Below are 461373 nucleotides of genomic sequence, written 5' to 3'. Positions count from 1 at the left end.
AACTATCTATTATTTCTATATGACGATGCGCAATCAATTTATCAGAAAAAAAGCTCACTTGATTTTACGCTTTCCAGCGTTGGTATCAAAGCTCAAGGGCGTACAACTATTCTTGACATCAATTATCGAAATACACAGCAGATTCTCCACTTTGCTACCAGCATTGCATTTGATTATTTAAATGATCATATTGAGGATAACTTTAAATATCATAAACCAGATGCTGGTGGACTTCAAGGCCAGGATCCAAACATGCTTATTTTTGATAACCACCAACAAGAAATCATCCATATAATTAAATGGCTAAAGCAACAACATCATACTGGTGTTAGCTGGAATGACATGGCTATATTATGTCCCTCGACCGCACATCTTTCTGCAATATTAGTAAAAGAGTTAAGGGATTCAAAAATCCCGCACTATTTTATAGCAAGCTCGGAAGATAAAAAACGCTACTCACCACAAAGCGATTTTTTGTCTATTATACCTTTGCCTAGTAGCAAAGGTCTCGAGTTTCATTCAGTCGCAGTGATAGATAGTTCAAACATAATGGGTAATAGCGATGATCTCAGCGACGAGATCAAGCGACTATATGTTGGTTTCACTCGGGCAACCAATAATTTGCTTGTGACTTTACATCAAAAAAATGTGCTCAGCAGACATTTAACCTCAACTTATAATCAAATCTATAACAATGCATAGTAGCCCCCTGTCACTCATCAAAAAACACCATCCCCTTATACGGCTGTTCGCGGCAGGCGGCCAGGCGCTGGGCGAGACTGCCGACGTGCAGCTCCAGCTTGTGGCCATCGGGATCGAGGAAGTAGTGCGAAGCGCCTTCGCTACGGTTCAGCTTCCAGACCGCCACGCCGGCAACCTCAAGGCGAGCGGCGAAGCGGGCGAAATCCGCTTCGCTGATGGTAAACGCATAATGGGTGTAGTCGCTCTCCTCCGGCGGAGTGACACGCCGCTGCGGATCCAGCGACAGGCACAGCCACAGATCGCCGCAGGAGAGATAGGCGCCGCTGTCCCAGCGGGCGTGCAGCGTCATGCCCAACAGCTGCTGATAAAACGCCACGCTCGGCGCCAGCTGGCTGACCGCCAGGGTCAGGTGATTCAGTCCGCTCAGCATGTCTGTTCCTCCAGTGAATTCACAATGAACTGGCGCAGCCATTGATGCGCCGGGTCGCGGTGCCAGCGCTCGTGCCACAGCATCAGCATCTCAAAGCCGGCGACCGCCAGCGGCGGCTCGATGACCACCAGCCCGCTCTGCCCGCGCACCAGCCGCTCCGGCAGGACCGCCACCAGATCGCTATTGCGCAGGGTCTCCAGCATAAACAGGAAATGTGGCACGGAAAGGACAACCCGCCGCGTCAGGCCAAGGTTCGCCAGCGCGGTATCGGTCGCCGCGCTGAAGCCGCCTCCGTCCGGGGAGACGATCGCTTGCTCCAGCTGACAGAACGTTTCCAGGCTCAACCCTTGCCGCAGCACCGGATGCCCGGCCCGGCCCGCCAGCACGTAGCGCTCGCGAAACAGCAGGCGCTGATGCAGCCCCGGCGGCGCGCCCTCGCGGGTATGGAAAAAGAGATCCACTTCATCGCTGGCCGCCTGCTGCTCCAGCCGCGCCGGCTGGAGTTCGAATACCGCCAGCCGACTGCCGGGAGAGGCCAGGCGTAGCCTGCCCAGCATCGGCATGAGGGTCGCCGAAGCCATATAGTCCGTCGCCGCCACCCGCCAGGTCTCCGCCGCCGCGGCCGGATTAAAAGGCGCTACCGGCGCCACCGCCTGCTCCAGCGCGGCTAACGCAGCGCGCAGCGGCTGGCGAAGCTCATCGGCGCGGGCGGTGGGCTGCATGCCGCGCGGGCCCGGCATCAGCAGCGGGTCGGCAAACATCTCCCGCAGCCTGGCGAGTTGAATACTCACCGACGGCTGCGACAGATTCAGCCGCTGCGCCGCCCGGGTAACGTTATTTTCACTGAGCAGCACGTCGAGCGTGCGCAGCAGATTGAGATCCAGACGATGTAAATTAATCACAGCTATACCTGGGATTTAAGTAATTAATTTCTACTATAGCGCCAGCTTTCCTACTCTGCAGCTCTTCCCACTTCAGAGGTGATGTTATGAAAGTACTGCTGATTTACGCCCATCCGGAACCGCGCTCCCTCAATGGCGGTTTAAAAAATTTCGCCATCCGTCATCTGCTGCAGGCCGGTCATGAAGTCCAAGTCTCCGATCTCTACGCCATGCGCTGGAAGGCCGGGTATGACGCCGACGACAGCGGCGCGCCGCCGGTCGGCGAGTTCTGGCGTCCTACCCTGGACTCCAGACAGGCCTTTGCCCAAGGTACTCAAAGCGCGGATATCGCCGCCGAGCAGGAAAAGCTGCTGTGGGCCGATACGGTGATTTTTCAGTTTCCGCTGTGGTGGTTCTCGATGCCCGCGATCATGAAAGGCTGGATCGACCGGGTGTACGCCTGGGGCTTTGCCTATGGTGTCGGCGAGCACAGCGACCGCCACTGGGGCGATCGCTATGGGGAAGGCACCTTCGTCGGCAAGCGGGCGATGCTGATCGTCACCGCCGGCGGCTGGGCGGAACACTATTCACCGCGCGGGATCAATGGCCCCATCGACGACATTCTGTTCCCCATTCAGCACGGTATGCTGTTCTATCCCGGTTTCGAGGTGCTTCCGCCGCTGGTGTTTTACCGCACGGACAAAACCGATGCCGCGCAGTTCGCCGACCAGTGCGCCACCCTGGCCGAGCGGCTGGACACGCTGTGGCAAACCGAGCCCATTCCATTCCGCCGGCAGAATCATGGCGACTATCTGATCCCGTCGCTAACGCTGCGCCCGGAGCTGGCGCCGGGGCAAAGCGGCCTGGCGGTGCACCTGGCAACGAAATAAACCTCAACGCGATAGCCCTTCCGGGTTATCGCTTTCATTAATATGACAATTTGTGAGCCTCCACGCATTAACGGCATCGCATCGCGCGAAGCCGCCTCTCATATTGATAGCGATCAAAAATAATCATACCGTCTGGTCGGTATGATTCCGGCCATGAACATGGAAGCCCAGCATCGTAAAAAAGATCCCGTCCGTCTCCACCGTCAGCTGCTTGAATCGGCGGCGATGATTGCCGGCCGGGACGGTATCGCCGCCCTGTCGCTGAACGCTGTCGCCCGCGAGGCTGGGGTCAGCAAAGGCGGCCTCCTGCACCATTTTCCCAATAAGCAGGCGCTGATTTTCGCTCTGTTCGCCAGGCTGCTGGCGATTATGGAAAAGGCGATTAGCGAACTGATGGCCGCCGATAACATCGCTTACGGACGCTTTACCCGGGCCTATTTGCACTATCTGTCCAATCCGCAGTTGACGGACACGCACGAAAGCCGTCAGCTGATGGTGCTGTCGCTGGCGATGCCGGACGAACCGGTGCTGCGAAAATGCTGGCGCGACTGGATGCTGGATCATCTGGCGCAAGGCGATGCGCTGGATAACGGCCCAACCGGTACCCTGGTACGCTACGCCGCCGACGGTATCTGGTTATCTGAGCTGACCGAGGGGCGCACCATGAGCAGCGAACATCGCCAGTCGCTGGTGAACGATCTGACCAAAATGACGCTTCCCGCATGAAGCGAATAGAGTGAGGCCGCGATGCGCTACAACATCAATGCCCGTCTCATTTATGATGCAACAGACGGCACGCTAACCCTGCCCGGCAGCGATGAACCAGATAGCCAGCTATCCATCACCGCCAGCGCGCTGCTCTATTTTTTTCTCCGCCATACCGGCGTGGTCAGTCGCGATGAAGTGTTGAAAAAAGTCTGGGACGATAACGGCTTAACTTCTTCCAATAGCAACCTCAACCAGTATCTGAGCATGCTGCGCAAAACTTTCCGCCACTACGATATCGATAACATTATCGTCACCGTGTCGCGCGGCATGCTGCAGCTGAATCAGGATCTCAGCATCGAACTGCTCGACGCCGGGCCGGCGCTGGCCGATGTCGCCAGCCCGGCCGCGCCGCCTGGCGAACCCGCCGGGGCAGGAAGGGAAACCATACCGCCTGCCGCTTCACCACACGCGCGCGGAATGTGCTGGTATCTGGCCGGCGGCTGCCTGCTGGTCATCGCCCTGCTTCTGGTGGCATTCACGTTTGCCGGAACCCACGTCGCCCGGCCAATTAATCTGACGCTGATGAACCACAGCCAGTGCGAACTGCTCGCCAGCGATGAAATGCTGCGTTCGGTCTCGGCGACGGCCTACGGTAAGAACTTTGATGAGGTGCGTCAGCGGCTGAAGCTCAGCTGCAAGCCGGGGGAGCGTTTTGTTTTCTTCTATGGCGACCGGCTGGAGACCAACGGCCTGGGCCGGGTATTTCTCGCCCACTGCGCGATGCACGAAGACAACCCGTTTAGCTATTGCGATAACTACTTTTACTACTCCTGGAAGCCGCAATGAGACTCGCGCCCCGCACCTTTTTCGCCCTCTCTGCCCTCGCGTTTATCGCCGCCGCCGGGTTTAGCGCCTGGCGCCTGCTGCCGGATGCCAACGACGGCGTGATGAGCTGCTCCACCAAAGCGATCATGCGTTTTGAAAACATGGAAAAAGAGAATGTGAACGGCAATATCCATTTTAATTTTGCCGCCAATGGCAACGGGTCGATGGTAGTGGAAGGCTATACCGATTCTGCCGCCGGCTGGCTCTACCTGCAGCGCTACGTCAAATTCAGCTACACCAGCCAGCGCATCTCAGCGACCGAGCGCCACTACCGCATCAAGAAATGGGAATCCAGCGCCTCGTCCATCGATGAATCGCCGGATGTCATCTTCGACTATTTCATGCGCGAGATGTCCGACAGCCACGACGGCCTGTTCCTCAATGCGCAAAAGCTTAACGACAAAGCTATCCTGCTGAGCTCTATCAACTCACCGCTCTACATCTGCACGCTGAAGTCCGGCAGCACGCTTAATTAACCCGTCCCCCCTGTACCACTGCGAGGAAAATGCGCCCTCGCTCACGCTCCATTAATGCCCCTTTTCCCTGGATGCTAAAAGCGCACGTTTTGCATTTAGCTTCGACGCCAAAACATGAGCATACCCACAATTATCACGCGGCTATATTACCAACCGCAGGCAAGTAATTAGCATCTTATTAACATTCATCTCCCGCCGATAAATAGCTTAAAAAAACGCCATATCATCATAAAAATCAACACGCACAAAACAGAATTAAAATATAAAAAGAAGCCTAAATAAGGCTAAATAGCAGAGTAAAAACCTAAAATATTCATCTACACGGATTTAAATTTCACTTCTCTCCCCATTCCCTATAGTGAACCCCGAACGCCGCTTCCGCGTGTTGATGCCGTTACGCGGACGGTTTTCCCGAATCACAAAACCTGTTCTGGAGGAGATCACGATGGGTGATGCATTGGGGCTTATCGAAACCAAAGGTCTGGTGGCCTGTATTGAAGCAGCGGACTCGATGTGTAAAGCCGCCAACGTCGAACTGATCGGCTATGAAAACGTCGGCTCCGGCCTGGTCACCGTGATGGTGAAGGGCGACGTCGGCGCGGTAAAAGCGGCGGTGGATTCCGGTGTGGAATCGGCGCAGCGCATCGGCGAAGTGGTGACCTCGCTGGTCATCGCGCGTCCGCATAACGACATCAACAAAATCGTCATTAAACACAAGGCCTGAAGGCCAGGAGAACGCAAATGGGTGATGCATTAGGTCTGATTGAAACCAAAGGTCTGGTGGCCTGCATTGAAGCAGCGGATGCGATGTGTAAAGCCGCCAACGTCGAACTGATCGGCTATGAAAACGTCGGTTCCGGCCTCGTCACCGCGATGGTGAAAGGCGATGTCGGCGCGGTGAAAGCGGCGGTGGATTCCGGCGTCGAATCGGCCCAGCGCATTGGCGAAGTGGTGACCTCGCTGGTCATCGCCCGTCCGCATAACGACATCAACAAAATCGTCTCGCATTACAAAATTGCGGACTAACGGAGAAACCTGATGAAAGAAGCGCTTGGTCTTATCGAAACCAAAGGTCTGGTGGCCTGTATTGAAGCCGCGGACGCGATGTGCAAAGCCGCCAACGTCGAACTGATCGGCTATGAAAACGTCGGCTCCGGCCTCGTCACCGCGATGGTGAAAGGCGACGTCGGCGCGGTCAACGCGGCGGTCGACTCCGGCGTGGAAGCGGCGAAACGCATTGGCGAAGTCGTCAGCTCTCGCGTCATCGCGCGTCCCCATAACGACATCGAAAAAATCGCGGCGCAGCACAAAGCATGACCTGACAGGGCACGCCCCGTCCCCACTCTTTTCGTCTGATGAAGGATAGACTCATGATTGAACTGGATAACGATTTGCAGTCCCGGCAGAACGCCCGGGAACTGGTGCGCAACGCCAAAAAAGCGCAGGCAATGCTGGCCACCTTTTCGCAGCAGCAAATCGACGCCATCGTGAAAAACGTGGCCCAGGAAGCAGCGCACCACGCCGAAGCGCTGGCGAAAATGGCCGCGGAAGAGACCGGTTTTGGCAACTGGCAGGACAAAGTGCTGAAAAACCGCTTCGCCTCGCTGCGCGTCTACGACGCCATCAAAGATATGAAGACCGTTGGCATCATTCATGACGACCCGGTAAAAAAAGTGATGGACGTGGGCGTGCCGCTGGGCGTGATTTGCGCGCTGGTCCCCTCAACTAACCCAACCTCTACGGTTATCTATAAAGCGCTGATCGCCCTCAAGGCGGGCAACGCCATTATCTTCTCCCCGCATCCGGGCGCACGTCAGTGCAGCTGGAAGGCGATTGAGATCGTCAAACGCGCGGCAGAAGCGGCCGGCGCGCCGGAGGGCAGCGTCGACGGCATCACCCAGCTGACCCTCGAAGCCACCTCAGAGCTGATGCACAGCAAAGACGTTTCGCTGATCCTCGCCACCGGCGGCGAAGGCATGGTGCGCGCGGCCTACGCGTCCGGCACCCCGACCATCAGCGGCGGTCCGGGCAACGGCCCGGCATTTATCGAACGCAGCGCCGATATCCACCACGCGGTGAAAGATATCATCACCAGCAAAACCTTCGATAATGGCGTGATCTGCGCCTCCGAGCAGTCGATCATCGTCGAAGGCTGCATTTACGATGAGGTTCACCGCGAGCTGGAAGCGCAGGGCGCTTACTTCATGAATGAAGATGAAGCGGCGAAAATGGCGGCGCTGCTGCTGCGCCCGAACGGCACCATCAACCCGAAGGTGGTTGGCAAAACCGCACTGTACCTCAGCCAGATGGCCGGCTTCTGCGTCCCGGCCAGCACCAAAGTGCTGATCGCCGAACAGACCATCGTCTCACCGAAAAACCCCTACTCGCGCGAAAAACTGTGCCCGGTACTCGGTCTGTACGTGGCTGAGGACTGGAAAGCCGCCTGCCACCGCGTGGTAGAGCTGCTGACTAATGAAGGGCTCGGCCATACGCTGGTGATCCACACCCGCAACCAGGACGTCATCCGCCAGTTCAGCCTCGAAAAACCGGTCAACCGCATCCTGATCAACACCCCGGCGGCGCTCGGCGGCATCGGCGCCACCACCAATATCTCTCCGGCGCTGACCCTCGGCTGCGGCGCGGTCGGCGGCGGCTCCAGCTCCGACAACGTCGGCCCGATGAACCTGCTCAATATCCGCAAAGTCGGCTATGGCGTGCGGTCGATTGACGAGCTTCGCGCGCCGGGCAGCCGCCCTGAGCCACAGCCGACCATCGTCACGCCGGCGAGCGATCCGCAGCGCAGCATTCTTGATGACGTGCGTTTCAACGCTCCGGCCAGCGCTGCGCCAGCACACGCGGCAGGCAGCGATGACCGCTTCGCCAGCCCAGGCGCCGCAGCGAACGCGGAAGGCGCAATCAACGAACAAAACGTGGAACGCGTTATCCGCCAGGTGCTGGAGCGCCTTGCTAAGTAACGCACTGATATAAGGCGATATAACGATGATTCTCGCAAAGGTGACCGGCCATGTTGTCGCCACGCAAAAATGCGATGAGCTGCGCGGCAGCAACCTGCTGTTGATCACCCGCTTAGATGACAAACAGCAGCCGATGAAGGACCAGACCTGGGTCGCCGTCGATAACGTCGGCGCCGGTATGCACGACATCGTGCTGGCGGAAGAGTACTTCGCGCTCAATAAAGACCGCTACAAAGCGATGTCGGTGGTCGCCATTGTTGAGAAGGTGTTTCGGGACGCCGAACAGGAGTGAATAGCCCAATGAGTGAATTTTTACTGAAACCACGGATTTGCTTCGGTCAGGACGCCCTCTCGGTGCTGAACGAAATTTCCGCCCGCAGCGTGCTGCTGGTGACCGATCAAGCGATGGTGAAATTTGGCCTCGCCGAGCGCGTCACCGCCCTGCTGCGCCAGCGCGGGATCGCCTGGCAGGTGTGGGACGACGTGGTGGCGGATCCGGATATCGCCACCGTGGTGCGCGGTATGAAGCTGATGGATAACCACTACCCGGATCTGGTTATCGCGCTCGGCGGCGGTTCGGTAATCGATGCCGCCAAAGCGGTTATTTTCTCCCTGGCGCAAACCCGTCCGCTGGCCGACCGTCCCCGACCGTGCTTCGTCGCCATCCCGACCACCAGCGGTACCGGTTCGGAAGTCACCGCCTTTTCGGTGGTGAAAGCCAACGCGGAAAAGCTGGTGCTGGTGGATGCGTCATTGCTGCCGGATATCGCCATTCTGGACCCGGCGCTGGTGGCTTCGGTGCCGCCGGCAATTACCGCCGACACCGGCATGGACGTGCTGTGTCACGCCCTTGAGGCCTACGTCTCCCGCGCCGCCAGCGACTTTTCCGACGCCCTGGCGGAGAAAGTGGTGCAGCAGGTATTTCGCTATCTGCCGACCTGCTGGCGCAGCGGCGACAACCTGCAGGCGCGCGAAAAGATGCACAACGCCTCCTGCATGGCGGGGATGGCCTTCACCAACGCGTCGCTGGGGATAACCCACAGCCTGGCCCACGCCCTCGGCGGCGTCTTCCGCGTGCCCCATGGCCGCGCCAACGCCCTGCTGATGGCGCACGTCGTCGCCTGGAACGCTGATTATCACGGGCTGTGCGATACCGATGCCGCCCGCAAATATGCCCGACTAGCCCATCTGCTGGATCTACCTGCGGCCACTACCCGCCAGGGCGTCACCAGCCTGCTGGTCGCCATTCAGGCGCTTAAAGACGAAATGAGCATGCCGGCCGGCATCCGCGATACCGGCGTCCTTGCAGACGAGTTTGACCAACGGCTGGCGGAGATGATCGGCCAGGCGTTACGCGACAGCTGTACTCCGACGAACCCACGCGCGCCGGATGCTCACGCACTGACCGAACTCTATCGCCGGGCATGGACCGGCAACGCCGTTCAGGGCCACTGATAACAAGATTTGGAGAACCTTACCCATGGCACACTACAGCTTAACGCCGCGCGTCAAAGTGCTGGCAGACCGTTTACTCGCCCAGAAAAGCACGCTGTGCACCGAACATGCCACCACGCTGAACGCCCTGGATGGCGATATCGCGGGCGTTCCCGCCGCCGTTAAACCGGCGCGCCGTTTCTATGAACTGATGCGCCAGCTGCCGCTGACCATCAGCCCCGATGAACTCATTGTCGGCAACCAGAGCCGTAAACCGCACGGGGCGATTTTCCATGACGAAAACGCGACCCGTCGCCCATCGGCTTTCCAGTTCCTCAACCTCAATAGCGATCTGGATTCGCCGGACTACAGGCTGGTGGTCGAAAAAGGGGTGCTGGCGATTAAGCACCAGCTGGAAGAGAAAACCCGCGCACTCGGCAGCGCGGTCAGCCGCAGCGGTATGGATGAAGTCAACGGCTGCCGCGCCGCCATCTACGCCTGCGACGCCCTGCTGGCGCTGGCGCAAAATCTGGCCAACAGCGCCGAGCAGCTGGCGGCGGCGGAGACCAATGCTTATCGCAAAGCCGAGCTGCTCGATAGCGCAGCCATTCTCCACCACGTGCCGGCCCATCCAGCGCGTAATTTCAAAGAAGCCTGCCAGGCGTTCTATCTGTTCCAGCTGGCGCTCCAGCTGGATAACGGCAGCTATGCAGTCAACCCGGAAGGGGCGGACAAGGCGCTGCTGCCTTACTTCCAGCGCGATATCAACAGCGGCGCGCTGAATACCCAGCAGGCGTATGAGCTCGTGGAGTGCCTGTGGTTCAAGCTGGCGGAACTGAGCGAAGTCCGCGCCGCCTGCGCCATTGACGGCTATCCGATGCTCGACGCCATGTTGCATGGCGCCGCTTTTGACCATGCCGAGGTGAACGAACTCTCGGCGATGTTCATCAGCGCCCAGCGCAATCTCAGCGCGTTGAATCTGCCGGTGCGTCTGTTTAGCGGCGCACAACAGGTCAGCCATGCGCCGTTCGCCGCCTGCGCCGACACGCCGGTGATGGAAGGGTTAACCCCGCGTATGCAGCGTCTGCGTAACCACTATCTGACGGTACGCCCGAGCGTCTCTATCTATCGCGCGCTGGCCTTTACCGAAGTGGTGAAAGCTAACCCAGGCATGCCGACCATTCTGCTGCGAGCGAAAGCCTTCCGCCACGCCTGCGAAACCGCGCCGATTCTGATTCAGGACGATGAGCTGATCGTCGGCCATCCGTGCGGCAAGCCGCGCGCGGGCGCCTTCTCGCCGGATATCGCCTGGCGCTGGGTGCGCGACGAGCTCGACACCATGAGCACCCGCCCGCAGGATCCGTTTGAGATCAGCGAAGCGGATAAAAAAACCATTCGCGAAGAGATCGTCCCATTCTGGGAAGGCCGTTCGCTGGATGAGATTTGCGAAGCGCAATACCGTGAGGCTGGCGTCTGGGCCTTCAGCGGCGAGACCTTCGTCAGCGACCTCTCCTATCACCAGATTAACGGCGGCGGCGATACCTGCCCGGGCTACGACGTGCTGCTGTTCACCAAAGGGATGAACGGCATTAAAGCCGATGCCGAGGCGCATCTGGCCAGCCTGAGCATGGAAAATCCGGAAGATATCGACCGCATTTACTACTACAAAGCGGCGATTGAAACCTGCGAAGGGGTGGTCAACTACGCCCGCCGCATCGCCGCCCATGCCCGCGAACTGGCGGCTAAAGAGCAAAACGCCCAGCGCCGCGCCGAGCTGCTGACCATCGCCGACGTCAACGAAAACGTGCCGGCCAATCCGCCGAAGACCTTGCAGGAAGCGCTGCAGAGTATCTGGACCGTCGAATCACTGTTTGAAATCGAAGAGAACCAGACCGGGCTGTCGCTGGGGCGCGTCGACCAGTACTGCTATCCGATGTTCGAAGCCGATATCCGCGAAGGCCGCTTGACCCACGACACCGCACTGGAGCTGCTGCAGGCGTTTATCATCAAATGTGCCGAACTGATGTGGATGTCGAGCGAACTGGGAGCGAAATATTTCGCGGGTTATCAGCCGTTTATCAACCTCACCGTTGGCGGCCAGAAACGTAGCGGCGGCGATGCCTGTAACGATCTGACCTATCTGATTATGGACGCCGTGCGCTTCGTGAAGGTTTACCAGCCGTCGCTGGCCTGCCGTATCCACAACCAGTCGCCGCAGAAATACATGGAAAAAATCGTCGACGTGGTGAAAGCGGGAATGGGCTTCCCGGCCTGCCACTTCGATGACTCCCACATCAAGATGATGCTGCGCAAAGGCTTCGATTTTGAAGACGCCCGCGATTACTGCCTGATGGGCTGCGTTGAACCGCAGAAATCCGGGCGCATCTACCAGTGGACCTCCACCGGCTACACCCAGTGGCCTATCGCTATCGAGTTCGTGCTTAACCGCGGGCGGATGGTGCTGTTCGATAGCTATCAGGGGCTGGACACCGGCGACCTGCGCGACCTGCGCACCTTCGAAGCATTCGACGCGGCGGTAAAACAGCAGATCGCCCATATCGTGCGCCTGTCGGCTATCGGCACCGTCATCAGCCAGCGCGTCCACCGCGATGTGGCGCCGAAGCCGCTGATGTCGCTGCTGGTCGAAGGCTGCATGGAGAGCGGCAAAGATGTCGCCGCCGGCGGCGCGATGGTCAACCACGGTCCGGGGCTGATTTTCTCCGGTCTGGCGACCTACGTCGACTCGATGGCGGCGATCCGCAAGCTGGTGTTCGAAGAGAAGAAATACACCCTTGAGCAGATCCGCGATGCGCTGCTGGCCAACTTTGAAGGTTACGAAGCGCTGCGCCGCGACTGCCTGAACGCGCCGAAATACGGTAACGACGATAACTATGTCGACCAGTACGCGCTGGATATTACCGAATGGACCGAGAAAGAGTGCCGTAAGTACAAGATGCTCTACTCGACCCTCAGCCACGGCACCCTGTCTATCTCCAACAACACGCCCATCGGCGAGCTAACCAACGCCACGCCGAACGGCCGCCTGGCGTGGATGCCGCTCTCCGATGGCATCAGCCCGACCCAGGGCGCGGATAAGCAAGGCCCGACGGCGATTATCAAGTCGGTCAGCAAGATGAACGTGGAAACCATGAACATCGGCATGGTGCACAACTTCAAATTCCTCAAAGGGCTGCTGGATACCCCGGAAGGTCGCCATGGTCTGATTACCTTGCTGCGTACCGCCTCGATTCTCGGCAATGGCCAGATGCAGTTCAGCTATGTCGATAACGAAGTGCTGAAGAAGGCGCAGCAGGAGCCGGAGAAATACCGTGACCTGATCGTCCGCGTCGCCGGCTACAGCGCCTACTTCGTTGAGCTGTGCAAAGAGGTCCAGGACGAGATCATCAGCCGTACGGTGATTGAGAAGTTTTAGTTCTCTTAAAGAGAATTAAATGAGCTGTATTTGAGAAATAACCGGAAGTTCTCCGTCCCGTAACGGGACGGAGCGGGAGGCAAGCGTGATCGCAAAACAAGAATTAACGGGCCGCATTTTCAATATCCAGAAATATTCGATCTATGACGGCGATGGCATTCGCACGCTGGTGTTTTTTAAGGGCTGCAACATTCGCTGCCCGTGGTGCGCCAACCCGGAAGGGCTGAGCAGCCAGTTCCAGGTGATGTTCTCGCACGACAAATGCATTAACTGCGGCGACTGCGTCAGCGTCTGTCCGGCGGGTATTCATTATCGGGCGGAAGAGAATGGCGAAATGAAGCACTTCGTCGATCGCCATAAAGACTGCATCGGCTGCCGCAAATGTGAAGAGATTTGCACCCAGAACGCGCTGGACATCATGGGCAAGGACGTCACCGTCAGCGAGCTGATGGAGATCATCATGCAGGACTACGACTTCTATATCTCCTCCGGCGGCGGCGTGACCATCGGCGGCGGCGAGATGAGCCTGCAAACTGATTTTGCCGTCGCCTTATTTCGCGAATGCAAAAAGATGATGATTAACACCGCCGTCGAAACCCAGGGCACCACACCGCTTGCCAACTACCAGAAGCTGGCGCCGGTCACCGACACCTTCTTATTCGACATTAAGCAGATTAACAGCGAACACCACAAGGCGATGCTCGGCATCGGCAACGAAGGGATCCGCCGCAATCTCGAATGGCTGGTGGATTCCGGCGCCAACGTCATTGTGCGTATGCCGCTCATTCGCGGCTACAACGACTCATTCGACGCCATTACCGGCGCCATTGATTACGTACAGAAGCTGGCGAAGCGCGGGAATATCCGCCGTATCGACATGCTGCCGTACCACCAGCTGGGACGCAAAAAGTACGAACGCCTGGATATGCCCTACCCGATTAGCCAGGACCCGTCTTATTCGCCGGATGAACTGGACCGGCTGGAAGCCTTCTTCCGGCAATTTGATTTTGATATTCGCTTAGTCCGCCATTAACAGGAGCCGACCATGAAAAGTTTAGGCGTAATTGAAACGCGAGGATGGGTCGCCGCCATTCAGGCCGTCGACGCCGCCTGTAAAGCCGCCGGAGTGACCTGTATTGGCTATCGCAAACCAGGCTCCGGGCTGGTGAGCGTCTGCTTTGAAGGGGAAATCAGCGCCATCCACACCGCTATCGAACGCGGCGTGGCGGTTGCCGGCGCCGAGCACACCGTGAAGTCGCTGGTCATTGCCCGTCCGGAGCGCTGCGTGGTTGAAGCCTTAAGCAACCTCAAAGGCAACCCTCCGCGCGAGGAAAAAACGGACGAACCGGTGGTTATCACCGCCCCGGAACCCTTCGTTCCGCCCGCTATCCCGAACGAAGCGGAAGATAAGCACCCTGCGCTGAAGAAAGGGAAGAAGTCATGATCGACACTTTGCTTCGCGAAAAAATCGTCGCCCGCCTGAGCGCAACGGCGCCGGCGATCCCGGTGGGGATCTCCAACCGCCACGTCCATCTCGCGCAACAGGACGTCGAGGCATTGTTCGGTAAAGGCTACAGCCTGACGCCGTTCAAACCGCTGCGCCAGCCGGGGCAGTTTGCCGCCCAGGAGTGCGTAACCGCCGTCGGGCCGAAGGGCTCGCTGACCAACGTTCGCGTCCTCGGCCCGACCCGCCCGCTATCGCAACTGGAAGTGTCGCGCGCCGACTGCTTCACGCTCGGCATTCAAGCGCCAGTTCGTGAGTCCGGGCAACTGGAGAATGCCGGTAGCGCGCTGCTGATTGGCCCCGCCGGTCACGTTGAGCTCCATTCTCAGGTGATCTGCGCCTGGCGGCATATTCATATGTCGCCGCAGGACGCGCGCCAGCTCAACGTCAGCAATGGCCAGAAGGTCAGCGTGCGCAGCAACGGCGAGCGCCAGCTGACTTTCGATGAAGTGGTGGTGCGGGTGCGCGATGACTTCGCGCTGGAATTTCACATCGACACCGAAGAAGCCAATGCCGCCGGGTTAAAAAACGGCGCGCAGGTGACGCTCATCGGCTAACGGAGGCTCGCCATGACCGACGAACAGATTGAAGGTGTAGTTGCGCGGATTTTGCAGCGCCTGCGGCCGCCGGTACTGGTGATGGTGACCGCCGCTGACGGCTACCGCGCAGCTATCCGCCAACGCCTGGCGGGAAGCGGCTATCCGCTGCGCCTCGCGCTGGAGGAGGGTCTCGCCGACGCCGCCGCCTGGCGAGAGATGGGCGAGATTATCCCGTCATCGACCTGGCAGGATGCCCTGCCGTCAGCGCCATGGCGGGGGGTACTGCTGCCTTTTCTCGATTATCCGCAAGCCTCGGATCTGCTGAACGGCACCCTGCGCAATCCGGTTTCCCGCTGCGCGCACGAGGCGCTGCTGGCGGGTATTCCGGTTCTGGCCCTGCGCTACCACTGCGATCCGCACAGCGAGCTCAACCAGCTGCGCGGCGCGCAGGCCGGCAGCGCCTATGCCGGGCATCTGCAGGCCACGCTGGCTCGTCTGGAAGCCTGCGGCGTCTTCCTCGGCACCATGAATGAGCTGCTGGCGAAGCTGGACGCACCCACCGCGCCGGCCGCCGCCAGCAGCGAACCGCGCCGTTATCTTACCGTCACAGACGTGGTGAATAATCCGGCGCTGGCGGCGGCCCCGCGCGCTCAGCTGACCGATGCGGCCATTGATTACTTAAAAAACAGAAAGATATGACCTTACCCAACGAAAAACCTGGAGCTTAACGATGTCTTCGAAAACAAAATGCTGGTTATGGATGCTGCTGGTTATCCTCTCCGAAACCTCGGCAACCTCGACGTTAAAAATGTTCGGTAGCAGCGAAGGCGGCAGCAAAATGCTGCTGCTCGGGCTGCTGATTGCGCTTTACTGCACCTGCTATTACTCGCTCTCAAGGGCGGTGAAAGATATCCCGGTCGGCCTGGCGTACGCCACCTGGTCCGGCACCGGCATTCTGGTGGTCTCGACGCTGGGAATGGCATTCTACGGCCAGCACCCGGATACCGCCGCCATCATCGGCATGGCGGTGATCGCCAGCGGCATCATTATCATGAACCTGTTCTCGAAAATGGGTTCCGAAGCGAGCGAAGAGGCGGCGCCCGCCGCGCCAGCCGCCGCCATGGATAAGAACATCGCTAACTAACAGGAAAGGAATACCCCCTATGTTTAATCTCGGATTTTTATGGCTGGCGCTGTCTATCGGCTCCGAAATCACCGGCACCTCGATGATCAAAAAGACCAACGGTTTCAGCAAACTGGCCCCTTCGGTGCTGGTGGTCTGCGCCTACGGCCTCTGCTACTTCGCCCTCACCCGCGCAATGAGCACCATCCCGGTGGGCGTGGCCTACTCGCTGTGGTGCGGCTTCGGTATCGTCGGCGTCACCATCTGCTCCATGATCCTCTATAAGCAGAAACCGGACCTGGCGGCCATTATCGCCATGGCGCTGATTATCTCCGGCGGCGTGATCATGAACGTCTTCTCGACCATGTAACAGCGGTCGTTTTATCCTGTTACCCGGCCTGTGCGGGCAGTCCGTAGGCCCGCGCCAGCGCAGCGCCGCCGGGCGTTTTACCAAACAGGGTTTACCCCACTATGGTTTCGTGGCAGGATAAAAAGATGAACAGAAACGCGATCGTGACCTATCCCCGCCGTTGGTGGCTGCCTGCATAACAGGCGGCACGATATACGTTTCCATTTTCAAAGCCGCCGGAAGGCGGCTTTGGTGTTTTCAGGACGTCTTTCGGCTGAACAGTCTGATAAGGAGTTCCTGATGAATCACCCGCAAACCATTCTCACCGGCGACCGCCCCACCGGCCAGCTACATCTTGGCCATTACGTCGGCTCGCTGCGCCAGCGCGTCGCGCTGCAGCACGACCACCAGCAGTTTATCCTGATCGCCGACCTGCAAGGGCTCACTGACAACGGCAGCAATCCGCAAAAAGTTAGCCACCATATCCTCGAAGTGATGGCCGATTATCTGGCCGTCGGCATTGACCCCAGGCTCACCACGATCTGCCTGCAGTCCGCCCTGCCCGCGCTGGCGGAGCTCAGCGCGCTGTATATGAATATCGTCACCGTCGCCCGCGTGGAACGTAATCCGACGGTCAAGAATGAGATTGCCCAGAAAGGATTCGCCCGTTCGCTGCCGGTGGGCTTTCTTGCCTATCCGATTAGCCAGGCCGCCGATATCACCGCCTTCAAGGCCGAGCTGGTGCCAGTGGGCGACGATCAGCTACCGATGATTGAGCAGACCAACGAGATCGTCCATAAGATGAATAGCCTCACCGGCGCGCCAGTGCTGCGCCACTGCAAGGCGCTCCTCAGCGAAGTGAGCCGCCTGCCGGGCGTCGACGGCAACGCCAAAATGTCGAAATCGCTGGGCAATACGCTGACGTTATCGGCCAGTGAAGAGGAGATTCACCGCGCGGTCAGCGCGATGTATACCGACCCGACACACCTGAGAGTCAGCGATCCGGGGCATGTCGACGGCAACGTGGTGTTCACCTATCTCGACGCTTTCCATAGCGATAAGGCACTGGTGGCTGAGATGAAAGCCCACTATCAGCGCGGCGGGCTGGGCGATCGCCAGTGTAAAAATGAACTGGAGACCTGCCTGCAGGCGCTACTGGCGCCGATCCGCGAACGGCGAGCCACCTTTATTCAGGATAAAGGGATGCTGCTGGATCTGCTGCGCCAGGGCAGCGAGCGCGCCCACCAGCTGACGCAGCAGACGCTGCATGAGGTGAAACGTGGTCTGGGGCTGCCGGTGCTGTTCTGAGGTGATGAAATGTTGCCGGTAGTGGATATTTTGTTAACACGTCGACAAGACCCTGCCTTTCGTATGGACAAGCCCGCCACGGATGTTACTATCGCGTTAACGGTAGCTCTCACTATGCGTGTTTCATTAAGGCCAGGATCGCTGATGATGACCACATAAGTAGTACAGCGTTCGGCTGCGCATCGACGCGGTAGAGCGCTGCGTCAGCGGCCCTTCCCCTCTTTATTCGTCCTTCGCAAGGAGGACGCTCCGCCCGCCGGAGGAGACACGCGTATCACTCAGCACAGGGAACCAAGCGAGTCGCGTATGGACAAAATAAAGAAACGTTGGACAGGGTATTTTGTCGGCTTACTGGTGGTACTCGCCGCCGCGGCATGGTGGCTGCTGCGCCCGCCGGGCCTCCCGGAGGGGTTTGCCAGTAGCAACGGACGAATAGAAGCCACCGAAGTGGATATTGCCAGCAAAATCGCCGGGCGTATCGACACCATTCTGGTCAAAGAGGGTCAGTTCGTGCGCCAGGGAGAGGTGCTGGCGAGAATGGATACCCGTGTACTGAACGAGCAGCGTCTTGAAGCCGCCGCGCAAATCAAGGAAGCGGAAAGCGCGGTCCTGGCCGCCAGAGCCTTGCTCGATCAGCGGCAAAGTGAAATGCGCGCCAGCGAAGCGGTTGTGAAGCAGCGTCAGGCGGAGCTCGACTCCACAGCGAAACGTCACGTCCGCTCGAATGCCCTGTCGCAGCGCGGCGCCGTCTCCGCCCAGCAGCTGGATGACGATCGCGCCGCGGCAGAGAGCGCCCGCGCGGCGCTGGAGTCGGCGAAAGCCCAGGTCTCCGCCGCCCGCGCCGCCATCGAGGCCGCCCGCACCAGCATTATTCAGGCGCAAACCCGCGTCGAAGCGGCCCAGGCGACCGAGCGGCGGATCCTTGCCGATATTGACGATAGCGAGCTGAAGGCGCCCCGCGACGGCCGTATTCAGTATCGCGTCGCCGAGCCGGGGGAAGTGCTGGCCGCCGGTGGTCGGGTGCTGAACATGGTCGATCTCGCCGACGTCTATATGACTTTCTTTCTGCCCACCGAACAGGCGGGCCTGCTGGCGCTTGGCAGCGAAGCGCGGCTGATCCTTGATGCCGCGCCGGATCTGGTGATCCCGGCCAATATCAGCTTTGTCGCCAGCGTCGCGCAGTTTACGCCGAAAACGGTGGAGACCCGCGACGAGCGTCTCAAACTGATGTTCCGCGTCAAAGCGCGCATCCCGCCGGAGCTGCTGGCGCAGCACCTGGAGTATGTCAAAACCGGCCTGCCCGGCATGGCTTACGTGCGGCTGGATAAGCAACACTCCTGGCCTGAAGACCTGACGGTGAGGTTGCCGCAATGATATTGACGCCACTGGATACCTCGCCCCCCATCGCCCGGCTGGACAACGTTGGCCAGCGCTTCGGCGCCACCGTGGCGCTGCGGGATATCAGCCTGGCGATCCCGGCGCGGCGCATGGTTGGCCTGATTGGCCCGGACGGCGTCGGCAAATCGAGCCTGCTCTCTCTCATCGCCGGGGCGCGGGCCATTGAGCAGGGTAACGTGATGGTGCTCGGCGGCGATATGCGCGACGTTCATCATCGCCGCGAGGTGTGCCCGAAGATTGCCTGGATGCCTCAGGGACTGGGGAAAAACCTCTATCACACCCTCTCGGTGTATGAAAACGTCGACTTCTTCGCCCGCCTGTTTGGCCATGATAAAGCCGAACGCGAATCACGTATCCACGAGCTGCTGCAGAGCACCGGGCTGGCGCCGTTTCGCGATCGCCCGGCGGGTAAGCTCTCCGGCGGGATGAAGCAAAAGCTGGGTTTATGTTGCGCCCTTATCCACGACCCGCAGCTGCTGATCCTCGATGAACCTACCACCGGCGTCGACCCGCTTTCCCGGGCGCAGTTCTGGGAGCTTATCGACAGCATTCGTCAGCGCCAGCCGGAGATGAGCGTGCTGGTGGCCACCGCCTATATGGAAGAGGCTGAGCGCTTTGACTGGCTGGTGGCGATGAACGCCGGCGAGGTGCTGGCGACCGGTACCGCTGCGGAGCTGAAAGTGCAGACCGGCAGCCAGACGCTGGAGCAGGCGTTTATCGCCCTGCTACCGGAAGCGCAGCGCCAGGCGCATAAGGCGGTGGTAATCCCGCCGCGCGACGACCGCGAGGAAGAGATCGCCATCGAAGCCCGTGGGCTGACCATGCGCTTTGGCGACTTCGTCGCCGTCGACCACGTTAACTTCCGCATCGCGCGCGGTGAAATCTTCGGCTTCCTCGGCTCCAACGGCTGCGGCAAATCCACCACCATGAAGATGCTCACCGGCCTGCTGCCCGCCAGCGAAGGCGAAGCCTGGCTGTTCGGCCAGCCGGTCGATCCGAAGGATATCGCCACCCGCCAGCGGGTGGGCTATATGTCGCAGGCCTTCTCGCTCTATAGCGAACTGACCGTCCGGCAAAACCTCGAACTGCACGCCCGCCTGTTTCATATTCCGGACGGCGAAATCCCCGGTCGGGTGGCGGAAATGAGCGAGCGCTTCATGCTCAGCGAGGTGGAAGACGCCCTGCCCACCGCCCTGCCGTTGGGCATCCGTCAGCGCCTGTCGCTGGCGGTGGCGGTCATCCATCGCCCGGAAATGCTGATCCTCGACGAACCCACCTCCGGGGTCGATCCAGTGGCACGGGATATGTTCTGGCAGCTGATGGTCGACCTCGCGCGTCAGGATCGGGTGACCATTTTTATCTCCACCCACTTTATGAATGAGGCGGAACGCTGCGACCGCATCTCGCTGATGCACGCCGGCAAGGTACTGGCCAGCGATACGCCGCAGGCGCTGGTCGAACAGCGCGGTGCCGCCAGCCTCGAAGAAGCATTTATCGCCTGGCTGCAGGAGGCGCAGCCAACCGCCGCAGTTCCTGAGGAACCTGCGCCTGCTGCAGCATCCCATCCAGAACGCGCGGCCCCGCGCCAGGCCTTCAGTCTGCAACGGCTGTTCAGCTACAGCCGCCGCGAAGCGCTGGAGCTGCGCCGCGATCCGGTACGTTCGACGCTGGCGCTGCTGGGAACGGTGATCCTGATGTTTATCATGGGCTATGGGATCAGCATGGACGTCGAGGATCTGCGCTTTGCGGTACTCGATCGCGATCAAACCCTCAGCAGTCAGGGCTGGTCGCAGAATATCGCCGGCTCACGCTACTTCATCGAACAGGCGCCGCTGCGCAGTTACGATGAGCTCGACCGGCGGATGCGCGACGGCGAACTGGCGGTGGCGATAGAGATCCCGCCGAACTTTGGCCGCGATATCGCCCGCGGCACGCCGGTACAAATCGGCGTCTGGGTGGATGGCGCAATGCCAAACCGCGCGGAGACGGTGCGCGGCTACCTGCAGGCCATGCATCTCGCCTGGCTGCAGGAGATGGCCGGGCAGCAAAGTAGCCCGAATCGTGAGACCTCGCTCATCTCCATCGAGACCCGCTATCGCTATAACCCGGACGTGAAGAGCCTCCCGGCCATCGTCCCGGCGGTGATCCCGCTGCTGCTGATGATGATCCCGGCGATGCTCAGCGCCCTGAGCGTGGTACGTGAGAAGGAGCTCGGGTCGATCATCAACCTGTACGTGACGCCGACCACCCGCAGCGAATTCCTGCTCGGCAAGCAGGTGCCTTACATCATGCTGGGAATGTTTAACTTTTTTCTGCTGTGTGCGCTGTCGGTCTTCGTCTTTGGCGTATCACATAAGGGCAGCTTCCTGACGCTAAGCCTGGCGGCGCTGCTGTATGTCACCATTGCCACCGGACTGGGACTACTGATCTCAACCTTTATGAAGAGTCAAATCGCCGCCATCTTCGGCACAGCCATCATTACGCTAATTCCGGCGACCCAGTTCTCCGGGATGATCGATCCGGTAGCGTCGCTGGAAGGCCCCGGGCGCTGGATTGGGCAAATCTACCCGACCAGCCACTTCCTGACTATCGCCCGCGGCACCTTCTCCAAGGCGCTGAATCTCGGCGATTTGTGGGGCTCCTTTATTCCACTACTGATTGCAGTGCCGCTGGTGCTCGGGCTGAGCGTGCTGCTGCTGAAGAAACAGGAGGGGTGATGCGCGGATTACGCAATATTTATAATCTTGGCGTCAAAGAGCTGCGTAGCCTGCTGGGTGATAAAGCGATGCTGGCGTTGATCGTGTTTGCTTTTACGGTGTCGGTGTACTCCTCAGCCACGGTGATGCCCGGCTCGCTACACCTGGCGCCGATTGCGGTTGCCGATATGGATAAGTCGCAGCTCTCTTCACGTATCATTAACGCATTCTACCGCCCCTGGTTTCTCGAACCGGAGCTGATTACCGCCGATGAGATGGACGCAGGCCTGGATGCCGGGCGCTACACTTTCGCCATCAATATTCCGCCTAACTTCCAGCGCGATGTGCTGGCCGGCCGCCAGCCGGAAGTGCAGGTCAACGTCGACGCCACGCGCATGAGCCAGGCCTTTACCGGCAACGGCTATATCCAGAATATTATTAGCGGCGAAGTAAACAGCTTCATTGCCCGCTATCGGGACAACAGCGTGCTGCCGGTAGAGCTGGCGATAAGAATGCGCTTTAACCCTAACCTGGAACAGGAGCGCTTTGGCGCGGTGATGGCGATCATCAACAACATCACCATGCTGGCCATTGTCCTCACCGGCTCGGCGCTGATCCGCGAGCGCGAGCACGGTACCATCGAGCATCTGCTGGTGATGCCGGTCACGCCGTTTGAGATCATGATGGCCAAGATCTGGTCGATGGGGCTGGTGGTGCTAGTGGTCTCCGGTTTGTCGCTGGTGCTGATGGTACAGGGGATGTTGCAGGTGCCCATTGAGGGGTCGATTCTACTGTTTATGCTGGGGGTGGCGCTCAGCCTGTTCGCCACAACCTCGATCGGCATTTTTATGGGCACCCTCGCCCGCTCGATGCCGCAGCTGGGGCTGCTGATGATCCTGGTGCTGCTGCCGCTGCAGATGCTCTCCGGCGGCTCCACGCCGCGGGAAAGTATGCCGCAGCTGGTTCAGGATATCATGTTGACCATGCCGACCACCCACTTCGTCAGTCTGGCGCAGGCGATTTTGTACCGCGGCGCCAGCTTCAGTATCGTCTGGCCGCAGTTCTTAACCTTGCTGGCTATCGGAGCGGTGTTCTTTACTATCGCCCTGCTGCGTTTTCGCAAAACGATTGGTCAAATGGCATAAGGACTTAAGAAGGGCCGTCGACTCCCGGCGGCCCGAATGGTTTATTTGTGGCGGTTCATAAAGTGGCGCAGACCCCATGTGAAGGCCATCGCCATGCTGAAGAGAATGAACAGCAACACCACCCAGCTGATGGAGATGCGCAGCAGCGTGCCGGGGGTCATAAACGGCTGCAGATAGACGGTGAAGGACTGGGCGGGTGATTTCCCCAGCAGTTCATACAGGTTATCCGTAAGCCATACGCCGACCCGGCAGAACAGCCAGATTATCGCTGGCCAGCAGAGCAGCACCAGAAAGGTAAAGCGCTCCTGAAGGTAAGTGAAGAGCCGGCGCAACGGCGACCAGTTAAGCAGGATTTTCATTTCTATTCTCATATTGCCAGCCGATAACCAAAGCAGATGACGCAAGGTACGTCGGGCAGCATCCATACAGGCAATCATCCCTCTTTGTATATCAAATTTGCTGTCATATAAACCAGATCAAGTTAACAAAGTGTTAATGATATCGCTCATTAAGCCAAAAAACCGGCAAGAAGCATACCCATTGTCGCCATAAATGGAAGTGATGTATTCAGCGGCGGGAATAATTCCGTAATTTCGCTAACGCGTTAATATATATGAAGAAGATGCAGCGCTATTATTTAGCAGAACACAATATAATAGCGCTGAAATAGAGAGAGGTATTTAATCGTAGCTGCTGATAATTATTTTTCGACTCGTATCATTGGATAAATTCACTGTACGAGTGACCACACCACGCGCGTGATTCGCTATATTTTTCGAGGCAATGAGATAGGTATTTTTTCCGCAGCGCTGCAGAGGTTGTTTATTCACAATATCAGTATTGCAGGTTTCTGACACGACCCGCCCGGAAAGCGTTAGGTTGGCGGTTTCGGCAGCAAACAGAGGTGAGCTTAATCCATAAGCGAAAATCAGAATCCCAATTAGCGGTTTTTTCATTTAATGTTTAACCAGTTAACAGGATGAAAGATAAGCGAGTTGCTTAATATTTTCTCCGTCAGGAGAGCGATGCATTGGTACATCACGCAGGGAAGATAAACCATAGTATTACTAAGGGCAATGTAAAGATAACCTATTAATGTGATAATTATTGCTGATAGTAGCGAACCGGCATAGTGGTCTGCCTGGAGACGGTGCTGCGCACCAGGTTTTGTGGCTCAGGATCCGTAGCCCCGGTAAGCGCAGCGCCACCGGGGAGGCATGCCGGCATTCTCGCCGGATGACACAAAAGCAAAAAAGCTCAGCCTTCCGACTGAGCTTTCTGCTTTATTTGATGCCTGGCAGTTCCCTACTCTCACATGGGGAGACCCCACACTACCATCGGCGCTACGGCGTTTCACTTCTGAGTTCGGCATGGGGTCAGGTGGGACCACCGCGCTAGTGCCGCCAGGCAAATTCTGTTTTATCAACACGTCCTGCGGACGCATCGACTAATCTGTATCAGCTGAAAATCTTCTCAAATCCGCCAAAACATCTTCGGCGTTGTAAGGTTAAGCCTCACGGTTCATTAGTACCGGTTAGCTCAACGCATCGCTGCGCTTACACACCCGGCCTATCAACGTCATCGTCTTTAACGTTCCTTCAGGAGACTTAAAGTCTCAGGGAGAACTCATCTCGGGGCAAGTTTCGTGCTTAGATGCTTTCAGCACTTATCTCTTCCGCATTTAGCTACCGGGCAGTGCCATTGGCATGACAACCCGAACACCAGTGATGCGTCCACTCCGGTCCTCTCGTACTAGGAGCAGCCCCCCTCAATTCTCCAGCGCCCACGGCAGATAGGGACCGAACTGTCTCACGACGTTCTAAACCCAGCTCGCGTACCACTTTAAATGGCGAACAGCCATACCCTTGGGACCTACTTCAGCCCCAGGATGTGATGAGCCGACATCGAGGTGCCAAACACCGCCGTCGATATGAACTCTTGGGCGGTATCAGCCTGTTATCCCCGGAGTACCTTTTATCCGTTGAGCGATGGCCCTTCCATTCAGAACCACCGGATCACTAAGACCTGCTTTCGCACCTGCTCGAGCCGTCACTCTCGCAGTCAAGCTAGCTTATGCCTTTGCACTAACCTCCTGATGTCCGACCAGGATTAGCTAACCTTCGTGCTCCTCCGTTACTCTTTGGGAGGAGACCGCCCCAGTCAAACTACCCACCAGACACTGTCCGCAACCCGGATTACGGGCCCACGTTAGAACACCAGCCATTAAAGGGTGGTATTTCAAGGATGGCTCCATGCAGACTGGCGTCCACACTTCAAAGCCTCCCACCTATCCTACACATCAAGGACCAGTGTTCAGTGTCAAGCTATAGTAAAGGTTCACGGGGTCTTTCCGTCTTGCCGCGGGTACACTGCATCTTCACAGCGAGTTCAATTTCACTGAGTCTCGGGTGGAGACAGCCTGGCCATCATTACGCCATTCGTGCAGGTCGGAACTTACCCGACAAGGAATTTCGCTACCTTAGGACCGTTATAGTTACGGCCGCCGTTTACCGGGGCTTCGATCAAGAGCTTCTCCTTACGGATAACCCCATCAATTAACCTTCCGGCACCGGGCAGGCGTCACACCGTATACGTCCACTTTCGTGTTTGCACAGTGCTGTGTTTTTAATAAACAGTTGCAGCCAGCTGGTATCTTCGACTGGTCTCAGCTCCATCCGCAGGGACTTCACCTACACACCAGCGTGCCTTCTCCCGAAGTTACGGCACCATTTTGCCTAGTTCCTTCACCCGAGTTCTCTCAAGCGCCTTGGTATTCTCTACCTGACCACCTGTGTCGGTTTGGGGTACGATTTGATGTTACCTGATGCTTAGAGGCTTTTCCTGGAAGCAGGGCATTTGTTACTTCAGCACCGTAGTGCCTCGTCATCACACCTCAGCCTTGATTATCCGGATTTGCCTGGATAACCAGCCTACATGCTTAAACCGGGACAACCGTCGCCCGGCTAACATAGCCTTCTCCGTCCCCCCTTCGCAGTAACACCAAGTACAGGAATATTAACCTGTTTCCCATCGACTACGCCTTTCGGCCTCGCCTTAGGGGTCGACTCACCCTGCCCCGATTAACGTTGGACAGGAACCCTTGGTCTTCCGGCGAGCGGGCTTTTCACCCGCTTTATCGTTACTTATGTCAGCATTCGCACTTCTGATACCTCCAGCAACCCTCACAGGTCACCTTCGCAGGCTTACAGAACGCTCCCCTACCCAACAACACATAGTGTCGCTGCCGCAGCTTCGGTGCATGGTTTAGCCCCGTTACATCTTCCGCGCAGGCCGACTCGACCAGTGAGCTATTACGCTTTCTTTAAATGATGGCTGCTTCTAAGCCAACATCCTGGCTGTCTGTGCCTTCCCACATCGTTTCCCACTTAACCATGACTTTGGGACCTTAGCTGGCGGTCTGGGTTGTTTCCCTCTTCACGACGGACGTTAGCACCCGCCGTGTGTCTCCCGTGATAACATTCTTCGGTATTCGTAGTTTGCATCGGGTTGGTAAGTCGGGATGACCCCCTAGCCGAAACAGTGCTCTACCCCCGAAGATGAGTTCACGAGGCGCTACCTAAATAGCTTTCGGGGAGAACCAGCTATCTCCCGGTTTGATTGGCCTTTCACCCCCAGCCACAAGTCATCCGCTAATTTTTCAACATTAGTCGGTTCGGTCCTCCAGTTAGTGTTACCCAACCTTCAACCTGCCCATGGCTAGATCACCGGGTTTCGGGTCTATACCCTGCAACTTAACGCCCAGTTAAGACTCGGTTTCCCTGCGGCTCCCCTATACGGTTAACCTTGCTACAGAATATAAGTCGCTGACCCATTATACAAAAGGTACGCAGTCACACCCGAAGGTGCTCCCACTGCTTGTACGTACACGGTTTCAGGTTCTTTTTCACTCCCCTCGCCGGGGTTCTTTTCGCCTTTCCCTCACGGTACTGGTTCACTATCGGTCAGTCAGGAGTATTTAGCCTTGGAGGATGGTCCCCCCATATTCAGACAGGATACCACGTGTCCCGCCCTACTCATCGAGCTCACAGCATGTGCATTTTTGTGTACGGGGCTGTCACCCTGTATCGCGCGCCTTTCCAGACGCTTCCACTAACACACACACTGATTCAGGCTCTGGGCTCCTCCCCGTTCGCTCGCCGCTACTGGGGGAATCTCGGTTGATTTCTTTTCCTCGGGGTACTTAGATGTTTCAGTTCCCCCGGTTCGCCTCATTAACCTATGGATTCAGTTAATGATAGTGTGTCGAAACACACTGGGTTTCCCCATTCGGAAATCGCCGGTTATAACGGTTCATATCACCTCACCGACGCTTATCGCAGATTAGCACGTCCTTCATCGCCTCTGACTGCCAGGGCATCCACCGTGTACGCTTAGTCGCTTAACCTCACAACCCGAAGATGTTTCTTGCGATCCATCATCGTGTTGCGAAAATTTGAGAGACTCACGAACAACTCTCGTTGTTCAGTGTTTCAATTTTCAGCTTGATCCAGATTTTTAAAGAGCAAATATCTCAAACATCACCCGAAGATGAGTTTTGAGATATTAAGGCAGGTGACTTTCACTCACAAACCAGCAAGTGGCGTCCCCTAGGGGATTCGAACCCCTGTTACCGCCGTGAAAGGGCGGTGTCCTGGGCCTCTAGACGAAGGGGACGTATCAGTCTGCTTCGCAAGACGCCTTGCTTTTCACTTTCTATCAGACAATCTGTGTGAGCACTTCAAAGTACGCTTCTTTAAGGTAAGGAGGTGATCCAACCGCAGGTTCCCCTACGGTTACCTTGTTACGACTTCACCCCAGTCATGAATCACAAAGTGGTAAGCGCCCTCCCGAAGGTTAAGCTACCTACTTCTTTTGCAACCCACTCCCATGGTGTGACGGGCGGTGTGTACAAGGCCCGGGAACGTATTCACCGTAGCATTCTGATCTACGATTACTAGCGATTCCGACTTCATGGAGTCGAGTTGCAGACTCCAATCCGGACTACGACATACTTTATGAGGTCCGCTTGCTCTCGCGAGGTCGCTTCTCTTTGTATATGCCATTGTAGCACGTGTGTAGCCCTGGTCGTAAGGGCCATGATGACTTGACGTCATCCCCACCTTCCTCCAGTTTATCACTGGCAGTCTCCTTTGAGTTCCCGGCCTAACCGCTGGCAACAAAGGATAAGGGTTGCGCTCGTTGCGGGACTTAACCCAACATTTCACAACACGAGCTGACGACAGCCATGCAGCACCTGTCTCACAGTTCCCGAAGGCACCAAGCCATCTCTGGCAAGTTCTGTGGATGTCAAGACCAGGTAAGGTTCTTCGCGTTGCATCGAATTAAACCACATGCTCCACCGCTTGTGCGGGCCCCCGTCAATTCATTTGAGTTTTAACCTTGCGGCCGTACTCCCCAGGCGGTCGATTTAACGCGTTAGCTCCGGAAGCCACGCCTCAAGGGCACAACCTCCAAATCGACATCGTTTACGGCGTGGACTACCAGGGTATCTAATCCTGTTTGCTCCCCACGCTTTCGCACCTGAGCGTCAGTCTTTGTCCAGGGGGCCGCCTTCGCCACCGGTATTCCTCCAGATCTCTACGCATTTCACCGCTACACCTGGAATTCTACCCCCCTCTACAAGACTCTAGCCTGCCAGTTTCGAATGCAGTTCCCAGGTTGAGCCCGGGGATTTCACATCCGACTTGACAGACCGCCTGCGTGCGCTTTACGCCCAGTAATTCCGATTAACGCTTGCACCCTCCGTATTACCGCGGCTGCTGGCACGGAGTTAGCCGGTGCTTCTTCTGCGGGTAACGTCAATCGACAAGGTTATTAACCTTATCGCCTTCCTCCCCGCTGAAAGTACTTTACAACCCGAAGGCCTTCTTCATACACGCGGCATGGCTGCATCAGGCTTGCGCCCATTGTGCAATATTCCCCACTGCTGCCTCCCGTAGGAGTCTGGACCGTGTCTCAGTTCCAGTGTGGCTGGTCATCCTCTCAGACCAGCTAGGGATCGTCGCCTAGGTGAGCCGTTACCCCACCTACTAGCTAATCCCATCTGGGCACATCTGATGGCATGAGGCCCGAAGGTCCCCCACTTTGGTCTTGCGACATTATGCGGTATTAGCTACCGTTTCCAGTAGTTATCCCCCTCCATCAGGCAGTTTCCCAGACATTACTCACCCGTCCGCCGCTCGTCACCCGAGAGCAAGCTCTCTGTGCTACCGCTCGACTTGCATGTGTTAGGCCTGCCGCCAGCGTTCAATCTGAGCCATGATCAAACTCTTCAATTTAAGTTTGATGCTCAAAGAATTAAACTTCGTAATGAATTACGTGTTCACTCTTGAGACTTGGTATTCATTTTTCGTCCGTGGACGTTAAGAATCCATGTCACTTTGAGTGCCCACACAGATTGTCTGATAAATTGTTAAAGAGCAGTTGCGACGCGCTTTAGCGCTCTGTCGCGAGGTGGCGTATATTACGCTTTCCTCTTTCAGAGTCAACCCGTTTTTCAGGATTTTTCTCTTCAACCGAACCGGCTGTTTGTGTGAAGTGATTCACATCTGCCGTGTCAGTGGGTGCGCATTATAGGGAGTTCGACGGAAGTAGCAAGGGTTAAAATAGAAAAATCTTATCGACCGCTCACTATTTGAACTTTTCGCTTATTCCTCTTTTTATCATTAAAGCCGCCATCCCAGTGTTCATGCGGCCTGCAGCGTAGTTAACGCGAAGAACGCTTTTTGGCAAAAAAGTGATTTTTCTCTCTTACCCAACGCCATTATCGCGCCGATGGTGAATTAAGCGCCACTCTTGACCCACGACAAAGCGCCCGCGCGGCCCCCCTTCCTATAATCAGGCCCGTTTCTTCTTACTGGTAATAATCGATGGCTTATCAACTCAACATTAACTGGCCCGAGTTTTTAGAGAAATACTGGCAAAAGCAGCCGGTGGTTTTAAAAAACGCGTTTCCGGACTTCGTCGACCCGATTACCCCGGACGAGCTGGCCGGATTAGCCATGGAGCCGGAAGTCGACAGCCGGCTGGTCAGTCTGACCAACGGTAAATGGCAGGCCAGCAATGGACCTTTTGAACATTTCGACGGCCTGGGCGAGACCGGCTGGTCGCTGCTGGCCCAGGCGGTAAACCACTGGCATATGCCGGCCGCCGAGCTGGTGCGACCGTTCCGCGTACTGCCGGACTGGCGTCTGGACGATCTGATGATCTCCTTCTCCGTCCCCGGCGGCGGCGTCGGGCCGCATATCGATCAATATGACGTCTTTATTATTCAGGGCATGGGCAGCCGCCGCTGGCGCGTGGGGGATAAGCTGCCGATGCGTCAGTTCTGCCCGCATCCGGCACTGCTGCACGTCGACCCGTTCCCGCCGATCATTGATGAAGATCTGCAGCCAGGCGATATCCTCTATATTCCACCGGGATTCCCGCACGATGGGATCACCCACGAAACCGCGCTGAACTACTCCGTCGGCTTCCGCGGGCCCAACGGCCGCGACCTGATCAGCAGCTTCGCCGACTATGTGCTGGAGAACGATCTTGGCGGCGAGCACTACAGCGATCCGGACCTCACCTGCCGCGAGCATCCTGGCCGGGTTGAAGAGTATGAACTCGAACGTCTACGCGGCATGATGATCGACATGATTCGCCAGCCGGAAGACTTCAAACAGTGGTTCGGCAGTTTCGTCACCACCCCGCGTCACGAGCTGGATATTGCGCCGGCGGAACCGGCATATGAAGAAGAGGAAGTGGTCGATGCGCTGCTGGGCGGCGAAAAGCTCTCCCGCCTGAGCGGCCTGCGCGTTCTGCATATCGGCGACAGCTTCTTCGTGCATAGCGAACAGCTGGACACCACCGATGCCGAAGCGCTGGATGCGCTGTGCCGCTATACCTCATTAGGTCAGGAAGAGCTCGGCAGCGGCCTGCAGAATCCGGCGTTCGTGAGCGAACTGACGCGGCTGATTAATCAGGGCTACTGGTACTTCGAAGAGTAAGAGAGTCGCGATACTGCGGGCAGCCGCCTGGCGCTGCCCGCTGGCTTTCAGCCGTTATTACACCTGTTTCGGCAACACCACAATAAACCGCGTCGAGCGCAGATCGGACTGCGCAGCCACGCTGCCGTGGTGGGCGCTGACGATGGATTTCACTATCGCCAGGCCGATGCCGCTGCCCTCCCCTTTGCGCTGGCGCGAGGGGTCGACGCGATAGAAACGGTCAAACAGCCGCGGCAGATGTTCGGCGGCAATCGGCGTACCGGGATTCTCCACCACCAGGCGGACCGTCTCCGCGCTTTCGCTCAGCGCGATCGTCACCGCCTGGCCAGCCGGGGTGTAGCGGATCGCGTTCGACAGCAGATTGCTGATCGCCCGCCGCAGCATCAGCGGGTCGCCCGTCACCCGGCAGGGGCTTCCGACAAAGCGCAGCGCCACCGCCTTCTCTTCCGCCCACGCCTCGAAAAACTCAAACACCTTATGCACTTCCTCAGCCAGATCCAGTTCCCGCTGTTCGGGGATCAGCTGGTTGTTATCGGCCTGGGCGAGGAACAGCATATCGCTGACCATCCGCGACATACGCGAGAACTCTTCGAGATTGGAGTAGAGCACCTCTTCCAGCTCCTGCTGGCTGCGGCTCTGGCTTAAGGCGATTTCGGTTTGCGTCACCAGGTTGGTGATCGGCGTGCGGATCTCATGGGCGATATCGGCGGAGAAGTTCGACTGCCGGGTAAAGACATCCTCCATCCGCTCCAGCATGTGGTTAAAGGAGAGCGCGAGCCGCTCAAGTTCGATAGGCACCGCCTGCGGGTCAAGGCGCACGTCGAGATCCCGCGAGGTAATATTCTGGATCTGCCGGCTGATCTGGCGGATCGGTTTATGTCCCTGATAGACCACAAACAGCACGATGGCGATGATCAGCAGGCTGATTATCGACGCGGCGGAAATCAGCTTCGCTTTCAGCTCATTAATATAGTGCAGGTGAAAATCGATGGATAAGGCCATCAGCAGATGGTACGCCGGTTTGCCATCCGCCTGCTTGCCCAGCGGCAGCATGATCAGCCGCCAGGCGCGGGTCTCCATTTGATGATTATCGTGCGCCATTGCCCGCGGCTGCGGGTCGGTCCATGAAATCACATTCCCGTCGCGCAGCTGCATCGCCAGGCCTGGCGTACTCAGCATATGGCTGAGATCCGGCCCGTTGGGCGACTGGAACAGAATATTGCCCTGCCCATCGTCCAGGCAGATAAAGACGTTGGCGTAACCCGCAATGATATTCTTCACGATCTCCAGCCGCCGCGCCTGCGGGTAGTCAGCGTGGTCGAGGACCGTCTCCAGGGTGGTGCTGAGCTGCCTGAGATCGTGAACATCGCGCTCTTCAAAGTGGGCCTTCACCGAATGGATCATAATCCAGGTGAAGGCAAAGAAGGCGATGATGGTGGCGAGGCTAATAAAAAAACTCAGCCGGGTGGCCAGGGAAAAGGGGCGCTTAGCGGCCATCCGGCACCTCAAGCATATAGCCGACGCCGCGCACGGTCTGGATCAGCTTCGGCTCGAAGTCGTTATCGATTTTGGCGCGCAGCCGCTTCACCGCCACGTCTATCGCGTTGGTATCGCTGTCGAAATTCATATCCCACACCTGCGAGGCAATCAGCGAACGCGGCAGCACCTCGCCCTGATGGCGCAGGAAGAACTCCAGCAGAGTGAACTCCTTGCTGGTCAGGGTGATGCGGGTGGCGCCGCGCGTCACCTTACGGCTGACCAGATCGACGCTGAGATCCGCCGCCTGAAACTGGCTTTCGACAATAACCGCCGCTCCGCGGCGCAGCAGCGTCCGCACCCGCGCCAGCAGTTCCGCAAAGGCGAACGGCTTCACAAGATAGTCGTCGGCGCCCAGCTCCAGCCCCTTCACCCGATGCTCAATGGTGCCCAACGCGGTAAGCAGCAGGATCGGCATGCCTTTCCCGGCGGCGCGCAGCATGCGCACGATATCCCAGCCGTTCACGTCCGGCAGCATGATGTCGAGGAGCAACAGATCATAGTCACCGGTCATCGCCAGGTGATAGCCGTTAAGGCCGTTATCGGCCAGGTCGACGACGAAGCCAGCCTCGGTGAGCCCTTTGGTCAGGTACTCCCCGGTTTTCTTCTCATCTTCGACAATCAAAATCTTCACCGCAGGCTCCTTCACGCGCGTTCTGTGCGGGTATTCAATTTTAGAGGAGCGCCTCCGGATAGCAATGAAATATCAGGAAAATGACAGCTTTGTCATTTTCCTGTCACGTCCTGAACAGAGGCCGCTACGTAAAGTAGCCGCCATGGATAAATCGTCGAAAACGTCTGCCGCCATGCGCCCAATAACGCGTCTTACCCTCAGCGTGATACTCGCCTTAACCGGCTGTGTCTCGCTCGCTCCGGACTACCAGCGCCCCGCCGCGCCGGTACCGCAGCAGTTCTCTCTCAGCCAGAACAAGCTGGTTCCCGCAACCGCGGGCTATCAGGAGACCGGCTGGCGAACCTTTTTCGTCGACCCGCAGGTGAAAAGCCTGATTAGCACCGCGCTGACCAACAACCGCGATCTACGGATGGCGACGCTGAAAGTGCAGGAAGCCCGTGCCCAGTATCGGGTGACCGATGCTGACCGCTACCCGCAATTGAACGGTGACGGCAGCACCACCTACGGTGGCAAGCTTAAAGGCGACACCACCACCAGCAGCGATTACGCTGCCGGCCTGAATCTCAGCTATGACCTCGACTTCTTTGGCCGGCTGAAAAACCTTAGCGAGGCCGACCGGGAGAACTTCTTCGCCAGCGAAGAGGCCCGGCGCGCAGTGCATATCCTGTTGATTGCTAACGTTTCACAAAGCTACTTCAACCAGCGGCTGGCGGCAGCGCAGCTGCAGGTGGCCAACGATACCCTGCAAAACTATCAGCAGTCTTACGCGTTCGTTGAAAAACAGCTGCTGACCGGGAGCACTACCGTGCTGGCGCTGGAGCAGGCGCGGGGGATGATCGAGAGCACCCGCGCCGATATCGCCAGACGGCGGGGCCAGCTGGCGCAGGCCAATAACGCTCTGCAGCTGTTGCTCGGCAGCTATCAACCTCTGCCGGACGATAGCGCCAGCAGCGCCGTCGATCTGCAAGGCGTTACCCTGCCGCCATCGCTCTCCTCAGCGATCCTGCTGCAGCGGCCGGATATTTTAGAGGCCGAACACAGCCTGCGGGCGGCCAACGCCAACATCGGCGCCGCGCGGGCGGCCTTCTTTCCGTCGATCACCCTGACCAGCTCGCTCTCCGGTAGCAGCAGCGAGCTCGCCAGCCTGTTTAACGCCGGCAGCGCGATGTGGAACTTCATCCCCAAAATCGACATACCGATTTTCAACGCCGGGCGCAATCAGGCCAACCTCGATCTGGCGGAGATCCGCCAGCAGCAGCAGGTGGTCAACTACGAGCAAAAAATCCAGTCCGCCTTTAAAGAGGTAGCCGACGCGCTGGCCCTGCGCCAGAGCCTGGCCGATCAAATTGCCGCACAGGAGCGCTATCTCGCGTCGCTGAATATCACCCTGCAGCGCGCCACCGCGCTCTATCGCCACGGCGCGGTCAGCTACATCGAAGTGCTGAGCGCCCAGCGCGATATTTTCACCACCCGACAAACCCTGCTGGAACTCAACTATTCCCGTCAGGCAAATGAAATCACCCTGTTCACCGCCCTCGGCGGCGGCTGGATGGAATAACCCAAGGAGTCCCGATCATGAATTCACTGTCTAAAGTCGCCCTGTTCACTCTGATTTCTGGCGCGGTGTTCGCCGTCCAGGCCGCCGACCCGCACGCCGGCATGGCGATGCACGAACAGCCCGCCGCCGCACAGACGCAAAGTATCAGCGGCAAAGGGGTCATTAAAGCCATTGATATGGATAGCAAAAAAATCACCATCGCTCACGAAGCCATCCCGGCGGTGAACTGGCCGCCGATGACCATGCGCTTCACCATCACCCCGCAGACCCAGCTCAACAATGTGAAGGACGGCGACAGCGTGGACTTCACCTTCGTTCAGCAGGGCAACCTGTCGCTGCTGCAGGATATTCGCGCCCACTAATGGCCCGGCGACGGCAAGCCTCTCAACGACGGAATGGACAACACATGGCATCCCTGACACTGAAAAACACGGCGCTGATCCTCGGCAGCATGGCGATCGGCGGCGCGCTCACCGCAGCGCTGTATACCCGGACTGCGGCGCCCCACGACGCTGCCGCAGCCGCCCCGACGGCCGAGCAGCAACGTAAAGTGCTGTTCTGGTACGATCCGATGTACCCGAACACCCGCTTTGATAAACCGGGTAAATCGCCGTTTATGGATATGGACCTGGTGCCGAAATACGCCGATGAGGAGAGTGCCGCCGCCGGGGCGCCGGGGGTGCGTATCGACCCGACGCAGACCCAGAATCTTGGGGTGAAAACCGCCGCCGTCACCCGCGGGCCGCTGCGCTACGCCCAGACCTTCCCGGCCAACATCAGCTACAACGAGTACCAGTACGTGATTATGCAGGCGCGGGCGGCGGGCTTTATTAATAAAGTCTATCCCCTGACCGTCGGCGACAAAGTGCAACAAGGTACGCCGCTGCTGGAACTGACCATCCCGGACTGGGTGGAAGCGCAGAGCGAATACCTGCTATTGCAGGAGACCGGCGGCACCGCCACCCAGGTCGAGGGGATCCTCGAGCGGCTGCGTCTCGCCGGAATGCCGGACGACGATATCCGCCGCCTGAAAGCCACGCGCAAGATCCAGACCCGTTTCACCCTCAAGGCGCCCATCGACGGGGTGATCACCGCCTTCGATCTGCGCGCCGGAATGAACATCGCCAAAGATAACGTGGTGGCGAAAATTCAGGGCATGGATCCGGTGTGGGTCAGCGTGGCGGTCCCCGAGTCCATCGCCTGGCTGATCAAAGATGCCTCGCAGTTCGCCATTCAGGTTCCCGCCTGGCCGGACAAAACCTTCCGCATCAGCAAATGGACGATCCTCCCCAGCGTCGATAGCGCCACCCGCACCCTGCAGCTGCGCCTGCAGGTCAACAACCCGGATGAAGCGCTGAAGCCGGGGATGAACGCCTATCTGCAGCTGACCAGTGAAAGCGAACCGATGCTGCTGATCCCCTCCAAAGCGCTGATCGACAGCGGCAGCGAGCAGCGGGTAATCACCGTGGATAACGAGGGCCGCTTCGTGCCGAAGCGGGTCCAGGTCTTCCATGAATCCAATGGCGTCACGGCCATTCGCAGCGGGCTGCAGGAGGGCGAGAAAGTGGTCGCCAGCGGCCTGTTCCTGATCGACTCGGAAGCCAATATCGCCGGCGCGCTGGAGCGCATGCGCGCGCAGGCCCCGGATGCCGTTGCCCCTGCCGCCCACGCGCACTGAGGAAAGGAACCATGATTGAATGGATTATCCGCCGCTCGGTGGCCAACCGCTTCCTGGTGATGATGGGCGCGCTGTTTCTCAGCCTCTGGGGGACCTGGACCATCGTCCATACGCCGGTGGACGCCCTGCCGGATCTCTCCGACGTACAGGTGATTGTCAAAACCAGCTACCCGGGACAGGCGCCGCAGATCGTCGAAAACCAGGTCACCTGGCCGCTAACCACCACCATGCTGTCGGTGCCCGGCGCCAGAACGGTGCGCGGCTTCTCGCAGTTTGGCGACTCTTATGTGTATGTGATTTTTGAAGACGGCACCGATCCTTACTGGGCGCGCTCACGGGTACTGGAGTATCTCAACCAGGTACAGGGCAAACTGCCCGCCGGGGTGAGCGCCGAAATGGGCCCGGATGCCACCGGCGTCGGCTGGGTCTTCGAGTACGCGCTGGTCGACCGCAGCGGCAAGCACGATCTCGCCGAACTGCGCTCCCTGCAGGACTGGTTCTTAAAATACGAGCTGAAAACCATTCCTAACGTCTCAGAAGTGGCGTCGGTGGGCGGCGTGGTCAAGGAGTACCAGATTATCGTCGACCCGATGAAGCTGACCCAGTACGGCATCAGCCTCGGCGAGGTGAAATCGGCGCTGGACGCCTCTAATCAGGAGGCGGGCGGCTCTTCGGTCGAACTGGCGGAAGCCGAATATATGGTGCGCGCCAGCGGCTATCTGCAGACCCTAGACGACTTCAAAAACATTGTGCTGAAAACCGGTGACAACGGCGTGCCGGTGTATCTCGGCGACGTCGCGCGGGTACAGGTCGGCCCGGAGATGCGCCGCGGTATCGCCGAACTGAACGGCGAAGGCGAAGTGGCCGGCGGGGTGGTGATCCTGCGCTCCGGCAAGAACGCCCGGGAAGCGATCTCGGCGGTCAAAGAAAAACTGGCGTCGCTGCAAAGCAGCCTGCCGGAAGGGGTTGAAGTCGTCACCACCTACGACCGCAGCCAGCTTATCGACCGCGCCATCGACAACCTCAGCCACAAACTGCTGGAAGAGTTTATCGTCGTCGCCCTGGTCTGCGCCCTGTTCCTGTGGCACGTGCGCTCGGCGCTGGTGGCGATTATCTCCCTGCCGCTCGGCCTGTGCTTCGCCTTTATCATGATGCATTTCCAGGGACTCAACGCCAACATCATGTCGCTGGGCGGGATCGCCATTGCGGTGGGGGCGATGGTCGATGCCGCCATCGTGATGATTGAGAACGCCCACAAGCGGCTGGAGGAGTGGGCGCATCAGCATCCGGGAGAGAAGCTCGGCAACGACAGGCGCTGGAAAATCATTACCGACGCCTCGGTGGAGGTTGGCCCGGCGCTGTTTATCAGCCTGCTGATCATCACCCTGTCGTTTATCCCCATTTTCACCCTCGAAGGCCAGGAGGGCAAACTGTTCGGCCCGCTGGCCTTCACCAAAACCTGGTCGATGGCCGGGGCGGCGCTGCTGGCGATCATGGTGATCCCGATCCTGATGGGCTTCTGGATCCGCGGCAGGATCCCGGCGGAGAGCAGCAACCCGCTGAACCGCTTTTTGATCCGCATTTATCACCCGCTGCTGCTGAAGGTGCTGCACTGGCCGAAGACCACCCTGCTGATCGCGCTCCTGTCGATCCTGACGGTTGTCTGGCCGCTTAACCGGGTCGGCGGGGAGTTTCTGCCGCAGATCAACGAGGGCGATCTGCTGTATATGCCGTCAACGCTGCCGGGGATCTCCGCCTCGCAGGCGGCGGATATGCTGCAGAAGACCGACAAGCTGATCATGATGGTGCCGGAGGTGGCGCGGGTGTTCGGTAAAACGGGTAAGGCAGACACCGCTACCGACTCCGCGCCGCTGGAGATGGTAGAGACCACCATTCAGCTCAAGCCGCAGGATCAGTGGCGGCCGGGGATGACCATGGAGAAGATCGTCGACGAACTGGACAAGACCGTGCGCCTGCCGGGGCTGGCGAACCTGTGGGTGCCGCCGATCCGCAACCGCATCGACATGCTCTCCACCGGCATCAAGAGCCCGATTGGCATTAAGGTTTCCGGCACTAACCTGGCCGATATCGACGCCATCGCCGGGCAAATTGAGGTGGTGGCGCGCAGCGTGCCGGGGGTCACGTCAGCGTTAGCCGAGCGGCTGGTGGGCGGGCGCTACCTCGACATTGATATCCAGCGTGAGAAGGCGGCCCGCTACGGCATGACCGTCGGCGACGTGCAGCTGTTCGTCTCGTCCGCTATCGGCGGGGCTATGGTCGGCGAAACGGTGGAGGGCGTCGAGCGCTATCCAATCAACATCCGCTACCCGCAGAGCTATCGCGACAGCCCGCAGACCCTGCGCCAGCTGCCGATTCTCACCCCGCTGAAGCAGCAGATCGTCCTCAGCGACGTCGCCGAGGTGAAGGTGGTCAGCGGGCCATCGATGCTGAAGACCGAGAACGCCCGCCCCACCAGCTGGATCTACATCGACGCCCGCGACCGTGACATGGTGTCAGTGGTGCACGATCTGCAGCAGGCCATCGGCAAAGCGGTGAAGCTGAAGCCGGGCATCAGCGTGTCGTATTCCGGGCAGTTCGAGCTGCTGGAGCGCGCCAATCAGAAGCTGAAGCTGATGGTGCCGATGACGCTGATGATTATCTTTGTGCTGCTGTACCTGGCGTTCCGCCGCGTCGGCGAGGCGCTGCTGATCATCGCCAGCGTGCCGTTCGCCCTTGTGGGCGGGATCTGGTTCCTCTACTGGATGGGGTTCCATCTGTCGGTAGCCACCGGCACCGGCTTTATCGCCCTGGCCGGGGTGGCCGCGGAGTTTGGCGTGGTGATGCTGATGTACCTGCGCCACGCCATCGAGGCCGAGCCATCGCTGGAGAACCCGCGTACTTTCAGCGTCGAGAAGCTCGACGAGGCGCTGTATCAGGGGGCGGTGCTGCGCGTGCGGCCGAAGGCGATGACCGTGGCGGTGATTATCGCCGGCCTGCTGCCGATTTTGTGGGGCACCGGCGCCGGGTCGGAGGTGATGAGCCGCATCGCCGCGCCGATGATTGGCGGAATGATCACCGCCCCGCTGCTGTCGCTGTTTATTATTCCGGCGGCGTATAAGCTGATGTGGCTGTCCCGGCATCGGGACAAGCGCGGCCGCTAGCCCACCGCGTTTACGCCGGTCCGGGAAATTGGCTATAGTGGCGCCATTCTTCTGGCCGGCGTGAACGTCCCTATGAATCTGAACCTGGTATGTTATTCCCTGCTGCTGCTCACCGCCGTGGGCAGCGCCCTGCTGCCCTACCCGCTGGCGATGTGGTTTTTACTGAGCAGCCTTCTGACATGGCTTATTTATGGCGCCGACAAGCTGGCGGCACGCAAAGCCTGGCGCCGGGTGCCAGAAACCACGCTACTGGTGCTGGGCCTGGTGGGAGGCTGGCCGGGGGCCATCCTCGGCCAGCAGTGCTTTCGTCATAAAACGCAAAAGCAGCCCTTCCGGACGTGGTTTTTCATCAGCGTGGCGCTGAACGTGGCGGCGCTGGCCGGGCTGTACGTGGTTTATACCCACCTGCTAAGCCGATAAGGGGCGAGGCTAGCGCGGCGTCTGGCGGATCCACACCAGGCGATCGACGTCAAAGCCCAGCTCGCGCGCGGTATTCAGGTAATCCTGCTTCACCGCCGCCGGGATGGTGGGGGTGCGCGACAGGATCCAGAGATAGTCGCGGTTGGGGCCGCTGACCAGCGCGTACTGGTAGTCGTCGTCCAGACGGATCACGTTATAGCCGCCGTAGAATGGCCCGAAGAACGACACCTTCAGCGCCGCGGTGGTGGGGGCGCCGGTGAAATAGGCTTTCCCGTCGCTCTCATTCCAGCGTTTTTTAACCGGGTCATAACCGCGATTGACGACGCTGATCCCCCCGTCGCTGCGGGCGCCGTAGGTGGCGGTCACCTGCTCCAGGCCTCGCTCGAAGCGATTCTCCAGGCGAGCGACCTCATACCATTTTCCGAGATAACGACTGGCGTCAAACCCGCTAATCGGCTGTACGCCCTTCGGCGGGGTGGGCGATTTGCAGGCCACGAGGGTCAACGCGATAGCGACGCCAGTGACAACAGGCCATAGCTTCATGAGAACTCCTTTCATTTACGCGGTTGGGGGAAAGTGTAGTGCAAAGCCGCTACACTTCACGCCAGCCGACGTGATTCGTAGTATATTGAGAATATTCTTTGTTAACAGGTGGCCTCCATGCCTTACTCCATCGGCGAATTTGCCCGACTTTGCGGGATAAATGCGACCACGCTTCGCGCCTGGCAGCGCCGCTACGGCCTGCTTAAGCCGCTGCGCACCGATGGTGGACACCGTCTGTACAGCGATGACGACGTCCAGCAGGCGCTGAAGATCCTCGACTGGGTGAAAAAAGGGGTGCCGGTTAGCCAGGTGAAGCCCCTGCTGTCGCGCCCCGGCGCGCGGCGCACCAACAACTGGCTGACGCTGCAGGAGACCATGCTGCAGCGGCTGAAAGAGGGAAAAATCGAGTCCCTGCGCCAGCTTATCTACGATGCCGGGCGCGAATATCCGCGTCAGGAGCTGGTGACCGAGGTGCTGCGTCCGCTGCGCAGCCAGGTCTCTGCCAACGTGCCGGCCATCATGACCCTGCGCGAAATCCTCGACGGCATCATCATCGCCTACACCTCGTTTTGCCTCGAAGGCGATAAGAAGGCGCCCGGGGATAACTTTCTGATCACCGGCTGGCACCTGACCGACGCCTGCGAAATCTGGCTTGAGGCGCTCAAGCGTACCGGCCAAGGTCATCGCATCGACGTCCTGCCGGTGCCTCCCGCCGCCCTGGCGCCGGAGATTTTTCCCCAGCGCAACTGGCTGCTGGTCACCAGCGGTAAACTCTCCGCCGCTCGTCAGAGGCAGATCGAACTCTGGCAGCAGCAGGTCGTCTCCCTCGAGGTGATCCCGCTCTAACCCCCGGTTTTCACTTACCTCCACGCTCTGTTCCGCCAGCGCCCGGTGGCGCGGCGGGCGCACGCTTGCCCTTTGCGCCACGCGTGATTTTCACCCTTTAAAACACCAATAATAAACATATGATTTTTAACACAAATAAAATATATTTTTCCACAAACTTGGACAAATAATTTTATTTGTGTAAGTTTTAAGTATGCCATTACGCCACCGTGTTTAGCCAGGATGTGATCCATGAGCACCTCGCCGTCCGTGATTCGTCGTTTCGTTGAGTACTACGCCGGGCTGGATGCGCAGCCGCCCTCGGCGCTGGCCGCGCTGTACCATCCGGACGCGACGCTGAGCGATCCTTTTGGTCAGCACCAGGGGCTGTTCGCCATCCAGCGCTACTTTACCCATCTGCTGGCCAACGTGGAGCAGTGCCGGTTCACCATCGACACGCCGCTCTGCGACGGTCAGCGGTTCGCCGTGACCTGGACCATGCACTGGTCGCATCCGCGCATTGCCGGCGGAGAAACGCTGGCCCTGCCGGGCTGCTCGGTGGTGGACATCGCCGGGGAGCAGATTCTCCATCAACGCGACTTCTACGACGCCGGGGAGATGATCTACGAGCATCTTCCCCTGCTGGGCTGGGCGGTACGCGGCGTGAAACGGAGGGTGCGCTCATGATGACGGTGCTTATCACCGGCGCCAGCTCCGGGATTGGCGCCGGCCTGGCGAAGTCCTTCGCGGCGGATGGCCACCTGGTCATCGCCTGCGGGCGCGATGCGTCGCGCCTGACGGCGCTGCAGCAGTTCAGCCCCAATATCAGCGCGCGCCTGTTCGATATGACAGACAAGGACGCCTGTCGCCAGGCGCTGACGGGCTGTTTTGCCGACCTGATCATTCTCTGCGCCGGCACCTGCGAATACCTCGACCACGGACAGGTGGATGCCGCCCTCGTGGAGCGGGTGATGGCCACCAACTTCCTTGGGCCGGTGAACTGCCTGGCGGCGCTGCAGACGCAGCTGGAGGCTGGCGATCGGGTGGTGCTGGTCAGCTCCATGGCGCACTGGCTGCCCTTCCCGCGCGCGGAAGCCTATGGCGCCTCCAAGGCGGCGCTGACCTGGTTTGCCAACAGCCTGCGTCTTGACTGGGAGCCGAAAGGAGTCGCCGTCACGGTGGTCTCTCCAGGCTTCGTCGACACCCCGCTGACGCGCAAAAACGACTTTGCCATGCCCGGCCGGGTGAGCGTGGATCGGGCGGTGGCGGCGATCCGCCACGGCCTGGCGAAGGGAAAAAACCACATCGCCTTCCCCACCGGTTTCAGCCTGGCCCTGCGGCTGCTGGCCAGCCTGCCGTCAGGTATGCAGCGCCTGCTGTTGCGCAGGATGGTGCGCTCATGAACATCGCCATCATCGGCAGCGGCATCGCCGGGCTGACCTGCGCCTGGCGGCTGGCCGGACACCATCAGGTGACGCTGTTCGAAGCGGGCGCCACGCCGGGCGGCCACACCGCCACCGTGGATGTCACCACGCCGCAGGGCACCTGGGCCATCGATACCGGATTTATCGTCTACAACGATCGCACCTATCCGCGCTTTATGGGCCTGCTCAGCGAGCTGGGGATCGACGGGCAAAAAACGCAGATGAGCTTCTCGGTCCACAACCCGGCCAGCGGCCTGGAGTACAACGGCCACAGTCTGACCTCGCTCTTCGCCCAGCGACGCAATCTGCTGAAGCCGGCCTTCTGGGGGCTGCTGAGCGAGATCGTCCGCTTCAACCGGCTGGCAAAACTGGCGCTGACCGAGGCGCTGGATCCGGGCGCGACGCTGGAGAACTTCCTCTCCCGCCACCGTTTTAGCCCCTTCTTCGCCCGCCACTATATCCTGCCGATGGGGGCGGCCATCTGGTCGTCGTCGCTGCAGGAGATGCGCCGCTTCCCGCTACCGCTGTTTTTGCGCTTCTTTGAAAACCACGGTCTGCTGGATATTCGCGATCGTCCGCAATGGTACGTGGTGCCCGGCGGTTCCCGGGAATACGTCCGCGCCCTGCTCGCCAGGCTCGGCGATCGCCTGGACCTGCGGCTCAACGCGCCGGTGCAGCAGGTGGACCGCCACCCGGCGGGAGTTATCCTGCGGCTGGCGTCCGGGGAGGCGCATTTTGACCAGGTGATCTTCGCCTGCCACTCCGGGCAGGCGCTGGCGATGCTGGCGGCGCCCACCGACGCCGAGCGTGAGGTGCTGGGGGATATCGGCTGGCAGCGCAACGAGGTGGTGCTGCACAGCGATCCGCGCTGGCTGCCGGAGCGCCAGCGCGCCTGGGCCAGCTGGAACTATCGCCTGAGCGACGGGGATTTGGCCCGGGCCTGCGTCACCTACAACATGAATATTCTCCAGGGGCTGCCTGCGGGCGCCCCCCTGTTCTGCGTCACTCTGAACCCGGACGCGCCAGTGGACGATCACTATGTCTGGCAGCGCTTCGTCTATGAGCATCCGCTGTTTAACCCGCAAAGCTGGTCGGCCCAGCTGCGGCGCGAAGAGATTAACGGCCAGCAGCGGAGCTGGTACTGCGGGGCCTACTGGTACAACGGCTTTCATGAGGACGGGGTGCGCAGTGCGCTCGACGTGGTGCAGGGCATCGCCGCGGCGGAGGACAACTGAAATGAACAGCTGCCTCTATCAGGGCGTCCTGCGCCACCGTCGCCTGCAGCCGAAGGCGCACCACTTCGTCTACCGCCTGTTTATGGCCTGGCTTGACCTTGACGAACTGGACAGGCTGCCTGAGGCGGGCATCCGTCGCAACCGCCTGGCCGCCGCCGCCTGGTACGACGCCGATTATCCGCTGGGCGCGCCGCTGAAGGCCCAGGTGCTGAACCGGCTGGAGAGCCTGACCGGCTGCCGCCCGGCAGGCCGCGTGATGCTCCTGACCCAGCTGCGCTACTTCGGCTTCCATTTTAATCCGGTCAACTTTTACTACTGCTATGACGAAGCCGACACCCTGCGCTGGGTGCTGGCCGAAGTGCGCAACACGCCATGGAATGAGCGTCATTACTACGCGGTGGACGGCCAGCAGGCGCACCCGCTGGAGAAAGCCTTTCACGTTTCGCCGTTTAACCCGATGGACATGGTCTATCACTGGCGCTTCAACGCGCCGGGCAAAACGCTGCACATGCACATTGAAAACCATCAGGCCAGCAAGGTGTTCGACGCCACGCTGGCCCTGAGCCGCGTGCCGTTAACCCGCGCCAACCTGCGCGGGCTGCTGCTGCGTCTGCCGATGATGACCCTGAAAACCGTCCTCGCCATCTACTGGCAGGCGCTGCGGCTGTGGCTGAAGCGCGTGCCGCTGTACAACCATCCTGTCAGCAGGAGTGAACGCTCATGACCGATCCCGTCTTTGCGCTTGAACCCGATGTGCCGCGCAACGTGCGGCTCGCGCGCTGGCTGCTCTTTCGTCTGTTGAGCGGCCTCCGCGAAGGCTCGCTCACCGTGCGCGAAGGGGCGCAGACTTTTCATTTTGGCGACCCCGCCGCCGCGCTGCGCGCAGAGGCGCGGGTCTGCACGCCGGAGGTGTACTGGCGTCTGCTAACCGGCGGCAGTCTCGCGGCGGCCGAGGCCTGGATGGACGGCGACTGGGAGAGCCACCAGCTGACGGCGCTGTTGCAGATCCTCGCGCGCAACGGCGAGGTGCTGGGGCGTCTGGAGCGCGGCTTTCGTCTGCTGGGTAAGCCTGTCGCCCGCCTGCGCCACTGGACTCGACGCAACACCCGCGCCCAGGCGCGGGAGAACATTGCCGCCCATTACGACCTCGGCAACGAATTTTATGCGCACTTTCTGGATGACGACCTGCTCTACTCCAGCGCGCTGTTTACCGACGACGAGCAGGATCTGACCCAGGCCCAGCGGGCCAAGATGGCGCGTCTGTGCGACCAGCTGGCGCTCAACCCCGGCGATCATCTGCTGGAGATTGGCACCGGCTGGGGGGCGCTGGCCGAGTACGCCGCCCGCCATTACGGTTGCCGGGTCACGACTACCACCCTTTCCCGGGAGCAGCACCGCTGGGCTACCGAGCGCATGGCCCGCGCCGGGCTGCAGGATCGCGTCGAGGTGCTGCTCTGCGACTACCGCGATCTGCGCGGCGAGTACGACAAACTGGTGTCGGTGGAGATGATTGAGGCGGTGGGCCAGCGCTACCTCCCGGCCTTCTTCCGCACCTGTCAGGCGCGACTGCGCCCGGGCGGTAAAATGGCCCTGCAGGCGATCACCATTCAGGATCAGCGCTATCGCGACTACAGCAAAAGCGTCGATTTTATCCAGCGCTACATCTTCCCGGGCGGCTTTTTGCCCAGCATCACGACAATGAGCGAGCTGATGACCCGCCATACCGATTTTGTGGTGCGCAACCTGTTCGACATGGGCCCGGACTATGCCCGCACCCTGGCGCACTGGCGGCAGCGTTTTACCCACGCCTGGCAGGATATTGAAAAGCTCGGTTTTGATGAGCGCTTCCGCCGGATGTGGCTCTACTACTTCGGCTATTGCGAAGCCGGATTTAACGCCCGCACCATCAGCGTGGTGCAGCTCACCGCGGAGCGGGTATGACACGCCCGGCGCAGCACTTGCTTATGGCCCTCGCGTTCGATGTTTACTGGACGCTGGTGGTGATGTTGCGCGAGCGCGGCCTGCTGATCTGGCTGACGCTGGCGCTGTTCGCCTGGCTGCGGTTGCCGGCGGCCAGTCGTCCGCCCGCCCTGCTGCTGGCCGCGGCGGGCTGCGGGCTGGACGCCTGCTGGGCGCTGGCGGGGCTGATTGATTTTCCCGGCGACAGCCTGCTGCCCCTGTGGATGGTGGCCCTGTGGCTGATGTTCGCCGTCGTCTGGACCCGACTGACCCGCACCGCGACGCTTCCCGGCTGGGTGCTGGCCACGGCGGCGACCCTCGGCGGCCCGGTGGCCTACCTGATCGGCGCTCGCCTCGGAGCCATGACCCTGCTGGTGCCGACGGCGCTTGCCGTGGCCGCCATGGCCTGCGGCTGGCTGGTGATCATGCTGCTGTTCCATCTGGGGATGGGGAGGCAAAAATGAGATTCGCCCTGTTACTACTATGGCTGACCGCCCTCGCCCCGGCGGCCCACGCCGCCGACTGGCTGGCGTGGCGCCGCGTCGGCGAGGCGACCCTCACCTGGGGGCCGTTCACCGTCTATCACTCACAGCTGCGCACGCCCAATGGTCGGTATGACGGCCCGCAGCAGGATCGGGCGCTGATCATCACCTACCAGCGCGACATCGATCGCGAGGCGCTGGTGGACGCCACCCGCGACCAGTGGCAGGCGCAGGGTATTCTGCAGCAGGAGCCGCGCAGCGAAGCCTGGCTGCGCATGCTGCAGGGGCTCTGGCCCAACGTCGCGCCGGGCAGCCAGCTGGCGTTCGTGGTCCGCGGCGGCGAGGGGCAGTTCTGGTACCGCGCCAGCGCCGCACAGACCGCCTTTACCCCGCTCGGCCCGCGCCAGTCGGCGGCGTTCAGCACCCGCTTTCTCGCCATCTGGCTCGATCCACGCACCACTTATCCCGAACTGCGTCAGCAGTTGATCGGAGGTACACCATGAAACGCATTCTGACCCTTGGCCTGGCGCTGCTGATGCTGATGCTCGCCGGCTGCAGTACCGAGGTCACCGAATACCGGCAGCAGCAGCCCGCCCTCGACATCTTTCACTATTTTCAGGGCCGAACCGAGGCGTGGGGGATGGTGCAGGATCGCAACGGCAAGCAGCTGCGCCGCTTCCATGTTGAGATCGATGGCGACGTCGTCGGCGACACCCTGACGCTCCATGAGCGCTTTGTCTATGACGATGGCGAGAAGCAGCAGCGGGTATGGCGCATTCGCCGCACCGGCGATAACCGTTATCAGGGCACCGCCGGGGATATCGAAGGCGTGGCCAGCGGCCAGGCGGCAGGCAATGCCTTTCACTGGCGCTACAGCATGAACGTCGAGGCCAGCGGCAGCAGGTGGCTACTGCAGTTTGACGACTGGATGTACCTGCAGGACGGCAGCCATTTGTTTAACAAAACCGAGATGAAGAAATTCGGCATTACGGTCGCCACCGTGACCCTTTTCTTTACCCGAACCACAGCAGAAGAGAGGACAGCGCCATGAACACGCAACCTGTCATTGGGATCAGCGGATGTTTAACCGGCTCAGCCGTGCGATTCGACGGCGGGCATAAGCGTATGGGCTTTGTGATGGATGAGCTCGCGCAGTGGGTGGCGTTTAAGCCCGTCTGCCCGGAGATGGCGATCGGCCTGCCCGTACCCCGCCCGGCGCTCCGCCTGGTGCAGACTCCGGTCGGGGAGATCCGCATGCGCTTCAGCCACGCCCCGCACGAGGATGTGACGGAGAAGATGGCCGATTTTGCCAACGCCCATCTGGCAACTCTGGGCGAGCTGTCGGGCTTTATCGTCTGCGCCAAATCGCCGAGCTGCGGGATGGAGCGCGTGCGGCTGTATGACGAAAAAGGCAATCGCGGGCGTAAGGAAGGCGTGGGGCTGTTTACCGGCGCCCTGATGGCGCGCTACCCGTGGCTGCCGGTGGAAGAGGATGGCCGGCTGCACGATCCGCTGCTGCGGGAGAATTTTGTCGAGCGCGTTTTCGCCCTGCATGAACTCAACGCCCTGCGCGCCCGCGGCCTGACCCGCCACGGCCTGCTGGCCTTTCACAGCCGCTACAAGCTGCAGCTGCTGGCTCACCACCAGGCGGGCTACCGCGAGATCGGCCCCTTCGTCGCCTCGCTGCATGAATGGGAGGATCTGGAGGCTTTCTTCGAGGTCTACCGTGAGAAGCTGATGGCGATCCTCAAGCGGCCCGCCTCGCGGAAAAACCACACCAACGTGCTGATGCATATTCAGGGTTATTTCCGCGACCAGCTGAACAGCCGCCAGCGCGGCGAGCTGCGGGAGGTGATCCTCAACTATCGCGCCGGGCTGCTGCCGATCCTCGCGCCGCTGACGCTGCTTAAGCACTATCTGGCCGAGTATCCGGATCGCTACCTGCAGGCGCAGAACTATTTTGACCCCTATCCGCAGGATCTTGCCCTGCGCCTGACGGTGAACTGAGGGGGGATGGGCCAGCTGCCCGGCGGCGCTGCGCTTGCGCGGGCCTGGGGGGGAGCCCGCAGGAAGGAACGCAGGCCGGATAAGGCATGTATGCCGCCATCCGGCATAAATGGAGCGCACCAGTTGTAGCCCGGCTAAGCGTAGCGCCAGCCGGGAACGCTCCTTCGGCAATGCTATCGCATCAGAACCACGCCTCAAACATCCCGCCGACGTTCAGCGAATCCAGCTGCTGGTCCTGGGTGCCGTTCACCTTCGCGGTATGCTCATTGTCCACCTGGCCGCCGGTCACGTAGAAGCGCAGCATCGGGCGGAACTCCGGCCCCATACCGATGGCGATGTTCTGCGACAGCGTCAGCTTCCAGCCGTGGTTATTCCCGCCCTGGTCGTAGTCCACGCGCTGGTAGCCCGCTTCCAGCCAGGTGGAGTGCACGTCGTTCCAGAAATACATCGGCCGCACGATGGCGCCGTAGTTCTTGCGGTTGTCGGTGTTGTCCCTGCCGTTGTCGTAGTCGTGGAAGGCCAGCAGATATTCCACCTGCGCCTGCTGAGTGAACTTATGGCTGCCCTCGAAGCTGGCGTAGACCGTGGTCAGGTCGTCGGTTTTGTTGTAGACGCTGTTATCCGAGTTGTCGGAGTAGCGCAGGATCACCTTGTTCACCCCGCTGTCGTTGGTGTGGCTCAGCACCAGGCCGCCCTGCCAGGCTTCGAGGCGCGCGTCGCTGTCCACCGCCTTCGAGTCAAAGCCGTAGTTGGCGTACACCTCGACGTCGATCGGCCCGGCCTTGATGTTGTGGGTTTTGGTGGTCAGCGCGTAGTGGCCGTTGTCGCCGGTGTCGGAGCTGCCGGTGCAGGTGATGCGCGACGGGTTGGTCTCGTCGGCCATCACTTCCGGGCTACAGGATTTCACCTGCGACACCGCCGCCACGTCGAACTGCACGCCGCCGATATCAAAGTTCTTCACCCCGGCGCCCTGGCCGTCATGGTTCATCCAGAAGTAGTCGTTGATCCCCTGTTGCGGACGCTGGTGGAAGTCGCGGCCGGCCCAGAGATAGGCGTTGGGGTTGGATTCCAGCACGTTGGTGACGCCGACGTAGGCCTTCTTCAGGTTAACCTCGTCGCTCCAGTGGTCGAACATCACGTTAAGATCCCAGATAGCCCCCTGCGCGCTTTTGAAGGCCTTGCTGATCTGGAATTCGCCGCCGTTGCTTTCGTTGCCCAGGCGGCCGATCGCCGAGGCGCCGTTATAGGAGCCGTCGACGCCGACATATTTCTGGTCGCCGGTCTGGAAGTGGGCGCCATAGCGGGCGTAGCCGCTGAACTTGAGGCCGAACGGAATGGCCATATCCGGCGAGGCGGCGGTGGTCTGCGGGTTGGTGATCACGTCGACCTTTTTGTCGGCCGCGGCGTCGATTTTCGCCTGGCGTTCGGCCAGCGCTTTATCAACGGCTTTGGCGACGATGGCGTCGATCTGTTCCTGAGTAAATTCTTGCGCCATTACAGAGGTAAGCGGAAAAAACGCGGCGATAACCGCCATGGTTAATGGAAGTTTTTTTATCATTGTCATGAGTTTCTCAATATAGGTTAATTTTATTCAGACAATAACCAGCCTATTCTGAGCTGACAGAATATGTCGCTATCATCAGAACAAGTTATTTTTTATTTTGTACGGTCACAGAGGCATTACACAGTTATCGCGACTCTTCCTCCTTCACTAATATTAAACAGGTGGCACAATAGCAGAACCATCCGCACGGCGGATTGTTCTGCTATAGACAGTCAAACAGATGGCCTTACGGCGCAGACAGCATAAATATAACACGAACCAATAAAGGCTATTTCCTGGCAGCGGGCAGATGGCGGAATATATGCCCCCGCAGGGGCATATCAGCCAAATTTAACCAAAGATATAGGTATTGACGAGATTTTCGAGTAATTCCTGACGCCCGCTGTGATGCTGCGGATTCAGATTATGCTGCTCAGCGTACCGGGCAATATTATCCAGCGACATGCGGCCGGCCATAATTTGTTGCCCCAGCTCGCCCTGCCAGCCGGCATAGCGTTTTGCCAGAGCCCGATCGAGCTTGCCATCCTCAATCATGCGCGCGGCCAGCTTGAGGGACAGCGCCATCACGTCCATGGCGCCAATATGGCCATAGAACATGTCGTATTTGTCGGTGCTTTGCCGGCGAACTTTGGCGTCAAAGTTCAGGCCGCCGGTGGTGAATCCCCCGGCTTTGAGGATCTCGTACATCACCAGAGTATTTTCTTCCACGCTGTTCGGGAACTGATCGGTATCCCAGCCGAGCTGCGCATCGCCGCGGTTGGCATCAACGGAGCCGAAAATGCCCAGCGCGATGGCGCTGGCGATTTCATGATGGAAAGAGTGCCCCGCCAGGGTGGCGTGGTTGGCTTCAATGTTCACCTTGATCTCATTTTCCAGACCAAACTGCTTCAGGAAGCCATACACCGTCGCGACATCGTAATCGTATTGATGCTTGGTGGGCTCCTGCGGTTTCGGCTCGATAAGCAGCGTGCCGCCAAAGCCAATCTTATGCTTGTGCTCCACCACCATCTGCAGGAAGCGGCCAATCTGCTCGCGCTCCTGGCGCAGATCGGTATTCAACAGCGACTCGTAACCTTCGCGGCCGCCCCACAGCACATAGTTTTCGCCGCCGAGCTGGTGGGTGGCGTTCATGGCGGTCACCACCTGCGTGGCCGCCCAGGCAAACACCTCCGGATCGGGGTTGGTCGCCGCCCCGGCGCCGTAGCGCGGGTGGGTAAAGCAGTTGGCGGTGCCCCAGAGCAGTTTCACGCCGGTTTGCTGCTGTTTCTCTGCCAGCACTTCGGTCATCACGGCGAAATTATGCAAATACTCTTTCAGCGACGCGCCTTCTGGCGAGACGTCGACATCGTGGAAGCAGTAATACGGCACGTTGAGCTTGTAGAAAAATTCAAACGCCACGTCCGCTTTGCGTTTGGCCATTTCCAGCGCATCGCCCGCGGCCTGCCAGGGACGCTCAAACGAGCCGGCGCCAAACATATCCGCGCCATTCCAGCAGAAGTTATGCCAATAACAGGCGGCAAAACGCAGATGATCTGCCATGCGTTTTCCCAGCACGATTTCATCCGGATTATAGTGGCGAAACGCCAGCGGATTATCGGTTTTAGGTCCGGCAAAAAGAACGCGTTCGAGCTGGTCAAAATAAGTTTGCATGATGAACTCCGAAATTGAGGAAGCCGAAAATTAACAACTGTGACACATCGTGTATTCTCATCGTCGGTTGCTCAATTACGTTATTTCACTCAGCGATTGAGAAAATGCTCAAATGTGAGCCATCTCGCAAATAAAACTATTTTAAATATCTCGCTTCGCGCGCGTATAGCGTACACTTCCTGGGGAATTCAGGTGAACATAGCGAATTAAAATGCCGGTTTTGTCACATTGCATATCTGTCAGAAAATTAGCGGCGGATAACGATTCAACGCAGGTGATACAGGCCTTTGCTTCGAGGATCACAGAAGTAAAAAAACATAATTACTTAATTTAAAAACGTAATAGATTCTTCCAGGTCAACTGTGTCAGAAAGTGTTTCACCTACACAAAACAAACCGGAGTCTGCTTAGAATGAGTAAAAACATAATGCACAGTCGGCATGATGAATATCATAAATTAACCCGCGGAGAACGAATTGGTTATGGCATGGGCGACTTTGCGCAAAACCTGGTTTTCGGCACCATTGGGGGTTTTCTGGCTTTGCATATGCTGACGGTAAATACCATCAGCACGGCAACGGCAGGCTTTATTTTTCTTTTTGTCCGCATCATTAATGTGTTTTGGGATCCGATGGTCGGCACCTACGTGGATAAACGAACCTCGAAAGCAGGAAAATATCGCCCCTGGCTGTTACGAGCCGGCGTGCCGCTGGTGATCCTGTCGGCATTACTGTTCGCGCCCATCCCCGGAGTGAAAGGTTCGGTGGCTTTCGCCTTTATTATTTATCTGGCGCTGGACCTGGTTTATTCCTTAGTCAATATTCCCTATGGCTCGCTGAATGCCTCGCTGACCCGCGACCCGGAATCGATCGATAAGCTGACCAGTACCCGTATGATGCTGGCCAACAGCGCCAACCTGCTGGTCTATACCCTGTTCCCGATGTTTGTGCAGATGGCGGCGCCGAAAGATCGCAGCCTGAAAGACACCGGCTTTTTCGGCCTTGAGCTGAATCTGGGCAACTATACCGATCCGTCGGCGAACTACGCCTGGTTTGGCGTGTACGCCATCTATATGATCATCGGCGCGGTGGCCCTGTTTATCTGTTATAAATTCACCAAAGAACGCGTTGTCGCGACCGCCGAGCAGACCGCCAACGTCAAAACCACCGACCTTTTCCACGAGCTCAGACATAACCGCCCGCTGGTTATTCTCGGCATGTTCTTTATGCTGGCCTTTACCTTCATGTTCTTTATGAACACCGTTAACAGCTTCTTCAACCAGTACGTCGTCGGCCACTCCGAATGGATGGGCGCGGTGGGTCTCGTCGCGTCTATTCCCGGCATCGCCTTCCCGGTGTTCTGGCCGAAACTGAAAAAAATCTTTGGTAAAAAAGGCTTCTTCCATCTGTTCCTCGCCATGTTCATCGTCGGCGAACTGCTGACCTACGTCTGGTCCCGCGAAGGGATGCACGACGCCCTGTGGCTGGCCTATATCGCCACCTTTATTAAACAGTGGGGCTTAACCTCCGCCACCGGCTTTATGTGGGCGCTGGTACCGGAAGTCATCGCGTATGGCGAATTAAAATCTGGCAAACGCAATGCCGCCATTATCAATGCCATTATGGGACTCTTCTTCAAGATCGGCTTCACCATCGGCGGCGCGATCCCGCTGTGGCTGCTGGCGGTGTATGGATTTAATGAAAGCGGCGCCGTGCAGAGCGCCAGCGCCATCGACGGGATCATTATGACCGCGGTGTGGATCCCGATTGCGCTGGCCGCTATTTCGATGGTGATCATGCAGGTTTATCCGATCTCCGATAAACATGTTACCGACATCAACCGTCAGCTGGATGAGATCCGCGTGTAGTTAAAAAAATTATAAATCAGACCGATTCGTCACTTTCCATTTTAAAAGGTGTAATGAAATGTCACTTATTCAAAACCCGATATTACGCGGCTTTAATGCCGACCCCAGTATTATTCGCGTCGAGGATACGTACTATATTGCCAACTCGACGTTTGAGTGGTTCCCGGGCGTGCGTTTACATGAGTCGAAAGACCTGAAAAACTGGAACCTGCTGCCTTCGCCGCTCTCCACCACCACCCTGCTGGACATGAAGGGCAACCCCTCCTCCGGCGGCATTTGGGCGCCGGCGCTCTCCTGGGCCGATGGGCAATTCTGGTTGGTGTATACCGATGTGAAGGTCACCGAAGGCGCCTTCAAAGACATGACCAACTATCTGACCACCGCGAAGGATATTCGGGGCCCGTGGAGCGACCCGATCAAGCTGAACGGCGTCGGGTTTGACGCCTCGCTGTTCCATGACGACGATGGCCGGAAATATATCGTTCAGCAAACCTGGGATCACCGGGAGTACCATCACCCCTTCGATGGCATTACCTTAACGGAGCTGGATACCAACACGCTGAAATTAATGCCGGAAACCGCGCGCACCATTTACCGCGGCACCGCCGTGGCGCTGGTCGAGGGGCCGCACCTCTATAAACTGAACGGCTACTACTATCTGTTTGCCGCCCAGGGCGGCACCGTGTTTACCCACCAGGAGGTGGTGGCGCGGTCGAAAACCCTCGAGGCCGACAGCTTTGAAACCGAGCCGGGCGACGTATTCTTAACCAACGTCGACACCCCGGACAGCTACATCCAGAAACAGGGCCATGGCGCGCTGGTCTCCACCCCGGAAGGCGAATGGTATTACGCCTCGCTCTGCGCCCGGCCGTGGAGTCGCCCGGGGGAATCCATCTACGACCCGCGCGGCTGGTCAACCCTCGGTCGGGAAACCTCGATCCAGAAAGTGTACTGGGACGACGAAGGCTGGCCACGTATTGAAGGCGGTCACGGCGGGAAAACCTTCGTCGAAGGGCCGAAAGACGCCATCTTCACCGAAAGCGCCAGCGATAATAGCCAGCAGGATGACTTTACGTCGCCAGCGCTCGACCCGAACTGGAATACCCTGCGGGTGCCGTTTACCGCCAAAATGGGCACCACCGGCAACGGCAAATTAACCTTAATCGGCCAGGGTTCGTTAGCCAATACGCATGACCTGTCGCTGATTGCCCGCCGCTGGCAGGCCTTCTATTTTGACGCCGCGGTGAAGGTGAAATTCGAGCCCTTCAGCTACCAGCAGATGGCCGGGTTAACGAATTACTATAACGACCGCCACTGGAGCTTTGTCTTCCTGACCTGGAATGAAGTTAACGGCAAGGTCATCGAAGTCGGCGAAAATAACCGCGGGAAATACACATCGTACCTGAAAGATAACGCCATCAAGGTGCCGGACGGCGTGGAATACGTCTGGTTCCGGACCAAAGTCCGCAAGCAGACCTACAGCTATGAATACAGCTTCGATGGCGTGACCTTCACCGAGATCCCGGTCCAGCTGGATGCCGCAGTGCTGTCCGATGACTATGTGTTGCAGAGCTACGGCGGGTTCTTTACCGGGGCGTTCGTCGGCCTGGCGGCGGTAGACTACGCCGGGTACGGCACCCAGGCTGAGTTTTATCAGTTCGAGTATCAGGAACTGGGCGATAGGTTAGCGGCCGATGGCAGCTACAGCTGGGAGGCTGGCGAGACGCGGGATAAGTAAGGGAGAGCGGGCCCACGCTACCGGTGAGGTAGCGTGAGGTTTGTGGTGTGTTTGATGTAATTAAAGCGAGCGCTGTCGGATGTCAGTCTGTGGGGCGCAGCCGGGCCTTCAGCTCTTCGGGGGTAAACGGCGGATCTCGCCGGTGCAGCATCGCATGGCAGTTGGGACATACCGGGATCAGATCGGTTTCAGGGTTCAGGCGGTAGTCCTGCTTTATCCCGGCCAGCGGGATGAGATGGTGGATATGGATAAAGCCCTGGCCGATATCGCCATAGCGGCTGGCCATATCCAGACCGCATACCTGACACCGGCAGCCATGCAGGCGAAGCGCCGCCTGACGAGCCTGACGGTCGCGCTCATAGCGATTGACCACCACCTGCATCGCCGCCCCTTCCACGTACTCCATGGTCGTCTGCCCCTCATCGGGGAAAAGCACAGCCTCGTCATCGCCAGCGCCCTGCGACGCGATCGTAAATCCTTGCTCCAGTAACAGACGCACGCATTTGGATTTAATCCCCCCGCTGAAATCCGCCGGGGTAAATTCCGTCCCCGTCGCAAACGTGGCCGCTAACCCGACGATGGCTTTTGAAGGATACCGACGCCCCTCAAATTCGATCTCATACAGACGCGCGCTTTTAAACTGATGCGCAACGCCTGCATCATAAGCGCGAATGGCGGCGATGATGCATTCTCTGGATAAATGGTCCGGTAGTTTTTTCATAAGACATAGCTATCTGATGGCGCGAAGCTTGAGTATAAATAGAAAGCTATGGGCTTTTCGAACAAATAACTGGCAGTGATAGTTAAATAGCGATCCACGTAGAATCGCCGCATCTGGTAGGTTGATCTGCAAGGATTTTGCGAGCATCATCGCATTTATTTAGCTGCCAATGTAACGCTATGCCCTCCAGCACGACCCTGCAACACGCGATCGAGAACATCACCATCTGGCGCAAAGGCGAACAGCGTGCACCGCATAAGCCACTGCTGCTGCTGTACGTCCTCTCACAGTACCTGCGCGGCCATGCGCGGATGTTCGATTACGCCTCGGAGATACGCGATGAGCTGCATAGCCTGCTGGAACGCTTTGGCCCGCAACGCCGCCAGTACCGGCCGGACATGCCCTTCTGGCGCCTGAAAGGCGACGGCTTCTGGCAGTTGCACAACAGCGAACAGTGCTCAACCCAGGGCAGCCGACAGCCGCCCGGCAAAGAGCTGGAGCTCTGTCACGTCGCCGGCGGCTTCGATGAGCCGCATTTTGCGCTACTCAACAGAAATAAGAAGCTGATCAATACCCTCGCCCATCAGATCCTCGAAGCGCATTTCCCGGAGAGTATTCAGGAAGAACTGGCTGAAGAGATGGGGTTTGATCTGCTGCAGATCCGTAAAGAGCGCGACTGACCCTTAGCGCAAAACAGACCTGCCTCTCACTCGCTCCGTAGCATGCCTGCAGGTCCCGGCCCCATTCGCGCAGACGTACCAGCGTCAGTTCTTTTTTGCCAGCACATCCTGCAACATAGCCTTGTCGAGGCTCAGATCGGCAACCAGCTTCTTAAATTTGAGATTCTCTTCCTCAAGCTGTCGCATGTGTTTCAGCTCCGAAGGAGAAATCCCGCCGTATTTCTTGCGCCATGTATAGAACGTGGCATCGGAAATACCCAGCTTACGGTAGACTTCCGGCACGGACATCCCCAGTTCAGCCTGCTTCAGGGCAAAAACAATCTGCTCTTCGGTGAACCGTGATTTTTTCATCGGTACCACCTCCGTTCTGGAAGTGTAGATCTTGCCGGCATGCTGTTTCTGAATGGTGCAGGATTTCGGGTCAGGATCACTCTATTGTATAATTTTTATGAGGCTAATATAACTAATCTCATAATCTTTTGACTAATATTCGTTATCAGTATTTTTTGTCATCAAATTTACTAATCATGCCTTTGTGTGTTTTTGAAAAATGAAGTATCTTTATTCTATTTGTGTTAAGTTATATGAATGCAAGAGTAAATTAAAAAAACACATTAAGCCATTAATAGGAGATGATATGTTAAGGATTAATCAAATAATTAAAATCCTTAGTAATATGAAGCCGTATGCACCTTATACATACAAAAGTAAAACAGATAAATTAATCGACAAAATACATGGCAAATTGCTTGCAATTGTAATTATTTTTATTGCCGCTCTAGTTTTATGCATTTTTTTATATGAGTCACCTAGTTTCGCTAAAACTGATGTGATTATAGATGTTATCTATCTGCTATATTTTACCATAACGTTTATTGGGCTAGTAATAATGATATTGCCACCTATCTTAGGAGTAAAGCATTTAATAGACTGGAAAAAGAATCATTTAATGATTTTATTTGTGAAATTTCGCATGATGAAGAAAATGCAAAACTACTTATAAGTTATTCAGAAATTGAACTTCTATATGCAATTCATTGGTTAGAACTTAAGATAAATAGAATAACAGTGAGGGTTAGTAGTTTCTTTGGTGAAAAAACAGCGATATTATCAGTCTTGGGCCTTTGCTATTCGGCAGTACAGGCATCAATTGGGTTTGATACATTGAGTAAAACATTTATAGGTGATCTTTCTACCACGAACTCAACTAATACTGTCATCATGTTCGGATTATCATTTTTGCTAGGTATATCTCTGGGAGCATTGATGTTAAAAAAAGTAGCAAATCACCAGTTATATCTGAAAGAAATTGTTGAGTTGGCAATAAGAATAAAAAAAGACACTCTAAATTGATAAAGATGACTTGGATGGATTGAATGGACTGGACTGACCCCATGCCTGTAGACAAATTCTGTCCTCACGACGAGGCCTGTTCGAAGGCCTCCGGGCTGACGCCACCGAGATGACTGTGACGCCGGGCCCGGTTGTAGAACACTTCAATGTCATCGAAGATATCCGCCCGGGCCAGATCCCGGGTTTTGTATATTCTCTTCCTGATGCGTTCTTTTTTCAGTGAACTGAAGAACGATTCGGCCACCGCATTATCCTGGCAGTTGCCACGCCGGCTCATACTGGGTGCCAGGTTATTGGCCCGACAGAACCGTTGCCAGTCGTCACTGCCGTACTGGCTGCCCTGGTCTGAAGGCACGATGACCTCGCCATCCGGTTTTCGCCGCCAGACGGCCATCATCAGCGCGTCGAGTGCCAGTTCGCGCGAGAGAGTGGGTTTCATCGACCAGCCGACCACATTACGGGCGAAGAGATCGATAACCACCGCCAGATACAACCATCCCTGCCAGGTGCGGATATAAGTAATATCGGTGACCCAGACCTGATTGGCCCGGGTAACAGTAAACTGCCGCTGCACGCGATTAGGGGCAACAACGGAAGGTCTGCCGGCGATACGGCGTGGTGCCTAATAGCCGCGCACGGCTTTGATCCGGTTCAGTTGCATAATACGACCCACCCGGTTTTTGCCGCAGGTTTCCCCGATTTCGTTCAGATCGCCATGAACCCGCCGATAACCATATACGCCTCCGCTCAGTGAATATGAGTCACGGATAAGTGACAGCAGACGCTGGTTATCTTTATCACGCGCCGAGACCGGGTTGTGCAGCCACGCGTAGAACCCGGCCCGGGCGACATTCAGTACCCGACACATCGTCATCACTCCCCAGACAGTGCGATGTTCATTGATAAAGCGGTACTTCAGTCGGGCTCCCTTGCAAAGTACCGCGCGCCTTTTTTAGAATATCCCGTTCTTCTTCGGTGCGTTTTAGCTGCGCCCGTAGTTTCAGGATCTCGCTTTTGGCTTCCAGTAAATCCCGGGCATGCTGTTCGCTGTTATCGGGTTTAATAGCCCGTAACCACTTATAGAGACTATGTGCGGAAACGCCCAGACGGTCAGATACTTCGGCAACGGAATAACCGCGTTCCGTTATCTGACGGACGGCTTCTTCCTTAAATTCAGTTGAAAATCGTGGTGTGCCCATACGCTTATCCTATGCTCAAACTATAGGGCAGCATCGTCTACCGGGGCGGGGGCAGTCCAAACCAATACGATGACTGTCTACGTTTGAGACATCATTTCTTGCTGTTACATTAGTATTAATGCATGATTGTCATCAATTTGATTACAACCATGGCACTTTATGGATTACCATATTCATTTTCCCATATAGTGATGATTCATGCCTAGCTCCCCTTCTAAGCGGCTTGAGGACTTGAGTGTGGCCCAGCGAGAGCGGCTGGCCTACATCGATTTTCGGCTCTATTTCTTCGGTGAGATCGGTCGCCCAGATCTGATTGAGCGCTTCGGCGTGGCTCCAGCAGGGGCGACACGCGATTTGGCTTTGTACCGGGAAATCGTGCCGCATAACATCACCTTCGATGGTAGCAACAAGATCTATCGCATCGGGCAGGCGTTTTCCCCGTTGTTCAAACACGCATCGCAGCGTGTTCTGTCGGCGCTGGCTTTCGGCTTTGGCGATGGCGTGAACGGCTCAATGCAGGCGCTGCTACCATGTGAATCCCCCGCAGCCCTGTGCATCCCCAAGATGGATGTGTTAGCAGCGATTTGCCGAGCCATCCACGCCAAGCGACCTGTCGCCATCCGCTACCACTCGATGAGCGGCGGCGAGTCCGAGCGGATAATTGTGCCCTTTGCCTTGGTTGATACCGGCCTACGCTGGCACGTCCGGGCCTTTGATCGCAAGAGTAGAGAGTTTCGGGATTTCGTCGTCACCCGCATCGAAGCACCAACATTGCTCGACGAGGAGCCACAGGCCAACGAACGACAGGATAACGACATCCAATGGACGCGCATCGTCGAGCTGGATTTCGTGCCGCACCCGAACGTTGATCGGCCCGATATTATCAAGATGGACTACGGGATGACAGATGGTTCGATCAAAATGCGCGTTCGCGCTGCGGTGGTGGGCTATATGTTGCAGCGCTGGCGGGTAGACTGCTCACCCGATCATTGCCTTCGCGGACCGGAGTACCGGTTATGGCTCAAAGATCATCTCGCAATTTACGGCGTAAAAAATGCCTTACTGGCACCAGGCTATAGCGCCACTAAGAAGGCTGACTATTAATGGAACTGATCGACAATATCAACCGTCTGCTCGGAGACGACCTAAAGCAGACGCTCAAACCTGGTGCTCGCCTGAAGATCGCCGCCTCCTGCTTTTCGATGTACGCGTTCGAAGCGCTCAAAGCAGAGCTGGAAAAAATCGACGAGCTGCAATTCATCTTTACCTCGCCGACGTTTACCGCTAACGAGGTTACCGACAAGATTCGCAAGGAACGCAGAGAATTCCACATACCGAAGGCTGACCGCGAACGGAGCTTGTACGGGAGTGAGTTCGAAATTCAGCTGCGTAACAAACTGACCCAGCGCGCAATTGCAAAAGAGTGCGCGGACTGGATGCGGCGCAAGGCAACATTCAAGTCCAATCGCAGCAAGGCACCGATGCAGCAATTTACTTGCATTCAGGCTGCTGCCGCAGATACTGCCTACATGCCACTGCACGGCTTTACCGCCGTCGATCTCGGCTACCAGCAGGGCAACGCTGTCTCCAACTTCGTCAACAAGATGGACGAGCCGACATTTACGGCGACCTACCTCAGTCTGTTTAACCAGATCTGGCAGGACCCCGAGAAGCTGGAGGATGTAACGGCGCAGATATGCGACCACATTGCATCCGTCTACCAGGAAAACTCGCCCGAGAGCATCTACTTCCTGATGCTCTACAATATCTTCAATGAGTTTCTGGACGACATCAACGAGGATGTCCTGCCGAACGACCGCACGGGCTATCAAGACACGCTCATCTGGAACAAACTCTTCAATTACCAGAAAGATGCTGCTACCGGGATCATCAACAAACTTGAAAGCTACAGCGGCTGCATCCTGGCCGACAGCGTGGGTTTGGGAAAGACTTTTACCGCGCTGGCCGTGGTAAAGTATTACGAACTACGCAACAAGTCAGTTTTGGTGTTATGCCCTAAGAAGCTGGCGGACAACTGGCTGAACTACAGCCGCAACCTCAAGACCAACATATTTGCTCGCGACCGGTTCAACTACGACGTGCTTTGTCATACCGACCTCAGCCGTACGAGCGGTGAGTCGTTCGGCACACCGCTGAATCGCATCAATTGGGGCAACTACGACCTCGTCGTCATCGACGAGTCGCACAACTTCCGCAACAATGACGCCTATAAGGACAAGGAAACCCGCTACCAGAAGCTGATGAACAAGGTTATCAAGGAGGGAGTGAAAACCAAGGTATTGATGCTTTCGGCCACCCCGGTGAACAACCGCTTCAACGACCTGCGCAACCAACTGGCGCTGGCCTACGAAGGCGACTCCGAAAACCTCAGCAAGAAGCTGCGCACCGGCAAGACGGTAGAGGACATTTTCCGTAGTGCACAGGCCAGCTTCAATGCGTGGGCAAAGCTTCCATCGGAAGAGCGCACAGCGCGGGCCATCCTGGAATCGTTGGACTTCGACTTCTTCGAGTTGCTCGACAGCGTCACCATCGCACGTTCGCGCAAGCATATTCAAACCTTCTACGATACCAAGGAAATCGGCCAATTCCCTGAGCGCCGCAAACCCTTGTCGTTCCATAGCCCGCTCACGCAGCGAACGGATGTGATGAGCTTCAACGAAATTTTCGAGCAGCTGTCTTTACTCAAGCTCGCTGTTTACGCGCCGATCAGCTACATCCTGCCCAGTCGGCTCAAGAAGTACGAGGAGATGTATGACACTCAGGTTGCAGGCAAAGGCAAGCTTAAGCAAGTCGACCGCGAAAAGAGCCTGCAGGCATTGATGACGACCAACCTGCTCAAGCGCCTGGAAAGCTCGATTGAGTCTTTCCGCTTGACGCTCCAGTCCCTGCGCGCGAACCACACGAATACGCTAGGCAAGATCAGCACTTTCAATCAGACTGGCGACCTCAGTGGCATTGACAGCAGAATAAATGACCTGACCGACCAGTTAGAAAACCTCGATGCGGACGACGACTTGCCTGATATTGGCGACAGCGAGATTGGCGGCAAGGTCAAGATCAGCCTCGCCGATATGGACTTACCTTCATGGGAGCACGAACTGAAGGTCGATCTGGAAATCATTGATGCCTTGCTGACGTCGATGAACAAGATCACGGCTGCCGATGATGCCAAACTACAGCATCTCAAGACACTGGTTCTGGAGAAGATCGCCGCACCGCTGAATCCCGGCAACAAGAAGGTGCTGATCTTCACCGCCTTCGCCGACACCGCTGACTATCTGTATGCCAATTTGGCTCAGGAATTGCTGGCTACACAGGCCTTGCACAGTGCAAAAGTCACCGGCAAAGGGGTACCGAAGAGCACGCTCAAGAAGAGCTATGACTTCCAGGAACTGCTCACTCTCTTCTCTCCGCACTCGAAGGAGAAAGCCATCGTGCTGCCAAATGAGGAGGCAGAGATAGATGTGTTGATCGGCACCGATTGTATCTCTGAAGGCCAGAACCTGCAGGACTGCGACTACCTCATCAACTACGATATCCACTGGAACCCCGTGCGCATCATCCAGCGCTTCGGCCGTGTGGATCGCATCGGCTCACCCAACAGCTGCATCCAACTGGTTAACTACTGGCCAGACATCTCTCTCGACGAATACATCAACCTGAAGGAACGGGTTGAGAGCCGAATGATGATTGCCGATGTTACAGCCACCGGTGATGACAATGTGCTGAGCGCCCAAGCCAACGATGTGTCTTATCGCAAAGAGCAATTGCGACGTTTGCAAGAGGAAGTGATTGAGCTGGAAGACCTGAAAACCGGAGTGTCGATTACTGATCTCGGGCTCAATGACTTCCGAATGGACTTGCTCAACTATGTGAAGGTCAATGGCGAATTGAGCAACGTGCCAAGCGGGATGCACGCCGTAGTGCCTGCCAAGCCGGAGATGGGCCTACGCCCGGGTGTGATCTTCACGCTACGCAACCGGAATCCAAGCGTCAACGTCAGTCAACACAACCGCCTGCACCCTTATTACCTCGTCTACATTAATCGCGAGGGGGAAGTCATTCACGATCACACCGAAGTCAAACGTTTGCTGGATCTGGTTCGCACATGCTGTAAGGGACAAGCCCAGCCTATTACAGATGCCTGTCTCTTGTTCAATAAGGAAACGGCCGATGGCCGCAAGATGCAGATGTATTCGGACCTGCTTGGCAAGGCCATCCGCTCAATGATCGAGGTGAAGGAAGAGAAGGATCTGGACAGCCTCTTCTGCAGCGGAAAGACCACCGCGTTGGTCAATACTATCGTCGGACTGGACGACTTCGAACTGATTACCTTCCTCGTGATTCAGGAGGCCGGATGAGTCAGTCTGCGCGATTTGAGTCGAATACCGCCTTCATTAACTATCCGAAGCAGGCTGTCTTTGGTCGTACCCTGCCAAAGAATAAGATCTACGAACACAGCGGCGCTAATACAAGGCTGAAGGACTTGTTCGTCGAGCAGGTGGAGCAAATCGTCTGGCAATACAAGTTGGCCCCAGAAACGATCAACCTGCCCGCCAGGCCGGGAGTACCAGAGCTTCAGATTTTCTCAATTCAGCTCAAGACATTGGAGCTGAATATGGACGTTTTGCGTTGCATCGATGGCGCGGTGCAGTTTCCCGTCATCTTCGAGCTGAGCTTTGATGAGCGAACAAAGGTGATCGCTGCATACAAACGCCCCAATGAGTCAGACGCCAGTCGTTGGGTCTTGAGTGACTACTTTGCCACAGCCTGGTTGTCGAGTGACTATGAGCGCGCCACCATGCCCTTAGCACTCGACCTGGGCAGCTTGTATGAGCAGGTGCTTCACCGTCTGATCCCCATGCCTGCGCGCCCACAAGAAACTCTCGCTGACTTGGTTTCACGCGTGGAACTGGTTGCAGCCAAGCAGCGTGAGGTTGAGAAAGCTGCGAGCAGACTTGCCAAAGAAAAACAATTCAACCGCAAAGTAGAGATCAACGCGCACTTGCGGCGGCTCAAAAATGAACTTGAAGAATTGACTGGGAGAGAGAGTGCATGACGCAAAGCCTGAATGAAGAGTCAAGGAAACACATTGAGCAATTCGCTGATGAAGCGTTGGCGCAACTCGAAAGCATCGCTGAAACCGCCAAGGGTAAACTGTACGATGGGCGGACACCTGGTTCCGATGCGCTGGCAAACATCAACACAATGACTTCCAGTTCAGCCATACAAAGGCTGGATAAGATCGGTCAGGAGAACCGTGAAAGCTATCAGGTACTAGTGGCGGAGCCTGCCATCGCTCGTGTTGTGGTGGTCGATGAAGAGGGTGAAGAGAAAACCTACTACATCTGCCGCACGACGCCGGTATCGGGCTTCCCCAATTTGGCCAGCTACCGCGCACCGGTTGGACGCTTGGCCTCGTTGGCAATAGGCACAGAGTTCACGCTTCCCAATGGAACCGTCGTTGAGGTTCTTGAGCGAGCCCAGCTTCGGCCCAATGCGCTTGCCGGTGGGTGGGATTCACGCGACACCGTAGTTGAAGCCGAGCATTTTGGGCCGTTCACTATCGAGTCGCTGCGTGCGCTGCTGACCGCGGTTGCGGGAGAAGAAGCCTCCGAAGACATTCTTAGCCAATTGCTGGCCGAGGAGTCAGTCAAGGCCAACATCATCGACGGTGTTCGCCGCAGCGTCATCACCAAGATGGGACTGCGTGATCAGCCTATCCTCGATCAATATCAAGATGAGATTTTCCGTCGCCCTATCGACAATCGTCTTTTGATCCTGGGCCCGCCAGGTACAGGCAAGACGACCACCCTGATCCGCCGCCTCGGCCAAAAACTCGACACCGCCTACCTGGATGAAGGCGAACAACGTCTGGTTGAAACAATCGCTTCAGCCCAAGGCATTGCGCACGCCAACAACTGGCTGATGTTCACGCCCACGGAATTGCTCAAGCAGTACCTCAAGGAAGCATTTGCGCGTGAAGGTGTTCCCGCCTCGGATCAGCGCATCAGAACGTGGCAAGACTATCGACGCGAGCTGGCCCGAAACGTATTCGGCGTCCTCAGAAGGGCTTCCGGTAGCGGTACCTTTGTTCTGAAAGACGGACTGACCAGCATGACCGATGCCGCACTAGAGCGCCCCATTCAATGGTTTGACGATTTCGATGAATGGCAGCGCAAGGCCTATGTGCAGGAACTGCATGAAGCAGCAACCCTGCTCCACGATGCCAAAACGCCCGACGTCCTAAGTCTCGGCGCACGTCTGCAAGACATCTTGTCGCGCGCGGCCGATGGCGCACTGGCGGCGATGTTTGGCTCACTGTCGGTGGAGATTGCCAAAGTGCAGGCACTCGTCAGCAGCCTGAAGGAAGGCTCGGACGCCAAGATCAAAGCCGCACTCAACCTGCAGCTCAAACGCAACCGAGCTTTTCTGGATGAGTTGGCCCGCATGATCGACAGCCTCCAACAAGGGCAAGCGACTGAAGAGGACGACCAGGACGACCCGGATGCCGATGAAGAAGAAGACATCACAGCATCCCGCACAGGCCGTACCGCGGCGCTCAATGCCTACATGCAAGCGGTACGCGCCCAAGCCCGGGCAGCAGCATCCAAGCGCACAGTCAGCAAAACCTCTCGCAATGGCAAAATCATCGAGTGGTTAGGGGAGCGTAGTCTGACAGAAGCGGATCGCGTTGAGGTGGGTGCAAGTCTTCTGGTGCAGGCCAGTGCACGCCGCTTCGTTAATCCGGTCAAGCGCTACCTCGAGGGCATCCCGAAGCGCTACCGTGCATTCAGGCGCGAACGCCAACCGGCAAACACCTGGTATCGCCACGAAGGCTTTGAGGCGCGCGACATCCACCCCCTGGAGTTGGACATAGTACTGCTTGCGATCTTGCGCGCCGCAGGCGACCTGCTCAGTCGGCCCAACGTTCAGCGCGACATAGATAGTCCCGCGTGGTCATCGCTCCAGCCCATTCTGGGGCATTACTGCAACCAGATCCTGGTGGATGAAGCCACTGACTTCTCGCCCATCCAGCTGGCGAGCATGGCGGCGCTGACGCATCCGCGGCTGCGCTCATTTTTCGCCTGTGGCGACTTCAATCAACGCCTGACCACCTGGGGCGCACGCTCCGCCGACGACTTGAAGTGGGTTTTCGCCGATTTCGATATCAAGGAGATCACTGTCTCCTATCGGCAGAGCAAGCAACTGAACGATTTGGCCCGCGCCATGATCCGCGCTGTCGGTGGCACCGAGCAAAACGCCAGCTTGCCAGCGCATATGGACAGCATGGGCGTTGCGCCGGCCTTGCTGGAGCACGCGACCAACGCAGAAACCATTGTCGGTTGGCTGGCTGATCGCATTCGCGAGATTGAGCGCTTTGTCGGCCAGTTGCCATCCACCGCCATTTTTGTAAATACCGAGGACGACGTAGCCCCGGTTGCCGAAGCACTCAACACTGCCTTGGCGGAGCACAACATCCAGGTCATCGCCTGCCGAGAAGGCCAGGCTGTGGGGCAGGAAAGCAACGTGCGTGTGTTCGACATCCAGCACATCAAAGGCCTTGAGTTTGAGGCGGTATTCTTTGTCAGCATTGACCAGCTCGCCACGCTGCACCCGGCACTGTTCGACAAATACCTGTACGTCGGTACCACCCGCGCTGCCACCTACCTGGGCGTGACCTGCCAGGGCAGCTTGCCATCCGCCATCGAAAGTCTGCGCCCGCACTTTTGCCAGGACTGGCAACAAGGCGACTGAACCTACTAATACGAATTTGAATTGTTAGCCGCTATGCCTTTTCCACAAAAAGCATAGCGACCAGAGGAAAAGAACATGGAAAAGCTAAAAATGCATTCACCAAATCTCACACAGGACAACATCGCCCGCATTCGCGATCTATTTCCTGGCTGCGTCACCGAAGCCAAGGGCGAGGACGGCAGCGTGAAGTTGGCAGTGGATTTCGACCAACTGCGGCAGGAACTGTCCGATTCGATTGTCGAGGGGCCACTTGAACGCTACCACCTGAACTGGCCTGGCAAGCGTGAGGCGCTGCTGACGGCCAATGCGCCGATTGCCAAGACCTTGCGCCCGGTGCGTGAGGAAAGTGTGGACTTCGAGACGACTCAGAACTTATTCATTGAGGGCGATAACCTCGATGCGTTGAAGCTGTTGCAGGAAACCTACCTCGGTAAGGTTAAAGCAATTTACATCGATCCGCCTTACAACACTGGAAACGACTTCATATATCACGATGACTTCACCCAAGACTTTGATGAGTTTCTGGTTAAATCAAACCAGAAGGACATCACTGGAAATAGATTGACTGCCAATGCCGAATCTAATGGACGATTCCACTCCGATTGGCTGTCAATGATTTATCCACGAATAAAGCTTGCGAGAAATCTGCTCCAGGAAGAAGGGCTAATATTCATATCTATTGATGATTGTGAGTCCGCATCTCTAAGGAGGTTGTGCGATGAGATTTTTGGTGAAGAGAACTTTCTAGCGCAAATCGTCTGGAAGAAAATTTATAGTGGCAAAGCGGATGCATCTCATTTTGGCAAATTTCACGAATACATTCTTTGCTACGCAAAAAATATTGCTTTGGCAGAAGTGAAATTACTACCAAGAACGGAGGAAATGAATGCCAGATATTCGAATCCTGACAATGATCCTCGTGGCCCTTGGCTTTCAAATGATCTGACCGCTGCTGGTGAACGAAGCGCAGGCCATTATGAGGTTAAGTCACCTTCAGGTAAGTCATTTGACTCTCCAGAAGGTAAGCACTGGCTATACTCGAGCGAAACAATGCAGAGGTTGCTGTCTGATAATCGCATCTTTTTTGGGAAAAATGGAGACGCCTATCCACGCCTAAAACGGTTTTTGTCAGAGGTACAGCAAGGCAGAAAACCAAATACTATTTGGTTGCATGACGAAGTTGGGCATACCGACGAAGGAACGAAAGAATTAAGGGGCTTGCTTGGAAAGAATGTTGACTTCCAAGCCCCCAAACCATCGCGACTCATCAAGCAAATTCTTAAGCTTGCAACGCACAGTGACCGTAACGAAATAGTTATGGATTTTTTTGCTGGATCAGGCACGACTGCGCAGGCTGTTTATTCTCTCAACGCCGAGGATCAAGGTAATCGTCGTTTTTTGCTTGTGCAAATACCCCAAGACTGTGACTCGAAGAGTGAGACGTTCAAAGCTGGTTACAAGACAATTTCCGAAATCACGCGCCAGCGCATCACGCTTTCTGGCGAACAATACAAGTGCGGTAAATCGCTTCTGAACGAAGATTCTGATTTTGGATTTCGGATGTTAAAAATCGACGCCTCAAATATGGCCGACGTTTACTACACGCCCGATGCGCTCGACAAAGCTAAGGTCGACTTGTTCGTCGACAACATTAAGCCCGACCGCACGCCTGAAGATCTACTGTTCCAGGTCATGCTGGATTGGGGCGTCGATCTGGCCCTGCCTATCGCCAAGCACTCCATCCAAGGTAAGGACGTGTTCTTTGTTGATGGCAATGTGCTCGCCGCCTGCTTCGACGCTAGTGGCAGCATTGACGAAGCCTTTGTGAAGGAACTGGCCAAGCATCAGCCATTGCGCGTGGTGTTCCGCGACGCGGGCTACAAGGACAGCGCGGTCAAGATCAACGTAGAGCAGCTTTTCAAGCTCATGTCGCCCGCCACCGAAGTGAAATGCATCTGAGGGGCATGTAATGAAACTTAAATTCAAACACCAGCCCTATCAGGCTGCCGCCGTGCAGGCGGTCGTTGACATTTTTCAGGGGCAGCCACCGGTCTCTGATTCAGCCATGAGATATCGCCTTGACCCTGGTAATACCAAAAACGGCATGGGTGATCTGTTTGCGGTAGATACCGGTTTTAAAAATGCTGAGCTAACCCTCAGTGAGGATACCTTGCGGGAAAACATCCAACTGGCGCAGCGCCAGCAAAACCTGCCGTTGTCGAAGGACTTGATCAAGACTAAGGTCGCAAGGCTAAATCTCGATATCGAGATGGAGACAGGCACTGGCAAGACCTACTGCTATATCAAAACGATCTTCGAGCTGAACAAGCAGTACGGCTGGAGCAAATTCGTCATAGTGGTACCGAGCATTGCCATCCGCGAGGGCGTGGCCAAGTCGTTGGAAATAACGGCCGAGCACTTTCAAGAGACCTATCACAAGAAGGCGCGCTTCTTTATTTACAACTCTAAGCAGTTGCACCATCTGGAGAGCTTCTCCTCCGATGCCGGTATCAATGTCATGGTCATCAACGTACAAGCGTTTAACGCCACCGGCAAAGATAACCGCCGCATCTATGAAGCGCTCGATGATTTTCAGTCACGTCGCCCGATCGATGTGATCAGCGCAAACCGGCCCATCTTGATCCTCGATGAACCGCAACGGATGGAGGGGGGCAAGACGCTGGATTCCCTGGCGAATTTCAAACCTCTGATGGTGTTGCGCTATTCTGCTACCCACAAGACCACACACAACAAGATCCACCGTCTGGATGCGCTCGATGCCTACAACCAGAAGCTGGTGAAGAAGATTGAGGTGCGCGGTATCTCGGTGAAGGGACTGGCGGGAACCAATGCCTATCTCTATTTACAAGCCATCGAAATCTCAAGCAAAAAACCGCCAGTCGCGGTTGTGGAGTTCGAACAGAAACTCAGCGGAGGAAACATCAAGCGCGTCACTCGCAAACTGGGCAAGGGTGACAATCTGTTTGTGCTATCGAAAGAGCTGGATCAATACCGCGATGGGTTTGTGGTATCGGATATCAATGCCAATACGGACACCTTGAGCTTTACCAATGGCGTAGAACTGACGGTGGGTGATGCGACTGGTGATATTTCCGAGATAGCGCTGCGCCGTATTCAGATCCGTGAGACGATCAAAGCGCACTTTGATAAGGAGATGGAGCTCTTTGATAAAGGGGTGAAGGTTCTCTCGCTGTTCTTTATCGACGAAGTAGCCAGGTACCGGGACTACTCCGCTGCCGATGAAAAGGGAGAGTACGCAAAAATATTTGAAGAGGAGTACGCTAAACATCTTCAAGAAGCGTTTGATAATGGGTTTATGCAGGGGGACACCCCTTATGCTAAATATCTACGTCACATTGCGGCCGATAAGACGCATAGCGGCTACTTCTCCATCGACAAGAAGAGCAAGCGCCTCACCGATCCCAAGACCGCTGCGCGCGGTGAAAATGCAGGCTTGTCGGATGACGTAGATGCTTACGATCTGATCCTCAAAGACAAGGAACGGTTGTTATCACTAGCTGAGCCGGTGCGTTTCATCTTCTCACACTCGGCCTTGCGTGAAGGCTGGGATAACCCGAACGTGTTTGTGATCTGCATGCTCAAGCATAGTGATAACAACATATCACGCCGCCAGGAGGTCGGGCGCGGCCTGCGTTTGTCCGTCAATCAAAATGGTGACCGCATGGATCACCCGTCCATTGTTCATGACATTAACGTACTGACTGTCGTGGCCAGCGAAAGTTACAAGGACTTCGTGACCGCCTTGCAGAAGGACATTAGCGACTCCTTGTCTGCTCGTCCGCGTGTGGCGGACAAGGCCTACTTCACGGGCAAGATACTGAACACTAAGGAAGGCACGATTACGGTATCGGACGACCAGGCCACGGACATTGAGTTTTATCTGATCCAGAACGGCTACGTCGATAAGAAGCGCAATATCACGGAGAAATACCACCAAGCTAAGAAAGACGGCACGTTAGAGGCATTGCCGGACGAGCTGCAGCCCTATGCAGAGCAGGTATTCCAGCTGATTAACAGCGTATTTAGCGAAAGCCAGCTCATGCTGGTAGAAGATGGACGCAAGCCCAAAAGACTGCAGACCAACGCCAACTTTGAAAAGCAGGAGTTCAAGGCGCTGTGGGGGCGAATCAATCGCAAAGCTACTTACAACGTGTTTTTTGATGATGTTGAGCTAGTGAACAATGCGATCAAGGCGCTCAATGACAAGAATGCTGGGTTGCGGGTGATGCCGTTGCAATACACCATTCACCGTGGCGAGCAGGCTGATACGGCAACTTACGATGACCTCAAAAAGGGTAATGCCTTCGAGCTGAAAGTTACCGAAACAGAATCGCACACCGCCTCAATTCAATCCGCGGTGCAGTACGACTTGATTGGCAAGTTATCAGAGGGGACTTTGCTTACAAGACGAACCGTTGCCGAAATTCTAAAAGGTCTCAATGCTGACGTCTTCGCGCAATTCAAGAGCAACCCGGAAAGTTTCATTGCCGAAGCCATTCGCTTGGTCAACGAACAAAAGGCCAATGTCATCATCGAGCATCTGGCCTATGACACGCTAGAAGACAAGTTTGATTTGGACATCTTTACCACGGGTCAGAGTAAACAGGATCTCAGTAAGGCTGGGAATAAATTGCAAAATCACATCTATGATTACGTGCTTACCGACTCCGCGATTGAGCGCAAGTTCGTCGAAGAGTTGGATACCAGCAAGGATGTGGTGGTATATGCCAAGTTGCCACGTGGTTTTCTGATCCCAACCCCTGTCGGCGATTACAACCCCGACTGGGCTATTTCCTTCAAAGAAGGCTCGGTCAAGCATGTGTATTTCGTTGCTGAGACCAAGGGCTCGATGTCGTCACTGGATTTACGGCCTATTGAAGCCACCAAGATTAAATGTGCCCGTAAGTTCTTCGATGAGATCAACAAGAAGTTTGCTCCAGAAAACGTGAAGTATGACGTAGTGGATAGCTTCGGTAAACTGATGGAAGTGGTGAAGTAAGATTAAACCCAGCCTACCATTGAAAAGGTCGGCTGGGGTGTATGCTGTATTTTACTTCATTGGGTTGTTGAGCTTTGCATAATCGAATGGTGAAACGGTTTTCTCCCGGTTTGCATTCAGAAAATCAGCCCACCACTGCAACATCAACTTGCGTTCATCCAGATGTTCCGCTTTGTGGATATACGCCGCTCGCACCGAGTTACGCTCCATATGGCTCATCTGCCGCTCCACCGCATCCTTGGACCATAGCCCTGACTCAATTAACGAACTACAGGCCATTGTGCGGAAGCCGTGGCCGCAAATTTCAACTTTAGTGTCATAACCCATAACCCGCAGAGCACTGTTGACCGTGTTCTCACTCATGGGCTTGCGCGGATCGTGATCGCCAATGAAAATCAACTCGTGTTCCCCGCAAAACTGTTTTATCTGCTTCAGGATTGCCAACGCCTGCTTTGAAAGCGGCACCAGATGAGGTGTACGCATCTTTGATCCTCGCTGAGAATGTTTCACGCCGGGAATAGGCTCTCGCTCAGGCGGGATGGTCCACATTGACGTTTCAAAATCGATCTCTGACCAGCGAGCAAAACGCAGCTCACTGGATCGAATAAAGATAAGCAAAGTGAGTTCCGTTGCCCAACGAGTTAGCGGCCTGCCGGTATAGCCGTCTATTTTCTCCAGTAACTCAGGGATGCGCTTTAATTCCAGCGCCGGGCGATGTTGTCGATTGCCAGATGCGACGGCCCCAGCCATCTCCTGCGCCGGGTTGTAATCAATTAACCCGCTTTGCACCGCATAACGCATGATGGCCGTAGTGCGCTGTTGAAGACGAGCAGCAACCTCAAGACGTCCAGACATCTCTACGGCTTTAATGGGCGCTAATAAATCGCGCGTTTTTAACTCAGTGATATTACGTTCACCAAGCGCTGCAAAGAGATTATCTTCCAGACTTTTTAGCACACGATGGGCGTGATCTTCAGACCACTTTTTATTGGTGCCATGCCACTCGATCGCTACCTCTTTAAAGGTTCGTGCTTTACTCTGTTCAACCTTATCATTTTTCTTTTTGTCACCCAGATCGACGCCATTCGCTAGCAGCTTACGCGCTTCGTCACGACGCGCTCTGGCATCCGCCAGTGTGATTTCAGGGTAAACCCCAAGTGCCAACATCTTTTGCTTGCCGTCATAACGGTACTGCAAACGCCAGTACTTAGAACCATTTGGATGGACAAGAAGGTGCATACCGCTGCCATCGGTCAGCTTATATTGCTTATCCGTTGGCTTGGCTGTTCTGACTTTGATATCTGTTAGAGCCATGCTTATCCCCTCCCTGTTGGTACAAGCATTATCGAACCGGAAATACCATCATCTATACCAACATCTGTTGGTAGATGTACGTTGATGTCGGTTGACCTTGAGAGAGTTAATATAGCGGGAAAGGTAGATAAATACTGGATTTTAGACATAAAAAAGACCTCAGTTGAGGTCCATTTACATGCTTTTGGTGCCGAAGGCCGGACTCGAACCGGCACGTATTTCTACGGTTGATTTTGAATCAACTGCGTCTACCGATTTCGCCACTTCGGCACTGAAGGGGATGCGGAAACGTTCTGGATTATACCTGTCGGCGGCGGCCATGCAAGCGACAGCGTGTCGTCATTGCGCTAAGTGTTGAAAAAAACAGCGCTATCCTGCGCGGCGTCACCTTTTGCTGCCGTTCCATAGCGCGACTGCCACCAGCCCCCTCCTCTCACCCTCCCGCAAATCCAACTCCACCTGCCAGCCGTTCCCCCTTCTCCCCTAGCACTCCCAATTCCCACTCAAATTCATCTCAAATTATTCTCACCTCACTCTCACCCGCATCCCCATCACAATCCATCTCTCCCCAAACAAATCCACTCACCAATCGCCAAATATCCCCCCACCCCCACCACCACCATTCCCATATATTCCAGAAAGTTTTAGCCAATGCTTTTTTGTTATTCATCCGCTCCGCAGTCAAATATTAATTTCATCAATATTTTTATAACTTTACATTAATGAAAAGTTTTCTTTTTGCCGTTTATTCCAGGATTTTCCTCAGGCGTGAAGGATTCCGGTAAACACTATTTTTACTAGTCGCTGTACGAGTCTTGATGGACATATTCACTCGATGAATTAACTCAGGAGAATACTTGTGACGACGTTAAAACCTTTGCTGGCCCGCAACCGCAGCTGGGCGCTGCAGAAGTGTCAGCATGACCCGGACTATTTCGAAAAATGGGTCGACGGGCAGCGGCCCCACTCGCTGTGGATCGGCTGCTCCGACAGCCGCGTTCCCGCCGAGGTGCTCACCGGCAGCCAGCCCGGCGAGCTTTTTGTCCACCGCAATATCGCCAATATGCTCGACCCCGCCGACGACAACGTCATGAGCGTCCTGCAATATGCCCTCCACTACCTTGAGGTGGAGCGGGTGGTGCTCTGCGGCCACTACGGCTGCGGCGGCGTGCAGGCGGCGCTCTCCCTGCCCACTCTGCCGCTGGCGCAGGAGTCCTCGGCGCTGGCTCGCCGCATCGGCCAGCTGCGCCACACCCTGCATCACGAAATGGCGCAGATCGCCGATGAATGTTGTGTTGCGGCCTCCCCCGCCGTCAGCGCCAGTGCCAGCACCGGCGCGGAGCGCTCTCGCCATGCGCTGGACGCCCTGGTGGAAGCCAACGTTCGCGCCCAGTTCGCCCGTCTGCTGGAGAGTGAGCCGGTGCAGACGGTGCTCGCCAGCGGGCGACCGCTCAGCCTGCACGGCTGCGTCTACGATCTGGCTTCCGGCCATTTAACCACCCTCGTCGAACACCTCTCACCGCAGGAGCACGCCCCATGAACACGCTTCGTCAGGACTCTCTCGCCGGCATCGTCGTCTTCCTTGTCGCCCTGCCGCTGTGCCTCGGCATCGCCCAGGCCAGCGGCTTACCGCCCTTCGTCGGCCTGCTGACCGGCATCATCGGCGGCCTGGTCGTCACCGCCCTCAGCCCCTCCCGCTTCGCCGTCAGCGGCCCCGCCGCCGGACTGGTCACCATCGTCGTCGCCGCCATTGAATCCCTGGGTTCCTTCTCCGTCTTCCTGATGGCGCTGGTGCTGGCCGGCGTGCTGCAGCTGCTGTTCGGCATTCTGCGGGCCGGGCGCTTTATCTCGCTGGTTCCCGCCAGCGTCATCAAAGGCATGCTGGCGGCGATCGGCATCCTGCTGATTATGCAGCAGATCCCCGTCGCGCTCGGCACGGCGGAAGAGACCGGGCTTGCCGATGTGGTTCAGGGCAATGCCGCTTTCTCCGTCACTGCGATTGCCGTCGCCGCGGGCGGCCTTCTGGTGCTTTGGCTGTGGGGCTCGCCGCTTATCCGCCGGGTGAAGAGCCTGCGCTGGATCCCCGGGCCGCTGATCGCCGTCCTGCTCGGCTGCGTGACCACCCTGCTGCTGACCCATTTTGCGCCGCAGCAGCTGGCCGCCCTGCCGCGTATTACCCTGCCGGCGTTCGGCAGCCTCGGCGAGCTGCTGGGCGAGCTGGAGTCTCCGGCGTGGAGCGCGTGGCGCAATCCGTCGGTGTGGGTGGTGGCGGTGACCCTGGCGCTGGTCGCCAGCCTCGAAACCCTGCTCAGCCAGGAGGCGCTGAAAAAGCTGCGCCCGCAAAATCCGCCGCCTTCGCCGAACCGTGAAATGGTCGCCCAGGGCGTGGGCAATCTGCTCTCCGGCGTGCTGGGGGCGATGCCAATCACCGCGGTCATCGTCCGCAGCTCGGTGAACGTTAGCAACGGCGCGCAGAGCAAACTGTCGATCTTTATCCACGGCGTGCTGCTGTTGATCTGCGGCCTGTGGTTCAGCGGTCTGCTGACCCTGATCCCGCTCGCCAGCCTCGCCGCCGTGCTGTTGTATACCGGCTATAAGCTGGCGACGCCGCGGCTGTTCATCGAGCAATTCCGCCAGGGGGCGGCGCAGTACGTCCCGTTCCTCGCCACCATCGGCGGGATTGTCGCCTTCGGCATGCTGGCGGGGATCGGGATTGGTCTTGCCACCCAGATGGCGTTCAGCCTCTGGCGCAGCCATCGCCACTCGCTGCAGCTGGCGCGCTACGATGACCACTACGTGCTACGCATCCAGCAGAATCTGACCTTTATGCACAATCCGCATCTGCTGGCCCTGCTGGCGAAAATTCCGGAAAAGAGCGTGGTGATCGTCGAGCACGACAGCGTCGGCTACCTCGACCCGGACGTGCGGGCGGTGCTGGATGATTTTGCCGAGAGCGCGCCGCAGCGCGGCATCCGCCTTAATCAGTGGCCGCTCGCCAGCCGCTGACCTTAACGGGCGGCTGGTCCGCCCGCTTCGCGACCCCTCCGATTGCCAAGCGCCATGGAATGCCATGCTCTACACTTTCTGGGTTATCACGCCAACCCCAAGGAAATAAACATGAGCATTATTAAAAGCTACGCCGCCAAAGAAGCGGGCGCCGATCTGTCGCTGTGGGAATACGATGCCGGCGAGCTGCAGCCGGAAGATGTTGAAGTTGAGGTGGAATACTGCGGGATCTGCCATTCGGACCTGTCGATGATCGACAACGAATGGGGGATGTCGAGCTACCCGCTGGTGGCCGGCCACGAGGTGATTGGCCGGGTGGCGGCGCTGGGCAGCGCGGCGCAGGATAAAGGGCTGAAGATTGGCCAGAAGGTCGGCATCGGCTGGACGGCGCGCAGCTGCGGTCATTGCGACGCCTGCATCAGCGGCAACCAGATCAACTGTCTGGAAGGCTCGGTGCCGACCATTCTCAACCGCGGCGGCTTCGCCAATAAGCTGCGCGCCGACTGGCAGTGGGTGATCCCTCTGCCGGAGAGCATCGATCTGGCGTCCGCCGGCCCGATGCTGTGCGGCGGCATCACCGTCTTTAAACCGCTGCTGACCCACCACGTCACCGCCACCAGCCGCGTCGGGGTGATCGGTATCGGCGGCCTCGGCCATATCGCCATTAAGCTGCTGCGGGCGATGGGCGCGGAAGTGACCGCCTTCAGCTCCAACCCGGCCAAAGAGCAGGAAGTGCTGGCGATGGGCGCCGATCGCGTGGTCAACAGCCGCGATCCGGAAGCCTTAAAAGCGCTGGCCGGCCAGTTTGACCTGATCATCAACACCGTGGCTGTGGATCTCGACTGGCAGCCGTACTTCGAAGCCCTGGCTTACGGCGGCAACTTCCATACCGTCGGCGCGGTGATGAAGCCGTTCCCGGTGCCGGCCTTTACCCTTATCGGCGGCGACCGCAGCATCTCCGGCTCGGCGACCGGCAACCCGTCCGAACTGCGCACGCTGATGAAGTTCGCCGGGCGCAGCAAAGTGGCCCCGACCACCGAGCTGTTCCCGATGTCACAAATTAACGAAGCGCTGAAGCACGTTCGCGAAGGCAAAGCCCGCTACCGCGCGGTGCTGAAAGCCGACTTCTGATGGTTCTCTCCCGCCGGGCGGCCCGCTCGCCCGGCGTTTTCCCCGTCGCTTCATCAAACCGTCATCTCCCCGCCATGCCTCTGTAGTCATTGCTTCCCACAATCCGGGCTTCGATAAATGGCTGAACGAGATGCGCGTCACCATGAGAAAGACCTGGCTTCCCTGGCTGATCCTGTCGCCTTCCCTGCTGTTTTTACTGCTGTTTACCTGGTTCCCGCTGGGGCGTTCGGTGTATGACAGCCTGTTTGATACCCGCATGGCCAGCGACGGCGCACAGTACGTCGGGCTGGATAACTTCGCCCGCCTGTTTGCCGATAACGTCTTCTGGCAGTCGCTGGGCAATAACCTGCTCTATATCCTGCTGACGGTGGTGCCCGGGGTGACCCTCGCCCTGCTGCTGGCGGTGGCGCTGAGCGAGAACCATCGCGTCAACCGCTGGCTGCGCACCGCCTTTTTCTTCCCGATGATTATCCCGATGGTCAGCGCCGCCGCGCTGTGGCTGTTTATCTTTATGCCCGGCCTCGGCCTGCTCGATCACTATCTGGCGAAGCTGTTCGGGCCGATGAACAACAACTGGCTGGGGCGCAGCAACAGCGCGCTGCTGGCCCTGGCGCTGATCGGTGTGTGGAAGTTCGCCGGCTATTACATGCTGTTTTTCCTCGCCGGGCTGCAGAGCATTCCGGCCTCGACGCGGGAAGCGGCGCTGATGGAAGGGGCTACCCGCACGCAGGTCTTTTTTAAGGTCACGCTACCGCTGCTGCGCCCGACGCTGAGCTTTGTGATCACCACCGCGCTGATCTACTCCATCACCCAGATCGACCACGTGGCGGTGATGACCCGCGGCGGGCCGGACAACGCCACCACCGTGCTGCTCTATTACATTCAGAATCTCGCCTGGGATACCCACGACCTTGGCAAAGCCTCCGCCGCCACCTTCCTGACCCTGGCCGGGCTGTTCGCCTTCTCGCTGATTAACCTGAAACTGCTGGAGAAAGGAGCCCACTATGAGCGCTGACATCTCGCCGCTGCTGGTCCGCACACCCGCCGCCGCCCGTCCACTGTGGTTGCGCCTGCGCCGCTCGTCGCCCTTTACGCTTACAGTATTAATGTGCTGCCTGGCGCTGCTGTGGATCAGCCCGTTTATCTGGATGCTGGCCACCTCGTTCAGCGCCACCACCTTCGGGGAAGACATGGCCTCGCTGCTGCCGCGCCTGCCGCTAACCCTCGATAACTTCCGCGACGCCTGGAACAGCGCCGACTGGCTGAGCCTGTACGCCAACACCCTTATCTTCACCTTCGGCACCTTCTTCGTGCAGCTGTTGACCATCACCACCGCCGGGTACGTCTTCGCCTGCCACGAATTTCGCGGCAAGCAGACGCTGTTTCTCCTGTTCCTGGTGCAGTTGATGATCATGCCAGTGGTGATGATGGTGCCGAACATGCTGACCCTGAAAACCTTCGGCCTGCTCAACACCCTCACCGGGGTGATGATGCCCTATTTCACCTCGGCGTTCGGCGTGTTCCTGATGCGTCAGGCGTTCCTCGCCATCCCGAAAGAGCTGGAGGAGGCGGCGCTGATGGAGGGCTGCCGCTGGTGGCAGGTGCTGTTCCGCGTGCTGCTGCCGATGTCCTGGCCGTCGGTGCTGGCCTTCGCCACCGTCAGCATTACCTACCACTGGAACGAGTACCTGTGGCCGCTGATGATGCTCAACGATCCCGACAAGCAGGTGCTGACCGTCGGGCTGGTCTCCTTCGCCATGGGCGCCGAATCCGGCGGCCAGTGGGGCACCATCGGCGCCGGGACGCTGATGGTCTGCCTGCCGCTGATGCTGGCGTTCATTCTTTTTCAGAAACAGTTCCTGCGGAGCTTCGGCTTCTCCGGGATCAAATAAGGAGTGATTCATGCTGTTAGCACACATTTCCGATACCCATTTCCGCAGCCGCGGCGAGAAGCTGTACGGCTTTATCGACGTCAACGCCGCCAACGCCGATGTGGTCTCGCAGCTTAACGCGCTGCGCGAGCGCCCGGACGCGGTGGTGGTGAGCGGGGATATCGTCAACTGCGGCCGCCCGGAGGAGTATCAGGTGGCCCGCCAGATCCTCGGCAGCCTGAACTATCCGCTGTATCTGATCCCCGGCAACCACGACGACAAAGCCCATTTTCTGGAGCATCTTCACCCGCTGTGCCCGCAGCTGGGCAACGATCCGCAAAATATGCGCTATGCGGTGGATGACTTCGCCACCCGCCTGCTGTTTATCGACTCCAGCCGCGCCGGCACCTCGAAGGGCTGGCTGACCGACGAGACCATCGGTTGGCTGGAAGCCCAGCTGTTCGAGGGCGGCGACAAACCGGCGACTATCTTTATGCACCACCCGCCTCTGCCGCTGGGCAATGCGCAGATGGACCCGATCGCCTGCGAAAACGGCCACCGTCTGCTGGCGCTGGTGGAGCGTTTCCCGTCGCTGACGCGCATCTTCTGCGGCCATAACCACAGCCTGACCATGACCCAGTATCGGCAGGCGCTGATCTCCACCATTCCCGGCACCGTCCACCAGGTGCCGTACTGCCACGAAGATACCCGGCCCTATTACGACCTCTCCCCGGCTTCGTGCCTGATGCACCGCCAGGTCGGCGAGCAGTGGGTGAGCTACCAGCACTCGCTGGCCCACTACGCCGGGCCGTGGCTGTACGACGAAAACATCAGTTGCCCAACGGAAGAGCGCTAACCGCCATGCTCAGTCTGCAAAACATCAGTAAACGTTTCGACGGCAAGCCGGCGCTCAGCGCCCTGTCGCTGGATATTCACGAAGGCGAATTCGTGGTGCTGGTCGGCCCGTCGGGCTGCGGGAAAAGCACCCTGCTGCGCCTGCTCGCCGGGCTGGAGCCGGTTAGCGAAGGCCAAATCTGGCTGCATGATGAGAACATCACCGCCGCCACGCCGCGCGAGCGCAACTTCGCGATGATCTTCCAGAACTATGCTCTGTTTCCGCATCTGTCGGTGCGCGACAACATTACCTTCGGCATGCAGGTGCGCAAGGAAGAGAAAAGCAGCTGGCAGCCGCGGGTGGACAAAGTGGCGCAGATGCTGCAGCTGGAGGCGCTGCTTGACCGCAAACCGGCGAAGCTCTCCGGCGGCCAGCGCCAGCGGGTGGCGATGGCCCGGGCGATTGTGCGCAATCCGCGGCTGTTCCTGATGGACGAGCCGCTCTCCAACCTCGACGCCCGTCTGCGCAGCGAAGTGCGCGACAGCATTATGGCCCTCCACCAGCAGCTGAAAACCAGCACCATCTATGTGACCCACGACCAGACCGAGGCGATGTCGATGGCCGACCGCATCGTGGTGATGAACGGCGGCCACGTGCAGCAGGTCGGGCGCCCGGAGTATCTCTACGCCAACCCGGCCAACCTGTTCGTCGCCGGATTTATCGGTTCGCCGGCGATGAACCTGCTGTCGCTGCCCTGCGCCAACGGTGAAGTACTGTTGGGAGAACAGCGCCATCCGCTGCCACCGCGCCACCGGGATCAGACTCGCGTCTGGCTGGGCGTTCGACCGGAACATATTACCGACCGCGTGGAGGAGGGCCATCTGCGCCTGCCGGCCACCGTTCTACAACGAGAACTAATGGGAGCCGATTATCTGCTCCACGTCAGCACCCCGATCGGCACCCTGCGCTTTAGCCGCCGCCACCGCGGCACGGTGCCGGAGAAAGGCGAGTCGCTACCGATCGGCTTTTCGCCTGCCGATGTGCATCTTTTTCATGCTGAGACCCAGCATAATTTATTGATGGAGTGTAATCATGTTTAAACCTTTTACGGTAGTCGCGGTTGGCCTCAGTCTTGCCCTGAGCGGCGCGGCGCTGGCAAAAGAGAAAATAGACTTCATGTTCCCGGCGCCGGTGGACGGCAAGCTGACCATGGAGATGACCCGCGTCATTAAGCAATTCAACGACTCGCAGCAGGATGTCGAAGTACGCGGCATCTTCACCGGCAACTACGACACCACCAAGATCAAAGCCGAATCGGCGCAAAAGGCCGGGCAGCCGCCGGCGCTGGTGATCATGTCCGCCAACTTCACCACCGATCTGGCGCTGAAGGATGAGATCCTGCCGATGGATGAGCTGTTTAAATATGGCGATCAAAAGGCCGGCGATTTTCTGCAAAAGGAATTCTGGCCCGCGATGCATAAGAACGCCCAGGTGATGGGCACCACTTATGCGATCCCGTTCCATAACTCGACGCCGATCCTCTACTACAACAAGACGATGTTCGATCGGGCCGGGATCAAACAGCCGCCGCAGACTTGGGCCGAGCTGCTGGCCGATGCCAAAAAGCTGACCGACGAGAGCACAGGCCAGTGGGGGATCATGCTGCCGTCGACCAATGACGACTACGGCGGCTGGATCTTCTCGGCACTGGTGCGCGCCAACGGCGGGAAATACTTTAACGAAGACTATCCGGGCGAGGTCTATTACAACTCGCCGACCGCCATCGGCGCCCTGCGCTTCTGGCAGGATCTGATCTACAAGGACAAGGTGATGCCGTCCGGGGTGCTGAACTCGAAGCAGATCAGCGCTGCTTTCTTCTCCGGCAAGCTCGGGATGGCGATGCTCAGCACCGGCGCGCTGGGCTTTATGCGCGAGAACAGCAAAGACTTTGAGCTTGGGGTGGCGATGCTGCCGGCCAAAGAGCAGCGCGCGGTGCCGATCGGCGGCGCCAGCCTGGTGAGCTTTAAAGGCATCAGCGATGCGCAGAAGAAAGCGGCGTATCAGTTCCTGACCTATCTGGTGAGCCCCGACGTGAACGGCGCATGGAGCCGCTTTACCGGCTACTTCTCGCCGCGCAAGGCGTCATACGATACGCCGGAGATGAAGGCCTATCTGCAGCAGGATCCGCGGGCGGCGATCGCCCTTGAGCAGCTTAAGTACGCCCATCCGTGGTACTCCACCTGGGAGACCGTAGCGGTGCGTAAGGCGATGGAGAACCAGCTGGCGGCGGTGGTTAACGATGCCAAAGTGACGCCGGAAGCGGCGGTGCAGGCGGCGCAGAAGGAAGCCGACGCGCTGATGAAACCTTATGTGGATAAGACCGCGCTGGCGGAAGTGAAGTGACGCTTTACCCGTCATCGTCACCCTCACCCTGGCCCTCTCCCTGAGGGAGAGGGGACGGTTCGGCGCTGTGGTTGAGCCCTGGGCCCGGGAGAGGGAACTGTCCGGCGCTGTGGTTAAGCCCTGAGTCCGGTTGTGAAAGGAAAAAAAGCAGGCCATACCCGGTATGGCCTGAAAATGTCACAACGATTAGATCCCTGCCGTTTCGCGGATATATTTGCGCGCTTTGACGGCGTATTCGAAAGGATTGGCCAGGGCAGGATCCTGCTCGGCTTCTACTACCATCCAGCCTTTATAGCCAAAGTCGTCCAGCAGCTTGAACACCGGACGGAAATCGATCACCCCGTCGCCCGGGACGGTGAAGGTGCCTTTTTTCACGCCGTCGAGGAACGACAGGCCGTCGCGGCGCACCTGGTCGATCACCGGCGGGCGGACGTCTTTCAGGTGAACGTGGTTGATGCGCGGCAGATACTTTTTGAGGATCGCCAGCATCGGCGCTTCGCCGCCTTCGGAATACCAGGCGTGGCCGGTGTCGAACAGCAGGAAGACGCGCTCGTCCACCAGCGACATAAACTTGTCGATTTCCGCAGTGGTCTGGATGCCGGTGCCCATGTGGTGGTGCAGACAGACCTGCATCCCCTTCTCCGCCGCCAGGCGACCGAGGGTGTTGTAGCCTTCCGCCACCCGCTGCCACTCCTCTTCGCTGAAGCACGGCTTCGCATCGCCGAGGATCGGTTTATCCAGCCCCTGGATGCTGCCGCTCTGCTCGGAGCAGCCAATCACTTTCGCGCCCATCGCATGCAGGAAGTTCATGTGATTGACGAATTCATCAATGGTTTTTTCCCGCTGGCCGTTGGCGAAAAAGGTGCTGAACCAGGCGTTGCAGATCTGAATGCCGCGGATATCCAGCATCGGCTTGAGGACCGCCGGGTCGCGCGGATATTTGCTGCCGACTTCGCTGCCGGTAAAGCCGGCCAGCGCCATTTCGCTGACGATCTGCTGGAAGGTGTTTTCGCTGCCGAGCTCCGGCATATCATCGTTAGTCCAGCCGATCGGGGCGATAGCCAGTTTGACGTTATCTTTGTTCATAGTAGGGCTCCTGCCGCTGCGCCTTAACGGCGCAGCAATTCACGTTCAATGAGTTCACGGGTTTCCACTGCCTGGTATTTCATTTTTTCCGGGTAGCCAAACAGCGAGGTGGCGACAATCGGCTCCCCGCCGACCTTGAAGGTCTGCTCGGCGAATTTCATTTCGCGCAGGGTGCGGAACAGCGCGTCGAAATCCACATCCCCTTCCCCGACGCCTACGTGCTGGTGCACCACGGCATCCACGCCCGGCGGGTTAACGATATAGCGGCAATGTTTCGTATGATTGCGGGTATCCGCAATCAGGACATGGGAGAGATCGCTCCCGGCATAGCGCAGCATGCTCGCCACGTCGCCGACGCCTTTGTCGTAGAAAAAGGTGTGCGGCACGCTGTAGACGTACTTCACGTTATCGCTGCGGAACGACTTCACAATATCGACGGTTTCATTGTTCTCTTCGCAGAAATCCCAGGGATGCGCCTGGATCTCCACGCGGATGCCTTCCCGCTCAAAAATCGGCAACAGCTCTTCCATCGAGCGATAGAACATTTCATCGCAGATCTCAGGCTGATTCGGATCGCCGGAGAACTCGGTGTTGATCACCTGAACGCCCATCTCCACCGCAATTTCCACCAGCCGTTTCCAGTTTTTCACCGCTGCCTGACGGCGCAGTTCGTCCGGGCCGGACCAGCGGTAGACGCAGATAAACGACGACAGCTCAAGGCCGGTATCGCGCAGCGCCTGCTTGTACTCCGCCATGATCTCCCGGCTGGCGCGCGGGTGCTTGTAGAACGGGTTAATCTGCGGGTGCGGCGACTGTTCAATGTACTTGTAGCCCCACTCCGCTACCTGATGGACCATGCGGGTGATCCCGAGGTCCTTAATGACATCCACATCAAAGGCAATTTTCATCGTCGTTACCTGTGCAAAGAAGTTCCGTCAGCAAAACGTGCTTAACGTTTATAGAATGCCGGGCACTCAGGCAGCGTCACTTCAACCGGCTCGCTGGTTCCCTGCGCTTTAATGCAGGCGTCCGCCGCCACCGACGCCGCGTAGCCGTCCCAGGCCGACGGGCCGTGCAGCTGGCCGGCTTTGACGTCGTTGATAAAGGCCTGCAGCTCAACGTCGTAGGCTTTGATAAAGCGGTCTTTCCAGTCGGTCAGGATGGCAGTCGACAGGCTGGCGGACTTGCGCATCTGGACGGCAGACGGCTCCGGCAGACGGGCAATCCCGGTCTCGCCGACCACTTCGCACTGGATGTCATATCCGTACTGGCAGTTCACGAACACCTCGACGTCGATCAGGGTGCCTTTTTTGGTTTCAAAGGAGACGATCTGCGGATCTTTCAGACGCGCGTGGGTATGCGAGGTGGAGCGCGGGAAGCGCACCTGCACGGAACGGTAGTCATCGTTCAGCAGCCAGCGCAGCACGTCCAGCTCGTGGATCAGGGTGTTGGTGATCGCCATATCGGTGGTGTAGTTCTCGCCGACCGACTGGTTGCGGTGGGCGCAGCGCAGCATCAGCGGCGCGCCGATATCGCCATCGTCGATCACTTTTTTCAGCGCCAGATAGCCTTCGTCGTATGGGCGCATAAAACCTACCTGCACCAGGCGACGGCCGGCCTTCATTTCGGCATCGACGATGCGGCGGCAGCCTTCCGCAGACATCGCCAGCGGTTTTTCGCAGAACACCGGCTTACCGGCGGCAATGGCGGCCAGGGTGTACTCTTCGTGGGTCGGGTCCCAGGAGGTGACCAGGATGGCGTCGACATCGCTGGCGTTAATCACGTCGTGGCCGTCGGCGTAGACTTCCGCCTGCACGCCCGGCAGCGCGACCGCCGCACGGGCGTTGTCGGCATTGATATCAGACACCGCCACAACGGTGGCGCCCTGCAGAACCTGGGTGCAGCGACGGATGTGTTCTTTACCGATAGCGCCAGCGCCGATGACACCTAATTTGAGCGACATAATGGTTTTCTCCGTAAGTCTGTAGGATTCAGAGTGGATGTTCGTTTTAGTAATCACGCGCCTGGGCGCGCTTTTCATTAATCATTTGCGCAACTTTGCGGATCCGCTCAGAGAGCGCCGTCTGGGCGACCCCAACGTTCCACCAGCTGCCGTATTTGTGCACCATGGTCTTCGGCAGCACTTTAATATCAATCAGGGTGCTGACCGTTTCGCGACGGGCGGCGTCCAGCGCGTGGCGCAGTTCGTCCAGGGTGGTGACGCGCCAGGTTTTGCAACCGTAGCCGGCGGCGATGGTGGCGAAGTCCACCGGCACCAGGCCGCCCTGCAGCTGGCCGGTTTCCGGCTGGCGGTAGCGGAACTCGGTGCCGAAGCTGTCCATCCCGTGCTCCATCTGCAGGTTGTTGATGCAGCCGTTGGCCATGTTGTCGAACAGCACGACGTTGATCTTCGCCCGCTCCTGCAGGGAGGTGACCAGCTCAGAGTGGAGCATCATGAACGAGCCATCGCCGACCAGGGAGTAGACTTCGCTCTGCGGCTGCGCCAGCTTCACGCCCAGCGCGGCGTTGACTTCGTATCCCATGCAGGAGTAGCCGTACTCCACGTGGTAGGTGTTTTCGGCGCGGTTGCGCCAGACGCGCTGCAGATCGCCGGGCAGGCTGCCCGCCGCCGCGACGATCACCGCCTCGGCCGGCAGCGTTTCATTCAGTACCCCAAGGACGCTGCTCTGGGTCAGGGTGGAGTCGGTGATCTGGCGGAACTCGCGATACACCGATTCGCGATCGAGATGATCGTCGATCTCCGGGACAAAGGATTTTTCCTGCCACACCGCCTGGTAGACGCGCTGGGTCTCTTTTAACTGACGGCTCTGCACGCTCTCGATCTGCGCGCCCCAGCCGGCCTGCCAGCCGCTGTCCGCCAGCGCCGCGTCGAGGGCGGTCATCGCTTCCCGGGCGTCCGCCAGCATGGCAATACCGTCCAGCTTCCAGGCGTCGAAGTTGCTGACGTTAATATTCAGGAAACGCACCTCCGGGTGCTGGAAAATCCATTTCGAGGCGGTGGTAAAATCGCTGAAACGGGTGCCAACGCCGATCACCAGGTCGGCCTCTTTCGCCAGCAGGTTCGCCGCCAGACAGCCCGTCTCGCCGACGCCGCCGACGTTCAGGGGGTGAGAAGAGACCACCGTCCCCTTCCCGGCCTGGGTTTCGGCAAAGGGCACCCCGTAGCGCTCGGCGAAACGGGACAGCGCTTCGCCCGCGCCGGAGTATTTCACCCCGCCGCCGCAGACGATCAGCGGTTTACGACTGGCTTTGATGGCCGCCACGGCGTCCGCCAGCTGCGCGGCGCTGGCCGGGCGGCGGTCGAGACGGTGCACCCGGCGCGCAAAGAAGGATTCCGGGTAGTCCCAGGCTTCGCCCTGCACGTCCTGCGGCAGGCACAGCGTCACCGCGCCGGTTTCCGCCGGGTCGGTCAGGACGCGCATGGCGTTGATGCAGGCGCTCATTAGCTGTTCCGGGCGGGTAATGCGGTCCCAGTATTTGCTGACCGCGCGGAAGGCGTCATTGGTGCTGATGCTGAGATCGTAGCTCTGTTCAATCTGCTGGAGCACCGGGTCCGGCTGGCGGGTGGCGAAGACATCGCCCGGCAGCAGCAGCAGCGGAATGCGGTTGGCGCTGGCGGTGCCGGCGGCGGTGATCATGTTGGCCGCCCCCGGACCGATGGAGGAGGTGCAGGCGATAATCTGCCGGCGCAAGGCCTGGCGGGCAAAACCGGTGGCCACGTGGGCCATCCCCTGCTCGTTGCGCCCCTGATAGACGCGCATGTCGCCGCTGTCCTGCTCCAGCGCCTGCCCCAGCCCCAGGACGTTGCCATGGCCGAATATCGCGAAAATGCCTTTCACGAACTTCAGCTCTACACCATCCACTTCCAGGTACTGGTTATCGAGGAACTTCACCAGCGCCTGCGCCGTTGTCAGTCTCAGTTTGCCCATGATGCACAATCCTTATTGTTCAGTATTTGTGTGTGGCGTCGCGCCGATGCCGCCGGGGCCGTCGTTCACGTCACTGGAATACCTGTGGATTATAGGCAAACATTTTTTTCATTAAATACAAATACAGAAGAAATATTTCATTTTGCGAGAAGGATCAAACTCTCTACCCATTTCATACGTTTCACTTACATTCCTGACACGTTTTCGGGCCCTTTTTTGCCGCAGCACACGACAATATCCCCTTAAAAATCATAGGTAAATGGCTGTCGTGTGGCGTTTCATTTTCTCCCGGGTCAACAGTGGGGACGATCCGCGCTCGCGCGAGGCTCAGTGCGGCAGAGTGGTAGATCCCTCACACTTTTGGTTTTTTAATTTCGAACGAGTTTGCAAATGAAATATTTATTTCTCAAACTAAGGGTAACCAATAACCCTCAGGCTGTTCACGGAGTCAACGTCGGGATCCCGACCCTTCCAGGCAGCAGACACCAAAAAGGAAATCCTAGCTATGAATGCAGCAGTAAAGCGGCTCGACGTCATCTGTATAGGTCGGGTGGCCGTCGACCTCTATGCCCAGCAGATCGGTTCGCGGCTAGAAGACGTTGCCAGTTTCGCGAAATATCTGGGCGGCTCCTCCGGCAACGTGGCCTTTGGCACCGCGATTCAGGGGCTGAAATCGGCCATGCTGGCGCGCGTTGGCGATGAACACAACGGCCGTTTCCTGCGCGAAACGCTCAACCGCGCCGGGGTGGATACTGAGTATCTGATTACCGACAAATCCCGCCTGACCGCGCTGGTGATGCTGGGGATAAAGGATCAGGAGACTTTCCCTCTGATTTTCTACCGCGATAACTGCGCCGATATGGCCTTAACGCCTGACGACATCAGCGAGGAGTATATTGCCTCCTCCCGGGCGCTGGCGGTGACCGGCACCCATCTGTCGCATGCCAACACCCGCGCCGCGGTGCTGAAGGCGCTGGAGTACGCCCGCCGTCACGGCCTGCGTACCGCGCTGGATATCGATTACCGTCCGGTGCTGTGGGGACTCACCTCGCTCGGCGATGGCGAAACCCGTTTCATTGAGTCCGGGCCGGTCACCAGCCAGCTGCAGGAAGTGCTGCATCTGTTCGATTTGGTGGTGGGAACCGAAGAAGAGTTTCATATTGCCGGGGGCAGCACCGATACCCTGACCGCGCTCAAAAATGTGCGCCATGCCACCAAAGCCACCCTCGTCTGCAAGCGCGGGCCGATGGGCTGCGTGGTGCTGGAAGGCGACATCCCGGACAGCTGGGACCAGGTGCCGCTGCAGCAGGGCGTGCGCGTGGAGGTGCTCAACGTGCTGGGCGCCGGAGATGCCTTTATGTCTGGCCTGCTGCGCGGCTGGCTTAACGACGAGGGCTGGGAGCAGGCTTGCCGTTATGCCAACGCCTGCGGGGCGCTGGTGGTCTCCCGCCACGGCTGTGCGCCAGCGATGCCGACCAAAGTCGAACTCGATGACTACCTGCAGCGCGCCGAATCGGTGCCGCGCCCGGACGTCGACGAGCGCCTCAACCACCTGCACCGGGTGACCAGCCGCCGCCAGCAGTGGCCGGAGCTGTGCATTTTCGCCTTCGACCATCGCAAACAGCTGGCCGATCTGGCGCGGGAGACCGGGCGCGATGAAGCCTGCATTCCGCAGCTCAAGCTGCTGTTGTTGGCCGCGGCCGAAGCGGCGGCGCAGGAGGCGGGCCTTGACCAGCGCAGCGGTATTCTGGCCGACGGCACCTACGGCCAGCGTGCGCTGAACGCCATTACCGGCAAGGGCTGGTGGATCGGGCGCCCTATCGAACTGCCCAGCTCGCGGCCGCTGCGTCTGGAGCATGGCAACATCGGCTCGCAGCTGATCGACTGGCCGCTGGAGCATGTCGTCAAATGTCTGGTCTTCTATCACCCGGACGACCCGGCGGCGCTGCGTGCAGAGCAGGACGCCCTGCTGCTCGAGGTGTGGCAGGCCTGTAACAAGTCAGGCCATGAATTGCTGCTGGAGGTGATCCTGCCGGAAAATGGCCCGGACAAAGACGAGCGCCATTACCACACCATGCTGGAACACTTCTATCAGCTGGGGATCAAGCCGGACTGGTGGAAGCTGCCGCCGCTCTCCAGCGCCAGCTGGCAGCAGATCACCGCCCTTATCGAGCGCGAAGATCCGTGGAGCCGCGGGATCCTGATCCTCGGTCTCGACGCGCCTTCCGACAAACTGCGCGCCGGTTTTGCCGAGGCGGCCGCACACCCGATGATCAAAGGTTTCGCCGTCGGGCGCACCATCTTTGGCCAGCCGTCGCGGCGCTGGATGCAGGGTGAGCTCAGCGATGAGGCGCTGATAGAGGAAGTGAAACGCAACTACCTGACGCTTATTGGCTACTGGCGCGAAGCCCGCCGCTGATCCCCCGACGCCCGTCTCCGTCACCTTGCGGAGCGGGCGTTTTTCTGTTTCTTCGTGAAATGAATCGCGTATTTCGTCGCAATAAATGAAAAATTCGCTTCATTTGGTACACTGGAAGCCATATTCCTTCCATTTTCTCAGAGCGCACTCTATGGCCAATAACCCAACACAGCTGACCATCCTGCAGGATGAAATCAGGCGTCGCTACGATACGTTAAGCAAACGCCTGAAACAGGTCGCCCGCTATATCCTTGATAACAGCAATAGCGTGGCTTTCGATACCGTGGCCTCCATTGCGCAACAGGCGGACGTTCCCCCTTCCACGTTGATTCGTTTTGCCAACGCCTTCGGCTTCAGCGGCTTTAACGAAATGAAACAGATGTTCAAGCAGCATTTGATGGAAGAGACCGCCAACTATACCGAGCGCGCCCGTCTGTTCCGCCAGACCACCAGCGATGAGTCCAGCCCGCCGGAAACGCCGACGGAAATTCTCAATATGTTCACGATGGTGAACAACCAGGCGCTGCAGCAGCTGGCGATGCAGACCTCCAGCGATGAGCTGGAGCGCGCGGTGGCCCTGCTGGGCGAGGCGGAAAATATCTACGTCATTGGCCTGCGCCGGTCGTTCAGCGTCGCCTCCTATCTGACCTATGCGCTGCGCCACCTCGATCGCAAAGCCTTTCTGATCGACGGCCTCGGCGGCATGTTCACCGAGCAGCTGAGTCTGGTCGGCCCGAAAGACGTGGTGGTGGCGGTGAGCTTCTCGCCGTACGCCCGGGAAGTGGTCGAGCTGGTGGAGCTGGGCGCGCAGCGCAAAGCGCGGCAGATCGCCATTACCGACAGCCAGGTCAGCCCGCTGGCGGCCTTCAGCGATGTCTGCTTTGTGGTGCGGGAAGCGCAGGTGGATGGCTTCCGCTCGCAGGTTGCTTCCCTGTGCCTGGCCCAGACGCTGGCGGTGTCGCTGGCGCTGAACAGCAGTCAGGAGTCTGAGGCCAAGCAGAAGGCGTGAAATAAGCCGCCTGGCGTTAGTTGCCCGGCGGAGTTGTATAAGCCTGCGGGAGGCGCCAGTAGGCCGGGCAAGGCATTTATGCCGCCATCCGACACAAAGACGGGTATGGCGTCGGAGGTGTCCTGCCCGGCGGCGCTGCGCTTGCCGGGCCTGGGATATGTGCGCCTGCGGGATGCCGTAGAGACTGTTATCGGTTTGCAACTTTCCCGGCCAGACAATGCGTTTATTACGTGTAACTTCAGCGAAATTTGCGCTCCCGGTTAATCGTCTGCGTTATGCCTGGCATGGCGCAGGGAGCGCACAGGGGGCGGCCAGTCGCCGCCGCCCCCTGTACCCCCGGGCTCCGGCCAGCAAAATCGCCGCTGCGCGGTCCCTTCGACTTATCCCTGCAGGCTTCGGGTCGGGCCGAGGCAGCGTCCGTGCAAAACACGGCCCTCAGCCCGCATCCATGCGGGCTGCCCCGGCCTTCCGGGAACGTCTCAGCGATTTTGAGGCCGTCAGCACCGGCAGTTTCAGTCGCGCAAGTGGGTAAATCAGGGACAGGTCGCAGGGACCCTGTAGGCCGGGCCAGGCACAGCCGCCACCCGACAACATCCCAGGTATCGAGTCTGATATCTTGTCCGGCGGCGCTGCGCTTGCCGGGCGTGGGGTATATGGGCTCAGGAGAGGATCCTGTAGGCCGGATAAGCGTAGCGCCATCCGGCACAGTCACGGGTACGGTGCCTGACGGCCCGGCAACGCTGCGCTTGCCGGGCCAGGGAGTGGGATTCCGCGGAGCCTTTCGCTAAAAAACACCCGCAGCCTCAAACAACAAGGCCGGTTAGCATCGCTAACCGGCCTTTTTTATCGGCGTCTACGCGTCACGTTAGTCGTGACGCGGATACTCCGGCGTGTTGATCCAGGCGTGGTCCTCTTCCCAGGTGAACAGCCATTTCCGATCCGGTCCGGCCATGACGTTCAGATAGTAGCTGTCGTAACCGGCAATCGCCGCCACCGGATGGTAACCGCGCGGCACCATCACCACATCGTGGTTATAGGGCGCCATACAGGCGTCCAGGCTGCGGTCGTCGGTGTAGACCCGCTGGAAGGCAAAGCCCTGCGGCGGATCGAAGCGGTGATAGTAGGTCTCTTCCAGTTGCGTTTCTTTGCCCGGCTGGGCGGTATCGTGCTTATGCGACGGCCACGAGCTGGTGGCCCCTTCGTCGGTGTAGACTTCCACCACCAGCAGGCAATCCGCCTCGGCGCTGTCCGGCAGAATATTATGCACCCGACGCTGGTTGCGCCCTTTCCCACGATGCTCGACGCCGACGTCTTCCGGCCGAATAAGGCGTGCCGGGAAGCTGCCTTTGCCCGGCGCGCTACACACCGCCAGCTCCAGATCGGAATCGGCGGTCACCTCGACCCGATCCTGCGGCGGCACGTACACCGACCACGGCGGGGTGCGTTCAAACGGCGACATCCGTTTACCGAGATTCGGGAAATCGGCCTGCTGCGTTTTCACCGACGCCAGGCCGGCAACCAGCACCAGGCACAGCTCGCGGTCGCCGCTCTCCAGCGTCACGGTCTGCCCTTTTTTCAACATCCAGACATCAAAGCCGATATAGCGCCAACCGGCGCTTTGCGGCGTAATATGCTGGATCTGTCCCTCTTTTCGCGATTTAGCCAGTAACGACATGGCGCTCTCCTTCGCCGATTAACCTAACGTCGGCATGCTGAATTCAGATACGGTCTGCTGCCCTGCCGGCCAGCGTACGGTGGCGGTCTTCATGCGTGTGTAGAAGCGCACGCCGTCCGGCCCGTGAACGTTCAGCGCCCCGAACACTGAGCGCTTCCAGCCGCCAAAGCTGTGGAACGCCATCGGCACCGGGACCGGCACGTTCACCCCAACCATCCCCGCCTGCACGTCGTGGACGAATTCACGCGCGGTGTGGCCGTTGCTGGTGAAGACGGCGCTGCCGTTGCCAAACTCGTGGCTGTTGACCAGTTCGAGGGCGCTGTCATAGTCCGCCGCGCGCACAATCCCCAGCACCGGGCCAAAGATCTCTTCGCGCCAGATGGTCATCTCCGGGGTGACGTGATCGAACAGGGTGCCGCCGACATAATAGCCCGCGTCGTAACCCGGCACGCGCAGTTTGCGGCCATCGACCACCAGTTTTGCCCCTTCGCTTTCGCCTTTATCAATATAGCCGAGGACTTTTTTCTGGTGAGTATCAGAAACCACCGGCCCCATCTCGTTCTCTTCCTGGCCGCGCATACAGCCCGGGCCCACTTTCAGCGCCTCCACCAACGGCTTCAGGCGGGCGATCAGTTTGTCGGCGGTTTCATCTCCCACCGCGACCACCACCGGCAGCGCCATGCAGCGCTCGCCTGCGGAACCGAAGGCGCCGCCCATAATGGCGTTAACGGTGGCGTCAAGATCGGCATCCGGCATCACTATCGCGTGGTTTTTGGCGGCGCCAAAGGCTTGCACGCGCTTGCCGTGGGCGCTGGCGGTCTTATAGATATACTCCGCCACGCCGGAGGAGCCAACGAAGCTCACTGCCGCAATGCGCGGGTCAGTGTACAGCTGCTCGGCATCTTCATTGCTGCAGTGCACGACGTTAAACACGCCGTCCGGCAGACCAGCCTCTTTCAGCAGCTCTGCCAGACGCACGGCGGCCGTCGGCGCCAGCGCCGGCGGTTTGAGGACGAAGCTGTTGCCGCAGGCCAGCGCCAGCGGGAACATCCACATCGGCACCATCGCCGGGAAGTTGAACGGGGTGATCCCGGCCACCACGCCCAGCGGCTGCATCAGCGAATAGCTGTCGACGCCGGTGCCGACGTCAGAAGAGTATTCACCTTTAATCAGGTGCGGGATCCCGCAGGCGAATTCGACCACTTCCATGCCGCGGGTCAGCTCGCCCAGCGCATCCGACCACACTTTGCCGTGCTCGCTGACGATGATCCCCGCCAGCTCTTCCACGTGCTGCTCCAGCAGCATTTTGAAGTTGAACAGCACGCGGGCGCGGCGCAGCGGCGTGGTACGGGACCAGCTGTCAAACGCATCGCGAGCAACCTGAATCGCCTCAGAGACTTCCTGCGCGGTCGATACCGTGACTTCGCGCACCGCTTTGCCCGTCGCCGGATCGTACACCGGCATCGTTTCGTTGCTGCTGCTGATAACGGTTTTCCCGCCAATAAAGTTTCCTGTGATCGTCATGTTCTCGCCTCATAGTGAAGAGGGCCAGCGCACGCCGGCCCGTCGCTGATTCTGCTGTGCTATAACCGTAGTAAAATGAAATTTATATTTCAACATTGTTGTGAAATGAAATTTCATTTTGGTGATAACAGTCGCATTTTGCGCTCACGCATCGCTTACACGCTTCCCCCATCGAGCCGCGCCGCCTCGTGATGCCAGGCTCCCCGTCCCGGTCGCTCCCGCCGCGGCGGCCGGGAATATTTTGCGAGGCAGCTCAAACAATCATCATTTTCATTCTTGCTTATTTTGGAATAAACGTTTTGACTGTTAGCCAATTGAACGAACCTAACCCTCTTCCGTCAGGAGTGTCCTATGGCCATCGCAATGCAACGTTTTTGTATTAACCGCAAAATCGCGCCAGCGCTCAGCATTGAAGCGTTTTTCCGTCTGGTGAACCGTCTGGGCCTGAATAAAGTCGAGCTGCGCAACGATTTACCCAGCGGGAAGGTGACCGACGATTTAAGCCATCAGCAGGTGCGCGAGCTGGCGGCGCGTTATCACATCGAGATCCTGACGATTAACGCGGTCTATCCCTTTAACCGCCGTAGCGAAGAGGTGCGGCAGCTGACCGAGTCGCTGCTGAAAGAGGCTCAGGCCATCGGCGCCAAATCGCTGGTGCTCTGCCCGCTCAACGACGGCAGCGAGGTGCCGGCCAGCGACACCCTGGGCGCCCTGCGCGATCTGGCCCCGCTGTTCGCCTTCTACGGCATCCACGGCCTGGTGGAGCCGCTGGGCTTCCCGCAAAGCTCGCTGCGATCGGCGCACCAGGCGCAGACGCTGATCCATGACGCGCGCGTGCCGTTTAAGCTGCTGATCGACACCTTCCATCACCATCTCTACCCGCAGGCGGCGGACGAGTTCAGTCAGGTGGAGGTAGCGGACATCGGGCTGGTCCACCTTTCCGGAGTGGACGATACCCGTCCGCGCGAGCAGCTCACCGATGCCGAGCGCATCATGCTGACGCCGCAGGATCGTCTCGGCACCTGCGAGCAGGTTAAGGCCCTGGAAGCCCGTGGCTATCAGGGGATATACGCTTTTGAACCCTTCGCTCCCGAGCTGGCGCAGTGGAGCGAAGCGGATATCGAGCGCGAAATTGAGCAGAGCATCGCGCTTATCCAACGCCACTGCGCCTGAGGCCTCTCGCGACAGCGTGCGCGGCGCGTGACGATTTCCCCAACGCCGGACGACGAGGTTGCCTATAATCGTCGCAGGATAAATGGAGGAATCGATCATGAGCTCACCCCTGTTGATTGCGCGCACGCTGGATAACACGCTCTATTTGCTGCCCGCCATGGCCAACCGCCATGGGCTGATCACCGGTGCAACCGGCACCGGTAAAACCGTCACCCTGCAAAAGCTGGCTGAGTCGTTTTCGGAGATTGGCGTGCCGGTATTTATGGCGGACGTCAAGGGCGACCTGACCGGCATTGCCGCCGCGGGCCAGAGCTCAGAGAAACTGCAGGCGCGGCTGGAGAAGATCGGCGTCAGCGACTGGGAGCCGCACGCCAACCCGGTGGTGCTCTGGGATATCTTTGGCGAAAAGGGCCACCCGGTGCGGGCGACGGTCTCCGATCTTGGCCCCCTGCTGCTGGCGCGCCTGCTCAATCTCAATGAGGTGCAGAGCGGCGTTCTGAACATTATTTTCCGCATCGCGGACGACCGCGGCCTGCTGCTGCTCGACTTCAAAGACCTCCGCGCCATCACCCAGTTTATCGGCGACAACGCCAAATCTTTCCAGAATCAGTACGGCAATATCAGCAGCGCCTCGGTCGGCGCCATCCAGCGCGGGCTGTTGACCCTGGAGCAACAGGGCGCCGGGCACTTCTTCGGCGAGCCGATGCTGGATATTGCCGACTGGATGCGCGTCGATGCCAGTGGCAAAGGGGTGATCAATATCCTCAGCGCTGAAAAGCTCTACCAGATGCCGAAGCTCTACGCCGCCAGCCTGCTGTGGATGCTCTCCGAGCTGTACGAGCGCCTACCGGAGGCGGGCGATCTCGACAAGCCCAAACTGGTGTTCTTCTTCGATGAGGCGCATCTGCTGTTCAACGATGCGCCGCAGGTGCTGCTGGATAAAATCGAACAGGTGATCCGTCTTATCCGCTCCAAGGGCGTCGGCGTCTATTTTGTCTCGCAGAACCCGGCGGATATTCCCGACGCTGTGCTCGGCCAGTTGGGCAACCGTGTGCAGCACGCGCTGCGCGCCTTTACGCCGAAGGATCAGAAAGCGGTGAAAACCGCCGCCCAGACCATGCGCGCCAACCCGGCCTTCAGTACCGAACAGGCGATCCAGGAGCTGGGCACCGGCGAGGCGCTGATCTCCTTCCTCGATGAGAAAGGCAGTCCGTCGGTGGTCGAGCGGGCGATGGTTATCGCTCCCTGCTCGCGGATGGGGCCAGTCAGCGATGACGAGCGCAATGGCCTGCTGAATCACTCGCCGCTGTACGGCAAGTATGAAGAGGAGGTGGACCGCGAGTCGGCCTTCGAGATGCTGCAGCAAGGGGTGCAGGTCACTACCGAGCAGCAGTCGGCTCCGCCGGCGAAGGGTCAGCAGAGCGGAGAAGACGACGGGCTGCTCGGCGGCCTGAAAGATATCCTGTTCGGCAGCACCGGCCCGCGCGGCGGCAAACGCGACGGTATCGTGCAGACCGCGGCGAAAAGCGCAGTTCGCCAGGTCACCAATCAGATCGTCCGCGGCATGCTGGGCAGCCTGCTGGGCGGACGCAAGCGCTAAAAAAAAAGCCCCCTCATCAATGAGGGGGCTTAGGTTTCAGGCTTACCCGCTAGGCCTTACGCATCATCAGCCAGAGGCTTATCAGGAAGAAGCTAGCGCTTGGCAACAGCGCGCCGATGATCGGCGGTATGCCGTACACCAGGGTCAGCGGGCCGAAAATCTGATCCAGCACGTAGAAGATAAAGCCGAAGCTAATCCCCGTCACTACCCGGACGCCCATCGGCACGCTACGCAGCGGGCCAAAGATAAACGACAGCGCCATCAGCATCATCACCGCCACCGACAGCGGCTGGAAGATTTTGCTCCACATATTGAGCTGGTAGCGTCCCGGATCCTGACCGCTGGATTTCAGGTATTTCACATAGTTGTGCAGCCCGCTGATCGACAGCGCATCCGGATCCAGGGCCACCACGCCGAGCTTGTCCGGCGTCAGGTTGGTTTTCCAGGTACCGCTCACCATCTGCGACCCGGTCACCTGCTTCGGATCGGTCAGATCGGATTCATCCACCTGCGACAGGCGCCACACTTTATTCTCGCTATCGAATTTTGCCGAGGCGGCATAGCGCACCGACTGTAAACGACGCTCCGGGTTGAAGGCATAAATGCTGACGCCCCCCAGCTCATCGTTACCTTTCACCCGTTCGATATAGACAAAGTTATGGCCATCTTTCGCCCACAGCCCCTGCTGGGTGGAAAGAAGCGAACCGCCGTACATCTGCTGGGCGCGGTAGTTGCGCGCCATCTGTTCGCCCTGCGGCGCCACCCACTCGCCGATCGCCATGGTCAGCAGCACCAGCGGGATAGCGGTTTTCATCACCGCCAGCGCCACCTGCAGCCGGGTGAAACCGGACGCCTGCATCACCACCAGCTCGCTGCGCTGGGCCAGCATCCCCAGCCCCAGCAGCGCGCCAAGCAGCGCCGCCATTGGGAAGAAGATCTGGATGTCTTTCGGCACGCTGAGGATGGTATAGAGGCCGGCGCCCAGCGCGTCGTAACTGCCCTGCCCGGACTTTTTCAGCTGATCGACAAACTTGATAATGCCGGAGAGCGACACCAGCATGAACAGCGTCATCATGATGGTGTTGAAAATCGTCTTACCGATATAACGGTCAAGTACGCCAAACGCCTGCATCAGGCCGCTCCTTTATTAAAACGGGCGCGGAAGCGGCGCATCGGCACCGTGTCCCACAGGTTTAACAGCACCGCCAGCGCAAAATAGAGCAGGTTGATCGCCCACATCCAGATAGCCGGGTCCATTTTGCCTTTGCCGCCGTTCGACTTGATTGAGGTCTGCAGCAGGAAGAACACCAGGTAGAGCAGCATCGCCGGCAGCATCGACAGCACGCGGCCCTGGCGCGGGTTCACCACGCTGAGGGGCACCACCATCAGCGCCATAATGAAGACCGTCGCCACCAGCGTGAAGCGCCAGTGCAGTTCGGCGCGCGCGCGGTCGGTGTGGGTCTGCCACAGAGTGCGCATATCCATCTGTTCGGTGTCGTCCGGATCGGAGGTCACCGCCTGGTGGCCGATAATGGCCTGATAGTTATTGAAATCGGTAATGCGGAAATCGCGCAGCATCGCGGTGCCTTCAAAGCGGGTGCCCTTGTTGAGGGTCACCACCTGCGAACCGTCTTTCTGCTGCGACAGCTCGCCGGAATCCGCCACCACCACGGAAGGTCGCGCGTTGCCTTTCGGACGCAGCTGGGCAAGGAAGACGTCATGGAAGCGGTTGCCGTTGACGCTCTCGATAAACATCACCGCGTTACCATCGCTGGCCTGCTGGAACTGGCCCTGGGCCAGAGCGGCCATGCCGGGGTTAGCCTTGGCTTCCGCCAGCACTTCATCCTGATGGCGCGACGACCACGGCCCCGCCCACATCACGTTGACCGCCGCCACCGCGCCGGTGAACAGCGCGAGGATCATCGCCGCCTTGATCAGCACGGCTTTACTCAGGCCGCAGGCGTGCATCACCGTAATTTCGCTTTCGGTGTACAGCTTGCCGAGGGTCATCAGCAGGCCAAGGAACAGACTTAACGGCAGGATAAGCTGCGCCATCTCCGGGATGCCGAGCCCCAACAGCGAGAGCACCAGATTGGTTGGGATATCGCCATCCACCGCAGCGCCGAGGATCCTGACTAATTTCTGACAAAAGAAAATCAGTAACAGGATGAATAGGATCGCCAACTGGCTTTTCAGCGTCTCACGAACCAGATATCTTATGATTATCACTATAAATACGCCCGTAAAAACCCGTTTTAGTGCAGGAAAATTGCTTGTTTCATGGCTTAAACGTCATTTATTCTCTTTGGTCGTCGAAAACGTCGCTAAGATTAAATGACTCATCGGTTCTGCATGTCAGGATCTTTTCTGACGAACCCAGGCCTTAATAACGTTAAGATTAACACGAAGTCACCGCAACAGCGGATATGAGTTACGAAAGCTTGCAATTATATACTCAATGGATTTCGAGTTGTAAGAAGGCAGCAGGGCTGTGGCCCCTGGCGCGCACAATGTGCCACGTCAGGGTAAGCAGGCGCAGCCGGCGCATCTGCAACTTGAAAGGCGACGAGTATAGCCGTAGCCACCACTGTTGTCTTTAAGATTCAGGAGCATAGTGCATGGAGTTCAGTGTAAAAAGCGGTAGCCCGGAGAAGCAGCGGAGCGCCTGTATCGTGGTCGGCGTCTTTGAACCACGTCGCCTCTCCCCCATCGCCGAACAACTCGATAAAATCAGCGACGGCTACATCAGCGCCCTGCTGCGTCGCGGCGAGCTGGAAGGCAAACCTGGCCAGACGTTATTGCTGCACCATGTGCCGAACATTCTGTCTGAGCGCATTCTGCTGATTGGCTGCGGCAAAGAGCGCGAACTGGATGAGCGTCAGTACAAGCAGGTCATCCAGAAAACCATCAATACCCTGAATGATACCGGTTCAATGGAGGCAGTCTGCTTCCTGACCGAGCTGCACGTCAAGGGTCGTAACAACTACTGGAAAGTTCGCCAGGCGGTGGAAACCGCCAAAGAGACGCTGTACAGCTTCGACCAGCTGAAGACCAACAAAAGCGAGCCGCGTCGCCCGCTGCGTAAAATGGTCTTTAACGTGCCGACCCGTCGCGAGCTGACCAGCGGCGAACGCGCCATTCAGCACGGGCTGGCGATCGCCGCCGGCATCAAAGCGGCGAAAGATCTCGGCAACATGCCGCCGAACATCTGTAACGCCGCCTATCTGGCCTCCCAGGCACGCCAGCTGGCCGATACCTATAGCAAAAACGTTATCACCCGGGTGATCGGCGAACAGCAGATGCGCGAGCTGGGAATGAACGCCTACCTCGCCGTCGGCAACGGTTCGCAGAACGAGTCGCTGATGTCGGTCATCGAGTATAAAGGCAACCCGTCGGAAGACGCGCGCCCTATCGTGCTGGTCGGTAAAGGCCTGACCTTCGACTCCGGCGGCATCTCCATCAAGCCGGCTGAAGGCATGGACGAGATGAAGTACGACATGTGCGGCGCCGCGGCGGTGTACGGGGTGATGCGGATGGTTGCTGAGCTGCAGCTGCCGCTGAACGTGATCGGCGTGCTGGCGGGCTGTGAAAACATGCCTGGCGGTCGCGCGTATCGCCCGGGCGATGTTCTGACCACCATGTCCGGCCAGACGGTGGAAGTGCTGAACACCGACGCCGAAGGCCGTCTGGTGCTGTGCGATGTGCTGACCTACGTTGAGCGCTTCGAGCCGGAAGCGGTTATCGATGTCGCAACGCTGACCGGCGCCTGCGTGATTGCCCTCGGCCATCACATCACCGGCCTGATGTCGAACCATAACCCGCTGGCCCATGAGCTGATCGGCGCCTCTGAACTGGCGGGCGACCGCGCATGGCGTCTGCCGCTGGCCGATGAGTTCCAGGACCAGCTGGAATCCAACTTTGCCGATATGGCGAATATCGGCGGCCGTCCTGGCGGCGCGATCACCGCCGGCTGCTTCCTGTCGCGCTTCACCCGCAAGTACAACTGGGCGCACCTCGACATCGCCGGCACCGCCTGGCGTTCCGGCAAAGCCAAAGGCGCCACCGGTCGTCCGGTCGCTCTGCTGTCGCAGTTCCTGCTCAATCGCGCGGGTTTTAACGGCGAAGAGTGATGTGACATGCCGGGTGGCGGCGATGCCTTACCCGGCCTACAAACGGCAGCACACTGTAGGCCCGGTAAGCGTAGCGCCACCGGGCAACATGCTTTAATTCAGCACAAGAAGCCCCATATATGAAGAATGCAACGTTCTACCTTCTGGACAACGAAGACACCGTCGACGGCCTGAGCGCCGTCGAGCAGCTGGTGTGTGACATTGCCGCAGAACGTTGGCGCAACGGCAAGCGCGTCCTGATCGCCTGTGAAGATGAGCAGCAGGCGATTCGTCTCGATGAGGCGCTGTGGTCGCGGCCGCCGGAGAGCTTTGTGCCGCACAATCTGGCGGGCGAAGGCCCGCGAGGCGGCGCGCCGGTGGAGATTGCCTGGCCGCAAAAGCGCAACAGCAGCCCGCGGGATATTCTGATCAGCCTGCGGCTTAACTTTGCAGATTTTGCCACCGCTTTCACAGAAGTGATAGACTTTGTCCCTTACGAAGAAAATCTGAAACAACTGGCGCGCGAACGCTATAAGGCGTACCGCATGGCTGGTTTCAACCTGAACACGGCAACCTGGAAATAATGGAAAAGACATACAACCCACAAGATATCGAACAGCCGCTTTACGAGCACTGGGAAAAGCAGGGCTATTTCAAACCGAATGGTGATGAAAGCCAGGAGAGCTTCTGCATCATGATCCCGCCGCCGAACGTCACCGGCAGTTTGCATATGGGTCATGCCTTCCAGCAAACCATCATGGATACCATGATTCGCTACCAGCGCATGCAGGGCAAAAACACCCTGTGGCAGGCGGGGACCGACCACGCGGGTATCGCTACCCAGATGGTGGTTGAGCGTAAGATTGCCGCTGAAGAAGGGAAAACCCGCCACGACTACGGCCGCGACGCCTTCATCGACAAAATCTGGCAGTGGAAAGCGGAATCCGGCGGCACCATTACCCGTCAGATGCGCCGTCTCGGCAACTCCGTGGATTGGGAGCGCGAGCGCTTCACCATGGACGAGGGGCTTTCCAATGCCGTGAAAGAAGTCTTTGTTCGCCTGTACAAAGAAGATCTGATCTACCGCGGTAAACGCCTGGTTAACTGGGACCCGAAACTGCGCACCGCCATTTCCGACCTCGAAGTGGAAAACCGCGAATCGAAAGGTTCGATGTGGCACATCCGCTACCCGCTGGCCGATGGCGCGAAAACCGCTGACGGTAAAGACTACCTGGTGGTCGCCACTACCCGTCCGGAAACCCTGCTGGGCGATACCGGCGTGGCCGTTAACCCGGAAGATCCGCGCTACAAAGATCTGATTGGCAAATTCGTGGTGCTGCCGCTGGTAAACCGCCGCATCCCGATCGTGGGCGACGAACACGCCGACATGGAGAAAGGCACCGGCTGCGTGAAGATCACCCCGGCGCACGACTTTAACGACTACGAAGTGGGTCGTCGTCACCAGCTGCCGATGATCAACATCCTGACCTTTGACGGCGACATCCGCGAAAGCGCGGAAGTGTACGACACCAAAGGCAATGAATCTGACGTCTACTCCAGCGAGATCCCGGCGGAGTTCCAGAAACTGGAACGCTTCGCGGCGCGTAAAGCCGTCGTTGCGGCGGTTGACGCCCTCGGCCTGCTGGAAGAGATCAAACCGCACGACCTGACCGTCCCTTACGGCGACCGCGGCGGCGTGGTTATCGAACCGATGCTGACCGACCAGTGGTACGTGCGCGCGGACGTGCTGGCCAAGCCGGCGGTGGAAGCCGTTGAAAACGGCGACATCCAGTTCGTGCCGAAGCAGTACGAAAACATGTACTTCTCCTGGATGCGCGATATTCAGGACTGGTGTATCTCCCGTCAGCTGTGGTGGGGTCACCGCATTCCGGCATGGTATGACAACGACGGCAACGTCTACGTGGGCCGTAGCGAAGACGAAGTGCGTCAGGAAAACAACCTGAGCGCCGACGTTGCGCTGCGTCAGGACGAAGACGTTCTCGATACCTGGTTCTCCTCCGCGCTGTGGACCTTCTCCACCCTCGGCTGGCCGGAAAACACCGACGCCCTGCGTCAGTTCCACCCAACCAGCGTGATGGTGTCCGGCTTCGACATCATCTTCTTCTGGATCGCCCGCATGATCATGATGACCATGCACTTCATCAAAGATGAAAACGGTAAACCGCAGGTTCCGTTTAAGACCGTCTACATGACTGGTCTGATCCGCGATGACGAAGGCCAGAAGATGTCCAAATCCAAGGGTAACGTTATTGACCCGCTGGATATGGTTGACGGCATCACCCTGCCGGAGCTGCTGGAGAAACGTACCGGCAACATGATGCAGCCGCAGCTGGCGGAGAAAATCCGTAAGCGCACCGAGAAACAGTTCCCGAACGGCATCGAGCCGCACGGCACCGACGCCCTGCGCTTCACCCTGGCGGCGCTGGCCTCTACCGGCCGCGACATCAACTGGGATATGAAGCGTCTGGAAGGTTACCGTAACTTCTGTAACAAGCTGTGGAACGCCAGCCGCTTTGTGCTGATGAACACCGAAGATCAGGATTGCGGCTTCAACGGCGGCGAGATGGTGCTCTCCCTGGCCGACCGCTGGATCCTTGCGGAATTCAACCACACCGTCAAAGCGTATCGCGAAGCGCTGGATAACTTCCGCTTCGATATCGCCGCCGGCATCCTGTATGAGTTCACCTGGAACCAGTTCTGCGACTGGTACCTGGAACTGACCAAGCCGGTCATGAACGGCGGCAGCGAAGCGGAGCTGCGCGGCACTCGCCATACGCTGGTGACTGTGCTGGAAGGTCTGCTGCGCCTGGCGCATCCGATCATTCCGTTCATCACCGAGACCATCTGGCAGCGCGTGAAGGTCATCTGCGGGATCACCGCCGACACCATCATGCTGCAGCCGTTCCCGCAGTACGATGCCTCTCAGGTGGACGACGCGGCGCTGGCCGACACCGAATGGCTGAAGCAGGCGATCGTCGCCGTGCGTAACATCCGTGCGGAAATGAACATCGCTCCGGGCAAACCGCTGGAACTGCTGCTGCGCGGCTGCAGCAAAGAGGCCGAGCGTCGCGTGAACGACAACCGCAGCTTCCTGCTGAATCTGGCGCGTCTGGAAAGCATTACCGTGCTGCCTGCCGAGGATAAAGGTCCGGTCTCGGTGACCAAGATCGTCGACGGCGCCGAACTGCTGATCCCGATGGCGGGCCTCATCAACAAAGAAGATGAGCTGGCGCGTCTGGCGAAAGAAGTGGCGAAAATCGAAGGCGAGATTGGCCGCATCGAAAGCAAGCTGGCCAACGAAGGCTTTGTGGCCCGCGCGCCGGAAGCGGTGATCGCCAAAGAGCGCGAGAAGCTGGAAGGCTACGCGGAAGCGAAAGCGAAGCTGATTGAACAGCAGGCGGTGATCGCCGCGCTGTAACCCTCCCGCCCCTTGCCACCCGGCAAGGGGCGTTTTTATGAAACATCCTCGCTTGCGCTCTCCCCTGCCGCGATGTTATTAACATCATCATTCGTCTTTTTTGGGTAATGAGTCATTGTATGAATACGAGCGTCCCCGCGGCGACGTTGCTGCGTCGCATTACGGCGGCAGACAATCCCGCCATCGCCAGGGTCATCCGTCAGGTCTCCGCTGAATACGGCCTGACCGCCGATAAAGGCTATACGGTCGCCGACCCGAATCTCGATGAGCTGTATGAGCTTTACAGCCAGCCGGGCTCCGCCTACTGGGTGGTGGAGAAAGAGGGAGAAGTGGTTGGCGGCGGCGGCGTCGCGCCGCTCGCCTGCAGCGAGCCGGATATCTGCGAGCTGCAGAAAATGTATTTTATGACCAGCGCCCGCGGCCAGGGGCTGGCGAAGAAGCTGGCGCTGCTGGCGCTGGACTACGCCCGCGAGCAGGGCTTTAAACGCTGCTATCTGGAAACCACCGCCTTCCTGACGGAGGCGATCGGCTTATATGAGCATCTTGGCTTCGAACATATTGACGGTCCGCTGGGCTGCACCGGCCACGTGGACTGCGAAGTGCGGATGTTGAAAACGCTGTAGCGCCTCGATATCGCAGGCGTCCCCGGTAGCGCTACGCTTACCGGGGCTACAGTTCGGTAGCCCGGCTAAGCGCAGCGCGAGCCGGGGTATGTCCCGGATGGCACTGCTTGCACCTTACCCGTGCTTGCGGTGCCGTTTTTTTGTCGGGTGGCGGCTAACGCCTTACCCAACCTACTGCCCGTACTATTGCGAGCTGAAGCTCTCAACGCTATCTCTCCCCATGGCTAATGAAACTGCCGGTGTTAGTGGCTACCGGGGCTACAGGGGCCGAATAGCGTGGGCTACGCCGCCGCCGGCACGCCGCTGTGAAAGCGGAACTCGGCCTCCGGACGGAGGATCAGCGCCGCTTCCGCCTCGCCGAGCTGGCGTACCCGCTCGCTGATATCTTCTCCGGCAATCTTCTGCGCCAGATCCAGGTAGTCCTGATAGTGACGCGCTTCCGAGCGCAGCAGCGACAGATAGAACTTCTGCAGATCGTCGTCCAGCCACGGCGCCAGCGCCGCAAAGCGCTCGCAGGAGCGGGCCTCGATATAGGCGCCGCAGATGAGCTTATCGATCAGCATCACCGGCTCATGTGAGCGTACCTCCCGTCGCATGCCGCGGGCATAGTTGCTGGCGGTGATTTTGACATAGGGGATATCGCGCGCCAGCATCATCTCCCGCACTTGCCAGAAGTGATGCAGCTCCTCTTTAATCAGCAAAATCATGCTGTCCAGCAGCTGACGGCCCCATGGGTCGTCGGTCTGCGGCATGGCGCTTTTGTTGATCCGCTTATGCAGAGCGACAAAATCCGGCTCCGGCCCCCGGCGGTAGGTGAAGTCTTCATACGGCTTCAGGCAGTCCAGAAGCTCATCGGCGTCGGCTTTATCCGCGACGTAGCGACGCACCAGCAGCATGGCGTTCTGCGCCGCTTTCAGTTCGCACACCATATGGTCGGTCAGCAGCAGCGGCAGGTTTTCCGGCTTGCGGGCTTCGTCAATCCACGCCTGCGGCGTCGGGCAGTGCAGGAAGTTGATAATCGGGGAGAGTATCTGCGGGTAATCCATGGAAGTTCCTTGCTATACGGCGGCTGGCGCCGCCGTATCCATCTACAACATCTGCGACTTAGTGACGAACACCATCGTCGTCTTCATCGACAAAATCTTCGTCATCATCGCCGTCTTCTTCGCCGTTGGGGTCCTCATAGTAGGTGCCCCACCCGTCATACTCGACGTCAAATTTTTCTGCCAGCGTCATCAGCTGTTCCACCTGGGCATCGATCAGTTCTGCGTTCAGGGCGCATTCGCTCAGAATATCGCAGCAGATGACCACTTCACCCTCTTCCACTTCCAGCTCTTCGGGCTCGGTTACTTCGTAGCCCAGCTTAAAGGCTTCCACCGCCACTTTCTCCAGGGTTTCGAAATCGTCTGCAGAGAGGTGATGCTCAATCGTGTACAGTGCGTCCGGATCGCTGCCATCCTCCAGCAGCTCTTCGATAATCAGACGCGTCTCTTCACGCTGTTCTTCCAGGTGTTCCGGGTTTGCCATGGCTCGTTCCTCATAATGTGCGGCAGTTATCCCTATTGTCACATACCGCCGTCATTGCCTCCACTTCTCAGTGAAAGATTTCGATCACAGACTTGCAAATGAATATTCATACATATAAATTGAATTTTAATTCAATTAGTGGCCTATGCCAGGTGAGGGAACCATGTCTGCGTTTTACCAGAAGCATTTTTTAAAGTTACTCGATTTTACGCCTGCAGAAATCACCGCTCTGCTCGAGCTGGCGGCAAAGCTGAAAGCCGATAAGAAAAACGGTATCGAAGTCCAGAAACTGGCAGGGAAAAACATCGCGCTCATCTTCGAAAAAGACTCAACCCGTACACGATGCTCTTTCGAAGTTGCCGCATACGATCAGGGCGCCCGCGTGACCTACCTGGGGCCCAGCGGCAGCCAGATTGGCCATAAAGAGTCGATCAAGGACACCGCCCGCGTGCTCGGACGGATGTACGACGGCATTCAGTACCGCGGCCACGGCCAGGAAGTGGTGGAGACCCTGGCGCAATACGCCGGCGTGCCGGTGTGGAACGGCCTCACCAACGAGTTCCACCCCACCCAGCTGCTGGCGGACCTGCTGACCATGAAAGAGCATCTGCCGGGCAAAGCCTTTAACCAGATGACGCTGGTCTACGCCGGCGACGCGCGCAACAACATGGGCAATTCGATGCTGGAAGCCGCCGCGTTGACAGGTCTGGAGCTGCGCCTGGTGGCGCCATCGGCCTGCTGGCCGGAGGCCGCGCTGGTGGAAACCTGTACCGCGCTGGCGAAACAGCAGGGCGGCAACATCACCCTGACGGAAGATATCGCCGCGGGGGTGAAAGGCGCCGATTTTATCTATACCGACGTCTGGGTCTCAATGGGCGAGGCGAAGGAAAAATGGGCCGAACGTATCGCCCTGCTGCGCGACTATCAGGTTAACAGCGCGATGCTGGCGCTGACCGGCAATCCGCAGGTCAAGTTCCTCCACTGCCTGCCGGCGTTCCATGACGACCAGACCACGCTGGGCAAACAGATGGCGGCCGATTACGGCCTGCACGGCGGTATGGAAGTGACTGACGAGGTGTTTGAGTCGGCGGCAAGCGTGGTCTTTGACCAGGCGGAAAACCGGATGCACACCATCAAAGCGGTGATGGTGGCGACGCTGAGCAAATAGTCCTTCGCTCGCCGTCAAATCCCGGATCGCGCGGCGCGTATCCGGGATACCGCCCGTCAGGGCGCTGCGTTACGCCATCAGCATCTTCACCACCGCTTTGCGCACCTTCGCCGGCGCGCCCACGGCGCACAGCGGTTTATGCACTTCCCCGGGATAAAACACCACAAAGTCCCCTTCGTTAAGGATCACCGTTTGCTCCTGCGTCCCCTCCGCCAGGAAAGCGATGTCTTTCTCCGCCAGCCAGTCGGTCTGCGGCTCTCCTGCCGGCAAGGTGCTGAAGGTCATCCCCTCGCTGCCGCGGAGCACAATCTGGATATCGAGATAGCGGGTATGATATTCCGCGCGGCGTGCGGCCTGCGGCTCGGTGGTGTCTTCGGAAATCAGATAAAACAGGTTGTCGCCGTCGATATCGTGTTTACCCAGCGGCGTCGCCTCGCTGACATGGGCGATAACGTGTTCGATAGCCTCGCGCAGCGCGGCCGGCAGCCACGGCTGCAGATGGTGGATATTGCCAATAATCATCGCTTACCTCAAATATAAAACAATATTTCATTTTTGCGTTTTATACCCCCATCGCCGCTGCCATACCAGTACAGTTTCATGGTTCTTTGCGCTGGCGCACTTTTCTGCAGGCAAACGATTACCTGATTGTGAATGAATCGCTTGATCGTCATAACGGTCTGCGTATAATGCCAGTCGTTTTGCCGGGAGGAAGCATGGCCAATTGCGTACGACATTCTGTCTTAGCGCGTCTCAATGCAGACGCTGGCCTGCCGTTTTTCTTTCCGTTGCTCATTGGATTCCCGAAGCCCCTTATTTAAGGGGCTTTTTTTTTGCCCAGGCGTCAGGAGATAAGCATGGCTAACCCGCTATATCAAAAACATATCATTTCCATAAACGATCTCAGCCGCGAAGACCTCGAACTGGTGCTGGCGACGGCGGCAAAGCTGAAAGCCAATCCACAACCCGAGCTGCTGAAGCATAAGGTTATCGCCAGCTGTTTCTTTGAAGCCTCGACCCGCACCCGCCTCTCTTTTGAAACCTCGATGCACCGCCTGGGGGCCAGCGTGGTCGGCTTTTCCGACAGCGCCAACACTTCGCTGGGCAAAAAAGGGGAAACGCTGGCGGATACCATCTCCGTCATCAGCACCTACGTTGATGCCATCGTGATGCGTCATCCGCAGGAGGGCGCGGCCCGTCTGGCGACCGAATTCTCCGGCGGCGTGCCGGTACTGAACGCCGGCGACGGCGCTAACCAGCACCCGACCCAAACCCTGCTCGACCTGTTCACCATTCAGGAGACCCAGGGCCGCCTCGAAAACCTCAACGTGGCGATGGTCGGCGATCTGAAGTATGGCCGTACCGTCCACTCCCTGACCCAGGCGCTGGCCAAGTTCAGCGGCAACCGCTTCTACTTCATCGCCCCGGACGCGCTGGCCATGCCGCAATACATCCTCGATATGCTGGATGAAAAAGGTATCGCCTGGAGCCTGCATAGCGCCATCGACGACGTAATGGCGGAAGTGGATATTCTGTACATGACCCGCGTGCAGAAAGAACGTCTGGATCCGTCGGAATATGCCAACGTCAAAGCGCAGTTCGTCCTGCGCGCCGCCGACCTTGAAGGGGCGCGCGCTAACATGAAGGTGCTGCACCCGCTGCCGCGCATTGACGAAATCACCACCGATGTCGATAAAACGCCGCACGCCTGGTACTTCCAGCAGGCCGGTAACGGCATCTTCGCCCGCCAGGCGTTACTGGCACTGGTACTGAATAGCGAGCTGGCTCTGTAAGGGGGAAATGAGAGATGAAACACGACAATAAACTGCAGGTAGAAGCGATCAAACGCGGCACCGTGATCGACCACATCCCGGCGCAGGTCGGCTTTAAGCTGCTCACCCTGTTCAAACTGACCGAAACCGACCAGCGCATCACCATCGGCCTGAACCTGCCCTCCGGCGAGATGGGCCGCAAAGACTTGATTAAAATCGAGAACACCTTCCTGACCGACGAGCAGGTTAACCAGCTGTCGTTATACGCCCCGCAGGCGACGGTAAACCGCATTGATGATTACGAAGTGGTGGGCAAATCCCGCCCGAGCCTGCCGGATCGTATCGACAGCGTGCTGGTCTGCCCGAACAGCAACTGTATCAGCCACGCCGAACCGGTTTCTTCCAGTTTTGCAGTGAAAAAGCGCGCTGATGACATCGCACTCAAATGTAAATACTGCGAAAAAGAGTTTTCTCATTATGTGGTGCTGGCCAACTAAATGCGGTTGGTATTGGTGGTAGGCCTCCCTATAATGGCTACCACCCTACGCTTCGTCCTTCAGGCGGCGTCTGCGCCGGCGATACAGCGCTTATCGCCTGGCGGCAACCTGAATGATTTTGCGTAACATTACTCAGTTCATCTGGAGATAACATGAGCAAAACTATTGCGACGGAAAATGCACCAGCAGCGATTGGCCCATACGTTCAGGGCGTTGACCTCGGCAGCATGATCATCACCTCTGGCCAAATCCCGGTCGACCCGAAAACCGGCAGCGTTCCGGAAGACGTGTCCGCACAGGCGCGCCAGTCGCTGAACAACGTGAAAGCGATCGTTGAAGCCGCTGGCCTCACCGTCGGCGATATCGTCAAGACCACCGTTTTCGTCAAAGACCTCAACGATTTCGCTACCGTTAACGCCACTTACGAAGCGTTCTTCACCGAGCACAACGCCACCTTCCCGGCGCGCTCCTGCGTTGAAGTGGCGCGTCTGCCGAAAGATGTGAAGATCGAGATCGAAGCCATCGCCGTGCGTCGCTGATCGCTAACCTCGGCATGAAAAAAGGCAGCCCGCAGGCTGCCTTTTTTACGTGGGTCATCCGTAAACCTTCCCCTCATTGCCAGCCGTAGCGGCGGCTGTAGAAGCCTTTGACGGTTTGGGTCAGCACCATATAGCCCGCCAGGATCGCCACCAGCCACGGGAAGTAGCTCAGCGGCAGAGCCTGCAGCTGCAGATAGCCCGCCAGCGGCGAGAACGGCAGCGCGATCCCCACCGCCATCACCACCAGGGTCATGGCGAACAGCGGCCAGGCGGCGCGGCTCTGGACGAACGGAATGCGCCGGGTGCGGATCATGTGCACAATCAGCGTTTGCGACAGCAGCCCCTCGATAAACCAGCCGGACTGGAACAGGGTCTGCATCTCCACGGTATTGGCGTGGAACACCCACCACATCAGGCCGAAGGTGAGGATATCGAAAATCGAGCTGATCGGGCCGAAGAAGACCATAAAGCGCCCGAGATCGGCCGGGTTCCAGCGCTGCGGTTTGCGGATCTGTTCATCATCGACGTTATCGAACGGGATCGCCACCTGGGAGACATCGTAGAGCAGGTTTTGAATCAACAGGTGCAGCGGCAGCATCGGCAGAAACGGCAGGAAGGCGCTGGCCACCAGCACGCTGAAGACGTTGCCGAAGTTGGAGCTGGCGGTCATTTTGATGTACTTAAGCATGTTGGCGAAGGTGCGGCGTCCTTCGATCACCCCCTCCTCCAGTACCATCAGGCTCTTCTCCAGCAGAATGATATCCGCCGCCTCGCGGGCAATATCCACCGCGCCGTCGACCGAGATGCCGATGTCCGCCGCGCGCAGCGCCGGGGCGTCGTTGATGCCGTCGCCCATAAAGCCCACCACGTGGCCTTCGCGTTTCAGCAGCGTCACGATACGCTCCTTATGCAGCGGCGCCAGGCGGGCGAAGAGCGTGGTGCGTTTCGCCAGCGCCGCCAGCTCGTCGTCGCTCATCGCTTCAATCTGGCTGCCAATCACCACTTCGCCAGCATCCAGCCCCACTTCATGGCACACCTTGGCCGCCACCAGCTCGCTGTCGCCGGTGAGGATCTTCACCGTGATGCCGCTGGCTTTTAATGCTTTCAGCGCCGGAGCGGTGGTCTCTTTCGGCGGATCGAGGAAGGCGATGTATCCTTCCAGGATCAGGTCCGACTCATCGGCGCGCTGGTAGTCGCCTTCGCGGGCCGGCAGATATTTGGTCGCCACCGCCACCACCCGCAGCCCCTGCCGGTTGAGGGTGTCGGTCACCCGGCGAATGCGGCGCAGCATGGTGTCGTCCAGCGGCACGATATCGCCGTTGTAGCGCACCTGGGTTGAGACGTTGAGGATCTCCTGCAGCGCCCCTTTGCAGATCAGCTGATGCGCGTCGTCCTGCTCTTTCACCACCACCGACATGCGGCGGCGTTCGAAGTCGAAGGGGATCTCATCTACCTTCTGCCAGCGCGCCGCCAGCCCGCGGGCGGCTTCCAGCTCAACGCCCTCCAGCACCGCGGTGTCGAGCAGGTTTTTCAGGCCGGTCTGGTAGTGGCTGTTGAGCCAGGCGGCATGCAGTACCCGCTCGCTGACCTTGCCGGAGACGTCGGTATGGTTCTCCAGCACGATTTTATCCTGGGTCAGGGTGCCGGTTTTATCGGTGCAGAGGATGTCCATCGCGCCAAAATTCTGAATGGCGTCGAGGTGCTTCACGATAACCTTTTGCTTCGACAGCTTCACCGCCCCGCGCGCCAGCGTCGAGGTGACGATCATCGGCAGCATCTCCGGCGTCAGGCCAACCGCCACCGACAGCGCGAACAGCGCCGCCTCCCACCAGTCGCCTTTGGTGTAGCCATTGATCAGCAGCACCACCGGGGCCATCACCAGCATAAAGCGGATCAGCAACATGCTCACCCGACTGATGCCTTTCTGGAAGGCGTTCGGCTCGCTCTCCTGCTCGCTGACGCGGCCGGCCAGTTGACCAAACCAGGTGTGGCCGCCGGTGGCGAAGACGATGGCCTGCGCCGAGCCGCTCACCACGTTGGTGCCCATAAAGCACAGGGTGTCGCACTCCAGCGGGTTCTGCTGCAGCGGATCGCGGCTGCGGGCCACTTTCTCCACCGGCAGCGATTCGCCGGTCAGCGAGGCCTGGGCGACAAACAGATCCCGCGCCTGCAGGATACGCAGGTCGGCCGGGATCATGTCTCCCGCCGACAGCCTGATGATGTCGCCCGGCACCAGCTGGTCGATAGGCAGTTCCAGCCAGCGGCTCTCCCCCTGCTCGTTGACCACCCGCAGCACGGTGGCGGTATTGCTCACCATCGCCTTCAGCGCATCCGCCGCTTTGGTCGAGCGCGCCTCCTGGATGAAGTTGAGCAGCGTCGAGATCCCCACCATCAGGGCGATAACCCCGGCGGCGAACAGATCCTCGGTGGAATAGGAGACGATGCCGAGCACCGTCAACAGCAGATTGAACGGGTTGCGGTAGCAGGTCCACAGATGCACCCACCACGGAGAGGGCTTCTGCGCCGGGATCTGGTTGTCACCGTGTTTGAGGATTTTCGCCGCCACTTCGCCTTCATTGAGCCCTTCTGGGTGGCTGTCAAAGGCGCGCCAGATCTCCTGGTCGTCCATCGCCGCCACGTCCAGACACTGTTTGCCCAGCGACTCAGGAATGGGGCCGCTCGCCAGATGACGGGCGTCCGGCAGCGGATCGCGCTGGACTAAACGGCGTGGCAGATGGCGGCTAAGCTGTGCGAACAGCTGCCGGGTATAATTTTTCAGCATAAACAGTCCCTCCGCGCTCGCCAAAGCGAACGCAGCGTTGCCGACGGGCGTAGCAAAACCTACCTGTCAGGCATGTTATTTTTATGGCAGGGACATCAAGGACGTCACTGCTTTACGCTTTCCGGTAAAGCAGTGTTAAACAGGCTTACCGGAAAGAAAGGTTGCTCCATCGAGGATGAGGAGTGGGATCGGGGTCCATAACTATCTCCGGTAAGTGAATATAAACGGCGCGGATTATAGCGCCCTCGTTAAGGATTGTGTGGCAATAATGGCGATGATAAACCCGCGCAACTAAACCGAACGTAAACCAGACTTTGCTCATTGCGGTTTGGTTGAGTAGCATTATGCTCACTTCTACCCCCTGACGAGAATTCCGCATGCAGAACCGGCTGACCATCAAAGATATCGCGCGCTTAAGCGGCGTAGGGAAATCAACGGTATCCCGCGTCCTCAACAACGAGAGCGGGGTCAGCGAACGGACCCGCGAGCGCGTCGAAGCGGTGATGCAGCAGCACGGTTTCTCGCCCTCCCGCTCCGCCCGCGCCATGCGCGGCCAGAGCGATAAAGTGGTGGCGATTATCGTCACCCGTCTCGATTCGCTGTCGGAAAACCTCGCCGTGCAGACCATGCTGCCCGCCTTTTATGAGCAGGGTTACGACCCGATTATGATGGAGAGTCAGTTCTCCCCGGGGCTGGTGGAGGAGCATCTCGGCATGCTCGCCCGGCGTAATATTGACGGCGTGGTACTGTTCGGTTTTACCGGCATCGACGAGGCGATGCTCGCCCCCTGGCGCGACACCCTGGTGCTGATGGCCCGCGACGCCCCCGGCTTCGCCTCGGTGTGCTATGACGACGAGGGGGCCATCACGCTGCTGATGCAGCGGCTCTACGAACGCGGACATCGCCACATCAGCTTCCTTGGCGTACCGCACAGCGACGTCACCACCGGCGAACGCCGCCATCTCGCCTACCTCGCCTTCTGTAAAAAGCATCGTCTGACGCCCACCGCCGCCCTGCCGGGGCTGGGCATGAAGCAGGGGTATGACACCGTCGCCAGCGTGTTGACGGCCGAGACCAGCGCCCTGGTCTGCGCCACCGATACCCTCGCCCTCGGCGCCAGTAAGTACCTCCAGCAGCAGGGCCGCGATGCGCTGCAGCTCGCCAGCGTCGGCAGCACGCCGCTGATGAAGTTTCTCCACCCGGAAATATTGACCGTCGATCCGGGCTATGCCGAGTCCGGACGCCGGGCCGCCCGGCAGTTGATCGAGCAGATCGCCGGCAGCGTCGATCCCCGCCAGATCGTCATTCCCGCCGCCCTGAATTAATCTCGTTCGGGCGATTTATGTGATCGTCGCTGGGTTTCGGGAACGTTCCCATTTTGCAAATTAAGCGGAACGGTTAGGATGCCCTCAAGGTAAAAACGGCATCTCTCCCCTCTGTTTTTGAGGCTTCATCATGAGCAAAGTAAACCAGCAGGACATCGATAAACTGATCGAACTGGTGGGCGGGCGCGGCAATATCGCCACCGTCAGCCACTGTATTACCCGTTTGCGCTTTGTGCTGAACGACCCGGCCATCGCCAGACCAAAAGAGATTGAGCAGCTGCGCATGGTGAAGGGATGCTTCACTAACGCCGGCCAGTTCCAGGTGGTCATCGGCACCGAGGTGGGCGATTACTACAAAGCCCTGCTGGCGACCACTGGCCAGACTTCCGCCGATAAAGAGCAGGTCAAACAGGCCGCGCGGCAAAATATGAAGTGGCATGAACAGCTGATTTCGCACTTCGCCGAGATCTTCTTCCCACTGCTGCCGGCGCTGATCAGCGGCGGTCTGATCCTCGGTTTCCGCAACGTCATCGGCGACTTACCCATGAGCAACGGCCAGACGCTGGCCCAGATGCACCCGTCGCTGAAAACCATCTATGACTTCCTGTGGCTGATTGGCGAGGCGATCTTCTTCTATCTGCCGGTGGGGATCTGCTGGTCAGCGGTGAAGAAGATGGGCGGCACGCCGATCCTCGGGATCGTCCTTGGCGTCACCCTGGTGTCCCCGCAGCTGATGAACGCCTATCTCCTCGGCCAGCAGGTGCCGGAGGTGTGGAACTTCGGCCTGTTTACCATTGCCAAAGTCGGCTACCAGGCGCAGGTGATCCCGGCCCTGCTGGCTGGCCTGGCCTTAGGCTTTATCGAGACGCGCCTCAAGCGCATCGTGCCTGACTACCTCTACCTGGTCATTGTCCCGGTCTGCTCGCTGATCCTCGCGGTGTTCCTCGCGCACGCCATTATCGGTCCGTTCGGCCGCCTGATCGGCGACGGCGTGGCCTTCGCGGTACGCCATCTGTTAACCGGCAGCTTCGCGCCGATCGGCGCCGCGCTGTTTGGCTTCCTCTACGCGCCGCTGGTGATCACCGGCGTCCACCAGACCACCCTCGCCATCGATATGCAGATGATCCAAAGCATGGGCGGCACCCCGGTGTGGCCGCTGATTGCGCTGTCCAACATTGCCCAGGCATCGGCGGTGGTCGGCATCATCATCGCCAGCCGCAAGCAGAATGAACGTGAAATCTCGGTGCCGGCGGCGATCTCCGCCTATCTCGGGGTCACCGAGCCGGCAATGTACGGTATCAACCTGAAGTACCGCTTCCCGATGCTGTGCGCAATGATCGGCTCCGGCCTCGCCGGCCTGCTGTGCGGCCTGAACGGCGTGCTGGCGAACGGCATCGGCGTCGGCGGCCTGCCGGGGATCCTCTCCATCCAGCCAACCTACTGGCAGGTGTACGCCATGGCGATGGCCATCGCGGTGGTGGTGCCGATTATCCTCACCACCGTGGTGTATCAGCGCAAGTACCGTCAGGGCACCTTGCAGATTGTCTAACTTCTTCTTTCGGGGCGCCTTTGGCGCCCCTCGTTGCAGCAGGAAAGTACTATGAATCAACTCCCCCACTGGTGGCAAAACGGCGTTATTTATCAAATCTATCCGAAGAGTTTTCAGGATACCACCGGCAGCGGTACCGGCGACCTGCGCGGCGTCACCTCCCGCCTCGACTATCTGCAAAAGCTTGGGGTAGACGCCATCTGGCTGACGCCGTTCTACGTCTCTCCGCAGGTGGATAACGGCTACGACGTGGCGAACTACACCGCCATCGATCCCTCCTACGGCACGATGGCCGACTTTGACGCCCTGGTGGCGGAGGCGAAGGCGCGCGGGATCCGCATCGTGCTGGATATGGTGCTGAACCATACCTCGACCGAACACGAATGGTTCCGTCAGTCGCTGAATAAGGAGAGTCCCTACCGCCAGTTCTATATCTGGCGCGACGGCGAACCGGACGCCCTGCCGAACAACTGGCGCTCTAAATTTGGCGGTAACGCCTGGCAGTGGCACGCCGACAGCGGGCAGTATTATCTGCACCTGTTCGCCATTGAGCAGGCGGATCTCAACTGGGAGAATCCGGCGGTGCGCGCCGAGCTGAAAAAGGTCTGCGAATTCTGGGCTGACCGCGGCGTCGACGGTCTGCGCCTCGACGTGGTCAACCTGATCTCAAAAGACCAGACCTTTCCCTGCGATCTGGACGGGGATGGCCGCCGCTTCTATACCGACGGCCCGCGGGTGCATGAGTTCCTGCAGGAGATGAGCCGCGATGTCTTCACCCCGCGTAACCTGATGACCGTCGGCGAGATGTCTTCCACCTCGCTGGAACACTGCCAGCAGTACGCCGCGCTGGACGGCCGCGAGCTGTCGATGACCTTTAACTTCCACCATTTAAAAGTCGATTATCCCGGAGGGGAGAAGTGGACCCTCGCCCGCCCGGACTATGTGGCGCTGAAGGCGCTGTTCCGCCACTGGCAGCAGGGGATGCACAACCGGGCATGGAACGCGCTGTTCTGGTGTAACCACGATCAGCCGCGCATCGTCTCGCGCTTTGGCGACGAAGGCGCGTACCGGGTGCCGGCGGCGAAGATGCTGGCGATGGTGCTGCACGGCATGCAGGGCACGCCCTATATTTATCAGGGCGAAGAGATCGGTATGACCAATCCGCACTTCAACAGCATCAGCGATTATCGCGACGTCGAGAGCCACAATATGTTTATCGAACGTGCGGCGCAGGGGCAAAGCCCGGACGAACTGCTGGCAATCCTTGCCAGCAAATCGCGCGACAACAGCCGCACGCCGATGCCGTGGCATAGTGGCGAGAACGGTGGCTTTAGCGACGGTGAGCCGTGGATCGGCCTTGGCGATAACTACCGGGAGATCAACGTCGAGGCGGCGCTGGCGGACCCCGATTCGGTGTTTTATGCCTATCAGCAGCTGATTACGCTGCGTAAAACCCTGCCGCTGCTGACCTGGGGCGATTATCAGGATCTCCTGCCTGACCATCCGTCGCTGTGGTGTTATCGCCGTCAGTGGCAGGGACAAACGCTGGTGGTCGCCGCCAACCTGAGCCGCGACCTGCAGACCTGGCAGCCAGAGGAGGCCCCAGGCGACTGGAAGATGATCATCAGCAACTATGCCGAGACCACGCCCCGCCCGACCGGGCTAACGCTGCGGCCGTTCGAAGCGGTATGGTGGCTGCAGGCGTAAGGTATCCCCTGCCCTCCCGAGATGAGGATGTCATGCCTGGCGCCGGTGGCGAACGCCAGGCATTTTTGCTTATTTTCCAGCCAGATAAATTTACATTTATCGCCAGCGCCCATCATCCGTACTCTCACCTTTTTACCTTGTTCTGGGTCAATAAAATCGCAAACATCTTTGATGCAAATCACTACATATAGAACTTAAAATGCGTCCCGGCCCTACATGTTGTATTAATCGTCTATTATGTCACCATATCTTATCGATGTCTGGCGGTGATGAGATGTGGATAAAACGGGCCGGATCTGAAGGCAAACAGCACGAGCCGTAGCGCGCAGCGCCTTCGGGATAACCTCCGCCTCTGTGGATAACCTGTTCTATATATGGAGTGATCATGACACCGCATGTGATGAAACGTGATGGCTGTAAAGTGCCGTTCAAGTCAGAGCGCATTCAGGAAGCAATTCTGCGTGCAGCTAAAGCAGCGGGAGTCGATGACGCAGACTATTGCGCCACCGTCGCAGAAGTCGTTAGCCAACAAATGCAGGGCCGCGCCCAGGTCGACATCAATGAGATCCAGACCGCGGTGGAAAACCAGCTGATGTCCGGCCCCTATAAGCAGCTGGCGCGCGCCTATATTGAGTATCGCCATGACCGCGATAGCCAGCGTGAGAAGCGCGGCCGCCTCAATCAGGAGATCCGCGGCCTCGTCGAGCAGACCAACTCCGCGCTGCTCAACGAAAACGCCAACAAGGACAGTAAAGTCATCCCGACCCAGCGCGACCTGCTGGCCGGTATCGTCGCCAAGCACTACGCCCGGCAGCACCTGCTGCCTCACGATGTGGTGATGGCCCACGAACGCGGCATGATCCACTATCATGACCTCGATTACTCGCCCTTCTTCCCCATGTTTAACTGCATGCTGATCGACCTGAAAGGCATGCTGACCCAGGGCTTTAAGATGGGCAACGCGGAGATCGAGCCGCCGAAGTCTATCTCTACCGCCACCGCGGTGACAGCGCAGATCATCGCCCAGGTCGCCAGCCATATTTACGGCGGCACCACCATTAACCGCATCGATGAAGTGCTGGCGCCGTTCGTCAGCGAAAGCTTTAACAAGCATCGCAAAATCGCTGAAGAGTGGCAGATCCCGGATGCCGAAGGCTATGCCCGCGCCCGTACCGAAAAAGAGTGCTACGACGCCTTCCAGTCGCTGGAGTATGAGGTTAACACGCTGCATACCGCCAACGGCCAGACGCCGTTTGTCACCTTCGGGTTCGGCCTCGGCACCAGCTGGGAATCGCGGCTGATCCAGCAGTCGATTCTGCGTAACCGCATTGCCGGCCTCGGTAAAAACCGTAAGACCGCGGTGTTCCCGAAACTGGTGTTCGCGATCCGTGACGGCCTGAACCATAAGTTCGGCGATCCGAACTACGACATCAAACAGCTGGCGCTGGAGTGCGCCAGCAAGCGCATGTACCCGGATATCCTCAACTACGACCAGGTGGTGAAGGTTACCGGGTCGTTTAAAACGCCGATGGGCTGCCGCAGCTTCCTCGGGGTGTGGGAAAACGAGAACGGCGAGCAGGTGCACGATGGGCGCAATAACCTCGGCGTTATCAGCCTCAACCTGCCGCGCATCGCCCTGGAAGCGAAAGGCGACGAAGCCGCCTTCTGGGCGCTGCTGGACGAGCGCCTGCAGCTGGCGCGCAAAGCGCTGATGACCCGTATTGCCCGCCTGGAAGGGGTAAAAGCGCGCGTGGCGCCGATCCTCTATATGGAAGGGGCCTGCGGCGTGCGACTGAAAGCCGACGACGACGTCTCCGAGATTTTCAAAAACGGCCGGGCGTCGATTTCGCTGGGCTATATCGGTATCCATGAAACCATCAACGCGCTGTACGGCAATCAGCACATGTACGACAGCGAGGCGCTGCGCGAGAAGGGGGTGGCCATCGTCCAACGCCTGCGCGACGCCGTCGATTTGTGGAAGGAAGAGACCGGCTACGGCTTTAGCCTGTACAGCACGCCGAGCGAAAACCTGTGCGATCGCTTCTGCCGTCTCGATACCGCCGAGTTTGGCGTGGTGGAAGGGGTGACCGACAAAGGTTACTACACCAACAGCTTCCACCTCGACGTGGAGAAGAAGGTCAACCCGTACGATAAGATCGATTTTGAAGCGCCGTATCCGCCGCTGGCCAACGGGGGCTTCATTTGCTACGGCGAATACCCGAACATCCAGCACAACCTGAAGGCGCTGGAGGACGTGTGGGATTACAGCTATCAGCATGTGCCGTATTACGGAACCAATACGCCGATCGATGAGTGCTACGAGTGTGGTTTCACCGGCGAGTTCGAGTGCACCAGCAAGGGCTTTACCTGCCCGAAATGCGGTAACCACGACGCCTCCCGCGTTTCCGTTACCCGCCGGGTGTGCGGCTACCTCGGTAGCCCGGACGCGCGTCCGTTCAACGCCGGCAAGCAGGAAGAAGTGAAGCGCCGCGTTAAACACCTGGGCAATGGGCAGATCGGTTAAAGAACAATGCGCTTTTCCCGGATAGCGGCGCGCAGCGCCTTATCCGGGCTACCACTGCCTGGTGAGTCGTAGCCCGGCCGAACGCAGCGACGCCGGGAAATGGCCGCACTCCTCCGTTTTCGCAAAGCAAATAACGTCAGAGCAAGGCGGCAAACGAAGGGATCCCAGACAGCCAGGTGGGTTTCCTCAAATCAGTTGGCGTTGTAGCAAGGCGGCAAACGAGTAAGTCCCGGGGAGCTTACTGGAGTAAGTGACCCGGGCGAGCGAGCGCAGCCAACGCTGCTGCAGCGGCAAATGAGAAGAGGAAACAATGAATTATCACCAGTATTACCCCGTCGACATCGTCAACGGCCCCGGCACCCGCTGCACCCTGTTTGTCTCCGGCTGCATCCATGAGTGCCCCGGCTGCTACAACAAAAGCACCTGGCGGGTGAATTCCGGTATGCCGTTTACCGCTGAGATGGCCGACCGCATCATCGCCGACCTCAACGACACCCGCATCAAGCGCCAGGGGATTTCGCTCTCCGGCGGCGATCCGCTGCATCCGCAGAACGTCGCGGAGATCTTAAAGCTGGTTCAGCGCGTGCGCGCCGAATGCCCCGGCAAAGATATCTGGGTCTGGACCGGCTATAAGCTGGATGAGCTGAATGAGGCGCAGATGCAGGTGGTGAACCTGATCAACGTGCTGGTCGACGGTAAGTTTGTGCAGGATTTAAAAGACCCGGCGCTGATCTGGCGCGGCAGCAGCAACCAGGTCGTACATCATTTGCGATAGCGTTTAGAGCCGTTTATTCGCCTGATGATAAACGGCCGCTTTCTCTCTTTTGCCAATGGCAATAACGTAAACCACCACCACACTATCTCGTACTTGATACACCAGCCGATAACCTGACGCCTTAAGCTTGATTTTGTAGCAATCCGGCAAATCGCTCAGCCTGGCCGACTCAATTCGCGGATTCTGCATAATCTGCTGGAGATTATTTTTGAACTGTTTTTTGACCGTCTCGCCAAGCTGCCATTCGCGCCAGGCTCGTGGATCAAACTCCAGTTCATAGGTCATCCAGACTCACCTTAACCCCCGGCCGTGGGTTTTCCAGCCGCTCGCGAACGGTGCGTAACAACGCCGCTTCGCCATCGCTGATGGTCATACTTTTCACCGGCATGCGGCCATTTTCCGCAATGTATTGAAACAGCAGACGTACCGCCTCCGTTGGCGTCATATCGAGTTTCTCCAGCACGGCATAAGCCTCTTTTTTGAGTTTATCATCCAGTCGAACGTTGAGCGTGGCCATTATGCCTCCAGAAAGGGATATTTTGTAATGCATTATAGCATTACATTTGAATTACACTCGAATCTGGAAAACGCCTCTCAAAACCGGCTGACGCATTCCATCGCCACCGTTTTAAACTCATCGAAGCTGCGGGTCGTGGCGAGGCGGCTCATGGCGCGCTCGCGCAGGAAAGTCACGAAAATATCGTAGATCGCCATCGCCTCTTCATACTCGCGCTTGCTGATAGCGAGCAGAAAGATGATATGGGCGGTTTCGTCACCCCAGGCGATGCCCTGCGGGGCAATAACGGTATAGACCACCGTCTTTTTCGCCAGCAGACCCAGGGAGTGCGGCAGCGCAATACCGTCGCCGAGCATGGTGCTGACAATCGCTTCACGCTCCACCACCGAAGCATGAAACTCCGCATCGACGAAGCCTTCCTCCAGCAGCTGCTGACACAATTCGGCGAACAGCGTTTGCTGATCCATCGGCGTGTCGATCACCCGGAAATGGGCGGCATCGAAGTACTTATTCAGCATCCACGGACGGGTGCGGTCCACCAGCACCAGCTTGCCGATCTGATCCAGTTGATAGTCAGTGGGGAACGGCGCGATGGTCACTACCGGCTTGTCTTTTTCGCTGATCCGCACCGTGGAGATAACAAAATCCGCCTCGATCGCGTCCCGCTGTTCGTACTCGCGCTGGGAAATAGTGGCGGCGATCTCCAGCTGCGGATATTTGCGCTGCAGGATCGCCTCAATCATCCGCACCATCGCATTGCTGGTATCACACACCAGCAGCACCTGCGGCTGACGCTGGTAACCAATGTTGTAGTGGCGCTCCAGCCCGACGCCGATATGCAGCACCAGAAAACCGATTTCGTTTTCGCTAATGGTATAAGGCGTGTATTTGCCCCAGCTGGAGACCGCGGCGAGGGTCATATCCCAGGCCATCGGGTAGTGCTGTTTGATGTTATCCAGCAGCGGATTGGGGATCATGATCTGGTAGCGTACGCGGGTGATCATGGTCTTTATGTGGGTCAGCAGATCGGCGTGCAGCTGGGCATCGTCCAGCAGATTGTAGTTATACTGGCTGTTGATGTAGCGCAGGATGTAGTTGACCAGCGCTTCGTCATCGTCGGCGCTGATGGTTTCCGGGTCCACGTCCTGTACCTGACGGGCGGCGATATGCACGCACAGCCACTCTTCTTCCGCGGGCGATAAAGGTTTACCGGCCAGCCGCTGCAGTTCGCCCGCCAGATCGCGCGCGGCATCACGGACGTTCTGCGCCACATCTTCAGCACTGAAATCCGCCAGCGGGTAGCCTTCGCTGACGCGGCGCACCACCACCGCCCCGTACAGGCAGATAAAGCGCTCGCCGACGTCGGTGAGGCGAATATGGTGTCGGGTGAGCGTCTCCTGCAGCACGGGCTCCAGCAGCGCTGGCACCTCCGCGGCAAAGGCCTCGGCGCCGATCGGCGGCGCGATACCGCCCTGCTGGGCCAGCTCCCACAGCAGGTCGGTGAGGCAGGCGCGAACCGATACCTCGCTGCCAAACAGCTTCATACCGTGGCGCGGGCGGGTTTCAAGGGTGAGCTGATAGCGCTGGAAGCGCTCGCGCACCTCGACCATATCGTTCTGCAGCGTGGCGCGGCTGACGAACCACTCATCCGCCAGGTCTTCCAGCTTGATGGAGAACGCCGACGTCAGAAAACGCACCAGCAGAAACGTGATGCGATCCTGGGCGGTACGCGGGACATGCTGCGCCTTCGGCGACGCCTCCTCCAGTGTCTGAAAGCTCGCCGGGTTATCAATTTTCAGCTGATAACCGCTGCCGCGGTTGAGGATAAACTGCGCGCCATACTGCGCCAGTAGCGCATTCAGGGCGGTAATATCGGCGCGCACGGTACGGGTGGAAACCGACAGGCGTTGCGCCAGCTCATCCTGCGGCAGCGTTTCATTCCGCAGCAGGGTGAAGAGTTGCGCTAAGCGTTGGTTGGGAAATCGCATGTCAGTTCCTTGTGGTTACGGCTCAGGGTTGGGCGGATATCACCATCTGCGATGGGCTGCCGACCGGCGTGTAGTCTGAGACAAAGGTCAATTTGCCATCCTTCGGCGCCACGCTGAAGCGGGTAATATTATCGCTACGCTGGTTCATGACGTACAGCCACTGCCCCTGAGTATCCAGGGTCAGCGTGCGGGGGTAATCTCCGCGCGTCCAGATATCCTCCTGGTGGCTCAGGCGGCCATCGGCCTGCACCGTAAAGTGGGCGATGCTGTTATGCAGACGGTTGGCGACGTACAGCTGTTTGCCGTCGTTGCTCAGCGCCAGACCGGCGGCAAAGCTGGTGCCCTTATACTCTTTCGGCAGCGCGGAGACGGTTTTGCCTTCGCGCAGCAGACCGCTTTGCTGCTCCAGATGATAGAAGGTCAGCGTCGACGCTTCTTCGTTAATCAGCCACAGGCCGTCGCCCTTTGGCGTAAAGACGAAGTGGCGCGGGCCGGCGCCCGGCGACGAAGCGGCGATAAATGGCGGATCGTTCGGCGTCAGCTTGCCGCTGGCGCTATCCAGCCGGTACTGATAGATCCGATCCAGCCCCAGATCGGTAGAGTAAACGTATTTTCCGCTGGGATCGGCGGCGATCATATGGGCGTGCGGGCCATTGTGATCGCTGATGGCGAAGCTGCCCTCGACGGCCGCCGCCGGGCGTTCGGCCCCTGCCGGGCCTTCATCCTGATGCCTGTCCACCGCCTCACCCAGGCTACCATCTTCTTTGACCGGTAGCACGGCGATGCTGCCGCTGACGTAGTTGGCCACCAGCAGCTGTTTACCGTTTGGCGTCAGGGAGAGATAAACCGGCCCGGCGCCGCCGGAGGCGACCTGATTGAGTGCGGTCAGCTCACCGTTCCTCTCAATGCGCCACGCCTGCACCACGCCTTTCTCCACCTCGCTGGCGGCATACAGCGTTTTGCCATCGCGCGAGACGGTCAGCTGCGCGACATTCGCCAGCGAGCTCACCAGCGCCTTGTCCCGCAGCGCGCCGGTTTGGCCATCAACGGTAAAGCGGTACAGACCTTCGCCATTGGGATTATAGGTGCCAATCCAGGCGTAGTGGGTTTGCGCGGCGGCGCCGGCGGCAAGCAAAGACAGTGAAGCAACAAGCAGGTGACGAGCGGTTGGCATGGTAACTCCTTGATGGTTCGGTGGGATCAGTTGCCCCTCACCCTTTGAGGGAGAGGGGCAAGGGCACTACTTCACTAACTGTTTGGTCATCTCCAGCAACTGGCGCACATCGGCCGGGCGGGTGTTGCCGCTGGCCTTATCGATAATCGAGCTGTAGATATGCGGGATGATTTTGCTCACCCCGGCATCAAGGGCGATTTTCAGGATCTCGCTGTAGTTTTCCAGATCGATACCGCCGGTCGGCTCCAGCCAGAAATCGTGCGCGGCGCAGGCTTTGGCCACCGCCTCGAACTCGTCGCGGTGCTTCAGGCCGCCCATCGGGAAGTATTTGATGGAGCTGCCGCCCATATCTTTTAACAGCGCGATGGCGGTTTCCAGCGGCACAATCCCATCCGCCGCTCCGCTGCTCAGCGGGCCGGTGGAGATCTTCACCATACCCGGGGTGCCGGTGGGCGAGACCAGGCCGTTGACCACCGTTTCGTTCTGCCCGAGCAGCGCGCGGCTGGTGGCCACGCCGGTGAAGACCTGGTTGACGTGCTGCGGCTGCACCTGGCGAGAAATCTCGCTCACCATCGCCGACTGATTCGGATCCCCCGCGCCCAGCCCGACGGAGAGGGCGTTATCAATCAGCTTCGCGTAGTCGCGCATATCGGCCACCGCGCTGGCGACGTCCGGGTAATTTTTGGAGAGCACGCCGACCAGGACATGACCTTCCGCCGCGTCGTAGATTTCGCGAGCGTTGTCTTTGCTGCCCGCCAGGACGTTCAGGCACACGCGGTCACGGTAAAAGTTTGGGGTCAGTTTCATGCTTGTTTCTCCTTGTGCAGAACTTCCGCGATGCGACGGGCGACCACCGCCAGCTGCTGTGCGTTAACGCTGCGGACATCGGCTTCGATAATGCCTTCATTCGCTTTATAGCCGCGGAAGTAGATGGCGTATTCGCCTTGCTTCAGCGCGTTAACCAGATCGCCGGTCTTCACGCCGGTCACCGCTTCGTCGAATTTGATTTCGGCGCGGGCGATATCGCGGCCGGCGCTGTCCCATACCACACGGGCAGTAACGCCGTCGAGGGTGTTGAGCTGTTCGATAAACGGCGTCATCTTCGTCACCATCTCCTCACCGCTCTCTTTGCTCGCCGTCAGGTAGTGTTCAATGGCGCAGGTCAGGCCGAGGATCCCCTCTTTACCCACTTTCATCGCCCGGCCAATGCCCATCGACTGGCGTTTAACCCACTCAACGTACTGCGTTTTGCCGATCACCAGCCCGCTGGTCGGCCCTTCAATCGCTTTCGCGCCGCTGTAGATAACCAGGTCGGCGCCCATGCGGTAGTAGCACTGCAGATCTTCCTCCGCCGCCGCGTCGACGATCAGCGGTAAATGATGCTGACGCGCTACTTCCGCGGCCTGCGCGACGTTGAGCATGCTTTTCTGCACGCAGTGGTGGGATTTGATGTAGAGGATCGCCGCGGTGCGCGGGGTGATCGCCGCCGCCAGCTGTTCGGCAGAGCATTCGTTGGCGTAGCCCGCTTCCACCAGCTTACCGCCGCCCAGCGCCACCATGGTGCCGACCGGCGCGCCGAAGTTGACGTTGTGGCCCTTCGGCAGGACGATTTCGTTATGCTCTATCGGCGTAACGTGCAGGTTCTCCAGCAGCCAGTCGCTGTCTTTCACCAGCACCGCCGCCACCGACTGGGCAATCCCTGCCGACGCGCAGGAGACCACGGTCGCCCCTTCCACGTCCAGCAGCCTGGCGATGTACTCGCCGGTCTTATTCACCAGGTCTTTCATTTCAAAGTACTGGTTCATACCGGCCATCGCGGCTTCCACCACTTCCGGGCGCGGCGTGGAGACGCCCAGCGCCGTCATCCGGCCGGAAGTGTTAATAACTTGTTTTAAATGGTATTTTTCAAAAATCGAAGGCATGTTCCGCGCTCCCTTGTTCGGTCAGATAGCCTTTGCCCGCGCGGATCGCGGCCAGCGGCACCAGAATGTTGTCTGCCTGGAGGCTCTCTTTTTCGGCATCCACCAGCAGCGTAGGCTGGCGCTCCAGGCGAAATAGCGTTAGATCGGCGTCGAAACCCGCTTCCAGCCGCCCTTTACGCGACAGGCGCAGCCCCTCGGCGGCGCTGACGGTCACACAGTCAATCACCTGGGGCAGGGTCATGCCGATAGCGAGGAATTTCGACATCACCAGCGCCAGCGAACGTACCGGGCCGTCGATGCGGTTGCGGCAGTAAATATCCGAGCTGATGGTGTGCGGCAGAATGCCCAGCGCAATCGCCCGGCGCGCCACTTCAAAGCTGAAGCTGGCGGTACCGTGGCCGACGTCAAGGCGTACGCCGCGGTGCAGGGCGCGGGTAATCGAACTGCGCAGTTCGCCGGCAGGATTCAGAATGCGGTTCGGCTTGCCGTTATAGCAGTGGGTAATGATGTCGCCGCGACTCAACAGCTCGGCAATTTCATCGAGGTTCGGCGGATTATTGCCGATGTGTACCATCAGCGGCAGATCGCCGTTTTCCTGCTGCATAGTCTTGGCGCGCGCCAGCGGCGTAATGCCGTTTTCCCCCACCACGCTGCTGCTCATCCGCGCCTTCAGGCCGACGATAAAGTCGGGATGGCGCTGCACCGCCTGCTTCACCGCCTCGGCGTCGATATTGGCCAAATTGGCCAGTTCGTTCTGGGCAATCAGCCCGACGCGGGAGATATTGAGCAGGGCATAGACTTCCGTCACCGCTTTGCGGGTTAACTGATAGAAGTCGTCCACATCGTCGGCGCCGGTGCTGCCAGCATCAATCACGGTGGTGACGCCGGTGGCGATGCCAACGCTGTCCGGCTCATCGTGATATATCGGCGAATTTGGGTAGCAGTGAACGTGGGAGTCAATCCAGCCGGCGCTGACGTAGCTGTTGCCCTGCAGATCGATGGTTTTACGGGAGGGCGCGCTAATCTCGCCCAGCGCCGCGATTTTCCCGTCCTGAATGGCGATATCAGTCAGGGTATCGTCGACGAGGCGCGCGCGGCGCAGGAGTAAATCAAACATAGCTATCTCCTGATGAAAGAGTGAATCTGTTGCCGGATGGCGGCGTACCGCCTTATCCGGCCTACACATCGCGCTGACCTGTAGGCCCGATAAGCGCAGCGCCATCGGGCGATTAGCTAATCGCCACCGGGAAGATCGAGCCAAGGATCATCGCGCCGAGGATGGCGCCGCCGGTGATCGGTTTCTGCCAGATATAGAACAGCAGTGCGCCAACCAGCGAGCCGATCCCGATAGGAATCGAGGCGGTCATTGCGCTGAGGATAATCAACGGCCCCAGGAAGCGGCCGGAGGCGTTACCTGCGCCCATCATCACGTCGGCGCCGTAGGTGGAGTCGCTTTGGTTGATGGTGAACTTACGCGCCAGAATAATGATGTAGCCCACCGCCAGGCCGAGGATCAGGCCGGTTGCCAGCGAGGCGGCGAAGTTCGCCACCGGGAAGACAAAGCCCGCGCCGAGCAGCAGCGCCGGGACGCCAAGACCGATCCCGGTCTGAATAGCGCCGCCGATATCGAGGATCCCCACCAGCGACCCTTCGATGATGCGGGCGAACAGGAAGCTGGCGCCAAACGCCGCCACCGCGCCGTAAACGCCGGTATCAATCCCCGACTTCAGCATCGCCACGAAGGCGACTTCGTTAAAGGCGCCGATGCCGTACAGGTAGTACATGTGGGTCCCGGCGAAGACGCCGGAGGAGAGCAGGCCAACGAAGATCGGGAACGACCAGTCGGCATACCAAAAACCTTTATTCTGTTCCATTATCAGGCTCCCGTTATTTGCCGCTGAGTGAGTTGTGGATCATGTCCAGCCAGTTCGGCACGGTCAGATGGAAGGATTCGATCATCTTCATGTCGAAGCCGCGGAAGAAACCGCTGAGGACGAACAGGGCGACAATGGCCACCATCATCACTTTGGTGACCCGGTTCCAGCCGCTCTCTTCAACGCCTTTGCCGATCAGAATACCCAGCACCAGCCCCGGTACGGCGTTGCCCATAATCAGCTGCGCTGCGCCGCCGAAGATGGTCGCCCAGAAGCCTGATTTTTTACCGGCGTCGATCGCCGCCAGCCAGAAGATCACCGGCATCACGGTGTTCACCAGCAGGTTTGCCGCCGGTACCAGTACCTTAACCGCGGTCACCTGCAGCGCTTCCGGTACGGACGAGGCGGTAAGGTTGAGGAAGGCGACGACAATCATGCCGATGATGCCGCAGGAGATGGCCATTTTTTTCGGATCGTGCAGCGTTTCGCCGACGTTACGATTTTTCAGCATCAGCGCCGCCGCGCCCCAGTTGGGGATAATGCGGTGGTCAACATCCTGGGTGAAGGAGCCTGCTGCAACGGAAGAGGCCCAGGCGTTAAAGAAGAAACCGAGGCCAAAGGAGAAGTGGGAAGCCGGATCGCCCTCACAGGAGTTCAGCTCGCCCAGGGTTCGAAACGCCCCCATCCCCTGGGTGGTAGGGGCATGAAACATGCGTGCCGCTCCGGCGCCCACACCGACGCCGACCAAGCCGCCGATGATAAGCGATTTTATTAAAATTATCAGGAACATAGTCAGACCCTTTGCTAACAATCAGGTTTGCGTGACGAAATCCACTTTATCGAGATCGATGGCGGTCACGTTGACGGTGACGTCCAGCTCCACGCTGTAGGTCCGTCGTTCACGGCGCAAAAAGAAAAACAGGAAGGCCTCTTTTCGTACCGCTTCGCGCGCATGAACAACCGTCACGTCCTGTGGCTCAATACGCAGCAGAATGTGCGATGAGGTTTTCATCACCGCAGCCTGCACATGGTTCAGGGCATCGGCGAAGGCCCGTGATTTGCTTTCGCCTTTGCCGGCAACCCTCACCGTGGTGGTGAATTGCTCTTTCATACTTATGCGCCGTATTTCTTTTTCCAGGCTTCTACCAGGCGCTCACCCAGCTCTTCTTTATCCATAAAGCCGAAGCCCAGCACGTTGCAGCCTTCGTTTATGGCGGTGACGCCCTCTTCAACAGAACGCATGCCGTATTTCGCTTTGTAGCCGTATTTGGTCTGGGCGGTGATAGCGCCGGCGCCGCCGCTGCCGCAGAAGGAGATGCCGAAGGTGGCGTTTTCCGCTTTCATCATGTCGCCAAGCTTCATGTCGGCAGCAACGCCAGGGACGACCACTGCGCGTGCGCCGGCTTTCTCTGCGCCTGCGGCGACCTTTTGGCCTTTACCCAGACGGTCGCCAATAACTACGGTGATTTGTTCCATGTTTTGCTCCTTACAAGTTTTCTTTTGCGACTTCGAAGTGGACGGAGAGCAGCCAGGCCTCTTCATCAGGCAGGTTGCCGAACTGCGCGACCACTTCGCGGGCCAACGTCATTGAATCTGGTGAAATCTCTTCGAACAGGCTGGCATCCACTTCCGGCAGCGGTTCGCCGCTGATTGACCGGTGGGCCATCGCCCGCACGTGGGAAGTCAGCATTTGCTCCTGAACGTCGTTAGGGACGATGCCGTGACGGCTTAACAGGGCAAAAACCTGCTGCAGCATCTTGTCAGCCAGGCGTTCGGTCTGCGCTGCCTGCTCCCCTACGTCGTGTATTACCGCTCCGTTATTCACTTCTGATACCCCGCTGATGTCTCTGGGAATCAAAGTAGCGCCGGGGGGTGGGAGTTTGTAGCGAGTTGTTTTCCACTTCGAAGTGGAAAGGGAGACGGCAGGCGTGATCGACACCACATATTCACTGGAAAAATGAAAAAACAGCAATTATGGCGTGAGACGTATCACAACAATGCGCGCGAATGAGCCGCCCGCGGCTGCGGAAAGGCCGGAAAAAGAAAAGGGAAAAATGTGATACAGGTAGGTTTTCAGGCGGGAGACATCGGCTGATGCCTCCCGAAAAGAACAGTTAGCGGTACTTCTTATGGTAGGTGTTGCGGGTGGTTTTAAACTCCTCCGCGGCGGCCTGCGCCTCTTTCACCTTGCCTTCATTCGCCAGCTTCAGCGCGCCGTCGATCTGGCCGATCAGAATATCCAGACCGTGACGGTAATCTTTCATCTCAGCGCTGTCGGCCGCTTTGCCTTCCAGCTTCGGCGGGGTCTCTTTCTGGGCATCAACCGCGGCGGTACGCATCTTATTCAGCGCCGCTTTCAGCTCGCCGGCGTCAGAGGTTTTCTGTACCACTTGCAGGTTTTCTGCCAGAGTGTCCATGTCTTCGCCCAGGTCGGCGAAGGCCGACGCTGAACCGAGCGCAAAAGCAGAGACAGCCAGCATCGCTAACAGTTTTTTACGCATTGCTCACTTCCTTTTTATTATTTAAGCAAACAGGTGTTATTGTCCGGCGATTTTCATCTCCGGCAGCAGCACTGAACCACACTGAATGTTGCTGCGCGTTTCAATATCATCGCCAATGGTCACGATATTACGCCACATTTCTTTCAGATTTCCTGCAATGGTGATCTCACTGACAGGATATTGAATTTCGCCATTTTCTACCCAGAAGCCGGATGCGCCGCGTGAGTAGTCTCCGGTGACGCCACTGACACCCTGCCCCATCAGTTCGGTAACCACAAGACCGGTGCCCATCTCTTTAAGCATCTTTGCAAAACTCAGGCCGCGGCCGTTAATGCGCCAGTTATGGATGCCCCCGGCGTGGCCGGTGCTTTTCATCCCCAGCTTGCGGGCGGAGTAGTTGGTCAGCAGCCACTGGGTCAGTACGCCATCTTTGACGATATCGCGACGCTCGGTGCGCACGCCTTCGCTGTCGAAAGGCGTGGAGGCCAGCCCTTTCAGCAGGTGCGGATGCTCTTCAATGGTCAGCCACTCCGGCAAAATTTGTTTGCCCAGCGAATCGAGCAGGAAGGTGGATTTGCGGTATACCGAACCACCGGCAATCGCTCCGACCAGGTGGCCAAACAGCCCGGTCGCCACTTCGTTGGCGAAAATCACCGGCGCCTTCATGGTCGACAGCTTACGCGGCGCCAGGCGCGACAGGGTGCGGCGGGCGCACTCTTCCCCGACCCATTCCGGGGATTGCAGATCCTCGATTGCCCGGCCAATGGTGTAGGCGTAGTCGCGTTCCATATCGCCGTCATCTTCCGCAATGACGCAGCTGGAGAGCGAATGGCGAGTCGAGCAGTAGCTTTGCAGCATGCCATGGCTGTTGCCGAACACTTTGATGCCATAGTGGCTGTTAAAGCTGCCGCCTTCGGTGTTGGTGATGCGTTTATCGGCCTTCAGCGCCGCTTGCTCCGCGCGGGCGGCCAGTTCAATGGCGTCGTCCGGGGAGACCTCCGCCGGGTGGAACAGGTCCAGATCCGGGGCGTCAAAGGCCAGCAGCTCTTTATCGGCCACGCCGGCAAACGGGTCCGGGGAGGTATAGCGCGCGATATCCAGCGCCGCCTGCACGGTACGGGCGATGGCGTCCGGGCTGAGATCGGTGGAAGAGGCGCTGCCCTTGCGGTTCTGGTGGTAAACCGTGATGCCTAACGCCCCATCGCTATTGAATTCTACATTCTCCACTTCGCCATAGCGGGTGCTGACGCCGATGCCTGTCGTTTTGCTGACGGAGACTTCTGCGCCATCGGATTTACCTGCCGCCAGTTCCAGCGCCGTGGTCACGGCCTCTTCCAGCGTCTTACGTTGCTGGGCAACTTGAGAGATCACTTTCATTGCTAATGCCATAATGTAAGAAGGAGTTAACTGAAGTCTAACAGAGAACCGTTTTTCAGTGCGCGCCTTAACTGGTAACATTAGCCTCTTTTTTTAAGGAGCCTGAGATGACAAAGCAGCCCGAAGACTGGCTCGACGACGTTCCCGGTGATGATATCGAGGATGAAGACGATGAAATTATCTGGGTCAGTAAGAGTGAAATTAAGCGCGACGCGGAAGAACTGAAGCGTCTTGGCGCTGAACTCGTTGACCTGGGGAAAAACGCGCTGGATAAAATTCCGCTGGATACTGACCTGCGCGACGCCATCGAACTCGCCCAGCGAATCAAAAAAGAGGGTCGCCGCCGCCAGCTGCAGCTTATCGGTAAGATGCTGCGCAATCGCGATGTCGATCCGATTCGTCAGGCGCTGGATAAGCTAAAAAACCGCCACAACCAGCAGGTTGCGCTGTTCCACAAGCTGGAGCAGATTCGTGACCGACTGATTGACGACGGGGATGACGCCGTAGCTGAAGTGCTGAACCTGTGGCCAGATGCTGACCGTCAGCAGCTGCGTTCCCTGATCCGCAATGCGAAGAAAGAGAAAGAAGGCAACAAACCGCCGAAATCCGCGCGCCTGATCTTCCAGTATCTGCGCGAACTGGCGGAAAACGAAGGCTAATCCCCGCCGCTTTTGCCGCACAAGTCACCCGGATGGCGGCGCGCTGCGCCTTATCCGGGCTACTCCGCTGTTTCCGGCGTTGTGCCGGATGGCGGCTACGCCTTATCCGGCCTACCTTCCCCAGCTACAACGCCAACATCGCGGCAGCAGGGGGTTCCCGCTGCATCTCCTGAGTCCCCCTAATCCGCACAACGATACTTTTGTTTATTGCCTCACCTTGGCTGAATCGTTAAAGCTAAAAGCAATGCAGATCACATATTGTGGTGATAATTAATCAAGTCTTAGCACAATAATACGACACTTATCGCATTTAACATCTTCAAAACGGCCATTTTCTCACCAGGTGAGGCGCTTCACATTTTAATCACCCCCATGCCGGTAGATTTCACACGTCAATGACACAATCGATTCAGCAAAAGGGAATAAAAATGAAAAAGACACTGGTTCTGACGGCTATCGCTCTGCTGGTTTCTGGCTCCGCCGCGGCAAAAACATGGGTGCTGACGAGTGCTGAAGAGGGCATGGATAAAGGAAACTGGCAGATCAGCAGCGATCAGCTGAAGGTGAAAGACCATACGTTCAGCATTGAGCAGAAAGTCCTGCACGGCGGCAAGCAGGAAGGCAGCAAAATCCTCACCATTCGCAGTAAAGACGGCCTGACTATCACCCTCAGCCCGACGCGGGGCATGAACTTGCTGCGAGTGGAAGGCTTCGGCAGCCGGATGGGCTGGGATTCGCCGGTCAAAGAGGTTGTTAACCCGGCGTTTATCAACCTGGAGAGCCGCAACGGACTCGGCTGGCTGGAAGGGTTCAACGAGATGATGGTCCGCTGCGGCTATGAGTGGACCGGCCATCCAGTCACCGCGGACGGGCAAATTTATACCCTGCACGGCAAGGCCGGCAACACGCCGGCCTCCCTGGTGGAGGTTGAGGTGGCCGACAGCGCGCCGTATGAAATTCGCGTCCGCGGGCTGGTGAAAGAGAGCACCTTCAAAAAAGCCGATCTGCAGACCATGACCGAGCTGCGCTATATCCCGGGCAGCAACAGCTTCAGCCTGCACGATGTCTTAACCAATCACGCCGACTATCCGCATGATTATCAGATCATCTACCACAGCAACTTCGGTACCCCGATCCTCGAAGAAGGCGCACGTTTCCTCGCCCCGATGTCCAGCATCAGCCCGTTCAATGATTACGCCAAGAGCGGGTTAAAAACCTGGCAAACCTATCAGGGACCGACCAAAGACTTTGACGAGATGGTATTTAATATTCAGCCGCTGGCCGATGAAAATCACCAGACGCTGGCCGCCGTGGTCAACAAGGCTGGCGATAAAGGCGCCTCTATTCAGTTCGACACCCGCCAGCTGCCGGTCCTGACGCTGTGGAAAAACACCGACACCGTCAAACAGGGTTACGTCACCGGTATCGAGCCGGGGACCAGCTACGCCTATCCGGTGACCATTGAACGCGAGCAAAAACGCGTGAAGCAGCTGCAGCCGGGCGCCAGCGCGCAGTTTGATCTGACCTACACCTTGCTGCACGACAGCGCCCAGGTGGCCGCCGTCGAGCAGAAGATCGCGCAGATTCAGGGCGACAATAAAGTGGTGGAGAACGACACGCCGATCGCCAAAGAGTAAAAATACCCCCAGCCGAACGCCCGGAGCGGTACGCCGCGCCGGGCTACTCCCGCCCCATCACCTCGTGCCCGAGATCCCGGGCAAACTGCTGGTACTGTCGCTCATCGATCGGCTGCGGATAGCTCAGCACCAGCAGCTCATGATCCGCGATGCCCTGATGATAGGTGGGATGACGATGCGCCCAGGGGTTAGCGTGAAATCCCATCGACTGATAAAAGCGCAGTCGTTTATGGGCGATCTCGCTGGTGAGCGGATCGATTTCCAGAATAGTCAGCGGGGCGCGCGTCAGGATCTGCGCCAGCAGCTGTTTACCATAGCCACGGGAGCGCAGCGTATCGTCGATCGCCAGATGTTCGACATAGCCGTAGCCGGCAAACTGCCAGCAGCCGCTGAGGCCGATAAATACGTCCTCATCGAACCACGCCTCCAGCGCGTAGTGCGGGTGGCTCAGCGCCTGAAGTTTGGCCTCGCTTTCGCGCTGCTCGTGCCACGGAAAGGCGCGTGCGTAGAGCGCGTCCAGCATGGCGAAATGGGGCGAGTCGGTAGTTAGTACGCTTTCGCAGGTCAGCATCACACCCTCCCTGTTGGTAAAAACAAAACTGCCCTCACGCGGAGGGCAGTGATCGGAGGCGCTCGGGCTTACTCTGCCGCGGCCGCTTTTTGCGCCAGCTTATCCAGCAGCTTTTGATGAATGCCGCCGAAGCCGCCGTTGCTCATCACCAGGATATGGTCGCCAGGATGGGCGGTTTTGACCACCATCTCCGCCAGGGTATCGACGTCGGCGCTCCAGTGGGCCGGCTGGACGCAGGCTTCCGCCACTTCCGCTACCTGCCATGGAATATGCTGCGGCTGCAGGAGGAACACTTCATCGGCGCGGCCAAGGGACGGCGCCAGATCGTCCTTGCAGACGCCCATTTTCATGGTATTAGAGCGCGGCTCCAGCACGGCGAGAATGCGCGCGGTGCCGCCCACTTTGCCGCGCAGCGCCTGCAGCGTGGCGAGGATCGCCGTCGGATGATGAGCGAAATCGTCATACACGGTGACGCCGTTGGCTTCGCCGCGCAGCTCCAGACGACGGCGGGCGTTGATAAAGCTGCCCAGCGCGTTCGCGGCATCCGCCGGCAGTACCCCGACGTGACGCGCCGCGGCAATGGCCATCAGGCCGTTATGCATATTATGTTCGCCGACCAGCGCCCACTTCACCTCGCCGACCTTTTCGCCGTCAAACAGCACTTCCCACTGCGAGGCGTCGGCGTTCAGCTTCTTCGCCTGCCAGTGGCCCTGCTCGCCCACCAGCTCCTGCTCGCTCCAGCAGCCCATCGCCATCACCTGCTTCAGGTTGATGTCGTTCTCCGGCAGGATAATTTTGCCTTTGCCCGGCACGATGCGCACCAGATGGTGGAACTGCTTCTGAATCGCCTTCAGGTCGTCAAAGATATCCGCGTGGTCGAACTCAAGGTTGTTGAGGATCAGCGTCCGCGGGCAGTAGTGAACAAATTTGGAGCGCTTGTCGAAGAAGGCGCAGTCGTATTCATCCGCTTCAATGACGAAGAACGGGCTGTCGCCCAGGCGCGCAGAGACGTCGAAATTGCCCGGAACGCCGCCAATAACGAAGCCCGGCTGGTAACCGCAGGCTTCAAGGATCCAGGTCGCCATGCCGGCGGTGGTGGTTTTGCCGTGGGTCCCGGCGACGGCCAGCACCCAGCGATCGCGCAGCACGAAGTCGTGCAGCCACTGCGGGCCGGACATATAGGGAATATTGTTTTCCAGCACCGCTTCAACGCACGGGTTGCCGCGAGTCATGGCGTTACCGATGATCACCAGGTCCGGCCGGGGCTCCAGCTGGCTGGGGTCATAGCCCTGAATTAAATCAATCCCCTGGTTTTCCAGCAGGGTGCTCATCGGCGGATAGACGTTAGCATCCGACCCCGTTACCTCATGACCGAGGGAGCGCGCCAGCATGGCCAGGCCCCCCATAAACGTGCCACAGATTCCTAAAATATGAATGCGCATTCGTCATTTCCTTCTCTTATCCGGGGCACATTTTACCCATATCCCGGGCCCTGGCGAAATGCATTTCAGGCGAATCTGTATTTTGCTGGCGCGATTCACCAGTGCGCACTTTTTTGATTCTTTGTTAAGATTGTTGCGTTCGTTTTACTCAACATAAAAATGCAGGGAACGAGTTATGAAAACGTTAGGTGAGTTTATTGTTGAAAAGCAGCACGAGTTCTCCCACGCCACCGGTGAGCTGACTGCTTTGTTGTCAGCAATAAAGCTGGGCGCCAAGATCATCCACCGCGATATCAACAAGGCCGGTCTGGTCGATATCCTGGGTGCCAGCGGTGCTGAAAACGTTCAGGGCGAGGTTCAGCAAAAACTCGATCTGTTCGCTAATGAAAAATTAAAAGCCGCACTGCGAGCACGCGATATTGTTGCCGGGATCGCCTCTGAAGAAGAAGATGAGATTGTCGTCTTCGAAGGGTGTGAACACGCCAAATACGTGGTGCTGATGGACCCTCTGGATGGCTCCTCTAACATCGACGTTAACGTCTCTGTCGGTACGATCTTCTCTATCTATCGCCGTGTGACGCCTGTTGGCACGCCGGTGACAGAAGAAGATTTCCTGCAGCCGGGAAACAAGCAGGTGGCAGCGGGCTATGTGGTCTATGGCTCTTCGACAATGCTGGTGTATACCACCGGCTGCGGCGTCCACGCCTTCACCTATGACCCGTCCCTCGGCGTCTTCTGTCTGTGCCAGGAGCGCATGCGCTTCCCGGAGAAGGGCAATACCTACTCCATTAACGAAGGCAACTACATCAAATTCCCGCAGGGCGTGAAGAAGTACATTAAGTACTGCCAGGAAGAAGACAAAGCGACTCAGCGTCCTTATACCTCACGCTATATCGGCTCTCTGGTGGCGGACTTCCACCGCAACCTGCTGAAAGGCGGCATCTACCTCTATCCAAGCACCGCCAGCCACCCGGATGGTAAGCTGCGCCTGCTGTATGAATGCAACCCGATGGCCTTCCTTGCCGAACAGGCGGGCGGTAAGGCCAGCGATGGTAAAGAGCGTATTCTGGATATTGTTCCGGAAAGCCTGCACCAGCGCCGCTCCTTCTTCGTCGGCAACAACCACATGGTGGAAGACGTCGAGAACTTTATTAAGTCGTTCCCGGACGCCTAAACGCCCTGCCCGCTCCTCCCGCGCCTGCGGGAGGAGCCTCTCGCTTAGCGACTCCCCGCCCCGCTCACCCGCGTCACCGCCGCATTCTGCCGGTTTTCCCACAGCACGGTCAGCCCACGCTGCAGCGCGATAAAGATAAACAGCAAAATGCCGATGGCGATTTTCGTCCACCATGAGCTGAGGGTGCCGTCGAAGTTGATGTAGGTCTGAATCAGCCCCTGGATCGCCACCCCGAACAGGGTTCCCAGCACGGTGCCAACGCCGCCGCTGAGCAGCGTGCCGCCGATCACCACCGAGGCAATGGCGTCCAGCTCCACGCCGACGCCCGCCAGCGCATAACCCGCCTGGGTATAAATGGAAAAGACGATCCCGGCCAGCGTCGCCAGCCCGGTGGAGAGCATATAGATACGGATTGTGGCGCTGCGGGTGGAAATCCCCATCAGATTCGCCGACGTCGCGTTGCCGCCGATGGCATACACCTGATTGCCGAAGCGGGTGCGGTGGGCGACAAAAATACCGGCCACCACCACCAGCAGCATCAGCAGCCCCATGGCGCTGAGGCGTCCGCCGCCGGGAATGGTCCATGCCAGCCCGGACAGGGTGTCATACACCGGGTGGTTAATCGGAATCGACTCCTCTGACACCAGATAGCTCACGCCGCGCAGGAAGAACATGCCGGCGAGGGTGATGATAAAGGCCGGGATCTTCAAAGCGTCAATCAGCAGCCCCATAAACGCGCCGAAGGCGCAGCCCATCACCAGCACCAGCGGAAACGCCACCAGCGGTGATATTCCCCAAAAGCCAATCGCTTTGGCGAGAAAGACGCCGGTAAAGGCGATCACCGACCCGACAGACAGATCGATCCCGCCGGAGAGGATCACGAAGGTCATGCCCACGGCGATGATCCCGAGGAAGGCGTTATCCGTCAGGATATTGCAGATCACCCGCGTCGAGGCAAAGCCGGGGAATTGCGTCAGGCAGTAGAGATAGCCCAGCACAAACACCGCGAGGGTGATCATCAACGGTAAATTACGTTTTATCATGGCCGCGTACCCCTTTCAGTAAACCGATAAAGCGCGGCGACTGGACAATCAGTACGCACAGCACCACCACCGCTTTCACCACCTGGTTGAGCTCCGGCGGGAAGCCGGAGAGCAAAATCCCGGTGTTCATGCCCTGGATAATCAGCGCCCCCACCACCGACAGCAGCAGGTTGAATCGCCCGCCCATCAGCGAAGCGCCGCCGATGACCACCGCCAGAATGGCGTCCAGCTCCAGCCATAGCCCGGCGTTATTGGCATCCGCGCCGCGAATGTCCGCCGCCACGATGATCCCGGCGATCGCCGCGCAGACGCCGCTCAGGACATAGGCCAGCATCACCACGATGCGGGTATTAACGCCGGCGTTTTTCGCCGCGCGGATATTGATCCCCACCGCTTCGATAAACATGCCCAGCGCCGTTTTACGGGTAAACAGCCAGAACAGCAGCAGCGTAGCAGCGGCGACGATCACTGGCGTCGGAAACAGCAGAAACGATCCGCTGCCAAGCCACGCCAGCGCAGGGGAATCAAAGGTGACGATCTGCCCGGCGGTGATCAACTGCGCTACCCCGCGTCCGGCCACCATCAGGATCAACGTCGCCACAAAGGGCTGGATCTTAAGGACCGCCACGAGGATGCCGTTCCACAGCCCGGCCAGCGCGCCCGCCGCCAGCGAGGCCAGCAGCACCACCGCCAGGCTGTGTCCGGCGACGGTCATCGAGGCGGCCGTCGCGCCGGCAATCGCCATCACCGCCCCCACCGACAGGTCGATGCCGCCGGTGGCGATCACCAGCGTCATGCCGATGGCCAGCAGCGCCACCGGAGCGGCGCGGTTGAGAATATCGATTGGGCTGCCAAACAGGCGGCCATCCTGGAGCACTACCTGATAAAAATGGGGCGCCACCAGGCTGTCGACCAGCAGAACCAGCAGCAGAGCAATGATCTGCGGGGTGCCCTTCGGCCAGGTGAAGCGTCGCTTCTCCGGGCCGGTTTGCGAAAGAGATCGAGGCATCATGAGTTACTCCTTATGCCGCAATAGCGTTCATGATCGCCGGTACAGAGAGCTCGGCGAGCGGGATCTCGGCCACCTGCCGGCGATCGCGCATGATAATGACCCGATCGGCGTAACCCACTAGCTCCTCCAGTTCAGAGGAGATGACCAGCAGCGCCAGACCATCGGCGCAGAGGGTTTCAATCAGGCGAATAATTTCCGCGTGGGCGCCGACGTCAATGCCGCGGGTCGGTTCATCGAGGATCAGGAACTGCGGTTTGGTCAGCAGCCAGCGGGAAAGTAATACCTTCTGCTGGTTGCCGCCGGAGAGAAACTCGATCGGCTGCTCCGCGCTGGGGGTACGGATCCCCAGCTGGCGAATAAAGCGCTCGGCGATCTCGTTCTGTTCACGCCGGGGTATCGGCCGCAGCCAGCCGCGCTGCGCCTGCAGGGCAAGGACGATATTTTCCCGCACCGAAGCGGCGGCGATAATGCCGTCGGTTTTGCGATCCTCCGGACAGAAGCCGATCCCGAGGCAGGAGGCCTGATGCGGAGAGCGCAGGGTTTGCGGTTTGCCTTTGATCCATGCCTTCCCGCTGTCCGCCGTTTTAATGCCGAAGATCACCTCGGCGGTTTCAGTGCGTCCGGAACCCAACAGGCCGGCGAGGCCGACAATTTCGCCCGGACGGACCTGCAGGTCGAACGGGGCGATGGTGCCTTTCTTGCCGTAGCCTTCGAACGCCGCCACCGGCTTATCGCTCAGCAGGGTTCGGCCCGCCCGCTGCAGGGCGTTGTGGTCCAGTTCGCGGCCCAGCATCATTTTCACCAGCTCAATCTGCGGCAGCTCGCGGGTTTCGCGGCAGCCGACGAAGCTGCCGTTGCGCAGCACGGTAATGCGGTCGCTGACCGCATAGACCTGGTCGAGAAAATGGGTGACGAAGATCAGGCTGACGCCGTTATCCCTGAGCTGGCGCATCAGGGTAAACAGCATCTCCACCTCCTGAGTATCGAGGCTGGCGGTGGGCTCGTCGAGGATCAGCACCTTGGCCGACAGGTCGATAGCCCGACAGATAGCAACGATCTGCTGCATCGCTACTGAAAAGCGGTTCAGCGGCTCGCGCACATCGAGGGAAAAGCCATAGGAGGCCATCAGCGCCGTCGCCCTGGCCTCCATCTCTTTACGCCGCAGCAGGCCAAACCGCCGCGGCTCACGGCCGATAAACAGGTTGTCCGCCACCGACATATTCGGCAGCAGGTTCACTTCCTGATAAACGGTGCCGATCCCCAGCTGCTGGGCATGGGCGGTATTTTTCGGGGAAATGGCCTGGCCTTCCAGCCAGATGGTGCCGCGATCGGCATGGTAAACGCCGGTAAGCGCTTTGATCAGCGTCGATTTTCCGGCGCCGTTTTCGCCCAACAGGGCCATGATTTCGCCGCGCCGCAGGCTAAAGTTGACGTTATCCAGCGCCTTAACGCCGGGGAAGAATTTACTGAGTCCTTCGGTGCGAAGGATCTCCTGGTGTGCCTCGGCGCTCATAATCGATATCACCTTCAAATGATGTCAGGTTGCCCCGGTTCGCGCTCTGCTTGCCGGGGTTACTGGAACGCTGCCTGTTACCCTCTCCGCTTGCGGAGAGGGCCGGGATGAGGGGCTAGCCACTCAGTAGCCCATATTTTTCTTCTTCTCTAACTCTTCTTTCGCCGTATCCGGCAGATACAGCGTCGATTTGGTAATGGTCAGCTTCTCCGGCAGGGTGCCGTCTTTTTTGTATTTCTCCAGCGCATCAAACGCCGGGCCGGCCATATTCGGCGTCAGCTCGACGCTGGCGTTGGCTTCGCCGGCGATCATCGCTTTATAGATATCCGGCACGCCGTCGATGGAGCCGGTCAGAATATCTTTGCCCGGCTTCAGACCGGCTTCTTTAATGGCCTGGATGGCGCCGATGGCCATATCGTCGTTATGAGCGAATACCATGCAGATGTTTTTGCCGTTATTCTCCGCCTTGATAAAGCTCTCCATGACCTCTTTCCCTTTGCTGCGGGTGAAGTCGCCGGACTGAGAGCGGATAATTTTGATATTCGACGCTTTGGCGATAGCGTCGGCGAAGCCTTTCTTACGGTCGATGGCCACGCTGGCCCCGACGGTGCCCTGCAGTTCAACGACGTTACACGGCTTACCGTCGACGGTTTTCACCAGCCAGTCGCCAATCAGCTGGCCTTCCAGCACGTTGTTGGCGGTCACGGTGGTCATGTAGAGATCTTTATCTTTCACATCAATGGAACGGTCGAGGAGGAAGACCGGTATCTTGGCCTCTTTCGCCTCTTTCAGCACCGGCTCCCAGCCGGTGGCCACCACCGGCGCAATGAAGATCGCGTCAACCCCCTGGGCGATAAAGGAGCGCACCGCTTTGATCTGGTTTTCCTGTTTTTGCTGACCATCAGCGATCTTCAGCGTAATACCGCGCTTGGCGGCTTCCTCTTTCGCGACGCTGGTTTCCGCCGCACGCCAGCCGGATTCAGAACCGACCTGCGAAAAACCTACGGTTAGCGGGGCAGCTATCGCCATAGACGACATAGCTGCGGAAACTGCTGTGACAAGAAGTAAGCGCTTCCACATAAGGGTATCCTCGTAGGGTTATTGTTGGTTAAAGTCTCACCTGCGGACAAACTATAGACAATCGGTGATGTAACTGAATGCGTTACATCACACTTCAAAAAAGTAAATGAGATGTTAATTACAGTCCAATAGCCCAGCGGAGAGCGGATAAGGCTTCGCGGGGAGCGCGGCAGCGGCGGTTTGTGACGTTTTTTTAAGCAGTTTGATAAATCAATCACATGCAATGAAAACGGTTACATAAATTTATTCATGATGTGGCTATGTTTATGGATTTTCATGTCATTATGGCGTGCAAAATTCAGAGCACTCCGCGGCAAGATCGGGAAAAAGAAGCGAAGACATTCGATGTGAGTTGGCTATAATACCGAGCACTTGTTTGCCATACATTTTAAAGGAAACAGACATGAGCTTACTCAACGTACCTGCGGGCAAAGATCTGCCGGAAGACATCTACGTCGTGATCGAGATCCCGGCGAACGCAGATCCTATCAAATACGAAGTCGACAAAGAGAGCGGTGCACTGTTCGTTGACCGTTTCATGTCCACAGCGATGTTCTATCCGTGCAACTACGGCTACATCAACCACACCCTCTCCCTGGACGGCGACCCGGTTGACGTGCTGGTCCCGACTCCGTACCCGCTGCAGCCGGGCTCCGTGATCCGCTGCCGTCCGGTTGGCGTTCTGAAGATGACCGACGAATCCGGTGAAGACGCGAAACTGGTTGCCGTACCGCACACCAAGCTGAGCAAAGAATACGATCACATCAATGATGTGAACGACCTGCCGGAACTGCTGAAAGCCCAGATCACTCACTTCTTTGAGCACTACAAAGATCTGGAAAAAGGCAAGTGGGTTAAAGTCGACGGTTGGGACAACGCGGAAGCGGCGAAAGCCGAAATCGTTGCCTCTTTCGAGCGCGCTAAGCAGAAGTAATTCTGTCTCAGGCAGGGTCATCCCCTGCCTGATTGCGGCACGGATTGCCGCGATAACACCATGGAGGGTGTCCCGTGAAAAGCGTTCGCTATTTCACTCTTAACTTTTCTGGCTTCACGACCGCCGTCTCTGAAAAACAGGGGTATCTGCGCCTTATCGCCGGCGAGCATGTCTTTTACACCGATAAACGCTATTTTAACGACCCCGCACTTTTTGACCGTCTGAAGATCAATCAGCCCCTGCATCTTGGCGCCCGCCGCCTGGACAACGGCAGTTACTGGATCCACTGGCTCAGCGATGGCGAAACGCTCCTTGAGCCCAGTCAACACGTAAAGCGCTGGGCCCGGCCACTGCTGTTTATCAGCCTGCTGACGCTCATCATCACCCTTATCCCGCTCATGGTGAGCGCCTCAGAATGGGGAAAGTTCGGCTGCGGCATTATCGCGATACTGGCCTTCATCGCGCTGTTAACCGGGCTCTACGAGCGACTGTTCCACCCGGCGCTAAAACGGCACCCCGCCATGCGCGATCTGCTGGCGAAGATGGCGCTGGCCCGCCGACGCGACGTCTCCTTTTGCCAGCCGCTACCCGCCACGACGCAAGCCCTCCGCCAGTCGGCAATGCCTTTTACGCAAGCCCTGCCGGAACGCTATGCCGCTCAGGCAGACATCATCATCGACGCCCACTTTAAGAAGTGGTATGCAGGCAATCCAACCCGCGAATATCACGGCCTCGGGATACAATGCGGTTCCCTGCCGCTGGCCTTCTGGTGGCAGGCAGGCTGCGCTAATTTCGCGCTGCATCCGGTGTTTTACCGTTGTCAGCCGCCGTTTCTTGCCACCGGCGATCGCATCCTCGCCGTATACGAGCGCGACAGCCGGGCGATCCATGCGCTATACAATGCCAGCGACGGCGCGGCTTATATAAAAAACCATCCGCTCTATCCTGGACGCCGACAGCTGTCGCTGCTCTATTACCTGTTTTACGGCCTCGCGCTGGTGATGTATCTGTTATTTCTCGGAGTAGAACTCGTCAGCGCCCTTCAGTCAGGCCGGCGCGTCTGGTGGCAGGTTCAGGATTCGCTGGACATGCTGTCCTTATTGTTACTCTGTTTTGGCGGGGTACTGGCGGTGCTGGAGCTGATAGGCCCAACGGCCTGGTTATTGTCACACCGGGTGGCTGACTGGCTGAAGCTGCGATCGGCGATGCGGCGTTACCTGCGGGGGGCTGCCCCTCCTACCACGCTCGAGGAGGTCATGTAATGTTTAGCACCCCAACACGACGATTATTATTCCTCGCGCTGACGACGCTGGCTTCCACAGCGTGGCTGGCGAAGGATTATCTTCCGCTCTGGTAAGAGGTAGGCGCAGAAAAAAACAACGCCACCCGAAGGTGGCGCTGTCATGGTTAATACTGGTCGCGATCCAACCAGTTGCCGTTCGCTATCAACGTACAACCCTCAACGGAACGTTGATAGACATACATCCATGCGCTGCCGTAAGGCGTCTGAATCAGGTGGCGCGCATACTCGCCCCCCTTGGTGCGGAGCGCATCCAGTTCGGCCAGCGTCGATGCATCAATACGATAAACTTCACCATGTACTGTGCCTTCGCCGGGCACCGCGCCTGGATAGTGGCCCAGGCTGTACAGCTGATAATCGTCGACACTATGAGCGCCCAGCCACTGGGCGTTGGTCATCCAGTGGCTGTTGCCTTGTTTGCGTCGTAAACTGCCGTAAACAAATATTCGCATTGCTAAAACTCAAACTGATAGAGCAAATCGAGCGCCTGGTCGATGCCAGACACCGCTTCCACATATAGCTTAGGCATCAGGCGATAACGTAAAGTCAGCGTCGCCAGGGAATCGAAGATACCGACCCCGTATTTTACCTGCAGACCCGGCAGTACATAGCCGCTGACCACCACCTGGGAAGAGTCGCCTACCCCTTCGGTGTCCAACGCCAAATTGCTTACGCCAAACGTCTCGCCGATTTTACCCACAACCTGACCACTTTGTGCAACCCCCATACCAATAAGCATTGAGGTCATCGCGGCGCTATCGCTCTGTCCGCTGCTCAAACCCTGGCCGCGCAGCAGATAAGACAGCGCTTCCTGCTGGGACATAACCGGGTCAGAGAAGATCTCCGCTTTCGGCTGATCGGCGGAGCCGGTGACGCGAACGCCGGCGATCACGTCGTCTTCGGTGGCATCCGGGTTACGAATTGCTTCGATATTCAGTAATGGCTGATCCGGCGGACCGGAGAACAGCAGTTCCCCTTTGCGCACAATCAAATCCTGGCCATAGGCGTGGAAGCGGCCGTCCGGAATATTGATCTGCCCGTTGAGTCCCAGCCCCTGCTTGTCCTGCGCCACTTTCAGATCGCCGGTCAGACGCGCTTTCAGACCGAAGGCTTCCAGACGAACGTTGTTGCCGACGTGGATCGTCAGGTTGCTGTTGATCGGGATCCCGGCGCTCTGCTGATTAATCGGCTTGAGGTTTTTGTCGAGCATCACTTCATCAGAAGACACGCCAACCGCGCTCTCCGGCACCTCATTGACCACGATCCGCGCCCAGGGCACATCCACCTTGCCATCGAGGTTGAACAGGCTTGGCGTGGCGGTAAACACCACGTCCGGCGATACATCGAGACGGACCATCGGCGGCACCGTGATCCGCACCCGGCTGCCTTTCGCCGCAATTTGCGCCCGCCAGTTATCGATCTGCGTCCAGTCGGCGTTGCCGCTGAGGGCGATTTGCCCCTGACGGGTGTTCACCGTCCCCTGCAGGGTCGAGCGCGTGCCGTTGAAGTTCATCGCCAGCTGGCTCGGCTGCATATCAAACGGCATAAAGTTGCCGTCGATATCCACCCCGCTTAACTGCATCTGGCCGAACAGCTGCGGACTTTTCACGTTGCCGCCCAGGCGCAGACGGGCGTTGAGCCTTCCCTCCGCCTTTTCACCGCGGGCGAAAATCGGGTTGATCATCGCCAGCGAGAAGTTGCTGATATTGACGTTGCCGCCGAGGTTACGCCGCCCCTGCGGGTCGGTGACCTGCACCTGCCCATCCAGCTGGCCATTGTTGGTCAGGCGGATAAGCCAGCCCAGCTCCGCGCGATTGTTGTGCAGATCGGCGCTGAGGTTCAGCGTATCGAACGCCACCGGCAGCGGGGCGTCATTGACCACCTGGGTCACTTTGACGTTGCGCCCGCTGAGGGTCACTTTACCCTGCGGCAGCCCCTCCTTGGTGGTGTCCCAGCTGACATCGGCATTACCGGTAAAGACGCCGCTGGCCTGGGTCGCCTCCGGCATAAACGGCTTGAGCATCGCCAGGTCGAAGCGGTTGAGATTCACCCGCGCCCGCCCGCTGGCGCCTGCGTCAATGGTCTCAGGCACGCAGAGCTCGGCGTTCGGGTTGGTCCAGCAGTGTGGCCCGATGCTGATTTTCTGCTCCTGGTTGCGGTAGTCCAGCGCGATACTGCGCGTCAGCGCCACCGGCCCCACCGGCGTCTGGAAGCGGGTATCGCTTAGCGCGCCTCTCCAGCGCTCGGCCTGACGATCGAAGCTGCCCGCCAGCGCCAGCTGGCCGGAAACCGGATCGCCTTGCACCCGCAGCCGCAGCTCATGCTGCTTCTCAGTGCCTTTGGCATTGAGCTGCACCAGGCTGATATTCACCCCCGGCTGGCTGATGCGGTCCACCCGTACGTCCAGGTTGCCGCCAATCTGATCGGTGGATTTCACATCCCCTTTGACGTTGACCTGGGCGATGGTCAGCTCCTGCCAGCGCAGCGCCCGGGCGGTGATGTCCGCCAGCAGCTGCGGCGCATCGACAGTGCCGCGCACTTTCACCAGCCCCTTCGCCGTCCCGCCGAGCCCCGGCAGCGCATTATCCAGGTGCGGCGCATCGATGGTGGCGTCGAGATTCAGATCCTTCACCCCCAGCTCGCCTTTGATATCGGCGCTGTTCGGGCCTAACGCCAGATGCAGCCCCGGGATTTTCCACTGCAGATAGCTGTTGCCCTGCAGCGAGCCCGAAACATCCACCTTGTTCTGTTTCACGTTGCCGGTAATTTTCAGCTCCGGCACCGACATCTGCCAGCTGCCGCCGTACAGGCTGCCCTGGGTCTTGATCCTGCCATTGAGCTTCGATGGCCAGTCCGGCACCTCTTTGGCGGTGTTGATGCCGTCGAGGGTCAGCTCGCCGCGCCAGCTGATCGCCTGCTGCCAGTCGAGGAGCGCCTTCAGCTCGGTTTTCCCTTCCAGGGCATTGACCGTCAGCTTGTCGAGATTGATCTGCCGCTCATTGCCTTTGGCGTTGAGGGCGATTTTCGCCGGCGGCAGCGACTGGCCTTTCACCGCGGTGGAGAAGGCCAGCGCGTAGTCGGTCATTTTGCCGCTGAACTTCAGCTGGACGTCGTCGGCCTGGAACTGCTTCTCGCCGCTGAACGGCCAGGCGAGCTGCTTGCTCTTCAGCTCCATATTGAGCGGCAGCCCGGCCTCCGCCAGCTGCGCGTCCGCCCGCAGCGTGGCCGCGACCGGCCCGCTTAAATCCACTCCGACCTTAAGCGTTTTACGTATCTCGCCGCCCACCTTCAGCTGCACCTTCTCCCCTTTCATCGGGTCGACGTTCAGCGTTCCGGCGAGGGTGATGTCTACCGGCCAGTTATCCTGTAGCTGGGCGCTGCCCGAAGCGCTGACCTTGCCCTGATCGGAGTCGATGTCGAGGGCGTCGAGCTTCATCTGCCCGTCGATACTGCTGACTTTCAGCAGCAGGTTGTACACGGTGATATCGGTATCGCCGGTCAGGCGCAGCTGCTCGCCGCGGAACGCCTGAATATTGAGGTTAAGCGGCAGATGGACATCGGTCATCGCCGGCAGCACCGGCTGCGAGAAGAGGTCGGTCATCGTCTCGCCGAGCGGTTTCTCCTGCGGTCGCGGGTTGTCGATTTTCGGCTCGACCACCTGCTCCTGCGCCACTTTCGCCACCTTCGGCAGAGCGATCAGCAGCCCCTGCAGCGAGGTCGGCGTCAGGGTCAGGTTTTTCTCCTGCCAGTTCAGGCCGGTGGAAAAATCGCGCACGGAGACCGCGGTATCGTCGATTTTGACGTTGACGTTATGCAGCGCGACGCGGCTGAGGGCGATCGGATAAGGGGTGGAGAGATTCAGCGGCCCGCTCTCCTCTTCCTCGACCGGCGCAGAGGGCGGCATCTTCTTCGTATCGACGGCGACGTAAATATCGCGCAGCGAGATGTCGTTTACGCACAGACTGCTGTCCCACAGACAGCGCAGCCTGACGCTGAGATGAAACTGGCCGGCGGTCACCGCCACGCCGGGCTGCTCATAGCGGACATTATCGAGGGTTAAATCACGCCAGCCGCCGGTCACTTTGCCGATTTCCAGCCCCGGTACCCAGCGATCCGCCGCTTTGAACACCAGATGCAAGCCGGTGGTGGTGCCCACCAGGAACCCGACGGTGCCCAGCAGGAGAACCAACACGATTAATACGCCGAGGCTTATCTTCTTCCATAAACTCATAATTCAGGCCCCAGACCGATGTAAAACTGTAAACCATGCTCTTCTTTGTCGCCGATTGGCCGGGCGATATCCAGCTTGATCGGCCCCACCGGCGACTGCCAGCGCACGCCTACCCCGGCGCCGGTTTTGAAATCACTCTCGCGAATATCGCTGACCGCTTCGCCGCTATCGACAAACACGGCGCCCCACCACTTGCCACTGACGTTGTACTGATATTCCAGCGAGCCGGTGGCCAGCTTCGAGGCCCCGATCAGCTTGCCGTCATCGTCCTTCGGCGAGATGGATTTGTATTTATAGCCGCGAATACTGCGATCGCCCCCGGCGAAAAAACGCAGGTCCGGCGGCACCTTGTCAAAGTTGTCCGCTTCGATCCAGCCCAGGTTGCCACGCACCACAAAGCGGTGGCGGTCATAGAGGGTACGGATCCAGACGTCCTGAGCCTGCATCACGATAAAGTTGATGTCCGAGCCCCACATGGTGTTGGAGTAGTCCACCGAGTAGCGCTGCGAATCGCCCCAGGTAGGCATCAGGCCGCCGCGGGAGCGAGTGCGGTTCACCGAGACCCCGGGGTAAATCAGCATGGTGGTGTTGGTGACGTTCGCCTGGGTAAAGTGGTCCAGGCTCCAGCGCAGGTTAATCGCCCGCTGCCAGCCGCTCGACATCTCCCAGAAACGCGACAACCCCAAGGTGGTGGAGTCGGCCTGGGTGTCATTGAGATCGGTACGCTTAAAGCCGCCCTGCATCAGATAGTACTGCTCGAGCGGGCTCTTGAGCAGCGGGACTTTATAGGTGAAGTCAAACTGCTGCTCCGGGGCGGAGAGGCTGACGCTGGAGGTCAGGCTGTGGCCATAGGAGTTCATCCACGGTTTTTTCCACGTGGCTTTCACCCGCGGACCGACGTCTGTGGAGAACCCTACCCCGGTTTCCACGGTGTTCTCTTTGCGTGGCGAGACAACGCCCTGCAGAGGCAGCACCTTGGTTTTCCGTGACTTAGCAAAATCAGGCGCCACCACCACCGAACTGAACCACCCGGTCGCCGCCAGGCGGCGGTTTAGCTCGGCCAGGTCCTGCGAGGTGTAGTAGTCGCCCTCTTTAAACGGCACGAGGTTTTGCAGATATTCATCGCGAATTTGCGATCCGGAGAAGGTGACGTGGCCAAAGCGATAGCGTTCTCCGCTGTCGTAATCGATATCCCAGAACGCCTGATGACGGTCGAGGGAGACCCCAAGCTGGCTTTTATTGAACTCGCTGTCAAAGTAGCCTTTGCGCAGGGCGACGCGGGTCAATGAGCTCTTGAAACCGTCGTAATCGCCGTGGTTGAGCACCGTCCCGATGGCCGGGCGGGTTTTCAACAGCGCCAGATAGTCGCTGTCGGTGCGGGCGCCGCCGCGCAGAATCACCTCGGTTCCGCCAATGCGCACCGGCTCACCCGGGGTCACTTTGGCGATCAGCACCTGACGGCCCCTTTTCGGCGGCGGACGCAGATCAAATTCAATCGTCGGCTCGTAATACCCCAGCGCTTTCAGACCTTCGCGAATGGCGTCATCGACGCGCGCGCGAAAGCGACGATCCGGCGTGACCTCATCACTCTGGATGGTGGAAAGCTGGGCGCGAACGTTTTTCTCCAGCTCTCCGGATAATCCCTCAACCTGCAAACGCACATTCGCTGCGCTGGCGACCCCGCTGACCAGCAAAAGGCTGGTGACACATAACTGGCGGATTTTTAGCACATTTTCTCCTGAATATCCCTGTTTCCCCCTACAGGAAACACTGGCGCCGCTCCACGGCTTAACAAAACCCTAACAACTTAGGGTTGAAAAAGTGGCAATAACCCAAATAATTCTTATGTATTAATCTAGACGTATTACGCGTATTTATTGTGTTAAAAGACACGCTTCGTTACAACCTTAACGACGATTTCTGTATTGAGAGGCCCACCGTGAGTCTATTTGATAAAACGCATCTTGTCGCCCAGGCGGATGCGCTGCCTGGACGCAATACCCCGATGCCAGTGGCGACGCTCCACGCAGTTAACGGCCACTCGATGACCAACGTCCCGGCGGGGATGGAAGTGGCACTGTTCGCCATGGGCTGCTTCTGGGGAGTTGAACGTCTGTTCTGGCAATTGCCGGGGGTTTACAGCACCGCCGCCGGCTACACTGGCGGCTATACGCCCAATCCGACCTATCGCGAAGTGTGCAGCGGCCAGACCGGTCACGCGGAAGCGGTGCGCGTGGTCTACGATCCACAGGTCATCAGCTATGAGCAGTTATTGCAGGTGTTCTGGGAAAATCACGACCCCGCGCAGGGCATGCGACAGGGTAACGACCTCGGCACCCAGTACCGTTCGGCGATCTATCCGTTGACGCCGGAACAGACGGAAGCGGCAAAGGCCAGCCTCGCGCGCTTCCAGGCGGCGATGAACGACGCGCACGATACCCGTCACATCACCACCGAGATCGCCACCGCCAAACCGTTCTACTATGCCGAGGACGATCACCAGCAGTATCTGTATAAGAACCCGCATGGCTATTGCGGCATTGGCGGCATTGGCGTCTGCCTGCCGCCTCAGGCGTAATTCTGATTTCCGCCTCAACAGCGAGGCGGTTAATGAACGCTCTGGCGGCTTTACATTCCCTTACGCTATACTACCCAGTGTGACAGCCGGTCCAGCGCCTTCGGACCGGTTTTTTATGTATTCCACATTTAAGTTATCAACTTCCCTTCCGAGGATCTGACCTCAACGGTCAGAAAAGATATGTTAAACAGTATTTTAGTAATACTCTGTCTGATAGCCGTCAGTGCGTTTTTTTCGATATCGGAAATCTCACTGGCCGCCTCACGTAAAATCAAACTGAAACTGCTGGCCGATGAAGGCAACGTCAACGCACAGCGGGTGCTGAAGATGCAGGAGAACCCGGGCACCTTCTTTACCGTCGTGCAGATTGGCCTCAACGCCGTCGCCATTCTTGGCGGTATCGTGGGCGACGCGGCTTTCTCACCGGCGTTTCATAGCCTGCTCAGCGGGTATTTGTCACCGGAGCTCTCCGAGCAACTGAGCTTCATCATCTCTTTTACCCTGGTCACCAGCTTGTTCATCCTGTTTGCTGACCTGACTCCGAAACGCATCGGTATGATTGCGCCCGAAACCGTGGCCCTGCGCATCATCAACCCGATGCGCTTCTGCCTGTTAGTCTTCCGCCCGCTGGTGTGGTTGTTTAACGGCATGGCCAACATGATCTTCCGCATCTTCAAACTGCCGATGGTGCGGAAAGACGATATCACCTCCGACGATATCTATGCCGTGGTCGAAGCCGGCGCGCTGGCCGGGGTGCTGCGCAAGCAGGAGCATGAGCTGATTGAGAACGTGTTCGAGCTGGAGTCCCGCACCGTTCCTTCCTCCATGACCCCGCGTGAAAGCGTCATTTGGTTTGATTTGCATGAAGACGAGCAGAGCCTGAAGAATAAAGTGGCCGAACACCCGCACTCGAAGTTCCTCGTCTGTAATGAAGATATCGACCACATTATCGGTTACGTCGATTCCAAAGATCTGCTGAACCGCGTGCTGGCGAACCAGAGCCTGGTGCTGACCGGCGGCGTACAGATCCGCAACACGTTGATCGTCCCGGATACCCTGACCCTGTCCGAAGCGCTGGAAAGCTTCAAAACCGCCGGGGAAGACTTTGCGGTGATCATGAATGAATATGCGCTGGTGGTCGGGATCATCACCCTTAACGACGTGATGACAACTCTGATGGGCGACCTCGTCGGCCAGGGGCTGGAAGAGCAGATCGTCGCCCGCGATGAAAACTCGTGGCTAATCGATGGCGGTACGCCGATTGATGACGTGATGCGCGTGCTGGATATCGACGAGTTTCCGCAGTCCGGGAACTACGAGACCATCGGCGGCTTTATGATGTTTATGCTGCGTAAAATCCCCAAACGCACCGACGCGGTGAAGTTCTCCGGCTATAAGTTCGAGGTCGTGGATATCGATAACTACCGTATCGACCAGTTGCTGGTGACCCGCATCGATAACAAGCCCACGGTGCTGGTGCCCAAGCAGGCGGAAGCGGCGGAAAGCCAGAACGCCTGAGCGTAATCCTTTCTCTCTCTTAAGGGCGGATGATCATCCGCCCTTTTTATTGCCCGAATGTGAAGCGGCTCACGCCCCACTGCCGATAGCAGATTATTACTGCTCGATAGCGAAACGTTTATGACTCCCCCGTGCGCAAAAAGGTAACGTTGCTCGCGTCTACACGATCATATTCCTGAATAAAGGAAGCGAGGGTTACCATGATAACGTCGAATAAAAATTACTTTATCAGCTGTCTGTTTTTCCTGTTTTTCTTTATAGGCTGGGGATGCTGCTACCCCTATTTATCACTGTGGTTAACGGAAACCATCGGTATTAACTACACGGACGTCGGTCTGGTTTATTCTTTCACCGCCATTGTGGCCGTCTGCGTTCAGCCATTATTCGGTTTTATATCGGATAAGCTGGTGTATCGTAAGAATCTGATGTGGATGCTGGCGATCATTATCACCTTATTCGCTCCATACTGGATCTATGTCTTCGCGCCTCTGTTAAAAATAAATGTGTTCCTCGGCGCGCTGGCTGGCGGTCTCTATATTGGCATGGCCTACGGCGCAGGCTGCGGGATTTGCGAAGCCTACATCGATAAGGTCAGCCGCGCCTCCGGCTTCGAATTTGGTCGGGCGCGGATGTTCGGCGGCATCGGCGCCGCGATCGGCACCTTTGCGGCAGGAAAGCTCTACGGCATCGATCAGAACATGATTTTCTGGCTGGCCAGCGCAGCAGGCGTCTGCCTGCTGGTGATTGTCTGGAAAATGCAGATCAGCACCCATCAAAAGCAGGGGCTGCTGTCCGGCAAAACGTCGCCGGTTACCCTCCGCGATGCCGTCTCGTTGTTAAAAATTAAAAAATTCTGGTTCTTCGCCCTCTATGTCATTGGCGTCGGGGCGGTCTATGAAACCTATGACCAGCAGTTCGCTATCTACTACAGCCATTTCTTTGAGAGTAAAGCCCGGGGTGCAGAAGTCTTCGGTTATTTAACCACGGGTCAGATTTTCCTTGATGCCATCGTGATGTTCTTTGCACCATGGTTTGTGAATAAAATCGGCCCGAAAAATGCGCTGTTATACTGCGGGCTGATTATGAGCTTGCGCATTATCGGTTCCGCGTGGGCTATTGGCCCGGTATCCATCAGCCTGATTAAACTACTCCATGGATTTGAAAGCTCGGTGTTACTCGTCGCGGCGCTTAAATACATTACCGCTAACTTTAACCCCCTGCTTTCCGCGACGGTTTACTTAATTGGCTTCCAGTTTTCAAAAAGCTTTAGCTCTATTTTTCTCTCCACCGGCATCGGCCATATGTACCAGAGCATGGGCTTTACCAGCAGCTATATCGTGCTCGGTAGTATCGCCCTGTGCTTCACGCTCATTTCGTTTATCACGCTGGATAAAGCACGCGTGTTCTCTTCACAACCTTTGCCCGCGAATTAATGTCAGGAGGTAGTCTGCATGTCTCAGTTATTTTATGGCGTGGCGTATTACGATGAATATATGCCGGAAGATCGGCTGGCCAGCGATATCGCCTTAATGCGCGAAACCGGCATTAACGTGGTGCGTATCGCCGAGTCCACATGGAGTACACTGGAGCCCGAAGAGGGCCAGTACAATTTCTACCATATCGACCGGGTGCTCGAGGCGATGCATGAGGCCGGCATTGCGGTCATCGTCGGGACGCCCACCTACGCGGTCCCGGCCTGGCTGGCGGCGAAACATCCCGATATTCTGGTCACCACCGTCGCGGGGCAGCAAAAATATGGTCCGCGGCAGATCATGGATATCGTCAACCCGACCTTTCGCCGCTATGCCGAAAAAATTATCCGCACGCTGATGGCCCATGTGCAACACCATCCGGCGATTATCGGCTGGCAACTGGATAACGAAACCAAGCATTACGACAATATTGGCCGCTATATGCAGGAGGGCTTCGTGCGCAGCCTGCAGGAGAAATATCCAGACCTCCGACAACTGAATCACGATTTCGGTCTGGATTACTGGAGCAACCGCATTGACCGCTGGCAGGATTTTCCGCCGGTGGAAAACACCATCAACGCCAGCCTCGCCTGCGCCTTCTCCCGCTATCAGCGCCAGCAGGTCACCGAGTATCTGGCCTGGCAGGCGGAGATTGTGCGCGAGTACGCCCAACCGCACCAGTTCGTCACCCACAACTTCGATTTTGAATGGCGCGGTTACTCTTACGGCGTGCAGCCGCGGGTCGACCATTTTGCGGCGGCGCAGGCGCTGGATATCGCCGGCGTCGATATCTATCACCCGAGCCAGGCACACCTGACCGGGCGGGAAATCGCCTTTGGCGGCGCCATCACCCGCTCGCTTAAGCCGGGCCAGAACTACTTCGTGCTGGAAACCCAGGCGCAGGGCTTCGCCCAGTGGACTCCCTACCCGGGCCAGCTGCGCCTGCAGGCGTTCAGTCATATCGCCTCCGGCGCCGCCATGGTCTCCTACTGGCACTGGCATTCGATTCATAACGCCTTCGAAACCTACTGGAAGGGGCTGCTCAGCCACGACTTCTCGCGTAACCCGACCTGGCAGGAGGCCACCACTATCGGGGCTGACTTTGCCCGCCTGTCGCCGCAGCTGGCGGAGCTGAAGGCCGAAAACGACGTTGCGCTGCTGATAAGCAATGAGGCAATGGACGCCCTCAATCACTTCCGTCCTGGCGATGCCGAGGGCAACATTTATAACGATATCTTTCGCCGCTTCCACGATGCGCTGTATGACCACAATATCAGCCTCGACATCATCCACGATGTAAACGAGGAAACCTCGCGCTACCGAGTGCTGATCGTTCCCGGCCTGTACGCTGCCGATGATGGCCTGCTGGCGCGTATCAATCACTATATCGCCGAGGGCGGCAGAGCGCTTATCGGCTTTAAATCGGGCTTTAGCGATGAAAACGTCAAGGTACGCCGCAGCGCGCAGCCTGGGATCCTGCGGCAGAGCTGCGGCGTCAGCTACAGCCAGTTCACCCTGCCGGAAGGGACGACGGTAAGCTCTTGCTGTGCAGAGATTGATTGCCGCAATGACAATCAGGCTGAGCTGTGGATGGAATTGCTGACGCCCGATGATGGGACCCGCACCTTGCTGCGCTATCAGCATCCGGCATGGGGCGAATACGCCGCCGCCACCGAAGCGGATTATGGCCGGGGACGAGCGATGTATGTTGGCTTCCTGCCGCAGAAGGGATTGATTAGCCAGCTGTTTGATGTACTAACCGCCGATATCGCATTGCGCTCGCGCACTTCCGCCTATCGCTTCCCATTAGTGGTCAAAAAAATGCGTAATCGCGCCGGGAAAACCACCCACTTCCTGTTCAATTACTCCGGCGAGACGCTGGAATTTGTCAGCGAGACCGCGGGTAGCGCGCTGCTGAGCGGGGAGACAGTATACGTCGGCCAGCCGTTGCGCCTCAGGGCCTGGGAATTTACTATCATCGAAAGCTAACGACGCGGCGGCGCTCAGGTGGGAGAGAGAATGGAACTGGATATCAATGAGCTACTCAATTTCTCGCCATTGATGAAGACCTTTACCTTCAATGCCTGGGTCGTCGCAGGCTTCACGCCGATTACCCGCGGCTCCACGCTGGACTACTACATTAACCGCCCGCAGGGGATGAAAGGTTACATCATTAATCTGACCCTGCGCGGCCAGGCGCGGGCGAAGGCGGGCGATGGCTTCCTTCTGTGCCGGGAAAACGATCTGCTGCTGTTTCCTCCCGGGGTGCCCCATCACTACGGCAGGGACGAGCACAGCGAGTATTGGGACCATCTGTGGATCTACTTTATCCCCCGCCCCTACTGGATAGACTGGCTAAAGTGGGACCAAACTACTCACGGTATCGGCAAAACAACCATTAACGATCCCGAACAGCTCCAGCAGCTGCGCGATCTGTTCTACGAAGTGATACGCCATCACTCGGCATCCGCGCCGCTGTCGGAAGCGCTGGCGATGAACGCCCTGGAAAGATTGATCCTTCACTGTTTTCAGCGACAGCCCATCAGCAACCGTCACGCCCACGACCCACGGATTAACGCCGTCTGCGACTACCTCAACGCCCATATTGCGCAGGAGGTAAAAATCGAGACCCTGGCGGCGATGGTATTTATCTCCCCTTCACGTCTGGCGCACCTTTTCAAAAATGAACTGGGGCAAACGGTTTATGCATGGCGGGAAACGCAACGCATCAACCGCGCCAGGTGGCTTATTCAGAGCACCTCGCTCCCGCTTAACAAAATTGCTTTATCGGTAGGCTACAGCGATCCGGTCTATTTCACCCGCTTGTTTCGTAAACATAACGGTATTCCACCGGGCGAATATCGCAAACGCTATGCGGAAATGAAGGGCTAAAAACATCAACGGCTCCCATCGGGAGCCGTCTTTTACCTACTACGTACTGCTACGTTTCAGGTTATGCCATCTCAGTTTGCAGACGCAACACCTGACGATTGACTTCGGACATCACTGACAGATGCAGCTTGTCCTTGACCTTCGGGATAAGGATTTTGCCCTTATCAAATTCAAATGCGCCAACGTCCTTGATGTACAACCGTCCACGAAACAGGATCTTCACGTACTTCGCCACTTGCAGCGGATTGTAGCGTTGGAAAATTTTCATTCTTCTCTCCTGCCAGGGTTACGCTCCTGTGGTGCCACAGTTAGCCCACGTATCGGGAGCGCAAATTTTAATGCCCTAAAACTATAGTCCAGAATCTCAGAGGGACCCAGTATGTATAAGTTTATTTACCCTTTGATGACAATAATTCAGAATTTTCGTTTCAGACATACGATGAAGTAAGTATAAGTCGCCGTTTTTCGACTAATTTGTGCGTCAACACGCAAACTGGCATCCTCATTGCGGGTAATCACCACCAATCGCACTTATGATTAAACGAGACCAAGTGGTCGGATCACCTGCACAAAAAATGATTAAGGAAACCGTATGACCCTACGTAGCATACTGGCCGCCTCGTTACTCCTCGTGCCGCTGCTGGCCTCAGCGCATAACTTTGTCGATGGCCAGCGCGTGGCGCCGGTCGGCGTCGCGGATCGGGGCGAATTAATTCTGGATAATGATAAGTTTAGCTATAAAAACTGGAATAGCTCGCAGCTGGCGGGAAAAGTGCGCGTCGTCCAGCACATCGCCGGACGCTCGTCAGCAAAAGAGAAAAATGCCAATCTGATCGAGGCGATTAAAGCGGCGGGCTTCCCGCACGATCGCTATCAGACCACCACCATCGTCAATACCGACGATGCCATCCCGGGCACCGGTATGTTTGTGCGCAACAGTATCGAAAGCAATAAAAAGCTCTTCCCATGGTCGCAATTTATCGTCGACAGCAATGGATTGGTGCGAAAAGCCTGGCAGCTGGACGAGAAGAGCTCGGCGATTGTGGTGCTGGATAAGAGCGGGCGCATCCAGTGGGCCAAAGACGGCGCGCTCACTCAGCAAGAGGTGCAGCAGGTGATCGACCTGCTGCATAAATTGCTTAATAAATAGAGACCCGGAAGCCGGGATTGAGGAAGGATTCACGCGGCGTGTAGTCGAGGGTTTTGCCCTGCCAGTCGTGAACATGCGCCCCGGCGGCGACCGCGACAGCATGGCCGGCGGCAGTGTCCCAGGTGCTGGTCGGCCCGAAGCGCGGATAGAGCTGGGCCTGGCCTTCCGCCACCAGGCAGAACTTCAGCGAGGAGCCGATGGAAGTGGTCTGGTGCTCGCCCAGCTGCTCAAGGTACTCCTGCAGCTCCGGATCGTTGCCATGGGAGCGGCTGATCACCACCAGCGGTGGACGGGCATCGCGGACCTGGATCTGCTTGCGCACGCCGCACTCTTCTTTCCAGGCTTTGCCTTTTTCCGCGCTGTACATCACCTTCATCACCGGCGCATAGACCACGCCCAGCGTCGGCTTGCCGTTTTCAATCAGCGCGATATTAACGGTGAACTCGCCGTTACGCTTAATAAATTCTTTGGTGCCGTCCAGCGGGTCGACCAGCCAGTAGCGCTGCCAGTGCTGACGCACTTCCCAGGCCGGCGGGTCCTCTTCCGACAAAACAGGAATGGTGGCATCCAGCGCCTGCAGGCCGCTGACAATGACTTTATGCGCCGCGATATCCGCCGCCGTGACCGGAGAATCATCTTTCTTGCTGGCGACGTTGATCGGTTGGTTTCCATCGTAAACTTCCATGATGGCATCGCCCGCGTTCCGTGCAAGCTGACATACTTGTTCTAACATTCTCCACCTCGTCTGGTTACAGTGGCGTTAACTCGTTGTTTTATTTATATCGCATCACCGCAAGTTCCGCTATCTGTGATAACGATGGCGGTTTCTCTGCCCGCTTTTCTGGCAAGATTCACATTTCTGTAAGCAACAGAATATAAATACATTTTCTTCTGTGCTATCGCTCATAAAAAAGGACGCCTCTGATGATTAAGTTTAGCGCAACGCTCCTGGCCACGCTGATCGCCGCCAGCGTCAACGCCGCAACGGTCGACCTGCGGATCATGGAAACCACCGATCTGCACAGCAATATGATGGACTTTGACTATTACAAAGATGCCGCCACGGAGAAATTCGGCCTGGTGCGTACCGCCACCCTGATTGAACAGGCGCGGGCAGAAGCGAAAAACAGCGTACTGGTGGATAACGGGGATGTCATCCAGGGGAGCCCGCTGGGCGACTACATGGCCGCCAAGGGACTGAAAGAGGGCGATGTTCATCCGGTGTATAAGGCGATGAATACCCTGAATTATGCCGTCGGCAACCTGGGCAACCATGAATTCAACTACGGCCTCGACTTCCTGCACAAGGCGCTGGCCGGGGCGAAATTCCCCTACGTGAACGCCAATATCATCGATGCCAAAACCGGCAAACCGCTGTTCACCCCGTACCTGATCAAGGATACCCCGGTTCAGGACAGCGAAGGTCAATCCCACACCCTGCGCATCGGCTATATCGGCTTTGTGCCGCCGCAGATCATGACCTGGGATAAAGCCAATCTTAGCGGCAAAGTGACGGTAAACGACATTACCGAAACCGCGCGCAAATATATCCCGGAGATGCGGGCGAAAGGGGCTGATGTGGTGGTAGTGGTCGCTCACTCCGGCCTCTCCGCCGACCCGTATCAGGCGATGGCCGAGAACTCAGTCTACTACTTAAGCCAGGTGCCCGGCGTTGACGCCATCATGTTCGGCCACGCCCACGCGGTATTCCCAGGCAAAGACTTCGCCAACATTAAAGGCGCGGATATCGCCAGAGGGACGCTGAACGGCGTACCGGCGGTGATGCCGGGAATGTGGGGCGATCATCTCGGGGTGGTCGATCTGGTGCTGAACAACGACAGCGGCAAATGGCAGGTGACTCAGAGTAAAGCGGAAGCACGGCCAATCTACGACGCGGTGGCGAAGAAATCGCTGGCGGACGAAGACGGTAAGCTGGTGGCGGTGCTGAAAGGCGATCACGACGCTACTCGCGAGTTCGTCAGTAAGCCGATCGGCAAGTCCGCCGACAACATGTACAGCTATCTGGCGCTGGTGCAGGACGACCCGACGGTGCAGGTGGTCAACATGGCGCAGAAAGCCTACGTTGAACACTACATTCAGGGCGACCCGGATCTGGCGAAACTACCGGTACTCTCCGCTGCCGCGCCGTTTAAAGTCGGCGGGCGTAAAAACGATCCGGCGAGCTTCGTGGAAGTGGAAAAAGGCCAGCTTACCTTCCGCAACGCCGCCGACCTCTATCTCTACCCGAACACCCTGGTGGTGATGAAGGTCAGCGGGAAGGAGGTCAAGGAGTGGCTGGAGTGCTCTGCCGGGCAGTTTAACCAGATTGACCCGACCAGCAGCAAGCCGCAGTCGCTGATCAACTGGGACGGCTTCCGCACCTATAATTTCGACGTGATTGACGGGGTGAACTACCAGATCGACGTCACTCAGCCGGCCCGCTACGACGGCGAATGTCAGATGATCCATCCGCAGGCAGAGCGTATTAAGCACCTGACCTTCAACGGCAAACCGGTCGATCCGCAGGCCACTTTCCTGGTCGCCACCAATAACTATCGCGCGTACGGCGGTAAATTCGCTGGCACCGGCGAAAGCCATATCGCCTTCGCCTCACCGGATGAAAACCGTTCAGTGCTGGCGGCATGGATTGGCGCGCAATCGAAGAAGGATGGCGCGATCCATCCGGCGGCGGATAACAACTGGCGTCTGGCGCCGATCCACAGTAAGACGCCGCTGGATATTCGTTTTGAGACCTCGCCTGGCGACAAAGCCGCGGCGTTTATCAAAGAGAAAGCCCAATATCCGATGCGCCAGGTGACCACCGATGATATCGGCTTCGCCATTTATCAGCTGGATTTGAGTCAGTAATCCCTGTTCCCCGGTGGCGCTGCGCTTACCGGGGCTACAAACCGGAGCTGATGGGTAGCCCGGATAAGGCGCCAGCCGCTATCCGGGAATATCTCCCCGGTGGCGCTGCGCTTACCGGGGCTACAGGGAGTGATACATTTTCACTCCTCGTGGCTAGCCAGCACCGCCGGCAGATTTACCTCGATCCAGTCCGCCAGGGCCGCCACCTTCTCGCTCACCTGCAGGCCGAGCGGCGTCAGGCTATATTCAACGTGCGGCGGCACCACCGGATAAGAGACGCGGTCGATAAAACCATCCTGCTCCAGGGCCTGCAGCGACTGCGCCAGCATCTTTTCGCTGACCCCGCCCATTTTGCGCCGCAGATCGCTGAAGCGATGGGTTCCTTCGCGCAGCGCCACCAGAATCAACACGCCCCAGCGGCTGGTGACATGTTTAAGCACATCGCGCGACGGGCACTGTTCCGCAAACAAATTGCCATTGCGCAGTTTCTCGCTCAGCGTCGGTTCGGCCATTTTCACACTTACCTTTTTGTACGTACTTACTAAAAGTTAGTTAAGGTGTTAGCTTACCACAACTGCCACTAAACACGAAGGAGAAGACTAATGATCGCTCTTACCGGTGCCACCGGCCAGCTTGGCCACTACGTTCTGCAAGACCTGCTTAAAACCGTCCCTGCCGGCCAGATTGTGGCGATTGTCCGCAACCCGGCCAAAGCCCAGACTCTCAGCCAGCAGGGCGTTGTCGTCCGCCAGGCCGACTATAGCGACGAAGCGGCGCTGACCGCCGCGCTGCAGGGCGTGGATAAACTGCTGTTAATCTCCTCCAGCGAAGTCGGCCAGCGCGCCGTACAGCACCGCAACGTCATCAACGCCGCCAAAGCCGCTGGGGTGAAGTTCATCGCCTACACCAGCCTGCTGCACGCCGACACTTCGCCGCTGGGCCTGGCCGCAGAGCATATTGCAACTGAGCAGATGCTGGCCGACTCGGGTATCGCTTACGCCCTGCTGCGTAACGGCTGGTATACTGAAAACTATCTGGCCAGCGCGCCGCCGGCGCTGGAGCACGGCGTGTTTATCGGCGCCGCCGGCGAAGGTAAAATTGCCTCCGCTACCCGCGCAGATTATGCCGCCGCGGCCGCCCGCGTTATCGCCGGTGAAGGCCATGCAGGGAAAGTTTATGAACTGGCGGGTGATAACGCCTGGACGCTGAGCGACCTGGCTGCTGAGCTGAGCAAGCAAAGCGGTAAAAACGTGGTCTACCAAAATCTCAGCGAAGCCGACTTCGCCGCCGCGCTGAAAAGCGTCGGCCTGCCGGCGGGTCTGGCCGATATGCTGGCAGACTCCGACGTCGGCGCCTCGAAAGGCGGGCTGTTTGACGACAGCCGCACCCTGAGTACGTTGATCGGCCGTCCGACCACCTCCCTTGCCGAAAGCGTGAAAGGCATTCTGTAACCGCCCCTCTCAGCTTTTGCGGTTGCGTCCCGGCGGTTCCTCTCTCATATTGAAGAGATTAATCGTCGGGAGGCAGGCATGCAGGGCGTACCACCCCAATTTAGTGATGAAAAAGATCGCGCGCGCTTTCGCCATCTCGAACAGCTGCCCGGGGTAGAGCTTTACCACGCCCATATCTCCCGCTACGCCTTTGAACCCCATACCCACGAAGCTTTCGGCATTGGCGTGATTGAGCAGGGCGCCGAGCGCTTTCGCTACCGCGGCAGTCAGCACATCGCCGCCGCCAATGCCATTGTCACCATGAATCCCGACGAGCTGCACACCGGCGAAGCGGAAACCGCCGACGGCTGGCGCTACCGGATGATTTATCTGGAGCCCGACCGTCTGGAAGCCATCACCGGCGTGCGCGACTGGTGGTTCAGCGAGGTGGTTCGCGAGGATCCCCTGCGGTCCCGGCGGATTGGCCAGCTGATTTACGGTCTGTGGCACAGCGAAGATGCGCTGGCCCAGCAGGGAATGCTGCTCGACCTCATCGACGCCTTCCGCCCTCTGGCCCACCATGCCTCGGCGCAGGGTGAGGCCGGGCATCGCTTCGACCGCGTGCGCGACTACCTGCATGATAACTATATGCGCCCCATCACCCTCGACGAGCTGGCGCAGGTGGCGGCGCTGAGCCCGTACCACTTTCAGCGCCAGTTTAAAGCCCACTACCACGTAACGCCCCATCAGATGCTGATGGCCATCCGCCTGTGGCGCGCCAAAGCATTTCTCACCCACGGCATGCCCGCCGCCGAAGTGGCGATAGCCGTCGGCCTCACCGACCAGTCTCACCTGACCCGCACCTTCACCCAGCGTTACGGCATTACGCCGGTACGCTATCAGAAGCAGGTCGCCAGGCGCTGATGCGCAATCTCATACAATATTCCCGCCCGGCCTCCTTCTACACTGCAGACAACCGTGATGACAATGGATGCAATGATGATTAGTGGTGTGTTGTACGCCCTGCTGGCGGGGCTGATGTGGGGTTTAATTTTCGTCGGGCCTTTGCTGGTGCCAGAGTATCCGGCGATGCTGCAGTCGATGGGACGCTATCTGGCGCTGGGTCTGATCGCCCTGCCGCTGGCATGGCTCGGGCGCGCGCGTTTGCGCCAGCTGAGCCGGAACGACTGGTGGACCGCGCTGGGTCTGACGATGATGGGAAATCTTATCTATTACGTCTGCCTGGCCAGCGCCATTCAGCGTACCGGGGCGCCGGTCTCCACCATGATTATCGGCACGCTGCCGGTGGTATTGCCGGTCTTCGCCAATCTGCTTTACAGCCAGCGCGACGGAAAGCTGCCATGGCGGCGCTTGTTTCCGGCGCTGGTCTGCATCGCCGTCGGCCTGATCTGCGTTAACGTCGCGGAACTGCGCCAGGGGCTGCCTGATTTTAGCCCGTGGCGCTACGGCTCCGGCATTGCGCTGGCGCTGGGGTCGGTGGTCTGCTGGGCCTGGTATGCCCTGCGCAACGCCCGCTGGCTTCGGGAGAACCCGCATCAACCGCCGATGATGTGGGCTACCGCTCAGGCGCTGGTGACGCTTCCGGTTTCGCTGGCCGGCTATCTCGCCGCCTGCGCCTGGCTGCACGGTCAGCAGGCCGGGTTCCCCCTGCCCTTCGGCCCGCGCCCGGCGGTGTTTATTACGCTGATGCTGGCCATCGCGGTGCTCTGCTCATGGGTCGGCGCGCTGTGCTGGAATATTGCCAGTCAACGATTACCGACGGTGATCCTCGGGCCGCTTATCGTTTTCGAAACCCTGGCCGGGCTTCTGTATACCTTTCTGTTGCGGCAAAGTTTACCGCCGCTGCTGACCCTGAGCGGTATCCTGCTGCTGGTGCTCGGCGTGGTCTCCGCCGTCCGCGCCAGGCCGGAAAAACCAACGTTGCAACCGCTGACGAACGAAAAAAAGTAGCCGGGCCCTATTAAGGGGTATTCCCTCGCCAAAAAGATGCATTTAAAATACATCTTATATTCCTGATGACGAGGTAACTGCTATGGCTTTCCGTGACCAACCTTTAGGCGAGCTGGCGCTGACCATCCCGCGCGCCTCCGCCCTGTTCCGTCAATACGATATGGATTACTGCTGCGGCGGCAAACAGACGCTGGCGCGCGCCGCATCGCGCAAAGCGCTGGATGTCGCGGTGATTGAGGCCGAGCTGGAGAAACTGGCCGGGGAGCCTATCACCCGCGACTGGCGCGCGGCGCCTCTGGCGGAGATCATCGACCGTATCATCGTTCGCTATCATGACCGGCACCGCGAACAGCTGCCGGAGCTGATCCTGCAAGCCACCAAGGTTGAACGGGTCCACGCCGATAAACCGAATGTGCCGAAAGGGCTGACGAAGTACCTGACCATGCTGCAGCAGGAGCTCTCCAGCCACATGATGAAAGAGGAGCAGATCCTGTTTCCGATGATCAAACAGGGGATGGGCGCCCAGGCCGGGGGCCCGATCGGCGTAATGGAAAGCGAGCATGATGAAGCGGGCGAACTGCTCGAGGTAATCAAACATATCACCCATAACGTGACGCCGCCGCCGGAAGCCTGCACCACCTGGAAGGCAATGTATAACGGTATCAACGAGATGATCGACGATCTGATGGAGCACATCAGTCTGGAAAATAACGTGCTGTTCCCGCGTGCGCTCGCCGGTAAGTAAAGAAAAAGGCGCCCGCAGGCGCCCTCGACATTGTCCGTCTTATTTGGCCACTTTGAGTGGCCTTTTTTATGACGATCCGTTGCAAGCAACGTTAAAATTTTCGTTTATTTCGCCAGACGTTTTTTGCCGGCAAACAGCCAGCCCGCACCCAGCAGAACAAACCACAGCGGGGTGACCATCAGCGCTTCACGGGTATCATCTTCGAGGGTCAACAGCACCAGTACGAAGACGAAGAAGGCCATGCACACCCAGCACATTAATTTGCCCAGCGGCATCTTATACTTGGACTTCTCGTGCAGCTGCGGACGCTTTTTACGATAGACCAGGTAAGAGCAAAGGATAATCGTCCAGACGAACATGAACAGGATCGCCGACACCGTGGTGATCATGGTGAACGCGGCGATCACGCTCGGGTTGACCATCAGCATCACCACACCGCCCAGCAGGCACATGCAGGAGAAGGTTAAGCCCTTCGCCGGCACCGCACGCTTCGACAGCTTGGCGAACATCTTCGGCGCCTGACCATCCTGCGCCAGACCGAACAACATACGGCTGGTGGAGAAGACGCCGCTGTTGGCTGAGGAGGCTGCGGAAGTCAGCACCACGAAGTTAATCAGGCTCGCCGCCGCCGGCAGACCGACCAGCACGAACAGCTCAACGAACGGGCTCTTGCTCGGCACCACGGAGCTCCACGGCGTCACCGACATAATCACAATCAATGCGAAGACGTAGAACATAATGATACGCAGCGGGATGGAGTTAATCGCCCGCGGCAGGGATTTTTCCGGGTCTTTGGTCTCAGCCGCAGTGGTACCGACCAGCTCAATCCCCACGAAGGCGAATACCGCAATCTGGAAGCCGGCGAAGAAGCCGCTCAGCCCTTTAGGGAACCAGCCGCCGTCATTCCACAGATGCGCGAAAGAGGCTTCGACGCCGGTCGGCGATTTAAAATGCATCATGACCATCACCAGGCCGACCACGATCAGCGCCACGATGGCGACGATTTTGATCATCGCGAACCAGAACTCCATTTCGCCAAACATTTTGACGGTGGCAAGGTTCAGGCCCAGCAGCAGCAGGATCACCGCCAGCGACGCGACCCAGTCGGAGAGTCCGGGAAACCAGAACTGCGCGTAGGCGGTGATCGCCACCACGTCCGCCATCCCCGTCACCACCCAGCAGAACCAATAGGTCCAGCCGGTAAAGTAGCCCGCCCAGGGGCCCAGCAGATCGGCCGCGAAGTCGCTGAAGGATTTATATTCGAGGTTCGACAGCAGTAATTCGCCCATGGCTCGCATAACGAAAAACAGCATAAAACCGATAATCATATAAACAAAAATAATGGATGGCCCGGCAAGGCTGATGGTTTTGCCAGAACCCATAAATAATCCAGTGCCGATCGCCCCGCCAATTGCAATCAGCTGAATATGTCGGTTTGTGAGATTTCGCCGTAGCGATTGTTCAGTCGGCTCCTGCTCGATAGCAGCGACTTTAACCTGATCTACCATGTGATTTCTTCCTGTTGTACCTGTCTGTGTTGTTCAGGCTCTGATGGCCTGTCGTCTGTCATTAACCCCAGCAAGGGCTAGTCGATATTAGGTAAGAATCGGAGGGATGAATACTATGATTTAGATATAATGTTAATTTTATGTTTAAAGTGAGTGTTATATCACTCATCTAACGCGAAATAGCTCACAAAAATACACCCATATGCGATGAATGCAAAACATAATTCCAATTAATTTTTAACTTAAGGATTTTACGCTATTTTTGTGGCTTCCCCCGCCGCTGGGGAAGAGGAAGCCTCTGCTGTTTAGATAATATCCAGCAGTTCAACTTCGAAGATCAGGGTGCTGAACGGAGGGATCGACGCGCCAGCGCCGCGCTCGCCGTAGGCCAGGTTGTGCGGGATGGTCAGTTCCCATTTGGAACCTACCGGCATCAGGGTCAGCGCTTCAATCCAGCCGCCGATTACGCCGGTCACCGGGAACTCTGCCGGTTCGCCGCGGGCGACGGAGCTGTCGAAGACGGTGCCGTCGATCAGTTTGCCGGTGTAGTGCACGCGTACGCGGTCGGTACGGGCCGGGATCGGGCCTTCGCCCTGGGTCAGCACGCGGAACTGCAGGCCGGACTCGGTGCTGTTCACACCCTCTTTCTCGCGGTTTTCATCAAGGTACTTCTGGCCGTCAGCGGCCATCGCCTGGAAACGCTCGCGACGCACGGCGTCGGCGCGCTCGTGGATTTCACGCAGCGCACGGTGGACGGCTTCTACCGGCACCTGCGGCTGGTTACCTTCCAGCGCATCGGCGATACCCGCCACCAACGCTTCCGGCAGCAGCCCCTGCAGGCCGGATTCGCTCAGCTGTTGTCCAACCTGCAAGCCGATACCGTAACTTGCCTGCGCTTCGATAGTGTCAAAAGTTGGGGTTGCCATCTTTGTTCCTTTTTTGGGTGATAAACATCAAGAGAAAAGCGTCCGGAAGCATAACAGCCATAGCGAAATGGGTAAAACTTTGTCGGCGGATGATGACAAATCTCAGCGAAAAAGAAACAATAGGCGGCATCAGGTTAACTTCACTTTGTTCCGGTCATCAGGACGTTAGCCATCTATACTCATATGCAGGATAAAAATATGCGGAGCAGGAGGAAAGCCATGCCCGGGCGCTTTGAACTGACATCTACCCTGGCGAAAATCTGGCACGCCCCGGATCATTTTCGCCTCCTGGACCCACTGCCCCCGATGCACCGCCGGGGAATTATCGCTGGCTTCCTGTTGGTTATCATCGGCATTCTGCTTCCCTCTGACGATAGCCAAAACCCGGCGACCACCAGCCGTGAAGCAAATCTGAATCTGCAGTCGCAGTCCCAGCCGCAAGCTGGCGGCAATCAGGCCGTTCCCCTGCCGCCGATCACCAATACGCCTACCGTGAGCGATGCCGACCAGATGGCACCGGTCGCCCCGGAGCCGATTCAGGATGAGCAACCGGACCAGGCGCAAACGCAACAGCCCGCTGCCTCCCAGCCCTATCAATCCTCATCGCAGCAGTCCGCGCCGGGCATTGAGCAACAGTGGCGAACCTATCGCATCGAGTCGGGCAAAACCCTGGCCCAGCTGTTCCGCGATCATGGGCTGCCGGCCACCGACGTCTACGCCATGGCGCAGGTTGAAGGCGCTGGTAAACCATTAAGCACGTTGCAGAGCGGACAGACGGTGCAGATTCGGCAGAACGCCAACGGCGTGGTCACCGGGCTCACTATTGATACCGGCAATGGTCAGCAGGTGCTGTTTACCCGCCAGTCGAATGGCAGTTTTGTGCGTGCGCGCTAGCAGAGAAGACGACAGCGAGCGTTACGCCGCCGCAAAATGAAGGGCTCTGGAAAGCAAAACGCCGGCACAAGGCCGGCGGTTTGTTGTTACCAGAACGTCAGATGCCGATTACTCAGCAACCACGTTGATGATAACTTTAGCGAATACTTCGCTGTGAACCTGGAAGTCCACTTCGTGCTCGCCAACGTTACGCAGAACGCCGTTCGGCAGGCGAACTTCGCTCTTAGCAACTTTAACGCCTGCTGCAGTGACAGCGTCAGCGATGTCGCGAGTACCGATGGAACCGAACAGTTTACCTTCGTCGCCAGCTTTAGACGCGATGGTTACGGATTCCAGGGCGTTGATCTGCGCAGCACGAGCTTCAGCAGCTGCCAGAACGTCAGCCAGTTTGGCTTCCAGTTCAGCGCGACGCGCTTCGAAGAATTCAACGTTTTTCTTGGTAGCAGGAACAGCTTTACCCTGCGGGACCAGGAAGTTACGAGCATAGCCCGCTTTAACGTTAACCTGATCACCCAGGCTACCCAGGTTTGCTACTTTATCAAGCAGAATAACTTGCATTACCTTATCCTCTCAAAGTCGTATTAATGGACCGTGACCGATTACTGATGACGATCAGTGTACGGCAGCAGGGACAGGTAGCGAGCGCGTTTGATAGCGCGTGCCAGCTGACGCTGATATTTTGCACGGGTACCGGTGATACGGCTCGGGACAATCTTACCGCTTTCGGTGATGTAGTTTTTCAGCGTAGCGATATCTTTATAGTCGATCTCTTGAACGCCTTCCGCGGTGAAACGGCAGAACTTGCGACGACGGAAATAACGTGCCATATGGCTAGTCTCCAGAATCTATCAATTCAATCTGCTCGGCATGCAGAACCATTTTGCTCAAGCCGTTCTTTGCCTTATGGCAAGAGATGAACCCTCGAACGGTTACTGCGCTACCGACCGTTATACTGTGAGTAATGGCCTGGTTCTCGTGACCGCTAATAATAACGGGCATCTGACACCATGCCTGCCGGTGAAAACCGGCTTCCTCCTGCACTGAACGATGCTCAAGCACGAACTGGCAGTGAGGAATTCCTGACGGGCTGACCTTACGAAGTGGAGTCCTGCAAATAATGCCGGACAGCTCCAGACGGTTGGTCATCAGGATTACTCTTCAGAATCCCCAGCTTCAGAATCATCTGCGGTTTCGTTGGCGAAATCTTCGCGACGCTCACGGCGCTCGTCTTTCGCTTTAACCATCGGAGATGCTTCGGTAACAGCGTGCTTAGTACGCATTACCATGCTGCGGATAACGGCGTCGTTGAAGCGGAAGTTAGTTTCCAGCTCATCGATCGCTTCCTGCGGCGCTTCAACGTTCATCAGAACGTAGTGAGCTTTGTGCAGTTTGTTGATCGGATAAGCCAGCTGACGGCGGCCCCAGTCTTCCAGACGGTGGATCGTACCTGCTGCTGCAGTGATTGCACCAGTGTAACGTTCGATCATGCCCGGAACCTGTTCGCTCTGGTCAGGATGGACCATAAAAACGATTTCGTAATGACGCATCGAATTGCTCCTTACGGATTATTCAGCCTCCTGTCTGGGTCAGCCGCGGCCCATGGAGGCAAGGAACGTGTTAAAGGGCGGCTGAAAAATTGACGCGTCATTCTAATGGCGGCCCCCCAGGAACACAAGCGCATTTGCACAAATAATTCGCACTATGCGTCAAGTTGCGCTAAGTGGGTGATTTAAAATTAACCAGCAAAGGAAGCGGCATTTTTTTGAACAACTGCATCAGAAAAGGTCGCCATGCGACGAACGCGCAGCGATTACACTTATATCAAAGCCCAACGACCACAGGAGAGCCCCCGAGTCAGCGTCAGGACTGTCAGTCAGGAGCGTAGTATATGAAACTGAAAATCATCGCCATGATGGCTGCGCTTTTCTTCAGCGCCAACGCGCTGGCAGCTATCCAAATCACCGAACGACAGGCCCGCAACATGGACGACGTGCAGAGCCTCGGCGTTATCTATATCAATCATAATATGGCCACTGAGCACGAGGCTGAACAGGCCCTTAGCCAGCTGAGCGATGCGCAGGGGGCGAAATACTTCCAGCCCATCCTGATGCATGAACCAGAAACCAACGGCCCGCTTCGCGCCAGCGCGGTGATATACCGCTAACGCCGGGCCCATTCTTCGCCTCTCCTCGCGAGGGGCGAAGCGAAACCCTCACCTAAACGCAATTGAGAATTATTTTACAAACCGACTTACCAGCGTCATCGCAACCTGATTTAATCAGCCACTCGCCATTTGATAATCAGGAGTGATTGATGGTTCCGCGTTTCGCCACCTTAGGCCGTATCCCCAAAGGCGTTTGGGTACTCGGCGGCGTCAGCCTGCTGATGGATGTCTCCTCCGAGATGATCCACAGCCTCTTACCGCTGTTTATGGCCACTACCCTCGGCGCCAGCGTGATAATTATCGGTCTTATCGAGGGGCTGGCGGAAGCCACCGCCCTGATCCTGAAGGTCTTCTCCGGCGCGATCAGCGACTATGTCGGCAAGCGTAAAGGACTGGCGCTGCTGGGCTACGGCCTGGGCGCGCTCAGCAAGCCGCTGTTTGCCATCGCCCCTACCGCCGGGGTGGTGTTTAGCGCCCGCATGATTGACCGCGTAGGCAAAGGTATTCGCGGCGCGCCGCGCGATGCGCTGGTCGCCGACGTCACCCCACCGGAGATCCGCGGCGCCGCCTACGGACTACGCCAGGCGCTGGATACCGTCGGCGCCTTTCTCGGCCCGCTGCTGGCGGTGCTGCTGATGTTTATCTGGGCCAACGATTTTCACGCTATTTTCTGGGTGGCGGTCATTCCCGCCGTGCTCTCCATTCTCCTGCTCGGATTCGGCCTACAGGAGCCAAAATCCGCCATCGCGCACAAACGCAGCAATCCGCTGAAGCGCGAAAACCTGAAAAAGCTCTCCGCCGCCTACTGGTGGGTGGTCGCGATCGGCAGCATTTTCACCCTCGCCCGCTTCAGCGAAGCCTTTCTGGTGCTGCGCGCCCAGCAGATGGAGATCCCGCTCTATACCATCCCGCTGGTGATGGTGGCGATGAACCTGGTCTACAGCCTCACGGCTTACCCGTTCGGTAAACTCTCAGACAGCATGAGCCACAGCAAACTGCTGCAGTGGGGGCTGCTGGTGCTGATCCTCGCCGATATCGTGCTGGCGCTCAGCGGCCACTGGAGCACGCTGCTGATCGGCGTCGCGCTGTGGGGGATTCATATGGGAATGACCCAGGGCCTGCTGGCGGCGATGGTCGCCCATACGGCGCCACCGGAGCTACGCGGCACGGCGTTCGGTATGTTTAATCTGATGAGTGGCCTGGCTCTGCTGCTGGCCAGCACCGGCGCGGGGGTACTGTGGGAAACCTTCGGCGCCGCCTCGACGTTTTACGCCGGGGCGATAATTTGCGTGGTCACGCTCATCGGCATGCGCGTGATGCCGTCGGCCTATCGTCAGGATTAAAAACGGCCCCGGGGCCAGACCAGTTGCTTCACCGTGAGGGGTGAAAGCCCCGGAGCGCGTCGTTTACTTCTGCCCGTAGTAGGCGTTCGGCCCGTGCTTACGCAGAAAATGTTTTTCCATCAGCCAGCTGTCAATCGGCTGCAGCTGCGGATTAATGCCGCGGGCAATCCACGCCATGCGCGCCACCTCTTCCATCACTACCGCGTTGTGCACCGCCTCGTGGGCGTCTTTCCCCCAGGAGAATGGCCCGTGCTGATAGACGACGATCCCCGGCGTATGCAACGGGTTTGCCTCACCCAGCGTTTCGATAATCACCTTTCCGGTGTTCAGCTCGTAGGCCTCATCCACCTCCTGCGCGCTAAGCGCCCGGGTGCAAGGGATATCGCCGAAGAAGTAGTCCGCATGAGTGGTGCCGAGCGCCGGGATCGCCAGCCCCGCCTGCGCCCAGGCGGTAGCGTGCGTCGAGTGGGTATGCACCACTCCGCCAAGGCCGGGATAACGGCGATAGAGTGCCAGATGGGTAGCGGTATCAGAGGAGGGACGCCAGCGTCCTTCCACCACGTTGCCCTGTAGATCGACCACCGTCATGTCATCGACGGTCATGGCGTCGTAGGCCACGCCGCTGGGTTTGATCGCCACCAGCCCGCGCTGCCGGTCAATCGCGCTGACATTGCCCCAGGTGAAGGTCACCAGGCCGTAGCGCGGCAGATCCATATTGGCCTCGAACACCTGCTGTTTCAGTTGTTGCATTACGCCGCCTCCATCAGCCCGGCGCGGGCCATCCGCGCTTTCACCCAGTCGCGCGCCTTCGCCACTTCCGCTAGCGGATCCGCGCTGCTTTCACTCCACATCTCAATCAGATACGGGCCGCAGTAGCCGGTCTGTTTGAGGGTTGCGAAGCAGCGTTCAAAATCGACGACCCCTTCGCCGAACGGCACGTTTTTAAAGACGCCGGGCCGGGTATCTTTGACGTGCACCGCCACGATGTGCCCCATGCCGGCCTGCAGCTCCATCTGGACGTCGTTATCCCACGCCGACAGATTGCCGATATCGGGATAAAGCTGGAACCACGGATTATTCAGGTAATGGGCGTAGCCCAGCGCTTTGCTGATCGAGTTCATCAACGGGTAGTCCATAATCTCCATCGCCAGGGTTACCTGGGCCCGGCTGGCCATCTCGACGCTCTCTTTCAGGCCATCGCGAAAGCGGCGCCGCGTCTCATCGTTCGCCTGCTGGTAATAGACGTCGTAACCTGCCAGCTGGATCACCCGGATCCCGACATCCTGCGCCAGCTGGATGGCTTTGCGCATGATTTCCAGCCCCTGAAGACGCACCGCGTCATCTTCGCTGCCCAGTGGAAAACGGCGATGGGCGCTCAGGCACATCGATGGCACCCGGACGCCGGTTTCGGCCACCGCCTTGACCAGCGCCAGACGCAGCTCCGGGCTCCAGTCCAGCCGCGCAAGGCGAGCGTCCGTTTCATCGAGGGACATTTCCACAAAATCAAAGCCCAGCGCTTTCGCCAGCTTTAGTCGCTCCAGCCAGCACTCCCCGGCGGGGAGCGCTTTTTCATAGATGCCGAGCGGAATTTGTTTCGCCAACATAGCCGCTCCTTAACCCCACAGCTGGGCGATAGAGCGTTTAAACTGGCGCGCCGCTTCCACCGGCGAAGCGGCATCGCGGATGCTGCGCCCGGCAATAAAGACGTGGATGGGGATGCCGGCGAACAGCGGCAGGTCCTCCAGCGCCAGGCCGCCGGTGACGGTCACTTTGAAGCCCATATCGGACAGACGCTTAATTGCGCTGATATCCGCCTCGCTCCACGCCACGCCCGCCGCCTGCGCGTCGCGGCTGCGGTGATAAACCACCTGCTGGATGCCCGCCTCGCGCCATGCCTGCGCCTGCTCCCAGGTCCAGAAGCCGGTTAGCTCGATCTGAACGTCGCCGTTGAACTCTTTGGCGACATCCAGCGCCCCTTTGGCGGTATTGATATCGGCGCAGCAGATCACCGTGACCCAGTCGGCGTTGGCTTCAAAGCACATTCGCGACAAAATCTTGCCGGCGTCGGCGATTTTGGCGTCCGCCAGCACAATTTTATGTGGATACAGCGCTTTCAGATCGCGCACCGCACGCACCCCTTCGCCGACGCAAAGGATGGTGCCGACTTCAATGATATCCACCTCTTCGGCGATCAGGCGGGTGGTCTCGTAGGCGCTGGCCAGCGTTTGGTTGTCCAGTGCGACCTGTAACATAGGTAATGACATGATAGTGTTCCTTTTAAACAGCCGCTGCGGTGGCGTTTTTAATTAAATCCAGCACTTCCTGCTCGCTGCGGCAGGCGCGTAAACGGTCGAAATTGGCTTCATCATCAAACAGATTAACGATCTGCATAATCCCCACCTCCTGGTGAGTGGTGGCGTCAACCGCCGCCATGGTGATCAGAATGTCGACCGGGTCATTATCTTCGTGGTTGAAAATCAGCGGTTTTTTCAGGGTCACCAGCGCAAACCCGGTTTTCCTGACGCCCTCTTCCGGCCGCCCGTGCGGCATCGCCAGCCCGGGGGCAATCACAAAATAGGGGCCGTGCTCGGCCACGCCGTCGAGAATGGCCTGGTAATAGCGCGGTTCCACGACGTCGGCGGCCACCAGCAGATCGACGCCGATTTTTACCGCCTCCTGCCAGGTTTCCGCTTCCGCCTGCAGGCGGATGGAGTGGTTCTGCGCCAGCGATTCATGAAGTTTCATGGCCGCTCCTTATTTCACGTCCTGCGGGAAGTGAGCTTTAATCACCTCCAGCAGCTTGGGACCGAAATCCGCTGGCGAAAGCATGTTACGCACGCCCACCACATGTTTATTACCGGAGACGGTAATCTCCCCCGCGATATGGGTTGAAGCGATGATGATATCCGCGCCGTTCAGCTCGCTTTTGTATTCACCTACCGCGCAGCTGTTTACCGTGTGGTCGATGTTGGATTGCGTCAGAAACTGGTCCACCTTCATTTTCATGATCATGGAACTGCCTTGCCCGTTACCACACACAGCCAGAATACGTACGGTCATAATCAGAACTCCTTATTGGGCAGAGGCCTCTGCCAGTTTTTTTTCCGCGTCCTCCTCGGCGCGCAGCGCGCGGCCGGCGAAGAACATATAAGCCAGTGCAATCAGGATGATGACGGCCATAAACGCCAGCCCGACGGAGGCGAAGCCCTGCATCATCGGCGGCGCCAGAATCGACCAGTCCGCCATCCCCATCCAGGCGCTCATGCCGGTGAGTTTCACCGCCCATACGCAACCGAATATTTCAATCATGCCCATCACCAGGCAGATTTTGAGCGCCGCGCGCCAGCCGCCAAAGTGGTTGGCAAAAACGCCAATCGTCGCGTTGGAGAAGAACATAGGGATAAAACCTGGAATAATCAGAATCGGGGAGCCGACGCCGACCAGAATGCCGACGGCAATCAGCTGACCGATGGTGCCCCACATAAAGCCCCAGACCACCGCATTCGGCGCGAAGCTATAGATAGCGGCGCAGTCGATCGCCAGCACCGCCCCGGGGATCAGACGCAGCGAGATACCGTTGAAGGCTTCGGACAGCTCGGCGACGAACATCCGCACGCCCTGAGTGATGATGAAAATCGCCACCGCGAAGGAGAAACCGGTCTGCAGGATATAGACCGTCCAGTGGGTTTTACCCGCCATCGCCTGCACCACGTCAATGCCGAAAGAGAGCAGGATCGCACCGAAGAAGATAGTCATCACAATCGCGGTGGAAACAATGTTGTCGTGGAAGATGTTCAGCCAGCCAGGCAGCTTGAGGTCTTCGACGCTCTCCTCTTTTTTCCCCAGCCAGGGCGCCACTTTGTAGGCAATCCACGAGGCGAACTGCTGCTGGTGCCCGATAGAAAAACCGCAGCCGTCGGTGACCAGCTGAGTAGGCTTGTACATCATATTGGAGGTAATGCCCCAGTAGAGTGACACCAACACCGCGGTGCAGATGATGGTGGTCCACATGGAGTAGCCGAAAATAAAGAACGAGACCGCAATCAGCCCCGCCTGCTGAAACATGATATGGCCCGTCAGCATGATGGTGCGGATGCCGGTAATCCGGCGCAGCAGGACGTAACAGATATTCAGCGCCAGCGCCAGCAGCACCGCGTAGCCCACCCAGCTATACGCCTCGCCCATCCGGTCGATGGTCGCCATCATCGAGGCATAGGTGTCAGAGATGGCGCCGTTAATGCCGTACACCTCTGACATTTTCGCCACCACCGGTTTAAAGGTGCTGGTGAGGATACCGGAGCCGGCTTGTAACAGCATGAAACCGATAATGGTTTTGATGGTGCCTTTGATAATCACGCTGACGCTTTTACGCAGCAGGATATAGCCCAGGCAGGTCACGATACCCAGCAGCAGCGGGGCATTAGTCATCACCTGATTAAAGAAAACGGTAAAGATGTTGTAGAGGATTGCCATAACACACTCCCGATGGTGAAGGCGCTGAACGCGCCTTACGCTCAGCATTTCTCGCTGCTCACTCTAATAATCAAAAGTAATCACAACAAGATTAAATTTGATTAAATGTGACGCACACCGCAATAATCCTTTCTTTCACTCAGGTTATTTCCATTCATTTATAATGAAACATAAATAAACATTTTAAATCATATAGATAAAACTAAAACCAAGGCACGTAAGCTGTGAAAAAGATGGGAGATCATGCGTATCAGATCGCAAAAGGGGTGGAAAACATGATTGCAATCCTGGAAGCACAGTGACAATATAAATCAAAACCAATCAAATAATGATTACTTTTGAAAATGCACGAGGAAGACCGCGATGAGTAAAGTACAGACCATCACCCGTGAATCATGGATCCTGAACACCTTTCCGGAATGGGGTAGCTGGCTGAATGAAGAGATTGAGCAGGAGCAGGTTGCGCCCGGCACCTTCGCCATGTGGTGGCTGGGCTGTACCGGCATCTGGTTGAAATCCGAAGGCGGCGCCAACGTCTGCGTCGATTTCTGGTGCGGCACCGGCAAGCAGAGCCACGGCAATCCACTGATGAAAACCGGCCATCAGATGCAGCGGATGGCAGGGGTGAAGAAGCTCCAGCCCAATCTGCGCACCACCCCGTTCGTGCTCGATCCATTCGCCATTCGCCAGATTGACGCGGTCCTCGCGACCCACGATCACAACGATCATATTGACGTCAACGTCGCCGCCGCCGTCATGCAGAACTGCCCGGCCGATGTGCCGTTTATCGGCCCGAAAACCTGCGTCGATATGTGGATCGGCTGGGGCGTGCCGAAAGCGCGCTGTATCGTCATGAAGCCCGGCGATGTCGTGAAGATTAAGGACATTGAGATCCACGCGCTCGACGCGTTCGACCGTACCGCGCTGATCACCCTCCCGGCGGATCAAATAGCCGCCGGCGTGCTGCCGGACGGGATGGACCAGCGCGCGGTCAACTATCTGTTTAAAACACCGGGCGGCAACCTGTACCACAGCGGCGATTCCCACTACTCCAACTACTACGCGAAACACGGCAACGAGCATCAGATTGACGTCGCCCTCGGCTCGTATGGCGAGAACCCGCGCGGGATCACCGACAAAATGACCAGCGCCGATATCCTGCGTATGGCGGAGTCGCTCAACGCGAAGGTGGTGATCCCGTTCCACCATGATATCTGGTCGAACTTTCAGGCCGATCCGCAGGAGATCCGCGTCCTGTGGGAGATGAAAAAAGATCGTCTGAAGTACGGCTTCAAGCCGTTTATCTGGCAGGTCGGCGGCAAATTTACCTGGCCGCTGGATAAAGACAATTTCGAATATCACTACCCGCGCGGCTTCGATGACTGCTTTACCATTGAGCCGGACCTGCCGTTCAAATCCTTCCTGTAAGCCGCCTCCGGCAGGCACTGCCTGCCGGAAATACCCCGCCGCAGGGTTAGTATTTTCACATGATTTCAAATATCATCTTTGCCGTTCACTTTTAATCGGATTCGCTCATGACGGAAGCGCAAAGGCACCAAATTCTGCTGGATCTGCTCGCCCAAACGGGGTTTGTTACCGTAGAGCAGGTGATGTCGCGGCTCGGGATCTCACCCGCAACGGCCCGACGTGATATCAACAAGCTGGATGAAAGCGGCAAACTGAAAAAGGTACGCAATGGCGCGGAAGCCATTAGCGAGCAGCGCCCCCGCTGGACGCCGATGAATATCCACCAGGCGCAGAATCTGGATGAAAAAGTGCGTATTGCGCGCGCCGCTTCGCAACTGATCGCGCCGGGTGAGAGCATCGTCATCAACTGCGGCTCCACCGCCTTTCTGCTGGGGCGTGAACTGTGCGGCAAACCGGTGCAGATCATCACTAACTATCTGCCGCTGGCCAACTACCTGATCGACCAGGAACACGACAGCGTGATTATCATGGGCGGGCAGTACAACCGCAGCCACGCCATCACCCTCAGCCCCCACGGCAGTGAAAACAGCCTCTATGCCGGGCACTGGATGTTCACCAGCGGCAAAGGGTTAACCGCCGAGGGGTTATACAAAACAGATATGTTGACCGCCATGGCCGAGCAGAAAATGCTCAGCGTGGTCGGCAAGCTGGCGGTGCTGGTCGACAGCAGCAAGATCGGCGAGCGCGCCGGGATGTTATTCAGCCAGGCCGGGCAAATTGACGTGGTGATCACCGGCAAACAGGCCGATGCCGCGATCCTCAAGCAGCTTGAGGACCAGGGCGTCAGCGTGATCCGCGTTTAAAGATGCTGCTGAAAAAAGGCGACCGTCGTGGCCAGCGCCTCCGGGGTGATGCGATGGCGGACGCCTTTCTGCCAGACGCAGGTCAGCCTGGCGGCAAGGTCGCTCTGCCTGAGCGCTTGCTCAAGACGGAAGGTCTCTTCCGGCGGCACCACGTCGTCGGCATCGCCATGCCAGAGCAACAGCGGCCGCCGGGCGAGCGACGCCAGCTGATGGCTGACATCCCATTCGCTGAGGCTGTCGCCATCAAAGCCAGGCGAGGGAAACAGGGTTTGCGACAGCGAACGAAAATAGCCTGATCCCATCAGGCAGGCGACGCTGTTCAGCTCGGGATGGTGCGTCATGATACCCAGGGCCGTCATTCCCCCCATCGACGCCCCCGCCACCGCCAGTCGCTCTCCTTCCAGCCAGCCTTCGGCGATAATCGCCTCACGCAGCGCGGGAAACTCGCTGAAATTCTGCTGCAGGATCGGCCAGAAGCGCTGCATCCGCCCGGTCTCATCACCGTGATAGCGCGCGCCATGCTCCGGCGCGTCCGGCATAATCACCCGGAAACCCGCCTGGGCCAGCGCCACCGCAAAGTAGCTGTAAACCAGTTTCGACGAGGTAAAGCCATGATAAAAGACGATACAGGGCAGTGGTTTGTCCAGACTCTCCTGCGGGCAGGCATGCAAAATTTCGCCACCGCCGAGGTTGCGCATTTCTAGTGCAATCATTTATCGTCTCCCTTCTCTATTGTGGTTAGGCGGCATGGGAAAATGCATTCACCAGGCAACCCAGTTTGCTACGATTCATAATGTTGAGAACCCGGTTACGCTTTCACAACATTTTCATTCGAAAATCGCGTCAGAGATAACAGTTCGGGAACATTCCCCGGAAATCCTGTTAAGGCTACCACTACACTATCACTATCAGGAAACGAGATATGGTTATGCGCAGGTTGTCTCCGTGGTTACTGGCTATCGTCCTCAGCGGGTGTAGTGCTCTGCAGGGAACGCCGGAAGCCCCGCCGCCCGCCACCGACCATCCGCAGGAGATCCAGCGCAACCAGACGGCTAGCCTGCAGAAAATGGCCACGGTGAGCGTACTGATGTACGGTTCGCCGATGGATGTCGAAGCGGCGCTGAAGGCCAAAGCAGAAGCGGCCAAAGCCGATTACTACGTCATCATCATGATCGATGACACCATGGTACCCGGCCAGTGGTATTCGCAGGCGATCCTCTATCGTCGATGACGAGGCGGTGTCTTTGAATCTGCTTTACATAGCTTTGCGTCCATTCACGTTCTCCTGTGCATAATAACGTTCGGCCAGCCACCTGGCAGGACGTTAGCAACGGACTGCCCTTGGGACTACGTGAAATGGAGCTGACGATGAAACGATCTTTTACCCTATCCAGCCTGCTGTTAACCACTGCGACGGCCAACACGTCCGCGCAGTCAGCCGAATTCGCCAGCGCGGATTGCGTTACCGGCCTGAATGAAATCGGTCTGATCTCCGTCGCTAATCTTTCCGGCAGCCAACAGGATGTGGAGCACGCCATTGCCCGCAAAGCGGACGAGCAAGGCGCCTCCTGGTATCGCATTATTCAGATGTACGAGGAACAACAGCCGGACAGCTGGCGCGTGCAGGCCATTCTCTACGCCTGAGGCGCCTGGCGCCCCCGCCCCATGGCCCGCAGCAGCAGGTCGTCGAGGGTCGGCGCGTCAAGACGTATGCCGCCGCGCGTGTCGAGCATCATCCGGCACCAGGCTTCGGCCAGCGGCGGCGAAGCGAAACGCAGCATCTGCGCCCCCGCCCCCAGACGATAGACCAGCCGGGCAATCTCTCTGCCCTGCTCTTCGGCGGGTCGTTTCAGCAATTGCTGCAGCTGACGCCATGCGCGGTCGAGATGGCGGTTCTGTCCTTTCACCTCCGCACACTCCGCGGCCAACAGCTCCATCGCCGCCGGCTGCTTGCTCAGCACCCGCATCACATCGAGGCACATAATATTGCCGGAGCCTTCCCAGATGCTATTGACCGGCATCTCGCGATACAACCGCGGCAACTCACTCTCCTCGCAATAGCCGATCCCTCCCAGGACTTCCATCGCCTCAGCGACAAACGGGATACCGGCCTTGCAGATGGCAAACTTGGCCGCAGGCGTAAACAGACGCGCCCAGGCGCTTTCCCGGGCATCATCCCGACGGTCCCAGGCTCGCGCCAGACGAAACAGAAACGCGGTCTGTCCTTCAAGACGGAGCGCCATTTGCCCCAGCAGCTGGCGCATCATCGGCTGATCGACCAGATTTTTACCGAACGCCTGACGCTGTAGCGCATGATACAGCGCTACGGAGAAGGCCCGGCGCATCAGGGCATGGCTGCCCAGCGCGCAGTCAAAGCGGGTGAGACCGCCCATCCTGAGGATCTGCCGCACGCCATCGCCCTCGTCACCCACCAGCCAGCCGCAGGCGTCATAAAACTCCACTTCGCTACTGGCGTTGGAGCGGTTGCCGAGCTTCTCTTTTAAGCGCTCCAGACGCACCCCGTTGCGCTGCCCGTCGGGCAGCAGGCGCGGCACAAAGAAGCACGACAGACCCGCAGGCGCCTGGGCCAGTACCAGGTGCGCATCGCTCTGCGGCACCGAAAAAAACCATTTGTGTCCCACCAGCCGGTAAAACCCTTCCGCTGTTTTCTCCGCGCGGGTGGTATTGCTCAGCACATCGGAGCCCCCTTGCTTCTCGGTCATCCCCATGCCAATCAGCAGACCGCGCTTCTGGTCGCCCGGCGCGAGGTGGGGATCGTAACGGTCGCTCAGCAGCGGCGACAGCCAGTCGCCAAAAGGCGCGGGCAGGGCGCGCTGCAGCAGGGGCGTCGCGGCGAAAGTCATGGTAATCGGGCACAGCGTTCCGGCCTCTACCTGGGCGTGAAGCAGAAAGCGAGCGGCGCGCGCGACAAACGCGCCTTCACGGGCATCCTCCTGCCAGGCGAGATTATGCACCCGGTTCGCGCACAGCCCCTGCATCAGCAGGTGCCAGGCGGGGTGGAAGCGAACGTCGTCCAGTCGGGCGCCGGTGGCGTCATAGCGCAGCAGCTCCGGCGGGTTGCTGTTGGCCAGGCGTCCCAGCTCCAGCGATTCTGCGGTCCCCAGCTGCTGGCCAATGCTGGCGAGCAGATCGCCATCCCAGCCGGCGCCTTCGCGGACCACCGCTTCACGCAGAGCGGTATCGGACAGGAACAGATTGCTGTTATTCAGCGGGGTCGGTTGATTAAAAACGGTGTGGGTTTGCCAGTGCATCGTGTCTCCCTCCATCAATGGCGATAAGCCTAAGTATGGTTATCCGGGGGGATACTCGCCCGCGAGAGCGGTCACAAAAAAGCCATCCCGAAGGATGGCTTTTCAGTTTCGTCAGCGGGTCAGCTTAGCTGCGCTGGCGTACCGCCTCAAACAGGCAGATGCCGGTGGCCACCGAGACGTTCAGCGAGGAGACGCTGCCCGCCATCGGAATGCTGATCAGCTCATCGCAGTGCTCGCGGGTCAGGCGGCGCATGCCTTCGCCTTCCGCGCCCATCACCAGCGCCATCGGCCCGGTCATTTTGCTCTGGAACAGCGTATGGTCGGCTTCACCTGCGGTTCCAACGATCCAGACGTTCTCCTCCTGCAACAGACGCATGGTGCGCGCCAGGTTGGTGACACGGATCAGCGGGACGTTCTCCGCCGCGCCGCAGGCCACTTTCTTCGCCGTCGCATTCAGCTGCGCGGAACGATCTTTTGGCACAATCACCGCGTGCACGCCGGCAGCATCGGCGCTGCGCAGGCAGGCGCCGAGGTTATGCGGATCGGTCACACCGTCAAGGATCAACAGGAACGGCTGATCGAGCTGCGCCAGCAGATCCGGCAGATCATTCTCTTGATACTGACGCCCCGGCTTCACGCGGGCAATGATCCCCTGGTGTACCGCGCCTTCGCTCTTCTCATCGAGAAACTGGCGGTTGGCCAGCTGAATCACCACGCCCTGCGCTTCCAGAGCGTGGATCAGCGGCAGCAGGCGCTTATCCTCACGGCCTTTCAGAATATAAACTTCCTGAAAACGCTCAGGTGCGCGCTCCAGCAGTGCCTGCACCGCATGGATGCCGTAAATCATTTCACTCATTGATGTACTCGTTTTAGGTTCTGTTATCCGCCCTTCACCCCGTCCTGCGTCAGCAGACTTCAGGATGAAGGGTGGTCAATCACTCGGCGCTCTTCTTCTTTGCCGCGCGCTTGGCTTTGGTGGCGGCGGCGATTTTCTGCGTTTTCGCCGACGGTTTTTTCGCTTTCTTCTCGCCTTTCGGCTTCGCTTTCGCCTGGTCTTTTTCTTTGCGGAACGCGCTGTCCGGCTCGAAGTTCACCTGCTTACCGACCTGACGACGACGGCCGCCCGGTTTGCCGGAGGTGCTCTTTTTCGCTTTCTCACGGGCGGTTTTGCCGACATTACGCGGCGCGCGCTCGCTGGAGATTAGGGTAAAGTCGATTTTACGCTCGTCCATGTTGACCGCTTCCACACGGACTTCCACGCGGTCGCCCAGGCGATAAGTCTGCCCGCCGGACTCGCCGATCAGACGCTGCCCCACCTGGTCGAAACGATAGTAGTCGTTATCCAGAGAGGAAACATGCACCAGGCCGTCGATAAACAGATCGTTGAGACGGACGAAGAAGCCAAAGCCGGTCACGCTGGCGATAACCCCGGAGAAGATGTTGCCTACCTGATCCTGCATGAAGTCGCACTTCAGCCAGTCGGAGACTTCGCGCGTCGCTTCATCAGCGCGGCGTTCGGTCATCGAGCAGTGCTCGCCCAGCTGCAGCATCTCTTCCATGCTGTAGTGCCAGCCGCCGGTCTCCGTGCTGTTGCCTTTATGCCCCTGCTCTTTGGCCAGCAGATATTTGATGGCGCGGTGCAGCGACAGATCCGGGTAACGACGGATCGGCGAGGTGAAGTGAGCATAGGACTGCAGCGCGAGGCCAAAGTGGCCGCGGTTTTCCGGATCGTAGACCGCCTGCTTCATCGACCGCAGGAGCATCGTCTGAAGCATCTCCGCATCCGGGCGATCGGCGATGGAGGTCAGCAGTTCGGCGTAATCGCGCGGCTCCGGCTTGTTGCCGCCAGGCAGTTCCAGCCCCAGCTCCGCCAGCACGCTGCGGAACGCGGTAATCGCCTCGGTGCTCGGCTTATCGTGAATACGGAACAGCGCCGGCTCCTGCGCCTTCTCAACGAAGCGCGCGGCGGAGATGTTCGCCAGGATCATGCACTCTTCAATCAGCTTGTGCGCATCGTTCCGCTGGGTCTGTTCGATACGCTCGATACGGCGCTCGGCGTTGAAGATGAATTTAGCTTCTTCACTTTCAAATGAGATACCGCCGCGCTCTTCGCGGGCGCCATCCAGCACCTTGTAGAGGTTATGCAGTTCTTCAATATGCTTCACCAGCGGCGCGTAGTGCTCGCGCAGCTCCTGGTCGCCCTGCAGTATATGCCACACCTTGGTATAGGTCAGGCGAGCATGTGAACTCATCACCGCTTCATAGAATTTATAACCGGTCAGACGGCCTTTTGACGAAATCGTCATCTCGCACACCATGCACAGGCGATCGACCTGCGGGTTCAGCGAGCACAGACCGTTAGACAACACTTCCGGCAGCATCGGTACCACCTGCGACGGGAAGTAGACCGAGGTTCCACGGCTGCGCGCTTCCGCGTCCAGCGGCGTCCCCGGACGCACGTAGTAGCTGACGTCGGCAATGGCTACCCACAGGCGCCAGCCGCCGCCGCGTTTCTTCTCGCAGTACACTGCGTCATCGAAGTCGCGGGCATCTTCACCGTCAATAGTGACCAGCGGCAGGGAGCGCAGATCGACGCGCCCGGCTTTCGCCTCTTCCGGCACCTGCTCTTTCAGGCCGGAAACCTGATTTTCTACCGCCGGCGGCCAGACGTACGGAATTTCATGGGTGCGCAGCGCCATATCGACAGCCATGCCGGTACCCATGTTGTCGCCCAGCACTTCGACGATTTTCCCCACGGCTTTGGTGCGGCGGGTCGGGCGCTGGGTCAGCTCGACCACCACCACGTAGCCCATCCGCGCGCCCATAATCTCTTCCGGCGGGATCAGGATATCGAAGCTGAGGCGACTGTCGTCCGGGACGACGAAACCGACGCCAGCGTCGGTAAAGTAGCGGCCAACAATCTGGCTGGTTTTCGGCACCAGGACGCGGACGATGCGCGCTTCGCGGCGGCCCTTGCGGTCCGCGCCCAGCGGTTGGGCCAGCACCTGGTCGCCATGAATACAGGTTTTCATCTGCTCTGACGACAGGTACAGATCGTCTTTGCGCCCTTCAACACGCAGGAAACCATAGCCATCACGGTGACCAATAACGGTTCCTTTGAGGAGATCAAGGCGCTCCGGCAGCGCATAGCACTGACGGCGGGTGAAGACCAGCTGACCGTCGCGTTCCATCGCGCGCAGGCGGCGGCGCAGCGCTTCGGTTTGCTCTTCGCCCTCGATATTTAACTCGATGGCCAGCTCATCGCGGCTGGCGGGCTTTTCCCGTTTGGTTAAATGTTCGAGGATAAATTCCCGGCTCGGGATTGGGTTCGCGTACTTCTCAGCTTCGCGTTCCTGGAATGGATCTTGTGACATATCGGTTCCTCCGTTGTCATCTCCGGCAGAGTGGCGTCACTCCACCAGCAATAATTTATAAAGCGGTTGATTCTTCTCAACCAAATCAGCCAGCGTATAGTTATCCAGTTCCTTGAGAAAACTCTGCGCGGCTTCAGCTAGTGCCTGTTTCAGACGACAGGCTGGTGTAATGTGGCAAAACTCGCTGCTGCAGTTGACCAGCGATAAGGGTTCCAGGTCGCGTACCACGTCACCGACGCGGATCTGTCCAGCTGGTTTGCCGAGGCGAATGCCCCCGTTCTTCCCCCGCACGGCAGTCACATAGCCCATGCGACTTAACTGATTGATTATTTTAACCATATGATTACGGGAGACGCCATAGACCTCGGTTACTTCCGAGATACTGGTCATCCGTCCTTCCGGCAGCGACGCCATATAAATCAGCGCCCGTAGTCCGTAATCGGTGAAACTCGTTAACTGCACATAAACCTCAGGGAAAAGAAAACAGGGTATGTCGAGCGACATCATTATTATTGATGATAAACCAGCCAGCGCTCAGGCCGCTAATTTATTTAAAATGGGGCGGGCGAACAGCAAAAACAAGGGCGCCTGAACGGCGCCCCTTGCGAGTGATTATGCGTCGAACGGGTCGCGCAGAATCATGGTCTCGGAACGGTCTGGACCAGTAGAGATGATATCAACCGGTACGCCGGTCAGCTCTTCAATACGCTGGATGTAGTTCAGCGCTGCCTGCGGCAGGCCGCTGCGCTCTTTCACGCCGAAAGTGGTTTCAGACCAGCCCGGCATGGTTTCGTAGATAGGCTCGATACCTTCCCAGTTGTCGGCTGCCAGCGGAGTGGTGGTCACTTCGCGGCCATCCGGCATACGGTAGCCGACGCAGATTTTCACTTCTTTCAGGCCGTCGAGGACGTCCAGTTTAGTCAGGCAGAAGCCGGACAGGGAGTTAATCTGCACCGCGCGACGAACCGCGACAGCGTCCAGCCAGCCGGTACGACGACGACGACCGGTGGTGGCGCCGAATTCGTTACCCTGCTTGCAGAGGAACTCGCCGGTCTCATCAAACAGCTCGGTCGGGAACGGACCCGCGCCGACGCGAGTCGAGTAAGCTTTGATGATACCCAGAACGTAATCCACATAACGCGGGCCCAGGCCGGAGCCGGTCGCCACGCCACCCGCGGTGGTATTGGAAGAGGTTACGTACGGATAGGTACCGTGGTCGATATCCAGCAGCGTGCCCTGCGCGCCTTCGAACATTACGAAGTCGCCACGTTTACGCGCCTGATCCAGCAGGTCGGAAACGTCTACCACCATGCCGGTCAGGATGTCGGCAATCGCCATCACATCGTCCAGCACTTTCTGGTAGTCAACCGCTTCTGCTTTGTAGAAATTCACCAGCTGGAAGTTGTGATATTCCATCACTTCTTTCAGTTTATCGGCGAAGGTTGCTTTATCGAACAGATCGCCAACGCGCAAACCGCGACGAGCGACTTTATCTTCGTAAGCCGGGCCGATGCCGCGACCGGTGGTGCCGATCGCCTTCGCGCCGCGCGCTTTTTCACGCGCCACGTCCAGCGCCACGTGATAGTCAAGGATAAGCGGGCAGGCTTCAGAGAGCAGCAGACGCTCGCGAACCGGGATACCACGGTCTTCCAGGCCCTTCATCTCTTTCATCAGCGCAGCCGGAGACAGCACGACGCCGTTACCGATGATGCTGGTGACGTTTTCACGCAGAATGCCTGATGGAATAAGATGGAGAACGGTTTTTTCACCGTTGATTACGAGAGTATGGCCGGCGTTGTGACCACCCTGGTAGCGCACAACATATTTAGCCCGTTCTGTCAGGAGATCGACGATCTTCCCTTTACCTTCGTCACCCCATTGGGTGCCCAGTACGACGACGTTGTTACCCATTTTTCAAAATCACCGTTTGCTTAAAAATGGATTCTACCATCGCTTTTTCAGAGTTACAGCACTTTTTGCATCCAAAATAAGGCAAATCCGACCACTTTTTGATCAGCCAATCGATTTCCTCAACATGTAGTAGATCACAATCCCGGCAACCACAAGTCCGCCGCCAAAGCGCCGCAATAAATTATCCGGGAGCTGGCTCAGGCTGGCGACCATCTTGCGCCAGGCGCGCGGATAAAGTAGCGGGCCAAGCCCTTCGAGTACTAAAACCAGCGCCAGCGCCAGCCAAATGGTGGAGTTCATCGTCAACCCTAATTGAAAAGTATCATCGCCGCCTTCGCAGGCGTCATCGGCCAGCATAGTGAATGCATTCACTCAATTCACATTGTCCCGTATTTCCTCTTCATTATGAACCGGAAAGGTGAAACAAAATTCATAACCAGTTGTATTGCTGTCTATTTTTTAAATTGCAACTATGCCGTCGCGTACTACAACCCGGTACGTCTACATAATCAGGAAGATTATCATGAGAGAATTAACCGCATTTGAAATCGAAAATGTGAGCGGCGCTGGCTGGTTACAGGATGGCCTGGCAACCTTAGGCAGTAAGGTTGGTGCCGCCGTATGGACGATGGGCACCGATGCCCTGAGCATCAACCTGCCGCTGATTGGCACCATTAATCTGGCCGATCTGGCGCCGGACCTGGGCAAAACCCTGGGCGAAAGCGTTGGCTCATCTATCGGCGGCACCATCGAGAGTACGCTGGCGAGCCTGCCGGTGATCGGTGGCCTGCTAAACAAGCTGCTCGGCAACTAATTCACGCCGTCGTAGCATAAAAAAGGCGCCTGTCTCAGGCGCCTTTTTGCATTAACCACTGTAGGTTACTGTCATCTTCGACTTATTTACGCACCGAATCCGGTGAACGCATATAGCGGAAGAAATCGCTATCCGGGCTCAGGACCATGACATCCTGATTGCTCTGGAAGCTCTTCTCATAGGCGCGCAGGCTACGAATAAAGGAATAGAAGCCTGGATCCTGACTGAACGCGTCGGCAAACAGTTTTGCCGATTCCGCATCGCCTTCACCACGCAGGATACGACCCTGCCGCTCGGCTTCCGCCAGCGTCTTGGTGACTTCATAGTCCGCGGTCGCGCGCAGTTTTTCTGCCTCTTCCTGGCCCTGTGAACGGTGACGACGGGCAACCGCTTCACGCTCCGCGCGCATACGGTTATAGATCGCTTCCGACACTTCCGCCGGCAGGTTGATCTGTTTGATACGCACGTCGACCACTTCAATACCCAGCGCCGCCATACTGTTCGGGTTGATCACCTGCACTTTGCCGTTGGTTTCCGCTTCCACGCGCTCTGCCGCTTTGGCAATCGCATCGTCAGCCGCCGGCGTGCTAACCTCGTCTTCCGTACCGGCCGACCCTGAGTTCAGCGCATCACGCACTTCCAGCGTCAGGCGGCCACGGGAATCGGTGACGATGTCTTTCACATCCAGACGACCAATTTCAGAACGCAGACGGTCCGAGAATTTACGCTTCAGCAGCACCTCGGCCTGGGAGACGTCGCCGCCGCCGGTGGCCAGGTAGTAACGGCTGAAGTCGCTGATACGCCACTTGATATAGGAGTCGACGATCAGGTCTTTCTTCTCTTTAGTAACGAAACGGTCAGCCTGGTTGTCCATGGTCTGAATACGCGCATCCAGCATCTTCACCGATTCGATAAACGGGATCTTGAAGTGCAGGCCTGGCGCATACACCAGCGGCTTGTTTTCGTCGTCGCGCAGAACTTTACCGAAACGCAGCGTGATACCGCGCTCGCCTTCCTTGACGACAAAGACAGACATGTAGAGCACTACCAGCACGATGACAATGATTGCGATAACAGATTTACGCATCGTTATTCCCCCTGACGCTGGTAGTCGTTACGCTGCGCGTTAGCGCGGCGTTGGTCCATAATGCTACCCCCGGTTGAGCTCGAGGTTGATGAGGTGCTGGCGCTGCTTGAGCTGGATGCTGGCGGCAGGCGCAGCAGATCGCTGGCGTCACTGCTATCGCTCTTTGCTGCCGGCGCAGCGGCGCCTTTCAGCATCTGATCCAGCGGCAGAACCATCAGATTGCCGTTTTTGCTGTCATTGACCAGCACTTTACGGGTGTGGCTCAGCACTTTTTCCATGGTTTCGATATACAGACGCTCGCGGGTAATTTCCGGCGCGGCTTTGTATTCCGGCAGGATCTTAGCAAAGCGAGCCACTTCACCCTGGGCTTCCAGAACGGTCTGGGTCTTATAGGCGCGTGCCTCTTCGAGGATACGCTGCGCCTGACCATTCGCCCGCGGCTGGACTTCGTTGGTATACGCTTCCGCTTCACGAATGTACTGCTGCTCGTTCTCACGCGCGGCAATGGCATCGTCAAACGCGGCCTTCACCTCTTCCGGCGGACGCGCCGTCTGGAAGTTGACGTCCAGCAGAGTGATACCCATGTTGTACGGGCGAATCGTCTCTTCCAGCTCACGCTGGGTATCGCTACGGATCACGGTACGGCCTTCGGTCAGAATGCGATCCATGGTGTATTTACCGATCACCCCGCGCAGCGCGCTGTCGGTAGCCTGACGCAGGCTGTCATCCGCGCTGGTGACGCTAAACAGGTAACGCTCCGGATCGGTGACGCGGTACTGCACGTTCATCTCAACGCGTACCACGTTTTCGTCAGAGGTCAGCATGACGCCGGACGCCGCCAGTTCACGTACCGACTCCACGTTTACTGCCTGCACGTTATCGATAAAGGTCGGCTTCCAGTTCAGGCCCGGCTCAACCAGATGGCTGAACTTACCAAAGCGGGTGACCACGCCGCGTTCGGCTTCTTTAATAGTATAGAAACCGCTGGCCGCCCAGATAATCACTGCCGCCGCGGCAACGATGCCGACAATACGCCCGCCCATCGGTCCGCGAGGTCCCTGCGCGCTATTGCCGCCGCCCAGTCCGCCCTTGCCGCCGCCGAGCCCGCCAAGTTTTTTACTTAACTTGCGGAAGATATCATCCAGATCCGGCGGCCCCTGCTCGCGACCGCCTTTGTTGCCATTTCCCTCAGAGTTGCCGCCAGGTTTGCTGCTCCCCCACGGGTCGCGGTCCTGTCCGTTATTACCGGGCTGATTCCACGCCATGTATATGCTCCATATTTGTTTTTGATATCCCCACAGGGGTCAATATCTTCAGGCAAGCTGCAAGGTCAAACCACATAGTCAACAAGCGTTGGCTCTTGCTTACAGAGGCGCCGCCAGTCAACGATCGGCATGCGCACCTGCAGACTCACGCTGCCGTCATCCTCCATCCACTCTTTTTCTATCGCCTGAAGCTGATAGAAACGGCTTCTCAGTCGCCCTTCTTTCGGCGGTAAGCGCAGCGTATGCTGGGCCACTTCACCGGAAAGGCGCTCCGTTAACGCCTGAAAAAGCAGTGGTACGCCAACCCCGGTCTGAGCGGAAAGCCAGACCCGAATCGGTTTATTTTCATCGTCGCGATCGATGCGCGGTTCAAAATCGTCCAGCATGTCGATTTTGTTCATCACCAGCAGCGCCGGGATCTCATCGGCCTCAATTTCAGCGAGAACCGTATTTACCGCATCAATGTTTTCCTGCACGCGGACATCCGCAGCGTCAATCACATGCAGCAGCAGCGTCGCCTGACGCGTCTCCTGCAACGTCGCTTTAAACGCGGCCACCAGATCGTGCGGCAGGTGGCGAATAAAGCCGACGGTATCGGCCAGCACCGTTTCGCCGACGTCAGGGACGTCAATGCGGCGCAGCGTCGGGTCCAGGGTCGCGAACAGCTGGTTCGCGGCATAGACCTCGGCGGCGGTGATCTGGTTAAAGAGCGTTGATTTTCCGGCGTTGGTGTAGCCCACCAGCGACACGGTTGGAATATCGGCTTTCGCGCGCGACCGCCGCCCCTGCTCACGCTGTTTTTCGACTTTTTCCAGCCGCGACAGGATCTGCATGATGCGGTTACGCAATAAACGACGGTCAGTTTCGAGCTGGGTTTCACCCGGGCCACGCAAACCGATCCCGCCCTTTTGTCTTTCAAGGTGGGTCCAGCCGCGGACAAGGCGGGTCGCCATATGGCGCAGCTGCGCCAGCTCGACCTGCAGTTTCCCTTCATGGGTGCGCGCGCGCTGAGCGAAAATATCTAAAATAAGACCGGTACGATCGATAACCCGGCATTCGCACAGGCGTTCCAGGTTGCGTTCTTGCGCCGGACTCAGGGCATGATCGAAGAGCACGACCGAAGCGCCGGTCGCTTTAACGGCTTCCGCAATTTCGACTGCCTTACCTTCACCAACAAAATACTTCGGGTGCGGTGCTTTACGGCTACCGGTAATCACCTGCATTGCTTCGACACCGGCGGAAGAGGCCAGAGTTTCAAACTCCTGGAGATCTTCCATATCTTTGTCTTGCGAAAAATAGATGTGTACCAGTACCGCCTGCTCACCGGCGTCATAACGGTCAAACAAGCGTAAACCCCTTATAAAATACCAGCGGGGAACGCAGAAAACCTGGCTCCCCGGCGTGGAAAAACAGCACTAGCCTTATTCGGCGTCGTCGCTGTCTTGTTGCGGCGCAGAAGAGCTCTGCGCGCTACCACCGTGGTGATAGTTACTGGAACCGCCGCCAGCATTGTTGCTGTGGTGAGACACCGGGCGAGACGGGACAACAGTAGAAATTGCGTGCTTATAGACCATCTGGCTGACCGTGTTCTTCAACAGGATCACGAACTGATCGAAAGACTCAATTTGCCCTTGCAGCTTGATACCATTCACCAAATAAATAGAAACCGGAACGCGTTCCCGACGCAAAGCGTTCAGGAACGGATCTTGTAAAGATTGCCCCTTAGCCATTCTCTCTTTTCCTTATATGTATGCTTGTTTTGTACTCAGAACCTTACGATTCTCAAAAAAAATTACGCACGATACCGTTTAATTGTACACGTTCAATTCTGGCTCGCACCAACAACCTGTAATACTTTGTTGAGCGCTTGTTCAGGTTGTTCACTGTCTAACCAATGCACACCTTCCCAACCGCGCAGCCAGGTGACCTGACGTTTGGCTAACTGTCTCGTGGCGCAAACACCTCGATAAACCATCTCATCATATGGGATCTCGCCATTGAGATATGACCACATCTGGCGGTATCCGACACAACGGATGGAAGGCATATCCGTATGCAAATCTCCGCGGGCAAAAAGCGCCCGTACTTCTGCTTCAAAACCTGAAGCTAACATCTGATGAAAACGCTGTTCTATGCGTTGATGGAGCAGTTCACGGCTCGCCGGGGCGATGGCGAACTGATGCACCTGATATGGCAGAGCGTCTCCTGACGTTTGCGTCAGTTCCGTTAAAGTTTTACCCGAAATGAAAAAAACTTCCAGTGCCCGGGAAAGCCTTTGCGGATCATTTGGATGAATACGCGCAGCCGCTACGGGATCGATCTCCTGTAACTGCTGATGTAACGCGTTCCACCCCTGCTCTGCGGCCTGTTGCTCAATCCGCGCTCTGACCTCTGGGTCAGCGGACGGTAAGGGCGACAATCCTTCCAGCAACGCTTTGAAATACAACATCGTCCCGCCGACTAACAGCGGAATTCGCCCGGCGGCGACAATTTCCGCCATCGCCGCCAGCGCATCGCGGCGAAAATCCGCCGCGGAATAGGCCTCTGCAGGATCCAAAATATCCAGCAGCCGGTGCGGCGCGGCGCTCAGCTCTGCGGCATCCGGTTTGGCGGTGCCAATATCCATTCCCCGATAAATGAGGGCGGAATCAACGCTAATCAACTCTACTGGCAAAACTTTACGTAAGGCTATCGCCAGCGCGGTTTTGCCGGAGGCCGTCGGGCCCATTAAAAAAATTGCCTTGGGCAGGCTCGCCTCGGTTACATCATTCATCTTTCAGGGCATTCATCGCCGAATGGAGATCTACAGGTTGTAACAGGCCACCCGGCGGCGTTCTCACCAGCTGCGGGCAAAGACGCTCAACGTCCGCCAGCAGCGCAATCGCCTGCGCCATATTCCATGACGTCTGTTCGCTCGTCAGATTACGCGCCATCCATTGGGCGATATTGCCGACGTCGAATGCGTTTTGCTGCGCCAGGTAGCCTATCAGTTCAGGAATCAAGATTTGTAAATTTTGTTGTCTTAAGGGTAAAGGGACCGCGCGCACCGTCACGTGCAGGGCATCGGTATGCATATCGATCCCCAGCTGCGTCAGCGCCGGATGCGCGGCGGCCAGCGCCTGTTTTTCCCCTTCCGTCACTTTTAACCGCAGGGGGATCAGCAGCGGCTGGGCACAGACGGCCTCTGCTCCCGGGGTCAACTGCGCCTGGCGCAGCCAGCGCTCGGCAACGGTCAACGACAGCAGCGCCAGGCCGCCCTCGCGCTCCAGCAGCGCGCAGTCGCGGCTCACAATCGTCAGCACTCTGCCAAAGCTCTGGCTGTGACCGGCCAGTTCCGCCGCGCCCGGAGTCTGTAACGCGGGCTTTGGCGCCGTTGGCGTATCGAGCAACTGACGATAAAGCGCCCCTTGCTGCTTCTGGTAACCCGGCTGCGCGTGCGGCCAGCTCGCGCCGCCCGGCCTGCCGCTGGAGGCCGCAGACTCACGCGATGGCGTGATGCTGAAACGGGTTGCCGGTTCACGCGCTTCCGACGGCCGCGCAAACTGGTTGCCGCCCGCCGCGATCCGGTTCTCCGGCATCGCACGGGGCGCCGGCGGGTCGTCTTTTTCCGCCAGCGGCGCGTCAAGCTGCTGCTGCAGCACGCTCAGGACGCCCTGGTAGATAAAGTCATGCACCAGGCGCGACTGATGGAAACGCACCTCATGCTTGGCCGGGTGGACGTTCACATCCACCTGATGGGGATCGATCTCCAGATACAGCACAAACGCCGGCTGCTGATCGGCCCCCAGTTTGTCTTCACAGGCCTGGCGGATAGCGTGGTTGATCAGCCGGTCCCGCATCATCCGCCCGTTAACGTAGCAATACTGAATTTCCGCCAGCGCAGGGGTGGTATGCAGCGGATCGGCGACCCAGCCGCGCAGGGTCAGATCGCCATGCTGCCACTCAATCGCCAGGGCATGTTCAAGAAAGGCGGCGCCACAGATGGTTCCCAGCCGCCGCTCCCGTTGGCCATCCTGAGCGACTGCCCGATACTGGCGCATCACCTTGCCGTTATGGCTGAGGTTGATGGTGACGTCGAAGCGCGCCAGCGCAATGCGGCGGACCACCTCGTCAATGTGGCCGAACTCAGTCTTTTCGGTACGCATAAATTTGCGCCGCGCCGGGGTATTGTAGAACAGATCGAGGACTTCCAGGGTGGTGCCGACCGGGTGCGCCGCCGGCTTCACCGTCACCGCCTGATCGCGGCCTTCGGCATACGCCTGCCAGGCTTCCTGCTGTTCCGCCGTGCGCGAGGTGAGCGTCAGACGCGCCACCGAGCTAATACTGGCCAGCGCTTCGCCGCGAAAGCCGAGGCTGATAATGGCTTCGAGATCGTCGAGCGAGGCGATTTTGCTGGTCGCGTGGCGAGCCAGGGCCAGCGCCAGCTCGTCTTTTTTGATGCCGCAGCCGTTATCGCGAATGCGAATGAGCTTCGCGCCGCCGCGTTCGATATCAATATCAATTCGCGTGGCGCCCGCATCAAGGCTGTTTTCAACCAGCTCTTTCACCACCGACGCGGGCCGTTCCACCACTTCGCCGGCGGCAATCTGGTTGGCGAGCTGCGGCGGCAGAACCTGAATCGGCATCCCCTGCTCCTTAGTTAATCAACATCCCGCCTGGCGCTGCGGCGCTGGCGGTCTGCGCCGCCTCGCCGCGAGGCGCAGACTGCAGCGGATGCTGCATAAAGTAGTTGCGCAGACCGTTGTAAATCGCCTCCGCAATCTGCTCCTGGTAATCATCGCTCCCCAGCAGCCGTTCTTCCCCGTTGTTACTGATAAAGCCTGTTTCCACGAGGATCGACGGAATGTCCGGCGAGCGCAGTACGCCGAGGCTGGCATGCTCCGGACGGCGTTTATGCAGATTGCCAATCCGCTGCAGCTGGCTGAGCACGTTGGTCGCGACATCGTAGCCGACGCGTTGGGAGTGACCGAACTGCAGATCCAACACCGCCTGGCTCAGGTAGGGATCGGCCTGGCTGTTCGCCAGCACATCGCCCGCGCCGCCGAGCAGTTCAGACTGTTTCTCATGCTGTTCCAGCCAGCCGGCCATTTCACTGTTGGCGCGACGGTTAGAGAGCACCCATACCGAGGCGCCGGTGGCGTCGCGGTTTGGCGCGGCGTCAGCATGGATTGAGACGAGGAAGTTGGCATTTTGCTTACGCGCCACATCCGAGCGTCCCATTACCGAAATAAAGTAATCCCCGTCACGGGTCAGCACCGGTTTAAACTGCGGATCGGCGTTCAGCAGCGCCCGCAGCTTGCGCGCGATGGCGATAGTCACGTTCTTCTCTTTGGTGCCATTCGGGCCAATCGCGCCAGGATCCTGGCCGCCGTGCCCGGCATCAATGGCGATAATGACTTTATCATCCGCCGACACCGTGCGGGCCGCCGGACGGGTCACGGTCTGATTGTTGGTCATCGCCGGCTGAGAGGAGGTCATCACCGTCTGCCGTTCATGACCCGACGAGCTGAACGGATTGCGTCCCGCCGTCACCGTCCGGGAAGGCATCACCGGCGACGGGTCGGCCCGTTTCACCACCACAGGAGGTGGCGGCGGCGGCGGCGCGTCGGCGTTGATGGTAAAGACCACCGTGTAATTCGCCCCGTTCTGTTGCTTCACCGCCCGGGTTTTGCCATCTTCCGTCAGATCCACCAACAGACGCAGCGTCTGCGAATCCTGCGGCGTACCGGCACGAATGCTCTTCACCAGGTTGCTGCCGCTAAATTTCAGCGGCAGTCCCTGCAATAAGCCGGTCTGTTTGATATCCAGCGCCACCAGTCGTTTGCCCTGGGGGGTAAAAGAGTACTCCGGTTCACCGACAAAGCTAAGAGTAATACGGGCCTGCTGGTCTCCGTTGGAGACCTGGATATCGGATAAACTCGCCGCAGTGGCGTGAAGACTCGACAGCATCAGCGCAGCGGCAAGCCAGGTGGTTATGCGATACTTCATCCCGTCATCCTTCAGGCTAAATGGCTAAACGTGCCAGTAAAGACTCACCCCGTGAGGAGATCGCGGTAATGCGCGCCTCACGCCCTTGTGCCTGGTAATCAAGGTGAATTTCAACGTCCGGGTCAGGCAGGACACCTGCGCCTTGCTGCGGCCATTCCACCAGGCAGATGGCATCGTCGGCAAAATAATCGCGGATCCCCATAAATTCCAGCTCCTCAGGATCCGCCAGGCGGTAGAGATCGAAGTGATACACCATCAGCTTGTCGAGGGTATACGGTTCCACCAGGGTATAAGTTGGGCTTTTGACATTGCCGCGGTGACCGAGCGCCTGTAAAAAGCCGCGGCTAAAGGTGGTTTTTCCCGCGCCTAAGTCACCATAAAGGTAAATCACGGTGGCGCCGGTACAGGCCTGCGCAATACGGTCGCCCAGGGCCAGCGTGGCCTGCTCATCGGGTAAAGGAATCACTCGGTTAATCATGGTCTACGTCAATCACATCCGGGTTAACAACACGCTTGAGCGTGGAAAAGAGATCGGTCGCCAGCATGCCGCGGGTGCCCTCGCGGGCGGCCAGTCGGTCGGCGGCATCGCCATGAGCGACGCACCCGGCACAGGCAGCATCATACGGCGTCAGGTGCTGTCCTAACAATGCGGCGATGATGCCAGTGAGCACATCGCCCATGCCGCCGCTGGCCATCCCGGCATTGCCGGCGTCGATAATGCCCATCGCCCCGCTTTCACTGGCCACCACCGTGCCCGCGCCTTTCAGCACGACCACGCCGCCATACCGTTTTACCAGACGCTGCGCAGAAAGTAAGCGATCGCTTTCAATTTCTGCCACGCTGATATTCAGCAGACGGGCCGCTTCGCCGGGGTGCGGCGTCAGCACGCGATTGTGACGTTTATCGGGATTGAATGCCAGCAGGTTCAGCGCATCGGCGTCCCAGACCATCGGTTTGTTAACCCTTTCCACCATGCGCAGGGCGCTGCGTCCCCACTCGTTCTGCCCCAGACCTGGGCCAATCGCCACCACCTCCGCCCATTCCAGCGCGGCTTTCAGGGTCTGCGGCGTCAGCTCATCCACCATTAATTCCGGCCGGGCGGTGATAATAGGCGCCACGTTCTCCGGGTGAGTAAGTACTCGCACCAGCCCTGCGCCGGCGCGTAAAGCCGCTTCACCGCACATGCGAATCGCGCCTGCCGTGCCGCGATCGCCGCCGACGATCGCCAGCTTGCCGTGATCGCCCTTATGGGAGGTGGCCCGGCGCGGCGGCAGCCAGTCGGCAAGGTGGGCGGCGCAAAACCGCGTCAGGGGGGTACTTTGCCCGGCGAGCCAGCGCTCAAGCCCCAGCGCATGATGGTGGAGCTGCCCGACGACATCCCGCGCCTTGCCGGTCAGCAGCCCCGGTTTGAGCGCGATAAACGTCAGCGTATGGTCGGCCTGAATGACCGCCCCCGGCGTCGCGCCGGTCTGCGCGTTCAGGCCGGAAGGGATATCCAGAGCCAGCACCGGCGCAGGATGGTGGTTCGCCTGGTGAATGAGCACCGCGACGTATTCACGCGGCGCACTGCGCAACCCGGTGCCGAGCAGGCCATCAATAATCAGTGAGATATCGTCTGGCCAGGGGACAGTGGCCGCATGGAGCACGCCGCCGGCGTTAAGCCATGCCTCCCGCGCCGCCTGCGCCTCTTCCGGCAGCGGGCTGTCACTCTCTACCGCCAGCAGCGTCACCCTCCGCCCGGCGGCCTGGGCCAGACGCGCGACGACATATCCGTCACCGCCGTTGTTGCCATGCCCGCAGAGGATCAGCCAGTGCGCGCTGTCAGGAAAAGCGCGGCTGGCCAGTTGGAACGCCGCCTCGCCCGCGCGCTGCATCAGTTCAAACAGCGTCAGTCCCAGGCTGTCCGCCGCCTCTCGTTCGGCCAGGCGCAGCGCCTCCGCAGGCCAAATGTTGTATGGTATACTGTCAGGGTTTTTCGTCATTGTATGGTCCATCATGTCACAGCCCCTCGATCTCGTTCAGTTAGCGCAACAAATCAAACAATGGGGCACAGAGCTCGGGTTCCAGCAGGTCGGTATCGCTGATACCGACCTCAGCGCCAGTGAACCCAAACTGCAGGCATGGCTGGATAAACAATACCACGGCGAAATGGAGTGGATGGCCCGTCACGGTATGATGCGCGCCCGCCCCCACGAACTGCTGCCCGGTACGTTACGCGTCATCAGCGTGCGGATGAATTATCTGCCCGCCAACGCCGCCTTTGCCCGCACCCTGAAAGATCCCGCGCTGGGTTACGTCAGCCGTTATGCCCTCGGGCGTGATTATCATAAGCTGCTACGTAATCGCCTGAAAAAACTGGGTGAGAAGATTCAGGAACAGTGTGCTTCGCTCAATTTTAGACCTTTTGTCGATTCCGCGCCTATCCTGGAACGGCCCATTGCAGAAAAAGCGGGCCTTGGCTGGACAGGTAAGCACTCACTTATCTTAAGCCGCGACGCCGGATCATTCTTTTTTCTCGGCGAACTGCTGATTGACCTGCCCCTGCCGGTCGACAGCCCGGTCGCGGAGGAGTGTGGACGCTGTGTCGCCTGCATGACTATCTGCCCCACCGGGGCCATCGTTGAGCCCTATACCGTCGACGCCCGCCGCTGCATCTCCTATCTCACCATCGAACTGGAAGGCGCTATTCCGAAGGAGTTCCGTCCGCTCATCGGCAACCGGATCTATGGCTGCGACGACTGCCAGCTTATCTGCCCGTGGAACCGTTTCTCACAGCTCACCGATGAAGAGGATTTCAGCCCGCGCCAGGCGCTGCATGCCCCGCCGCTGGTGGAGCTGTTCGCCTGGAGCGAAGCGTGGTTTCTGAAGGTGACCGAAGGGTCGGCGATTCGTCGCATTGGTCACCTGCGCTGGCTGCGTAATATCGCCGTCGCGCTGGGCAATGCGCCCTGGGATGAAGCCCATCTTCGCGCACTGGAGAGTCGCCTGGGCGAGCACCCGCTTCTCGACGAGCACATTGAGTGGGCGATTGCCCAGCAACTGAAAAAGCGCAGCGTCGACGCCGTCGAAGTACAGCTGCCGAAAAAATTACGTCTGGTCAGGGTGGTAGAGAAAGGCCTGCCGCGCGACGCCTGATTCATTCACAGGCTGTGAATAAAATCTAAAACACATTGAGTTTCAAGGCGCAGACCGAGGTCAAGTGATCGGATTAACATTTCGAAATGAAATTTAATTGTTAAATTTCAATTAGATATAAAGATATTATTTACAAAGCGAAGCATTTACGCCGTCAGAAGCGAAACGACAACCTGTGGATAACTCTGTTTACAGTATTTCTGCAGACCAAACGAAAATCATCCCCGGCGCTGGATTGCACTGTGGATAAATAAGAGATGGAAGAAAATTTGGAGCGGGAAACGAGACTCGAACTCGCGACCCCGACCTTGGCAAGGTCGTGCTCTACCAACTGAGCTATTCCCGCTTAATCATCGTCATTCAAGCTACCGTGTAGCAACCTGAAAACTGCGACTGGTGTGGTGTGTCATTCAAATTTTGGAGCGGGAAACGAGACTCGAACTCGCGACCCCGACCTTGGCAAGGTCGTGCTCTACCAACTGAGCTATTCCCGCTTAATCTTCGGCTTTCGCCCCGCATCTGCGAGATGAAATCCTTTGATCAGGATGGTGCTTTCAAATTTTGGAGCGGGAAACGAGACTCGAACTCGCGACCCCGACCTTGGCAAGGTCGTGCTCTACCAACTGAGCTATTCCCGCGTTACTGCATTTTTTGCCATATTTCGATGGCGTCGTAATTTGCATTTCTGCGTCGTTACGGGAGGCGCATTATACGAGAATTCGATGCCCCTGCAACCCCCTGTTCATCACTTTTTTGCGTTTTTTGTTTAAATGGATATTTTCTCGCCACCTACGCCGCTGAATTGTATAAATAAGCGTCATTTCGGGCAAAATCGCTTTTTCCGCCCGCCTGAATGACGCAAAATCGCTCGCATCATACCGCGGTGGCGCGACGTAAAACGAGGCCACCACGCCGCCAAACAGGGAATTAGCATGAGAAAAGTCCTCACCGTCCTGCTGCTGAGCACGCTGGCCATCGGAACCGCGTCAGCCGAGACGCTCCATTTTGGCACCAGCACGGCCAATCCGCCGTTTGTCACCGCCAACGGCAAATATCAGCCTGTCGGCTTCGATATCGATCTTGCCCAGGCCCTGTGCCAGCAGATGCAGGCGCAGTGCCAGTTCACGGCGCAGCGTTTCGATACGCTGATCCCGGCTTTACGCTTCAAGAAATTTGACGCGGTGATTGCCGGCATGGAAGTGATCCCGATGCGTGAGAAGCAGGTCGCCTTCAGCCGTCCCTATCGCCAGGCGCTCTCCGGGGTGGTGATCGTCAACAAAGATGTCGCCCATACCTTTGCCGACCTGAAAGCCAAAAAAGTCGGCGTGGTGAAAGGCACACTGCATCAACACTATCTGCGTGATAAACAGAAAGCCGTACAGGCTGTTCCTTACGACGACGTCGCCAGCGCCCTGGCCGCGCTGAAGGCCGGGCAAATAACCGGCGTCATGGGCGACTTCGCCACCCTCGACGCCTGGCAGCAGGAGAACCCTGACTACGCCATCATGGATGAACGTGCCACCGACCCGGCTTATTACGGTAAGCAGTATGCGATTGCGGTGCGCAAAGACGATCCGGAGCTGCTGAATGCGATCAACGATGCCCTGACCGCGGTCATGGCGACGCCTGACTTCCAGCAGATGCAGCAGAAGTGGTTTAAATAACGCAGAAAGGTGTACCGGGCCGCGCACAGGGCCCGGTCGCGGTTTACAGCTTAATGAAGTGTTCGCGGTAGTAAGCCAGCTCGGCGACTGACTCGCGGATATCGTCCATCGCCTGGTGGGTACCCTGCTTTTTAAAGCCGTCGAGAATTTCCGGCTTCCAGCGGCGCGCCAGCTCTTTCAGCGTGCTAACGTCCAGATAGCGATAGTGGAAATAGGCTTCCAGTTGCGGCATGTACTTAAACAGGAAGCGACGATCCTGGCCGATGCTGTTGCCACAGATCGGCGACTTGCCCGCCGGCACCCACTGCTTAAGAAACTCAATGGTCGCCAGTTCGGCGTCGTGCTCGCTGACGGCGCTGGCCTTCACGCGATCCACCAGCCCGCTGCCGGTATGCGTCCGCACATTCCACTCGTCCATCAGCGCCAGCTGGGCATCCGATTGATGCACCGCGATGGTCGGCCCCTCGGCCAGAATGTTCAGGTTGGCATCGGTCACCAGGGTGGCGATTTCGATAATGCGATCGCGCTCCGGATCCAGCCCTGTCATCTCAAGATCGATCCAAATGAGGTTGTTTTCATTTGCACTCATGCTATTTTCCACCCTTCTTGCGTGACTATATTCATCTAAAATAGCGTGTATCATAGAGGTTTTGCCCCATCAGGGCGACCAGGAGCCAGTTCGATTGAGTAAAAATAAACTCTCCAAAGGCCAGCAGCGCCGCGTCAAAGCCAACCACCAGCGCCGTCTGAAAACCACTGCGGAGAAGGCCGACTACGATGACAACCTGTTTGGCGACCCGTCGGAAGGCATTGTCATCAGTCGCTTTGGCATGCATGCCGACGTCGAATCCGCTGACGGCAGCGTGCATCGCTGCAATATCCGCCGGACGATCCGTTCGCTGGTCACCGGCGACCGCGTGGTCTGGCGGCCGGGTAAAGACGCTGCCGACGGCGTAAGCGTCAAAGGGATCGTCGAAGCGGTTCACGATCGCGCCTCCGTCCTGACGCGTCCGGATTTTTACGACGGCGTGAAGCCTATCGCCGCTAATATCGACCAGATCGTGGTGGTTTCCGCGATCCTGCCTGAGCTATCGCTGAATATTATCGATCGCTATCTGGTGGCCTGCGAGGCGCAGGATATCGAGCCGTTAATCGTCCTGAACAAAATCGATCTGCTGGATGACGATGGCCTGCGCTTTGTCAATGAACAAATGGACATCTACCGCCACATTGGTTACCGCGTGCTGCTGGTCTCCAGCCGTACTCAGGACGGCCTCAAGCCGCTGGAAGCGGCCCTGACCGACCGCATCAGCATCTTCGCCGGGCAGTCCGGGGTGGGTAAATCAAGCCTGCTGAACGCCCTGCTGGGGCTGAATGAGGATCAGATCCTCACCAATGATGTCTCGGACGTTTCCGGCTTAGGCCAGCACACCACCACCGCGGCGCGCCTCTACCACTTCCCGCACGGCGGTGATGTGATTGATTCACCGGGAGTACGTGAGTTCGGCCTGTGGCATCTGGAAGCGGAACAAATCACCAACGGCTTTGTCGAATTCCATGATTATTTAGGCCGTTGCAAATATCGCGACTGTAAACACGATACCGATCCTGGCTGTGCGCTTCGCGAAGCGGTAGAGAACGGCAAGATCGCCGAGAGCCGTTTCGAGAACTACCACCGCATCCTGGAAAGCATGGCGCAGGTACAGGTAAAAACGCGTAAAAACTTTTCCTCGTCCGATGACTGACCATTAAGCTGAGCGTCACGTCAGGCGCTGCCGGGCAGCGGTGATGACGCAGCTTACGCGGATGCCATTTAGCGAGTTTTACGTATAGAATCGTCCCCCTTTTTTCAGGTCCCCGCCCGCGGGCGGGGTCAGGAACGACATAACATGGCCTGGAGGCTACTTTGTTAAACGATCTTAAACTTTCACTGCAATACATTCTGCCTAAACTGTGGCTCACCCGCCTCGCAGGCTGGGGTGCGAGCAAACGCGCAGGTTGGCTGACGAAGCTGGTCATCGATCTGTTCGTGAAATACTACAAGGTCGATATGAAAGAGGCGCAGAAGCCGGATACCGCGGCCTATCGCACCTTCAACGATTTCTTTGTGCGCCCGCTGCGCGACGACGTTCGCCCGCTGAATACCGATCCTAACGTACTGGTGATGCCGGCCGACGGCGTGATCAGCCAGCTTGGTGCCATTGAGAACGATAAAATTCTGCAGGCCAAGGGCCACGACTACAGCCTGGAAGCCTTACTGGCCGGCAACTACCAGATGGCCGACCTGTTCCGTAACGGCAGCTTCGCCACCACCTATCTGTCGCCGCGCGACTATCACCGCGTGCACATGCCGTGCAACGGTATCCTGCGCGAAATGATCTACGTTCCTGGCGACCTGTTCTCCGTTAACCATCTGACGGCGCAGAACGTGCCAAACCTGTTCGCCCGTAACGAGCGCGTCATCTGCCTGTTTGATACTGAGTTTGGCCCGATGGCGCAAATTCTGGTGGGCGCGACTATCGTCGGCAGCATCGAGACCGTGTGGTCCGGCACCGTAACCCCGCCGCGCGAAGGCATTATTAAACGCTGGACCTGGCCCGCTGGCGACAGCGAAGGCTCCGTCGCCCTGCTGAAAGGCCAGGAGATGGGCCGCTTCAAACTGGGCTCTACCGTGATCAACCTGTTTGCCCCGGGCCAGGTGAAGCTGGTCGACACGCTGCAAAGCCTGTCCGTGACTAAAATCGGCCAACCGCTGGCGACAACGGTGGAAGCAACCGCCGCCGCTGAACCGGCGCCGTTACCGGAAGAAGAGATCCGCGCCGAACATCGCGCCAGCCCGCTGGTTGACGATAAACAAGACCAAGGTTAATTCTTCAGCAAAAGGGTTATGCCGTGCGCCTGATATACACTTTCCTGTTGGCCTTGAGCCTCAGTTTCGGGGCGTACGCTGCGACAGCCCCGGATGCTAAACAGATAACCCAGGAACTGGAACAGGCGAAGGCGGCAAAGCCCGCCCAGCCTGAAACCGTTGAAGTTCTGCAGTCCGCGCTGAACGCGCTTGAGGAACAAAAATCGTCCCTCGAGCGCGCCCGTCAGTATCAGGACGTTATCGACAATTTCCCCAAACTGTTTCAAAGCCTGCGCGCCCAGCTCAACAATCTGAGCGAAGAGCCGCGCCAGGTGCCAGTCGGCCTGACCGCCGATGCGCTGAACCAGGAGATCCTCCAGGTCAGCAGCCAGCTGCTGGAGTCAAGCCGTCAGGCGCAACAGGAGCAGGATCGCGCGCGTGAAATCGCCGACTCCCTGAACCAGCTGCCGCAGCAGCAAACCGACGCCCGGCGTCAGCTCAATGAGGTTGAGCGCCGCATCGGCACGCAAACCGGCAACAATGCTCTCGCCCAGGCGCAAAATCTTGCCCTGCAGGCGGAATCGGCGCGCCTGAAGGCGCTGGTGGATGAACTCGACCTCGCCCAGCTCTCCGCCAATAACCGCCAGGAGCTGTCGCGCGCCCGTTCTGAACTGGCGCAAAAGCAGAGCGAGCAGCTGGATGCCTATCTGCAGGCGCTGCGTAATCTGCAGAACAGCCAGCGCCAGCGTGAGGCGGAAAAAGCACTGGAGAGTACCGAACTGCTGGCGGAGAACAGTGAAAACCTGCCGCCGGACATCACCGCCCAGTTTAAAGTCAACCGCGAACTCTCCCAGGCGCTGAACCAGCAGGCGCAGCGTATGGATCTGGTGGCGTCCCAGCAGCGGCAGGCGACGAATCAAACGCTGCAGGTGCGCCAGGCGTTAAACACCCTGCGCGAGCAGTCGCAGTGGCTGGGCTCCTCTAATCTGCTGGGCGAAGCCCTGCGCGCCCAGGTGGCGCGGCTGCCGGAGCGCCCTCGCCCGCAGCAGCTGGATACGGAGATGGCGCAGCTGCGCGTGCAGCGTCTGCGCTTTGAGGATTTACTCAGTAAGCAGCCGCAGCTGCGGCAGATCCGCCAGGCCGACGGCGAACCGCTGACCAGCGAGCAGAACAAGATCCTGCAGGCGCAGCTGCGCACGCAGAACGAGCTGTTGAACTCGCTGCTGCGCGGCGGCGATACCCTGATGCTGGAGCTCACTAAGCTGAAGGTCGCCAACGGCCAGCTGGAAGACGCGCTGAAGGAGATCAACGAAGCCACCCACCGCTATCTGTTCTGGACTTCGGACGTCAGCCCCATCGGCTTCTCCTGGCCGCTGGAAATCGTCCAGGATCTGCGGCGCCTGATCTCCCTGGATACCATCAGCGAACTGGGTAAAGCCAGCGCGATGATGCTCACCAGCAAAGAGACCCTGCTACCGCTGTTTGCCGCCCTGCTGCTGGTTGGCTTCAGCATCAGCTCGCGGCGCCATTTCACCCGCTTCCTTGAGCGCTCCAGCGCTCGGGTGGGGAAAGTCACCCAGGATCACTTCTGGCTGACGCTGCGTACGGTCTTCTGGTCGATACTGGTGGCTTCGCCGCTGCCGGTGCTATGGATGACGCTCGGCTATGGTCTGCAGTCCGCCTGGCCATTCCCGCTGGCGGTGGCGATTGGCGATGGGGTCACCGCGACGGTGCCTCTGTTGTGGGTGGTGATGATCTGCGCCACCTTCGCCCGGCCAAACGGACTGTTTATCGCCCACTTCGGCTGGCCGCGTAGCCGAGTGGCGAAAGCGATGCGCTACTACCTGATGAGCATCGGGCTGATTGTGCCGCTGATTATGGCGCTGATCATGTTCGATAATCTTAACGACCGCGAGTTCTCCGCTTCGCTGGGCCGCCTGTGCTTCCTGCTGATCTGCGGCGCGCTGGCGGTGGTCACGCTGAGTCTTAAGCACGCCGGTATCCCGCTCTATCTGGATAAAGAGGGGAATGGCGACAATATGGTGAACCGCCTGCTGTGGAACCTGATGCTTGGCGCGCCGCTGGTGGCCATGCTGGCGGCGGCCGTCGGTTATCTCGCCACCGCCCAGGCGCTGCTGGCGCGTCTGGAAACTTCCGTCGCCATCTGGTTCCTGCTGCTGGTGGTCTATCACATCATCCGCCGCTGGATGCTGATCCAGCGCCGCCGGCTGGCCTTCGACCGGGCCCGCCATCGTCGCGCGGAAATTCTCGCCCAGCGCGCCCGCGGCGAAGATGAGCCTGTTCACGTCAGCAGCCCGGAAGGGTCGGTGGAGACGGAGGTCAGCGAGGTCGATCTCGATGCCATCAGTACCCAGTCGCTGCGCCTTGTGCGTTCCCTGCTGATGCTGATCGCGCTGCTGTCGGTCATCGTGCTGTGGTCGGAAATTCACTCGGCGTTTGGCTTCCTTGAGAATATCTCGCTGTGGGACGTTACCTCAACGGTACAAGGAGTGGAAAGCCTCGAGCCCATCACCCTTGGCGCGGTGCTGATTGCCATTCTGGTGCTGATCATCACCACTCAGCTGGTGCGCAACCTGCCGGCGCTGCTGGAGCTGGCGATCCTCCAGCACCTCGATTTAACGCCCGGCACCGGCTACGCCATCACCACCATCACCAAGTATCTGCTGATGCTGGTCGGTGGACTGGTGGGCTTCTCGATGATCGGCATTGAGTGGTCGAAGCTGCAGTGGCTGGTCGCCGCGCTGGGTGTGGGTCTCGGGTTTGGCCTGCAGGAGATCTTCGCTAACTTTATCTCCGGCCTGATTATTCTGTTTGAGAAACCGATCCGCATCGGCGATACGGTCACCATCCGCGATCTCACGGGCAGCGTCACCCGCATCAATACCCGCGCCACCACCATCAGCGACTGGGACCGGAAAGAGATTATCGTGCCGAACAAAGCGTTCATCACCGAGCAGTTTATCAACTGGTCGCTGTCGGACTCGGTCACCCGCGTGGTGCTGACGGTGCCGGCGCCTGTGGACGCCGATACCGAAGAGGTCACGAAAATTCTCATCGCCGCGGCGCATCGCTGCTCGCTGGTCATCGATACCCCGGCGCCGGAGGCGTTTCTCGTCGACCTGCAGCAGGGGATCCAGATTTTCGAGCTGCGTATTTTTGCCGCCGAGATGGGGCACCGCATGCCGCTGCGCCATGAGATGCATCAGCTGATCCTGGCGGGCTTCCGCGAGCATGGCATTGATATGCCGTTCCCTCCGTTCCAGATGCGTCTGGAAAGTATTGACGGCAGGCAAAGCAGTAAAACCATGACCTCGGCCGGGAAAACCAGCCGACGTACGGCTGGCAGCCTGTAGGCCATACCCTGCCCGGCGGCGGCGCCGGGCAGGCTTTCTAGCTCTCCATTACCAGCACACCGGACGCCAGGCGCCGACGGTAGCTTTCGTAAATGGCCAACGCCAGCAGCGAGAAGAAGATCGGCCCGCCGACCATCCACAGCGTGCTGCTCCAGTCCCCGCTGTCGATGACCGGCTGAATGATGGTGAAGATATTGGCGAAGGTCACCATCAGCAACACCACGCCGGTCGCCAACAGCGTCGCCTGGCCTCATAAAACGAGCGCGGATAGTAGCAAAAGCACCGAAGGAGATTGTGGATATTCGGGCGAAAGCCGGGATAGCATGAGGGAGGGGGGATCAGGGCAGACCTGTCACCTCCCCCGCCCACAGGCGGCAGGAGGTGACAGCGCCATCAGGCGCGGTCGACCGTAAAGGCGATCACCTCACCGATGCTTTCAGCGCCCAGCGCCAGCATCACCACGCGATCAACGCCCAGTGCCACGCCGGAGCAGTCCGGCAGCCCCGCCTCCAGCGCCGCCAGCAGGTTGTTATCGATGGGCTGCTGCGGGAGACCGCGCGCGGCACGCTTGCGATTGTCCTGCTCAAAGCGCAGGCGCTGCTCATGGGCGTCGGTCAGCTCGTGGAAACCATTCGCCAGCTCAATTCCTTTGTAATAGACCTCGAAGCGCTCAGCGACCCGATGATCTTCCGGGCTGATCTGCGCTAAAGAGGCCTGAGTCGCCGGGAAATGATAAATGAACGTCGGCCGATCTTTGCCGATGTGCGGCTCCACGCCCATGGTGAACAGCAGTTGCAGCAGCGTGTCGCGATCTTCTTCAGTATCGGCGATATTGCTCAGATCCAGCTTCGCCGCGACTTCGCGCAGCTGCGCTTTATCGGCAGAGAGCGGGTCAATATCCAGATGACGCTGGAACGCCTGCTGATAGGAGAGGCTTTCCGCCGGCTGGCACTCCAGCACCTGCTGCAGCAGATCGTCCACCTCGTTGATCAGACGATACATGTCATAGCACGGACGATACCACTCCAGCATGGTGAATTCCGGATTGTGATGCCGCCCCATCTCTTCATTACGGAAGCTGCGGCAAAGCTGGAAAACCGGGCCGCAGCCCGCCGCCAGCAGGCGCTTCATATGGTATTCCGGACTGGTCATCAGGTACAGATTGAGTCCCTGTGAGTGGCCCGGGCCGACGAAACGGGTTTCAAACGGGAACAAATGGATATCCGTTACCGTCGCCTGACTCATGCAAGGCGTCTCCACCTCCAGCACGCCGCGATCGGTAAAGAACCGGCGGATTTCCGCCATCACCGCCGCGCGTTTCAACAGATTGGGAATGGGTGCGCTCGGCTGCCAGGTTGCCGTCTCGCTCATGGTACTTTCTCCGATTGCAAACAAGGGCACGAAGTCTACTCGCAACCGGCGAGTGAAACAAATTTTGTGCAATCCCCGGCAGATTACATGCCATTAATCTATCGTTAACCTAAATGCATAAATATCACTGATAAATAACCGCACATATCGATAAAAAAATCGAACACGTCAATTTTCCATACTGACCCTACGGCTATACTCCTGTACCTATAAAGGAGCAGTGATACTTTTTCGCCAGCCCGGCGGCGAAATACACTAAAACTGGAGGAATGTCGTGCACACTTTTCAAGCCGATCTCGCCGTAATTGGCGCCGGCGGGGCAGGCCTTCGCGCCGCTATCGCCGCCGCCCAGGCCAACCCCAATGCCAAAATCGCCCTGATTTCAAAAGTCTATCCGATGCGCAGCCATACGGTCGCTGCAGAAGGGGGGTCCGCAGCCGTTGCCCAGGATCACGATAGCTTTGAGTACCATTTTCACGACACCGTCGCCGGAGGCGACTGGCTGTGCGAGCAGGATGTCGTCGACTATTTCGTTCACCACTGCCCGACGGAAATGACCCAACTGGAACAGTGGGGATGCCCGTGGAGCCGCCGCCCTGACGGCAGCGTTAACGTCCGGCGCTTCGGTGGCATGAAGATCGAACGTACCTGGTTTGCCGCCGATAAAACCGGCTTCCACATGCTGCATACCCTCTTCCAGACCTCCCTTCAGTTTCCCCAAATTCAACGCTTTGATGAACATTTCGTCCTTGATCTGCTGGTCGATGACGGCCAGGCCCGCGGCCTGGTGGCGATGAATATGATGGAAGGCACGCTGGTGCAGATCCGCGCCAACGCGGTGGTGCTGGCCACCGGCGGCGCCGGACGCGTCTATCGCTACAACACCAACGGCGGCATCGTTACCGGTGACGGGATGGGTATGGCGCTGGGCCACGGCGTGCCGCTGCGCGATATGGAGTTCGTTCAGTATCACCCGACCGGTCTGCCGGGTTCCGGGATCCTGATGACCGAAGGCTGCCGCGGTGAAGGCGGGATTCTGGTCAACAAAAACGGCTATCGCTATCTGCAGGATTACGGCATGGGCCCGGAAACCCCGCTCGGCGAACCGAAGAACAAATATATGGAGCTGGGCCCGCGCGACAAAGTGTCCCAGGCCTTCTGGCACGAGTGGCGGAAAGGGAACACCATTCCCACGCCGCGCGGCGACGTGGTCTACCTCGATCTGCGCCACCTCGGCGAGAAAAAGCTGCTGGAGCGCCTGCCGTTTATCTGTGAGCTGGCGAAAGCCTACGTCGGCGTCGACCCGGTGAAAGAACCGATTCCGGTACGCCCGACCGCGCACTACACCATGGGCGGCATCGAAACCGATCAACAGTGCGAAACCCGCATCAAAGGGCTGTTTGCCGTGGGCGAATGCTCGTCCGTTGGTCTGCACGGCGCCAACCGCCTGGGCTCCAACTCGCTGGCCGAGCTGGTGGTCTTCGGCCGCCTGGCCGGGGAACAGGCCATGCGGCGCGCCGCACAAGCGGGCGAAATGAACGGCTCCGCCCTCGATGCGCAAGCTGCCGATGTGGAGCGTCGTCTGAAAGATCTCGTCAACCAGGAGGGTAACGAAAACTGGGCGAAAATCCGCGACGAAATGGGGCTCTCGATGGAGGAAGGCTGCGGCATCTACCGGACGCCAGAGCTGATGCAGAAAACTATCGACAAGCTGGCTGAGCTGCAGGAGCGCTTTAAGCGCGTGCGCATTACCGACAACTCCAGCGTATTCAACACCGATCTGCTTTACACCATTGAGCTGGGACACGGTTTAAACGTTGCCGAATGTATGGCGCACTCGGCCATCGCCCGTAAAGAATCGCGCGGTGCGCACCAGCGTCTGGATGAAGGCTGTACCGAACGCGACGACGTCAACTTCCTCAAACATACGCTCGCCTTCCGCGAGGCTGATGGCACCACCCGCCTGGAATATGGCGATGTGAAGATCACCACGCTGCCGCCGGCGAAACGTGTTTATGGCGCTGAGGCGGAAGCGGCTGAGAAGAAGGAGACCACCCATGGCTGAGATGAAAAACCTGAAAGTCGAAGTGGTGCGTTACAACCCGGAGGTCGACACGGCACCGCACAGCGCGTTCTATGACGTGCCTTACGATGAGCAGACCTCGCTGCTGGACGCGCTGGGCTACATTAAAGACAACCTGGCGCCCGACCTGAGCTACCGCTGGTCCTGCCGGATGGCGATCTGTGGCTCCTGCGGCATGATGGTCAATAAGGTACCGAAGCTGGCCTGTAAAACCTTCCTGCGGGATTACACCAAAGGCATCAAGGTTGAAGCGCTGGCCAACTTCCCGATCGAGCGCGATCTGGTGGTGGATATGACCCACTTTATCGAAAGTCTGGAGGCCATTAAGCCGTACATCATCGGCAATAACCGCACCCCGGACCAGGGACCAAACAAGCAGACGCCGGCCCAGATGGCCAAATACCATCAGTTCTCCGGCTGTATCAACTGCGGACTGTGCTATGCCGCCTGTCCGCAGTTCGGCCTGAATCCGGAGTTTATCGGCCCGGCGGCGATCACCCTCGCCCACCGCTATAACGAAGACAGCCGCGACCACGGCAAAAAGGAACGCATGGCGCAGCTTAACGGCCAGAACGGCGTCTGGACCTGTACTTTCGTGGGCTACTGCTCGGAAGTGTGTCCGAAGCACGTCGACCCGGCGGCCGCGATCCAGCAGGGCAAGGTGGAAAGTTCGAAAGACTTTCTTATCGCCACCCTGAAACCACGCTAAGGAGTGCATTATGACGACGAAACGCAAACCCTACGTGCGGCCGATGACCTCCACCTGGTGGAAAAAGCTGCCGTTTTATCGCTTCTACATGGTGCGGGAAGGCACGGCGGTACCGACGGTCTGGTTTAGCATTGTGCTGATTTACGGGCTGTTTGCCCTCAAGCACGGCGCCGAAAGCTGGGCGGGATATATCGGATTCCTGCAAAATCCAGTGGTGGTGATCCTCAATCTGATCACCCTGGCGGCGGCGCTGCTGCACACCAAAACCTGGTTCGAGCTGGCGCCGAAAGCCGCCAACGTCATCATCAAAGGCGAAAAAATGGGGCCAGAGCCGGTGATTAAAGGTCTCTGGGTGGTGACGGCGGTGGTCACCGTGGTGATCCTGTTTGTCGCCCTGTTCTGGTAAGGAGGCTGAGATGATTAATCCCAATCCGAAACGTTCCGATGAACCCGTTTTCTGGGGGCTGTTTGGCGCTGGCGGCATGTGGGGCGCGATTGTCGCGCCGGTGATGGTGCTGCTGGTGGGCATTTTGCTGCCGCTGGGGCTCGCCCCCGCCGACGCCTTCAGCTATGAGCGCGTGCTGGCCTTTGCCCAAAGCTTTATCGGCCGCGCGTTCATCTTTCTGATGATTGTCCTGCCGCTGTGGTGTGGGCTGCATCGTATTCACCACGCCATGCACGACCTGAAAATCCATGTGCCAAACGGCAAATGGGTCTTCTACGGTCTGGCGGCGATCCTCAGCGTCATTACTCTGGTTGGCGTACTGTTTATCTGATCCTGCAAGAGCCCGGCAGCAATTCTGCTACCGGGCTCGCTTCATAGAAAAATCTTGCCGCCTTTGCCCTGCCGGACTCTACACTTAGCTTAAAAGCCAGCAAGGAGCATACCATGCGTATCCTGCCGATAATCACCGCGGTCGCCGTCTCGTTCCTGTCTGTCGCCTGCAGCACCCCTGCCCCGCCGCCAGGCGTCACCGTGGTCACCCCCTTCGACGTTCAGCGCTATCTGGGTACCTGGTACGAAATCGCCCGCTTCGACCATCCTTTTGAAAGCGGGCTTGAAAAGGTCACGATCGCCTGGCAGCCGCGCGATGACGGCGGTCTGGACGTGGTCAATAAAGGCTATAACCCCGACCGCGGCATGTGGCAGAAAACGGACGGGGTGGCGTATTTTACCGGCGAACCCAGCCGCGCCGCGCTGAAGATCTCCTTCTTCGGCCCCTTCTATGGCAGCTATAACGTCATTGCGCTGGATAAGGAGTATCGGTACGCGCTGGTCTGCGGCCCCGACCGCGACTATCTCTGGCTACTGGCGCGAGCCCCCACCATCGCCCCGGAAGTCAGGCAGCAGATGCTGGATATTGCCACCCGGCAGGGTTTTGATATCAGCAAACTGGTCTGGGTCAATCAGCGCTACAACTAGTGCGCGCTGATCTTCAGGCCAATGATGCCGACCACGATGCAGACAAGACTGGCGATACGCATAGCGCTGGCGGATTCACCTAACAGTACGATACCGGTCACAGCGGCGCCCACGGCGCCGATCCCCGTCCAGACGGCGTAAGCGGTACCCACCGGCAGGGTTTTCATCGCCCATGAAAGCAGCGCCATGCTGACGACCATCGCGACGATGGTGATGACGCTGGGAACCAGGCGGCTAAAGCCATGGGTATATTTCAGGCCGACGGCCCACACCACTTCCAGCAGGCCAGCGATAAATAAGACTATCCAGGACATAAGGCTCCTTTGCTGGGGCCGTCCCCGGATGAGAAACGCTTACGGGTCGTCCCGTAAGGTGGATGAAAAGTCGTAGTGAGTATATCCAACAGAATGGGGGAAGTGAAGAACGGTACGGCGCAAAACCGTACCGTCGAAGGCTGTTATTGCTGAGCTTTGGTTGCTGCGCCAGAGATTGCGCTGCCGCCCTCTGAAATATCCTGACCCACACCGCGCGTGGTGTTACAAGCGGTCAGTGCTGAAGAGAGGACCAAAACCGTAAAGAACGCTGCAATCGTTTTTTTCACCATAATGTCATCCTTAGTGTCAGTTTTGTTTTCATGCCCTATAAGCATAGACAAACCGTCCACAGATGAAGGGATCTTTGCGTTTTTTAAGAGAAAAGGAGTATTCGTGAAGGAAGCAGGCGCACCGGAAGGCGAGCGCGGCAGGCGAAACGGAAGGAAGTCAGCTTACAGCGCGAGAGATGGCGTGGCCCAGGCCCTGAATATCTTCACCGAAACCGCGGGCGGTATTGCAGCCAGACAGCAGTGCGCTGCTCAGAAACAGTAACGCCAGGAGTTTTACGCTGCGCTTCATGTGTCGTGCTCGTCGTGCCAGTACAGAAAGAGCGGCGCAGCACAGAGGCTGCGCCAGTCATCATGACGTGAAATTACTTCACGCGGGATACGTATTCGCCAGAGCGAGTATCCACTTTGATCACTTCGCCAATCTGGACGAACAGCGGCACTTTAACCACAGCGCCAGTAGACAGGGTCGCTGGTTTACCACCGGTACCCGCGGTGTCGCCTTTCAGACCTGGGTCGGTTTCAACGATTTCCAGCTCAACGAAGTTCGGCGGGGTGACCGCGATCGGCTGGCCGTTCCACAGGGTCACGATGCACTCAGCCTGATCCAGCAGCCATTTGGCATTGTCACCGATCGCTTTCGCGTCAGCAGACAGCTGTTCGAAGGTTTCGTTGTTCATGAAGTGCCAGAACTCACCGTCGTTATACAGGTAAGTCAGGTTCATATCGACAACGTCCGCGCCTTCTGCAGAATCAGTAGATTTGAAGGTTTTCTCAACGCGGGTGCCGGTCAGCAGACGGCGCAGCTTAACGCGCGCAAACGCCTGACCTTTACCTGGTTTAACGAATTCGCTGGCTTCTACCGCATAAGGTTCGCCATCTAACATGATTTTAAGACCAGCACGAAAATCGTTGCTATAGTAAGTCGCCATAAGGCCCTCTGAAATTGTTTAACTGGTAGCTAAGCCACAAAATGGCGCATATTGTAACCCTAAATACCCCATCCAGAGAAGATTGGATAACGCAACTTGCCAATGTTGTGACCAGTCCTGATGAACTGCTGCGTCTTTTAAATGTAGACGCTGATGAAAAACTGCTGGCCGGACATGAGGCCAGACGCCTGTTCCCGCTGCGAGTCCCGCGCGCGTTTATTGCCCGAATGGAGAAAGGCAACCCTGACGATCCGCTGCTTCGTCAGGTACTTACCGCCGAAGAGGAGTTTATCGTCGCCCCCGGCTACTCCACCGATCCGCTGGAAGAACAGCACAGCGTCGTGCCCGGCCTGTTGCACAAATATCGCAACCGGGCCCTGCTGTTGGTGAAAGGCGGTTGCGCGGTCAATTGCCGTTACTGCTTCCGCCGCCACTTCCCTTATGCCGAAAATCAGGGCACCAGGCGCAACTGGCAGACGGCAATGAACTATATCGCTGAGCATCCGCAGCTTGATGAAATCATCTTCTCCGGCGGCGACCCGTTGATGGCGAAGGACCATGAGCTTGACTGGCTAATGACCCAGCTGGAAGCCATTCCGCACGTTAAGCGTCTGCGTATTCACAGCCGCTTGCCGATCGTGATCCCGGCGCGCATCACCGAGATGCTGGCCAGCCGCTTCCACCGTTCGTCGCTGCAGGTGATCCTGGTTAACCACGTCAACCACGCTAATGAAATTGACGGCGAGTTTCGCGCGGCGATGGCCATGCTGCGTCAGGCGGGCGTCACGCTGCTTAACCAGAGCGTACTGCTGCGCGGGGTGAACGATAACGCGCAAACCCTGGCCGATCTCAGCAATGCGCTGTTCAATGCCGGGGTAATGCCCTACTACCTGCACGTGCTGGACCGGGTACAAGGGGCGGCACACTTTATGGTCAGCGATGATGAAGCCCGTGAAATCATGCGTGAACTGTTGACCCTCATCTCCGGCTATATGGTGCCGAAGCTGGCGCGAGAGATCGGCGGCGAACCCAGCAAGACGCCGCTGGATTTAGGACTGAAGCAGCGTTAGCTCCCCTCCCTTGTCTGCCAGGTCGTGCTGGCAGACATCTTAATATGAATACACAGCCAGGTTGGGACTAACATACTCGGCAATCCACTTTACCGTTACCTTCTCGATATAAACCCCAGCGGCGGCGTATTATCGATGTAACACGATCAGTACGATAACATTGATAACTATCATCACGACAATCAGCGCGATTAACCAGGTGGGAACTTTAAAGGTTATATGTAATCGTTCCGATAGTTTCTCTGCCACCTTCACGCTATTTTCCCGCCTATCATTCTCCTGGATTGCTAAATTCACTGGTAGTGGAAGACTTAATTTATGGTCAATTTTCCCCGTATCATTGAAAATGACATCAGCAGTTTTACTACTGTGAAAATGCGTTAATCTTTCCCGATTCATATTCTCGCACTCTTCATCCGAGAGCGGGATAACTAAAGTATCCGGGGCGACGCTAAAGCCTTTTTGTCTGACGGTGATAATGATATCCTCAGATAGTCCGGCTTTGAGCAGCGATTTTCTCAACAAAGAGATATTTTGATAAAATGTATTTTGCGAAACTACCACACCCCGTGTTTCCCATACAGCCGCCAGAAATTCATCCCGAGAAATCACTTTGCCGCAATTCTGCAATAGCAGCAGCAAGCATCTGGCGGTAGGCGCATTGAGGCTGATGCTCTCCCCATTCCCGGCAAGCGGTCGCAGCTCATTCATATTGGCATTAAATATAATTTCCTGATTAATTATACAGCCATTAAATAATGCAATATCATCCATATCCTTGCCCCACGCAACCCTATTATCCATAACAAAAATAAATAATCCCAGCCAAACCATGGCGTGAACATTATCGCTTCAGACAGAAGCGGGGTCAGTTCACATTGAACTTCAGCTTTGAGGATACCGCATAAAAAATGACAAGCGATAGTTATCTTGTTTAAAAGCCACATTTTCAGATTAAATTTATCTCAACCTAACTCAATATCTCATTAGAAAAGGTCATTATTAAATTCACGTGTGCTTCATCAAGAATTCACAAGCATTTTTTGCACCAGACTTTTAAATTACCCCCGCTTCTCCATGGTTCGCTATGGCAAGTGATATTGTAGCGTCGTTCACAGGAGGGTAGGTTTCAGCACTATATAAGGAATGCTGGCGCTTATTTTCAATATCAATAGGAATGCATATTCCATTCCCATGATAACTGTTATCGATTCTACACAGGACTAAGTATCTATATATGGATTAATTAAATGAAAAAGACAATCGTAGCTGTAATGGTCGCTGCTTCTGCAGTTCTGAGTGCTCAGGTAATGGCAACCAACACCGCTCAGGTAACTGTACTGGGTGAAGTCTCTGATGCAGCTAACTCTTGCGTCGTGACTCCGACGGGTACCCTGAACAACGGTATCGTTCAGCTGATGACCGTGACCACTACCGAAGCGAATGCTGAAGCGGCTGGTGCTCTGTTTAAAACTCAGGACTTCGGTTTTGACGTGAAAGACTGCGCACAGGGTAGCGCCACTCCGGTTACTGCTGTAACCGTCAATGTGACCGGTGCCTCCAGCAACGCTAACATCCTGGACAACACCGCACCTGGCGGCGCTACCGGCATTGGTATCGGTATCCAGCGCGTACGTGATGCACACCGCGTAGGTTTCGACGGTTCTGACCTCATGACCGAAAGCTACACTGCAGCTGGCGGCACTCAGCTGAAGTACACCACTGGTTATGTGAAAGTGAACTCCGCGACTCCGGTTACCGAAGGTCCGGTTAAAGGTGTTGCGACCTTTACTATCGATTATACCCTCTAATTTTTCCCCGAAGGGCTCCGCTTCACGGCGGGCCCTTTTTCGCATTCAGAGAAAAACCATGTTCAGGAACTTATTAAATATCACCGCATCCTGTGCATTACTCCTCAGTAGTATTGCCCATGCTGGTATTGTGATTGAGTCCACCCGCTACCTCTATAAAGAAGGTGCGCGTGAAATCACCGCGCAAATCGAAAATAAAGATGACATCCCTTATCTGATTAAATCCTGGGTTGAAGCGCCGGCAGGGAAAACGCCCTCTTTTATGGCTACACCTCCGTTATTCCGCCTTGAGGGTAAGCAGCAGAATACCGTGCGTCTATTTTCTACCGGAAACGTCAATGCCCCGAACGACCGGGAATCCATATACTATTTTAACGTGATGGCCATCCCGCCGGCGGACGATGAGAAAGCCAACGCCAATACTATTCAACTGGCGGTCCGCCACCGCATGCGTCTGGTCTATCGTCCAAAAGCACTTTTCGACCTTTCTCCAAACATTGAAGCCAAAAAACTCGAATGGCGGAAATCAGGCACAAAACTGACGATTAAAAATCCGACACCGTTTTTCTTCTATTTCCATAGTGTTCAGATTGGTAGCAAAGAAGTGAAGCCGGAAGTCAACTCGGTCGCTCCAATGACGACCAAAGAAGTGACATTAAAAGAAAATATCAATGCCTCCAGCGTCAACTGGAAAGTAGTTAATGATTATGGCGGAGCAGGATCGCTCTATTCCTCATCGCTGTAATAAGAATTTTATTTTATCATTATAGGGATGTGTCTATGCCAAATAAGAATAATGGATTATTCAAACTATCCGCGGTCTTCCTCGCAATGCTTCCGGCATTGCTTTCTGGTTTGAATAATAAAGCGCAAGCACGTGACTTTTTCGATCCCTCATTCATTAGCTCATTGAATGGTAGCGATCCATCAACCACTCCCGACTTATCTATTTTCCAGACGCAGAACGCACAGGCGCCAGGGGATTATCGGGTAGATATCATGTTTAATGGTCGCTATCTGGATACCAGGACAATGAAGTTTGTTGCGAATAGCCGTGCCACTGGGAATAATCGAGAGCCCGCCCTGGTGCCCTGTTTGAGCCTGAAAACATTGGCAGAGTATGGCGTACGGGTTAAAGCCTTTCCCGAACTGGTCGAGGATAAAAACGGCTGCGCCAATCTTTCAGTCATCCCGGATACCAAAGCGGATTTCGACTTTACCGTCCAGCGCTTGAATATATCCATTCCGCAGGCGGCACTATCTACCACCGCGCAGGGATATATTCCACCGGATCAGTTTGATGACGGCATCAACGCCCTGCTGGTGAACTATCAGTTCAGCGGCTCAAACGACATGCAGGCCAATGACGAATACTACAGCCTGAACCTGCAGTCTGGCCTCAACGTTGGCCCATGGCGTATCCGTAACCTCAGCACCTGGAATAAAAACAACGGCGATGCGGGTGATTGGGACTCAGCCTATCTCTACATGCAGCGCAGCATTCGTCCCATCAACAGTAACCTGGTGATGGGTGAGAGCTCGTCACTCTCAGGCATCTTTGACAGTGTACCGTTTACCGGTATTCAACTGGCCACCGATACATCAATGTTGCCGGAAAGTATGCGCGGCTATGCGCCGATTATCCGTGGTATCGCCAAAACCAACGCCCGTGTCTTCATTAAACAAAACGGCTACCAGGTATACCAGACCTACGTGGCGCCTGGCGCGTTTGAAATCACCGATATGTACCCGAGCGGCGGTAGCGGCGACCTTTACGTCACCGTGGAAGAGTCCGACGGTTCTAAGCAGGAGTTCGTCGTACCGTTCGCTACGCTGCCGGTGATGGTCCGTGAAGATCAGCTGGAATATGAAATTACGTCTGGTAAATATCGTCCTTACGACGGCGGGGTCGATGAAACGCCCTTTACGCAAGCTACCGCGACCTACGGTGTCTCAAGTAGCCTGACGCTTTATGGCGGGGTGCAGGCCGCATCGCGCTATCAGGCCCTGTCAACAGGCCTCGGCTATAACCTCGGCGAGCTTGGCGCCGCCTCGGCAGACGTCACCCAGGCCTGGTCAAAAATGAAAGACGACGAAAAGACCTCTGGGCAGTCATGGCGTGTCCGTTACGGGAAAAATATTATCGAAACCGGTACAAACGTGACTATCGCTGGCTACCGCTATTCCACCCGCGGATTTAATACCCTCTCTGAAGTGTTAGATAGCTATTCTAATGATGGCAAGTATACTCCTCGCTCGCTGCGCAACCGCACCAATCTGACGCTGAATCAAAGCCTGGGTAAAGGCCTCGGCAGTCTGTCTATCAGTGGATTGATTGAAGATTACTGGGACGATAAGCGCACCAACAAGTCGATCAGCGTGGGGTACAACGGTGGCTTCCGCAATGTAAACTATTACCTCGGGTACAGCTATAACCGCTATACCTGGAGCGGGAATAACTCCGGGAAAGACGCCCAGGACGATCAGCGTATCTCGCTGACCGTCACGCTGCCGCTGAGCAACTGGCTACCGGGCACCTATACCAGTTATCAGTTAACCAACAGTAATCCGGGGTCTACCGATCAGTCGGTCTCCATCGGTGGTAACGCGCTGGATAACGACAGCCTGGAGTGGAGCCTGCAGCAAGGATACAGCAACCGGGAATACTACAGCGGCGATATGCGCGCAACCTATAACGGTGCTCGCGGCAGCGTCAATGCCGGTTACAGCTACGATCGCGGTAGCGAGCGTATAGACTATGGCGCCAACGGCAGCATTGTCGCTCATGCCGATGGGGTCACGCTTGGTCAGGACATCACCGATGCCGCCGTACTGGTTAAGGCCCCAGGTTTGGATAACGTCAAGCTGGCCAACGATAACACCATCACCACCGACTATCGTGGTTACGCCATCGTACCTTATGTCACGCCTTATCGTCGCACCGATATCACCCTCGATAGTACTTCGCTTGGCGAAGATATGGAGCTTCCGGAAACCACGCAGAGCGTCGTTCCGACACGCGGCGCCATCGTGCGGGCCAATTATGCCGGTAATATCGGCCAGCGCGCATTTATCCATCTGAAAACGGCCAGCGGCCAGGACGTACCTTATGGTGCGATGGTGTTACTCGCCGGGAGCAGCCAGGCACAGCCAGGCATCGTCAGCGACGCCGGGATGGTCTATATGTCCGGCCTGCAGCAAACCGGAATACTTAACGTGCAATGGGGCAAAAGCGCGGCGCAGCAGTGCAATGCTTCCTTTACTTTACCGGCCAGGGAAGGCAAAGCGGCTGGCATCAGTCAAATCGAAACAATTTGTCGCTAATATTGACCAAGGACAATAAAGAATGAGAAAAACACTGATTTTTCTATCTATATTATTATGTTGTTGTGAAGCAGCTGCCAAATGCGATTATGATGGTTCCGATGGGCAAGCAGTATTTAACTTAAGTCCTAAAATCGCAACGGATCCAACAATACCCGTTGGTACAGTTTTGTATACCAAAAAAGTTGGTACCGGACACTATAAAACCTTTGAATGCAGCAAGATAATGGGTGATCAGTATATCATTACCTCATCCGCACCCGAGGTCTCTGGTGTCACGGGTATAATGGGAAAACCGGTCTATGAAACGGGGATTGATGGTATTGGTTTTCAGTTTTCAGATATTCTGGACAGCAAGCATGGTTCAATTAAACCCGCAGTGGCACAATCTACGATTGTGCCAATTTTAAAGTCGAATGATGACTACAGATTTATGACAGTATGGTTAATAAAAACAAAACCTGTCATTGATACATCCGGCGTCAGTACCAATCCGGTATTTAAATTCTCAGCGGGTAACTTAAGCACCAACCCCAGGGCGTCAGATCGTCTGTTAATGACTGCGTCTCTGAAGTTCAAGAGTATTTCTTATAAGGCGACCTCCTGTGATATTTCTGTGTCTGGACCGAGCCAAATCACCTTAAATACAATTGAAAAAAATACATTAATGTCAATCCCTCGGGGTGGCACAACCCCATCACAGAAAACTATCACAATGGACGTTTCATGCCCAGCGGGTTCAATTGGTAATAAACTTTACTATTGGTTTAACCCAGTTAGTGGCACCAGTCCTGCGGGGAATGGCATCATCGATAATCTGCTAACAGGAGGCGGAGCAGCAAGTAACGTTGGCATTATCTTCAAAAAAGACAATAGTCCCGTTATATTTTATGACGCAGAGACCTACAGTATTGCCAGCGCTCAAGCATCGCAAAAAATTAACTTTACCGCCGATTATTACCGAATGAGCGACAACAGCGCTGAAGTCTCGGCCGGGCATGTAAAAGCGATACTTGAGGTAGTAGTTCAGGAAGAATAAAGAGAACCATAATCTCATAAAAGGTGGATAATGATATCCACCTTTTTTATTCTTCCATACATAATCAAAAGCATTATGATATATACGGATGAAAGTAATGCACTACAATTTGAGTCACGTCCATAATAATAGCTTAATTTAACTTGCTAAAATTAATATTGCTTTGTGAATCTATAAAATAATTAGATTAGATTAGATTCAGAATGAATCTGAAATTTCATCAACAATTCACATTAAGTTGAGTTGATTCATACTACAGCAACGACTATCTTCTCTGCGGACCAACTTCCGGTCTGGAATGAACATATAATTTTAATTTTAGTTAAAGGACTAATCATGCATCAATTAACTGTATTTGAAATGGAAGAGATTTCTGGCGGCGCGCTGACTGATACTCTTACCGATATTATGACCTGGGCTGCTAAAGAAGTAGGCGCCATCGCTCTGGGCGCCTCTCTGGGGGCGATTTTTGGTACAGGTTACGCTGGACGTTGGGGCGGCGTAAGCGGCGGTATCTTTGGTATCGGCTCGATTGGCCAGGGTGTAGGAATGATTGCCGGGGTTATTCTCGGTGGCGTCTGCTTTGGTATTGCTGCGGGTATCGTTGGCTGGGATATGACGCTGCATTATGCAACAGGTGTAATGGATGCCGTTTATGATGGCACATTAAACTTCTGGAGCAATTAATTTACGCCTCAGCTGTTTGCTCAACGTTTTGTTGACATTCTTTACTAAGTAAATAGGGCCTGAAATATCGGGCCTTTTCATTTCATTATGTAAGTGATAATTATGTTAAGAAAAATCTATCGCAAGGAAGCGATCGAATACAAAAAGCATCACTGGAAAGGAAAGGCGTTGCTGCTAGCAGGGCTTCCGGCATGGCTTATTGCATTACTTTCTTTTGCCTTTTTAGCCATTCTAATAACCACCACAATATTTTGTACCTTTACCCAACGCATTGATGTTCGCGGGGAAGTTATTACTTTACCTCATTCTGTCAATGTTTATGCGCCACAGCAAGGGTTTGTTATTTCCCAATATGCAAAAGTCGGTGACCTTGTCGCCAAAGGACAGTCTTTATATGAAATTGACATCTCCCGAAATACAACAACAGGCAACGTCAGTACGGCGCAAATAGAAGTCATTAATGAAAAGATTGCGAACGCTGAAGATATCATCACCAAACTTTCTCATAATAAAGAAGAAACCCGATTATCTTTAGATAAACAGCTAAAAACCATCAATGATTCGTTAAAAGAAACTAACCGCATGCTGGTTAATGCGCAGACTGGTTTAAAGAAAATGCATGATAATCTTTCCAGTTACGATAAATATCTTCGTGATGGCCTTATCACTAAAGATCAGTATAACTATCAGCATTCATTATACTTTCAACAACAGAGCACCTATCAGTCTTTGGTCAGTCAGAAAATGCAACTGGAATCCCAGGTAACCCAGTTAAATAGCGATAAAATCACAAAAACGGCAGATTTTGACAACCAAATATCATCTCAGGAAAACCAGATTAATGATTACAAAAACCAGTTGGTTGAATCAAATGCCAATGGTAATGTCATTATTAAAGCAACCACAGAAGGACGCATTGAATCGCTGGCTGTAACAAAAGGACAAATGGTCGACAAAGGCAGCAGTTTAGCGCAAATCAAACCCACTGGTGATATAGAATATTATCTTATTTTATGGTTACCTAATAATAGCATACCTTATGTCAAACCGGGTGATGTCATTAACATCCGCTATGATGCTTTCCCATCCGATAAATTTGGGCAATTCCCGGGGAAAATACTTTCAATATCTTCGGTCCCGACATCCCGACAGGAACTGTCTGAATACACTAATGTTAATAATGGAACGAACCAGCAGGAACTGGCACTCTATAAAACCATTGTCAAAATTGAAAACAAAACCTTTAATTACAATGGTAAAACGCTTTCGCTTTCGAATGGACTGAAGGCTCAAGCCGTTGTATTTCTCGAAGAGCGCCCACTTTATATGTGGATGTTTACCCCTGTGTATAAGATAACTCAAAGCATTACTGGGCCAATCCATGACTAACGAATTGTTCAAAACCATTGTTGCAAAACTAAATTTTTCTCTGGTTAACAAAACGCCTGTTATTCTACAGTCAGAATCATCGGAATGTGGAGTTGCCTGTCTGGCGATGGTCTGTGGTTATTATGGGTTAAATATCGATTTATTTAATTTTCGTCAACGATTCGGTAGCCCCTCACAGGGCTCCTCACTGCTGTCTCTAAGCAAAACAGCCGAGCAGGCTGGTTTAAAAAACCGTGCGCTAGCGCTCGACCTCGATGAAATAAAACAGCTTAAGCTTCCCTGCATCATCCACTGGGGAATGAACCACTATGTAGTTCTTACAAAAGTAAAGAAAAACGGATTTGTGATTCACGATCCCGCGCTGGGTAAACGAATCATTGGCATCAGTGAGATGTCAAATAATTTTACCGGCGTTGCGCTTGAACTCTGGCCTGACCATAACTTCCAACAAGAGGAGGCGAAATCCCGTTTACGACTCCTGGATTTAATGCATAAAATTGTTGGTTTAAAATCGGCGCTGATTAAGATCTTTGCTTTCTCTGTTGTGGTAGAAGCGATTGGCCTCCTGTTGCCTATTGGTACACAGTTAGTAACTGACCATGTCATTATGGCGCACGATGAAAGTTTACTCTCTGTTATTTGTATTGGTTTAATATTTTTTACGCTATTCCGCACGTTTATTAGCATGCTCCGAGCATGGACGTCGTTGACGTTGAATACGTTGACAAACATTCAATGGAAAACAACGCTATTCGATCATTTGGCAAGTTTGCCATTATCTTTTTTCGAGAAAAGACACTTAGGTGATATCCAGTCTCGTTTCTCGTCTCTGGATACCATTCGTTCAATTTTTACCAACAGTATCGTCACTGGCATCATCGATTCGATAATGACGATCGGTTTGTTAGTCATGCTGACATTATATGGCGGCTGGTTAGTCTGGGTCGTCATTGGCTTTACCGCCTGCTATGCGATTATGCGCTTCGCTACCTATAGTTTTTATCGGCGCGTAACGGAAGAGCAGGTCGTTAAAGGGGCGCGTGCTAACTCTCACTTTATGGAATCACTTTATGGCATTTCCACGATCAAAGCATTAAATTTAAAAGAACGTCGCTCGCAGCATTGGCTGAATCTTAACGTTGATGCCAGTAACGCAGGTATTAAGCAAACTCGCTTTGATATGATGTTTGGTGGGATTAATACCTTTATCACCTCTATCGATCAGGTGGTGGTACTGTGGTTGGGTGCCATTATGGTAATTGATAATGAGATGACGCTCGGTATGTTTATGGCATTTAATGCTTATCGAGGCCAGTTTTCTCAACGTGCATCGAATCTCATTGATTTGGTGATGCAGCTTCGTATGCTCTCGCTTCATAATGAACGTCTATCTGAAATCGCCTTTAGCGAACCGGAAAAAGAACTTCCATCCCGACGTGTGTTTACAGCAAACACCGGCGTGAAACTTGAAGTCAGGAACCTGAGTTATCAATACGATCCTTTTTCACAACCCATTTTTACCAATCTGAATATAACGGTTGCCCCAGGCGAGTCTGTCGCGCTAATTGGCCCATCTGGCGTTGGCAAAACCACTCTGTTGAAAGTCATGTGCGGTTTGCTTTCACCTGACTCCGGCGAAATACTGGCGGATAATCTGGAGATTCAAAAAATTGGTTTAAATAACTATCGTCTCGGTATCGCCTGCGTACTTCAGGAGGATCGTCTCTTTTCAGGTTCACTTATCGATAATATCAGTGGTTTTGATGATAACCCCGATTTGGAATTCGTAATGGAATGTGCCAAACATTGCAACATCCATGATGAAATCATGAAGATGGCGATGGGATACGAAACCATTGTCGGCGAACTGGGGCTGGGCATTTCCGGCGGTCAAAAGCAGCGTATCCTGATCGCTCGTGCTTTGTACCGTAAACCGAGTATTCTGTTTATGGATGAAGCAACTAGTCACCTGGATCTCAGAAATGAGTCGGTCATCAATCAGTCGATTTCAGCGTTAAGTATCACCCGAATTATTGTCGCGCACCGGCCATCAACCATTGCATCAGCCGATCGCGTTATTGACCTCTCACAATCGAAGTCGATGGCTACCGCTTAATAAAGGAGAAGATTATGCAAGGAACGTTTATTGGTTTTAATACTGCAGGAATTACTTTTGAAGAGCGTTTCCTGGCGCTGTTACTTAAGGTCAAGAAAGCGAATGATACCTGTGAGATTTTCTATCTTCAGGCACCCGTATTATCCGACCTGCTTCTGATATTGCAAAGTAGAATGGCCTTAATTTTTCAGCGACTTGAAAATAAAGGCGAGGCTTACAAAGATGAGATTATCGCTTATAACGAAACACTCGTAACCCATATCCCCACGGTAGAAATGGCTGAAATACAACAGCCTTCTCCTGAGCGGCGTATAATGTCTATTACGCTTAAACCTGGCGAAACGCAGTCAACGCTGATCCTGGTATTTCAGGATGAGCAAATTAAGACGTTAACTATTGATGACCGACAGGTTGAAGCCCTGATAATCGGTATTCAACAGGCATTAAAAACAGTCGGCGATCAGGAACTTATCCAGTATTTAAGTTCAAATATGGATTTTTTAATGTGCTACAGCGTCGACTTAACTACTCAGCCGAATATTGATTACCAGCAGTATCCCCAGGAAGAATGGAAGCTAAACCTGTTTTCCCATTATCTGGGCGTGCTCTATTGCTGCGAGACGGACGAAGGCAAGAAAATTGTCTCCGGAGCGGTGGTAAAAACCAGTGCGCCACATTTATCTGAAATGGAAAACAGCGTGGTAGTACGCCTTATTGAGAAAAGCCCCAAGCTTAAGGCGATGCACACGGCGCTGGCGCCATGCCAAATCTTCAGTACCATTATTCCTTCCCAGCCAGGAAGAATGCTCAGCCTGGAAGAGTGTCTGCGTCCCCTGCATGCCTTCTATCTGGAGAAGAAAGCGGAGCTTAACGCCTGACCCTCTTCTACCGGTCACGCCTCTCTCTACGCTCGCAGAGAGAGGCATCGCGCATCAGTTCGGGCACTTATATACCTGGCCGTTCATCTCGCTGTCGGTGGGCACAAAGCTCGACAACAGATTTTGCGTCGGGCTGCTGACGCCATAAATCACGTTGCCGCCCATGGCTGCCGCCTGGTTACGCAGGGCGTTAGCCGCACCGCGCATGGAGCCACCCTCATCGCCATTCTGGCCGGAGAGCCAGTTACTCTGTTTACCCGTCGCGGTCCCTAACAGCTGACACTCTGCGCCCGGCTTCTCCTGTACAAAACGCACATTCTGGCCGGCAGAGGTTAATTCATTGCTGGAACTGCAACCTGCTAACAGTAAGGCTGCGCCGGCAATCCCTGCTAAATATTTTACCTGCATGTTATTCCCCATGATCGATGAGCTGGACGCACTGGCCCGGATGTAAACCTGTCATCCTTCAAACTGCGTCGGCATGAGCCGCTTTCATTCCTTACCCGGTCGCGCTTGTCAGTCGCTTCCGATACGAAGGTGCTTGCCGCTCTGATACAGCTTAAATGATTTTATGTATAAGCCTTATACTAAAAAGCGCACCAAAAGAAAAACCCCCAGCCATTGCTGGCCAGGGGTTTCTGCTTTTTTATGCTGTATAGCGCACGATTACATCATGCCGCCCATACCGCCCATGCCGCCCATGCCGCCAGCAGCACCTAAATCAGGCGCGTCGCCTTTCGGCAGGTCGGTCACCATGCACTCGGTGGTGATCATCAGGCCAGCCACGGAAGCCGCGTACTGCAGTGCAGAACGGGTTACTTTGGTTGGGTCCAGGATACCGAAGTCGATCATGTTGCCGTATTCTTCAGTTGCCGCGTTGTAACCGTAGTTACCGTCGCCTGCTTTCACGTTGTTCGCGACAACAGACGGCTCTTCACCGGCGTTGGACACGATCTGACGCAGCGGCGCTTCCATTGCGCGCAGCGCAACTTTGATACCGACGTTCTGATCTTCGTTCTGACCGGTCAGGCCAGCGAGTTTCGCAGCAACGCGAACCAGCGCTACGCCGCCGCCAGCCACCACGCCTTCTTCAACCGCAGCACGGGTTGCGTGCAGGGCGTCGTCGACGCGTGCTTTTTTCTCTTTCATTTCAACTTCGGTAGCTGCACCGACTTTGATTACTGCCACGCCGCCAGCCAGTTTAGCGACACGTTCCTGCAGTTTTTCACGGTCATAGTCGGAGGTTGCTTCTTCGATCTGCTTACGGATCTGAGCAACACGGCCCTGGATTGCGGACTCTTCGCCAACGCCATCGATGATGGTGGTGGTGTCTTTATTGATAACCACGCGTTTCGCCTGGCCCAGGTCTTCCAGAGTTGCTTTTTCCAGCTCCATACCGATCTCTTCAGAGATAACGGTACCTCCGGTCAGAGTAGCGATATCCTGCAGCATGGCTTTACGACGGTCGCCGAAGCCCGGCGCTTTCACCGCAGCCACTTTAACGATGCCGCGCATGGTGTTAACCACCAGGGTCGCCAGCGCTTCGCCTTCAACGTCTTCAGCGATGATAACCAGCGGTTTGCCCGCTTTCGCTACAGCTTCCAGAACCGGCAGCATTTCGCGGATGTTGGAGATTTTTTTGTCAGCCAGCAGGATGAACGGGCTTTCCAGCTCAACGGCGCCGGTGTCCGGCTTGTTGATGAAGTACGGGGACAGGTAGCCACGGTCGAACTGCATACCTTCAACCACGTCCAGTTCGTCTTCCAGACCGGTACCGTCTTCAACGGTGATCACGCCTTCTTTACCGACTTTGTCCATCGCTTCCGCGATCAGTTTACCGACGGTTTCGTCAGAGTTAGCGGAGATGGTACCTACCTGAGCGATAGCTTTGGAGTCAGAGCACGGAACAGACAGCGCTTTCAGCTCTTCTACTGCAGCCAGAACCGCTTTATCGATACCGCGTTTCAGATCCATCGGGTTCATGCCTGCAGCAACAGCTTTCAGGCCTTCGTTCACAATGGCCTGCGCCAGCACGGTTGCGGTGGTGGTACCGTCGCCTGCCGCGTCGTTCGCTTTAGAGGCAACTTCTTTCACCATCTGCGCGCCCATGTTTTCAAACTTGTCTTCCAGTTCGATTTCACGAGCAACGGAAACGCCATCTTTGGTGATGGTCGGCGCGCCGAAGGATTTGTCCAGAACCACGTTACGGCCTTTCGGGCCCAGGGTCACTTTAACTGCATCTGCCAGTACGTTTACGCCGCGCAGCATTTTTACACGAGCGTCGTTACCGAATTTTACGTCTTTTGCTGCCATTTCTTATATTCCTCAAATTCGTTCAGGGTCGTGCGAATTAAGCTTCAACAATTGCCAGGATGTCGCTTTCGGACATGATCAGCACTTCTTCGTTGTCAATCTTTTCAGTCTTCACGCCGTAGCCATCGTTGAAAATCACGATGTCACCAACTTTAACGTCCAGCGGCTGCACGGTCCCGTTTTCCAGGATGCGGCCTTTACCGACAGCGATGATTTCGCCACGCGTTGACTTAGCTGCTGCAGAACCGGTCAGAACGATGCCGCCCGCAGATTTGGTTTCAACTTCTTTACGTTTGACGATCACACGATCATGTAACGGACGAATACTCATTGATAGCTCTCCTTCGAGAAAGTCATTATCAGTTATGGGTGACGCCGGGCCGAACGCGGTTTACCGGCTAGTGCAGAGAGAGATGGGGATGGCCATTTCCGGCTTCAAGGGCAAAATTAAAAAAAAATTTTTACCTTTGCGCTGGCACGCAAAAAGCGGCGTCACCGGGCAACCGGTCATAAGGAAAAGCGATTGTGATACTCTCTTTCTTTTTACTGGCGCAGGATGGAATCATGAGTGGTTTAAAACAGGAGTTAGGGCTGGGACAGGGAGTCGGGTTGCTTTCCACCTCACTGCTGGGCACTGGCGTTTTCGCCGTCCCGGCGCTTGCGGCGCTGGTCGCTGGCGATAACAGCCTGTGGGCATGGCCGTTGCTCATCCTCCTTGTTTTTCCGATTGCCATCGTCTTCGCCCTGCTGGGCCGCCATTTCCCCAGCGCGGGCGGCGTGGCCCACTTTGTCGATATGGCCTTTGGCCCACGTCTGGCTAGCGTCACCGGCTGGTTATTTTTATCGGTTATCCCGGTCGGGCTCCCCGCCGCGCTGCACATCGCCACTGGCTTCGGCCAGGCGCTGTTCGGCTGGCATGATGCGCAGCTGTTGCTGGCGGAGCTAGGTACCCTGGCCATCGTCTGGTGGGTCGGTTCACGCGGCGCCAGCTCCAGCGCCAACCTGCAGACCCTGGTTGCCGTGCTGATTGTCGCGCTGATCGTCGCCGTCTGGTGGCGCGGCGGAATAAGCCCGGCGCAAATCCCCTTCCCCGCCCCGGCGGCGATCGACCGCGGCCAGCTCTTCTCCGCGCTGTCGGTGATGTTCTGGTGCTTTGTCGGGCTGGAAGCCTTTGCCCATCTCGCCTCGGAGTTTAAACATCCCGAGCGCGATTTTCCCCGCGCGCTGATGATAGGCCTGCTGCTTGCCGGCTCGGTCTACTGGGCCTGTACCGTGCTGGTGTTGCACTTCCACGCGTTTGGCGAGGAGATGGCGGCGGCCGCGTCTTTGCCGAATATCGTGGTCCGCCTGTTCGGCGTCGAAGCGCTGTGGGTGGCCTGCGTCATCGGCTATCTCGCCTGTTTCGCCAGCCTTAACATCTATATTCAGAGCTTCGCCCGCCTGGTCTGGTCGCAGGCGCAGCATAAGCCGCAGAGCTACCTCGCGAGGCTGTCGCCGCGGCAGATCCCGCGCAACGCCCTCAACGCCGTGCTGGGCTCCTGCGTGGTCAGCACCCTGTGTATCTATTTTCTCGATATCAATCTGGACGCGCTGATCGTCTATGCCAACGGCATTTTCATCATGATCTATCTGCTGTGCATGCTGGCGGGCTGTCGTTTGCTGCGCGGGCGCTATCGGCTGCTGGCGGCGGTGGGCAGCATTCTCTGTCTGCTGCTGCTGGCGATGGTCGGCTGGAAGAGTTTGTACGCGCTGGTGATGCTGGCGGCGCTGTGGTTGTTTTTACCGAGACGCAAGCTGGCGACAGGCAGCGTATAGGCGCAATAAGAAAGCGGCCCGGTCGCGTCTGCTGACCGGGCCGATAAAAGTTAATCGCGGCGATCGTCCTTATGGTCCAGACGGTCGCGCTGTTCGTCCTTGCGCTGGAATTCCCCTTCGAAGGTCTCTCCACCGCCAGTCCCGGCGCTGAAGCCGCCGCCCGGCATCCGGCTGAAGCGCAAATGCGGCATCAGCTTCATCGTCAGGTGCTTCTGCACCGGGGGCAAAAGCAGCAGCAGGCCGAGGAAATCGGTAAAGAACCCCGGGATCAACAGCAGCAGGCCAGCGATAATGAGCGAGACGCTTTTGATCATCTCCGCCGCCGGGCTCTCGCCCGCGGCCATCTTCTGCTGCATCAGCAGGAAGTTTTTGAAGCCCTGGTTACGCACCAGCGACATCCCCACCACCGAGCTAAAGATCACCAGGATCAGCGTCATAAAGACGCCCAGCACGTGCGCGACCTGGATAAAGATCGATATCTCAATGTACACGTAAAGAAAAAAGGCAATAAACGGAATCCAACGCACCGGCGTCTCCTTCATCGACAGGCACCGAGTTCGGCCCCCGTAGTTATCAATTTGCTGATTGCATCCCACTAAGATGGGGATGCTGAGCGGCTTTTCAATCAGCGGAAATGCTTATTTTTTCCAGGAATAGAAAAGCGGTGACCCATTTCACAGATTAATAAATCTTCTCACACCCGCGATGTAATAAGTGATCAAGCTTACTGATATTCGCTATCATCAGCATATGATCTTGGGCACCGGGCCGGTTAAGGAAATAATCGTCGGCCAGAAAATATACTGAATACTGGATATTCTGTGTATTTGGTGAATTCATTGGCAGCTTGAAAAGAAGGTTCACATGTTAAACAACATTCGTATCGAAGAAGATCTGTTGGGCACCAGGGAAGTTCCCGCGGACGCTTACTACGGCGTTCATACTCTGCGAGCGATTGAAAACTTCTACATTAGCAACAGCAAAATCAGCGACATACCAGAATTCGTGCGCGGCATGGTAATGGTGAAGAAAGCCGCGGCGCTGGCGAACAAGGAGCTGCAAACCATTCCCAAAAGCGCGGCAAATGCGATTATCGCCGCCTGTGACGAAGTCCTGAATAACGGCAAATGCATGGACCAGTTCCCGGTCGATGTCTTCCAGGGCGGGGCCGGCACTTCCGTAAACATGAACACCAACGAAGTCCTGGCGAACATCGGCCTCGAGCTGATGGGTCACCAGAAAGGTGAATACCAGTATCTGAACCCAAACGATCACGTTAACAAATGTCAGTCCACCAACGATGCCTACCCGACCGGGTTCCGCATCGCGGTGTATGCCTCCATCCTCAAACTAATCGATGCGATTAAGCAACTGGGCGAAGGTTTCCAGGCGAAAGCCGTAGAATTCCAGGACATCCTCAAGATGGGCCGCACTCAGCTGCAGGACGCGGTGCCGATGACCCTCGGCCAGGAGTTCCATGCCTTCAATGTGCTGCTCAATGAAGAGACCAAAAGCATTCTGCGCACCGCGGAGCTGCTGCTGGAGGTGAACCTTGGCGCAACCGCCATCGGCACACGTCTCAACACCCCGGACGGTTATCAACAGCTGGCGGTACAGAAGCTGGCGGAAGTGAGCAACCTCCCGGTCGTTCCGGCGGAAGACTTGATTGAAGCCACCTCGGACTGCGGGGCGTACGTCATGGTCCACAGCTCGCTGAAACGCCTGGCGGTGAAACTGTCCAAGATCTGTAACGACCTGCGCCTGCTCTCTTCCGGACCGCGCGCGGGCCTCAACGAAATCAACCTGCCTGAGCTGCAGGCTGGTTCTTCTATTATGCCGGCGAAGGTTAACCCTGTGGTGCCGGAGGTGGTCAACCAGGTCTGCTTTAAAGTGATCGGCAACGACACCACAGTAACCATGGCCTCCGAAGCCGGGCAGCTGCAGCTGAACGTAATGGAGCCAGTGATCGGCCAGGCGATGTTCGAATCTATCCATATTCTGACCAACGCCTGCTACAACCTGCTGGAGAAATGCGTCAACGGCATTACCGCCAACAAAGCGGTGTGCGAAGGTTACGTCTATAACTCCATCGGTATCGTTACTTACCTCAACCCGTTTATCGGCCACCACAATGGCGATATCGTCGGCAAGATCTGCGCCGAAACCGGGAAGAGCGTGCGGGAAGTGGTGCTGGAGCGTGGGCTGCTGACGGCGGCGGAGCTGGATGACATTTTCTCCGCGCAAAACCTGATGCATCCTGCTTATAAAGCGAAGCGTTATACCGATGAAAGCGAACAGTAATCTTTCCGGATAGTCATTCAAAGGCATGTCAGCGATGACATGCCTTTTTGCTTTTTAGTTTTACTAAAATACAACAATCCAATATCAACTTGTTAAAAAACAAGGAAGGCATATATGTTTGGTGCAGAACTGGTTATTGTCCTGCTGGCGATTTATCTCGGCGCCCGGCTCGGCGGCATCGGTATCGGCTTTGCCGGTGGCCTTGGCGTCCTTGTCCTGACGCTTATTTTTCAAATTAAACCGGGTGCGATCCCCTTCGACGTTATTGAAATCATTATGGCGGTGATTGCCGCTATCGCCGCCATGCAGGTCGCAGGCGGGATGGATTACCTCGTCAGCCTCGCCGAACGGATGCTGCGTCGCCACCCGAAATATATTACCTTCCTTGCCCCGCTGGTGACCTGGTTTATGACCGTGCTCGCCGGCACTGGCCATACCGCCTTCTCCACGCTGCCGGTGATCACCGAAGTGGCCAAAGAGCAAGGCATCCGTCCGTCCCGTCCGCTGTCGATTGCGGTGGTGGCCTCCCAGATAGCGATCACCGCTTCGCCTATCTCCGCCGCGGTGGTGTTCTTTGCCGGGATCCTGGAGCCGCTGGGCGTTAGCTACCTGATGCTGTTGGCCATCTGTATTCCGGTCACCCTGCTGGCGGTAATGCTCACCGCTATCGTCTGCAACTTCCTCGGCTGCGAGCTGAAAGACGATCCTGTTTACCAGGAGCGGCTGGCCAAGGGTGAAGTCAGTCTACGCGGCAGCCAGGTATTTGAACTGAAGCCGCACGCCAAACGTTCCGTTCTGCTGTTTCTGATCGGCATCGTGGCGGTGATGTTCTACGCTACGGCCATCAGCGATACCGTCGGCCTGATCAAAAACCCTGTACTACCGCGTAACGAGGCGATCGTGGTGTTTATGCTGACCATCGCCACCCTGATCAGCATCACCTGCAAAATCGACACCGGCGAAGTGCTCAATGCCAGTACCTTTAAGTCCGGGATGAGCGCTTGCGTCTGCGTGCTCGGCGTCGCCTGGCTGGGGGATACCTTCGTTAAAGCGCATATCAGCGACATCCAGGCCGTGGCCGGCGACTTGCTGCAAAACTACCCGTGGCTGCTGGCGGTGGTGCTGTTCTTCGCCGCCACGCTGCTCTACTCGCAGGCGGCCACCACCAAAGCGCTGATGCCCGCCGCGCTGCTGCTGGGCGTCAGCCCGCTGACGGCGATTGCCTCCTTTGCCGCGGTCTCGGCGCTGTTCGTCCTGCCCACCTACCCGACCCTGCTGGCGGCGGTGGAGATGGACGACACCGGCTCAACCCGCATTGGTAAATATGTCTTTAACCACGCCTTCCTGATCCCCGGCGTTATCGCTATCACCCTGTGCGTGATCCTGGGTTTCATCTTCGGCGGGATTATGCTGTAAATGCCGTCGGCAGCGGGCCCCGCGCGGGCCCGCTGCCCGTTTCCCTCCCATTCCCCGCTCGTGACGCTAATATCCCCGCATCTTGCATGCTATAGTGCCTCTTTTCGCTGATACGAGGTTCATGATGACTACGCCTGATGCTGTTGTTGTGCTCTGTACCGCGCCGGATGAAGCAACCGCCCAGGATCTGGCGGCGAAAGCGCTGGCGGAAAAGCTGGCCGCCTGCGCCACGCTCCTGCCGGGGGCCACCTCGCTCTATTACTGGGAAGGGAAGCTGGAGCAGGAGTATGAAGTTCAGATGCTGCTCAAAACCGATCTTGCCCATCAGCAGGCGCTGCTGGACTGCCTGAAGTCTCACCACCCGTATCAAACCCCTGAACTGCTGGTTCTGCCCGTCACGTATGGAGACAACGATTACCTCTCATGGCTTACCGCATCATTACGCTGATCCTGCTGCTGTGCAGCACGTCAGCCACCGCCGGGTTATTCGACGCGCCGGGGCGCTCGAACTTCGTGCCTGCTGACCAGGCTTTTGCCTTTGACTTTCAGCAGCAACAGCACAATGTCAACCTGAGCTGGCAAATCAAGGATGGTTACTATCTTTATCGTCAACAGTTTACCTTTCGCGCCGCCGGGGCGACGATCGACGAACCGGCGCTCCCGGCAGGAGAGTGGCATCAAGATGAGTTTTACGGCAAAAGCGAGATTTTCCGCCAGCGCCTGACCGTTCCGGTCACGGTGAAGCAGGCGGACAAAGACGCCACCCTCACCGTCACCTGGCAGGGCTGCGCCGATGCCGGATTCTGTTATCCACCGGAAACCAAAGTGATCCCGCTGAGCGCCGTGCTGGCGGCTTCTGCCGACGGCCAGGCAACCGCCATCGAGCCCATGCCGTCGACGAGCAGCCGTCCGGCGTTCAACCCGCCGCTGCCGGTTGAGCCGCGACCGGCCCCGGAGCTCGCCACATCACCTGCGCCTGCCGCAGTGCCGCCTGCAGACACGCCTGCCCGCCTGCCCTTTACGGCGCTGTGGGCGCTGCTGATAGGTATTGGTATCGCCTTCACCCCCTGCGTGCTGCCGATGTACCCGCTGATTTCCGGCATTGTGCTGGGCGGAAAGCAGCGGCTTTCCACCGCGCGCGCCCTGCTGCTGGCCTTTATTTACGTCCAGGGGATGGCCTTAACCTACACCGCGCTGGGGCTGGTGGTGGCCGCCGCCGGTCTGCAGTTCCAGGCGGCCCTGCAGCACCCGTATGTCCTGGCGGGACTGTCGGTGGTATTTATTCTGCTGGCGCTCTCCATGTTCGGCCTGTTCACGCTCCAGTTGCCCTCCTCGCTGCAGACGCGGCTGGCGCTGCTCAGCAATAAGCGCCAGGGCGGCTCGCCCGGTGGCGTTTTCGCGATGGGCGCCATTGCCGGGCTGATCTGCTCCCCATGCACCACCGCGCCGCTGAGCGCCATCCTGTTGTATATCGCCCAGAGCGGTAATCTGTGGCTGGGCGGCGGCACGCTGTACCTCTACGCGCTGGGCATGGGCCTGCCGTTGATCCTCGTCACCGTATTTGGCAACCGTCTGCTGCCGAAGAGCGGCCCGTGGATGAGCCATGTGAAGACCGCCTTCGGGTTCGTGATCCTGGCTCTGCCCGTTTTCCTGCTGGAGCGCATTGTCGGCGACCCGTGGGGATTACGTCTGTGGTCAATGCTTGGCGTCGCCTTCTTCAGCTGGGCGTTTATCACCTCGCTGGGCGCTACCCGGCCGTGGATGCGGCTGGTACAAATCATCCTGCTTGCTGCCGCGCTGGTCAGCGCGCGGCCCCTACAGGACTGGGCATTTGGCGCTCCGGCAGTCGAGCAGCAGGCGCATCTGACGTTCACCCGCGTCAACTCGGTGGCCGAGCTTAACCAGGCGCTGGCGCAGGCAAAAGGCCAACCGGTGATGCTCGATCTTTACGCCGACTGGTGCGTGGCGTGCAAAGAGTTTGAAAAATACACCTTTAGTTCACCTGACGTGCAGCAGGCGCTGAAAGGCACCGTGTTATTGCAGATTGATGTGACGAAGAACAGCCCGCAAGACGTCGCGCTGCTGAAACACCTGCAGGTGCTCGGTCTGCCGACGATCCTGTTCTTCAACGCTGAGGGTCAGGAACAGCCTGAGCGGCGAGTCACCGGCTTTATGGATGCCGCGGCATTCAGCGCCCATTTGCGCGATTGGCAAGCGTGAGCGACACTTTAGGAGGAAAGATGGAGGAGAACACCGTGCTACGTGAAGACGTCCTGGCAGAAGCCATTAAAATTCTTGAAATTGAAGGTATCGCCAACACGTCGCTGGAGATGGTCGCTGAGCGCGTGTCCTGTCCGACGAGCGACCTGAAACGCTTCTGGCCCGATCGCGAAGCGCTGCTGTACGACGCGCTTCGCTATCTGAGCCAGCAGGTGGATGCCTGGCGCCGTCAGCTGCTGCTGGACGACACCTTAAGCGCAGAGCAAAAGCTGCTGGCACGCTATGCCGCGCTCACCACCTGCGTTAGTAACCACCGCTACCCCGGCTGTCTGTTTATCGCCGCCTGCACCTTCTATCCCGATCCCCAGCACCCCATTCACCAGCTGGCGGAACAGCAGAAGCAGGCTTCGCTGGCCTATACTCATGAGCTGCTGACTCAGCTGGAGGTGGATGACCCGGAAATGGTCGCTAAACAGATGGAGCTGATCGTCGAGGGCTGCCTGAGCCGTCTGCTGATCAAGCGTAGCCAGACGGATGTGGATACGGCCCGGCGGCTGGCAGAAGATATTCTGCGCTTCGCCCAGTGTCGTATGGGCGGCGCCTTAACCTGATTCTGATATCCTAACCGCCACGTCGCGCCTATAATTTCCCCCTCACTGATTGCTGACAGGGATTGATATGCGCGCGTTCTTCTGGGCTGCCTGGCTGGGGCTGTGCTCCACACCTCTGCTGGCGGCTCCCCTGCAAGGTTTTTCCTTTACGCAAAAAGACTGGGAGCTCGCCTGCGATAACACTGGCACCTGCCGGGCGGCGGGTTACGGCGTCCGCATGGGCGAGGTCAGCGTGCTGTTGACCCGCAACGCCGGCAGCGAACAGCGCCTCGCCGCCACGGCCACCTTTGCGCAAATCGAGCACGATATCCCCGCCGACTCCACCGCCAGCCTGCTGATCGACGACCGGGATCTTGGCGCGCTGGACGCCCAGGACGACAGCCACTTCCGTCTGGACAGCGATCAGACTGCCGCCCTGCTACAGGCCCTGGCGAATCAGCGCAAAATCGAATTCACCCTGAACGGCCAGCACCTGCCGCTTTCCAGCGCCGGCAGCCGCGAGGTGCTGGGTAAAATGGATGCGTTTCAGCGACGCACTGGCACCGCCGACGCGCTGCTGGATAAAGGCGATGCCGGCGACGATGCCATTTTGCCAGCCACTGCCGCCCCGGAGATTATCGCCGCCCCGGTGATCCATAACGCGCAGCCGGTGGCGCTGAGCATACTTCAGCGCCAGAAGCTGCTGCCCTCCCTGACGCCGCTGCTGAACCAGCGCTGTGACGACTGGCAGAACCCGGCCATCCCGGCGGCAGAGCGCCAGATCACGATGACCGCGCTGGATAAAACCCATTCTCTGGTGCAGGCGCTCTGCTGGCGAGCGCCCTATAACGACGGCTATGCGCTGTGGCTGGTCGATAACGCCCAGCTGAACAGGCCACGGTTGCTGACCACCGAGGCCTCGAGCTACGCCAACGGCACTATCGTCTTTTTGCACAAAGAACGGGGCATTGCCGACTGCCTAACCGGCGAAACCCGCGTCTGGGACGGTAAAACCTTTACCCCCAGCCTGAAGTACAGCACCGGTATGTGTCGGGAAATCACCCCCGGCGGCACCTGGATGCTGCCGACCTTTGTCAGCCAGGTGATCCCCAGGCAGCAGAAAGAGGCGGATAACCTCGCCCTGCGCACGCTGTATAACGCAGTGCTAAAAGCGCAAAAAAGCGATCCAGAATTGTCGCTGAATAAGGTCGCCGAGCAGTTTCCGTTAACCGGCCATATTACCGACTTCACGCTCACCTACGCCGATGACACCCTGGTTTCGACCAGCAAACCTTCCCCGGATATCAGCGATGACGAGTGGCAGGCGTTTCTGCGCTCCTCGATCAGCGCAGATTCAGAAAACGGTAAAGTCAGCTTTACCCTGATCGATCTCGACGGTGACGGCAAACGCGATCTGATCATCGACAGCTACGTGGGCGGCACCGGGCTCTTCAGCTACACCGGGGTGCTCCGGCGCGGCGATAATGACTTTGCCGCCGTCGACGGTAGCGACAGTGATAATGGCGACGATTTCGATGCCGGGGTGCCCGGCGCCCTCTTTTCCATTAATGGCCGCGGGGCTAACCAGTGGAACCACTGGGTCAAAATCAACGGCCAGGTGTATGCCCTGTGGTACAACGGCCAGTTTGGCGAAGATAATCTCTACCTGCTGCGCCCGTTCAGCACCGCCAGCCAGACGCCCGCGGTGACGGTTCGCTATCGCTATACGCTGAACAGCATCCGCTCCCCGGAGAAAGACCAACCGCTGACCCCCAGCCTGAGCGACGGCGATAAAGCGGATCTGCTGCGCTCGCTGGAGGTTATGCAGGGCAACCTGCTGAAAGATAAGCCCGCCAGCGACAACGATGCACCGATCTGCCCCATTCCGCCCGGCACCTCCGCCGACGAGGCGGACAACTACTACAGCGGCGTTGCCGTCAACTATATCTATGAGACGGTGGCCTATATTCCGGTGTGGCTGAACGGAAAATGTTATATCGGCACCATTTTCAGCCATCATGGCGCCTATCGTCACGGCGTGGATGCGGAAATCACGCTGAGCTCGCCGCGGGAAGATGAAGAGGTGATTGGTGATTACCTGATTTCCGGGTTGCGTCACGTTATCTCCGTCACCAGCGGCTGGAAAAGCCGTCAAGGCGATAACGGCATGCAGTGATATTGAGTCAAAATGCGCCTTTGAGCGCGGAATTGCCGCAAAGATAAGCAATCGACAAGTAATTTAAGAAATTTGGTTGACGGGGTGGGCGGATTACGGTTTAATGCGCCCCGTTGCCCGGATAGCTCAGTCGGTAGAGCAGGGGATTGAAAATCCCCGTGTCCTTGGTTCGATTCCGAGTCCGGGCACCACTTATTCAGAGAACCCAGCCTATGGCTGGGTTTTTGCTTTTCTGTAGCCGGACTCTTCATCGAACTCCACTCTATGATCCCTGCCAAGCGGCGCTGCGCTTGCGCGGGCCTACGCTGTTTGAGCCTGCGGGAGGACCCGTAGGCCGGATAAGGCATTGATGCCGCCATCCGGCACAACCGCGGGTACGGCGTCTGATGTATATCTCCCGGCGGCGCTGCGCTTGCGCGGGCCTACGCTTTTTGAGCCTGCGCGAGGACCCGTAGGCCGGATAAGGCATTTATGCCGCCATCCGGCACAACCGCGGGTACGGCGTCTGATGTATATCGCCCGGCGGCGCTGCGCTTGCGCGGGCCTACGCTGTTTGAGCCTGCGGGAGGACCCGTAGGCCGGATAAGGCATTTATGCCGCCATCCGGCATAACCGCGGGTACGGAGTCTGATGCATATCGCCCGGCGGCGCTGCGCTTGCGCGGGCCTACGCTGTTTGAGCCTGCGGGAGGACCCGTAGGCCGGATAAGGCATTTATGCCGCCATCCGGCACAACCGCGGGTAAGGCGTCTGATGCATATCGCCAGGCGGCGCTGCGCTTGCGTGGGCCTACGCTGTTTGAGCCTGCGGGAGGACCCGTAGGCCGGATAAGGCATTTATGCCGCCATCCGGCACAACCGCGGGTACGGCGTCTGATGCATATCGCCAGGCGGCGCTGCGCTTGCGTGGGCCTACGGACAATGAAACGCCTGCGCAAACGCAGGCCGTCAGGCAAACGCAATAAAGAAAGGTATTATTCGGCGGCGGTTTTCCCTTTGCCGGGTAGTCTGAACGCTTCGCCATAAGGCTTAGCAATGCCCATGCGATATTGCGTCTCTTTAGCCGCCTGGTGGAGATCGGCAAACTCCTCTTTCGGCGCCGGCGGACGTTGCGCCTTTTTCAGACACTGATTGCGATGGTGACGGATCCACTCTCGGTCCTCATCGTCCAGACAACGCTGCATCACCTCAATCCATCTGGATGCCGCCCGACGGTAGAGCCCGCAGGCTTCTAACCGCTCCGCAATACTGTCCCTTATTCTCATCCACCTCGCTCCTCTGATGCTTTCACGATATCTCATGGTATTCCGACACGTGAGCCGGAATACCATGGTAAAGTTAATTTATGACAAAACTATTCCTCTGCGGCGCAAGGAATATATTCATTATAATAATCGCTGTGCATAGCAAACCGCCATGGCGGTAATTACTTCCAAAGAGCTCCGGAATTATATGCCGGGCGCCACCCTGGATACCGACCGGTATCGACGGTTGTACCTATCAATATCTATTTAATTTATTACATTTCCATCATTACATACCTTGCGATATCACCCATTTCCTGTACAACCAGCCCTCATGGCGATCGACCGGACTGGTCCAGCAGTTTATTTTTGAAGATAAATAAGCAGGCTTCATTAAAATTATCTAACCCCAGTCGTTCATAAAGTGCGGTCCGCTTGCGGTAAAGGCTTTTTAGCGAAGTATTAAGATTCAACGCCACCTCCTCCATTGTCATCCCCGCCCCAAGAAAACGCAGCATCAGCTGCTCTGTCATACTTAAGCGCAGATTGTCGAACCACTCTTTGGTCAGCCGATTACTCTTCATCTCCAGGAAAAGCCCAAATAAGGTCGCCATATCGGCGGGTGATAATGACATGTTTAAAAACGATTTCAGGCTGAGTAAATGCTCTTCCCGATGGCGCATATCGAGGACAATACAGCATATTCGCTTTCTGGATTGTGCCGCCTCCATCACCAGATAATCGTAATGACAAAGCGGCGAACGGCTATCAACCAGCAGAGAGAGTTCATCAACCTCATTATCTAAAATCGCTTTTCCGCTAGAATCTAACTGAATGATATCAGGGAAGAAATTCTTAACACCTTGAAAAAGATAGTGATCCTGGGTAACTAATATCATTGAATTTGCCACAAGTCGTCCCTTTAACATTTAATCAACAAATTCTCGTCAACCAGACATTATCCTTGCCCCTGTGGATCGCTCCGCATGGCGGTAAAAATAACGAGATCTGTGATTTATCATTAGCGCGGCATCTGAATCTGGCTGTGAAAAACCTCCCTGGGTTCGGACAGAAAATAAACGGATTAATTATAAATAAAAAAATCCCACAGAAAAGATGCTTTTTTTGCTATTAAGAATTTTTGTCAGAAATCATCTTAAATATCCATATAAAACCATTCCCCTCACAGCAATATAAGCCACCAGGAAAATTTGAAACAAAATTTCAGCCGACTTCATTTTTTATTTATTTTCAGTAAGTTAAAGACATTGACTTCAACATGGCGATTCGAATTAAACCATTTTTACAGATTTATCTTAAAACTCAGCTCGTCATTTAACCATATTTATCCGCCGCGGTATCGGGTATAAATTATCCATTCAATTATCCACAGGAGATAGGTTTATTAGTTTGCAATAAGTCATTCACCCGCAGTGCCAGTCAGCTAAATGGGACCATCCTCATCCTTTAACTCACCGTCAAAGGACGGTCGTGTTGTGCAATGGATTCTTGATGAACATATGGCAAATAGAAATGGAAAGATCACCTTATTCAAATACGTTATTGTTTAATCGCAACACGAAACTCTCGCTGTCAATCGGCGTACTTTTGCTCTTCCCGACGCTGGTTCAGGGAGCGGACTCGCTCTATGACCAGCAGATCCTGCAAGCGCGTCAGGGCCAGTACGCCCCCTTTCTCTCATATCTTCAGCAGTACCAGCTACGGCATGCGTTAACCCCTTCTCAGGTAGCCGACTGGCTGCAGGTAGCCCTCTGGGCCGGCCAGGACGATGAGGTCGTGAAAATCTGGCGACGCTATCAGGTCTATATGCCGCTTCCCGCACGGGGCACCGCCGCCGCCGCGCAGGCTTTGCGCAACCAGAAACAGTGGCAAGCCTCGCTCCTCCTCTGGCAGCAGGCTCTCAGCCAGTCCCCTGGCAGTGACGACTATCGTATCGGCTATATCAAGACGCTGGCCGATGCCCGCAAGGACGGCGAGGCGCTCAGCGAAGCGCGTCGCCTGGTGGCGGAGCAGGCGAGCGTGGCCCACCTGCAGACCCTCTCTTATGTCTACCTGCGGCTTGGCAAAAGCTGGGACCAGCTGCTGGTGGACACGCAGATCCTCGATCGCGAACCGCAGAACAAAGCCGCGCTGGCCAGCCTGATGGCGACCCTGACCCGCAACCGGATCGACTCACCCGCCTTCGGCCTCGCGAATAGCGTCGAACTGACGCCCGCGGAAAAGCGCAACCTGCAGCTGAACGCCGCCGCCGAGCTGGTGCGCCTTGCCGATACGCCTTCCCGTGAAGAAAATGCGCGTTACGCGCTGGCCCGCACGGCGCTGGCGCAATACGACGCGATGATCGCCGCCTGGCGTCCCGATCCGCAGGCCGCCCCGGACATCACCCGGGCGCGCATTGACCGTCTGGGCGCGCTGTACGCCAACGCAGACTACGCGCAGATCATCCGCGAATACCAAAGCCTGCTCGCGCAGCAGCAGGTGGTTCCCGACTGGGCCATCGGCTGGGTCATCTCCTCTTATATCGCCCTCAAGCAGATTGAGCCTGCGTTGACGCTCATTCATCAGCATCCCTCGTGGTTGACGAGCCAACAGAATGAAGAACATGAGCTTTTCTACGCCCTGCTGGACACCGCTCAGTACCCGGCGGCGCAACGGTATGTCGCCCGCCTCACCCGGAATGCACCCTATATCCGTCATCTCTACGGCTCGCCGACGCCCCAGCCGAACGACGACTGGCTCACCGCGCAGACGCTTAACGTGCACTATCTTTCCGCCACCAACGCCCTGCCGCAGGCCGAAGCCCGCATGCAGCGCCTGGCGGCGACGGCCCCCGGCAACCAGGGGCTGCAGATCGACTATGCCGCCGTGCTGCAGGACAGAGGGCTGCCGCGGGCTGCCGAACGCCAGTTGAAAGCGGCGGAAGCCCTGGAGCCCGCCAGCCTGCAGCTGGAGCGCCAGCAGGCCTGGGTCGCTCTCGATCTGCAGGAGTGGCGGCAGATGGATCTGCTGACCGACGACGTTATCGCCCGCTCGCCACGGGATCTAAATACCCAACGCCTGGCCAAAGCCCGCGAAGTCCATCATTTCTCCGAGCTGCGCCTGAGCGTTGGTAAAGGGCTGCATTCCGACAACCCGGTGAGCGGTACCCACGACCTCAGTTTTGAGACGGCGATCTACAGCCCGCCGATAGCCGACAGCTGGCGGTTGTTTGGCGGCCACCGCTTTGCCAAAGGCAATTTTGAAGAGGGGAAAGGCAGCCGTCGCCAGCTGTTCGCCGGTATTGAATGGCGCCCGCGCGACGCCTGGGGAGAACTTGAACTCTCCAGCGTCAATTTTCACGGCGAGAATAAGCCCGGCGTCCGCCTTTCCGCCGCGCACGACGTCAACGATCGCTGGCAGCTGGGCGGCGAGCTGGAGCGGATTTCGCAGCAGACGCCGCTGCGCGCGTTACGCAACGGCGTCAGCGCCAACCGCGGCGAAGGCTGGCTGCGATGGTATCAAAACGAGCGCCGGGAGTACCGCGTCAGCGTGGCCGCCAGCCGCTTTACCGACCACAACCGTCGTCAGGAGTACACCCTCTCTGGTAAAGAGCGCCTCTGGCAGACGCCGTGGTTAACGCTGGATCTGCAGCCCGGTCTGGCGGCCAGCGCCAATAGCCGCACTGACACCGCGTATTACAGTCCGGCCCGCGACCTCGCGGCCACCGCAGCGCTGACCGTCGATCACACGCTTTACCAGCGGTATGACACCGTCTGGAGTCAGCAGCTGCTCGCCGGCGGCGGCAGCTACTGGCAAAAAAATCACGCCGCCGGCGCGATAACGACGCTGGGCTACGGCCAGCGTCTGCGCTGGAACAACCTCGTCGATGCCGGGGTGATGCTGAACTGGGACAAACGCCCCTACGACGGTAAACGTGAAAACAACCTCGCCATCACTGTTGATGCAAACATACGGTTTTAAGGATGACCATGCTGAACACGACCCTGCGCAACGGCCTGATGCTTCTCGGCTGGCTGTGCCTTATCTTCAGCGTGCGTGCTGAGGAGGCCCCCTTCCTCGCCCCGCAGCAACGACCCCAGCTGGAGGCCAATAAACCCTGGCCGGCGGATCGCTTTCTGGTGCTGGCCTATCATGACGTCGAAGACGACGCCGCCGACCAGCGTTATCTTTCGGTGCGGACCAGCGCGCTTAATGAGCAGATCGCCTGGCTGCTGCATCACGGCTACCATGCCGTGAGCGTTCAGGACATTCTGGACGCGCATCATGGCCTTAAGTCGCTTCCGCCTAAAGCTTTTCTTCTCAGCTTCGACGATGGCTATAGCAGTTTTTATACCCGCGTCTGGCCGCTGCTTAAAGCCTGGAACGTTCCGGCGCTGTGGGCGCCGGTGGGCAGCTGGGTGGACATCCCCGCCAACCAGCCCGTTAATTTTGGTGGCCTGATGACGCCGCGCGATCGCTTCGCCACCTGGGAGATGGTGCGCGAGCTCAGCCGCTCGCCGCTGGTGGAGATCGGCGCGCACACCTGGGCCTCGCATTACGGCCTGCCGGCCAATCCGCAAGGCAGCCGCGAGCCCGCCGCCGCCAACCGAGGCTGGGATAAAACCACCGGCCGCTATGAAAGCGACGCGCAGTTTACCCGGCGAATGACCGATGACGTGCAGAAAGTAACGGCGAAAATCCACGACGTCGCCGGGAAAGCGCCGCGCGCCTGGGTGTGGCCCTACGGCGCCGCCAGCGGCAGCACCCTGGCCATCGCCAAACAGCAGGGGTATCAGCTGGCGTTTACGCTGAACGACGGCCTGGGCAACGTGAAGGATCTGGACAATATTCCGCGCATGCTGATCGCCGGTAACCCGTCGATCAAGGCCTTTGCCAACGCAGTGACGCAGATTCAGGAAGCCGATCCTGTTCGGGTGATGCATGTCGATCTGGACTATGTCTATGACCCCAATCCCGTCCAGCAGGCAAAGAATATCGATAAGCTGATACAGCGCGTCTATGACATGAAAATCAGCCACGTCTTTCTGCAGGCCTTCTCCGACCCGCAGGGCGACGGCACGATCAAGTCGCTCTATTTCCCCAACCGCTGGCTGCCGATGCGCGCCGACCTGTTTAACTTCGTCTCCTGGCAGCTGCAGACCCGCGGCGGGGTGAAGGTTTATGCCTGGATGCCGGTGCTGGCCTTCGATCTCTCGTCCGATCTGCCGCGCGTTCAGCGCTGGGATCCGCAAACCGGGAAGGCGTTGCTTGCCCGTCAGCCCTATGTTCGCCTGTCGCCCTGGGATCCGCGGGTTCGCCAGCAGATCATCGACATCTATGAGGATCTGGCCCGACACGCCAGCTTCAGCGGGATTCTGTTCCACGACGACGCCGTGCTGACCGATTTTGAAGACGTGAGCCCGGAGGCGGTCGCCGCCTGGCGGCAGAGTGGCCTGGCGCGCGATGCCGGCCCGGTGCCCCAGCGTCCGCAGGAGCGTGAAGCATGGATGCGTTTCAAAAGCCAAACCCTGACCCGCTTCACTCTGCAGCTGCGCCAGGCGGTGCAGGCCATCCGCGGCCCGCAGGTAAAAACGGCGCGTAATCTCTTCGCCCTGCCGATCCTGGAGCCGCAGAGCGAAGCCTGGTTTGCGCAAAATCTGGATGACTTCCTTGCCGCCTATGACTGGACGGTGCCCATGGCGATGCCGCTGATGGAGTCCGTGCCGATCGACGCCAGCCAGGCCTGGCTGACGCGGCTGGTGCAGACCGTCGCCCGCCACCCGGGCGCGCTGAAGAAAACCATCTTTGAGCTACAGGCCAGAGACTGGAGCCGACGCCAGCACAACGCCATTCCTGACCAACAGCTGGCGGACTGGATGCGTTTGCTGCGGCTAAACGGCGTCAAAAACTACGGCTACTACCCAGACGATTTCATTAACAATCAGCCTGATATCTCCCGTATCAGACCGCAATTCTCTTCCTGGTGGTACCCTGACCATGACTGATCGCATTATCGCATTGTGCATTTTATGCCTCGTATTCGGGCTACCGTTAGGCGTCGCAGCGGTATTTACCGGCGAGCTTATCCTCGACTTTGTCTTTTTCTGGCCGCTGTTTATGTCGGTGCTATGGATCACCGGGGGTCTGTACTTCTGGTTTCAGCTGGAGCGCCACTGGCCGTGGGGCGAGGATACCCCGCCGCCGACGCTGCCGGGCAATCCGCTGATCTCGATACTGATCCCCTGCTTTAACGAGGAGAAAAACGCCCGGGAGACCATCAGCGCAGCGCTGGCCCAGCGTTACGCCAATCTCGAAGTGATCGCGATTAACGACGGCTCTTCCGACAACACTGCCCAGGTGCTGCAGCAGCTGGCGCAGGAGGAGCCGAGGCTGCGGGTGATACACCTGGCCGCCAATCAGGGAAAAGCGGTGGCGCTCAAAGCGGGCGCCGCCGCCGCCCGCGGCGATTTGCTGGTCTGCATCGATGGCGACGCCCTGCTGGACCGGGATACCGCGGCCAGGCTGGTCGCGCCGCTGATCCACTACCCGCACGTCGGGGCGGTCACCGGCAACCCGCGGATCCGCACCCGATCCACGCTGATCGGCCGCATTCAGGTCGGGGAGTTCTCGTCAATCATTGGGCTTATCAAGCGGACGCAGCGGATCTATGGCCGGGTCTTTACCGTATCTGGCGTGATCGCCGCCTTCCGGCGCCAGGCGCTGGCGGACGTCGGCTACTGGAGCCCGGATATGATCACTGAAGATATTGATATCAGCTGGAAGCTTCAGCTCCGCCACTGGGACATCTTTTTCGAGCCGCGGGCGCTGTGCTGGATCCTGATGCCAGAGACCCTCAAAGGGTTATGGAAGCAGCGTCTGCGCTGGGCCCAGGGCGGGGCCGAAGTCTTTCTGGTCAACCTACGCCGTCTGTTTCACTGGCAGCATCATCGGATGTGGCCGCTGTTTCTGGAGTATGCCTGCTCCACGCTGTGGGCCTTTGCCTACGCGGTCACCATCCTGCTGTTTATCCTCAGCCGCCTGATGCCATTGCCGGACAACCTGACCGTGCACAGTCTGTTTCCGCCTGAGTTCACCGGCATGCTGCTCGGCCTGATGTGCCTGCTGCAGTTCGTCGCCAGCCTGTATATCGAACGGCGCTATGAGAAAAAGGTGGCCAAATCCCTGTTCTGGGTGATCTGGTTCCCGATGGTTTACTGGATGATCGGCCTGCTGACCACGCTGGTCGCTTTTCCGAAAGTGATGTTGAAACGTCAACGTTCCCGCGCGCGCTGGGTGAGCCCGGACCGGGGAAAAGGAAGCCTGCGATGAATGAAAATACGCTCATCTTAACCGAACACCGCGTGCTGCCCCGGCTGGTGGACGCCGGCTTAACGCTGCTGGCCTGGCTCGGTTTTCTGTTCTTTCTTTACGCCAATTTGGTGATGCAGTTCATCGCGCCGCCCTCCCCGCGCTGGTCGTCGCTGATGGACTCCCTGAATACGGCGCTGGTATATTTATTGCTTGCCGCGCTGAACGGCTGGCTGTTGATCCTCTGGTATCACTATAACCGACGCCGCGCCCACACCCGGCGTCACACCGCGGTGCTTACTCTGCGGGATGAGGAGCTGGCCAGCAGCTTTAACGTCGCCCCGCAGATCATCTCCGAGATGAGTCGCTATAATTTGCTGACCGTTTACCACGATCACATTGGCCAGATTATTGATTTAAAAAGCCACGCGCTGCCGCCACCGAACGAGGAAAGGGATCATGAATGATAGCAGAGCCGCCCTCGGCGGCCCTGACCGGGTAACGACGCCGCCGATCAGCCGCCGGCTTTTTTAATCGCGGCTTCGAGCGAGGCTTTATCCGCCAGTCCCGGGAAGACGGTGATGCTGGCTTCCGTGGCGCCGGTGGTCGGCATCACGATCACGCCCGGCGTGCCGCTAAGACCAATCTCCTGCGCCAGGTCGTTAATGCTCTGCAGTACCGGTTCGACGTCGCTGGCCTTCTTCGCATCAAAGCCGGCTTTCTTCGCCTGCTGCTGGATATCCGCCGTCGTCAGCTTGCCTTCGTTATGTCCGGTGGCGTAGATCCCGTTATGGTAGGTCAGATAGGCATCCGCCCCTTTCTGCTGATAGATCTGCAGGCCGGTTTTCGCTGCTTCCAGCGAGCTTTCCCAGCGGCCGCCAAAGATAGGCCACTCTTTAAAAGCGAAGCGGGTCTGCGGATGCGCTTTAATCACCTGTTCCATCACCGGTGCCAGCCGGCTGCAGTAGACGCACTGGTAGTCAAAGAACTCAATCACCGTGACTTTGCCGTTGGCCGGGCCGTAAGTCGGGGTATTTTTATCCTGGGTCAGCAAGGCGGCATTCTTCAGCACCGCCTGGGTGGCCGCGCTGGCCTGTTGCTCAGCCTGAATTTGCTGCAGTTTCTGGCTTGCCTGCAGGAGAACTTCCGGGTGGGCGACCAGGTAATCGGCGGCGATTTTGCCGATTTGCGCCTCCTGTTCCGGGGTGAAGGTCGCCGGCGCGTCAGCGGCAGAGGCCATCGCCGGCAGTAAAACAGCGCTCAGCAGGGCGACAGAGAGGTATTTCTTGTGGCCAGACATAGTGGGGATCCTTGCGATAAGTGAACGGCAGGTGTGTCTGTATGACAAAATATCACCCTTTTTCACCGAAGCCTTGCCCGACGGCGCGTTGATTCGTAACTTTATTTTTCAGGCTCAGGTTCCACGCGCGTTGGCGCGGGCCGGCGCCAGCGGTCAACGCTCACCGGGCGGAGTGCCCTGCGCAGCGGCTTTTCGTGGTATTTATTTCAGGTGGTTTCTCTCAATATGTATGCGTTTCTTCAACAATGGGACATGGCGGTGATTATGCTGCAGATTGTCGCCATCGACTTACTGCTGGGCGGCGATAACGCCGTGGTGATCGCCATGGCCTGTCGCAAACTGCCGCCGCAAAAACGCACCAAAGCGATCGTCATCGGCACCGTAGGCGCTATCCTGGCGCGCATCCTGCTGCTGGCGATCGCCCTGTATCTCCTGTCGCTGCCGTGGCTGAAAATAGTCGGCGCGCTGCTCCTGCTGTGGATTGGCATCAAGCTGGTCAGTGATGAGGAGGACGAGAGCGAGGTTGCCAGCTCAGGCAGCCTGTGGCGCACCGCAATCACCATCACCGTAGCGGATGTGATCATGTCGCTGGATAACGTGCTGGCGGTGGCTGCCGCAGGCAAAGGACACATTGCGCTGGTCGCCCTCGGCGTGGCGATCAGCATCCCGGTTATCGTCGCCGGCAGCAAACTGGTGCTGGCCCTGCTCACCCGCTTTCCCGCGGTGGTGCTGCTGGGCGGGATGCTCATCGGCTGGATTGCCGGCTCAATGCTGGTCAGCGACCCTACCCTCCGCCAGCTGTTTCCCACTGCCGGCGAGGGCATGGCGCGCCTGGCCGGCGCCATCGGCGCGCTGCTGGTGCTGTTCGCAGGCTGGCGCCGTCGTCAGCGGCCGCAGGCGAAAGACTAGCCTTGCCCAAGACGCCGTTGATCCCGACGGCGTCAAGTTTCCGCCACTTTTCTTCCCCTTCAGGGCGCATTTGCCCTACGCTTTATACAGACGCCTGATCCAGGGAATATGTAACCACCGCACTGAGCATAGATGAGATAACAGCATGGAATTGAAGGATTATTATGCCATTCTCGGGGTGCAACCAACCGACGATCTGAAAACCATCAAGACCGCCTACCGCCGCCTGGCGCGCAAGTACCACCCCGACGTCAGTAAAGAAAACGATGCCGAAGCCAAATTTAAGGACCTCGCCGAAGCCTGGGAAGTCCTGAAAGATGAGCAACGGCGCGCGGAATACGATCAGCTCTGGCAGCATCGCAACGATCCCGGGTTCGGTCGCCAGCAGCAGACCCACGAGCAGAGCTACAGCCAGCAGGATTTCGACGACATCTTCTCCTCCATGTTTGGCCAGCAGGCGCATCAGCGTCGCCGCCAGCACGCGGCGCGCGGCCACGACCTGGAGATCGAGGTCGCAGTGTTCCTTGAAGAGACGCTGGCCGAGCAAACCCGCACCATCAGCTATAACCTGCCGGTGTATAACGTGTTCGGCATGATTGAAAGCGAAACGCCGAAGACGCTGAATGTGAAGATCCCCGCCGGGGTAGTCGATGGTCAGCGTATCCGCCTGAAAGGCCAGGGGACGCCGGGCGAAAACGGCGGCCCGAACGGCGATCTGTGGCTGGTGATCCACATCGCCCCGCACCCGCTGTTCGACATCGTGGGACATAACCTGGAGATCGTCCTGCCGCTGGCGCCGTGGGAGGCCGCGCTGGGCGCCAAAGTCACGGTGCCCACCCTGAAAGAGAGCATTCTGCTGACGGTGCCGCCGGGTAGCCAGGCAGGGCAGCGCCTGCGCATCAAGGGCAAAGGGCTGGTGAGCAAAACCCACACCGGCGATTTGTTCGCCGTTATTAAAATTGTGATGCCACCAAAACCAGATGAAAAAGCGCGTGAGATCTGGCAACAGCTGGCGACCGCCGAAGCCAGCTTCGATCCGCGTAAGACATGGGGGAAAGCCTGATGGCTACAGTAACAGTGACGTTTACCATTACCGAATTGTGCCTGCGTACCGGGGTGTCGGAAGAGGAGCTGACGGAGATTGTCGGCTTAGGCATGATTGAACCGCACCAGCCGCAGGCGGACGCCTGGCTGTTCGACGACAGCGCGGTGACGATTGTCCATCGCGCGGTGCGCCTGCGTAACGAGCTGGAGCTGGACTGGCCGGGGATTGCGGTGGCGCTGACGCTGCTGGATGAGAACGCGCGGCTGACCCGCGAAAATCGCCTGCTGCAGCAGCGCCTGGCCCGCTTTCTCGCCCACGGATAGGGGCGACATCCCGGGTGGCGGCGTACCGTCTTACTGCCGGGTGGCGGCTACGCCTGACCCGGCCTACAAACTAAGCACAGCGCAAGCCGGGGAATTTCCCAGTCGCGGCGTTCCGCCTTACCCGGGCTACCGGACAGTGTAAACAGTAGCCCGGCTAAGCGCAGCGCAAGCCGGGGAGTTTCCCGGATAGCGCAAACCGCGAATAGCGCTTAATCCGGCAGCGAACCGGCGAGGTTGCGCGCCGAAACGCTCTCGCTGACCGGCGCGGGCGGCTCCGGCGCCTTAGCCGGGGCGGCCGCTGGTGCGGCTGTCGGGGCGGAAGAGGCCGGCTGGATCTCAAGGAACGAGGCCAGCATCTTGCGCAGCGTTTCCGGTTTCGTGTCTTCCGCCAGCAGCGCCGCCAGCATCGACGGCAAGCGGCTATCGACTTCCCCTAACGCCAGCCCCGCCAGCAGCGCCGTGCGCGACATATCGCCACGGTCGCCGCGGTGGTGGGCCTCAATTTTTGCGTCCGCGAAGCGCTCGCTGGCGCTGATATCCGGGCGCAGGTAAATCAGCACTTTTCTGCGATCCAGAGTCATAGACGCTCCTTAGCCAATAATTTTCAGACCACGCACCAGGGCGAACTGCGGCTCTTCAGCCACCACGAAACGGTCCTCACGCAGGCCCATACGTTCACGAATGGCATCGGCCACCAGCGGCGCGCCGCCGCCAATCACGATGGCATGCGAGTAGCCTTTAAAGCTATCGATAGCCGTCAGGACGCGGGTGGTCAGACGTTCGATGCTGTTATTGATCACCTTCTTCACCTCAGAAACCGCATCCGGATCGTTAATGTTATCGGTCAGATACTCTTCGTCGTGGCGATTGATAATGATCTGGTCGACGTTATAGCTTGAGGTATCGGTATTCGCCCGCGCCAGCGCCAGCTTAACGGCGTCGGTCACCAGCGATACGCCCAGCTTCGGGTCGCCGTAAATGCGCGAAACCGAGGTCATCTGCCCGGCGACCATCGAGATATCGAGCGTGGTGCCGCCGAGGTCGATAATCAGCACCGAATGGGAGGGCTTGAGTTCATCGCACAGGCTAATGCCCGCCGGAATCGATTCCGGGCGCACGGTGACTTTGGTGATATTGAACACCACGCCTTTATTCAGTTTAACTTCGCGCAGCAGGCTCTTTTTCTTACGCTCAATGTTGTCGAGGCGATATTGCGCATCCTCGTCATAAAATTCAGTCAGCGGCAGCGTCACGACGATTTCGACGTCCTGTGGCTCAAGACCGCTGGTCAGCAGCGCGTGATGGACAGCGATGGAGTTCAACGGGCTGTACTGCCAGTCAATATTATTGGTCGGGAGCGCATCGGGGGTGATCAGGTCGAATGAGTACTTTTCATCATCCACGGTGTAGTTAAAAGGCTTCCCGGAACCGAAGGTGGCAGACCAGCCGCGTTTAAAACTGTTGGGGCTGATATGGGTGAAAGTTTCGCCATCTTGCTCCCACAGCATTTTGATATTGGTTGAACCATCATCGATAAAAATGCGCATCGCATTGCTCCATCACTGAGACAAATAAGAGAAAAATGTAACACCCAACAAGCGTAGCAAGAGTTAAAAAGCAGCGCAAGAGCACGAAAAAGAGACAATTCTGAGTTTTATTTGAGAACAAATGGAGCCAATAGCAACTCCGTGCGCATAAAAAGAGACCATTTTGAGGCAAATTAGAGAAATACGTTTTTCTCTTTTTGCCCGTTTTCGACGCTCATTTTTGCCCAAAAAGAGAGCATCCCTCCCCTCTTTCGTCAGCGGTTTTTGAACGCTTTTTACACCTGGTTGGGTACCACAATGGGCCGTTCCGGCTCAGCCACATTTTCCGGTACCCGGCGATATTTATCCAGCAGGTGAATCTGAATACGACGCAGCATATCGCCGTTGAGCTTGTAATAGCGGAAATAGAGCAACAGCGTCAGGGCAAAAAAGAGCGTCGGCAGCGCAATCATAATCGCCTGCATCCCCAGCAGCGTCTGGGACGACTGGGCCACATTCGGCACGTAACCGATGATACCGAGCACGATAGCGATAAACCAGGCCGCGAACGCCGAGCCCGCTTTCACCACCAGCGTCTGCACCGAATAGGCGATACTTTCGCAGCGGATGTTCATCGTATATTCGCCGTAGTCGACGGTATCGGCCACCATAATAACCTGCAGCACCCAGAACAGCGCGGTACCGATATTCAACAGCACCCCAGCCAGCGAAATAAGCGCGATGTTATAGACCCCGCTCAGCGCCATCAGCAACAGCACGCCGCAGCCCAGCACCGGCATGATCGAGGCTCCCGCCCACAGGATACGTCGCGACAGCCCTTTCACCAGCCGCGGAAACAGCACTAAGGTCAGCAGGTTCGCCGCGCCGGCGTAGGACATGTAATACGGGAACATCTCTGCGCTGCCAATCACGTAGGTAAAGTAGTAAATCGCAAAGCCCGCGATAATATTCGCCGCCGTGTTATAAGCCAGCGCCATGCCCAACAGGCAGGCCAGCTGATCGTTTTTATAGATCAGCGCCACCATCTGGCGCAGTGAGAGATGGCTGGCATCCTCGCTCACGCCGCTATCCGAGGAGTAAACCTCGTGGACGTTGCGCAGCGTGACGAGGGTGGAAACCACGAAGAAGGCGATCAACACCAGGGTGAACATCTGGAAACCGAAACCGCGGTCGGCGCCGCCCACGGCGCTGACAAACGGCAGCGTGACGCCGGCAGTAACGAATCCCGCCAGGCTGGCGAAAAAGCGTGGATAGGGCACCAGCTGTTCACGTTCGCGCTTATCGAGGGTAATAGTCGGCACCAGCGACCAGAACGGCACATCCATGATGGTGTAGGTGAACCCCCACAGCAGGTAGGTTAGCCACACCCATGCCAGTAACGCCCCGCCGGAGAAGTGATGGGCGCTGAACAGCATATACAGCACCACCGAGTTGGTTATCGTGCCGATCAGGATCCACGGTTTGAATTTTCCCCATCGCGATCGCGTACAATTCACGATCCACCCCATGATCGGATCGGCTATCGCATCGAGGATCCGCGCCACCAGAAACAGGGTGCCGACCACCCCAACCGACAGTCCAACAATATCGGTGTAGTAATACATCAGGTACATGTAGACGATACCGATAGCGAAATCTTTACCAAAGGCACCAAATCCGTAGCTGAGCTTTGTTGTCATTGAAATACTCATAGGGTACAGGTCGCTGTCGCCAGCGCCTCCTTCAGTGTTTGATAGAGCATGCAGGGCGCCGCCGGGATCGTTGCCCCCGGCGGCATGAGAAGATTAACGATGCAGCCAGGCCGGCAGCCAGTCGCCGTGGCTGGCGATCAGATCGTCCACCAGCGCGTAGATCTCTTCGATCCCCAACACCGCGGCGGTGTGCGGATCCATCATCGTGGCGTAATAGACGTAATCGCGATTTTCGGTGAGGATCGCCTCCGTAAGCAGCGTCTGCACGTTGATATTGGTCTGCATCAGCGCCGCCAGATGCGCCGGCAGCGCGCCCACTTTGGTCGGCTGAATGCCGTTGGCGTCCACCAGGCAAGCCACTTCCACGCAGCAGCCCTGCGGCAGGTTGTCGATAAGGCCGTCATTGCGCACGTTGCCATACACCACGCTTGGCTCGCCGGTCCAGATGGCGTTCATGATGGTGCTGGCATACTCGCGGGATGGCTTCACCTCGATGCGCTCGCCGCGCTGATAGCTCTCCAGCTCCTGATGCCAGTTGGCCAGTTGCTCGACGCAGCGTTTCGGGTATTCATCCAGCGGCACTTTATAGCGGGCGATAAGGTCCTCGCGGCCCGGCTTGATAAACCATGGCGTGTATTCGGCAAAATGCTCCGACGACTCGGTCACAAAGTAGCCGAGCTTTTTGAACATCTCATAGCGGACGATGTTTTCGCAGCGCGGGTTGCCGTGCAGGTTAGGCTTCGGCGCGCGCCCGTCAGCGTAGGCCTGCAGCAGGTCGGGATAAAGGTTGACATAGCTGCCGTCGGCGAGCTTTTTCTCCAGCGAGAGATAGAACGCCATATGGTTAATCCCGGCGCAGCGGTAGCGTAAATCCGCCGGGTTGAGGTCAAGATCGCGCGCCAGTTCTTCCGCCGTTCCCTGCACCGAGTGGCACAGGCCAACCTGTTTAATATGCGGGTAGCGGGCGTAGATGGCCCAGGTGTTCATCGCCATTGGGTTGACGTAGTTAAGCAGGGTGGCGTCCGGGCAGACCTCGGTCATGTCGTCGCAGATAGCCCATAGATGAGGTATGGTGCGCAGGGCGCGCATAATGCCCCCCGGACCCAGCGTATCGGCGATGGTCTGCTCCAGGCCATGGCGTTTACAGACCTCAAAATCAGTGACGGTACAGGGCTCATAGCCGCCAATCTGGAAGGCGACCACAACGAAATCAGCGCCCTGCAGGGCGGTTTTGCGATCGCGATGGCAGCTGATTTCGCCCTTCGCGCCGACGGAATCCATCAGCTTGCGCACCACGGTATGCGACTCTTCCAGCCGGGTGTCATCGATATCCATCAGCGCGACATGCGCCGATTTCAGCGCCGGGCGCTGGAAAACATCACCGAGAATATTTTTAACGAACACCGTCGAACCGGCGCCGATAAAGGTAATTTTTGGGGCGGTCATTACGCTCTCTCCATCAGGTCATTGAACCCTTGCAGAGTGGCACGCCATTCAGCGTTGCGCTGCCCTGTTCCAACCGGAGCATTCCCGAAAGCTCAGATCGGCCATTAAGCGCCACAAAATCTGAGTTTTCGGGAACAGATTGCGCAAAAAGGAGAGAAAATGGGCCGATTCTTCCGCTAAGCTGTCGTCAGTTCTGGCGAAAAATGCAGCCACTCTGACAATTCAGGAATACGCTAACGATGGAATACCGCTTCACCTCCCTGCCCCCCGATCCCTTTATGTGCAGCAGCGATGAAAAGCAGAGCCGCAGCCCGCTGGCGCTCTACTCTGAGTATCAGCGTATGGATATCGAGCTGCGCCCGCCGCACGCCATGCCTACCAGCCACTGGCATGGCCAGGTGGAGGTCAACGTGCCGTTCGATGGCGACGTGGAATATTTGATTAATAACGAAGTGGTGCGCATAGAGAAAGGCTATATCACTCTGTTCTGGGCCTGTACGCCGCATCAGTTGACCCGCCCGGGGGATTGCCAGCAGATGGCGATCTTTAACCTGCCGATGCATCTGTTTCTCTCATGGCCGCTGGACCGGGAGCTGATCAACCACGTCACTCACGGGATGGTGATTAAATCCCTCGCCGCCCAGCAGCTGAGCGCCTTCGAGGTGCGCCGCTGGCAGCAGGAGCTGAACCACGACAATGAACAGATTCGCCAGCTGGCGATCGATGAAATCGCCCTGATGCTGAAGCGGCTGAGCCTCGCCGGCTGGCAGCCGATTCTGGTCAACAAAACCTCGCGCACCCATAAGAACAGCGTCTCGCGCCATGCGCAGTTTTATGTCAGCCAGATGCTGGAATTTATCGCCGCCCACTACGACCAGGCGCTGACCGTCAATGCCGTCGCCGAGCACGTTAAGCTCAACCCGAACTATGCGATGGGGGTATTCCAGAGAGTGATGCAGCAAACCATGAAGCAGTACATTACCGCCATGCGTATCAATCACGTGCGGGCGCTGCTGAGCGATACCGACAAGACCATCCTGGATATCGCCCTCACCGCCGGTTTCCGCTCCAGCAGCCGTTTCTACAGCACCTTTACCCGTTACGTGGGGATGCCGCCGCAGCAGTACCGTAAACTTAGCCAACAGCGTCGTCACGGTCTGGCCTTGCCGGAGGCATAAAAAATGCCGCCGGGGTTTCCCCTGGCGGCATGATTAGCAGTGAAAACAGTTAGTCGTTGATACGCGGATGCTGCTGCACCAGACGCGACCGTTTTGCCTGCAGATCGGCGATCTCCTGATCGATATCTTCGATTTTTTGTTCGATGTTATCGTAGTGCTCGCCAAGGATTTCTTTCGCTTCCTGAATATCCGACGCCGCCGGGGTCGCCCCTTTCAGCGGACGGTTAGCCGTCTCTTTCATCGACAGGCCCGTCGCCATACCCACCACCGCGATCACCATCAGGTAGTATGCCGGCATCATCAGGTTCTGGGTGGTCTCCACCAGCCACGCCGCCAGGGTTGGCGTCAGACCGGCAATCAGCACCGAGATGTTAAAGGCGCTGGCCAGAGCGCTGAAGCGGATGTGGGTCGGGAACATCGCCGGCAGCGATGAGGCCATCACGCCGATAAAGCAGTTCAGCACCACCGCCAGCAGCAGCAGACCGGCGAAGATCAGGCTCGTCACGTTGCTGTTGATCATAATGAAGGCCGGGATCGACAGGGCAAACAGCGCCACGCTACCAATCAGGATAAACGGACGGCGGCCGAAGCGGTCGCTGAGCATGCCGATAACCGGCTGCACAAACAGCATCCCGACCATGATGGCGATGATGATCAGCACCCCATGGTCTTCCGAGTAGTGCAGGTTATGCGACAGGTAGCTCGGCATGTAGGTCAGCAGCATGTAATAGGTCACGTTAGTGGAAATCACCAGACCGATACAGGTCAGCAGGCTGCGCCAGTGCTTAGTGGCAATCTCTTTAAAGGAGACCTTCGGCCCGTCCTGCAGACCTTCACGGTCGCCCTGCTCCATGGTGTCCACATGCTGCTGGAACGCCGGGGTTTCTTCCAGCGCATGGCGCAGATAGAGCCCGATGATGCCTAACGGCAGCGCCAGGAAGAACGGGATACGCCAACCCCACTCAAGGAAGTTCTGTTCCCCCACTACGCTGGAGATCAGGACCACCACGCCAGCCCCCATCACAAACCCGGCGATGGAGCCAAAGTCCAGCCAGCTGCCCATAAACCCGCGTTTACGGTCAGGGGAGTATTCCGCGACGAAGATCGATGCCCCGGTATATTCACCACCGACCGAGAAGCCCTGCGCCATTTTACACAGCAGCAGCAGGATCGGCGCCCAGATACCTATCGTGGCATACGAAGGAATAAGGCCGATACAGAAAGTACTTATCGACATGATCACGATAGTTATCGCGAGAATTTTCTGCCGACCATATTTATCGCCCAGCATCCCGAAGAACAGGCCGCCTAACGGACGAATTAAAAATGGAACGGAAAAGGTGCCGAGTGCGGCAATCATCTGCACGCTTGGGTTGGCATCGGGGAAGAAGACTTTACCTAAGGCGTAGGCCACAAAGCCGTAGACGCCGAAATCGAACCACTCCATCGCGTTGCCCAGGGAGGCCGCGGTGATCGCCTTTTTCAGTTTACCATCGTCGATGATGGTCACATCCTTAAGGGTGATGGGCTTTATTTTTTTCCTTTTAAGCATATTTTTCCTCTGCTACTCCGCCTTGAGTGCACGCCTCTTCGCCGAATGGCAAAGCCATTCGCATCGTGCGTCAGGAGCGGTGAATTGCTGTGCTCCTCATTTCAAGCGTAGCAGGTTTGCCTGCACTGTCTGCTGACAGAATGTACAACCGAACCTGTTGACGCCTGCTCTGGCTACTGGTGAATAAATAGAGCGGCTCATCGTGATAATTGATGAAATTGACCTGCTCCCCTTTTTTACCCTAACAGTGTTTATATCTGCGATCAACTTCACATAAATTTACCGCCTAATTACAGAGTGTCGAAAAATAAATAAGTTCATTTCCTGCCGATCGCCCGGAAATTATTTCGTCGATTTTGCTCCACCTCGGGCGGTTAATTTCAGCGTTTATTCGCTTCTTCCCGGAATAACACCACGGCTATTTTTTATCAAAAAAACACCCGACAAAAGTGGGTGATTGCGCTATAATCACACCCACTTTCGGCTCTCAGCCGCTGTTTAAAGGACCAACGTCCTGTTTTTCGACGACATCACGAGGAACGTCATGCAACTGCCACACTGCCCAAAATGCGATTCGACTTACACTTATGAAGACAACGGCATGTACATCTGCCCGGAATGCGCCCATGAGTGGAACCCTGCCGAAGCCACGGAAGAAACCGACGTTCTGATCGTTAAAGATGCCAACGGCAATTTACTGGCCGATGGCGACAGCGTCACGGTAGTGAAGGATCTGAAGGTTAAAGGCAGCTCTTCGATGCTGAAAATCGGCACCAAAGTGAAGAATATCCGCCTGGTCGAAGGCGATCACAATATTGACTGCAAAATTGACGGTTTTGGCCCGATGAAGCTGAAATCTGAATTCGTCAAAAAGAACTGATTTATTTCCGGGCAGGCGACGCGATTATTTTCCCCTATCGCCGTCGCCGCTCCCGATATCCTGACGGTCCCTCGCCTCCCTGCGTATCCGGTTATTTATCCGGCCAGCCGCCGCTATTTATGCAGCCCCCTGCAGCGGTATTCCCACCCCATTTTCGCGCTGCCGTCTGGCTCAATCCCGCTGCGGGCGACTACGCTTTACGGGTTACGGTCACTGAGGTATTCACCATGTCCTTAAGTCCCTACCTTGCCTTTGCGGGCAACTGCGCCGAGGCGATCGCTTTCTATCAGCAGACGCTGGGCGCGGAGCTGATGTTTAAAATGACCTTTGGCGAAATGCCGCCTTCGGCGCAGGAAGCCTCTGACGGCTGCCCGTCTGGCCAGAAGATGGCGAATGACGCCATCGCCCACGCCAGCCTGCGCATCGGCAACGGCGAGCTGATGCTAAGCGACAGCGCCTTCGGGCCCGATGTACACTACGCCGGCTTCACCCTCGTCCTCGATCCCAGGGATGTCGCTGAAGGTCAGCGCTGGTTCGAAGCGCTGGCGGTCGGCGGACGCATTGAGATGGCCTGGCAGGAAACCTTCTGGGCCCACGGCTTCGGCAAAGTCGTGGATCGCTTTGGCGTTCCCTGGATGATCAACGTGGTCAAACAAGGCTGACCCCGCCAGGGCGGCCTGGCCGCCCTGTCATCCGTCTGGCATTAACTCTTCATCCTTTAGTCATCATCACTTAACCGAACTGCAACATAAACCGGTCAGGATCGGCTCACAACGCGAGGAAGCTCCTCGCCTATGCTGTGTGAGGCTTGATGACCATGCACCTGTCCAGACATCCGACCAGTTATCCCACGCGCTATCAGGAAATCGCCGCCCGGCTTGAGCAGGAGTTGCGCCACCACTATCGCTGCGGTGACTATCTGCCCGCCGAGCAGCAGCTGGCGACGCGCTTCGACGTTAACCGCCACACCCTGCGCCGGGCGATCGACCAGCTGGTTGAGCGCGGCTGGGTACAACGCCGTCAGGGCGTGGGCGTGCTGGTGCTGATGCGGCCGATCGATTACCCGCTCAACGCCCAGGCGCGTTTCAGCCAAAACCTGCTGGAACAAGGCAGCGATCCCACCAGCGAAAAACTGCTGTCGGTACTGCGCCCCGCCAGCGCGCACGTTGCCGAAGCCTTTGGTATTAGCGAGGGCGAGAACGTCATTCATCTGCGCACCCTGCGCCGGGTCAATGGCGTCGCCCTGTGCCTGATTGACCACTACTTCGCCGACCTGCGCTTCTGGCCGGTGTTACAGACCTTCAGCCACGGCTCGCTGCACGACCTGCTGCGCGATCGGCTTGACGTCGAACTGACCCGGGTGCGCACCAAAATCAGCGCCCGTCGCGCACAGGCGAAAGAGAGCAAACTGCTGGAGATCCCCAATATGGCGCCGCTGCTCTGCGTCCGCACCCTCAACAGCCGCCAGGGCGAGCAGGCCGCCACCGAATACTCCGTCAGCCTCACCCGCGCCGACATGATTGAATTCACCATGGAGCACTGAATGCACTTCGATACCGCCACCCGCCAGCGCTGGATGTCCGTGCTGGCCCACAGTGAACCGCAAGATCTTCTGGCGCGCATGCACTCCCTGCAGCTGGCGCCGGAGTATGAACTGATCCGCACTCCCGAGACTGGCCTGGTGCAGCTTCAGGCCCGGATGGGCGGTATCGGCGACCGTTTCTTCGCCGGCGACGCCACGCTCACCCGCGCCGCGGTACGTCTGGCCGACGGAACGCTCGGCTACAGCTGGATCTTAGGCCGCGACCGCCCGCACGCCGAACGCTGCGCGGCCATCGACGCCCTGCTGCAGTCACCCCGCCATTTTCACAATTTAATGGAAACCCTGATAACCCCGCTGGAAGCGCTACGCAGCGCGCGCATTGAAGCCCGACGCGCCGAAGTCAACGCCAGCCGGGTCGACTTCTTTACCCTGGTTCGCGGAGATAACGCATGACCTTACAACCCGCTTTTTCCCTGGCTGTGCAGGATGCCCAACACAGTTTTCGTCGCCTGCTGAAAGCGATGAGCGAGCCGGGGGTGATTGTCTCCCTGCAGCAGTTACAGCACGGCTGGCAGCCGCTGAACGTCGCTTCCACCAGCCTGCTATTGACCCTTGCCGATCACGAAACGCCGGTCTGGCTCGCCAGCGCTCTGCATAACGATCTGGTGGGACAGAATCTGCGCTTTCATACCGGCGCGCCGCTGGTGGACCAGCCGCAGCAGGCGGTCTTTGCCGTCGCCAATGACGGCATCAGCGCCGAGCAGCTCAACGTCCTCTCCGCTGGCACCGTCACCGCCCCGGAGACCGGCGTCACGCTGATCGTTCAGCTCGCCAGCCTTAGCGGCGGACGCATGCTGCGCCTGACCGGGGCGGGCATTGCCGAAGAGCGAATGATCGCCCCTCAGCTGCCGGACTGCATCATTGACGAACTGACGGAGCGCCCACACCCGTTCCCGCTGGGCATTGATCTGATCCTCACCTGCGGCGAGCGCCTGCTGGCGATCCCGCGCACCACTCACGTGGAGGTTTGCTAAATGTACGTTGCCGTCAAGGGCGGCGAGAAGGCGATCCGCGCCGCTCACGCCTTACAGGAACAGAAACGACGGGGCGATGGACGGCTTCCCGAACTGAGCGTTGACCAGATAGGCGAACAGCTCAATCTGGCGGTGGACCGGGTGATGACCGAGGGCGGCATCGCCGACCGCGAACTGGCGGCGCTGGCGCTCAAACAGGCCAGCGGCGATAACGTCGAAGCGATCTTCCTGCTGCGCGCCTACCGCACCACCCTGCCGCGACTGGCGGTCAGCGAACCGATTAACACTGCGGAGATGCGCCTCGAACGCCGCATCTCCGCAGTGTACAAAGATATTCCCGGCGGCCAGCTGCTGGGCCCCACTTACGACTACACTCATCGCCTGCTCGATTTTACCCTGCTGGCCAACGGCGAAGCGCCGTCTGTGCAGCAAGCCGATGGCGAAGCAGAGCCGACGCCGCACGTCTTTAGCCTGCTCACGCAACAGGGGCTGGCGAAGACCGAGGAAGATCGCGGCACGCCGCCCGACGATATCACCCGCACCCCGCCGGTCTACCCCTGCTCGCGTTCCTCGCGCCTGCAGCAGCTGATGCGCGGCGATGAAGGCTACCTGCTGGCGCTGGCCTATTCGACTCAGCGCGGCTATGGCCGCAACCATCCGTTTGCCGGCGAGATCCGCAGCGGCTACGTGCAGGTGGAGATTGTCCCGGAAGAGCTGGGCTTTAGCGTCAATATTGGCGAGCTGCTGCTCACCGAATGCGAAATGGTCAACGGCTTCGTCGCCCCGCAGGATGAGCCGCCGCACTTCACCCGCGGCTACGGTCTGACCTTCGGCATGAGCGAGCGCAAAGCGATGGCCATGGCCCTCGTCGACCGCGCCCTGCAGGCGGCGGACTATGACGAAGAGATTGCCGGTCCCGCCCAGGATGAAGAGTTTGTGCTGGCCCACGCCGATAACGTTGAAGCCGCCGGCTTCGTCTCGCATCTGAAGCTGCCGCACTATGTCGATTTCCAGGCCGAACTGGCGCTGCTGAAACGCCTGCAACGGGAGAACGAACGTGGCTAACCCACTGACTGGCTATAACTTTGCTTATCTCGACGAGCAAACCAAGCGCATGATCCGCCGGGCTATTCTCAAAGCGGTAGCCATTCCCGGCTACCAGGTGCCGTTCGGCGGTCGCGAAATGCCGATGCCCTACGGCTGGGGCACTGGCGGCATCCAGTTGACCGCCAGCGTCATCGGCGAGAACGACGTGCTGAAGGTGATTGACCAGGGCGCCGATGACACCACCAACGCGGTGTCGATTCGTCAGTTCTTTAAGCGTGTTACCGGCGTCGCCACCACCGAGCGTACCGAAGACGCCACCCTGATCCAGACCCGCCATCGCATCCCGGAGACGCCGCTGGTGGAGGATCAGATCCTGATCTACCAGGTGCCGATCCCGGAGCCGCTGCGCTTTATCGAGCCGCGTGAAACCGAAACCCGCACCATGCACGCCCTGGAAGAGTACGGCGTGATGCAGGTGAAACTGTATGAAGATATTGCCCGCTTCGGCCATATCGCCACCACCTACGCCTACCCGGTGAAGGTCAATGGCCGCTACGTGATGGATCCCTCGCCGATCCCGAAATTCGATAACCCGAAAATGCATATGATGCCGGCGCTGCAGCTGTTCGGCGCCGGGCGCGAAAAGCGGATCTACGCCGTGCCGCCCTATACCCCGGTGGAGAGTCTCGATTTCGACGACCACCTATTTACCGTCCAGGAGTGGGATGAACCCTGCGCCATCTGCGGCTCGCGCCACAGCTACCTCGACGAAGTGGTGCTGGATGACAGCGGCCAGCGGATGTTTGTCTGCTCCGATACCGACTATTGCCGCCAGCAGAGCGAGGGGCAGAAAAAATGAACCAGCCATTACTTGCTGTGAATAACCTGACCCATCTCTACGCCCCGGATAAAGGTTTTCGCGATGTCTCCTTCGAGCTGTGGCCGGGAGAAGTGCTCGGCATCGTCGGCGAGTCCGGCTCCGGTAAAACCACCCTGCTGAAGGCAATCTCCGCCCGCCTGACGCCGCAGCGGGGCGAGGTGCTGTACCAGCAGCGCTCGCTGTACGCCATGAGCGAAGCCGAACGCCGCCGCCTGCTGCGCACCGAATGGGGGGTGGTGCATCAGCACCCAATGGACGGTCTGCGTCGCCAGGTCTCCGCCGGGGGCAACATCGGCGAACGGCTGATGGCCACCGGCGCCCGCCACTACGGCAACATTCGCGCCACCGCTGAAAAGTGGCTGCAGGAGGTGGAGATCCCGCCCTCGCGCATCGACGACCTGCCCACCACCTTCTCCGGCGGCATGCAGCAGCGTCTGCAGATTGCCCGCAATCTGGTCACCCAGCCGAAGCTGGTGTTTATGGATGAACCCACCGGCGGGCTGGATGTGTCCGTGCAGGCGCGGCTGCTTGATCTGCTGCGTGGCCTGGCGGTGGAGCTGAATCTGGCGGTAGTGATTGTTACCCACGATCTCGGCGTCGCCCGCCTGCTGGCGAACCGACTGCTGGTGATGAAGCAGGGCCAGGTGGTGGAAAGTGGCTTAACCGACCGGGTGCTCGACGATCCGCACCATCCTTATACCCAGCTGCTGGTGTCGTCGGTGTTGCAGAATTAATGCTGTTTTGCCGGGTGGCGGCTGCGCCTTACCCGGCCCACAGGTGCGTTATTCGTAGGCCGGGTAAGCGAAGCGCCACCCGGCAACCCAACCTCGTGAGAGCTAACATGATCCGCGTTGAAAACGTCCATAAAACCTTTGTTCTGCACCAGCAGCACGGCGTGCGTCTGCCGGTGCTGGCCGACGCCTCGCTGACCGTTAACGCCGGGGAGTGCGTGGTGCTCCACGGTCACTCCGGCAGCGGCAAATCGACCCTGCTGCGTTCGCTGTACGCCAACTATCTGCCGGACAGCGGCCATATTCATATCCGCCACGGCGACGAATGGGTGGACCTGGTCACCGCCACGCCGCGCAAGGTGCTGGAAGTGCGCAAAACCACCATCGGCTGGGTCAGCCAGTTTCTACGGGTGATCCCGCGTATTTCGGCGCTGGAGGTGGTGATGCAGCCGCTGCTCGATCTCGGGACGCCGCGTGAAGCGAGCGCCGCCAAAGCCGCCCAGCTGCTGACCCGCCTCAACGTTCCGCAACGTCTGTGGCACCTTGCGCCGTCGACCTTTTCCGGCGGCGAACAGCAACGGGTCAATATCGCCCGCGGTTTTGCGGTCGACTATCCGATCCTGCTCCTCGATGAACCCACCGCCTCACTGGATGGCAAAAACAGTGCTGCCGTGGTCGACCTGATCCACGATGCCAAAGCGCGCGGCGCGGCCATCGTCGGGATTTTCCATGACGAAGGGGTACGCCGTCAGGTCGCCGACCGGCTGCACCCCATGGGAATAACAGCATGATTATCAATAACGTAAAACTGGTTCTCGACGATGACGTGGTCCACGGTTCGCTGGAAGTCCAGGACGGTCGCATTCTCGCCTTCGCTGAAAGCCAGAGCCGGCTGCCGCAGGCGCTGGATGGGGAAGGCGGCTGGCTGCTGCCGGGCCTTATCGAGCTGCATACCGATAACCTCGACAAGTTCTTTACCCCGCGGCCGAAGGTAGACTGGCCGGCCCACTCGGCGATGAGCAGCCACGACGCAATGATGGTCGCCAGCGGCATCACCACCGTGCTGGACGCCGTGGCGATTGGCGACGTGCGCGATGGCGGCGATCGTCTTGAGAATCTGGAGAAGATGGTCAATGCGGTGGAAGAGACGCAAAAGCGCGGTCTTAACCGCGCAGAGCACCGTCTGCACCTGCGCTGCGAGCTGCCGCATCACACCACGCTGCCGCTGTTTGAAAAGCTGATCGACCGCGAGTCGGTGAGCATGGTCTCTCTGATGGACCACTCGCCCGGCCAGCGTCAGTACGCCGATCGCAGCAAGTACCGCGATTACTATCAGGGAAAATATCATCTGACGCATGACGAAATGGACCGTTTTGAAGCCGAGCAGATGGCTCTGGCCGCCACCTGGTCGCAGCCCAATCGCCAGACCATCGCCGCCATGTGCCGCGCCCGCCGTATCGCCCTCGCCAGCCACGACGACGCCACCGAGGCGCATGTGGCTGAATCCCACCAGCTGGGTAGCGTCATCGCCGAGTTTCCCACCACCCTGGCCGCGGCGCAGGCTTCACGTCAGCACGGGATGCACGTCCTGATGGGGGCGCCGAATATCGTGCGCGGCGGTTCCCACTCCGGCAACGTCGCCGCCCACCTGCTGGCGAACCACGGTTTGCTCGACATTCTCTCTTCCGACTACTATCCCGCCAGCCTGCTGGATGCCGCATTCCGCATCGCCGACGCCGAGGATAACGCCTTCACCCTGGCGCAGGCGATCCGTCTGGTCAGCAAACATCCGGCGCAGGCGCTGGGCCTTGACGATCGCGGCGTCATCGCCGAGGGGAAACGCGCCGACCTGGTGCTGGCGCACCGTCGCGGCGAGCATGTCCACATCGACCATGTCTGGCGCCAGGGAAGGAGGGTCTTTTAATGCCGGGAAAACTGATCTGGCTGGTGGGCCCCTCCGGCTCCGGGAAAGACAGCCTGCTGGCGGCGCTGCGCCAGCGCGAGCACCCGCAGCTGCTGGTGGCGCATCGTTACATTACCCGGCCCTTTAACGCCGGTAACGAAAACCATATCGCCCTCAGCGAACATGAATTTTTTACCCGCGCCGAGCAGCATCTCTTTGCCCTCAGCTGGCACGCCAACCATACTTACTATGGCATTGGCGTGGAGATCGACCTGTGGCTGCACGCCGGCTTCGACGTGGTGGCCAATGGCTCCCGCGCCCATCTGGCGCTGGCGCGGGAACGCTACGGCGAGGTGCTGGTGCCGATCTGTCTCGCCGTCTCGCCGCCGGTGCTGCGCCAGCGGCTGGAGCAGCGCGGCCGGGAAAATGCGGTGGATATCGCCCAGCGTCTGGACCGCGCCGCGCGCTATAAGCCGGACGATTGCCTGACGCTGAATAACGACGGCAGTCTCCGACAATCGGTCGATGAATTTTTCCGCCTGCTGCGCAGCCACGCGGTGCGCGAAGCGGATCCGCTGGTATAAACCAAAGGTGACACGATGAGCCTGACCCTCCGCTTAACCGGCACCGGCGGCGCTCAGCTGGTGCCGGCCTTTGGCTGCGATTGCGCGGCCTGCCGCCGCGCCCGCCGCGAGGAAAGCCATCGCCGACGCCCCTGTAGCGGGGTGGTGACGTTCAACAGCGCAGTGACGCTGCTGGACGCCGGCAGACCGGATCTGATGGAACATCATCCCGGCGGCAGCTTTCAGCAGGTGCTGCTAACCCACTATCACCTGGATCATGTGCAGGGGCTGTTTCCGCTGCGCTGGGGCGTGGGCGCGCCGATCCCGGTCTACGGCCCGCCGGACGACGCCGGCTGCGACGATCTGCTCAAGCACCCCGGCCTGCTCGACTTCAGCCATACCGTCACGCCGTTTGTGGTGTTTGAGCTGCAGGGCCTGCGGGTAACGCCCCTGCCGCTCAACCATTCGAAGCTCACCTTCGGTTATCTGCTGGAGTCGGCCCACAGTCGGGTAGCCTGGCTCTCGGATACCGCCGGGCTGCCGGACAAGACGCTGAAGTTTTTACTCAGCAACCGCCCGCAGGCGATGATCATCGACTGCAGCCATGAGCCGCGGGCGCAGACCCCGCGTAACCATAACGATTTCAATACCGTTCGCGCCCTTAACCAGGCGATAGGCTGTCCGCGGGTGATCCTCACCCATATCAGCCATCAGTTTGACGTCTGGATGATGGATAACCCGCTACCGGAAGGTTTCGAAGCGGGTTATGACGGGATGGAAATCGTGCTGGATTAGGCGTCGGTCTGCTGCGGGGCGATCAATAGTCATCGTCCAGACGACGCTGATCGCTTTCTAACTGGCGGCGATCGCGATCGAGCTGGCGCTGGCGTTCATCCAGCTGACGGCGGCGATCGTCCAGCTGGCGTTGCCGATCGTCATGCTGACGCTGGCTGTCACGGCTCTGCTGGCGACTTCCCTGATAGCGCCCGTCATCATACCGGCCATCGTCATCGTATCTGTCGTCGTCATCAGAGCGACTGCTACCCGGGTTATAGGCGTCGTTAATGGCTTGCTGAATATTGCCGATCGCGTCATCGATAATATCGGCGCGGGCGGCCAGGCTGGTCAGCGACAGAGTGCAAAAGAGCAGTGCGATTGCGTAACGTTTCATCGGGGCCAATCTCATCAGAGTCCTGCCGCTACCTTAATCATCGGCATGCCGCCCGGGTAGCGGAGGAATCTCAAATCCTCGCGTACGCTGCACTCAGCGCCTGCGCCAGCTGAGCGCGGGTGAAGGGCTTACGCAGCCACTCCACCTCCGGCAGGGCCGGGTTCTGCGCCGGGCGCAAATCCTGACCGCTGATCAGCAGCACCGGCAGCGCCGGAAAGCGGCGGCGCGCGGTATGGATCACATCGGCGCCGCTCAGCCCGCCGGGCAGCATCAGATCGCTAATCAACAGGGCAATATCCGGCGAGGCCTCCAGCAGCTGCAGCGCCTCTTCCCCGCTGGCGGTTTCCAGCGTCAGCCAGCCCAGCTGATGCAGCTGTTCGCACAGCGTCTGGCGAACATCCTCTTCATCTTCCAGCACCAGCGCCAGCCGTTCTCCCGCCGGGATTGGTTCGTCTTCCACCGGCACCGCCGCCTTCTCTACCTCGGTCATCGCCCGCGGCAGCTGCAGCCGCACCGTCGTCCCCTGCCCCGGCGCGCTCTCCAGCGCCACCCGGCCGCCCGACTGGCGCACAAAGCCATACACCATCGACAGCCCCAGGCCGCTGCCGCTGCCGGTGGCTTTAGTGGTAAAGAAGGGTTCAAACACCCGGGCTTTCACCGCCTGCGACATGCCGCAGCCGTGATCGATCACCTCCAGAGCCACCATATCCTGCCGCTGGCCGCTGCTGCGGGTGACCCGCTGATTCCAGGTACGAATTTTAATGACGCCCGCGCGCCCGGCCATGGCGTCGCGGGCGTTCATCACCAGGTTAATCAGGGCGTTTTCCAGCTGGCCGACGTCTATCCATGCCGGCCACGCCGGCGACTGCGCCTCAATCTCCAGGCTCAAGGTCGCCGGCAGGGAGTGACGCATTAGCTCGCTGAGGTTCTCCAGCAACGGCGCCATCGCCACCGCCTGGGGATGCAGCGCCTGCTTACGCGAAAAGGCCAGCAGCCGCTGGGTCAGAAGCGCCCCGCGTTCCGCCGCCTTCAGCGCCCTGGTGAGGCGTGGCGCATCCTGCGCATTCGGCTCCACCAGCTCAAGGCTGCCGATGATCACCGCGAGCAGGTTGTTAAAATCATGCGCCAGGCCTCCGGTCAGTTGGCCGACGGCCTTCATCTTCTGGCTGTGCAACAGCGCCTCCTCCAGCTCCTGACGCTTAATCCTATCGATCTCCATCTGGGTGGTCTTCTCTTTCAGCAGCCGGGTGGTGTGCTCCAGCGACGCCGTATTGCGCGCGAAAACGTTAAAGGCGCGCGCCAGTTCGCCCAGCTCGTCGCGCCGCTGCAGGGCCGGCACCGAGACGTTCGGCTCTCCCTGAGCCAGCCGCGACATCGCCCGCGAGATAGCGGTCAGGTTAGAGCCCAGGTTACGGTAGATGTACCACCCGGCGCAGCCGGTGATCGCCAGCGCCAGCAGCGCGGAAAGCAGAATAAACATGCTGATGGAGCGCAGCTCCCGATGGCTCTGCGCCGCCCGCTGTTCGGAGGCTTCCGCCACCCGGGTCACGTACTGATTGATGTCGTCGTTAAGCAGCGCGACCAGCGCTTTGATGTGGTACATGTACCAGCTGATCGTCAGGTCGCTCTCCTCCAGCTGGGCCGACAGCGGGGCCAGCTTCGCCAGCTCCCGGGTGACGTCGGGGAGAACAAACGCCAGCGCGGGATCGGCGCTTTGAGCCGGCAGGTCGCCGCGCAGCTGGTCGAGCTGCAGAACGATCGACCGCGGCGTGACGGTATGGATCGCGGCGGCGATCAGCCGGTCCATCTCGGCTAGCCGACGAGGATCGATCGCCCGGTCCCCGCCGCGATCGTTAAGATCGGCGAGATGGCGCAGGTTGCTCTGATTCTGGTAAAGCGAACTCAGCAGCGCATTGCGCTGCAGATGACGACGCTGGCCGCGCTCCAGCATCTCCGCCACGCTCCGCTGCAGCGCGTTGCTGCGGCGAATAATACTGGCCACCAGCGCCTCCTCCTGCTGCGCCAGCGGAGCCGCTGCCAGCTGAGCCAGCGAGTGCTTCAGCGCCTGCTGCGTCGCCAGCAGCCGTTCCGCTTCGCTTTTGTACTCCAGCGCGCCCACCACCTGCGACAGGCGCACCGCGGCCGTGGCGACATTCGCCGTGTCCCGCGCCAGATCCATACTGCCGCGCATATCGTTGAGGGTCTGGCGCTGCACCTGCTCCTGCAGCTGGCTGGCGTGGTGAAAGCCGAACACCGCCACGCCGCTCACCAGCAGGGTGACGACCACCATCAGCAGATTAAAGGAGAGCAGGCGGCCACGGGCGCTGGTGAAAAACGGGTGTCGGCGAGCGGTCATAGCAACTCCGGTGAAGGAACGGTCGGCATATAGGCGTGACGGTGCAGAAAATGACGCCGCGTAACTGTGATCGCGGTTAACTATTTATCACTATGACAAATATGAATGGATTCTGACATCCTGCATTTATTTTCCGGTGGTGGACTGCTGCTATTGTTCTCGCAGACAGGAGCGCCGTGATGACCGCCACCCCGGTACTGGAAATGCGCCATATCGCCAAAGCTTTTGGCAAATTCTACGCGCTAAAGGGCGTCGACCTGACGGTCTGGCCCGGCGAGATCCATGCCCTGATGGGGGAAAACGGCGCCGGAAAAAGCACGCTGATGAAGATCCTCGCCGGCGCCTATACCGCCACCAGCGGCGAGATCCTGATCGACGGGAAACCGCAAACGATCCGCGGCCCCAAGGACGCGCTGGCCGCCGGGATCACGTTGATCTACCAGGAGATGCAGCTGGCGCCGAACCTGACCGTCGCGGAAAACATTTTCCTCGGCAGCGAGCTGGCACGTGGTGGCCTGGTGCAGCGCAAAGCCATGCTCAGCCAGGCGCAGGCGGTGATCGACCGTCTCGGCGCCCAGTTCAGGGCCAGCGACCGGGTGATGACCCTGACCATCGCCGAGCAGCAGCAAGTGGAGATCGCCCGCGCCCTGCACCGTCAAAGCCGCATTCTGGTGATGGATGAACCCACCGCCGCCCTCTCCTCGCGGGAAACCCAGCGCCTGTTCGACCTCATCCTGCGCCTGCGCGATGAGGGGATGGCGATTATCTATATCAGCCACCGCATGGCGGAAGTGTATGAGCTCTCCGACCGGGTCAGCGTCCTGCGCGACGGGCAGTATGTCGGCAGCCTGGTGCGCGACAAGCTCAACGCACCGGAGCTGGTGCGCATGATGGTCGGCCGTCCGCTCAGCGATCTGTTCAATAAAGAGCGCGATATTCCCCGCGGCCAGCCGCGCCTGCGGGTCGAGGATCTGACCGATGGCGGTAAGGTTAAGCCCAGCAGCCTGGTGGTGCATGCCGGCGAAATCGTCGGCCTCGCCGGGCTGGTCGGCGCCGGACGCTCCGAACTGGCGCAGCTGATCTTTGGCGTGCGCAAAGCCACCGGCGGGGTGATCGAGATCGACGGCGAGCCGGTGGTGATCCACTCGCCGCGCGAAGCCATCGACCATGGCATCGGCTTTCTGACCGAAAACCGCAAAGAGCAGGGCCTGTTTCTCGAACTGGCGGCCCAGGAAAACATCACCATGGCGACGCTGGAGCGCGACGCGACCTGGGGAATGCTCAACCGCCGGAAGGCGCAAACCATCTCCGATGATGCCATCCAGCTGCTGAACATCCGCGTACCGCACGCCCAGGTGCGCGCCGGCGGGCTGTCCGGCGGCAACCAGCAGAAATTATTGATTTCACGCTGGGTGGCGATTGGCCCGCGCATTCTGATCCTTGATGAACCCACCCGCGGCGTCGACGTCGGCGCGAAAAGCGAGATTTACCGCATCATGAACGACATGGCGCGCCAGGGCGTCGCCATTCTGATGATCTCCAGCGAACTGCCCGAAGTGGTGGGCATGAGCGACCGGGTCTATGTGATGCGCGAAGGGACTATCGCCGGCGAGCTGCAGTCCGGCGATATCAGCCAGGAACAGATCATGACGCTGGCCACCGGCGTGAACGATTCTCACCTTAAGGCAGGGCAACTATGAGCATACCGAAAGAGACCTCCGCGCCGGTCGCGAAATCCGCTTCGGCGAAAAAAATGCTGATGGGCGACCTGATGCAGACCGTCGGCATTCTGCCGATCCTCATCCTGATCGTCGCCGTCTTCGGCTTTATCGCCCCCAACTTCTTCACGGAAAGCAATCTGCTGAATATCACCCGCCAGGCCTCGATCAACATTGTGCTGGCGGCGGGAATGACCTTCATCATCCTCACCGGCGGCATTGACCTTTCCGTCGGCTCCATTCTCGGCACCACCGCGGTGGCGGCAATGGTGGTCTCGCTGATCCCGGAGCTGGCGTTGCTGTCGATTCCGGCGGCGCTGATGCTCGGCCTGCTGCTCGGCCTGTTCAACGGCGCGCTGGTGGCCTTCGCCGGGCTACCGCCGTTTATTGTCACTCTCGGCACCTATACGGCGCTGCGCGGCGCCGCCTATCTGCTGGCCGACGGCACCACGGTGATCAACTCCGATATCAGCTTCGAGTGGATCGGCAATGACTACCTCGGCCCGGTGCCGTGGCTGGTGGTCATCGCCCTGGCGGTTATCGCGGTGTGCTGGTTTATCCTGCGCCGAACCACCCTTGGGGTGCATATCTACGCGGTGGGCGGCAACATGCAGGCGGCGCGGCTGACCGGCATTAAAGTCTGGCTGGTGCTGTTGTTTGTCTATGGCATGAGCGGCCTGCTCTCCGGCCTTGGCGGAGTGATGAGCGCCTCCCGGCTGTACAGCGCCAACGGTAACCTCGGGGTCGGCTACGAGCTGGACGCCATCGCCGCGGTCATTCTTGGCGGCACCAGCTTCGTCGGCGGGATCGGCACCATCACCGGTACGCTGGTGGGGGCGCTGATTATCGCCACCCTCAATAACGGTATGACCCTGATGGGGGTCTCCTACTTCTGGCAACTGGTGATCAAAGGGGCGGTGATCATCATTGCGGTGCTGATCGACAAATACCGTACCCGACATCATCAAAGTGCATAACAACACCATCTTACCTGCGAGGAAAAGCGAATGCGTTTAAAACCGATAGTCACCGCGCTGTGTGCTGGCGCGCTGCTGGCCGCCTCCCCTTTTGCGTCGGCCAAAGAGCTGAAAGCGATTGGCGTGACGGTGGGCGACCTTGCCAACCCGTTCTTTGTGCAGATCACCAAGGGCGCGGAGCTGGAGGCCCGCAAGCTGGCGGGGGATAACGTCAAAGTGACGCTGGTCTCCAGCGGCTACGATCTGGGCCAGCAGGTGGCGCAGATCGATAACTTTATCGCCGCCAAAGTCGATATGATTATCCTCAACGCCGCCGATTCGAAAGGCATTGGCCCGGCGGTGAAACGGGCCAAAGAGGCCGGGATCGTGGTGGTGGCGGTTGACGTTGCCGCCGAAGGGGCCGACGCCACCATCACCTCCGATAACACCCAGGCGGGCGAGCTGGCCTGTAAATACATTAGCGATCGTCTGAACAACAAAGGCAACGTGGTGATCATCAACGGGCCGCCGGTCTCCGCCGTACAAAACCGCGTCGAAGGCTGCGAAACGGAGTTCAAAAAACACCCGGATATAAAAATTCTGTCCTCCAACCAGAACGCCAAAGGCAGCCGGGAAGGCGGACTGGAGGTGATGACCTCCCTGCTGGCGGCCAATCCGAAGATTGACGGCGTGTTCGCGATCAACGATCCGACAGCGATTGGCGCCGATCTGGCAGCGAAACAGGCGCAGCGCAGCGAGTTCTTCATCGTCGGCGTCGACGGCAGCCCGGACGGCGAAGAGGCGCTGAAGCGTAAGAACTCCTTGTTTGTCGCAACGCCGGCGCAGGATCCGCAGGTGATGGCGGCGAAGGCGGTGGAAATTGGCTACAACATCCTGCAGGGCAAACCGGCCCCAACCGCGCCGGTGCTGATCCCGGTGACCATGATCGACAAAAACAACGTCAGCTCTTACAAAGGCTGGACCGTGAAATAAGCGCAACCGGGCGCACGATCGTTCCGCCGATTGTGCGCTACGCTTAACAAGTATGACGGCGCGGAGTAGCGATCATGGAACGTAAAGGCATTATTGCCGCAGGCAACATGCTGGTCGATCATGTCCACCAGATCAGACAGTGGCCGGAGCGCGGCTGGCTGGTGGAGATTATGCATAGCGAACGCGCCACCGGCGGCGCGCCGCTGAACGTCCTGCTGACCCTGGCCAAAATGCACGCCGGCCTGCCGCTGCAAGCGGTCGGCCTGATTGGCGAGGATAACGATGGCGACTACATTACCGCCATGCTCGATCAGTACCATATCAATCGCCAGCTCGTGCAGCGCACCAGCTCTGCCCCCACCTCGATGACTCAGGTGATGACCGACGCTGACGGTCAGCGCACCTTCTTTCACTCTCCCGGCGCCAACCGCCTGCTTGACCTTCCGGCCTTTGAGCCGCTGGATGCGCCGCTGAAAATTTTCCATCTCGGCTATCTGCTGCTGCTTGAGAGTCTCGATCGCCCCGACGAAGTGTACGGCACCCGCAGCGCGCGACTGCTGGCGCAGATGCGCGAGCGAGGCTATGAGGTTTCCCTCGATCTGGTGTCGCGCAAGGGCGACCCGCGCTACCGCCCGCTGGTCCTGCCGGCGCTGGCGCATCTTGACTACCTGACCATCAATGAACTGGAAGCCAGCGAGTTTAGCGGGCTGGAGATTCGGCTACCCAACGGCGAGCCGCACGTCGCCAATATCGCCAGCGCCGCCAGCGCATTGCTTGACGCCGGCGTGCGCCAACGGGTGGTGATCCACTGCCCGGAGGGGGCATGGGGCGTCTCACGTACCGAAGCCGGGCGCTGGGTGCCGTCATGGCGGCTGCCGCCGGAGGAGATTGTCGGCAGCGTCGGCGCCGGGGATGCCTTCTGCGCCGGCCTGCTGTACGGCAGCCACGAACGCTGGCCGTTAACCGACAGTCTGCAGCTGGCCCACGCCTGCGCCCGCGCCAGCCTGCAGGCTGCCAATGCGATCGACGGCGCCAAAACGCTCACTGAGCTACAGACGTTTATTCAGTTGCAAAATAATTAGAAGGGTTGACTCCCCCAGCAATGGCCAGGCCGGTTAGACAGCTTCCCGCCCTATGCCGCCTTCTCGCTGTGGGTCACGTCGGCGGAAAAGACATAGCCCAGGCCGCGCAGCGTTTTAATCAGCGTCGGCTGATGCGGGTTCAGCTCGATTTTGCGCCGCAGGCGCATGATCAGCACATCGATGGTGCGGTCGAACACCTCGGTGCTTTCGGTATGGGTCAGCGCCAGCAACTGTTCGCGGTTCAGTACCCGGCGGGCGTTCTGCGCCAGCGCCAGCAGCAAACCGTATTCTCCCTGGGTCAGCGGGATCGCCTGCTGCTGCGGGTTATACAGCTCACAGCGGGTGGTATCCAGCCGCCAGCCGTTGAACGTCAGGCCGGCGGCGACGCCCGGCGCCTCGCTGGCCAGCGCCCCGCTGCGCCGCAGCACCGCCTTCACCCGGGCGACCACCACCCGCGAACTGAACGGTTTGGCGATGTAATCATCGGCGCCCATCTCCAGGCCCACCACCACATCGGACTCACTGCCCAGGCCGGAGAGCATCACCACCGGCAGCTCCGGCCGGGTGCGCTGCAGCTGCTGAAGCACCTGCAGGCCATTGGTATCCGGCAGGATCATATCCAGCAAAACCAGCGCGATGTCCGCCCGCTGCGCCACCGTCGCCAGCGCGTCGCCGCCGGTCTGGCAGACCAGCACCTCAAACGCGTGCGCGCCGAGCACATCTCTGAGCAGCTCGCCCATCGCTATGTCGTCATCGACCACTAAAATGACCGGTTTCATCTTTGCCTCTGCCCGCGGGGAGTTAGTGTCAGTCTGATCGATTCTGCAAGGCTGCGCCGACAAATTCCTCTCCCGGTGACATTTTTTCAAGCGCCGTCACATCTCCAGGGTATCGACACGTCAAATCTGTCGACAGGCTGTTTTTCGTCAGCATTTCGCCCAAAAAAGCCGGGTATCATCAAGGAATACCCACAATGAAAATATGGCATAGAAGATGCATAGTGACGGCGCGATAGCGCAAACGCGCCCATTGAATAACTGGAGCAAGACCGATGAAAAAAGTCGTCACGGTTTGCCCGTATTGCGCATCAGGTTGCAAAATCAATCTGGTGGTCGATAACGGCAAAATCGTTCGGGCTGAAGCGGCGCAGGGGAAAACCAACCAGGGAACCCTGTGCCTGAAAGGCTATTATGGCTGGGACTTTATTAACGATACCCAGATCCTGACGCCGCGCCTGAAAACCCCCATGATCCGTCGTCAACGCGGCGGCAAGCTGGAAGCTGTCTCCTGGGATGAGGCGCTGGATTACGTCGCCACTCGCCTCAGCGCCATTAAAGCCAAATATGGCCCGGATGCGATCCAAACCACCGGCTCCTCCCGCGGCACCGGTAATGAAACCAACTATGTGATGCAAAAATTCGCGCGCGCCGTTATTGGTACCAATAACGTCGACTGCTGCGCTCGCGTCTGACACGGCCCTTCGGTTGCAGGTCTGCACCAGTCGGTCGGTAACGGCGCCATGAGTAATGCCATCACGGAGATTGATAACACCGATCTGGTGTTTATCTTCGGTTACAACCCGGCGGATTCCCACCCTATCGTGGCGAATCACGTCATTAACGCTAAACGCAACGGGGCGAAAATTATCGTCTGCGACCCGCGCAAAATTGAAACCGCGCGCATCGCCGATATGCACATTGCGCTGAAGAACGGCTCGAACATCGCGCTGCTCAACGCCATTGGCCACGTGATTATTGAAGAGGATCTGTACGATAAATCCTTCGTCGCCAGCCGTTCCGAAGGCTTCGAGGAGTATCGCAAAATCGTTGAAGGCTATACGCCGGAGTCGGTGGAGGAGATCACCGGGGTCAGCTCCCAGGAGATCCGCGCCTGCGCCCGGATGTACGCCAGCGCCAAATCCGCCGCCATTCTGTGGGGCATGGGCGTGACCCAGTTCTACCAGGGCGTGGAGACCGTACGTTCCCTGACCAGCCTGGCGATCCTCACCGGCAACCTCGGCAAACCGAGCGTCGGCGTCAACCCGGTGCGTGGCCAGAACAACGTCCAGGGCGCCTGCGATATGGGTGCGCTGCCGGATACCTATCCAGGCTACCAGTACGTTAAGTTCCCGGAAAACCGCGAGAAGTTCGCCAAAGCCTGGGGCGTCGACAGCCTGCCGGCGCATACCGGCTATCGCATCAGCGAGCTGCCGCACCGCGCGGCGCACGGTGAAGTGCGGGCGGCGTACATTATGGGTGAAGATCCGCTGCAGACCGATGCTGAACTGTCAGCGGTGCGCAAAGCGTTCGACGATCTGGAACTGGTGATCGTCCAGGACATTTTCATGACCAAAACCGCCTCCGCGGCCGACGTCATCCTGCCGTCCACGTCGTGGGGCGAGCACGAAGGCGTGTACACCGCAGCGGACCGCGGCTTCCAGCGCTTCTTTAAAGCCGTGGAGCCGAAGTGGGATCTGAAAACCGACTGGCAGATCATCAGCGAAATCGCTACCCGGATGGGTTATCCGATGCACTACAACAACACCCAGGAGATCTGGGACGAGTTGCGGCATTTGTGCCCGGACTTCTACGGCGCCACCTACGAGAAAATGGGTGAGCTCGGCTATGTGATGTGGCCGTGCCGCGATGAGTCCGACGCCGATCAGGGGACGTCGTATCTGTTTAAAGAGAAGTTCGATACCCCGAACGGGCTGGCGCAGTTCTTCACCTGCGACTGGGTCGCGCCGATCGATAAGCTCACCGACGAGTACCCGATGGTGCTGTCGACGGTGCGCGAAGTCGGCCACTACTCGTGCCGTTCAATGACCGGTAACTGCGCGGCGCTGGCGGCGCTGGCGGATGAGCCTGGCTATGCGCAAATCAACACCGCCGACGCCGAACGGTTAGGCATTGAGGATGAAGCGCTGGTGTGGGTGAATTCGCGCAAGGGTCGGATCATCACCCGCGCGCAGGTCAGCGACCGGCCGAATAAAGGCGCGGTGTATATGACCTACCAGTGGTGGATTGGCGCCTGTAACGAGCTGGTGTCGGAGAACCTGAGCCCAATAACCAAAACGCCGGAGTACAAGTACTGCGCGGTCAACGTTGAGCGGATTGCCGATCAGCGCGCGGCGGAACAGTACGTGATCGACGAGTACAACAAGCTGAAATCCCGCCTGCGCGAAAGCGCGATGGGTTAAGGTTCGACGGCCATCCCCGATATCCGGGAACCCTCCCCGGTGGCGCTTACGCTTACCGGGGCTACCAACCGAATACCGAACCGTAGCCCGGATAAGGCGCTACGCGCCGCTATCCGGGTATTCACCCCGCTAATTCCCGCCATTTTCTTCTTTTTCGCCTCCCTTTATACTGCGCGCTATGTTCCTTGCTGATAATAAATACAAATGAAATACCTCTTTTTATTTTTACTGGTTTTCACCAGCGGCGCAGCGGTGGCCACCGAACCCGGCAGTCAGTATCAACAGCAGGCGGAAGCCGGCGATCGTCGCGCGCAATATTACCTTGCGGATACCTGGGTCAGCTCCGGCGATTATCAGAAAGCCGAATTCTGGGCCCAGAAAGCAGCGGCGCAAGGCGATGGTGACGCGCTGGCCCTGCTGGCGCAGCTCAAAATTCGCAATCCGCAGCAGGCGGACTATCCGCAGGCCCGCCAGCTGGCGGAAAAAGCCGTTAAGGCCGGCAGTAAATCCGGGGAAATCGTCCTCGCGCGGGTGCTGGTGAACCGTCAGGCCGGTCCCACCGACGTGGCGCACGCCATCACGCTCCTGCAGGATGCCGCCCAGGACAGCGAAAGCGATGCGGCGGTAGACGCCCAGATGCTGCTCGGGCTGATCTACGCCAGCGGTGTGCACGGCCCGGAAGATGATGTGAAAGCGAGCGAATACTTCAAAGGCAGCTCAGCGCTCTCGCGGACCGGCTATGCCGAATACTGGGCCGGGATGATGTTCCAGCAGGGGGAGAAAGGCTTTATCGAACCGAATAAGCAGAAGGCGCTGCACTGGCTGAACGTTAGCTGTCTTGAGGGATTTGATACCGGCTGCGAAGAGTTTGACAGGATCAGTAAAGGATAAGAAAAAGCCCGGCACTCGCGCCGGGCTTTGTGTTTTATTGGGCGGTTTTATCAAACTTGCCCAGCACTTCGCGTTCATACGCCAGCGCTTTTTTACGGTCGAACTTATGCTCCCACTTGGCGATAACCAGCACCGCCAGCGCATTGCCCACCACGTTCAGCGCGGTACGCGCCATGTCGAGGATACGGTCAACGCCGGCGATAAAGGCGAGACCTTCCAGCGGGATCCCGACGCTGCCCAGGGTGGCCAGCAGCACGACAAAGGAGACGCCCGGCACGCCAGCGATCCCCTTCGAGGTCACCATCAGGGTCAGCACCAGGGTGATCTCCTGCCAGATGGAGAGGTCGATGCCGTAGAGCTGGGCGATAAAGATCGCCGCAATGCTCTGATACAGCGTTGAGCCATCGAGGTTAAAGGAGTAGCCGGTCGGCACCACGAAGCTGGTGATCGACGCCGGCGCGCCATAGGCTTCCATTTTCTCGATAATTCGCGGCAGCACACTCTCGGAGCTGGCGGTGGAGTAAGCCAGAATCAGCTCATCTTTTAGGATGCGGATCAGGATCCAGATGCTCAGGCCGCACAGGCGGGCGACAATCCCCAGCACCACCAGCGCGAAAAACAGGATCGCGAAGTAAACCAGCAGCACCAGCTTGGCCAACGGCCACAGCGAGGCGAACCCGAAGGTGGCGACGGTCACTGAAATCAGGGCGAACACCCCGATCGGCGCATAGCGCATCACCATATGGGTGACTTTGAACATGGTTTCGGAGATGGAGCGGAAGACCGTCACCAGCGGTTCACGGTGCGTCGCCGGCAGCGAGGAGAGCCCCAGACCAAACAGCACCGAGAAGAAAATAATCGGCAGCATATCGCCTTTCGCCATCGACGCCACGATGTTGGTTGGCACCAGCGACAGGATGGTGCCCATCAGGCCATGCGCATGGCTCTGCACCTCAGCGGTGGTATTCTGGTATTTCGAAATATCAACCGCCGCCAGCTGCGACATATCAATGCCCGTTCCCGGCTGAAAGACGTTGGCCAGGGTGATACCCAGCACGATCGCCACCGTGGTGATCACTTCGAAATAGATAATCGTTTTGGCGCCGATCCGGCCTAACTGTTTGGCATCGCCCACGCCGGCAATCCCGACCACCAGGGTCGAAATAACAATCGGGACCACGATCATTTTAATCAGATGGATAAAGATATCGCCCGCCGGTGTCAGCAAATTGCTAATCAACCAATCGCGACTTTCGGCGTGGTAATGCAGATAACTGCCCAGAAGGATACCCAGCACCAGGGCTAGCAAAATTTGCCAGGCCAGACTGACTTTTTTTGTTTTCTTCACTACTGACTTCCTCAATGAAAGGCACCATTCCTTTTCGTCATGGTACCCACTGCAGGGGGTATGAATTGTGTTGCGTTGCTTTGTGGGGTTATTTAACGCGCAATATCAGTATCATTTGCACGGCATGCTGCGCAAGCCTTTAAGAACAGGGCTTTCCTCTGCTTTTCTGCATAAAGCAGCGAATTTCCCCCAGTTACCTTGCATAAGTATTTGTAATAAAAAATATTTCACACCATCCATTTCTATAAATTCATTTGCGTAATTATTTCACTTCAAAGTTTCATTTGACGAAATTTCACTCAGTTGAATCATTGCGTGATCTGCCCCCCAATTAACAAACAAAGCTGTCAAAACCCCTACTCTTAACGTTTGTTTGACATATATTTAACAAGTTCAAAGGAGAAAAAAAGCCATGAGCCAAATACACAAACACCCTATTCCCGCTAACATTGCGGAACGTTGCCTGATTAACCCGGATCAGTACAAGGCGCAGTATCAACAATCCATAACCGACCCTGATACATTCTGGGGCGAGCAGGGGAAAATCCTTGACTGGATGCGCCCCTACACCCGCGTGAAGAATACCTCCTTCGCGCCAGGTAACATTTCCATCAAATGGTATGAAGACGGCACCCTGAACCTCGCCGCCAACTGCCTCGACCGCCACCTCGCCGAGCGCGGCGATCAAACCGCCATCATCTGGGAAGGCGACGACGCCAGCCAGAGCAAGCACATCACCTACCGTGAACTGCATGCGGACGTGTGCCGCTTCGCCAATGTGCTGCTCGGCCTCGGGATTAAAAAAGGCGACGTGGTCGCCATCTATATGCCGATGGTGCCGGAAGCCGCGGTGGCGATGCTGGCCTGCGCCCGCATCGGCGCCATCCACTCGGTGATTTTCGGTGGCTTCTCGCCGGAGGCAGTGGCCGGACGCATTATCGACTCCAGCTCGCGCCTGGTGATCACCGCGGATGAAGGGCTGCGCGCCGGTCGCGCCATCCCGCTGAAGAAAAACGTCGATGACGCGCTGAAAAACCCGAACGTAAACAGCATTGAACACGTCGTGGTCCTGAAACGTACCGGCGGTAAAATCGACTGGCAGGAAGGCCGCGATCTGTGGTGGAGCGATCTGATGGCGAACGCCAGCGCCGAACACCGCCCCGTCGAGATGAACGCCGAAGATCCGCTGTTCATCCTCTATACCTCTGGCTCCACCGGTAAACCGAAAGGGGTGTTGCACACCACCGGCGGCTATCTGGTCTACGCGGCCACCACCTTTAAATACGTTTTCGATTACCACCCGGGCGATATTTACTGGTGCACCGCCGATGTCGGCTGGGTCACCGGCCACAGCTATCTGCTGTACGGCCCGCTGGCCTGCGGCGCCACCACTCTGATGTTCGAAGGGGTGCCGAACTGGCCAACCCCGGCGCGTATGTGCCAGGTCGTCGATAAGCATAAGGTCAGCATTCTGTATACCGCTCCGACGGCGATCCGTGCCCTGATGGCGGAAGGCGACAAGGCTATCGAAGGCACAGACCGCTCCTCGCTGCGCATTCTCGGCTCGGTCGGCGAACCCATTAACCCGGAAGCCTGGGAGTGGTACTGGAAGAAGATCGGTAACGAGAAGTGCCCGGTGATGGACACCTGGTGGCAGACCGAAACCGGCGGCTTTATGATCACCCCGCTGCCGGGGGCGATTGAGCTGAAGGCTGGCTCCGCTACCCGCCCGTTCTTCGGCGTTCAGCCGGTGCTGGTGGATAACGAAGGGCTGCCGCTGGATGGCGCCACCGAGGGCAATCTTGCCATCGCCGACTCCTGGCCCGGCCAGGCGCGTACCCTGTTCGGGGATCATGAGCGCTTTGAGCAAACCTACTTCTCCACCTTCAGAAATATGTACTTTAGCGGCGACGGCGCGCGCCGAGATGAAGATGGCTATTACTGGATCACCGGCCGCGTGGATGACGTACTGAACGTCTCCGGCCACCGTCTGGGTACTGCCGAGATCGAATCGGCGCTGGTGTCGCACCCGAAAATCGCCGAAGCGGCAGTGGTCGGTATTCCGCACAACATCAAGGGCCAGGCTATCTACGCCTACGTGACGCTCAATCACGGTGAAGAACCGACGCCGGAGCTGTATGCGGAAGTACGTAACTGGGTGCGTAAAGAGATTGGCCCGCTGGCGACGCCGGATGTTCTGCACTGGACCGATTCGTTGCCAAAAACCCGCTCGGGCAAAATCATGCGCCGCATTCTGCGCAAGATCGCCGCGGGCGACACCAGCAACCTCGGCGATACCTCGACTCTCGCCGATCCTGGCGTAGTGGAAAAACTGCTCGAAGAGAAGCAGGCCATTACCATGCCTTCTTAAGTAAGGACCGATTCCCTACACCCTCTCCCCCACCGGGGAGAGGATAAAAATAAGTCCCTCCCACAGGATTTCACTCGCAGGAACGCCGTCAGCGAACCGTATCCCGGCCTTTAACGCCGGAGGGGTTGCTGTCGCCAGCGTCCGCTGCGTGGATGACGAAAGGGAGACCTCTGGAGACGCTAAGATGAATGAACAACTTTGTCAGCGGATAGAAAATAGTGCGCATTTCAGGGAGCTGGTAGCATCACGGCAACGGTTTGCCGCCATTCTGTCAGTGATTATGTTAGTGATCTATGTGGGCTTTATTCTGCTTATCGCCTTCGCGCCAGGCTGGCTCGGCACGCCGCTGCACGCCGGGACCAGCGTCACCCGCGGGATCCCGCTGGGCATCGGGGTGATCGTCATTTCGTTTGTTCTCACCGGTATTTATGTCTGGCGGGCCAACGGTGAATTTGACCGTTTGACCAAGAGCGTTCTCAACGAGGTAAAAGCATGATCAAGAGAGTCCTGACGGCGCTCGCCGCCACGCTGCTGCCCCTCGGCGTTCAGGCCGCAGACGCCATTACCGGCGCGGTACAGCGCCAGCCGACCAACTGGCAAGCGATTGTCATGTTCCTGATTTTCGTCGCCCTGACCCTGTACATCACTTACTGGGCGTCAAAACGGGTGCGTTCGCGCAGCGATTACTACACCGCCGGCGGCAATATCACCGGTTTCCAGAACGGGCTGGCGATTGCCGGCGACTTTATGTCGGCAGCGTCGTTCCTTGGTATCTCCGCGCTGGTGTATACCTCCGGTTACGACGGTCTGATCTACTCGCTGGGCTTCCTTGTCGGCTGGCCGATTATCCTGTTTCTGATTGCCGAACGTCTGCGCAACCTTGGCCGCTACACCTTTGCCGACGTGGCGTCCTATCGTCTCAAACAGGGACCGATCCGCACCCTCTCCGCCTGCGGCTCGCTGGTGGTGGTGGCCCTCTATCTGATCGCCCAAATGGTTGGCGCCGGCAAGCTGATCCAGCTGCTGTTCGGCCTTAACTATCACGTTGCGGTGGTGCTGGTGGGCGTCCTGATGGTGCTCTATGTCCTGTTCGGCGGCATGCTGGCGACCACCTGGGTGCAGATTATCAAAGCGGTTCTGCTGCTGTTCGGCGCCAGCTTTATGGCCTTTATGGTGATGAAGCACGTCGGCTTCAGCTTCAATAATCTGTTTACCGAAGCGATGGCCGTCCACCCGAAAGGCGCGGCGATTATGAGCCCAGGCGGGCTGGTGAAAGATCCGATATCCGCGCTCTCCCTTGGCCTCGGTCTGATGTTTGGTACCGCCGGCCTGCCGCATATCCTGATGCGTTTCTTTACCGTGAGCGACGCCAAAGAAGCGCGTAAAAGCGTGTTCTACGCCACCGGTTTTATGGGCTACTTCTATATTCTGACCTTTATCATCGGCTTCGGCGCCATCATGCTGGTCGGCGCGAACCCAGTGTTCAAAGACGCGGCCGGGCAGCTTATCGGCGGCAATAATATGGCGGCGGTGCATCTGGCGGATGCGGTGGGCGGCAACCTGTTCCTCGGCTTTATCTCCGCGGTCGCCTTCGCCACTATTCTGGCGGTGGTCGCTGGCTTGACGCTGGCGGGCGCCTCGGCGGTGTCGCACGACCTGTACGCCAACGTCTTCCGTAAAGGGGCGACCGAGCGTCAGGAGCTGAAGGTCTCCAAAATTACGGTGCTGATCCTCGGCGTGGTGGCCATTCTGCTGGGCATCCTGTTCGAAAATCAGAATATCGCTTTCATGGTCGGCCTGGCGTTCTCTATTGCCGCCAGCTGTAACTTCCCGATTATCCTGCTGTCGATGTACTGGTCGAAGCTGACCACCCGCGGGGCGATGATCGGCGGCTGGCTGGGTCTGCTGACGGCGGTGATTCTGATGATCCTCGGCCCGACCATTTGGGTGCAGATCCTCGGTCATGAGAAAGCGCTGTTCCCGTATGAATACCCAGCGCTGTTCTCCATCGCGATCGCCTTTATCGGCATCTGGCTCTTCTCCGCGACCGATAACTCACCGGAAGGGATGCGCGAGCGCGAGCAGTTCCGCGCCCAGTTTATCCGTTCGCAGACAGGGATTGGCATCGAGAAAGGTCAGGCGCATTAAGCTCGCTTCCCCGGCCTGCTGGCCGGGGAAGCAACCCGCGGCATTTAGGTTAATTGTAGGTAAAGTTCAGGGTTCCGTTGGCGTTCGCCTGCCCAGCCTTCACCTCGGAACCGGTTTTATAATAGTTAGTCGTAAAGGAAAGTCTCTCTGTACCTGAAGCCCCTCCCGGGTTGTCCGGATTGCTGAATACGCGGTAACTGGCCTCTGCACCCGAATTCAAAACTGTCGTTCTGCTGGATGAAAACAATGTGAGATCCGTATTCAAGGGTAATGCCTTCCCATTAAGATTCAATTGCACGCCGACACCTGTTGCCGCATCAGGAGCCCATCCCAGGGATATCACGCTATTGTCTGGATTATCTCCTTGAGCTGAAGAGGCCGAGACCTTCAGTGTGACGTTCGTTCCTGGTTCGCAAGTCAGCGTCAGATTTTGTTGTGCAGAACCGACTTTTGTCGCCTTATTAAATTCAGAGGCGCTGACGTTGCCCATCTGAAATAGCAGACTTGTCACGTCAACATCGCACCCCATCGGCACCAGCTGGATTTGCGTGGAACCAGTGACGCGCAAACTGGAAGCTGCCATCGTGCCATCGCCATCTTTGATGGACACCGTTGAGGTTGGGTTACCCAAGGTCAGAGCACTACCGCTGGCGATAGCGCCGCCAGTGGCTATCAATTGCAATTGATAGACAGGGTTGTAGTGAGAGTGGTTATAAAAATAAAACAAGCTCCCCTGCCCCAATAGAAAATTCGCATCTCCTATATAATGTTCGCTATAGTCAGGTTTGATTTGGGTATTGTAACCCTCCATTTGCCCTGTGACATTAAGCCACACTTTTATTCTGATACCGATCCCCGGGACTGAAGTCGTATAGATATGATCGCTGGTGTGAGAACCCACCATTGAGGAAGCCCATTTAAACTGTGCGTAAATACCACCATTACAATTATTCATCGAAGTTTGCGGCCCGGTGATTTTCCCGGAGTCATAGAGAATGGTCCCAGCCGTATAGTTATTCGCACTCAGCAATATTCTTGGCGGCAGGTTGGCAATGGTGACATCCCCGCCATTTATATAGTTGCTGCAGGCCCAGCCACAAACTGGAGACAGCCACAGCAGCAGTAAAAAAACACGTTTCATACTAACTCCATTTATATGTTTTTATGCGCACTATTATTTGTAGGTCACGTTGAAAGTAACGGTAAAAGCCACCTTTCCCGCTGTTACTTTCCCGTCAGGGGTGTACATTCTGGCAATCATATTAAAAACGCGTTCAGCGCCCTCAGGGAGGGCATAGGTATAAGTATCATTTGGCCCCAGGCTTTTCTGATCCACCGCACTTAGCAGCTGTAACCCTACGTTCTTGGCACCATAAATAAGCTCATCCTGATAAATACTGGGATAGGTACTACTATATGAATTACCGTTAAATGTTATCGTCACCGAGGTCATCCCCGTTGAGCAATGTTCAAAGGCAATGGCAACGGCCGTGGCATCACTACTCGCGCCTGGTTTACCGGTCAGACGTTGAAGGGAAACCGTTCCCAGATCGATAGTACTGGAGGGCTTTACCGACACTTCACATACGGGTTCTTCAATCTTACCGCTGACATTAAAATTAACTACACTATTGGCGTTAAAGGGCCAGGCAGGTCTTGCGAAAATGAATAAAACCCCAATGCTAATAATAAGCAATAAGCATGGTTTTATGGATAGCCGGCCATTCCCCCTCTTCATCGCCGCTATCCTGAGATTATGAATTAAAGCCTTTACCCTGGTATTCATCATCGGCAATTCTCTGCATAAAAAACGATATCATCCACTGACTGATCAGATGAAAAATCATAATTGAGATAACACTGGCTATTTTGCGTATCACCCCACTTCACAAATAGCCGGCCTTTTTTGGGTAACCCGGTAATATAGACTTGCCCGGCATCGCCGACAATCGAACTACGACGCTCTTTATCATTCAGATTTTCATCCTCAAGCGTCACTACGGCGCCAAAAGGCACCGCTTTATTTTTGTAGTTGATGGTGACCATGGCCTTATAGCCGATCCAGGTATCATATTTGACTTTAACAATCGCATTTCGCGTCGGGACTACCTTTCTGACAATGTTATCAATTTCCGCACCAGAGACCTGCTGCTCATCAAGAGAGAGATTGTTTTCATGGTAGGGGCGTACAAAAGGCACAACGGCGTATCCAAAAGCATCGGTCGTAATATTCGTCTGCCCCCGAACTGCCACATCGCTGACGCCCGGCGCTTCGACCAGCGCCACGCTCTCGCCCAGATAGCGAGAAAGGGTTACCCCGCCAGAATGGGCAACCATCCCGCCGCGAAGCGAGTAATTGTAGTGCGAGCTATAGCTGTCATACCCGTATCCGGCGGCGACTTCGCCCCGGGAACCCTGATAGTTCAGATTGACGTTTCCAGAGATACTTTTATCGCTGGCGTTGTAGCCTTCCTGCACGTTCCAGTTCAGAGAACGGTCCGCAAACGCAGAACCGCTCAACCCCAGGCTATGGGTCGTGTCGCCCGTCCGGCTGCTGTTCAGGTTGTAGTTAGCCGATATATCCGCGCCAAAAGGCATGCTCATCGTAAGCGATATCATATTATCGCTGGTCGGAGAGCTATCGCTGTTCTGGCCTGTGCTCTGCACATTTCGGCTGTAGGAGTAGTTAATGAAGTAAGAAATGCGACCCAGGGTATTGCTATAGCTCACCCCCAGCGACTCCATACGTGAATTATCCCAATAAGATTCACTGACCAGCGAGAGGGCGAGAGAACCGAACCCGGAGAAAATCTGGGAGGCCGAAGCGTCAAAACGATCTTTAGTCCGCCCCGTTAATGAACAACACCCGCTATGAGCATTTGCCCGGTCAATGAAATTCTGCAGAGAATAATAGCCATGGGTTGAATACCGATATCCGGCAACGGAGAAGTTGGTACCCGTTAATGGAAAATCTTTACTAAAACGCACGCGATAAGACTGCCCCTCGCTGGCAGTGGTATTATCCGCGGTTGGATTTTCTTTTATATCAGCCCAGGACTGAGAAGCATCCAATGAGAGTGCGCCAACAGATCCCAGATTAAACCCAGCTCCCAACAGCGCATTGCTATATTTATCTTCCAGTTGCTGAAAACCGCCGTACAGCGTAACGTTACTCAATGCACCCCAGGCAAGGGTGGATTGCAGAAAATGGTATTCCTTTCCGCCTGAGCTCGCCGAGCGAGTTTTACCGCTGCTGAAAGCATAGTCTATCTGCCCTTCCCGCTGGAGAATCGCCAGCGAGGCAAAAGGCACCACGAAGCTCTGCTCGCCGCCATCAGACTCTTTCACCGTAACATAGAGATCGCCCGCACTCCCCGTTGGATAAAGATCATTTATTTCGAATGCCCCGGGAGAGACCGTGGTTTTATAGATGCTGTATCCATTCTGATATACCGTTACGTCTGCAGTCGTCCGGGCAATGCCTTTGATCACCGGAGCAAAGCCATTCATGCTGTCCGGTAGCATCTCCCTGTCTGCATTCATCTGCACACCGGTGAAGCTGAAGCTGTCAAAGATGCCAGGATAGGTGTAAGTCTGCCCCAGTATCAGCTGGCCTTTCAGAGCATGGATATCGCGCGAAATATAGCTATAGACGGAGTCCCACTGGTTGCCATCATTATCATGATTAAAGGTGCTGTAATTACGTAAACGCCATGGCCCAACGTTCAACCCAGGCTGCAGACTAAGAAACTGACTGGATGTCGATGCGCCTCCGTGCCGCGGATCGTTTTTTTGCCCCGAAAGATTATAGTTAAGCAGCCCGGCGGTAATGCCCTGCTGCCATTGATTCTCGGGGACATAGCCCTGAGGGTGACGCAGCATCGCGACCTGCGGCACGGTAAAATCGACTCGCTGCTGTGAAAGTAAAACCGCCGTTTCCCATCCTGGTATTGCAGGCAGTTTTGCACACTCGGAGCCCTCTATCGTGAGCTCAGGATAATCCTGCGTTTTTATTGACCACTCTTTTAGTTGCGCAACGCTAATACACGGCTCAGCAGACGAATCACTACCTTCCTTTTGTGGCTTAAAGACGATAGTGTCAGAAGCGATAAACTTGTCGTTAATATAAATATCAAGATTATACTGACCAGGAGGTACGGCTTCGCGAGAAATATAAGATAAATCTACGCTTGTCGCACTAGTTTCATTAACTTCAAGTAAATGTGGGTTAAAATACTCCCCAGCGAAAGACGTTAAGGGGATAGCGCCAAGACTGCAAAGTATGGCGATATAGCTACTTTTCAATGAGAATGCATCATTCCATCCAGCGCTATTGAATGATGGCCTTATATTTTGGTCCCGACATACCATAATCATTGATCACACTCCATGTGATTTCTTTTTTCCCAGCTGGAGAGGCATTAGCTACCGGTATTCTTATCGTTGAATAGGGTGCAACAAACCACGCCTCGGGTACTGCTTTACCATTAATAAAAATCTCAGAGAAATTCATATAGAGAGGAGAATCATTTTTTACCTTAATGGCTCTGCCATCATTTGACCATTGCAGTTTTTGAGCAAATTCTTCCGGAATAGCATTTTTTAAAGCTGCAGGCCGATAAATGAGTTTAATCCTTGAGTTAATCGCAAATTGCACTATATTTTTATCTGATACGTCATCCGTTGCAGGAATTCCTTTAATATTGAGCCACAACATAGACTCTCGATCTTCCGGCATCGGTTTGCCTGTACGAAGAATGCGTACAAATCCTTTTTCTCCTGCCTTCAAGCGAAAAAGAGGCGGGGTGGTAATAAAGGAGTCTTTCGCGGGTGATGTCTCATCAACGATGGCTAACCATGACTGGACGATATTTGTAACATTATCTTTATTCTGAACAGAGACGGTGGTTGTCTTTTTTGTTCCATCAAAGATAACGCGCGTTCCGCCAACAACTACGCTAGCCTGCGAAACTGAAATAGAGAAAAAAAAACACACTAAACATAATAATCTGTTCATAGCCTTGTCCAAACAGGGAAAGCAAACTGCTTTCCCTTGATATAGTGATTAATTAATAATAGGTTACGTTATAGGTTACGGTCGTCTTCACTGGGCCTTTAGTTGGAGCAGAGGAACCTGACTTAGCCATTTTTACGATAAACGGAATGGTCGCTTCCCCAGAAGAAATATCGACATCAGAACCTTCAGTATTGTTCTTTTGCAATACGCCAGCGCCATCAAAAATAGCAACAGCAACATTGGTTGCTGGTGTTCCTGTAGCCTGGTTTCGAAAATAATCACTATTAAATTTATCTGCTTCACCACCAAAGGTAATTCGGGCTTTGGTCAGAGCACCTTCGCCCGTAGGGCAACCGGCCAGTGTGAAAGAGAAGTTCTTCGCGGCGCTATAGACGTTCGCTGTTAAATCTGCTACCGAGACAGTCCCCATTTCAATAGATGAAGCATTATTATCAATACTGGCGGAACATGTGGTTTCGGCCACCGTCCCCGTGAAGTCGATAGTATTATTCGCATGAGACATTGCCACCAAAGAGCAGCCAGAAGATAAAGCTAAAATCTTAGCTAACGTTTTGAAATTTGCTTTCATTTGTATTCCCCTATTTATTCAGAATAACAATCAATCCATCAATTGTTTATGGCAAGCTATTAGCGAATGAGATTGGATACCAACGTTCTTAACTGCTGGTATATTTCTTAGGGAAATGTATGGCTTGCATTTAACATTAGTTCAAATGCAAGAGCTTTAATTCCACTTGAATCCATTCAATAATAAAAGCTCACGCAAACAAGATAACGGAAACCAGGAGTATTCTCAACAATAGAAGAAAGGCTAATTCAAAGTCATAAATGTCTGTCATTAATAACCATCATATATGCATTAAAAATATGCAAATAAAATCATTGAGTTATAATATCAAAATATTCATTATTAAAATATTCAAACACATACAAATAAATATAGTAAATAAAACAATATTCAAATAGAAACATTTGGTTACAAACTATCGATAAATAATTAAGAATAATCATGGCGGATTAAAGAAAAACCAGACAAGGGTTATCAATAAATAATATTAGAACTAAGACTAATTAAGGATTATTTTCCCTGGCAACAATCAGAGATAGTGATAAATCCCCAATCAAGTTGTTCCATTAATCACCATGCCACCAGGTTAATCCGTAAAAAATAGCTGAAATGAGCGCGGAGTGACTTTTAAAACAGTGCCCAGCGCACCAAAGGCGCGGCCAGCACCATCACGACTCCGGAAAGCATCATCACCAGGCTGGCGACGACGCCCTCCTGTGGGCCAAGCTCATAAGATCGTGCGGTACCAGCGCCATGTGATGCTGCGCCAAACCCCGCTCCTTTCGCCATTCCTGCGCGAATAGAAAGTCGCAGAAACAGTACATCACCTATCGTCATACCGAATACCCCGGTGACAACAACAAACAGAGCGACTAAATCAGGCTGGCCGCCCAGCGGCTTCGCTGCGGCAAGGGCAAAGGGCGTCGTTACCGAGCGCACAGCCAGGCTCCGCTGGATCTCATCAGGCAGCGTCAACCATCTCGCCAGCCAGACCGAACTGGTCACCGCAACAACCGACGCGGTGATCACCCCGGCGGTGAGTGACATCCAGTGGCGTTTAATCACCGCGACATTTTCATAGACCGGGACGGCAAAAGCGATGGTCGCCGGGCCCAGCAGCCAGAGCAGCCAGTGGGTCTCCCCCATATAGCTCTGATAGGAGATGTGGCCTACCACCAGAATCAGCACCAGCAGGATCGGCGTGAACACCAGCGGCATCAGCGGCAGTTTATGAAAACGGCGATACAGTTTTTTGTTGGCATAATAAAGGCCCAGGGTCGCCAGCAGACACAGGATACTCAGCACGACATCGCTCATTTATTTATCCTGCTCACTTCGTAACGATAGACCTTGTCAACGACCCAGGCGGTGGCGCCCAGCACCATCAGCGTGCTTAACGCAATCACCAGAAAAATCCGCCAGCCGTCGACCATCAACAGTTGAGCATAATTGACCACCGCCACCACCGCCGGGACAAAAAACAGCAGCATTTCCGCCAGCAACCAGCGGGCGCCGGCGCGAACCCAGTTCAGGGGGATCACCCGGCAGACGATCAGCAGCAGGAGCATCACCATGCCGACCAGGTTGGCCGGCAGCGGCACCTGCCAGGTGTTCACCAGATATTGCGCGAAGATAAATAACCCGACGTAGAGAAGTACCTGCACCGGGATCTGAAGACGTTGCGCCACGACGGGGACAACGCGAGCTGGCGCGAAGGCCATGAGCGATATTCCTGGAAAAAAGAAGTCAGGGGTGCAGTATAGAGAGCCGCCGACGCGGACAGAAATGAATTAAAATCATCGCAGGTATAGTCTCAGGGAATAATTATGGATATCCGAACGCTGCGCTATTTTGTTGAAGTGGTTCGTCAGCAGAGTTTTACTCGCGCGGCGGAAAAGCTGTTCGTCACGCAGCCCACCATCAGCAAGATGCTCAAAAATCTCGAAGATGAACTGAACTGCACGCTGTTGATCCGCGATGGCCGCAAACTGCTGCTCACCGATACCGGACGCGTGGTTTTTGAACGCGGCCAGGCGATCCTCGGCGAGTTCAGCCAGCTGGAGTCAGAGCTGAGCGATATCAACCACCTGCATAAGGGGGTGCTGCGGCTGGGCATTCCGCCGATGGTCGGGATGCTGATGGCCGAGCCGATCAGCCGTTTTCGCGAACGCTACCCGGGCGTCGAGTTGAAAATCGCCGAGTTTGGCGGCCTGACGGTTCAGCAGGCGGTCAGCAACGGCGAGCTTGATATGGCGATGACCGCCCTGCCGATCGAAGAAGGAAGCAGCCTCACCACCTTACCGTTGTTCAACCACCCGCTGTGCGTCCTGGCGCCCAGGACCGCGACGTGGGAAGGCAAGACCTCGCTCTCGCCGGCGGAGCTGGCGGCGCATCCGCTGGTTATTTACAACGAAGATTTCGCCCTCAGCCAGCAGCTGATGCGCCTCTTTGCCGAGCATGATGTGAAGCCGCGGATCGCCGTGCGCAGCGGTCAGTGGGATTTTCTCGCCGCCATGGTGCAGGCCGGCATTGGCGTGGCGATCCTGCCGGAGCCGATTTGCCAGCGTCTCGACCCGCAGAATTTTTGCTGGATCCCATTGCAAAGCGAGCTGCGCTGGGAGCTGGGGATGATTTGGCGGGAAGGGGTGTATATGTCGCGCAGCGCTGAGGCCTGGCTGGCGTGCAGTAAAGCGTTCTGGCTGGAATAAATCCCTGGTGACAACGCGTTTCGGAGAGGAATGGGTAGCCCGGGTCAGACGCTTGCGCCGCTGCCCGGGTTTCCCCGGTCGCGCTAACGCTTACCGGGGCTACACATTTACTGCGGTCTCGCCGGTAGCCCGAATGAATGTCGCGCTATCCGGATGACAGGTTATTGATCTTCGATTAACAGCGCTTCCAGCAGGTCGAGGTCGTGCAGCAGCTTCTGCAGCGTCTCGTTACTGATCTGCCGGGTGGCGCGCAGATGGTACAGCTCGCCACGTTCAGAGCGCAGCGCCGCCAGGCGGAAGCGGCGTTCCAGACTCTCTTCGAGCATGGAGGTCTCCACGTCGTTACGCCCATCGGCGCGGCGGCGCAGGTTACCGATCACCCGCGAACTGACTTCGGTCAGCAGCTGGTTATCGATATTCTCTTTGGTATCCGCCGCCAGCCGTTCTTCCATCTTCTGGATAGCCACAATCGCCACGTCCGCCGTCGCCGCGCGCGCCAGACGCTCCTCTTTCCGCTGCTGCACATTATCGCTCGATTCAATGTGACGCAGCAGGATCGGCAGCGCAATCACCCCAACGAACAACGAGAACAGGATCACCCCGGCGGCGAGGAAAATCAGCTCATAGCGCGCCGGAAAGACATTCCCGTCCGGCAGCAACAGCGGAATAGAGAGCACACCGGCGAGGGTAATCGCCCCGCGCACCCCGGCAACGGAGGAGATCAGCAGCTCGCGAGTAGTCCAGGAGCCAAACTCCATCGGTTTCTTCTTCAGGAAGCGCTGGCTAAGCTTACGCATCGACCACAGCCAGCCAAAACGCACCAGCATCAGCGCGGCATAGATCAGGATGATGTCGGTAAACAGCATCCAGGTCTCGACGTTGGGGTCGGCTTCCGCCGCCACCAGCGAGCTGGAGAGGATATCCGGCAGCTGCAGGCCCAACAGCAGAAACACCATGCCGTTAAAGACAAACTCCAGCATCGCCCAGGTGCTGTTGGCGCGCAGGCGCATCGCCAGCGGCGCGGTACGCATCACGCCGGAACGGGTGATGGTCATCCCTGCCGCCACCGCCGCCAGAATGCCGGAGACGCCGATATGTTCGGCAATCAGATAGGAGGCAAACGGCAGCAGGAACAGCAGGACGATCTGCGTGGCGGGCTCGTCACCGCCCCAGCGGCTGAGGAAGCGCATCGAGCGGCCATACGACCAGCTCACCACAAACCCGGCCAGCACGCCGCCAATCGCCACTTTCAGAAACTCGACGGTGGCGCCGCCGACGGTAAAGACCATGGTGCCCATCGCCACCGCGACGGCAAACTTGAGCGAGACCAGGCCGGAGGCGTCGTTCATCAGCGCCTCACCCTGCAAAATGCCCATGATTTTTTTCGGTATCCGCCCTTCCCCGACGATACCCGAAAGCGCCACGGCATCGGTCGGCGACAGCACGGCCGCCAGCGCGAACGCCGGGATCAGCGGAATGCCCGGCACAATCCAGTAGATCAGAAAGCCGATGCCGACCACCGTCACGACCACCAGCGCCAGCGCCAGGCCGAGGATCTCGCGACCGTGCTCAATGAATTCGCGAGTCGGCGTTTTCCAGCCGTCGGCGAACAGCAGCGGCGGGATAAACAGGACCAGAAACAGCTCTGGATCAAATTCAACATGCAAACCAAAGGTCGGCCACGCCAGAAGCGCGCCAATGGCGATTTGCATCAGTGGGAGTGGAACCTGAAAGGGCAGTACGCGCGTCACTACCCCGGAGAGTGAGACCACAAGGGTCATGATGAGGATGGTAAAGAATATTTCCATGTGTTCCCTGTTTGCTGCGTTTTCTTTTATACCTGTGAGGCGTCTTGCCTTTGAATCATACGCTACCCAGATTAACGCAAATGGAAACAGGATGTGGCTTAAAAATAAAACGGGCGGCCTGAGCCGCCCGAGAGGAGCACAAAGGGTTTAAATCGCCCACCCGCCGGCGTAGAAGACCACCAGCGCCACCGCGATAATCACCGTGCCGAGGTTCAGCTTACGCCACTCGCCGGAGACCAGGCGGCCGATCACCAGGGTCGCGAAACCGATCATAATGCCGGTCACGATGTTACAGGTCAGCACGATAAACACCGCGGTGATCAGGCCGGCCATGGCGTCGACGAAGTCGTTGAAATCGATTTTCGCCACGTTGCTCAGCATCAGCAGGCCGACGTACATCAGCGCCGGCGCGGTCGCGTAGGCCGGCACCAGATAAGAGAGCGGAGAGAGGAACAGGATCAGCAGGAACAGGACCCCTACCGTCACCGCGGTCAGGCCGGTTTTACCGCCGGCTGCCGTACCCGCCGCCGATTCGATATACACCGCCGCCGGCGCCGCCCCGACTAAGCCAGAGAAGACGCTGCTCAGGGAGTCGGTGGTCAGCGCTTTACCGCCGTTGATGATCTGTCCGTCTTTGTCCAGCAGGTTCGCCTGACCGGCCACCGCGCGGATGGTGCCGGTGGCGTCAAAAACCGCCGTCATCACCAGGGCCAGCACGCTGGGCAGCACAACCGGATTCAGCGCGCCGACGATATCCAGACTGCCAATCAGCGAGTTGCCCTGGTCATCGCTCAGGGATGGCATGGCGAAAATCCCGGAGAAATGGACGTTAGGATCGAAAATCAGGCCGACAATCGACACGCCGATAATGGTCAGCAGAATACCGCCCGGTACCTTCATTTTTTCCAGACCGATGATCACCGCAAGGCCAATCAGCGACATCACCACCGGGAAGCTGTCAAAGTTCCCCAACGCCACCGGCAGACCGTCCAGCGGGTTTTTGATCACCAGGCCAACGCCATTGGCGGCAATCAGCAGCAGGAACAGACCGATCCCGATCCCGGTACCGTGGGCCACGCCCTGCGGCAGGTTGCGCAAGATCCAGCTGCGGATGCCGGTTGCCGAGATCACCGTAAACAGGACGCCCATCAGGAATACCGCGCCGAGCGCCACCGGAATACTGATGTGCTGCCCCAGCACCAGGCTGAAGGCGGTGAAAGCGGTCAACGAGATAGCGCAGCCGATGGCCATCGGCAGGTTTGCCCATAATCCCATCGCCAGCGAGCCAACGCCCGCCACCAGACAGGTAGAAACAAACACCGCGGCCGGCGGGAAGCCCGCTTTTCCGAGCATGCCCGGCACCACGATGACGGAGTACACCATCGCCAGAAAGGTAGTGAGACCTGCAACAATCTCCTGACGCACGGTGCTGCCGCGCGCCGAAATTTTAAACCAGGCGTCTAATGAACCGCCGGTACGCGCTGAAGGCGTAGACATAGAAAACTTCCCCTGAAAATTTTTATTGTTCGTTGGTATGCGTGGTGGACCCTCCACTGCCAGTTAAACGCGATCTCCTTGTACCGAATCGCAGCGCCAGGGGGGCTGCAAAAAAGCAAACGTTTAACTCCACGCATACACTACGGTGTGTCAACCTTGTCTCCTCCCCCTGGATAGCAGATAAAAGAGGGAGCAAAACAGAAAGGCAAACGATTATCCGGCCTTTAGATAACCCTTTTCAACCGATGTTTATCGTATTTCGCTAAATTTCGCTTATGACGAACAGAAAATAACCAGCTGATGCGCAAACGTTATCGTCCATGCGCAATCCGCTAACAATTTTTTAGTCAGTTGCTTTCATTTAGCCGCGTCATCGGATCCGCTGATACCTCAGGCGCCGGGTAAGGTGAAGGGGCCGCCGCGCTCGATGGCCCGCTGCCAGGCAGGGCGCTGCTCCACCCGCTGTCGCCAGGCCTCGATATGGCGAAGATCATCCATGCCGCCGCGGGACAACAGCGCCATCACCGGGAAGCTCATCTGGATATCGGCCATGCTCAGCTGCTCGCCGGCAAACCATGGCTGCGTGGCCAGATGGTTGTCAATGAACCGCGCATGGGTGGCCAGTTGGGGATCGAGCCACGCTTTCTGGATACCTTTGCCCAGCAGCGAGCCCAGCGAGCGGACGCCAAAGGGCACCGGAGGTCTGCCGAGGCTGGCGAACACCAGCTTCATTAACAGCAGCGGCATCAGCGAACCTTCGGCATAGTGCAGCCAGAAGCGGTACTGCAGTTTGTCATCTGTGCCCTGCGGCTTCAGCAGCCCATCGCTGTCCCAACTCTCCTGCAAATACTCAAGGATCGCTCCGGACTCCGCCAGCACATAGCCGTTGTCTTCCAGCACGGGCGATTTACCCAGCGGGTGGATTTTCTTCAATGCCGCTGGCGCCAGCATCGACTTTTCCCGCTGATAGCGGACTATCTGATAAGGCAGCTGTAGCTCCTCCAGCGCCCACAGTACGCGTTGCGATCGTGACTGATTAAGATGGTGTACCGTCAGCATGGGCCTCTCCCGTCGTTTGTTCAAATTAACTATAGGAACAGGCGCTGATTGCCGGGAAAATTTCGGCAAAATAGTGAGGAAAAAACGGCGGCAGATGCCATAGTTAAAGTGTCGACGCAAACCGGAACCTCCATCAACAGATTGCGCAATACTGAGGGACGTCGACGTCGGGGGAAACCCTCTCGTGAACCAACGAGATAATGCGAAAGACCAAGACCGGAAAACAACTAAAGCGCCCAGTTGTGGCGCTTTAGTTTTATCACTCCTCTTCCAGCAGCCGGGCGCCGGTCCCCTCTTCCCCCAGCTTATCGCCCGGGTTGCGTAGCGGGCAATCGCGCCGCGATAAACAGCCGCAGCCAATGCAGCCGTCGAGCTGGTCGCGCAGCGCCGTCAGGGTGTGGATACGCCGGTCAAGCTCCTCGCGCCACTGTGATGACAGCATTTTCCACTCTTTTGCGCTGAGATTGTGCCCTTCCGGCAGCACGCCAAACGCGTCGCCGATGGTGGCCAGCGGGATGCCGATACGTTGCGCAATTTTGATAATCGCCACCGCGCGCAGGACATCGCGCCGGTAGCGCCGCTGATTGCCGGCATTCCGCTGGCTATGGATCAGCCCTTTACTCTCATAAAAATGGAGGGCCGAGACCGCCACGCCGGTTCGTTTTGCCACTTCCCCGGGCGTCAGCAGCATTTTGATGCGGGGTGATTTCTTTTCCATAAAGCGCTTTACCTCAAGTTAACTTGAGGAATTATACTCGCCCGCAGACAAAACGACGAATCGAGAATTGAGAGAGGCCGCTTTATGTCCCATCAGGATATTATTCAAACACTGATTGAATGGATTGATGAACATATCGATCAACCACTTAACATTGATGTAGTCGCCAGAAAGTCAGGATACTCGAAGTGGTACCTGCAGCGGATGTTCCGCACCGTGATGCATCAGACGCTGGGGGATTATATTCGTCAGCGCCGCCTGCTGCTGGCGGCGGAGGCGTTGCGAACCACCCAGCGGCCGATCTTTGATATCGCTATGGATCTGGGCTATGTCTCGCAGCAAACCTTCTCGCGGGTATTCCGCCGGGAGTTTGACCGCACCCCCAGCGACTACCGCCATCAGATCTCCGCGTGACGCGGCGGCTGAGGCACGTTCACGGGCGCGGGCGCATTGGCTAACCACTGCATAAACTCCCGCGCCGGCATCGCTTTCGCAAACAGCCAGCCCTGGCAATACTGCACGCCGCGCTTGTAGAGCCAGCTTACCTGCTCAGGCGTCTCCACGCCTTCCGCGATAGTCTTTAGACGTAACCCGCGCGCCATCTCGATGATGTGTTCGGCAATCAGGTGGCTGGTGTTGTTGGTGGTCAGCGTATCAACGAAGGTTTTATCGATTTTAAGGATATCGACGTTCAGGGCGTGCAGATTATGCAGATTCGAATAGCCGGTACCGAAATCATCGATGGCAATTTCATAGCCCGCTTCGCGGAACGCCTGAATCACCGGCGTGGTCTTCGGTACGTCGATAAACCCCCGCTCGGTTACTTCGATTTTGATCTGCCCGATACAGACCGCATAGCTGCGCGCTTTCTCACTGATCTGTGAAATCAGCCGCGCCGAGTGGAAGTCCGACGCAGAGAGATTAATCGCCACGTACAGCTGCGGATGGCTGGCAAGAAACTCTCCCATTTCGTAAAACAGCTCATCCACCACGTAGTCCGTCACCTGGGCAATCATGCCTTCATTTTCCGCCAGCGGTATAAACTCCGCCGGGTTCATCACCGGACCGTCAAACCCTGGCCAGCGCAGCAGCGCTTCCGCCCCGACGCAGCGGTTATTTTTAATATCGATAATCGGCTGGTAGTGCAGGCGCAGCTGGCGGCAGCTCAGAGCCCGCTGCAGCATATTGCGCGGCGAGTGATACTGCCGGCGGGTGCGCGACCACACCAGCACCAGTAAAATACTGCAAATGATCCCCAGCGGCAGCGTCAGGCTGGCCTGGTCACAAAAGTTGTGATAATAGCTGGCCCGCGAGGTGGACATAATGACGGCGATCGGCCGGATAGCGGAGCGGGCTATCGTATACACCCGGCCATTCTGATTAAAAAAGGTATCGCCTTCGCGAATTAACGCATGGAGCTCCGCGGGCTCGACATTGTTACTCACCGAGAAAAAGAGGTTGGTTTTGGTATCGAACACGCCATAGGCTAAATCGCGATCGCTGGCGATTACCGAGCTGTACGAGAAGGGATTGACCACCACCACATAGGGCCCCTTCTGCATATAATTCATGGCAAAGCCCGGATAAAACGGCGTGTCCCGGTAATAGTAAATCGCGACATCCGGCTTTTTGGTGTAATTGGCCGCCGGCATCCGCCAGCCGGTTTGCTGATGAACGGACGTTGAACAGATAAAGCGCTGGCCGTTAGCGTAGATCAGATCTTCCACATACAGCAGGCCACGAACGATATGCAATAAATAACGCTGATGGTCCGCTGAGCATAGCTCCCCGCGATACTGGCTGGCTTTCGCCCGGGCCTGATCCGCTTCGCGGATGACCATTTCCGTTTTTTGCAGCGCCAGCTGCGAAAATGAGTGTAATTGATCAATGGTTTCGGCTTTCGCCCGCAGCTGGGCAAACCACAATGCCAGTACCACTGGCAATAAAATAACCAAACCCGTTCCGATGAGCCTTAGCGCCTTATGCGGCGCACTGTCACCCATTTACGCTTACATCCATGCGATATGCCTTAATTAAGGTAGACCAAACACGTTAGCAATCGCGACTGCGATAGACATCAGCAGATTTTCTGCCAGCCCTCACGGGCGTCAGCTTTACCCCTGATGGTGAAGAATAATACTTATTTATCAGGTATTCGGAAGATATTCCGCCAAGATTAAGAATAGACGCGTATCTGACTCGGTTTCTCCGTGTAATAAACAAGAACAGGTAATAAAACCCGCAGAATAATAATCATTAGCAAGGCAATGAAAATAAGATCAGCGGGGGTTGCTCACTAATATCCACACAAATAACATTGCTATTAAACGCAGCGAAAGCTCATTTTTTGACTGGTGAAGAAAGCGCCAAGTGTGATATAGTTCACACAAGTTGATGAAACAGAAATGGCGTTTCATCACTCTCTAGTACGCCAGTTGAGACCAGAGCGCTATGCCATCGTCAGTCGCGCCAGGTCGTCCATGGCTCCCCGACTTTCTTTGAGGATAGGTTAATGGCTTCCATTACTACCAGTGTCGTGTTGTTGCGCTGGCCCCTGGTGAGCGCAGTACTCATGTTTCTCGCCAGCTCACTGAATATTCAGCTTCGCAAAAGCGATTACGCCGGTCTGGCGGTGATCTGCAGCTGCCTCGGCCTTGCCGCCGCCTGCTGGTTCGCCACCGGTTTGCTCGGCATCACCCTGCTCGATATTGCCAAAATCTGGGGCAATATCAAAGATGTGATGATTGAAGTCATGAGTCAGACGCCGCCAGAATGGCCAATGATGATGACCTGAGGTTAAAAAGCTTCCCGACGGGAAGCTTTTTCGTTTTCTGCAGCTCTTATTTCCCCAATTTCGCCATCATCTCCGGACGCATAAATTTATGGATCACCACCATAAAGAGCAGCGATGGCACCAGCAAAATCAGCGCGGTAATCGACGAGACCTGATAGTTACCCGACATGCTGGCGTTATAGAGCAGCAGCGGCAGCGTAGTGATATCCGGCGCCCCGACGAAGAAGGTGCCGGTAAACTCATCCAACGACTCCAGAAAAACAAAGATGCAGGCGGCAACGATCCCTGGCGCCGCCTGCGGCAGCACGATGTGCCAGAAGGTATACACCGGTCCGGCGCCCAGGTTACGCGATGCCCGCGCCAGCAGCGGGTCGATGGCTGAAAACGCGGCCACACAGATCCACACCGAGTACATCAGACCATGGACGCTATGCACCAGCACCACCCCCGCGATAGTTCCGTTCAAGCCCCACTGGTAAAACAGACGAGCAATATTCATGTATACCGTCAGGTTGGGAAAGGCCTGCGGGAGGAGAAACAGCAGCATAAACAGCACCCGCAGCGGCATTTTCCGCCGGGAAAGCGCATAGCCGGCGGGAACGGAAATCAGCAAACAGACCCCCACCGACAGCAGGGCGATCAGTATGCTGGTTAACAGCGAGCTGGAGACATCGCTGTACGGATTGAAAACCTGATACCAGTACTTCAGGCCCCACTGGCTGGGCAGCGAATGGGGAAAATACCAGCTTTCCGCTACGGTCCAGATCAACAGGTTCAGAAGCGGGCCAAACATCGCCAGCAGCATAAACAGCAGCAGCAGGCTCTGCAGCACCGGGCTGGCGTTCACTTTACGGCGTCCTCTTACCCACCATGACGGAGAGGAAGCAAGATTCAGCGCTTTCATCATTCACCGCCTTTTTGCTGCAGGCTATGGCGCAGGTAAAACCACGACAGCGCGCCGCAGATCGCCAGCGACACCACGCCAAGCGCATTCGCCACCGCGTAATCACCATAGGAATTGACGCGAAACGCCATATCCACGGTCAGCATCGTCGGCGTCCCCACGCCGATCATCAGCGGTACCGACAGCACCGACATCATGGTTACCGTCGACAGCACCAGCGCCACGCCGATGGTCGGCAGGACCTGCGGCAGCATAATATCGAACAGCAACCGCGGCCGGGAGGCGCCAAGGTTACGTGCGGCGAGGATCTGCGACGGCTCCAGCGCCGCCATCGCTCCGCAGATCAACAGCGTAGCAAAGGCCAGCTGCTTCCAGACAAAGGTAATGACAATTCCCTTCCATCCCAACCAGGAGAGGGTCTCCAGCGGCCTGACCAGATCGGCCGCCACCAGCGCATTGTTCATCAGGCCATTTTTGGCGAGAAAAGTGCGCATCATCTGAGCGACGACGATAAAAGGAATAAATAGCGGCAGGCGATACAAAAAACCCAGCAGGCGAACAACGGGCCGGCAAGGCGACAGCGCAATCACTGCCGACAGGGTAATGGCGATCAGCGCTAACAACGCCACCGAGATCAGCACGATAAGCAGCGAAAAGAGCACATCGTTGGCGTAAAGCGCGTAGACCTTGCGAAAATGATCGAGGGTGAACGGCTGTCCCGGCGCGGTAAACGCCGAGACCAGCGAAAACCCCAGCGGATACAAAAACAGGATCGCGACCATCAGCGCGGCCGGGGCAACCAGCAGCAAATATTTTAATGAACTGGACATAAAGAACCTGGCGTTGGCACAAGCAAGCGCCCGGGTCGGCGACCCGGGCTGGAAAAAGGGTTAATTGGCCACCTGGCTTTCGTAACCCTCTTTGATATCGTCAAAGTAGGGGGCGATCGGGAAGCTTTTGCCATACTTCGCCAACGCTTCTGGCGAGATTTCGGCAAACAGCTTTTGCCAGGTCGCTGCATCCAGCTTCGGCTTCACCTGCCCGGCGTCGATGCCCGGATACCAGTTGAACTGCTTAACGATCCCCTGCGCCTGCACTTCCGGGCTGGTGGCCAGCGCGATAAAGTCGCGCGCCAGCTGCGGATTCGCCGCTTTCGCCGGAATGACGTAATACATCGGCTGACCCGGCATGCCCGGGGCCAGTAAAGCGAGCTTAATCGATGGCGGCAGCTTGCCCTGATCTTTCCAGCTATAGAACATGTCGACCCATACCGGGCCCATGGCAATCTCTCCCCGACTTAGCATGTCGAGCGTTCCAGCGTTGCCCGGAGTGAAAGTGACATTTTTATTGAACGCCTTCAGTTTCTCATAGGCTTGCTGCCAGCCCTTTTCAACGCTTTTATCATAAGGCGCGGAGGAGAGGCGCTCGGCGTCGGTCCCGTAGGCGTAGATCCAGCCCACCACAAAGCTAACGCCGGACATGCCGTTCTTGATGCCGTTATAGCCAAAAGCCTGAGGATGTTTCTGCGTCCAGGCCACCAGCTCGTCATACGACGCCGGTGGCGTATTGACGAGATCGCTGTTCCACGCGATAGCGGTCTGGCTTAAGAACATCGGCATGACGTATCCGTCGACGTTAACGCCCAGCGCCTGGGTGACGCTCGGCGAGCTCACCATGCCGCCGGTCTGAATATCCTGACGATATTTTTGCAGCAATCCCTTTTCCACCTGCTCCCCGCCCGCCTTCTGATGCACCACGGCGACGTCGATATCCCATTGCTGCGCGCCGCTCTCCTGCTGGGCGCTCAGCTTCTCGCTAATTTTATTCGACCCGGCGTCGCCTGGGCCGGTACCGATCACCCGCACCTTGACGCCGGGATGAGCGGCTTCAAATTTTGGCCCCAGCCAGGTTTTCACGTAATCCACCATATTCTGATCGCCCGCGGTGGCGACGTTAAGAAAGGTGTCGGCCTGGGCGCTAACGCTCAGGCAGAGGGTCGTTAAGATCGCTGCTTTCGTCTTAGTAAACATGGATTGTCCCCAGAATGAACACGCTGATATCACTGTGATAGTGGTAAAGGAAAAATATGGAGGGCCGGCATGGGCACATGGAGCCTGACGCGGCTTTTCGTCGGCCAGCACTGAGCGGAGTCGGCCTGCAGCAGGCGGTCATGGCAGCGCACGCTGTGGCGATACAGATTGCCCAGAAACGCGCTCTGCTCCACCATCCCCTCCAGGGCGAGCCCCTCCTGCGGCGCGGGCTGCGTTAATTCAGCGAGCGTGGCATCGGCGCTGCGAAAATAAATGACTTTTTCACCCTGCTGAGCAGCCGATAAACCGGATATTGCGGCAGCGGATATTTCATCAGAGGTTATTTTATTATCGGCGCCCATAAAATCAGCGACGAAGGGTGTCGCGGGTCGCTGATATATTTGTTCCGGCGTGCCGGTTTGCTCAATTCGCCCCTGGTTTAATACCGCAATTCGGTCCGCCATCACTAATGCCTCCTGCTGATCGTGGGTGACAATTAATGACGTAAAGCCGAGTTTCTTTTGCAGAGATTTAATTTCATGGCGCACATTGAGCCGCACTTTGGCATCCAGATTAGATAACGGCTCATCCAGCACCAGCACCTGAGGCTCTATCGCCAGCGCCCTCGCCAGTGCCACCCGCTGCCGCTGGCCGCCCGAGAGTTCGGTCACCTTCACGTCAGCCAGCCCGTCGAGATTGACGATCCGTAGCAGCTCCGCCACTCGCCGTGTGATATCCGCCCCGCGCCATTTGCGCAGCTTCAGGCCATAGCCAATATTGCGCGCCACCGTCAGGTGCGGCCACAGGGCGTAGCTTTGAAACACCATGGTGATATTGCGCTGCTCCGGCGCCTGATGGGTGATCGATCGGCTGGCGATGGCGATCTCCCCGCTTTCCACCGGAATAAAACCGCAGAGGGCATTCAGCAGGGTGGTTTTTCCACATCCCGAAGGGCCGAGCAGGGCGATCATCTCCCCCTGCTCGACCGCCAGATCGATATTATGTAAAACCACTTTATCGCCATAACTAATTTTAAGGCCAGAGATCTTTAAATAACTCATATTCGCTACCTGAAAGCGCTGTTGCGGGCATTTTTTATTGGTATGAACACGTGTTCATTTAGCTGTAAAAAAAATGCAACGTTGACTCGACATGATGTGAGCCTACTTTGTCGGGTATTTATGACAATTTAATTAAGCGGCAAAAATTTTTGGCGAGGGTAAATGAAAATAGATGTGCTTGGCTGCGGGAGCGCCTTTTCCTGCACGCAAAATACTTCCGCGTTGCGGGTAATCGACGCGGACAACAAACAGTGGTTAATCGACTGCGGCCCCACCGTTCCCCGCGCGCTCTGGCAGCGCGGCGGCGGGGTCAACGATATCGACGCGATCTACTTCACCCACGTTCATCCGGACCACTGCACCGGTCTGACGGCGCTGCTGAATTACTGGAAAAGCGGCTCCCGCCAGAAGCCGTTGATTATCTACTGCCAGCCGGCGCAGCAGCCGGTGCTCAAGCAGCTGGCCGCGCTGGCGAACTGGCCGCAGGCGGAGCTTGGCTTCACCCTCGACTGGCAAGCGTGTCGCGACGCCTGGACGTGGCAGGACTGGCAGATCCGTACTGCCCCCACCCAGCATGAGCTGAGTAATCGCGCCATCCGTATCACCATTGCCGGGCAGACACTGTTTTACAGCGGCGATGGCCGGCCGACCGCCGACTCGATGGCCCTGATGGCCGGCGCCGGGCTGGCGTTTCAGGAGTGTGCCTCGGTGGCGGCTCTGGACGATGACGCCTCTCATGGCGATTTCCCCTCTTGCCTGATGCTGTTCAGAACGCTGCAGCTCCCGGCGCTGGGGCTCTATCACTGCGAGGACGCTTCCCTGCCGGCGCTGAAGCAGGCCTGCCAGCCGTGGCCGGGTTTATTCGTTTCCCGGGATGGGCTCGCCTTAACGTTGCCGCGTCCCACGTTTAACGACGAGGCGCATATCCTATGAGCCCTGCACCCCGTAAACCCAGCGTCACTGCCCAGGACGTTGCCCGGCGAGCGGGCGTCTCCCGGGCGGTGGTGTCCCGGGCGTTGAGCAGCAACGGCAGCATCTCTCCCGATGCCCGGGCGCGGGTGTTGCGCGCCGCCGAAGAGCTGGGGTATCAGGTTAATTTCCTCGCCCAGGGGCTGAACCGCCAGCGCAGCCACTTAATCGGCGTGATCGTCTCGCGCATCAGCGATCCTTTTCGCAGCGCCCTGCTTGATGCCCTGCTCAACGAGATCCAACGCCAGGGCTTTCAGGCGCTGGTGAGCGAGATCCATAGCGAGCAGGATCTGGCGCACACCCTGCGCCGTTTCGCTCAGTTTCGCGTCTCCGGAGTTATCGTTACCTCCGGCCAGCCGCCGGAAGCGCTGGTGAACGAGTGCGTTCACCAGCATATTCCGGTGGTGGGCATTAACCGTCAACCGACGATCCCCGGGGTGGATTATGTCTGCTCTGATAACGCCGCTGGCGCCGAGCTGGCCGCCGACCAGCTGTTGCGCAGCGGCTGTCGGCGCTTCGGCTGGCTCAATACTCACCCTTCCACCTGGGCCGGACGCATGCGCGGGGAAGCGTTCAGCCGGGCGCTACAGACGCGCGGAGTGAACATCGAACGCGACCTGGCGCACCTCGCCTGTCCGGAAGAGGGCTACGTCGGCGGTGAGCAGGCCGCGGCGCTCGCTGGCGAGGTGCCTGAGGGGATCTTTTGCGCCAATGCCCAGCTTGCCTGTGGCTTTCTCGATGGAATGCGCCAGCGCGGCAAACAGGCGCCTGAGGATTACCAGCTGATTGGTTTTGATAACACGCCGCCGACCGCGCAATATAGCTACCAGCTCACCACCCTACATCAGGATGTGGCGGCGATTTCCCGCCAGGCGCTTACCCGGCTGCAGGAGCGCGCCGCCGACCCTTTACAACCTTCACGCACCACCTGGGTGGAGGTGACGTTAATTCACCGGCGCACGTCGCCCTTTGTTATCTGAGAGCAGGACTATGACGGAAGCACAACGAGAATCATTATGCGACTTGATTCGCCAGGCTGGCGCCCACGCCCAGGCGCTGCGCGATGCGGGATTACAGGTCGATAAAAAATCGCGCCAGGACTTTGTGTCGCAGGCGGATCTCGCGGTAGAACAACAGATTAAAGGCTGGCTGCAGGCCCATTTTCCCCAGGAGGGTTTCCTCGGCGAGGAGAGCGGTTTTGCTGGCGATGAACAGACCGTCTGGGTGCTCGACCCTGTCGATGGCACCACCAACTTTATCCTCGGTATGGATTACTGGTGTATCTCGCTGGCGCGAGTATGCCAGGGCGAGCTGACGCTTGGCATTATCTACGCTCCCGATCGCGATGAGTTTTTCTTCGCCGGCCGCGGCGAAGGCGCGTATCTCAACGACCAGCGTCTGACGCTACGCGAACCGGATCCGGATGCGGTGGTGGTGGGTATGGGCCGTTCCAGCCGCGCCCCGGCCAGCGACTACGCCCAGGCCATCGCGACCCTGCTCGACGCCGGCCTGGAATATCGCCGCTTCGGCGCGGGGGCCCTGATGCTGGCGCATGTCGCCGCCGGCCAGCTCCATGCCTATTATGAAGCGCATATGAACAGCTGGGACGCGCTGGCAGGCATGCTGTTGATTGAGGAGGCGGGTGGAAAGTGCAATGCGTTTCTCGCCAATGAGGGTCTGCGGCGAGGCAACCTCGTGCTGGCGGGCTGCGCAAGCGTCCAGCCGCGGCTGGCGGCCCTGCTGGCGAAATAACGCCACGCCGCCGGCGGCTGGCCGGCGGCGTGGACTGACTACCGCCAGGGTTCGCTGCGGGGAATATTATTCGGACAGCGCTTAATTGCGCAAAAGGACTGGTAAAAACAGGAGTCAGACCGCTCGCCGCCGGCATGGTATGGGCAAGATGGCCGCTCACGTAATTTTTCCCATTGCGCCTCATCGTACACCGTAATATTGTAGATTTTTAATGAATGATACTGGTCATTAATTAAAACTCTCGAGGAATAGAGCTTCATCGACTCGCCGGGCAGCAGGATCACATCGGCCTCGTACCACATGATAAATTTTAAGAAACGCAGACTGGATATTGCCGAGAAGGCGATGCCGGATTGCGGGCAGATCAGAGTATTAAGAATAGTCCATTTCATATTCCTTCCTTATACAGATGCTACAAATTGTTACCGTATATAGTGATAGCATTCATTATTATAAACCGCAAGCGTCCCTGACAATTATGTGACTTAAGACAATTCCTAACAACACAACCCATTATTAGTAAGGTTTCATTTTCCTCTCAAAATTTATGATTAGGCCCGATAAAAAACAGCCAAATTAACCTTAAAAAAGAAAATATAATAAAAAATAAGATAATATAAACTTAATTGACAATACGTCTTAGTCCCTCTGGATGAGGCCTCAGTCATTGGTATTAGATGATGCAGCACTGAGCATTACCCGCGGTTGGCAAGAAAAGAGGACCGTAGCAGGCAGCTATTTATTGCGCGGTTACCTCGTCGTACGTCACCAGCTCCGCGAGGCCCTCAGACCGCGCTCGGGTAAATGTCGCGGGTGTCCCGCCAGATCGCATTCCTTAGCGATAATATCGACATAGCGATTGAGCATATTCTGCTCAATCGCTATGTCGGAAGACAGTCCACAGAATATTGCCACGCCGGTCTAACAAGCCCCGCTGAGGCCCTACCAGGTTTTGCCGATATTAAACTGAAACTGTTCTGCTTTATCACCATCGTACTTTTTAAACGGCTCTGCCCAGGAGAAGACCAGTGGACCAAGGGGAGACATCCACTGCACGGCAATCCCCGCGGAGAGACGAATATGACTCGGATCGCCGTAGTCAGGGATACCTGCCGCCAGCGTCTGCGCGGTGTTGTGCCAGGAGGTGCTCCAGACCGTCCCCGCGTCAACAAACAGCGAGGTTCGCAGACTATCGGCGTATTTGTCATTCACAAAGGGGGTTGGAATGATAAATTCGCTGTTCAGCACCGCCATGGCATTCCCGCCGACCGCATCAGACGAGGCGTCCAGCGGGCAGGCGCTATAGCTGCTTTCGCTACCATTGCAGCGGTAATAAGCCGCTTTAGGCCCAATGGTGTTAGAAGAGAAGCCGCGCACCGACGACGAACCGCCAGCGTAAAAGTTATCGTAGAACGGCACACTTTTGCCGTCTAACCCGCCAGCATAGCCTGCGCGCAGGCGTTCCATCCAGACCCAGCGCTTGTTTTCGCTCAGCGGCAGATACTGGGCGGTGTCAAAAGAGAGTTTGTAGTAGCTATTATCCGAACCAGGGAGCGTCACTTTACCGCTCAGGCTGCTCTTGTTTCCCGCACGCGGGAAGAAGCCGCGATCGAGATCGTTGTAGCCCCATCCAAGACTCAAAAAATAATCGTTGGCGCTATATTTTGCGCCACTGTCGCCATCTTTCGTCACCACGCTGGGCTCGATTCCCCGAGAGCTGAGGTAGCGCCAGGTCGTCAGCTCCGGATCCATATTGGTCAGGCGATTATGGACATAATCCAGCCCCAGGTTCAGGGAGTTATTTTCGCTAATGGGAAACCCTAGCGTACTGCCTAAGCCATAGCTCTGCTGGTTATAGCTCCCGGCATCCGCATCGGAAGCATCATAGCTGTTATAAAAAATCTTTCCGCCCAGGCTGATGCCATCAACGGTAAACCACGGGTTCGTCGCCCCCAGTTCAAGATAAGACTGATAGCTGTTGCGCGTCCCATTGAAGCTCACGCTATTGCCCGTACCCAGCCAGTTATCCTGCGTCACGCCAAGCTGATAGCTCACGCCGCTATCCGTACCAAATCCCAGGCCCACGTTGAATGAGCCGGTGTTGCGCTCCTTCACCTTGTAGACCACATCGACCTGATCCGCCGTTCCATTGACCGGAACGATCTGCTGTTCAACGTTCTCAAAAAAACCCGTTCGATCAAGACGTACTTTCCCTTGCTCGACTTTTTCGTTGTTGAGCCACGCCCCTTCCATTTGGCGCATTTCACGACGTAACACCGCGTCCCGGGAGGTGTCGTTACCGGAAAAGCGGATCTGGCGTACCGAGTAACGGCGGCCGGCGTTGACCTGAATATGCAGCATCACACGATGATGCGCGTCATCGATTTCCGGCGTGGTCGTCACCTGCGGCCAGGCATAACCATACTTACCAAAACGCTTTTTGATCTCATTTTCAACCGTGGTGACTTGCGCCCCGCTATACCATGCCCCCGCCAGCGGCTGGGCAAGGGCCTCGATCTCCGGTCCATGCTGCGCCAGGTCGCCTGTCACCTGAGTTCGGTCGACCTGATAACGTTCGCCTTCATTGAGGGTGATGGTGATATACAGGGATTTTTTATCTGGCGTCATACTGACCTGCGTGGACTGGATCGCAAAGCGCGCATAGCCGCGATCGAGATAAAAACTGCGCAGCGTTTCCAGATCGGCTTCCAGCTTCTGTTTCTGATATTTTTTATCCGCTACCACATTCCACCACGGCACATTATCGCGTAGCTGAAGCTGGTCCAGGAGCGTCTCTTCCCGAAACGCCTGATTACCGATAATGTTTATTTGTGCGATTTTCGCCGATACGCCTTCCTGAAAGACGAACGTTAAGTCAACGCGATTACGCGGTAACGGTGTCACCACAGCGTGAACCTGCGCGCTGTATTTCCCCGCGCTGTAATAGAAATCCTGCAACCCCTTTTCTATTTCGCTAAGCGAATTTCGATCCAGTGCGCTACCTGCTGAAATACCTGTCGCGGTGAGATTTTCCTTTAACGCATCATCCTTCACCGACTTATTCCCGGAAAAACTGATGCTGGCAATAGTGGGCCTCTCCTTAACCTGCACCACCAGCGTTTTCCCATCGCGCAGGATCTGCACATTCTCGAAATTGCCGCTCGCATACAGCGCGCGCACTGCCTCGCTGACTTCCTCTGCCGTCACCGCTTCTCCCGCGTGCAACGGCATACTTAATAGCGCCGCCCCGACGGTCACGCGCTGCAGCCCTTCAAAACGGATATCATCAACTTGATATGAGGTTGCGGCGTACAACGTTAAAGGGGTAATCAATAATCCGCTGATGATATGAGTCTTTTTTAACATGAATGTGTCGTCTACGAGATAATGAGCAATAGCAGTTATCTGCTGGCGTTGAGCTTATTTGTTCAGGATGCGTATCTAAGATATGCGACAGAAATAACCTGAGCGAGGCGCAGAATTACATGCAATTATGGCGACAAAATGGAGAAAAAAAGGATGTTAAATCATCTTTAAAAATATATTTAATGATGGAACTTTTCCTGAACGCCGTGGTTCTAATGGCCAACACCAGAGCTATATTTAGATTTTCCTGAACGGTCTTTATTGAAAAAGCCCCCTTTCTTGCTAATGGAAAGGGGGAAGGATCTCGTTAGGAATGTTGTTCTCTGGAATCACCAGGAACAGGCACAATCATATTCTTAAAGCCAGCAGATATAATGAAGAGAAATTGAATAAATTATGCAATCGACATCATAATATTTTATCTTGTATTCACCACCAGACGCCGATGGCGAACATCTCCATATTTTCCTCAAAATAGCAGAATACAGTAGGGACGCCTTATCAAGGCATCAAGGAAAGTCTATCGTTATCTACAATAGCCAAGCAGTGGCGCCTCGCCAGGGAAGGTGAGGCATAGGCTTCACCATCCTGCCGCCTCCCATCATCAATCACAGGGAATCGCGTATGACACGCTTACTTAAAACGATGTTACCTATCATTCTCTGCACCCTCGTTGGGTTATCGTTCGCTTCACCCACGCAGGCGGCCTCCAGTCTGCCGATTGTTCTCCCCGCGCTAACATGCGATGCGCTAAGCGCTACCGACTTCAGCGCCGCCGTTGGCGCAAAGGTCACTATCAACCACACTGAAATGCAGACCTCTGCGCAGGGAAGCTGGTGCAAGGTGAGCGCCACTATCGCCCCCCAGATTGGCGTGCAGATTGCCCTGCCGACCCAGCGCTGGAGTCAACGTTTCTTGCAGGTCGGCTGCGGCGGACTGTGCGGGAGTATTAACCTGAGTCTGTCGAATGCCAGCGGCTGCCTGCCGGCAATGAACGGCGAGTTTGTGGTGGCAGCAACCGATATGGGGCACCATGGCAGTATGATGGATGCGTCATGGGCAGAAGATCCGCAAAAGCGCATCGATTTTGCCTGGCGCGCCAACCACCTGACCGCAGTGCTGGCCAAAGCGGTGATGCAGACGCTTTACCGCCAGCCGCCAAAGTACGCGTACTTTATGGGCTGCTCAGACGGCGGTCGCGAAGCATTGATGGAAGCGCAGCGCTTTCCGCAGGATTTTGACGGTATCAGCGCTGGCGCGCCAGCGGCCTTTTTCCAGTTTCAGAACTCCTTCTTCCACGGCTGGAATGTGGCCGCCAATCAGCGTCCGGACGGTACCGCTATCTTGTTGAAAGATCGCTTACCTTTGATTCACCAGGCCATACTGGCTCACTGTCCGACGCTTTCCGGCGTGCAGGACGGCATCCTGCAAAACCCCTATGCCTGTCAGTTCTCTGAGACTTGGCTCCCCCGCTGTCCTGCCAACGCTCAGGACCGTTCCGCCTGCCTGACACAGGAAGAGATTGAGGTAGTGAAAAAGCTCTACCGCGGCGCTTACGACAGCCACGGCGCCCAGTTCGTCGCTGGCGGTCTTCCGCTGGGCTCCGAGCTACGCTGGCCGGTGCCGGAGACGCCGACCGGCCACTTAATGTCGGAAATGATGGTACTACCGGCTCTGCAATCCGTGCTCCTGCCGGGAGGAAAACAGAAGATCCAATCGATGCGGGATTTCCCACTTAATCAGCAGAATTTTGACGCCGTCGCTCAACTGGCACCGCTCTATAATGCGGCAAATACCAATCTTCATGCCTATCAGCAGCGCGGCGGCAAGCTTATCCTCTGGCACGGTCTGGCCGATGACTCCGTCAGCCCAGCCTTTTCTATCGCCTATTACCGCGGCGTAGAAGCAGAGATGGGCCATGCCGCAACGGATTCCTTCCTGCGGTTATTCCTGCTGCCTGGGGTAGCACATTGCGGTAATGGCGAAGGTTACGATCAAATTGATCTCCTTACCCCGCTGATGCGCTGGACCGAGGAAGGCATCGCGCCGCAAGAGATTATGGCCGGCAAACGGGCGCCAGCCGCCGCCAGGCTGCCGCCGATGACAGAAAAACCAGATGCCCAAACGCAGTTTCACGGCGTGCAGAAAGTCAGTCAGCCTTACGCTGACGCCGCTCCAGCCGTTATCGCAACGCGTCCGGTGTATCCCTTCCCGGCCATTGCCCGTTATAACGGGCACGGCAACGTGAATGACGGCGAAAATTATCATGCAGAGCAATCAACCGCGTTTGGTCATCTGCAGGTGGCAAAACCCGCCAGCGACTTTATTGGCCCTGATAACCAAAAAAATTATCAGGTTCGCCACGGCGAGCTCACCGTTCAATAAATCCAGGGCTCCTCATTGAGGAGCCCTTCGTTTTTGGGATTGGCCTCAATCATGCATAGCAAAACGCTCCAGCAATCGGTATTAAGCGACCTGCTCTTGTGGATCGATAATAATCTGGATAAGAAACTGACCGTCGACGATCTGAGCGATATCTCTGGTTATTCCCCCTGGCATTTGTTTCGGCTCTTCCGTCATTATTTTGATCGATCGCCGATGGAATATATCCGCCAGCAGCGCATGTCGCTCTGTCGCCGTTTATTGCTGACGACGCCTGGTTACCGTATTGTCGATATTTGTATTATGGTTGGTTATGACGATCTCAGTGCGTTTAATCGTACCTTCAAAAAATATCATGCGCTCACACCCACTCAATATCGTCATCAGGTCACCCGGCAAAAATAAGGAAGGTCCCCCTCCTCCGCATCGCTGCGGTTGGGAATGGAAGGGGGACAGGGGGGTATTGCAGAAGGGAAATAGCAGGGTGCTATTATCGAGCCCGATCGGGATCAACGACCTTGCTCGACGGAAATCAGTATAAAAAGATATTTTGAGCTAATAATGTAGAGGGCGTGAAGATTTTGTCACCATTTATAATTGTCTCCACCGCTCTCATCTGAAATAAAAAAACCGGGCCGCGCTGCACCCGGTTTCATTCTCACCAGCACCATCAGAAGTGAGTATTTACGCTCACAAAGAAGGTCCGCCCCGATTCGTTATAGGTCTCGGCACCCGCGCCATACAGATAAGCTCCCGTCGTCGCGTTGCCGGTCGTTTGCGCATTCCCTGCGCGATAGTGGCGGATATCAAACAGGTTATCTATCCCGCTGGTGAAGCTCAGGTTTTTGTTCACATCCCAGGTCGCACTGAGACCGACAATACTGTATGGGCTGACTTCGTTTAATTCGCTGCCGCTGACCGCCTCGCCCTTATAATTAAAGCGTTTTGGTTTCTGTCGGCCATACCAGGTAAAGGTGCTCTGCAGAGAGAGATCTTCACGGACCTGCCAGCTCAAAGTCGAGTTCAGGGTAAACTGCGGGATCACTGACAGTCGGTCGCCTGTCGTCTTATTCTTGCTCTGCAGCATCCATGTCAGGTTATTGCTCCAGTTAACCGTCTCCCCCATCGGAAGATTCAACGTTCCTTCCAGGCCTTCCACTAACGCCTTTGGTACGTTTTCCCACTGATAGATATTGGTGGTGCCGTTGCTGGCAGTGCCCACCGCCGCGTACCCTGACTCAATCTTGTTGTGATAGTCGTTACGGAACCAGGTGATTCCCGCCTGATAGCCCTCATGCTTATACTCAAGACCAATCTCTTTATTAACGCTGGTCTCCGCTTTCAGGTCGCTATTCCCCATCAGATAGCAGGCGGAACTACTGGCGTAACAGCCTTGACCGTTGCTGTAGAGAATATAGTTCGGGTTCAACTGGTAGAGGTTAGGCGCCTTGTAAGCGCGGGCAATGCCCAGCTTCAGCGTCCAGTCGTCCGTCAGCTCCTGGGACAGGTTCAGTGAGGGGCTCCAGTTATTGCCGACGATGCTGTGGTGGTCGAAGCGCAGAGCGGGTGTCAGCATGGTGCTGTCCGTTAGCGCCATATTATCTTCGGTAAACAGCGAGAAGATCTCGGCGCTGGAGTACGGGCTACGACCGGTAGCCGATACGCCATCGATAGTTCCGTAAGAGAGCGCCTGGGTTGTCGATACGCCATCTTTCATCCGCTGCTGATTCCATTCTGTCCCCAGCGTCAGATTCTGATCGACCCCCAGCGTAAACGGAATATTCACTTCGCTATGTAGCAGAACATCGGCCAGATCGATATCTGAAAACTCGCTACTGGAGAAGATCCCTTCCGTCCCCCCCGCCAGCCCTTCATTCATTCGCGAGTTGCGGGTGTGTTCGTACTGGGCATAGCTGTTGCTGGTCACGCCATTATCCCAGCCGCCGGTCCATGTCACGCCATAAGTTTGCCGGTAGAGACGGTTAGTCTCTTTCCCGTACATACTCTTCACCAGCGTACTGGTATTGGTGTTTTGTGTGTCGCCGGCATAGAGGTTGCCCTGTCGGCTATAGCCGGCCTCAAACTCCAGGGCCTGCATCGGGGCGAACTCCCAGCGCAGCTTACTGTGAATATCTTTGTTCACCACCCCTTCACGTCCGGCGGGATAAGAGCCCGCGTAGGAGCCTGTACGCTCGGCTTCATGCCCGGCGTTAATGTCCTGAGCATCGGCCTGGGTTTTACTCAAATTACCCCAGAGATTGAAGCTGACACTGTCTGACAGCGGACCATTGAGGCTAAAGTTGGTACGTTTCGTCGACCCTTCTTTACGATGCTGCGGAGCATTCATATAGGTATTCCACGACCCATGCCATTCAGGCGTGGTCGGTTTGGTCACGATGTTGACGACCCCGCCCATCGCGCCATTACCATAGCGCGCCGCCGCCGGGCCGCGGATCACATCGATATGATCGATCATCTCTGCCGGCACCCAGTTGGTATCGCCACGGGAATCACGATCGCCGCGCCAGCCATACCGCACCGAGTTACGGCTGGTGACCGGTTTTCCATCGACCAGCACCAGAGTGTTCTCTGGTCCCATCCCACGGATATCAATTTGCCGGTTGTTGCCTCGCTGACCGCTGGTGGAGTTACCGGTCAGATTGACTCCGGGTTGCGTGCGAATTAACTCCGACACATCGCGGGCGGGGGGATGTTTGCGAATCTCGTCCGCAGTAATGGTCGACACGCCCGGCGCCTGCAGGTTCTGCCTGGCGGCAGTCACCACCATCGTTTCCTCGTGATGTTCAGCAGTGGGGGTGCTCTCGTCAGACGTCGATGGTTCGATAACGCTCTCTGTCGCCTGCAGCGGCACGCTACAGGCAAACAGAGGAATGGCGATCCCCAGCGGGAAGAGAGACGTGTATTTCATAGAATATGCCCTGTTTTCTGTTGCTGTCGGGCATAACGCCTTCCCCAATTGAAAAAACAATGGGATAAAATATTTGCCTCAGCGCCTCGCCAGATTTTGGCGCAGGTCAACGCCTTCCCAGCATTAATGGGAATAAGAAGACAGCGTGAGGCATAATAAAATTAAGTGCCCTGTTTCATCATTAGAGAAAAAGCGCTGCGCGCTATTCTTTGATAGCGTAATCCAGACAGCGTGTCATTAGAGTAATGTGCCGTGTTACGGTAATAAAAATGAGATTCATTATCAAGATGATAATAATCAATATCAGAGAAAAATAAAATAACATTTACCAATCAGCTGGTTACCAAAAAACAAACGAAAGAGAATAAAGTAAAAATAAAATCATCACTTTCTATTCATCATTAAAAAAACATATTTTTATCATATTATCTCCATAGTTAAATTAAAGACAAAAGCACATTAATAGTAAGTAATACTATTTGCGAAAGACTCTTTGTCGGTATCGTTACACCTTTTCCCCCATGTCCTACCCAGCTAACGGCGGCCGTTCTGCTAAAATAAACACATCCCCCTGCGGAGTGCTCCTCCATGAACGCCAACTCGCTATCACGCCTGTTTATCGCCTGGCTTACCTGCCTCGCGACGCTGTTATTCGCCCCTTTTCTGCCGGCGGCGGAGGCGGAAATCGCGCCGCCGGTGGCAACCGAAGACAATACGCTGTCGATCCATATCGACGACATGCTGCAGCCGTGGAAAGGCGATCTGCCTGGCATGCTCGATCGGCGCACCATCCGGGTATTAACCACCTACAGCAAGACCTTCTTTTTTATTGATAAAGGCACCCAGCGCGGGGCAACGCACGACATTTTTATCGCGCTGGAAAACGATCTGAATAAACAGCTGGCGAAAGATAAAAAGCTAAAACAGCGCCACCTGAAGCTGCACATCGTTTTTGTGCCGGTCAGTCGGGATAATCTCTTTACCGCGCTTAATGAAGGTAAAGGGGATATCGCCGCCGCCAACCTGACTATCACGCCCTCGCGGGAAGCCCAGGTCGATTTCGCCCAACCGCTCTACAGCAACGTGAAAGAATTACTGATCTCCGGCCCGGCATCGCCGAAGGTCGACAGTCTGGAGCAGCTCTCCGGTCAAACGGTCTTTGTTCGCCGCTCCTCCAGCTATTACGAAAGTCTGCAAGCGCTGAACGCCCGATTTGCCAGCGAGTCACGACCGCCGGTTACCCTGGAAGCGGCGCCGGAAGCGCTGGAGGATGAAGATCTGCTGGAAATGCTCAACGCCGGGCTGGTGCCGTTGATCGTCGTCGATCAGCATAAAGCGGTTTTCTGGAAACAGGTATTTCCGAAAATCCAGGTCCATGACAACGTGGTGCTGCGCGACGGCGGCAACATTGCGTGGGCGGTACGCCAGGACAGCCCGCAGCTGCTGGCGCTGCTGAACAACTTCGTGAAAAAGAATCGTCAGGGCACCACGCTGGGTAATACCCTGCTGCTGCGTTACCTGAAAAATGCCCAATATGTTAAAAATGCCGCAGCGAGTAAGGAACGGCGCAAGTTCCTCGCCATGGTGGACGTCTTCCGTAAATATGGCGATCGCTATGATGTCGACTGGCTGCTGATGGCGGCCCAGGGATACCAGGAGTCGCGGCTGAACCAGTCGGTTCGAAGCCACGTTGGCGCCGTCGGAGTGATGCAGGTGATGCCCCGCACCGGAAAAGAGCTGAAGGTGGGCGATATTAAACAGCTGGATCCCAATATTCATGCTGGCGTGAAATATATGCGCTGGATGATAGATCGTTACTATGCTGATGAGCCCATGACCCGGCTGGATAAAGCGCTATTTGCCTTTGCCTCCTACAACGCCGGTCCGGCGCGTATCGCCCGCCTGCGCACCATGACCAAACAGCGCGGGTTTGATCCAAACGTCTGGTTCGGTAACGTCGAAAATCTGGCGGCAGAAAAAATCGGCGCGGAAACGGTGACCTACGTCAGCAATATCTATAAGTATTACATCGCCTATCGGCTGATCGTCGATGACATGGCCCGCAAACAGAAAGCGACGGCGGCGCCGCGGCAGGAGCCGGTGGCGCCGCCAGCCAAACCGCAGCCCAGCGTGGCGATGCCCGCGACCGCTCAGGTGCCCGCGGCCTGAAGCGCTTGCGGCCAGCGGTCAAAACCACTTCTGAGGCGGTGGTGAAATAATCATAAAAAAAGCCCCGGCGAAACCGGGGCTTTCTGTGTTAACTACGTGGATATTGCGTTTAAGGCAGGCCTTAGAACGGGATATCGTCGTCGAAGTCCATCGGCGGTTCGTTGGAAGGCGCTGCCGGAGCCTGCTGCTGCGGACGGGACTGCGCGCCGCCGCTGAACTGGTTGCCGCCCTGCGGCTGCTGAGGCTGACCCCAACCGCCCTGCTGCTGTCCGCCGCCTGCCGGTGCGCCGCCGCCCTGACGGCCGCCCAGCATCTGCATGGTGCCGCCAACGTTTACCACCACTTCAGTGGTGTATTTGTCCTGACCGGATTGATCGGTCCACTTGCGGGTACGCAGTTGGCCTTCAATGTACACCTGAGAGCCTTTACGCAGATACTCACCAGCGACTTCAGCCAGTTTGCCGAACAGCACAACGCGGTGCCATTCAGTCTGCTCTTTCATTTCGCCGGTCTGCTTGTCACGCCAGGATTCGGAAGTTGCCAGCGTGAAGTTGGCGACTGCGCCGCCACTTGGCATGTAGCGTACTTCCGGGTCCTGCCCCAGATTACCGACGAGAATCACCTTGTTTACGCCTCTGCTGGCCATGTTCGTGTCTCCTGAATACGTTTCTTAATAGTGTAAACGCGCGAGTGTACCATTTCCACGTAGCATTTTAATAGCTGCGAGGCTGATTCCAGAGATAGTACCCGGCTACGACATTGTTGCACACTCGACCTGAATTTGCATTCCGATACTGTATATTCATTCAGGTTAAATTGTGTCATAATTAGCCGTTTCTGCCGTTTGTCCTTCAAGCAAACCAGGCAATCCGTGTATCTACCTACCGGGAAAGGTGAATGGATAAGATCGAAGTTCGGGGCGCCCGCACCCATAATCTCAAAAACATCAACCTCGTTATCCCGCGCGACAAACTCATTGTCGTCACCGGGCTTTCCGGGTCTGGCAAATCTTCACTCGCTTTCGACACCCTGTATGCCGAAGGCCAGCGTCGCTACGTCGAATCGCTCTCCGCCTATGCGCGACAGTTCCTGTCGCTGATGGAGAAGCCGGACGTCGACCATATCGAAGGGCTGTCGCCGGCGATTTCCATCGAACAGAAATCAACCTCTCACAACCCCCGCTCGACGGTGGGTACGATTACCGAAATTCACGACTACCTGCGTCTGCTGTACGCCCGCGTCGGCGAGCCGCGCTGTCCGGACCACGACGTGCCGCTGGCGGCGCAGACCGTCAGCCAGATGGTCGATAATGTGCTCTCTCAGCCGGAAGGTCAGCGCCTGATGCTGCTCGCGCCCATCATTAAAGAGCGTAAAGGCGAGCACACCAAAACGCTGGAAAACCTCGCCAGCCAGGGCTATATCCGCGCACGGATCGACGGCGAAGTCTGCGATCTCTCGGATCCGCCGAAGCTGGAGCTGCAGAAGAAACACACCATCGAGGTGGTCATCGACCGCTTCAAGGTGCGCGACGATCTGGCGCAACGTCTGGCCGAGTCGTTTGAAACCGCGCTGGAGCTCTCCGGCGGGACCGCCATCGTGGCCAATATGGATGATGAGAAAGCGGAAGAGCTGCTGTTTTCCGCCAACTTCGCCTGCCCGATCTGCGGCTACAGCATGCGCGAGCTGGAGCCGCGCCTGTTCTCCTTCAACAACCCGGCGGGCGCCTGCCCGACCTGCGACGGTCTCGGCGTGCAGCAATATTTCGACCCCGATCGCGTGGTGCAAAATCCGGAGCTGTCGCTGGCGGGCGGCGCCATCCGCGGCTGGGATCGGCGTAACTTCTACTACTTCCAGATGCTGAAGTCGCTGGCGGAGCACTATAAGTTTGACGTTGAAGCGCCGTGGGGCACCCTCAGCGCCAGCGTGCAGAAAGTGGTCCTGTACGGTTCCGGTAAAGAGAATATTGAATTCAAATACATGAACGACCGCGGCGACACCTCGGTGCGCCGCCATCCGTTCGAAGGCGTGCTGCATAACATGGAGCGCCGCTACAAAGAGACGGAATCCAGCGCGGTGCGCGAAGAGCTGGCGAAGTTCATCAGCAATCGCCCGTGCGCCAGCTGCGACGGTACGCGTCTGCGCCGTGAGGCGCGCCACGTGTTTGTGGAAAACACCCCGCTGCCGACCATTTCCGATATGAGCATCGGCCACGCGATGGACTTCTTTAACAATCTGAAGCTCTCCGGCCAGCGGGCAAAAATCGCCGAAAAAGTGCTGAAAGAGATTGGCGATCGCCTGAAGTTCCTCGTCAACGTCGGCCTCAACTACCTGACGCTTTCCCGCTCGGCGGAAACGCTCTCCGGCGGCGAGGCCCAGCGTATCCGTCTGGCGAGCCAGATTGGCGCCGGACTGGTTGGCGTGATGTACGTCCTGGATGAGCCCTCCATCGGCCTGCACCAGCGCGATAACGAGCGCCTGCTCGGGACCCTGATCCACCTGCGTAATTTAGGCAACACGGTGATCGTGGTTGAGCATGACGAAGACGCCATTCGCGCCGCCGACCATGTGATCGATATCGGCCCCGGGGCCGGGGTCCACGGCGGCCAGGTGGTGGCGGAAGGGCCGCTGGAGGCCATTATGGCGGTACCGGAATCCCTGACCGGCCAGTTCATGAGCGGTAAGCGCAAAATTGAAGTGCCGAAGCAGCGCGTGCCCGCCGATCCGGAGAAAGTCCTCAAGCTAACCGGCGCGCGCGGCAACAACCTGAAAGACGTGACGCTGACCCTGCCGGTGGGCCTGTTTACCTGCATCACCGGCGTCTCCGGCTCGGGTAAATCCACGCTGATCAACGACACCCTGTTCCCCATTGCCCAGCGTCAGCTTAACGGCGCGACCATCGCCGAACCGGCGCCGTATCGCGATATTCAGGGGCTGGAGCACTTCGATAAAGTCATCGATATCGACCAGAGCCCGATCGGCCGCACGCCGCGCTCCAACCCCGCGACCTATACCGGGGTGTTTACGCCGGTGCGCGAGCTGTTCGCCGGGGTGCCGGAATCACGTTCCCGCGGCTATACGCCGGGCCGTTTCAGTTTTAACGTCCGTGGCGGTCGCTGCGAAGCCTGCCAGGGCGACGGGGTGATCAAGGTCGAAATGCACTTCCTGCCGGATATCTACGTACCGTGCGACCAGTGCAAAGGTAAGCGCTATAACCGCGAAACGCTGGAGATTAAGTACAAAGGCAAAACCATCCACGAAGTGCTGGATATGACTATCGAAGAAGCGCGCGAGTTCTTTGATGCCGTACCGGCGCTGGCGCGTAAACTGCAAACCCTGATGGACGTGGGTCTGACCTATATCCGTCTCGGCCAGTCGGCGACGACCCTGTCCGGCGGCGAGGCGCAGCGCGTCAAGCTGGCGCGCGAGCTGTCCAAGCGCGGTACCGGCCAGACGCTGTATATCCTCGATGAGCCGACCACCGGTCTGCACTTCGCCGATATCCAGCAGCTGCTGGAAGTGCTGCACCAGCTGCGCGATCAGGGCAATACCATCGTGGTGATTGAGCACAATCTCGACGTGATAAAAACGGCCGACTGGATTGTCGATCTCGGCCCGGAAGGCGGCAGCGGCGGCGGCGAAATTCTGGTTTCCGGTACCCCGGAAACCGTCGCCGAGTGCGAAGCCTCGCACACCGCGCGCTTCCTGAAGCCGATGCTAAAATAATTAGCGAGAAAGCTGCTGCCGGACCGGCTCCGGCAGCATTTTCACCGCCTGCTGATAAGACGCATCGACCAGGTAGTAGATTTGCGAATCCGGCAGCGAGCCATCCAGAAAGACGGTGCTCCAGTGCGCTTTATTGAGATGCTGGCTGGGCCGGACGTCGCGATGCTGCTGCCGTAGCAGCTCCGCCAGCTCCGGGCTCGCCTTCAGCGCAACCGCCGGCCGCTGGTCTTCGACCTCCTTCACCATGGCAAACAGCACGTCCGAGACCTTAATCTGCGTGGCTTTCCAGTCGCTGTGGACGCTCTGCTCTGCTCCCGGCTTCGCCATGCAGTACTGCAATAACTCCGAAATTGTCATCTTTTATTCCCCCATGAGCGTCGCAACGATGTGCCGCGAACCGCCGTGTATCCGATGCTCCCCCAGCCAGATGCCCTGCCAGGTCCCCAGCCTGACGCGTCCGTCCTCAACCGGCAGCATCAGCGACACGCCAAGCATCGATGATTTGATGTGCGACGGCATATCGTCAGGGCCTTCATAATCATGTTCGTACGGCGCATTGTCCGGCACGGCGTTGAGAAAATACTGCTCCATGTCATACCGGACGGTGGGATCGCAGTTTTCGTTGAGCGTCAGGGAAGCGGAAGTATGCTGGAGCAGGAGGTGTAGCAGGCCGACCTTCACCCCGGACAGCCCGCGGATCTGGCCGAGGATTTCGTCGGTGACCAGATGAAAACCACGGGATTTAGGCCCAAGCGTCAGGGTTTGCTGATACCACATCATCGACTCCTTTTTGCGAATGAATCCCTCTAAGTGTGCAGCAATACGTGAAAAGGTAAAACCTTCCACCCCGGATTTTGCATAAAAAAACGGCAGCGTCACCGCTGCCGTTTATCGCGTTCTGGCGCCTGTCAGTATTCGGAATTGACGATCACTTCTTCGCCCAGCGCGCCGGCCATCGGCAGCGGCTTATAGGAGGAGTTGGCGGCACGCAGCACGCGGATCCCGCGGGCGCCCGCCTCGCGGGCGGCGGTAATATCGTTATCCGAGTCGCCATAGAAAACCTTTATCTGCTTCGTCTGCAGCCACTGGGTCTTGGTATTCTGACCCGGCTTATCGCCAGCGAAAATCACTGGGTTCATATTGGCGGCGGGGATAAGAAAATCATCCTGCAGGGTTTTAGAAACGGTTTCTGTTTTGGTCTGGCTGCGGCCGGTGACGAACCAGATGCTGTCGCCACGCTTCACATGCATGGCAATCAGCTGGCGCGCCACCTCTTTTGGCATGCTGAATTCGTCCCAGCCGTTGTTCATTTTTTCCCAGAACTGCGGGTTTTTCAGGTAATCCTCACTGCCGGGAGAGAAGGTTTTTTGCCCGCGCCAGAAACCAGGACTGGAGAAGAGAACGGTGTCATCGATATCAAAGCCGACGGCCATCGGCGGACGCCCCAGCAGGCTGTTCTCAATTTGCGCCACCGAAACCCAGTGGATCGGCGCCTGCTCGGCCAACTGGGCCACGTTGGTGCCGACCCACAGCGGCTGTGGCGTGGAGGCGCGCGCGACTACGGCGCTGTTCAGCGTGAACAGGAGAGAAGCCGCCGCAAGGGCGAGAGTAAGTTTGCGCATATTTATCCCTAAATCTATCAATCATTATTGTTTTCAATAATGTGCATGCTTAGTAACGCCCCGACCTTACCCGCAGGCGACAGGGATGAAAAGCCTTTTTCGCGTAGATGTCATAGAAAAAGAGGATGATCACAATCAGAGGGGGTTGCCCCTGCCCGTTGACCGGCAGAGACAACCTGCTGGAGAGCGGCTTACATTACCGCGGCAAAGGCTTTCGCGACCTGCTGAACATTACGTGAGTTTAACCCCGCCACGCACATGCGTCCGCTGGCAATCAGGTAGACGCCAAACTCGTCGCGCAGGCGATCCACCTGCGCCGCACTGAAGCCGGTGTAGCTGAACATCCCGCGCTGCTTGAGCAGGTAATCCACATTGCTGCCCGGGGCAACCTGCTGCAGCGCGTCGACCAGCGCCTGACGCATAGTCAGGATATGCGTGCGCATGGCGTCCACTTCCGCCTGCCAGGTGGCTTTCAGCCCGGCATCGTTCAGCACCGTCGCCACCACCTGCGCGCCAAAGCTCGGCGGGCTGGAGTAGTTGCGGCGCACGGTGGCCTTCAGTTGGCCAAGCACGCGGCCTGCGGTTTCACTGTCTTCACAGACCACCGACAGGCCGCCGACGCGCTCCCCGTACAGGGAGAAAATTTTGGAGAACGAGTTGCTGACCAGCATCGGCATCCCGGCGCTGGCGATGGCGCGAATGGCGTAGGCATCCTCTTCCAGCCCTGCGCCAAAGCCCTGGTAGGCGATGTCGAGGAACGGGATCAGCTGACGCGCTTTCAGGATCTCCACCACACGATCCCACTGTTCCGGCGTCAGGTCGGCGCCGGTCGGGTTGTGGCAGCAGGGGTGCAGCAGCACAATGTCGCGCGCCGGCAGCGTTTGCAGCGTCGCCAGCAGCGCTTCAAAGCGCACGCCGTTGGTGGCTTTATCAAACCAGGGGTAAGTACTTACTTCGAAGCCAGCCCCTTCAAATATGGCAATGTGGTTTTCCCAGGTCGGGTCGCTGACCCAGACATGAGACTCAGGAAAGTAGCGTTTGAGGAAGTCGGCCCCGACCTTCAGCGCGCCCGAACCGCCGACCGTCTGAATGGAGGCGATGCGGTTTTGCTTAAGCGCGCTATGCTCCGCGCCAAACAGCAGCGGCGCAATTGCCTGGCGGTAGCCGCTCAGCCCTTCCATCGGCAGATACAGCGAGGCGCCGTGCGGCTCGGCGTTCAGGCGCGCTTCCGCTTCCGCCACCGCCTGCAGCTGCGGGATAATGCCGTCATCGTTGTAATACAGCCCGATACTCAGGTTGACTTTGTCGCTTCGCGGGTCTTCTTTGAAGCGTTCCATCAGAGAAAGAATAGGGTCGCCGGCGTAGGCGTCAACTTTTTGAAACACGCGATGTATCTCCAGGTTTACATGGGGCAGGTTCTTACACAATAAACCGGATATGACGGCAGGTCGAGAGGATGTTGAGGGGAAAGTGACCGCGCAGCGGTATAAACCGCTTTTTTGTCCGCGGCTATACCGATAGCGTACCGGATAAGCGTCTGAGCTATCCGGTACGAACAAGGCTTAGTTGAGGTATTTCATGGCGACGCGGGAGGTCAGCCGCGTAATAAGTTCGTAAGCACTCACTTTCGTGATCTCGGCGATGCGCTCTACCGGGAGTCCCTCTCCCCACAGCACCACCGCGTCGCCGGCTTTATCCTGGGCCTGCGGGCCGAGGTCAACGCAGATCATATCCATCGCCACCCGGCCGACAATCGGCACTTCGCGGCCATTGACCAGCACCGGTGTGCCCGACGGCGCGGCGCGCGGATAACCGTCGCCATAGCCCATCGCGACCACGCCGAGACGCGTGTCGCGTTCGCTGACCCAGGTGCCGCCGTAGCCGACGGGCTCCCCTGCTTTATGTTCGCGCACGGCAATCAGGCTGGACGTCAGGGTCATCACCGGCTGACAGCCAAAATCTTTCCCGGTGGAGCGATCGTCCAGCGGCGACACGCCATACAGGATAATGCCCGGACGCACCCAGTCATAATGCGACTGCGGCCACAGCAGGATACCGCCCGAGGCGGCAATAGAGCGCAATCCCGGCTTGCCTTCGGTAAAGGTGGTGAAGATATCCAGCTGGCGTTCGGTGGCGCCGCAGGTCGGCTCATCGGCGCGGGCGAAGTGGCTCACCACGTTAACCGGCTGGCGGACGTTTTTGCACTGGCTCAGACGCTGATAAAACGCCTCGGCTTCCTCCGGGCGCACCCCTAAGCGATGCATGCCGGTATCCAGTTTCATCCACACGGTCACCGGCTCGGGGAGGTCGGCTTGCTCCAGCGCCGCCAGCTGTTCGGGACTATGCACCGCGGTATGCAGACGCTGAGCGGCGATCACCGCCAGGTCTTCCGCCGCAAAAAAGCCTTCCAGCAGGAGGATCGGCTGCGCGATCCCCCCCGCTCGCAGGCGCAGCGCCTCTTCCAGGCGGGCGACGCCAAAAGCGTCGGCGTCGGTCAGCGTTCGCGCGGTCTCAAGAAGACCGTGTCCGTAGGCGTTCGCTTTCACCACCGCAACCAGTTTGCTGGCAGGCGCCAGTTCACGCAGACGTTGCAGGTTGTGTCGCAGAGCGCGGCGGTTGATAACTACAGTTGCCGCTTGCATTTGAATTCCTTAATAAAAGAAGGAGGAAGGGTTACTCATCATCATACTGAGGACCGGCATAATTATCGAAACGCGACCACTGACCGTTGAAGGTCAGTCGCACGGTGCCGATCGGGCCGTTACGTTGTTTACCAATGATAATTTCCGCGATGCCCTTAAGATCGCTGTTCTCGTGATAGACCTCATCACGGTAAATGAACATGATTAAGTCGGCATCCTGTTCGATAGAGCCGGACTCACGCAGGTCGGAGTTGACCGGACGTTTATCGGCACGTTGTTCCAGTGAGCGGTTCAGCTGCGACAGCGCCACCACCGGCACCTGTAGCTCTTTGGCCAGCGCCTTCAGCGAGCGGGAGATTTCGGCGATCTCCAGGGTACGGTTGTCAGAGAGCGACGGCACGCGCATCAGCTGCAGGTAGTCGATCATAATCAGCCCGATGCCGCCATGCTCGCGAGCGATACGCCGCGCGCGGGAACGCACTTCCGTCGGCGTCAGGCCGGAGGAGTCATCGATATAGATGTTACGTTTTTCCAGCAGGATGCCCATGGTGCCGGAGATCCGCGCCCAGTCTTCATCGTCCAGCTGACCGGTACGAATGCGGGTCTGATCGACGCGCGACAGCGAGGCCAGAGAACGCATCATGATCTGCTCGGAGGGCATCTCGAGACTGAAGATGAGTACCGGTTTGTCCTGCAGCATCGCTGCGTTTTCCACGAGGTTCATCGCGAAGGTCGTTTTACCCATCGACGGACGGGCGGCGACGATAATCAGATCCGACGGCTGCAGGCCGGCGGTCTTTTTGTTGAGGTCGTCGTAGCCGGTGTTGACCCCGGTAACGCCGTCATGCGGCTGCTGGAACAGCTGTTCGATACGGGCGACAGTGGCGTCGAGGACATCGGCGATGTTTTTCGGCCCTTCGTCTTTATTGGCCCGGCTTTCAGCGATTTTAAAGACGCGGGACTCGGCGAGATCGAGCAGATCTTCGCTGGTTCGCCCCTGCGGGTCGAAGCCGGCCTCGGCGATCTCATTGGCCACCGAGATCATCTCGCGCACGACCGCGCGTTCGCGCACGATGTCGGCATAGGCGCTGATGTTCGCCGCGCTGGGGGTATTTTTGGACAGTTCCGCCAGATAGGCAAAGCCGCCCACGCTGTCCAGCTGTCCCTGACGCTCCAGCGACTCCGCAAGGGTGATCAGGTCAATCGGGCTGCCCGACTCCTGCAGGCGCGCCATCTCGGTAAAAATATGACGATGCGGACGGGTATAAAAGTCGTCGGCAACGACGCGTTCGGCGACGTCGTCCCAGCGCTCGTTATCCAGCATTAAACCGCCCAACACCGACTGCTCCGCTTCAATCGAGTGCGGCGGGACTTTCAGCCCGGCGAGCTGCGGATCGCGTTCGCGGGTTTCTGTCTGTGGTTTGTTGAAGGGTTTATTTCCTGCCATAGCCTAACATTTCACCGATACGGAAAAGAGCGTGACAGTATAGCGAGAAAGCCATTGCCGCTAAAGAACCCATTAAGCGTGGCTGGCCTGAGGCGGGTAAGAAAATCCGTCGCTGCCGCCGCAGGCTGTTAAGCTTACTGGATAATCTCAGAACAACACAGGAGCGAACATGGCAACACGCATCGAATTTTCAAAACACGGGGGGCCGGAGGTGCTTCAGGCGGTTGAGTTTACCCCTCGCGATCCTGCGGAGCATGAAATTCAGGTCGAAAACAAAGCTATCGGCATCAATTATATCGACACCTATGTTCGCAGCGGCCTCTATCCGCCGCCGTCGCTGCCGAGCGGTCTGGGCACCGAGGCGGCCGGCATCGTCAGTAAAGTCGGCCATGGGGTGACGCACATTAAGGCAGGCGATCGGGTGGTGTACGCCCAGTCGGCGCTCGGCGCCTACAGCACGGTGCACAATGTGCTGGCCGATAAAGCGGCGGTCTTGCCGGACGCCATCTCTTTCGAACAGGCCGCCGCGTCGTTCCTCAAAGGATTAACGGTCTGGTATCTGTTGCGTAAAACTTACGAAATTAAGCCTGATGAGATGTTCCTGTTTCATGCCGCCGCCGGCGGCGTGGGGCTGATTGCCTGTCAGTGGGCGAAAGCGCTGGGGGCGAAACTTATCGGCACCGTCGGCAGCGCGCAGAAGGCGCAGCGCGCCAAAGCGGCGGGCGCCTGGCAGGTGATTAACTATCGCGAAGAACCTATCGCGGAGCGGCTCAAAGCGCTCACCGACGGTAAGAAAGTCGCCGTAGTCTATGACTCGGTAGGGAAAGATACCTGGGAAGCCTCTCTGGACTGTCTGCAGCGCCGCGGCCTGATGGTCAGCTTTGGCAACTCCTCCGGCCCGGTGACCGGCGTTAATCTGGGGATCCTGAATCAGAAAGGTTCTCTGTACGTCACCCGCCCATCGCTGCAGGGCTATATCACCAACCGGGAAGAGCTGGCTGAAGCCTGCAGTGAGCTGTTTTCGCTGATCGCCAGTGGAGTAATCAAAGTGGACGTGCCGGAGAGTCAGACCTATCCGCTGATCGAAGCGCGACGGGCGCATGAAGTTCTGGAGAGCCGGGTGACACAGGGGTCGAGTCTGCTGCTGCCGTAAGCGGTCAAAAGGACAAAAGGACAAAAGGACAAAAGGACAAAAGGACAAAAAGACAAAAGTTTAGGGCTTCCACCTGGGAAGCCCTTACTTTTTTTTAGTTCGGCTGTATGTAGGGTACAGCGCGATGAATTCGTTAACGCGCTAATAGTGACAGATTTGCGTAGCGATGCCTACGCGGTTCTGTGCAAAATTGTTCAGGTTGTGACACACCCCTCAATACCTTAGTAACGCCAACGGTTATTGTCGCGAAAAGCGTTTCCGTCCGGGGTTTTCAGCGCCCGAATAACCCACACCACCACCACCGCCAACAGCAGCCACGGCAGCAATTTGATCATTAAAGCAAACAAACCGCCGACGAACATCAGCGCCGTAGCCACCACGATGGCAGCGATAATCCCCAACAGCGATACGCCGGTGACCAGCAGCATGACAAAAAATCCGATGACAAATAACAGTTCCAGCATGGCTCTCTCCCCACAGTCATTAATATGTCGCTCTGCAGGTATTACAAAAAACATGCCAACAATAATAAACTGAATTTAAAAGAAAACGCCCCGCAATAGTGTGCGAGGCGTGGTCAATTTCACCAGGTTTTGGTGAGAAACTAACGCTTATCGGCCACCAGCTTCAGGGCCTGCTCCAGCACCGCAATGTCGGCGCCGGCTTTATGCGCATTTTCGCTCAGGTAGCGACGCCACTGGCGGGCGCCTGGGATACCCTGAAACAGTCCCAGCATATGACGGGTGATATGGCCCAGATAGGTGCCCTTGCTGAGCTCGCGCTCAATATACGGGTACATGGCCCGCACGACGGCCACCGGATCGGCATCCGCGCCGGCGACGCCGAAAATCTCCCGGTCGACCGAAGCCAGAATACCCGGATTCTGATAGGCCTCACGCCCGACCATCACCCCATCCATATGCTCAAGCTGCATTCTGGCTTCATCCAGCGATTTGATACCGCCGTTAATCGCCATCGTCAGGTGGGGGAAGTCACGCTTCAGCTGCCAGACGCGGGGATAATCCAGCGGCGGGATCTCGCGGTTCTCTTTCGGGCTCAGACCGGAGAGCCAGGCTTTGCGGGCGTGAATAATAAACATCTCACATTCGCCCTTGCCGGAGACCGTCTCAATGAAATCACAGAGGAATTCATAGCTATCCTGGTCGTCGATGCCGATACGGGTCTTCACCGTGACCGGGATCGACACCACATCGCGCATCGCTTTGATACAGTCGGCCACCAGCGGCGCGTTACCCATCAGGCAGGCGCCAAACATCCCGTTCTGCACGCGATCGGAGGGGCAGCCGACGTTGAGATTGATCTCGTCATAGCCGCGCGCCTCGGCCAGCTTCGCGCACTGCGCCAGGGCCTGCGGGTCGCTGCCGCCGAGCTGCAGTGCGACCGGGTGCTCTTCTTCGCTATACGCCAGGTAGTCGCCTTTGCCATGAATAATCGCCCCGGTGGTCACCATTTCGGTATACAGCAGCGTATGCCGCGACAGCAGCCGCAGGAAGTAGCGGCAATGTCGGTCAGTCCAGTCGAGCATCGGCGCGATGGAGAAGCGATGAGCAGGGAAAACAGGTGACGTTGATTCAGGCATCATGGCGAATAAATAAGCATCCGGGTAAAAAGGGGCGCTACTATAGCATAAAGATAAACCACAGGCGCGTAGTGCGCCGCGCTTCGCCCCTTCCCGGTGTCGATTACTTTATCCGCGGTTTGCCGTCATGTGGGCCAAAGAACTGCGGCGGATGGTCAACCCAGCGATCCTGGCGCGTCGCGGCATAGCCAGGATTGAGCGGGTAGTAAATTCGGTTGTACTTTTTGTTGGCCTCACCCACCACCAACAGACGAACCTCCTGCTCGGTGTTATTGAGAAAAGTGTGGCAGATGCCGGTACCAGCGGGAAAACCCACGCTGTCCCCCGGCTCCAGTTTCCAGAGATAGCCGTTTATCCATACTTCCGGATAGCCCTCCAGCACATAGATGAACTCTTCCTCATCGCTCTCCGCGTGCGGGTAAGAGGTGCGCCGCCCGGGCGGCAGTCTCTCGTGGTGGATCCCCAGCCGATTGAGGCGTAAACCGCGCCCCAGCGGCGCGCCAATGGAAAAACGCTCCGGGCTGTCGGGATAAGTGGCATCGTCGGGCCCTTCCAGTTCGCGCCAGTGGCGAATGCAATCAGGTCGTTTCATCGTTTTCTCCCGAAAATGAGACACTTCAGATATAGCATACCTGGGTCAGGCGTGTTGCGATTAAATCGGGCATGACGGTTTTAGCAGCCGGCTAAGGCGCAGCCTCCACGAGCGTCAGCGGCCAGCCCCCGGAACTGGCGCAGGCACCGACAACCTGAAGTATGACCCGCATCACCCGTCGGGTCTCGGCGTTTTCCGCGGAACGTGATAAAGTAACAGATTCAATTTCACGCAACCTGAGGATGCTCATGGATAAGACCCCTTCGCAAGAGATGTTAGCGCATGCTGAAAAGCTGTGTGCGCAACGCGGCGTACGCCTGACCCCACAGCGTCTGGAAGTGTTGCGCCTGATGAGCCTGCAGCAAGGGGCAATCAGCGCCTACGACCTGCTGGATCTGCTGCGCGAGAAAGAGCCGCAGGCGAAGCCGCCGACGGTCTACCGCGCGCTGGAGTTCTTACTCGAGCAGGGTTTTGTCCACAAGGTGGAATCGACCAACAGCTATGTGCTGTGTCATCTCTTTGACCAGCCGACCCACAGCTCGGCCATGTTTATCTGCGACCGCTGCGGCGTGGTGAAGGAAGAAGCGGCTGAAGGGGTGGAAGATATCATGCATACGCTGGCGGCCAGAATGGGCTTCGCCCTGCGCCACAACGTGATTGAAGCCCACGGCCTCTGCGCGAGCTGCGTGGAAGTAGAAGCCTGCAGCACGCCGGGACACTGCCACCACGATCATACTATTCAGCTCAAAAAGAAAGCCCGCTGAGCGGCAGCCGCAGCGGGAAAAAGGGTTAACGGCGCGTCCCTGCGCCATTCAGACAGGCACTAACACAAATGCTTCTTTCTTCGGATCAAGGAACGCTACCAGCGATAGTCGTTCTTATGCTCCCAGTCTGAGACTTCTTTCTCAGCCTGATCTTTCGCATAGCCGTAACGCTCCTGAATTTTGCCGACCAGCTGGTCGCGCTTCCCTTCGATTACGGTCATATCATCATCGGTAAGTTTGCCCCACTGTTCCTTGGCTTTACCTTTCAACTGTTTCCAGTTACCGCCGATTTCGTCTTTATTCATGATAACGTCCTCATCATTCGGTGGGTTTACAGCCCGTTTTGTGCCGGACATGGTATTAACTATAGATGAGAATGCTGGCGCCGATTCGTTATTCGGAATTTTTAACCACCATACCGATGGATAAGGCTGAGGAGATTTCCCCGGCTTGCGCTACGCTGAGCCGGGCTACTGAGTTGCCCCGGTAAGCGGTGCGCAACCTCGGGAATTCATGGATAGCCGTTATGAACGGCAATAACTAGCTAAACCAGGTCCCGCGTCGCCAGTGGCGGCGCCAGATCAGCGCCAGCGACAGGCCGCGCAGGGCGAGAAACACGGCCAGCGCCAGCCACAGGCCGTGATTGCCGAGCACCGGGACCGTAAGCAGCGTCACGGCGAAGCCGGCCGCGGCGACCGCCATGCTGTTCCGCATCTCCGCGCCGCGCGTCGCGCCGATAAACATGCCGTCCAGCAGATAGCACCAGACCCCGACCACCGGCAGGATCGTCTGCCAGATCAGATAGCGATCGGCCAGTTGCTGCAGGGAAGGCAGCGAGGTTAACAGCGCGATGATGTGCCCCCCCGCCAGGCTGTAAACCAGGGCAAACGCCAGCGCCACCATACCGGACTGCCGGCAGGCCGCCCGCCACACCTCCAGCAGCTGGCTGCCGTCGCGCGCGCCGTAGGCCTGGCCGGAGTGGGCCTCCACGGCATAGGCAAAGCCATCCAGCGCGTAGGCGGTAAAAGTCAGCATGGTCATCAGTACGGCGTTGACCGCCACGATATCGCTGCCCAGCCGGGCGCCGAAGACGGTCAGCGCGCCAAAGCACAGCTGCAGCAGCAGGGAGCGCAGCATGATGTCGCGATTCAACGCCAGCAGACGGCGCATGTCTCCGCGCCAGGCGTTTTTCAGCATCGCCAGCGACACGCCGCGCAGCGTTAGCACCCGCTTCGCCATCATCAGGCCGATAATCAGGGTCGCGTACTCCGCGGTGACCGTGGCCAGCGCCGCCCCCTGGACGTTCATCCGCAGGCCCATCACCAGCCACAGGTCGAGCACAATATTCAACAGATTACCGACCACCAGCAAAATCACCGGCGCCCGGGCGTACTGGACCCCCAGCAGCCAGCCGAGCAGCACCAGGTTGGCCAGCGAGGCGGGCGCGCTGAGCCAGCGGATTTCGAGAAACCGTCTCGCCTGCTCGAGAACCGCCTCGCTGCCGCCGACGATATGCAGGGCGAGGTTAATCAGCGGCAGGCGAAACAGGATAATCACCACCCCGGCGCCCAGCGCCAGGACCAGCGGCTGCACCAGCGCCCGCGCCAGTCGCAGCGGATCTTTGGCCCCCCAGGCCTGAGCGGTCAGCCCGGTGGTGCTCATGCGCAGAAACAGCAGCAGCATAAACAGGAAACTGGTGGCCGTTGCTCCGACCGCGACGCCGCCGAGGTATACCGGGCTGTCAAGGTGGCCGATCACTGCGGTATCCACCAGCCCCAGCAGCGGGACGGTGATATTGGAGAAAATCATGGGGAGTGCAAGGCGCCACAGCGCTTTATCGGCAGCGTTGAGCAGCATGTTCGGAGACCTGATAGAGGACAAACGTCGCAGCGTCATGCATCAGATGACGCTGCGCAGGGGCAGGCGTTACAGCCATTCTCCATTACGGATCACGCCAACGGCCAGACCCTCAATGGTAAAACTCTGCTGACGCAGATCGACAACGATAGGGGTAAACTCGCTGTTTTCCGGCAGCAGTTCGACGACGTTGCCCTGCTTTTTCAGGCGCTTGACCGTCACTTCATCGTCAATGCGCGCTACCACCACCTGGCCATTGCGCACATCCTGGGTTTTGTGGACCGCCAGCAGATCGCCATCCAGAATACCGATGTCTTTCATCGACATCCCGCTGACGCGCAGCAGAAAATCGGCGTTGGGCTTGAACATCGACGGGTCGACCTGATAGTGGCCTTCAATATGCTGCTGCGCCAGCAGCGGCTCACCGGCGGCGACGCGGCCGATCAGCGGCAGGCCGTGCTCTTCTTCCGTCAGCAGGCGGATACCGCGCGAGGCGCCGGAGACGATCTCGATCGCGCCTTTACGCGCCAGCGCTTTCAGGTGTTCTTCCGCCGCGTTTGGGGAACGGAACCCCAAGCGCTGAGCAATCTCCGCACGCGTCGGCGGCATGCCCGTCTGGCTGATATGATCCCGAATGAGATCAAACACCTCTTGCTGCCTGGTCGTTAACGCTTTCATTCCGCCCCCTGGGTGTATATACAGTTATGCTGTGAGTATATACAGCTAACGGTGATTTTGGAACCACATGGCACACAAAAATCGGCAGAATGTTTATATTTTGCGAGGGTTAGCGAAGAACGTTAGTGATAATGGCTCCACAGCAGCGTTCCCCAGGTGATCAGCGCGATGATAATCGCCAGCAGGACCGCCGCCGACCCCATGTCTTTGGCGCGCCCTGAAAGCTCATGATAATCCGAGCCAATACGGTCCACGACCGCCTCAATCGCGCTGTTGAGAATTTCGACTATCATCACTAGCAGGACCGAGCCAATCAGCAATACGCGGGTGATGGCGTCGACGTCCAGCCAGCAGGCTATTGCGACGGCCACAATGGCGGCGACGCCTTCCTGACGAAACGCGGCCTCGTTGATCCACGCCGCGCGAAATCCTTTCCAGGAGTAACCTGCCGCCTTAATGATTCGGGTTAACCCGGTGGTATTATTGGCCATCACAAAACCTTTTTTATGTAAATGACGTCGATGAGTGTACGCGTTTGCCGCGCGGTAACGGAAATTTTGCCCGCTTTCTGTTATTCTTGCCGCGCATTTGCATGATTAACCAGAGGCTTCACATCGTTTATGTCCGGCTGGCAACGAATTTACTATAAATTACTGAATTTACCATTACGGGTGCTGGTAAAAAGCAAGTCTATTCCGGCAGAGCCTGCTCAGGAATTAGGACTCGATACCTCGCGTCCGGTCATGTACGTCCTGCCCTATAACTCCAAGGCGGACCTGCTGACGCTGCGCGCCCAATGCCTGGCGCATGATTTACCTGACCCGCTAGAACCGCTGGAAATCGACGGCGCCCTGCTGCCGCGCTACGTATTCATCCACGGCGGGCCGCGCGTATTCACCTATTACACGCCAAAAGAAGAGTCCATCAAGCTGTTCCACGACTACCTCGATCTGCACCGCAACCATCCGGATCTTGATGTGCAAATGGTGCCGGTGTCGGTGATGTTCGGCCGCTCGCCGGGTCGTGAGAAAGGGGAAGTCAATCCGCCGCTGCGGATGCTTAACGGCATTCAGAAATTTTTCGCCGTCTCCTGGCTCGGCCGCGACAGCTTCGTGCGCTTCTCGCCTTCCGTATCGCTGCGTCGCATGGCCGATGAGCACGGTACTGATAAGATCATCGCCCAGAAACTGGCTCGCGTCGCGCGGATGCATTTTGCCCGCCAGCGCCTGGCCGCCGTCGGCCCGCGTCTGCCGGCCCGCCAGGATCTGTTTAACAAGCTGCTGGCGTCGAAGGCCATTGCCCGTGCGGTGGAAGACGAAGCACGCAGCAAGAAAATTTCCCACGAGAAGGCCCAGCAGAACGCGATTGCACTGATGGAAGAGATTGCCGCGAACTTCTCTTACGAGATGATCCGCCTGACCGACCGCATTCTCGGCTTCACCTGGAACCGCCTGTATCAGGGCATCAACGTGCATAACGCCGAGCGCGTACGCCAGCTGGCGCACGACGGCCATGAGATTGTCTATGTCCCCTGCCACCGCAGCCACATGGACTATCTGCTGCTCTCTTACGTCCTGTATCACCAGGGGCTGGTGCCACCGCACATCGCGGCGGGTATCAACCTTAACTTCTGGCCGGCCGGGCCAATCTTCCGCCGCCTCGGCGCGTTCTTTATTCGCCGCACCTTTAAGGGCAACAAGCTCTACTCCACGGTGTTCCGCGAGTACCTTGGTGAACTGTTCAGCCGCGGCTATTCCGTGGAGTATTTCGTCGAAGGCGGCCGCTCCCGTACCGGCCGTCTGCTCGATCCGAAGACCGGTACGCTGTCGATGACCATCCAGGCGATGCTGCGCGGCGGCACCCGGCCGATCACTCTGGTGCCGATCTATATCGGCTACGAGCACGTGATGGAGGTGGGGACCTATGCCAAAGAGCTGCGCGGCGCCACCAAAGAGAAAGAGAGTCTGCCGCAGATGCTGCGCGGCTTAAGCAAGCTGCGCAACCTTGGCCAGGGCTACGTTAACTTCGGCGAACCGCTGCCGCTGATGACCTACCTGAACCACCATGTGCCGGAGTGGCGGGAAGCGATTGACCCGATCGAAGCGGTCCGCCCCTCCTGGCTGACGCCGACGGTGAATAACATCGCCGCTGACCTGATGGTGCGCATCAACAACGCCGGCGCGGCCAACGCCATGAACCTGTGCTGTACGGCGCTGCTGGCCTCCCGCCAGCGTTCGCTGACCCGTGAGCAGCTCACCCAGCAGCTGGAGTGTTACCTCGCGCTGCTGCGCAATGTGCCCTATTCGCCGGATGCCACCGCGCCGTCCGCTTCGGCCAGCGAGCTCATCGATCATGCACTGCAGATGAATAAGTTCGAAGTTGAAAAGGACACCATTGGCGACATCATCATTCTGCCGCGCGAGCAGGCGGTGCTGATGACCTACTATCGCAACAACATCGCCCATATGCTGGTGATGCCGTCGCTGTTAGCCGCCCTGGTGACTCAGCATCGTCATCTCAGCCGCGCCGAAGTGCTGCGCCATGTGGAAACGCTCTACCCGTTCCTCAAAGCCGAGCTGTTCCTGCGCTGGGAGAAAGCGGAGCTGGCCGGAGTAATGGATGCGCTGATTGCCGAGATGCTGCGTCAGGAGCTGATCGTCATCGATGGCGATGTGATGAGCCTTAACCCGTCGCACTCTCGCTCCCTGCAGCTGTTGGCCGCAGGCGCCCGCGAGACGCTGCAGCGCTACGCCATCACCTTCTGGCTGCTGAGCGCTAACCCGTCGATCAACCGCAGCTCGCTGGAGAAAGAGAGCCGTACCGTGGCGCAGCGCCTGTCGGTGCTGCATGGCATCAACGCGCCGGAGTTCTTCGACAAAGCAGTGTTCAGTACCCTGGTGTTGACCCTGCGCGATGAAGGCTATATCAGCGATACGGGCGATGCCGAGCCGGAAGAGACCCTGAAGGTCTACCGGATGCTGGCGGATTTGATTACGTCGGATGTACGTCTGACGATCGAAAGCGTCACGCAGGACGACGCGTAACGCGGCGTTTGCCGTCCTCACCGCCCCCCGGTAAACCGGGGGGATGGGGACAGGGGTTTTACAGGTAGCTCATCGCCAGGCCGAGGAACAGCACCAGCCCGACGTAGTTGTTGTTCATAAACGCTTTAAAGCAGTTATCGCGGTCGCGATTGAAGATAAGCTTCTGCTGCCAGCCAAACAGACCCGCCGCCACGAACAGCGACCAGTAGTATTCCCAGCCCAGCCCATTCAGCCAGCCCACCGCGCCCATCAGCGCCAGCACGGCCACCTGCAGGATACCGATAATCAGACGATCGTTTTCGCCGAACAGGATCGCCGTCGATTTAATGCCGATCTTGACGTCGTCATCGCGATCCACCATCGCATACTGGGTATCGTAGGCCACCGCCCACAGAATGTTGGCGAGGAACATCAGCCAGCAGCTCAGCGGCAGCGATTCACTGACGGCCGAGAAGGCCATCGGGATCGACCAGCCAAAGGCCGCCCCCAGCACCACCTGCGGCAGATGGGTGTAGCGCTTCATAAACGGATAGACCCACGCCAGCGCCAGCGCCGCCACCGACAGCAAAATCGTCATGGTGTTGAGGGTAAGCACCAGCAGGAAGGAGAGCAGCACCAGAACGATAAACAGCGTTCGCGCCTCTTTCTCGGTGACGTCGCCGCTCGGCAGCGGACGGCGGGCGGTACGCTTTACGTGACCATCAAATTTTCGATCGGCATAGTCATTCACCACGCAGCCGGCGGCGCGCATCAGCCAGACGCCGGCGACAAACACCGCCAGGATCCACAGCGGCGGGACGCCCGGCGAGGCCACCCATAGCGCCCACAGCGTCGGCCACAGCAGCAGCAAGGCGCCGATCGGTTTGTCAGTGCGCATCAGGCGATGAAACGCCAACAGCTTATTCTGCGACAGACTCCACTCCATTTTTTCTTCCTCTTAGTACAACGGCGACGCAGGCAAAAACAGCTCGGTCAGCAGCAGGGGTTTGCCGCTCAGCCGCAGGCGGGAACGACGCCCCCACAGCGCTGCATCGCGACCAATTTCAATAAAATCGCGGGTTAACGTCGACGACGTGAACAGGTATCGCCCCAGCGGGGTCTGCCCGAGCTGCTGTAGCGCCAGCTCCGGCCCACACAACGTCGACTCCGGCACCACCGTGCGCCCGGCCAGCCAGGGCTCACCGTCGGCATTGAGTATAATCTCCCGCAGCCAGTAGCGCGGCTCGTCGGGCAACAGCGCCGCTTCGTCAGCCAGCGCCTCACGCCCGATATACCCTTCGTTAACCAGGGTGACGGTGACCTGCTTTCCTTGTTGCTCAAAACGCTGGGTCATTGAGTCCTCCAGCAGCAGCCAGTCACTCAGAGGCGGCGCCAGGGGCGGCATAACGGCAAAATAGCGCAGCGCACGCAGTCGCGTAAGCGCAGGATGGGACATGCCTGATTCTCCGGTACATAACGTGCAAGCATTGTATCGCAGAATAGGCGGTTGGTGGCGGGCAAACGTCAATATACGATCATTCACGCAACAGCCATGCAACAGACCGCCGCGCGTGCAAAAAAAGGTGCATCCCGGAGGATGCACCTAAAGGCTGTGCCTAAACATCAGCATTGTGGGGAGACGATTACCCCTTGCCTTTTACACTGCTGATAAAGGTGGAACGAGCGGATTTCGAGCCGAGGCGCTCAGCTTCGTTCATCAATTTCAGGGCTTTGTCGATGTCACCTTGTTTCACCGCCTGCTTAATACCGTTATTGAAGTAGGTTTCGGTATCGCTGAGCATCGGTTCGCTTTTAGCGGCCGGCGCCGTAGCGGCTGCGGCGGCTGGCGCGGCTACCGGCGCCGCGGTGTTACCGACGGTGACCGGGCCCGGGCCGGAGGAGCCGAACAGCGGCCCCACCAGCACGCTGGAGGTGCTGTTGGTTTTCACTTTCAGCTTCAGCACGCCATCGGTGGTATGTTTGGCGATGGGATCCGGAATGTCCGGCGCCGCATTGCCTGCGCCTTTGGCATAGGCTTTCGCCGGATCCAGCAGGGTGGTGGTCTGCTGGAGATCTTTTTCAGTGGTAAATACCAGCACATAGAGCTTCTGCTGGCCCAGCGCCGGGGTCAGGCGCATCACGCCGCCCAGGCGATCGGCAGTCATCACGCCCGGCTGCTGATAGGTGAAGTAGTTGCTGGGGAAGAACGCCGCTGGCGTCATGTTCTGGTCGAGAATCAGCACGTTCGGCGCAAAAATCTGCTTATGTTTGTTCAGCTCGCTGTCGAGGGTCAGGGTCAGCTCACCGATATTGGCCGGCACGCTCCAGGCGGCGACCGGTCCGACGATCCCCGGTACATCCAGGCGTTGACCGCCGGTGGTTAAATCTACGCTCTGCGTCTTCGATTGATCGGCAGGCGTCCAGATCAGCTGCTGCAGCGCACTGGCTGGAATAGACGGCGCGGCGCTGGTGTTCTGCGGTACAAAGTTAACATCGGCAAGGCTCATCCCCGGCACGCATGCCAACATCCCTGCGGATAAACACAGAGCGACGAGAGTTTTCTTCATTTTCATTCTTCTCACCTTGGATAGCATCGGTTTAGCGGTAGCCAGGCAATAGCGCGCTAACCCTGAATAGTCAGGAGGGGCCGATGCCCCTCCCAGGTTACACCCGTCCTGCGGACGGTATTACCACCACACTTCCATCTGGGCACCGAAGGTAACTTCGCTGTCGTCACCGCGGCTGGAGGTGAAAGCGCCGCTTCCGCTGCTGTCTTTTGTCTGCAGACCGGAGGTGTTGCTGTAGCCCCAGTTTTCATCCCACTTCGCGTAGGTTGCGAAGATACGGATAGCCGGACGAGACCAGACGCTGTTCCCTGCCTGCCATTGCTGAGCCAGAGTAATTTTGTACTGGTTGTTGTTTTCGCTGGTACGCTGGGATTTCACGTTGTCGTAACCGATTTCCAGCTGGGTGCTCATGATCGGCGTCCATTTGTACATCGGACGAACACCCACGGTGTACCAGGTGGAGCCGTTTTTGCTGTCCAGATCCACGTCCTGGTACATCGCAACGTACATCAGGCCCCAGTCATCGTTGAAGTCCATCGCGCCGTGATCCAGAACGCGGATCATGCTGCCGTTGTTATCGATGCTGGTCCCTTGAGAGTGGCCGCTGTTCCAGGAGGTCATTGCGTCAGTGGCGTACTGAACGACAAACTTGTTGAAGCCGCCCCAGATGGACTGAGTATGTTCACCGGTCCACATCCAGCCGTCTTTCGACGCGCCGTCTTCCAGACGGTAGTCATCCTGCGGGTTAGCACGGCCGTAATCGACGCCTAACTCCAGCACGCCGCCCGGGTTGGTTTCCAGGCCCGCCAGACGGATGTCAAAGACGTCGTTGGCAGTTTTCGCAGCATATTTTTTGGTGTCATCGCTGGAGAAAGTATAAGAGCCGCCGCTTTCTGAGTTACGGGTAGCGGCCAGAGAGAGCTTACCGAAGCCAAGGTCAACGTTTTCCAGACCTGCACCCGGGCCGGAGATATCCCAGTAGTAGAAGTCGATCATGTGAACGTCATGACGCTGATAGAAGCGTTTACCCGCCCACAGCGTGGAGCCCGGCAGCCAGTCGATCAGGTTTTTACCCTGGATGTTGGCTTCACGGAACGCCGGAGAGGTGCTTTCCCAGTCATCTTCCTGATTCACGGAATAGGCAACGTTAGTATCGAAATAAAAACTCTTATCCCCTTCCTTCCACAGCTCCTGGCCCAGCTTCAGTTCCGCATAGGTTTCACATTCGTTACCAAGACGATATTTACTTTGAGCGCCGGTCGCTTTGAAGCACTGTTGCTCGCCGCCGCTGCCGGTCCAGCCAATGCCGGAACGCGCGTAGCCATGGAAATCGACAGCCAGCGCCTGAGCAGACATAACGCCTGCCGCGACGGCGACCGCCAGTGGAAGTTTGCGCAGAGTAATCATCATTCTATCTCCTGAGATCATTGCTTTTCTTTGCACGCTTCGCCGGTGTACCGCCAGCCGGGTTCGCGCCTTTTTTTAATGGGAAGCCTTACACGCCCGGCTCTTTATGCAGCCGACGACAAGCGGTGCCATCCTCACGGAATAAATGGCAACGTTCTGGCGGCAAACCGATGGCGAATGTGGCTCCCTCTTCTACCAACACCACGTCGTTCTGGCGGTAAACCAGGTTCTGACGGATGGCGGGGATCTGGATATGAATTTGCGTTTCGTGACCTAACTGCTCGACGACCTGAACCTCACCTTCGAGGGTCACATCGGCGATATCGCTGGGCAGTAAATGCTCCGGGCGGATACCTAAGGACATGTTGGCGCCCGCCTGAACGTTGGCGCTGTCCACCGGCAGCCAGATTTGCTGACGGTTCGGCAGTTCAACCTGCACCTGATCGATAGCCGTCGCGGTGACTTTAACCGGCAGGAAGTTCATCTTCGGTGAACCGATAAAGCCGGCGACGAAGCGGTCAGCCGGATAGTGATAGAGTTCCAGCGGTTTCCCGACCTGCGCCACCCGGCCAGCGTCGAGGACCACGATCTTGTCCGCGAGGGTCATCGCTTCCACCTGATCGTGGGTGACATAGATCATGGTGCGGCCCAGTCGCTTATGCAGACGGGAGATTTCAATACGCATCTGGACGCGCAGGGCGGCATCGAGGTTGGAAAGCGGCTCATCCAGCAGGAAGACGCTCGGCTCAGCCACCAGGGTACGACCAATCGCCACGCGCTGGCGCTGACCGCCGGAGAGGGCTTTCGGTTTACGCTCCAGCAGATGGGCCAGCTGCAGCACTTCCGCAACCTGGGTCACCCGCTGGTTAATCAGATCTTTTTTCGCGCCGGCCAGCTTCAGGCCAAACGACATATTTTCCGCAACGGAAAGGTGGGGATAGAGCGCATAAGACTGGAATACCATCCCAACGCCGCGTTCTGCCGGTGGGATCTCGTTCATGCGGGTGTCCCCGATAAACAGGTCCCCGCTGGTAATAGTTTCTAACCCGGCAATCATACGCAGCAGGGTAGATTTGCCGCAGCCCGATGGCCCGACAAACACGACGAATTCCCCTTCGTGGATATCGAGATTGATATCTTTCGATACCACCACGTCACCCCAGGCTTTCGTTACATTTCGCAGCTGTACGCTCGCCATGCCCTTCTCCCTTCGTTACAACCTGTCACTAACAGTCACATTCAAGATGGGTCGACTATGCGGCATTCATTAGCCGGGCAAATCCTCCACCCCCCGGCTTTTTTATGGGGGAGGAGATGGGAGGATGAGAGATTGGCTCTCGCCGCGGGGGATGGCGGGCGGCGCGTGATTTCGTGATGGAGGCGACAAAATTGGGCGCTTTTTTCTGTGCTCCAGGACGCAATACGGCCGTTTTTGCAATGGAGATCACACAACCAGCGGGTGGGGCGTAGACCTGGGGAGGATGGAAAGGGGTTGTTAAAAAAGGAAACTCATCATCGTTAAGCCACCGAAGTGTATCCACGAGTACAACACCAAAAAGGACGGGTATATGAAAATCAAAACTGGCGCTCGCATCCTCGCGCTGTCGGCACTGACCACGATGATGTTTTCCGCCTCTGCCCTCGCGAAAATTGAAGAAGGTAAGCTGGTTATCTGGATTAACGGCGACAAAGGCTACAACGGCCTCGCTGAAGTGGGTAAAAAGTTTGAAAAAGACACCGGCATTAAAGTTTCCGTAGAACACCCGGACAAGCTGGAAGAGAAATTCCCGCAGGTTGCGGCGACCGGCGACGGCCCGGACATCATCTTCTGGGCGCATGACCGTTTCGGCGGCTACGCGCAGTCCGGCCTGCTGGCGGAAATCACCCCGGACAAAGCGTTCCAGGACAAACTCTATCCGTTCACCTGGGATGCCGTTCGCTATAACGGCAAACTGATCGCCTACCCGATCGCGGTGGAAGCGCTGTCCCTGATTTACAACAAAGACCTGGTGCCGAACCCGCCGAAGACCTGGGAAGAGATCCCGGCGCTGGATAAAGAACTGAAAGCGAAAGGTAAGAGCGCGCTGATGTTCAACCTGCAGGAACCGTACTTCACCTGGCCGCTGATCGCTGCCGACGGCGGATACGCGTTCAAGTTTGAAAACGGCAAGTACGATGTGAAAGACGTCGGCGTGGACAGCGCAGGCGCGAAAGCGGGCCTGACCTTCCTGGTTGACCTGATCAAGAACAAGCACATGAATGCCGATACCGATTACTCCATCGCGGAAGCGGCCTTCAACAAAGGTGAAACCGCGATGACCATCAACGGTCCGTGGGCGTGGTCTAACATCGATAAGAGCAAGGTTAACTACGGCGTGACCCTGCTGCCGACCTTTAAAGGCAAACCATCGAAACCGTTCGTTGGCGTGCTGAGCGCGGGGATCAACGCCGCCAGCCCGAATAAAGAGCTGGCGAAAGAGTTCCTCGAAAACTACCTGATGACCGATCAGGGTCTGGAATCGGTTAACAACGACAAACCGCTGGGTGCCGTGGCGCTGAAATCCTTCCAGGAAAAACTGGAAAAAGATCCGCGCATCGCCGCCACCATGGCGAACGCCCAGAAAGGCGAAATCATGCCTAACATCCCACAGATGTCTGCCTTCTGGTATGCCGTTCGTACCGCGGTTATCAACGCCGCCAGCGGTCGTCAGACTGTCGATGCTGCGCTGAAGGATGCCCAGAGCCGTATCACCAAGTAAGAAAACGGCGGGTGGCGCTTGCGCTTACCCGCCCTACCACTACGGCTCGGACCGTAGGTCAGGTAAGCGAAGCGCCACCTGACAAATAAGCTTTCACCGCTGTAGAGGATGATCCCCATGGATGCCGTTAAAAAGAAACACTGGTGGCAAAGTCCGCAACTCACATGGTCTGTGATTGGCTTACTGTGCCTGCTGGTGGGTTACCTTGTTGTTTTGATGTACGCCCAGGGGGAGTACCTGTTCGCCATCATGACGCTGATTTTAAGCTCAGTTGGCCTGTATATTTTCGCTAACCGCAAGGCTTATGCCTGGCGCTATGTCTATCCCGGCCTCGCCGGCATGGGCCTGTTTGTCCTGTTTCCGCTGATCTGTACTATCGCTATCGCGTTCACCAACTACAGCAGCACCAACCAGCTGACCTTTGAGCGCGCGCAGCAGGTGCTGATGGATCGCTCCTTCCAGGCCGGCAAAGCCTATAACTTCACGCTGATCCCGGCAGGCGACGAGTGGAAGCTGGCCCTGACCGACGGTGAGAGCGGTAAAAACTACCTTTCCGACGCCTTTAAATTCGGCGGCGAGCAGAAGCTGGCGTTAAAAGAAACCGACGCCCTGCCGGAAGGCGAGCGCGCCAACCTGCGCGTCATTACCCAGAACCGCACCGCGCTGAACCAGCTGACCGCCGTGCTGCCTGACGACAGCAAAGTGATCATGAGCTCGCTGCGCCAGTTCTCCGGCACCCAACCGCTGTATACGCTTGGCGAAAACGGCGTGCTGACCAACAATCAAACCCACGTCAAATACCGCCCGAACAACGACGTTGGTTTCTACCAGGCCATCAACGCCGACGGTAGCTGGGGCACAGAAAAGCTGAGCCCGGGCTACACCGTGACTATCGGCTGGGACAACTTTACCCGCGTCTTCCACGATGAAGGCATCCAGAAACCGTTCTTCGCGATCTTCGTCTGGACGGTGGTGTTCTCGGTGCTGACCGTGGTGCTGACCGTCGCGGTGGGGATGATCCTTGCCTGCCTGGTGCAGTGGGAAGCACTGAAAGGCAAAGCGATTTACCGCGTCCTGCTGATTCTGCCGTATGCCGTACCGTCATTTATTTCGATTCTGATTTTCAAAGGTCTGTTCAACCAGAGCTTTGGTGAAATCAACATGATGCTCAGCACGCTGTTCGGCATTAAGCCGGCGTGGTTTAGCGACCCGACCACCGCGCGCACCATGATCATCATCGTCAACACCTGGCTGGGCTACCCGTACATGATGATCCTGTGCATGGGGCTGCTGAAGGCGATTCCGGACGATCTGTACGAAGCGTCGGCAATGGATGGCGCCGGCCCGTTCCAGAACTTCTTTAAAATTACCTTCCCGCTGCTGATTAAGCCGCTGACGCCGCTGATGATCGCCAGCTTCGCCTTTAACTTTAACAACTTCGTCCTGATTCAACTGTTGACCAACGGTGGTCCGGACCGTCTCGGCACCACCACCCCGGCCGGTTATACCGACCTGCTGGTGAGCTACACCTACCGTATCGCCTTTGAAGGCGGCGGCGGTCAGGACTTCGGCCTGGCGGCGGCTATCGCAACGCTTATCTTCCTGCTGGTTGGCGCGTTAGCGATTGTGAACCTGAAAGCCACACGCATGAAGTTTGATTAATTGGAATAACCAGGCGTTATTGGCGCGGGCAGTTTGGACTCGGCCAGCGCGGAAGAACCGGAGCGTACACGTAGTACGTGAGGATTCTGAGCACTGCCCGAGTTCAAAATGGCAAGCAAAATAGCCTGGTGCGAAGTCAAGGGGAGTAAAATTACAATGGCTATGGTCCAACCCAAATCGCAGAAGCTACGTTTATTTACCACGCATCTCCTGCTACTGATTTTTATCGCCGCGATTATGTTTCCGCTGCTGATGGTTATCGCCATCTCGCTGCGCGAGGGTAACTTCGCCACCGGCAGCCTGATCCCGGATACCATCTCCTGGGAGCACTGGCGTCTGGCGTTAGGCTTCAGCGTCGAACACGCGGATGGCCGCGTCACGCCGCCGCCGTTCCCGGTCCTGCTGTGGCTGTGGAACTCGATTAAGGTCGCCGGGATCACCGCGATCGGTATCGTCGCCCTCTCCACCACCTGCGCCTACGCTTTTGCCCGTATGCGCTTCCCGGGGAAAGCGACCCTGCTGAAAGGGATGTTGATTTTCCAGATGTTCCCGGCGGTGCTGTCGCTGGTGGCGCTGTACGCGTTGTTTGACCGCCTGGGCCAGTACATCCCGTTCGTCGGCCTCAACACCCACGGCGGCGTGATCTTTGCCTACATGGGCGGTATCGCCCTGCACGTCTGGACCATCAAAGGCTACTTCGAAACCATCGATGGCTCGCTGGAAGAAGCGGCTGCGCTGGATGGCGCGACCCCATGGCAGGCGTTCCGCCTCGTACTGCTGCCGCTGTCGGTGCCGATTCTGGCGGTGGTCTTTATTCTGTCGTTCATCGCGGCTATCACCGAAGTGCCGGTCGCCTCGCTGCTGCTGCGCGATGTGAACAGCTATACCCTGGCGGTAGGTATGCAACAGTATCTCAACCCGCAGAACTATCTGTGGGGCGACTTTGCCGCCGCGGCGGTACTCTCCGCCATCCCGATTACGGTCGTGTTCCTGCTGGCGCAGCGCTGGCTGGTGAACGGCCTGACGGCGGGCGGGGTGAAAGGTTAAGTTTTTTGTAACACCGGCCCCAAATTTCAGAGGAGGGCCGACGGTCTAGCCGCAATACACGACCCCAACCGGGTATTGTCGCCGTCGCCCTCAGCTGAAAAAGTAAGGCCAATGCCACTGCTATCCTCAACTGGACCCTACATAAATTCTATTTGTGACTGTTGGTCAGCGGCCCTGGAGGCCGCTTTTTTTTATTCGCGTTTCAGGCGATTAGAGTTACACAGCCAGAGCGTAATCACCAGGATCAGGATCGCGGCGGAATAAATAAGTACCGCCATCGGCGACTCATGGTCGATGATGATCAGACGCACAATCGCGGTGATGCCGATATAGACAAAATAGCGCAGCGGGAAATGGAACCCCGACTGAAAATACTTGACGATCAGCGCGATAAACTCGAAGTAGAGAAAGTAGACCACCAAACCTTCCACCAGCCGGTACTTACTGGTCGGCTCCGGGGTAAAGAGGACATCGGCCAGATGCAGCGTCTCTTTACCGAGGAAGACGATCAGGATAATCCCCAGGCACAGCAGCCCAAGATTCAAAACCGTTTGCATCGCAGTGGCGATAAAATTCACCAGTGGGCGATAAACCGACGACATATTCACACCTCATAATCAGTCCTTGTTGCGTCCGGTATAGCGCAAAAGTGTGATCCAGATCTACAGTTACCCCTCACCGCGTGGGCTTTAAATTTTTGCGCCCTCAGGGCAGGATTTCGGCAAAAGAGAAAAATGCTCTCCTTAACGGCGTGTGATCGACATAACTGATTCCCATGATTTGCATAAAAATTTGCTTATACAACCATTGTTAATCAATAGCTTAATTTACATACAAGACTGCATGTTTAGATATAGCTAAAAATAAAATTTTTCTCCAGACCTTAATAAATAAAGGGTTATTTGAGAAAGTTTTTTTCTGCCGATTCCCTTAGCATATTTCCTCATCATCTTACGTCCAGGAATCATAATAATGTCTGACCAAACATCCTCTCTTTTTATTCGCTGGCTACAGCGAGAAGTCGCACCAGCATTAGGTTGCACTGAACCCGTTGCTATTTCATTTACCACCGCTTACGCCGCGAAACATTTAGCGATACCCTGCGAAAAAATTAGCGGTTTTATTTCTGCCAACCTGTATAAAAACGCCACGGGCGTCACGATTCCCGGCACGACAGTGAATGGCGTCGCGCTGGCCGCCGCCATCGGCGCCTTTGGCGGCGATGCCGATAAGGGATTACAGACCCTGGCAGGCATTACTTCACAGCATGTGGAACAGGCACAAGCGCTGGTGGACGCCGGCCACGTTAATATTGACGTCCAGGACACGCCTGACTTTATTCATCTCGATCTCACCCTCAGCGCCGGTGACCAGACCTGTCGCGTCGTGGTAAAAGGCACGCATACCAATGTGGTCGAGTTATATATTAATGGCGAACAGCAGCCATTACACGCCGGGGAAAATAGCGCCACAGCGCAGGCCGAACTGCCAACTTTCTCTCTCCAGGAAGCGTATGACTTTATTATCTCCACCCCGGTTGAGAATATTACGTTTATTCTGGAAGCCGCCCGCCTCAATAGCGCACTGGCTGCAGAAGGAAAATCGAAAAAGTATGGGTTGAATATTAACGGAACATTCTCTGAAGCCGTTAAAAATGGTTTGTTAAGCAATGACTTAATGAGTGAGGTCATTATCAACACCGTCGCGGCTTCCGATGCGCGTATGGGCGGCGCCCCGGTGGTGGCTATGTCGAACTTCGGCTCTGGCAACCAGGGGATCGCGGCGACCATGCCGGTGGTAACCGTCGCCGAGCATCTGAATGCCGATGAAGAGACGCTCGCTCGCGCGCTAGCGCTCTCACATCTGACGGCCATTTCCATCCATTCGCGCTATACCCGCCTGTCCGCACTGTGCGCGGCCTCCACCGCCGCCATGGGCGCCGCCGCCGGTATGGCATGGCTGTTTACCCGCAATATCGAAACCATCAACACCGCCATCATCAATATGATTAGCGATGTTACCGGCATGATTTGTGATGGCGCCTCCAACAGCTGCGCGATGAAGGTGTCCTCGGTGGTTTCCAGCGCCTTTAAATCTGTATTGATGGCGATGCAAAACCGCTGCGCCAGCGCCAACGACGGCATTGTCTGCGCCGACGTCGAACAGTCGATTAATAACCTGTGCCGCCTCGTGATTAAGCCTATGGCGCAAACTGATAAAGAGATCATTCGCATTATGGTCAGCAAATAAGACCAGCCCTTTTGTACCCTACGCAATAATGATTTATTGCCTGCACCAACAGGTATTTTACGATGAATAAAAAAGTCATATTACGCGGCGCCAGCGCCATTATGCCCCTGTGCATCGGGGACTTTCCTTTCTCGTTCATTGTTGGCGCGTTAAGCGTCAGCGCCGGAATGAGCGTCTGGCAAAGTACCGCGTGGTCGGCGATTGTGATTGCCGGCTCGGCGCAGATGCTGGCACTGAATATGTTAAAAACCGGCGCCACGCTCGGCGTGATTATTTTCACCACATTAATTATTAATCTTCGCCACGTGCTGTATAGCGCCTCTATTTCCGGTACCGTGCGCGAAGCCTCATTCTTTAAAAAATGCTTTATGTCCTATGCGCTCACCGACGAGGTGTATGCCACCACCGTTAAAGAGATGGAAGGAAATAAAAAGGAAAAATATCTGTTTTATGGCTCGGCGATGATCACCTTCTGGGCGATTTGGGTGCTGGCCGATTTTCTTGGCGCGCTGGTCGGCGCCTCGTTTCCCCACATTGAAAAATACGGTCTCGATTTCGCCATGGTCGCCGCCTTTATCGCCATCGTGGTGCCGCAAATTAAAAGCCAGGCCTGCACCGTCGCCGCGGTAGTGGCCGCCGTTTCCGGCGTGCTGTTAGTGGTCCTGCCCTACTCGCTGGGTATCGTCGTCGCCTCCGTGCTCGGCGTCCTCGCCGGCCTGTGCGTCGACCTGGCGGAAGAGCGCAAGCAGAGGGCAACAACCGAATCCGATATGCCGTTAGTGGAGGCGCTGGAAAATGAGTAATAGCTACTTTATCGCCCTGACGCTGGGCATGGCCGCGGTCACTTTTCTTATTCGTTTCTCGTTTATCGGCCTGGCCGGCAAGATCCAGATGTCTGAGCGGGTGACCAAAACATTGCGCTTCGTGCCGGTCACCGTCCTGCCGGCCATCATCACCATTCAGATCCTGAGCGTGAATTCCAGCATGGAGTTCGACTTAAAAAATCCGAAGGTGATCGCCGCCATTATCTGTACGCTCGCCAGCTTCCGTTTAGGTCTGGTGTGGGTGGTGGTCAGCGGCGTCGGCTCACTGGTGCTGTTGAATTATTTTCTGTAACTGTTTGAAGGGTAACCACATGATTATTACTACCGCTGACGCACCCGCCGCGATCGGTCCGTACGTTCAGGGCGTCAATCTCGGCGCGATGACCATCACCTCCGGCCAGCTGCCCATTAATCCGCAGGACGGCACCATGCCCGACAACATTGCCGAACAGGCGCGCCAGTCGCTGGAGAACGTGAAAGCCATCGTCGAAGCCGCCGGCCTCAGCGTTGGTCAGATCGTCAAAACCACGGTGTTTGTGAAAGACCTGGCGGATTTTGCCGCCATCAATGCCGCCTACGAGGCCTTCTTTACCGAACATCAGGCGGCCTTTCCGGCGCGCTCCTGCGTGGAAGTGGCCAGGTTACCGAAAGACGCTGGCGTCGAAATCGAAGCGATCGCTTTCGCCCGTTAACCCCCCGGCTGGAGGAAGAACCTCCAGCCCCTTCCCCACCGATTTTTGTCGTTCCACGTTGTTCATATTACAGGCACTATAGTCACTGAATGACCCGAGGAACGCAGCATGTTGACTATCCGAAAGGCATTACCCGACGACGCGCCACAACTGAGCGCGATGGGTTATGCCAGTTACCAGCACCACTTCGCCCATCTCTGGCGCAATGTCGATGAAATGGCGTTATTTCTTAAGCAAGAATATGCCGAAGATGCGCTACGTCGGAGTCTGACCGATGCCAACCATCATTGGCTCATCGCCGAAGCCGCTTCCCCCGTTGGTTTCGCTAAATATAGCTATCAACAGCGAATGGCTGACGACGGCACGACGGGTACGCTGCTGCATAAGCTCTACCTGATGCCGGGGGAGACTGGCCACCGCTACGGCGAGCAGATTTTTCACGCCGTCGAGACGCGAGCAAAAACGGCCGGTGAACGCTGGCTGTGGCTGGAAGTACTCTCCGCGAATCCCGCCGCGCGCCGTTTTTACGAACGCCAGGGGATGCAGCACATCAGAGACGCAACTTTTCATTCCGCCAGCCAGCAAAGCACCTTACATATTCTGGCCAAACCGCTATGAGAGGAACTATGCCTGAGCTTCGTGACACCGGCGTACGTAACGTCGTTTGTGGTGAAAATGTCGTTATTTACCAGCCCGCCAACCTGTACGACTGCACGCTGGGTGATAACGTCTTCGTAGGGCCATTCGTTGAGATCCAGGGGAATACCTGCATCGGCGCGGAGAGTAAAATCCAGTCCCATACCTTTATCTGCGAATACGTCACCATTGGCCGGCGCTGTTTTATCGGTCACGGGGTGATGTTCGCCAACGATCTGTTTCGCGACGGCAAACCAAACGCCGACCGCGCCAGCTGGGGGCGGATTGAGATTGGCGATGACGTGTCGATCGGTAGCGGCGCCACGATTCTGGCCGTCAGTATCTGCGACGGCGTGGTGATTGGCGCGGGCAGCGTGGTGACGAGGTCCATCACCGAGAAAGGCGTGTGGGCGGGGAATCCAGCCCGCCTGCTGCGACGGCTGTAAAAAAATGCCGACCATAAGGTCGGCATTCCGTCTTAGCTGCGCAAGCGTTATGCGCGCCAGGCTTTATAACGGTTAATCAGACCGTTAGTGGAGCTGTCGTGGCTGCTGACTTCGCTGCCGTCTTTCAGCTCCGGCAGGATGCGGTTAGCCAGCTGTTTGCCCAGCTCAACGCCCCACTGGTCGAAAGTGAAGATGTTGAGGATCGCACCCTGGGTGAAGATTTTGTGCTCGTACAGAGCAATCAGCGCCCCGAGGCTGAACGGGGTGATCTCACGCAGCAGGATGGAGTTAGTCGGGCGGTTGCCTTCGAACACTTTGAACGGCACCACGTGCTCCAGGGTCGCCGGATCTTTACCCTGATCGCGATATTCCTGCTCCACCACCTCACGGGATTTACCGAAGGCCAGGGCCTCGGTCTGTGCGAAGAAGTTGGACAGCAGCTTCGGATGATGATCGGAGAGCGGGTTGTGGGTGATAGCCGGGGCGATGAAATCGCACGGTACCATTTTGGTGCCCTGATGGATCAGCTGGTAGAACGCGTGCTGACCGTTGGTGCCCGGCTCGCCCCAGATGATCGGACCCGTCTGGTAGTCCACGGCGTGGCCATTACGGTCAACATACTTACCATTGGACTCCATGTTGCCCTGCTGGAAGTAGGCGGCAAAACGGTGCATGTACTGGTCGTACGGCAGAATCGCTTCGGTTTCTGCCCCGAAGAAGTTGTTGTACCAGATACCGATCAGCGCCAGCAGTACCGGCAGGTTTTTCTCCGCCGGGGTGGTGGAGAAGTGTTTATCCATCGCATGCGCGCCGGACAGCAGCTCAACGAAGTTGTCGAAGCCCACGGAGAGAATGATGGACAGGCCAATCGCCGACCACAGGGAGTAACGGCCGCCAACCCAGTCCCAGAATTCGAACATGTTGGCGGTGTCGATGCCGAACTCGCCAACCGCTTTCGCGTTGGTGGAGAGCGCCGCGAAGTGTTTAGCCACGTGCTTGTCGTCGCCCGCGGTCGCCAGGAACCAGTCGCGCGCGCTGTGGGCGTTGGTCATGGTCTCCTGGGTGGTGAAGGTTTTGGACGCGACCAGGAACAGGGTGGTTTCCGGATTGACGCTCTTCAGCACTTCGGCAATGTGGGTGCCATCGACGTTGGAGACAAAGTGCATGTTGAGGTGGTTTTTATACGGACGCAGCGCTTCGGTGACCATGAACGGACCGAGGTCGGAGCCGCCGATACCAATGTTGACCACATCGGTGATCGGTTTGCCGGTGTAGCCTTTCCAGCTACCGGAGATAATCGCTTCAGAGAAGGTTTTCATCTTCTCCAGCACAGCGTTCACTTCCGGCATCACATCTTTGCCATCAACCACAATCGGCGTGTTGCTGCGGTTGCGCAGCGCGACGTGGAGTACCGCGCGATCTTCGGTGCGGTTGATCTTTTCACCGGAGAACATCGACTTGATGGCGCCCGCCAGGTCGGTCTCTTTCGCCAGATCCTGCAGTTTAGCCAGCGTCTCTTCGGTGATGCGGTTTTTGGAGAAGTCCACCAGCATCAGATCGTCAAACGTCGCGGAAAACTTAGAAAAACGGTCGCTATCTTTGGCGAACAGCTCGCTGATAGTGACATCTTTCATTTCGTCGAAGTGTTTCTGTAATGCCTGCCAGGCAGAGGTCTGCGTTGGGTTGATGTTTTTCATTAGCAATACTCTTCTGATTTGAGATTGTGACTTCGGTCGATTGTAGCGCCGGTGACGGAAAATTGTGATGATTTTTGTGACTTGTCCCTGACGCCGGTCAGGAATCGGGTCAAAACGGAGTAAAAAGCCCCATTAGTATAGCTATCATAAGGCTTTTTTCTGTTAGCCGCAGGGGCATGAAAAATCCGCATAACCGCAGCGTTGACATAGCTGGCGTTAAGCCTTTATATATCCGCAGTGCTTACGTATTGTAAGTATCTATTGCTCGCGCATTTCACGCTACAGCGAAAGGGTATTCGCGGGGGATATAATGTCCTTATTCCCCCGGCCAGGTGAAAGACGTCGGTAATTGCCAGAAGAGGTGCGTTGCCCAGGTAACCGTATTGGAGGAACCAGTCCGGCGAAAATACGTGAGGGGGAGCAACGCCGAGGTGAAAGAGCGTCTGGTTACGCTCCTCACCGGCCACAGGGGCTGAATCCCCTGGGTTGTCACCAGAAACGTTCGCAGTCGGGCGTTTCATACCCGAACACTTCAGCGCCCAGAGCGGTGAGTCGGGTCTACAAGGTGGAGCACTTCTGGGTGACATCGTAGTTGTTTATCATTCTGCGCCACCCTGTTTATCGCTCTTCCCTTGTGCCATGGCTGAATAATTTGGCCTGGCTTATTAAGACATTTTGTTGCGATCCGGCGGCATCCAGCCCCTGCCAGGATCGGTGTTCAGGAATCGTTTTAATAAGTCAGGCCCCCTGACACGAGGTTGTTATGACAGATTTAGTCGTCGCCAAATTTGGCGGCACCAGCGTTGCTGATTTTGACGCGATGAACCGCAGCATTGATGTGGCGCTGCTTGATGCCAATACCCGTATTGTTGTGCTCTCCGCCTCTGCCGGCGTGACCAACATTCTGGTGGCCTTAGCGGAAGGGCTGGAACCCACCGAACGTTTTTCCCAGCTGGACGCTCTGCGCCAGATCCAGTTCAATATTCTGGAGCGTTTGCGCTATCCCAACGTGATCCGCGAAGAGATTGAGCGCCTGCTGGAAAATATCACCACGCTGGCGGAAGCCGCCGCGCTCGCCTCCTCTAGCGCGCTGACTGACGAACTGGTCAGCCATGGCGAACTGATGTCCACCCTGCTGTTTGTGGAGATTCTGCGTGAACGCGGAATTCAGGCGCAATGGTTTGACGCCCGTAAAGTGCTGCGCACTAACGATCGCTTTGGCCGCGCCGAACCGGATATCGCCGCTGTCGCCGAACTGACCCAGCAGCAGCTGACGCCGCGTCTCGCGGAAGGCCTGGTGGTGACGCAGGGCTTTATCGGCAGCGAAGCGAAGGGCCGCACCACCACCCTCGGCCGCGGCGGCAGCGATTATACCGCCGCTCTGCTCGGCGAAGCGCTGAATGCCACCCGCGTCGATATCTGGACCGATGTGCCCGGGATCTATACGACCGACCCGCGCGTCGCACCAGCGGCGAAACGCATCGACGTCATCGCCTTTGAAGAGGCGGCGGAAATGGCCACCTTCGGCGCTAAAGTGCTGCACCCGGCGACCCTGCTGCCTGCCGTGCGCAGCGATATCCCGGTATTTGTCGGATCCAGTAAAGAACCTAAAGCGGGCGGTACGCTGGTGTGTAAAACCACCGAGAACCCGCCGCTGTTCCGCGCGCTGGCGCTGCGTCGCCGCCAGACGCTGCTGACGCTACACAGCCTGAATATGCTGCACTCCCGCGGCTTCCTCGCCGAAGTGTTCGGTATTCTGGCGCGCCATAACATCTCCGTCGATTTGATCACCACCTCCGAAGTGAGCGTGGCCCTGACCATGGACACCACTGGCTCAACCTCTGCGGGCGATACCCTGCTGACCCAGGCGCTGCTGACCGAGCTCTCCTCGCTGTGTCGCGTGGAAGTGGAAGAAGACCTGGCGCTGGTTGCCCTGATCGGCAACGAGCTGTCGAAAGCCTGCGGCGTCGGCAAAGAGGTGTTTGGCGTCCTTGATCCGTTTAACATCCGCATGATCTGCTATGGCGCATCCAGCCACAACCTCTGCTTCCTGGTCCCTGGCGCCGATGCGGAGAAGGTGGTGCAGACGTTGCATCATAATTTGTTTGAATAAAATTCCTTAGCACGATAAACAATACCTATAGCCGGGCTCGAACCCGGCTTTTTTATAACAACATCAACACAACCAGCTGACCAGCTCGCCGCCCTACCGGTTCGGCGCGGCCGGTTTGCGTATCGCAAGGAACACAACATGCTCGCAACTCTGACGCGGCTGTTCCCGTTATGGGCACTGCTGCTCTCCGTTCTGGCCTATTACACCCCCACCACTTTCACCCCGATCGGCCCGTGGGTTACCACCCTGCTGATGCTGATTATGTTCGGTATGGGGGTACATCTAAAGCTGGCGGATTTCAAACGCGTCCTGTCGCGTCCGGCGCCGGTCGCTGCAGGGATATTTCTGCACTATCTGGTGATGCCGCTCGCCGCCTGGCTGCTGGCGCTGCTGTTTCATATGCCGCCGGAGCTCTCCGCCGGGATGGTGCTGGTGGGCAGCGTCGCCAGCGGGACGGCCTCCAACGTGATGATCTTTCTGGCCAAAGGGGATGTGGCGCTGTCAGTGACTATCTCCTCGGTCTCCACCCTGGTCGGCGTCATCGCGACGCCGCTGCTGACCCGTCTGTACGTCGACGCGCACATTCAGGTCGACGTCATGGGGATGTTGCTGAGCATTCTGCAGATTGTGGTCATTCCCATCGCCCTGGGGCTGATTGTCCATCATCTGCTGCCGAAGGTGGTGAAAGCGGTGGAACCGTTCCTCCCCGCTTTCTCGATGGTGTGCATTCTGGCGATCATCAGCGCGGTGGTGGCGGGTTCCGCGGCCCATATCGCGTCCGTTGGCCTGGTGGTGATTATCGCGGTGATCCTGCATAACACCATTGGCCTGCTCGGCGGCTACTGGGGCGGACGTCTGTTTGGTTTTGATGAATCCACCTGCCGTACGCTGGCGATCGAGGTAGGGATGCAGAACTCCGGCCTGGCGGCCGCGCTGGGTAAAATTTACTTCGGCCCGCTGGCGGCGCTGCCGGGAGCCCTGTTCTCCGTCTGGCATAACCTGTCCGGTTCGCTGCTGGCCGGATACTGGTCAGGGAAGCCCATCGCCAAAAAAGCCAGCAAGCGCTGAGCGTGACACGTCCGGGCGCAGGCCCGGGCGTGTGCGTTATCCAATCTGCAAACGTACTGGTTTACCTAACTTCATTAACATCATGACTAACGCATCCAGGGTAAACTTACTGGTTTTCTGATTGACCACATCTGAAATGCGTGGGCGCGAAATGCTCAACTTCGCGGCAGCATCGGCCTGCTTCAATTGATGTTCATCTATCCACTCAGCGATTTCCTGCATTAACTGTCGTTTAAGCGCCATCAACTGCTCAACTTCTTTTTCCGCTTGTCCGCGAAGCTGCTCTGCGTCAGCATCATCAAAGCCCAGTTCACTGAATATATTGCTCTCTTCAGAGGTCACATGACGGATACCATCCACACTCTTACGATTCATTTATGACTCCTGTGTTCCTGCTGTATAACCCGCAAACGGCTTCTGACAATCTTTTTTTCGTGTTCGGCGGTCCGGCGCGTCTTTTTGTTAAAACAGTGCAGGACATATATCGCCTCTGCAAAACGGGCCAGATAAATTACCCGATATGCACCGGAAAAGTGGCGCAGGCGGATTTCTTCAACCCCCCGCCCCAGTTGAGGCATTGCTTTCCAGTCCGCAGCCTCTAAACCTGACTGTAAACGATAAAGCTGGAATCCAGCATCTCTGCGGACGTCCTCAGGAAACTGGCGCAGATCGTCAAAGGAAGAGCCCATCCAGACGATACGCCTTAATCTTGGTTGCTGATTGAGCATACCACATCCTTGTATAAAATTTTATACACCACTCGCCCGATATTTATCGTCGATAACAGGTTGATCGTGCCGTTACCCTAAGCCAGTTCACCTCACGGGTCACGAACGAGGGAAATATTCTGCGAGGCGCTTTCCGGATGCGTTCTATTTTGCGCTGATTACCGTACACTGGGTGCTCTGGTCTGACTGAGGGCACCACCATGGCACTCCCCCGAATTACACAAAAAGAGATGACCGAGCGCGAACAGCGCGAATTGAAAACGCTGCTTGACCGCGCGCGCATTGCGCACGGCCGCCCGCTGAGCAATGCGGAAACGAACAGCGTGAAAAAAGAATATATCGATAAGCTGATGGCCCAGCGTGAAGCGGAAGCGAAGAAAGCCCGCCAGGTGAAAAAACAGCAGGCTTATAAGACGGATAAGGAAGCAACCTTTTCCTGGTCGGCGAATACGCCGACCCGCGGCAGGCGTTAGCGCCCTTTCTTTTTACGTCCCGGCTGGGTGAAACGTTTGCCGTTGCCAGCCGGGCGGCCTTTATCGTTGCTATTTTCCATCTTCATCACCGGGCGCTTGATCCCGGGGGTCGCCGCTTTGGCCTTCGGCTTCGCTTTCGGCTTCGCTTCGGAAGAGGAGTTTTCAATCAGCTTGAACAGGTCGATCAGCTCGTCATCGGTCAGATCGCGCCACTCACCCAACGGGATCCCCGTCAGGCTGACGTTCATAATCCGCGTACGCTCAAGCTTCGTCACTTCATAGCCAAAGTGCTCGCACATGCGACGGATCTGGCGATTCAGCCCCTGCACCAGAGTGATGCGGAAAACGAACGGCGCTTCTTTCTTTACCTTACATTTTTTGGTCACGGTCCCGAGAATCGGTACCCCCGCGCCCATGCCGCGAATGAACTCATCGGTCACCGGCTTATCGACCGTAACCAGATACTCTTTTTCATGGTCGTTGCCGGCGCGCAGGATCTTATTCACCAGGTCGCCGTGATTGGTGAGGAAGATCAGCCCCTGGGAGTCTTTATCCAGACGGCCGATAGGGAAGATACGCTTGCTGTGGTTGACGAAATCGACAATGTTGTCGCGCTCGCCGTCTTCCGTGGTGCTCACAATGCCGACCGGCTTATTCAGCGCAATCAGCACCAGATCATCCGCTTCGCGCGGCTCAATCAACCGTCCGTTAACTTTGACCAGGTCGCCAGGCTTCACCTGATCGCCAATCGTGGCGCGCTTGCCATTGATAAAGACGTTGCCTTGTTCAATAAAGCGGTCCGCTTCGCGACGCGAGCAGATGCCGCTTTCACTGATGTATTTGTTTAATCGGGTTGATGAGTCGGGCAGCATAGATTCTCCTGTAAAAGCGAAATATACCCTACCTTGTGGGCGAGAAAAAACCTGGATTGTGTGATTCATTATCCAGAAGCTTCGTCGGGCTTGTGAACAGCATTCCGCTTACCCACATCATGCGCCATATCAGAGCGCCGGTATGGGGGCGATGCTAGAATTTCTGCTTCAATAATATTTTTAAAACAGGAAGAAAAGATGGAACTGCTGTTACTCAGTAACTCCACGCTGCCGGGGAAAGCCTGGCTGGAACACGCCCTGCCGCTGATTGCCGGTCAGGTCAAAGGCCGCCGTAAGGCGGTATTCATCCCCTTCGCTGGCGTGACGCAATCCTGGGATGATTACACGGCCAAAGTGGCTGCGGTTATGGCGCCCATGGCGGTCAGCGTAACCGGTATCCACAGCGTCGACGACCCTATCGCCGCCATTGAAAGCACCGAGATGGTGATCGTCGGCGGCGGGAACACCTTCCAGCTGTTGAAAGCGTGCCGCAGTCGCGGTCTGTTGGCGCCGATTGTCGATGTCGTCAAACGCGGGGCGCTGTATATCGGCTGGAGCGCAGGTTCAAACCTCGCCTGCCCGACCATTCGCACCACCAACGATATGCCGATTGTCGATCCGCAGGGATTTGATGCGCTGGGGCTGTTCCCGCTACAGATTAACCCGCACTTCACCAACGCGTTGCCGACCGGGCATCAGGGCGAAACCCGCGAACAGCGTATCCGCGAACTGCTGGTCGTGGCGCCGGAATTAACGGTGATTGGTTTGCCGGAAGGAAACTGGATCCAGGTCACCGATGGTCACGCGACGCTCGGTGGCCCGAACCCGACGCTGTTGTTCAAAGCGGGGGAAGAAGCGATAACCCTGCCTGCGGGCCACCGCTTCTGAGCCTGGGTGACTAACGTTTCCCGGATAGCGGCGCATTGCGCCTTATCCGGGCTGCTTCAACGGGACGTCCAAACGCAAAACCCCGGTTAGCACAGCGCCGCCGGGGAATGGCTCAGTAGTCATCCCGTTCGTCGTCTTCATCCGGTTGCTCCATCACGCTGTAAGCCACTGAACAGAACAGGCTGTTCAGGCGCTTCATATCCCCCAGCAGCGCCAGATGCAACGTACTGGTTTCGATACTCTGCACGTTCTGCTGATGCAGGCGGTCAACGTGCGCATGCGAGTAGCGGCGGTTAAGAATGCGGAACCGGTGTTTGCTGCGCCGCAGGCGACGGGCGCTCGGCACATCGCTGGAGAAGAAGACCGACATCGCCAACTGCAGATTGCTGAGCAGCAGATCGTACAGGGCGTCCAGCTCCTTTAACCCTTCCACCGAGAAGGCGCGACGCGCCGCCAGCGATTTATCGGCGATCTCGCTGCCCATCCGCTCGACGATATCGGAGGCCTGCTCGAGGTTTAACGACATCTCAATAATTTCCGCCCAGCGCCGGGACTCTTCTTCCGCCAGCTCATCCTTTGGCATTCGCGCCAGATAGAGCTTAATGGCGGTGTAGAGGACGTTGATATCGTCCGCCATGCGGCGCAGTTCTTTCTCCTGACGCGGTTCGCCATGCATCACCTTATGCAGGCTCTCCAGCATTTGCTCCATCGCGTCGCCAATGCGCAGCGTCTCGCGCGCGGCGTTGGCTAGCGCCAGCGCCGGGGTGTCCAGCGCCGACGGGTCAAGATGCTTGGGTTTGAGATGGTTATCCAGCTCGGGTTCATCGCGGATCATGCGCTGGCACAGCTTCGCCATCGGTCCGGCAAAAGGCACCATCGCGATGCAGCGCAGCAGGTTGTAAAAAACGTGGAAGTAGATAACCAGCTCGGACTCGGCCAACGGCAGCTTGTGCATCGCCGCGGCCAGCGGATGGACGAACGGCAGAATGATCAGGCTCCCCACCAGCTTAAACAGCAGGCTGCCCAGCGCCACCCGGCGCGCCGCCGCGTTCGCCGCGCTGTTGTTGAGCATCGCCAACAGCCCCGATCCCAGGTTGGCGCCAATCACCAGGCACAGCGCCACCGGGAAAGAGATCGCTCCCGCCGCGGTCAGCGTCGCGGTCAGCAGCACCGCCGCCAGGCTGGAGTAGCTAATGATCGCGAATACAGCGCCAATCAAGGCATCCAGCATGATATCCCCGGTCAGCGAGGCAAAAATCACCTGCACGCCGTTGGCCTGGGTAATGGGGTGGACGGCCTGCACAATCAGCTCCAGGGCCAACAGGATCAGCCCAAGGCCGATCCCCACTCGCCCCAGCTGCCCGGCGCGGGTCTGCTTGCGGCCGAGGAAGAAAATCACCCCGATAAATATCAACAACGGCGACAGCCACGACAGGTCGAAGGTCAGTACCCTCGCCATCAGCGCCGTCCCGACGTCGGCGCCCAGCACCATCACCAGCGCCGGCGTGAGGCCCACTAAATCCTGGGCGACAAACGAGGTCACCAGCATGGTGGTGGCATTGCTGCTTTGTACCAGCGCAGTCACGCCAAGACCCGCGCAGAAGGCGAGCGGCTTTTTCTCTACGCTGCTACTGAGAACGGTACGTAGGCGAGCGCCATAGACGCGCATCACCCCGGTACGCACGATATGCGTGCCCCACACCAGCAGAGCGACCGCGGACAACAGGTGTAGCAGAGTTAACACGGAATCAGCTTCTCCTTATCGTTATAGGTGTTCCGACGTTCTGGAACCTATCTCAGTATAAGGGGTTAACCTCAATAAAGAGACAAGGCGCTCACAGAGCGCCTTGTTAGTTGTAAGGAAAGATGACGACTAGTCCGCATCATAACCCAGATTAGGGGCTAACCAGCGCTCGACTTCCGCCGGGGTCATCCCTTTACGCCGCGCGTAGTCTTCGACCTGGTCGCGCTGGATCTGCGCCACGGCGAAGTACTTGCTGTCCGGATGGCTGAAATACCAGCCGGAAACCGATGCCCCCGGCCACATGGCGAACGATTCGGTAAGCTTCATGCCGGTATGGGCTTCGACGTCCAGCAACTGCCAGATGGTGCCTTTTTCAGTGTGCTCCGGACAGGCCGGATACCCCGGCGCCGGACGGATCCCTTGGTAATTCTCGCGAATAAGTTCCTCATTGCTGAGGTTCTCATTGGCCGCATACCCCCAGTAGACCTTGCGCACTTTCTCGTGCAGATACTCGGCGAAGGCTTCCGCCAGACGATCGGCGATGGCCTTGATCATGATCTTGTTATAGTCGTCATGCTGCGCTTCATAGGCCTCCGCCAGCGCGTCCTCTTCCAGGCCGCCGGTGACGGCGAAGGCGCCAATGTAGTCCGCTTTGCCGCTCAGCTTCGGCGCCACAAAGTCGGCGAGGCAGTAGTTGGCGAAGCCGACCTTCTCCGTCTGCTGGCGCAGGTGATGGCTCACCGTCAGCACGTGGGTGCGGGTTTCATCGCGATAGATTTCAATATCGTCGCCCACCCGGTTGGCCGGGAACAGGCCCACCACGCCGCGCGGGTTGAGGGTTTTCTCTGCGCTCAGTTTATCCAGCAGCTCGTTAGCGTCTTTGAACAGGCGCTGCGCCTCTTCCCCTACCACTTCATCTTCCAGAATGCGCGGATATTTACCCGCCAGCGACCAGGTCATAAAGAACGGCGTCCAGTCGATGTAATTGCGTAGCGTCTCGATACTGGCTTCCACCTCCTGAATCCCCAGGCGATGGGCCACCGGCGGCGTATAGCTCTCCCAGTCAAAGGCCAGATCGTTTTCCCGTGCGGCCGCCAGGGTCACCGGCGGGGTGCGCGGTTTTTTACGTCCATGCTGGATACGCACGGTTTCATACTCTTTGCGCGTGCGGGCGACAAACTCATCGCGCTGCGTATCCGAGAGCAGCGCAGCCACCACCCCGACGGTGCGCGAGGCGTTCTGTACGTAAACGGTCGGGCCGCTGTAGTTCTGCTCGATTTTCACCGCCGTATGCGCTTTCGAGGTGGTCGCGCCGCCAATAAGCAGCGGGATGGTAAAGCCCTGACGCTCCATCTCTTTCGCCACGTTAACCATCTCGTCGAGCGACGGGGTAATCAGCCCGGAAAGGCCGATGAGATCCGCGTTCACCTCTTTGGCGGTTTTGAGAATTTTATCCGCCGGGACCATCACGCCAAGATCGATGATTTCGTAGTTATTGCACTGCAGCACCACGCCGACGATGTTTTTGCCGATGTCATGAACGTCGCCTTTTACGGTGGCAATCACCATTTTGCCGTTACTGGAGCCCTGTTCTTTACTGGCTTCGATAAACGGCTCAAGGTAGGCCACCGCCTGTTTCATGACGCGAGCGGATTTCACCACCTGCGGCAGGAACATTTTGCCTTCGCCGAACAGATCGCCGACCACGTTCATGCCGTCCATCAGCGGCCCTTCGATCACCTCAATCGGGCGGGCAGCCTGCTGACGCGCTTCTTCGGTGTCCTGTTCGATAAATTCGGTAATTCCCTTCACCAGCGAATATTCGAGGCGTTTTTTCACCTCCCAGCTGCGCCACTCCGCCTGCTGGGCATTGGCGCCGTCGTCAACTTTACTGCCGCGATATTTTTCCGCCAGTTCGAGCAATCTTTCGGTGCTGTCATCGCGGCGGTTGAGGATCACGTCCTCCACCGCGTCGCGCAGCTCGCCCGGCAGGTCATCATAGATGGCCAGCTGACCGGCATTGACGATCCCCATATCCATGCCGTTGCGGATCGCATAGTAGAGGAATACGGCGTGGATCGCCTCACGAACCGGGTCATTGCCGCGGAAAGAGAAGGAGACGTTGGAGACCCCGCCGGAGATCAGCGCATGCGGCAGCTCGCGTTTGATGTCTTCGCAGGCGCCGATAAAGTCCTGGGCATAGTTATTGTGTTCTTCGATACCGGTCGCCACCGCGAAGATATTCGGGTCAAAGATAATATCTTCTGGCGGGAAGCCGACCTCTTCGGTGAGGATTTTGTAGGCGCGACGGCAAATCTCAATTTTACGTTCGCGGGTATCAGCCTGGCCCACTTCGTCAAAGGCCATCACCACTACCGCAGCGCCGTAGCGGCGAACCAGTTTCGCATGGTGGATAAAGGGTTCGACGCCCTCTTTCATCGAAATCGAGTTAACGATGCCTTTGCCCTGAATGCATTTCAGGCCTTTCTCAATAACTTCCCACTTGGAGGAGTCGATCATGATCGGCACGCGGGCAATGTCCGGCTCGCCGGCAATCAGGTTGAGGAAGCGCACCATCGCCGCTTCTGCGTCGAGCATCCCCTCGTCCATGTTGATATCGATAATCTGCGCGCCGCTTTCCACCTGCTGACGCGCGACGTCCAGCGCTTCGCTGTACTTCTCTTCTTTGATTAAGCGTTTAAATTTCGCCGAGCCGGTAACGTTGGTACGTTCGCCGACGTTAACGAACAGGCTGTCATCGCCGATATTGAGCGGCTCAAGGCCGGCGAGGCGGCAGGCCACCGCGATTTCCGGCAGCTGGCGCGGCGGCAGGCCCGCTACCGCCCGGCTCATGGCGGCGATATGCTCCGGGGTCGTACCGCAGCAGCCGCCGACGATATTAAGGAAACCGGCTTCCGCCCATTCGCGGATCTGCGCCGCCATGGTATCGGCATCCAGATCGTATTCGCCGAAGGCGTTGGGCAGGCCGGCGTTCGGGTGCGCGGTGACGTAGCATTCAGCGATGCGCGACAGCTCCTGGACGTACTGGCGCAGTTCGTCCGGCCCGAGGGCGCAGTTCAGACCAAACGATAAGGCTTCGGCGTGGCGCAACGAGTTATAGAAAGCTTCGGTGGTCTGCCCGGAAAGCGTGCGGCCGGAGGCATCGGTAATGGTGCCGGAGATCATCAGCGGCAGGTCAACGCCCAGCGCCTCCAGCTCCTCTTTTACCGCATAGATGGCCGCTTTGGCATTCAGGGTATCAAATACCGTTTCAATCAGGATCAGATCCACGCCACCTTCCACCAGCGCCCGGGTGGATTCGCGATAGGCGGCCACCAGCTGGTCAAAGGTAATATTACGGAACGCCGGATCGTTCACATCAGGCGAAATAGAGGCGGTGCGGTTAGTTGGGCCAAGCACGCCGGCGACGTAGCGCGGTTTTTCCGGCGTGCGGGCCGTCCAGGCGTCGGCGCTGGCGCGGGCCAGCTTCGCCGCCGCAAAGTTGATCTCTGCCGACAGGGATTCCATCTGGTAATCCGCCATCGCGATGGTTGTCGAGTTAAAGGTGTTGGTCTCAATGATATCCGCGCCGGCCTCGAAGTAGGCGTCGTGGATCTCGCGGATCACCTCGGGCTTGCTGAGCACCAGCAGGTCGTTGTTGCCTTTCAGGTCGCACGGCCAGTCAGCAAAGCGCTCACCGCGAAAGTCCTGCTCACTCAGACGATAGCCCTGGATCATGGTGCCCATGCCCCCATCCAGAACCAGAATACGTTCTTTTAACTGCTGATGCAGTTGCTCAACTTTGCTGCTCACACTTGCTCCCGACAACGCTCAACTCAGGCCAAATAGCCAACAAACCATACTGGCATAAACCACCGGAGCGGAAAAGACAACAACGGGCAATATGAGACATGTTCAGCTTCACTCCTCCGATGAGTCCGGTAGTGATTGCATTATCGCCAAATAAAACGAAAATTATTTCCACGATACAGAAAAAGGAGTCCGCGATGGCCACTACCCCCGTTCCCGCGAAACGCGGCAGAAAACCCGCGGCTGCCACCGCCCAGCAGGCTGGCGGTCAGGTTCAGTCGCTGACCCGCGGCCTGAAATTGCTCGAATGGATTGCCGAATCCCACAGCAGCGTCGCGCTGACCGAGCTGGCGCAGCAGGCGGGTCTGCCTAACTCAACCACTCACCGCCTGCTGACCACCATGCAGCAGCTGGGTTTCGTCCGCCAGGTCGGCGAGCTGGGCCACTGGGCCGTCGGCGCGCATGCCTTCGTGGTCGGTAGCAGCTTTCTGCAAAGCCGCAATCTGCTGGCGATTGTCCACCCGATCCTGCGCCAGCTGATGGAAGATTCCGGTGAAACGGTGAATCTGGCAGTGCTTGACCAGAGCGACCACCAGGCGATCATTATCGACCAGGTGCAGTGCACCCAGCTGATGCGGATGTCGGCGCCGATCGGCGGAAAACTGCCGATGCACGCCTCCGGCGCCGGGAAGGCGTTTCTCTCGCAGCTGAGCGAAGAGCAGGTTACCAGCCTCCTGCACCGTAAAGGGCTACATGCCTATACGCATGCCACGCTGGTCTCGCCGCTGCATCTGAAGGAAGATTTAGCGCAGACCCGCAAGCGGGGCTACTCGTTCGACGACGAGGAGCACGCGCTCGGCCTCCGCTGCGTCGCCGCCTGCATTTATGATGAACACCGCGAACCGTTCGCGGCAATCTCCATCTCCGGCCCCATCTCACGCATGACCGATGACCGGGTGACCGAGCTGGGCGCGCTGGTCATTAAGGCCGCGAAAGAGGTCACGCTGGCATACGGCGGGGTTAAATAAAAAAAAATGCCCCACCGGGGCATTTTAAGTAGGCCTGATAAGCGTAGCGCCATCAGGCAGATCGGCGCACCTTGCCGGATGGCGGCGTAAACGCCTTATCCGGCCTACTGTCGGCGCCATAGCGCACGCTAAAACGCTGCTTGCGCCGGTAGGCGTAGACATCTTCCACATGGCCGTTTTTAATCCGCGTCTGCAGTTCGCGCCAGTAGTCGGCGCGCAGCAGGTCGGCATGCATCTCCTCAAACAGCGGCCCAATGCGCGGGTCGGCACACAGCCAGTGGCGGAACTCCTCCGGGAACACATCCCCCGGCGAGACGCTGTACCACGGCTCGCTGGCCAGTTCATCCTCGGGATAGCGCGGCGGTGGGATCTGGCGAAAATTCACTTCCGTCATATAGCAGATTTCGTCATAGTCGTAGAACACCACCCGGCCGTGGCGGGTGACGCCGAAGTTTTTAAACAGCATATCACCGGGAAAGATGTTGGCGGCGGCCAGCTGGCGGATAGCATTCCCATACTCTTCTACCGCATCGCGTAGCGCCTGGCCGTTAACCTGCTCCAGCCACAGGTTGAGCGGCACCATTCGCCGTTCAATATACAGATGACTGATGACAATCCGGTCGCCGAGGTCGGTCAGTTTGTTCCCCGCCTCCGCCTGCAGCAGCGCCAGCAGCGCCGGCGCGATTTGTCGTTTCTCCAGCACGAAATTTTCAAACTCCTGCGTGTCCGCCATCCGCCCGACGCGGTCATGCTCCTTTACCAGCTGATAGCAGGCGCGCACGTGGGCGGCGGTCATCTCTTTCTGCGGCGCGAAGCGGTCTTTGATCACCTTAAACACCCGGTCAAACCCCGGCAGGGTAAACACCAGCATCACCATCCCGCGAATGCCCGGCGCCTCAATAAACTGCTCATCGCAGCGAGCGATGTAGTGCAGATATTCACGATAGCTTTCGGTTTTAGCGTGCTTCTGGCAGCCAATCGCCATATACAGCTCGGCCGTGGTTTTCCCCGGCAGGATCTCGCGCAGCCATTCCACCAGGGCGCCGGGCAGTGGCGCATAAACCATAAAATAGGAACGCGCGAAGCCAAACACGATGCTCGCTTCGGCATGGGTGGTCAGGCAGGTATCGACAAACAGCTCGCCCTCGTCGCTGCGATGGATCGGCAGCAAAAAGGGCAGCGTGGTCATCGGCATCACCAGTTTGCCCACCAGCCAGGCGGCTTTATTACGATAGAACAGCTCATTGGCGACCTGCAGATGACAGGTGGCGAGCAGTTCCTCCCCCAGCGCCTCCTGCAGACTGGCAATGATATAGCCGATATCCCGCGCTTTATTTTGCCACGGCAGCCGCAGCGGCAGATCGGACAGCACTTTACCCAGCAGGTGCGGCCAGCCGCGATCGGCAAAAAAATCTTTCGCCAGCGGTCGCGGAAGGGTGCGAAAAGGACGCTCGGGCTGCGAGCTGAAAATAAAGAGCCGCTCGGGGGTCAGCGAGCGGTGGTCAAACAGGCGGCAGTAGACCGAATTGAAAAAGCTCTCGGCAATTTCAAAACGAGGGTAATCCGGCAGCAAACGGGTGTAGTGGGCTTTCACCCGCAGCAAAAAGTCGGCATCCGTGCTCTTTCCTTCCGTGATGCAGCGCAGCTGCTCCACCACCAGACCCACATGGTGGTCATAGAGGTGGATCCGCTGTTTCATCGCCTGCTGCACCGCATGCCAGTCGGCCTGTTCAAAGCGCTGCTGCGCGCCGGAAGTCACTTCGAGAAAACGCCCATACTGAGCGTCAAATCCCTGCAATATCGTTTGGGCAATCAGTAATTCCAGACCACGCGTCATCGAACTCCCCCATCCGGCACCACGTCAGGCCGGATGGCGCGCTCGCTTATCCGGCCTGGATCCCTTCACAGGCCCGGTTAGCGTCGTGCCACCGGGCATGGCTCAAAACTGATCTTCTTCGGTCGAGCCGGTCAGCGCCGTCACCGACGAGGCACCGCCCTGGATAATGGTGGTGACCTTGTCGAAGTAGCCGGTACCCACCTCCTGCTGATGCGAGACGAAGGTATAGCCTTCCGGCCCGGCGGCGAATTCCGGCTGCTGCACTTTTTCAACATAATGGCGCATCCCCTCACCCTGAGCGTAAGCATGGGCGAGGTCGAACATGTTGAACCACATGCTGTGGATCCCGGCGAGGGTAATAAACTGGTACTTGTATCCCATGTCCGACAGCTGCTGCTGGAAGCTGGCGATGGTTTTATCATCGAGATTTTTCTTCCAGTTAAACGACGGCGAGCAGTTATAGGCCAGCAGTTTGCCCGGGAAACGCGCATGAATGGCTTCAGCAAAGCGACGCGCCTGCTCAAGATCCGGTTTCGACGTTTCACACCACACCAGGTCCGCATACGGCGCATAGGCCAGCCCGCGGCTGATCGCCTGCTCGATCCCGGCGTGGGTGCGGAAGAACCCTTCGCTGGTGCGATCCCCGGTAATAAACTCACGATCGTACGGATCGCAGTCTGAGGTAATTAAATCGGCAGCGTCAGCATCGGTACGGGCGATCACCAGCGTCGGGACCCCCATCACGTCAGCCGCCAGACGCGCCGCCACCAGTTTCTGTATCGCTTCCTGGGTCGGGACCAGCACTTTACCGCCCATATGACCGCACTTCTTCACCGACGCCAGCTGATCTTCGAAGTGAACAGCCGCTGCACCGGCTTCAATCATCGATTTCATCAGCTCGAAGGCATTAAGGACGCCGCCAAAACCGGCTTCCGCATCCGCCACGATCGGCAGGAAATAGTCGATAAAGCGCGGATCGTTCGGCTCGATGCCGGCTGACCACTGGATCTGATCGGCGCGGCGGAAGGTATTGTTGATCCGATCCACCACCGCCGGTACCGAGTTGGCCGGGTACAGCGATTGATCCGGGTACATGCTGGACGCCAGGTTAGCATCCGCCGCCACCTGCCAGCCGGAGAGATAAATGGCTTCGATGCCGGCCTTCGCCTGCTGCAAGGCCTGGCCGCCGGTCAGCGCGCCAAGGCTGTTGATGTATCCTTTCTTCGCTTCACCGTGCAGCAGACGCCACATTTTCGCCGCGCCAAGCTGCGCCAGCGTGCATTCCGGGTTCACCGAGCCGCGTAATTTCACCACCTCTTCCGCGCTGTACGGGCGGGTAATCCCTTCCCAGCGCGGGTTCGTCCACTCTTTGTTTAATTCTTCGATTTGTTGGGTACGGGTTTTCATGTGCAGATGCTCCATATAATTTCCTGGCTCTCCAGGCGCATTGGTGAAGGACTAAATGGCGAACCACACCATCTGGCGATTAGGCCAGCAGGCGGTAGCCCGGTAATGTCAGAAAATCAATCAGTTCGTCGGAGGTGGTAATCTGCTCCATCAGCCGCGCCGCATCGTCAAAGCGGCCATGGCTGAAGCGGTGCTCTCCCAGCTCTTCCTGAATCACCATCAGCTCTTCCGCCAGCCACTGGCGGAACAGCGCTTTTGTGACCGGCGTGCCGTCATTCAGGGTTTTCTGATGATGGATCCACTGCCAGATAGAGGTGCGCGAGATCTCGGCTGTCGCGGCGTCTTCCATCAGGCCATAAATCGGTACGCAGCCGTTGCCGGAGATCCAGGCTTCGATGTACTGCACCGCCACGCGAATGTTGGCGCGCATCCCGGCTTCGGTGCGCTCGCCCTCGCAGGGGGCCAGCAGCTGTTCGGCGGTAATGGGCGCGTCCTCGCTACGGGTCACCGAGAGCTGATTCGGCTTGTCGCCGAGCACGCGGTTAAACACCGCCATGGCGGTATCCGCCAGCCCAGGATGGGCGATCCAGGTGCCATCGTGACCGTTGTTCGCCTCCAGCTCTTTGTCGGCGGTGACTTTATTCAGCACCTGACGGTTACGCTCGACATCTTTGCTCGGGATAAAGGCCGCCATCCCGCCCATCGCAAACGCCCCGCGTTTGTGGCAGGTCTTAATCAACAACCGTGAGTAGGCGCTAAGGAAGGGTTTATCCATCGTCACCACCTGGCGGTCCGGCAGTACGCGGTCCGGATGGTTTTTCAGCGTCTTGATATAGCTGAAGATATAGTCCCAGCGGCCGCAGTTCAGGCCGACAATATGGTCGCGAAGCGCATGCAGGATCTCATCCATCTGGAATACCGCCGGCAGTGTTTCAATCAGCAGCGTGGCCTTGATGGTGCCGCGCGGCAAATCAAAGCGATCTTCAGTAAAGCTGAAGACATCGTTCCACCATGCCGCCTCTTGCCAGGCCTGGGTTTTTGGCAGATAGAAGTAGGGACCACTTCCTTTCGCCAGCAGCGCCTGGTAGTTATGAAAGAAATAGAGCGCAAAATCGAAAAGACTGCCGGGGATGGCCTCATTACGCCAGGTCACATGCTTTTCCGGCAGATGCAGACCGCGCACACGGCATACCAGCACAGCGGGATTGGGCTGCAGTTGATAGATTTTGCCAGCCTCATTGGTGTAGCTGATGGTCCCGTTCACGGCATCGCGTAGGTTGATTTGACCATCAATGACTTTACGCCAGTCAGGCGCCAGCGAATCCTCAAAGTCCGCCATAAAGACTTTTACGTTAGCGTTCAACGCGTTAATGACCATCTTGCGCTCGACGGGGCCGGTAATTTCAACGCGGCGATCCTGTAAATCCGCCGGGATACCACGAATGGTCCAGTCGCTATTTCTAATGGAAGCAGTTTCCGAAATAAAATCCGGCAGCTGTCCATCGTCAATAGCCTGCTGCTGCTGCAGACGCGCGGCCAGCAGTTTATTGCGCGCCGGCGTAAAGCGGCTCACCAGTTCCGTCAGAAATTCTACCGCCTCAGGCGTTAAGATCTGCTTCTCCTGCTCGCCATAGGGCTGACTAAAGGCCAGTTCATCGGTGATTGTCGCCTGCTGCGTCATTGTGCTGCTCCTCTTGGTTGATCCGCTGGAAGCGAGCGAAAGATCGTTGTGCAGTTTTCGCTCAGCACAATTAAGACTACTCAATTAATTTTCAAAATCAAAAACAATTTCCATTTTAATTTCAAAATTACATTAACATATTGATAACAATGAAATTAAAGTTATCATCAGCTCTGAGGTGAATTTCGGAAATAAAAAAGGCACCCGAAGGTGCCAGAGGCAAAGTGCTGAAACGCTTTAGGATCGTTTCGTGCGGAGTATTACTCCAGCGTTGGATTCATATGCCGCAGATCGTATGGTGTAATTTGGTAGACGTAATAGTTCAGCCAGTTAGCGAACAGCAGATTACCGTGGCTGCGCCAGGTAGCGCGCGGTTTGTTCTGCGGGTCGTTTTGCGGAAAATAGTTGTGGGGAACCTCAGGGTTCAAACCGGCTTCCACATCGCGGAAATATTCACTTGCCAGGGTATTGGCATCGTACTCGGGGTGGCCGGTGACGAAGGCGATACGCTTATCTTTACTGGCGAACAGATACGCATCGCCCTCTTCTGTCTCCGCGAGGATCTCGAGATCGGTATAGTCACGGATAAGCCCTGCCGGAAAGTCAGCATAGCGTGAGTGTGGGGCGAGGAAAGAGTCGTCGAAACCGCGGGTCAGTAAGGCGTGTGGGTGTAGAATATGGTGTTCATAGACGCCAGAAATCTTTTCGGCGCGGGTTTGCTTGGGAATGCCGTACAGAATATTCAGCGCGGCCTGCACCGCCCAACAGACGAACAGCGTCGAAGTGACGTGATCCTTGGCCCACTCCAGCACCTGTTTGATCTGCGGCCAGTAAGCGACATCATTAAATTCAACCAGGCCTAAAGGAGCGCCGGTGACGATCAGGCCGTCAAAGTTCTGATCGCAGATCTCATCGAAATTGCAGTAAAAGTTATTCAGATGCTCCGCCGGCGTATTACGTGACTCACGTGCATCGATACGTAATAACTGGATGTCCACCTGCAGCGGAGAGTTCGACAGCAGACGCAGGAACTGATTCTCCGTCTCGATTTTCTTCGGCATCAGGTTGAGGATTAACACCTTCAGGGGGCGGATTTCCTGAGTTGTTGCACGCGTTGTCGTCATTACAAAGACGTTTTCATTGCGCAAGAAATTGACGGCTGGTAGCTCGTCCTGCACCCGAATTGGCATAACTCTATTACCTCATAGCATACGTATAAACGTTTAGACATCCAGATAGCTGAAGATAACCAGGAATCGGGTGAATGTCGAGTCTGCATGTTCACGGTGAGAAAATTTCACGGCGCGCATTGAGTTAGAATATAAGAATGAAGAAAAGGAGAAAATATGGTTATTAGCATCCGCCGTTCCCGGCCTGATGAAGGGGATAAACTGATTGCGATCTGGTGTCGGTCGGTCGACGCCACCCACGACTTTCTGTCAAAAGCGTATCGAAAGGAGCTGGAGGAGATGGTACGCGCATTTTTACCGGAGGCTCCGCTGTGGGTGGCGGTTAACACGGAGGACCAGCCGATCGCCTTTATGCTACTGACCGGAGATCATATGGATGCGCTGTTCGTCGATCCAGATGTCCGCGGCTGCGGCGTGGGGAGATTGCTGATTGAGCATGCGCTGTCGTTAACGCCGAAGCTGACGACAAACGTAAATGAGCAGAATGAACAAGCGGTCGGGTTTTATCAGAGAATGGGTTTTAGGGTGACAGGGCGCTCTGAAACGGACGATCTGGGGCAACCGTATCCGTTATTGAATTTGATACATGAGCAGCAGGCTGAAGCAGACTAAGATTGACGTCGCAACTGCTAACCCTTGGACAGGAGCCTCCCGCGGAGGCGGTGCTGCGCACCTTGTCCGGGCTACGGATCGTGTAGCCCAGGTAAGCGCAGCGCCACCGGGGGGGCATGCCGGCACCCTTCCCGGATGGCACAAACGCAAAAAAGCTCAGCCTTCCGACTGAGCTTTCTGCTTTATTTGATGCCTGGCAGTTCCCTACTCTCACATGGGGAGACCCCACACTACCATCGGCGCTACGGCGTTTCACTTCTGAGTTCGGCATGGGGTCAGGTGGGACCACCGCGCTAGTGCCGCCAGGCAAATTCTGTTTTATCAACACGTCCTGCGGACGCATCGACTAATCTGTATCAGCTGAAAATCTTCTCAAACCGCCAAAACATCTTCGGCGTTGTAAGGTTAAGCCTCACGGTTCATTAGTACCGGTTAGCTCAACGCATCGCTGCGCTTACACACCCGGCCTATCAACGTCGTCGTCTTCAACGTTCCTTCAGGAGACTTAAAGTCTCAGGGAGAACTCATCTCGGGGCAAGTTTCGTGCTTAGATGCTTTCAGCACTTATCTCTTCCGCATTTAGCTACCGGGCAGTGCCATTGGCATGACAACCCGAACACCAGTGATGCGTCCACTCCGGTCCTCTCGTACTAGGAGCAGCCCCCCTCAATTCTCCAGCGCCCACGGCAGATAGGGACCGAACTGTCTCACGACGTTCTAAACCCAGCTCGCGTACCACTTTAAATGGCGAACAGCCATACCCTTGGGACCTACTTCAGCCCCAGGATGTGATGAGCCGACATCGAGGTGCCAAACACCGCCGTCGATATGAACTCTTGGGCGGTATCAGCCTGTTATCCCCGGAGTACCTTTTATCCGTTGAGCGATGGCCCTTCCATTCAGAACCACCGGATCACTAAGACCTGCTTTCGCACCTGCTCGAGCCGTCACTCTCGCAGTCAAGCTAGCTTATGCCTTTGCACTAACCTCCTGATGTCCGACCAGGATTAGCTAACCTTCGTGCTCCTCCGTTACTCTTTGGGAGGAGACCGCCCCAGTCAAACTACCCACCAGACACTGTCCGCAACCCGGATTACGGGCCCACGTTAGAACACCAGCCATTAAAGGGTGGTATTTCAAGGATGGCTCCATGCAGACTGGCGTCCACACTTCAAAGCCTCCCACCTATCCTACACATCAAGGACCAGTGTTCAGTGTCAAGCTATAGTAAAGGTTCACGGGGTCTTTCCGTCTTGCCGCGGGTACACTGCATCTTCACAGCGAGTTCAATTTCACTGAGTCTCGGGTGGAGACAGCCTGGCCATCATTACGCCATTCGTGCAGGTCGGAACTTACCCGACAAGGAATTTCGCTACCTTAGGACCGTTATAGTTACGGCCGCCGTTTACCGGGGCTTCGATCAAGAGCTTCTCCTTACGGATAACCCCATCAATTAACCTTCCGGCACCGGGCAGGCGTCACACCGTATACGTCCACTTTCGTGTTTGCACAGTGCTGTGTTTTTAATAAACAGTTGCAGCCAGCTGGTATCTTCGACTGGTCTCAGCTCCACCCGCAGGGGCTTCACCTACACACCAGCGTGCCTTCTCCCGAAGTTACGGCACCATTTTGCCTAGTTCCTTCACCCGAGTTCTCTCAAGCGCCTTGGTATTCTCTACCTGACCACCTGTGTCGGTTTGGGGTACGATTTGATGTTACCTGATGCTTAGAGGCTTTTCCTGGAAGCAGGGCATTTGTTACTTCAGCACCGTAGTGCCTCGTCATCACACCTCAGCCTTGATTATCCGGATTTGCCTGGATAATCAGCCTACATGCTTAAACCGGGACAACCGTCGCCCGGCTAACATAGCCTTCTCCGTCCCCCCTTCGCAGTAACACCAAGTACAGGAATATTAACCTGTTTCCCATCGACTACGCCTTTCGGCCTCGCCTTAGGGGTCGACTCACCCTGCCCCGATTAACGTTGGACAGGAACCCTTGGTCTTCCGGCGAGCGGGCTTTTCACCCGCTTTATCGTTACTTATGTCAGCATTCGCACTTCTGATACCTCCAGCAACCCTCACAGGTCACCTTCGCAGGCTTACAGAACGCTCCCCTACCCAACAACACATAGTGTCGCTGCCGCAGCTTCGGTGCATGGTTTAGCCCCGTTACATCTTCCGCGCAGGCCGACTCGACCAGTGAGCTATTACGCTTTCTTTAAATGATGGCTGCTTCTAAGCCAACATCCTGGCTGTCTGTGCCTTCCCACATCGTTTCCCACTTAACCATGACTTTGGGACCTTAGCTGGCGGTCTGGGTTGTTTCCCTCTTCACGACGGACGTTAGCACCCGCCGTGTGTCTCCCGTGATAACATTCTTCGGTATTCGTAGTTTGCATCGGGTTGGTAAGTCGGGATGACCCCCTAGCCGAAACAGTGCTCTACCCCCGAAGATGAGTTCACGAGGCGCTACCTAAATAGCTTTCGGGGAGAACCAGCTATCTCCCGGTTTGATTGGCCTTTCACCCCCAGCCACAAGTCATCCGCTAATTTTTCAACATTAGTCGGTTCGGTCCTCCAGTTAGTGTTACCCAACCTTCAACCTGCCCATGGCTAGATCACCGGGTTTCGGGTCTATACCCTGCAACTTAACGCCCAGTTAAGACTCGGTTTCCCTGCGGCTCCCCTATACGGTTAACCTTGCTACAGAATATAAGTCGCTGACCCATTATACAAAAGGTACGCAGTCACACCCGAAGGTGCTCCCACTGCTTGTACGTACACGGTTTCAGGTTCTTTTTCACTCCCCTCGCCGGGGTTCTTTTCGCCTTTCCCTCACGGTACTGGTTCACTATCGGTCAGTCAGGAGTATTTAGCCTTGGAGGATGGTCCCCCCATATTCAGACAGGATACCACGTGTCCCGCCCTACTCATCGAGCTCACAGCATGTGCATTTTTGTGTACGGGGCTGTCACCCTGTATCGCGCGCCTTTCCAGACGCTTCCACTAACACACACACTGATTCAGGCTCTGGGCTCCTCCCCGTTCGCTCGCCGCTACTGGGGGAATCTCGGTTGATTTCTTTTCCTCGGGGTACTTAGATGTTTCAGTTCCCCCGGTTCGCCTCATTAACCTATGGATTCAGTTAATGATAGTGTGTCGAAACACACTGGGTTTCCCCATTCGGAAATCGCCGGTTATAACGGTTCATATCACCTCACCGACGCTTATCGCAGATTAGCACGTCCTTCATCGCCTCTGACTGCCAGGGCATCCACCGTGTACGCTTAGTCGCTTAACCTCACAACCCGAAGATGTTTCTTGCGATCCATCATCGTGTTGCGAAAATTTGAGAGACTCACGAACAACTCTCGTTGTTCAGTGTTTCAATTTTCAGCTTGATCCAGATTTTTAAAGAGCAAATATCTCAAACATCACCCGAAGATGAGTTTTGAGATATTAAGGCAGGTGACTTTCACTCACAAACCAGCAAGTGGCGTCCCCTAGGGGATTCGAACCCCTGTTACCGCCGTGAAAGGGCGGTGTCCTGGGCCTCTAGACGAAGGGGACGTATCAGTCTGCTTCGCAAGACGCCTTGCTTTTCACTTTCTATCAGACAATCTGTGTGAGCACTTCAAAGTACGCTTCTTTAAGGTAAGGAGGTGATCCAACCGCAGGTTCCCCTACGGTTACCTTGTTACGACTTCACCCCAGTCATGAATCACAAAGTGGTAAGCGCCCTCCCGAAGGTTAAGCTACCTACTTCTTTTGCAACCCACTCCCATGGTGTGACGGGCGGTGTGTACAAGGCCCGGGAACGTATTCACCGTAGCATTCTGATCTACGATTACTAGCGATTCCGACTTCATGGAGTCGAGTTGCAGACTCCAATCCGGACTACGACATACTTTATGAGGTCCGCTTGCTCTCGCGAGGTCGCTTCTCTTTGTATATGCCATTGTAGCACGTGTGTAGCCCTGGTCGTAAGGGCCATGATGACTTGACGTCATCCCCACCTTCCTCCAGTTTATCACTGGCAGTCTCCTTTGAGTTCCCGGCCGAACCGCTGGCAACAAAGGATAAGGGTTGCGCTCGTTGCGGGACTTAACCCAACATTTCACAACACGAGCTGACGACAGCCATGCAGCACCTGTCTCACAGTTCCCGAAGGCACCAAGCCATCTCTGGCAAGTTCTGTGGATGTCAAGACCAGGTAAGGTTCTTCGCGTTGCATCGAATTAAACCACATGCTCCACCGCTTGTGCGGGCCCCCGTCAATTCATTTGAGTTTTAACCTTGCGGCCGTACTCCCCAGGCGGTCGATTTAACGCGTTAGCTCCGGAAGCCACGCCTCAAGGGCACAACCTCCAAATCGACATCGTTTACGGCGTGGACTACCAGGGTATCTAATCCTGTTTGCTCCCCACGCTTTCGCACCTGAGCGTCAGTCTTTGTCCAGGGGGCCGCCTTCGCCACCGGTATTCCTCCAGATCTCTACGCATTTCACCGCTACACCTGGAATTCTACCCCCCTCTACAAGACTCTAGCCTGCCAGTTTCGAATGCAGTTCCCAGGTTGAGCCCGGGGATTTCACATCCGACTTGACAGACCGCCTGCGTGCGCTTTACGCCCAGTAATTCCGATTAACGCTTGCACCCTCCGTATTACCGCGGCTGCTGGCACGGAGTTAGCCGGTGCTTCTTCTGCGGGTAACGTCAATCGACAAGGTTATTAACCTTATCGCCTTCCTCCCCGCTGAAAGTACTTTACAACCCGAAGGCCTTCTTCATACACGCGGCATGGCTGCATCAGGCTTGCGCCCATTGTGCAATATTCCCCACTGCTGCCTCCCGTAGGAGTCTGGACCGTGTCTCAGTTCCAGTGTGGCTGGTCATCCTCTCAGACCAGCTAGGGATCGTCGCCTAGGTGAGCCGTTACCCCACCTACTAGCTAATCCCATCTGGGCACATCTGATGGCATGAGGCCCGAAGGTCCCCCACTTTGGTCTTGCGACGTTATGCGGTATTAGCTACCGTTTCCAGTAGTTATCCCCCTCCATCAGGCAGTTTCCCAGACATTACTCACCCGTCCGCCGCTCGTCACCCGAGAGCAAGCTCTCTGTGCTACCGCTCGACTTGCATGTGTTAGGCCTGCCGCCAGCGTTCAATCTGAGCCATGATCAAACTCTTCAATTTAAGTTTGATGCTCAAAGAATTAAACTTCGTAATGAATTACGTGTTCACTCTTGAGACTTGGTATTCATTTATTGTCCGAAGACATTAAGAATCCATGTCACTTTGAGTGCCCACACAGATTGTCTGATAAATTGTTAAAGAGCAGTTGCGACGCGCTTTAGCGCTCTGTCGCGAGGTGGCGTATATTACGCTTTCCTCTTTCAGAGTCAACCCGTTTTTCAGGATTTTTCTCTTCAACCGAACCGGCTGTTTGTGTGAAGTGATTCACATCTGCCGTGTCGATGGAGGCGCATTATAGGGAGTTCTCGAGCGCCCGCAATAGAAAAATGGCAGAAAAATGACTGACTGCTGCATTCCCCAGCAAAACCCCGCTTTATACCCCTTTACACACAGAATTATCCACAGGAGAGCGTCAAACCAGGACCGAAAGCGCCGCGGATCGGCAGCTATATAGAAGGAGAACCATCGGCCTAAAGAGAAAGATAAAAATTCGCGAGCGTTGCGCAAACGTTTTCGTTACAATGCCGCGCTATGACACGGATGCCCGGTTGGGTGCGTTAGGTGAGTTTTTAGGCAAAAACTCACCTAACGCTCTCTGTAATGTTCAAATCCTGGGGATTTAATACCATGCAACAACGTCGTCCAGTCCGCCGCGCTCTGCTCAGTGTTTCTGACAAGGCCGGTATCGTCGAATTCGCGCAGGCGCTTTCCGCCCGTGGTGTCGAGCTGCTGTCCACTGGCGGCACCGCTCGCCTGCTGGCAGATAAAGGCCTGCCGGTAACCGAAGTCTCTGACTACACCGGTTTCCCGGAAATGATGGATGGACGCGTGAAAACCCTGCATCCGAAAGTACACGGCGGCATCCTCGGCCGTCGCGGTCAGGATGACGGCATCATGCAGCAGCACGGGATCGCGCCTATCGATATGGTGGTCGTTAACCTCTATCCGTTTGCCCAGACCGTCGCTCGCGAAGGATGCTCGCTGGAAGACGCGGTGGAAAACATCGATATCGGCGGCCCGACCATGGTCCGCTCCGCGGCGAAAAACCACAAAGACGTCGCCATCGTGGTGAAGAGCAGCGACTACACAGCCATCATTAATGAGATGGATGCCAACGAAGGCTCCCTGACGCTGGACACCCGCTTCGACCTCGCCATTAAAGCCTTCGAACACACCGCCGCGTATGACAGCATGATTGCCAACTACTTCGGCAGCATGGTTCCGGCCTATCACGGCGAAAGCAAAGAAGCCGCTGGCCGCTTCCCACGCACCCTGAATCTGAACTTCATTAAGAAGCAGGATATGCGCTACGGCGAAAACAGCCACCAGCAGGCTGCCTTCTATATAGAAGAGAATGTCAAAGAAGCTTCCGTGGCAACCGCTACCCAGCTGCAGGGCAAAGCGCTCTCCTATAACAACATTGCCGATACCGATGCGGCGCTGGAGTGCGTGAAAGAGTTCAACGAACCGGCCTGCGTGATCGTTAAGCACGCTAACCCATGCGGCGTTGCCGTTAGCGACTCGATCCTCGACGCCTACGATCGCGCATACAAAACCGACCCGACCTCCGCGTTCGGCGGCATCATCGCCTTCAACCGCGAACTGGATGCCGACACCGCGCAGGCGATCATCTCTCGCCAGTTTGTCGAGGTGATCATCGCCCCGTCCGCCAGCGAAGAAGCGCTGAAAATCACTGCCGCGAAGCAGAACGTCCGCGTACTGACCTGCGGTCAGTGGGATGCGCGCGTTGCCGGTCTCGATTTCAAACGCGTTAACGGTGGTCTGCTGGTTCAGGACCGCGATCTCGGTATGGTCACCGCGGGTGAACTGCGCGTGGTCAGCAAACGTCAGCCGAGCGAGCAAGAGCTGCGCGATGCGCTGTTCTGCTGGAAAGTGGCGAAATTCGTCAAATCCAACGCCATCGTGTATGCCAAAGACAATATGACCATCGGCATAGGTGCCGGCCAGATGAGCCGCGTCTACTCGGCGAAAATCGCCGGGATTAAAGCCGGTGACGAAGGTCTGGAAGTGAAAGGCTCCGCCATGGCCTCTGACGCCTTCTTCCCATTCCGCGACGGGATTGACGCCGCGGCAGCGGTCGGCATCACCTGCGTTATTCAGCCGGGCGGCTCTATCCGCGACGACGAAGTGATTGCCGCCGCTGACGAACACGGCATCGCCATGATTTTCACCGACATGCGCCACTTCCGCCATTAATTCATGGAGCAGCAGATGAAAGTATTAGTAATCGGCAACGGCGGGCGCGAACACGCCCTGGCCTGGAAAGCGGCCCAATCGCCGCTGGTTGATACCGTCTACGTCGCGCCGGGCAACGCCGGTACCGCGCTGGAGCCGTCGCTGCAAAACGTCGCCATCGGCGTTACCGATATTCCGGCGCTGCTTCGCTTCGCCCAGGATGAAAATATCGACCTGACCATCGTTGGCCCGGAAGCGCCGTTGGTCATTGGCGTGGTTGACGCGTTTCGTGCCGCCGGGCTGGCCATCTTCGGGCCAACCGAAGGCGCTGCGCAGCTGGAAGGTTCGAAGGCCTTCACCAAAGATTTCCTTGCTCGTCATCATATCCCGACGGCGGAATATCAGAACTTCACCGACGTTGAGCCAGCGCTGGCTTATCTGCGCGAGAAAGGCGCGCCGATCGTCATCAAAGCCGACGGTCTGGCGGCGGGTAAAGGCGTTATCGTGGCGATGACCCTCGAGGAAGCCGAAGCGGCGGTCAAAGACATGCTGGCCGGTAACGCTTTCGGCGACGCCGGACACCGCATCGTCATTGAAGAGTTCCTCGATGGCGAAGAGGCCAGCTTTATTGTGATGGTCGACGGCGAGCACGTCCTGCCGATGGCCACCAGCCAGGATCACAAACGCGTCGGCAACGGCGATACCGGCCCGAATACCGGTGGGATGGGCGCTTATTCTCCGGCGCCGGTCGTGACTGATGAAGTCCATCAGCGCACCATGGAGCGGATTATCTGGCCAACCGTGAAGGGCATGGCCGCGGAAGGCAACACCTATACCGGTTTCCTGTATGCCGGTCTGATGATCGACAAGCAGGGCAACCCGAAGGTCATTGAGTTCAACTGCCGCTTTGGCGATCCGGAAACCCAGCCGATCATGCTGCGCATGAAATCCGACCTGGTAGAGCTGTGCCTCGCCGCCTGCGCGGGCAAGCTGGATGAGAAAACCTCCGAGTGGGATGACCGCGCGTCGCTGGGCGTGGTGGTTGCCGCCGGCGGCTATCCGGGCAACTACAACACGGGCGATGAGATCCATGGTCTGCCGCAGCAGGAAGCGGCAGACGGTAAAGTCTTCCACGCCGGCACGAAACTGTCTGACGACCAGCGCGTGGTCACCAACGGCGGTCGCGTACTGTGCGTCACCGCCCTGGGCGATACCGTAGCGCAGGCGCAGCAGCGCGCCTATCAGCTGCTGACCGACATTCGCTGGGACGGTAGCTTTAGCCGTAGCGATATCGGCTGGCGCGCCATCGAACGTGAAAAGGCTAACGGCTAAGTTTCGCCAGCAGCGTTTTCCGCGTAATGCCTAACTGACGGGCGGCTTCGGTTTTGTTGCCGCCCGTTTTTTCCAGCGCCGCCAGAATCACCTCTTTCTCCACTTCCACTAACGGCTGAATTCCCCCCTCCTCGCTCCCGCCTGATGGCAGCGGCGTACCGGCGATCGCCAGCGGCAGTTCTCGCTCAGAGATATAGTTTCCGGTCAGTAGCACCACCGCCCGCTCCACCGCGTTTTCCAGCTCGCGAATATTGCCCGGCCAGGGGTAGTGGATCAGCAGGTCCATCGCCTGTGGCGTGAACCCCTTTACCGCCTTACGATTGCGTTCGGCATAGCGTTTGAGAAAGTGCTGCGCCAGCTGCGGAATATCTTCCCGGCGCCGGCGCAGCGGCGGCATCTCAATAGTCACGACGTTCAGGCGGTAATAGAGATCCTGGCGAAAACGCCCGGCGCTGACCTCTTCGGCGAGGTTGCGGTGGGTGGCGGCGATCAGCCGCACATCAACGGCAAGCGTCTGGTTGCTGCCGACACGCTGCACCTCCCGCTCCTGAATCGCCCGCAGTAGCCGGACCTGCATCAATGGCGAGATATCGCCAATTTCATCGAGGAACAGCGTGCCGCCATCCGCTTCGACAAAGCGCCCCTCACGTCGCCGCTCCGCGCCGGTAAACGCCCCTTTTTCATGGCCGAAGAGTTCCGACTCCAGCAGCGACTCATTCAGCGCCGCACAGTTGAGCGTCACCAGCGACTTATCACCGCGCCCGCTGCAGGCGTGGATGGCGCGCGCCACCAGTTCCTTACCGGTTCCCGACTCCCCATGGATCAGCACCGTCGCGTCCGAAGGGGCTACCAGCGTAATTTCGTTAAGAAGCGCCTGCATCGCCGGGCTGTCGCCAATCATGCCCCACCGTAGATCCGTCGCAACGCTGGGGTCGCCCTCGCTATGACGGGTGTGTGCCAGTGCCTGGACTAACGTCTGCTGTAACGTGTCAAAATCCAGCGGTTTAATCAGATAATCCAGCGCCCCGGACTTAATGGCCTCCACCGCCGTATCGACGCTGGAGAACGCCGTCATGATCAGCACCGGGATCGCCGGGTTATAGGCTTTTATCTCTTTTAACGTTGCGATACCGTCCAGCTCCGCCATGCGAATATCGCACAGTACCAGGTCGAAAACCTGATGATGGATCTGCTCCAGCGCCTGCCGGCCGTTGTGGGCTAATGCCACCTGATAGCCCCAGCCGCGCAGCAGCGCCTGCAAGATCGTGCAGTGGCTGATGTCATCATCGACAACCAGAATCTGTACCTTATCGCTGCTCATCTTCCCTCCGTTGAGCATCCAGCGGTAGCCAAAGCGTAAATATCGCTCCAGCCCCCGGCTGACTTTCGGCGCGGATCGTCCCGCCATGTTGTTCGATAATATTCTGCACCACCGCCAGCCCCAGCCCGGTGCCGTCCGCCTTGGTGGTAAAATAAGGAGTGAAGATGGCCTGTAGCTCTTCATCGCTCATCCCCTTACCGCTATCCTTAACGACTATTTTCATACGTCGCCGATCGGTTTCACTTGCCGATACGTGAATGACGCCGTCGCGGCCAATCGCCTGCATCGCGTTCAGGTACAGGTTCAACAGCACCTGGTTCAGGCGGTCGGCATCGGCGTTGATCGTGGAGAGCTCCGGGCGCGGCGTAAATTGCAGCGCGATCCCGCGACTCTGCGCATCCTGGCTAACCAACTGCAATGAGTGGTGGATAAGCGCGTTAATATCCACCGGCTGGTAATTTAAATGCGCGGGCCGGACCAGCTCCAGCAGCTCACTGACCACCCGATTGAGGCGGTCGGCCTCTTTGGCCATCACCTGCGCTAACTGATGCGACTCACCGCCCGGCGGCGTGCGCTCGGCAAAATATTTTGCCAGCCCTTTAATCGACGAGAGCGGATTGCGGATCTCGTGCGCCACGCCTGCCGCCAGATGGCCAAGCGCCAGCAGTTTCTCTTTGCGGGCCATCGCCTCCAGCAGTTGTTTCCGTGAGCGGCGATAGCGGCGGAACCAGAACTGGGCAAGGATCGTTGCCGCTGTCACCAACGCGGCGGCGCCCAGCATGATGGCCATATTCCGCTGCCCCCTGGCCTGCGCGGCATCCAGCTCGCGGCTATCAAAGGCGATAAAAATCACCTGCGGGATACTGGCTTGAGCCAGGGCGCTGTTGCCGCGATTCATCATGCCCATATGGTGGCCGCGGGCCGGATTGAGCGGGCGAAACTGGCGATAGATCTCCATGGCCGGCTGCGGCTCGCTAAGCCGCCGCCAGCGAGCCTGTTCGCCAACCGCCAGCGCACGCATCTGCGCGGGGCTGTAGAGCGTTTGACCCACCTGCTGCGGATCGCTGTGGGCGATGATGGCGCCATTGTCATCAGTCACCGCGAACCACAGGACGCCCGGCTGCCAGGCCATCTCTTCCAGCAGGGCCTGCAGCTGCGCGTGGTGCATCCGCATTCCCATGCCAACGCGCGTGCCGGACTCCAGCGCGCGGATCAGTACGCTCCCCTTCTCCTCGATAGTTTGTCGGGCGGCGGTCGTCTCACGACCGTAGTCGCGGACGATCATCGCGGAGAACAGCACCACCAGCAGCACTACCGTACCGGTCAGCAGCCAGCTCAGTGCGCCAGCGGCAGCGTCCCGGGAAAAAGGTTTGATCTTCATCGGCGAGTCCTTGTCATCTCCTTTTCGCTATCAGCAGGATCTTTCAGCAGAAATCATGCCATGTTTCCGCGCGGCCAAACCTGCTCTCAAACATATCGCCTGCGCTTTAGCGAGTAAAAATGACTCGCCGGTCCCGGGCGGAACGGGTCATTTTTACTCGCTCTTCTCTTTAACGGCCTCGGCAGGCCTGCACGGACGGGCTTTTTCAGGCTGGCATGAAAGATGCAATACCGAGAGAAACCACACAGGAGAAAATGCCATGAAACGGAACCGTACCTTACCTCTCGCCCTCGTTACCTTAGCCGCGCTGACCTTCGGCAGCAACACGGCCTGGGCCAACCACCACTGGGGCAACAATAACGGGATCGGCAACCAGGGCTACAGTCAGCTGACCCAGGAGCAGCAGGCTACCGCGCAAAAGCTGCATAACGATTACTATGAGCAAACCAGCGCCCTGCGTCAGCAGTTGCAGTCCAAACGCTATGAGTACAATGCGTTGCTCACGGCGCAAAAGCCGGACAGCGGCAAGATTGAAGCCGTCGCTCAGGAGATGGAAGGCTTACGCCAGAAGCTGGATCAGCAGCGGGTGAAATTAGATCTCGCCCTGGCTGAGGCTGGCGTTCCCCGCGGCGCAGGAATGGGATATGGCGGCTGTCGCGGTAGCGGCGGCGGTCATATGGGCATGAATCACTGGTAAAGGTTAGAAGCTTTTTTCCGTCGGCTGCCAGGTGCAGAAGTTTTCATTGGCCACCAGCAGCAGTTGAGAGCCTTCCGGCGCCTCCAGCCAGGCAATGCTCACCGCGGCGGAAGCGTGGCTCTGCCGACGTTCAATGTGCGCCAGAGCCCGACTATCGAGGTCGGGCGTGACCGTCTGCCCTTCACAGGTCAGCACGGTATGCGCGGCGGCGTTCCAGCGTCCCTGACGCAGGACGACCCGTCCCTGGCGGAGGGCGTCGCTGGTCTGGCGGATCTGCTCGGCGCGATAACGGTACAGCGCGACCTGGTCGCTGGAGAGTTGCTGCTTCTGCCCGTCAACTTCCCGCTGCATAAAGCTAAGATCGCCCTGCGCGTCGAAGCGGGCACGAATATGTTCCGGCGGCTTGCCGTAGACATTGAGTTCAATCAGCGTCAGCTGATCGCCCTGCCAGCGATATTCGCTGGTCGAGGTGTCCCCGTGACGCCACGGGCTGAAGGCGGCGAGAAGATGGACTTCATCGCCAGAATCTTTACGCCAGATACGCATCGCCCCCTGGTTGTCCGCATAACCGCTGGCGGTAAATGGTGGTAGCGACGCGTTATGGCTGCAGGCAGTCAGCAACAGGATGCCCGCCAGCGCCAGAGGCCGGCGCCAGACAGACAAAAGGGGCTTAATAGCCCCTTCGATAAAACTGTTCACTGCCACGCGGTCTTACTTAACTGCGTCTTTCAGTGCTTTGCCAGAAACAAATGCCGGCACGTTAGCTGCAGCGATTTTGATCTCTTTACCGGTCTGCGGGTTGCGGCCAGTACGCTCAGCGCGGTGGTTCACTTTGAAGGTACCGAAACCAACCAGTTGAACAGCATCACCTTCTTTCAGAGACTCAGTAATTGCAGCCAGGGTAGATTCCAGGGCAGCTTTAGCCTGTGCTTTGGACAGGTCAGCTTTGTCCGCAATTACATCAATCAGTTGAGTCTTGTTCATAAGTTATCCTTACAATGTGTTTATCGCTTGCTAAGCATCGAGTGCGACGGAAATGCCAAAAAAGCACCCTCCTGCATACACGCACCGATAGCCACTTTTTTTCGCCCTCCAAATGTAGACCAGACGGGGGGCGGAATGGAAGCCTTCAGACGCTACAATTCAGGCGGTAAATCACGTTTTCTGGTCTCACTGCTGAAAATTTATACCAATATTGCTCTCACCAGCCTCACGCAGGTCCGCGCGCAGGCCTTTTATCAGCTCAAGGTCACGCTCTTCGCAGTCGGCCAGCAGGCGGAAAATTTCCCACTGAATGTCCCATTCCTGCTCTACCGCCGGGTTCGCTTTCAGCTCTTCGTCGGTCATTTCGCGACCTTCCTGGGTCATTTCCAGCATCGCCACGGTGGTGATGGAGGTTTTGCTCACCTCGATCGCGTGCTCGAGCGTTTCGCCGCTCAGACGTGAATGGATCAGTTCGCTCAACGCCACGCAGGCGTCTATGGCCGGATAAACACCGTACAGGTCGAAATCATCTGCCGCCGGGATCGCCTCTTCCAGTTTCTCCAGCTGACTATCGAAATTCACCTTCGCATCTTTGACCGTCAGCGTTTCCCAGATCAGATCCAGGATACGACGGTACAGCTGGCCGTCGCCAAACTCGGTTTGCTTGCAGAACATCGCGTAGTTGGGGTACATACGCTCGCACAGGCAGGCCATAAAAGTGACATGCTGCCAGCTTTCCAGCTTCTCCAGGCGCAGGTGAATCGGGTTTTGTAACATGATGAATTCTCGAAGTCAGAAATTAGGCGCAGTGTACCTGAATCAGCTGTGATTTGCTTGCCAACGCACAAACGACGGACGGCGGGAAGCCACCGCATCGGCCCAGCGCGTCGGTTCGGGCAGACGATAGCCTCGCATGCAGCGTTCGACCCACATTAAAGCGCTGTCCATGCCTACCCGGTGGCCGGTGCTAATAAACAGCGGGTTGCAGCGCACTTTGCTGCGCCAGACCCAAGCCAGTTGCTCATTTTTATCCATCAGCGGGGCCAGCGCACCGGGCTCATCACCCAGGTCGCCGATTTTGCCGCACAGCCGTTTTTTCGCCACCCCGATGGTCGGCACGTCGATCATCAGGCCAAAATGGCTGGCGACGCCGAGCCGCCGGGGATGGGAGATACCGTGGCCGTCAACAAACAACAGGTCCGGTTTTTGCGAAAGCTGCTCCCACGCCGCCAGCAGCGCAGGGGTTTCGCGAAACGAGAGAAAGCCGGGAATATAGGGCATGGAAGTGGCGACGCGCGCCACCTGATACTCCACCAGCTCCAGTTCAGGCCAGGTCAGCAGCACCATCGCAGCCCGGGTGATCTCCCCTTCCTGCTCAAACCCGACATCCGCGCCGCCGATCAACGTCGGTGGGTCACGATCCAGTCGATCCGCGCGCTCTACCGACGCGGCTAACTGTTGCTGCTGGATACGGAGTGCGGCTAAATCCATATGGCTGATCTCCTACTGGTGATAGGGTGCGGAAAGACGATGCACCGCTTCAACAAAGACGCCCGCATGCTCAGGGTCAACGTCCTGATGGATGCCGTGGCCGAGGTTAAAGACGTGGCCTTCTCCCTGACCAAAGCCGGCGAGGATGGTCGCGACTTCTTCTTCAATACGCGCGGGGGGCGCATAGAGCATGGACGGATCCATGTTGCCCTGCAGCGCGACTTTGTCGCCCACGCGACGACGGGCATCGGCAATATCGGTGGTCCAGTCGAGACCCAGCGCGTCACAGCCGGTCTCCGCCATCGCTTCCAGCCACTGACCGCCGCCTTTGGTGAACAGGGTCACCGGCACGCGGCGGCCTTCGTTTTCCCGCAGCAGGCCATCGACGATTTTATGCATATAGTAGAGGGAAAACTGCTGATAGTCGCGACCGGTCAGCACCCCGCCCCAGGTGTCAAAAATCATTACTGACTGCGCGCCGGCTTTGATCTGCGCGTTGAGGTACAGGGTGACGCTCTTCGCCAGTTTATCCAGCAGCGCGTGTAGCGCCTGCGGTTCGGCGTACATCATCTTTTTGATGACGGTGAAAGCCTTACTGCTGCCACCTTCCACCATGTAGGTCGCCAGCGTCCATGGGCTACCGGAAAAACCGATCAGCGGCACTTCGCCTTTCAGTTCACGGCGAATGGTGCGCACGGCATTCATCACGTAGCCCAGTTCCTGCTCGGGATCCGGGACTGGCAGCTTGTCGACGTCGGCTTTGCTTTTCACCGGCGAGATGAAGCGCGGGCCTTCGCCTGCCTCAAAGTACAGCCCCAGTCCCATGGCGTCCGGGATGGTCAGGATGTCCGAAAAGAGGATCGCCGCGTCCAGCGGATAACGACGCAGCGGCTGGAGCGTCACTTCGCAGGCCAGCTCGGCATTTTTACACAGCGACATAAAGTCGCCCGCTTGCGCACGGGTGGCTTTGTACTCCGGTAAATAGCGGCCCGCCTGGCGCATCATCCACACCGGGGTGACATCAACCGGCTGACGCAGCAGCGCGCGCAGGTAACGATCGTTCTTCAGTTCGGTCATTTTTACATTCCTTTAGCGTTGATACGCCCAGTGTAACATGTCACTCGAACTCTGCCCGACACATCGCGACGGTATCTTCGATAAGCCGGCGCGCCACCGTACCTGGCGGCGGCAGAAGCGGCAGATCGTCGTAGCGGTACCAGTCCGCGCTGAGTAACTCTTTTTTATCCACCACGATATCGCCCTCTGCGTAATCCGCCATAAAGGCAGTCATCAGCGACTGGGGGAACGGCCATGGTTGAGAAGTCACGTAGCGCAGATTTTTCACCTTGATACCGCTCTCCTCCATCACCTCACGGGCGACCGCCTGCTCAAGGGTTTCGCCAACCTCGACGAACCCGGCCAGCACGGTGTGTACCCCATTGCGATGTCGGGTATGTTGCGCCAGCAGGATCGCATCGTCGCGACGGATAGCGACGATAATGCACGGGGCGATTTGCGGGTAGTAACGTTCACGGCAGTGGCTGCACAGCATCGCCCATTCACTTTTACTGGCATGCATCGGGTGGCCGCAGTAGCCGCAAAATTTATGCGATCGGTAAAATTCGGCAAGCTGGATCCCTCGCCCCGCCAGCTGGAATAGACCCGGATCCTGATCCAGCACCTGGCGTAACGATCCCATGTCATGGCGGCGATCCTGGCGCACCATCCAGACGGGCTCCCCCTGCCATTCGCCAATATGCAGCGCATGCTGGCCGACAAGATCGAAATTAACCGCTTCGCCATGTGGTAATTCTCCACCAGGCAACCATAATTTTTGTTCGTGACTGACAACCCACCAGCCGCGATCTAATTTTTCAATAATACGATCCATATCTATTGCACTACCTTTGCTTCACTGGCATGTTGTTAACATTATATTTACATTTTGGTGAGCAGATTTAAATCAAAACTAGCGGAGTCAATCATGCTAAACCAGCTGGAAAATCTGACGGAGCGCGTTGGCGGTAGTAATGAACTGGTCGATCGCTGGCTACAAGTGCGTAAGCATCTGCTCGTGGCTTACTACAATCTGGTTGGCCTGAAACCGGGCAAAGAGTCGTTTATGCGGCTAAACGAAAAGGCGCTGGATGACTTTTGCCAAAGTCTGGTGGATTACCTCTCGTCCGGTCATTTTAGTATTTATGAACGCATTATTGGCGAAATGGAAGGCGATACCCCACTTTTAGCCGCCACCCGGCTTTACCCGCAGCTGGAAGCCAATACCCAGCAGATGATGGACTACTACGATACCTGCCTCGAAAACGCCATTGATCATGATAACTACCTTGAATTTCAGCAGGCGCTGTCGGATATCGGCGAGTCGCTGGAAGCGCGTTTCGCCCTGGAAGATAAACTGATCGCCCTCGCCGTCGCCCATCACCTGAGCGATGAGGTGCGCGATAATATTGCCCCGACCGCTTGAGTTGTGCGCAATTAACGAGTAGTTTACCTTCATTCCCCCTCCCCGGAGGGGATGTCATCTTGTCGGAGTGCTTATTTTCCATGTGAAGGCTACATGGAAAAGGCTGAGACCGTTAATTCGGGATCCGCGGAACCTGATCAGGCTAATACCTGCGAAGGGAACAAGAGTAAACTGCTGTTCGCGTCAGTCCGTCAGGGCCGATCGCATCTGTTACTCCATCCGTCGTCTGACAAGCCATGTCCTTTATATCTGGAATGCGCTATGTCTACTACCAAACTGACCCGTCGTGAGCTACGCGAGCACGCGCAGCGATTTATCGATACGCTGGAAGGCGCTGCTTTTCCTAATTCGCGCCGTATCTACATTCAAGGTTCACAAGCGGATATCCGCGTCCCAATGCGCGAAATCCAGCTCAGCCCGACCCTCGTCGGCGGCGATAACGATAACCCCCATTACGAAGCCAACGAACCGATCCCGGTGTATGACACCTCCGGGCCTTATGGCGACCCGGATATTGGCATTGATGTCCGCCAGGGGCTGGCCAGGCTGCGCCAGCCGTGGATCGACGCACGTAATGACTGCGCCCCGCTCAGCGAACGCAGCTCGGCCTATACCAAAGCGCGGCTGGCCGATGACGGCCTCGATGAGCTGCGCTTCAATAGCCAGCTGACGCCAAAACGCGCCGTTGCCGGCAAATGTGTTACCCAACTGCACTACGCCCGCCAGGGGATCGTCACCCCGGAGATGGAGTTCATCGCCATACGCGAAAACATGGGCCGTGAACGTATTCGCAGCGAAGTTCTGCGCCAGCAGCATGCCGGAGAAGGCTTCGGCGCCCGCCTGCCGGAAAACATTACCCCCGAGTTTGTCCGCGATGAAGTGGCCGCCGGGCGCGCCATCATCCCGGCCAATATCAACCACCCGGAGTCTGAGCCGATGATTATCGGGCGCAACTTCCTGGTAAAAGTGAATGCTAATATCGGCAACTCGGCGGTGACCTCCTCCATCGAAGAAGAGGTCGAGAAACTGGTCTGGTCCACCCGCTGGGGCGCCGATACGGTGATGGATCTCTCCACCGGCCGTTATATCCACGAAACCCGCGAGTGGATCCTGCGTAACAGCCCGGTACCGATCGGCACCGTACCGATTTACCAGGCGCTGGAGAAAGTCAACGGCATCGCCGAGAACCTCACCTGGGAAGCCTTCCGCGATACCCTGCTGGAACAGGCCGAACAGGGCGTCGACTACTTCACCATTCACGCCGGCGTACTGCTGCGCTACGTCCCGATGACCGCGAAGCGTCTGACCGGCATCGTTTCGCGCGGCGGCTCAATCATGGCCAAATGGTGCCTGTCGCACCATCAGGAAAACTTTCTCTACCAGCATTTCCGCGAAATCTGCGAAATCTGCGCCGCCTATGACGTGTCGCTGTCGCTGGGCGATGGCCTGCGCCCCGGCTCCATTCAGGATGCCAACGACGAAGCGCAGTTCTCCGAGCTGCGCACCCTCGGCGAGCTGACGAAAATCGCCTGGGAGTATGACGTGCAGGTGATGATCGAGGGCCCCGGCCACGTGCCGATGCAGATGATCCGCCGCAATATGACCGAGGAGCTGGAGCACTGCCACGAAGCGCCGTTCTACACCCTCGGGCCGCTCACCACCGACATTGCGCCGGGCTACGACCATTTCACCTCCGGCATCGGCGCGGCGATGATCGGCTGGTTCGGCTGCGCCATGCTGTGCTATGTCACGCCAAAAGAGCATCTCGGCCTGCCCAACAAAGAGGATGTGAAGCAGGGGTTGATTACCTACAAAATCGCCGCCCACGCCGCCGACCTGGCGAAAGGTCACCCCGGGGCGCAGATCCGCGATAACGCCATGTCGAAGGCGCGCTTTGAATTCCGCTGGGAAGACCAGTTTAACCTCGCGCTGGATCCATTTACCGCCCGGGCCTATCACGATGAAACCCTGCCGCAGGAATCCGGCAAAGTTGCCCACTTCTGCTCCATGTGCGGTCCGAAATTCTGCTCAATGAAGATCACTCAGGAAGTCCGCGACTACGCCGCCAGACAGGCCATCGACGCCGGCATGGCCGATATGTCGCATCACTTCCGCGCCCGCGGCGGCGAAATCTACCTGAAACAGGAGGAAGTCTGATGTATCAGCCTGATTTTCCACCCGTCCCGTTTCGTCTCGGACTCTACCCGGTAGTGGACAGCGTGGCGTGGATTGAGCGCCTGCTCGAAGCCGGCGTGCGTACTATTCAGCTGCGCATCAAAGACCGACGCGACAGCGAGGTGGAGGATGACGTCATCGCCGCCATCGCCCTTGGCCGCCGCTATCACGCCCGGCTGTTCATTAACGATTACTGGCGACTGGCGATCAAGCACCAGGCCTACGGCGTGCATCTCGGACAAGAAGATCTGGAAACCACCGATCTGAGCGCCATCCGCCAAGCCGGGCTACGTCTGGGCGTCTCCACCCATGACGATATGGAGATTGATGTCGCCCTGGCGGCGCGCCCATCTTACATCGCCCTGGGTCACGTCTTCCCGACGCAAACCAAACAGATGCCCTCCGCGCCGCAGGGGCTCGATCAGCTTGCCAGACATATCCAACGCCTGGCGGATTACCCCACCGTGGCGATCGGCGGAATTAGCCTTGAAAAGGCCCCGGCGGTGCTGGCGACCGGCGTCGGCAGCATCGCAGTGGTCAGCGCCATCACCCGGGCGGCGGACTGGCGGGCAGCCACCGACCAGCTGCTGGCGCTGGCGGGAGCGGGCGATGAATGATCACGACTTTATGCGCTATAGCCGCCAGCTGCTGCTGGAGGATATCGCCATCGAGGGGCAGCAGAAGCTGTTAGCCAGCCGGGTGCTGATTATCGGCCTTGGCGGGCTGGGCTCCCCGGCGGCGCTCTATCTGGCCGGGGCTGGCGTCGGGACGCTGACCCTGGCCGATGACGACGCCGTGCATCTCAGCAATCTGCAGCGGCAGATCCTGTTCACCAGCGCGGATATCGATCGGCCAAAAGCCGCGGCGGCAAAGACGCGGCTCAGCCAGCTAAATCCGCAGATCAAACTGGTTGCGCTCCAGCAGCGATTAAGCGGCGAGGCGCTGCGCGCCGAGGTGGCGAAAGCGGACGTGGTGCTGGACTGTACCGATAACATGGTCACCCGCCAGGCGATCAATGCCTCCTGCGTGGCCCTCGACATCCCGTTAGTGACCGCCAGCGCCGTCGGCTTCGGCGGTCAGCTGATGGTGCTCACCCCCCCCTGGACGCAGGGTTGCTATCGCTGCCTGTGGCCGGATAGCGACGAACCGCAGCGCAACTGCCGCACCGCGGGGATCGTCGGTCCGGTGGTCGGCATGATGGGCACGCTGCAGGCGCTGGAGGCGATTAAGCTGCTCAGCGGCATGACGACGCCGCGCAACACTCTGCGGCTGTTCGACGCCCGCACCAGCAGCTGGCGTAACCTGGCGCTACAGCGCTCCCGGGGCTGCCCGGTGTGCGGAGGGCGACATGCAGATCTGGTTTAACGACGAGCCGCTGGCGTGCGCCGACAATCTCAGCGTGAGCGCCCTGCTGACTCAGCTCGAACAGCTGCAGCCGGGCGTCGCGCTGGCGCTCAATCAACACATTCTGCCGCGCGATCGGTGGGAAGATCATCTCTTGCAGGAAGGCGATCGAGTCCTGCTTTTTCAGGTTATCGCTGGAGGCTGACATGTTACGTATTGCAGACAAAACATTTGAATCCCATCTTTTCACCGGTACCGGCAAATTCGCCGCCCCGGGGGTGATGGTTGAGGCGATTCGCGCCTCGGGCAGCCAGCTGGTCACCCTGGCGATGAAGCGCGTCGATTTACGTCAGCACAATGATGCCATCCTCGCCCCGCTGCTGGCGGCGGGGGTCAGCCTGCTGCCGAATACCTCGGGCGCCAAGACGGCGGAAGAGGCGGTGTTTGCCGCCCGCCTGGCACGGGAGGCTCTGGGCACCCACTGGCTGAAACTGGAGATCCACCCGGACGCCCGCTGGCTGCTGCCCGACCCGATTGAAACCCTGAAAGCGGCGGAGCTGCTGGTCCGCGAAGGGTTCGTGGTGCTGCCCTACTGCGGCGCCGACCCGGTGCTGTGTAAACGACTGGAAGAGGCTGGCTGCGCGGCGGTGATGCCCCTGGGCGCGCCGATCGGCTCAAATCAGGGGCTGGAAACCAAAGCCATGCTGGAGATTATTATCGAACAGGCGACGGTGCCGGTGGTCGTCGACGCCGGCATCGGCGTTCCGAGCCATGCGGCGCAGGCGCTGGAAATGGGAGCGGACGCGGTGCTGGTCAATACCGCTATTGCCGTCGCCGACGATCCCGTGGCCATGGCCCACGCCTTCCGTATGGCGGTCGAGGCCGGCTTGCTGGCCCGTCAGGCCGGACCGGGGGCGCGCAGCGCGCAGGCGCAGGCCACCAGCCCGCTCACCGGATTCCTGGAGGCGCTGGCATGAAAACCTTTAGCGATCGCTGGCGGCAGCTGGAGTGGGACGACATCCGCCTGCGCATCAACAGTAAAACCGCCGCCGATGTCGAACAGGCGCTGGCGGCCAAACAGCTGACCCGCGACGATATGATGGCCCTGCTTTCGCCAGCGGCGGCCGGGTATCTTGAACCTCTGGCCCAGCGCGCGCAGCGGCTTACCCGCCAGCGCTTCGGCAATACCGTCAGCTTCTACGTGCCGCTGTATCTCTCCAACCTGTGCGCCAACGACTGCACCTACTGCGGCTTCTCGATGAGCAATCGCATTAAGCGCAAGACGCTGGATGCCGCCGAGATTGCCCGCGAGTGCGCCGCGATCCGCGACCTGGGTTTTGAGCATCTGCTGCTGGTAACCGGTGAGCATCAGGGCAAGGTGGGAATGGATTATTTCCGCCAGCACCTGCCGGCAATCCGCAGCCAGTTTGCCTCGCTGCAGATGGAGGTACAGCCGCTGGCGACCGACGAGTATGCCGAGCTGAAAACCCTGGGGCTCGACGGGGTGATGGTCTATCAGGAGACCTATCACGAAGGTATGTACGCCCAGCACCATCTGAAAGGGAAAAAACAGGATTTCTTCTGGCGGCTGGATACGCCGGATCGCCTGGGCGAGGCGGGGATCGATAAGATCGGCCTTGGCGCGCTGATCGGCCTTTCCGACAGCTGGCGAGTGGACTGCTTTATGGTCGCTGAGCACCTGTTGTGGCTGCAGCAACGCTACTGGCGCAGCCGCTATTCGGTCTCCTTCCCGCGTCTGCGTCCCTGCGCCGGCGGCATTGAACCAGCCTCGCTAATGGATGAGCGTCAGCTGGTGCAGACCATCTGCGCCTTCCGCCTGCTGGCGCCGGAGGTTGAGCTGTCGCTATCCACCCGCGAATCCCCCTGGTTCCGCGACCGGGTGATCCCGCTGGCGATCAATAACGTCAGCGCCTTCTCCAAAACCCAGCCCGGGGGTTACGCCGACGATCATCCGGAGCTTGAGCAGTTCGCGCCGCACGATGGCCGTCGACCTGAAGAAGTCGCCAGCGCGCTGGCTGCCCGCGGCCTGCAGCCGGTATGGAAAGACTGGGACAGCTGGCTGGGACGCGCCTCGCAAACCTCATGATGAACAGTGTAAGTGCCTGATATTTTTGCGCGCCTGCACGAGAGATGAAAAACGGGAACTGGCCCGCCAGGCGCCCTTTTTCTATTCTGCCCGGGTCAGCAGCGGACGCTGACCAGGGCGAACCTTTTCTTCCTCATTTTCGCCCTGCCTCTCCGCGCTGAACGAGGGCCTGTGCATTATCGCCGAATATAAATCACGATACATGAAGGCCTCAGAGTTATAATTGAGCAATAGTTAACTGATTCGATCGGCAGGCGCCGCAGTCACAACCTGCGTTCGGACCCATGGTTTATACATCCGGGACGATTAACGATTCATGGCTCTACACAACAGAAAGCTCTCTTTCACGACGCCGATCGTCGTGGGGTTTGCCGGCATCTTGCTCAGTTTTATGCTGATCGCTATTTTTGTCACCCTGGCGCAGCGGAAAGATTTTCTTGAAGATTATCACGACATTAACCGCAACTTTACCCACAACCTGGCGATCAACTATACGGAAACCCTGCTGCGGGAAAATGATTTTATCCTTGGGCGCGCGGTCGCCTTCTTTGCCCGCAATGACGAACTGAATCGCGCAGTCAATGTGGAGCCGGAGAAAGGATTAACGACGCTGATGCAGTTACAGAACATGATGCCGAGCGTCTCATCCATCTCACTGGCGGATACCGAGGGCCACTATCTGCGCGCCCCGGAGGTGCTGGAAAATGAAGACAGCCGGGCTTTCGATCCCAGAAAGCGGCCCTGGTTTATCAAACAGGCTGAAGCCAGCACCTTCAGCCACTACACCAGCCCATATATGGATTTTTTTACCCACCATCCGACGATTACCATTTTCAAACCCATCATCACCCCGGAAGGGAAACTCAAGGGCAGCCTGGCCTTTCATCTCGATCTCACCTCCATGGGGTTCGCGCTGCGCCAGATGGTGGCCCCCGTACAGGGCGAGTTTTTTGTGGTGCAGCGTGATGGCAAAGTGGTCCTTCACTCCGACCCTGGCGCACTGTTTAAACCCTTCGTCAGTAATGAGCTGATGGATAAAATGACCAGCGGCGAGGGGCAGCTTTACGATCCCGGAAGCGACACCTGGTATTACTATTACTCCTTTACCAATCCCGACTGGTTTGTGATTTTCCGTGTCGATAACACCACCCTGGTCAATCTGACGCGCCATGAAACCAATTTAGTGATCGGCGGTTTTGCCCTCGCGGCGATCATCATCATCCTGTTCGGCCTTTATCTGCGTCATGCCTCCCGCACCGTGCTGATGAATATCATCAATGCGATTAAAACCGGCGACGTCAAACGCGCCCCCCGCCTCGAGGCGATGCTGAGTAAAGCCATTGAAACTAATAAGCAGCGCGAGCTGACCTACGTCCGCCAGGCGACCATCGACGCGCTCACCGGCTGCAAGAACCGCCGCGCCTTCGATAGTGATATTGCCGCGCTGATGAACGATCATCAGCCGTTCGCCCTCGCGCTGGTCGATATCGATAACTTCAAATCGATCAACGACACCTGGGGTCACCTCAACGGCGATATCGTTCTGCGAAACGTCGCCCGCGAAGGACTGCAGGTCCTCCAGCCGCTGGAGATATCCCTCTATCGCTATGGTGGCGAAGAGTTCGCGGTGGTCTTTCCTGCCGAACATATTGATAACGCCCGCACGCTGCTGGAAACATGGCGGGTAAACGTCGAACGGCGCACCTGGCGCGAAGATGGCCTGACGGTCACCTTCAGCGCCGGGCTGGGGGAATGGAACATGGAGCCGCTGGATAAGCTGGTGGTGAGCGTCGATGAAGCGCTGTACAAAGCCAAACAGCAGGGTAAAAACCGCATCCTGCGCGCCTAGGGCTTCAGCGCCGCAACCGCCCACTTCGGTGGGCTTTTTTATTTTTTCCGACAAAAATGAAACCGGTTTCAATTTTTGTGTGATGACTTACACACAATCACGGTAAAGCGGTTGTCGCATCGCCAGGGCCGCGATAAAGATAGGACATCACGGAACACAAGGGCCACTGACTATGAAGAATATCGTTTTGTGCTGTGCCGCCGGTATGTCTACCAGCATGCTGGTTCAGCGTATGCAAGATGCCGCGCAGAAGAAAGGTGTTGAAGTCTCCATCAAGGCCGTACCGGTCGCCGAGTTTAAAGATAATCTGGCCGCCGCCGACATTATTCTGCTCGGCCCGCAGGTGAAATATGAGCAGGCGAAGCTGCAGGCGCTGGCCGACCCGTTCGGCAAAAAGGTCGCGGTGATCGATATGATGGACTACGGCATGATGAAAGGTGATGCCGTTCTGGATAAAGCCCTTAAGATGCTGGAGTAATCGATGGAAGATTTAGAAACGATCATCATGGAGCTGCTGGTTAACGCGGGTTCTGCGCGCAGCGCGGCGCTCACGGCGCTACAGCTGGCGCGGAAAGGCGATTTTGCCGCAGCGGAGCAGGCCATGGCCGAGTCCCATGAGTTCGTCAAACATGCGCATAAAATTCAGACCCAGCTTATCGGCCTGGATGAAGGCAGCGGTAAGTTACCGGTCAACCTGATCACCGTGCATTCTCAGGACCATCTGATGAACGCCATGGTCATACAGGATCTGGCGACCGATATGATTGAACTATACCGTCGCCTGCCCCTCGCACAATAATCTCTCGAATTTAACGGGCGTCGCTGCCGGCGCCCGTCCCCGCTTACAGAAAGCCGTACATCGCCGCGAATACCCAGCCAAACACGCAGGAGACGCCAACGCCGATGAGCCCGGGCAGGATAAAGCTGTGGTTAATCACAAAGCGGCCAATATGGGTGGTCCCTGAGCGGTCAAACTGGATCGCCGCCAGATCGCTTGGGTAGGTCGGCAGTATATAGTAGCCATAGCAGGCCGGCGCAGAAGCCACGATATAGGCCGGATCAACGCCGATGGCCAGGGCCACCGGAACAATCGCCGCCAGCGCTGCCGCCTGCGAGTTCACAAACTTCGAAACCAGCAGCAGAACGATGGCATAGGCCCATGGACACTCTTTGACCATCTCCCCGAGCACGCCTTTAATCTCGGTCATGTGCGCGCCAAACATGGTCTCCGCCATCCAGGCGATGCCGTACACCGCGACGATAGCGATCATTCCCGAACGAAAGACCTCATTTTTGGAAATCGATGCCGGGTTGGTTTTAGTAATGATGATGATCAGCGCCCCGGAAAGCAGCATAAACATCTGGATCACCAGCACCATCGACAGCGGTTTACCGTCAAAGGCCGGACGCAGTTCAGAGAAGGCGCCAAGCAGCGCCACCACAGCGATGGAGGCCAGAAAAATCCACATCGCTATCCAGTTGCTGGTGGGCAGCTTTTTATCCAGCAGCGTCGCCGTATCGCCATAGACGTAATGGCGGTTCTCCGGTACCGCAATAAACGCCTGGAAGGCTTCGTCTTTATCCAGATCTTTGCCGCGGAACCAGCTGAAGATGCCGATCGCTAAGATGCCCAGCAGCGTGGACGGAATGGTTATCGCCAGCAGATCGAGAAACTCCAGATGTTTACCGTTAAAGGTAAAATTCCCCAGCATCGCCACCAGCGAGACCACCGCCACCGAGACCGGGCTGGCGATGATCCCCATCTGGGCGCCAATGGAGCTGGCGGCCATCGGACGCTCCGGGCGAATGTTATTCTTGATCGCCACATCGTAGATAATCGGCAGGATGGTATACACCACGTGACCGGTACCGCAGAGGATGGTCAGCGTGCAGGTGACGAAAGGCGCCACAATAGAGACATATTTTGGGTTACGCCGCAGCAGCTTCTCAGCAATCTGCAGCATGACATCCAGACCGCCGGATGCCTGCAGCGTCGCCGAGGCCGCCACCACCGCAATGATCACCAGCATCACATCAACCGGCGGTTTGCCCGGCTGGAGATGAAAAACAAAAACGAGGATCACCAAACCGATGCCGCCCAGCAGCCCCAGCGCAATACCGCCTTTTCGGGCACCATAAAACAGACAAATTAAGATAATAATGAGTTGTATCGCGAATTCCATGCAGCCCCCAGAGCCTGTCCGCTCAGACCTAAAGTAATGATCCATACCTGTCTGCCGGGGTTATTTCTGCGCCTTGTTGGGGGAAGCATGAGATGCAGCGATCCCTCTCCAGAGCCGTCGCGCCGAAGATAAAGCAGCAGCAGTAATCCCATGATTCATCAGGTATTTTGAATATATCCTCTTTGAATTGATTATTTTTTGATATGAGTAGAAGTTTTACCCATATATAAAGAAAGGTTTTTTGAGGTGATAGATTAATGGATATTTTGTATGAATTAATTGCTAAAAAATTGCAGCCTGGATATGGCGTAAATGTAATTAAAGGCGGGTACTGCGGAGAACAGGCAATAAAAAAGCCGGTCAGGAAACCTGACCGGCTTTTCAGCAGTGCATCAACGATTAATCGTTGTCAGAACCGCCCAGACCTGCGTTCAGCAGCTCTGCCAGGTTGGCAGATGCTTCTTCCACGCTCACCTGCGGTGCCGCCGGCAGTTCGCCAGCAGCGCGACGGCGCATACGATCCTGGTGGTACGCATAACCGGTACCGGCCGGGATCAGACGACCCACGATGACGTTCTCTTTCAGACCGCGCAGTTCGTCGCGTTTGCCCGCAACGGCTGCTTCGGTCAGCACGCGAGTGGTCTCCTGGAACGATGCCGCGGAGATGAAGGACTCGGTGGCCAAAGACGCTTTGGTGATACCCAGCAGATCGCGGGAGAACGTTGCGCCCACTTTGCCGTTCGCTTCCAGTTCGCGGTTCGCGATCTTGACGCGGGAGTATTCCACCTGCTCGCCTTCGAGGAAGTCGGAGCTGCCTGCGCTTTCGATGGTGGCTTTACGCAGCATCTGACGAACGATAACTTCGATGTGTTTATCGTTAATCTTAACGCCCTGCAGACGGTATACGTCCTGGACTTCGTTAACAATATAACGGGTCACAGCATGTACGCCACGCAGACGCAGAATGTCGTGCGGCGCTTCCGGACCGTCGGAAACCACGTCACCACGTTCTACACGTTCACCTTCGAACACGTTGAGCTGACGCCATTTCGGAATCATCTCTTCGTACGGTTCGCTACCGTCTACCGGGGTGATAACCAGGCGACGTTTCCCTTTGGTTTCTTTACCGAAGGAAATGATACCGCTGATTTCAGCCAGGATTGCCGGCTCTTTCGGACGACGTGCTTCGAACAGGTCCGCAACGCGCGGCAGACCACCGGTGATGTCCTTGGTACCGCCGGATTCCTGCGGAATACGCGCCAGGGTGTCACCAGAGCTGATCTGTACGCCATCTTCCAGCTGAACAATCGCTTTACCCGGCAGGAAGTACTGAGCCGGCATATCGGTGCCTGGAATCAGAACGTCGTTGCCCTGAGCATCAACGATTTTCAGCGCCGGACGCAGATCTTTACCACCTGCGGTACGTTCTGCAGAGTCCAGAACCACCAGCGAAGACAGACCGGTCAGTTCGTCGGTCTGACGAGTAATGGTCTGGCCGTCGATCATGTCAGTGAAGCGGATGAAACCACTCACTTCGGTGATAACCGGCATGGTGTGCGGATCCCAGTTTGCGACGGTTTCACCGCCGGCAACCTGCTCACCGTCGCCTTTCGCCATAACCGCACCGTAAGGCACTTTATAGCTCTCTTTGGTACGACCGAATTCGTCGATCAGTTTCAGCTCGGTGTTACGGGAAGTGATAACCAGTTTACCGCTGGAGTTCACAACCGACTTCGCGTTGCTGAGCTTGATGCTACCTTTGTTTTTCACCTGGATGCTGGATTCAGCAGCCGCACGAGATGCCGCACCACCGATGTGGAACGTACGCATCGTCAGCTGTGTACCCGGCTCACCGATGGACTGTGCCGCGATAACGCCGATAGCCTCACCTTTGTTGATGATGTGGCCACGCGCCAGGTCACGACCATAGCAGTGCGCACATACACCAAAGTCGGTGTCACAGGATACAACGGAACGCACTTTGACGGAGTCAACGGAGTTCGCTTCCAGCAGGTCACACCAGTGCTCGTGCAGCAGCGTGTTGCGTGGAACCAGAATATCCGCGGTACCCGGCTTCAGCACGTCTTCCGCAGTCACACGACCCAGTACGCGATCGCGCAGCGGCTCTTTAACGTCGCCACCTTCGATAACCGGCGTCATGGTGATGCCTTCCAGGGTGCCGCAGTCGTCTTCAGTGACGACCAGGTCCTGGGCAACGTCGACCAGACGACGAGTCAGGTAACCGGAGTTCGCTGTTTTCAGTGCGGTATCCGCCAGACCTTTACGCGCACCGTGCGTGGAGATGAAGTACTGGAGTACGTTCAGACCTTCACGGAAGTTCGCGGTGATCGGCGTTTCGATGATGGAGCCATCCGGCTTCGCCATCAGACCACGCATACCGGCCAGCTGACGAATCTGTGCAGCAGAGCCACGCGCACCGGAGTCGGCCATCATGTAGATGCTGTTGAAGGAAACCTGCTGTTCTTCCTGACCGTCACGGTTAATCACGGTTTCGGTTTGCAGGTTATCCATCATCGCTTTGGATACACGATCGTTCGCCGCAGCCCAGATATCGATAACTTTGTTGTAGCGTTCGCCCGCGGTCACCAGACCGGACTGGAACTGTTCCTGAATCTCAGCAACTTCCGCTTCCGCTTCGCTGATGATTTCGTATTTTTTCTCCGGGATGACCATGTCATCGATACCAACGGATGCACCTGAACGCGCTGCGTAAGCAAAGCCGGTGTACATCGTCTGGTCCGCGAAAATAACGGTCGGTTTCAGGCCCAGAATACGGTAACAGGTGTTCAGCATCTTGGAGATCGCTTTCTTACCGAGCGCCTGGTTCACGATAGAGAACGGCAGACCTTTCGGTACGATCATCCACAGAATGGCACGGCCAATGGTCGTGTCTTTCAGGCTGGTTTTCGCGACAAACTCACCATTGTCGTCTTTTTCGTATTCAGTGATACGCACTTTAACGCGCGCATGCAGAGAGGCCAGGCCGGCGCGATAAATACGCTCAGCTTCTTTCGGGCCAGTCAGCACCATGCCTTCGCCTTTGGCGTTAACACTGTCACGGGTCATGTAGTACAGTCCCAGTACAACGTCCTGAGACGGAACGATGATTGGTTCGCCGTTCGCCGGGGACAGGATGTTGTTGGTAGACATCATCAGCGCACGCGCTTCCAGCTGGGCTTCCAGCGTCAGCGGTACGTGAACAGCCATCTGGTCACCATCGAAGTCGGCGTTGTATGCCGCACAAACCAGCGGGTGCAGCTGGATGGCTTTACCTTCGATCAGAACCGGTTCGAATGCCTGAATACCCAGACGGTGCAGGGTCGGCGCACGGTTCAGCAGAACCGGGTGTTCGCGGATCACTTCGTCCAGGATATCCCAAACGACAGCTTCTTCGCGCTCAACCATCTTCTTAGCGGCTTTGATTGTGGTGGCCAGGCCACGCAGTTCCAGCTTGCCGTAGATGAACGGTTTGAACAGCTCCAGCGCCATTTTCTTCGGCAGACCGCACTGATGCAGACGCAGGTATGGACCTACGGTGATAACAGAACGACCGGAGTAGTCAACGCGCTTACCGAGCAGGTTCTGACGGAAACGACCCTGTTTACCTTTGATCATATCGGCCAAAGATTTCAGAGGACGTTTGTTAGAACCGGTGATCGCACGACCGCGACGACCGTTGTCCAGCAGGGCATCTACCGCTTCCTGCAGCATACGTTTTTCGTTGCGTACGATGATGTCCGGCGCAGCCAGATCCAGCAGACGTTTCAGACGGTTGTTACGGTTGATCACGCGACGATACAGATCGTTGAGGTCAGACGTCGCGAAACGACCGCCATCCAGCGGAACCAGCGGACGCAGATCTGGCGGCAGTACCGGCAGAACGGTCAGGATCATCCACTCCGGCTTGTTGCCAGACTGTACGAAAGCTTCCAGCAGCTTAATGCGCTTGGTCAGCTTTTTACGCTTGGTTTCGGAGTTGGTTTCGTTCAGCTCTTCACGCAGCTGCTCGCACTCCTGCTCCAGATCCATATTGCGCAGCAGCGCCTGGATCGCTTCCGCACCCATCTTCGCGTCGAATTCGTCACCGAACTCTTCCAGCGCGTCCAGGTACTGTTCTTCCGTCAGAATCTGGTTGCGTTCGAGGTTGGTCATGCCACCTTCGATAACCACATAGGATTCAAAGTACAGTACACGTTCGATATCGCGCAGCGGCATATCCAGCAGCAGGCCGATACGGGACGGCAGAGATTTCAGGAACCAGATGTGCGCAGTCGGACATGCCAGCTCGATGTGGCCCATGCGCTCACGACGCACTTTAGTCTGGGTCACTTCAACGCCGCACTTCTCACAGATCACACCGCGGTGTTTCAGGCGCTTGTACTTACCGCACAGGCACTCATAGTCTTTTACCGGCCCAAAGATACGGGCGCAGAAAAGGCCGTCACGCTCAGGTTTGAACGTACGGTAGTTAATGGTTTCCGGCTTTTTAACTTCACCGAAAGACCATGAACGGATCATGTCTGGCGAAGCCAGAGCAATTTTGATCGCATCAAACTCTTCGGTTTTAGTTTGCGCTTTCAGAAACTTTAATAAGTCTTTCACGGATTTGCTCCCGTCGGAGTTAGCACATTCCGCTGCCGGGCGTTAACCCGGCAGCAGTGACCTGTTTGAGCGAGAATTACTCGTCTTCCAGTTCGATGTTGATGCCCAGCGAGCGAATTTCTTTCAACAGTACGTTGAAGGATTCCGGCATGCCCGGTTCCATCTGGTGATTGCCGTCCACGATGTTTTTATACATCTTAGTACGACCGTTCACGTCATCAGACTTAACGGTGAGCATTTCCTGCAGGGTGTAAGCTGCGCCGTATGCTTCCAGCGCCCACACTTCCATCTCACCGAAGCGCTGACCACCGAACTGCGCCTTACCACCCAGCGGCTGCTGAGTAACCAGGCTGTAAGAACCGGTGGAACGCGCGTGCATTTTGTCGTCGACCAGGTGGTTCAGTTTCAGCATGTACATGTAACCCACGGTTACCGGACGCTCGAACTGCTCACCGGTGCGGCCGTCGAACAGGGTGATCTGACCGGAAGTCGGCAGGTCGCCCAGCTGCAGCAGCGCTTTAATTTCCGCTTCTTTCGCACCGTCGAACACCGGCGTTGCGATCGGCATACCTTTACGCAGGTTTTCAGCCAGACGCAGAACTTCTTCATCGCTGAAGGTATTCAGGTCAACTTTCTGACGAACGTCAGCGCCCAGATCGTAGGCACGCTGGATGAACTCGCGCAGTTTCGCGACTTCCTGCTGCTGTTTCAGCATGGCGTTGATCTTATCGCCGATGCCTTTCGCAGCCATACCCAGGTGAGTTTCCAGGATCTGACCGATGTTCATACGAGACGGTACGCCCAGCGGGTTGAGGACGATATCTACCGGCGTACCGTTAGCATCGTGCGGCATATCTTCGATCGGGTTGATCTTAGAGATAACACCCTTGTTACCGTGACGACCCGCCATCTTGTCACCAGGCTGGATACGGCGTTTAACGGCCAGGTATACCTTAACAATCTTCAGCACGCCCGGTGCCAGATCGTCGCCTTGGGTGATTTTGCGGCGTTTCGCTTCGAGTTTTTTCTCGAACTCGTGTTTCAGTTCGTCGTACTGCTCAGCCAGCTGTTCCAGCTGATTTTGTTTCTCTTCGTCGGTCAGGCCCAGTTCCAGCCAGCGATCGCGCGGCAGTTTGTCGAGCTTCTCAGCTTCAACGCCACCGGAGACCAGCACCGCGTAGATACGACTGAACAGACCGGCTTCGAGGATCTGCAGTTCTTCAGACAGGTCTTTTTTGGCCTGCTTCAGCTGCATCTCTTCGATTTCCAGCGCACGTTTGTCTTTTTCTACGCCGTCACGGGTAAAGACCTGAACGTCGATAACGGTACCAGAGACACCGTTCGGTACGCGCAGAGAGGAGTCTTTAACGTCAGACGCTTTCTCACCGAAGATCGCACGCAGCAGTTTCTCTTCCGGCGTCAGCTGGGTTTCACCTTTCGGCGTAACCTTACCAACCAGAATGTCGCCGCCGGTCACTTCCGCACCGATATAAACGATACCGGACTCATCCAGTTTGGAGAGCGCAGCTTCACCCACGTTCGGGATGTCAGCGGTGATCTCTTCCGGCCCCAGCTTGGTGTCACGGGACACGCACGCCAGTTCCTGAATGTGGATAGTGGTGAAACGGTCTTCCTGGACAACACGCTCGGAAACGAGGATGGAGTCTTCGAAGTTGTAGCCGTTCCACGGCATGAACGCTACGCGCATGTTCTGACCCAGCGCCAGCTCACCGAGGTCGGTGGACGGGCCGTCGGCCAGCACGTCGCCGCGCTCAATAGGTTCGCCCAGGGACACGCAAGGCATCTGGTTGATGCAGGTGTTCTGGTTAGAACGGGTGTACTTAGTCAGGTTATAGATGTCGATACCTGCTTCGCCCGGGTACATCTCGTCTTCGTTAACTTTGATAACGATACGGGAGGCATCCACGTACTGAACAGTACCGCCACGTTTAGCCACCGCAGTAACACCGGAGTCGACGGCCACAGCACGTTCCATACCGGTACCAACCAGCGGCTTATCAGCGCGCAGAGTCGGAACGGCCTGACGTTGCATGTTTGCACCCATCAATGCACGGTTGGCGTCATCGTGTTCCAGGAACGGGATCAGGGACGCACCGACGGATACCACCTGCTGGGTGGATACGTCCATGTAGTCAACCTGGTCACGGCTGAACAAGCTGGATTCGCCTTTGCTACGGCAGGTCACCAGGTCTTCTACGAAGTGGCCGTTTTCATCCAGGTTGGAGTTCGCCTGAGCGATAACGTAGTTGCCTTCTTCGATAGCAGACAGGTAGTGAATTTCGTCAGTAACCACACCGTCGGTCACTTTACGATACGGCGTCTCAAGGAAGCCATATTCGTTGGTCTGCGCGTACACGGACAGGGAGTTGATCAGACCGATGTTCGGACCTTCAGGCGTTTCGATTGGACATACGCGACCATAGTGAGTCGGGTGTACGTCTCGAACTTCGAAGCCTGCGCGCTCACGGGTCAGACCGCCTGGGCCGAGTGCGGAGATACGACGTTTGTGCGTGATCTCAGACAGCGGGTTGTTCTGGTCCATAAACTGAGACAGCTGGCTGGAACCAAAGAACTCTTTCACTGCTGCGGAAATCGGCTTGGCGTTGATCATATCCTGAGGCATCAGGGTATCCAGATCGCCCAGAGACAGACGCTCTTTCACCGCACGCTCTACACGTACCAGGCCAACGCGGAACTGGTTCTCCGCCATTTCGCCAACGGAACGGATACGACGGTTACCGAGGTGGTCGATATCGTCCACTTCGCCTTTACCGTTACGGATATCGATGAGCTTCTTCATCACTTCAATGATGTCGTCTTTGCTCAGGATACCGGAACCTTCGATTTCGTCGCGCAGCAGAGAACGGTTGAACTTCATACGACCAACCGCGGACAGATCGTAGCGGTCTTCGGAGAAGAACAGGTTCTCAAACAGGCTTTCAGCGGCTTCACGAGTCGGCGGCTCGCCAGGGCGCATCATGCGGTAGATTTCTACCAGCGCGCTCAGACGATCGTTAGTCGGGTCGACGCGTACCGTTTCAGAGATGTATGGACCGTGGTCCAGATCGTTAGTGAACAGCGTTTCGATGCGCTTGTGGCCAGACTGGCTCAGCTTAGCCAGCAGATCCAGGCTCAGCTCCATGTTCGCCGGGCAGATCAGTTCGCCAGTCGCTTCATCGATATAGTCTTTAGCCGCCACTTTGCCCGCGATATATTCAACCGGCACTTCGATATGCTTGATATCGTCTTTTTCCAGCTGACGGATATGACGAGCCGTGATGCGACGGCCTTTCTCAACGTACACTTTGCCGTTGGCTTCGATATCGAAGGAGGCGGTTTCGCCGCGCAGACGCTCCGGAATCAGCTCCATCTGCAGCTTGTTGTCGCGAATTTCAAAGACCACTTTTTCGAAGAACAGGTCAAGGATCTGCTCAGTGGTGTAATTCAGCGCGCGCAGGATGATGGTAGCCGGCAGCTTACGACGACGGTCGATACGAACGAACAGGTTGTCTTTCGGGTCGAATTCGAAGTCCAGCCAGGAACCACGGTAAGGGATGATGCGTGCGTTATACAGAACCTTACCGGATGAGTGAGTCTTACCTTTGTCACTGTCAAAGAAGACGCCCGGGCTACGGTGCAGCTGAGAAACGATAACACGCTCGGTACCGTTGATGACAAAGGTACCGTTGTCGGTCATGAGCGGGATTTCGCCCATGTAGACTTCTTGTTCTTTAATGTCTTTGACGGTGCCTTCCGGCGCTTCGCGCTCGTAGATCACCAGACGCAGTTTTACGCGCAGCGGTGCAGAGTAAGTCACGCCACGGATCTGACATTCTTTAACGTCAAAAACCGGTTCGCCCAGACGGTAGCTGACGTATTGCAGCTCGGAATTACCGCTGTAGCTCTGAATTGGGAATACGGAACGGAAAGCAGCTTCCAGACCATACTGCCCTTCAGGATCTTGCTCGATAAACTTCTGGAACGAGTCAAGCTGGATAGAAAGGAGATATGGCACATCCAGAACTTGTGGACGTTTACCAAAATCCTTACGAATACGTTTTTTCTCGGTATAGGAGTAAACCATAGGGTTCCTCAGCTCGCTGACAAGTCGACCCATCTGCCCGCAGAGGGCAGTTTTTTATGCAACACTATTTTGTTGACCGGAAAATGGAACACTTTCCGCAATGCCTGTTGCTATCACGCTTAAACCATTTCATTGCGATTTACACAGCCCAGGAACCCTAACCTGTCGCAGTATATTAAGTCGTCGATAGAAACAAGCATTGAGAGGCAAACCAGTAGTCAAACAGCGTGAAACGCTACTGGCGCCTTACAGCGCAAAAAGGCTGGTGACCAAAAAGTCACCAGCCTCAGCCTGATTTCTCAGGCTGCAACCGGAAGGGTTGGCTTATTTAACTTCAACTTCAGCGCCAGCTTCTTCCAGAGATTTTTTCAGAGCTTCAGCGTCGTCTTTGCTGATGCCTTCTTTCAGTGCAGCCGGAGCAGATTCTACCAGGTCTTTAGCTTCTTTCAGACCCAGGCCAGTCGCGCCACGTACTGCTTTGATAACAGCAACTTTGTTAGCGCCAGCAGCTTTCAGAATTACGTCGAATTCAGTTTTTTCTTCAGCAGCTTCAACCGGGCCAGCAGCTACAGCTACAGCAGCAGCAGCGGAAACACCGAATTTTTCTTCCATTGCAGAGATCAGCTCAACAACGTCCATTACGGACATAGCGGATACTGCTTCAATGATTTGATCTTTAGTGATAGACATTTAAATTGTTCCTGAATATCAGAATAAGTTTATACGTAAGCGAATGCTTTACAAAGATAACTGCGATTAAGCAGCTTCTTTCGCATCGCGTACAGCAGCCAGAGTACGAACCAGTTTGCCAGCCGAAGCTTCTTTCATGGTTGCCATCAGGCGTGCAATTGCTTCTTCGTAGGTCGGCAGAGTTGCCAGGCGGTCGATCTGCGACGCCGGGATCAGCTCACCTTCAAAGGCAGCGGCTTTGACCTCAAATTTTGCATTCGCTTTCGCGAACTCTTTGAACAGACGAGCAGCAGCGCCCGGGTGTTCCATAGAGTATGCAATCAGGGTCGGACCAACAAACGTGTCTTTCAGGCACTCGAACTGAGTACCTTCTACGACGCGGCGCAGCAGGGTGTTACGAACAACACGCATGTATACGCCAGCTTCACGACCTGCTTTACGCAGTTCAGTCATTTTATCTACAGTTACGCCACGGGAATCCGCAACTACTGCAGACAGCGCGCCTTTGGCTACTTCGCTGACTTCAGCAACAATCGCTTGTTTGTCTTGAAGATTTAAAGCCATTAGCTTTGCTCCTGGATGTTTGCCAGAGCCTATGCTCTGGAACTCACTTCACTCAATTCAACGAAAAGAGCGTCTAAATACGGTGAGCAGAAACAAGCCAGAATATCCAAAAATAATCTTAGCGTTCTGTCACCGTCTACGCAGGGCATTAAGTTTCTTGCGAAACACCTGCGGTCTTCGACGGAGGTCTGGATAGGCCAGACTCCAACGAACAATTCGGTTACCTGCTAACCTTAGTTAGCAAACGTGGGCGAAGATTGTAGACAAAATCACCGCCCACGTAAAGGCATTAGTTTGCAGAAGCGTTCAGGCCAGCCTGATCTACTGCAACACCTGCACCCATGGTGGTGGAGATGCTAACTTTCTTGATGTACACGCCTTTCGCCTGAGTCGGTTTTGCTTTTTTCAGCGCAACCAGCAGAGCTTCCAGGTTTTCTTTCAGTTTGTCAGCGTCAAAGTCCACTTTACCGATGGTGGTGTGGATGATGCCGTTTTTGTCGTTACGGTAACGAACCTGACCTGCTTTCGCGTTTTTAACCGCTTCAGCAACGTTCGGAGTTACAGTACCCACTTTCGGGTTCGGCATCAGGCCACGCGGACCCAGAACCTGGCCCAGCTGGCCAACAACGCGCATTGCATCCGGAGAAGCAATAACAACGTCAAAGTTCATTTCGCCTTTTTTGATCTGCTCAGCCAGATCTTCCATACCTACCAGCTCAGCGCCTGCAGCTTTAGCAGCTTCAGCGTTTGCACCCTGGGTAAATACGGCTACGCGAACGGAACGGCCAGTACCGTGCGGCAGTACAGTTGCGCCACGGACGTTCTGGTCAGATTTACGAGCGTCGATGCCGAGGTTAACGGCAACGTCTACGCTTTCGGTAAATTTAGCGGTGGCCAGCTCTTTCAGCAGAGCGATGGCTTCGTTGATGTCGTACTGTTTAGTTGCATCAACTTTCTCACGGATCACGCGCATGCGCTTGGTCAGTTTAGCCATTTCTTAGTCCTCCACTACCAGGCCCATGGAACGTGCAGTACCTTCGATGGAGCGAGTCATCGCTTCAATGTCGGCACCAGTCATGTCGGCAGCTTTGGTCTGCGCGATTTCCTGCAGCTGAGCGCGGGAGATTTTACCCACTTTATCTTTGTTCGGCTTACCGGAACCAGACTTGATGCCCGCAGCTTTCTTCAGCAGAACAGCAGCCGGCGGAGTCTTGGTAACAAAGGTAAAGGAACGGTCAGCGTAAACGGTGATAACAACCGGGATCGGCAGACCTTTCTCCAGGGAATCAGTTTTGGCGTTGAACGCTTTGCAGAATTCCATGATGTTCACGCCCTGCTGACCCAGTGCTGGGCCGACCGGCGGGCTCGGGTTCGCCATACCAGCTGCAACCTGCAGCTTGACGTAGGCTTGGACTTTCTTAGCCATTCTTAAATCCTCAAATTGGGTATTAACGCTTCAGAGAAGCTCCCCGTGATTAAACATCGTTTTACGGGCCGGGCCCATAAAAACAAAAGGCGCGAAATTGTATGCCAATTTCGCGCCCTATGCAACGATTAAATCGCTGCTTTTTTGATCGCCGGCTTACGCCTTCTCAACCTGGCTGAAGTCCAGTTCTACCGGAGTCGCACGACCGAAGATAGAAACGGAAACTTTCAGGCGGGACTTCTCATAGTCCACTTCTTCAACCACACCGTTAAAGTCAGCGAACGGACCGTCGTTAACGCGAACCATTTCGCCCGGTTCAAACAGCGTTTTCGGACGCGGCTTATCGCCAACCTGCTGCAGACGATTCATGATGGCGTCGACTTCTTTGTCGCTGATCGGCGCCGGACGGTCAGAGGTACCGCCGATGAAGCCCATCACGCGCGGCACGCTGCGCACCAGGTGCCAGCTTGCGTCGTTCATGACCATCTGGACCAGAACGTAGCCTGGGAAGAATTTACGTTCGCTTTTGCGACGCTGGCCGCCACGGATCTCAACCACTTCTTCGGTCGGGACCATGACTTCGCCAAATAACTCTTCCATGTTGTGTAATTTGATATGTTCACGCAGCGACGTGGCTACGCGACCTTCAAAACCGGAAAACGCCTGAACGACGTACCAGCGCTTTTTAGGAGCTTCAGACATCTCAGAACCTCAGGCCAGTGATAAAGGAGACCAGGCGAACCAGAATACCATCCAGTCCCCACAGGATCAGTGACATTACTGCAGTCACAGCAGCAACAATCAGCGTAGTATGCAGCGTTTCCTGGCGAGTCGGCCAAATCACTTTACGAACTTCGGTTCTCGCTTCGCGAGCAAAAGCAACGGTCGCCTTACCTTTCGTCGTCAACAGCGCGACGCCACCGGCAGCAGCAATAAGAATAACCACGGCCAGCGCACGCACCGCCAGCATAATGTCGCGATAAAGGAAGTTGCCCACGATCGCCACGATCAGCAGCACGGCAACGATAATCCACTTCATCGCTTCCAGGCCGCGCCCGCTCCCTTGAGCTTCGGTATTCGCACTCATAAACCAACCTGTCAGAAGTATTCTACAAACAATTTCACCCCGCGGGGGCGAGGCGATCCAAACCGAAATTAAGTTTCGGATTATACACTTAACTATTCAAATTGCTTCAACGCTGACGGCTCTGTCGCCCCTGCCCTGCTAACGCAAAGGAGGATGCTGATTGCCGTCGCACTATCGCTCGAATGGTTTGGTGTATAAACGCCCTCTTCAGAGCCTGTCTCAGCAATGATTATGACAAATAAAATCACTGATGAGCCAGGTTCTGGTGTGAAAGCGTGCAAAAAGGGCATCAAATGATGCCCTTTTATTGCGCATTGCGTCAAATGTTATCAGCGATTAGCCGAGAACTTTAGCAACCACGCCCGCGCCAACGGTACGACCGCCTTCACGGATTGCGAAACGCAGACCATCGTCCATCGCGATCGGGTGGATCAGGGTAACAACCATTTTGATGTTGTCGCCCGGCATTACCATCTCTACGCCTTCCGGCAGTTCGATGGTGCCAGTCACGTCAGTTGTACGGAAGTAGAACTGCGGACGGTAGCCTTTGAAGAACGGAGTATGACGGCCACCTTCGTCTTTGGACAGAATGTACACTTCAGATTCGAACTTGGTGTGCGGGTTGATGGTGCCCGGCTTAGCCAGTACCTGACCACGTTCGATTTCTTCACGTTTGATACCACGCAGCAGAACACCTACGTTCTCACCAGCACGGCCTTCGTCCAGCAGTTTGCGGAACATTTCAACGCCAGTACAGGTGGTTTTCGCGGTTTCTTTGATACCAACAATTTCAACTTCTTCACCCACTTTGATGATACCGCGCTCTACACGACCGGTAACAACGGTACCACGACCGGAGATGGAGAATACGTCTTCGATCGGCAGCAGGAACGGCTTGTCAATCGCACGCTCTGGTTCCGGGATATAGGTATCCAGGTGGCCAGCCAGTTCGATGATTTTCGCTTCCCACTCTGCGTCGCCTTCCAGCGCTTTAAGAGCAGAACCACGAACGATCGGGGTGTCGTCGCCTGGGAAATCGTACTGAGACAGCAGTTCACGAACTTCCATCTCAACCAGTTCCAGCAGCTCTTCGTCATCAACCATGTCGCATTTGTTCAGGAACACGATGATGTACGGAACGCCTACCTGACGACCCAGCAGAATGTGCTCACGAGTCTGCGGCATCGGGCCGTCAGTCGCAGCAACAACCAGGATCGCGCCGTCCATCTGCGCAGCACCGGTGATCATGTTTTTAACATAGTCGGCGTGGCCCGGGCAGTCTACGTGCGCGTAGTGACGAGTCGGGGTGTCATATTCAACGTGAGAGGTGTTGATGGTGATACCACGAGCTTTTTCTTCCGGCGCGTTATCGATCTGGTCGAATGCGCGAGCGGAACCACCGTAGGTTTTAGCCAGTACGGTAGTGATGGCAGCGGTCAGCGTTGTTTTACCATGGTCAACGTGGCCGATAGTACCGACGTTAACGTGCGGTTTTGTACGTTCAAACTTTTCTTTAGACATCGATTGTCCCTCTAAGACACGGATAAATCGGTGATATCACCACATCAACCAGGCAACATGCCCGACTTGTTGAATGAACATAACAGAAGAGAAACAGGGAAGGAGAGAAAAGAAGTGGTGCTGATACCCAGAGTCGAACTGGGGACCTCACCCTTACCAAGGGTGCGCTCTACCAACTGAGCCATATCAGCACGTCTGGAGCGGGCAGCGGGAATCGAACCCGCATCATCAGCTTGGAAGGCTGAGGTAATAGCCATTATACGATGCCCGCATCCTGAAACTCGGCTACCCAGTTCTTTCTGTAATACTAAAAAGACTGCTCTCTTTAGTATTGAGCTGATTAGTTTACCCAACCAACTCCGGCTACGCAAAGCGTCGCCAGAAAGTGGTGGTGGGGGAAGGATTCGAACCTTCGAAGTCGATGACGGCAGATTTACAGTCTGCTCCCTTTGGCCGCTCGGGAACCCCACCCAAATTGTTATGGTGCCGACTACCGGAATCGAACTGGTGACCTACTGATTACAAGTCAGTTGCTCTACCTACTGAGCTAAGTCGGCATCAAGTAGCGCGCATTCTAGGGAGAGGAGCGAGTTCATGCAACTAAAAATTTGCATAAAACGTTCTCTTGCTCACATTTTGTGCTCTTACGCGAAAAAACGGTGTAATTTCAAACAAAGGAGTGCAAATAATCGCCAACAAACGGGCCCATCAGGCGCGGTTTCGGTCAGCCACGTTTACCAGGAACGTATGCTGACCGTAAACTGAAAGGCAGCAGGCCGTTAGTACCATCCTGTTAGCAAAGGCCATGCTTTGCAAAGCATAAGAAACTTATTCCTCTCTTGTGACGCTGGCGCGAGAAAGCGGCATTCAATGAGTTTTTTTCTTATTATTCCCGGCAATCTGGTGTTACCCTCCTGCCCATTGTCCTGATTAACTCGTGTGAAGCATCGCCGTTTCAACGTATTCGGTGATGGTAAGAACATGCTTATGAGCCAAAAAGAGCAGACGTTAATGACACCGTACCTACAATTTAACCGCCACCAATGGGCTGCACTTCGTGATTCTGTCCCGATGACGTTAACCGAGGAAGAAATCACGCGGTTAAAAGGCATCAACGAAGATCTCTCTCTGGAAGAGGTTGCTGAGATCTATTTGCCGCTGTCGCGTTTGCTCAACTTCTATATCAGTTCTAACCTGCGTCGTCAGGCTGTTCTCGAACAATTTCTTGGCACCAACGGTCAGCGAATTCCCTATATTATCAGTATCGCTGGCAGCGTGGCGGTAGGAAAAAGCACCACCGCCCGTGTACTGCAGGCCTTGCTGAGCCGTTGGCCGGAGCATCGCCATGTCGAACTCATTACCACTGACGGATTTTTGCACCCTAACTCAGTTTTGAAAGAACGTGGGTTAATGAAGAAAAAAGGCTTTCCGCAGTCCTATGATATGCATCGGCTGGTGAAGTTTGTCTCCGATCTCAAATCAGGGGTACCACAGGCAACTGCACCGGTTTATTCCCATCTAATTTATGATGTTATTCCCGATGGCGATAAAACCGTCGCTCAACCGGATATTCTCATTCTTGAAGGACTGAATGTTCTGCAAAGTGGGATGGATTATCCACACGATCCGCATCATGTATTCGTATCGGATTTTGTCGACTTTTCTATTTATGTCGATGCCCCGGAAGAATTATTGAAAAGCTGGTATATCAACCGCTTTCTTAAATTCCGGGAAGGGGCATTTACCGACCCGGATTCTTATTTCCATAATTACGCCAAGCTGTCGAAGGAAGAAGCGGTCGAAATTGCCACCTCGCTTTGGAATGAGATTAACCTAATGAATCTCAAGGAAAACATCCTTCCAACTCGCGAGCGCGCCAGCCTGATTATGACCAAGAGCGCCAATCATTCTGTTAATCAGGTACGCTTACGTAAATAAAGCAAAGGGAGCCGGAGCTCCCTTTTTTATTCTGCGCTGCGCAATGATATTTCCCCACCAACCCAGGCTTTTATCACACCATCCTGCTCCAGCAATAGCGCACCCTGGGCGTCAATGCCGCGGGAAATGCCATAAATTTCTTTATCACCGATAATCAGTTTTACCGGACGATGAATAAAGTTATCCAGTTTTTCCCAGCGCGGCAGATAAGGAGCCAACCCTTCCTGCTCGAACAGCTCCAGTCCCAGGCGCAGCTCTTTAATCAGGCGCGCGGCGAGGAGATTACGGTCGATGACCACCCCCGCTTCCTGAAGACTGATCCAACCCTGATTGACGACATCAGACTCCACACGACGCATCACAAGGTTGATACCCGCGCCGCTGACGATTTGTGCGGCATCGCCCGTTTTCCCCGTCAGCTCCACGAGGATCCCTGACAGCTTACGATCCTGCAGGTAAATATCGTTTGGCCATTTCACGCGAACCTGTTCGGCCCCGAGTTGCTGCAGCACTTCAGCGATCACAATACCAATCACCAGGCTTAGGCCAATCGCCGCTGCCGGGCCCTGCTCCAGACGCCAGTACATCGAGAGATAGAGATTCGCACCAAAGGGGGAAAACCATTTTCTGCCTCGCCGGCCTCGCCCTGCCTGCTGATATTCAGCTACGCAGGCATCGCCGGACGTCAGCTCATCCAGTCTGTCCAGCAAATACTGGTTAGTGGAGTCGATTACCGGAAGGACAGTCACTCGACCGTGCTCTATCTGTTGGGAGATCTTTTTCTCATCCAACAGATGAATGGGCTCTGGCAGGCTGTACCCCTTGCCCGGCACGGTAAACACATCGACGCCCCAGTCGCGTAACGTCTGGATATGCTTATTAATCGCCGCCCGGCTCATGCCTAACTGCTCGCCAAGCTGTTCACCTGAGTGAAACTCACCATCAGCAAGGATAGAAATTAGCGTTAAAGGGATAGTATGGTCTTTCACGCAATGCTCTCCTCTGCGTTGACTTCACCATGCGTTCCAATGAAGCGCACCTCGGGCTGAAGCCATACATTGAATTTTGCCCCCACTTGCTGGCGAACGTAATGGGCTAGCTTTATCACATCCTCGCTGGTCGCTTGATCTTCATTAATCAGTACCAGCGCCTGCTGTCGATGCACGGCCGCGCCGCCGATGCGTTTTCCTTTGAGCTGACATTGATCGATTAGCCAGCCAGCGGCCAGCTTGACGCTGCCGTTTGCCTGCGGATAGTGCGGTGCATGAGGGAACTGCGCCAGCAGCGCTTCAGCAACCTGAGCGCTGACGATCGGGTTCTTAAAAAAGCTGCCAGCATTACCGTTAATCTTTGGATCCGGCAATTTAGTCATTCGCATATGGCAGACCGCATCGAATACCTGCTGCGGGGTGACTGTCTGCGGATCGAGACGTGTTAAATCACCGTAGCTCAGCACAGGTCGCCACGCTTTCGCTAACGATAAGCCAATCGCGACGATGGCGTAGCAGTCCTGATATTCATGTTTAAAGATGCTGTCGCGATAGCCGAAACGGCATTCCGCTGCGGAAAGGCGTTGTTTACGTCCCGTTTCCAGCTCGATGCAGTCAACATATTCGCAGACCCGCTGCAATTCGACGCCGTAGGCGCCAATATTCTGGATCGGCGACGATCCTGCGCAGCCAGGGATTAATGCCAGATTTTCCAGACCAGGCATCGCATGCTGTAGCGTGAACTGTACTAGTTGATGCCAGTTTTCGCCGGCACCGACGTGCAAGCGCCAGGCATCCGGGGTTTCGCTCACCTCGATCCCCATAATCCGGTTGAGGATCACCGTACCGGCATAGTCGTTCAGAAACAGGACGTTACTGCCTTCCCCAAGGATTAGCGTGGGTTCGCCAGCCGCGGCAGCGGTTTGCCAGGCGCTTAGCAACTGTTGCTCAGTTTCGGCGCGTACTATCGTATTGGCGGATCGCTCAATGCCAAAGGTATTCCAGGGTTTGAGGGAGTGGTTCATAGTGGCTTCCTGATGCAAAATCGGCGTTAGTTTACCGTATCTGGCGGGGGAAGGCTTGCCTGATTACAGAGGCAATAATATTGCGGAGCGTTACCAGTGGTGAGAGGTGTACCGCGCCGGGCTACAGAACCCGCAAGGCCCCTGGCCCAGGTAAGCGCAGCGCCACCGGGGAGGCATGCCGGCATTCTCGCCGGATGACACAAAAGCAAAAAAGCTCAGCCTTCCGACTGAGCTTTCTGCTTTATTTGATGCCTGGCAGTTCCCTACTCTCACATGGGGAGACCCCACACTACCATCGGCGCTACGGCGTTTCACTTCTGAGTTCGGCATGGGGTCAGGTGGGACCACCGCGCTAGTGCCGCCAGGCAAATTCTGTTTTATCAACACGTCCTGCGGACGCATCGACTAATCTGTATCAGCTGAAAATCTTCTCAAACCGCCAAAACATCTTCGGCGTTGTAAGGTTAAGCCTCACGGTTCATTAGTACCGGTTAGCTCAACGCATCGCTGCGCTTACACACCCGGCCTATCAACGTCGTCGTCTTCAACGTTCCTTCAGGAGACTTAAAGTCTCAGGGAGAACTCATCTCGGGGCAAGTTTCGTGCTTAGATGCTTTCAGCACTTATCTCTTCCGCATTTAGCTACCGGGCAGTGCCATTGGCATGACAACCCGAACTCCATTGATGCGTCCACTCCGGTCCTCTCGTACTAGGAGCAGCCCCCCTCAATTCTCCAGCGCCCACGGCAGATAGGGACCGAACTGTCTCACGACGTTCTAAACCCAGCTCGCGTACCACTTTAAATGGCGAACAGCCATACCCTTGGGACCTACTTCAGCCCCAGGATGTGATGAGCCGACATCGAGGTGCCAAACACCGCCGTCGATATGAACTCTTGGGCGGTATCAGCCTGTTATCCCCGGAGTACCTTTTATCCGTTGAGCGATGGCCCTTCCATTCAGAACCACCGGATCACTAAGACCTGCTTTCGCACCTGCTCGAGCCGTCACTCTCGCAGTCAAGCTAGCTTATGCCTTTGCACTAACCTCCTGATGTCCGACCAGGATTAGCTAACCTTCGTGCTCCTCCGTTACTCTTTGGGAGGAGACCGCCCCAGTCAAACTACCCACCAGACACTGTCCGCAACCCGGATTACGGGCCCACGTTAGAACACCAGCCATTAAAGGGTGGTATTTCAAGGATGGCTCCATGCAGACTGGCGTCCACACTTCAAAGCCTCCCACCTATCCTACACATCAAGGACCAGTGTTCAGTGTCAAGCTATAGTAAAGGTTCACGGGGTCTTTCCGTCTTGCCGCGGGTACACTGCATCTTCACAGCGAGTTCAATTTCACTGAGTCTCGGGTGGAGACAGCCTGGCCATCATTACGCCATTCGTGCAGGTCGGAACTTACCCGACAAGGAATTTCGCTACCTTAGGACCGTTATAGTTACGGCCGCCGTTTACCGGGGCTTCGATCAAGAGCTTCTCCTTACGGATAACCCCATCAATTAACCTTCCGGCACCGGGCAGGCGTCACACCGTATACGTCCACTTTCGTGTTTGCACAGTGCTGTGTTTTTAATAAACAGTTGCAGCCAGCTGGTATCTTCGACTGGTCTCAGCTCCACCCGCAGGGGCTTCACCTACACACCAGCGTGCCTTCTCCCGAAGTTACGGCACCATTTTGCCTAGTTCCTTCACCCGAGTTCTCTCAAGCGCCTTGGTATTCTCTACCTGACCACCTGTGTCGGTTTGGGGTACGATTTCGTGTTACCTGATGCTTAGAGGCTTTTCCTGGAAGCAGGGCATTTGTTACTTCAGCACCGTAGTGCCTCGTCATCACACCTCAGCCTTGATTATCCGGATTTGCCTGGATAACCAGCCTACATGCTTAAACCGGGACAACCGTCGCCCGGCTAACATAGCCTTCTCCGTCCCCCCTTCGCAGTAACACCAAGTACAGGAATATTAACCTGTTTCCCATCGACTACGCCTTTCGGCCTCGCCTTAGGGGTCGACTCACCCTGCCCCGATTAACGTTGGACAGGAACCCTTGGTCTTCCGGCGAGCGGGCTTTTCACCCGCTTTATCGTTACTTATGTCAGCATTCGCACTTCTGATACCTCCAGCAACCCTCACAGGTCACCTTCGCAGGCTTACAGAACGCTCCCCTACCCAACAACACATAGTGTCGCTGCCGCAGCTTCGGTGCATGGTTTAGCCCCGTTACATCTTCCGCGCAGGCCGACTCGACCAGTGAGCTATTACGCTTTCTTTAAATGATGGCTGCTTCTAAGCCAACATCCTGGCTGTCTGTGCCTTCCCACATCGTTTCCCACTTAACCATGACTTTGGGACCTTAGCTGGCGGTCTGGGTTGTTTCCCTCTTCACGACGGACGTTAGCACCCGCCGTGTGTCTCCCGTGATAACATTCTTCGGTATTCGTAGTTTGCATCGGGTTGGTAAGTCGGGATGACCCCCTAGCCGAAACAGTGCTCTACCCCCGAAGATGAGTTCACGAGGCGCTACCTAAATAGCTTTCGGGGAGAACCAGCTATCTCCCGGTTTGATTGGCCTTTCACCCCCAGCCACAAGTCATCCGCTAATTTTTCAACATTAGTCGGTTCGGTCCTCCAGTTAGTGTTACCCAACCTTCAACCTGCCCATGGCTAGATCACCGGGTTTCGGGTCTATACCCTGCAACTTAACGCCCAGTTAAGACTCGGTTTCCCTGCGGCTCCCCTATACGGTTAACCTTGCTACAGAATATAAGTCGCTGACCCATTATACAAAAGGTACGCAGTCACACCATAAAGGTGCTCCCACTGCTTGTACGTACACGGTTTCAGGTTCTTTTTCACTCCCCTCGCCGGGGTTCTTTTCGCCTTTCCCTCACGGTACTGGTTCACTATCGGTCAGTCAGGAGTATTTAGCCTTGGAGGATGGTCCCCCCATATTCAGACAGGATACCACGTGTCCCGCCCTACTCTTCGAGTTCACAACATGTGCATTTTTGTGTACGGGACTATCACCCTGTACCGTCGGACTTTCCAGACCGTTCCACTAACACACATGCTGATTCAGACTCTGGGCTGCTCCCCGTTCGCTCGCCGCTACTGGGGGAATCTCGGTTGATTTCTTTTCCTCGGGGTACTTAGATGTTTCAGTTCCCCCGGTTCGCTTCATTACGCTATGTATTCACGTAATGATAGTGTGACGAATCACACTGGGTTTCCCCATTCGGAAATCGCCGGTTATAACGGTTCATATCACCTTACCGGCGCTTATCGCAGATTAGCACGTCCTTCATCGCCTCTGACTGCCAGGGCATCCACCGTGTACGCTTAGTCGCTTAACCTCACAACCCGAAGATGTTTCGTAAAACATCATCGTGTCGCGAAAATTTGAGAGACTCAAACACACATTAACTGTGTGTCGTTTCAATTTTCAGCTTGATCCAGATTTTTAAAGAGCAAAACTTCGCAGTGCACCTTTTCAGGTTCACTCTGAAGTTTTCTTGTGTTCGCAGTAAAGATGGTGGAGCTATGCGGGATCGAACCGCAGACCTCCTGCGTGCAAAGCAGGCGCTCTCCCAGCTGAGCTATAGCCCCATCGGTGTTATCTCTGTACCGGTAATTTTTCCTGAGACAAGGCGTGGTGAAGCGAAGCATACTGAAGTATGCGAGCTTTGCCACAACGCAGTATTCAGGGAAAATTTGGTAGGCCTGAGTGGACTTGAACCACCGACCTCACCCTTATCAGGGGTGCGCTCTAACCACCTGAGCTACAAGCCTGCAGAGATTATTTACTGCTCTATTTCATCAGACAATCTGTGTGAGCACTGCAAAGGCAGGTTCTTTAAGGTAAGGAGGTGATCCAACCGCAGGTTCCCCTACGGTTACCTTGTTACGACTTCACCCCAGTCATGAATCACAAAGTGGTAAGCGCCCTCCCGAAGGTTAAGCTACCTACTTCTTTTGCAACCCACTCCCATGGTGTGACGGGCGGTGTGTACAAGGCCCGGGAACGTATTCACCGTAGCATTCTGATCTACGATTACTAGCGATTCCGACTTCATGGAGTCGAGTTGCAGACTCCAATCCGGACTACGACATACTTTATGAGGTCCGCTTGCTCTCGCGAGGTCGCTTCTCTTTGTATATGCCATTGTAGCACGTGTGTAGCCCTGGTCGTAAGGGCCATGATGACTTGACGTCATCCCCACCTTCCTCCAGTTTATCACTGGCAGTCTCCTTTGAGTTCCCGGCCGGACCGCTGGCAACAAAGGATAAGGGTTGCGCTCGTTGCGGGACTTAACCCAACATTTCACAACACGAGCTGACGACAGCCATGCAGCACCTGTCTCACAGTTCCCGAAGGCACCAAGCCATCTCTGGCAAGTTCTGTGGATGTCAAGACCAGGTAAGGTTCTTCGCGTTGCATCGAATTAAACCACATGCTCCACCGCTTGTGCGGGCCCCCGTCAATTCATTTGAGTTTTAACCTTGCGGCCGTACTCCCCAGGCGGTCGATTTAACGCGTTAGCTCCGGAAGCCACGCCTCAAGGGCACAACCTCCAAATCGACATCGTTTACGGCGTGGACTACCAGGGTATCTAATCCTGTTTGCTCCCCACGCTTTCGCACCTGAGCGTCAGTCTTTGTCCAGGGGGCCGCCTTCGCCACCGGTATTCCTCCAGATCTCTACGCATTTCACCGCTACACCTGGAATTCTACCCCCCTCTACAAGACTCTAGCCTGCCAGTTTCGAATGCAGTTCCCAGGTTGAGCCCGGGGATTTCACATCCGACTTGACAGACCGCCTGCGTGCGCTTTACGCCCAGTAATTCCGATTAACGCTTGCACCCTCCGTATTACCGCGGCTGCTGGCACGGAGTTAGCCGGTGCTTCTTCTGCGGGTAACGTCAATCGACAAGGTTATTAACCTTATCGCCTTCCTCCCCGCTGAAAGTACTTTACAACCCGAAGGCCTTCTTCATACACGCGGCATGGCTGCATCAGGCTTGCGCCCATTGTGCAATATTCCCCACTGCTGCCTCCCGTAGGAGTCTGGACCGTGTCTCAGTTCCAGTGTGGCTGGTCATCCTCTCAGACCAGCTAGGGATCGTCGCCTAGGTGAGCCGTTACCCCACCTACTAGCTAATCCCATCTGGGCACATCTGATGGCATGAGGCCCGAAGGTCCCCCACTTTGGTCTTGCGACGTTATGCGGTATTAGCTACCGTTTCCAGTAGTTATCCCCCTCCATCAGGCAGTTTCCCAGACATTACTCACCCGTCCGCCGCTCGTCACCCGAGAGCAAGCTCTCTGTGCTACCGCTCGACTTGCATGTGTTAGGCCTGCCGCCAGCGTTCAATCTGAGCCATGATCAAACTCTTCAATTTAAGTTTGATGCTCAAAGAATTAAACTTCGTAATGAATTACGTGTTCACTCTTGAGACTTGGTATTCATTTATTGTCCGAAGACATTAAGAATCCATGTCACTTTGAGTGCCCACACAGATTGTCTGATAAATTGTTAAAGAGCAGTGCCGCTTCGTTTTTCGCTGCGGCGCGGGGTGTGCATATTACGCTTTCCCGCTGCAGAGTCAAGCATTTATTTTTGCTTTTCTCTGCGAGGTTCTCACCGGAACCCCGCTGACCCGGCGGCTTGCTTGCCGTTGTTCCGTGTCAGTGGAGGCGCATTATAGGGAGTAATTCCGAGGTGACAAGGGGAAATGCAAAAAAACTTTTCGTTCGCTCGCTTTTCCATCAAGACGCTGTTTAAACGCCCGGTTTGCTGATCATTTGCGCGATTTCTCGGGCAAATCGGGAGACCTGTTGCCAGTCGGTATAGACCACTTCTTTACGGGTATCCGTTTCGCCCCCGGTCATTTTCATAATCAGGCGGATCATAAACCGATCGTACCAGCGGTAACGCGGGTAACGTAGCGCCCCGGCAAACACCGCGCAGCTCTGCGGCTGCCAAGGCGAGTTGAGCAGAAACTTGCGCGTATAGCTATTGGTCTGCGGCGTGCGCTTCTCGGGTTTGCGCGCAACCAGGTTCACCGAAAAGAATGCCCCCGGCAGCGCCTGCAATGCTGCCAGGTGCTTTTTCACAAAGCGGTCCACCGCCGGATGAAAGTGTCCGTAGCGAATCGATGCGCCAATCACCACGCGATCATAATGATGCCATTCCACGTTATCGGTACGGTTCAGATTCAGGGTATCCGCATCGATACCCAGCTCTTTCAGCTCAGAGGCGAGAAACGAAGCGATTTCACGGGTCTGCCCGTCGCGGGTGGAAAAGAGAATTAAAGTTTTCACGAGCACTCCTGTTATTCGCGCCAGAAAGTGGGAGTAAAGAGCACCAGTAAGGTGAACACTTCCAGACGACCAAACAGCATATTAGCAATCAGGATCCATTTCGCGACCGGGTTCATGGTGGCAAAGTTGTCCGCGACGACGCCGAGCCCAGGCCCGAGGTTGTTCAATGTCGCCACCACGGAGGCGAAAGCAGAGAAGTCATCCACCCCGGTGGCGATAATAGCCAGCATACTAATGATAAAGACCAGCGCATAGGCGGAGAAGAATCCCCACACCGCTTCCAGAATACGTTCCGGCAGCGCGCGGTTACCTAATTTAATGCTATACACCGCATTCGGGTGAACCAGACGCTTAAGCTCACGGTTGCCCTGCTTGAACAGCAACAGGATACGGATCACCTTTAAGCCACCGCCCGTGGAGCCAGCGCAGCCGCCGATAAATGCGGAGCACAGCAGCAGCACCGGCAGGAACAGCGGCCAGCGCGCAATGCTATCGGTTGTGAATCCTGCGGTGGTCGCCATCGACACCACCTGGAAAAACGCCTGATTCAGCGTCGTCAGCACCGAGCCGTACACGTTATGAAGCCATAGCACCAGCGTACAGACGATGACCAGCGTCAACTGGACGCCAATGAACATTCGAAACTCAGGGTCGCGCCAGTACACCTTCAGGCTGCGTCCGCTCAACAACGAAAAATGCAGACCGTAGTTACAGCCGGAGATCAGCAGGAAGATGGCAATGATGGAGTTGATCATCGGGCTGTTGAAATAGCCGACGCTGGCATCGTGAGTCGAGAAACCGCCGATAGCGATGGTGGCGAAGCTGTGCCCTATCGCATCGAAGGCCGGCATACCGGCAAACCAGAGCGCCAATGCGCAGGCGACCGTTAGTAACACATAGATAAGCCACAATGTCTTTGCCGTCTCGGCGATGCGCGGGCGCATCTTGTTATCTTTCAGCGGGCCGGGCATTTCCGCGCGGTAGAGCTGCATTCCCCCGACGCCGAGGATAGGCAGAATGGCCACCGCCAGCACAATGATCCCCATGCCGCCGAACCACTGCAGCATCTGCCGGTAAAAAAGGATAGCGTGCGGAAGCGAGTCCAGCCCCACCAGGGTGGTCGCCCCGGTCGTCGTCAGGCCGGAAAATGATTCGAAGAAGGCATCCGTCACCGTCAGGTTCGGCTGTTCGGCGAATATAAAGGGCAAGGCCCCTACGCTACCCAGCACGGTCCAGAACAGCACCACGATCAGAAACCCTTCACGAGATTTCAGTTCGCCCTTTTGCTTACGGTTCGGCCACCACAGCATGGAGCCGATCGCCAGAGCGACAAAAAAAGTTTGAGTGAAGGCCCGTCCCGCGCCATCGCGATATATCAGGGCCACTAATCCCGGGACGATCATTGTCCCCGAGAATAAGATGACCAGCAGTCCAACGATTCGGGTTATGGCGCGAAAATGCATCTCTGGCGCTTCCTTTGATAGGCAAAAAAAACAGAGGGGATTATTCGTTAATCTTCAGCAATTGCAATGAACCGCGACTAAAATCAGCCAGTTTTGCTGAAAAAGCCGCCACTTCGGCCTGGGGAAGCGCCACGCGCAGCCGAACCGACGCCAGATATTCGCTTTCAACGACATTCCCGGAAAATTGGGCGAGCAACGCTTCAACGCCGGCCAGTTGCCCATATTCACATTGCAAAGTATATGCCGTTAACGGCGTCTTGCGCAGCGTCGTCAACTGCGCCAGCGCCTGATGGACACCGCCGCCATAGGCTTTCACCAGGCCGCCGGTGCCCAGCAGGATACCACCGTAATAACGTACGACGACAGCGGTTATCTCACCGACGCCGCTACCCATCAACTGCGCCAGCATCGGTTTACCCGCCGTTCCCGCCGGTTCGCCATCGTCTGAGAACCCAAGCTGTTGCGAATCATCAGGCGGTCCGGCGACCCACGCCACGCAGTGGTGGCGGGCATCGGGGTGATCCGCTCTGACCGACTCGACAAAGGCTTTCGCCGCCGCCACGCCGTCGGTATGCGCCAACAGCGTGATAAAACGGCTCTTTTTGATCTCCTCAACGACGGAAACTGGCGCCGCCGGGATTAACCAGCTCTCCATCAGGCCAGCTTCAGATCGCGCGTCATGTTTTCGATACTGTTTTCGTGAACCACCACGTTATCTTCGATACGGATCCCGCCGAATGGCTTCATGGCGTCAATTTTTTGCCAGTTGAAGTGCTTGCTGAACGGGCCTTCACGCCACGGCGCCAGTAACGACTCGATAAAGTAGATGCCGGGTTCAATGGTCAACACCATCCGCGGCTCGATAATACGGGTGCAGCGCAGATACGGGTATTTCGCTGGCGCCGCCAGATGCGTACCGGAGTCGTCTTGCATAAAGCCAGCAACATCATGCACCTGCAGACCCAGCGGATGACCAATCCCGTGCGGCATAAATGGCCCGGTCAGATCGTTCTCCACCATCGCCTCTTCGCTCATGTCAGTGACTAACTGATGTTTACGCAGCAGCTTCGCAATACGCTGATGGAACTGGATATGGTAATCAACGTAGCGCGTCCCGGCTTTCATGGTGCTAATCAGCGCCAGCTGCTCGTCGTTAACGTCTTTAATCAGATGGGCGAAATCGTTATCGCCGTGTGCCGCCCAGGTCCGCGTCAGATCCGCGGCATAGCCGTTATATTCCGCGCCGGCGTCGAGCAGGAAGCTGCGCATCTCCGCCGGAGCGCGATGGTCCAGTTTGGTGTAGTGCAGGACGGAAGCATGCTCGTTCAGCGCCACGATGTTGCTGTAAGGCACGTCGGTATCGCGGTGACCGGTGGCGGTAAGATAGGCCTGGTTGATATCGAATTCGCTCATCCCGGACTGAAAAGCCTCATAGGCCGCACGATGACCATTCACCGCCGACTTCTGCGCTTCACGCATACAGGCCAGCTCGTAATCGGTTTTGTAAGCCCGGTAGTAATGCAGATAATCGATAACCCCTTTCGGGTTGATCTTATCCGCGGCGATTCCCAGGCCCAGCGCGCGCTCCGGCACCGGCCCGATATAGCCAATATTACCGCGAGCGGCAGGCAGTTGGCTGCCGATGCCATCGGCCTTCGGCAGCGCGACCACATCGACCTCTTCGGTCCAGAACGAGGTCGGCAGCGGCTCAACGTTATGCCAGTAATCAACCGGCAGATAGAACCACAGCTTCGGTTTATTCACACCGTCCACCAGCAACCAGCAGTTAGGCACCTGAGTCACCGGCACCCAGGCTTTGAACTGCGGATTGACCTTGAACGGGTATGGATGGTCATCAAGGAAGACGTTAACCAGCTCGCCGGAGTGAATCAGCAGAGCATCCATCTGAAAACGGGCCAGGACGTCGCGGGTACGTTCTTGTAGGGTGACAATATGATTTTTATAGAGCGCGGCCAGGGATTCCATCTTTTGTCCTTTGCTTTTATGGGATCGTGATACTCCGCATCTTAGCACATCGACCTGCGTGCGGGTGATTTCCGCCGGATGTGATCCGACCAGCAATTATTTAAAGAGTAATTTGCAATTCTTTAACATAAATTCCACACTCCGTTTCATCTGGTATGACCAGATCATATTGCTGGATTCAGGAGACTGACATGCTCTACAAAGGCGACACCCTGTACCTCGACTGGCTGGAAGATGGCATCGCCGAACTGGTGTTCGATGCCCCAGGTTCGGTCAACAAGCTTGATACCGCAACCGTAGCCAGCCTCGGTCACGCGCTGGATGTACTGGAAAAACAAAACGATCTCAAAGGCCTGCTGCTGCGCTCTGAAAAAGCGGCGTTTATCGTCGGCGCGGATATCACTGAATTCCTCTCACTGTTCCTGGTCCCTGAGGAGCAGTTAAGCCAATGGCTGCATTTTGCTAACAGCGTCTTCAACCGTCTGGAAGATCTTCCCGTCCCCACTATCTCTGCCGTCAATGGTTACGCGCTGGGCGGCGGTTGTGAATGTGTCCTGGCGACCGATTACCGCCTGGCGACGCCGGATCTGCGCATTGGTCTGCCGGAAACCAAACTCGGCATTATGCCAGGCTTCGGCGGCTCAGTTCGTTTGCCGCGTCTGCTCGGCGCCGACAGCGCGCTGGAGATCATTGCTGCCGGGAAAGATGTCGGCGCCGAGCAAGCGCTGAAAATCGGCCTGGTGGATGGCGTGGTCGCTGCGGAAAAACTGCGCGACGGCGCGCTGGCGATCCTGCGCCAGGCGATTCAGGGCGACCTGGACTGGAAAGCGAAACGTCAACCGAAGCTGGAGCCGCTGAAACTCAGCAAAATTGAAGCGACGATGAGTTTCACCATCGCCAAAGGCATGGTCGCGCAAACCGCCGGGAAGCATTATCCGGCGCCTATCACCGCGGTGAAAACCATCGAAGCCGCTGCGCGTCTTGGTCGTGAAGAAGCTCTGGTGCTGGAAAATAAAAGCTTTGTCCCGCTGGCTCATACCAACGAGGCCCGCGCACTGGTCGGTATCTTCCTGAACGACCAGTACGTCAAAGCGAAAGCGAAAAAACTGACCAAAGATGTCGAAACACCGAAGCATGCTGCCGTACTGGGCGCTGGCATTATGGGCGGCGGTATCGCATACCAGTCGGCCTGGAAGGGCGTGCCGGTGGTGATGAAAGACATTAGCGACAAATCGCTGACCCTTGGGATGACCGAAGCGGCGAAGCTGCTGAATAAACAGCTGGAACGCGGCAAAATTGACGGTCTGAAGCTGGCCGGAGTCATAAGCACCATTCAGCCGACGCTGGAGTATAGCGGTTTTGATCGCGTGGACGTGGTCGTTGAAGCGGTGGTGGAAAACCCGAAAGTGAAGAAAGCGGTGCTGGCGGAAACCGAAGAGAAAGTGCGCCCGGATACCGTACTGGCATCCAACACCTCAACGATCCCCATCAGCGAGCTGGCCAGCGTTCTGCAGCGCCCGGAGAACTTCTGCGGCATGCACTTCTTTAACCCGGTGCATCGCATGCCGCTGGTTGAAGTGATTCGCGGCGAAAAAACCTCGGATAAGACCATTGCCAAAGTGGTGGCCTGGGCCAGCAAAATGGGCAAGACGCCAATCGTGGTCAATGATTGTCCCGGTTTCTTCGTCAACCGCGTGCTGTTCCCCTACTTCGCCGGATTTAGCCAGCTGCTGCGCGACGGGGCGGATTTCCGCAAAGTCGACAAAGTGATGGAGAAACAGTTTGGCTGGCCGATGGGCCCAGCTTATCTGCTGGACGTGGTCGGCATCGATACCGCGCACCATGCTCAGGCGGTCATGGCGGCGGGCTTCCCGCAGCGGATGCAGAAAGATTATCGCGACGCTATCGACGCCCTGTTTGACGCCAACCGTTTCGGGCAGAAGAACGGCCTCGGCTTCTGGCGCTATAAAGAAGACAGCAAAGGTAAGCCGAAGAAAGAAGAAGATGCTGCCGTCGACAGCCTGCTGGCCGACGTCAGCCAGCCGAAGCGCGATTTCAGCGATGAAGAGATTATCGCCCGCATGATGATCCCGATGGTTAACGAAGTCGTCCGCTGCCTGGAAGAAGGCATTATCGCCAGCCCGGCGGAAGCGGATATGGCGCTGGTATACGGCCTCGGCTTCCCTCCGTTCCACGGCGGCGCCTTCCGCTGGTTGGATACCATCGGCAGCGCGAAGTATCTCGATATGGCGCAGCAGTACCAGCACCTTGGGCCGCTGTATGAAGTCCCTGCCGGTCTGCGAGACAAAGCGCGCCATAACGAAGCGTATTATCCCCAGGTAGAGCCAGCCCGTCCGGTTGGCGCTCTGAAAACGGCTTAAGGAGTCACAATGGAACAGGTTGTCATTGTCGATGCTATTCGCACCCCGATGGGCCGTTCAAAGGGCGGCGCATTTCGCCACGTGCGCGCGGAGGACCTCTCCGCGCACCTGATGCGCAGCCTGCTGTCGCGCAACCCGTCGCTTGAGGCAAGCGCGATAGACGATATCTACTGGGGCTGCGTACAGCAAACCCTCGAGCAGGGTTTTAACATCGCCCGTAACGCGGCGCTGCTGGCGGAGATCCCGCATTCGGTACCGGCAAACACGGTTAACCGTCTGTGCGGTTCTTCCATGCAGGCGCTGCACGATGCCGCACGCATGATCATGACCGGCGATGCCAGCGTCTGCCTGATTGGCGGCGTGGAGCACATGGGCCATGTGCCGATGAGCCACGGCGTCGATTTCCACCCGGGCCTGAGCCGTAACGTGGCAAAGGCGGCAGGGATGATGGGGCTGACCGCTGAAATGCTGGCGCGTCTGCACGGCATTAGCCGGGAAATGCAGGATCAGTTCGCCGCGCGCTCCCACGCCCGCGCCTGGGCTGCGACCCAGTCCGGCGCATTCAAAGCCGAGATTATCCCCACCGGCGGCCACGATGCCGATGGCGTACTGAAGTCCTTTAACTATGACGAAGTGATCCGCCCGGAAACCACCGTCGAGACGCTGTCTACCCTAAGGCCGGCGTTTGACCCGGTGACCGGTACGGTAACGGCGGGCACCTCTTCCGCCCTTTCCGATGGCGCGGCGGCGATGCTGCTGATGAGCGAAAGCCGCGCCCGCGAACTGGGTCTGAAGCCACGCGCCCGCGTCCGTTCGATGGCGGTGGTCGGCTGCGACCCGTCTATTATGGGCTATGGCCCGGTTCCCGCTTCGAAGCTGGCGCTGAAAAAAGCGGGCTTATCCACCAGCGATATCGACGTCTTTGAAATGAATGAGGCCTTTGCCGCGCAGATCCTGCCGTGCATTAAAGATCTGGGCCTGATGGAGCAGATCGATGAGAAGATCAACCTCAACGGCGGGGCGATCGCGCTCGGTCATCCGCTGGGTTGTTCCGGGGCGCGTATTAGCACCACGCTGATCAATCAGATGGAGCGTAAAGATGCCCAGTTCGGCCTCGCCACCATGTGCATCGGCCTGGGACAAGGGATCGCCACCGTGTTTGAGCGGGTGTAAATTTACAAAAGGATATCTCACAGCCAATGGCGTCAGAACAAGGCGGCAAGCGAGCGAATCCCGATGAGCTTACTGAAGTAAGTGATTCGGGTGAGCAAGCGCAGCCAACGCAGTGATGACGTCATTGGCGAAGAGAGACAGTTTAGTTGCCGTTCTTCCCGCCTGTCAGGGGCGGGTTTTTTATTTGCAGATATCAGATAAAGGCAAACGCGTCGCCAAACAGGCGATCTTCGCGCGCGCCGCGTTCGTTGCAGAACAGGTCGCGAGCAATCTTAGCCATCTCGAAACGCCCGGCAATATAGATATCGTGATCGGCCAGGGTACCGTAATCCTGCAGCACCGCGGTCAGCACGGTGCCGGAACGCCCACGCCAGCCCTCTTCCGGCTGCTCAACCACCGGCTCGATGCGCAGATTTGGATGCTTGACGCTCAAGGCTTCCAGCTCGGCCAGATCGTACAGATGTTTGGTCTCGCGACCGCCCCAGTAAATCGCGATATCGCGCTGAGGATTGCGTGACAGCGCGGTGAGCAGAATAGAACGCACATAAGAGAAGCCGGTACCGCCGGCAATCAAAATCAGCGGGCGGTCTTCATCTTCACGCAGCCAGGCTTCGCCATGCGGAATATCAACCTCAATTTCACGCTCTTTCAGGATGCGATCCATGACCGCCATCGCGTACAGATTGAGCTCCGAGGCGCCGATATGCAGTTCGATAAACTCCTGTTCCGCCGGCGTGGAGGCCATGGAGAATGGGCGTTTGTCGCGCTCATCCATTACCACCATCAGATACTGGCCAGCGCGGAAAGAGAATGCCGCTTCCGGTACTAATCGAACACGATACACGGTATCGGTAATCGCCTCCACCGAGGTCACTTTACAGCTTAAGGTTGTCATGCGTCCCCTCTGTCGGGTCTAAAGAGCAAAACAGCGGCGTTAGCCCCGCTTACTGTTGTTTAAAGATGGCCAGATCATCCCAGATGGCGTCAATGCGCGCCGTGACGGCAGGATCTTTTTTGATTGGGCGACCCCATTCACGCTGGGTTTCGCCAGGCCATTTATTGGTGGCATCCAGCCCCATTTTTGAACCCAGGCCGGAAACCGGCGAGGCAAAATCCAGATAATCAATTGGCGTATTCTCTACCAGTACCGTATCACGAGCCGGGTCCATACGGGTAGTGATCGCCCAAATCACATCGTTCCAGTCGCGGGCGTTAACATCGTCATCGCAGACAATCACGAATTTGGTGTACATAAACTGGCGCAGGAACGACCAGACGCCCATCATCACGCGCTTGGCATGGCCTGCGTACTGTTTTTTCATCGTCACCACCGCCAGGCGGTAGGAGCACCCTTCCGGCGGCAGATAGAAATCGACAATTTCCGGAAACTGTTTCTGCAGGATCGGGACGAAGACTTCATTCAGCGCCACGCCCAGCACCGCAGGCTCATCCGGCGGACGGCCGGTATAGGTCGAATGATAAATCGCGTCTTCACGCTGGGTAATATGGGTGACCGTAAACACCGGGAACTGGTCTACTTCATTGTAGTAGCCGGTATGGTCGCCATACGGACCTTCCGGCGCCATCTCCCCGGCCTCGATATAACCTTCCAGCACAATCTCTGCGCTGGCAGGCACTTCAAGATCGTTCGAGACGCATTTCACCACTTCGGTTTTGGTGCCGCGCAGCAGCCCGGCAAAGGCATATTCCGACAGCGTATCCGGCACCGGGGTCACTGCACCAAGAATGGTCGCCGGGTCGGCGCCGAGTGCCACAGAAACCGGGAAGCGTTCCCCCGGACGCGCCGCGCACCACTCCTGGAAATCCAGCGCGCCGCCGCGATGAGACAGCCAGCGCATAATCAGTTTGTTTTTGCCAATCAGCTGCTGGCGATAAATCCCCAGGTTTTGCCGCTCTTTGTGCGGCCCACGGGTCACCGTCAGCCCCCAGGTGATCAGCGGCGCGGCATCTTCCGGCCAGCAGGTCATAATCGGGATTTTCCTCAGGTCGACGTCATCGCCCTGGATGATTTTTTGCTGACAGGGGGCGCCGCGCAGACGTTTGGTGGGCATATTCAGCACTTGCTTAAACTGCGGCAGCTTATCAAACAGATCGCGGAAACCTTTGGGCGGCTCAGGCTCTTTCAGAAAGGCTAACAGCTTACCCACCTCGCGCAGCGAATTGACGTCCTCCTGACCCATCCCCAGCGCCACGCGCCGCGGCGTGCCGAACAGGTTGCACAGCACCGGCATGGTATAGCCTTTCGGATTCTCAAACAGCAGCGCAGGACCGCCAGCGCGCAGGGTGCGGTCGGCAATTTCGGTGATTTCCAGGTGAGGATCGACCGGCAGAGTGATACGTTTTAGTTCGCCCTGTTGTTCCAGGAGTGTCAGAAAGTCGCGAAGATCGTGATATTTCATGAAAGTGTTATTGACCTCTCTACAGGCGGCTAATTATACGGTGTTCAACGGCGAGATGCTGTAATTTTGTTAAATTAGCGTGAAAGAACGCTGAAATTTGGATTTCAATTATAATGGCTTTCGCGATTACACCAGCCATTTGTTATGCTTGCCGTTATTAGAAGTGGAATGAGTCATTATGCAAGCCTGGTACTTACTGTATTGCAAACGTGGGCAGCTACAACGAGCCCAGGAACATCTGGAACGTCAGTCAGTTAACTGCCTGATGCCGACGATTGCGCTGGAAAAAATCATTCGCGGTAAACGCACCATGGTCAGCGAACCGCTGTTCCCGAACTACCTGTTTATTGAGTTCGATCCAGAGGTGATTCATACCACCACCATCAGCGCCACCCGCGGGGTTAACAACTTCGTGCGCTTTGGCGCCCTACCCGCTATCGTCCCCTCGGCGGTCATCCACCAGCTCTCTATCTACAAACCGGAAGGCATTACCGACCCGGAAACGCCGCATGAGGGCGATAGCGTACTGATCACCGACGGCGCGTTCGAAGGCTTACAGGCTATCTTTACCGAGCCGGACGGTGAAGCACGCTCTATGTTGCTGTTAAACCTGCTGAATAAGCAAGTCCTGCAGAGCGTTAAAAACACCGATTTCCAGAAAATCTAAGTGCCGTTAACGTCGACGCCAAACAGCGCCCTGACGTTGGCGTCCGTTTGCATCTCAAGCCACTGCGCCTCCTCGCCGCGCCAGGCCGCGACGCTGGCCAGGATATGCGGCAAATACGCGGGCTCGTTACGACGCGAGGCGGGTTTCGGCTTGAGGTCGCGCGGCAGCAGATAGGGCGCATCGGTCTCCAGCAGCAGACGTTCCGCCGGGATCGCCGGCAATAGCTCCCGCAGCTCGAGCCCGCGCCGCTCATCGCATACCCAACCGGTAATGCCGATAAACAGCCCCAGATCCAGACATTCCTGCACCTCGCTGCGGCTGCCGGTAAAGCAGTGCAGCACCGCGCCCGGGATCTTCCCAAGCCAGGGTTTAAGCAGCGCCAGAAACCGGTCGTGGGCGTCGCGGCAGTGTAAAAAAACCGGCATCGACAGCTCGGCGGCCAGCGCCAGCTGGGCACTAAACGCCTCCTCCTGCTCCTGGGGCGTGGAAAAATTACGATTAAAATCCAGACCGCACTCCCCTATCGCCACCACCTGCGGCTCGCGGGCGAGGGCATAAATCGCCTCGGCGACCGCTGGCGTCCAGCTGCTGCCGTCATGGGGATGAACCCCCGCCGTGGACCAGCAGCCGGCGTAATGACTCGCCATTCTCTGCGCCTGCTGGCTCTCCGGTAAATTTGTGCCGGTCAGCAGCATGCCGTGAACCCCTGCCGCCCGGGCGCGCGCCACCACCTCATCATGGTCGCGGGCAAACTGTGAACTGGTCAGATTAACGCCGATATCAAACATGATCGCTCCATATGACAACCGCCCTGACGGGCGGTTGGCGGTATTACTCTTCTCTGTGCTCAGCGGCTTCAGCTTCGGCCGCGGCATCGTCATCACGCGTCAGGCGCTTCCCGGTGTAGAAGCGGGCGAAGAACACCCCGACTTCAAACAGGCAGTACATCGGAATAGCCAGCAGCGTCTGCGAGAACACGTCCGGCGGCGTCAGCAGCATCCCCACCACGAAGGCGCCCACCAGCACATACGGCCGTTTTTTGCGCAGCTCTTCCGGCGTGGTGACGCCCATCCAGCAGAGCAGCACAATAGCGACCGGCACCTCAAAAGAGACCCCGAACGCCATAAACAGCGCCATCACGAAGTCGAGATAACTGCGGATATCGGTCGAGACCAGCACCCCCTCCGGGGCAGCATGGGTCAGGAAGCCGAACGCCAGCGGAAACACGACAAAATACGCGAAAGCCATGCCGATATAGAACAGCAGCGTGCTGGAGACCAGTAAGGGCACCACCAGCCGGCGCTCATGCTTATACAGCGCCGGCGCGACGAAGGCCCATACCTGATACAGAATAATCGGCACCGACAGGATCACCGACACCATGAAGGTCAGCTTTATCGGCGTAAAGAAAGGTGAAGCGACATCGGTGGCGATCATCGTCGCGCCTACCGGCATCTTGCTGATAAGCGGGGCCGAGACCAGCTGATAGATATCATTGGCGAAATAGACCAGCGCCAGGAAGATCACCAGGATAGCAATGATGCTGTTGAGCAGACGCTTGCGCAGCTCAATCAGATGCGAAATTAGCGGTTGTGTATCGTCTACGCCCATGTTTACGGTTTATCACTCGATGCGGGGGAAGAATGGGGGGCAGCCGCCGTAGCGGTTGTTTTCTCTGCCGGTGAAGCGGGTTGCTCGTCGGCCACGGGATCCGGCGCATGAACCGGAGCGCTGGCGTGATGTTCTGCCGTCGCCGGCGTGACGTCCTGCCGCTGCGCTTCGCTGCCTTTCACCACCGGATTATGGATGGTATTCGCTTCGTCACTGGCCTTTTCCGGGTCGTGGGCGCTATAGGAGCGCTTCATCGACTCCGCGGCCTCGCGCAGCTCATCCATGGAGGCTTTCAGCTCCGGCGTCAGGTTATTCAGGCTGGCCTTTTCCACCTTCTTGAGGCTCTCCTGGAACTCCTGCAGTTTTAGCTCCTGAGCCAGCTCATTCTGTACCGTGGTCGCCAGCGACCGTAGCGTACGGATCCAGCCAACCACCGTTTTAACCGCGACGGGAAGCCGCTGTGGCCCCAGAACGATGAGGCCAATCACAAACACCAGCAGTAGTTCACTAAAACCAATATCGAACACGAGTTACACCTGCTCTTTGTCGTGGCGTTTTGTCTCGTCTTTTTTTGCATCATCCTGTTTATCGGCGATAGTTTTCGCCGTGAAATCTGCGTCTGGCGCCGACTTTTCAGGTTTATCATCATCACTCATGGCTTTTTTAAAGCCTTTGATGGATGCCCCTAAGTCTGACCCCAGTGAGCTCAGCTTCTTCGTCCCGAAAAGCAGAACTACGATGACGACAACAATTAATAACTGCCAAATACTGATACCACCCATACACGTTCCCCTATGACAGATGATGAATTATGTGGACGCATTATACACGCCATCCTGCCAGCCGCCTCGCCGTCAGGCCACCGGCATGATTTTGCGCAAATAAGCCTGCGTCATGAAGAGGCGAACCGATCAGCGGGTTTTTCGCCAGCCAATCAGCCAGGTCACGATACCGCCGGCCATCAGCCAGCCGGGCATCATTCCCCACTCAGGGCGATGGATAAAGAGCAGCGTACCACTGAGCAATAAAACCGCGCCTATACCAAACAGATAACGGGATTGGCCCTGGCGCACATGGCGCACATGCATATCCCGCACGATAGTATCGACGCTGGTCTGCAGCTGTTTGCTCTGCTGCAGGCTCTGATACACCAGCTCAGGTATTTCAGGCATTCTTTCGATCCAGAACGGCGCTTTGTCTTTAAACGCGCGCACCAGCGCCGGAATACCGACCTGATCTTTGATCCACGACTCAAGGAAAGGCTTCGCCGTTTTCCACAAGTCTAACTGAGGATAGAGCTGCCGGCCTACCCCTTCTACGTAAAGTAATGTCTTCTGTAGCAAAACAAGCTGCGGCTGGACTTCCATATTGAAGCGCCGCGCGGTGTTGAACAGATTTAGCAGCACGTGGCCGAAGGAGATCTCCGCCAGCGGCTTCTCAAAGATGGGCTCGCAGACCGTGCGGATCGCGAACTCAAACTCTTCAACATTGGTGTCCGGCGGAACCCAACCGGAGTCGACGTGCAGCTCGGCAACCTTACGATAATCGCGGTTGAAAAAGGCGATAAAGTTTTCCGCCAGATAGCGCTTATCTTCTTTGTTCAGCGAGCCGACAATGCCGCAGTCGATGCCAATATACTGCGGATCTTCCGGGTGCTCGTAGCTGACGAAGATGTTGCCAGGGTGCATATCGGCATGGAAAAAGCTGTCGCGGAATACCTGGGTGAAGAAGACCTGCACACCCCGCTCCGCCAGCAGTTGCATATTGGTTCCCTGAGCCTCGAGCGCCTCCACGTCGGACACCGGAATGCCGTAGATGCGCTCCATCACCATCATGCTTTCGCTGCAGTAATCGGGGTACACTTCCGGCACATACAGCATCGGGCTGTCTTCGAAATTACGCCGCAACTGAATGGCGTTGGCGGATTCCCGCAGCAGGTTCAGCTCGTCCAGCAGCGTTTTTTCATACTCACGAACCACCTCCTGCGGGCGCAGACGTCGGCCGTCAGGCAGCAGTCGCGGCACCCAGCGCGCCAGGCGGTAGATGAGCTTCATGTCCGCTTTAATGATCGGCAAGATATCCGGACGGATAACCTTGATCACCACCTCTTTGCCGTTCTCTTTCAGACGCGCGGTATGCACCTGGGCGATAGACGCCGAGGCTAACGGCTCAACGGAGAAATCATCAAACCAGGCCTCCACCGGCAGGCCACCCATCGCTTTTTCTATCTGCTGCTGCGCAAGCTTCCCTTCAAAGGGCGCCACGCGGTCCTGCAACAGCGCCAGTTGATCGGCAATATGCGGCGGAAAGAGATCCCGCCGCGTGGAAAGCATCTGGCCGAATTTAATCCACACCGGCCCCAGCTCCTGGAGCGCCAGCCGCAGACGGGCGCCAAGAGGTTGATCCTGATGGCGGTTTGGCATCCAGAAGAGCATCCGCCGCCAGATACGCAGCGGCAGCGTGATCCGCATTTTGGGGATAAGCTCATCGAGCCCGTAGCTCAAAAAGGTGTGGATGATGAAATACAGGCGCCGTAATTCTCCTGGCGTCATTTGCCCTCCAGCGTTTCCAGCCGTTTTTCCAGTGCGGCCAGCGCGCGTTCAATAGCCGTCGTCTCTTCAGCAAACCAGGCCAGCTCCAGCGGCCCCGGTGCCAGGCGCCACTCTTCAGTGATCGCTTCAGCGACATAACGCTGCTGGCGCTGCGCGCCCTTCAGTAAAAACTGAGCGCCGCCGCGGAGGACTTTACCGACGCCTTCGGCCACGATGTCACCGGTATAAGGCGCCAGCAGCTCAGCGGGATCGAACTCTGCCAGATCGCACAGGGTGACCATGTTCTGCACCACCTGCAGATCGCCCTGCACTTCCAGCTCGCCGCTACGGATAAGCGCCGTCAGTTGTTGACGGTTGCGTAGTTTTGGCAGCACGCTGAGCCGGGTAATCACGGTGCAGTCAGCCTCTCCGTCCCAGGCGCTCAGAACATCAACCTGGCGTTCACTGAACACCAGCACCACGGGCGTAGCGAAATCCTGCAGCTGTACCCGCAATACCTTGCCCAGCAGGCGCTGGCGGGCGGGTTTTAGCGCTTTGTCGCGCCAGAGGAAAGTATTTAGCGCCGTTTCAATGCCAGCGGTCACCAGGGGTGTGAAAGGCATAGCGTCCCTCCTGTCAGAACTTGTAACCGCGATGCAAAGCAACGATACCCGCCGTCAGGTTGTAGTAGTCCACGCTTTCGAAGCCTGCATCCTGCATCATCCCTTTCAGGGTTTCCTGGTCCGGATGCATACGAATAGATTCCGCCAGGTAGCGATAGCTGTCGCCATCTTTTGCCACCAGCTCGCCCACTTTCGGCAGGATATGGAAGGAGTAAGCGTCGTAGGCTTTGCTCAGCGGTTCGATAATGGGTTTAGAAAACTCCAGCACCAGCAGACGTCCACCCGGCTTCAGCACGCGGTACATCGAGCGCAGCGCTTTCTCTTTGTCGGTCACGTTACGCAGACCGAAAGAGATGGTGATGCAGTCAAAGGTATTATCAGCAAACGGTAGGGCTTCCGCGTTGGCCTGAACATACTCAACGTTACCCACGATGCCGATATTGCGCAGCTTTTCGCGGCCCATTTTGAGCATTGAATCATTGATATCAGCAAGCATAACGCGGCCGGTTTCCCCTACCAGACGGGAAAACTTAGCCGTCAAATCACCGGTCCCCCCCGCCAGATCCAGCACGGTCTGCCCGCGACGTACGCCGCTGCAGTCGATGGTGAAACGCTTCCACAAACGATGGATACCAAACGACATCAAGTCATTCATCACATCATACTTTGCGGCGACAGAATGGAATACATGCGCCACCATGTCTGCTTTCTGCTCTTTAGCGACCGTCTGAAAGCCAAAGTGCGTCGTTTCTTGTGAATCCTCAACCATCTTTATGCCTGCTTGCTTTTCAAGAAAATGTTCACTGAGTGTATCAGACTCAGCGCATTTCCCATACGTTTCAGCGTGGCGGAGCCGCCTCCCGGCTACGCACCGGCTCGGCAGAGTCGGGTGAAAATGCCTCATTTTCCGGCAGGTTATCCTCCTCTTCGAGACGATATTGATCGTCCTGAGCAATGGCTTGTTCAACTAAATCAGGATTAATCCCGCGCTTGACCTCCACGCCCAACCCGCGAAAAGCCTCCGCCTGGGCCAGAAGATTACCGCGCCCGGAAGCGAGCTTTTTCATCGCCTGGCGATAGTTCTCTTGCGCTTTATCCAGACTCTGGCCGATAGCGGACATATCGTCCACAAACAGGCGCATTTTGTCGTAAAGGCGCCCCGCCCGCTCGGCGATCTTCTGCGCGTTGCGGCTTTGGTGCTCATAACGCCACAGATTGGCGATGGTGCGCAGGGCCACCAGCAGCGTCGTCGGGCTAACCAGCATAATATTATTTTGCAGCGCCTCGCTGATAAGCTCGGGCTGACGGTCGATGGCCAGCAGGAATGCCGGCTCGACGGGAATAAACATCAGCACATAGTCGAGGGAGCGCAGGCCTGGCAGTTGCTGATAATCCTTGCGCCCCAGCAGACGAATATGATTTCGCACCGAAGCAAGGTGCTCCTGCAGCGCGACTTCGCGGGTGTAGTCGTCCTCGGCGTTGAAATAACGCTCATAGGCGACAAGGGTCATTTTGGCGTCGATAACCACGTCTTTACCCTGCGGCAGGCGCACGATGACGTCCGGCTGCATCCGCGAGCGGTTGTCGGTCTCGATGCTGACCTGGGTTTGGTACTCATAGCCTTCCCGCAGGCCGGAGGCCTCCAGCACGCGGGTGAGAACCACTTCCCCCCAATTGCCCTGGGTTTTGTTATCGCCCTTCAGCGCTTTGGTCAGGTTCAGCGCCTCCTGCGCCATCTGCGCGTTCAGCTGCTGCAGGTTACGGATCTCATGCGCCAGGGTGTGCCTTTCTCGCGCCTCCTGACCGAAGCTCTCCTGCACCTGCCGGCGGAACCCGTCCAGTTGTTCGCGCAGCGGTGTCAGCAGGCCATGCAGGCTCTGGCGATTTTGCTCATCGACGCGTCGGTTGCTGTGTTCGAAAATGCGGTTGGCGAGGTTTTCAAACTGCTCGCTCAGGCGCTGCTCGCTGTTCACCATCTGGCGGATCTTATCTTCCGCATGCAGCTGGGTGGATTCGAGCCGGGTGGTAACCTCACGCAGATCGGCCTCCAGCGAGGTATTGATATCCCGCAGGCTGCGCAGCTCGTTGTTCAGCAGCTCGCACTCTTCACGCCAGTGGGCTTCCTGGACCAGTTGCTGACGGGCAGCGCTCAGCTCAATATCCAGCTCTCGCCGCTCCTCGATAAGATCGGCCCGAATTTGATCGGCGCGCGCTTTGGTCGCCAGCCAGCCGACGATTAACCCGGCAGCCAGTGCGATAACCGCGCTGATAATAATGGAGAGATCCACGACGCCCCCTGCGATAACCTGATGACACAAAATAGAATTGTGCTGTACAAACGTCCAGTTTAAAAGGAATTTCCTGCGAGAGGCGACGCAAAAAAAAGGCCGGAGGATCCGGCCTGAAGGGAAAGCGGTTTAATTACAGCAGACGGCGCGCCGCTTCGACGACGATTTTCACCGCGTGGCTTTCGGTTTGCTTCATGGTTTCGGCGTTAGGGATCTCTTGCTGGGTACGGTTAACGATAACCCCAGCCACCATCCCGGCACGCAGGCCCTGGCTGGCGCACATGGTCAGCAGCGTAGCGGATTCCATTTCATAGTTCATCACGCCCATCGCCTGCCACTCTTCCATAGAGCCTTTGAAGCGGCTCACCACGCGACCGGAGAAGGTGTCGTAACGCTCCTGGCCCGGGTAGAAGGTATCCGAAGAGGCGGTCACGCCGATATGGGTGGTGGCGCCAATGGATTTCGCCGCTTCCACCAGCGCGGTGGTGCAGGCGAAATCTGCGACGGCCGGGAATTCCATCGGCGCGAAGTGCAGGCTGGCGCCGTCCAGGCGAACGGAAGCGGTAGTCACCAGCACATCGCCAACGTTGATGTGCGGCTGAATGGCGCCGGTGGTGCCAATGCGCAGGAAGGTACGTACGCCAAGCTGCGCCAGCTCTTCCACAGCGATAGACGTAGACGGGCCGCCGATGCCGGTGGAGCAGACGATCACCGGTTTGCCGTCCAGCTCCGCGCGCCAGGAGGTAAATTCGCGGTGGGATGCCAGCTTAACCGGCTTATCCATCAGCGCGGCGATCTTTTCCACACGCTCCGGATCGCCAGGGACGATAGCCAGCGTAGCCCCTTGTAAATCGTTCTTGGTGAGGCCGAGATGAAAAACATCAGACTTGGACATAAAAAACTCCTCTGTGGGTCGAATTATCAGCAGAAGCAAAACGGTACTGTACAGAAGCCCCAGGCAACATTTTGTGATGATAGTCACCAAGAACAATAATGATTGCAGTTGTTTTTCAGTAAATAGTGATACACATCACATTAACAAGTTATATTCATCGTCACAGAACAAAAGATAGCCGCTTTCAGGCACTGTGCTTTATTACCGCCCGAACTAAAGGTAAAGGGTCTATAGTTACTGATGCGCTAATAAATAAGGGTACGGAGAATACCATGACCACCACCAAGCAACCTGGATTCGCACCTGCAGCCTCGCCGCACGCCGCAACCGCCGTTCATACGCCGGAAGAGCATATTGTCGCCGGAGAGACCTCTATTCCCTCTCAGGGGGAAAACATGCCGGCTTACCATGCCCGTCCGAAAAACGTCGATGGCCCATTGCCGATCGTCATCGTGGTACAGGAAATTTTCGGCGTGCATGAGCATATTCGCGATCTTTGTCGCCGCCTGGCGCAGGAAGGCTATCTGGCTATCGCGCCTGAGTTGTACTTCCGTCAGGGCGATCCGAATGAGTATCACGATATCCCAACCCTGTTTAAAGAGCTGGTTACCAAGGTGCCGGACGCGCAGGTGTTGGCGGATCTCGACCACGTCGCCAGCTGGGCGGCGCGTCATGGCGGCGATGCCCATCGTCTGCTGATCACCGGCTTCTGCTGGGGCGGACGCATCACCTGGCTGTATGCCGCACATAACCCGCAGCTTAAAGCGGCAGTGGCCTGGTACGGCAAGCTGGTGGGAGAAAAATCGCTGAATTCGCCAAAACATCCGGTGGATATCGCCGTCGATCTCAACGCCCCGGTGCTCGGCCTGTACGGTGCGAAAGACGCCAGCATTCCGCAGGACACCGTCGAGACGATGCGTCAGGCGCTGCGGGCGGCTAACGCCACAGCGGAAATCGTGGTCTATCCCGAAGCCGATCACGCCTTTAACGCCGACTATCGCGCCAGCTATCACGAAGAGTCAGCCAAAGACGGCTGGCAGCGAATGCTGGCCTGGTTTGCGCAGTATGGCGGTAAAAAAGGGTAATCGCCCAAAGCATGAAAAAAGGAGGCAAATGCCTCCTTTTTGATTTTTCCGGTGACGATCAAGCGGACTGGCGCAGATTCCGCGCCGCTTGCACCATATTCGCCAGCGCGGCGCGCGTCTCCGGCCAGCCGCGGGTTTTCAGGCCGCAGTCCGGGTTGACCCACAGCCGCTCCGCCGGGATACGCTGCGCGGCTTTTTCCAGCAGCGCTTCGATCCACTCCACGCTCGGTACGTTTGGCGAGTGAATATCATATACCCCCGGCCCGATTTCATTGGGATACTCGAACACTTCGAACGACTCCAGCAGTTCCATGTCGGAACGCGAGGTTTCAATGGTGATCACGTCAGCATCCAGCGCGGCGATGGAGTCCATGATGTCGTTGAACTCGCAATAGCACATGTGGGTATGGATCTGAGTATCGTCTTTGGCCACCGCAGCGTTAAGACGGAAGGCTTCCACACCCCACTGCAGATAGGCATCCCAGTCGCTGCGCTTCAGCGGTAAACCTTCGCGCAAGGCCGGCTCATCAATCTGGATGATGCCGATACCGGCCGCCTCCAGATCCGCCACTTCATCACGCAGGGCCAGCGCAATCTGTTTCGCGATGGTTTCACGGCTGACGTCTTCCCGCGGGAAGGACCAGCACAGAATCGTCACCGGTCCAGTGAGCATTCCTTTCACCGGCTTGTCGGTCAGCGACTGCGCGTACTTCGCCCATTCAACGGTGATCGCCTGCGGACGGCTAACGTCGCCGATCACCACCGGCGGCTTCACGCAGCGGGAGCCATAGCTCTGCACCCAGCCGTTTTGCGTGAAGATGAAACCGTCCAGATGTTCACCGAAGTATTCCACCATATCGTTCCGCTCGGCTTCCCCGTGCACCAGTACGTCTAATCCTAACCGCTCCTGCTCGACGATCGCCTGCTTAATATGTTCCGCAATGCCGGTACGATAATGACTGGCGTCAAGATTTCCCTTTTTGAAGTCCAGGCGCAGGCCGCGGATCTCGGTCGTCTGCGGGAATGACCCGATGGTGGTGGTCGGCCAGGCCGGCAGGTTAAAGCGTTGACGCTGTGCCTGAGCGCGAACCTCATAGGGGCTGGCGCGCTGGCTGTCCTGAGGAGTGATCGCCGCCAGCCGTTTTTCCACCGCCGGGTTGTGTACCCGAGACGAATGGCGACGAGCATGGACTGGCGCGCTCCACTCGGTAATCGCCGCCGTATCGCCGCTGTTCAGCGCATCGCGCAACAGCGCCAGCTCACCGCATTTTTGCAGAGCGAAGGCAAACCAGCTCTTCACTTCCGCATCAAGGCGCGTCTCCACGCTCAGGTCGATCGGGCTGTGCAGCAGAGAGCAGGATGAAGCGACCCACAGCTCGCGCTTACCGACGAGGTCTTTAATTTGCGCATACTTTTCGGCGAGATCGGCGCGCCAGACGTTACGCCCGTTGATCAGGCCGGCGGACAGCAGCCAGTCGGCCGGCAGACGTTTATGCAGTTCGGCGACATCATCTTTACCGTGGACCAGATCGACGTGCAGCCCCTGGACCGGTAGCGCAGCAATGGTCTCGAGATTGTCGCTAACGCCTTCAAAATAGGTGGTCAGCAGCAGTTTGACCTGGCCCTGCAGGGCGTCATAGGCCGGTTTAAAGGCCTCCAGCCACGCTGGCGGCAGCTCCAGCACCAGCGCCGGTTCATCAATCTGCACCCACGCAATGCCGCGCTTCGCCAGTTCGGCCAGCACCTGCTGATAAACCGGCAGGATGGCATTCAGCAGGCTCAGACGGTCAAACGGTTCGCCTTTCACTTTGCCCAGCCACAGATAAGTCACCGGCCCCAGCAGCACGGGCTTGATCTTGTGGCCCAGCGCCAGCGCTTCGTCCACTTCATCCAGCAGTTGGGTCCAGGTCAGTTTGAACTGCTGGCCCTGCACGAACTCCGGCACCATGTAGTGATAGTTGGTGTTGAACCACTTGGTCATTTCCGCGGCGGCCGCTGGCTCGCCGGTGGGCGCGCGGCCGCGGCCAATGCGGAACAGGGTATCGATATCGACAGAGCCGTCTTTGTTCTGATGACGAGCCGGCACGTTGCCAAGCAGCAGGCTGGTGGTCAGAACATGGTCGTACCAGGCGAAATCGCCCACCGGCAGCAGGTCAATACCGGCCTGCTTCTGCTGCTCCCAGTGACGGGCGCGCAGTTCCCGGCCTACCGCCAGCAGCTCCTCGCGAGTGGCATTGCCCGCCCAGTAGCTCTCTTGCGCTTTTTTCAGCTCGCGACGCAGGCCAACGCGAGGAAAACCGAGGGTGTGGTTAATAATTGTCATTTTTGTTCCTCTCTTATTTCATTGAATCTGAAGAAAAACTCTAAATAGTTCGGCTTGCAGGAAGGCGGCAACGATGCGCATCCCCAGGAGCTTACTGAAGTAAGTGACTGGGGTAAGCGAGGCAGCCAACGCATCTGCAAGTCGAAATATGACGAGTTTTAGACGTCCAGATGTTTACACATCCATAATTGGCAGTTACTGTATATTCCTCAAGCGCAAATTGCTCATGGCGAAGTGAAGGACTTTCATGATCGAAATTAAACATCTGAAAACGCTGCAAGCGTTGCGGAATAGCGGTTCACTGGCGGGCGCAGCGGCTGCCCTGCACCAGACCCAGTCCGCCTTGTCTCACCAGTTCAGCGATCTGGAACAGCGTCTTGGCTTTCGTCTCTTTGTGCGTAAGAGCCAGCCGCTGCGTTTTACCCCTCAGGGGGAGATCCTCTTACAGCTGGCCAACCAGGTGCTGCCGCAGATCGCCCGCGCCCTGCAGGACTGTAACGAACCGCAGCAGACCCGGCTGCGGCTGGCTATCGAATGCCATAGCTGTATTCAGTGGCTGACGCCGGCGCTGGAGAATTTCCGCGCCCGCTGGCCACACGTGGAAGTCGACTTCCATTCCGGCGTCACCTTCGACCCGCAGCCTGCGCTGCAGCAGGGCGAACTGGATCTGGTGATGACCTCCGATATCCTGCCGCGCAGCGGTCTGCATTACTCGCCAATGTTTGATTATGAGGTGCGCCTGGTGCTGGCGCCTGAGCACCCGTTAGCCATGAAGACGCTGATTACGCCGGAGGATCTGGCCGCGGAAACGCTGCTGATTTATCCCGTACAGCGCGGACGCCTCGACATCTGGCGCCATTTCCTGCAGCCGGCCGGTATCAGCCCCCAGCTAAAAAGCGTCGATAACACGCTGTTGCTGATCCAGATGGTGGCAGCCCGGATGGGCATCGCCGCGCTGCCGCACTGGGTGGTGGAAAGTTTTGAACGCCAGGGTCTGGTGGTGACCAAAACCCTGGGAGAGGGATTATGGAGCCGGCTGTACGCGGCCGTTCGCGATGGCGAGCAGCGTCAACCGGTCACCGAAGCGTTTATTCGCTCTGCGCGGAACCACGCCTGCGATCATCTGCCGTTTGTCCGGAGTGCGGAGCGACCCAGCGTCGATGGACCCACAGCGAGGCCAGGATCACCAACGCTCCGCTAATAAAGCTCGGCCAGTGCGGCTGCTCCTGCCAGATGGCAAGGTTAACCAGCAGCCCGGCGGGGACATGGACGTTATTCATGATCCCCAGCGTGCCGGCATCCACCTGGGTGGCGCCATAGTTCCACATAAAGTAGCCCAGCCCGGAAGCCACCACGCCGAGCCACACCAGCACGCTCCACTGCAGCGTGGTGGTCGGCAGCTTCTGGGCGTTGCCGAGCATAAACCACGCCGCCACCGCCACGATAAAGGCCCCGACATAGAACCAGGCAAAGGCATTGTGCTGCGGCATCGGACGCACCTCCATCAGGCGCTTGTAACCCACCATCCCGATGGCGAAGCAGAGGTTTGACAACTGCACCAGTAACAGCCCGGTCCAGAAATGATCGCTGACTTTGTCGTAACGGATAATCGCCGCCCCCAACACCGCCAGCGCGGCGCTCAGCAGATAGCCCCAGCGCAGTTTCCGTCCGCTGAGCAGATCGTAGATCAGCGTGATATACAACGGGGTAAACACGGTAAACAGCAGGAATTCCGAGACCGTCAGATAGAGATAAGCGCGGAAGGCCAGCAGATACATGATGCCAAGCTGCATCGCGCCCACCAGCATATAGAGCACGATCGTGCGCGGAGACTGGCCTCGCGTGCGCAGGAAAGGCAGGAACACCAGCGCCGCCAGGCCCACGCGCATCAGTACCGAAAAATAGCTGTCGACGCTACCGGCCAGGTACTCGCCAATCAGGCTAAAAGAAAAGGCCCACAGGATAGTGGTGATAATTAACAGCGCCACAATGGTCGTCTCGTTGGATAAAGAACAGGCATTGTAGCGAAGAGTCAGGTTGACGACTGGGCAATTATTCGCCAGTCGTCAATCTTTGTCAGTCGAGGTACAGCTTACGCAGGTAGTGCGGGACCGCATCGTCGGCGTTGCTACCGATCACTTCCAGTTCCGGATGCAGATCCTTCAGCCGCTGGTGGGCGTTGGCCATAATGCAGCCTTTGCCGGCCATCGACAGCATCTCGGCGTCGTTCATGCCGTCGCCGAAAGCGATGCAATCTGACAGACTGTAGCTGAGCATTTTCGCCACTGCCTCCAGCGCATGCCCCTTCGATACCCCGCCCGCCATCACCTCCAGGCAGGTTAAGGTGGAGAAGCTGACGTTCACGCGATCGCCCCAGCGGGCGTTCATCGCCTGCTCAAGCGGTAGCAAATGTTCGTGATCCTCACAGGTAAAGAACACCTTGCTGATCCCCTGCGGATCCAGTTCGCCCGGCTCATACAGCTTGTAGTTAAACACCGCCTCTTTGAAAAAGCGCATCTCTTCCGGGCGATGGCGGTTCATATACCACTCATCTTCCCGATAGACGTTAGTGACGATTTTCGGGTCGTTACGCACGATCTCAAACAGGTCGGCGGCAATATCACGGTCGAGGTTATGGGCGAAGATTTGCTGACCATCGCTATCGTGAACGCGGGCGCCGTTAGAGGTGATCATGTACGACCGGATGCCGAGGTTATCGCGGATCTGCCCGACGTCGATGTAGTGTCGGCCGGTGGCGAAGACGAAATTGATCCCACGGGCGGTAAGCAGCTTCAGCGTCTCTTTGGCATAGGGGGTCAGGAAATGATCGGGGGAAAGCAGCGTGCCGTCTAAATCAGACGCAACAACCTGGTACATAAAAAAGTTAACCTCTAAGCAGGGCGACGAGCGTTATCGTCGGATTAAGTATGTCGATTGAAAAACTCGACGATGGCATTGAGCGCGACTGAGCGCATAGCGTCCTTTTCAAAAAGGATCTCATGGTATGCCCCTTCAATGACGAGCGGCTTTCCGCCCTCACAGGGATGGCCGGCGGCGGCCCGTAATTCACAATAGCGGTCGTGCATCAGATTATCGACCACCCGCTCCTCCTCCGCCTGCAGCAGCAGCGTCGGGGCGGTATCTTTTTCCACATTCGCCAGCACTTCGTCACCGGCCAGCATGCCTTCGCGCACCCAGTGCCAGGTCGGGCCGCCGACCTGCAGTCGCGGCTCGTCGGCATAGAAACGCAGGTTACGACGATAGCGTTGTCGACTGTGCGTCAGCACGTTAACGGCAAAAGGCAGCGCCCGCCAGCGTCCGGTGCCGATGGCATACTCTTCGCGAATGCGCTGATGGCCCTCAGCCCAGTCGAGAATATGGCGCACCATCCAGTCCGGCAGCCGAATGATAATCCCGAACATCGGCGCGCAGAGCGCAATCGCATCGCAATGCGCCTGGTAGCGTTGCAGAAAGAGCGTGGCAATCGCCCCGCCCATAGAGTGAGCGAGGATAAACCGTTTTCGCCAGTGGCCGGGGACCACCTGCTGCTGCCAGAGCGCAGCCAGGTCATCAACATAATCGCTGAAGTTCACCACGTGCCCGCGGTGAGTATCAGAGAGCAGACGACCCGAGCGACCCTGACCGCGATGGTCGATGATCATCACGTCAAAGCCGCTGTGAAAGAGATCGTAGGCCACTTCAGCATACTTCACGTAGCTTTCAATGCGCCCAGGGCAAATCAGCACCAGTCGATCGTGATTTTGCGCGCAAAAGCGAACAAAGCGTACCGGTACATCGTCGACGCCTTTAAATTCAGCCTCTTCGCGCTGTCGCCAGAAATCCGTCAGCGGCCCCATGCTAAAGGCCGCAAACGCGTTTTCTCGTGTTTCCCAGTCCTTTTTCTGCCCAAACATCGGGTTTACACCCCTGTTAACCGCTGAAAATCGTTTTTTTGCCGTGTATCACACAATGCTGACACAATAGCGTATTGTGGCATAAAAACAGACAATCAGGGAGTTTCTCATGACCATTGAGTGGTGGTTCGCCTACCTGCTGACATCAATCATTCTCAGCCTGTCCCCGGGTTCCGGAGCGATTAATACCATGACCACTTCCATTAACCACGGCTACCGCGGCGCGGCGGCGTCAATTGCCGGTTTGCAGACCGGGCTGGCCATTCATATCGTGCTGGTCGGCGTCGGTCTCGGCACCCTGTTCTCCCGCTCGGTGCTGGCCTTTGAGGTGCTGAAATGGGCCGGCGCAGCCTATCTTATCTGGCTGGGTATCCAGCAATGGCGCGCGGCAGGGGCCATCGACCTGAATACGCTGGCGAAGGCGCAGACGCGCGGCAAACTGTTCCAGCGCGCGGTGTTCGTGAATCTCACCAATCCCAAAAGCATCGTTTTTCTGGCCGCCCTGTTTCCGCAGTTTATCCTGCCCCACCAGCCCCAGGTGATGCAGTATCTCGTTCTGGGCGTGACCACTATCGTCGTCGATATCATTGTGATGATTGGCTATGCGACCCTGGCGCAGCGCATTTCAGCCTGGATTAAAGGGCCAAAGCAGATGAAGGCGCTGAACAAAGTCTTTGGTTCACTGTTTATGCTGGTTGGGGCGCTCCTCGCCTCCGCCCGTCACGCCTGAATGATGAAATCTCGCTCGCAAAGAGAGGTTCGCCTGGCGGGCGAAGCTATCTCTCTGCGCGAGCCGGCGCGCAAAGCGGGAAATTAATTTTTTTGCCCGCTGTCGACGCTGAGCCCACCGTGCCAGGATGCCGCCAGATAGGTGATTCACGGATGAACGGCGATGGCAGCAACGGCGACCCCTCATGATGCGGTATTTAAAACTTTTCTCTCACGGATAGAGACGGCGCGCGATTTCATCGAGATCCACCTGCCTCCGGCGTTAACAGCGATCTGCAAACTGGATACCCTACGTCTGGAATCCGGCAGCTTTCTTGAAGACGACCTCAGGCCCTACTACAGCGATATTCTCTACTCGCTGGAAACCACCCGCGGTAAGGGGTATGTCCATGTTCTGATCGAGCACCAGAGCGCCCCCGATAAACTGATGGCCTTTCGCTTAATGCGCTATGCCGTCGCCGCCATGCAGCGCCATCTGGAGAACGGCCATAAAACGCTGCCTCTGGTTATCCCGGTCCTCTTCTATCAGGGACGACGCAGCCCCTATCCCTGGTCTATGAGCTGGCTGGATAATTTCGCCGATCCCGAGACCGCCCGCCAGCTCTATAGCGGAGCGTTTCCGCTGGTCGATATCACGGTGATCCCCGACGACGACATTATGCAGCACCGCAGCATAGCGGCCCTGACGCTGGTGCAAAAACACATCCGTCAGCGCGATATGGCGCAATTGCTGGATAAGTTGACCCAACTCTTAATGCTGGAGCAGATGAGCGGACAACAAATCACCGTATTGGTAAACTATATGGCTCAGGCAGGGGATGCCGAGGATACTCGGACACTCTTATACGGGCTGGCACAGCGCGTGCCGCAGCATGGAGGATTACTGATGACGCTGGCGGAAACATGGCTCGCAGAAGGTATGGAAAAAGGCATCAGGAAAGGCGTACAGCAAGGTATAAAGGAAGGCATAAAGGAAGGCAAACATCAGGCCCTGCTGCAGGTTGCCGAAGCGATGCGCAAACGCGGTATTGATGACGAAGCGATTATGGAAATGACCGGTCTGTCTGAAGACGAGCTGCAGCGGCTTCGCCACTGACACTTTCTCCACCCGGATATAGCCGGGTGGAGCATCACGCCAGGTTAACGCGAGATAATCAGGTGGATGCCGAAGCCCGCAAACAGCGTGCCGGCGATACCGTCGATCCACTTCGCCATCCGCTGATAGCCGCGGCGCATCCCCGGCAGGGCGAACAGGCTGGCAACCACCATAAACCAGGCCAGCGTCTCCATGATAATCAGCAGAAAAATACCCCAGCGCGCGCCGGCGCCAACGCTGTCACCGACGAACAGCGAGAACACCGAGCCGAAATAGATAATCGCTTTCGGGTTCGCCAGATTGGTCAGCAATCCCTTCAGGAAGCTGCGTCCGCTGCGGGCCAGCTCAACCTGCGGCTCTGGCGGGGATACCGCCTCTTTTTTCAACGCGCCGCGCAGCATCTGGTAGCCCATCCAGCACAGGTACAAGCCCCCGCCGACCATAATGATGTTGTGCAGCCACGCCATTCTGGCGAGGATCAGGTTCAGGCCGAGCAGCGCTACCCCCGCCCAGATCATTACGCCGCAGGTGATCCCCAGCACTCCCATCATCGCCTCTCTGCGCGAGCGGCTGATGGCCGTTTGTGAGACAAAGAAAAAATCCGGCCCCGGACTCATCAGCGCAATGATATGCACCAGCGCCACGGTAAGGAAAAGCATCAGCATAGTTAACTCGCAGGAAAATAATGAAGAGGATAACTATTCTGGCACTTTTATAGCCAGCTGACTACTCGTCGTCGCCATCGACATGCGACCGGATCAGCGCCATAAACGGCTTGCCGAAACGCTCGAGTTTACGTGTCCCCACGCCGTTGACGCTGAGCATTTCGCCGGCGGTTAGCGGCGACTGCTCCGCCATCTCAATAAGCGTCGCATCGTTAAAGACCACGTACGGGGGAATGTTTTCTTCATCGGCAATCGCTTTACGTAATTTGCGCAGCTTGGCAAACAGCTTACGATCGTAATTACCGCCGAAGGATTTCTGCATCGCCTTCGGCTTCAGCGCCACGATACGCGGTACGGCAAGCTGCAGCGGGACGTCGCCGCGCAGCACCGGGCGTGCGGCTTCGGTCAGCTGCAGCGCGGAGTGCTGGGCGATATTCTGCGTCACCAGCCCAAGGTGGATCAGTTGGCGGATCACGCTCACCCAGTGCTCGTGACTCTGTTCCCGGCCGATGCCGTATACCGGGAGCTTATCGTGGCCCATCTCACGGATACGCTGATTGTTAGCGCCTCGCAGGACTTCCACCACATAACCCATCCCGAAGCGCTGGTTGACCCGATAAATAGTGGAGAGCGCCTTACGGGCGTCCATTAAGCCATCGTACTGCTTCGGCGGATCAAGACAGATATCGCAATTGCCGCACGGCTCCTGGCGTCCTTCGCCAAAGTAGTTCAGCAGCACCAGACGACGACAGGTCTGGGCTTCAGCAAACGCCCCCATCGCGTTCAGCTTATGCCGTTCGATATCCTGCAGCGGCCCGGCGGGCTTCTCTTCCAGACAGCGGCGCAGCCACGCCATGTCCGCCGGATCGTAAAACAGCATCGCTTCCGCCGGCAGGCCGTCACGCCCGGCGCGGCCGGTCTCCTGATAGTAGGATTCAATATTGCGCGGGATATCAAAATGCACCACAAAGCGGACGTTCGGCTTGTTGATGCCCATCCCAAAGGCCACTGTCGCCACCACAATCTGCAGATCGTCGCGCTGGAATTTCTCCTGCACGTCGGCGCGCACGTCGTTTTCCAGGCCGGCATGGTAAGCCGCCGCGCTGATGCCGCGGCTCTGCAGACGCGCGGCGGTATCTTCCACTTTCGAACGGCTGTTGCAGTAGATAATGCCCGATTTGCCGCGCTGATCCTGGACGTAGCGCATCAGCTGGTCGAGCGGCTTGAATTTCTCCATCAGCATATAGCGGATGTTCGGCCGGTCGAAGCTGCTGACCTGTATGAGCGGATCGTTAAGTCCCAGCAGACGGACGATATCGCGGCGGGTGGTGTCATCGGCGGTGGCGGTCAACGCCATAAACGGGATCTGCGGCATCCGCTGACGAAGCTGGCCCAGCGCGGCATATTCCGGGCGGAAGTCATGGCCCCACTGGGAGATGCAGTGCGCTTCGTCCACCGCCAGCATCGCCAGATTCCAGTTCGCCAGATGCTCAAGGAAGTTGTCGAGCATCAACCGTTCCGGAGCGATATACAGCAGACGAACCTGCCCGCTGCGGCAGCCGGCCATCACGTCCTGCTGCTGTTCGCGGCTCTGGGTCGAGTTCAGACAGGCCGCCGCCACGCCGTTGGCCAGCAGCTGATCGACCTGATCTTTCATCAGCGAGATCAGCGGCGAGACCACTACCGTCAGGCCGCCCATGACCAGCGCCGGTACCTGATAACACAGTGACTTGCCGCCACCGGTCGGCATGACCACCAGGCAGTCACGGCCCTCGAGCACCGTCTCGATAATCGTCTCCTGGCCAGGGCGGAACTGCTGGTAGCCGAAGGTCTCTTGTAAAACCTGCTTAGCCAGCGATTCCTGATTTAATACTTCCGCCTGTGCCACGTTGACCCCATTTGCCTGAAAAGAAAACAGGCGCTATTTTCAGCGCCTGCGAGCCAGAGTGCAACGATTAAAACAGATCGTTGAGCATTAGCCCGACGCCGACGCGCGTTTGATTAAAGTTATAGTCGATAAGCGATTCGCCGTAGCCGCTGTAGATCTGGGTGTAAGCGCGAACATGTTTGGTGATGGGATAGCTCACCCCCAACTCCGCCCCGCCGTAGCCAGTGTTCCAGTTATATTGCCCCTGCGCGCTGAGGATCGCCTCGCCCAGCTGGTAACCCACCTTCAGGCGGTAATAGCCCATATATTTGGTGATATCCGGGTTATCATCGGTGCTGCCCACCACATACCAGGGTTTCACTTCCACCAGCCAGTTGCCATTTTGCGCCATCAGGCGGGCATAGAGCCGGTTCCAGCTGCGCGAGGTGGGATCGGAGCGGCCATTCGAGTCGTGGTTATATCCCATTTCGATATCGCGCAACGTCCAGCCGGCAAACTGATAGTCGGTGGCAAAGCCAAGGAACAGCTGAGGTTCATAGTTGGTTTCGCGAAACGGCGCCGACTCTTTGCTGTTGGAGAGCTGCCACCAGGACTTCTGGGTATAGGACGCGCCGAGCAGCGAATTATCCCCCAGGATGCCGCGCCACAGCGGGAAGGCGAGGCTCAGTTGAAACTTCACTTCATCTTTACGGGCATTTTCGGCCCAGTCATAGCTGCGAATCGCCTCTTTATTGAGATCGCTGGTCCACGTGTAGAGCAAATAGTTGCTTTCATAAGGGTAGAGCAGAAAAGGATTATCATGATCCTGTAGCAGGTTGGCGATAATACTGCCGCGCACTGCTGGTTTGTCGTGTACCGACGCATCCTGCGCCATAACACCAGCCGGTAGCGCGCACAGCGCCGCCAGGCAGGCCAAAGAGATACGCATGCTGGTCTCCTGATAAATAGTTTTTATTTTTGTTTAACCTGAAGACATTCTACCTGTTTATTAATCCCCTGCCCCCAAATCCACTCCGAAAGTGGAAATCAATATTTTAGAAGCATAAAATCAACATTTTATTAACGAATGGAACCGGTGTTATGTCTGAACTTACTGCCGAAGCAGCTCTGAAACTGGTGGGGGAGATTTTCGTCTATCACATGCCGTTTAACCGCGCCCTCGGCCTCGAACTGGAGCGCTATGAAAAAGCGTTTGCCCAGCTCAGCTTTAATAATCAGCCGATGATGGTCGGCAACTGGGCGCAAAGCATTCTGCATGGCGGTGTAATCGCCTCCGCGCTGGACGTCGCCGCAGGTCTGGTCTGCGTTGGCAGCACCCTTACCCGCCATGACACCATCAATGAAGAAGAGCTGCGCCAGCGGCTTTCCCGCATGGGAACCATCGACCTGCGCGTGGACTACCTGCGTCCGGGTCGCGGCGAACGTTTTACCGCGACCAGCACCCTGCTGCGCGCCGGCAATAAAGTGGCGGTAGCCCGTGTGGAACTGCATAACGAAGCTCAGGTATATATTGCCAGCGCAACAGCGACCTATATGGTGGGTTGATTGCCCAAAATCGAGTAACATCACTCTCTTTGGCAATGGATTTTACCGATGGATGCGAAACAGACGCGGTTGGGGATTATTCTGGCCCTCGCCGCCTACTTTATCTGGGGTATCGCGCCGGCGTACTTCAAACTTATCTACTATGTTCCCGCCGATGAAATTCTGACCCATCGCGTGATCTGGTCTTTCTTCTTCATGGTGGCGCTCATCAGCGTTAGCCGTCAGTGGCCGCAGGTGAAAAAGCTGCTGAAGACGCCGCGCAAGATCTTCCTGCTGGCACTCTCTGCGGTGCTGGTCGGTGGCAACTGGCTGCTGTTCATCTGGGCGGTGAATAACCACCATATGCTGGAAGCCAGCCTCGGCTACTTTATCAACCCGCTGGTGAATATTCTGTTAGGGATGATTTTCCTTGGCGAACGTTTCCGTCGCCTGCAGTGGCTGGCGATGATCCTCGCCTTTTGCGGCGTGCTGGTGCAGCTCTGGACCTTTGGTTCGCTACCGATAATCGGCCTTGGTTTGGCCTTCAGCTTTGCCTTTTATGGTCTGGTGCGGAAGAAAATCGCTGTCGATGCGCAGACCGGCATGCTGGTGGAAACGCTGTGGCTGTTGCCGGTGGCGGCGATTTGGCTGTTCGGCATCACCGACAGCCCCACCAGCCATATGGGGCAGAACCCCTGGTCGCTCAATCTGCTGCTGATGGCGGCGGGCGTGGTGACCACCATCCCTCTGCTGTGCTTCACCGGGGCGGCAACGCGTCTGCGGCTCTCCACGCTGGGCTTTTTCCAGTACATCGGCCCGACGCTGATGTTCCTGCTGGCGGTGACGTTCTACGGCGAAGTGCCGGGCAAGGATAAAATGGTCACCTTTGGCTTTATCTGGGTGGCGCTGGCGATATTCGTGATGGATGCGGTGTATACGCAAAGGCGGGGGCGTCGGAGCTAGGACATTGCCGGATGGCGGCTCCGCCCTATCCGGCTTACAAAAGTACAGCACTCAGGCCGGATAGGCGCAGCGCATCCGGCACAACAACTACAGCCAGTTTTTACGCTTGAAGTAGAGATACGGCGCCAGGCCAGCCAGCATCATAAAGACGATCGCCCCCGGGTAGCCGAAGCTCCAGTGCAGCTCAGGCATAAATTCAAAGTTCATCCCGTAGCTGGAGGCCACCAGAGTTGGCGGCAGGAACACCACCGACACCACCGAGAAGATCTTGATGATGCGGTTCTGCTCGATGTTGATAAAGCCCATCGCCGCCTGCATCAGGAAGTTCACCTTCTGGAACAGCGATTCGTTGTGCGGCAGCAGGGATTCGATATCGCGCAGGATCTCCCGCGCCTGCTCCAGCTGGCCCGCCGGCAGGCGCGCTTTGCGCACGAGAAAGTTCAGCGCGCGCTGGGTATCCATCAAACACAGGCGGACCTTCCAGCCGATATCTTCCAGCTCCGCCAACGTCGACAGCGCTTCGTCGTACTCATCGCCCTGGTGCCCTTCCATAATCACGCGGCTCAGCTTTTCCAGGTCGCTGTAGATGTTTTCTATCTCATCCGCCAGCTGTTCGATTTTGGTCTCGAACAGATCTAACAGCAGCTCGTAGGCGTTGCCGTCCACCAGGGTCTGGTTACGCACGCGCATGCGGTAGAGGCGAAAAGCGGGCAGTTCACGCTCACGCAGCGTAAACAGGCGCCCTTCGCGGATGGTAAACGCCACGGTAGAGTTACCCGCGTGATCGTCGGCATCTTCGAAAAAGAAGAAGGAGTGGATATGTAATCCGTCTTCATCTTCAAAGAAACGCGCGGAGGCTTCGATATCTTCCAGCTCCGGGCGCGTCGCCAGGTTCTGACCCAGTTCCGTCTGCACGCGGCTTCGCTCATCGTCGTCAGGCTCGACCAGATCGACCCACACCGAGCTGGCGAGGTGCTTGATCTCATCGGCTTCCAGGCGCGTTAAACGATTGTTTTCCAGTTGAAATGCGCTCAGCATGACCGGGACTCCCAATGCAAAAAAATTATCGGACAGTTCGGTGGGCACACAGAAACAAATTGGGTTTCAGACCATTAAGCCTGACTCAGCGCGACGGGAATGGGGCAGGTCGCTGACAACCGCTAAGGCTATCAGCATAAGAGGATAGCCTTAGGAGTTGTTCCTGAATGACAGGAAGTTGAGCCAGCATCTACTGGGTGTGTCCAAGGCGAATGTCCTCTTAGCGTAATCGTGCGCGCATGTTACGCCAGCGCAAAATCGGCGTCAACACGCAACGGAACGCGAAAGCGCAAATCAGGCGCCTTAACGTATAAAGGTAGCAGAATATTACAAAATAATGATATTTTTCTTAAAGTTACACTTCCTCGAGCCGGGCGTAAGCCGCGACCAGCCATTTGATCCCCTGCCCCTGAAAAGCCACCTGCAGCCGGCTGTGCTCGCCGCTGCCTTCGAGGTTGACGATGGTGCCTTCGCCAAACTTCGGATGCCGTACGCGCTGGCCTAATTTGTAGCCGGTATCGCTCTCGGCAATCGGCGCGCCCAGTCGCTGATGGTTTACCGGGCGGCTCACCGTAGCCCGCAGACGCACTTCTTCTACGCACTCCTGCGGCAGTTCTCCAATAAAGCGCGACGGCCGATGGTAAACCTCTTTGCCGTACAGACGTCGGGTTTCCGCGTAGGTCAGCGTCAGCTTCTGCATGGCGCGGGTCACGCCGACGTAGGCCAGACGACGCTCTTCTTCCAGGCGGCCGCCTTCATCAAGGGCCATCTGGCTCGGGAACATCCCCTCCTCGACGCCGACGATGAACACCTGCGGGAACTCCAGCCCTTTCGCCGAGTGCAGGGTCATTAGCTGAACCGCGTCCTGCCAGGTATCCGCCTGTCCCTCGCCCGCTTCCAGCGCGGCGTGGGAGAGGAACGCCTGCAGCGGCATCAGATCTTCATCTTCTTCGTTGTAGCTAAACTGGCGCGTCGCCGTCACCAGCTCCTCTAAGTTTTCAATACGGGTCTGACCCTTCTCGCCTTTCTCCTGCTCGTACATCGCGCGCAGCCCGGAGTCTTTAATCACCCGATCGGTCTGGACGTGCAGCGGCATATCGGTGGTCTCCTGCGCCAGCGCGTCAATCAGCTCCATAAAGCGCTGCAGGGCGCTGGCGGCGCGACCGGCCAGCGCTTTATCTTTCAGCAGCTCACGGCTGGCCTGCCACAGCGTCAGCTGACGATCGCGTGACGTCTGGCGCACCACGTCCAGCGTGCGGTCGCCGATGCCGCGGGTCGGCGTATTGACTACGCGCTCAAACGCCGCATCGTCGTTACGGTTGGCGATCAGACGCAGGTACGAGAGCGCGTCTTTGATTTCCTGGCGTTCGAAGAAGCGCATGCCGCCATAGATGCGGTACGGCATACTGGCCTGCAGAAGCGCCTCTTCCAGCACGCGCGACTGGGCGTTGCTGCGATAGAGGATGGCGCACTGCTCCAGCGCCCCGCCGTTCTCCTGCCAGGTTTTTATCCGGTTCACTACGAAGCGTGCTTCGTCGAGATCGTTGAAAGCGCAGTACAGCGAGATCGGCTCGCCGTCGGCGCCGTCGGTCCATAGCTTCTTGCCCAGGCGACCGTTGTTGTTTTCAATCAGGGCGTTGGCGGCGCTGAGGATGTTGCTGGTCGAGCGATAGTTCTGCTCAAGGCGGATGGTTTCCGCACCGGGAAAATCGTTAAGGAAACGCTGAATGTTCTCGACCTGCGCGCCGCGCCAGCCGTAAATCGACTGATCGTCATCGCCGACGATCATCACCTTGCCGGTATCGCCCGCCAACAGGCGGATCCACGCGTACTGAATGTTGTTGGTATCCTGGAATTCGTCGACGAGGATATTGGTGAACCGCTCACGGTAGTGCTGGAGGATATGCGGCTTATTCAGCCACAGCTCGTGGGCGCGCAGCAGCAGTTCGGCGAAGTCCACCAGCCCGGCACGATCGCAGGCTTCC

The 461373-nt window shown here is 57.3% G+C and carries 395 protein-coding genes, 13 tRNA genes, 9 rRNA genes, 6 pseudogenes and 2 riboswitches (2 of these 425 only partly in view); of the genes and pseudogenes, 205 read left to right on the top strand and 218 right to left on the bottom strand.

All coding sequences use genetic code 11. From position 1 onward, the window contains the following. Nucleotides 1-702: the end of a UvrD-helicase domain-containing protein gene (locus GQR96_RS02920; protein WP_069734368.1), read on the top strand. 1149 nt of this gene lie to the left of the window's left edge; the window shows 702 of its 1851 coding nt (coding positions 1150-1851); its start codon lies off the left edge, out of view; its stop codon occupies nucleotides 700-702. Nucleotides 703-712: 10 nt separating this feature from the next. Here the strand turns inward: GQR96_RS02920 and fosA are convergent, their stop codons facing one another. After that, nucleotides 713-1132, bottom strand: coding sequence for a FosA5 family fosfomycin resistance glutathione transferase (fosA, locus tag GQR96_RS02915; RefSeq protein ID WP_065903167.1), 420 nt, complete (start codon nucleotides 1130-1132; stop codon nucleotides 713-715). Then, complete coding sequence (locus tag GQR96_RS02910) at nucleotides 1126-2034, bottom strand: LysR family transcriptional regulator (RefSeq protein ID WP_043522372.1); 909 nt, start codon at nucleotides 2032-2034, stop codon at nucleotides 1126-1128. Before GQR96_RS02910 ends, fosA begins: the two co-directional genes overlap by 7 nt. Before the next feature lie 86 nt (nucleotides 2035-2120). On the opposite strand from GQR96_RS02910, the gene GQR96_RS02905 reads away from it, so the two are divergent. The 21 genes from GQR96_RS02905 to GQR96_RS02805 all read left to right on the top strand — a co-directional run bounded on the left by GQR96_RS02905 (nucleotide 2121) and on the right by GQR96_RS02805 (nucleotide 22876). Next, nucleotides 2121-2903: an NAD(P)H-dependent oxidoreductase gene (locus GQR96_RS02905; protein ID WP_043522375.1), complete on the top strand. Its 783-nt coding sequence runs from the start codon at nucleotides 2121-2123 to the stop codon at nucleotides 2901-2903. Between the two features lie 141 nt (nucleotides 2904-3044). Further along, complete coding sequence (locus tag GQR96_RS02900; RefSeq protein ID WP_017899140.1) at nucleotides 3045-3629, top strand: TetR/AcrR family transcriptional regulator; 585 nt, start codon at nucleotides 3045-3047, stop codon at nucleotides 3627-3629. A gap of 21 nt (nucleotides 3630-3650) precedes the next feature. Then, nucleotides 3651-4457: a winged helix-turn-helix domain-containing protein gene (locus GQR96_RS02895; protein WP_032455482.1), complete on the top strand. Its 807-nt coding sequence runs from the start codon at nucleotides 3651-3653 to the stop codon at nucleotides 4455-4457. Continuing rightward, nucleotides 4454-4972: a FidL-like protein gene (locus GQR96_RS02890; protein WP_004204137.1), complete on the top strand. Its 519-nt coding sequence runs from the start codon at nucleotides 4454-4456 to the stop codon at nucleotides 4970-4972. Before GQR96_RS02895 ends, GQR96_RS02890 begins: the two co-directional genes overlap by 4 nt. 445 nt (nucleotides 4973-5417) lie before the next feature. Continuing rightward, nucleotides 5418-5696 (top strand): BMC domain-containing protein, encoded by a 279-nt coding sequence (locus tag GQR96_RS02885; protein ID WP_004182810.1) that lies wholly within the window; start codon nucleotides 5418-5420, stop codon nucleotides 5694-5696. A gap of 17 nt (nucleotides 5697-5713) precedes the next feature. Further along, entirely contained in the window at nucleotides 5714-5998 is a 285-nt protein-coding gene (locus tag GQR96_RS02880) for a BMC domain-containing protein (protein WP_002442227.1), read from the top strand. A 12-nt stretch (nucleotides 5999-6010) separates the two neighbouring features. Next, nucleotides 6011-6289, top strand: a complete 279-nt coding sequence (locus GQR96_RS02875; protein ID WP_004146125.1) for a BMC domain-containing protein — start codon at nucleotides 6011-6013, stop codon at nucleotides 6287-6289. 53 nt (nucleotides 6290-6342) lie between these two features. Then, entirely contained in the window at nucleotides 6343-7947 is a 1605-nt protein-coding gene (locus GQR96_RS02870) for an acetaldehyde dehydrogenase (acetylating) (RefSeq protein WP_043522385.1), read from the top strand. Between the two features lie 25 nt (nucleotides 7948-7972). After that, a complete protein-coding gene (locus GQR96_RS02865; RefSeq protein WP_017899143.1) occupies nucleotides 7973-8239 on the top strand; it encodes a EutN/CcmL family microcompartment protein in 267 nt (88 codons plus the stop codon). 8 nt (nucleotides 8240-8247) lie between these two features. Beyond that, complete coding sequence (locus tag GQR96_RS02860; RefSeq protein WP_043522388.1) at nucleotides 8248-9402, top strand: 1-propanol dehydrogenase PduQ; 1155 nt, start codon at nucleotides 8248-8250, stop codon at nucleotides 9400-9402. Nucleotides 9403-9427: 25 nt separating this feature from the next. Next, entirely contained in the window at nucleotides 9428-12814 is a 3387-nt protein-coding gene (gene cutC, locus GQR96_RS02855) for a choline trimethylamine-lyase (RefSeq protein ID WP_017899145.1), read from the top strand. 85 nt (nucleotides 12815-12899) lie between these two features. After that, on the top strand, nucleotides 12900-13847 hold the full coding sequence (gene cutD, locus GQR96_RS02850; protein WP_043522391.1) for a choline TMA-lyase-activating enzyme: 948 nt from the start codon (nucleotides 12900-12902) through the stop codon (nucleotides 13845-13847). A 12-nt stretch (nucleotides 13848-13859) separates the two neighbouring features. After that, entirely contained in the window at nucleotides 13860-14258 is a 399-nt protein-coding gene (locus tag GQR96_RS02845) for a BMC domain-containing protein (protein WP_023319642.1), read from the top strand. Then, nucleotides 14255-14875, top strand: coding sequence for a phosphate propanoyltransferase (locus GQR96_RS02840; RefSeq protein WP_004204126.1), 621 nt, complete (start codon nucleotides 14255-14257; stop codon nucleotides 14873-14875). The genes GQR96_RS02845 and GQR96_RS02840 overlap by 4 nt, the downstream gene beginning before the upstream one ends. A 12-nt stretch (nucleotides 14876-14887) precedes the next feature. Beyond that, nucleotides 14888-15556 (top strand): hypothetical protein, encoded by a 669-nt coding sequence (locus GQR96_RS02835; protein ID WP_065903161.1) that lies wholly within the window; start codon nucleotides 14888-14890, stop codon nucleotides 15554-15556. Nucleotides 15557-15587: 31 nt separating this feature from the next. Further along, nucleotides 15588-16001, top strand: coding sequence for a DMT family transporter (locus tag GQR96_RS02830; RefSeq protein WP_017899148.1), 414 nt, complete (start codon nucleotides 15588-15590; stop codon nucleotides 15999-16001). 19 nt (nucleotides 16002-16020) lie between these two features. Continuing rightward, entirely contained in the window at nucleotides 16021-16350 is a 330-nt protein-coding gene (locus GQR96_RS02825) for a DMT family transporter (protein WP_004204123.1), read from the top strand. Between the two features lie 279 nt (nucleotides 16351-16629). Then, nucleotides 16630-17637: a tryptophan--tRNA ligase gene (gene trpS, locus GQR96_RS02820; RefSeq protein WP_004204121.1), complete on the top strand. Its 1008-nt coding sequence runs from the start codon at nucleotides 16630-16632 to the stop codon at nucleotides 17635-17637. A 306-nt stretch (nucleotides 17638-17943) separates the two neighbouring features. Further along, the gene (locus GQR96_RS02815; protein ID WP_065903158.1) at nucleotides 17944-19011 is read left to right on the top strand and encodes an HlyD family secretion protein; all 1068 of its coding nucleotides are present in this window, start codon (nucleotides 17944-17946) and stop codon (nucleotides 19009-19011) included. Then, entirely contained in the window at nucleotides 19008-21752 is a 2745-nt protein-coding gene (rbbA, locus tag GQR96_RS02810) for a ribosome-associated ATPase/putative transporter RbbA (protein ID WP_065903155.1), read from the top strand. The genes GQR96_RS02815 and rbbA overlap by 4 nt, the downstream gene beginning before the upstream one ends. Then, nucleotides 21752-22876, top strand: a complete 1125-nt coding sequence (locus GQR96_RS02805; RefSeq protein ID WP_023319637.1) for an ABC transporter permease — start codon at nucleotides 21752-21754, stop codon at nucleotides 22874-22876. Before rbbA ends, GQR96_RS02805 begins: the two co-directional genes overlap by 1 nt. 41 nt (nucleotides 22877-22917) lie before the next feature. Here GQR96_RS02805 and GQR96_RS02800 read toward each other — a convergent pair whose 3' ends face one another. From GQR96_RS02800 to GQR96_RS02775, 6 genes are all read right to left on the bottom strand, one after another. Then, nucleotides 22918-23235, bottom strand: coding sequence for a hypothetical protein (locus GQR96_RS02800; protein WP_004204117.1), 318 nt, complete (start codon nucleotides 23233-23235; stop codon nucleotides 22918-22920). Nucleotides 23236-23556: 321 nt separating this feature from the next. After that, on the bottom strand, nucleotides 23557-23832 hold the full coding sequence (locus GQR96_RS02795) for a DUF2574 family protein (protein ID WP_004204116.1): 276 nt from the start codon (nucleotides 23830-23832) through the stop codon (nucleotides 23557-23559). Between the two features lie 336 nt (nucleotides 23833-24168). Then, nucleotides 24169-24284, bottom strand: a 5S ribosomal RNA gene (rrf, locus tag GQR96_RS02790). Nucleotides 24285-24379: 95 nt separating this feature from the next. Beyond that, nucleotides 24380-27281 (bottom strand): 23S ribosomal RNA (locus GQR96_RS02785). A gap of 193 nt (nucleotides 27282-27474) precedes the next feature. Then, a tRNA-Glu gene (locus GQR96_RS02780) sits at nucleotides 27475-27550 on the bottom strand. 85 nt (nucleotides 27551-27635) lie between these two features. After that, nucleotides 27636-29175, bottom strand: a 16S ribosomal RNA gene (locus tag GQR96_RS02775). The 16S, 23S and 5S rRNA genes sit together here with 1 tRNA gene alongside, the layout of an rRNA operon. 591 nt (nucleotides 29176-29766) lie before the next feature. Between GQR96_RS02775 and GQR96_RS02770 the strand changes: the two genes are divergently transcribed. Then, the gene (locus GQR96_RS02770; protein WP_004206713.1) at nucleotides 29767-30888 is read left to right on the top strand and encodes a ribosomal protein uL16 3-hydroxylase; all 1122 of its coding nucleotides are present in this window, start codon (nucleotides 29767-29769) and stop codon (nucleotides 30886-30888) included. 57 nt (nucleotides 30889-30945) lie between these two features. On the opposite strand, the gene GQR96_RS02765 is transcribed toward GQR96_RS02770, so the two are convergent. Together GQR96_RS02765 and cusR are read right to left on the bottom strand one after the other, a co-directional pair. Continuing rightward, on the bottom strand, nucleotides 30946-32385 hold the full coding sequence (locus tag GQR96_RS02765) for a Cu(+)/Ag(+) sensor histidine kinase (protein WP_065905224.1): 1440 nt from the start codon (nucleotides 32383-32385) through the stop codon (nucleotides 30946-30948). Further along, nucleotides 32375-33058, bottom strand: coding sequence for a copper response regulator transcription factor CusR (cusR, locus tag GQR96_RS02760; RefSeq protein ID WP_065905222.1), 684 nt, complete (start codon nucleotides 33056-33058; stop codon nucleotides 32375-32377). The genes GQR96_RS02765 and cusR overlap by 11 nt, the downstream gene beginning before the upstream one ends. Before the next feature lie 172 nt (nucleotides 33059-33230). Between cusR and GQR96_RS02755 the strand changes: the two genes are divergently transcribed. The 5 genes from GQR96_RS02755 (at nucleotide 33231) to GQR96_RS02735 (ending at nucleotide 39875) form a co-directional block, all read left to right on the top strand. Then, complete coding sequence (locus GQR96_RS02755) at nucleotides 33231-34616, top strand: efflux transporter outer membrane subunit (protein WP_065905220.1); 1386 nt, start codon at nucleotides 33231-33233, stop codon at nucleotides 34614-34616. A 17-nt stretch (nucleotides 34617-34633) separates the two neighbouring features. Beyond that, nucleotides 34634-34978 (top strand): cation efflux system protein CusF, encoded by a 345-nt coding sequence (gene cusF / locus GQR96_RS02750; protein WP_017900885.1) that lies wholly within the window; start codon nucleotides 34634-34636, stop codon nucleotides 34976-34978. A 44-nt stretch (nucleotides 34979-35022) separates the two neighbouring features. Further along, nucleotides 35023-36294, top strand: a complete 1272-nt coding sequence (locus GQR96_RS02745; protein ID WP_062914085.1) for an efflux RND transporter periplasmic adaptor subunit — start codon at nucleotides 35023-35025, stop codon at nucleotides 36292-36294. A gap of 11 nt (nucleotides 36295-36305) precedes the next feature. Then, nucleotides 36306-39455 (top strand): CusA/CzcA family heavy metal efflux RND transporter, encoded by a 3150-nt coding sequence (locus GQR96_RS02740; protein ID WP_065905218.1) that lies wholly within the window; start codon nucleotides 36306-36308, stop codon nucleotides 39453-39455. 72 nt (nucleotides 39456-39527) lie between these two features. Continuing rightward, nucleotides 39528-39875: a DUF1294 domain-containing protein gene (locus GQR96_RS02735; RefSeq protein ID WP_017900888.1), complete on the top strand. Its 348-nt coding sequence runs from the start codon at nucleotides 39528-39530 to the stop codon at nucleotides 39873-39875. A gap of 9 nt (nucleotides 39876-39884) precedes the next feature. Here GQR96_RS02735 and GQR96_RS02730 read toward each other — a convergent pair whose 3' ends face one another. After that, nucleotides 39885-40418 (bottom strand): lipocalin family protein, encoded by a 534-nt coding sequence (locus GQR96_RS02730; RefSeq protein WP_002887259.1) that lies wholly within the window; start codon nucleotides 40416-40418, stop codon nucleotides 39885-39887. Nucleotides 40419-40535: 117 nt separating this feature from the next. Here GQR96_RS02730 and GQR96_RS02725 point away from each other — a divergent pair, with 117 nt between their 5' ends. The 10 genes from GQR96_RS02725 (at nucleotide 40536) to GQR96_RS02680 (ending at nucleotide 48350) form a co-directional block, all read left to right on the top strand. Continuing rightward, entirely contained in the window at nucleotides 40536-41264 is a 729-nt protein-coding gene (locus GQR96_RS02725; protein ID WP_004206722.1) for a MerR family transcriptional regulator, read from the top strand. Between the two features lie 231 nt (nucleotides 41265-41495). Next, a complete protein-coding gene (locus GQR96_RS02720) occupies nucleotides 41496-41930 on the top strand; it encodes a nuclear transport factor 2 family protein (RefSeq protein ID WP_032456946.1) in 435 nt (144 codons plus the stop codon). Beyond that, nucleotides 41927-42646: an SDR family NAD(P)-dependent oxidoreductase gene (locus tag GQR96_RS02715; RefSeq protein WP_048294100.1), complete on the top strand. Its 720-nt coding sequence runs from the start codon at nucleotides 41927-41929 to the stop codon at nucleotides 42644-42646. Before GQR96_RS02720 ends, GQR96_RS02715 begins: the two co-directional genes overlap by 4 nt. After that, nucleotides 42643-43902 (top strand): NAD(P)/FAD-dependent oxidoreductase, encoded by a 1260-nt coding sequence (locus GQR96_RS02710; protein WP_065905216.1) that lies wholly within the window; start codon nucleotides 42643-42645, stop codon nucleotides 43900-43902. Before GQR96_RS02715 ends, GQR96_RS02710 begins: the two co-directional genes overlap by 4 nt. Before the next feature lies 1 nt (nucleotide 43903). Further along, nucleotides 43904-44626, top strand: a complete 723-nt coding sequence (locus GQR96_RS02705) for a DUF1365 domain-containing protein (protein WP_065905215.1) — start codon at nucleotides 43904-43906, stop codon at nucleotides 44624-44626. Next, nucleotides 44623-45843 carry an SAM-dependent methyltransferase gene (locus GQR96_RS02700; protein WP_048322845.1) on the top strand — a complete coding sequence of 407 codons (1221 nt, stop codon included), beginning with the start codon at nucleotides 44623-44625 and terminating at the stop codon, nucleotides 45841-45843. Before GQR96_RS02705 ends, GQR96_RS02700 begins: the two co-directional genes overlap by 4 nt. Next, nucleotides 45840-46325: a DUF2878 domain-containing protein gene (locus GQR96_RS02695; RefSeq protein ID WP_065905214.1), complete on the top strand. Its 486-nt coding sequence runs from the start codon at nucleotides 45840-45842 to the stop codon at nucleotides 46323-46325. The genes GQR96_RS02700 and GQR96_RS02695 overlap by 4 nt, the downstream gene beginning before the upstream one ends. After that, entirely contained in the window at nucleotides 46322-46846 is a 525-nt protein-coding gene (locus tag GQR96_RS02690; protein WP_049003925.1) for a hypothetical protein, read from the top strand. Before GQR96_RS02695 ends, GQR96_RS02690 begins: the two co-directional genes overlap by 4 nt. Continuing rightward, the gene (locus tag GQR96_RS02685) at nucleotides 46843-47394 is read left to right on the top strand and encodes a DUF3833 domain-containing protein (protein WP_049003924.1); all 552 of its coding nucleotides are present in this window, start codon (nucleotides 46843-46845) and stop codon (nucleotides 47392-47394) included. Before GQR96_RS02690 ends, GQR96_RS02685 begins: the two co-directional genes overlap by 4 nt. After that, complete coding sequence (locus GQR96_RS02680) at nucleotides 47391-48350, top strand: YbgA family protein (protein WP_004206730.1); 960 nt, start codon at nucleotides 47391-47393, stop codon at nucleotides 48348-48350. The genes GQR96_RS02685 and GQR96_RS02680 overlap by 4 nt, the downstream gene beginning before the upstream one ends. A gap of 181 nt (nucleotides 48351-48531) precedes the next feature. Here GQR96_RS02680 and GQR96_RS02675 read toward each other — a convergent pair whose 3' ends face one another. Both GQR96_RS02675 and xylA read right to left on the bottom strand, forming a co-directional pair. Continuing rightward, a complete protein-coding gene (locus GQR96_RS02675; RefSeq protein WP_182948318.1) occupies nucleotides 48532-49914 on the bottom strand; it encodes a carbohydrate porin in 1383 nt (460 codons plus the stop codon). 330 nt (nucleotides 49915-50244) lie between these two features. After that, a complete protein-coding gene (xylA, locus tag GQR96_RS02670) occupies nucleotides 50245-51564 on the bottom strand; it encodes a xylose isomerase (protein WP_017900971.1) in 1320 nt (439 codons plus the stop codon). Nucleotides 51565-51990: 426 nt separating this feature from the next. On the opposite strand from xylA, the gene GQR96_RS02665 reads away from it, so the two are divergent. Continuing rightward, nucleotides 51991-53430 carry an MFS transporter gene (locus tag GQR96_RS02665; protein WP_074384324.1) on the top strand — a complete coding sequence of 480 codons (1440 nt, stop codon included), beginning with the start codon at nucleotides 51991-51993 and terminating at the stop codon, nucleotides 53428-53430. 58 nt (nucleotides 53431-53488) lie between these two features. Continuing rightward, nucleotides 53489-55168, top strand: coding sequence for a glycoside hydrolase family 43 protein (locus tag GQR96_RS02660; protein ID WP_065904838.1), 1680 nt, complete (start codon nucleotides 53489-53491; stop codon nucleotides 55166-55168). A gap of 82 nt (nucleotides 55169-55250) precedes the next feature. Here GQR96_RS02660 and GQR96_RS02655 read toward each other — a convergent pair whose 3' ends face one another. Beyond that, nucleotides 55251-55889, bottom strand: a complete 639-nt coding sequence (locus GQR96_RS02655) for an HNH endonuclease (protein WP_065904836.1) — start codon at nucleotides 55887-55889, stop codon at nucleotides 55251-55253. 179 nt (nucleotides 55890-56068) lie between these two features. Between GQR96_RS02655 and GQR96_RS02650 the strand changes: the two are divergent. Beyond that, nucleotides 56069-56566 (top strand): annotated as a pseudogene (locus tag GQR96_RS02650) (phosphorothioated DNA-binding restriction endonuclease); the annotation flags it as partial. 93 nt (nucleotides 56567-56659) lie between these two features. Here GQR96_RS02650 and GQR96_RS02645 read toward each other — a convergent pair. Both GQR96_RS02645 and GQR96_RS02640 read right to left on the bottom strand, forming a co-directional pair. Beyond that, a pseudogene (locus GQR96_RS02645) lies at nucleotides 56660-56920 on the bottom strand (transposase); the annotation flags it as partial. A 1066-nt stretch (nucleotides 56921-57986) separates the two neighbouring features. Then, nucleotides 57987-59121 (bottom strand): annotated as a pseudogene (locus GQR96_RS02640) (IS3 family transposase). Nucleotides 59122-59319: 198 nt separating this feature from the next. Between GQR96_RS02640 and GQR96_RS02635 the strand changes: the two are divergent. The 6 genes from GQR96_RS02635 (at nucleotide 59320) to GQR96_RS02610 (ending at nucleotide 71941) form a co-directional block, all read left to right on the top strand. Then, the gene (locus GQR96_RS02635) at nucleotides 59320-60225 is read left to right on the top strand and encodes a helix-turn-helix transcriptional regulator (RefSeq protein ID WP_065904832.1); all 906 of its coding nucleotides are present in this window, start codon (nucleotides 59320-59322) and stop codon (nucleotides 60223-60225) included. After that, nucleotides 60225-63503, top strand: coding sequence for a helicase-related protein (locus GQR96_RS02630; protein ID WP_065904831.1), 3279 nt, complete (start codon nucleotides 60225-60227; stop codon nucleotides 63501-63503). Before GQR96_RS02635 ends, GQR96_RS02630 begins: the two co-directional genes overlap by 1 nt. Continuing rightward, nucleotides 63500-64201: a DUF4391 domain-containing protein gene (locus tag GQR96_RS02625; protein ID WP_065904830.1), complete on the top strand. Its 702-nt coding sequence runs from the start codon at nucleotides 63500-63502 to the stop codon at nucleotides 64199-64201. The genes GQR96_RS02630 and GQR96_RS02625 overlap by 4 nt, the downstream gene beginning before the upstream one ends. Continuing rightward, entirely contained in the window at nucleotides 64198-66900 is a 2703-nt protein-coding gene (locus GQR96_RS02620) for an ATP-binding domain-containing protein (protein ID WP_065904829.1), read from the top strand. Before GQR96_RS02625 ends, GQR96_RS02620 begins: the two co-directional genes overlap by 4 nt. A gap of 75 nt (nucleotides 66901-66975) precedes the next feature. Then, on the top strand, nucleotides 66976-68859 hold the full coding sequence (locus GQR96_RS02615) for a site-specific DNA-methyltransferase (RefSeq protein ID WP_065904828.1): 1884 nt from the start codon (nucleotides 66976-66978) through the stop codon (nucleotides 68857-68859). A gap of 10 nt (nucleotides 68860-68869) precedes the next feature. Beyond that, nucleotides 68870-71941 carry a type III restriction-modification system endonuclease gene (locus GQR96_RS02610; protein WP_065904824.1) on the top strand — a complete coding sequence of 1024 codons (3072 nt, stop codon included), beginning with the start codon at nucleotides 68870-68872 and terminating at the stop codon, nucleotides 71939-71941. Between the two features lie 51 nt (nucleotides 71942-71992). Here GQR96_RS02610 and GQR96_RS02605 read toward each other — a convergent pair whose 3' ends face one another. Together GQR96_RS02605 and GQR96_RS02600 are read right to left on the bottom strand one after the other, a co-directional pair. Continuing rightward, entirely contained in the window at nucleotides 71993-73255 is a 1263-nt protein-coding gene (locus GQR96_RS02605; RefSeq protein WP_065904822.1) for a tyrosine-type recombinase/integrase, read from the bottom strand. 185 nt (nucleotides 73256-73440) lie between these two features. Continuing rightward, nucleotides 73441-73525 (bottom strand) — tRNA-Leu (locus GQR96_RS02600). 589 nt (nucleotides 73526-74114) lie between these two features. Here GQR96_RS02600 and GQR96_RS02595 point away from each other — a divergent pair. The 8 genes from GQR96_RS02595 (at nucleotide 74115) to GQR96_RS02560 (ending at nucleotide 82501) form a co-directional block, all read left to right on the top strand. Next, nucleotides 74115-74795 (top strand): carbonic anhydrase, encoded by a 681-nt coding sequence (locus GQR96_RS02595; RefSeq protein ID WP_236948499.1) that lies wholly within the window; start codon nucleotides 74115-74117, stop codon nucleotides 74793-74795. Beyond that, entirely contained in the window at nucleotides 74792-76261 is a 1470-nt protein-coding gene (locus tag GQR96_RS02590) for a SulP family inorganic anion transporter (protein ID WP_069135462.1), read from the top strand. Before GQR96_RS02595 ends, GQR96_RS02590 begins: the two co-directional genes overlap by 4 nt. A 111-nt stretch (nucleotides 76262-76372) precedes the next feature. Beyond that, nucleotides 76373-77392, top strand: a complete 1020-nt coding sequence (locus GQR96_RS02585) for an NADPH-dependent aldehyde reductase Ahr (RefSeq protein ID WP_004178400.1) — start codon at nucleotides 76373-76375, stop codon at nucleotides 77390-77392. 130 nt (nucleotides 77393-77522) lie between these two features. Continuing rightward, entirely contained in the window at nucleotides 77523-78407 is an 885-nt protein-coding gene (locus GQR96_RS02580; protein ID WP_004146807.1) for a carbohydrate ABC transporter permease, read from the top strand. Next, entirely contained in the window at nucleotides 78397-79284 is an 888-nt protein-coding gene (locus tag GQR96_RS02575; protein WP_048294078.1) for a carbohydrate ABC transporter permease, read from the top strand. The genes GQR96_RS02580 and GQR96_RS02575 overlap by 11 nt, the downstream gene beginning before the upstream one ends. Nucleotides 79285-79294: 10 nt before the next feature. Further along, on the top strand, nucleotides 79295-80119 hold the full coding sequence (locus GQR96_RS02570) for a phosphodiesterase (protein WP_004192335.1): 825 nt from the start codon (nucleotides 79295-79297) through the stop codon (nucleotides 80117-80119). Nucleotides 80120-80124: 5 nt separating this feature from the next. Continuing rightward, nucleotides 80125-81198 carry an ABC transporter ATP-binding protein gene (locus tag GQR96_RS02565; protein WP_023319610.1) on the top strand — a complete coding sequence of 358 codons (1074 nt, stop codon included), beginning with the start codon at nucleotides 80125-80127 and terminating at the stop codon, nucleotides 81196-81198. Beyond that, nucleotides 81191-82501: an ABC transporter substrate-binding protein gene (locus GQR96_RS02560; protein ID WP_043519346.1), complete on the top strand. Its 1311-nt coding sequence runs from the start codon at nucleotides 81191-81193 to the stop codon at nucleotides 82499-82501. The genes GQR96_RS02565 and GQR96_RS02560 overlap by 8 nt, the downstream gene beginning before the upstream one ends. A gap of 186 nt (nucleotides 82502-82687) precedes the next feature. On the opposite strand, the gene iolE is transcribed toward GQR96_RS02560, so the two are convergent. The 4 genes from iolE to iolD are packed head-to-tail and all read right to left on the bottom strand — an operon-like array spanning nucleotide 82688 to nucleotide 87537. Beyond that, entirely contained in the window at nucleotides 82688-83587 is a 900-nt protein-coding gene (gene iolE, locus GQR96_RS02555) for a myo-inosose-2 dehydratase (protein WP_004192343.1), read from the bottom strand. A gap of 23 nt (nucleotides 83588-83610) precedes the next feature. After that, the gene (locus tag GQR96_RS02550; protein ID WP_004152193.1) at nucleotides 83611-84495 is read right to left on the bottom strand and encodes a sugar phosphate isomerase/epimerase family protein; all 885 of its coding nucleotides are present in this window, start codon (nucleotides 84493-84495) and stop codon (nucleotides 83611-83613) included. Nucleotides 84496-84536: 41 nt separating this feature from the next. Continuing rightward, a complete protein-coding gene (locus GQR96_RS02545; protein WP_004152192.1) occupies nucleotides 84537-85550 on the bottom strand; it encodes a bifunctional inositol 2-dehydrogenase/D-chiro-inositol 1-dehydrogenase in 1014 nt (337 codons plus the stop codon). 46 nt (nucleotides 85551-85596) lie between these two features. Beyond that, a complete protein-coding gene (gene iolD / locus GQR96_RS02540) occupies nucleotides 85597-87537 on the bottom strand; it encodes a 3D-(3,5/4)-trihydroxycyclohexane-1,2-dione acylhydrolase (decyclizing) (protein WP_064795200.1) in 1941 nt (646 codons plus the stop codon). A 505-nt stretch (nucleotides 87538-88042) separates the two neighbouring features. Here iolD and iolC point away from each other — a divergent pair. Next, nucleotides 88043-89956 carry a bifunctional 5-dehydro-2-deoxygluconokinase/5-dehydro-2-deoxyphosphogluconate aldolase gene (gene iolC / locus GQR96_RS02535; protein ID WP_069734328.1) on the top strand — a complete coding sequence of 638 codons (1914 nt, stop codon included), beginning with the start codon at nucleotides 88043-88045 and terminating at the stop codon, nucleotides 89954-89956. 151 nt (nucleotides 89957-90107) lie between these two features. After that, nucleotides 90108-90965: a MurR/RpiR family transcriptional regulator gene (locus GQR96_RS02530; RefSeq protein WP_004206536.1), complete on the top strand. Its 858-nt coding sequence runs from the start codon at nucleotides 90108-90110 to the stop codon at nucleotides 90963-90965. Nucleotides 90966-91830: 865 nt separating this feature from the next. Here GQR96_RS02530 and iolB read toward each other — a convergent pair. Next, entirely contained in the window at nucleotides 91831-92640 is an 810-nt protein-coding gene (gene iolB, locus GQR96_RS02525; protein ID WP_023291777.1) for a 5-deoxy-glucuronate isomerase, read from the bottom strand. A gap of 18 nt (nucleotides 92641-92658) precedes the next feature. Beyond that, nucleotides 92659-94164 (bottom strand): CoA-acylating methylmalonate-semialdehyde dehydrogenase, encoded by a 1506-nt coding sequence (locus GQR96_RS02520; RefSeq protein WP_004146794.1) that lies wholly within the window; start codon nucleotides 94162-94164, stop codon nucleotides 92659-92661. A gap of 351 nt (nucleotides 94165-94515) precedes the next feature. Between GQR96_RS02520 and GQR96_RS02515 the strand changes: the two genes are divergently transcribed. Together GQR96_RS02515 and GQR96_RS02510 are read left to right on the top strand one after the other, a co-directional pair. Next, complete coding sequence (locus GQR96_RS02515; protein ID WP_023319606.1) at nucleotides 94516-95337, top strand: TIM barrel protein; 822 nt, start codon at nucleotides 94516-94518, stop codon at nucleotides 95335-95337. A 97-nt stretch (nucleotides 95338-95434) separates the two neighbouring features. Further along, nucleotides 95435-96937: a helicase HerA-like C-terminal domain-containing protein gene (locus GQR96_RS02510; protein WP_017900563.1), complete on the top strand. Its 1503-nt coding sequence runs from the start codon at nucleotides 95435-95437 to the stop codon at nucleotides 96935-96937. A gap of 49 nt (nucleotides 96938-96986) precedes the next feature. Here GQR96_RS02510 and lptG read toward each other — a convergent pair whose 3' ends face one another. Both lptG and lptF read right to left on the bottom strand, forming a co-directional pair. Further along, nucleotides 96987-98069: an LPS export ABC transporter permease LptG gene (gene lptG, locus GQR96_RS02505; protein WP_002886956.1), complete on the bottom strand. Its 1083-nt coding sequence runs from the start codon at nucleotides 98067-98069 to the stop codon at nucleotides 96987-96989. Next, nucleotides 98069-99166 carry an LPS export ABC transporter permease LptF gene (gene lptF / locus GQR96_RS02500; protein ID WP_012969078.1) on the bottom strand — a complete coding sequence of 366 codons (1098 nt, stop codon included), beginning with the start codon at nucleotides 99164-99166 and terminating at the stop codon, nucleotides 98069-98071. The genes lptG and lptF overlap by 1 nt, the downstream gene beginning before the upstream one ends. A gap of 389 nt (nucleotides 99167-99555) precedes the next feature. Between lptF and pepA the strand changes: the two genes are divergently transcribed. The 4 genes from pepA to GQR96_RS02480 all read left to right on the top strand — a co-directional run bounded on the left by pepA (nucleotide 99556) and on the right by GQR96_RS02480 (nucleotide 105108). Continuing rightward, nucleotides 99556-101067 carry a leucyl aminopeptidase gene (gene pepA / locus GQR96_RS02495; protein ID WP_004206531.1) on the top strand — a complete coding sequence of 504 codons (1512 nt, stop codon included), beginning with the start codon at nucleotides 99556-99558 and terminating at the stop codon, nucleotides 101065-101067. A 119-nt stretch (nucleotides 101068-101186) separates the two neighbouring features. Next, complete coding sequence (gene holC, locus GQR96_RS02490; protein WP_004206530.1) at nucleotides 101187-101630, top strand: DNA polymerase III subunit chi; 444 nt, start codon at nucleotides 101187-101189, stop codon at nucleotides 101628-101630. After that, entirely contained in the window at nucleotides 101630-104485 is a 2856-nt protein-coding gene (locus tag GQR96_RS02485) for a valine--tRNA ligase (RefSeq protein ID WP_017900564.1), read from the top strand. Before holC ends, GQR96_RS02485 begins: the two co-directional genes overlap by 1 nt. 119 nt (nucleotides 104486-104604) lie before the next feature. Beyond that, nucleotides 104605-105108 carry a GNAT family N-acetyltransferase gene (locus tag GQR96_RS02480; protein WP_017900565.1) on the top strand — a complete coding sequence of 168 codons (504 nt, stop codon included), beginning with the start codon at nucleotides 104605-104607 and terminating at the stop codon, nucleotides 105106-105108. Between the two features lie 281 nt (nucleotides 105109-105389). Here GQR96_RS02480 and miaE read toward each other — a convergent pair whose 3' ends face one another. Together miaE and rraB are read right to left on the bottom strand one after the other, a co-directional pair. After that, entirely contained in the window at nucleotides 105390-106154 is a 765-nt protein-coding gene (gene miaE / locus GQR96_RS02475) for a tRNA isopentenyl-2-thiomethyl-A-37 hydroxylase MiaE (protein WP_004206526.1), read from the bottom strand. A gap of 58 nt (nucleotides 106155-106212) precedes the next feature. After that, entirely contained in the window at nucleotides 106213-106635 is a 423-nt protein-coding gene (rraB, locus tag GQR96_RS02470; RefSeq protein ID WP_004206524.1) for a ribonuclease E inhibitor RraB, read from the bottom strand. Nucleotides 106636-106798: 163 nt separating this feature from the next. Here rraB and argF point away from each other — a divergent pair, with 163 nt between their 5' ends. Then, nucleotides 106799-107803: an ornithine carbamoyltransferase gene (argF, locus tag GQR96_RS02465; RefSeq protein ID WP_017900566.1), complete on the top strand. Its 1005-nt coding sequence runs from the start codon at nucleotides 106799-106801 to the stop codon at nucleotides 107801-107803. A 69-nt stretch (nucleotides 107804-107872) separates the two neighbouring features. On the opposite strand, the gene GQR96_RS02460 is transcribed toward argF, so the two are convergent. Continuing rightward, on the bottom strand, nucleotides 107873-108325 hold the full coding sequence (locus GQR96_RS02460) for a YhcH/YjgK/YiaL family protein (RefSeq protein ID WP_017900567.1): 453 nt from the start codon (nucleotides 108323-108325) through the stop codon (nucleotides 107873-107875). Nucleotides 108326-108519: 194 nt separating this feature from the next. On the opposite strand from GQR96_RS02460, the gene GQR96_RS02455 reads away from it, so the two are divergent. The 4 genes from GQR96_RS02455 to ridA all read left to right on the top strand — a co-directional run bounded on the left by GQR96_RS02455 (nucleotide 108520) and on the right by ridA (nucleotide 110611). After that, the gene (locus tag GQR96_RS02455) at nucleotides 108520-108624 is read left to right on the top strand and encodes a pyrBI operon leader peptide (protein ID WP_002886930.1); all 105 of its coding nucleotides are present in this window, start codon (nucleotides 108520-108522) and stop codon (nucleotides 108622-108624) included. Between the two features lie 36 nt (nucleotides 108625-108660). Then, on the top strand, nucleotides 108661-109596 hold the full coding sequence (gene pyrB, locus GQR96_RS02450; RefSeq protein WP_004206522.1) for an aspartate carbamoyltransferase: 936 nt from the start codon (nucleotides 108661-108663) through the stop codon (nucleotides 109594-109596). Nucleotides 109597-109610: 14 nt separating this feature from the next. Next, the gene (gene pyrI / locus GQR96_RS02445; protein WP_065904820.1) at nucleotides 109611-110072 is read left to right on the top strand and encodes an aspartate carbamoyltransferase regulatory subunit; all 462 of its coding nucleotides are present in this window, start codon (nucleotides 109611-109613) and stop codon (nucleotides 110070-110072) included. Between the two features lie 152 nt (nucleotides 110073-110224). Beyond that, complete coding sequence (gene ridA, locus GQR96_RS02440) at nucleotides 110225-110611, top strand: 2-iminobutanoate/2-iminopropanoate deaminase (RefSeq protein WP_002886926.1); 387 nt, start codon at nucleotides 110225-110227, stop codon at nucleotides 110609-110611. 73 nt (nucleotides 110612-110684) lie between these two features. Here the strand turns inward: ridA and mgtA are convergent, their stop codons facing one another. Next, on the bottom strand, nucleotides 110685-113393 hold the full coding sequence (mgtA, locus tag GQR96_RS02435; protein ID WP_004206521.1) for a magnesium-translocating P-type ATPase: 2709 nt from the start codon (nucleotides 113391-113393) through the stop codon (nucleotides 110685-110687). Between the two features lie 377 nt (nucleotides 113394-113770). Between mgtA and treR the strand changes: the two genes are divergently transcribed. The 5 genes from treR to nrdG all read left to right on the top strand — a co-directional run bounded on the left by treR (nucleotide 113771) and on the right by nrdG (nucleotide 121273). After that, nucleotides 113771-114718, top strand: a complete 948-nt coding sequence (treR, locus tag GQR96_RS02430) for a trehalose operon repressor TreR (protein WP_004206520.1) — start codon at nucleotides 113771-113773, stop codon at nucleotides 114716-114718. Between the two features lie 130 nt (nucleotides 114719-114848). Further along, nucleotides 114849-116267, top strand: coding sequence for a PTS trehalose transporter subunit IIBC (gene treB, locus GQR96_RS02425; RefSeq protein ID WP_004206516.1), 1419 nt, complete (start codon nucleotides 114849-114851; stop codon nucleotides 116265-116267). Nucleotides 116268-116318: 51 nt separating this feature from the next. Further along, a complete protein-coding gene (gene treC, locus GQR96_RS02420; RefSeq protein ID WP_064178460.1) occupies nucleotides 116319-117974 on the top strand; it encodes an alpha,alpha-phosphotrehalase in 1656 nt (551 codons plus the stop codon). A 385-nt stretch (nucleotides 117975-118359) separates the two neighbouring features. Next, nucleotides 118360-120498 (top strand): anaerobic ribonucleoside-triphosphate reductase, encoded by a 2139-nt coding sequence (nrdD, locus tag GQR96_RS02415; RefSeq protein WP_004206513.1) that lies wholly within the window; start codon nucleotides 118360-118362, stop codon nucleotides 120496-120498. 310 nt (nucleotides 120499-120808) lie between these two features. Next, nucleotides 120809-121273, top strand: coding sequence for an anaerobic ribonucleoside-triphosphate reductase-activating protein (nrdG, locus tag GQR96_RS02410; RefSeq protein ID WP_064190101.1), 465 nt, complete (start codon nucleotides 120809-120811; stop codon nucleotides 121271-121273). A gap of 3 nt (nucleotides 121274-121276) precedes the next feature. Here the strand turns inward: nrdG and GQR96_RS02405 are convergent, their stop codons facing one another. The 14 genes from GQR96_RS02405 to pmbA form a co-directional block, all read right to left on the bottom strand. Beyond that, a complete protein-coding gene (locus tag GQR96_RS02405; protein ID WP_064190102.1) occupies nucleotides 121277-121558 on the bottom strand; it encodes a type II toxin-antitoxin system RelE family toxin in 282 nt (93 codons plus the stop codon). Continuing rightward, entirely contained in the window at nucleotides 121548-121790 is a 243-nt protein-coding gene (locus GQR96_RS02400; RefSeq protein ID WP_002886901.1) for a type II toxin-antitoxin system RelB/DinJ family antitoxin, read from the bottom strand. The genes GQR96_RS02405 and GQR96_RS02400 overlap by 11 nt, the downstream gene beginning before the upstream one ends. Nucleotides 121791-121867: 77 nt before the next feature. Further along, entirely contained in the window at nucleotides 121868-123778 is a 1911-nt protein-coding gene (locus tag GQR96_RS02395) for a BglG family transcription antiterminator (RefSeq protein ID WP_057212387.1), read from the bottom strand. A 22-nt stretch (nucleotides 123779-123800) separates the two neighbouring features. Next, nucleotides 123801-124952: a lactonase family protein gene (locus tag GQR96_RS02390; RefSeq protein WP_065878155.1), complete on the bottom strand. Its 1152-nt coding sequence runs from the start codon at nucleotides 124950-124952 to the stop codon at nucleotides 123801-123803. 66 nt (nucleotides 124953-125018) lie between these two features. Beyond that, entirely contained in the window at nucleotides 125019-125759 is a 741-nt protein-coding gene (locus tag GQR96_RS02385) for a 2-dehydro-3-deoxy-phosphogluconate aldolase (RefSeq protein WP_004206507.1), read from the bottom strand. Then, nucleotides 125756-126874: a DgaE family pyridoxal phosphate-dependent ammonia lyase gene (locus tag GQR96_RS02380; protein ID WP_065878157.1), complete on the bottom strand. Its 1119-nt coding sequence runs from the start codon at nucleotides 126872-126874 to the stop codon at nucleotides 125756-125758. The genes GQR96_RS02385 and GQR96_RS02380 overlap by 4 nt, the downstream gene beginning before the upstream one ends. After that, nucleotides 126858-127991: an amidohydrolase/deacetylase family metallohydrolase gene (locus GQR96_RS02375; protein WP_065878168.1), complete on the bottom strand. Its 1134-nt coding sequence runs from the start codon at nucleotides 127989-127991 to the stop codon at nucleotides 126858-126860. The genes GQR96_RS02380 and GQR96_RS02375 overlap by 17 nt, the downstream gene beginning before the upstream one ends. Before the next feature lie 112 nt (nucleotides 127992-128103). After that, nucleotides 128104-128748: a DUF4310 family protein gene (locus GQR96_RS02370; RefSeq protein WP_004206504.1), complete on the bottom strand. Its 645-nt coding sequence runs from the start codon at nucleotides 128746-128748 to the stop codon at nucleotides 128104-128106. A 13-nt stretch (nucleotides 128749-128761) separates the two neighbouring features. After that, complete coding sequence (locus GQR96_RS02365; RefSeq protein ID WP_002886897.1) at nucleotides 128762-129538, bottom strand: DUF4311 domain-containing protein; 777 nt, start codon at nucleotides 129536-129538, stop codon at nucleotides 128762-128764. Between the two features lie 21 nt (nucleotides 129539-129559). Continuing rightward, complete coding sequence (locus tag GQR96_RS02360) at nucleotides 129560-129859, bottom strand: DUF4312 family protein (RefSeq protein WP_004206503.1); 300 nt, start codon at nucleotides 129857-129859, stop codon at nucleotides 129560-129562. A 2-nt stretch (nucleotides 129860-129861) separates the two neighbouring features. Next, complete coding sequence (locus GQR96_RS02355; protein WP_004206501.1) at nucleotides 129862-130224, bottom strand: SFCGS family glycine-rich protein; 363 nt, start codon at nucleotides 130222-130224, stop codon at nucleotides 129862-129864. A gap of 10 nt (nucleotides 130225-130234) precedes the next feature. After that, on the bottom strand, nucleotides 130235-130573 hold the full coding sequence (locus GQR96_RS02350) for a PRD domain-containing protein (protein ID WP_004206500.1): 339 nt from the start codon (nucleotides 130571-130573) through the stop codon (nucleotides 130235-130237). A gap of 289 nt (nucleotides 130574-130862) precedes the next feature. Further along, a complete protein-coding gene (gene cybC / locus GQR96_RS02345; RefSeq protein ID WP_002886893.1) occupies nucleotides 130863-131249 on the bottom strand; it encodes a cytochrome b562 in 387 nt (128 codons plus the stop codon). Between the two features lie 36 nt (nucleotides 131250-131285). After that, nucleotides 131286-132638, bottom strand: a complete 1353-nt coding sequence (gene pmbA, locus GQR96_RS02340; RefSeq protein WP_017900576.1) for a metalloprotease PmbA — start codon at nucleotides 132636-132638, stop codon at nucleotides 131286-131288. 95 nt (nucleotides 132639-132733) lie between these two features. Between pmbA and yjgA the strand changes: the two genes are divergently transcribed. Both yjgA and GQR96_RS02330 read left to right on the top strand, forming a co-directional pair. Continuing rightward, nucleotides 132734-133285, top strand: a complete 552-nt coding sequence (gene yjgA / locus GQR96_RS02335) for a ribosome biogenesis factor YjgA (RefSeq protein ID WP_004206498.1) — start codon at nucleotides 132734-132736, stop codon at nucleotides 133283-133285. Between the two features lie 428 nt (nucleotides 133286-133713). Then, complete coding sequence (locus GQR96_RS02330; protein WP_065878171.1) at nucleotides 133714-134922, top strand: aldose 1-epimerase family protein; 1209 nt, start codon at nucleotides 133714-133716, stop codon at nucleotides 134920-134922. A 43-nt stretch (nucleotides 134923-134965) separates the two neighbouring features. Here the strand turns inward: GQR96_RS02330 and GQR96_RS02325 are convergent, their stop codons facing one another. After that, nucleotides 134966-135493, bottom strand: coding sequence for a GNAT family N-acetyltransferase (locus GQR96_RS02325; RefSeq protein WP_065878172.1), 528 nt, complete (start codon nucleotides 135491-135493; stop codon nucleotides 134966-134968). 68 nt (nucleotides 135494-135561) lie between these two features. Next, complete coding sequence (gene mpl / locus GQR96_RS02320) at nucleotides 135562-136935, bottom strand: UDP-N-acetylmuramate:L-alanyl-gamma-D-glutamyl-meso-diaminopimelate ligase (RefSeq protein ID WP_004206494.1); 1374 nt, start codon at nucleotides 136933-136935, stop codon at nucleotides 135562-135564. 175 nt (nucleotides 136936-137110) lie between these two features. Between mpl and fbp the strand changes: the two genes are divergently transcribed. After that, nucleotides 137111-138109 carry a class 1 fructose-bisphosphatase gene (gene fbp / locus GQR96_RS02315; protein ID WP_004206493.1) on the top strand — a complete coding sequence of 333 codons (999 nt, stop codon included), beginning with the start codon at nucleotides 137111-137113 and terminating at the stop codon, nucleotides 138107-138109. Nucleotides 138110-138153: 44 nt separating this feature from the next. Here the strand turns inward: fbp and yjfF are convergent, their stop codons facing one another. The 4 genes from yjfF to ytfQ all read right to left on the bottom strand — a co-directional run bounded on the left by yjfF (nucleotide 138154) and on the right by ytfQ (nucleotide 142757). Then, on the bottom strand, nucleotides 138154-139152 hold the full coding sequence (yjfF, locus tag GQR96_RS02310) for a galactofuranose ABC transporter, permease protein YjfF (RefSeq protein WP_002886825.1): 999 nt from the start codon (nucleotides 139150-139152) through the stop codon (nucleotides 138154-138156). After that, nucleotides 139139-140164: a galactofuranose ABC transporter, ATP-binding protein YtfT gene (gene ytfT, locus GQR96_RS02305; RefSeq protein WP_004206491.1), complete on the bottom strand. Its 1026-nt coding sequence runs from the start codon at nucleotides 140162-140164 to the stop codon at nucleotides 139139-139141. The genes yjfF and ytfT overlap by 14 nt, the downstream gene beginning before the upstream one ends. Before the next feature lie 10 nt (nucleotides 140165-140174). Further along, the gene (ytfR, locus tag GQR96_RS02300) at nucleotides 140175-141677 is read right to left on the bottom strand and encodes a galactofuranose ABC transporter, ATP-binding protein YtfR (protein WP_008807146.1); all 1503 of its coding nucleotides are present in this window, start codon (nucleotides 141675-141677) and stop codon (nucleotides 140175-140177) included. Nucleotides 141678-141800: 123 nt separating this feature from the next. After that, entirely contained in the window at nucleotides 141801-142757 is a 957-nt protein-coding gene (gene ytfQ, locus GQR96_RS02295; RefSeq protein ID WP_002886769.1) for a galactofuranose ABC transporter, galactofuranose-binding protein YtfQ, read from the bottom strand. Between the two features lie 403 nt (nucleotides 142758-143160). On the opposite strand from ytfQ, the gene ppa reads away from it, so the two are divergent. Further along, nucleotides 143161-143691 (top strand): inorganic diphosphatase, encoded by a 531-nt coding sequence (ppa, locus tag GQR96_RS02290; protein ID WP_002886766.1) that lies wholly within the window; start codon nucleotides 143161-143163, stop codon nucleotides 143689-143691. Between the two features lie 74 nt (nucleotides 143692-143765). Then, nucleotides 143766-144953: a hypothetical protein gene (locus GQR96_RS02285; RefSeq protein WP_065878173.1), complete on the top strand. Its 1188-nt coding sequence runs from the start codon at nucleotides 143766-143768 to the stop codon at nucleotides 144951-144953. A 145-nt stretch (nucleotides 144954-145098) separates the two neighbouring features. Here GQR96_RS02285 and GQR96_RS02280 read toward each other — a convergent pair whose 3' ends face one another. The 3 genes from GQR96_RS02280 to tamA are packed head-to-tail and all read right to left on the bottom strand — an operon-like array spanning nucleotide 145099 to nucleotide 150952. Further along, nucleotides 145099-145443 (bottom strand): gamma-glutamylcyclotransferase family protein, encoded by a 345-nt coding sequence (locus tag GQR96_RS02280; protein ID WP_002886724.1) that lies wholly within the window; start codon nucleotides 145441-145443, stop codon nucleotides 145099-145101. A gap of 2 nt (nucleotides 145444-145445) precedes the next feature. Further along, nucleotides 145446-149222, bottom strand: a complete 3777-nt coding sequence (gene tamB / locus GQR96_RS02275) for an autotransporter assembly complex protein TamB (protein ID WP_064187970.1) — start codon at nucleotides 149220-149222, stop codon at nucleotides 145446-145448. Then, nucleotides 149219-150952, bottom strand: coding sequence for an autotransporter assembly complex protein TamA (gene tamA / locus GQR96_RS02270; protein ID WP_057212400.1), 1734 nt, complete (start codon nucleotides 150950-150952; stop codon nucleotides 149219-149221). The genes tamB and tamA overlap by 4 nt, the downstream gene beginning before the upstream one ends. Nucleotides 150953-151161: 209 nt before the next feature. Here tamA and msrA point away from each other — a divergent pair, with 209 nt between their 5' ends. The 5 genes from msrA to araC all read left to right on the top strand — a co-directional run bounded on the left by msrA (nucleotide 151162) and on the right by araC (nucleotide 157682). Next, the gene (gene msrA, locus GQR96_RS02265; RefSeq protein WP_032456893.1) at nucleotides 151162-151800 is read left to right on the top strand and encodes a peptide-methionine (S)-S-oxide reductase MsrA; all 639 of its coding nucleotides are present in this window, start codon (nucleotides 151162-151164) and stop codon (nucleotides 151798-151800) included. 180 nt (nucleotides 151801-151980) lie between these two features. After that, nucleotides 151981-153318 carry a polyamine export protein PaeA gene (locus tag GQR96_RS02260; protein WP_004206485.1) on the top strand — a complete coding sequence of 446 codons (1338 nt, stop codon included), beginning with the start codon at nucleotides 151981-151983 and terminating at the stop codon, nucleotides 153316-153318. 200 nt (nucleotides 153319-153518) lie between these two features. Continuing rightward, nucleotides 153519-154751, top strand: coding sequence for an oligosaccharide MFS transporter (locus tag GQR96_RS02255; RefSeq protein ID WP_065878175.1), 1233 nt, complete (start codon nucleotides 153519-153521; stop codon nucleotides 154749-154751). Nucleotides 154752-154769: 18 nt separating this feature from the next. Continuing rightward, nucleotides 154770-156779: a beta-galactosidase gene (locus tag GQR96_RS02250; protein ID WP_043519301.1), complete on the top strand. Its 2010-nt coding sequence runs from the start codon at nucleotides 154770-154772 to the stop codon at nucleotides 156777-156779. A 30-nt stretch (nucleotides 156780-156809) separates the two neighbouring features. Beyond that, nucleotides 156810-157682, top strand: a complete 873-nt coding sequence (gene araC / locus GQR96_RS02245) for an arabinose operon transcriptional regulator AraC (protein ID WP_004206480.1) — start codon at nucleotides 156810-156812, stop codon at nucleotides 157680-157682. Nucleotides 157683-157743: 61 nt separating this feature from the next. On the opposite strand, the gene GQR96_RS02240 is transcribed toward araC, so the two are convergent. After that, a complete protein-coding gene (locus tag GQR96_RS02240) occupies nucleotides 157744-157950 on the bottom strand; it encodes a DUF1107 domain-containing protein (RefSeq protein ID WP_002886707.1) in 207 nt (68 codons plus the stop codon). Between the two features lie 324 nt (nucleotides 157951-158274). Between GQR96_RS02240 and GQR96_RS02235 the strand changes: the two genes are divergently transcribed. Then, nucleotides 158275-158832: a YtfJ family protein gene (locus GQR96_RS02235; protein ID WP_004206478.1), complete on the top strand. Its 558-nt coding sequence runs from the start codon at nucleotides 158275-158277 to the stop codon at nucleotides 158830-158832. Here the strand turns inward: GQR96_RS02235 and cysQ are convergent. Then, the gene (gene cysQ / locus GQR96_RS02230) at nucleotides 158822-159565 is read right to left on the bottom strand and encodes a 3'(2'),5'-bisphosphate nucleotidase CysQ (RefSeq protein WP_023291737.1); all 744 of its coding nucleotides are present in this window, start codon (nucleotides 159563-159565) and stop codon (nucleotides 158822-158824) included. The two genes, GQR96_RS02235 and cysQ, sit on opposite strands and share 11 nt — an antisense overlap. A gap of 191 nt (nucleotides 159566-159756) precedes the next feature. Between cysQ and cpdB the strand changes: the two genes are divergently transcribed. Further along, nucleotides 159757-161700, top strand: coding sequence for a 2',3'-cyclic-nucleotide 2'-phosphodiesterase (gene cpdB, locus GQR96_RS02225; RefSeq protein WP_049114980.1), 1944 nt, complete (start codon nucleotides 159757-159759; stop codon nucleotides 161698-161700). Between the two features lie 140 nt (nucleotides 161701-161840). Here cpdB and GQR96_RS02220 read toward each other — a convergent pair whose 3' ends face one another. Beyond that, nucleotides 161841-162212: a winged helix-turn-helix transcriptional regulator gene (locus GQR96_RS02220; RefSeq protein WP_004206475.1), complete on the bottom strand. Its 372-nt coding sequence runs from the start codon at nucleotides 162210-162212 to the stop codon at nucleotides 161841-161843. A 90-nt stretch (nucleotides 162213-162302) separates the two neighbouring features. Here GQR96_RS02220 and GQR96_RS02215 point away from each other — a divergent pair, with 90 nt between their 5' ends. From GQR96_RS02215 to ytfE, 4 genes are all read left to right on the top strand, one after another. Next, the gene (locus GQR96_RS02215) at nucleotides 162303-163151 is read left to right on the top strand and encodes an SDR family oxidoreductase (protein WP_048294053.1); all 849 of its coding nucleotides are present in this window, start codon (nucleotides 162303-162305) and stop codon (nucleotides 163149-163151) included. A gap of 78 nt (nucleotides 163152-163229) precedes the next feature. Beyond that, the gene (locus tag GQR96_RS02210; RefSeq protein WP_048294052.1) at nucleotides 163230-164054 is read left to right on the top strand and encodes an AraC family transcriptional regulator; all 825 of its coding nucleotides are present in this window, start codon (nucleotides 163230-163232) and stop codon (nucleotides 164052-164054) included. Nucleotides 164055-164129: 75 nt separating this feature from the next. Then, nucleotides 164130-165101, top strand: coding sequence for a DMT family transporter (locus GQR96_RS02205; RefSeq protein ID WP_004206472.1), 972 nt, complete (start codon nucleotides 164130-164132; stop codon nucleotides 165099-165101). 82 nt (nucleotides 165102-165183) lie between these two features. Then, nucleotides 165184-165846, top strand: coding sequence for an iron-sulfur cluster repair protein YtfE (gene ytfE, locus GQR96_RS02200; protein ID WP_069734326.1), 663 nt, complete (start codon nucleotides 165184-165186; stop codon nucleotides 165844-165846). A gap of 104 nt (nucleotides 165847-165950) precedes the next feature. On the opposite strand, the gene cycA is transcribed toward ytfE, so the two are convergent. Both cycA and fklB read right to left on the bottom strand, forming a co-directional pair. Beyond that, entirely contained in the window at nucleotides 165951-167354 is a 1404-nt protein-coding gene (cycA, locus tag GQR96_RS02195; RefSeq protein ID WP_004206470.1) for a D-serine/D-alanine/glycine transporter, read from the bottom strand. A 305-nt stretch (nucleotides 167355-167659) separates the two neighbouring features. Continuing rightward, nucleotides 167660-168280: an FKBP-type peptidyl-prolyl cis-trans isomerase gene (gene fklB, locus GQR96_RS02190; RefSeq protein ID WP_002886687.1), complete on the bottom strand. Its 621-nt coding sequence runs from the start codon at nucleotides 168278-168280 to the stop codon at nucleotides 167660-167662. 219 nt (nucleotides 168281-168499) lie between these two features. On the opposite strand from fklB, the gene GQR96_RS02185 reads away from it, so the two are divergent. After that, nucleotides 168500-169174 carry a LysM-like peptidoglycan-binding domain-containing protein gene (locus GQR96_RS02185; RefSeq protein ID WP_023319573.1) on the top strand — a complete coding sequence of 225 codons (675 nt, stop codon included), beginning with the start codon at nucleotides 168500-168502 and terminating at the stop codon, nucleotides 169172-169174. Between the two features lie 108 nt (nucleotides 169175-169282). Here GQR96_RS02185 and rplI read toward each other — a convergent pair whose 3' ends face one another. Genes rplI through rpsF form a run of 4 tightly spaced genes read right to left on the bottom strand, consistent with a single transcriptional unit; the run spans nucleotide 169283 to nucleotide 170721 of the window. After that, entirely contained in the window at nucleotides 169283-169732 is a 450-nt protein-coding gene (gene rplI / locus GQR96_RS02180) for a 50S ribosomal protein L9 (protein WP_004206464.1), read from the bottom strand. A 41-nt stretch (nucleotides 169733-169773) separates the two neighbouring features. Next, on the bottom strand, nucleotides 169774-170001 hold the full coding sequence (rpsR, locus tag GQR96_RS02175; RefSeq protein ID WP_000135199.1) for a 30S ribosomal protein S18: 228 nt from the start codon (nucleotides 169999-170001) through the stop codon (nucleotides 169774-169776). 4 nt (nucleotides 170002-170005) lie between these two features. Next, complete coding sequence (gene priB / locus GQR96_RS02170) at nucleotides 170006-170320, bottom strand: primosomal replication protein N (protein WP_002885722.1); 315 nt, start codon at nucleotides 170318-170320, stop codon at nucleotides 170006-170008. 5 nt (nucleotides 170321-170325) lie between these two features. Next, nucleotides 170326-170721 carry a 30S ribosomal protein S6 gene (gene rpsF / locus GQR96_RS02165; protein ID WP_002885691.1) on the bottom strand — a complete coding sequence of 132 codons (396 nt, stop codon included), beginning with the start codon at nucleotides 170719-170721 and terminating at the stop codon, nucleotides 170326-170328. A gap of 341 nt (nucleotides 170722-171062) precedes the next feature. Here rpsF and GQR96_RS02160 point away from each other — a divergent pair, with 341 nt between their 5' ends. Further along, nucleotides 171063-171338 (top strand): YdgH/BhsA/McbA family protein, encoded by a 276-nt coding sequence (locus GQR96_RS02160; RefSeq protein WP_004206463.1) that lies wholly within the window; start codon nucleotides 171063-171065, stop codon nucleotides 171336-171338. Between the two features lie 149 nt (nucleotides 171339-171487). Then, nucleotides 171488-172681: an MFS transporter gene (locus GQR96_RS02155; protein WP_004177693.1), complete on the top strand. Its 1194-nt coding sequence runs from the start codon at nucleotides 171488-171490 to the stop codon at nucleotides 172679-172681. 63 nt (nucleotides 172682-172744) lie between these two features. Here the strand turns inward: GQR96_RS02155 and GQR96_RS02150 are convergent, their stop codons facing one another. Genes GQR96_RS02150 through ulaA form a run of 6 tightly spaced genes read right to left on the bottom strand, consistent with a single transcriptional unit; the run spans nucleotide 172745 to nucleotide 177154 of the window. Continuing rightward, nucleotides 172745-173431, bottom strand: a complete 687-nt coding sequence (locus GQR96_RS02150; RefSeq protein WP_004206461.1) for an L-ribulose-5-phosphate 4-epimerase — start codon at nucleotides 173429-173431, stop codon at nucleotides 172745-172747. After that, entirely contained in the window at nucleotides 173431-174285 is an 855-nt protein-coding gene (locus GQR96_RS02145) for an L-ribulose-5-phosphate 3-epimerase (protein WP_065878177.1), read from the bottom strand. The genes GQR96_RS02150 and GQR96_RS02145 overlap by 1 nt, the downstream gene beginning before the upstream one ends. A 9-nt stretch (nucleotides 174286-174294) precedes the next feature. After that, nucleotides 174295-174945 carry a 3-keto-L-gulonate-6-phosphate decarboxylase UlaD gene (gene ulaD / locus GQR96_RS02140; RefSeq protein WP_008807179.1) on the bottom strand — a complete coding sequence of 217 codons (651 nt, stop codon included), beginning with the start codon at nucleotides 174943-174945 and terminating at the stop codon, nucleotides 174295-174297. 13 nt (nucleotides 174946-174958) lie between these two features. Next, complete coding sequence (ulaC, locus tag GQR96_RS02135; protein ID WP_023319570.1) at nucleotides 174959-175426, bottom strand: PTS ascorbate transporter subunit IIA; 468 nt, start codon at nucleotides 175424-175426, stop codon at nucleotides 174959-174961. A 9-nt stretch (nucleotides 175427-175435) separates the two neighbouring features. Then, nucleotides 175436-175741: a PTS ascorbate transporter subunit IIB gene (gene ulaB, locus GQR96_RS02130; RefSeq protein WP_002885682.1), complete on the bottom strand. Its 306-nt coding sequence runs from the start codon at nucleotides 175739-175741 to the stop codon at nucleotides 175436-175438. A gap of 12 nt (nucleotides 175742-175753) precedes the next feature. After that, nucleotides 175754-177154, bottom strand: coding sequence for a PTS ascorbate transporter subunit IIC (gene ulaA, locus GQR96_RS02125; protein WP_017900593.1), 1401 nt, complete (start codon nucleotides 177152-177154; stop codon nucleotides 175754-175756). A 363-nt stretch (nucleotides 177155-177517) separates the two neighbouring features. Between ulaA and ulaG the strand changes: the two genes are divergently transcribed. Beyond that, entirely contained in the window at nucleotides 177518-178582 is a 1065-nt protein-coding gene (gene ulaG / locus GQR96_RS02120; RefSeq protein ID WP_049003758.1) for an L-ascorbate 6-phosphate lactonase, read from the top strand. A gap of 107 nt (nucleotides 178583-178689) precedes the next feature. Next, entirely contained in the window at nucleotides 178690-179445 is a 756-nt protein-coding gene (ulaR, locus tag GQR96_RS02115) for an HTH-type transcriptional regulator UlaR (RefSeq protein WP_004206453.1), read from the top strand. On the opposite strand, the gene yjfP is transcribed toward ulaR, so the two are convergent. Further along, nucleotides 179442-180158: an esterase gene (yjfP, locus tag GQR96_RS02110; RefSeq protein ID WP_004206452.1), complete on the bottom strand. Its 717-nt coding sequence runs from the start codon at nucleotides 180156-180158 to the stop codon at nucleotides 179442-179444. The two genes, ulaR and yjfP, sit on opposite strands and share 4 nt — an antisense overlap. Nucleotides 180159-180367: 209 nt before the next feature. Here yjfP and bsmA point away from each other — a divergent pair, with 209 nt between their 5' ends. Next, nucleotides 180368-180676, top strand: coding sequence for a biofilm peroxide resistance protein BsmA (bsmA, locus tag GQR96_RS02105; protein WP_065878178.1), 309 nt, complete (start codon nucleotides 180368-180370; stop codon nucleotides 180674-180676). Between the two features lie 137 nt (nucleotides 180677-180813). Then, nucleotides 180814-181089: a DUF1471 family protease activator YjfN gene (gene yjfN, locus GQR96_RS02100; RefSeq protein ID WP_004206450.1), complete on the top strand. Its 276-nt coding sequence runs from the start codon at nucleotides 180814-180816 to the stop codon at nucleotides 181087-181089. Here the strand turns inward: yjfN and GQR96_RS02095 are convergent. The 6 genes from GQR96_RS02095 to GQR96_RS02070 all read right to left on the bottom strand — a co-directional run bounded on the left by GQR96_RS02095 (nucleotide 181080) and on the right by GQR96_RS02070 (nucleotide 188302). Further along, nucleotides 181080-182717, bottom strand: coding sequence for an isovaleryl-CoA dehydrogenase (locus GQR96_RS02095; protein ID WP_023319565.1), 1638 nt, complete (start codon nucleotides 182715-182717; stop codon nucleotides 181080-181082). The genes yjfN and GQR96_RS02095 overlap by 10 nt on opposite strands. Nucleotides 182718-182841: 124 nt before the next feature. After that, on the bottom strand, nucleotides 182842-183573 hold the full coding sequence (gene rlmB / locus GQR96_RS02090) for a 23S rRNA (guanosine(2251)-2'-O)-methyltransferase RlmB (RefSeq protein ID WP_002885669.1): 732 nt from the start codon (nucleotides 183571-183573) through the stop codon (nucleotides 182842-182844). A gap of 79 nt (nucleotides 183574-183652) precedes the next feature. Then, on the bottom strand, nucleotides 183653-186091 hold the full coding sequence (gene rnr / locus GQR96_RS02085) for a ribonuclease R (protein WP_004206447.1): 2439 nt from the start codon (nucleotides 186089-186091) through the stop codon (nucleotides 183653-183655). A gap of 36 nt (nucleotides 186092-186127) precedes the next feature. Continuing rightward, nucleotides 186128-186553, bottom strand: a complete 426-nt coding sequence (nsrR, locus tag GQR96_RS02080; protein ID WP_002885667.1) for a nitric oxide-sensing transcriptional repressor NsrR — start codon at nucleotides 186551-186553, stop codon at nucleotides 186128-186130. Between the two features lie 150 nt (nucleotides 186554-186703). Next, a complete protein-coding gene (locus tag GQR96_RS02075) occupies nucleotides 186704-188002 on the bottom strand; it encodes an adenylosuccinate synthase (protein ID WP_004206445.1) in 1299 nt (432 codons plus the stop codon). A 102-nt stretch (nucleotides 188003-188104) separates the two neighbouring features. After that, the gene (locus GQR96_RS02070; RefSeq protein ID WP_002885664.1) at nucleotides 188105-188302 is read right to left on the bottom strand and encodes a DUF2065 domain-containing protein; all 198 of its coding nucleotides are present in this window, start codon (nucleotides 188300-188302) and stop codon (nucleotides 188105-188107) included. 223 nt (nucleotides 188303-188525) lie between these two features. Between GQR96_RS02070 and GQR96_RS02065 the strand changes: the two genes are divergently transcribed. Further along, complete coding sequence (locus GQR96_RS02065; protein WP_049092064.1) at nucleotides 188526-188816, top strand: hypothetical protein; 291 nt, start codon at nucleotides 188526-188528, stop codon at nucleotides 188814-188816. 82 nt (nucleotides 188817-188898) lie between these two features. On the opposite strand, the gene hflC is transcribed toward GQR96_RS02065, so the two are convergent. From hflC to nnr, 9 genes are all read right to left on the bottom strand, one after another. Then, on the bottom strand, nucleotides 188899-189903 hold the full coding sequence (gene hflC, locus GQR96_RS02060; protein ID WP_004192484.1) for a protease modulator HflC: 1005 nt from the start codon (nucleotides 189901-189903) through the stop codon (nucleotides 188899-188901). Nucleotides 189904-189905: 2 nt separating this feature from the next. After that, nucleotides 189906-191168, bottom strand: a complete 1263-nt coding sequence (gene hflK / locus GQR96_RS02055; protein WP_004146726.1) for an FtsH protease activity modulator HflK — start codon at nucleotides 191166-191168, stop codon at nucleotides 189906-189908. A gap of 65 nt (nucleotides 191169-191233) precedes the next feature. Next, entirely contained in the window at nucleotides 191234-192514 is a 1281-nt protein-coding gene (gene hflX, locus GQR96_RS02050; protein WP_004146725.1) for a ribosome rescue GTPase HflX, read from the bottom strand. 75 nt (nucleotides 192515-192589) lie between these two features. Beyond that, nucleotides 192590-192898 (bottom strand): RNA chaperone Hfq, encoded by a 309-nt coding sequence (hfq, locus tag GQR96_RS02045; RefSeq protein WP_043519288.1) that lies wholly within the window; start codon nucleotides 192896-192898, stop codon nucleotides 192590-192592. Between the two features lie 92 nt (nucleotides 192899-192990). Further along, nucleotides 192991-193941 (bottom strand): tRNA (adenosine(37)-N6)-dimethylallyltransferase MiaA, encoded by a 951-nt coding sequence (miaA, locus tag GQR96_RS02040; RefSeq protein ID WP_004206442.1) that lies wholly within the window; start codon nucleotides 193939-193941, stop codon nucleotides 192991-192993. After that, nucleotides 193934-195793: a DNA mismatch repair endonuclease MutL gene (gene mutL / locus GQR96_RS02035; protein ID WP_064178448.1), complete on the bottom strand. Its 1860-nt coding sequence runs from the start codon at nucleotides 195791-195793 to the stop codon at nucleotides 193934-193936. The genes miaA and mutL overlap by 8 nt, the downstream gene beginning before the upstream one ends. A 10-nt stretch (nucleotides 195794-195803) precedes the next feature. Next, nucleotides 195804-197156, bottom strand: a complete 1353-nt coding sequence (gene amiB / locus GQR96_RS02030; protein ID WP_069734325.1) for an N-acetylmuramoyl-L-alanine amidase AmiB — start codon at nucleotides 197154-197156, stop codon at nucleotides 195804-195806. Between the two features lie 16 nt (nucleotides 197157-197172). Next, nucleotides 197173-197634 (bottom strand): tRNA (adenosine(37)-N6)-threonylcarbamoyltransferase complex ATPase subunit type 1 TsaE, encoded by a 462-nt coding sequence (gene tsaE, locus GQR96_RS02025; RefSeq protein ID WP_004206439.1) that lies wholly within the window; start codon nucleotides 197632-197634, stop codon nucleotides 197173-197175. Further along, the gene (nnr, locus tag GQR96_RS02020) at nucleotides 197627-199138 is read right to left on the bottom strand and encodes a bifunctional ADP-dependent NAD(P)H-hydrate dehydratase/NAD(P)H-hydrate epimerase (RefSeq protein ID WP_074384325.1); all 1512 of its coding nucleotides are present in this window, start codon (nucleotides 199136-199138) and stop codon (nucleotides 197627-197629) included. The genes tsaE and nnr overlap by 8 nt, the downstream gene beginning before the upstream one ends. A gap of 13 nt (nucleotides 199139-199151) precedes the next feature. Here nnr and queG point away from each other — a divergent pair, with 13 nt between their 5' ends. Beyond that, nucleotides 199152-200291 (top strand): tRNA epoxyqueuosine(34) reductase QueG, encoded by a 1140-nt coding sequence (gene queG / locus GQR96_RS02015; RefSeq protein ID WP_065878183.1) that lies wholly within the window; start codon nucleotides 199152-199154, stop codon nucleotides 200289-200291. 270 nt (nucleotides 200292-200561) lie between these two features. Here the strand turns inward: queG and GQR96_RS02010 are convergent. The 3 genes from GQR96_RS02010 to GQR96_RS02000 form a co-directional block, all read right to left on the bottom strand. Next, nucleotides 200562-200637, bottom strand: a tRNA-Gly gene (locus tag GQR96_RS02010). Nucleotides 200638-200709: 72 nt separating this feature from the next. Next, nucleotides 200710-200785 (bottom strand) — tRNA-Gly (locus GQR96_RS02005). Between the two features lie 68 nt (nucleotides 200786-200853). Then, nucleotides 200854-200929 (bottom strand) — tRNA-Gly (locus tag GQR96_RS02000). Nucleotides 200930-201223: 294 nt separating this feature from the next. Here GQR96_RS02000 and GQR96_RS01995 point away from each other — a divergent pair. Next, a complete protein-coding gene (locus GQR96_RS01995; RefSeq protein WP_065878186.1) occupies nucleotides 201224-201955 on the top strand; it encodes a transporter substrate-binding domain-containing protein in 732 nt (243 codons plus the stop codon). Between the two features lie 43 nt (nucleotides 201956-201998). On the opposite strand, the gene orn is transcribed toward GQR96_RS01995, so the two are convergent. Beyond that, entirely contained in the window at nucleotides 201999-202544 is a 546-nt protein-coding gene (gene orn, locus GQR96_RS01990; protein WP_004206435.1) for an oligoribonuclease, read from the bottom strand. Nucleotides 202545-202638: 94 nt separating this feature from the next. Between orn and rsgA the strand changes: the two genes are divergently transcribed. From rsgA to mscM, 3 genes are all read left to right on the top strand, one after another. Then, nucleotides 202639-203700 (top strand): small ribosomal subunit biogenesis GTPase RsgA, encoded by a 1062-nt coding sequence (gene rsgA, locus GQR96_RS01985; protein ID WP_017900927.1) that lies wholly within the window; start codon nucleotides 202639-202641, stop codon nucleotides 203698-203700. Nucleotides 203701-203861: 161 nt separating this feature from the next. Then, entirely contained in the window at nucleotides 203862-204824 is a 963-nt protein-coding gene (asd, locus tag GQR96_RS01980) for an archaetidylserine decarboxylase (protein WP_065878190.1), read from the top strand. Between the two features lie 23 nt (nucleotides 204825-204847). Further along, nucleotides 204848-208177 carry a miniconductance mechanosensitive channel MscM gene (gene mscM, locus GQR96_RS01975; RefSeq protein ID WP_023319553.1) on the top strand — a complete coding sequence of 1110 codons (3330 nt, stop codon included), beginning with the start codon at nucleotides 204848-204850 and terminating at the stop codon, nucleotides 208175-208177. Between the two features lie 37 nt (nucleotides 208178-208214). Here the strand turns inward: mscM and GQR96_RS01970 are convergent. Both GQR96_RS01970 and epmA read right to left on the bottom strand, forming a co-directional pair. Continuing rightward, a pseudogene (locus GQR96_RS01970) lies at nucleotides 208215-208421 on the bottom strand (glutamate/gamma-aminobutyrate family transporter YjeM); the annotation flags it as partial. 149 nt (nucleotides 208422-208570) lie between these two features. Further along, nucleotides 208571-209548, bottom strand: coding sequence for an elongation factor P--(R)-beta-lysine ligase (gene epmA / locus GQR96_RS01965; protein ID WP_004206428.1), 978 nt, complete (start codon nucleotides 209546-209548; stop codon nucleotides 208571-208573). A 274-nt stretch (nucleotides 209549-209822) separates the two neighbouring features. Between epmA and frdA the strand changes: the two genes are divergently transcribed. From frdA to GQR96_RS01940, 5 genes are all read left to right on the top strand, one after another. Continuing rightward, on the top strand, nucleotides 209823-211613 hold the full coding sequence (frdA, locus tag GQR96_RS01960; protein WP_017900930.1) for a fumarate reductase (quinol) flavoprotein subunit: 1791 nt from the start codon (nucleotides 209823-209825) through the stop codon (nucleotides 211611-211613). Further along, a complete protein-coding gene (gene frdB, locus GQR96_RS01955; protein WP_004177729.1) occupies nucleotides 211606-212340 on the top strand; it encodes a fumarate reductase iron-sulfur protein in 735 nt (244 codons plus the stop codon). The genes frdA and frdB overlap by 8 nt, the downstream gene beginning before the upstream one ends. A 10-nt stretch (nucleotides 212341-212350) precedes the next feature. Beyond that, the gene (gene frdC / locus GQR96_RS01950) at nucleotides 212351-212746 is read left to right on the top strand and encodes a fumarate reductase subunit FrdC (RefSeq protein ID WP_002885530.1); all 396 of its coding nucleotides are present in this window, start codon (nucleotides 212351-212353) and stop codon (nucleotides 212744-212746) included. Between the two features lie 10 nt (nucleotides 212747-212756). Continuing rightward, a complete protein-coding gene (frdD, locus tag GQR96_RS01945) occupies nucleotides 212757-213116 on the top strand; it encodes a fumarate reductase subunit FrdD (protein ID WP_002885526.1) in 360 nt (119 codons plus the stop codon). Between the two features lie 113 nt (nucleotides 213117-213229). Then, nucleotides 213230-213763, top strand: coding sequence for a lipocalin family protein (locus GQR96_RS01940; RefSeq protein ID WP_004206426.1), 534 nt, complete (start codon nucleotides 213230-213232; stop codon nucleotides 213761-213763). On the opposite strand, the gene sugE is transcribed toward GQR96_RS01940, so the two are convergent. From sugE to efp, 4 genes are all read right to left on the bottom strand, one after another. Continuing rightward, nucleotides 213760-214077: a quaternary ammonium compound efflux SMR transporter SugE gene (gene sugE / locus GQR96_RS01935; RefSeq protein ID WP_004206425.1), complete on the bottom strand. Its 318-nt coding sequence runs from the start codon at nucleotides 214075-214077 to the stop codon at nucleotides 213760-213762. The genes GQR96_RS01940 and sugE overlap by 4 nt on opposite strands. Nucleotides 214078-214220: 143 nt before the next feature. Continuing rightward, nucleotides 214221-214367: a lipoprotein toxin entericidin B gene (ecnB, locus tag GQR96_RS01930; protein WP_004206423.1), complete on the bottom strand. Its 147-nt coding sequence runs from the start codon at nucleotides 214365-214367 to the stop codon at nucleotides 214221-214223. Nucleotides 214368-214524: 157 nt separating this feature from the next. After that, complete coding sequence (locus GQR96_RS01925; protein WP_004206422.1) at nucleotides 214525-214656, bottom strand: entericidin A/B family lipoprotein; 132 nt, start codon at nucleotides 214654-214656, stop codon at nucleotides 214525-214527. Between the two features lie 73 nt (nucleotides 214657-214729). After that, nucleotides 214730-215296: an elongation factor P gene (gene efp / locus GQR96_RS01920; protein ID WP_004206421.1), complete on the bottom strand. Its 567-nt coding sequence runs from the start codon at nucleotides 215294-215296 to the stop codon at nucleotides 214730-214732. A 41-nt stretch (nucleotides 215297-215337) separates the two neighbouring features. Here efp and epmB point away from each other — a divergent pair, with 41 nt between their 5' ends. Then, nucleotides 215338-216366 (top strand): EF-P beta-lysylation protein EpmB, encoded by a 1029-nt coding sequence (gene epmB / locus GQR96_RS01915; RefSeq protein ID WP_004206420.1) that lies wholly within the window; start codon nucleotides 215338-215340, stop codon nucleotides 216364-216366. A 129-nt stretch (nucleotides 216367-216495) separates the two neighbouring features. Here the strand turns inward: epmB and GQR96_RS01910 are convergent, their stop codons facing one another. Then, nucleotides 216496-217140 carry a winged helix-turn-helix domain-containing protein gene (locus GQR96_RS01910; protein WP_043519376.1) on the bottom strand — a complete coding sequence of 215 codons (645 nt, stop codon included), beginning with the start codon at nucleotides 217138-217140 and terminating at the stop codon, nucleotides 216496-216498. Nucleotides 217141-217616: 476 nt separating this feature from the next. Here GQR96_RS01910 and GQR96_RS01905 point away from each other — a divergent pair, with 476 nt between their 5' ends. From GQR96_RS01905 to yjeJ, 8 genes are all read left to right on the top strand, one after another. Beyond that, nucleotides 217617-218177, top strand: coding sequence for a fimbrial protein (locus tag GQR96_RS01905; RefSeq protein ID WP_004206418.1), 561 nt, complete (start codon nucleotides 217617-217619; stop codon nucleotides 218175-218177). Between the two features lie 58 nt (nucleotides 218178-218235). After that, entirely contained in the window at nucleotides 218236-218922 is a 687-nt protein-coding gene (locus GQR96_RS01900; protein WP_004206417.1) for a fimbrial biogenesis chaperone, read from the top strand. 35 nt (nucleotides 218923-218957) lie between these two features. Then, entirely contained in the window at nucleotides 218958-221501 is a 2544-nt protein-coding gene (locus GQR96_RS01895) for a fimbria/pilus outer membrane usher protein (protein WP_069734323.1), read from the top strand. Between the two features lie 22 nt (nucleotides 221502-221523). Continuing rightward, the gene (locus GQR96_RS01890; protein WP_043519272.1) at nucleotides 221524-222540 is read left to right on the top strand and encodes a fimbrial protein; all 1017 of its coding nucleotides are present in this window, start codon (nucleotides 221524-221526) and stop codon (nucleotides 222538-222540) included. A 336-nt stretch (nucleotides 222541-222876) separates the two neighbouring features. Continuing rightward, the gene (locus GQR96_RS01885) at nucleotides 222877-223227 is read left to right on the top strand and encodes a hypothetical protein (RefSeq protein ID WP_043519271.1); all 351 of its coding nucleotides are present in this window, start codon (nucleotides 222877-222879) and stop codon (nucleotides 223225-223227) included. 102 nt (nucleotides 223228-223329) lie between these two features. Further along, nucleotides 223330-224616, top strand: coding sequence for an HlyD family secretion protein (locus GQR96_RS01880; protein ID WP_023291696.1), 1287 nt, complete (start codon nucleotides 223330-223332; stop codon nucleotides 224614-224616). Next, nucleotides 224609-226732 carry a peptidase domain-containing ABC transporter gene (locus GQR96_RS01875; protein WP_043519268.1) on the top strand — a complete coding sequence of 708 codons (2124 nt, stop codon included), beginning with the start codon at nucleotides 224609-224611 and terminating at the stop codon, nucleotides 226730-226732. The genes GQR96_RS01880 and GQR96_RS01875 overlap by 8 nt, the downstream gene beginning before the upstream one ends. Nucleotides 226733-226746: 14 nt before the next feature. Continuing rightward, nucleotides 226747-227610 carry a YjeJ family protein gene (gene yjeJ, locus GQR96_RS01870; RefSeq protein ID WP_044525175.1) on the top strand — a complete coding sequence of 288 codons (864 nt, stop codon included), beginning with the start codon at nucleotides 226747-226749 and terminating at the stop codon, nucleotides 227608-227610. Between the two features lie 54 nt (nucleotides 227611-227664). Here the strand turns inward: yjeJ and GQR96_RS01865 are convergent, their stop codons facing one another. From GQR96_RS01865 to GQR96_RS01855, 3 genes are all read right to left on the bottom strand, one after another. Further along, on the bottom strand, nucleotides 227665-228018 hold the full coding sequence (locus GQR96_RS01865; protein WP_004206410.1) for a DUF4156 domain-containing protein: 354 nt from the start codon (nucleotides 228016-228018) through the stop codon (nucleotides 227665-227667). A gap of 258 nt (nucleotides 228019-228276) precedes the next feature. After that, nucleotides 228277-229923 carry a chaperonin GroEL gene (gene groL / locus GQR96_RS01860; protein ID WP_002885441.1) on the bottom strand — a complete coding sequence of 549 codons (1647 nt, stop codon included), beginning with the start codon at nucleotides 229921-229923 and terminating at the stop codon, nucleotides 228277-228279. A 37-nt stretch (nucleotides 229924-229960) separates the two neighbouring features. Next, nucleotides 229961-230254, bottom strand: coding sequence for a co-chaperone GroES (locus GQR96_RS01855; RefSeq protein ID WP_004152420.1), 294 nt, complete (start codon nucleotides 230252-230254; stop codon nucleotides 229961-229963). A gap of 233 nt (nucleotides 230255-230487) precedes the next feature. Between GQR96_RS01855 and yjeH the strand changes: the two genes are divergently transcribed. Further along, nucleotides 230488-231738, top strand: coding sequence for an L-methionine/branched-chain amino acid transporter (gene yjeH / locus GQR96_RS01850; RefSeq protein WP_004206408.1), 1251 nt, complete (start codon nucleotides 230488-230490; stop codon nucleotides 231736-231738). A 50-nt stretch (nucleotides 231739-231788) separates the two neighbouring features. Here yjeH and GQR96_RS01845 read toward each other — a convergent pair whose 3' ends face one another. Then, nucleotides 231789-232265 (bottom strand): FxsA family protein, encoded by a 477-nt coding sequence (locus GQR96_RS01845; RefSeq protein WP_004206407.1) that lies wholly within the window; start codon nucleotides 232263-232265, stop codon nucleotides 231789-231791. Between the two features lie 337 nt (nucleotides 232266-232602). On the opposite strand from GQR96_RS01845, the gene aspA reads away from it, so the two are divergent. The 7 genes from aspA to GQR96_RS01810 all read left to right on the top strand — a co-directional run bounded on the left by aspA (nucleotide 232603) and on the right by GQR96_RS01810 (nucleotide 240632). Then, nucleotides 232603-234039: an aspartate ammonia-lyase gene (aspA, locus tag GQR96_RS01840; RefSeq protein WP_002885424.1), complete on the top strand. Its 1437-nt coding sequence runs from the start codon at nucleotides 232603-232605 to the stop codon at nucleotides 234037-234039. A gap of 114 nt (nucleotides 234040-234153) precedes the next feature. Then, a complete protein-coding gene (locus GQR96_RS01835; protein WP_017900073.1) occupies nucleotides 234154-235455 on the top strand; it encodes an anaerobic C4-dicarboxylate transporter in 1302 nt (433 codons plus the stop codon). A 124-nt stretch (nucleotides 235456-235579) separates the two neighbouring features. Beyond that, entirely contained in the window at nucleotides 235580-235903 is a 324-nt protein-coding gene (cutA, locus tag GQR96_RS01830) for a divalent cation tolerance protein CutA (RefSeq protein ID WP_004206404.1), read from the top strand. After that, nucleotides 235879-237675 carry a protein-disulfide reductase DsbD gene (locus tag GQR96_RS01825; protein WP_065904804.1) on the top strand — a complete coding sequence of 599 codons (1797 nt, stop codon included), beginning with the start codon at nucleotides 235879-235881 and terminating at the stop codon, nucleotides 237673-237675. The genes cutA and GQR96_RS01825 overlap by 25 nt, the downstream gene beginning before the upstream one ends. Before the next feature lie 20 nt (nucleotides 237676-237695). Next, nucleotides 237696-238286, top strand: a complete 591-nt coding sequence (locus tag GQR96_RS01820; protein WP_008807224.1) for a transcriptional regulator — start codon at nucleotides 237696-237698, stop codon at nucleotides 238284-238286. A gap of 67 nt (nucleotides 238287-238353) precedes the next feature. Further along, entirely contained in the window at nucleotides 238354-240441 is a 2088-nt protein-coding gene (locus tag GQR96_RS01815; RefSeq protein ID WP_065904802.1) for a DUF1176 domain-containing protein, read from the top strand. Nucleotides 240442-240556: 115 nt separating this feature from the next. Then, nucleotides 240557-240632 (top strand) — tRNA-Phe (locus tag GQR96_RS01810). A gap of 781 nt (nucleotides 240633-241413) precedes the next feature. Here the strand turns inward: GQR96_RS01810 and GQR96_RS01805 are convergent. Next, the gene (locus GQR96_RS01805; RefSeq protein ID WP_004153693.1) at nucleotides 241414-241704 is read right to left on the bottom strand and encodes a PerC family transcriptional regulator; all 291 of its coding nucleotides are present in this window, start codon (nucleotides 241702-241704) and stop codon (nucleotides 241414-241416) included. A 311-nt stretch (nucleotides 241705-242015) separates the two neighbouring features. Further along, nucleotides 242016-242582 carry a helix-turn-helix transcriptional regulator gene (locus tag GQR96_RS01800; protein WP_004206400.1) on the bottom strand — a complete coding sequence of 189 codons (567 nt, stop codon included), beginning with the start codon at nucleotides 242580-242582 and terminating at the stop codon, nucleotides 242016-242018. A 634-nt stretch (nucleotides 242583-243216) separates the two neighbouring features. On the opposite strand from GQR96_RS01800, the gene pgaA reads away from it, so the two are divergent. The 4 genes from pgaA to pgaD are packed head-to-tail and all read left to right on the top strand — an operon-like array spanning nucleotide 243217 to nucleotide 249458. After that, a complete protein-coding gene (pgaA, locus tag GQR96_RS01795; protein WP_074384318.1) occupies nucleotides 243217-245664 on the top strand; it encodes a poly-beta-1,6 N-acetyl-D-glucosamine export porin PgaA in 2448 nt (815 codons plus the stop codon). Between the two features lie 8 nt (nucleotides 245665-245672). Further along, the gene (pgaB, locus tag GQR96_RS01790) at nucleotides 245673-247688 is read left to right on the top strand and encodes a poly-beta-1,6-N-acetyl-D-glucosamine N-deacetylase PgaB (RefSeq protein WP_065904842.1); all 2016 of its coding nucleotides are present in this window, start codon (nucleotides 245673-245675) and stop codon (nucleotides 247686-247688) included. Next, nucleotides 247681-249012, top strand: coding sequence for a poly-beta-1,6-N-acetyl-D-glucosamine synthase (gene pgaC / locus GQR96_RS01785; protein WP_065904793.1), 1332 nt, complete (start codon nucleotides 247681-247683; stop codon nucleotides 249010-249012). Before pgaB ends, pgaC begins: the two co-directional genes overlap by 8 nt. Further along, entirely contained in the window at nucleotides 249009-249458 is a 450-nt protein-coding gene (gene pgaD, locus GQR96_RS01780; protein ID WP_065697374.1) for a poly-beta-1,6-N-acetyl-D-glucosamine biosynthesis protein PgaD, read from the top strand. The genes pgaC and pgaD overlap by 4 nt, the downstream gene beginning before the upstream one ends. Nucleotides 249459-249505: 47 nt before the next feature. On the opposite strand, the gene GQR96_RS01775 is transcribed toward pgaD, so the two are convergent. After that, a complete protein-coding gene (locus GQR96_RS01775) occupies nucleotides 249506-250291 on the bottom strand; it encodes a DsbA family protein (RefSeq protein ID WP_004206394.1) in 786 nt (261 codons plus the stop codon). 225 nt (nucleotides 250292-250516) lie between these two features. Here GQR96_RS01775 and GQR96_RS01770 point away from each other — a divergent pair, with 225 nt between their 5' ends. The 3 genes from GQR96_RS01770 to cbpM all read left to right on the top strand — a co-directional run bounded on the left by GQR96_RS01770 (nucleotide 250517) and on the right by cbpM (nucleotide 252568). Next, nucleotides 250517-251200 carry a TerC family protein gene (locus tag GQR96_RS01770; RefSeq protein WP_004206393.1) on the top strand — a complete coding sequence of 228 codons (684 nt, stop codon included), beginning with the start codon at nucleotides 250517-250519 and terminating at the stop codon, nucleotides 251198-251200. A gap of 145 nt (nucleotides 251201-251345) precedes the next feature. After that, complete coding sequence (cbpA, locus tag GQR96_RS01765; RefSeq protein WP_004206392.1) at nucleotides 251346-252263, top strand: curved DNA-binding protein; 918 nt, start codon at nucleotides 251346-251348, stop codon at nucleotides 252261-252263. After that, complete coding sequence (gene cbpM, locus GQR96_RS01760; protein WP_020481009.1) at nucleotides 252263-252568, top strand: chaperone modulator CbpM; 306 nt, start codon at nucleotides 252263-252265, stop codon at nucleotides 252566-252568. Before cbpA ends, cbpM begins: the two co-directional genes overlap by 1 nt. A 209-nt stretch (nucleotides 252569-252777) precedes the next feature. Here cbpM and GQR96_RS01755 read toward each other — a convergent pair whose 3' ends face one another. From GQR96_RS01755 to GQR96_RS01740, 4 genes are all read right to left on the bottom strand, one after another. Continuing rightward, a complete protein-coding gene (locus GQR96_RS01755; RefSeq protein WP_049117119.1) occupies nucleotides 252778-253149 on the bottom strand; it encodes a plasmid partitioning/stability family protein in 372 nt (123 codons plus the stop codon). Nucleotides 253150-253158: 9 nt separating this feature from the next. Further along, nucleotides 253159-254115 carry a plasmid segregation protein ParM domain-containing protein gene (parM, locus tag GQR96_RS01750; protein WP_004177778.1) on the bottom strand — a complete coding sequence of 319 codons (957 nt, stop codon included), beginning with the start codon at nucleotides 254113-254115 and terminating at the stop codon, nucleotides 253159-253161. Between the two features lie 275 nt (nucleotides 254116-254390). After that, entirely contained in the window at nucleotides 254391-255806 is a 1416-nt protein-coding gene (melB, locus tag GQR96_RS01745; protein ID WP_032456864.1) for a melibiose:sodium transporter MelB, read from the bottom strand. A gap of 93 nt (nucleotides 255807-255899) precedes the next feature. Beyond that, complete coding sequence (locus GQR96_RS01740) at nucleotides 255900-257252, bottom strand: alpha-glucosidase/alpha-galactosidase (protein ID WP_032456863.1); 1353 nt, start codon at nucleotides 257250-257252, stop codon at nucleotides 255900-255902. A gap of 239 nt (nucleotides 257253-257491) precedes the next feature. Between GQR96_RS01740 and melR the strand changes: the two genes are divergently transcribed. Continuing rightward, complete coding sequence (gene melR / locus GQR96_RS01735) at nucleotides 257492-258430, top strand: transcriptional regulator MelR (protein WP_004206385.1); 939 nt, start codon at nucleotides 257492-257494, stop codon at nucleotides 258428-258430. A gap of 49 nt (nucleotides 258431-258479) precedes the next feature. Here melR and proP read toward each other — a convergent pair whose 3' ends face one another. Further along, complete coding sequence (proP, locus tag GQR96_RS01730) at nucleotides 258480-259982, bottom strand: glycine betaine/L-proline transporter ProP (RefSeq protein ID WP_023291673.1); 1503 nt, start codon at nucleotides 259980-259982, stop codon at nucleotides 258480-258482. A 187-nt stretch (nucleotides 259983-260169) separates the two neighbouring features. Here proP and GQR96_RS24800 point away from each other — a divergent pair. The 13 genes and pseudogenes from GQR96_RS24800 to phnP all read left to right on the top strand — a co-directional run bounded on the left by GQR96_RS24800 (nucleotide 260170) and on the right by phnP (nucleotide 269358). Then, nucleotides 260170-260439, top strand: a pseudogene (locus tag GQR96_RS24800) (hypothetical protein). A gap of 87 nt (nucleotides 260440-260526) precedes the next feature. Beyond that, nucleotides 260527-260862: a zinc ribbon domain-containing protein YjdM gene (locus tag GQR96_RS01725; protein ID WP_004206382.1), complete on the top strand. Its 336-nt coding sequence runs from the start codon at nucleotides 260527-260529 to the stop codon at nucleotides 260860-260862. Nucleotides 260863-261089: 227 nt separating this feature from the next. Then, nucleotides 261090-261524 carry a VOC family metalloprotein YjdN gene (gene yjdN, locus GQR96_RS01720; protein WP_004206380.1) on the top strand — a complete coding sequence of 145 codons (435 nt, stop codon included), beginning with the start codon at nucleotides 261090-261092 and terminating at the stop codon, nucleotides 261522-261524. Nucleotides 261525-261679: 155 nt separating this feature from the next. Then, nucleotides 261680-262405 (top strand): phosphonate metabolism transcriptional regulator PhnF, encoded by a 726-nt coding sequence (gene phnF, locus GQR96_RS01715; RefSeq protein WP_004206378.1) that lies wholly within the window; start codon nucleotides 261680-261682, stop codon nucleotides 262403-262405. Continuing rightward, nucleotides 262406-262858, top strand: coding sequence for a phosphonate C-P lyase system protein PhnG (gene phnG / locus GQR96_RS01710; RefSeq protein WP_004206376.1), 453 nt, complete (start codon nucleotides 262406-262408; stop codon nucleotides 262856-262858). Next, nucleotides 262855-263439 (top strand): phosphonate C-P lyase system protein PhnH, encoded by a 585-nt coding sequence (gene phnH, locus GQR96_RS01705; RefSeq protein ID WP_004206375.1) that lies wholly within the window; start codon nucleotides 262855-262857, stop codon nucleotides 263437-263439. The genes phnG and phnH overlap by 4 nt, the downstream gene beginning before the upstream one ends. Beyond that, a complete protein-coding gene (locus GQR96_RS01700) occupies nucleotides 263440-264504 on the top strand; it encodes a carbon-phosphorus lyase complex subunit (protein ID WP_065904791.1) in 1065 nt (354 codons plus the stop codon). Beyond that, nucleotides 264497-265345, top strand: coding sequence for an alpha-D-ribose 1-methylphosphonate 5-phosphate C-P-lyase PhnJ (locus GQR96_RS01695; protein WP_065904788.1), 849 nt, complete (start codon nucleotides 264497-264499; stop codon nucleotides 265343-265345). The genes GQR96_RS01700 and GQR96_RS01695 overlap by 8 nt, the downstream gene beginning before the upstream one ends. After that, complete coding sequence (gene phnK, locus GQR96_RS01690) at nucleotides 265342-266100, top strand: phosphonate C-P lyase system protein PhnK (protein ID WP_004206373.1); 759 nt, start codon at nucleotides 265342-265344, stop codon at nucleotides 266098-266100. Before GQR96_RS01695 ends, phnK begins: the two co-directional genes overlap by 4 nt. A 107-nt stretch (nucleotides 266101-266207) precedes the next feature. Next, nucleotides 266208-266888 carry a phosphonate C-P lyase system protein PhnL gene (gene phnL, locus GQR96_RS01685; RefSeq protein ID WP_004206372.1) on the top strand — a complete coding sequence of 227 codons (681 nt, stop codon included), beginning with the start codon at nucleotides 266208-266210 and terminating at the stop codon, nucleotides 266886-266888. After that, the gene (gene phnM, locus GQR96_RS01680; RefSeq protein WP_004206370.1) at nucleotides 266885-268021 is read left to right on the top strand and encodes an alpha-D-ribose 1-methylphosphonate 5-triphosphate diphosphatase; all 1137 of its coding nucleotides are present in this window, start codon (nucleotides 266885-266887) and stop codon (nucleotides 268019-268021) included. Before phnL ends, phnM begins: the two co-directional genes overlap by 4 nt. After that, nucleotides 268021-268584, top strand: coding sequence for a ribose 1,5-bisphosphokinase (gene phnN, locus GQR96_RS01675; protein WP_004206368.1), 564 nt, complete (start codon nucleotides 268021-268023; stop codon nucleotides 268582-268584). The genes phnM and phnN overlap by 1 nt, the downstream gene beginning before the upstream one ends. Before the next feature lie 15 nt (nucleotides 268585-268599). Next, nucleotides 268600-269358, top strand: coding sequence for a phosphonate metabolism protein PhnP (phnP, locus tag GQR96_RS01670; RefSeq protein ID WP_048294028.1), 759 nt, complete (start codon nucleotides 268600-268602; stop codon nucleotides 269356-269358). Nucleotides 269359-269380: 22 nt separating this feature from the next. Here phnP and yjdP read toward each other — a convergent pair whose 3' ends face one another. Next, nucleotides 269381-269734 carry a DDRRRQL repeat protein YjdP gene (gene yjdP / locus GQR96_RS01665; RefSeq protein ID WP_004206366.1) on the bottom strand — a complete coding sequence of 118 codons (354 nt, stop codon included), beginning with the start codon at nucleotides 269732-269734 and terminating at the stop codon, nucleotides 269381-269383. Between the two features lie 70 nt (nucleotides 269735-269804). Then, nucleotides 269805-272090 carry an ATP-binding protein gene (locus GQR96_RS01660; RefSeq protein WP_032456861.1) on the bottom strand — a complete coding sequence of 762 codons (2286 nt, stop codon included), beginning with the start codon at nucleotides 272088-272090 and terminating at the stop codon, nucleotides 269805-269807. Nucleotides 272091-272269: 179 nt separating this feature from the next. Here GQR96_RS01660 and GQR96_RS01655 point away from each other — a divergent pair, with 179 nt between their 5' ends. The 4 genes from GQR96_RS01655 to GQR96_RS01640 all read left to right on the top strand — a co-directional run bounded on the left by GQR96_RS01655 (nucleotide 272270) and on the right by GQR96_RS01640 (nucleotide 276839). Further along, nucleotides 272270-273790 carry a sugar ABC transporter ATP-binding protein gene (locus GQR96_RS01655; protein ID WP_032456860.1) on the top strand — a complete coding sequence of 507 codons (1521 nt, stop codon included), beginning with the start codon at nucleotides 272270-272272 and terminating at the stop codon, nucleotides 273788-273790. Next, entirely contained in the window at nucleotides 273787-274785 is a 999-nt protein-coding gene (locus GQR96_RS01650) for an ABC transporter permease subunit (protein WP_004206363.1), read from the top strand. The genes GQR96_RS01655 and GQR96_RS01650 overlap by 4 nt, the downstream gene beginning before the upstream one ends. A gap of 30 nt (nucleotides 274786-274815) precedes the next feature. After that, on the top strand, nucleotides 274816-275757 hold the full coding sequence (locus GQR96_RS01645) for an ABC transporter substrate-binding protein (protein ID WP_004206362.1): 942 nt from the start codon (nucleotides 274816-274818) through the stop codon (nucleotides 275755-275757). Nucleotides 275758-275831: 74 nt separating this feature from the next. Continuing rightward, nucleotides 275832-276839, top strand: a complete 1008-nt coding sequence (locus tag GQR96_RS01640; protein WP_017900095.1) for a carbohydrate kinase family protein — start codon at nucleotides 275832-275834, stop codon at nucleotides 276837-276839. Nucleotides 276840-276889: 50 nt separating this feature from the next. On the opposite strand, the gene GQR96_RS01635 is transcribed toward GQR96_RS01640, so the two are convergent. Next, on the bottom strand, nucleotides 276890-277618 hold the full coding sequence (locus GQR96_RS01635) for a response regulator (RefSeq protein WP_004206359.1): 729 nt from the start codon (nucleotides 277616-277618) through the stop codon (nucleotides 276890-276892). A 272-nt stretch (nucleotides 277619-277890) separates the two neighbouring features. On the opposite strand from GQR96_RS01635, the gene fdhF reads away from it, so the two are divergent. Next, nucleotides 277891-280038 (top strand): formate dehydrogenase subunit alpha, encoded by a 2148-nt coding sequence (fdhF, locus tag GQR96_RS01630; RefSeq protein WP_077625542.1) that lies wholly within the window; start codon nucleotides 277891-277893, stop codon nucleotides 280036-280038. A gap of 204 nt (nucleotides 280039-280242) precedes the next feature. Then, on the top strand, nucleotides 280243-280929 hold the full coding sequence (locus GQR96_RS01625; RefSeq protein WP_004206356.1) for a tetratricopeptide repeat protein: 687 nt from the start codon (nucleotides 280243-280245) through the stop codon (nucleotides 280927-280929). 34 nt (nucleotides 280930-280963) lie between these two features. Here the strand turns inward: GQR96_RS01625 and gltP are convergent, their stop codons facing one another. Together gltP and GQR96_RS01615 are read right to left on the bottom strand one after the other, a co-directional pair. Next, nucleotides 280964-282277, bottom strand: coding sequence for a glutamate/aspartate:proton symporter GltP (gltP, locus tag GQR96_RS01620; protein WP_004206354.1), 1314 nt, complete (start codon nucleotides 282275-282277; stop codon nucleotides 280964-280966). A 111-nt stretch (nucleotides 282278-282388) separates the two neighbouring features. Beyond that, nucleotides 282389-282589 (bottom strand): annotated as a pseudogene (locus GQR96_RS01615) (hypothetical protein). A 100-nt stretch (nucleotides 282590-282689) separates the two neighbouring features. On the opposite strand from GQR96_RS01615, the gene acs reads away from it, so the two are divergent. The 3 genes from acs (at nucleotide 282690) to actP (ending at nucleotide 286796) form a co-directional block, all read left to right on the top strand. Continuing rightward, complete coding sequence (gene acs / locus GQR96_RS01610) at nucleotides 282690-284648, top strand: acetate--CoA ligase (protein ID WP_017900097.1); 1959 nt, start codon at nucleotides 282690-282692, stop codon at nucleotides 284646-284648. Between the two features lie 184 nt (nucleotides 284649-284832). Continuing rightward, nucleotides 284833-285144: a DUF485 domain-containing protein gene (locus GQR96_RS01605; RefSeq protein WP_004206350.1), complete on the top strand. Its 312-nt coding sequence runs from the start codon at nucleotides 284833-284835 to the stop codon at nucleotides 285142-285144. Then, a complete protein-coding gene (actP, locus tag GQR96_RS01600) occupies nucleotides 285144-286796 on the top strand; it encodes a cation/acetate symporter ActP (protein ID WP_025999225.1) in 1653 nt (550 codons plus the stop codon). The genes GQR96_RS01605 and actP overlap by 1 nt, the downstream gene beginning before the upstream one ends. Before the next feature lie 49 nt (nucleotides 286797-286845). Here the strand turns inward: actP and GQR96_RS01595 are convergent, their stop codons facing one another. The 7 genes from GQR96_RS01595 to GQR96_RS01565 all read right to left on the bottom strand — a co-directional run bounded on the left by GQR96_RS01595 (nucleotide 286846) and on the right by GQR96_RS01565 (nucleotide 294123). Further along, nucleotides 286846-287937 carry a type 1 fimbrial protein gene (locus GQR96_RS01595; RefSeq protein WP_017900098.1) on the bottom strand — a complete coding sequence of 364 codons (1092 nt, stop codon included), beginning with the start codon at nucleotides 287935-287937 and terminating at the stop codon, nucleotides 286846-286848. 33 nt (nucleotides 287938-287970) lie between these two features. Beyond that, nucleotides 287971-288585: a fimbrial protein gene (locus tag GQR96_RS01590; protein WP_017900099.1), complete on the bottom strand. Its 615-nt coding sequence runs from the start codon at nucleotides 288583-288585 to the stop codon at nucleotides 287971-287973. After that, nucleotides 288582-291173, bottom strand: coding sequence for a fimbria/pilus outer membrane usher protein (locus GQR96_RS01585; RefSeq protein ID WP_025999227.1), 2592 nt, complete (start codon nucleotides 291171-291173; stop codon nucleotides 288582-288584). The genes GQR96_RS01590 and GQR96_RS01585 overlap by 4 nt, the downstream gene beginning before the upstream one ends. Continuing rightward, nucleotides 291127-291813 (bottom strand): fimbrial assembly chaperone, encoded by a 687-nt coding sequence (locus GQR96_RS01580; RefSeq protein WP_048322709.1) that lies wholly within the window; start codon nucleotides 291811-291813, stop codon nucleotides 291127-291129. Before GQR96_RS01580 ends, GQR96_RS01585 begins: the two co-directional genes overlap by 47 nt. A gap of 52 nt (nucleotides 291814-291865) precedes the next feature. Then, on the bottom strand, nucleotides 291866-292402 hold the full coding sequence (locus GQR96_RS01575; RefSeq protein ID WP_017900102.1) for a fimbrial protein: 537 nt from the start codon (nucleotides 292400-292402) through the stop codon (nucleotides 291866-291868). Nucleotides 292403-293029: 627 nt separating this feature from the next. Next, complete coding sequence (locus GQR96_RS01570) at nucleotides 293030-293719, bottom strand: LrgB family protein (RefSeq protein WP_032456852.1); 690 nt, start codon at nucleotides 293717-293719, stop codon at nucleotides 293030-293032. After that, complete coding sequence (locus GQR96_RS01565) at nucleotides 293716-294123, bottom strand: CidA/LrgA family protein (protein ID WP_032456851.1); 408 nt, start codon at nucleotides 294121-294123, stop codon at nucleotides 293716-293718. The genes GQR96_RS01570 and GQR96_RS01565 overlap by 4 nt, the downstream gene beginning before the upstream one ends. 105 nt (nucleotides 294124-294228) lie before the next feature. Between GQR96_RS01565 and GQR96_RS01560 the strand changes: the two genes are divergently transcribed. Then, a complete protein-coding gene (locus tag GQR96_RS01560) occupies nucleotides 294229-295110 on the top strand; it encodes a LysR family transcriptional regulator (protein ID WP_004206335.1) in 882 nt (293 codons plus the stop codon). Between the two features lie 161 nt (nucleotides 295111-295271). On the opposite strand, the gene GQR96_RS01555 is transcribed toward GQR96_RS01560, so the two are convergent. The 4 genes from GQR96_RS01555 to soxR all read right to left on the bottom strand — a co-directional run bounded on the left by GQR96_RS01555 (nucleotide 295272) and on the right by soxR (nucleotide 300192). Next, nucleotides 295272-296918 (bottom strand): Na+/H+ antiporter, encoded by a 1647-nt coding sequence (locus GQR96_RS01555; protein ID WP_004206334.1) that lies wholly within the window; start codon nucleotides 296916-296918, stop codon nucleotides 295272-295274. A gap of 147 nt (nucleotides 296919-297065) precedes the next feature. Further along, nucleotides 297066-298415: an NCS2 family permease gene (locus tag GQR96_RS01550; protein ID WP_004206333.1), complete on the bottom strand. Its 1350-nt coding sequence runs from the start codon at nucleotides 298413-298415 to the stop codon at nucleotides 297066-297068. A 390-nt stretch (nucleotides 298416-298805) separates the two neighbouring features. After that, nucleotides 298806-299474, bottom strand: a complete 669-nt coding sequence (locus GQR96_RS01545; RefSeq protein WP_065904784.1) for a glutathione S-transferase family protein — start codon at nucleotides 299472-299474, stop codon at nucleotides 298806-298808. A gap of 259 nt (nucleotides 299475-299733) precedes the next feature. Further along, nucleotides 299734-300192, bottom strand: coding sequence for a redox-sensitive transcriptional activator SoxR (gene soxR / locus GQR96_RS01540; protein ID WP_004206331.1), 459 nt, complete (start codon nucleotides 300190-300192; stop codon nucleotides 299734-299736). An 84-nt stretch (nucleotides 300193-300276) separates the two neighbouring features. Here soxR and soxS point away from each other — a divergent pair, with 84 nt between their 5' ends. Next, nucleotides 300277-300606: a superoxide response transcriptional regulator SoxS gene (gene soxS / locus GQR96_RS01535; RefSeq protein ID WP_023291646.1), complete on the top strand. Its 330-nt coding sequence runs from the start codon at nucleotides 300277-300279 to the stop codon at nucleotides 300604-300606. Here soxS and GQR96_RS01530 read toward each other — a convergent pair. Continuing rightward, entirely contained in the window at nucleotides 300591-302195 is a 1605-nt protein-coding gene (locus GQR96_RS01530) for an EAL domain-containing protein (RefSeq protein ID WP_017900108.1), read from the bottom strand. The two genes, soxS and GQR96_RS01530, sit on opposite strands and share 16 nt — an antisense overlap. A gap of 509 nt (nucleotides 302196-302704) precedes the next feature. Between GQR96_RS01530 and GQR96_RS01525 the strand changes: the two genes are divergently transcribed. Then, nucleotides 302705-302986: a YjcB family protein gene (locus GQR96_RS01525; protein ID WP_002885064.1), complete on the top strand. Its 282-nt coding sequence runs from the start codon at nucleotides 302705-302707 to the stop codon at nucleotides 302984-302986. A gap of 46 nt (nucleotides 302987-303032) precedes the next feature. Here the strand turns inward: GQR96_RS01525 and GQR96_RS01520 are convergent, their stop codons facing one another. From GQR96_RS01520 to GQR96_RS01505, 4 genes are read right to left on the bottom strand one after another with little or no spacing between them, the layout of a single operon-like run. Further along, entirely contained in the window at nucleotides 303033-303890 is an 858-nt protein-coding gene (locus GQR96_RS01520) for an ABC transporter permease (RefSeq protein ID WP_053810870.1), read from the bottom strand. Then, nucleotides 303890-304720, bottom strand: a complete 831-nt coding sequence (locus GQR96_RS01515; protein WP_004206325.1) for an ABC transporter permease — start codon at nucleotides 304718-304720, stop codon at nucleotides 303890-303892. The genes GQR96_RS01520 and GQR96_RS01515 overlap by 1 nt, the downstream gene beginning before the upstream one ends. 60 nt (nucleotides 304721-304780) lie before the next feature. Further along, nucleotides 304781-305920 carry an ABC transporter substrate-binding protein gene (locus GQR96_RS01510; protein WP_043519229.1) on the bottom strand — a complete coding sequence of 380 codons (1140 nt, stop codon included), beginning with the start codon at nucleotides 305918-305920 and terminating at the stop codon, nucleotides 304781-304783. 29 nt (nucleotides 305921-305949) lie between these two features. After that, a complete protein-coding gene (locus tag GQR96_RS01505; protein ID WP_004206321.1) occupies nucleotides 305950-306981 on the bottom strand; it encodes an ABC transporter ATP-binding protein in 1032 nt (343 codons plus the stop codon). A 162-nt stretch (nucleotides 306982-307143) separates the two neighbouring features. On the opposite strand from GQR96_RS01505, the gene GQR96_RS01500 reads away from it, so the two are divergent. The 3 genes from GQR96_RS01500 to GQR96_RS01490 are packed head-to-tail and all read left to right on the top strand — an operon-like array spanning nucleotide 307144 to nucleotide 309702. Then, a complete protein-coding gene (locus tag GQR96_RS01500; RefSeq protein WP_004206319.1) occupies nucleotides 307144-307914 on the top strand; it encodes an MBL fold metallo-hydrolase in 771 nt (256 codons plus the stop codon). Beyond that, nucleotides 307911-308930 carry a LacI family DNA-binding transcriptional regulator gene (locus GQR96_RS01495; protein ID WP_043519228.1) on the top strand — a complete coding sequence of 340 codons (1020 nt, stop codon included), beginning with the start codon at nucleotides 307911-307913 and terminating at the stop codon, nucleotides 308928-308930. The genes GQR96_RS01500 and GQR96_RS01495 overlap by 4 nt, the downstream gene beginning before the upstream one ends. 10 nt (nucleotides 308931-308940) lie before the next feature. Beyond that, entirely contained in the window at nucleotides 308941-309702 is a 762-nt protein-coding gene (locus GQR96_RS01490; protein ID WP_049004460.1) for an inositol monophosphatase family protein, read from the top strand. A gap of 38 nt (nucleotides 309703-309740) precedes the next feature. Here the strand turns inward: GQR96_RS01490 and iraM are convergent, their stop codons facing one another. After that, the gene (gene iraM, locus GQR96_RS01485) at nucleotides 309741-310094 is read right to left on the bottom strand and encodes an anti-adapter protein IraM (RefSeq protein ID WP_004206315.1); all 354 of its coding nucleotides are present in this window, start codon (nucleotides 310092-310094) and stop codon (nucleotides 309741-309743) included. Nucleotides 310095-310644: 550 nt separating this feature from the next. Then, nucleotides 310645-313068 (bottom strand): outer membrane protein assembly factor BamA, encoded by a 2424-nt coding sequence (gene bamA / locus GQR96_RS01480; RefSeq protein WP_069734322.1) that lies wholly within the window; start codon nucleotides 313066-313068, stop codon nucleotides 310645-310647. Nucleotides 313069-313692: 624 nt separating this feature from the next. On the opposite strand from bamA, the gene GQR96_RS01475 reads away from it, so the two are divergent. Then, entirely contained in the window at nucleotides 313693-315453 is a 1761-nt protein-coding gene (locus tag GQR96_RS01475; protein WP_043519225.1) for a tannase/feruloyl esterase family alpha/beta hydrolase, read from the top strand. Between the two features lie 33 nt (nucleotides 315454-315486). After that, on the top strand, nucleotides 315487-315855 hold the full coding sequence (locus GQR96_RS01470; protein ID WP_017900112.1) for a helix-turn-helix transcriptional regulator: 369 nt from the start codon (nucleotides 315487-315489) through the stop codon (nucleotides 315853-315855). A gap of 265 nt (nucleotides 315856-316120) precedes the next feature. Here the strand turns inward: GQR96_RS01470 and GQR96_RS01465 are convergent, their stop codons facing one another. Next, nucleotides 316121-318379, bottom strand: a complete 2259-nt coding sequence (locus GQR96_RS01465; RefSeq protein ID WP_062913522.1) for a TonB-dependent siderophore receptor — start codon at nucleotides 318377-318379, stop codon at nucleotides 316121-316123. Between the two features lie 588 nt (nucleotides 318380-318967). Here GQR96_RS01465 and GQR96_RS01460 point away from each other — a divergent pair. Beyond that, nucleotides 318968-320548, top strand: coding sequence for an MltF family protein (locus GQR96_RS01460; RefSeq protein ID WP_023319488.1), 1581 nt, complete (start codon nucleotides 318968-318970; stop codon nucleotides 320546-320548). Between the two features lie 121 nt (nucleotides 320549-320669). Here the strand turns inward: GQR96_RS01460 and ssb1 are convergent, their stop codons facing one another. Continuing rightward, on the bottom strand, nucleotides 320670-321194 hold the full coding sequence (ssb1, locus tag GQR96_RS01455) for a single-stranded DNA-binding protein SSB1 (protein ID WP_004151744.1): 525 nt from the start codon (nucleotides 321192-321194) through the stop codon (nucleotides 320670-320672). Nucleotides 321195-321445: 251 nt separating this feature from the next. Between ssb1 and uvrA the strand changes: the two genes are divergently transcribed. After that, entirely contained in the window at nucleotides 321446-324271 is a 2826-nt protein-coding gene (gene uvrA / locus GQR96_RS01450) for an excinuclease ABC subunit UvrA (protein ID WP_004206306.1), read from the top strand. On the opposite strand, the gene GQR96_RS01445 is transcribed toward uvrA, so the two are convergent. The 6 genes from GQR96_RS01445 to dnaB all read right to left on the bottom strand — a co-directional run bounded on the left by GQR96_RS01445 (nucleotide 324272) and on the right by dnaB (nucleotide 329982). Beyond that, nucleotides 324272-324628 carry an MmcQ/YjbR family DNA-binding protein gene (locus GQR96_RS01445; protein ID WP_004206305.1) on the bottom strand — a complete coding sequence of 119 codons (357 nt, stop codon included), beginning with the start codon at nucleotides 324626-324628 and terminating at the stop codon, nucleotides 324272-324274. A 3-nt stretch (nucleotides 324629-324631) separates the two neighbouring features. Next, complete coding sequence (locus tag GQR96_RS01440; protein WP_004206303.1) at nucleotides 324632-325048, bottom strand: secondary thiamine-phosphate synthase enzyme YjbQ; 417 nt, start codon at nucleotides 325046-325048, stop codon at nucleotides 324632-324634. A gap of 131 nt (nucleotides 325049-325179) precedes the next feature. Then, complete coding sequence (aphA, locus tag GQR96_RS01435) at nucleotides 325180-325893, bottom strand: acid phosphatase AphA (RefSeq protein ID WP_004206302.1); 714 nt, start codon at nucleotides 325891-325893, stop codon at nucleotides 325180-325182. Between the two features lie 191 nt (nucleotides 325894-326084). Beyond that, nucleotides 326085-327278 (bottom strand): aromatic amino acid transaminase, encoded by a 1194-nt coding sequence (gene tyrB / locus GQR96_RS01430; RefSeq protein WP_065904778.1) that lies wholly within the window; start codon nucleotides 327276-327278, stop codon nucleotides 326085-326087. A gap of 177 nt (nucleotides 327279-327455) precedes the next feature. Continuing rightward, complete coding sequence (alr, locus tag GQR96_RS01425; protein WP_049117091.1) at nucleotides 327456-328535, bottom strand: alanine racemase; 1080 nt, start codon at nucleotides 328533-328535, stop codon at nucleotides 327456-327458. Nucleotides 328536-328566: 31 nt separating this feature from the next. Next, on the bottom strand, nucleotides 328567-329982 hold the full coding sequence (gene dnaB / locus GQR96_RS01420; protein WP_002884942.1) for a replicative DNA helicase: 1416 nt from the start codon (nucleotides 329980-329982) through the stop codon (nucleotides 328567-328569). 169 nt (nucleotides 329983-330151) lie between these two features. Here dnaB and GQR96_RS01415 point away from each other — a divergent pair, with 169 nt between their 5' ends. Beyond that, complete coding sequence (locus GQR96_RS01415) at nucleotides 330152-331135, top strand: quinone oxidoreductase (RefSeq protein ID WP_004206298.1); 984 nt, start codon at nucleotides 330152-330154, stop codon at nucleotides 331133-331135. A 221-nt stretch (nucleotides 331136-331356) separates the two neighbouring features. Here the strand turns inward: GQR96_RS01415 and pspG are convergent, their stop codons facing one another. The 3 genes from pspG to GQR96_RS01400 form a co-directional block, all read right to left on the bottom strand. Beyond that, nucleotides 331357-331599 carry an envelope stress response protein PspG gene (gene pspG / locus GQR96_RS01410; protein ID WP_004206297.1) on the bottom strand — a complete coding sequence of 81 codons (243 nt, stop codon included), beginning with the start codon at nucleotides 331597-331599 and terminating at the stop codon, nucleotides 331357-331359. A 140-nt stretch (nucleotides 331600-331739) separates the two neighbouring features. Further along, the gene (gene dusA, locus GQR96_RS01405; protein WP_048322675.1) at nucleotides 331740-332738 is read right to left on the bottom strand and encodes a tRNA dihydrouridine(20/20a) synthase DusA; all 999 of its coding nucleotides are present in this window, start codon (nucleotides 332736-332738) and stop codon (nucleotides 331740-331742) included. 100 nt (nucleotides 332739-332838) lie between these two features. Continuing rightward, on the bottom strand, nucleotides 332839-333327 hold the full coding sequence (locus tag GQR96_RS01400) for a cupin domain-containing protein (RefSeq protein ID WP_004206295.1): 489 nt from the start codon (nucleotides 333325-333327) through the stop codon (nucleotides 332839-332841). Nucleotides 333328-333575: 248 nt separating this feature from the next. On the opposite strand from GQR96_RS01400, the gene zur reads away from it, so the two are divergent. After that, complete coding sequence (gene zur / locus GQR96_RS01395) at nucleotides 333576-334091, top strand: zinc uptake transcriptional repressor Zur (protein ID WP_004206294.1); 516 nt, start codon at nucleotides 333576-333578, stop codon at nucleotides 334089-334091. Nucleotides 334092-334186: 95 nt separating this feature from the next. Here zur and GQR96_RS01390 read toward each other — a convergent pair whose 3' ends face one another. From GQR96_RS01390 to GQR96_RS01375, 4 genes are all read right to left on the bottom strand, one after another. Then, nucleotides 334187-334396, bottom strand: a complete 210-nt coding sequence (locus GQR96_RS01390; RefSeq protein WP_004206293.1) for a CsbD family protein — start codon at nucleotides 334394-334396, stop codon at nucleotides 334187-334189. Nucleotides 334397-334631: 235 nt separating this feature from the next. Next, entirely contained in the window at nucleotides 334632-335948 is a 1317-nt protein-coding gene (gene dinF, locus GQR96_RS01385) for an MATE family efflux transporter DinF (RefSeq protein WP_004206292.1), read from the bottom strand. 69 nt (nucleotides 335949-336017) lie between these two features. Continuing rightward, the gene (gene lexA / locus GQR96_RS01380; RefSeq protein ID WP_004206291.1) at nucleotides 336018-336626 is read right to left on the bottom strand and encodes a transcriptional repressor LexA; all 609 of its coding nucleotides are present in this window, start codon (nucleotides 336624-336626) and stop codon (nucleotides 336018-336020) included. Nucleotides 336627-336748: 122 nt separating this feature from the next. Continuing rightward, nucleotides 336749-337117, bottom strand: a complete 369-nt coding sequence (locus GQR96_RS01375) for a diacylglycerol kinase (RefSeq protein ID WP_004206290.1) — start codon at nucleotides 337115-337117, stop codon at nucleotides 336749-336751. A 129-nt stretch (nucleotides 337118-337246) separates the two neighbouring features. Between GQR96_RS01375 and plsB the strand changes: the two genes are divergently transcribed. Then, nucleotides 337247-339670 (top strand): glycerol-3-phosphate 1-O-acyltransferase PlsB, encoded by a 2424-nt coding sequence (plsB, locus tag GQR96_RS01370; RefSeq protein WP_004206289.1) that lies wholly within the window; start codon nucleotides 337247-337249, stop codon nucleotides 339668-339670. Nucleotides 339671-339728: 58 nt separating this feature from the next. Here the strand turns inward: plsB and ubiA are convergent, their stop codons facing one another. From ubiA to malK, 5 genes are all read right to left on the bottom strand, one after another. Next, nucleotides 339729-340595 carry a 4-hydroxybenzoate octaprenyltransferase gene (gene ubiA, locus GQR96_RS01365; protein WP_002884808.1) on the bottom strand — a complete coding sequence of 289 codons (867 nt, stop codon included), beginning with the start codon at nucleotides 340593-340595 and terminating at the stop codon, nucleotides 339729-339731. Between the two features lie 12 nt (nucleotides 340596-340607). Then, a complete protein-coding gene (gene ubiC, locus GQR96_RS01360; RefSeq protein ID WP_017900123.1) occupies nucleotides 340608-341105 on the bottom strand; it encodes a chorismate lyase in 498 nt (165 codons plus the stop codon). A gap of 187 nt (nucleotides 341106-341292) precedes the next feature. Then, the gene (malM, locus tag GQR96_RS01355; RefSeq protein WP_004206287.1) at nucleotides 341293-342222 is read right to left on the bottom strand and encodes a maltose operon protein MalM; all 930 of its coding nucleotides are present in this window, start codon (nucleotides 342220-342222) and stop codon (nucleotides 341293-341295) included. 114 nt (nucleotides 342223-342336) lie between these two features. Continuing rightward, a complete protein-coding gene (locus tag GQR96_RS01350; RefSeq protein ID WP_002884747.1) occupies nucleotides 342337-343626 on the bottom strand; it encodes a maltoporin in 1290 nt (429 codons plus the stop codon). 85 nt (nucleotides 343627-343711) lie between these two features. Beyond that, entirely contained in the window at nucleotides 343712-344821 is a 1110-nt protein-coding gene (gene malK, locus GQR96_RS01345; protein ID WP_002884743.1) for a maltose/maltodextrin ABC transporter ATP-binding protein MalK, read from the bottom strand. Nucleotides 344822-345191: 370 nt separating this feature from the next. On the opposite strand from malK, the gene malE reads away from it, so the two are divergent. The 3 genes from malE (at nucleotide 345192) to malG (ending at nucleotide 349091) form a co-directional block, all read left to right on the top strand. Beyond that, nucleotides 345192-346382: a maltose/maltodextrin ABC transporter substrate-binding protein MalE gene (gene malE, locus GQR96_RS01340; protein WP_004206285.1), complete on the top strand. Its 1191-nt coding sequence runs from the start codon at nucleotides 345192-345194 to the stop codon at nucleotides 346380-346382. Nucleotides 346383-346499: 117 nt separating this feature from the next. Beyond that, nucleotides 346500-348044, top strand: a complete 1545-nt coding sequence (gene malF, locus GQR96_RS01335) for a maltose ABC transporter permease MalF (protein ID WP_017900124.1) — start codon at nucleotides 346500-346502, stop codon at nucleotides 348042-348044. Nucleotides 348045-348200: 156 nt separating this feature from the next. After that, a complete protein-coding gene (gene malG, locus GQR96_RS01330; RefSeq protein ID WP_002884725.1) occupies nucleotides 348201-349091 on the top strand; it encodes a maltose ABC transporter permease MalG in 891 nt (296 codons plus the stop codon). Nucleotides 349092-349282: 191 nt separating this feature from the next. Here the strand turns inward: malG and psiE are convergent, their stop codons facing one another. Then, complete coding sequence (psiE, locus tag GQR96_RS01325) at nucleotides 349283-349693, bottom strand: phosphate-starvation-inducible protein PsiE (protein WP_004206282.1); 411 nt, start codon at nucleotides 349691-349693, stop codon at nucleotides 349283-349285. Nucleotides 349694-350063: 370 nt separating this feature from the next. Between psiE and GQR96_RS01320 the strand changes: the two genes are divergently transcribed. The 6 genes from GQR96_RS01320 (at nucleotide 350064) to GQR96_RS01295 (ending at nucleotide 353939) form a co-directional block, all read left to right on the top strand. After that, nucleotides 350064-351341 (top strand): L-cysteine desulfidase family protein, encoded by a 1278-nt coding sequence (locus GQR96_RS01320; RefSeq protein ID WP_004206279.1) that lies wholly within the window; start codon nucleotides 350064-350066, stop codon nucleotides 351339-351341. Between the two features lie 62 nt (nucleotides 351342-351403). Beyond that, nucleotides 351404-352144, top strand: coding sequence for an AzlC family ABC transporter permease (locus GQR96_RS01315; protein WP_004206277.1), 741 nt, complete (start codon nucleotides 351404-351406; stop codon nucleotides 352142-352144). Then, nucleotides 352137-352457: an AzlD domain-containing protein gene (locus GQR96_RS01310; RefSeq protein ID WP_004206276.1), complete on the top strand. Its 321-nt coding sequence runs from the start codon at nucleotides 352137-352139 to the stop codon at nucleotides 352455-352457. The genes GQR96_RS01315 and GQR96_RS01310 overlap by 8 nt, the downstream gene beginning before the upstream one ends. A 19-nt stretch (nucleotides 352458-352476) precedes the next feature. Then, nucleotides 352477-352857: a Rid family detoxifying hydrolase gene (locus GQR96_RS01305; protein WP_065697390.1), complete on the top strand. Its 381-nt coding sequence runs from the start codon at nucleotides 352477-352479 to the stop codon at nucleotides 352855-352857. Nucleotides 352858-352965: 108 nt separating this feature from the next. Continuing rightward, nucleotides 352966-353475 (top strand): GNAT family N-acetyltransferase, encoded by a 510-nt coding sequence (locus GQR96_RS01300; RefSeq protein WP_065878223.1) that lies wholly within the window; start codon nucleotides 352966-352968, stop codon nucleotides 353473-353475. A gap of 8 nt (nucleotides 353476-353483) precedes the next feature. After that, nucleotides 353484-353939, top strand: a complete 456-nt coding sequence (locus tag GQR96_RS01295) for an acyltransferase (RefSeq protein WP_049117086.1) — start codon at nucleotides 353484-353486, stop codon at nucleotides 353937-353939. Nucleotides 353940-353986: 47 nt separating this feature from the next. On the opposite strand, the gene pgi is transcribed toward GQR96_RS01295, so the two are convergent. Next, complete coding sequence (gene pgi, locus GQR96_RS01290) at nucleotides 353987-355636, bottom strand: glucose-6-phosphate isomerase (RefSeq protein WP_004206271.1); 1650 nt, start codon at nucleotides 355634-355636, stop codon at nucleotides 353987-353989. Nucleotides 355637-355984: 348 nt separating this feature from the next. After that, nucleotides 355985-356220: riboswitch (Lysine riboswitch) on the top strand. A gap of 179 nt (nucleotides 356221-356399) precedes the next feature. On the opposite strand from pgi, the gene lysC reads away from it, so the two are divergent. Both lysC and panS read left to right on the top strand, forming a co-directional pair. Beyond that, the gene (gene lysC, locus GQR96_RS01285; protein WP_017900129.1) at nucleotides 356400-357749 is read left to right on the top strand and encodes a lysine-sensitive aspartokinase 3; all 1350 of its coding nucleotides are present in this window, start codon (nucleotides 356400-356402) and stop codon (nucleotides 357747-357749) included. A 138-nt stretch (nucleotides 357750-357887) separates the two neighbouring features. Further along, on the top strand, nucleotides 357888-358817 hold the full coding sequence (gene panS / locus GQR96_RS01280; RefSeq protein WP_017900130.1) for a ketopantoate/pantoate/pantothenate transporter PanS: 930 nt from the start codon (nucleotides 357888-357890) through the stop codon (nucleotides 358815-358817). Between the two features lie 36 nt (nucleotides 358818-358853). Here panS and GQR96_RS01275 read toward each other — a convergent pair whose 3' ends face one another. Together GQR96_RS01275 and GQR96_RS01270 are read right to left on the bottom strand one after the other, a co-directional pair. Continuing rightward, a complete protein-coding gene (locus tag GQR96_RS01275) occupies nucleotides 358854-359192 on the bottom strand; it encodes a helix-turn-helix domain-containing protein (RefSeq protein ID WP_004206819.1) in 339 nt (112 codons plus the stop codon). Beyond that, on the bottom strand, nucleotides 359189-359545 hold the full coding sequence (locus GQR96_RS01270) for a type II toxin-antitoxin system RelE/ParE family toxin (protein WP_065904772.1): 357 nt from the start codon (nucleotides 359543-359545) through the stop codon (nucleotides 359189-359191). Before GQR96_RS01270 ends, GQR96_RS01275 begins: the two co-directional genes overlap by 4 nt. 200 nt (nucleotides 359546-359745) lie before the next feature. Between GQR96_RS01270 and GQR96_RS01265 the strand changes: the two genes are divergently transcribed. Next, nucleotides 359746-360018: a YjbD family protein gene (locus GQR96_RS01265; protein ID WP_004177859.1), complete on the top strand. Its 273-nt coding sequence runs from the start codon at nucleotides 359746-359748 to the stop codon at nucleotides 360016-360018. On the opposite strand, the gene rluF is transcribed toward GQR96_RS01265, so the two are convergent. Next, nucleotides 360015-360890, bottom strand: coding sequence for a 23S rRNA pseudouridine(2604) synthase RluF (gene rluF / locus GQR96_RS01260; RefSeq protein WP_065904770.1), 876 nt, complete (start codon nucleotides 360888-360890; stop codon nucleotides 360015-360017). The two genes, GQR96_RS01265 and rluF, sit on opposite strands and share 4 nt — an antisense overlap. A 198-nt stretch (nucleotides 360891-361088) precedes the next feature. Here rluF and pepE point away from each other — a divergent pair, with 198 nt between their 5' ends. Beyond that, the gene (gene pepE / locus GQR96_RS01255) at nucleotides 361089-361778 is read left to right on the top strand and encodes a dipeptidase PepE (protein ID WP_004206823.1); all 690 of its coding nucleotides are present in this window, start codon (nucleotides 361089-361091) and stop codon (nucleotides 361776-361778) included. 112 nt (nucleotides 361779-361890) lie between these two features. Here the strand turns inward: pepE and GQR96_RS01250 are convergent, their stop codons facing one another. Together GQR96_RS01250 and metH are read right to left on the bottom strand one after the other, a co-directional pair. Next, a complete protein-coding gene (locus tag GQR96_RS01250; RefSeq protein ID WP_004206824.1) occupies nucleotides 361891-363522 on the bottom strand; it encodes a Na/Pi cotransporter family protein in 1632 nt (543 codons plus the stop codon). A 129-nt stretch (nucleotides 363523-363651) separates the two neighbouring features. Then, the gene (gene metH, locus GQR96_RS01245) at nucleotides 363652-367335 is read right to left on the bottom strand and encodes a methionine synthase (RefSeq protein ID WP_017900133.1); all 3684 of its coding nucleotides are present in this window, start codon (nucleotides 367333-367335) and stop codon (nucleotides 363652-363654) included. Nucleotides 367336-367529: 194 nt separating this feature from the next. Between metH and iclR the strand changes: the two genes are divergently transcribed. Then, on the top strand, nucleotides 367530-368360 hold the full coding sequence (gene iclR, locus GQR96_RS01240) for a glyoxylate bypass operon transcriptional repressor IclR (RefSeq protein ID WP_004206826.1): 831 nt from the start codon (nucleotides 367530-367532) through the stop codon (nucleotides 368358-368360). 52 nt (nucleotides 368361-368412) lie between these two features. Here the strand turns inward: iclR and aceK are convergent, their stop codons facing one another. From aceK to metA, 4 genes are all read right to left on the bottom strand, one after another. Continuing rightward, nucleotides 368413-370197, bottom strand: a complete 1785-nt coding sequence (aceK, locus tag GQR96_RS01235) for a bifunctional isocitrate dehydrogenase kinase/phosphatase (RefSeq protein ID WP_004206827.1) — start codon at nucleotides 370195-370197, stop codon at nucleotides 368413-368415. A 102-nt stretch (nucleotides 370198-370299) separates the two neighbouring features. Then, complete coding sequence (aceA, locus tag GQR96_RS01230; RefSeq protein WP_004206828.1) at nucleotides 370300-371604, bottom strand: isocitrate lyase; 1305 nt, start codon at nucleotides 371602-371604, stop codon at nucleotides 370300-370302. A gap of 79 nt (nucleotides 371605-371683) precedes the next feature. Continuing rightward, a complete protein-coding gene (gene aceB, locus GQR96_RS01225) occupies nucleotides 371684-373285 on the bottom strand; it encodes a malate synthase A (protein ID WP_032456808.1) in 1602 nt (533 codons plus the stop codon). A 260-nt stretch (nucleotides 373286-373545) separates the two neighbouring features. Then, the gene (gene metA / locus GQR96_RS01220; RefSeq protein ID WP_004206830.1) at nucleotides 373546-374475 is read right to left on the bottom strand and encodes a homoserine O-acetyltransferase MetA; all 930 of its coding nucleotides are present in this window, start codon (nucleotides 374473-374475) and stop codon (nucleotides 373546-373548) included. Nucleotides 374476-374631: 156 nt separating this feature from the next. Between metA and GQR96_RS01215 the strand changes: the two genes are divergently transcribed. Further along, entirely contained in the window at nucleotides 374632-375087 is a 456-nt protein-coding gene (locus tag GQR96_RS01215; protein WP_004206832.1) for an acetyltransferase, read from the top strand. A 191-nt stretch (nucleotides 375088-375278) separates the two neighbouring features. On the opposite strand, the gene rrf (GQR96_RS01210) is transcribed toward GQR96_RS01215, so the two are convergent. The 4 genes from rrf (GQR96_RS01210) to GQR96_RS01195 all read right to left on the bottom strand — a co-directional run bounded on the left by rrf (GQR96_RS01210) (nucleotide 375279) and on the right by GQR96_RS01195 (nucleotide 380284). Further along, nucleotides 375279-375394: ribosomal RNA gene (rrf, locus tag GQR96_RS01210) — 5S ribosomal RNA — on the bottom strand. Between the two features lie 94 nt (nucleotides 375395-375488). Further along, nucleotides 375489-378390 (bottom strand): 23S ribosomal RNA (locus GQR96_RS01205). A 193-nt stretch (nucleotides 378391-378583) separates the two neighbouring features. After that, nucleotides 378584-378659: transfer RNA gene (locus GQR96_RS01200), tRNA-Glu, on the bottom strand. Nucleotides 378660-378744: 85 nt separating this feature from the next. After that, a 16S ribosomal RNA gene (locus tag GQR96_RS01195) occupies nucleotides 378745-380284 on the bottom strand. A 627-nt stretch (nucleotides 380285-380911) separates the two neighbouring features. On the opposite strand from GQR96_RS01195, the gene purH reads away from it, so the two are divergent. Together purH and purD are read left to right on the top strand one after the other, a co-directional pair. Next, nucleotides 380912-382501 carry a bifunctional phosphoribosylaminoimidazolecarboxamide formyltransferase/IMP cyclohydrolase gene (purH, locus tag GQR96_RS01190; RefSeq protein ID WP_004206735.1) on the top strand — a complete coding sequence of 530 codons (1590 nt, stop codon included), beginning with the start codon at nucleotides 380912-380914 and terminating at the stop codon, nucleotides 382499-382501. Nucleotides 382502-382516: 15 nt separating this feature from the next. Next, on the top strand, nucleotides 382517-383812 hold the full coding sequence (purD, locus tag GQR96_RS01185; protein ID WP_004206736.1) for a phosphoribosylamine--glycine ligase: 1296 nt from the start codon (nucleotides 382517-382519) through the stop codon (nucleotides 383810-383812). On the opposite strand, the gene zraR is transcribed toward purD, so the two are convergent. Both zraR and zraS read right to left on the bottom strand, forming a co-directional pair. Continuing rightward, nucleotides 383802-385133, bottom strand: coding sequence for a sigma-54-dependent response regulator transcription factor ZraR (zraR, locus tag GQR96_RS01180; RefSeq protein WP_004206737.1), 1332 nt, complete (start codon nucleotides 385131-385133; stop codon nucleotides 383802-383804). The two genes, purD and zraR, sit on opposite strands and share 11 nt — an antisense overlap. Further along, complete coding sequence (gene zraS, locus GQR96_RS01175) at nucleotides 385120-386514, bottom strand: two-component system sensor histidine kinase ZraS (RefSeq protein ID WP_065905285.1); 1395 nt, start codon at nucleotides 386512-386514, stop codon at nucleotides 385120-385122. Before zraS ends, zraR begins: the two co-directional genes overlap by 14 nt. 259 nt (nucleotides 386515-386773) lie before the next feature. Between zraS and zraP the strand changes: the two genes are divergently transcribed. Then, entirely contained in the window at nucleotides 386774-387211 is a 438-nt protein-coding gene (gene zraP / locus GQR96_RS01170) for a zinc resistance sensor/chaperone ZraP (RefSeq protein ID WP_017901120.1), read from the top strand. 3 nt (nucleotides 387212-387214) lie between these two features. Here the strand turns inward: zraP and GQR96_RS01165 are convergent, their stop codons facing one another. From GQR96_RS01165 to nudC, 6 genes are all read right to left on the bottom strand, one after another. After that, nucleotides 387215-387910, bottom strand: a complete 696-nt coding sequence (locus GQR96_RS01165; RefSeq protein WP_023319466.1) for a DUF1481 domain-containing protein — start codon at nucleotides 387908-387910, stop codon at nucleotides 387215-387217. A gap of 12 nt (nucleotides 387911-387922) precedes the next feature. Beyond that, on the bottom strand, nucleotides 387923-388195 hold the full coding sequence (gene hupA / locus GQR96_RS01160) for a nucleoid-associated protein HU-alpha (protein ID WP_002884342.1): 273 nt from the start codon (nucleotides 388193-388195) through the stop codon (nucleotides 387923-387925). Nucleotides 388196-388381: 186 nt separating this feature from the next. Next, entirely contained in the window at nucleotides 388382-388972 is a 591-nt protein-coding gene (locus tag GQR96_RS01155) for a YjaG family protein (protein ID WP_004206742.1), read from the bottom strand. Nucleotides 388973-389014: 42 nt separating this feature from the next. Continuing rightward, entirely contained in the window at nucleotides 389015-389686 is a 672-nt protein-coding gene (gene nfi, locus GQR96_RS01150; RefSeq protein WP_004206743.1) for a deoxyribonuclease V, read from the bottom strand. A 12-nt stretch (nucleotides 389687-389698) separates the two neighbouring features. Further along, nucleotides 389699-390763 (bottom strand): uroporphyrinogen decarboxylase, encoded by a 1065-nt coding sequence (gene hemE / locus GQR96_RS01145; RefSeq protein WP_017901118.1) that lies wholly within the window; start codon nucleotides 390761-390763, stop codon nucleotides 389699-389701. A gap of 40 nt (nucleotides 390764-390803) precedes the next feature. After that, nucleotides 390804-391577, bottom strand: coding sequence for an NAD(+) diphosphatase (gene nudC, locus GQR96_RS01140; protein WP_004206745.1), 774 nt, complete (start codon nucleotides 391575-391577; stop codon nucleotides 390804-390806). A 93-nt stretch (nucleotides 391578-391670) separates the two neighbouring features. On the opposite strand from nudC, the gene GQR96_RS01135 reads away from it, so the two are divergent. The 10 genes from GQR96_RS01135 to GQR96_RS01090 all read left to right on the top strand — a co-directional run bounded on the left by GQR96_RS01135 (nucleotide 391671) and on the right by GQR96_RS01090 (nucleotide 400442). Continuing rightward, nucleotides 391671-392168 carry an Rsd/AlgQ family anti-sigma factor gene (locus tag GQR96_RS01135; protein ID WP_004206746.1) on the top strand — a complete coding sequence of 166 codons (498 nt, stop codon included), beginning with the start codon at nucleotides 391671-391673 and terminating at the stop codon, nucleotides 392166-392168. A gap of 53 nt (nucleotides 392169-392221) precedes the next feature. Further along, nucleotides 392222-392345, top strand: a riboswitch (TPP riboswitch). Between the two features lie 84 nt (nucleotides 392346-392429). Continuing rightward, entirely contained in the window at nucleotides 392430-394325 is a 1896-nt protein-coding gene (gene thiC / locus GQR96_RS01130) for a phosphomethylpyrimidine synthase ThiC (protein WP_065905283.1), read from the top strand. Continuing rightward, a complete protein-coding gene (gene thiE / locus GQR96_RS01125; RefSeq protein WP_064151181.1) occupies nucleotides 394325-394960 on the top strand; it encodes a thiamine phosphate synthase in 636 nt (211 codons plus the stop codon). The genes thiC and thiE overlap by 1 nt, the downstream gene beginning before the upstream one ends. Continuing rightward, nucleotides 394953-395708, top strand: coding sequence for a thiazole biosynthesis adenylyltransferase ThiF (gene thiF / locus GQR96_RS01120; protein WP_065905281.1), 756 nt, complete (start codon nucleotides 394953-394955; stop codon nucleotides 395706-395708). The genes thiE and thiF overlap by 8 nt, the downstream gene beginning before the upstream one ends. Continuing rightward, nucleotides 395692-395892 carry a sulfur carrier protein ThiS gene (gene thiS / locus GQR96_RS01115; RefSeq protein ID WP_004206750.1) on the top strand — a complete coding sequence of 67 codons (201 nt, stop codon included), beginning with the start codon at nucleotides 395692-395694 and terminating at the stop codon, nucleotides 395890-395892. The genes thiF and thiS overlap by 17 nt, the downstream gene beginning before the upstream one ends. A gap of 1 nt (nucleotide 395893) precedes the next feature. Next, complete coding sequence (gene thiG, locus GQR96_RS01110; protein WP_032456545.1) at nucleotides 395894-396664, top strand: thiazole synthase; 771 nt, start codon at nucleotides 395894-395896, stop codon at nucleotides 396662-396664. Next, nucleotides 396661-397794, top strand: a complete 1134-nt coding sequence (thiH, locus tag GQR96_RS01105; RefSeq protein ID WP_004206752.1) for a 2-iminoacetate synthase ThiH — start codon at nucleotides 396661-396663, stop codon at nucleotides 397792-397794. The genes thiG and thiH overlap by 4 nt, the downstream gene beginning before the upstream one ends. Nucleotides 397795-398110: 316 nt before the next feature. Beyond that, the gene (locus GQR96_RS01100; RefSeq protein ID WP_032456543.1) at nucleotides 398111-399643 is read left to right on the top strand and encodes a sensor domain-containing diguanylate cyclase; all 1533 of its coding nucleotides are present in this window, start codon (nucleotides 398111-398113) and stop codon (nucleotides 399641-399643) included. Between the two features lie 172 nt (nucleotides 399644-399815). After that, complete coding sequence (locus tag GQR96_RS01095; RefSeq protein ID WP_002884150.1) at nucleotides 399816-400121, top strand: PTS sugar transporter subunit IIB; 306 nt, start codon at nucleotides 399816-399818, stop codon at nucleotides 400119-400121. 3 nt (nucleotides 400122-400124) lie between these two features. Beyond that, nucleotides 400125-400442, top strand: a complete 318-nt coding sequence (locus GQR96_RS01090) for a PTS lactose/cellobiose transporter subunit IIA (RefSeq protein ID WP_004206755.1) — start codon at nucleotides 400125-400127, stop codon at nucleotides 400440-400442. 43 nt (nucleotides 400443-400485) lie between these two features. On the opposite strand, the gene dcuB is transcribed toward GQR96_RS01090, so the two are convergent. The 14 genes from dcuB to GQR96_RS01020 all read right to left on the bottom strand — a co-directional run bounded on the left by dcuB (nucleotide 400486) and on the right by GQR96_RS01020 (nucleotide 416399). After that, nucleotides 400486-401826, bottom strand: a complete 1341-nt coding sequence (gene dcuB, locus GQR96_RS01085) for an anaerobic C4-dicarboxylate transporter DcuB (RefSeq protein ID WP_069734379.1) — start codon at nucleotides 401824-401826, stop codon at nucleotides 400486-400488. A gap of 399 nt (nucleotides 401827-402225) precedes the next feature. Then, nucleotides 402226-406449, bottom strand: coding sequence for a DNA-directed RNA polymerase subunit beta' (gene rpoC / locus GQR96_RS01080; protein ID WP_004206757.1), 4224 nt, complete (start codon nucleotides 406447-406449; stop codon nucleotides 402226-402228). A 76-nt stretch (nucleotides 406450-406525) separates the two neighbouring features. Then, on the bottom strand, nucleotides 406526-410554 hold the full coding sequence (rpoB, locus tag GQR96_RS01075) for a DNA-directed RNA polymerase subunit beta (RefSeq protein ID WP_004206758.1): 4029 nt from the start codon (nucleotides 410552-410554) through the stop codon (nucleotides 406526-406528). Nucleotides 410555-410878: 324 nt separating this feature from the next. Next, nucleotides 410879-411244: a 50S ribosomal protein L7/L12 gene (gene rplL / locus GQR96_RS01070; protein WP_002884142.1), complete on the bottom strand. Its 366-nt coding sequence runs from the start codon at nucleotides 411242-411244 to the stop codon at nucleotides 410879-410881. Nucleotides 411245-411310: 66 nt separating this feature from the next. Continuing rightward, on the bottom strand, nucleotides 411311-411808 hold the full coding sequence (rplJ, locus tag GQR96_RS01065) for a 50S ribosomal protein L10 (RefSeq protein WP_001207203.1): 498 nt from the start codon (nucleotides 411806-411808) through the stop codon (nucleotides 411311-411313). A gap of 289 nt (nucleotides 411809-412097) precedes the next feature. After that, a complete protein-coding gene (rplA, locus tag GQR96_RS01060; RefSeq protein ID WP_002884036.1) occupies nucleotides 412098-412802 on the bottom strand; it encodes a 50S ribosomal protein L1 in 705 nt (234 codons plus the stop codon). A 3-nt stretch (nucleotides 412803-412805) separates the two neighbouring features. Then, complete coding sequence (gene rplK / locus GQR96_RS01055; protein WP_002884034.1) at nucleotides 412806-413234, bottom strand: 50S ribosomal protein L11; 429 nt, start codon at nucleotides 413232-413234, stop codon at nucleotides 412806-412808. Nucleotides 413235-413390: 156 nt separating this feature from the next. Then, the gene (gene nusG / locus GQR96_RS01050; RefSeq protein ID WP_001287521.1) at nucleotides 413391-413936 is read right to left on the bottom strand and encodes a transcription termination/antitermination protein NusG; all 546 of its coding nucleotides are present in this window, start codon (nucleotides 413934-413936) and stop codon (nucleotides 413391-413393) included. Between the two features lies 1 nt (nucleotide 413937). Continuing rightward, a complete protein-coding gene (secE, locus tag GQR96_RS01045) occupies nucleotides 413938-414321 on the bottom strand; it encodes a preprotein translocase subunit SecE (protein ID WP_002883772.1) in 384 nt (127 codons plus the stop codon). Nucleotides 414322-414657: 336 nt separating this feature from the next. Then, nucleotides 414658-415842 carry an elongation factor Tu gene (gene tuf / locus GQR96_RS01040; protein WP_004174069.1) on the bottom strand — a complete coding sequence of 395 codons (1185 nt, stop codon included), beginning with the start codon at nucleotides 415840-415842 and terminating at the stop codon, nucleotides 414658-414660. 115 nt (nucleotides 415843-415957) lie between these two features. After that, nucleotides 415958-416033: transfer RNA gene (locus GQR96_RS01035), tRNA-Thr, on the bottom strand. A 5-nt stretch (nucleotides 416034-416038) separates the two neighbouring features. Then, a tRNA-Gly gene (locus GQR96_RS01030) sits at nucleotides 416039-416113 on the bottom strand. Between the two features lie 115 nt (nucleotides 416114-416228). Next, nucleotides 416229-416313: transfer RNA gene (locus GQR96_RS01025), tRNA-Tyr, on the bottom strand. Nucleotides 416314-416323: 10 nt separating this feature from the next. Beyond that, nucleotides 416324-416399 (bottom strand) — tRNA-Thr (locus GQR96_RS01020). A gap of 430 nt (nucleotides 416400-416829) precedes the next feature. Between GQR96_RS01020 and coaA the strand changes: the two genes are divergently transcribed. Further along, nucleotides 416830-417780, top strand: a complete 951-nt coding sequence (gene coaA, locus GQR96_RS01015) for a type I pantothenate kinase (protein ID WP_004206833.1) — start codon at nucleotides 416830-416832, stop codon at nucleotides 417778-417780. A 26-nt stretch (nucleotides 417781-417806) separates the two neighbouring features. Here coaA and birA read toward each other — a convergent pair whose 3' ends face one another. The 11 genes from birA to pepQ form a co-directional block, all read right to left on the bottom strand. Beyond that, a complete protein-coding gene (gene birA, locus GQR96_RS01010) occupies nucleotides 417807-418769 on the bottom strand; it encodes a bifunctional biotin--[acetyl-CoA-carboxylase] ligase/biotin operon repressor BirA (RefSeq protein WP_004206834.1) in 963 nt (320 codons plus the stop codon). After that, nucleotides 418766-419794 (bottom strand): UDP-N-acetylmuramate dehydrogenase, encoded by a 1029-nt coding sequence (gene murB, locus GQR96_RS01005; RefSeq protein ID WP_064178669.1) that lies wholly within the window; start codon nucleotides 419792-419794, stop codon nucleotides 418766-418768. Before murB ends, birA begins: the two co-directional genes overlap by 4 nt. A gap of 250 nt (nucleotides 419795-420044) precedes the next feature. After that, nucleotides 420045-420160 (bottom strand): 5S ribosomal RNA (rrf, locus tag GQR96_RS01000). Between the two features lie 94 nt (nucleotides 420161-420254). Next, a 23S ribosomal RNA gene (locus tag GQR96_RS00995) occupies nucleotides 420255-423157 on the bottom strand. A gap of 177 nt (nucleotides 423158-423334) precedes the next feature. Further along, nucleotides 423335-423410 (bottom strand) — tRNA-Ala (locus GQR96_RS00990). A 106-nt stretch (nucleotides 423411-423516) separates the two neighbouring features. After that, a tRNA-Ile gene (locus GQR96_RS00985) sits at nucleotides 423517-423593 on the bottom strand. 70 nt (nucleotides 423594-423663) lie between these two features. Beyond that, a 16S ribosomal RNA gene (locus tag GQR96_RS00980) occupies nucleotides 423664-425203 on the bottom strand. Nucleotides 425204-425582: 379 nt separating this feature from the next. Then, nucleotides 425583-426125, bottom strand: a complete 543-nt coding sequence (gene hemG / locus GQR96_RS00975; RefSeq protein WP_004886722.1) for a menaquinone-dependent protoporphyrinogen IX dehydrogenase — start codon at nucleotides 426123-426125, stop codon at nucleotides 425583-425585. A gap of 11 nt (nucleotides 426126-426136) precedes the next feature. Continuing rightward, on the bottom strand, nucleotides 426137-427588 hold the full coding sequence (gene trkH / locus GQR96_RS00970) for a Trk system potassium transporter TrkH (protein ID WP_004886724.1): 1452 nt from the start codon (nucleotides 427586-427588) through the stop codon (nucleotides 426137-426139). 40 nt (nucleotides 427589-427628) lie between these two features. Further along, nucleotides 427629-428243 (bottom strand): IMPACT family protein, encoded by a 615-nt coding sequence (locus tag GQR96_RS00965; RefSeq protein ID WP_004886726.1) that lies wholly within the window; start codon nucleotides 428241-428243, stop codon nucleotides 427629-427631. Then, a complete protein-coding gene (gene pepQ, locus GQR96_RS00960; RefSeq protein WP_004886728.1) occupies nucleotides 428243-429574 on the bottom strand; it encodes a Xaa-Pro dipeptidase in 1332 nt (443 codons plus the stop codon). The genes GQR96_RS00965 and pepQ overlap by 1 nt, the downstream gene beginning before the upstream one ends. 191 nt (nucleotides 429575-429765) lie before the next feature. Here pepQ and fadB point away from each other — a divergent pair, with 191 nt between their 5' ends. Continuing rightward, nucleotides 429766-431955, top strand: a complete 2190-nt coding sequence (gene fadB / locus GQR96_RS00955; protein ID WP_049092577.1) for a fatty acid oxidation complex subunit alpha FadB — start codon at nucleotides 429766-429768, stop codon at nucleotides 431953-431955. 9 nt (nucleotides 431956-431964) lie between these two features. Then, nucleotides 431965-433128: an acetyl-CoA C-acyltransferase FadA gene (fadA, locus tag GQR96_RS00950; protein WP_004886733.1), complete on the top strand. Its 1164-nt coding sequence runs from the start codon at nucleotides 431965-431967 to the stop codon at nucleotides 433126-433128. 193 nt (nucleotides 433129-433321) lie between these two features. On the opposite strand, the gene fre is transcribed toward fadA, so the two are convergent. Both fre and ubiD read right to left on the bottom strand, forming a co-directional pair. After that, complete coding sequence (gene fre, locus GQR96_RS00945; RefSeq protein WP_004886735.1) at nucleotides 433322-434023, bottom strand: NAD(P)H-flavin reductase; 702 nt, start codon at nucleotides 434021-434023, stop codon at nucleotides 433322-433324. A 49-nt stretch (nucleotides 434024-434072) separates the two neighbouring features. Further along, complete coding sequence (gene ubiD / locus GQR96_RS00940; protein ID WP_065905179.1) at nucleotides 434073-435548, bottom strand: 4-hydroxy-3-polyprenylbenzoate decarboxylase; 1476 nt, start codon at nucleotides 435546-435548, stop codon at nucleotides 434073-434075. A gap of 178 nt (nucleotides 435549-435726) precedes the next feature. On the opposite strand from ubiD, the gene rfaH reads away from it, so the two are divergent. Beyond that, nucleotides 435727-436215: a transcription/translation regulatory transformer protein RfaH gene (gene rfaH, locus GQR96_RS00935; RefSeq protein ID WP_004886742.1), complete on the top strand. Its 489-nt coding sequence runs from the start codon at nucleotides 435727-435729 to the stop codon at nucleotides 436213-436215. On the opposite strand, the gene tatD is transcribed toward rfaH, so the two are convergent. The 9 genes from tatD to udp all read right to left on the bottom strand — a co-directional run bounded on the left by tatD (nucleotide 436212) and on the right by udp (nucleotide 444163). Continuing rightward, complete coding sequence (tatD, locus tag GQR96_RS00930) at nucleotides 436212-437003, bottom strand: 3'-5' ssDNA/RNA exonuclease TatD (RefSeq protein ID WP_043521011.1); 792 nt, start codon at nucleotides 437001-437003, stop codon at nucleotides 436212-436214. The two genes, rfaH and tatD, sit on opposite strands and share 4 nt — an antisense overlap. 43 nt (nucleotides 437004-437046) lie before the next feature. Continuing rightward, nucleotides 437047-437826 (bottom strand): Sec-independent protein translocase subunit TatC, encoded by a 780-nt coding sequence (gene tatC / locus GQR96_RS00925; RefSeq protein ID WP_004886745.1) that lies wholly within the window; start codon nucleotides 437824-437826, stop codon nucleotides 437047-437049. 2 nt (nucleotides 437827-437828) lie between these two features. After that, the gene (gene tatB, locus GQR96_RS00920) at nucleotides 437829-438353 is read right to left on the bottom strand and encodes a Sec-independent protein translocase protein TatB (protein ID WP_048293980.1); all 525 of its coding nucleotides are present in this window, start codon (nucleotides 438351-438353) and stop codon (nucleotides 437829-437831) included. A 3-nt stretch (nucleotides 438354-438356) separates the two neighbouring features. Then, nucleotides 438357-438608, bottom strand: a complete 252-nt coding sequence (gene tatA / locus GQR96_RS00915; RefSeq protein ID WP_002883425.1) for a Sec-independent protein translocase subunit TatA — start codon at nucleotides 438606-438608, stop codon at nucleotides 438357-438359. A gap of 129 nt (nucleotides 438609-438737) precedes the next feature. After that, a complete protein-coding gene (gene ubiB, locus GQR96_RS00910; protein WP_004886748.1) occupies nucleotides 438738-440378 on the bottom strand; it encodes a ubiquinone biosynthesis regulatory protein kinase UbiB in 1641 nt (546 codons plus the stop codon). Beyond that, nucleotides 440375-440980 carry a ubiquinone biosynthesis protein UbiJ gene (locus tag GQR96_RS00905; RefSeq protein ID WP_004886750.1) on the bottom strand — a complete coding sequence of 202 codons (606 nt, stop codon included), beginning with the start codon at nucleotides 440978-440980 and terminating at the stop codon, nucleotides 440375-440377. Before GQR96_RS00905 ends, ubiB begins: the two co-directional genes overlap by 4 nt. A 13-nt stretch (nucleotides 440981-440993) precedes the next feature. Next, the gene (gene ubiE / locus GQR96_RS00900) at nucleotides 440994-441749 is read right to left on the bottom strand and encodes a bifunctional demethylmenaquinone methyltransferase/2-methoxy-6-polyprenyl-1,4-benzoquinol methylase UbiE (protein WP_004886751.1); all 756 of its coding nucleotides are present in this window, start codon (nucleotides 441747-441749) and stop codon (nucleotides 440994-440996) included. 70 nt (nucleotides 441750-441819) lie between these two features. Continuing rightward, entirely contained in the window at nucleotides 441820-443268 is a 1449-nt protein-coding gene (gene rmuC / locus GQR96_RS00895; protein WP_004886754.1) for a DNA recombination protein RmuC, read from the bottom strand. 133 nt (nucleotides 443269-443401) lie between these two features. Next, nucleotides 443402-444163 carry a uridine phosphorylase gene (gene udp / locus GQR96_RS00890; RefSeq protein ID WP_002883419.1) on the bottom strand — a complete coding sequence of 254 codons (762 nt, stop codon included), beginning with the start codon at nucleotides 444161-444163 and terminating at the stop codon, nucleotides 443402-443404. Between the two features lie 272 nt (nucleotides 444164-444435). Here udp and GQR96_RS00885 point away from each other — a divergent pair, with 272 nt between their 5' ends. After that, complete coding sequence (locus tag GQR96_RS00885) at nucleotides 444436-445248, top strand: dienelactone hydrolase family protein (RefSeq protein WP_004886756.1); 813 nt, start codon at nucleotides 444436-444438, stop codon at nucleotides 445246-445248. A 58-nt stretch (nucleotides 445249-445306) separates the two neighbouring features. On the opposite strand, the gene metE is transcribed toward GQR96_RS00885, so the two are convergent. After that, nucleotides 445307-447571 (bottom strand): 5-methyltetrahydropteroyltriglutamate--homocysteine S-methyltransferase, encoded by a 2265-nt coding sequence (metE, locus tag GQR96_RS00880; RefSeq protein ID WP_032455980.1) that lies wholly within the window; start codon nucleotides 447569-447571, stop codon nucleotides 445307-445309. A 247-nt stretch (nucleotides 447572-447818) separates the two neighbouring features. Here metE and metR point away from each other — a divergent pair, with 247 nt between their 5' ends. After that, nucleotides 447819-448772: an HTH-type transcriptional regulator MetR gene (metR, locus tag GQR96_RS00875; RefSeq protein WP_017899391.1), complete on the top strand. Its 954-nt coding sequence runs from the start codon at nucleotides 447819-447821 to the stop codon at nucleotides 448770-448772. Here the strand turns inward: metR and GQR96_RS00870 are convergent. The 3 genes from GQR96_RS00870 to pldB form a co-directional block, all read right to left on the bottom strand. Further along, a complete protein-coding gene (locus tag GQR96_RS00870; RefSeq protein WP_002883414.1) occupies nucleotides 448660-449559 on the bottom strand; it encodes a carboxylate/amino acid/amine transporter in 900 nt (299 codons plus the stop codon). The two genes, metR and GQR96_RS00870, sit on opposite strands and share 113 nt — an antisense overlap. Nucleotides 449560-449647: 88 nt before the next feature. Beyond that, entirely contained in the window at nucleotides 449648-450448 is an 801-nt protein-coding gene (yigL, locus tag GQR96_RS00865; RefSeq protein ID WP_004886764.1) for a sugar/pyridoxal phosphate phosphatase YigL, read from the bottom strand. 44 nt (nucleotides 450449-450492) lie between these two features. Beyond that, nucleotides 450493-451485 carry a lysophospholipase L2 gene (pldB, locus tag GQR96_RS00860; RefSeq protein WP_004886768.1) on the bottom strand — a complete coding sequence of 331 codons (993 nt, stop codon included), beginning with the start codon at nucleotides 451483-451485 and terminating at the stop codon, nucleotides 450493-450495. 109 nt (nucleotides 451486-451594) lie between these two features. On the opposite strand from pldB, the gene rhtB reads away from it, so the two are divergent. Both rhtB and GQR96_RS00850 read left to right on the top strand, forming a co-directional pair. Beyond that, nucleotides 451595-452215: a homoserine/homoserine lactone efflux protein gene (gene rhtB / locus GQR96_RS00855; RefSeq protein WP_002883411.1), complete on the top strand. Its 621-nt coding sequence runs from the start codon at nucleotides 451595-451597 to the stop codon at nucleotides 452213-452215. A 162-nt stretch (nucleotides 452216-452377) separates the two neighbouring features. Next, nucleotides 452378-453310, top strand: a complete 933-nt coding sequence (locus tag GQR96_RS00850) for an Rpn family recombination-promoting nuclease/putative transposase (RefSeq protein ID WP_065905177.1) — start codon at nucleotides 452378-452380, stop codon at nucleotides 453308-453310. A gap of 44 nt (nucleotides 453311-453354) precedes the next feature. On the opposite strand, the gene rhtC is transcribed toward GQR96_RS00850, so the two are convergent. The 3 genes from rhtC to pldA all read right to left on the bottom strand — a co-directional run bounded on the left by rhtC (nucleotide 453355) and on the right by pldA (nucleotide 456791). Further along, the gene (gene rhtC / locus GQR96_RS00845) at nucleotides 453355-453975 is read right to left on the bottom strand and encodes a threonine export protein RhtC (RefSeq protein WP_004886772.1); all 621 of its coding nucleotides are present in this window, start codon (nucleotides 453973-453975) and stop codon (nucleotides 453355-453357) included. A gap of 61 nt (nucleotides 453976-454036) precedes the next feature. Next, nucleotides 454037-455863, bottom strand: a complete 1827-nt coding sequence (gene recQ, locus GQR96_RS00840; protein WP_004886773.1) for an ATP-dependent DNA helicase RecQ — start codon at nucleotides 455861-455863, stop codon at nucleotides 454037-454039. Between the two features lie 67 nt (nucleotides 455864-455930). After that, nucleotides 455931-456791, bottom strand: a complete 861-nt coding sequence (pldA, locus tag GQR96_RS00835) for a phospholipase A (RefSeq protein ID WP_004886777.1) — start codon at nucleotides 456789-456791, stop codon at nucleotides 455931-455933. Between the two features lie 152 nt (nucleotides 456792-456943). Here pldA and yigI point away from each other — a divergent pair, with 152 nt between their 5' ends. Further along, a complete protein-coding gene (yigI, locus tag GQR96_RS00830) occupies nucleotides 456944-457408 on the top strand; it encodes an acyl-CoA thioesterase YigI (RefSeq protein ID WP_002883404.1) in 465 nt (154 codons plus the stop codon). A gap of 48 nt (nucleotides 457409-457456) precedes the next feature. Beyond that, a complete protein-coding gene (gene rarD, locus GQR96_RS00825) occupies nucleotides 457457-458350 on the top strand; it encodes an EamA family transporter RarD (protein ID WP_017899396.1) in 894 nt (297 codons plus the stop codon). 87 nt (nucleotides 458351-458437) lie between these two features. Here the strand turns inward: rarD and corA are convergent, their stop codons facing one another. Both corA and uvrD read right to left on the bottom strand, forming a co-directional pair. Next, on the bottom strand, nucleotides 458438-459388 hold the full coding sequence (corA, locus tag GQR96_RS00820; RefSeq protein ID WP_002883400.1) for a magnesium/cobalt transporter CorA: 951 nt from the start codon (nucleotides 459386-459388) through the stop codon (nucleotides 458438-458440). Nucleotides 459389-459743: 355 nt separating this feature from the next. Further along, nucleotides 459744-461373, bottom strand: the 3' portion of a protein-coding gene (gene uvrD, locus GQR96_RS00815; protein WP_004886784.1) for a DNA helicase II. Its footprint extends 533 nt past the window's final position; the window shows 1630 of its 2163 coding nt (coding positions 534-2163); the start codon falls outside the window, past its right edge — the gene reads right to left on this strand; its stop codon occupies nucleotides 459744-459746.

The organism is Klebsiella sp. PCX, from assembly GCF_021869705.1.
GTDB lineage: Bacteria > Pseudomonadota > Gammaproteobacteria > Enterobacterales > Enterobacteriaceae > Klebsiella > Klebsiella quasipneumoniae.
Note: the sequence above shows the minus strand (reverse complement) of the source record. Positions and strands in the feature narration are given on the sequence as shown.

Coding starts and splice junctions, on each gene's coding strand:
- fosA (WP_065903167.1), bottom strand. CDS start 1,132: ATGCTGAGCGGACTGAATCACCTGACCCTGGCGGTCAGCCAGCTGGCG.
- GQR96_RS02905 (WP_043522375.1), top strand. CDS start 2,121: ATGAAAGTACTGCTGATTTACGCCCATCCGGAACCGCGCTCCCTCAAT.
- GQR96_RS02900 (WP_017899140.1), top strand. CDS start 3,045: ATGATTCCGGCCATGAACATGGAAGCCCAGCATCGTAAAAAAGATCCC.
- GQR96_RS02895 (WP_032455482.1), top strand. CDS start 3,651: ATGCGCTACAACATCAATGCCCGTCTCATTTATGATGCAACAGACGGC.
- GQR96_RS02890 (WP_004204137.1), top strand. CDS start 4,454: ATGAGACTCGCGCCCCGCACCTTTTTCGCCCTCTCTGCCCTCGCGTTT.
- GQR96_RS02885 (WP_004182810.1), top strand. CDS start 5,418: ATGGGTGATGCATTGGGGCTTATCGAAACCAAAGGTCTGGTGGCCTGT.
- GQR96_RS02880 (WP_002442227.1), top strand. CDS start 5,714: ATGGGTGATGCATTAGGTCTGATTGAAACCAAAGGTCTGGTGGCCTGC.
- GQR96_RS02875 (WP_004146125.1), top strand. CDS start 6,011: ATGAAAGAAGCGCTTGGTCTTATCGAAACCAAAGGTCTGGTGGCCTGT.
- GQR96_RS02870 (WP_043522385.1), top strand. CDS start 6,343: ATGATTGAACTGGATAACGATTTGCAGTCCCGGCAGAACGCCCGGGAA.
- GQR96_RS02865 (WP_017899143.1), top strand. CDS start 7,973: ATGATTCTCGCAAAGGTGACCGGCCATGTTGTCGCCACGCAAAAATGC.
- GQR96_RS02860 (WP_043522388.1), top strand. CDS start 8,248: ATGAGTGAATTTTTACTGAAACCACGGATTTGCTTCGGTCAGGACGCC.
- cutC (WP_017899145.1), top strand. CDS start 9,428: ATGGCACACTACAGCTTAACGCCGCGCGTCAAAGTGCTGGCAGACCGT.
- GQR96_RS02845 (WP_023319642.1), top strand. CDS start 13,860: ATGAAAAGTTTAGGCGTAATTGAAACGCGAGGATGGGTCGCCGCCATT.
- GQR96_RS02840 (WP_004204126.1), top strand. CDS start 14,255: ATGATCGACACTTTGCTTCGCGAAAAAATCGTCGCCCGCCTGAGCGCA.
- GQR96_RS02835 (WP_065903161.1), top strand. CDS start 14,888: ATGACCGACGAACAGATTGAAGGTGTAGTTGCGCGGATTTTGCAGCGC.
- GQR96_RS02830 (WP_017899148.1), top strand. CDS start 15,588: ATGTCTTCGAAAACAAAATGCTGGTTATGGATGCTGCTGGTTATCCTC.
- GQR96_RS02825 (WP_004204123.1), top strand. CDS start 16,021: ATGTTTAATCTCGGATTTTTATGGCTGGCGCTGTCTATCGGCTCCGAA.
- trpS (WP_004204121.1), top strand. CDS start 16,630: ATGAATCACCCGCAAACCATTCTCACCGGCGACCGCCCCACCGGCCAG.
- GQR96_RS02815 (WP_065903158.1), top strand. CDS start 17,944: ATGGACAAAATAAAGAAACGTTGGACAGGGTATTTTGTCGGCTTACTG.
- rbbA (WP_065903155.1), top strand. CDS start 19,008: ATGATATTGACGCCACTGGATACCTCGCCCCCCATCGCCCGGCTGGAC.
- GQR96_RS02805 (WP_023319637.1), top strand. CDS start 21,752: ATGCGCGGATTACGCAATATTTATAATCTTGGCGTCAAAGAGCTGCGT.
- GQR96_RS02800 (WP_004204117.1), bottom strand. CDS start 23,235: ATGAAAATCCTGCTTAACTGGTCGCCGTTGCGCCGGCTCTTCACTTAC.
- GQR96_RS02795 (WP_004204116.1), bottom strand. CDS start 23,832: ATGAAAAAACCGCTAATTGGGATTCTGATTTTCGCTTATGGATTAAGC.
- GQR96_RS02770 (WP_004206713.1), top strand. CDS start 29,767: ATGGCTTATCAACTCAACATTAACTGGCCCGAGTTTTTAGAGAAATAC.
- GQR96_RS02765 (WP_065905224.1), bottom strand. CDS start 32,385: ATGGCCGCTAAGCGCCCCTTTTCCCTGGCCACCCGGCTGAGTTTTTTT.
- GQR96_RS02755 (WP_065905220.1), top strand. CDS start 33,231: ATGCGCCCAATAACGCGTCTTACCCTCAGCGTGATACTCGCCTTAACC.
- cusF (WP_017900885.1), top strand. CDS start 34,634: ATGAATTCACTGTCTAAAGTCGCCCTGTTCACTCTGATTTCTGGCGCG.
- GQR96_RS02745 (WP_062914085.1), top strand. CDS start 35,023: ATGGCATCCCTGACACTGAAAAACACGGCGCTGATCCTCGGCAGCATG.
- GQR96_RS02740 (WP_065905218.1), top strand. CDS start 36,306: ATGATTGAATGGATTATCCGCCGCTCGGTGGCCAACCGCTTCCTGGTG.
- GQR96_RS02735 (WP_017900888.1), top strand. CDS start 39,528: ATGAATCTGAACCTGGTATGTTATTCCCTGCTGCTGCTCACCGCCGTG.
- GQR96_RS02730 (WP_002887259.1), bottom strand. CDS start 40,418: ATGAAGCTATGGCCTGTTGTCACTGGCGTCGCTATCGCGTTGACCCTC.
- GQR96_RS02725 (WP_004206722.1), top strand. CDS start 40,536: ATGCCTTACTCCATCGGCGAATTTGCCCGACTTTGCGGGATAAATGCG.
- GQR96_RS02720 (WP_032456946.1), top strand. CDS start 41,496: ATGAGCACCTCGCCGTCCGTGATTCGTCGTTTCGTTGAGTACTACGCC.
- GQR96_RS02715 (WP_048294100.1), top strand. CDS start 41,927: ATGATGACGGTGCTTATCACCGGCGCCAGCTCCGGGATTGGCGCCGGC.
- GQR96_RS02710 (WP_065905216.1), top strand. CDS start 42,643: ATGAACATCGCCATCATCGGCAGCGGCATCGCCGGGCTGACCTGCGCC.
- GQR96_RS02705 (WP_065905215.1), top strand. CDS start 43,904: ATGAACAGCTGCCTCTATCAGGGCGTCCTGCGCCACCGTCGCCTGCAG.
- GQR96_RS02700 (WP_048322845.1), top strand. CDS start 44,623: ATGACCGATCCCGTCTTTGCGCTTGAACCCGATGTGCCGCGCAACGTG.
- GQR96_RS02695 (WP_065905214.1), top strand. CDS start 45,840: ATGACACGCCCGGCGCAGCACTTGCTTATGGCCCTCGCGTTCGATGTT.
- GQR96_RS02690 (WP_049003925.1), top strand. CDS start 46,322: ATGAGATTCGCCCTGTTACTACTATGGCTGACCGCCCTCGCCCCGGCG.
- GQR96_RS02685 (WP_049003924.1), top strand. CDS start 46,843: ATGAAACGCATTCTGACCCTTGGCCTGGCGCTGCTGATGCTGATGCTC.
- GQR96_RS02680 (WP_004206730.1), top strand. CDS start 47,391: ATGAACACGCAACCTGTCATTGGGATCAGCGGATGTTTAACCGGCTCA.
- GQR96_RS02675 (WP_182948318.1), bottom strand. CDS start 49,914: ATGACAATGATAAAAAAACTTCCATTAACCATGGCGGTTATCGCCGCG.
- xylA (WP_017900971.1), bottom strand. CDS start 51,564: ATGCAAACTTATTTTGACCAGCTCGAACGCGTTCTTTTTGCCGGACCT.
- GQR96_RS02665 (WP_074384324.1), top strand. CDS start 51,991: ATGCACAGTCGGCATGATGAATATCATAAATTAACCCGCGGAGAACGA.
- GQR96_RS02660 (WP_065904838.1), top strand. CDS start 53,489: ATGTCACTTATTCAAAACCCGATATTACGCGGCTTTAATGCCGACCCC.
- GQR96_RS02655 (WP_065904836.1), bottom strand. CDS start 55,889: ATGAAAAAACTACCGGACCATTTATCCAGAGAATGCATCATCGCCGCC.
- GQR96_RS02635 (WP_065904832.1), top strand. CDS start 59,320: ATGCCTAGCTCCCCTTCTAAGCGGCTTGAGGACTTGAGTGTGGCCCAG.
- GQR96_RS02630 (WP_065904831.1), top strand. CDS start 60,225: ATGGAACTGATCGACAATATCAACCGTCTGCTCGGAGACGACCTAAAG.
- GQR96_RS02625 (WP_065904830.1), top strand. CDS start 63,500: ATGAGTCAGTCTGCGCGATTTGAGTCGAATACCGCCTTCATTAACTAT.
- GQR96_RS02620 (WP_065904829.1), top strand. CDS start 64,198: ATGACGCAAAGCCTGAATGAAGAGTCAAGGAAACACATTGAGCAATTC.
- GQR96_RS02615 (WP_065904828.1), top strand. CDS start 66,976: ATGGAAAAGCTAAAAATGCATTCACCAAATCTCACACAGGACAACATC.
- GQR96_RS02610 (WP_065904824.1), top strand. CDS start 68,870: ATGAAACTTAAATTCAAACACCAGCCCTATCAGGCTGCCGCCGTGCAG.
- GQR96_RS02605 (WP_065904822.1), bottom strand. CDS start 73,255: ATGGCTCTAACAGATATCAAAGTCAGAACAGCCAAGCCAACGGATAAG.
- GQR96_RS02590 (WP_069135462.1), top strand. CDS start 74,792: ATGAACACGCTTCGTCAGGACTCTCTCGCCGGCATCGTCGTCTTCCTT.
- GQR96_RS02585 (WP_004178400.1), top strand. CDS start 76,373: ATGAGCATTATTAAAAGCTACGCCGCCAAAGAAGCGGGCGCCGATCTG.
- GQR96_RS02580 (WP_004146807.1), top strand. CDS start 77,523: ATGCGCGTCACCATGAGAAAGACCTGGCTTCCCTGGCTGATCCTGTCG.
- GQR96_RS02575 (WP_048294078.1), top strand. CDS start 78,397: ATGAGCGCTGACATCTCGCCGCTGCTGGTCCGCACACCCGCCGCCGCC.
- GQR96_RS02570 (WP_004192335.1), top strand. CDS start 79,295: ATGCTGTTAGCACACATTTCCGATACCCATTTCCGCAGCCGCGGCGAG.
- GQR96_RS02565 (WP_023319610.1), top strand. CDS start 80,125: ATGCTCAGTCTGCAAAACATCAGTAAACGTTTCGACGGCAAGCCGGCG.
- GQR96_RS02560 (WP_043519346.1), top strand. CDS start 81,191: ATGTTTAAACCTTTTACGGTAGTCGCGGTTGGCCTCAGTCTTGCCCTG.
- iolE (WP_004192343.1), bottom strand. CDS start 83,587: ATGAACAAAGATAACGTCAAACTGGCTATCGCCCCGATCGGCTGGACT.
- GQR96_RS02550 (WP_004152193.1), bottom strand. CDS start 84,495: ATGAAAATTGCCTTTGATGTGGATGTCATTAAGGACCTCGGGATCACC.
- GQR96_RS02545 (WP_004152192.1), bottom strand. CDS start 85,550: ATGTCGCTCAAATTAGGTGTCATCGGCGCTGGCGCTATCGGTAAAGAA.
- iolD (WP_064795200.1), bottom strand. CDS start 87,537: ATGGGCAAACTGAGACTGACAACGGCGCAGGCGCTGGTGAAGTTCCTC.
- iolC (WP_069734328.1), top strand. CDS start 88,043: ATGAATGCAGCAGTAAAGCGGCTCGACGTCATCTGTATAGGTCGGGTG.
- GQR96_RS02530 (WP_004206536.1), top strand. CDS start 90,108: ATGGCCAATAACCCAACACAGCTGACCATCCTGCAGGATGAAATCAGG.
- iolB (WP_023291777.1), bottom strand. CDS start 92,640: ATGTCGTTACTGGCTAAATCGCGAAAAGAGGGACAGATCCAGCATATT.
- GQR96_RS02520 (WP_004146794.1), bottom strand. CDS start 94,164: ATGACGATCACAGGAAACTTTATTGGCGGGAAAACCGTTATCAGCAGC.
- GQR96_RS02515 (WP_023319606.1), top strand. CDS start 94,516: ATGGCCATCGCAATGCAACGTTTTTGTATTAACCGCAAAATCGCGCCA.
- GQR96_RS02510 (WP_017900563.1), top strand. CDS start 95,435: ATGAGCTCACCCCTGTTGATTGCGCGCACGCTGGATAACACGCTCTAT.
- lptG (WP_002886956.1), bottom strand. CDS start 98,069: ATGCAGGCGTTTGGCGTACTTGACCGTTATATCGGTAAGACGATTTTC.
- pepA (WP_004206531.1), top strand. CDS start 99,556: ATGGAGTTCAGTGTAAAAAGCGGTAGCCCGGAGAAGCAGCGGAGCGCC.
- holC (WP_004206530.1), top strand. CDS start 101,187: ATGAAGAATGCAACGTTCTACCTTCTGGACAACGAAGACACCGTCGAC.
- GQR96_RS02485 (WP_017900564.1), top strand. CDS start 101,630: ATGGAAAAGACATACAACCCACAAGATATCGAACAGCCGCTTTACGAG.
- GQR96_RS02480 (WP_017900565.1), top strand. CDS start 104,605: ATGAATACGAGCGTCCCCGCGGCGACGTTGCTGCGTCGCATTACGGCG.
- miaE (WP_004206526.1), bottom strand. CDS start 106,154: ATGGATTACCCGCAGATACTCTCCCCGATTATCAACTTCCTGCACTGC.
- rraB (WP_004206524.1), bottom strand. CDS start 106,635: ATGGCAAACCCGGAACACCTGGAAGAACAGCGTGAAGAGACGCGTCTG.
- argF (WP_017900566.1), top strand. CDS start 106,799: ATGTCTGCGTTTTACCAGAAGCATTTTTTAAAGTTACTCGATTTTACG.
- GQR96_RS02460 (WP_017900567.1), bottom strand. CDS start 108,325: ATGATTATTGGCAATATCCACCATCTGCAGCCGTGGCTGCCGGCCGCG.
- GQR96_RS02455 (WP_002886930.1), top strand. CDS start 108,520: ATGGCCAATTGCGTACGACATTCTGTCTTAGCGCGTCTCAATGCAGAC.
- pyrB (WP_004206522.1), top strand. CDS start 108,661: ATGGCTAACCCGCTATATCAAAAACATATCATTTCCATAAACGATCTC.
- pyrI (WP_065904820.1), top strand. CDS start 109,611: ATGAAACACGACAATAAACTGCAGGTAGAAGCGATCAAACGCGGCACC.
- ridA (WP_002886926.1), top strand. CDS start 110,225: ATGAGCAAAACTATTGCGACGGAAAATGCACCAGCAGCGATTGGCCCA.
- mgtA (WP_004206521.1), bottom strand. CDS start 113,393: ATGCTGAAAAATTATACCCGGCAGCTGTTCGCACAGCTTAGCCGCCAT.
- treR (WP_004206520.1), top strand. CDS start 113,771: ATGCAGAACCGGCTGACCATCAAAGATATCGCGCGCTTAAGCGGCGTA.
- treB (WP_004206516.1), top strand. CDS start 114,849: ATGAGCAAAGTAAACCAGCAGGACATCGATAAACTGATCGAACTGGTG.
- treC (WP_064178460.1), top strand. CDS start 116,319: ATGAATCAACTCCCCCACTGGTGGCAAAACGGCGTTATTTATCAAATC.
- nrdD (WP_004206513.1), top strand. CDS start 118,360: ATGACACCGCATGTGATGAAACGTGATGGCTGTAAAGTGCCGTTCAAG.
- nrdG (WP_064190101.1), top strand. CDS start 120,809: ATGAATTATCACCAGTATTACCCCGTCGACATCGTCAACGGCCCCGGC.
- GQR96_RS02405 (WP_064190102.1), bottom strand. CDS start 121,558: ATGACCTATGAACTGGAGTTTGATCCACGAGCCTGGCGCGAATGGCAG.
- GQR96_RS02400 (WP_002886901.1), bottom strand. CDS start 121,790: ATGGCCACGCTCAACGTTCGACTGGATGATAAACTCAAAAAAGAGGCT.
- GQR96_RS02395 (WP_057212387.1), bottom strand. CDS start 123,778: ATGCGATTTCCCAACCAACGCTTAGCGCAACTCTTCACCCTGCTGCGG.
- GQR96_RS02390 (WP_065878155.1), bottom strand. CDS start 124,952: ATGCCAACCGCTCGTCACCTGCTTGTTGCTTCACTGTCTTTGCTTGCC.
- GQR96_RS02385 (WP_004206507.1), bottom strand. CDS start 125,759: ATGAAACTGACCCCAAACTTTTACCGTGACCGCGTGTGCCTGAACGTC.
- GQR96_RS02380 (WP_065878157.1), bottom strand. CDS start 126,874: ATGCCTTCGATTTTTGAAAAATACCATTTAAAACAAGTTATTAACACT.
- GQR96_RS02375 (WP_065878168.1), bottom strand. CDS start 127,991: ATGTTTGATTTACTCCTGCGCCGCGCGCGCCTCGTCGACGATACCCTG.
- GQR96_RS02370 (WP_004206504.1), bottom strand. CDS start 128,748: ATGGAACAGAATAAAGGTTTTTGGTATGCCGACTGGTCGTTCCCGATC.
- GQR96_RS02365 (WP_002886897.1), bottom strand. CDS start 129,538: ATGTTCCTGATAATTTTAATAAAATCGCTTATCATCGGCGGCTTGGTC.
- GQR96_RS02360 (WP_004206503.1), bottom strand. CDS start 129,859: ATGAAAGAGCAATTCACCACCACGGTGAGGGTTGCCGGCAAAGGCGAA.
- GQR96_RS02355 (WP_004206501.1), bottom strand. CDS start 130,224: ATGGAACAAATCACCGTAGTTATTGGCGACCGTCTGGGTAAAGGCCAA.
- cybC (WP_002886893.1), bottom strand. CDS start 131,249: ATGCGTAAAAAACTGTTAGCGATGCTGGCTGTCTCTGCTTTTGCGCTC.
- pmbA (WP_017900576.1), bottom strand. CDS start 132,638: ATGGCATTAGCAATGAAAGTGATCTCTCAAGTTGCCCAGCAACGTAAG.
- yjgA (WP_004206498.1), top strand. CDS start 132,734: ATGACAAAGCAGCCCGAAGACTGGCTCGACGACGTTCCCGGTGATGAT.
- GQR96_RS02330 (WP_065878171.1), top strand. CDS start 133,714: ATGAAAAAGACACTGGTTCTGACGGCTATCGCTCTGCTGGTTTCTGGC.
- GQR96_RS02325 (WP_065878172.1), bottom strand. CDS start 135,493: ATGCTGACCTGCGAAAGCGTACTAACTACCGACTCGCCCCATTTCGCC.
- mpl (WP_004206494.1), bottom strand. CDS start 136,935: ATGCGCATTCATATTTTAGGAATCTGTGGCACGTTTATGGGGGGCCTG.
- fbp (WP_004206493.1), top strand. CDS start 137,111: ATGAAAACGTTAGGTGAGTTTATTGTTGAAAAGCAGCACGAGTTCTCC.
- yjfF (WP_002886825.1), bottom strand. CDS start 139,152: ATGATAAAACGTAATTTACCGTTGATGATCACCCTCGCGGTGTTTGTG.
- ytfT (WP_004206491.1), bottom strand. CDS start 140,164: ATGATGCCTCGATCTCTTTCGCAAACCGGCCCGGAGAAGCGACGCTTC.
- ytfR (WP_008807146.1), bottom strand. CDS start 141,677: ATGAGCGCCGAGGCACACCAGGAGATCCTTCGCACCGAAGGACTCAGT.
- ytfQ (WP_002886769.1), bottom strand. CDS start 142,757: ATGTGGAAGCGCTTACTTCTTGTCACAGCAGTTTCCGCAGCTATGTCG.
- ppa (WP_002886766.1), top strand. CDS start 143,161: ATGAGCTTACTCAACGTACCTGCGGGCAAAGATCTGCCGGAAGACATC.
- GQR96_RS02280 (WP_002886724.1), bottom strand. CDS start 145,443: ATGCGAATATTTGTTTACGGCAGTTTACGACGCAAACAAGGCAACAGC.
- tamB (WP_064187970.1), bottom strand. CDS start 149,222: ATGAGTTTATGGAAGAAGATAAGCCTCGGCGTATTAATCGTGTTGGTT.
- GQR96_RS02260 (WP_004206485.1), top strand. CDS start 151,981: ATGTTAAACAGTATTTTAGTAATACTCTGTCTGATAGCCGTCAGTGCG.
- GQR96_RS02255 (WP_065878175.1), top strand. CDS start 153,519: ATGATAACGTCGAATAAAAATTACTTTATCAGCTGTCTGTTTTTCCTG.
- GQR96_RS02250 (WP_043519301.1), top strand. CDS start 154,770: ATGTCTCAGTTATTTTATGGCGTGGCGTATTACGATGAATATATGCCG.
- araC (WP_004206480.1), top strand. CDS start 156,810: ATGGAACTGGATATCAATGAGCTACTCAATTTCTCGCCATTGATGAAG.
- GQR96_RS02240 (WP_002886707.1), bottom strand. CDS start 157,950: ATGAAAATTTTCCAACGCTACAATCCGCTGCAAGTGGCGAAGTACGTG.
- GQR96_RS02235 (WP_004206478.1), top strand. CDS start 158,275: ATGACCCTACGTAGCATACTGGCCGCCTCGTTACTCCTCGTGCCGCTG.
- cysQ (WP_023291737.1), bottom strand. CDS start 159,565: ATGTTAGAACAAGTATGTCAGCTTGCACGGAACGCGGGCGATGCCATC.
- cpdB (WP_049114980.1), top strand. CDS start 159,757: ATGATTAAGTTTAGCGCAACGCTCCTGGCCACGCTGATCGCCGCCAGC.
- GQR96_RS02220 (WP_004206475.1), bottom strand. CDS start 162,212: ATGGCCGAACCGACGCTGAGCGAGAAACTGCGCAATGGCAATTTGTTT.
- GQR96_RS02215 (WP_048294053.1), top strand. CDS start 162,303: ATGATCGCTCTTACCGGTGCCACCGGCCAGCTTGGCCACTACGTTCTG.
- GQR96_RS02210 (WP_048294052.1), top strand. CDS start 163,230: ATGCAGGGCGTACCACCCCAATTTAGTGATGAAAAAGATCGCGCGCGC.
- GQR96_RS02205 (WP_004206472.1), top strand. CDS start 164,130: ATGATTAGTGGTGTGTTGTACGCCCTGCTGGCGGGGCTGATGTGGGGT.
- ytfE (WP_069734326.1), top strand. CDS start 165,184: ATGGCTTTCCGTGACCAACCTTTAGGCGAGCTGGCGCTGACCATCCCG.
- cycA (WP_004206470.1), bottom strand. CDS start 167,354: ATGGTAGATCAGGTTAAAGTCGCTGCTATCGAGCAGGAGCCGACTGAA.
- fklB (WP_002886687.1), bottom strand. CDS start 168,280: ATGGCAACCCCAACTTTTGACACTATCGAAGCGCAGGCAAGTTACGGT.
- GQR96_RS02185 (WP_023319573.1), top strand. CDS start 168,500: ATGCCCGGGCGCTTTGAACTGACATCTACCCTGGCGAAAATCTGGCAC.
- rplI (WP_004206464.1), bottom strand. CDS start 169,732: ATGCAAGTTATTCTGCTTGATAAAGTAGCAAACCTGGGTAGCCTGGGT.
- rpsR (WP_000135199.1), bottom strand. CDS start 170,001: ATGGCACGTTATTTCCGTCGTCGCAAGTTCTGCCGTTTCACCGCGGAA.
- priB (WP_002885722.1), bottom strand. CDS start 170,320: ATGACCAACCGTCTGGAGCTGTCCGGCATTATTTGCAGGACTCCACTT.
- rpsF (WP_002885691.1), bottom strand. CDS start 170,721: ATGCGTCATTACGAAATCGTTTTTATGGTCCATCCTGACCAGAGCGAA.
- GQR96_RS02160 (WP_004206463.1), top strand. CDS start 171,063: ATGAAACTGAAAATCATCGCCATGATGGCTGCGCTTTTCTTCAGCGCC.
- GQR96_RS02155 (WP_004177693.1), top strand. CDS start 171,488: ATGGTTCCGCGTTTCGCCACCTTAGGCCGTATCCCCAAAGGCGTTTGG.
- GQR96_RS02150 (WP_004206461.1), bottom strand. CDS start 173,431: ATGCAACAACTGAAACAGCAGGTGTTCGAGGCCAATATGGATCTGCCG.
- GQR96_RS02145 (WP_065878177.1), bottom strand. CDS start 174,285: ATGTTGGCGAAACAAATTCCGCTCGGCATCTATGAAAAAGCGCTCCCC.
- ulaD (WP_008807179.1), bottom strand. CDS start 174,945: ATGTCATTACCTATGTTACAGGTCGCACTGGACAACCAAACGCTGGCC.
- ulaC (WP_023319570.1), bottom strand. CDS start 175,426: ATGAAACTTCATGAATCGCTGGCGCAGAACCACTCCATCCGCCTGCAG.
- ulaB (WP_002885682.1), bottom strand. CDS start 175,741: ATGACCGTACGTATTCTGGCTGTGTGTGGTAACGGGCAAGGCAGTTCC.
- ulaA (WP_017900593.1), bottom strand. CDS start 177,154: ATGGCAATCCTCTACAACATCTTTACCGTTTTCTTTAATCAGGTGATG.
- ulaG (WP_049003758.1), top strand. CDS start 177,518: ATGAGTAAAGTACAGACCATCACCCGTGAATCATGGATCCTGAACACC.
- ulaR (WP_004206453.1), top strand. CDS start 178,690: ATGACGGAAGCGCAAAGGCACCAAATTCTGCTGGATCTGCTCGCCCAA.
- yjfP (WP_004206452.1), bottom strand. CDS start 180,158: ATGATTGCACTAGAAATGCGCAACCTCGGCGGTGGCGAAATTTTGCAT.
- bsmA (WP_065878178.1), top strand. CDS start 180,368: ATGGTTATGCGCAGGTTGTCTCCGTGGTTACTGGCTATCGTCCTCAGC.
- yjfN (WP_004206450.1), top strand. CDS start 180,814: ATGAAACGATCTTTTACCCTATCCAGCCTGCTGTTAACCACTGCGACG.
- GQR96_RS02095 (WP_023319565.1), bottom strand. CDS start 182,717: ATGCACTGGCAAACCCACACCGTTTTTAATCAACCGACCCCGCTGAAT.
- rlmB (WP_002885669.1), bottom strand. CDS start 183,573: ATGAGTGAAATGATTTACGGCATCCATGCGGTGCAGGCACTGCTGGAG.
- rnr (WP_004206447.1), bottom strand. CDS start 186,091: ATGTCACAAGATCCATTCCAGGAACGCGAAGCTGAGAAGTACGCGAAC.
- GQR96_RS02075 (WP_004206445.1), bottom strand. CDS start 188,002: ATGGGTAACAACGTCGTCGTACTGGGCACCCAATGGGGTGACGAAGGT.
- GQR96_RS02070 (WP_002885664.1), bottom strand. CDS start 188,302: ATGAACTCCACCATTTGGCTGGCGCTGGCGCTGGTTTTAGTACTCGAA.
- GQR96_RS02065 (WP_049092064.1), top strand. CDS start 188,526: ATGAGAGAATTAACCGCATTTGAAATCGAAAATGTGAGCGGCGCTGGC.
- hflC (WP_004192484.1), bottom strand. CDS start 189,903: ATGCGTAAATCTGTTATCGCAATCATTGTCATCGTGCTGGTAGTGCTC.
- hflK (WP_004146726.1), bottom strand. CDS start 191,168: ATGGCGTGGAATCAGCCCGGTAATAACGGACAGGACCGCGACCCGTGG.
- hfq (WP_043519288.1), bottom strand. CDS start 192,898: ATGGCTAAGGGGCAATCTTTACAAGATCCGTTCCTGAACGCTTTGCGT.
- miaA (WP_004206442.1), bottom strand. CDS start 193,941: ATGAATGATGTAACCGAGGCGAGCCTGCCCAAGGCAATTTTTTTAATG.
- mutL (WP_064178448.1), bottom strand. CDS start 195,793: ATGCCGATTCAGGTTCTGCCGCCGCAGCTCGCCAACCAGATTGCCGCC.
- amiB (WP_069734325.1), bottom strand. CDS start 197,156: ATGAAGTATCGCATAACCACCTGGCTTGCCGCTGCGCTGATGCTGTCG.
- tsaE (WP_004206439.1), bottom strand. CDS start 197,634: ATGATTAACCGAGTGATTCCTTTACCCGATGAGCAGGCCACGCTGGCC.
- nnr (WP_074384325.1), bottom strand. CDS start 199,138: ATGACGAAAAACCCTGACAGTATACCATACAACATTTGGCCTGCGGAG.
- queG (WP_065878183.1), top strand. CDS start 199,152: ATGTCACAGCCCCTCGATCTCGTTCAGTTAGCGCAACAAATCAAACAA.
- GQR96_RS01995 (WP_065878186.1), top strand. CDS start 201,224: ATGAGAAAAGTCCTCACCGTCCTGCTGCTGAGCACGCTGGCCATCGGA.
- orn (WP_004206435.1), bottom strand. CDS start 202,544: ATGAGTGCAAATGAAAACAACCTCATTTGGATCGATCTTGAGATGACA.
- epmA (WP_004206428.1), bottom strand. CDS start 209,548: ATGAGCGAGACGGCAACCTGGCAGCCGAGCGCACCCATTCCCAATCTG.
- frdB (WP_004177729.1), top strand. CDS start 211,606: ATGGCTGAGATGAAAAACCTGAAAGTCGAAGTGGTGCGTTACAACCCG.
- frdC (WP_002885530.1), top strand. CDS start 212,351: ATGACGACGAAACGCAAACCCTACGTGCGGCCGATGACCTCCACCTGG.
- frdD (WP_002885526.1), top strand. CDS start 212,757: ATGATTAATCCCAATCCGAAACGTTCCGATGAACCCGTTTTCTGGGGG.
- GQR96_RS01940 (WP_004206426.1), top strand. CDS start 213,230: ATGCGTATCCTGCCGATAATCACCGCGGTCGCCGTCTCGTTCCTGTCT.
- sugE (WP_004206425.1), bottom strand. CDS start 214,077: ATGTCCTGGATAGTCTTATTTATCGCTGGCCTGCTGGAAGTGGTGTGG.
- ecnB (WP_004206423.1), bottom strand. CDS start 214,367: ATGGTGAAAAAAACGATTGCAGCGTTCTTTACGGTTTTGGTCCTCTCT.
- GQR96_RS01925 (WP_004206422.1), bottom strand. CDS start 214,656: ATGAAGCGCAGCGTAAAACTCCTGGCGTTACTGTTTCTGAGCAGCGCA.
- efp (WP_004206421.1), bottom strand. CDS start 215,296: ATGGCGACTTACTATAGCAACGATTTTCGTGCTGGTCTTAAAATCATG.
- epmB (WP_004206420.1), top strand. CDS start 215,338: ATGGCGCATATTGTAACCCTAAATACCCCATCCAGAGAAGATTGGATA.
- GQR96_RS01910 (WP_043519376.1), bottom strand. CDS start 217,140: ATGGATGATATTGCATTATTTAATGGCTGTATAATTAATCAGGAAATT.
- GQR96_RS01905 (WP_004206418.1), top strand. CDS start 217,617: ATGAAAAAGACAATCGTAGCTGTAATGGTCGCTGCTTCTGCAGTTCTG.
- GQR96_RS01900 (WP_004206417.1), top strand. CDS start 218,236: ATGTTCAGGAACTTATTAAATATCACCGCATCCTGTGCATTACTCCTC.
- GQR96_RS01895 (WP_069734323.1), top strand. CDS start 218,958: ATGCCAAATAAGAATAATGGATTATTCAAACTATCCGCGGTCTTCCTC.
- GQR96_RS01890 (WP_043519272.1), top strand. CDS start 221,524: ATGAGAAAAACACTGATTTTTCTATCTATATTATTATGTTGTTGTGAA.
- GQR96_RS01885 (WP_043519271.1), top strand. CDS start 222,877: ATGCATCAATTAACTGTATTTGAAATGGAAGAGATTTCTGGCGGCGCG.
- GQR96_RS01880 (WP_023291696.1), top strand. CDS start 223,330: ATGTTAAGAAAAATCTATCGCAAGGAAGCGATCGAATACAAAAAGCAT.
- GQR96_RS01875 (WP_043519268.1), top strand. CDS start 224,609: ATGACTAACGAATTGTTCAAAACCATTGTTGCAAAACTAAATTTTTCT.
- yjeJ (WP_044525175.1), top strand. CDS start 226,747: ATGCAAGGAACGTTTATTGGTTTTAATACTGCAGGAATTACTTTTGAA.
- GQR96_RS01865 (WP_004206410.1), bottom strand. CDS start 228,018: ATGCAGGTAAAATATTTAGCAGGGATTGCCGGCGCAGCCTTACTGTTA.
- groL (WP_002885441.1), bottom strand. CDS start 229,923: ATGGCAGCAAAAGACGTAAAATTCGGTAACGACGCTCGTGTAAAAATG.
- GQR96_RS01855 (WP_004152420.1), bottom strand. CDS start 230,254: ATGAGTATTCGTCCGTTACATGATCGTGTGATCGTCAAACGTAAAGAA.
- yjeH (WP_004206408.1), top strand. CDS start 230,488: ATGAGTGGTTTAAAACAGGAGTTAGGGCTGGGACAGGGAGTCGGGTTG.
- aspA (WP_002885424.1), top strand. CDS start 232,603: ATGTTAAACAACATTCGTATCGAAGAAGATCTGTTGGGCACCAGGGAA.
- GQR96_RS01835 (WP_017900073.1), top strand. CDS start 234,154: ATGTTTGGTGCAGAACTGGTTATTGTCCTGCTGGCGATTTATCTCGGC.
- cutA (WP_004206404.1), top strand. CDS start 235,580: ATGACTACGCCTGATGCTGTTGTTGTGCTCTGTACCGCGCCGGATGAA.
- GQR96_RS01825 (WP_065904804.1), top strand. CDS start 235,879: ATGGCTTACCGCATCATTACGCTGATCCTGCTGCTGTGCAGCACGTCA.
- GQR96_RS01820 (WP_008807224.1), top strand. CDS start 237,696: ATGGAGGAGAACACCGTGCTACGTGAAGACGTCCTGGCAGAAGCCATT.
- GQR96_RS01815 (WP_065904802.1), top strand. CDS start 238,354: ATGCGCGCGTTCTTCTGGGCTGCCTGGCTGGGGCTGTGCTCCACACCT.
- GQR96_RS01805 (WP_004153693.1), bottom strand. CDS start 241,704: ATGAGAATAAGGGACAGTATTGCGGAGCGGTTAGAAGCCTGCGGGCTC.
- GQR96_RS01800 (WP_004206400.1), bottom strand. CDS start 242,582: ATGATATTAGTTACCCAGGATCACTATCTTTTTCAAGGTGTTAAGAAT.
- pgaA (WP_074384318.1), top strand. CDS start 243,217: ATGGAAAGATCACCTTATTCAAATACGTTATTGTTTAATCGCAACACG.
- pgaB (WP_065904842.1), top strand. CDS start 245,673: ATGCTGAACACGACCCTGCGCAACGGCCTGATGCTTCTCGGCTGGCTG.
- pgaC (WP_065904793.1), top strand. CDS start 247,681: ATGACTGATCGCATTATCGCATTGTGCATTTTATGCCTCGTATTCGGG.
- pgaD (WP_065697374.1), top strand. CDS start 249,009: ATGAATGAAAATACGCTCATCTTAACCGAACACCGCGTGCTGCCCCGG.
- GQR96_RS01775 (WP_004206394.1), bottom strand. CDS start 250,291: ATGTCTGGCCACAAGAAATACCTCTCTGTCGCCCTGCTGAGCGCTGTT.
- GQR96_RS01770 (WP_004206393.1), top strand. CDS start 250,517: ATGTATGCGTTTCTTCAACAATGGGACATGGCGGTGATTATGCTGCAG.
- cbpA (WP_004206392.1), top strand. CDS start 251,346: ATGGAATTGAAGGATTATTATGCCATTCTCGGGGTGCAACCAACCGAC.
- cbpM (WP_020481009.1), top strand. CDS start 252,263: ATGGCTACAGTAACAGTGACGTTTACCATTACCGAATTGTGCCTGCGT.
- GQR96_RS01755 (WP_049117119.1), bottom strand. CDS start 253,149: ATGACTCTGGATCGCAGAAAAGTGCTGATTTACCTGCGCCCGGATATC.
- parM (WP_004177778.1), bottom strand. CDS start 254,115: ATGCGCATTTTTATCGATGATGGTTCAACCAATATCAAAATGCTGTGG.
- melB (WP_032456864.1), bottom strand. CDS start 255,806: ATGAGTATTTCAATGACAACAAAGCTCAGCTACGGATTTGGTGCCTTT.
- GQR96_RS01740 (WP_032456863.1), bottom strand. CDS start 257,252: ATGACCGCCCCAAAAATTACCTTTATCGGCGCCGGTTCGACGGTGTTC.
- melR (WP_004206385.1), top strand. CDS start 257,492: ATGGAATACCGCTTCACCTCCCTGCCCCCCGATCCCTTTATGTGCAGC.
- proP (WP_023291673.1), bottom strand. CDS start 259,982: ATGCTTAAAAGGAAAAAAATAAAGCCCATCACCCTTAAGGATGTGACC.
- GQR96_RS01725 (WP_004206382.1), top strand. CDS start 260,527: ATGCAACTGCCACACTGCCCAAAATGCGATTCGACTTACACTTATGAA.
- yjdN (WP_004206380.1), top strand. CDS start 261,090: ATGTCCTTAAGTCCCTACCTTGCCTTTGCGGGCAACTGCGCCGAGGCG.
- phnF (WP_004206378.1), top strand. CDS start 261,680: ATGCACCTGTCCAGACATCCGACCAGTTATCCCACGCGCTATCAGGAA.
- phnG (WP_004206376.1), top strand. CDS start 262,406: ATGCACTTCGATACCGCCACCCGCCAGCGCTGGATGTCCGTGCTGGCC.
- phnH (WP_004206375.1), top strand. CDS start 262,855: ATGACCTTACAACCCGCTTTTTCCCTGGCTGTGCAGGATGCCCAACAC.
- GQR96_RS01700 (WP_065904791.1), top strand. CDS start 263,440: ATGTACGTTGCCGTCAAGGGCGGCGAGAAGGCGATCCGCGCCGCTCAC.
- phnK (WP_004206373.1), top strand. CDS start 265,342: ATGAACCAGCCATTACTTGCTGTGAATAACCTGACCCATCTCTACGCC.
- phnL (WP_004206372.1), top strand. CDS start 266,208: ATGATCCGCGTTGAAAACGTCCATAAAACCTTTGTTCTGCACCAGCAG.
- phnM (WP_004206370.1), top strand. CDS start 266,885: ATGATTATCAATAACGTAAAACTGGTTCTCGACGATGACGTGGTCCAC.
- phnN (WP_004206368.1), top strand. CDS start 268,021: ATGCCGGGAAAACTGATCTGGCTGGTGGGCCCCTCCGGCTCCGGGAAA.
- phnP (WP_048294028.1), top strand. CDS start 268,600: ATGAGCCTGACCCTCCGCTTAACCGGCACCGGCGGCGCTCAGCTGGTG.
- yjdP (WP_004206366.1), bottom strand. CDS start 269,734: ATGAAACGTTACGCAATCGCACTGCTCTTTTGCACTCTGTCGCTGACC.
- GQR96_RS01660 (WP_032456861.1), bottom strand. CDS start 272,090: ATGACCGCTCGCCGACACCCGTTTTTCACCAGCGCCCGTGGCCGCCTG.
- GQR96_RS01655 (WP_032456860.1), top strand. CDS start 272,270: ATGACCGCCACCCCGGTACTGGAAATGCGCCATATCGCCAAAGCTTTT.
- GQR96_RS01650 (WP_004206363.1), top strand. CDS start 273,787: ATGAGCATACCGAAAGAGACCTCCGCGCCGGTCGCGAAATCCGCTTCG.
- GQR96_RS01645 (WP_004206362.1), top strand. CDS start 274,816: ATGCGTTTAAAACCGATAGTCACCGCGCTGTGTGCTGGCGCGCTGCTG.
- GQR96_RS01640 (WP_017900095.1), top strand. CDS start 275,832: ATGGAACGTAAAGGCATTATTGCCGCAGGCAACATGCTGGTCGATCAT.
- GQR96_RS01635 (WP_004206359.1), bottom strand. CDS start 277,618: ATGAAACCGGTCATTTTAGTGGTCGATGACGACATAGCGATGGGCGAG.
- GQR96_RS01625 (WP_004206356.1), top strand. CDS start 280,243: ATGAAATACCTCTTTTTATTTTTACTGGTTTTCACCAGCGGCGCAGCG.
- acs (WP_017900097.1), top strand. CDS start 282,690: ATGAGCCAAATACACAAACACCCTATTCCCGCTAACATTGCGGAACGT.
- GQR96_RS01605 (WP_004206350.1), top strand. CDS start 284,833: ATGAATGAACAACTTTGTCAGCGGATAGAAAATAGTGCGCATTTCAGG.
- GQR96_RS01595 (WP_017900098.1), bottom strand. CDS start 287,937: ATGAAACGTGTTTTTTTACTGCTGCTGTGGCTGTCTCCAGTTTGTGGC.
- GQR96_RS01590 (WP_017900099.1), bottom strand. CDS start 288,585: ATGATGAATACCAGGGTAAAGGCTTTAATTCATAATCTCAGGATAGCG.
- GQR96_RS01585 (WP_025999227.1), bottom strand. CDS start 291,173: ATGATTATGGTATGTCGGGACCAAAATATAAGGCCATCATTCAATAGC.
- GQR96_RS01580 (WP_048322709.1), bottom strand. CDS start 291,813: ATGAACAGATTATTATGTTTAGTGTGTTTTTTTTTCTCTATTTCAGTT.
- GQR96_RS01575 (WP_017900102.1), bottom strand. CDS start 292,402: ATGAAAGCAAATTTCAAAACGTTAGCTAAGATTTTAGCTTTATCTTCT.
- GQR96_RS01570 (WP_032456852.1), bottom strand. CDS start 293,719: ATGAGCGATGTCGTGCTGAGTATCCTGTGTCTGCTGGCGACCCTGGGC.
- GQR96_RS01565 (WP_032456851.1), bottom strand. CDS start 294,123: ATGGCCTTCGCGCCAGCTCGCGTTGTCCCCGTCGTGGCGCAACGTCTT.
- GQR96_RS01560 (WP_004206335.1), top strand. CDS start 294,229: ATGGATATCCGAACGCTGCGCTATTTTGTTGAAGTGGTTCGTCAGCAG.
- GQR96_RS01555 (WP_004206334.1), bottom strand. CDS start 296,918: ATGGAAATATTCTTTACCATCCTCATCATGACCCTTGTGGTCTCACTC.
- GQR96_RS01550 (WP_004206333.1), bottom strand. CDS start 298,415: ATGTCTACGCCTTCAGCGCGTACCGGCGGTTCATTAGACGCCTGGTTT.
- GQR96_RS01545 (WP_065904784.1), bottom strand. CDS start 299,474: ATGCTGACGGTACACCATCTTAATCAGTCACGATCGCAACGCGTACTG.
- soxR (WP_004206331.1), bottom strand. CDS start 300,192: ATGGAAAAGAAATCACCCCGCATCAAAATGCTGCTGACGCCCGGGGAA.
- soxS (WP_023291646.1), top strand. CDS start 300,277: ATGTCCCATCAGGATATTATTCAAACACTGATTGAATGGATTGATGAA.
- GQR96_RS01530 (WP_017900108.1), bottom strand. CDS start 302,195: ATGGGTGACAGTGCGCCGCATAAGGCGCTAAGGCTCATCGGAACGGGT.
- GQR96_RS01525 (WP_002885064.1), top strand. CDS start 302,705: ATGGCTTCCATTACTACCAGTGTCGTGTTGTTGCGCTGGCCCCTGGTG.
- GQR96_RS01520 (WP_053810870.1), bottom strand. CDS start 303,890: ATGAAAGCGCTGAATCTTGCTTCCTCTCCGTCATGGTGGGTAAGAGGA.
- GQR96_RS01515 (WP_004206325.1), bottom strand. CDS start 304,720: ATGTCCAGTTCATTAAAATATTTGCTGCTGGTTGCCCCGGCCGCGCTG.
- GQR96_RS01510 (WP_043519229.1), bottom strand. CDS start 305,920: ATGTTTACTAAGACGAAAGCAGCGATCTTAACGACCCTCTGCCTGAGC.
- GQR96_RS01505 (WP_004206321.1), bottom strand. CDS start 306,981: ATGAGTTATTTAAAGATCTCTGGCCTTAAAATTAGTTATGGCGATAAA.
- GQR96_RS01500 (WP_004206319.1), top strand. CDS start 307,144: ATGAAAATAGATGTGCTTGGCTGCGGGAGCGCCTTTTCCTGCACGCAA.
- GQR96_RS01495 (WP_043519228.1), top strand. CDS start 307,911: ATGAGCCCTGCACCCCGTAAACCCAGCGTCACTGCCCAGGACGTTGCC.
- GQR96_RS01490 (WP_049004460.1), top strand. CDS start 308,941: ATGACGGAAGCACAACGAGAATCATTATGCGACTTGATTCGCCAGGCT.
- iraM (WP_004206315.1), bottom strand. CDS start 310,094: ATGAAATGGACTATTCTTAATACTCTGATCTGCCCGCAATCCGGCATC.
- bamA (WP_069734322.1), bottom strand. CDS start 313,068: ATGTTAAAAAAGACTCATATCATCAGCGGATTATTGATTACCCCTTTA.
- GQR96_RS01475 (WP_043519225.1), top strand. CDS start 313,693: ATGACACGCTTACTTAAAACGATGTTACCTATCATTCTCTGCACCCTC.
- GQR96_RS01465 (WP_062913522.1), bottom strand. CDS start 318,379: ATGAAATACACGTCTCTCTTCCCGCTGGGGATCGCCATTCCTCTGTTT.
- GQR96_RS01460 (WP_023319488.1), top strand. CDS start 318,968: ATGAACGCCAACTCGCTATCACGCCTGTTTATCGCCTGGCTTACCTGC.
- ssb1 (WP_004151744.1), bottom strand. CDS start 321,194: ATGGCCAGCAGAGGCGTAAACAAGGTGATTCTCGTCGGTAATCTGGGG.
- uvrA (WP_004206306.1), top strand. CDS start 321,446: ATGGATAAGATCGAAGTTCGGGGCGCCCGCACCCATAATCTCAAAAAC.
- GQR96_RS01445 (WP_004206305.1), bottom strand. CDS start 324,628: ATGACAATTTCGGAGTTATTGCAGTACTGCATGGCGAAGCCGGGAGCA.
- GQR96_RS01440 (WP_004206303.1), bottom strand. CDS start 325,048: ATGTGGTATCAGCAAACCCTGACGCTTGGGCCTAAATCCCGTGGTTTT.
- aphA (WP_004206302.1), bottom strand. CDS start 325,893: ATGCGCAAACTTACTCTCGCCCTTGCGGCGGCTTCTCTCCTGTTCACG.
- alr (WP_049117091.1), bottom strand. CDS start 328,535: ATGCAAGCGGCAACTGTAGTTATCAACCGCCGCGCTCTGCGACACAAC.
- dnaB (WP_002884942.1), bottom strand. CDS start 329,982: ATGGCAGGAAATAAACCCTTCAACAAACCACAGACAGAAACCCGCGAA.
- GQR96_RS01415 (WP_004206298.1), top strand. CDS start 330,152: ATGGCAACACGCATCGAATTTTCAAAACACGGGGGGCCGGAGGTGCTT.
- pspG (WP_004206297.1), bottom strand. CDS start 331,599: ATGCTGGAACTGTTATTTGTCATCGGATTTTTTGTCATGCTGCTGGTC.
- dusA (WP_048322675.1), bottom strand. CDS start 332,738: ATGATGCCTGAATCAACGTCACCTGTTTTCCCTGCTCATCGCTTCTCC.
- GQR96_RS01400 (WP_004206295.1), bottom strand. CDS start 333,327: ATGAAACGACCTGATTGCATTCGCCACTGGCGCGAACTGGAAGGGCCC.
- zur (WP_004206294.1), top strand. CDS start 333,576: ATGGATAAGACCCCTTCGCAAGAGATGTTAGCGCATGCTGAAAAGCTG.
- GQR96_RS01390 (WP_004206293.1), bottom strand. CDS start 334,396: ATGAATAAAGACGAAATCGGCGGTAACTGGAAACAGTTGAAAGGTAAA.
- dinF (WP_004206292.1), bottom strand. CDS start 335,948: ATGCTGCTCAACGCTGCCGATAAAGCGCTGTGGCGCCTTGCACTCCCC.
- lexA (WP_004206291.1), bottom strand. CDS start 336,626: ATGAAAGCGTTAACGACCAGGCAGCAAGAGGTGTTTGATCTCATTCGG.
- GQR96_RS01375 (WP_004206290.1), bottom strand. CDS start 337,117: ATGGCCAATAATACCACCGGGTTAACCCGAATCATTAAGGCGGCAGGT.
- plsB (WP_004206289.1), top strand. CDS start 337,247: ATGTCCGGCTGGCAACGAATTTACTATAAATTACTGAATTTACCATTA.
- ubiA (WP_002884808.1), bottom strand. CDS start 340,595: ATGGAGTGGAGTCTGTCGCAGAATAAGCTGTTGGCGTTTCATCGCCTG.
- ubiC (WP_017900123.1), bottom strand. CDS start 341,105: ATGTCCCATCCTGCGCTTACGCGACTGCGTGCGCTGCGCTATTTTGCC.
- malM (WP_004206287.1), bottom strand. CDS start 342,222: ATGAAAATGAAGAAAACTCTCGTCGCTCTGTGTTTATCCGCAGGGATG.
- GQR96_RS01350 (WP_002884747.1), bottom strand. CDS start 343,626: ATGATGATTACTCTGCGCAAACTTCCACTGGCGGTCGCCGTCGCGGCA.
- malK (WP_002884743.1), bottom strand. CDS start 344,821: ATGGCGAGCGTACAGCTGCGAAATGTAACGAAAGCCTGGGGTGACGTG.
- malE (WP_004206285.1), top strand. CDS start 345,192: ATGAAAATCAAAACTGGCGCTCGCATCCTCGCGCTGTCGGCACTGACC.
- malF (WP_017900124.1), top strand. CDS start 346,500: ATGGATGCCGTTAAAAAGAAACACTGGTGGCAAAGTCCGCAACTCACA.
- malG (WP_002884725.1), top strand. CDS start 348,201: ATGGCTATGGTCCAACCCAAATCGCAGAAGCTACGTTTATTTACCACG.
- psiE (WP_004206282.1), bottom strand. CDS start 349,693: ATGTCGTCGGTTTATCGCCCACTGGTGAATTTTATCGCCACTGCGATG.
- GQR96_RS01320 (WP_004206279.1), top strand. CDS start 350,064: ATGTCTGACCAAACATCCTCTCTTTTTATTCGCTGGCTACAGCGAGAA.
- GQR96_RS01315 (WP_004206277.1), top strand. CDS start 351,404: ATGAATAAAAAAGTCATATTACGCGGCGCCAGCGCCATTATGCCCCTG.
- GQR96_RS01310 (WP_004206276.1), top strand. CDS start 352,137: ATGAGTAATAGCTACTTTATCGCCCTGACGCTGGGCATGGCCGCGGTC.
- GQR96_RS01305 (WP_065697390.1), top strand. CDS start 352,477: ATGATTATTACTACCGCTGACGCACCCGCCGCGATCGGTCCGTACGTT.
- GQR96_RS01300 (WP_065878223.1), top strand. CDS start 352,966: ATGTTGACTATCCGAAAGGCATTACCCGACGACGCGCCACAACTGAGC.
- GQR96_RS01295 (WP_049117086.1), top strand. CDS start 353,484: ATGCCTGAGCTTCGTGACACCGGCGTACGTAACGTCGTTTGTGGTGAA.
- pgi (WP_004206271.1), bottom strand. CDS start 355,636: ATGAAAAACATCAACCCAACGCAGACCTCTGCCTGGCAGGCATTACAG.
- lysC (WP_017900129.1), top strand. CDS start 356,400: ATGACAGATTTAGTCGTCGCCAAATTTGGCGGCACCAGCGTTGCTGAT.
- panS (WP_017900130.1), top strand. CDS start 357,888: ATGCTCGCAACTCTGACGCGGCTGTTCCCGTTATGGGCACTGCTGCTC.
- GQR96_RS01275 (WP_004206819.1), bottom strand. CDS start 359,192: ATGAATCGTAAGAGTGTGGATGGTATCCGTCATGTGACCTCTGAAGAG.
- GQR96_RS01270 (WP_065904772.1), bottom strand. CDS start 359,545: ATGCTCAATCAGCAACCAAGATTAAGGCGTATCGTCTGGATGGGCTCT.
- GQR96_RS01265 (WP_004177859.1), top strand. CDS start 359,746: ATGGCACTCCCCCGAATTACACAAAAAGAGATGACCGAGCGCGAACAG.
- rluF (WP_065904770.1), bottom strand. CDS start 360,890: ATGCTGCCCGACTCATCAACCCGATTAAACAAATACATCAGTGAAAGC.
- pepE (WP_004206823.1), top strand. CDS start 361,089: ATGGAACTGCTGTTACTCAGTAACTCCACGCTGCCGGGGAAAGCCTGG.
- iclR (WP_004206826.1), top strand. CDS start 367,530: ATGGCCACTACCCCCGTTCCCGCGAAACGCGGCAGAAAACCCGCGGCT.
- aceK (WP_004206827.1), bottom strand. CDS start 370,197: ATGACGCGTGGTCTGGAATTACTGATTGCCCAAACGATATTGCAGGGA.
- aceA (WP_004206828.1), bottom strand. CDS start 371,604: ATGAAAACCCGTACCCAACAAATCGAAGAATTAAACAAAGAGTGGACG.
- aceB (WP_032456808.1), bottom strand. CDS start 373,285: ATGACGCAGCAGGCGACAATCACCGATGAACTGGCCTTTAGTCAGCCC.
- metA (WP_004206830.1), bottom strand. CDS start 374,475: ATGCCAATTCGGGTGCAGGACGAGCTACCAGCCGTCAATTTCTTGCGC.
- GQR96_RS01215 (WP_004206832.1), top strand. CDS start 374,632: ATGGTTATTAGCATCCGCCGTTCCCGGCCTGATGAAGGGGATAAACTG.
- purH (WP_004206735.1), top strand. CDS start 380,912: ATGCAACAACGTCGTCCAGTCCGCCGCGCTCTGCTCAGTGTTTCTGAC.
- purD (WP_004206736.1), top strand. CDS start 382,517: ATGAAAGTATTAGTAATCGGCAACGGCGGGCGCGAACACGCCCTGGCC.
- zraR (WP_004206737.1), bottom strand. CDS start 385,133: ATGAGCAGCGATAAGGTACAGATTCTGGTTGTCGATGATGACATCAGC.
- zraS (WP_065905285.1), bottom strand. CDS start 386,514: ATGAAGATCAAACCTTTTTCCCGGGACGCTGCCGCTGGCGCACTGAGC.
- zraP (WP_017901120.1), top strand. CDS start 386,774: ATGAAACGGAACCGTACCTTACCTCTCGCCCTCGTTACCTTAGCCGCG.
- hupA (WP_002884342.1), bottom strand. CDS start 388,195: ATGAACAAGACTCAACTGATTGATGTAATTGCGGACAAAGCTGACCTG.
- GQR96_RS01155 (WP_004206742.1), bottom strand. CDS start 388,972: ATGTTACAAAACCCGATTCACCTGCGCCTGGAGAAGCTGGAAAGCTGG.
- nfi (WP_004206743.1), bottom strand. CDS start 389,686: ATGGATTTAGCCGCACTCCGTATCCAGCAGCAACAGTTAGCCGCGTCG.
- hemE (WP_017901118.1), bottom strand. CDS start 390,763: ATGACCGAACTGAAGAACGATCGTTACCTGCGCGCGCTGCTGCGTCAG.
- nudC (WP_004206745.1), bottom strand. CDS start 391,577: ATGGATCGTATTATTGAAAAATTAGATCGCGGCTGGTGGGTTGTCAGT.
- GQR96_RS01135 (WP_004206746.1), top strand. CDS start 391,671: ATGCTAAACCAGCTGGAAAATCTGACGGAGCGCGTTGGCGGTAGTAAT.
- thiC (WP_065905283.1), top strand. CDS start 392,430: ATGTCTACTACCAAACTGACCCGTCGTGAGCTACGCGAGCACGCGCAG.
- thiE (WP_064151181.1), top strand. CDS start 394,325: ATGTATCAGCCTGATTTTCCACCCGTCCCGTTTCGTCTCGGACTCTAC.
- thiF (WP_065905281.1), top strand. CDS start 394,953: ATGAATGATCACGACTTTATGCGCTATAGCCGCCAGCTGCTGCTGGAG.
- thiS (WP_004206750.1), top strand. CDS start 395,692: ATGCAGATCTGGTTTAACGACGAGCCGCTGGCGTGCGCCGACAATCTC.
- thiG (WP_032456545.1), top strand. CDS start 395,894: ATGTTACGTATTGCAGACAAAACATTTGAATCCCATCTTTTCACCGGT.
- thiH (WP_004206752.1), top strand. CDS start 396,661: ATGAAAACCTTTAGCGATCGCTGGCGGCAGCTGGAGTGGGACGACATC.
- GQR96_RS01100 (WP_032456543.1), top strand. CDS start 398,111: ATGGCTCTACACAACAGAAAGCTCTCTTTCACGACGCCGATCGTCGTG.
- GQR96_RS01095 (WP_002884150.1), top strand. CDS start 399,816: ATGAAGAATATCGTTTTGTGCTGTGCCGCCGGTATGTCTACCAGCATG.
- GQR96_RS01090 (WP_004206755.1), top strand. CDS start 400,125: ATGGAAGATTTAGAAACGATCATCATGGAGCTGCTGGTTAACGCGGGT.
- dcuB (WP_069734379.1), bottom strand. CDS start 401,826: ATGGAATTCGCGATACAACTCATTATTATCTTAATTTGTCTGTTTTAT.
- rpoB (WP_004206758.1), bottom strand. CDS start 410,554: ATGGTTTACTCCTATACCGAGAAAAAACGTATTCGTAAGGATTTTGGT.
- rplL (WP_002884142.1), bottom strand. CDS start 411,244: ATGTCTATCACTAAAGATCAAATCATTGAAGCAGTATCCGCTATGTCC.
- rplJ (WP_001207203.1), bottom strand. CDS start 411,808: ATGGCTTTAAATCTTCAAGACAAACAAGCGATTGTTGCTGAAGTCAGC.
- rplA (WP_002884036.1), bottom strand. CDS start 412,802: ATGGCTAAACTGACCAAGCGCATGCGCGTGATCCGTGAGAAAGTTGAT.
- rplK (WP_002884034.1), bottom strand. CDS start 413,234: ATGGCTAAGAAAGTCCAAGCCTACGTCAAGCTGCAGGTTGCAGCTGGT.
- nusG (WP_001287521.1), bottom strand. CDS start 413,936: ATGTCTGAAGCTCCTAAAAAGCGCTGGTACGTCGTTCAGGCGTTTTCC.
- secE (WP_002883772.1), bottom strand. CDS start 414,321: ATGAGTGCGAATACCGAAGCTCAAGGGAGCGGGCGCGGCCTGGAAGCG.
- tuf (WP_004174069.1), bottom strand. CDS start 415,842: ATGTCTAAAGAAAAGTTTGAACGTACAAAACCGCACGTTAACGTCGGT.
- coaA (WP_004206833.1), top strand. CDS start 416,830: ATGAGCCAAAAAGAGCAGACGTTAATGACACCGTACCTACAATTTAAC.
- murB (WP_064178669.1), bottom strand. CDS start 419,794: ATGAACCACTCCCTCAAACCCTGGAATACCTTTGGCATTGAGCGATCC.
- trkH (WP_004886724.1), bottom strand. CDS start 427,588: ATGCATTTTCGCGCCATAACCCGAATCGTTGGACTGCTGGTCATCTTA.
- GQR96_RS00965 (WP_004886726.1), bottom strand. CDS start 428,243: ATGGAGAGCTGGTTAATCCCGGCGGCGCCAGTTTCCGTCGTTGAGGAG.
- pepQ (WP_004886728.1), bottom strand. CDS start 429,574: ATGGAATCCCTGGCCGCGCTCTATAAAAATCATATTGTCACCCTACAA.
- fadB (WP_049092577.1), top strand. CDS start 429,766: ATGCTCTACAAAGGCGACACCCTGTACCTCGACTGGCTGGAAGATGGC.
- fadA (WP_004886733.1), top strand. CDS start 431,965: ATGGAACAGGTTGTCATTGTCGATGCTATTCGCACCCCGATGGGCCGT.
- fre (WP_004886735.1), bottom strand. CDS start 434,023: ATGACAACCTTAAGCTGTAAAGTGACCTCGGTGGAGGCGATTACCGAT.
- ubiD (WP_065905179.1), bottom strand. CDS start 435,548: ATGAAATATCACGATCTTCGCGACTTTCTGACACTCCTGGAACAACAG.
- rfaH (WP_004886742.1), top strand. CDS start 435,727: ATGCAAGCCTGGTACTTACTGTATTGCAAACGTGGGCAGCTACAACGA.
- tatD (WP_043521011.1), bottom strand. CDS start 437,003: ATGTTTGATATCGGCGTTAATCTGACCAGTTCACAGTTTGCCCGCGAC.
- tatC (WP_004886745.1), bottom strand. CDS start 437,826: ATGGGCGTAGACGATACACAACCGCTAATTTCGCATCTGATTGAGCTG.
- tatA (WP_002883425.1), bottom strand. CDS start 438,608: ATGGGTGGTATCAGTATTTGGCAGTTATTAATTGTTGTCGTCATCGTA.
- ubiB (WP_004886748.1), bottom strand. CDS start 440,378: ATGACGCCAGGAGAATTACGGCGCCTGTATTTCATCATCCACACCTTT.
- GQR96_RS00905 (WP_004886750.1), bottom strand. CDS start 440,980: ATGCCTTTCACACCCCTGGTGACCGCTGGCATTGAAACGGCGCTAAAT.
- ubiE (WP_004886751.1), bottom strand. CDS start 441,749: ATGGTTGAGGATTCACAAGAAACGACGCACTTTGGCTTTCAGACGGTC.
- udp (WP_002883419.1), bottom strand. CDS start 444,163: ATGTCCAAGTCTGATGTTTTTCATCTCGGCCTCACCAAGAACGATTTA.
- GQR96_RS00885 (WP_004886756.1), top strand. CDS start 444,436: ATGACCACCACCAAGCAACCTGGATTCGCACCTGCAGCCTCGCCGCAC.
- metE (WP_032455980.1), bottom strand. CDS start 447,571: ATGACAATTATTAACCACACCCTCGGTTTTCCTCGCGTTGGCCTGCGT.
- metR (WP_017899391.1), top strand. CDS start 447,819: ATGATCGAAATTAAACATCTGAAAACGCTGCAAGCGTTGCGGAATAGC.
- yigL (WP_004886764.1), bottom strand. CDS start 450,448: ATGTACCAGGTTGTTGCGTCTGATTTAGACGGCACGCTGCTTTCCCCC.
- pldB (WP_004886768.1), bottom strand. CDS start 451,485: ATGTTTGGGCAGAAAAAGGACTGGGAAACACGAGAAAACGCGTTTGCG.
- rhtB (WP_002883411.1), top strand. CDS start 451,595: ATGACCATTGAGTGGTGGTTCGCCTACCTGCTGACATCAATCATTCTC.
- GQR96_RS00850 (WP_065905177.1), top strand. CDS start 452,378: ATGGCAGCAACGGCGACCCCTCATGATGCGGTATTTAAAACTTTTCTC.
- rhtC (WP_004886772.1), bottom strand. CDS start 453,975: ATGCTGATGCTTTTCCTTACCGTGGCGCTGGTGCATATCATTGCGCTG.
- pldA (WP_004886777.1), bottom strand. CDS start 456,791: ATGCGTATCTCTTTGGCCTGCCTGGCGGCGCTGTGCGCGCTACCGGCT.
- yigI (WP_002883404.1), top strand. CDS start 456,944: ATGTCTGAACTTACTGCCGAAGCAGCTCTGAAACTGGTGGGGGAGATT.
- rarD (WP_017899396.1), top strand. CDS start 457,457: ATGGATGCGAAACAGACGCGGTTGGGGATTATTCTGGCCCTCGCCGCC.
- corA (WP_002883400.1), bottom strand. CDS start 459,388: ATGCTGAGCGCATTTCAACTGGAAAACAATCGTTTAACGCGCCTGGAA.